The sequence below is a fragment of the Negativibacillus massiliensis genome (assembly GCF_900148495.1).
In the GTDB taxonomy this organism is placed as follows: Bacteria; Bacillota; Clostridia; order Oscillospirales; family Ruminococcaceae; genus Negativibacillus; species Negativibacillus massiliensis.
This window is the reverse complement of record NZ_FTRU01000008.1, coordinates 692060-1153432: the sequence shown is the minus strand read 5'-3', so window position 1 is coordinate 1153432 and position 461373 is coordinate 692060. Positions and strand designations below refer to the sequence as shown.

General features: G+C 46.1%; 403 protein-coding genes, 3 tRNA genes, 4 pseudogenes, 3 riboswitches and 1 other annotated feature (2 of these 414 only partly in view). Of the genes and pseudogenes, 182 read left to right on the top strand and 228 right to left on the bottom strand.

Translation table 11 applies throughout. From position 1 onward, the window contains the following. On the top strand, positions 1–410 hold the 3' portion of the coding sequence (locus BQ5375_RS11335) for a TIGR04086 family membrane protein (protein WP_022132875.1). Its footprint begins 40 nt before the window's first position; the window shows 410 of its 450 coding nt (coding positions 41–450); the start codon falls outside the window, past its left edge; the stop codon is at positions 408–410. A gap of 39 nt (positions 411–449) precedes the next feature. Here the strand turns inward: BQ5375_RS11335 and BQ5375_RS11330 are convergent, their stop codons facing one another. Next, entirely contained in the window at positions 450–1808 is a 1359-nt protein-coding gene (locus tag BQ5375_RS11330) for a S41 family peptidase (RefSeq protein ID WP_076917948.1), read from the bottom strand. 251 nt (positions 1809–2059) lie between these two features. Here BQ5375_RS11330 and BQ5375_RS11325 point away from each other — a divergent pair, with 251 nt between their 5' ends. The 13 genes from BQ5375_RS11325 to BQ5375_RS11265 all read left to right on the top strand — a co-directional run bounded on the left by BQ5375_RS11325 (position 2060) and on the right by BQ5375_RS11265 (position 18445). Beyond that, entirely contained in the window at positions 2060–2311 is a 252-nt protein-coding gene (locus BQ5375_RS11325) for a hypothetical protein (protein WP_022132872.1), read from the top strand. Between the two features lie 415 nt (positions 2312–2726). After that, complete coding sequence (gene pyrR, locus BQ5375_RS11320; RefSeq protein WP_076918162.1) at positions 2727–3266, top strand: bifunctional pyr operon transcriptional regulator/uracil phosphoribosyltransferase PyrR; 540 nt, start codon at positions 2727–2729, stop codon at positions 3264–3266. Between the two features lie 44 nt (positions 3267–3310). After that, a complete protein-coding gene (locus tag BQ5375_RS11315; RefSeq protein WP_076918161.1) occupies positions 3311–4591 on the top strand; it encodes a dihydroorotase in 1281 nt (426 codons plus the stop codon). A gap of 37 nt (positions 4592–4628) precedes the next feature. Further along, positions 4629–5552 carry an orotidine-5'-phosphate decarboxylase gene (gene pyrF, locus BQ5375_RS11310; RefSeq protein ID WP_022132869.1) on the top strand — a complete coding sequence of 308 codons (924 nt, stop codon included), beginning with the start codon at positions 4629–4631 and terminating at the stop codon, positions 5550–5552. Positions 5553–5595: 43 nt separating this feature from the next. Continuing rightward, positions 5596–6708, top strand: coding sequence for a carbamoyl phosphate synthase small subunit (locus tag BQ5375_RS11305; RefSeq protein WP_022132868.1), 1113 nt, complete (start codon positions 5596–5598; stop codon positions 6706–6708). Between the two features lie 52 nt (positions 6709–6760). Then, positions 6761–9955: a carbamoyl-phosphate synthase large subunit gene (carB, locus tag BQ5375_RS11300; RefSeq protein WP_022132867.1), complete on the top strand. Its 3195-nt coding sequence runs from the start codon at positions 6761–6763 to the stop codon at positions 9953–9955. A gap of 357 nt (positions 9956–10312) precedes the next feature. After that, on the top strand, positions 10313–12409 hold the full coding sequence (locus BQ5375_RS11295) for an HlyD family efflux transporter periplasmic adaptor subunit (protein WP_022132866.1): 2097 nt from the start codon (positions 10313–10315) through the stop codon (positions 12407–12409). After that, the gene (locus BQ5375_RS11290) at positions 12410–13177 is read left to right on the top strand and encodes an ABC transporter ATP-binding protein (RefSeq protein ID WP_022132865.1); all 768 of its coding nucleotides are present in this window, start codon (positions 12410–12412) and stop codon (positions 13175–13177) included. Then, positions 13174–14442, top strand: a complete 1269-nt coding sequence (locus tag BQ5375_RS11285; protein WP_022132864.1) for an ABC transporter permease — start codon at positions 13174–13176, stop codon at positions 14440–14442. Before BQ5375_RS11290 ends, BQ5375_RS11285 begins: the two co-directional genes overlap by 4 nt. A gap of 98 nt (positions 14443–14540) precedes the next feature. Continuing rightward, entirely contained in the window at positions 14541–15227 is a 687-nt protein-coding gene (locus tag BQ5375_RS11280; RefSeq protein WP_076917947.1) for a DUF2238 domain-containing protein, read from the top strand. Positions 15228–15351: 124 nt separating this feature from the next. After that, a tRNA-Ser gene (locus BQ5375_RS11275) sits at positions 15352–15443 on the top strand. A 327-nt stretch (positions 15444–15770) separates the two neighbouring features. Beyond that, positions 15771–17657 carry a serine hydrolase domain-containing protein gene (locus BQ5375_RS11270; protein WP_076917946.1) on the top strand — a complete coding sequence of 629 codons (1887 nt, stop codon included), beginning with the start codon at positions 15771–15773 and terminating at the stop codon, positions 17655–17657. 59 nt (positions 17658–17716) lie between these two features. Then, positions 17717–18445, top strand: a complete 729-nt coding sequence (locus BQ5375_RS11265) for a hypothetical protein (protein ID WP_143529478.1) — start codon at positions 17717–17719, stop codon at positions 18443–18445. On the opposite strand, the gene BQ5375_RS14150 is transcribed toward BQ5375_RS11265, so the two are convergent. The 5 genes from BQ5375_RS14150 to BQ5375_RS11235 form a co-directional block, all read right to left on the bottom strand. Next, positions 18442–19260, bottom strand: a complete 819-nt coding sequence (locus BQ5375_RS14150; RefSeq protein ID WP_083687611.1) for a GNAT family N-acetyltransferase — start codon at positions 19258–19260, stop codon at positions 18442–18444. The two genes, BQ5375_RS11265 and BQ5375_RS14150, sit on opposite strands and share 4 nt — an antisense overlap. Positions 19261–19336: 76 nt before the next feature. Continuing rightward, positions 19337–19588, bottom strand: a complete 252-nt coding sequence (gene rpsR / locus BQ5375_RS11250; RefSeq protein ID WP_022132474.1) for a 30S ribosomal protein S18 — start codon at positions 19586–19588, stop codon at positions 19337–19339. 53 nt (positions 19589–19641) lie between these two features. Continuing rightward, positions 19642–20151, bottom strand: a complete 510-nt coding sequence (locus BQ5375_RS11245; RefSeq protein WP_022132475.1) for a single-stranded DNA-binding protein — start codon at positions 20149–20151, stop codon at positions 19642–19644. Between the two features lie 11 nt (positions 20152–20162). Next, positions 20163–20459 (bottom strand): 30S ribosomal protein S6, encoded by a 297-nt coding sequence (rpsF, locus tag BQ5375_RS11240; RefSeq protein WP_022132476.1) that lies wholly within the window; start codon positions 20457–20459, stop codon positions 20163–20165. 260 nt (positions 20460–20719) lie between these two features. Then, complete coding sequence (locus BQ5375_RS11235; protein ID WP_159438038.1) at positions 20720–21700, bottom strand: RING finger protein; 981 nt, start codon at positions 21698–21700, stop codon at positions 20720–20722. Between the two features lie 217 nt (positions 21701–21917). On the opposite strand from BQ5375_RS11235, the gene prfB reads away from it, so the two are divergent. From prfB to BQ5375_RS11210, 5 genes are all read left to right on the top strand, one after another. Further along, positions 21918–23048 (top strand): peptide chain release factor 2, encoded by a 1131-nt coding sequence (gene prfB, locus BQ5375_RS11230; protein WP_022132478.1) that lies wholly within the window; start codon positions 21918–21920, stop codon positions 23046–23048. Positions 23049–23064: 16 nt separating this feature from the next. Continuing rightward, on the top strand, positions 23065–23637 hold the full coding sequence (locus BQ5375_RS11225) for a histidine phosphatase family protein (RefSeq protein WP_022132479.1): 573 nt from the start codon (positions 23065–23067) through the stop codon (positions 23635–23637). A gap of 294 nt (positions 23638–23931) precedes the next feature. Then, the gene (locus tag BQ5375_RS11220) at positions 23932–29271 is read left to right on the top strand and encodes a pilus assembly protein N-terminal domain-containing protein (RefSeq protein ID WP_022132480.1); all 5340 of its coding nucleotides are present in this window, start codon (positions 23932–23934) and stop codon (positions 29269–29271) included. A gap of 369 nt (positions 29272–29640) precedes the next feature. Next, a complete protein-coding gene (locus BQ5375_RS11215; protein WP_022132481.1) occupies positions 29641–30999 on the top strand; it encodes a glycoside hydrolase family 10-like protein in 1359 nt (452 codons plus the stop codon). 51 nt (positions 31000–31050) lie between these two features. Then, on the top strand, positions 31051–35301 hold the full coding sequence (locus tag BQ5375_RS11210; protein WP_076917944.1) for an N-acetylmuramoyl-L-alanine amidase: 4251 nt from the start codon (positions 31051–31053) through the stop codon (positions 35299–35301). Positions 35302–35339: 38 nt separating this feature from the next. Here the strand turns inward: BQ5375_RS11210 and BQ5375_RS11205 are convergent, their stop codons facing one another. Beyond that, complete coding sequence (locus BQ5375_RS11205; protein ID WP_022132485.1) at positions 35340–36398, bottom strand: hypothetical protein; 1059 nt, start codon at positions 36396–36398, stop codon at positions 35340–35342. A 338-nt stretch (positions 36399–36736) separates the two neighbouring features. Here BQ5375_RS11205 and BQ5375_RS11200 point away from each other — a divergent pair, with 338 nt between their 5' ends. The 6 genes from BQ5375_RS11200 (at position 36737) to BQ5375_RS11175 (ending at position 43323) form a co-directional block, all read left to right on the top strand. Continuing rightward, complete coding sequence (locus BQ5375_RS11200; protein ID WP_076917943.1) at positions 36737–37576, top strand: sulfide/dihydroorotate dehydrogenase-like FAD/NAD-binding protein; 840 nt, start codon at positions 36737–36739, stop codon at positions 37574–37576. After that, positions 37569–38960, top strand: coding sequence for an NADPH-dependent glutamate synthase (gltA, locus tag BQ5375_RS11195; RefSeq protein ID WP_076917942.1), 1392 nt, complete (start codon positions 37569–37571; stop codon positions 38958–38960). Before BQ5375_RS11200 ends, gltA begins: the two co-directional genes overlap by 8 nt. Before the next feature lie 436 nt (positions 38961–39396). Then, entirely contained in the window at positions 39397–40323 is a 927-nt protein-coding gene (locus BQ5375_RS11190) for a helix-turn-helix domain-containing protein (RefSeq protein ID WP_022131826.1), read from the top strand. 451 nt (positions 40324–40774) lie between these two features. Beyond that, complete coding sequence (locus BQ5375_RS11185; RefSeq protein ID WP_076917941.1) at positions 40775–42367, top strand: ABC transporter ATP-binding protein; 1593 nt, start codon at positions 40775–40777, stop codon at positions 42365–42367. Positions 42368–42521: 154 nt separating this feature from the next. Further along, entirely contained in the window at positions 42522–42776 is a 255-nt protein-coding gene (locus BQ5375_RS11180) for a hypothetical protein (protein ID WP_076917940.1), read from the top strand. Between the two features lie 31 nt (positions 42777–42807). Continuing rightward, positions 42808–43323: a GNAT family N-acetyltransferase gene (locus BQ5375_RS11175; protein WP_076917939.1), complete on the top strand. Its 516-nt coding sequence runs from the start codon at positions 42808–42810 to the stop codon at positions 43321–43323. Positions 43324–43368: 45 nt separating this feature from the next. Here the strand turns inward: BQ5375_RS11175 and BQ5375_RS11170 are convergent, their stop codons facing one another. Together BQ5375_RS11170 and BQ5375_RS11165 are read right to left on the bottom strand one after the other, a co-directional pair. Beyond that, positions 43369–43791 carry a YolD-like family protein gene (locus BQ5375_RS11170; protein ID WP_076917938.1) on the bottom strand — a complete coding sequence of 141 codons (423 nt, stop codon included), beginning with the start codon at positions 43789–43791 and terminating at the stop codon, positions 43369–43371. Beyond that, positions 43788–45296 (bottom strand): Y-family DNA polymerase, encoded by a 1509-nt coding sequence (locus BQ5375_RS11165; RefSeq protein WP_076917937.1) that lies wholly within the window; start codon positions 45294–45296, stop codon positions 43788–43790. Before BQ5375_RS11165 ends, BQ5375_RS11170 begins: the two co-directional genes overlap by 4 nt. A 268-nt stretch (positions 45297–45564) precedes the next feature. Here BQ5375_RS11165 and BQ5375_RS11160 point away from each other — a divergent pair, with 268 nt between their 5' ends. Next, positions 45565–46956, top strand: coding sequence for a hypothetical protein (locus BQ5375_RS11160; RefSeq protein ID WP_076917936.1), 1392 nt, complete (start codon positions 45565–45567; stop codon positions 46954–46956). 41 nt (positions 46957–46997) lie between these two features. On the opposite strand, the gene BQ5375_RS11155 is transcribed toward BQ5375_RS11160, so the two are convergent. Next, positions 46998–47762 (bottom strand): helix-turn-helix transcriptional regulator, encoded by a 765-nt coding sequence (locus BQ5375_RS11155; protein ID WP_268876807.1) that lies wholly within the window; start codon positions 47760–47762, stop codon positions 46998–47000. A gap of 200 nt (positions 47763–47962) precedes the next feature. Between BQ5375_RS11155 and BQ5375_RS11150 the strand changes: the two genes are divergently transcribed. From BQ5375_RS11150 to BQ5375_RS11140, 3 genes are read left to right on the top strand one after another with little or no spacing between them, the layout of a single operon-like run. Next, complete coding sequence (locus BQ5375_RS11150; protein WP_022131834.1) at positions 47963–48805, top strand: sugar phosphate isomerase/epimerase family protein; 843 nt, start codon at positions 47963–47965, stop codon at positions 48803–48805. A gap of 18 nt (positions 48806–48823) precedes the next feature. Continuing rightward, positions 48824–49891 carry a Gfo/Idh/MocA family protein gene (locus BQ5375_RS11145; protein ID WP_076917935.1) on the top strand — a complete coding sequence of 356 codons (1068 nt, stop codon included), beginning with the start codon at positions 48824–48826 and terminating at the stop codon, positions 49889–49891. Between the two features lie 44 nt (positions 49892–49935). Then, positions 49936–50799, top strand: a complete 864-nt coding sequence (locus tag BQ5375_RS11140) for a sugar phosphate isomerase/epimerase family protein (protein WP_022131836.1) — start codon at positions 49936–49938, stop codon at positions 50797–50799. A gap of 80 nt (positions 50800–50879) precedes the next feature. On the opposite strand, the gene BQ5375_RS11135 is transcribed toward BQ5375_RS11140, so the two are convergent. The 4 genes from BQ5375_RS11135 to BQ5375_RS11120 form a co-directional block, all read right to left on the bottom strand. After that, positions 50880–51593: an SDR family NAD(P)-dependent oxidoreductase gene (locus BQ5375_RS11135; protein WP_022131837.1), complete on the bottom strand. Its 714-nt coding sequence runs from the start codon at positions 51591–51593 to the stop codon at positions 50880–50882. 11 nt (positions 51594–51604) lie between these two features. Further along, positions 51605–51919 (bottom strand): TIGR04076 family protein, encoded by a 315-nt coding sequence (locus tag BQ5375_RS11130; protein ID WP_022131838.1) that lies wholly within the window; start codon positions 51917–51919, stop codon positions 51605–51607. After that, positions 51916–52326 carry a peptide deformylase gene (locus BQ5375_RS11125; protein WP_022131839.1) on the bottom strand — a complete coding sequence of 137 codons (411 nt, stop codon included), beginning with the start codon at positions 52324–52326 and terminating at the stop codon, positions 51916–51918. The genes BQ5375_RS11130 and BQ5375_RS11125 overlap by 4 nt, the downstream gene beginning before the upstream one ends. 127 nt (positions 52327–52453) lie before the next feature. Further along, the gene (locus BQ5375_RS11120; RefSeq protein WP_022131840.1) at positions 52454–52642 is read right to left on the bottom strand and encodes a hypothetical protein; all 189 of its coding nucleotides are present in this window, start codon (positions 52640–52642) and stop codon (positions 52454–52456) included. A gap of 210 nt (positions 52643–52852) precedes the next feature. Between BQ5375_RS11120 and BQ5375_RS11115 the strand changes: the two genes are divergently transcribed. The 4 genes from BQ5375_RS11115 (at position 52853) to BQ5375_RS14545 (ending at position 56018) form a co-directional block, all read left to right on the top strand. Then, on the top strand, positions 52853–53398 hold the full coding sequence (locus tag BQ5375_RS11115; protein ID WP_022131841.1) for an RNA polymerase sigma factor: 546 nt from the start codon (positions 52853–52855) through the stop codon (positions 53396–53398). Continuing rightward, a complete protein-coding gene (locus BQ5375_RS11110) occupies positions 53395–54111 on the top strand; it encodes a DUF4367 domain-containing protein (protein WP_076917934.1) in 717 nt (238 codons plus the stop codon). The genes BQ5375_RS11115 and BQ5375_RS11110 overlap by 4 nt, the downstream gene beginning before the upstream one ends. 23 nt (positions 54112–54134) lie before the next feature. Continuing rightward, positions 54135–55268, top strand: coding sequence for a hypothetical protein (locus tag BQ5375_RS11105; RefSeq protein ID WP_076917933.1), 1134 nt, complete (start codon positions 54135–54137; stop codon positions 55266–55268). 393 nt (positions 55269–55661) lie between these two features. After that, entirely contained in the window at positions 55662–56018 is a 357-nt protein-coding gene (locus BQ5375_RS14545) for a hypothetical protein (RefSeq protein WP_235849999.1), read from the top strand. 1557 nt (positions 56019–57575) lie between these two features. On the opposite strand, the gene BQ5375_RS11095 is transcribed toward BQ5375_RS14545, so the two are convergent. From BQ5375_RS11095 to BQ5375_RS11085, 3 genes are read right to left on the bottom strand one after another with little or no spacing between them, the layout of a single operon-like run. Continuing rightward, on the bottom strand, positions 57576–59942 hold the full coding sequence (locus BQ5375_RS11095) for a leucine-rich repeat protein (RefSeq protein ID WP_022132049.1): 2367 nt from the start codon (positions 59940–59942) through the stop codon (positions 57576–57578). 25 nt (positions 59943–59967) lie between these two features. Beyond that, complete coding sequence (locus tag BQ5375_RS11090; protein WP_022132048.1) at positions 59968–61485, bottom strand: ATP-binding protein; 1518 nt, start codon at positions 61483–61485, stop codon at positions 59968–59970. Positions 61486–61499: 14 nt separating this feature from the next. Continuing rightward, positions 61500–62993: a vWA domain-containing protein gene (locus BQ5375_RS11085; protein WP_076917932.1), complete on the bottom strand. Its 1494-nt coding sequence runs from the start codon at positions 62991–62993 to the stop codon at positions 61500–61502. 358 nt (positions 62994–63351) lie between these two features. Between BQ5375_RS11085 and BQ5375_RS11080 the strand changes: the two genes are divergently transcribed. The 12 genes and pseudogenes from BQ5375_RS11080 (at position 63352) to BQ5375_RS11020 (ending at position 76636) form a co-directional block, all read left to right on the top strand. Continuing rightward, a complete protein-coding gene (locus BQ5375_RS11080) occupies positions 63352–64494 on the top strand; it encodes a hypothetical protein (protein WP_022132046.1) in 1143 nt (380 codons plus the stop codon). Positions 64495–65618: 1124 nt separating this feature from the next. Then, positions 65619–65848 (top strand): annotated as a pseudogene (locus BQ5375_RS11070) (DUF6061 family protein). 159 nt (positions 65849–66007) lie between these two features. Continuing rightward, the gene (locus BQ5375_RS11065) at positions 66008–66592 is read left to right on the top strand and encodes a restriction endonuclease subunit S (RefSeq protein ID WP_022131648.1); all 585 of its coding nucleotides are present in this window, start codon (positions 66008–66010) and stop codon (positions 66590–66592) included. Then, a complete protein-coding gene (locus BQ5375_RS11060) occupies positions 66589–68124 on the top strand; it encodes a type I restriction-modification system subunit M (RefSeq protein WP_022131649.1) in 1536 nt (511 codons plus the stop codon). Before BQ5375_RS11065 ends, BQ5375_RS11060 begins: the two co-directional genes overlap by 4 nt. 343 nt (positions 68125–68467) lie before the next feature. Continuing rightward, positions 68468–68938 (top strand): hypothetical protein, encoded by a 471-nt coding sequence (locus BQ5375_RS11055; protein ID WP_022131650.1) that lies wholly within the window; start codon positions 68468–68470, stop codon positions 68936–68938. Further along, entirely contained in the window at positions 68935–70209 is a 1275-nt protein-coding gene (locus BQ5375_RS11050; RefSeq protein ID WP_022131651.1) for a restriction endonuclease subunit S, read from the top strand. Before BQ5375_RS11055 ends, BQ5375_RS11050 begins: the two co-directional genes overlap by 4 nt. Further along, the gene (locus tag BQ5375_RS11045) at positions 70206–70685 is read left to right on the top strand and encodes a hypothetical protein (RefSeq protein ID WP_022131652.1); all 480 of its coding nucleotides are present in this window, start codon (positions 70206–70208) and stop codon (positions 70683–70685) included. The genes BQ5375_RS11050 and BQ5375_RS11045 overlap by 4 nt, the downstream gene beginning before the upstream one ends. Before the next feature lie 22 nt (positions 70686–70707). Continuing rightward, positions 70708–73797, top strand: a complete 3090-nt coding sequence (locus BQ5375_RS11040; protein ID WP_076917929.1) for a type I restriction endonuclease subunit R — start codon at positions 70708–70710, stop codon at positions 73795–73797. A 5-nt stretch (positions 73798–73802) separates the two neighbouring features. Then, complete coding sequence (locus tag BQ5375_RS11035; protein WP_022132516.1) at positions 73803–74528, top strand: M48 family metallopeptidase; 726 nt, start codon at positions 73803–73805, stop codon at positions 74526–74528. A gap of 28 nt (positions 74529–74556) precedes the next feature. Next, the gene (locus tag BQ5375_RS11030; RefSeq protein WP_022132515.1) at positions 74557–75165 is read left to right on the top strand and encodes a hypothetical protein; all 609 of its coding nucleotides are present in this window, start codon (positions 74557–74559) and stop codon (positions 75163–75165) included. Between the two features lie 653 nt (positions 75166–75818). Then, a complete protein-coding gene (locus BQ5375_RS11025; RefSeq protein ID WP_022132514.1) occupies positions 75819–76427 on the top strand; it encodes a hypothetical protein in 609 nt (202 codons plus the stop codon). Between the two features lie 2 nt (positions 76428–76429). Then, positions 76430–76636 (top strand): hypothetical protein, encoded by a 207-nt coding sequence (locus BQ5375_RS11020; protein WP_022132513.1) that lies wholly within the window; start codon positions 76430–76432, stop codon positions 76634–76636. 374 nt (positions 76637–77010) lie between these two features. Here the strand turns inward: BQ5375_RS11020 and BQ5375_RS11015 are convergent. The 3 genes and pseudogenes from BQ5375_RS11015 to BQ5375_RS11005 all read right to left on the bottom strand — a co-directional run bounded on the left by BQ5375_RS11015 (position 77011) and on the right by BQ5375_RS11005 (position 77925). Then, positions 77011–77219, bottom strand: a pseudogene (locus BQ5375_RS11015) (DUF3791 domain-containing protein). Further along, positions 77216–77689 (bottom strand): annotated as a pseudogene (locus BQ5375_RS11010) (DUF3990 domain-containing protein). The pseudogenes BQ5375_RS11015 and BQ5375_RS11010 overlap by 4 nt, the downstream one beginning before the upstream one ends. After that, positions 77686–77925: a DUF3791 domain-containing protein gene (locus BQ5375_RS11005; protein ID WP_022132510.1), complete on the bottom strand. Its 240-nt coding sequence runs from the start codon at positions 77923–77925 to the stop codon at positions 77686–77688. The pseudogene BQ5375_RS11010 and the gene BQ5375_RS11005 overlap by 4 nt, the downstream one beginning before the upstream one ends. Before the next feature lie 540 nt (positions 77926–78465). Here BQ5375_RS11005 and BQ5375_RS11000 point away from each other — a divergent pair. The 32 genes from BQ5375_RS11000 (at position 78466) to BQ5375_RS10845 (ending at position 120283) form a co-directional block, all read left to right on the top strand. Then, complete coding sequence (locus tag BQ5375_RS11000) at positions 78466–80205, top strand: ABC transporter ATP-binding protein/permease (protein WP_022132509.1); 1740 nt, start codon at positions 78466–78468, stop codon at positions 80203–80205. Then, complete coding sequence (locus tag BQ5375_RS10995) at positions 80202–81842, top strand: amino acid ABC transporter ATP-binding/permease protein (RefSeq protein WP_022132508.1); 1641 nt, start codon at positions 80202–80204, stop codon at positions 81840–81842. The genes BQ5375_RS11000 and BQ5375_RS10995 overlap by 4 nt, the downstream gene beginning before the upstream one ends. Beyond that, positions 81842–82177, top strand: coding sequence for a nitrous oxide-stimulated promoter family protein (locus BQ5375_RS10990; RefSeq protein WP_022132507.1), 336 nt, complete (start codon positions 81842–81844; stop codon positions 82175–82177). The genes BQ5375_RS10995 and BQ5375_RS10990 overlap by 1 nt, the downstream gene beginning before the upstream one ends. Next, the gene (locus BQ5375_RS10985; protein ID WP_022132506.1) at positions 82174–82587 is read left to right on the top strand and encodes a YbaN family protein; all 414 of its coding nucleotides are present in this window, start codon (positions 82174–82176) and stop codon (positions 82585–82587) included. Before BQ5375_RS10990 ends, BQ5375_RS10985 begins: the two co-directional genes overlap by 4 nt. A 173-nt stretch (positions 82588–82760) precedes the next feature. Further along, positions 82761–82953: riboswitch (cobalamin riboswitch) on the top strand. Positions 82954–83125: 172 nt separating this feature from the next. Further along, positions 83126–84151: a FecCD family ABC transporter permease gene (locus BQ5375_RS10980; protein ID WP_022132505.1), complete on the top strand. Its 1026-nt coding sequence runs from the start codon at positions 83126–83128 to the stop codon at positions 84149–84151. After that, positions 84152–85351: an ABC transporter ATP-binding protein gene (locus BQ5375_RS10975; RefSeq protein ID WP_022132504.1), complete on the top strand. Its 1200-nt coding sequence runs from the start codon at positions 84152–84154 to the stop codon at positions 85349–85351. Positions 85352–85355: 4 nt separating this feature from the next. Then, positions 85356–87263 carry a VWA domain-containing protein gene (locus tag BQ5375_RS10970; protein WP_022132503.1) on the top strand — a complete coding sequence of 636 codons (1908 nt, stop codon included), beginning with the start codon at positions 85356–85358 and terminating at the stop codon, positions 87261–87263. Between the two features lie 47 nt (positions 87264–87310). Beyond that, entirely contained in the window at positions 87311–88342 is a 1032-nt protein-coding gene (locus tag BQ5375_RS10965; protein ID WP_022132502.1) for a magnesium chelatase ATPase subunit I, read from the top strand. After that, positions 88314–89345, top strand: coding sequence for a radical SAM/SPASM domain-containing protein (locus BQ5375_RS10960; protein ID WP_159438037.1), 1032 nt, complete (start codon positions 88314–88316; stop codon positions 89343–89345). Before BQ5375_RS10965 ends, BQ5375_RS10960 begins: the two co-directional genes overlap by 29 nt. Next, positions 89329–90312 carry a TIM barrel protein gene (locus BQ5375_RS10955; RefSeq protein ID WP_022132500.1) on the top strand — a complete coding sequence of 328 codons (984 nt, stop codon included), beginning with the start codon at positions 89329–89331 and terminating at the stop codon, positions 90310–90312. The genes BQ5375_RS10960 and BQ5375_RS10955 overlap by 17 nt, the downstream gene beginning before the upstream one ends. Further along, positions 90309–91394 carry an adenosylcobinamide amidohydrolase gene (locus BQ5375_RS10950; protein WP_076917927.1) on the top strand — a complete coding sequence of 362 codons (1086 nt, stop codon included), beginning with the start codon at positions 90309–90311 and terminating at the stop codon, positions 91392–91394. The genes BQ5375_RS10955 and BQ5375_RS10950 overlap by 4 nt, the downstream gene beginning before the upstream one ends. A gap of 44 nt (positions 91395–91438) precedes the next feature. Then, positions 91439–92623 carry an ABC transporter substrate-binding protein gene (locus tag BQ5375_RS10945; RefSeq protein ID WP_022132498.1) on the top strand — a complete coding sequence of 395 codons (1185 nt, stop codon included), beginning with the start codon at positions 91439–91441 and terminating at the stop codon, positions 92621–92623. Between the two features lie 67 nt (positions 92624–92690). Continuing rightward, on the top strand, positions 92691–96443 hold the full coding sequence (gene cobN / locus BQ5375_RS10940) for a cobaltochelatase subunit CobN (RefSeq protein WP_076917926.1): 3753 nt from the start codon (positions 92691–92693) through the stop codon (positions 96441–96443). 2 nt (positions 96444–96445) lie between these two features. Beyond that, positions 96446–100111 (top strand): cobaltochelatase subunit CobN, encoded by a 3666-nt coding sequence (locus BQ5375_RS10935; RefSeq protein WP_076917925.1) that lies wholly within the window; start codon positions 96446–96448, stop codon positions 100109–100111. Between the two features lie 25 nt (positions 100112–100136). Beyond that, positions 100137–100658, top strand: coding sequence for a cob(I)yrinic acid a,c-diamide adenosyltransferase (locus BQ5375_RS10930; RefSeq protein ID WP_022132495.1), 522 nt, complete (start codon positions 100137–100139; stop codon positions 100656–100658). A gap of 315 nt (positions 100659–100973) precedes the next feature. Beyond that, positions 100974–101513, top strand: a complete 540-nt coding sequence (locus BQ5375_RS10925) for a stage V sporulation T C-terminal domain-containing protein (RefSeq protein ID WP_022132494.1) — start codon at positions 100974–100976, stop codon at positions 101511–101513. Between the two features lie 179 nt (positions 101514–101692). Then, positions 101693–102049: a CoA-binding protein gene (locus BQ5375_RS10920; protein WP_022132493.1), complete on the top strand. Its 357-nt coding sequence runs from the start codon at positions 101693–101695 to the stop codon at positions 102047–102049. 174 nt (positions 102050–102223) lie between these two features. Further along, positions 102224–103054, top strand: a complete 831-nt coding sequence (locus BQ5375_RS10915; protein WP_076917924.1) for a GNAT family N-acetyltransferase — start codon at positions 102224–102226, stop codon at positions 103052–103054. A gap of 20 nt (positions 103055–103074) precedes the next feature. Continuing rightward, on the top strand, positions 103075–104337 hold the full coding sequence (locus tag BQ5375_RS10910; RefSeq protein WP_076917923.1) for a DUF4241 domain-containing protein: 1263 nt from the start codon (positions 103075–103077) through the stop codon (positions 104335–104337). Positions 104338–104356: 19 nt separating this feature from the next. Further along, on the top strand, positions 104357–105622 hold the full coding sequence (locus tag BQ5375_RS10905) for a chloride channel protein (RefSeq protein WP_076917922.1): 1266 nt from the start codon (positions 104357–104359) through the stop codon (positions 105620–105622). A 62-nt stretch (positions 105623–105684) separates the two neighbouring features. Further along, positions 105685–105957: a YlmC/YmxH family sporulation protein gene (locus BQ5375_RS10900; protein ID WP_076917921.1), complete on the top strand. Its 273-nt coding sequence runs from the start codon at positions 105685–105687 to the stop codon at positions 105955–105957. A 321-nt stretch (positions 105958–106278) separates the two neighbouring features. Next, a complete protein-coding gene (rpsB, locus tag BQ5375_RS10895) occupies positions 106279–107010 on the top strand; it encodes a 30S ribosomal protein S2 (protein WP_022131679.1) in 732 nt (243 codons plus the stop codon). 117 nt (positions 107011–107127) lie between these two features. Beyond that, entirely contained in the window at positions 107128–108036 is a 909-nt protein-coding gene (tsf, locus tag BQ5375_RS10890) for a translation elongation factor Ts (protein ID WP_022131678.1), read from the top strand. Between the two features lie 255 nt (positions 108037–108291). Then, a complete protein-coding gene (pyrH, locus tag BQ5375_RS10885) occupies positions 108292–108996 on the top strand; it encodes a UMP kinase (protein ID WP_076917920.1) in 705 nt (234 codons plus the stop codon). A 48-nt stretch (positions 108997–109044) separates the two neighbouring features. Next, the gene (gene frr, locus BQ5375_RS10880; RefSeq protein WP_022131676.1) at positions 109045–109599 is read left to right on the top strand and encodes a ribosome recycling factor; all 555 of its coding nucleotides are present in this window, start codon (positions 109045–109047) and stop codon (positions 109597–109599) included. 77 nt (positions 109600–109676) lie between these two features. Then, positions 109677–110402, top strand: coding sequence for an undecaprenyl pyrophosphate synthase (locus BQ5375_RS10875; RefSeq protein ID WP_076917919.1), 726 nt, complete (start codon positions 109677–109679; stop codon positions 110400–110402). 99 nt (positions 110403–110501) lie between these two features. Further along, complete coding sequence (locus BQ5375_RS10870; protein WP_022132269.1) at positions 110502–111344, top strand: phosphatidate cytidylyltransferase; 843 nt, start codon at positions 110502–110504, stop codon at positions 111342–111344. Positions 111345–111623: 279 nt separating this feature from the next. Further along, the gene (locus tag BQ5375_RS10865; protein WP_022132268.1) at positions 111624–112772 is read left to right on the top strand and encodes a 1-deoxy-D-xylulose-5-phosphate reductoisomerase; all 1149 of its coding nucleotides are present in this window, start codon (positions 111624–111626) and stop codon (positions 112770–112772) included. Between the two features lie 34 nt (positions 112773–112806). Further along, a complete protein-coding gene (rseP, locus tag BQ5375_RS10860) occupies positions 112807–113838 on the top strand; it encodes an RIP metalloprotease RseP (RefSeq protein WP_022132267.1) in 1032 nt (343 codons plus the stop codon). A gap of 20 nt (positions 113839–113858) precedes the next feature. Next, positions 113859–114932, top strand: a complete 1074-nt coding sequence (ispG, locus tag BQ5375_RS10855; RefSeq protein ID WP_022132266.1) for a flavodoxin-dependent (E)-4-hydroxy-3-methylbut-2-enyl-diphosphate synthase — start codon at positions 113859–113861, stop codon at positions 114930–114932. 5 nt (positions 114933–114937) lie between these two features. Further along, positions 114938–115834 carry a hypothetical protein gene (locus BQ5375_RS10850; RefSeq protein WP_022132265.1) on the top strand — a complete coding sequence of 299 codons (897 nt, stop codon included), beginning with the start codon at positions 114938–114940 and terminating at the stop codon, positions 115832–115834. A 117-nt stretch (positions 115835–115951) separates the two neighbouring features. Next, on the top strand, positions 115952–120283 hold the full coding sequence (locus BQ5375_RS10845) for a PolC-type DNA polymerase III (RefSeq protein ID WP_076917916.1): 4332 nt from the start codon (positions 115952–115954) through the stop codon (positions 120281–120283). Between the two features lie 406 nt (positions 120284–120689). Here the strand turns inward: BQ5375_RS10845 and BQ5375_RS10840 are convergent, their stop codons facing one another. The 5 genes from BQ5375_RS10840 to BQ5375_RS10820 all read right to left on the bottom strand — a co-directional run bounded on the left by BQ5375_RS10840 (position 120690) and on the right by BQ5375_RS10820 (position 124407). Further along, positions 120690–121538, bottom strand: a complete 849-nt coding sequence (locus tag BQ5375_RS10840; protein ID WP_022132045.1) for an undecaprenyl-diphosphate phosphatase — start codon at positions 121536–121538, stop codon at positions 120690–120692. A 135-nt stretch (positions 121539–121673) separates the two neighbouring features. Further along, positions 121674–122498, bottom strand: coding sequence for a DUF308 domain-containing protein (locus BQ5375_RS10835; RefSeq protein WP_022132044.1), 825 nt, complete (start codon positions 122496–122498; stop codon positions 121674–121676). A 101-nt stretch (positions 122499–122599) separates the two neighbouring features. Further along, a complete protein-coding gene (locus BQ5375_RS10830) occupies positions 122600–123163 on the bottom strand; it encodes a hypothetical protein (RefSeq protein ID WP_022132043.1) in 564 nt (187 codons plus the stop codon). Between the two features lie 157 nt (positions 123164–123320). After that, positions 123321–123884 (bottom strand): hypothetical protein, encoded by a 564-nt coding sequence (locus BQ5375_RS10825; protein WP_143529477.1) that lies wholly within the window; start codon positions 123882–123884, stop codon positions 123321–123323. After that, the gene (locus BQ5375_RS10820; RefSeq protein WP_022132041.1) at positions 123868–124407 is read right to left on the bottom strand and encodes an RNA polymerase sigma factor; all 540 of its coding nucleotides are present in this window, start codon (positions 124405–124407) and stop codon (positions 123868–123870) included. The genes BQ5375_RS10825 and BQ5375_RS10820 overlap by 17 nt, the downstream gene beginning before the upstream one ends. Before the next feature lie 418 nt (positions 124408–124825). Here BQ5375_RS10820 and BQ5375_RS10815 point away from each other — a divergent pair, with 418 nt between their 5' ends. Next, positions 124826–126190 (top strand): hypothetical protein, encoded by a 1365-nt coding sequence (locus BQ5375_RS10815; protein ID WP_076917914.1) that lies wholly within the window; start codon positions 124826–124828, stop codon positions 126188–126190. Positions 126191–126360: 170 nt separating this feature from the next. Next, positions 126361–128142 (top strand): hypothetical protein, encoded by a 1782-nt coding sequence (locus BQ5375_RS14145; RefSeq protein ID WP_083687606.1) that lies wholly within the window; start codon positions 126361–126363, stop codon positions 128140–128142. A 378-nt stretch (positions 128143–128520) separates the two neighbouring features. Here BQ5375_RS14145 and BQ5375_RS10805 read toward each other — a convergent pair whose 3' ends face one another. Then, positions 128521–129186: a cytidylate kinase-like family protein gene (locus tag BQ5375_RS10805; RefSeq protein WP_076917913.1), complete on the bottom strand. Its 666-nt coding sequence runs from the start codon at positions 129184–129186 to the stop codon at positions 128521–128523. A gap of 205 nt (positions 129187–129391) precedes the next feature. Between BQ5375_RS10805 and BQ5375_RS10800 the strand changes: the two genes are divergently transcribed. From BQ5375_RS10800 to BQ5375_RS10660, 29 genes and pseudogenes are all read left to right on the top strand, one after another. After that, entirely contained in the window at positions 129392–130702 is a 1311-nt protein-coding gene (locus BQ5375_RS10800; RefSeq protein ID WP_022131855.1) for an L-cysteine desulfidase family protein, read from the top strand. 90 nt (positions 130703–130792) lie between these two features. Further along, positions 130793–131323 (top strand): crossover junction endodeoxyribonuclease RuvC, encoded by a 531-nt coding sequence (ruvC, locus tag BQ5375_RS10795; RefSeq protein ID WP_022131856.1) that lies wholly within the window; start codon positions 130793–130795, stop codon positions 131321–131323. Beyond that, positions 131313–131924, top strand: coding sequence for a Holliday junction branch migration protein RuvA (gene ruvA / locus BQ5375_RS10790; protein WP_076917912.1), 612 nt, complete (start codon positions 131313–131315; stop codon positions 131922–131924). The genes ruvC and ruvA overlap by 11 nt, the downstream gene beginning before the upstream one ends. Positions 131925–131981: 57 nt before the next feature. After that, positions 131982–133061: a Holliday junction branch migration DNA helicase RuvB gene (ruvB, locus tag BQ5375_RS10785; RefSeq protein ID WP_022132649.1), complete on the top strand. Its 1080-nt coding sequence runs from the start codon at positions 131982–131984 to the stop codon at positions 133059–133061. 336 nt (positions 133062–133397) lie between these two features. Next, positions 133398–134783, top strand: coding sequence for a phosphoglucosamine mutase (gene glmM / locus BQ5375_RS10780; protein ID WP_022132648.1), 1386 nt, complete (start codon positions 133398–133400; stop codon positions 134781–134783). Further along, entirely contained in the window at positions 134752–135612 is an 861-nt protein-coding gene (locus BQ5375_RS10775) for a class I SAM-dependent methyltransferase (RefSeq protein ID WP_076917911.1), read from the top strand. Before glmM ends, BQ5375_RS10775 begins: the two co-directional genes overlap by 32 nt. Positions 135613–135872: 260 nt before the next feature. After that, a complete protein-coding gene (locus BQ5375_RS10770; protein ID WP_022132645.1) occupies positions 135873–136781 on the top strand; it encodes an energy-coupling factor transporter ATPase in 909 nt (302 codons plus the stop codon). Positions 136782–136854: 73 nt separating this feature from the next. After that, the gene (locus tag BQ5375_RS10765) at positions 136855–137736 is read left to right on the top strand and encodes an energy-coupling factor transporter ATPase (RefSeq protein ID WP_022132644.1); all 882 of its coding nucleotides are present in this window, start codon (positions 136855–136857) and stop codon (positions 137734–137736) included. 1 nt (position 137737) lies between these two features. Then, positions 137738–138556, top strand: a complete 819-nt coding sequence (locus tag BQ5375_RS10760) for an energy-coupling factor transporter transmembrane component T family protein (protein WP_022132643.1) — start codon at positions 137738–137740, stop codon at positions 138554–138556. A gap of 261 nt (positions 138557–138817) precedes the next feature. Beyond that, a complete protein-coding gene (locus BQ5375_RS10755; RefSeq protein WP_022132642.1) occupies positions 138818–140203 on the top strand; it encodes an MBOAT family O-acyltransferase in 1386 nt (461 codons plus the stop codon). A gap of 12 nt (positions 140204–140215) precedes the next feature. Continuing rightward, a complete protein-coding gene (locus BQ5375_RS10750) occupies positions 140216–141451 on the top strand; it encodes a DHHW family protein (protein ID WP_022132641.1) in 1236 nt (411 codons plus the stop codon). A gap of 101 nt (positions 141452–141552) precedes the next feature. Beyond that, entirely contained in the window at positions 141553–141999 is a 447-nt protein-coding gene (locus BQ5375_RS10745; protein ID WP_076917910.1) for an arsenate reductase ArsC, read from the top strand. 230 nt (positions 142000–142229) lie between these two features. Next, the gene (locus BQ5375_RS10740; protein ID WP_022132639.1) at positions 142230–143285 is read left to right on the top strand and encodes an NAD(P)-dependent alcohol dehydrogenase; all 1056 of its coding nucleotides are present in this window, start codon (positions 142230–142232) and stop codon (positions 143283–143285) included. A gap of 168 nt (positions 143286–143453) precedes the next feature. Next, positions 143454–144839 carry a S41 family peptidase gene (locus BQ5375_RS10735; protein WP_022132638.1) on the top strand — a complete coding sequence of 462 codons (1386 nt, stop codon included), beginning with the start codon at positions 143454–143456 and terminating at the stop codon, positions 144837–144839. 12 nt (positions 144840–144851) lie between these two features. Continuing rightward, positions 144852–146243: a S41 family peptidase gene (locus BQ5375_RS10730; protein WP_076917908.1), complete on the top strand. Its 1392-nt coding sequence runs from the start codon at positions 144852–144854 to the stop codon at positions 146241–146243. 10 nt (positions 146244–146253) lie between these two features. Next, positions 146254–147795 carry a S41 family peptidase gene (locus BQ5375_RS10725; protein WP_022132636.1) on the top strand — a complete coding sequence of 514 codons (1542 nt, stop codon included), beginning with the start codon at positions 146254–146256 and terminating at the stop codon, positions 147793–147795. Between the two features lie 105 nt (positions 147796–147900). Beyond that, complete coding sequence (locus BQ5375_RS10720) at positions 147901–148605, top strand: hypothetical protein (RefSeq protein ID WP_022132635.1); 705 nt, start codon at positions 147901–147903, stop codon at positions 148603–148605. Positions 148606–148619: 14 nt separating this feature from the next. Beyond that, the gene (locus BQ5375_RS10715; protein WP_076917907.1) at positions 148620–148895 is read left to right on the top strand and encodes a hypothetical protein; all 276 of its coding nucleotides are present in this window, start codon (positions 148620–148622) and stop codon (positions 148893–148895) included. Continuing rightward, the gene (locus BQ5375_RS10710; RefSeq protein WP_076917906.1) at positions 148879–149439 is read left to right on the top strand and encodes a fumarate hydratase C-terminal domain-containing protein; all 561 of its coding nucleotides are present in this window, start codon (positions 148879–148881) and stop codon (positions 149437–149439) included. Before BQ5375_RS10715 ends, BQ5375_RS10710 begins: the two co-directional genes overlap by 17 nt. A 227-nt stretch (positions 149440–149666) precedes the next feature. Beyond that, positions 149667–150443 (top strand): tRNA pseudouridine(38-40) synthase TruA, encoded by a 777-nt coding sequence (truA, locus tag BQ5375_RS10705; protein WP_076917905.1) that lies wholly within the window; start codon positions 149667–149669, stop codon positions 150441–150443. 7 nt (positions 150444–150450) lie between these two features. Beyond that, on the top strand, positions 150451–152157 hold the full coding sequence (locus BQ5375_RS10700) for a DUF5711 family protein (protein ID WP_076917904.1): 1707 nt from the start codon (positions 150451–150453) through the stop codon (positions 152155–152157). A gap of 31 nt (positions 152158–152188) precedes the next feature. Beyond that, positions 152189–152893, top strand: coding sequence for a CvpA family protein (locus BQ5375_RS10695; RefSeq protein WP_076917903.1), 705 nt, complete (start codon positions 152189–152191; stop codon positions 152891–152893). A 170-nt stretch (positions 152894–153063) separates the two neighbouring features. Next, on the top strand, positions 153064–155397 hold the full coding sequence (locus tag BQ5375_RS10690) for an ATP-dependent Clp protease ATP-binding subunit (RefSeq protein WP_076918154.1): 2334 nt from the start codon (positions 153064–153066) through the stop codon (positions 155395–155397). A gap of 160 nt (positions 155398–155557) precedes the next feature. Next, positions 155558–156277 (top strand): annotated as a pseudogene (locus BQ5375_RS10685) (ABC transporter ATP-binding protein); the annotation flags it as partial. 215 nt (positions 156278–156492) lie between these two features. Then, positions 156493–158289: a COG1361 family protein gene (locus BQ5375_RS10680; protein WP_022133224.1), complete on the top strand. Its 1797-nt coding sequence runs from the start codon at positions 156493–156495 to the stop codon at positions 158287–158289. Beyond that, the gene (locus BQ5375_RS10675; RefSeq protein ID WP_022133225.1) at positions 158276–159703 is read left to right on the top strand and encodes an ABC transporter permease; all 1428 of its coding nucleotides are present in this window, start codon (positions 158276–158278) and stop codon (positions 159701–159703) included. Before BQ5375_RS10680 ends, BQ5375_RS10675 begins: the two co-directional genes overlap by 14 nt. A 106-nt stretch (positions 159704–159809) precedes the next feature. Next, positions 159810–160175 carry a VOC family protein gene (locus BQ5375_RS10670; protein ID WP_022133226.1) on the top strand — a complete coding sequence of 122 codons (366 nt, stop codon included), beginning with the start codon at positions 159810–159812 and terminating at the stop codon, positions 160173–160175. Then, a complete protein-coding gene (locus BQ5375_RS10665; RefSeq protein ID WP_076917902.1) occupies positions 160165–161346 on the top strand; it encodes a CCA tRNA nucleotidyltransferase in 1182 nt (393 codons plus the stop codon). Before BQ5375_RS10670 ends, BQ5375_RS10665 begins: the two co-directional genes overlap by 11 nt. 15 nt (positions 161347–161361) lie before the next feature. Continuing rightward, on the top strand, positions 161362–162213 hold the full coding sequence (locus BQ5375_RS10660; RefSeq protein ID WP_076917901.1) for a MerR family transcriptional regulator: 852 nt from the start codon (positions 161362–161364) through the stop codon (positions 162211–162213). Here BQ5375_RS10660 and BQ5375_RS10655 read toward each other — a convergent pair. Continuing rightward, entirely contained in the window at positions 162152–162679 is a 528-nt protein-coding gene (locus tag BQ5375_RS10655) for a prolyl-tRNA synthetase associated domain-containing protein (protein WP_076917900.1), read from the bottom strand. The genes BQ5375_RS10660 and BQ5375_RS10655 overlap by 62 nt on opposite strands. 163 nt (positions 162680–162842) lie before the next feature. Here BQ5375_RS10655 and BQ5375_RS10650 point away from each other — a divergent pair, with 163 nt between their 5' ends. Continuing rightward, positions 162843–163859 (top strand): C45 family autoproteolytic acyltransferase/hydrolase, encoded by a 1017-nt coding sequence (locus BQ5375_RS10650; protein ID WP_022133228.1) that lies wholly within the window; start codon positions 162843–162845, stop codon positions 163857–163859. Positions 163860–163877: 18 nt separating this feature from the next. Next, positions 163878–164621, top strand: a complete 744-nt coding sequence (locus tag BQ5375_RS10645) for a heparan-alpha-glucosaminide N-acetyltransferase (protein WP_022133229.1) — start codon at positions 163878–163880, stop codon at positions 164619–164621. A 47-nt stretch (positions 164622–164668) separates the two neighbouring features. On the opposite strand, the gene BQ5375_RS10640 is transcribed toward BQ5375_RS10645, so the two are convergent. Then, the gene (locus BQ5375_RS10640; protein WP_076917899.1) at positions 164669–166039 is read right to left on the bottom strand and encodes an MATE family efflux transporter; all 1371 of its coding nucleotides are present in this window, start codon (positions 166037–166039) and stop codon (positions 164669–164671) included. 423 nt (positions 166040–166462) lie between these two features. On the opposite strand from BQ5375_RS10640, the gene BQ5375_RS10635 reads away from it, so the two are divergent. From BQ5375_RS10635 to BQ5375_RS10595, 9 genes are all read left to right on the top strand, one after another. Continuing rightward, the gene (locus tag BQ5375_RS10635) at positions 166463–167719 is read left to right on the top strand and encodes a hemolysin family protein (RefSeq protein WP_235849998.1); all 1257 of its coding nucleotides are present in this window, start codon (positions 166463–166465) and stop codon (positions 167717–167719) included. Positions 167720–167736: 17 nt separating this feature from the next. Then, positions 167737–168873, top strand: coding sequence for a hypothetical protein (locus tag BQ5375_RS10630; protein WP_076917897.1), 1137 nt, complete (start codon positions 167737–167739; stop codon positions 168871–168873). 141 nt (positions 168874–169014) lie between these two features. Beyond that, on the top strand, positions 169015–169389 hold the full coding sequence (locus BQ5375_RS10625) for a CidA/LrgA family protein (RefSeq protein WP_235849997.1): 375 nt from the start codon (positions 169015–169017) through the stop codon (positions 169387–169389). Further along, positions 169390–170067 carry an LrgB family protein gene (locus tag BQ5375_RS10620; protein WP_022133234.1) on the top strand — a complete coding sequence of 226 codons (678 nt, stop codon included), beginning with the start codon at positions 169390–169392 and terminating at the stop codon, positions 170065–170067. Between the two features lie 117 nt (positions 170068–170184). Next, positions 170185–170523 carry a DUF3784 domain-containing protein gene (locus BQ5375_RS10615; RefSeq protein WP_076917895.1) on the top strand — a complete coding sequence of 113 codons (339 nt, stop codon included), beginning with the start codon at positions 170185–170187 and terminating at the stop codon, positions 170521–170523. A 12-nt stretch (positions 170524–170535) separates the two neighbouring features. Then, positions 170536–171534 carry a Gfo/Idh/MocA family protein gene (locus tag BQ5375_RS10610; RefSeq protein WP_022133236.1) on the top strand — a complete coding sequence of 333 codons (999 nt, stop codon included), beginning with the start codon at positions 170536–170538 and terminating at the stop codon, positions 171532–171534. Further along, complete coding sequence (locus BQ5375_RS10605; RefSeq protein ID WP_083687604.1) at positions 171515–172318, top strand: GNAT family N-acetyltransferase; 804 nt, start codon at positions 171515–171517, stop codon at positions 172316–172318. The genes BQ5375_RS10610 and BQ5375_RS10605 overlap by 20 nt, the downstream gene beginning before the upstream one ends. Positions 172319–172471: 153 nt before the next feature. Continuing rightward, positions 172472–173086, top strand: coding sequence for a GH25 family lysozyme (locus tag BQ5375_RS10600; RefSeq protein ID WP_022133238.1), 615 nt, complete (start codon positions 172472–172474; stop codon positions 173084–173086). A 37-nt stretch (positions 173087–173123) separates the two neighbouring features. Then, entirely contained in the window at positions 173124–173558 is a 435-nt protein-coding gene (locus BQ5375_RS10595) for a hypothetical protein (RefSeq protein ID WP_076917894.1), read from the top strand. A gap of 65 nt (positions 173559–173623) precedes the next feature. On the opposite strand, the gene BQ5375_RS10590 is transcribed toward BQ5375_RS10595, so the two are convergent. Then, positions 173624–175261: a Na/Pi cotransporter family protein gene (locus tag BQ5375_RS10590; protein ID WP_076917893.1), complete on the bottom strand. Its 1638-nt coding sequence runs from the start codon at positions 175259–175261 to the stop codon at positions 173624–173626. A 360-nt stretch (positions 175262–175621) separates the two neighbouring features. Here BQ5375_RS10590 and BQ5375_RS10585 point away from each other — a divergent pair, with 360 nt between their 5' ends. The 7 genes from BQ5375_RS10585 (at position 175622) to BQ5375_RS10555 (ending at position 183320) form a co-directional block, all read left to right on the top strand. After that, positions 175622–176137 carry a hypothetical protein gene (locus BQ5375_RS10585; protein WP_022132853.1) on the top strand — a complete coding sequence of 172 codons (516 nt, stop codon included), beginning with the start codon at positions 175622–175624 and terminating at the stop codon, positions 176135–176137. 358 nt (positions 176138–176495) lie between these two features. Next, a complete protein-coding gene (locus BQ5375_RS10580; RefSeq protein ID WP_076918152.1) occupies positions 176496–177902 on the top strand; it encodes an MATE family efflux transporter in 1407 nt (468 codons plus the stop codon). Then, positions 177899–178477 (top strand): cytidylate kinase-like family protein, encoded by a 579-nt coding sequence (locus BQ5375_RS10575; protein WP_022132855.1) that lies wholly within the window; start codon positions 177899–177901, stop codon positions 178475–178477. The genes BQ5375_RS10580 and BQ5375_RS10575 overlap by 4 nt, the downstream gene beginning before the upstream one ends. A gap of 130 nt (positions 178478–178607) precedes the next feature. After that, positions 178608–179057 (top strand): MarR family winged helix-turn-helix transcriptional regulator, encoded by a 450-nt coding sequence (locus tag BQ5375_RS10570; protein WP_022132856.1) that lies wholly within the window; start codon positions 178608–178610, stop codon positions 179055–179057. Continuing rightward, positions 179050–180417 (top strand): MATE family efflux transporter, encoded by a 1368-nt coding sequence (locus BQ5375_RS10565; RefSeq protein ID WP_022132857.1) that lies wholly within the window; start codon positions 179050–179052, stop codon positions 180415–180417. Before BQ5375_RS10570 ends, BQ5375_RS10565 begins: the two co-directional genes overlap by 8 nt. Before the next feature lie 165 nt (positions 180418–180582). Beyond that, positions 180583–181722 carry a helix-turn-helix domain-containing protein gene (locus BQ5375_RS10560; RefSeq protein WP_076917892.1) on the top strand — a complete coding sequence of 380 codons (1140 nt, stop codon included), beginning with the start codon at positions 180583–180585 and terminating at the stop codon, positions 181720–181722. Continuing rightward, on the top strand, positions 181719–183320 hold the full coding sequence (locus BQ5375_RS10555; protein ID WP_083687603.1) for an ABC transporter ATP-binding protein: 1602 nt from the start codon (positions 181719–181721) through the stop codon (positions 183318–183320). Before BQ5375_RS10560 ends, BQ5375_RS10555 begins: the two co-directional genes overlap by 4 nt. A 57-nt stretch (positions 183321–183377) precedes the next feature. Here the strand turns inward: BQ5375_RS10555 and BQ5375_RS10550 are convergent, their stop codons facing one another. Together BQ5375_RS10550 and BQ5375_RS10545 are read right to left on the bottom strand one after the other, a co-directional pair. Then, positions 183378–183956 (bottom strand): chromate transporter, encoded by a 579-nt coding sequence (locus BQ5375_RS10550; protein WP_076917890.1) that lies wholly within the window; start codon positions 183954–183956, stop codon positions 183378–183380. Between the two features lie 3 nt (positions 183957–183959). Next, entirely contained in the window at positions 183960–184607 is a 648-nt protein-coding gene (locus tag BQ5375_RS10545) for a chromate transporter (protein ID WP_076917889.1), read from the bottom strand. 111 nt (positions 184608–184718) lie between these two features. Here BQ5375_RS10545 and BQ5375_RS10540 point away from each other — a divergent pair, with 111 nt between their 5' ends. Together BQ5375_RS10540 and BQ5375_RS10535 are read left to right on the top strand one after the other, a co-directional pair. Beyond that, the gene (locus BQ5375_RS10540; protein WP_328587011.1) at positions 184719–185615 is read left to right on the top strand and encodes a LysR family transcriptional regulator; all 897 of its coding nucleotides are present in this window, start codon (positions 184719–184721) and stop codon (positions 185613–185615) included. Between the two features lie 47 nt (positions 185616–185662). Then, complete coding sequence (locus BQ5375_RS10535; RefSeq protein WP_022131761.1) at positions 185663–186502, top strand: acyltransferase domain-containing protein; 840 nt, start codon at positions 185663–185665, stop codon at positions 186500–186502. Positions 186503–186601: 99 nt separating this feature from the next. Here the strand turns inward: BQ5375_RS10535 and groL are convergent, their stop codons facing one another. Together groL and BQ5375_RS10525 are read right to left on the bottom strand one after the other, a co-directional pair. Beyond that, entirely contained in the window at positions 186602–188233 is a 1632-nt protein-coding gene (gene groL, locus BQ5375_RS10530; protein WP_022131760.1) for a chaperonin GroEL, read from the bottom strand. A 51-nt stretch (positions 188234–188284) separates the two neighbouring features. Further along, complete coding sequence (locus tag BQ5375_RS10525; RefSeq protein ID WP_022131759.1) at positions 188285–188569, bottom strand: co-chaperone GroES; 285 nt, start codon at positions 188567–188569, stop codon at positions 188285–188287. 434 nt (positions 188570–189003) lie between these two features. Here BQ5375_RS10525 and BQ5375_RS10520 point away from each other — a divergent pair, with 434 nt between their 5' ends. The 13 genes from BQ5375_RS10520 to msrA all read left to right on the top strand — a co-directional run bounded on the left by BQ5375_RS10520 (position 189004) and on the right by msrA (position 199485). After that, entirely contained in the window at positions 189004–189759 is a 756-nt protein-coding gene (locus BQ5375_RS10520) for a YdcF family protein (protein ID WP_022131758.1), read from the top strand. Between the two features lie 182 nt (positions 189760–189941). Further along, the gene (thyX, locus tag BQ5375_RS10515) at positions 189942–190718 is read left to right on the top strand and encodes an FAD-dependent thymidylate synthase (protein ID WP_022131757.1); all 777 of its coding nucleotides are present in this window, start codon (positions 189942–189944) and stop codon (positions 190716–190718) included. A 36-nt stretch (positions 190719–190754) separates the two neighbouring features. Next, positions 190755–191420, top strand: a complete 666-nt coding sequence (locus BQ5375_RS10510) for a dTMP kinase (protein ID WP_022131756.1) — start codon at positions 190755–190757, stop codon at positions 191418–191420. An 18-nt stretch (positions 191421–191438) separates the two neighbouring features. Continuing rightward, positions 191439–192851 carry a GNAT family N-acetyltransferase gene (locus BQ5375_RS10500; RefSeq protein ID WP_143529476.1) on the top strand — a complete coding sequence of 471 codons (1413 nt, stop codon included), beginning with the start codon at positions 191439–191441 and terminating at the stop codon, positions 192849–192851. An 18-nt stretch (positions 192852–192869) separates the two neighbouring features. Continuing rightward, complete coding sequence (locus BQ5375_RS10495; protein WP_076917886.1) at positions 192870–193772, top strand: GNAT family N-acetyltransferase; 903 nt, start codon at positions 192870–192872, stop codon at positions 193770–193772. A 32-nt stretch (positions 193773–193804) separates the two neighbouring features. Further along, on the top strand, positions 193805–194365 hold the full coding sequence (locus BQ5375_RS10490; RefSeq protein WP_076917885.1) for a DJ-1 family glyoxalase III: 561 nt from the start codon (positions 193805–193807) through the stop codon (positions 194363–194365). Continuing rightward, entirely contained in the window at positions 194353–195003 is a 651-nt protein-coding gene (locus BQ5375_RS10485; RefSeq protein WP_022132014.1) for a 5-formyltetrahydrofolate cyclo-ligase, read from the top strand. The genes BQ5375_RS10490 and BQ5375_RS10485 overlap by 13 nt, the downstream gene beginning before the upstream one ends. After that, complete coding sequence (mltG, locus tag BQ5375_RS10480) at positions 194984–196351, top strand: endolytic transglycosylase MltG (protein WP_076917884.1); 1368 nt, start codon at positions 194984–194986, stop codon at positions 196349–196351. Before BQ5375_RS10485 ends, mltG begins: the two co-directional genes overlap by 20 nt. 70 nt (positions 196352–196421) lie before the next feature. Then, a complete protein-coding gene (locus BQ5375_RS10475; RefSeq protein ID WP_022132016.1) occupies positions 196422–197681 on the top strand; it encodes a peptidase U32 family protein in 1260 nt (419 codons plus the stop codon). A gap of 16 nt (positions 197682–197697) precedes the next feature. Then, positions 197698–197949, top strand: coding sequence for a fatty acid kinase subunit FakA-related protein (locus BQ5375_RS10470; RefSeq protein ID WP_022132017.1), 252 nt, complete (start codon positions 197698–197700; stop codon positions 197947–197949). Positions 197950–198399: 450 nt separating this feature from the next. Beyond that, a complete protein-coding gene (locus BQ5375_RS14600) occupies positions 198400–198534 on the top strand; it encodes a hypothetical protein (RefSeq protein WP_268876797.1) in 135 nt (44 codons plus the stop codon). A gap of 79 nt (positions 198535–198613) precedes the next feature. Then, positions 198614–198979, top strand: a complete 366-nt coding sequence (locus BQ5375_RS10465; RefSeq protein WP_022132018.1) for a helix-turn-helix domain-containing protein — start codon at positions 198614–198616, stop codon at positions 198977–198979. Then, positions 198976–199485: a peptide-methionine (S)-S-oxide reductase MsrA gene (gene msrA, locus BQ5375_RS10460; protein WP_076917883.1), complete on the top strand. Its 510-nt coding sequence runs from the start codon at positions 198976–198978 to the stop codon at positions 199483–199485. Before BQ5375_RS10465 ends, msrA begins: the two co-directional genes overlap by 4 nt. A gap of 918 nt (positions 199486–200403) precedes the next feature. Here the strand turns inward: msrA and BQ5375_RS10450 are convergent. Next, positions 200404–201177, bottom strand: a complete 774-nt coding sequence (locus tag BQ5375_RS10450) for a GDSL-type esterase/lipase family protein (RefSeq protein ID WP_076917881.1) — start codon at positions 201175–201177, stop codon at positions 200404–200406. A gap of 175 nt (positions 201178–201352) precedes the next feature. Here BQ5375_RS10450 and BQ5375_RS10445 point away from each other — a divergent pair, with 175 nt between their 5' ends. From BQ5375_RS10445 to radA, 9 genes are all read left to right on the top strand, one after another. After that, complete coding sequence (locus BQ5375_RS10445) at positions 201353–202348, top strand: sigma-E processing peptidase SpoIIGA (RefSeq protein ID WP_076917880.1); 996 nt, start codon at positions 201353–201355, stop codon at positions 202346–202348. After that, positions 202345–203085, top strand: coding sequence for an RNA polymerase sporulation sigma factor SigE (gene sigE, locus BQ5375_RS10440; RefSeq protein WP_076917879.1), 741 nt, complete (start codon positions 202345–202347; stop codon positions 203083–203085). The genes BQ5375_RS10445 and sigE overlap by 4 nt, the downstream gene beginning before the upstream one ends. Positions 203086–203363: 278 nt before the next feature. Then, positions 203364–204122 (top strand): DeoR/GlpR family DNA-binding transcription regulator, encoded by a 759-nt coding sequence (locus tag BQ5375_RS10435; RefSeq protein WP_159438036.1) that lies wholly within the window; start codon positions 203364–203366, stop codon positions 204120–204122. A 9-nt stretch (positions 204123–204131) separates the two neighbouring features. Further along, positions 204132–204554 carry a DUF3788 domain-containing protein gene (locus BQ5375_RS10430; protein WP_076917877.1) on the top strand — a complete coding sequence of 141 codons (423 nt, stop codon included), beginning with the start codon at positions 204132–204134 and terminating at the stop codon, positions 204552–204554. A 47-nt stretch (positions 204555–204601) separates the two neighbouring features. Next, positions 204602–205828 (top strand): 6-phosphofructokinase, encoded by a 1227-nt coding sequence (locus BQ5375_RS10425; protein ID WP_076917876.1) that lies wholly within the window; start codon positions 204602–204604, stop codon positions 205826–205828. Between the two features lie 691 nt (positions 205829–206519). Continuing rightward, the gene (locus BQ5375_RS10415; protein ID WP_076917874.1) at positions 206520–207614 is read left to right on the top strand and encodes a permease; all 1095 of its coding nucleotides are present in this window, start codon (positions 206520–206522) and stop codon (positions 207612–207614) included. Between the two features lie 50 nt (positions 207615–207664). Beyond that, positions 207665–208156, top strand: coding sequence for a GNAT family N-acetyltransferase (locus tag BQ5375_RS10410; protein WP_076917873.1), 492 nt, complete (start codon positions 207665–207667; stop codon positions 208154–208156). A gap of 485 nt (positions 208157–208641) precedes the next feature. Next, on the top strand, positions 208642–209346 hold the full coding sequence (locus BQ5375_RS10405; RefSeq protein ID WP_076917872.1) for an N-acetylmuramoyl-L-alanine amidase: 705 nt from the start codon (positions 208642–208644) through the stop codon (positions 209344–209346). Between the two features lie 35 nt (positions 209347–209381). After that, complete coding sequence (gene radA, locus BQ5375_RS10400) at positions 209382–210746, top strand: DNA repair protein RadA (RefSeq protein WP_076917871.1); 1365 nt, start codon at positions 209382–209384, stop codon at positions 210744–210746. Positions 210747–210875: 129 nt separating this feature from the next. Here radA and nth read toward each other — a convergent pair whose 3' ends face one another. The 16 genes from nth to BQ5375_RS10320 form a co-directional block, all read right to left on the bottom strand. Further along, positions 210876–211607, bottom strand: a complete 732-nt coding sequence (nth, locus tag BQ5375_RS10395; protein ID WP_076917870.1) for an endonuclease III — start codon at positions 211605–211607, stop codon at positions 210876–210878. Positions 211608–211741: 134 nt separating this feature from the next. Next, the gene (locus tag BQ5375_RS10390) at positions 211742–212809 is read right to left on the bottom strand and encodes a tyrosine-type recombinase/integrase (RefSeq protein ID WP_076917869.1); all 1068 of its coding nucleotides are present in this window, start codon (positions 212807–212809) and stop codon (positions 211742–211744) included. A 256-nt stretch (positions 212810–213065) separates the two neighbouring features. Beyond that, positions 213066–213815 (bottom strand): DUF6873 family GME fold protein, encoded by a 750-nt coding sequence (locus tag BQ5375_RS10385; RefSeq protein ID WP_022132987.1) that lies wholly within the window; start codon positions 213813–213815, stop codon positions 213066–213068. Then, positions 213805–214848, bottom strand: coding sequence for an alcohol dehydrogenase (locus BQ5375_RS10380; protein ID WP_407937710.1), 1044 nt, complete (start codon positions 214846–214848; stop codon positions 213805–213807). The genes BQ5375_RS10385 and BQ5375_RS10380 overlap by 11 nt, the downstream gene beginning before the upstream one ends. Before the next feature lie 356 nt (positions 214849–215204). Continuing rightward, positions 215205–216053, bottom strand: coding sequence for a putative RNA methyltransferase (locus tag BQ5375_RS10375; protein WP_022132985.1), 849 nt, complete (start codon positions 216051–216053; stop codon positions 215205–215207). Positions 216054–216184: 131 nt separating this feature from the next. After that, a complete protein-coding gene (locus BQ5375_RS10370) occupies positions 216185–218296 on the bottom strand; it encodes an ATP-dependent helicase (RefSeq protein WP_076917866.1) in 2112 nt (703 codons plus the stop codon). Between the two features lie 805 nt (positions 218297–219101). Beyond that, a complete protein-coding gene (locus BQ5375_RS10365) occupies positions 219102–220448 on the bottom strand; it encodes an AI-2E family transporter (protein WP_159438035.1) in 1347 nt (448 codons plus the stop codon). 231 nt (positions 220449–220679) lie between these two features. Next, complete coding sequence (locus BQ5375_RS10360) at positions 220680–221105, bottom strand: hypothetical protein (RefSeq protein ID WP_076917864.1); 426 nt, start codon at positions 221103–221105, stop codon at positions 220680–220682. Then, a complete protein-coding gene (locus BQ5375_RS10355; RefSeq protein WP_022131905.1) occupies positions 221078–222988 on the bottom strand; it encodes an ABC-F family ATP-binding cassette domain-containing protein in 1911 nt (636 codons plus the stop codon). The genes BQ5375_RS10360 and BQ5375_RS10355 overlap by 28 nt, the downstream gene beginning before the upstream one ends. A gap of 1011 nt (positions 222989–223999) precedes the next feature. Then, a complete protein-coding gene (locus tag BQ5375_RS10350; RefSeq protein ID WP_076917863.1) occupies positions 224000–224842 on the bottom strand; it encodes a fumarate hydratase in 843 nt (280 codons plus the stop codon). A gap of 5 nt (positions 224843–224847) precedes the next feature. Continuing rightward, on the bottom strand, positions 224848–226050 hold the full coding sequence (locus BQ5375_RS10345) for an amidohydrolase (RefSeq protein ID WP_076917862.1): 1203 nt from the start codon (positions 226048–226050) through the stop codon (positions 224848–224850). Positions 226051–226699: 649 nt separating this feature from the next. Continuing rightward, a complete protein-coding gene (locus BQ5375_RS10340; RefSeq protein WP_076917861.1) occupies positions 226700–228055 on the bottom strand; it encodes an MATE family efflux transporter in 1356 nt (451 codons plus the stop codon). A gap of 896 nt (positions 228056–228951) precedes the next feature. Next, positions 228952–229926 carry a Lin1244/Lin1753 domain-containing protein gene (locus tag BQ5375_RS10335; protein WP_076917860.1) on the bottom strand — a complete coding sequence of 325 codons (975 nt, stop codon included), beginning with the start codon at positions 229924–229926 and terminating at the stop codon, positions 228952–228954. A gap of 175 nt (positions 229927–230101) precedes the next feature. Further along, positions 230102–230680: a cytidylate kinase-like family protein gene (locus tag BQ5375_RS10330; RefSeq protein WP_076917859.1), complete on the bottom strand. Its 579-nt coding sequence runs from the start codon at positions 230678–230680 to the stop codon at positions 230102–230104. A gap of 19 nt (positions 230681–230699) precedes the next feature. Beyond that, on the bottom strand, positions 230700–232085 hold the full coding sequence (locus BQ5375_RS10325) for an MATE family efflux transporter (RefSeq protein ID WP_076917858.1): 1386 nt from the start codon (positions 232083–232085) through the stop codon (positions 230700–230702). Between the two features lie 108 nt (positions 232086–232193). Next, positions 232194–232625, bottom strand: a complete 432-nt coding sequence (locus BQ5375_RS10320; RefSeq protein WP_076917857.1) for a MarR family winged helix-turn-helix transcriptional regulator — start codon at positions 232623–232625, stop codon at positions 232194–232196. Positions 232626–233028: 403 nt separating this feature from the next. On the opposite strand from BQ5375_RS10320, the gene BQ5375_RS10315 reads away from it, so the two are divergent. Next, positions 233029–233586 (top strand): hypothetical protein, encoded by a 558-nt coding sequence (locus BQ5375_RS10315; RefSeq protein WP_076917856.1) that lies wholly within the window; start codon positions 233029–233031, stop codon positions 233584–233586. Between the two features lie 59 nt (positions 233587–233645). On the opposite strand, the gene BQ5375_RS10310 is transcribed toward BQ5375_RS10315, so the two are convergent. From BQ5375_RS10310 to BQ5375_RS10290, 5 genes are all read right to left on the bottom strand, one after another. Next, entirely contained in the window at positions 233646–234083 is a 438-nt protein-coding gene (locus BQ5375_RS10310) for a hypothetical protein (RefSeq protein ID WP_022133122.1), read from the bottom strand. Positions 234084–234192: 109 nt separating this feature from the next. Further along, positions 234193–237564 carry a DEAD/DEAH box helicase family protein gene (locus BQ5375_RS10305; RefSeq protein ID WP_076917855.1) on the bottom strand — a complete coding sequence of 1124 codons (3372 nt, stop codon included), beginning with the start codon at positions 237562–237564 and terminating at the stop codon, positions 234193–234195. Next, entirely contained in the window at positions 237557–237934 is a 378-nt protein-coding gene (locus BQ5375_RS10300; RefSeq protein ID WP_076918149.1) for an endonuclease domain-containing protein, read from the bottom strand. Before BQ5375_RS10300 ends, BQ5375_RS10305 begins: the two co-directional genes overlap by 8 nt. A gap of 121 nt (positions 237935–238055) precedes the next feature. Beyond that, the gene (locus tag BQ5375_RS10295; protein ID WP_076917854.1) at positions 238056–239183 is read right to left on the bottom strand and encodes a restriction endonuclease subunit S; all 1128 of its coding nucleotides are present in this window, start codon (positions 239181–239183) and stop codon (positions 238056–238058) included. Next, positions 239183–240778 (bottom strand): class I SAM-dependent DNA methyltransferase, encoded by a 1596-nt coding sequence (locus BQ5375_RS10290; protein ID WP_076917853.1) that lies wholly within the window; start codon positions 240776–240778, stop codon positions 239183–239185. Before BQ5375_RS10290 ends, BQ5375_RS10295 begins: the two co-directional genes overlap by 1 nt. Positions 240779–241013: 235 nt before the next feature. Between BQ5375_RS10290 and BQ5375_RS10285 the strand changes: the two genes are divergently transcribed. Beyond that, a tRNA-Leu gene (locus BQ5375_RS10285) sits at positions 241014–241099 on the top strand. A 268-nt stretch (positions 241100–241367) separates the two neighbouring features. Here BQ5375_RS10285 and BQ5375_RS10280 read toward each other — a convergent pair. The 7 genes from BQ5375_RS10280 to BQ5375_RS10250 form a co-directional block, all read right to left on the bottom strand. Then, complete coding sequence (locus BQ5375_RS10280) at positions 241368–241568, bottom strand: hypothetical protein (protein WP_076917852.1); 201 nt, start codon at positions 241566–241568, stop codon at positions 241368–241370. A 193-nt stretch (positions 241569–241761) separates the two neighbouring features. After that, on the bottom strand, positions 241762–242091 hold the full coding sequence (locus tag BQ5375_RS10275; RefSeq protein WP_076917851.1) for a CGGC domain-containing protein: 330 nt from the start codon (positions 242089–242091) through the stop codon (positions 241762–241764). A 4-nt stretch (positions 242092–242095) separates the two neighbouring features. Beyond that, positions 242096–242872 (bottom strand): ABC transporter ATP-binding protein, encoded by a 777-nt coding sequence (locus BQ5375_RS10270; RefSeq protein WP_076917850.1) that lies wholly within the window; start codon positions 242870–242872, stop codon positions 242096–242098. Then, a complete protein-coding gene (locus BQ5375_RS10265) occupies positions 242869–243954 on the bottom strand; it encodes a FecCD family ABC transporter permease (RefSeq protein WP_083687599.1) in 1086 nt (361 codons plus the stop codon). Before BQ5375_RS10265 ends, BQ5375_RS10270 begins: the two co-directional genes overlap by 4 nt. 36 nt (positions 243955–243990) lie before the next feature. Beyond that, positions 243991–245097: an ABC transporter substrate-binding protein gene (locus BQ5375_RS10260; RefSeq protein ID WP_076917849.1), complete on the bottom strand. Its 1107-nt coding sequence runs from the start codon at positions 245095–245097 to the stop codon at positions 243991–243993. A gap of 143 nt (positions 245098–245240) precedes the next feature. Further along, a riboswitch (cobalamin riboswitch) is annotated at positions 245241–245466 on the bottom strand. Positions 245467–245589: 123 nt separating this feature from the next. Further along, the gene (locus tag BQ5375_RS10255; protein ID WP_076917848.1) at positions 245590–246213 is read right to left on the bottom strand and encodes a GH25 family lysozyme; all 624 of its coding nucleotides are present in this window, start codon (positions 246211–246213) and stop codon (positions 245590–245592) included. Between the two features lie 104 nt (positions 246214–246317). Continuing rightward, positions 246318–246662, bottom strand: coding sequence for a serine/threonine protein kinase (locus tag BQ5375_RS10250; protein ID WP_205409037.1), 345 nt, complete (start codon positions 246660–246662; stop codon positions 246318–246320). Positions 246663–246775: 113 nt separating this feature from the next. Between BQ5375_RS10250 and BQ5375_RS10245 the strand changes: the two genes are divergently transcribed. Both BQ5375_RS10245 and BQ5375_RS10240 read left to right on the top strand, forming a co-directional pair. Next, a complete protein-coding gene (locus BQ5375_RS10245) occupies positions 246776–247327 on the top strand; it encodes a hypothetical protein (RefSeq protein WP_076917847.1) in 552 nt (183 codons plus the stop codon). A 179-nt stretch (positions 247328–247506) separates the two neighbouring features. Beyond that, entirely contained in the window at positions 247507–248364 is an 858-nt protein-coding gene (locus tag BQ5375_RS10240; protein WP_076917846.1) for a DUF4438 domain-containing protein, read from the top strand. Positions 248365–248433: 69 nt separating this feature from the next. Here the strand turns inward: BQ5375_RS10240 and BQ5375_RS10235 are convergent, their stop codons facing one another. The 5 genes from BQ5375_RS10235 to BQ5375_RS10215 form a co-directional block, all read right to left on the bottom strand. Then, positions 248434–248988: a GNAT family N-acetyltransferase gene (locus BQ5375_RS10235; RefSeq protein ID WP_022132760.1), complete on the bottom strand. Its 555-nt coding sequence runs from the start codon at positions 248986–248988 to the stop codon at positions 248434–248436. A 35-nt stretch (positions 248989–249023) separates the two neighbouring features. Next, positions 249024–249905 carry an NAD(P)-dependent oxidoreductase gene (locus BQ5375_RS10230; RefSeq protein WP_076917845.1) on the bottom strand — a complete coding sequence of 294 codons (882 nt, stop codon included), beginning with the start codon at positions 249903–249905 and terminating at the stop codon, positions 249024–249026. Between the two features lie 38 nt (positions 249906–249943). After that, positions 249944–250813, bottom strand: a complete 870-nt coding sequence (locus BQ5375_RS10225) for a GNAT family N-acetyltransferase (protein ID WP_076917844.1) — start codon at positions 250811–250813, stop codon at positions 249944–249946. Further along, positions 250804–252819, bottom strand: a complete 2016-nt coding sequence (locus BQ5375_RS14425) for an alpha/beta hydrolase family protein (protein WP_022133661.1) — start codon at positions 252817–252819, stop codon at positions 250804–250806. The genes BQ5375_RS10225 and BQ5375_RS14425 overlap by 10 nt, the downstream gene beginning before the upstream one ends. Positions 252820–253104: 285 nt before the next feature. Beyond that, positions 253105–254862 (bottom strand): glycoside hydrolase family 35 protein, encoded by a 1758-nt coding sequence (locus BQ5375_RS10215; protein ID WP_076917843.1) that lies wholly within the window; start codon positions 254860–254862, stop codon positions 253105–253107. Positions 254863–255035: 173 nt separating this feature from the next. Between BQ5375_RS10215 and BQ5375_RS10210 the strand changes: the two genes are divergently transcribed. Further along, positions 255036–256364 (top strand): alpha-amylase family glycosyl hydrolase, encoded by a 1329-nt coding sequence (locus tag BQ5375_RS10210; protein ID WP_022132631.1) that lies wholly within the window; start codon positions 255036–255038, stop codon positions 256362–256364. A gap of 165 nt (positions 256365–256529) precedes the next feature. Here the strand turns inward: BQ5375_RS10210 and BQ5375_RS10205 are convergent, their stop codons facing one another. From BQ5375_RS10205 to aroF, 44 genes are all read right to left on the bottom strand, one after another. Beyond that, positions 256530–257171, bottom strand: a complete 642-nt coding sequence (locus BQ5375_RS10205; protein WP_076917842.1) for a precorrin-8X methylmutase — start codon at positions 257169–257171, stop codon at positions 256530–256532. A gap of 103 nt (positions 257172–257274) precedes the next feature. Next, on the bottom strand, positions 257275–257733 hold the full coding sequence (locus BQ5375_RS10200; RefSeq protein ID WP_076917841.1) for a GyrI-like domain-containing protein: 459 nt from the start codon (positions 257731–257733) through the stop codon (positions 257275–257277). Between the two features lie 566 nt (positions 257734–258299). Then, positions 258300–258824, bottom strand: a complete 525-nt coding sequence (locus BQ5375_RS10195) for a cob(I)yrinic acid a,c-diamide adenosyltransferase (RefSeq protein ID WP_076917840.1) — start codon at positions 258822–258824, stop codon at positions 258300–258302. Between the two features lies 1 nt (position 258825). Continuing rightward, complete coding sequence (locus tag BQ5375_RS10190) at positions 258826–260409, bottom strand: cobyric acid synthase (protein WP_076917839.1); 1584 nt, start codon at positions 260407–260409, stop codon at positions 258826–258828. 3 nt (positions 260410–260412) lie between these two features. Beyond that, positions 260413–261879 (bottom strand): threonine-phosphate decarboxylase CobD, encoded by a 1467-nt coding sequence (gene cobD, locus BQ5375_RS10185; protein ID WP_076917838.1) that lies wholly within the window; start codon positions 261877–261879, stop codon positions 260413–260415. A gap of 54 nt (positions 261880–261933) precedes the next feature. Next, positions 261934–262890, bottom strand: coding sequence for an adenosylcobinamide-phosphate synthase CbiB (gene cbiB, locus BQ5375_RS10180; RefSeq protein WP_022132578.1), 957 nt, complete (start codon positions 262888–262890; stop codon positions 261934–261936). Between the two features lie 46 nt (positions 262891–262936). Beyond that, positions 262937–263566: a histidine phosphatase family protein gene (locus BQ5375_RS10175; protein WP_022132577.1), complete on the bottom strand. Its 630-nt coding sequence runs from the start codon at positions 263564–263566 to the stop codon at positions 262937–262939. An 18-nt stretch (positions 263567–263584) separates the two neighbouring features. Further along, a complete protein-coding gene (locus BQ5375_RS10170) occupies positions 263585–263965 on the bottom strand; it encodes a bifunctional adenosylcobinamide kinase/adenosylcobinamide-phosphate guanylyltransferase (protein WP_022132576.1) in 381 nt (126 codons plus the stop codon). A 474-nt stretch (positions 263966–264439) separates the two neighbouring features. Then, positions 264440–265222: an adenosylcobinamide-GDP ribazoletransferase gene (locus BQ5375_RS10165; RefSeq protein WP_022132575.1), complete on the bottom strand. Its 783-nt coding sequence runs from the start codon at positions 265220–265222 to the stop codon at positions 264440–264442. Continuing rightward, positions 265219–265791 carry a bifunctional adenosylcobinamide kinase/adenosylcobinamide-phosphate guanylyltransferase gene (locus BQ5375_RS10160; RefSeq protein ID WP_022132574.1) on the bottom strand — a complete coding sequence of 191 codons (573 nt, stop codon included), beginning with the start codon at positions 265789–265791 and terminating at the stop codon, positions 265219–265221. Before BQ5375_RS10160 ends, BQ5375_RS10165 begins: the two co-directional genes overlap by 4 nt. 165 nt (positions 265792–265956) lie before the next feature. Beyond that, the gene (gene cobT, locus BQ5375_RS10155; RefSeq protein ID WP_022132573.1) at positions 265957–267030 is read right to left on the bottom strand and encodes a nicotinate-nucleotide--dimethylbenzimidazole phosphoribosyltransferase; all 1074 of its coding nucleotides are present in this window, start codon (positions 267028–267030) and stop codon (positions 265957–265959) included. After that, positions 267023–268423, bottom strand: a complete 1401-nt coding sequence (locus BQ5375_RS10150; RefSeq protein ID WP_076917837.1) for a cobyrinic acid a,c-diamide synthase CobB — start codon at positions 268421–268423, stop codon at positions 267023–267025. Before BQ5375_RS10150 ends, cobT begins: the two co-directional genes overlap by 8 nt. A 16-nt stretch (positions 268424–268439) precedes the next feature. Further along, positions 268440–269699, bottom strand: a complete 1260-nt coding sequence (locus BQ5375_RS10145; protein WP_076917836.1) for a bifunctional cobalt-precorrin-7 (C(5))-methyltransferase/cobalt-precorrin-6B (C(15))-methyltransferase — start codon at positions 269697–269699, stop codon at positions 268440–268442. 19 nt (positions 269700–269718) lie between these two features. Next, on the bottom strand, positions 269719–270705 hold the full coding sequence (gene hemB / locus BQ5375_RS10140; protein WP_076917835.1) for a porphobilinogen synthase: 987 nt from the start codon (positions 270703–270705) through the stop codon (positions 269719–269721). Between the two features lie 23 nt (positions 270706–270728). Next, positions 270729–272249: a uroporphyrinogen-III C-methyltransferase gene (gene cobA, locus BQ5375_RS10135; RefSeq protein WP_328587010.1), complete on the bottom strand. Its 1521-nt coding sequence runs from the start codon at positions 272247–272249 to the stop codon at positions 270729–270731. Position 272250: 1 nt separating this feature from the next. Then, the gene (gene hemC / locus BQ5375_RS10130; protein ID WP_022132517.1) at positions 272251–273168 is read right to left on the bottom strand and encodes a hydroxymethylbilane synthase; all 918 of its coding nucleotides are present in this window, start codon (positions 273166–273168) and stop codon (positions 272251–272253) included. Between the two features lie 22 nt (positions 273169–273190). Continuing rightward, positions 273191–274441, bottom strand: a complete 1251-nt coding sequence (gene cobK, locus BQ5375_RS10125; protein WP_076917833.1) for a precorrin-6A reductase — start codon at positions 274439–274441, stop codon at positions 273191–273193. Next, a complete protein-coding gene (cobJ, locus tag BQ5375_RS10120) occupies positions 274434–275162 on the bottom strand; it encodes a precorrin-3B C(17)-methyltransferase (RefSeq protein ID WP_076917832.1) in 729 nt (242 codons plus the stop codon). The genes cobK and cobJ overlap by 8 nt, the downstream gene beginning before the upstream one ends. Positions 275163–275190: 28 nt before the next feature. Further along, a complete protein-coding gene (locus BQ5375_RS10115) occupies positions 275191–276270 on the bottom strand; it encodes a cobalt-precorrin 5A hydrolase (RefSeq protein WP_076917831.1) in 1080 nt (359 codons plus the stop codon). Further along, entirely contained in the window at positions 276267–277061 is a 795-nt protein-coding gene (cobM, locus tag BQ5375_RS10110; protein WP_076917830.1) for a precorrin-4 C(11)-methyltransferase, read from the bottom strand. The genes BQ5375_RS10115 and cobM overlap by 4 nt, the downstream gene beginning before the upstream one ends. Positions 277062–277076: 15 nt before the next feature. Further along, positions 277077–277766: a precorrin-2 C(20)-methyltransferase gene (gene cobI / locus BQ5375_RS10105; RefSeq protein WP_022132373.1), complete on the bottom strand. Its 690-nt coding sequence runs from the start codon at positions 277764–277766 to the stop codon at positions 277077–277079. Positions 277767–277796: 30 nt separating this feature from the next. Next, positions 277797–278990, bottom strand: coding sequence for a cobalt-precorrin-5B (C(1))-methyltransferase CbiD (gene cbiD, locus BQ5375_RS10100; protein ID WP_235849996.1), 1194 nt, complete (start codon positions 278988–278990; stop codon positions 277797–277799). A 107-nt stretch (positions 278991–279097) separates the two neighbouring features. Further along, a complete protein-coding gene (locus BQ5375_RS10095) occupies positions 279098–279640 on the bottom strand; it encodes a YhfM domain-containing protein (protein WP_022131819.1) in 543 nt (180 codons plus the stop codon). 30 nt (positions 279641–279670) lie between these two features. After that, positions 279671–280297 (bottom strand): SGNH/GDSL hydrolase family protein, encoded by a 627-nt coding sequence (locus BQ5375_RS10090; RefSeq protein ID WP_022131820.1) that lies wholly within the window; start codon positions 280295–280297, stop codon positions 279671–279673. Next, entirely contained in the window at positions 280291–281517 is a 1227-nt protein-coding gene (locus tag BQ5375_RS10085) for an AfsR/SARP family transcriptional regulator (RefSeq protein ID WP_022131821.1), read from the bottom strand. The genes BQ5375_RS10090 and BQ5375_RS10085 overlap by 7 nt, the downstream gene beginning before the upstream one ends. 235 nt (positions 281518–281752) lie before the next feature. Next, entirely contained in the window at positions 281753–282352 is a 600-nt protein-coding gene (locus BQ5375_RS10080; RefSeq protein WP_076917829.1) for a SpoIIIAH-like family protein, read from the bottom strand. A gap of 34 nt (positions 282353–282386) precedes the next feature. Further along, a complete protein-coding gene (locus tag BQ5375_RS10075) occupies positions 282387–283022 on the bottom strand; it encodes a SpoIIIAG-related protein (protein ID WP_076917828.1) in 636 nt (211 codons plus the stop codon). Further along, a complete protein-coding gene (locus BQ5375_RS10070; RefSeq protein WP_076917827.1) occupies positions 283015–283506 on the bottom strand; it encodes a hypothetical protein in 492 nt (163 codons plus the stop codon). The genes BQ5375_RS10075 and BQ5375_RS10070 overlap by 8 nt, the downstream gene beginning before the upstream one ends. Before the next feature lie 16 nt (positions 283507–283522). Beyond that, complete coding sequence (locus tag BQ5375_RS10065) at positions 283523–284725, bottom strand: stage III sporulation protein AE (RefSeq protein ID WP_076917826.1); 1203 nt, start codon at positions 284723–284725, stop codon at positions 283523–283525. A gap of 21 nt (positions 284726–284746) precedes the next feature. After that, complete coding sequence (locus BQ5375_RS10060; protein WP_083687596.1) at positions 284747–285133, bottom strand: SpoIIIAC/SpoIIIAD family protein; 387 nt, start codon at positions 285131–285133, stop codon at positions 284747–284749. 12 nt (positions 285134–285145) lie between these two features. Next, positions 285146–285340, bottom strand: a complete 195-nt coding sequence (spoIIIAC, locus tag BQ5375_RS10055) for a stage III sporulation protein AC (RefSeq protein WP_076917824.1) — start codon at positions 285338–285340, stop codon at positions 285146–285148. Positions 285341–285357: 17 nt separating this feature from the next. Then, entirely contained in the window at positions 285358–285846 is a 489-nt protein-coding gene (locus tag BQ5375_RS10050) for a stage III sporulation protein AB (RefSeq protein WP_159438034.1), read from the bottom strand. Further along, a complete protein-coding gene (locus BQ5375_RS10045; protein ID WP_076917822.1) occupies positions 285846–286769 on the bottom strand; it encodes an AAA ATPase domain-containing protein in 924 nt (307 codons plus the stop codon). The genes BQ5375_RS10050 and BQ5375_RS10045 overlap by 1 nt, the downstream gene beginning before the upstream one ends. Before the next feature lie 171 nt (positions 286770–286940). Next, positions 286941–287396 (bottom strand): GNAT family N-acetyltransferase, encoded by a 456-nt coding sequence (locus BQ5375_RS10040; protein WP_083687660.1) that lies wholly within the window; start codon positions 287394–287396, stop codon positions 286941–286943. 136 nt (positions 287397–287532) lie between these two features. Next, positions 287533–288678 carry an N-acetylglucosamine-6-phosphate deacetylase gene (nagA, locus tag BQ5375_RS10035; RefSeq protein WP_076917821.1) on the bottom strand — a complete coding sequence of 382 codons (1146 nt, stop codon included), beginning with the start codon at positions 288676–288678 and terminating at the stop codon, positions 287533–287535. A 28-nt stretch (positions 288679–288706) separates the two neighbouring features. Continuing rightward, positions 288707–289429: a tRNA (guanosine(46)-N7)-methyltransferase TrmB gene (trmB, locus tag BQ5375_RS10030; protein ID WP_022132365.1), complete on the bottom strand. Its 723-nt coding sequence runs from the start codon at positions 289427–289429 to the stop codon at positions 288707–288709. Between the two features lie 135 nt (positions 289430–289564). Next, positions 289565–290863 carry an L-cysteine desulfidase family protein gene (locus tag BQ5375_RS10025; protein ID WP_076917820.1) on the bottom strand — a complete coding sequence of 433 codons (1299 nt, stop codon included), beginning with the start codon at positions 290861–290863 and terminating at the stop codon, positions 289565–289567. 184 nt (positions 290864–291047) lie between these two features. Next, complete coding sequence (locus BQ5375_RS10020) at positions 291048–291854, bottom strand: ABC transporter ATP-binding protein (protein WP_022132367.1); 807 nt, start codon at positions 291852–291854, stop codon at positions 291048–291050. Continuing rightward, positions 291848–292789: an ABC transporter permease gene (locus BQ5375_RS10015; protein WP_022132368.1), complete on the bottom strand. Its 942-nt coding sequence runs from the start codon at positions 292787–292789 to the stop codon at positions 291848–291850. Before BQ5375_RS10015 ends, BQ5375_RS10020 begins: the two co-directional genes overlap by 7 nt. Before the next feature lie 23 nt (positions 292790–292812). Then, positions 292813–293874: a tryptophan--tRNA ligase gene (trpS, locus tag BQ5375_RS10010; RefSeq protein ID WP_022132369.1), complete on the bottom strand. Its 1062-nt coding sequence runs from the start codon at positions 293872–293874 to the stop codon at positions 292813–292815. Positions 293875–293920: 46 nt separating this feature from the next. Then, positions 293921–294916, bottom strand: a complete 996-nt coding sequence (locus BQ5375_RS10005; RefSeq protein ID WP_022132370.1) for an ABC transporter substrate-binding protein — start codon at positions 294914–294916, stop codon at positions 293921–293923. A gap of 513 nt (positions 294917–295429) precedes the next feature. Continuing rightward, on the bottom strand, positions 295430–295702 hold the full coding sequence (locus tag BQ5375_RS10000; protein ID WP_022132371.1) for a chorismate mutase: 273 nt from the start codon (positions 295700–295702) through the stop codon (positions 295430–295432). Positions 295703–296158: 456 nt separating this feature from the next. Continuing rightward, on the bottom strand, positions 296159–296989 hold the full coding sequence (locus BQ5375_RS09995) for a prephenate dehydrogenase (RefSeq protein WP_022132656.1): 831 nt from the start codon (positions 296987–296989) through the stop codon (positions 296159–296161). 40 nt (positions 296990–297029) lie between these two features. Then, positions 297030–298037: a 3-deoxy-7-phosphoheptulonate synthase gene (gene aroF, locus BQ5375_RS09990; RefSeq protein WP_076917819.1), complete on the bottom strand. Its 1008-nt coding sequence runs from the start codon at positions 298035–298037 to the stop codon at positions 297030–297032. A 484-nt stretch (positions 298038–298521) separates the two neighbouring features. Here aroF and BQ5375_RS09985 point away from each other — a divergent pair, with 484 nt between their 5' ends. The 3 genes from BQ5375_RS09985 to BQ5375_RS09975 all read left to right on the top strand — a co-directional run bounded on the left by BQ5375_RS09985 (position 298522) and on the right by BQ5375_RS09975 (position 301022). Further along, on the top strand, positions 298522–298728 hold the full coding sequence (locus BQ5375_RS09985; protein ID WP_022132653.1) for a hypothetical protein: 207 nt from the start codon (positions 298522–298524) through the stop codon (positions 298726–298728). Between the two features lie 148 nt (positions 298729–298876). Next, positions 298877–300541: a hypothetical protein gene (locus BQ5375_RS09980; RefSeq protein WP_022132652.1), complete on the top strand. Its 1665-nt coding sequence runs from the start codon at positions 298877–298879 to the stop codon at positions 300539–300541. 13 nt (positions 300542–300554) lie between these two features. After that, positions 300555–301022 carry a hypothetical protein gene (locus BQ5375_RS09975; protein WP_022132651.1) on the top strand — a complete coding sequence of 156 codons (468 nt, stop codon included), beginning with the start codon at positions 300555–300557 and terminating at the stop codon, positions 301020–301022. A 54-nt stretch (positions 301023–301076) separates the two neighbouring features. On the opposite strand, the gene BQ5375_RS09970 is transcribed toward BQ5375_RS09975, so the two are convergent. After that, entirely contained in the window at positions 301077–302348 is a 1272-nt protein-coding gene (locus BQ5375_RS09970; protein WP_076917818.1) for an adenylosuccinate synthase, read from the bottom strand. A 315-nt stretch (positions 302349–302663) separates the two neighbouring features. Between BQ5375_RS09970 and BQ5375_RS09960 the strand changes: the two genes are divergently transcribed. Together BQ5375_RS09960 and BQ5375_RS09955 are read left to right on the top strand one after the other, a co-directional pair. After that, positions 302664–304250 carry a PucR family transcriptional regulator gene (locus BQ5375_RS09960; protein ID WP_022133400.1) on the top strand — a complete coding sequence of 529 codons (1587 nt, stop codon included), beginning with the start codon at positions 302664–302666 and terminating at the stop codon, positions 304248–304250. A gap of 717 nt (positions 304251–304967) precedes the next feature. Beyond that, positions 304968–305408 (top strand): cytidine deaminase, encoded by a 441-nt coding sequence (locus BQ5375_RS09955; protein WP_076917815.1) that lies wholly within the window; start codon positions 304968–304970, stop codon positions 305406–305408. A 96-nt stretch (positions 305409–305504) separates the two neighbouring features. Here the strand turns inward: BQ5375_RS09955 and BQ5375_RS09950 are convergent, their stop codons facing one another. The 11 genes from BQ5375_RS09950 to BQ5375_RS09905 all read right to left on the bottom strand — a co-directional run bounded on the left by BQ5375_RS09950 (position 305505) and on the right by BQ5375_RS09905 (position 316263). Beyond that, complete coding sequence (locus BQ5375_RS09950) at positions 305505–306557, bottom strand: M42 family metallopeptidase (protein WP_076917814.1); 1053 nt, start codon at positions 306555–306557, stop codon at positions 305505–305507. Positions 306558–306879: 322 nt separating this feature from the next. Continuing rightward, a complete protein-coding gene (locus BQ5375_RS09945) occupies positions 306880–308292 on the bottom strand; it encodes an MATE family efflux transporter (RefSeq protein WP_022133397.1) in 1413 nt (470 codons plus the stop codon). Between the two features lie 30 nt (positions 308293–308322). After that, positions 308323–310725, bottom strand: a complete 2403-nt coding sequence (locus BQ5375_RS09940; RefSeq protein ID WP_076917813.1) for an endonuclease MutS2 — start codon at positions 310723–310725, stop codon at positions 308323–308325. A 26-nt stretch (positions 310726–310751) separates the two neighbouring features. Beyond that, complete coding sequence (recO, locus tag BQ5375_RS09935; RefSeq protein ID WP_022133395.1) at positions 310752–311540, bottom strand: DNA repair protein RecO; 789 nt, start codon at positions 311538–311540, stop codon at positions 310752–310754. Continuing rightward, positions 311485–311667, bottom strand: a complete 183-nt coding sequence (locus tag BQ5375_RS14250; RefSeq protein ID WP_022133394.1) for a hypothetical protein — start codon at positions 311665–311667, stop codon at positions 311485–311487. Before BQ5375_RS14250 ends, recO begins: the two co-directional genes overlap by 56 nt. A 114-nt stretch (positions 311668–311781) precedes the next feature. Then, complete coding sequence (era, locus tag BQ5375_RS09930) at positions 311782–312669, bottom strand: GTPase Era (RefSeq protein ID WP_022133393.1); 888 nt, start codon at positions 312667–312669, stop codon at positions 311782–311784. A gap of 29 nt (positions 312670–312698) precedes the next feature. Then, complete coding sequence (locus BQ5375_RS09925) at positions 312699–313172, bottom strand: diacylglycerol kinase family protein (protein ID WP_083687594.1); 474 nt, start codon at positions 313170–313172, stop codon at positions 312699–312701. Continuing rightward, the gene (ybeY, locus tag BQ5375_RS09920; RefSeq protein WP_022133392.1) at positions 313159–313671 is read right to left on the bottom strand and encodes an rRNA maturation RNase YbeY; all 513 of its coding nucleotides are present in this window, start codon (positions 313669–313671) and stop codon (positions 313159–313161) included. The genes BQ5375_RS09925 and ybeY overlap by 14 nt, the downstream gene beginning before the upstream one ends. Before the next feature lie 2 nt (positions 313672–313673). Beyond that, entirely contained in the window at positions 313674–314624 is a 951-nt protein-coding gene (locus BQ5375_RS09915) for a PhoH family protein (RefSeq protein ID WP_022133391.1), read from the bottom strand. 139 nt (positions 314625–314763) lie between these two features. Further along, positions 314764–315966, bottom strand: coding sequence for a sporulation protein YqfD (locus tag BQ5375_RS09910; RefSeq protein ID WP_022133390.1), 1203 nt, complete (start codon positions 315964–315966; stop codon positions 314764–314766). A 12-nt stretch (positions 315967–315978) separates the two neighbouring features. Further along, complete coding sequence (locus BQ5375_RS09905; RefSeq protein ID WP_022133389.1) at positions 315979–316263, bottom strand: YabP/YqfC family sporulation protein; 285 nt, start codon at positions 316261–316263, stop codon at positions 315979–315981. 156 nt (positions 316264–316419) lie between these two features. Between BQ5375_RS09905 and BQ5375_RS09900 the strand changes: the two genes are divergently transcribed. Further along, the gene (locus BQ5375_RS09900) at positions 316420–317559 is read left to right on the top strand and encodes a sporulation integral membrane protein YlbJ (protein WP_022133388.1); all 1140 of its coding nucleotides are present in this window, start codon (positions 316420–316422) and stop codon (positions 317557–317559) included. Between the two features lie 128 nt (positions 317560–317687). Continuing rightward, on the top strand, positions 317688–320603 hold the full coding sequence (locus tag BQ5375_RS09895; RefSeq protein ID WP_022133387.1) for an N-acetylmuramoyl-L-alanine amidase: 2916 nt from the start codon (positions 317688–317690) through the stop codon (positions 320601–320603). 219 nt (positions 320604–320822) lie between these two features. Here BQ5375_RS09895 and dnaJ read toward each other — a convergent pair whose 3' ends face one another. The 4 genes from dnaJ to hrcA all read right to left on the bottom strand — a co-directional run bounded on the left by dnaJ (position 320823) and on the right by hrcA (position 325995). Continuing rightward, the gene (gene dnaJ, locus BQ5375_RS09890; RefSeq protein ID WP_076917803.1) at positions 320823–321983 is read right to left on the bottom strand and encodes a molecular chaperone DnaJ; all 1161 of its coding nucleotides are present in this window, start codon (positions 321981–321983) and stop codon (positions 320823–320825) included. Positions 321984–322473: 490 nt separating this feature from the next. Beyond that, a complete protein-coding gene (gene dnaK / locus BQ5375_RS09885) occupies positions 322474–324309 on the bottom strand; it encodes a molecular chaperone DnaK (protein WP_022132304.1) in 1836 nt (611 codons plus the stop codon). A gap of 51 nt (positions 324310–324360) precedes the next feature. Continuing rightward, complete coding sequence (grpE, locus tag BQ5375_RS09880; RefSeq protein WP_268876805.1) at positions 324361–324942, bottom strand: nucleotide exchange factor GrpE; 582 nt, start codon at positions 324940–324942, stop codon at positions 324361–324363. A gap of 15 nt (positions 324943–324957) precedes the next feature. Next, complete coding sequence (gene hrcA / locus BQ5375_RS09875; RefSeq protein WP_159438033.1) at positions 324958–325995, bottom strand: heat-inducible transcriptional repressor HrcA; 1038 nt, start codon at positions 325993–325995, stop codon at positions 324958–324960. A 279-nt stretch (positions 325996–326274) separates the two neighbouring features. Between hrcA and BQ5375_RS09870 the strand changes: the two genes are divergently transcribed. After that, a complete protein-coding gene (locus BQ5375_RS09870) occupies positions 326275–327555 on the top strand; it encodes a YibE/F family protein (RefSeq protein WP_159438032.1) in 1281 nt (426 codons plus the stop codon). A 56-nt stretch (positions 327556–327611) separates the two neighbouring features. On the opposite strand, the gene BQ5375_RS09865 is transcribed toward BQ5375_RS09870, so the two are convergent. The 3 genes from BQ5375_RS09865 to BQ5375_RS09855 form a co-directional block, all read right to left on the bottom strand. Next, positions 327612–328154, bottom strand: coding sequence for a 2'-5' RNA ligase family protein (locus BQ5375_RS09865; protein ID WP_022132300.1), 543 nt, complete (start codon positions 328152–328154; stop codon positions 327612–327614). Between the two features lie 112 nt (positions 328155–328266). Further along, entirely contained in the window at positions 328267–331089 is a 2823-nt protein-coding gene (locus BQ5375_RS09860) for an ATP-binding protein (protein ID WP_076917799.1), read from the bottom strand. Between the two features lies 1 nt (position 331090). Further along, on the bottom strand, positions 331091–332251 hold the full coding sequence (locus BQ5375_RS09855; protein ID WP_076917798.1) for a metallophosphoesterase family protein: 1161 nt from the start codon (positions 332249–332251) through the stop codon (positions 331091–331093). A 234-nt stretch (positions 332252–332485) separates the two neighbouring features. Here BQ5375_RS09855 and BQ5375_RS09850 point away from each other — a divergent pair, with 234 nt between their 5' ends. Next, on the top strand, positions 332486–332962 hold the full coding sequence (locus tag BQ5375_RS09850; RefSeq protein WP_083687590.1) for an AraC family transcriptional regulator: 477 nt from the start codon (positions 332486–332488) through the stop codon (positions 332960–332962). A gap of 49 nt (positions 332963–333011) precedes the next feature. Here the strand turns inward: BQ5375_RS09850 and BQ5375_RS09845 are convergent, their stop codons facing one another. Next, positions 333012–333905, bottom strand: coding sequence for a hypothetical protein (locus BQ5375_RS09845; RefSeq protein WP_022132295.1), 894 nt, complete (start codon positions 333903–333905; stop codon positions 333012–333014). Between the two features lie 194 nt (positions 333906–334099). Between BQ5375_RS09845 and BQ5375_RS09840 the strand changes: the two genes are divergently transcribed. Then, complete coding sequence (locus BQ5375_RS09840; protein WP_022132294.1) at positions 334100–334438, top strand: helix-turn-helix domain-containing protein; 339 nt, start codon at positions 334100–334102, stop codon at positions 334436–334438. A 62-nt stretch (positions 334439–334500) separates the two neighbouring features. Here the strand turns inward: BQ5375_RS09840 and tyrS are convergent, their stop codons facing one another. The 23 genes from tyrS to BQ5375_RS09720 all read right to left on the bottom strand — a co-directional run bounded on the left by tyrS (position 334501) and on the right by BQ5375_RS09720 (position 358819). Then, positions 334501–335727, bottom strand: a complete 1227-nt coding sequence (gene tyrS, locus BQ5375_RS09835; RefSeq protein ID WP_022132293.1) for a tyrosine--tRNA ligase — start codon at positions 335725–335727, stop codon at positions 334501–334503. Between the two features lie 110 nt (positions 335728–335837). Further along, positions 335838–336097: a binding site (T-box leader), on the bottom strand. A 244-nt stretch (positions 336098–336341) separates the two neighbouring features. Next, positions 336342–338687, bottom strand: a complete 2346-nt coding sequence (locus BQ5375_RS09825; RefSeq protein ID WP_076917796.1) for a putative Ig domain-containing protein — start codon at positions 338685–338687, stop codon at positions 336342–336344. A 258-nt stretch (positions 338688–338945) separates the two neighbouring features. After that, entirely contained in the window at positions 338946–339626 is a 681-nt protein-coding gene (tenA, locus tag BQ5375_RS09820; RefSeq protein ID WP_022132291.1) for a thiaminase II, read from the bottom strand. Continuing rightward, on the bottom strand, positions 339619–340419 hold the full coding sequence (thiD, locus tag BQ5375_RS09815) for a bifunctional hydroxymethylpyrimidine kinase/phosphomethylpyrimidine kinase (RefSeq protein ID WP_022132290.1): 801 nt from the start codon (positions 340417–340419) through the stop codon (positions 339619–339621). The genes tenA and thiD overlap by 8 nt, the downstream gene beginning before the upstream one ends. A 78-nt stretch (positions 340420–340497) precedes the next feature. After that, positions 340498–341160, bottom strand: a complete 663-nt coding sequence (locus tag BQ5375_RS09810; RefSeq protein WP_022132289.1) for an HAD family hydrolase — start codon at positions 341158–341160, stop codon at positions 340498–340500. Then, positions 341157–341798, bottom strand: a complete 642-nt coding sequence (gene thiE, locus BQ5375_RS09805; RefSeq protein WP_022132288.1) for a thiamine phosphate synthase — start codon at positions 341796–341798, stop codon at positions 341157–341159. Before thiE ends, BQ5375_RS09810 begins: the two co-directional genes overlap by 4 nt. Continuing rightward, positions 341785–342606: a hydroxyethylthiazole kinase gene (thiM, locus tag BQ5375_RS09800; RefSeq protein WP_022132287.1), complete on the bottom strand. Its 822-nt coding sequence runs from the start codon at positions 342604–342606 to the stop codon at positions 341785–341787. Before thiM ends, thiE begins: the two co-directional genes overlap by 14 nt. A gap of 74 nt (positions 342607–342680) precedes the next feature. Further along, positions 342681–342785, bottom strand: a riboswitch (TPP riboswitch). A 72-nt stretch (positions 342786–342857) separates the two neighbouring features. Further along, a complete protein-coding gene (gene recN / locus BQ5375_RS09795) occupies positions 342858–344546 on the bottom strand; it encodes a DNA repair protein RecN (RefSeq protein WP_076917794.1) in 1689 nt (562 codons plus the stop codon). Positions 344547–344560: 14 nt separating this feature from the next. Continuing rightward, a complete protein-coding gene (argR, locus tag BQ5375_RS09790) occupies positions 344561–345019 on the bottom strand; it encodes an arginine repressor (RefSeq protein ID WP_022132284.1) in 459 nt (152 codons plus the stop codon). 3 nt (positions 345020–345022) lie between these two features. Beyond that, positions 345023–345892 (bottom strand): NAD(+)/NADH kinase, encoded by an 870-nt coding sequence (locus BQ5375_RS09785; protein ID WP_022132283.1) that lies wholly within the window; start codon positions 345890–345892, stop codon positions 345023–345025. 22 nt (positions 345893–345914) lie between these two features. Then, complete coding sequence (locus tag BQ5375_RS09780) at positions 345915–346739, bottom strand: TlyA family RNA methyltransferase (protein ID WP_022132282.1); 825 nt, start codon at positions 346737–346739, stop codon at positions 345915–345917. A gap of 64 nt (positions 346740–346803) precedes the next feature. Further along, positions 346804–348669 (bottom strand): 1-deoxy-D-xylulose-5-phosphate synthase, encoded by a 1866-nt coding sequence (gene dxs / locus BQ5375_RS09775; protein WP_022132281.1) that lies wholly within the window; start codon positions 348667–348669, stop codon positions 346804–346806. Between the two features lie 22 nt (positions 348670–348691). Continuing rightward, the gene (locus BQ5375_RS09770; RefSeq protein WP_022132280.1) at positions 348692–349237 is read right to left on the bottom strand and encodes a divergent PAP2 family protein; all 546 of its coding nucleotides are present in this window, start codon (positions 349235–349237) and stop codon (positions 348692–348694) included. A gap of 24 nt (positions 349238–349261) precedes the next feature. Continuing rightward, positions 349262–350152, bottom strand: a complete 891-nt coding sequence (locus tag BQ5375_RS09765; RefSeq protein ID WP_022132279.1) for a polyprenyl synthetase family protein — start codon at positions 350150–350152, stop codon at positions 349262–349264. After that, positions 350133–350378 (bottom strand): exodeoxyribonuclease VII small subunit, encoded by a 246-nt coding sequence (gene xseB / locus BQ5375_RS09760; RefSeq protein ID WP_022132278.1) that lies wholly within the window; start codon positions 350376–350378, stop codon positions 350133–350135. Before xseB ends, BQ5375_RS09765 begins: the two co-directional genes overlap by 20 nt. A 5-nt stretch (positions 350379–350383) precedes the next feature. After that, positions 350384–351601 carry an exodeoxyribonuclease VII large subunit gene (xseA, locus tag BQ5375_RS09755; protein ID WP_205409036.1) on the bottom strand — a complete coding sequence of 406 codons (1218 nt, stop codon included), beginning with the start codon at positions 351599–351601 and terminating at the stop codon, positions 350384–350386. After that, positions 351585–352532 (bottom strand): Kae1-like domain-containing protein, encoded by a 948-nt coding sequence (locus BQ5375_RS09750; RefSeq protein WP_076917792.1) that lies wholly within the window; start codon positions 352530–352532, stop codon positions 351585–351587. The genes xseA and BQ5375_RS09750 overlap by 17 nt, the downstream gene beginning before the upstream one ends. A gap of 35 nt (positions 352533–352567) precedes the next feature. Beyond that, positions 352568–352975, bottom strand: coding sequence for a transcription antitermination factor NusB (gene nusB, locus BQ5375_RS09745; RefSeq protein ID WP_022132275.1), 408 nt, complete (start codon positions 352973–352975; stop codon positions 352568–352570). A gap of 83 nt (positions 352976–353058) precedes the next feature. Then, positions 353059–353430: an Asp23/Gls24 family envelope stress response protein gene (locus BQ5375_RS09740; RefSeq protein WP_022132274.1), complete on the bottom strand. Its 372-nt coding sequence runs from the start codon at positions 353428–353430 to the stop codon at positions 353059–353061. Between the two features lie 286 nt (positions 353431–353716). Continuing rightward, complete coding sequence (locus BQ5375_RS09735) at positions 353717–354499, bottom strand: alkaline phosphatase family protein (protein ID WP_022132273.1); 783 nt, start codon at positions 354497–354499, stop codon at positions 353717–353719. A 26-nt stretch (positions 354500–354525) separates the two neighbouring features. Continuing rightward, entirely contained in the window at positions 354526–355791 is a 1266-nt protein-coding gene (locus BQ5375_RS09730; protein WP_076917791.1) for a M56 family metallopeptidase, read from the bottom strand. Positions 355792–356000: 209 nt separating this feature from the next. Further along, positions 356001–357803, bottom strand: coding sequence for an N-acetylmuramoyl-L-alanine amidase family protein (locus BQ5375_RS09725; protein WP_076917790.1), 1803 nt, complete (start codon positions 357801–357803; stop codon positions 356001–356003). A 152-nt stretch (positions 357804–357955) separates the two neighbouring features. After that, complete coding sequence (locus BQ5375_RS09720; protein ID WP_076917789.1) at positions 357956–358819, bottom strand: YitT family protein; 864 nt, start codon at positions 358817–358819, stop codon at positions 357956–357958. A 401-nt stretch (positions 358820–359220) separates the two neighbouring features. Between BQ5375_RS09720 and BQ5375_RS09715 the strand changes: the two genes are divergently transcribed. Together BQ5375_RS09715 and BQ5375_RS09710 are read left to right on the top strand one after the other, a co-directional pair. After that, a complete protein-coding gene (locus tag BQ5375_RS09715; protein WP_022132213.1) occupies positions 359221–359613 on the top strand; it encodes a TFIIB-type zinc ribbon-containing protein in 393 nt (130 codons plus the stop codon). A gap of 228 nt (positions 359614–359841) precedes the next feature. Further along, a complete protein-coding gene (locus tag BQ5375_RS09710; protein ID WP_022132212.1) occupies positions 359842–360753 on the top strand; it encodes a YitT family protein in 912 nt (303 codons plus the stop codon). A 74-nt stretch (positions 360754–360827) separates the two neighbouring features. Here the strand turns inward: BQ5375_RS09710 and ligA are convergent, their stop codons facing one another. The 4 genes from ligA to BQ5375_RS09690 form a co-directional block, all read right to left on the bottom strand. Further along, the gene (gene ligA / locus BQ5375_RS09705) at positions 360828–362807 is read right to left on the bottom strand and encodes an NAD-dependent DNA ligase LigA (RefSeq protein WP_022132211.1); all 1980 of its coding nucleotides are present in this window, start codon (positions 362805–362807) and stop codon (positions 360828–360830) included. 99 nt (positions 362808–362906) lie between these two features. Beyond that, complete coding sequence (locus BQ5375_RS09700; protein WP_076917788.1) at positions 362907–364433, bottom strand: hypothetical protein; 1527 nt, start codon at positions 364431–364433, stop codon at positions 362907–362909. Positions 364434–364504: 71 nt separating this feature from the next. After that, the gene (locus BQ5375_RS09695) at positions 364505–366169 is read right to left on the bottom strand and encodes an ABC transporter ATP-binding protein (protein ID WP_076917787.1); all 1665 of its coding nucleotides are present in this window, start codon (positions 366167–366169) and stop codon (positions 364505–364507) included. A 120-nt stretch (positions 366170–366289) separates the two neighbouring features. Further along, positions 366290–366595 (bottom strand): DUF6506 family protein, encoded by a 306-nt coding sequence (locus BQ5375_RS09690; RefSeq protein ID WP_076917786.1) that lies wholly within the window; start codon positions 366593–366595, stop codon positions 366290–366292. A 139-nt stretch (positions 366596–366734) separates the two neighbouring features. On the opposite strand from BQ5375_RS09690, the gene BQ5375_RS09685 reads away from it, so the two are divergent. The 5 genes from BQ5375_RS09685 (at position 366735) to BQ5375_RS09665 (ending at position 375233) form a co-directional block, all read left to right on the top strand. Beyond that, a complete protein-coding gene (locus BQ5375_RS09685; protein ID WP_235849995.1) occupies positions 366735–367664 on the top strand; it encodes a sirohydrochlorin cobaltochelatase in 930 nt (309 codons plus the stop codon). A gap of 112 nt (positions 367665–367776) precedes the next feature. Beyond that, positions 367777–369222, top strand: coding sequence for a leucyl aminopeptidase family protein (locus BQ5375_RS09680; protein WP_159438030.1), 1446 nt, complete (start codon positions 367777–367779; stop codon positions 369220–369222). Positions 369223–369240: 18 nt separating this feature from the next. Further along, complete coding sequence (locus BQ5375_RS09675) at positions 369241–369993, top strand: copper homeostasis protein CutC (protein ID WP_022132755.1); 753 nt, start codon at positions 369241–369243, stop codon at positions 369991–369993. A gap of 44 nt (positions 369994–370037) precedes the next feature. Continuing rightward, complete coding sequence (locus BQ5375_RS09670; RefSeq protein ID WP_022132754.1) at positions 370038–372620, top strand: transglutaminase domain-containing protein; 2583 nt, start codon at positions 370038–370040, stop codon at positions 372618–372620. Between the two features lie 198 nt (positions 372621–372818). Next, positions 372819–375233: a hybrid sensor histidine kinase/response regulator gene (locus BQ5375_RS09665; protein WP_143529466.1), complete on the top strand. Its 2415-nt coding sequence runs from the start codon at positions 372819–372821 to the stop codon at positions 375231–375233. A 71-nt stretch (positions 375234–375304) separates the two neighbouring features. On the opposite strand, the gene BQ5375_RS09660 is transcribed toward BQ5375_RS09665, so the two are convergent. From BQ5375_RS09660 to BQ5375_RS09455, 44 genes are all read right to left on the bottom strand, one after another. Further along, on the bottom strand, positions 375305–377092 hold the full coding sequence (locus tag BQ5375_RS09660) for an aminopeptidase P family N-terminal domain-containing protein (protein ID WP_076917784.1): 1788 nt from the start codon (positions 377090–377092) through the stop codon (positions 375305–375307). 282 nt (positions 377093–377374) lie between these two features. Next, entirely contained in the window at positions 377375–377707 is a 333-nt protein-coding gene (locus tag BQ5375_RS14540) for a TlpA family protein disulfide reductase (RefSeq protein WP_268876804.1), read from the bottom strand. Positions 377708–377716: 9 nt separating this feature from the next. After that, a complete protein-coding gene (locus BQ5375_RS14535; RefSeq protein ID WP_022132750.1) occupies positions 377717–377914 on the bottom strand; it encodes an antioxidant AhpC/TSA family in 198 nt (65 codons plus the stop codon). Next, on the bottom strand, positions 377902–378780 hold the full coding sequence (locus BQ5375_RS09650; RefSeq protein ID WP_022132749.1) for a 4Fe-4S binding protein: 879 nt from the start codon (positions 378778–378780) through the stop codon (positions 377902–377904). Before BQ5375_RS09650 ends, BQ5375_RS14535 begins: the two co-directional genes overlap by 13 nt. Then, positions 378773–378904 carry a CD1871A family CXXC motif-containing protein gene (locus BQ5375_RS14595; RefSeq protein WP_022132748.1) on the bottom strand — a complete coding sequence of 44 codons (132 nt, stop codon included), beginning with the start codon at positions 378902–378904 and terminating at the stop codon, positions 378773–378775. The genes BQ5375_RS09650 and BQ5375_RS14595 overlap by 8 nt, the downstream gene beginning before the upstream one ends. Beyond that, the gene (locus tag BQ5375_RS09645; protein WP_076917783.1) at positions 378901–379596 is read right to left on the bottom strand and encodes a hypothetical protein; all 696 of its coding nucleotides are present in this window, start codon (positions 379594–379596) and stop codon (positions 378901–378903) included. Before BQ5375_RS09645 ends, BQ5375_RS14595 begins: the two co-directional genes overlap by 4 nt. Before the next feature lie 71 nt (positions 379597–379667). Beyond that, positions 379668–380783, bottom strand: a complete 1116-nt coding sequence (locus BQ5375_RS09640; protein WP_076917782.1) for a sensor histidine kinase — start codon at positions 380781–380783, stop codon at positions 379668–379670. After that, positions 380780–381445 carry a response regulator transcription factor gene (locus BQ5375_RS09635; RefSeq protein WP_076917781.1) on the bottom strand — a complete coding sequence of 222 codons (666 nt, stop codon included), beginning with the start codon at positions 381443–381445 and terminating at the stop codon, positions 380780–380782. Before BQ5375_RS09635 ends, BQ5375_RS09640 begins: the two co-directional genes overlap by 4 nt. A 78-nt stretch (positions 381446–381523) precedes the next feature. Continuing rightward, positions 381524–382324 (bottom strand): RnfABCDGE type electron transport complex subunit B, encoded by an 801-nt coding sequence (locus BQ5375_RS09630; protein ID WP_022132742.1) that lies wholly within the window; start codon positions 382322–382324, stop codon positions 381524–381526. A gap of 21 nt (positions 382325–382345) precedes the next feature. Continuing rightward, the gene (locus tag BQ5375_RS09625; protein ID WP_076917780.1) at positions 382346–382945 is read right to left on the bottom strand and encodes an electron transport complex protein RnfA; all 600 of its coding nucleotides are present in this window, start codon (positions 382943–382945) and stop codon (positions 382346–382348) included. Beyond that, on the bottom strand, positions 382945–383622 hold the full coding sequence (gene rsxE / locus BQ5375_RS09620) for an electron transport complex subunit RsxE (protein WP_022132740.1): 678 nt from the start codon (positions 383620–383622) through the stop codon (positions 382945–382947). The genes BQ5375_RS09625 and rsxE overlap by 1 nt, the downstream gene beginning before the upstream one ends. A gap of 5 nt (positions 383623–383627) precedes the next feature. Beyond that, positions 383628–384152 carry an RnfABCDGE type electron transport complex subunit G gene (locus tag BQ5375_RS09615; protein WP_022132739.1) on the bottom strand — a complete coding sequence of 175 codons (525 nt, stop codon included), beginning with the start codon at positions 384150–384152 and terminating at the stop codon, positions 383628–383630. After that, entirely contained in the window at positions 384152–385090 is a 939-nt protein-coding gene (locus BQ5375_RS09610) for an RnfABCDGE type electron transport complex subunit D (RefSeq protein ID WP_022132738.1), read from the bottom strand. The genes BQ5375_RS09615 and BQ5375_RS09610 overlap by 1 nt, the downstream gene beginning before the upstream one ends. Before the next feature lie 16 nt (positions 385091–385106). Next, positions 385107–386414 (bottom strand): electron transport complex subunit RsxC, encoded by a 1308-nt coding sequence (gene rsxC / locus BQ5375_RS09605; RefSeq protein WP_022132737.1) that lies wholly within the window; start codon positions 386412–386414, stop codon positions 385107–385109. A gap of 100 nt (positions 386415–386514) precedes the next feature. After that, the gene (locus tag BQ5375_RS09600; RefSeq protein WP_022132736.1) at positions 386515–387042 is read right to left on the bottom strand and encodes a Gx transporter family protein; all 528 of its coding nucleotides are present in this window, start codon (positions 387040–387042) and stop codon (positions 386515–386517) included. A 21-nt stretch (positions 387043–387063) separates the two neighbouring features. Next, on the bottom strand, positions 387064–388116 hold the full coding sequence (locus BQ5375_RS09595; RefSeq protein WP_076917778.1) for an FAD:protein FMN transferase: 1053 nt from the start codon (positions 388114–388116) through the stop codon (positions 387064–387066). Between the two features lie 302 nt (positions 388117–388418). Continuing rightward, the gene (locus BQ5375_RS09590; RefSeq protein WP_022132735.1) at positions 388419–388877 is read right to left on the bottom strand and encodes a CD1247 N-terminal domain-containing protein; all 459 of its coding nucleotides are present in this window, start codon (positions 388875–388877) and stop codon (positions 388419–388421) included. Positions 388878–388941: 64 nt separating this feature from the next. Beyond that, positions 388942–389499, bottom strand: a complete 558-nt coding sequence (gene efp, locus BQ5375_RS09585; protein WP_022132734.1) for an elongation factor P — start codon at positions 389497–389499, stop codon at positions 388942–388944. 270 nt (positions 389500–389769) lie between these two features. Then, positions 389770–390204 carry a type II 3-dehydroquinate dehydratase gene (gene aroQ / locus BQ5375_RS09580; RefSeq protein ID WP_022132733.1) on the bottom strand — a complete coding sequence of 145 codons (435 nt, stop codon included), beginning with the start codon at positions 390202–390204 and terminating at the stop codon, positions 389770–389772. Positions 390205–390217: 13 nt separating this feature from the next. After that, positions 390218–391081 (bottom strand): TIM barrel protein, encoded by an 864-nt coding sequence (locus tag BQ5375_RS09575; RefSeq protein WP_022132732.1) that lies wholly within the window; start codon positions 391079–391081, stop codon positions 390218–390220. 12 nt (positions 391082–391093) lie between these two features. Next, positions 391094–391618 (bottom strand): YqeG family HAD IIIA-type phosphatase, encoded by a 525-nt coding sequence (locus BQ5375_RS09570; RefSeq protein ID WP_022132731.1) that lies wholly within the window; start codon positions 391616–391618, stop codon positions 391094–391096. A 227-nt stretch (positions 391619–391845) separates the two neighbouring features. Then, a complete protein-coding gene (gene rpsU / locus BQ5375_RS09565; protein ID WP_022132730.1) occupies positions 391846–392022 on the bottom strand; it encodes a 30S ribosomal protein S21 in 177 nt (58 codons plus the stop codon). A gap of 210 nt (positions 392023–392232) precedes the next feature. Next, positions 392233–394638 (bottom strand): leucine--tRNA ligase, encoded by a 2406-nt coding sequence (gene leuS / locus BQ5375_RS09560; protein ID WP_076917776.1) that lies wholly within the window; start codon positions 394636–394638, stop codon positions 392233–392235. A gap of 127 nt (positions 394639–394765) precedes the next feature. After that, the gene (gene rsfS, locus BQ5375_RS09555) at positions 394766–395125 is read right to left on the bottom strand and encodes a ribosome silencing factor (RefSeq protein WP_076917775.1); all 360 of its coding nucleotides are present in this window, start codon (positions 395123–395125) and stop codon (positions 394766–394768) included. Between the two features lie 54 nt (positions 395126–395179). Beyond that, positions 395180–396679: an LCP family protein gene (locus BQ5375_RS09550; RefSeq protein ID WP_076917774.1), complete on the bottom strand. Its 1500-nt coding sequence runs from the start codon at positions 396677–396679 to the stop codon at positions 395180–395182. A gap of 67 nt (positions 396680–396746) precedes the next feature. Beyond that, a complete protein-coding gene (gene nadD, locus BQ5375_RS09545; protein WP_076917773.1) occupies positions 396747–397937 on the bottom strand; it encodes a nicotinate (nicotinamide) nucleotide adenylyltransferase in 1191 nt (396 codons plus the stop codon). A 41-nt stretch (positions 397938–397978) separates the two neighbouring features. Further along, the gene (gene yhbY / locus BQ5375_RS09540; RefSeq protein ID WP_076917772.1) at positions 397979–398266 is read right to left on the bottom strand and encodes a ribosome assembly RNA-binding protein YhbY; all 288 of its coding nucleotides are present in this window, start codon (positions 398264–398266) and stop codon (positions 397979–397981) included. Positions 398267–398303: 37 nt separating this feature from the next. Beyond that, a complete protein-coding gene (rdgB, locus tag BQ5375_RS09535) occupies positions 398304–398900 on the bottom strand; it encodes an RdgB/HAM1 family non-canonical purine NTP pyrophosphatase (RefSeq protein ID WP_022132725.1) in 597 nt (198 codons plus the stop codon). Further along, positions 398901–399839 carry a signal recognition particle-docking protein FtsY gene (gene ftsY, locus BQ5375_RS09530; protein WP_076917771.1) on the bottom strand — a complete coding sequence of 313 codons (939 nt, stop codon included), beginning with the start codon at positions 399837–399839 and terminating at the stop codon, positions 398901–398903. 19 nt (positions 399840–399858) lie between these two features. Beyond that, positions 399859–403434: a chromosome segregation protein SMC gene (gene smc, locus BQ5375_RS09525; protein ID WP_076917770.1), complete on the bottom strand. Its 3576-nt coding sequence runs from the start codon at positions 403432–403434 to the stop codon at positions 399859–399861. A gap of 49 nt (positions 403435–403483) precedes the next feature. Beyond that, positions 403484–403867, bottom strand: coding sequence for a nuclear transport factor 2 family protein (locus BQ5375_RS09520; protein WP_022132252.1), 384 nt, complete (start codon positions 403865–403867; stop codon positions 403484–403486). 23 nt (positions 403868–403890) lie between these two features. Continuing rightward, positions 403891–404931: an elongator complex protein 3 gene (locus BQ5375_RS09515; protein ID WP_235849993.1), complete on the bottom strand. Its 1041-nt coding sequence runs from the start codon at positions 404929–404931 to the stop codon at positions 403891–403893. 8 nt (positions 404932–404939) lie between these two features. Further along, positions 404940–405623, bottom strand: coding sequence for a ribonuclease III (gene rnc, locus BQ5375_RS09510; RefSeq protein ID WP_143529464.1), 684 nt, complete (start codon positions 405621–405623; stop codon positions 404940–404942). Positions 405624–405778: 155 nt separating this feature from the next. Next, entirely contained in the window at positions 405779–406804 is a 1026-nt protein-coding gene (gene plsX, locus BQ5375_RS09505) for a phosphate acyltransferase PlsX (protein WP_022132255.1), read from the bottom strand. A 47-nt stretch (positions 406805–406851) separates the two neighbouring features. Then, positions 406852–408183 carry a methylenetetrahydrofolate--tRNA-(uracil(54)-C(5))-methyltransferase (FADH(2)-oxidizing) TrmFO gene (gene trmFO, locus BQ5375_RS09500; RefSeq protein ID WP_022132256.1) on the bottom strand — a complete coding sequence of 444 codons (1332 nt, stop codon included), beginning with the start codon at positions 408181–408183 and terminating at the stop codon, positions 406852–406854. A 9-nt stretch (positions 408184–408192) separates the two neighbouring features. Next, complete coding sequence (topA, locus tag BQ5375_RS09495) at positions 408193–410433, bottom strand: type I DNA topoisomerase (protein ID WP_083687582.1); 2241 nt, start codon at positions 410431–410433, stop codon at positions 408193–408195. A 65-nt stretch (positions 410434–410498) separates the two neighbouring features. Next, positions 410499–411959: a DNA-processing protein DprA gene (gene dprA / locus BQ5375_RS09490; RefSeq protein WP_076917769.1), complete on the bottom strand. Its 1461-nt coding sequence runs from the start codon at positions 411957–411959 to the stop codon at positions 410499–410501. 31 nt (positions 411960–411990) lie between these two features. Next, entirely contained in the window at positions 411991–412785 is a 795-nt protein-coding gene (locus tag BQ5375_RS09485; protein WP_022132259.1) for a TrmH family RNA methyltransferase, read from the bottom strand. A gap of 81 nt (positions 412786–412866) precedes the next feature. Next, on the bottom strand, positions 412867–413220 hold the full coding sequence (gene rplT / locus BQ5375_RS09480) for a 50S ribosomal protein L20 (protein ID WP_022132260.1): 354 nt from the start codon (positions 413218–413220) through the stop codon (positions 412867–412869). A 34-nt stretch (positions 413221–413254) separates the two neighbouring features. Continuing rightward, positions 413255–413458 carry a 50S ribosomal protein L35 gene (gene rpmI / locus BQ5375_RS09475; protein WP_022132261.1) on the bottom strand — a complete coding sequence of 68 codons (204 nt, stop codon included), beginning with the start codon at positions 413456–413458 and terminating at the stop codon, positions 413255–413257. A 39-nt stretch (positions 413459–413497) separates the two neighbouring features. Then, complete coding sequence (infC, locus tag BQ5375_RS09470) at positions 413498–414088, bottom strand: translation initiation factor IF-3 (protein ID WP_076917768.1); 591 nt, start codon at positions 414086–414088, stop codon at positions 413498–413500. Between the two features lie 313 nt (positions 414089–414401). Beyond that, positions 414402–417974, bottom strand: coding sequence for a helicase-exonuclease AddAB subunit AddA (gene addA / locus BQ5375_RS09465; protein ID WP_076917767.1), 3573 nt, complete (start codon positions 417972–417974; stop codon positions 414402–414404). Then, positions 417964–421428: a PD-(D/E)XK nuclease family protein gene (locus tag BQ5375_RS09460; protein WP_076917766.1), complete on the bottom strand. Its 3465-nt coding sequence runs from the start codon at positions 421426–421428 to the stop codon at positions 417964–417966. The genes addA and BQ5375_RS09460 overlap by 11 nt, the downstream gene beginning before the upstream one ends. Before the next feature lie 69 nt (positions 421429–421497). Then, the gene (locus BQ5375_RS09455; RefSeq protein WP_022131567.1) at positions 421498–422862 is read right to left on the bottom strand and encodes an O-antigen ligase family protein; all 1365 of its coding nucleotides are present in this window, start codon (positions 422860–422862) and stop codon (positions 421498–421500) included. 159 nt (positions 422863–423021) lie between these two features. Here BQ5375_RS09455 and BQ5375_RS09450 point away from each other — a divergent pair, with 159 nt between their 5' ends. Next, the gene (locus BQ5375_RS09450) at positions 423022–424194 is read left to right on the top strand and encodes an exonuclease SbcCD subunit D (protein ID WP_076917765.1); all 1173 of its coding nucleotides are present in this window, start codon (positions 423022–423024) and stop codon (positions 424192–424194) included. Next, positions 424191–427118 carry an AAA family ATPase gene (locus BQ5375_RS09445; protein ID WP_022132190.1) on the top strand — a complete coding sequence of 976 codons (2928 nt, stop codon included), beginning with the start codon at positions 424191–424193 and terminating at the stop codon, positions 427116–427118. The genes BQ5375_RS09450 and BQ5375_RS09445 overlap by 4 nt, the downstream gene beginning before the upstream one ends. A gap of 48 nt (positions 427119–427166) precedes the next feature. On the opposite strand, the gene hcp is transcribed toward BQ5375_RS09445, so the two are convergent. The 15 genes from hcp to BQ5375_RS09370 all read right to left on the bottom strand — a co-directional run bounded on the left by hcp (position 427167) and on the right by BQ5375_RS09370 (position 444321). After that, positions 427167–428810: a hydroxylamine reductase gene (gene hcp / locus BQ5375_RS09440; RefSeq protein ID WP_076917764.1), complete on the bottom strand. Its 1644-nt coding sequence runs from the start codon at positions 428808–428810 to the stop codon at positions 427167–427169. A gap of 11 nt (positions 428811–428821) precedes the next feature. Next, on the bottom strand, positions 428822–429184 hold the full coding sequence (locus tag BQ5375_RS09435; RefSeq protein WP_022132193.1) for a cupin domain-containing protein: 363 nt from the start codon (positions 429182–429184) through the stop codon (positions 428822–428824). Positions 429185–429339: 155 nt separating this feature from the next. Beyond that, complete coding sequence (locus BQ5375_RS09430) at positions 429340–430032, bottom strand: SGNH/GDSL hydrolase family protein (protein ID WP_022132194.1); 693 nt, start codon at positions 430030–430032, stop codon at positions 429340–429342. A gap of 210 nt (positions 430033–430242) precedes the next feature. After that, positions 430243–432360, bottom strand: coding sequence for a polyribonucleotide nucleotidyltransferase (locus tag BQ5375_RS09425; protein WP_076917763.1), 2118 nt, complete (start codon positions 432358–432360; stop codon positions 430243–430245). 201 nt (positions 432361–432561) lie between these two features. Then, positions 432562–432828, bottom strand: a complete 267-nt coding sequence (gene rpsO / locus BQ5375_RS09420; protein ID WP_022116398.1) for a 30S ribosomal protein S15 — start codon at positions 432826–432828, stop codon at positions 432562–432564. An 820-nt stretch (positions 432829–433648) separates the two neighbouring features. Continuing rightward, positions 433649–434608, bottom strand: coding sequence for a bifunctional riboflavin kinase/FAD synthetase (locus BQ5375_RS09415; RefSeq protein ID WP_076917762.1), 960 nt, complete (start codon positions 434606–434608; stop codon positions 433649–433651). Positions 434609–434849: 241 nt separating this feature from the next. Further along, complete coding sequence (gene truB / locus BQ5375_RS09410; RefSeq protein ID WP_022131442.1) at positions 434850–435764, bottom strand: tRNA pseudouridine(55) synthase TruB; 915 nt, start codon at positions 435762–435764, stop codon at positions 434850–434852. A 14-nt stretch (positions 435765–435778) separates the two neighbouring features. Further along, positions 435779–436756, bottom strand: a complete 978-nt coding sequence (locus BQ5375_RS09405) for a DHH family phosphoesterase (RefSeq protein WP_076918136.1) — start codon at positions 436754–436756, stop codon at positions 435779–435781. Positions 436757–436787: 31 nt separating this feature from the next. Then, positions 436788–437153: a 30S ribosome-binding factor RbfA gene (rbfA, locus tag BQ5375_RS09400; protein WP_022132562.1), complete on the bottom strand. Its 366-nt coding sequence runs from the start codon at positions 437151–437153 to the stop codon at positions 436788–436790. 789 nt (positions 437154–437942) lie between these two features. Then, positions 437943–440840: a translation initiation factor IF-2 gene (gene infB, locus BQ5375_RS09395; RefSeq protein WP_076917760.1), complete on the bottom strand. Its 2898-nt coding sequence runs from the start codon at positions 440838–440840 to the stop codon at positions 437943–437945. A gap of 68 nt (positions 440841–440908) precedes the next feature. Further along, a complete protein-coding gene (locus BQ5375_RS09390) occupies positions 440909–441217 on the bottom strand; it encodes a L7Ae/L30e/S12e/Gadd45 family ribosomal protein (RefSeq protein WP_022132037.1) in 309 nt (102 codons plus the stop codon). Between the two features lie 27 nt (positions 441218–441244). Further along, positions 441245–441529 carry an RNase P modulator RnpM gene (rnpM, locus tag BQ5375_RS09385; RefSeq protein ID WP_022132036.1) on the bottom strand — a complete coding sequence of 95 codons (285 nt, stop codon included), beginning with the start codon at positions 441527–441529 and terminating at the stop codon, positions 441245–441247. A 42-nt stretch (positions 441530–441571) separates the two neighbouring features. After that, entirely contained in the window at positions 441572–442714 is a 1143-nt protein-coding gene (nusA, locus tag BQ5375_RS09380; RefSeq protein ID WP_076918135.1) for a transcription termination factor NusA, read from the bottom strand. A 56-nt stretch (positions 442715–442770) separates the two neighbouring features. Beyond that, positions 442771–443277, bottom strand: coding sequence for a ribosome maturation factor RimP (locus tag BQ5375_RS09375; RefSeq protein WP_022132034.1), 507 nt, complete (start codon positions 443275–443277; stop codon positions 442771–442773). Positions 443278–443613: 336 nt separating this feature from the next. Continuing rightward, a complete protein-coding gene (locus BQ5375_RS09370; protein ID WP_083687577.1) occupies positions 443614–444321 on the bottom strand; it encodes an MgtC/SapB family protein in 708 nt (235 codons plus the stop codon). Positions 444322–444548: 227 nt separating this feature from the next. Here BQ5375_RS09370 and BQ5375_RS09365 point away from each other — a divergent pair. Both BQ5375_RS09365 and BQ5375_RS09360 read left to right on the top strand, forming a co-directional pair. Then, positions 444549–444624 (top strand) — tRNA-Thr (locus tag BQ5375_RS09365). Positions 444625–444698: 74 nt separating this feature from the next. Beyond that, the gene (locus tag BQ5375_RS09360; RefSeq protein WP_022132032.1) at positions 444699–445328 is read left to right on the top strand and encodes a sugar O-acetyltransferase; all 630 of its coding nucleotides are present in this window, start codon (positions 444699–444701) and stop codon (positions 445326–445328) included. A gap of 81 nt (positions 445329–445409) precedes the next feature. Here BQ5375_RS09360 and BQ5375_RS09355 read toward each other — a convergent pair whose 3' ends face one another. From BQ5375_RS09355 to BQ5375_RS09340, 4 genes are all read right to left on the bottom strand, one after another. Then, positions 445410–447005 (bottom strand): ABC-F family ATP-binding cassette domain-containing protein, encoded by a 1596-nt coding sequence (locus BQ5375_RS09355; protein WP_076917759.1) that lies wholly within the window; start codon positions 447003–447005, stop codon positions 445410–445412. 123 nt (positions 447006–447128) lie between these two features. Next, positions 447129–448718, bottom strand: coding sequence for a potassium/proton antiporter (locus tag BQ5375_RS09350; protein WP_076917758.1), 1590 nt, complete (start codon positions 448716–448718; stop codon positions 447129–447131). Positions 448719–448825: 107 nt separating this feature from the next. Beyond that, on the bottom strand, positions 448826–449476 hold the full coding sequence (locus BQ5375_RS09345) for a DUF4358 domain-containing protein (protein ID WP_022132029.1): 651 nt from the start codon (positions 449474–449476) through the stop codon (positions 448826–448828). 152 nt (positions 449477–449628) lie between these two features. Then, entirely contained in the window at positions 449629–450267 is a 639-nt protein-coding gene (locus BQ5375_RS09340; RefSeq protein ID WP_159438029.1) for a sporulation protein YunB, read from the bottom strand. 282 nt (positions 450268–450549) lie between these two features. Here BQ5375_RS09340 and BQ5375_RS09335 point away from each other — a divergent pair, with 282 nt between their 5' ends. The 5 genes from BQ5375_RS09335 (at position 450550) to BQ5375_RS09315 (ending at position 454784) form a co-directional block, all read left to right on the top strand. Next, positions 450550–451773 carry a DUF1576 domain-containing protein gene (locus BQ5375_RS09335; RefSeq protein ID WP_022132027.1) on the top strand — a complete coding sequence of 408 codons (1224 nt, stop codon included), beginning with the start codon at positions 450550–450552 and terminating at the stop codon, positions 451771–451773. Positions 451774–451792: 19 nt separating this feature from the next. After that, positions 451793–452140 carry a hypothetical protein gene (locus BQ5375_RS09330; protein ID WP_022132026.1) on the top strand — a complete coding sequence of 116 codons (348 nt, stop codon included), beginning with the start codon at positions 451793–451795 and terminating at the stop codon, positions 452138–452140. Positions 452141–452474: 334 nt separating this feature from the next. Further along, positions 452475–453263: a class I SAM-dependent methyltransferase gene (locus BQ5375_RS09325; protein ID WP_022132024.1), complete on the top strand. Its 789-nt coding sequence runs from the start codon at positions 452475–452477 to the stop codon at positions 453261–453263. Positions 453264–454005: 742 nt separating this feature from the next. Then, positions 454006–454284, top strand: coding sequence for a DUF6809 family protein (locus BQ5375_RS09320; RefSeq protein ID WP_022132622.1), 279 nt, complete (start codon positions 454006–454008; stop codon positions 454282–454284). A gap of 2 nt (positions 454285–454286) precedes the next feature. Then, positions 454287–454784, top strand: coding sequence for a GNAT family N-acetyltransferase (locus BQ5375_RS09315; protein ID WP_022132621.1), 498 nt, complete (start codon positions 454287–454289; stop codon positions 454782–454784). Positions 454785–454832: 48 nt separating this feature from the next. On the opposite strand, the gene BQ5375_RS09310 is transcribed toward BQ5375_RS09315, so the two are convergent. Then, the gene (locus tag BQ5375_RS09310) at positions 454833–455402 is read right to left on the bottom strand and encodes a DUF4358 domain-containing protein (RefSeq protein ID WP_022132620.1); all 570 of its coding nucleotides are present in this window, start codon (positions 455400–455402) and stop codon (positions 454833–454835) included. A 272-nt stretch (positions 455403–455674) separates the two neighbouring features. On the opposite strand from BQ5375_RS09310, the gene yedF reads away from it, so the two are divergent. Continuing rightward, entirely contained in the window at positions 455675–456259 is a 585-nt protein-coding gene (gene yedF, locus BQ5375_RS09305; protein ID WP_022132619.1) for a sulfurtransferase-like selenium metabolism protein YedF, read from the top strand. A 67-nt stretch (positions 456260–456326) separates the two neighbouring features. On the opposite strand, the gene BQ5375_RS09300 is transcribed toward yedF, so the two are convergent. The 6 genes from BQ5375_RS09300 to BQ5375_RS09275 form a co-directional block, all read right to left on the bottom strand. Further along, a complete protein-coding gene (locus BQ5375_RS09300; RefSeq protein ID WP_022132618.1) occupies positions 456327–456998 on the bottom strand; it encodes a stage II sporulation protein M in 672 nt (223 codons plus the stop codon). Positions 456999–457073: 75 nt separating this feature from the next. After that, positions 457074–458261, bottom strand: a complete 1188-nt coding sequence (locus BQ5375_RS09295; RefSeq protein WP_022132617.1) for a CD0519/CD1768 family membrane protein — start codon at positions 458259–458261, stop codon at positions 457074–457076. A 219-nt stretch (positions 458262–458480) separates the two neighbouring features. Continuing rightward, the gene (locus BQ5375_RS09290) at positions 458481–459107 is read right to left on the bottom strand and encodes a formate/nitrite transporter family protein (protein ID WP_022132616.1); all 627 of its coding nucleotides are present in this window, start codon (positions 459105–459107) and stop codon (positions 458481–458483) included. 197 nt (positions 459108–459304) lie between these two features. Then, entirely contained in the window at positions 459305–459793 is a 489-nt protein-coding gene (locus BQ5375_RS09285; protein WP_022132615.1) for a CYTH domain-containing protein, read from the bottom strand. A 24-nt stretch (positions 459794–459817) separates the two neighbouring features. Beyond that, positions 459818–460795: a 6-phosphofructokinase gene (gene pfkA / locus BQ5375_RS09280; protein ID WP_022132614.1), complete on the bottom strand. Its 978-nt coding sequence runs from the start codon at positions 460793–460795 to the stop codon at positions 459818–459820. A gap of 265 nt (positions 460796–461060) precedes the next feature. Next, on the bottom strand, positions 461061–461373 hold the final stretch of the coding sequence (locus BQ5375_RS09275) for a DNA polymerase III subunit alpha (RefSeq protein ID WP_076917757.1). Its footprint extends 3281 nt past the window's final position; 313 of the gene's 3594 nt are visible here — the last part of the coding sequence; its start codon lies beyond the right edge, outside the window — the gene reads right to left on this strand; it ends in the stop codon at positions 461061–461063.

Here is a 461373-nt window from a genome sequence, read left to right as displayed (position 1 = left end):
AAGGAAATAAAAATACAGGTCGAAAATCAGAGGATAGCCGTCAGAAAAAAGCAGTGATTGTGGGGTGTGCAGCAGCGATTGCAGCAGGAATGGTGTTGCTGACAATTCTTTCTGTTGCAATGTCCGCAGGAAAGGTGCCGATTTGGGCAGTCAAGGGGATTGGACTTATTTTAGGATGCCTGCTTGCCTGCATTGGAGCATTCTTTTGTGCAAGACACGCAAAGCAAAATGGTTTCTTCCTTGGAATGCTGTGCGCAGGAATCTTGTTTGCAGCAGGGATGTTGGGCTCTCTTGCAATTGGTGAAACTCCGGGGTTCTGGGCATTGGTAAAACTGTTTTCGATGCTGCTGTGCGGATGTCTGTGCGGCAGTATTGGGGTAAACTTAAAGCAAAGGAAAAAAGGGTTTTAAAAAAGAGGAACGGAAAAATCCGTTCCTCTTTTTGACTTTTTATTCAGCAGCAGGTTCTGTTTCAGTTGTTTCTGTTTGGGTTTCTGCTCCTTCTTGAGTTTCTGTTTCTGCAGGAGCTTCCTCGGAGGTTGTGGTTTCTCCGTTTGCTTCTTCAGGAGCAGCAGATTCCTCTGTTGTGGTGGTTTCTGTGTTCTGTGTCAGCAGGGTAGAGGAGTTGGTGATTTCCAGTGCTTTTTTCAGCTGAGGATCGGTGGTTTCATCCAGAGTATCAAAAGCTTTTACCTGATCTTCGGTCAGAGTAACTTCGTAATCTGGTTTGATACCAACGCCATCATAGTTTGCACTCTTTGGTGGATTGTACTGAGCAACGGTAATGCGGATTGCAGAACCATCTTTCAGAGAATGGGTTACCTGCATAACGCCTTTGCCGTAGGTAGTGGTACCGACCGATTTTGCAACACCGTAATCGCGCAGTGCCTGTGTGAACAGCTCTGCTGCACTGGCAGTATTTTCATTGGTCAGAACAACCATAGGCTTATCGATGCAGTTTGCATCCGATGTACCGAGAACTTCAGTGGAACCATCACGATAAGTTGCGGTTGCAATGGTACCTTCCGGCAGCAGCATATCCAACATCTTGATGGCTGGATCAACCAGACCGCCGGTATTGTTTCTCAGGTCAAAGATCAGGGACTGTGCTCCCTGGTTGCCGATCAGATCTTCTACCGCTTTTTTAAACTGGTCATAGGTGTTTTCATTAAAGTCGACAATTTTGATGTAGCCGGCAGTGCCGATCATTTTTGGATATACAGTAGGGGTTACAACAACACGGCGGGTAATCTCGGAGATTTCACGATCCTTGTTGTCGCTGCGGACGGTCAAGCTGAGTTTGGTGCCAGCTTTGCCGCCAATCTCACTGATTGCGTCATTATAGGTGTCTGCGGTGACGTCGATGTCGTTTACCTTAACGATCAGGTCACCAGCTTTGATGTTTGCCTCAGCAGCAGGAGAATCTGGATAAACTTCTGTTACCTGAATAAATCCGCTTTCGCTGCGGGTTGCACGAATACCGATACCAACCAGCTTGCCTGCGTTTTCCTGCTGAAGTTCCGCATACTGGGAAGCAGAATAATAGGTAGCATACTGATCGGAGAGTCCGGCGATATATCCCATCGAAATATAGTCATTTAAAGTTGTTTCATCGATGGTACCGTAATAGTTCTTTCGTACATAGCTGTCAATCTCGGAAAGCTTGTCATACATCGCTTCTCTTTGGGAAACGTTGGTGACGGTAGTGGAGAACATCTGCCTGGAAAAAATCATGGTAATGGAAAATGTTACCGCGGTGATGACGAACATAAGGGCGAGGGCCAGCCCCAGGGAAATTTTCTTGTTCATAATATAGCTCCTAATTCTTAAAATCGATATAATCATAAACAATGCAATGATAACTCAATTATTTTACCATAAAATTTTTAAATTTAAAACAGTTTATGAAAGATTTTCCGAAAAAGGCGAACAGGATTTTCAAAAAAACAGGAGAATTCAAGTGAATTTTCACAATTTTTTTCAAAAAAATAAATCTGGATTGATTAATAGGAACAGAAATGATATAATTCTTAAAAAAGAAGACAAAGGAGGATCTGTTTATGCCTTGTTTTGAAAAGATAAAAAATGATGGAATGAAAGGAAAGGAAGCTTCTATCCTTGCGCTGATGGTGGTTGTGGCAAGTATGGTTGCCATGATTGCGGTGATCTGCGTAAAATCGGTTTCGGTGCTGTTTAAACTCAACAAAGCACTGGACCTTTACATTAAGGAACAGAAATATCGCCACGAAAAAGAAATGATGATGGACCACCTCTATCATGATTATGACGATGAGGAAGATATGTCCCTCTAGCGATTTGTTAAAAAAGGAAACAAAATAACCTTTTCTTTATGCTTCGAGGAACTTTTGCAGCAGAATGACCAAAAAAAAGTCAATATTTATGCGAAGTTTGACGTGTCAGCACTAGACATTTTGCAGAGAATTGGATATACTTATCCTTAAAGAAAAACAAGACATATTGAACTTGCAAATGAAGCAATCTGTCTTGTCATTATTATCCTGAAAGCGAATCCTTTAAGACGGTCCTGTGAGGCTGGCAAGGTGGTTTGATGGGGTAACCATATCCAAAAGGGAATCTTTTGGAAAAAGTCCGGAAAAGCTGGGCTTTTAATGTGATGGAAAAACCTGCTGTCTGCTGCCGAAAGGTCGCAGGCAGCTTTTTTTATGCGCTGGCTTAAATTTAACCAATGGGGAGGATTTTGATATGCTGGTCGAGAAAACCCAGATCATGGATCAAAAAGCCATGCTGAGGGCAATCACAAGAATTTCGTTTGAAATTATCGAGCACAACAAAGGTGCGTCAAACCTGTATATCATCGGTATCATGACCAGAGGAGCGGAGCTGGCACAGCGGGTAGCAAAAAAAATCTCCGAGCTGGAAGGTACCACGGTGGAGGTTGGATATCTGGATGTTACCGCTTACCGCGATGACAAACGCAGCGGTGAAAGACGCCAGGATCGAACCGATCTTCCGTTTTCCATTGAAGGAAAACAGATTATCCTTGTGGATGATGTAATCTATACCGGCCGTACCGTCCGGGCAGCGATGGACGCTATCCTGCAGCGCGGCAGAGCAAAAAGTATCCAGCTTGCAGCGTTGATCGACCGCGGACATCGGGAACTTCCGATTCGCGCAGACTATGTCGGAAAAAATCTGCCGACATCCCGTGACGAGTTTGTCAAGGTTTCGGTCGAGGAGCGGGACGGAGAAGATCAGGTAACAATCTGTATTGAAACGGATGAATAATATAAAATAAAAGCAGAGGAAAGGAAGGGACTTTTGTGGAAAAAATGCTCATTGCAAATGCCAGGATTTTAGACCCGTCCTGTGAACCACCGGTTGACTTTATCGGTGATATTCTGATTGAAGGAGATCGAATCATCAAGGTCGGTTCCAATCTGGCACAGACCAAGATCGCACAGGGTGCACAGCATATTGATGCCTCGGGACTTTGTGCAGCACCGGGATTTCTGGACATCCACGTTCACCTGCGTGATCCTGGATTTACTCACAAGGAAGATATCATTACAGGCTGTAAGGCAGCTGCTGCCGGAGGAGTAACTGGTGTTTGTTGTATGCCAAATACCAAACCGGTTACTGACAGCGAAGAAGTTCTTTCCTATATCTTGGACAAGGCAAAGGATGCGGACGCGAGAGTTTATCCGATTGCATCCATTACAAAAGGAATGCTCGGTCAGGAGCTAAATGACATCGCAGCGCTGCATGCCTGCGGAGCGGTAGCGGTCAGCGATGACGGCAGACCGGTTGAAAACGGCGGTATGATGTTAAAAGCCCTGAAAGAAGCTTATAAAGCGGGTGTTCCAGTTATCAGCCACTGTGAAGATCTGACCATCATCGATGGCGGCATCATCAACGAAGGACGCATCTCCAAAGAGTTGGGCGTTAAAGGCATGGATCGCGCAAGCGAAGACAGTATCACCGCAAGAGAGATCGTACTTGCAGAGAGTTCTGATACTGCAATCCACATTGCACATGTCAGCACAAAAGGCTCGGTTCAGCTGATCCGGGAAGCAAAAGCAAGAGGGGTCAAGGTTACCTGCGAAACAGCACCGCATTATATGATGATGACCGACGAATTGCTGCTTTCTTACAATGCAAACTTCCGCATGAATCCACCACTCAGAGAGCAGGAAGACTGCGAAGCGATTGTGGAAGGTGTTCTGGATGGAACCATCGATGCAATTGTGACCGACCATGCACCACATGCAGCAGAGGAAAAAGCAAACTTCCTCAAGGCACCAAATGGCATCGTTGGACTGGAAACCAGCTTTGCAGCAGCCTGCACCGTACTGGTTCATCAGTGCGGCATGAGTCTGCTTGACCTGGTGAAACTCATGAGCACCAATCCTGCAAATCTGCTTCGCCTGCCGGGTGGAACCCTGCGGGAAGGAAGCCTTGCAGATATCGTTCTGTTTGATCCGGACAGAAGCTGGACAGTCGATGCAGAAAAACTGCACAGCAAGAGCAAAAACACTCCATTTGACGGTCTGGAACTGACCGGACGGGTGGTACGAACAATCCTTGGCGGAAAAACAGTATTTGAACTTTAAAAGATAGATACAGAACAAAGGACGGAGGAACCAAAGGATGAAAAGACTGATTGAAAAGATCGCACAGATGCAAAACCCAAGTGTAGTAGGACTGGACTCCCTGCTTGACTACATCCCACAGCATATCAAAGATGAGAAGTTTGCGACATACGGCGATACCTTTGATGCAGCAGCACAGTCAATCCTCGAATACAACAAGGCTATCATCGACCAGATCTGCGACATCGTTCCGGCAGTAAAACCACAGGCAGCTTACTACGAAATGTACAGCTGGCAGGGAATGTGGGCACTGTGCGAAACTGTAAAATATGCGCAGGAAAAAGGCATGATCGTTATTATGGACGGTAAAAGAAACGATATCGGTTCTACCATGCAGGCTTATGCAAAAGCTCATCTTGGCACAAGCACTGTAAATGGCAAGGAACTTTCCGCATTTGGCTCGGACATGCTGACCGTTAACGGTTATCTTGGCTCGGATGGTGTAAATCCTCTGCTGCCAATCTGTGACGAGCAGGATAAGGGCATCTTTGTTCTGGTAAAAACATCCAACCCATCTTCTGGAGAACTTCAGGATCAGAAGATTGGCGACAAGAGCATCTATGAAACCATGGGTGCAATGTGCGAACAGTGGGGCAGCCAGACAGAAAACAACTACGGCTATTCCCGCGTTGGTGCAGTAGTAGGCGCAACCTATCCGGAGCAGCTTGCTGAGATGCGTCAGAAGATGCCACACACCTTCTTCCTGGTTCCAGGTTATGGAGCACAGGGCGGCGGTGCAAACGACGTTGCTGGTGCATTTGATAAAAATGGCTTAGGCGCAATCGTAAACTCTTCCCGTGCAATTCTGACTGCATGGAAGAAAGCTGGCACAGACGGCAAAGACTTTGCAGAGCAGGCAAGAAAAGCTGCCCTTGCAATGAAAGAAGACATCATGGGTGTTGTAGGTAAAATTACACTGTAAGTTTTAGGATAGAAACCAATAGAAGGAACATGGAGGTAAGCATATGGATATTTTTAACAATGCGCAACAGGCATGGCTTGTGCTGGAGGACGGTACGGTTTATGAAGGTTACGGTCTGGGCAGCAGTGAGGATGCAATCGGTGAATTGGTGTTCAACACCAGCGTAGTAGGATTTCAGGAGATCCTGACCGACCCTGCAAATGCCAACAACATTATTGTTGAAACATTCCCGCTGACAGGAAACTACGGCGTCAACCACGAGAATGATCTGCACGAAAGCATCACAGCAAGAGGCTGGGTCATCCGTGAGTGGTGTGCACAGCCATCCAATTTCCGCATGGAAGGCAGAATTGACGAATATCTGGAAAAGAAAAACATCAGCGCTATTTTTGATCTGGATACCCGCGCAATCACCAGAAAAATCCGTGACGGCGGCGTACAGAATGCTCTGATCACCCGCACCAATCCAGAAGGCTGCAAGGATGAACTGGTTGCAAAGATCAAGGCATGGAAAAAACCAATGCCTGCATGGGTAAACTACAATGAAAAAGTTTCCTTTGAAAAACTTGACAGCAAATACAGCATCACGATGGTAAACTACGGTATCCGTAAAGATGTCATCAATGCTCTGATGGCAAGAGGATGCAGAGTAACCGTTGTTCCAGCTTCCTACACCGAAAAGGAAATCATGGAGACAAAACCGGATGCAGTTGTTCTTTGCGGCGGAGCAGGTCTGGAAGCACTGCGTACTGACTATGCTCAGAAGGAAAACGCAATTGATGCAGCACAGGAAACTGTTGCAGCACTGATGAAATCGGGTGTTCCAGTACTGGGTATCGATTTTGGTCACCAGATCATGGCACTTGCAATGGACGGCTCGGTTGAAAAGATGCATTGCGGTCACCGCGGCGCAAACTGCCCTGTAACCGAGATTGCAAGCGGTAGAACATTTATTACCTCCCAGAACCATGGTTATATCGTAAAAGATATTCCTGCAAGCGCAGTCGTTAGCCATGTAAACTCCAATGATAAAACCTGTGAAGGTCTGGAATATCCACAGATGAAAGCAATGTCTGTACAGTTTATTCCAGAATCCGAAATCGGACAGAAAAACTTCGACGGAATCTATGAAAGATTCCTTGGAATGGTAAAATAAGCATCTTGGAACAATAATAAGAGGACTATAAACGGAAGAAAGGTTGATCGATATGCCGTTAAGACAGGATATTAAAAAGGTACTGGTAATCGGTTCTGGCCCGATTATCATCGGACAGGCAGCTGAGTTTGACTATGCAGGCACACAGGCTTGCCGTGCACTGAAAGAAGAAGGTCTGGAAGTTGTTCTGGTAAACTCCAACCCAGCAACCATCATGACCGATAAGGCAATGGCAGACCATGTTTACATCGAGCCACTGAACATCGATGTTGTAAAGAGAATTATTGAGATTGAAAAACCAGACAGCGTTCTTTCCACTCTGGGTGGTCAGACTGGTCTGACCTTCTCGATGCAGCTTGCAAAAGAAGGCTTCCTGGATTCCCACAATGTAAAACTTCTGGGTGCAAACCCTCTGACCATCGATAAGGCAGAGGACCGTCAGATGTTTAAGGATACCATGGAAAAGATCGGCGAGCCATGCATCCCTTCCAAGGTAGTAAATACCGTTGAAGATGGTCTTGCATTCATCGACCAGATCAAATATCCAGTTATCATCCGTCCAGCATTCACCATGGGTGGTACCGGTGGTGGTATCGCTTACAATGAAGAAGAATTCAGAGAGATCGCAGGAAACGGTCTGCGTCTGTCCCCAATCACCCAGATCCTGGTAGAGAAATGTATCTCCGGCTGGAAGGAAATCGAGTTTGAGGTTATCCGTGACTCCAAGGGCAACATCATCACCGTTTGCTCAATGGAAAACGTTGACCCAGTTGGTGTACACACCGGTGACTCCATCGTAGTTGCTCCAGCAGTTACCCTTTCTCCAGCAGAATTCTCCATGCTCAGAAAAGCTGCTCTCAACATCGTAGAAGAGCTGGGCGTAGAAGGCGGATGTAACTGTCAGTTCGCTCTGCATCCAACTTCCATGGATTACGCAGTAATCGAGGTTAACCCACGTGTATCCCGTTCTTCCGCACTGGCTTCCAAAGCAACTGGTTACCCGATTGCAAAAGTAGCAACCAAGATCGCAATCGGCTACACTCTGGACGAAATCATCAACGCTGTAACCGGCAATACCTACGCTTGCTTCGAGCCATCGGTTGACTACCTCGTAGTAAAATTCCCGAAATGGCCATTTGATAAATTCGTTTACGCAAAACGTACCCTTGGTACCCAGATGATGGCTACCGGTGAGGTTATGTCCATCGGTACTTCCTTCGAAAGTGCAATGATGAAAGCAGTTCGTTCCGTTGAACTGGGCTTAGACAGCTTCAACCTGCCAAAATTTGCTGACAAGACCAAAGAAGAGCTGCTTGAGCTGCTGCACAACTGCGATGATGAGCGTATCTTCTGTGTATATGAAGCACTGAAGAAAGGCATCCCAGCAGAAAAGATCCATGAAATCACCATGATCGACTGCTGGTTCATCAACAAGCTGGACAACCTCAGAAAGACTGAAGAAATGCTTGCTAACTGCGAGGAACTCAGCGAGGATTTGTACCTGCGTGCTAAGAAATATGGTTATCTGGACAGCACAATTGAACGTTTCTCCGGTAAGAAAGTAGAACACCACAGAAAAGGTGTTTACAAGATGGTAGATACCTGTGCAGCTGAATACAAGGCACAGACTCCATACTTCTACTCCACCTACGATGAAGAAAACGAAGCAGAAGAATTCATCGAAGAGCGCAAATCTGACAAGAAGAAGATCCTGGTATTCGGTTCCGGTCCAATCCGTATCGGTCAGGGTATCGAGTTCGACTACTGCTCAGTTCACTGCGTATGGGCACTGAAGAAACTCGGCTTTGAAGCTGCTATTGCAAACAACAACCCAGAAACTGTATCCACCGACTTCGATACCGCTGACAGACTGTACTTCGACCCACTGACTCCAGAAGATGTTGACAACGTTCTGGAAAGCGAAAAACCATGGGGCGTAGTAGTACAGTTCGGTGGACAGACTGCAATCAAACTGACCAAATACCTCTCCAAGAAAGGTGTTCGCATCCTCGGTACCTCCGCTGATTCCATCGATGAGGCAGAAGACCGTGAACGTTTTGATGAGCTGCTTGGCAGACTGGGCATTCCTCGTCCAAAGGGTGAAACAGTCCTGACCAAAGAAGAAGCAGTTGCTGCTGCAAACAGACTGGGCTTCCCAGTTCTGCTGCGTCCTTCCTATGTACTGGGTGGTCAGAACATGATCATTGCTCACACCACCGCTGAAGTAGAAGAGTACATGGACATCATCACCAGCCACATGAAAGACAACCTCGTCCTGATCGATAAATACATGATGGGTAAAGAGGTTGAGGTTGACGCAATCTGCGACGGTGAGGATTACCTCATCCCAGGTATCATGGAGCATATCGAAAGAGCTGGTATCCATTCCGGTGACTCCATCTCGGTATATCCTGCACAGACCCTGTCCCAGAAACTCAAACGTACCATCATCGACTACACTGGCAAGCTTGCAAGAGAGCTGAAGGTTGTTGGTCTGGTTAACATTCAGTACGTTATCTACAACGATGAAGTTTATGTTATCGAGGTTAACCCACGTTCTTCCCGTACCATCCCTTACATCAGCAAGGTTACCGGCGTACCAATGGTTGAGATTGCTACCCGCATGATGTTCGGCGAAAAACTGCGTGACCAGGGTTACGGCATCGGTTTGTACCCAGAAGCTGAGTATGTAGCAGTTAAAGTTCCAGTATTCAGCTTTGAAAAGCTGCACGATGTTGATACTCTGCTTGGCCCAGAAATGAAATCCACCGGTGAGGTTCTGGGTATTGCTAAGACATTTGATGAAGCGCTCTTCAAAGGTCTGGTAGCAGCTGGTTACAAGATGAAACATGAAGGCGGCGTTCTGGTAACTGTTCGTGATACCGATAAACAGGAAGTTGTTCCGATCGTTGAGAAGTTTGAGAAACTCGGCTTCAACATCTATGCAACTGCAGGTACTGCTCTGACTCTGAACCAGAACATGATCGCTGCAAACACCGTTCGTAAGATCGAAGAAGATGAACCAAACATCATGACCCTCTTTGATCAGAACAAGATCGACTATATCATCACCACTTCCAAGAAGGGAAGAAAACCACAGCGTCATTCGGTACAGATGCGCCGTCGTGCAGTAGAACGTTCTATCGTTACTATGACAGCACTGGATACTGCAAACGCTCTGGCAAATTCTCTGATGAGCAATCGTACAGTAAACGATGTAGAACTGGTCGACATCACAAAGATCTAAGGAAAGCTTTTAGAGCACACCGTTTCAAACGGTGTGCTCTTTTTTTCTTATGAAATTTATTTTAAAAATTGAAGGGAAGCGGATATTTTATTCCGTTTTATAATAGAAATAACAGAGAAAACCATCATTTTTTTCAGGAATTATGGATGCGTTATGTACAAAGTATGAATGAATGCAAACTAGCACAATTTGACGAAAACAGGTAGGTGAAAAATCGTTTTTTCTGAGGATTGTAACAAAATGTGAAGTGTGATATAGTTAGTAAAAGCTGGAGAAAGCGCTTGACTTTTTCAAACAAAATTGATATTATTGTATTAATCCAATAATACAATTAGGAATCCAAAAGGAGACTTGTGTATGTCAAAGAAAAAAATTATCGGAGGCGTATGTGCAGCACTTGCTGTTGTAGTTGTGGGAGGATATGTGATCACCAGTCAAAAAGGTGCAGCACAGATGATTGTATCGACCGAAACTTTGCAGCAGATGGATCTGAAAAATACCGTTAGCCTGACCGGAACGGTGGAAACTCAGACAGGAAGAAAGGTCTACTCTACATTGACCTATCCGGTGGAATCGGTTAACGTAGAGGTCGGTGATGTTGTTCAGGAAGGGGACGTGCTTGCAAAACTCAAGACAGATGATCTGGAGCTTGATATTGCACAGCAGCAGGCAGCAGTAACAGCAAGCAACAATCAGGCTGCACATCAGATTGAAGTCAGCCGCAAAGCGTATGAAAACGCAAAAGAAAACTATGAAAATGGTCTGGATTCCAGCGCCATTTCGGCAGAACAGAGCGTAACACAGGCTGAAAACAATGTGACCCAGTCTGAATACAGCGTAGAAAGTGCAAAACTGCAGGTGGAATCGGCAGAAGCTGCGGTTCGGGACGCAAGAGAAAATTATCGTCTGACCCGCGACCAGCTGGAAGGTAATGTAACCGATGCCGAAAAAGCACTGGATAAAGCGGAAGAGGCTCTGTCCGATGCAAAAGCAGCCTATAATGATGCTGTAGCACAAGCGCAAGGTCAAAAGAACAGTGCACAGCAAGCTTTAACAGCGGCAGAAGCTGCTTATAAACAAGCGGAAACAGAGTGGAATAATTTCCAAAATGAACATAGACAAGACTATGAAACTGCACAAACAAAATTATCGGGAGAAAAGGAGAAAGTAGAACAAGCAGAAATTAATTATAACAAAGCAGTTGCTGGGAGCGCTGGACAAGATGAATTAACCCGTTTGGAAGAAGAATTAAAAAGAGCACAAGCCTCTTATAATGTTGCAGAAATCGAATTTAATCAAGTAAAAGCAGAATGGGATCCAGCAAAAGAAGCATATACTTCGGCACAGGAAAACTATGCTGCTGCTCAGGAAGCTTATGCAACAGCATCTTCTGCTGTTGATTCTGTGTCTAACAGCGCATACAGTGGAGTTGCTTCCGCTGAGAGTGGAGTTGCTTCCGCAGAAGCTCAGCTGGATGCAGCAAAAGACGCACGCAACGGCACAACACTGGCACAGGTAGAGCAGGGTATCGGCTCAGCAAATCGTGGTGTGGATAGTGCAGAGGTCCAGGAAGATGTCGCAAAAGCGCAGCTGGATGCAGCAAAACAGTCTGCAGAGTCGGCAAAACAGCAGCAGGAAGCAACCAAGAATGCAATTGAGCAGCAGATTGACAGCTTGCAGGACAGTCTGGTTGGAAGCCAGCTGGCAGCAGAAAGCAACCGTGCTCAGGAAATTGCAATCCAGAAAATGCAGAATACTCTGGAAGATGCCAGCATTACTGCTCCGGTTTCCGGTGTTGTTACCGCAGTTTATGCAAAGGTGGGAGAGACAGGAAATGGCCTGCTCTTTGTAGTAGAAGATACCGAGTCTTTGAAAATCACAACCCGCATCAAAGAATATGATATTGCAAATGTTCAAGTAGGTATGCCGGTTACCATCAAGTCGGATGCAACCGGAGACAAAGAAATTTCCGGTACTATTACATATATCGCACCAGCAGCTGTTAAGAGCGACACTGGTTCCACTCAGACTTCCAGCAACAACTCGAACGTTGAATTTGAAGCAGAGGTTCAGGTTAATGATAAAGACAGCGGACTGCGCATTGGTATGAATACCAGACTGACAGTCTTGCTGGAAGAAAAGCAGGATGTTTTTGGTGTTGCCTATGATTCTGTTGTAAAGAAACAGGATGGAACCGATGTTCTTTATGCAGTCGAGCCAAAATCTACCGAAGGTAAAGATGCTTCCACTTATATTGTAACAGAGGTTCCGGTAACTACCGGTCTGGAAACTGATTTCTATATTGAGGTGTCCGGTTCCAATATCCAGAATGGTATGTCCATTGTCAGCGACCCACAGAGTGTAACGCCGGGAATGGAGGTTACGCCAGATTTTGCGGTAGCAGGACAGACAGCTCCGGTCATCGGACTTTCTTCGGAGAGCGAGGCTCAATAAATGGCAAAAACAATTATTGATATGAAGGGAATTGTCAAGAAGTTTTACATTGGACAGCCCAATGAATTGACCATTCTCAAGGGAATTGACCTAAATGTGGAAGAAGGGGAGTTCGTTTCAATCGTTGGTCAGTCTGGTTCCGGTAAATCAACATTGATGAATATTATCGGAGCCCTTGATCGTCCAACGGAAGGAGAATATACGCTGGATGGCGTTGCAATCAATCAGGCAGGAGATGCACAGCTTTCTGGAATCCGCAATTCCAAAATCGGATTTGTTTTTCAGACATTTAATTTGATTCCAAGAACTTCAGCACTGAAAAATGTGGAACTGCCGATGCTGTACGCAAGTGTTCCAAGAGGACAGCGAACCGCAAGAGCAAAGGAACTTCTGGAAATGGTTGATATGGGAGAACGTATGGGACATATGCCGAATGAGCTTTCTGGCGGACAGAAACAGCGTGTTGCCATCGCACGTGCTATGGCAAATGATCCGGCAATTATTCTGGCGGATGAACCGACCGGTGCGTTGGATTCCTCGACAGGACGTCTGGTAATGGATTTGTTTCATCGTCTGCATCGGGAACAGGGCAAGACTATCGTATTGATCACGCATAACCAGGAACTTGCGGAAGAAACCCAGAGAGTTATTACCATCCGAGATGGACAGGTTGTGGACGAGCGCCGGATCAATCACGAAGTTTTGCCGCCTGACAGCTTTTTCAAAGGGCAGCAGGATGAAGCTAGGCAGGAGGAACAGAGTCTATGACACAACTTTTAGAGAATATCTCGTTGGCCATTTCCGGACTTCGTGCAAACAAAATGCGTGCACTGCTGACCATGCTGGGCATCATCATCGGTATTGGTTCAGTAATCGGTATTGTCATGGTCGGCGACTCGATGACCAACATGATGACCTCCTCTCTGCAGGAAGTGGGCGCTAATAATATTCAAATCAGTATCCAGCAGAAAGCGTCCGAGACAGGTATGAGCTACTCAGTACAGATTGATGAAGAAGACTTGATCAGCAACGATATGATTGATCAGTTTATGACGGCATATGGCGATGTGGTGGATGCAGTCAGTGCTTCTGAGACAATGGGAAGCGGACGGGCAGAGGATGGACGAAAGTACGCCAATGTCAGCATCAGCGGCGTCAACAACGGTTACCAGGCCGCAAATCATCTTACCATGCTGGAAGGCAGATTCATTGATGAGCGTGATACGAAAGGAATCAAAAACGTAGCAGTTGTATCAGATAAGCTGGTAAACAATATGTTTGCGCCTGGTGAAAGTCCTTTGGGACAGGAAGTGAAGGTTTATCTGGGCAAGGATATCTATACCTTTACAATTATCGGTGTCTATGAATATAAACAGGATGCTCTTACTTCCATGATGGGAGCGATGGCTTCGGATCAGGATCTTTCTACAGCTTTATACATTCCGATTACTACACAGTGGAAATTGACCAATGCGACAGAAGGATTTTCCTATATTACCATTTTGACCAAGCAGGGAACAGATTCCAGAGCACTGGCAAACCAGTTTGAGGATTATTTTAATCGCTTTTATCAGCGCAATACTGATTTTGGTGTAATGGCGATCAGCTTGGATTCCATTATCGATCAGTACACTTCCATGATGGGAACCATTCAGGTTGCGATTGCGGTTATAGCAGCTATTTCTTTGCTGGTAGGCGGTATTGGTGTTATGAACATCATGCTGGTATCGGTAACCGAGCGAACCCGTGAAATTGGAACCAGAAAGGCTCTGGGCGCAAAAAATAGTGCGATCCGGATGCAGTTTATCGTAGAGTCGGTTATTATCTGTCTGATTGGCGGTCTGATCGGAATTGTGGTCGGTATGTCTTTGGGATATGCGGGAGCAGCGTTGCTGAAATTCCCGGCACGTCCATCTTTGCAGGCAATTTTGATTGCAGTTGGTTTCTCCATGGCAATCGGTGTCTTTTTCGGATATTATCCGGCAAACAAGGCAGCGAAACTTGACCCAATTGAAGCATTACGTTATGAATAATCAAAAAGCCGCGGAAAAATTTTTCCGCGGCTTTTGTAAAACAAGACAAAGTGTGTTATATTAAAAGTATCCTGTGATAATGAAAATGGAGGAAAAGTATGAGTTCTGTTTCAATGCTCTATCAACGCCAAAGTCGAGTTTTGGAATTTGGTTTTGCTGTGTTTTGTGTGCTGATGGCGGGGTATAACCTATTTTTTTCGACACCTTATTATGTGTTTCTATCTTTGTTAGGATTGCTTTTGGTTTTTGTTCCTCGAATTGCAGAAAAGGTGTTAAGTTTAAAAGAGGACTATCTGCTGCGTTTGACCACCCATCTGTATATTTTATTTACTTATGGGATCGGAATGATCTTTAACGGATATGACAGGATTCCTTTATACGATAAGCTGATGCACACCGTAACAGGGGTTATTTTTGGACTTTGTGGTTTGGTCGTTTACTATCTGCTCAAACCTCGGGAAGAGAAGATGAGGGTAAAGAGAGCAGAGTTTTGGCAGGCAGCAGTTTTTTCGGCAGGTTTTGCTTCCCTGATCGCGGTTGGATGGGAGATCGTAGAATTTGTAATTAATCTTGTTTTGCACAACGATCCGCAGCATGTACTTGATACAGGTGTAACGGATACCATGATGGATATGATTGTTTGTCTGATTGGTTCTCTGGTATTCTGGTACCCAATGCACCGCTATTATAAGCAGGGCAAAACAGGACTGCTTATGGGAGTGTTCGACAGCTTCTATCGGACAAACTTTCATGTGGAAACAGTGCTGGAGGAGAAGGGAAAATAAGGTTTGGTGTGAAGGATTTTCCTTCACACCAAATTTTTTTAGAAAAAGGTATTGACTTTTTTCTGAGATGTGCTATAATAATAAAGCACTTGCGAGTTGAGTGTACGCAGCGAATAACATCTATGGAAAGATGGCTGAGCTGGTCTAAGGCGCACGACTGGAAATCGTGTGTGCCCTATAAAGGCACCGAGGGTTCGAATCCCTCTCTTTCCGCCAAAAAAGAGTCTCCACTTTTGTGGAGACTCTTTTTTATGTGAAACGGAAAGGGATTCGATTGAGCCGACCCTGCCATAGGGGAAAAACAGTCCACTGGACTGTTTTTAGGAGAGGGGTAATGGAGTGAACCCCTCTTTTTCTGTATATAAAAAGTTCTGTTTATAAAAGAATTAATTTAGACGTAACAGAAGGAGTTCCTTTAGAAAAAAGTTGTCTTGTTGCGCACAGTGTCCATCATAGGGGAATTGACAAGGCTGGATAGTTGTGGTAATCTACAAAAAGGAAGAGGGAATCCCTCAGTTTTTGTAAGAAAAGGAGAGAAATGATATGAATATTCAGCAAAAGCTTTCTGATATTTTGAAATTAAATCTTCCAAGAAAATGGACTTCTGTTTCCTATGCAATTATGGTGGACGGTAAACTTGTTGCGGCAGATGCACTGGGACAGGATGGAACCAAAGACAAGAATCCTGTAACCTTAAATCATACCTACAATGTTTGTTCTATTTCCAAGATTTTTTGTACAGTTGCTGTCATGAAGCTGGTGGAACAGGGAAAAGTCGATCTGGATCGCCCAATCTGTGAATATCTGCCTAAATTCACCATGCTTGACCCACGTTACCGCCAGATCACAGTGCGTCACTGCTTAAATCATGCCAGTGGTCTGCCAGGAACTCAGTGGAAACATTTTTCAGCAACTCATGTTGGAAAAGCAGACAATGAAGAGTACTATAACGAAGTTTATGATTATCTTGCAAAATGCTATCTGAAAGCTGATCCAGGAAAATATTCCGTTTATTGCAACGATGGTTTCACTCTGGCTGAAATGCTGGTTACCAAAGTATCCGGCATGAACTTTGGTGATTTCTGCAAGCAGTACATCACGGAACCGATTGGTGCTCATTCTACACGAGTTTCTACTACGGTTAATCCGGAATATCCTCTGGTTCGGGAAAGCGGCAAACCGGCAGAATACTTCTATCTGCAGGGATGCGGTGGTTTTACAACAACCATGACCGACCTGTGTAAGTTCGGTAACTTGTTCCTGACAGAGAATGATGTAATCAGTGAGCAGAGCAAAGAAGAAATGAGAAAGATGCAGGGTACCACCTTCCTGCAGGAGGATACAGCAAGCGTTCGTTATGGCTTAGGTTGGGACAATGTTTGTGTGGAAGATCCGGAATTTGATCTGGGTGAACATGTCCAGATGAAGGGCGGAAACAGCTTCCAGTTTACCAGCAAGTTGTATGTCATTCCAAAATATAATGCAGTTCTCACAATCAGCGAAACACATGACTGCAAGCTGGATGTAGGGCTGGAAATTCTGCGTTTATTTGCAGTTTATATGCAGGAAGAAAAGGGAATCAATCTCTACAAAAAATATCAGCCGGTGCCAAAGGAACTGGTGGAAGAATTTGATGGAACCTACCTGGTACCGAGTGCAATCTATCACACCCATTTCTTCGGTACAGATCTGACTATTACAAATGATGATACTGCTGATGGACATGCAGCAGCTTATAAAAATCTGAAATTTGATGGAAAGGACTTTGTAGCTGAAAATGGGGAACATTTCTTCTTCCGCAATACTTTGGATGGAAAATATCTGTTTAGCACCAATAGAGGCAGAGTGATCCCAACAGCAATGAAGGTAGAAGATCAGGCTCCGCTTTCTGAAAAATGGACTGCCCGCATTGGAAAGAGATACCTTGCAGTTAACTTTACCGAGCAGGATTTGGTGTGCGGTGAGATGATGAATGGCTTTACTCTCCGCAAGCTTGCCGGTGTAGAAGGTGTGCTGGTTGCTTCTTTCAGCTCCATTCCAGAGGGCGAAATTTACGGAAACTTTGAAGGAGCATTTATTCCGGATGGAGAATTTAATGCCAATGGATTTTTACAGACTCCTTCCAATGGAAGCCGTGATCTGCTCTGTCCGGACTTTTTCGAAAAAGATGGCGTGGAATATTGCTATATTGCTTCCTATCTGTACCAGGAAGAGAGCAGCCTCAAAGACTATCAGGGAGAAAAATTTGAGGATCTTCCATCCGGTGAACAGAATCATGTTTATCGTATTCATGAAAAACTGGAAACTCTGCCGGAAGTTTTGCCGGGCAGAAGACTGATGGTTTTGAACGATAAAATGGAAGTGGTATACGACAGCCAGAATCCGAAGGATTATAAAGCAATTGAAGCAGGATATATTTCCTTTATCTAAATGTAAAAAAGACCGTGAGGTGTTTCACTTCACGGTCTGATCTTTCTTAGGAAAGGAAAATGAGTATGGATTATTTCTTTGAGGGTTTGGAGCACAGCAGCGCGTTTGGATTTTTGTTCGACGAACAGGGGAAATTTGTTCCAGTGAAGGAGACCTGCTACCAACTATATGAAAGTGATTATTATCCTTTTGCAGAATTTGCGGATGAACTGCGCGCATTAAATGACTATTGCTTTTTGATTGCACAGGCGGTCAATCAGGAAAAGGAACGGGCAAATCAGGAACTCATCCAGACTAGAGCAAAGCCAGAGACGGAATTTCCCTGGCTTGCTCCCTTTACCAAAACCGAGCTGTTGATTGGGCTGGAAGGGGAAAGCGATCAGTGGGAGTGGGCTGCAAGCATCAGCCGCGCACATCTGGTGATTCTGCTCTATTCTTTCTTGGAAAAGACATTAAAATATCTTTCAGAATGGTTTCAGGAAGAATCAATCCTGACACAGAGAAAGTCCAGAGGAGAACCAAAGTTATACTCCTATCTCTATGCGATTCTTGGAATAGATAAGCCGAAGTTTTATGAGCAGTATAGGGAAATTGCAGAGATACTGGATGCTAGCCGAAAGATTAGGAATCAATTTGCCCACGAAAATCTGGAAGGTGATTTGCCCGCTTTACCAGAAGAGTTGTCAGCAGAGAAGGCTTCCCACAAACTAAAACTGGTAGAATTAATCGATGTTGCGGGAAAGGTACTGAAGCTGACGGAAGAAGTATATGAAAAAGAAAAGAGTTAGCGGAGTTTTTTGTATTCTTCCGCGTAATTTCTTCCCATATTGCGCTCATGCTTTTCCTGGTAAGCTTTGGAGATTTCTTCCGGGGTGATCTGATAACGAAGCAGAGTGTCCATGTAATACATGAGGATATCGCTCAATTCCTCCACAAAATGGCTGTGGATGGCAGGATCGTCCATGATATCATGGATGCTCTTCTTTTTGATAATGGAGATTACTTCGCCGATCTCCTCTATCATCCACAGGATAAAGTCTTTTCCATGTTCAGGCTGCATGGGTGGCCATTTGTCCTTATGCTTTTCCCAAAGTTCTGTCTGCATCTTCATCATATCTTGGAAATCCAGAACAGATTTTCTTTCTTTTTCAAAGATAAAGGAAGTGGCATCGGGATATTGTTTTTCGCATACAAAGTGAAAGCCGCATTTTTTGGTGTAGAAATGATGATTTCGGGTAGAATAGCTCGGTGTTTCCAAAACCCAACGGGAACAGTTGGAGAAATGTTCTTCGATATGATTCCAGATTTGTGTGCCAAGTCCCTGGTTTCCACAATCGGGGTCAAGAAAGAGAAGTTCCAGAATGTTTTGCTCTGGCTTATGCGAGATGGTGTAAGCACCGATGATTTTGTCATCTAGCAATACTTTTTCTGAGATAAAATCAGGATTTTCATTTAACTTTCGAATCAGAGTTCCGTCATTGTATCCGGCAGGACCGTCATGCAGGAGGGAAGTATGCAGGCATGTGTCCTCATCAAAGGCAGCTGTCATGATTTGGGTCAGAACAGGATAATCCTGGGGGAGTATTGGAGCGTAGTGTAACATAAAGACCTTCCTTTCGGAAAACAGGATAAAAGAAAACACCTGCAAACATTTAAGCTTGCAGGTGTTTGTTTGTTGATTAGTCTCCTACGTATGGCAGGAAAGCAACGTGACGAGCACGTTTAACAGCTACAGTCAGCTGTCTCTGATGACGAGCGCAAGTACCGGTTACACGGCGTGGAATGATCTTAGCTCTGTCAGACAGATATCTTTTCAGTCTTGGAACATCTTTGTAGTCGATGTTTTCGATTTTATCCATGCAGAACGCACAAACTTTTTTTCTGCTTTTTCTGTTGCGTCTGTCGTTTCTTTCAGTTCTTTCTTTTTCCATGGAACTTAACCTCCTTAAAATTTAAAGTTTGTAATTACAAAGACCGTATCGGTTTAGAATGGAAGATCTTCTTCATCTTCACTGACTTCTTCAAAATCCTCTGCACTACCGCTGGAATATCCAAAGCTTGCTGCAGGAGCATTTTGCTGGAAAGAAGTTGCCGCCGGAGCAGCTGACGACCCATAGGAGCGGGAAGGCGGTGGTGGCGGACCAAAATCGTCCACAGCGGAAGAGGAAGGAGCGGAGTTTTTGCTGTCAGCAAAGAATGCCTGGTCAACCAAAACTTCTACTGCCTGTCGTTTGTTCTCATTCTTGTCCACATAATTGCGAACCTGCAGAGAACCTTCCACAGCCATCAATCTGCCTTTGGAAAAATATCTGCTGATAAATTCCGCAGTCTGACGCCATGCAACACAGTTGATGAAGTCTGTCTGACGGTCCGCGCCCTTGCCGTAGTTTCTGTCTACTGCAAGCGTGAAGGAAGTTACCGAAAGGTCTGATGCTGTTTTTCTCAGTTCAGGGTCTGCAGTAAGTCTTCCCATAAGGATTACACGGTTCAGCATAATAAATCCTCCTAGTTGTCTTTCTTAACAATCAGGGAGCGAAGAACGCCGTCGGTAATTTTGTAGTTACGGTCAAGTTCTGCTGGGAACTCAGGAGCGCAGTTGAAGGTAGCGAATACGTAGTAACCTTCTACTTCGTCTTCGATTGGGTATGCCAGTCTGCGTTTACCCCATTCTTCTACTGTTTCCAGTGTGCCGTGTTTTTCAATCAGAGCTGTGAATTTTTCAACCAGAGCTTTGACTGCATCATCACCGTTTTTGGTGTTGAAGATCATGATTGTCTCATAATTTTCGTTAAGCTTTGCCATTGTAAAAGCACCTCCTTTTGGACTTAAGGCCCTGCCGGTTATGCAGGGCAAGGTTTGCCGCAGTTTCGCGACAACAAAATTATTATATCAGAAAAAAGCAGTTTGTCAAGGAAATATGCGCCATTTTTCCTTCTTTGGAGGAATGGACAAAGAGGCAGTGCGTTTTATCCGATAAATTTAGAGTAATTGTAGGATAAAGAGAAAAACACCCGATGCTCAGCAGAATTTTTCTGATAAGCAAGGGGTGTTTTTGGTAGATCTTATAAGGTTAAAACGATAATAATGCTGGAAATCAACATCAGTGCAATGACACATGCCACAATCAAAATTGCACTGACAGGGCTTGCACCGCCAATGGAGGAGAGTGTCTGGTAATAAACGTTGTCGCTAGAATTACCGGAAGCAGAATGCAGATCCTGAATCTTTTTGCGACAGTGTTTATAGTAATGACGGTTTGCGGTAAAGCCGCAGTAAATTGCAACGCCGAATCGAACGTACATCAAAATCTGGGAGAGGATGACCAGCCATTCCAGACCGGTAAGGTCAAACTGGAAGGAGGACATCAGCATCGGGTCAGCCAGTGTCTGTTTTACCATGTGGTAAGAAAGAATTACCGATGGGATATTGGAAAGGATATAGAAACCGAACAAGATTGCGCCGATCTTATACATTTTGCGGTAGAAGAAATAGGCGAAATTAAAGATGAATGCTGCCCAGTTAAAGACTTTGGCTTTAGCACGCTGAGAAAAAATCTTAAAGACGCGCAGGAAATAAGCGTAGTTTTGATGGACCAGAAAAACAAAGTCTTTAGCAGGAATGCCCTCGATCTGGTCGTCTTCGTAAATGGCTTCAAACATGCTGTTTAGTCCCATGGAGTTTTGCGGCTGTCCTTCAAAAGGATTTTCCACAACAGGACGACCATGATGCTGCGGCTGTTCCTTTAGCGGGAAGCGGCAGTTTGGGCAGAAAACATCTTCTTCCTTGCAGAACAGTCCGCAGTTTGGACAGATGATGTTGCCGTTTTCGTCAGGCTGGATACCGGCATTGGAAGGGGCTTTTTTTTCATTGGGATTTTTCCATTCCATTCCCTTTTCGTGAAGCTCCTGCTGCAAAGCGCAATGACCAAGCTGTTTATAACAGGAACGATGATGCGGAGCACCACACTCCGGACAAACAACGATGTCATCGCCCTCTTTGAATTCCTGACCGCAGACAGGACAGGAAACACCTTTATAGTTCATTCTCATATCAACCTTTCTGAATTATGCGATATCATAATGATACTATATAACGCGAAAAAAATCCATAACCTGAAGGCAAGATTTACCCTTTATTTAAAGATAGGGAACAACTGGGTGCAGTCTTTACATTTTTTATCAATTCCACTATAATGAAAAGAAAGAGATCATCTGGTTTTCTATGAGAGCTTTTATAAATTTTGTAACAGGAGGAAGCATGATGCTTCAAATCGAAGATTTAAAACAGGAATTGCAGGCACAGCAGCCAAAGATTGAGTACCTGAAAGAAGCTTTGGGATACGAAAATTTGCTGAAAGAAAAGAGAGAATTGGACGAACAAGCTGCAAAACCTGATTTTTGGAATGATGTTGAAAATACAAAACAGGTATTAAAGCAACAGAAGCTGGTAAATGAAAAGATTGGCTCCTATGATGAGTTGGTTACAATGTATGAGGATGCTCAGACCATGCTGGAGCTTGCAGAAGAAGAGGAATTTGCAAACGAAGAGGAACAGGAAGCTTTTTTGCAGGATATCAAGAAGAATATCCGGGATATCGTGGATAAGATTGAGGAAGAAAAGTTGTCTGCGCTGCTTTCCGGCGAATTTGATGCAAATAATGCAATTCTGACCTTCCATGCAGGAGCTGGCGGCACTGAGGCACAGGACTGGGTTCAGATGCTTTACCGCATGTATGCCCGTTGGAGTGAGCGCCATCACTTTAAGGTAAAGGTGCTGGACTATCTGGCAGGAGAAGAAGCAGGTATCAAGAGTGCATCCATCCTGATTACCGGAACCAATGCCTATGGCTTTTTGAAATCGGAGCACGGTGTTCATCGACTGGTTCGAATCTCCCCGTTTGATGCTTCCGGACGCAGACAGACTTCTTTTGCATCTTTGGAGGTTATGCCGGAGATCGATGATGATTACGATATCGAGATCAATCCTGCAGATTTGAAGGTGGATACCTATCGTTCGGGTGGTGCAGGTGGTCAGCATGTCAATAAGACGGAGTCCGCAATTCGTATCACCCATATTCCAACCGGCGTCGTAGTTGCTTGTCAGAATGAGCGAAGCCAGCATCAAAACCGAGAGGTTGCAATGAAGATGCTCAAGGCAAAGCTTGCACAGATTAAAGAAAAGGAACATCTGAAAAAGATTGAGGATATTAAGGGAGAACAGCAGCAGATCGGCTGGGGTTCCCAGATTCGTTCTTACGTCTTTATGCCGTATACGTTGGTCAAGGATCACCGCACTAACTGTGAAAGCGGCAATATCGGAGCAGTGATGGATGGCGATATCGACCAGTTTATCAATGCTTATCTAAAGGCAGCTTCCTTAGGAGAACTGTAATTAGGGAGGGGACAGGATGACTACCATTTATCTGGTTCGGCACGCACAACCCGATTACAGCGATGTTCATGCAGACCCGGAAAATGCGCTGCTGACAAAGCAGGGCAGGGAAGACAGCAAAAAGATGGCTTCCTTTTTGCACCATGAGCCGATTGATATGATTGTATCCAGTCCCTATCCAAGAGCAAAGGAAACGATCCGACCGCTTGCAGAATTGCTAAATCTGCCGATTCTTTTAGAAGAAGATTTCAGAGAACGCAAGATCGGGTGTTGGGTGGAGGATTTTAACGGATACTGCAAACGGCAGTGGGAGGATTTTTCTTACGCCTTGCCCGAAGGTGAGAGTTTGCAGCAGGTACAGCAAAGGGTGGTTCAGGCCCTTGAGGTACTGCTGAAAAAATATGAAGGAAAGACGATAGCAGTTGCAGGGCATGGAACCGCAATCAGCCTTCTTCTTAACTATTTTGATCCTTCCTTTGGAATGGACGATTTTATGAGAATTAAAAGCTGGATGCCGTGGGTGGTGCAGCTTACCTTTGATAAAACAGAATATCTTGGTAAAAAGGAAGTTTTCTGGATCGAGAGATAAACAGGAAACCCCCTGTAAAAGAAAAAAGCTCTCTGTCCCAAAAAAGTCAGAGGGCTTTTTGTGTAAATTTTTGTTTTTGAATGCAATAATTTTTCGATTGTAGGACACCTATATGACAGAAGGACCAAAAGATGGCAAAAAGGTCGGAATTTTAAAACAAAACTGTGAATGAATGGTAAAGCTTTGTAAAAGGATGTAACAAAACAGGCCTTTGAAACGTCTTATTGGTAAAGGAGAAATTACTTTAGGCAAAGAGGAGAAGCTCTGATATTTTAGAAAGGAAGGAGCGTTTTTATGGGACCGAAAAAGTATGATAAAGCATTTTCAAAAACAATTGCATTGGCGTTGGCTCTTCTGCTTGCGTCAAGCACTTTGACTGGATGTGATCTGTTTCGTCCAAGACAGGAGGAAGCTTCTAATCAGGAAATTGAACTGGAAGCACCAGAACCGGATGAAGACAATCTGGGCGCAGACCTGATGGACGATTCCGAAGTGGAAGCGGATGTTGATCCGGATATTGAGGACACCGAACAGACAGAAGAAGTGGTGGAAGAACCGGAAACAACAGACTCTTCTGCAACAACAGAAAATAAAGATACCGCAAGTGCAAGCACCTCTCAGAAAGATCAGTTTGTAGACAGCTCAAATGTATTTCAGAATCAGGGCAGTTCTGCGCAGAGCACTGTTACCACATCGGTGCTGACTCCGGAGAGCGTTGTCCAGCCTGAAAAGGTGAGCAACGTGGTATATGAACCGGTTGGCGAACAGCCAGTAGCAAAAGAAGAAGCAAATCTGATTGCACAGCCAACTTCTACAACACCGACCCCAACTCCAGTGGCGAACAAATCGTACAGCAGCGCAAGATTCAGTAAAAAAGGCACTTACAGCGAATCGAAAATTTACAAGAACGGTTATATTGATGTTGGTGATGTAACCATCAGCAACAAGACCTTTACCGGTGACCTTTATATCAAAGTCCCTTCCGATACTGTTACTTTGAAGAACGTTGATGTACAGGGAACCATCTATGTAAACAGCGGTTCGGATTGGGTAAAACTGTATGATGTTCATGCAGGAGCTTTGACAGTAGAAAATAAAAAAGGAACCTCCCGCGTATTTGCATCCCGCGATACCTCCCTGGACAATGTAAACATCAAAACCGATACTGTTCTGGAAGAGGGCGGATTGTACTCTCAAAGCAAGGGCTTTGTCAATGTGACAGTGAACGGTTCAAAAGGAACGACACTGACCATAAAAAACCTGAAGCTCAACAAGCTCAAAACTGTTACAGATTGTGACGTTGTCTATGACAGTGATACAATCATAAACTATGCTTACACTTATGCGCCGACCGAACTGTATGGTTATGGACAGATCAATCGTCTGTATTGTTACAGTGACGGCGTTTATTACGATGCAAAACCATTGTATATTGAAACTGGCAGAGGTTATGCAACCCCTTCCAAGCGCACTTCCTCGGGCGGTTCGGATTCCGGCTCGAGCAGCGAGGATAAGAAGGTAACACTGTATGACATCAACGACCAGTATCTGGATATCGGTGACACCAAGGTCGTAGGTATCGACCACAACGGCAGCTCGCTGAAGGTAACAACCAGCAACTCGAGTGTTGCAAAGGTTACCTACAGTACCTCCAAGAGCCATATCACCATGACAGGACTCAAACCGGGCAAAGCAACGATTAAGGTTACCTCTTCCCGTTCCGGTTACGCAAGCAGCACGATCTCCTTTAACATTATTGTAAAGGATAACGGTTCTTCCAGCATCCATCTGTCGGGCATTTCCAATCAGTATATGGATGAAGGCACAACACGTTATGTCAGCGTCAATACCGATGCCAGCAGAATCAGTGTATCCAATTCCAATACCAGTGTAGCGGATGTCACTGCAGATGGCTTCCAGCTGAAAATCCGTGCAAAAAAACCAGGAACCACAACCGTTAAGGTAACAGCTTCCCGTTCTGGACGTACCTCCAAGAGCACAACTTTTAAGGTTACAGTACGGGATACTTCCAGTGACGATGATTATGTAACCATCAATCGCATTGATAACCAGATCATGAGCAATGGTCGAGAACGCATTATCAATGTTAATACAAACGGTACCTCGATCAAAGCTTCCAGCAGCAATACTAACGTTGCAAAAGTAAGCACTCGCAGCGATGATACCCTGATTGTGGAAGCGGTAAATCCAGGAAGTGCATATATTACCGTTACTTCCTCCCGCAGAGGATATAAAGATTCCAAGACAACCTTCCGCGTGGATGTTTACGGTGACAGCATTTCGGCACCGACGGTCTATATGAATTACCAGTACGGCGGCAGCTATCCAAACAGCAGCTGGACCAATCAGAACGTTGTATTTACCCTGACCGGTTACAGTACAAACCGCACCGCATATTCCTATGAACGTCCGGCAGGCGGAACCTCTTCTCAGTGGACCAATCGCAGAGAGCTGCGCAACGGAACACTGACTGTCAGCGAAGAGGGTCAGAAGGATTACTACTTCTTCACCCGTGGAAGCGGCGGAGACAGCAGTGCAACCAGCATCTATACCGTACGTATTGACAAGACTCTCCCGATTATTTCCGAGGTCAACAATACTAACGGTACCCTCACTTTCAAGGTATCGGATAATCTGTCCGGCATTGCTTCGGTACAGGTGAAAAACAGCAGCAATATCTACTATACACCGGGTTACAGCAATGGCACCTATACCTTTAATGCTCCGGCAAATGGCAGATATACTATCGTTGTTACCGATAAAGCAGGCAACCGTGCAGAATCCTCGTTTGATATGACCACACCATCTCAGCCGGATACTACCGCACCAGTTATTGAGATTCTGACAACTTCGATAAAACAGGATAGCTGGCAGAAGGAACCGACAGAGGTACTCTTTAAGGCAACAGACAATGTCACAGTCCAGTCTGTCACAGTAACACCAAGTGTTCCACTGACTCAGAATGCAGATGGTACCTACAGCTTCAAGACCAGTGTGGAAGGCAAAAATACCTATACCATTACAGCAAAAGATGCAGCAGGTAAGGAGTCTACCAAACAGATCACCTATTATCTGGATACCATCGCTCCAGTACTGAGTGATATCACCACACAGGATACCACCGTTACTATCAAGGCTTCGGATGAATCTTCCGGTGTAACAGTAACAGCAGTTCCAGAAAATGACCAGACCAAACAGATGGTTGTAAGCGATCAGAAAAATGGAACCTTTACCTTTACCGCAGAACAAGATGTAAATTATAAGATCACTGCAATGGATGGTGCAGGAAATCTCAGCCAGACCGAAAACGTGATGATCAAGTCTCAGACCACTTCTCCGGCAGAGCAGACGGTTACCATTTCGGAACCAACGGTATCGAATCAGAATACTTTGACAACCAGCAAGGTCATCAGCTTTAATGTAGATGCAAACCTGATAACAGGTCAGTCCTTGAGAGTCAGTGTTCAGAGCCCGACAAACAAAGAGTTAAGCCCGGCAAATACAGTACAGGGAATAAGCAACAGTTATTCCGTTTCTGTTAACGAAAACGGCACCTATACCGTAACAGCATCCATCATGAACGGTAATAGCGTTGTAAAGACAGTAAATAGAACGGTTAAGGTTGAAAACATTGACAGTACCAAACCGACAATCGCAGTAACGAAGAACGATAACGGCAATTTGGAATTTAATGTAACAGACGAAACCCTGAATGCTGTTTATGTGGATAGCGAGCAGGTATACCGCACTTCCAACAATGGCAACACCTATCTGTATCAGAAGAGCGGTTTAACCGCAGGCGAGCATACCATCAGGGCAGTGGACAAAGTGGGCAACGAGTTGACACAGAAAGTCAATGTCGTTCTCAAACAGCAGCCAACCATTTCAGCAGACGCAACAAATCTGGTCAGCAGCAATCACACCAATGCAACCACAACTATTTCGGTTGATACTCATGGAGCAGAGATTGCATCCGCACAGGTAAATAAGAGCGGTGCATCTATCCAGCCGGCCGGCGCAGGTAAATACACCTTCACCGCAACAGAAAATGGTGTTTACACTGTTATTGTTGCAACAAAGGACGGCATGGGTGTCAGCGTGGATCTGACTGTCAGCGGCATCGCAGAAAAAACGACTCCTCCAACCGTTCAGGTAGGGGAACACAAAGCAAACGATACTGCAACTCAGGTCAGTGTACCGATCGTCGTTTCTGATTCGGATAATGCAGCTTCTGAAGTGACTCTGACCTCCGATAAGGGAACAATCAGCGGCAGCGGCAACAATTACACCCTGACTGCTACAGAAAATGGAACTTATACCCTGACAGCAAAAGATAAACAGGGAAATCAGGCGACTGCAACTGTCTATGTGGATGAGGTTAAAGGAAATATCCAGCCTTCCATCTCTGCCGGTACAGTTTCCGCAGCAAATGGCAGTGCATCTGTCAAACTGACTGTCAGTGATAATGGCGGTACCCCAATTGTTTCGGTTACCGATCAAAACGGCACTGCAGCAGTTCTGCAGGCAGATGGCAGCTATCTGTTTACAGCAAGTGAAAACGGAAGCTATGTCATTACGGTAAAGAATCAGGCAGGAAAGACAGCTTCTGTAACAGTGAATGTAACAGAACTGGATAAGACCGCTCCGGTTATTGCTCAGCCAAACATCACTTACAGCGCAGACCTCAAGACCGCAACTATTACCTGGACTGTAACCGATGCAGCGGATGGAAACAAAGATGCATCCAGCGGTATAGCAGGCGTTACTTTTGCAGGTGCTCCGGCTCAGACACAGGGAAGCGCATATCAGGCAACTGTCAGTGAAAACGGCAATTATGTTATCGGTGCATCTGATAACGCAGGAAACGCTTCCACAGTAACAGCAAGTGTTACCGGCATCGATAAGACAGCTCCATCTATTCAGGTTACCAGCAAAAACGACAGCTGGCAGCAAAAACAGGTTGTTACCTTCTCGGTAACCGATGAAAACAGCAGTGTGGCTTCGGTACAGGTAATCCATAACGGTAAACAGGTTTCATTGACTGAAGGAAACGGATACAGCTTTACCGCAACAGAAAATGGAACCTACACCATTATGGCAAGCGATACTGCAGGAAATGCTATCTCCAAAGATGTTGCAATCAATCGTATCGATGTGACCAAACCAGCAGCTCCATCCTTAAAAAATGGTGACAAAGCAGTTTCTGTTTATAACGCACAGACACAAAAAGGAGAATATCAGGCAAAACCAAATACAACCTTTACTGTAGGTTATACAAAGGCAGCAGCTGGAGAAAGTCCGGTCAGTGTACAGGTAAAGATCGACAAAGAACAAACCTTTAAGACTTTATCCGGCGATACCCCAAAACTGACCTTGGCAGAAGGTACACATACTGTGGTTCTGAAAACAGTGGATGCAGCAGGAAATGAAAGTGCACCAGTTACCTACAAAATTACGGTAAAAGCACAGTCTGCAGCAACAACCACACCAAAAGATCCTGAAGAAAAGCCAGCAGAGGAAAAGGAAGAAACAGAATCCGGTAATGAAACAGAGGCTTTGCCTCAGCCGGGTGATGGAAAACAGGAATCTTCCGATCCGCAGCCAACCGAATAATTTTAAGGCATTCTGCATAAAAAGAGAGGGCAAACGCCCTCTCTTTTTTTCTGCCCGCAAAAGAAAAAAGATGCATGATTTTTTCAATCAAACGACACTATATCAAATAGTAATATTTTTTTGTATAAAATGTTACGGCCTTCTTTTTTGTACGACAAGTTACGGAAAATGAAAACATTTTGGAAATTGTTTTGAAACAATTTGTCATTTTTTAAAAATTGTGATATCATAAATCATGAATAGTTTTGATTATTTTTATGACATTTTTAGGAATGACACTCGATTGGCGAATGGAAAATCTTGCAGACGGCATATACTGCTTGTAAGGAAAACCATGTCGATGAAAATATGGTTAGGAGAGATGAATACATGGTACATTATGGAAAAACTTTAGCGCTGGCAATGGCGCTGGTGCTGGCTTTTTCGGCTGTTGGATGCACCACACAGAAGGATGAGACCTCGGCAGAGGCTCAGCCACAGCTTTGGGTCGTGGACAATGCAAAGGACCCCCAGGAAGGTTATGTGATGGAAAACCCATCTGCATCGGGTGATCTGTTAACACCAGTTACTGTAAAAAATCTTGGAAACAGCCGTACTTCCTCTGAAGTGAAAAAGGAAGATCCGGAAGAAGTAAAGGCAATCTGGCTTTCTTATCTTGATTTAAAACCAATGCTGCTGACCACCGGCGATAAGAGCGTGGGAGAAGAGCAGTTTACCAAAAATATCAGTGAAGCTTTTGATAACATCAAGGCTTTGGGCTTAAATACTGTAATTGCGCAGGTAAGACCGTTTGGGGATGCATTGTACGAATCGGATATTTTCCCATGGTCCTATCTTGCAGCAGGAACAGAGGGAAAAGATCCAGGCTTTGATCCACTGGAAATCATGGTGGAACAGGCTCATAAGAAGGGCTTGAGACTGGAAGCTTGGGTAAATCCTTACAGAGTGCGCAACAGTGCGACCAATCAGGAACTGAGCGCAGAAAACCCGGTCCATGCAATGCTCAAAACAGGGGATGCGATCAAATATAACGGAGCAACCTCCTATAATCCTGCAAGTGAAGAAGCGCAGAAACTGATTGCAGACGGCGTACAGGAAATCGTAGAGAACTATGATGTGGACGGAATCCATTTTGATGATTATTTCTATCCAACCACCGATACTGCATTCGATGCAAAAGACTATCAGGCTTATCAGAAAAATGGCGGAAAACTCAGCCTGGCACAGTGGAGAAGAGAAAACGTCAACAGTCTGATTCGCAAGGTATACTCTGTGATTAAGGCAGAAGACGAGGACATCGTATTTGGAATCAGCCCACAGGGAAATATGGACAACAACTATAACAACCAGTTCATCGATGTAAAAGAGTGGCTGACTGAGGACGGATACATCGATTATATTTGTCCACAGATTTATTTTGGATTCCAGAACAGCGCATGTCCTTATGAAGAAACGGTAGAAGCATGGAATGATCTGATTCAGAATGATGTCAAACTCTATGTTGGTCTGGCTCCGTATAAAATCGGACTGGAAGACACCTTTGCAGGAAACGGCAAATGGGAGTGGGCAAACAACGATGACCTTCTGGCACGCATGGTTGAAACAGCAAGGGAAGAGGAGCATTACCAGGGATTCTCGCTGTTCCGTTATGACTCGGTATTTAAACCGCAGTCGGATGTAAAATCGGACGTAAAGCAGGAGCTTGAAAACCTTAAAGATGTTTTGTAACGGCCGAAAGGACGAAAAACAACCAAGGACGTAGACAGGAGGCCGGAAACTGTGACAAGAAACAGTAAAGAAAAATCAATCATCGGACCTTTAGCAGGTGTGATGGCAGTAATCACGATTATCGCGATCTTTGCAGTTGTTATCTTCAGACAAACAGTGGCACAGCAGCAAAAAGAGCAGAAAGTCGCACAGGCGATGACCGAAATCAAACAGGAGCAGGAAGAAGAACAGCAGGCGCAGGTAGCAGAAGCAAAACTGATGACTGCGGATGCTGCGGCATCCAGCTTTTCTCTTCCACAGGATATGAAGGGTGCACAGATTGAGCCGGGAAGAGAGTTTTTGACCGAGCTTTCCGGAGCAATTGAAGCCGCAGAACAGCGTTTGTCTGGAGAAGCACAGAACGCGCAGACACAAACTGTTACTGTGGAAGTCAATGAGGAACAGGCAGTCCAGGAAATTGAGGATATGGTACAGTCCGCTTCCGAGATGGGGTTGGACACCTTGTTTGTCAATCTGGAAAATGCGTACGGTACTCTCTGGAATTCTTCCTGCCCAATGGTTTCCTTTGATGTGTTGGGAAGTCTTTCCGATGCTGTTCATGAAGCAGGTATGCAGCTTTATGGCATATATGACCTTTCTTTTGTTGCAGGGGATGGCAGCATGCAGTATATGCGTTCTGTCAATGCAGAAACTCTCGATCAGAGTGCAAAGCAGATCGCAGAGCTTGCATCCGAAACAAAGCTGGATGGTATTCTGTTAGAAGGATATCTTAATCCGGAAACAGAAAACAGCTACGATGAATTTACCCGTTCAGGAGAGAATGTCAGCCTGGATACTTATATGACCCAGAATACTCAGATTCTGGTTGAAAATGCGGTAGAGACCATTCGCCAAACAAATGCTTCTCTTCCAGTAGGTCTGGCAGTTAATCCGGTTTGGGCAACAACACAGGAACGGGAGGACGGTATCTCCTTAAACTATACCCAGACTTCTCTGGGAGCACATCACGCAGATACCAAAGCGATGATTGAAGAGGGAATCTGTGATTTTGTTGTAGTTAAAAATTATGGAGCGATCTCCAGTGATTCTGTTCCATTCCAGACAGTGGCTGACTGGTGGAACGATCTGTTTACCCAGTGTGGCATGACCGCTTATATGGGTCATGCATCCTCCAAAGCAGGTGTCTGGGAAAATGGTTGGGGTGCAAACGATGAACTTGCCAATCAGTGGAAGATTGCATCAGAGGAATCGGCTTTTTCCGGCAGTGTATTTAATTCGCTGGAAACCTTGCTCAGAGATCCAAACTACACTACCTATTATCTGAAAGAAGCATGGGCAGAATCTGGCAATACCTCTGAGTCAGAACAGACAGAGCAACAGGAGCTTCAGACAGCGCAGGTACAAAAAGAAGCAGACGCTGCAGAACAGACCCAAAGCAGTGATACAGAAGAAACCCAGGATGTTTTGACTGCGCAAGCAAATGCTGATGCAGAAACAGAGAATAATGTTCAGTCTGGTACATACAGTGAGCGTGCTGACCAGTATGCGAGCGGAAATGTCCTGATCGATATGGACCCAGTGGGAACCAGAAGCGTAGCGGATGGAGATACCATTGAGATTGTCGCAATTGCGGTACCGGGTGCAGATGTTACTGCAACGGTCAACGGACAGATGATCGCATTGGAAGAAACAAGCCAGAATTCCGGTGTATACGGATGCAGTAAGTATGTAGGCGAATATCGTGTATCCAATCTTACTGCTTCCTCCAATATGGGAAATATTACCGTAACTGCATCCAAGAATGGAGAGACCAATTCTCTGACCGGTGCAAAAATCCTGTATCAGGGAGGAAGTTCCTCGAGCAGTTCTTCCAGCAATTCCTCGAGTTCTTCCAGTAGCTCCTCCAATAATGGTTCTTACGGAAGCAGTGATGCTACAGTCCTGAACTACCAGAAACCACAGCTTTCTACCTCCAGTACCAAAAAGATCAGTGACGGAACCTTGGTTCAGGTGGTTTCGGAACAGGCACTGACCTTCCCGGTAAATAAAAATACCATCTATCCGGATACAAAATGTTATCCAATGCCTTATGGAACAATGGATTATGTGGTCGGTGACAAGGTAAGCATCAAGGATGGAAGCACCTATCGTTACTATTATAAGCTTGCATCCGGCAGACGTGTTTACTGCGATGATGTGGAAGCTGTTACCAGTGGAGTTTCGATCAAGAATAATAAAATTACTGATATGACCGTAAAGGCAAACAGTGAGTTTACCTATGTGATCCTCAAATCGGACTATCCGGTTTCCTATCTGCCGGATTATTCGACCGGTAAGATCAAGTTTGAGTTCCAGAACACCACCAGCACACCGGGAGATTTGCAGCTGAGTAAAAACCCGCTGTTCTCCAGCGCAACCTGGAATGATTCCACCTTGGAACTGGAACTGTTGGATGACAACGGTTTCCTCGGTTATAAGGGTTACCATGAAAATGGAAATATCGTTCTGCGCTTTAACAATCCAACCGGCATCAAGGGTGCCCGCATCACGGTTGACCCGGGACACGGCGGTTCCGACCCTGGTGTAGCGGACGATATCGATCCAAACTGGCCAGAGAAAAAGATTAACTGGGAACTTTCCAAAGAGATTGCTTCTGCATTGGAAGCAAAGGGTGCAGAGGTAAATCTGCTGCAAACTTACGAGACAACAACCTCTCTGGACAGCCGTCTAGCACAGGCAAAGAACTTTGATTCTTCTTTGTATCTGTGTATCCACACCAACTCTTCAGAAACCAATAAGAGCGCTTACGGTTCGGAATGCTATTATTTCTATCCGTTCTCTAAGACACTTGCGGCAAAGATGTCCAGTGCAACATCCAAGGGACTTTCGACCAACGACCGCGGCGCAAAATATGACGTTTTCTATGTAAACCGCGATCCGCAGTTTGTCAGCATCCTCAGCGAGGTTGGCTTCCTGACAAACAGCAGTGATTACGACAAGATGAAACAAGATTCCTATCAGGAAAAAGTAGGACAGGCAGTTGCTGACGCAGTAGAAAGCTATCTGGAAAGTGCTGGCGCTGAGTATGCAGGAAGAACCGGCACTCAGAGCACAGGAAGCACTTTGAATGCGTCGAACGGTCCATCTTGCGCAGTAGAAGGCGGAACTTCGGGAAGCTCTTCTTCCAGCTCCAGCAGTACAGAAAGTTTTTCCAGCAGTTCCAGCACGTCCAGTAGTTCTTCTTCCAGCTCTTCGGAAAGCAAACCATCCACTCCGGTCAGCGAGACTGTTGTTGTGGAAGGAAATACCACCGGAACAGTAAAATATATTATTTTCACTGATCCAGAAAACAAGAAGCTCAACATGAAAGCCGGAGATGAGAAGAAACTGGGAATCAAGATCAGTGGAGACAGCTCGGTACAGAGAAAGTATACCACCAGCGATAAAAATGTTGCGACCATCGATAAAGATGGTGTTGTAACTGCCGTTGGAGCAGGAACCTGCCGAATTACCGTAGTAGCGGGAGATCAGGGCGGAAGCATCGATGTAACCGTTACAGGAAGCAGCAAGAATACTTCCACAAGTTCGTCCAGCAGTTCTTCTTCGAGCAGCAGTTCCAGCAGTTCCTCCAGCAACACTTCTTCCAGACCATCCGGTCCGGTCAGTGAAACAGTCGTTTCGGATGGAAACAAAACCGGAACGGTAAAATATATTACCTTTACCGATCCGGAAGACAAGAAGCTCGACATGAAGGTTGGAGACGAAAAGGAACTGGGAATCCGAATTACTGGTGATACCTCGGTGCAGAAGAAATACACCACCAGCGATAAATATGTTGCAACCATCGATAAGAACGGTGTTGTAACTGCAGTTGGAGCAGGAACCTGCCGAATCACTGTGGTAGCAGGAGATCAGGGCGGAAGCATTGAGGTAAATGTTACCGGCGGAAGCAGCAGATCTGTGTCCAGTTCAACTTCTACTTCCAATACAAGCACGAATGAAAACATCTACCAAGAGAACAGCGGACTGGAGTCCAGCTCGGGATTTGTTCCGACTACTTCCATTAAAATCCGTTCCAGCCGCAACTATGTGGATGCCGGCAAGAGCATTCAGCTGGAGGTTGTGTTCTCTCCGTCCAATGCAACAGGACAGGATGTTACCTGGAGTGTAACCCGCGGAAGCCTGTATGGTTCGGTTGACAATCGGGGAGTCTTTACTGGAATTGAGTCGGGATTCTCTACTGTAAAAGCAACAACCGAAGACGGTATGTACAGCGCAACCTATCGAATTGAAATTATGTAACAAAAAAGGTCCGGAAATTTTCCGGACCTTTTTTCATATCATTGTCTCTGAAAATAACCTTTAATTTGATGGTTGCAACTATCTGAAACCAAAAGTGCAACGGGACCTTTTAAAAACTTTTCTGTCCCGGAATCACACTCGAGAAGGACGAAATGAGAGCAGAAAAGATAGTCATCCAGTTTCCACATATTCATGGGATCATAGCCGCAGATGGATGTCTGCATAGAGGTATAGTTGGGATTGGTATGTAAAAAAGAAGAAAGGATTTCCTCCTTTTGACGATGACTTTCTTCCAGCATTCTGATCAAGATAGGGGAGGGCTGAATAGAAGTGTATTTGGGAGGGACTTCCTTCGAAATCAGTTCAAAAAGAGAAAGGCTTTGCTTCCCAATTTCGTGGTAGAAGGAAGTGTCTGTCTCCGAAAGGGCAAGGCAGAGCATAGAACCGGTATAGTAACTCATTTTTCGAATATCAAAGAAGAAAGGGGCAGGTTCTGCCAAGATGTTGATGTTGTTTTGAATGACCTGGCGATAATGGTCAGGGGAGAGCTGTTTTAAAGCCATACAGCCGGCATATTCTGCCATTCCTTCAATTGTTTCTGACAAAAACTCTTGCTTGATGATATTGGTCTCTTTCTCTGCCCGATATTTTCGCAACTGGATAAAGCTTTGGAGAATCGCTTCCTTTTTGCTGGTATCGCTTTCGAGAAATATCGAGGCAAGCAGTTTATTTTCCTCTTGCCGTATCGTATGAATAACGGCATCGTCTGGATAAGAAAGCATCATAAGATCATCTGGAAATCTTTCTTCGTGCTGTTCCTTCTGGAAAGAATGAAACATCTCATGCACAATTTTTGCCGTTAACAGGATGGGGTCCTGAAGCATTGGATTTGTTACCTTCCAGATTGCAAGCGGCTTTCCATCATAGAAAATAGAAGTATTGCCAAGAAAGCGGTTATCAACTGGCTGAGTTCGATCGAAAAAATAAACCTTGTGCTCATCATACAAAGCAAACTCGCAGGGAGAAAAACCGTGCCAGATTGATTCAAAATCAATTTTTTGAAGATTATGGTATATTTTAGAATAAAGTTCTTTCATGATAAATAAGTCCCTTTCCGGAAAGAATAGATAAGGATATTATAACATATAACATAAAAAGTCAGGAAAGAGTTTTTGCAGAAAACAAAATGAAAATGTGGGTAGACAACTTATGAAAAAAGAATTTGTGTAATTTTTAACGTTTTGTATAATATTATCGTTGACAAATTAACGAGATAACGGTAAACTATTCAGTGGGGACAAAGCAGTTTGATTGAAAAAGAATGCTTTGGAATGCACGATCAATGAACAGAACAGGGACTGTCCGAAGTTTGGGAAGAAGGACGGACAGCATCTGTTTGGCATAGGTCTAAATTTTTCGAGAGGTGAGATTGCAAGTGTATAAAATCGTAAACAAAAAGCTGTTAAACGAAGCAGTTGTTCTCGTAGAAGTAGAAGCTCCGTTTATTGCTAAAAAAGTTCTCCCAGGTCAGTTTATTATCTTCCGCATCGACGAACAGGGCGAGCGCGTTCCTCTGACCGTTGCAGATTATGACAGAGAAAAAGGTACCATCACTCTGATTGTTCAGATGGTTGGTCGTTCTACCAAAATGCTTGGCGCTATGGAAGCAGGCGAATACCTGCAGGACGTTGTTGGTCCTCTGGGAATCCCAACCCATCTGGAAGGACTCAAAAATGTCTGCGTAATCGGCGGTGGTGTAGGTTGTGCAATCGCATACCCACAGGCAAAAGCACTGCATGCTATGGGCGCTCATGTTGATATGATCGCTGGTTTCCGTTCCAAAGATATCGTTATCATTGAGGACGAAATGCGCGCAGTTGCAGACAACCTCTACGTTATGACCGATGACGGCACATACGGAGAAAAAGGTTTTGTAACCGTTAAACTTCAGCAGCTGATCGATGAAGGCAGAGAGTACGATGCAGTTATCGCAATCGGTCCAGTTCCAATGATGAAGTTTGTTTCTGAAGTAACCAGACCAAAAGCAATCAAGACCATCGTATCCCTCAACCCAATCATGATCGATGGTACTGGCATGTGCGGCGGCTGCCGTGTTAACGTTGGCGGCGAAATCAAATTTGCATGTGTTGATGGCCCAGACTTTGATGGTCACCTGGTTAACTTTGATGAGCTGATGAAACGTAACAGCACAAACAAAGCACAGGAACAACATGACAGCGAACATTGCAGACTGAGAGGTGCTCACAATGCCTAATATGTGTATGACAAAACTCCCTATGCCGGAGCAGGACCCAAAAGTAAGAGCTAGAAACTTTGAAGAAGTTTCTTACGGATATACCGAAGAAATGGCAATCGAGGAAGCACAGCGCTGCCTCAACTGCAAACACATGCCATGTGTAAGCGGCTGCCCAGTAAACGTACAGATTCCAAAATTCATCAGCCTGATTGCTCAGGGCAAATTTGCTGATGCTTGCTCTGCAATCAAAGAAACAAGCGCTCTGCCAGCAGTTTGCGGACGTGTTTGCCCACAGGAAACACAGTGTGAAGCAAAATGTGTACGCGGCATCAAAGGTGAGCCAGTTGCAATCGGCCGTCTGGAAAGATTTGCTGCTGATTGGGATATGAAGAATGGCAAACATGAGATCGAAAAACCAGTTTCCAACGGTCACAAAGTTGCTGTTATCGGTGCAGGCCCTGCAGGTCTGACCTGTGCTGGCGACCTTGCTAAGAAAGGCTACGATGTAACCATCTTCGAAGCTTTCCACAAAGCAGGCGGCGTTCTGGTTTATGGTATTCCTGAATTCAGACTTCCAAAAGCAATTGTACAGAAGGAAGTTGAAGGCCTGGAAAAAATGGGCGTAAAAGTTATGACCAACATGGTTATCGGTAAAGTTCTCTCTATCGATGAGCTGGTAAACGATATGGGCTTTGAAGCTGTATTCGTAGGTTCCGGTGCTGGTCTGCCAATGTTCATGGGTATCGAAGGCGAAGACCTCGTTGGCGTTTCTTCCGCAAACGAATTCCTCACCAGAATCAACCTCATGAAAGCATATCTGGATGAATACGACACCCCAATCCGCAAAGGCAAATCCGTAGCAGTTGTTGGCGGCGGTAACGTTGCAATGGACGCTGCAAGAAGCGCTATGAGACTGGGTGCTGAGCACGTATACATCATCTACAGACGTTCTGAAGCTGAGCTGCCAGCTCGTAAAGAAGAAGTTCATCATGCAAAAGAAGAAGGCATCGAGTTCGTTCTTCAGACCAACCCAGTTAAGATCCTCGGCGACGAAAACGGCAACGTTAGAGCAATCGAGTGCATCAAGATGGAACTGGGCGAGCCAGACGCTTCCGGTCGTCGTCGTCCAATCCCAGTTGAAGGTTCCAACTACGAGATCCCAGTTGATACTGTTATCATGTCTCTGGGTACTTCTCCAAACCCACTGATCAGAACCACAACCAAAGGTCTGGAAGCAAACAAACATGGTTGTCTGATCGCTGATGAGAACATGGCTACCACCCGTGAAGGCGTTTACGCTGGCGGTGACGCTGTAACAGGCGCTGCTACCGTAATTCTCGCTATGGGTGCAGGTAAAACAGCTGCTGCTTCCATCGATGAATACATTCAGAACAAGAAATAAAATTTAATAAATCACATAGTTATCAGTAAAATTTTACTATGGGATATGTTGGTATACCACGAGTACATAACAATAAATCATGTTAGAACCGGGATATCATAACATAAAAAAGAGCGGCTATTATAGCCGCTCTTTTTTTATCTACTAACTTCTTTATCTCTGCTAGTTTATATTTTATAATGATAAATTCTAAGGGTTGTGTTATAATAACGATATAAATTTTCAGCTAAAAATAAATGTACAGCGTAAACGAGGTCTATTCATGATAATACCCGCCTTAAATTTATATAGAAAAATAAAGGGGTATAATGTGTGACAAGCAGATATGAGCACATTATAAATCTTTCATATCCAACATCAATAAAAATATAGAAGTATAAACTTAGGATAATATTCGACGAGAAAAAGACATTATGTAGCAGAGAGGTAGATAAGGTTGAAGGAGCTATTTATAGGAGAGGTTATCAAAAGAAAAAGAAAAGAATTAGGACTGACACAGGAAGAATTGTGTGAAGGCATTTGTGAACCATCTACAATTTCCAGAATTGAAAGTGGTAAACAGGTACCAGCTAAAAATAAATTAGATGCTTTGTTACAGCGATTGGATTTACCAGGAGATCGTTACTATGCTTTGCTTAGTAGAAACGAACTGGAAATTTCAAATTTGCAATCCCAGGTTATTTCCAGTAATGTTTCTAATAATAACAGAGATGGACTGCAATATTTAGAAAAATTAGAAGAAATCGTTTCAGAGGATGATCACCTGATCAGGCAATTTATTTTAAGATCAAAAGTCGCTTTGGGTTATCTGGATGGAGAAGATATTCGACCATATACGTTTGACGAAAAAGAAAAAATGTTGTTTGAAGCTCTTTATTTAACCGTTCCAAAGTTTGATATAGAAGAAATTGACAAAAATTATTATACAGTAGAAGAAATAAAAATCATAAATCAAATTGCATTAAATTATTCAGATGCGGGAGAAAATAAAAAAGCAATTGATGTTTATAATCAATTGCTAAAATACATAGAAAAACATTTGATGAATTTAAAAGAAGCAAATGGGCTGGTCATTTTAATTTCATATAATTGCTCACGCAGTTTGTATTTAGAAAAAAGGTATAAAGAATCGATAGCTGCTGCTAATCTAGGGTTAGAAGTATCTATAGAAGAAAGATGCACTTCTTGTTTAGGTGGTTTATTGTCGGTGTTAGGACACGCTTTTCATGCTGAAGGAAGATTGGAAGAAAGCAAAAAATACTTTTATCAATCATTTTATATCTATAGTGTTTTACATGATGATATAAATATAGAATTAGGCAAGAAAAATTTAAAAGAGTTTTTTAATATTGACATTCTATAATAAACATCGCTGTCTCCATCGTGAAGAGAAATTTTCAACTGAAATGATTTCTATGCTGATTGAATTTGCAGACAAAGGCGTAATAATATAGAGGGTAATAGGAATTGGATTTTTTATAAGGACATAGTATTTTACACACAAAAAATTGCGTAGAATGCTATGTCCTTTTTAATTGGACTAGAATATACTAGAAACAACAAAAACAATTCAGTAAAAGAGATATAACAATGAAGCTGCATACACCATTTTAAAAGGAAGAACATGAGGCTGTCTGAGAAGATTGTACAGCGAAACAAGAAGGTTTATATGGAAAACTTTCATAATATGATATTTCTTTTTTATTAGAATGTGGTATAATAAAAAAGAATGTATAATTCTTAAGATATATTAAATTATTTTAATTTAATATATCTTAAAGAGAAAATATTAACTACGGGAAGGAAGTTTACAGATGAAAACATTGTCTCAAAAAGGGAAAATATTGATGGTTCTAACCTGTATCCTTTACGCATTGGAGTCGGTAATCATAGCGGTAATGGTCTATACAAATGGTAAGATCATTGAGTTTGCCACAAACGGCGATCTGCGCAAAATGGGTTGGGCAGTGGCTGCGGCTTTCGGATTGGCATTGCTGTCTTATCTGGAAGTTGCTACTGCCACCTACACAAGATTTGCCTATCTCTCTAATGGTGAAATGACCATGAAAAGCGAGATCATAAAAAATATCCTGAAACGTCCCTTGCAAAGCTTTCGTGGTGAGAATGATGCATTTTATTTAAACCTCATGTCGACAGATATGACAATGTATAAAAACGATTATCTGGGAGTATTCCCCTATTTGTTTTCATCCGTTTTTGCGATTATTTCCTCAGCTTACGTGTTGTGGACATTACATATTTGGCTGTTGGTGGCAGCTCTTGCAATGGCTATCATTCCAATGGTAGCGATCAAACCTTTTGCAACCATAGAGAAAAAGCTGAGAGGGGAGTATTCCGCTGCTACGGAACAATACACCAATGTTTTAAAGGAAACAATCGAGGGTTATGAGGTGATTCGTACAGGAAACGGTGCGGATGACTTTCAAGCCAGACATGATCATGCCAGCGAAAATCGTCAGAAATATTTCCGTAAGTTTGGTTTTGTAAGTACGATGAGCTTCCAGACCCTTATGTCCGTAGCCGGACTTTCCAATATCGTATGCCTGGGTGTTGGCGGCTATTTGGCAGTACATGGACTTGTTGCAGCCGGTATGCTGTTTTCAGCCTCCAACTACTTTACAAGCCTTTCGAATGCCTTTACCAATATCACGGATTATGTTATTACCATTCGTTCCAGCAAAGATGTCGTTGAGAAACTGCAAAAACAAAGAAATCTGCCGATCCCGGATGATAGCGGTATTCCATTAGCTGCACCGACGGATATTTCCTATGAAGATGTATCCTTTTCCTTTGGCGAAAAGAAACTTTACGATAGATTCAGCCATACATTTCGTCAAGGCGGATGTTATGCCGTGGTCGGTGAAAGCGGAAGCGGCAAGTCCACCATGTTTAAGCTGCTGCTAAGATATTTCGACAACTATGAGGGCGATATTTTATTGGGTGGTCAAAATATCAAAAAGCTTTCCGAAAATGAGATCTATTCAAAGATTGGAATTATCACACAAACGCCATACCTGTTCAATGCCACCTTCTATGACAATATCACCATGTTCAGCGGTAATCCAAAGGAAGATTCCGACGAGTACAAAAACTTGCTGAGTGATCTAAACTTAACAGCCTTGGCTAAACAAGTTGGGGATGTTCCTCTTGGGGATTTTGGCGATAATATTTCCGGTGGTGAACGCCAGCGTATCAACATTGCCCGCACCATGCTTAGAAAACCTGAGATTTTGATTTTCGACGAGCCTACCACAGGTCTTGACCCTGAGAATGCAGCTTTGATCGACAACTTTATCTTTAACCACAAGGGAATCACCCGCATTGTGATATCCCATAACTGGGCAGAGGATTACCTTAACCGTTTTGATGAAATTATAAAACTGTAAATAAAAGAGATATAAAAAAGTCCTGCTGGCTAATTGGTCGGCAGGACTTTTTTATTGACAGAAGAAGATTCTTTTGGAATTTGTCGTTTTAAAAAGAAAGATTTCATGATATAATAAAACCAAAACAATTTTCATTTTTGCGAGGGAAAAAAAGATGATTAAATTTACCTTTAAACAACAGATTATCACGACAGCAATTGTTCTGCTCGGCACCTTTCTGCTTTCAATCCTGTTAAAGCAGGGAATTTTCTTTAACTTAGGATGGATTGTGTCCGGACTTATGTTTGTGCTCAATCCGGTTTATCCAGATCTTTCGGTAAATGCAAATCTGGATAATATCGAAAAGAGCATTCGTGTTGTCGGTATTGTTCTTGTTGCAATTGGTCTGAGTGGATTTTTCGGTGCATAAAACGGCATCAGTTAAAGGATGGAGGGAAATTATGCTGGAATCAAAACGCCTTATTTTTCGAAAAGTAGAAGATGATGATTTTGATGTCATTGCGAAGATGATGCGGGATGAAGGAGTTCGCAGAATCTGGGGACATTATTTTTCGGATGATGATGTCCGGGCATGGATTGAGAGACGAAAAAAAGGGTACCAGGATCACGGTATCGATTATCTTCTGGCAATCCAGAAGGAGACCGGTGCAGTGGTCGGACAGATTGGCATTTTAAGAGAAAACATAGAAGGAAAGGACGTTTGGGGAATCGGTTATATCTTAAACGGTGATGCGCGCGGATGTGGATATGCAACCGAAGGAGCAAAAGCAATGGCAGAGTATGCGTTTGAGACAATGGGGGTAGAGAAACTGATCTGCGACATTCGCCCAATGAACACAGAATCCATTGCAGTTGCAAAACGAATTGGGATGAAGGAAACGGGATCTTTTATCAAGATCTATCATGGAGAGGAAATGCCGCATCTGGTTTTTGAACTTGACAGAGAAGATCGATAACAAATATCACCCATTGAAAAAGCCGGCAGACGCCGGCTTTTTTCGTTACAGGATAGATTTAAAAATTTCGCCATCAATTGCAAGAATATCATCCAGAGGAATCACAGTGTGATCAGTAAGAACCAATTCCTGCTTATACTCATCCACTCTTTTAAAATTACCCTGTACCGTAAGATAACATCCGCTTTGATTGGAAGGCCCCTGCTGAAAATAGGTTACTTCGATCAGGGGATGCTGTTCCTGCTGTTCTATCAGAATAAATTGTTTCTGCTGAAGCCTCATCAGGGAATCTTCATCCAGTTCCGGTTTTTGAATCACCTGTTTTCCGGCATTTTGGATGGCAGTGTCGTATCCTCTTAGTGCAGCAAAGGGAGCAAACTGTGCTGCGCGGTCATGAATAGACATCCTGGGATGTTTTTTTGAGGTTGGATGCGGAAGATGGATAATATCTTCGTATGGATGCTTCATGCCCGGTGTCCTCCAATCTTCTGATTTCGGTCTTTGGCTGTTGCGCCATCCTTGAGATTAGTCCCCTTGAGGATGGCATTTTTTCCAAATTTTTTCTGGATAGACAGCATGGTTTTCTGAATCTTCTTTTCCTGTTCTAGCTGTTCTTTTTCCTCTTGCTGCTGCTTTTCGATAGCAGCGTAGTCGGTAAAGAGATCAAGCTGCTCACAGATCTGTTTGGAAGGAATAGCGGTTTCACTGATTACATGATTGGCGGTGAGACTCAGACGACGAACGGTTAGCTCTGAATCCATAATGCGGTCGTACAGAGTCAACGCAGCGTCTACAATTTTTCTGGCAGAAGAAGAGAAGGCATCAAGATTGATGGTGCCGTGTGCATGTTTGGGGATTGGACGACCATATCGATCAATCGTAATATCACCGCGATACCCTTTTTTGAGATTTTCCGAATCATAGCCGATGGTAAGGACAAGCTGATTGGTAACACAGGCCTTGTCCACCAGTCCCAGTGCCATGGAATCTGCCATTTCTCGAACGACCAGCCTGGTTTTTTCATAGTCATAAGGACATGGCAAAACCTGTCCGGAGCAGATGCTGTTATTCTCCGGACGATATGCCTTGATGTCTGCAATGGTACACGGCTCCCATCCCCAGGCGTGGTCAATGAGCAGCTCGGCATTGATGCCAAAGAGCTTATATAGCAGCTCTTCGTTTCGGTAGTCAGTGTCCTTTCCGATGGAGCAGCGGGCAACATCTCCCATAGTGTACATTCCATATTCGGCAAGACGTTTGGCATACCCGCGTCCGACCCGCCAGAAGTCGGTGATAGGCTGATGGGTCCACAGAGATTGGCGGTAGCTCATCTCGTCAAGTTCTGCAATTCGGACCCCATTTTTGTCCGGCTTGATGTGCTTTGCTCCGATATCCAGCGCGACCTTGCACAGATAAAGATTTGGTCCAATACCGGCGGTGGCAGTGATACCAGTGGTTTCCAGCACATCCAGAATGATTTTCATGGCAAGTTCCCGGGCAGAAAGCTGATACATCGCAAGATAATTGGTGACATCCATAAACACCTCATCGATGGAGTAAACATGGATATCCTCCGCAGCGATATATTTGAGATAAATCTTGTAGATTTGTGCGCTGATTTTGATATAATGCGCCATCTGCGGTGGGGCGATGTGGTAGTCAATCGCCAGTTCCGGATGAGATTTCAGTTCTTTGTCGTCGCAGGAAGAACCGGTAAACTGTTGGTGCGGAGCTTTTGCTTTTCGTTTTTCATTTGCTTCCTGAACCTTCTGAATTACCTCAAACAAGCGGGCACGTCCCGGAATCCCATAAGCTTTCAGGGAAGGAGAGACAGCAAGGCAGATGGTTTTTTCAGTACGGCTGGCGTCTGCAACCACAAGATTGGTGGTCATCGGGTCAAAATTTCGTTCTCTGCACTCCACTGATGCATAGAACGATTTTAAATCAATTGCAATGTAGATTTTTTTGCCCAATTGTTTCTCCTCCTTTCTTTTCTTATTGTAACATTTATTGTTTGCTCAGACAAGAAAAAGAATACACAGCAAAATACCGGAAAGCATCATGCAAGATATTGATATTCCCAAGTAATACAAACAGCAGATATTTCTTCCAAAATTATCTTACAGGAAAAATAACTGTATTTTTGACAAAACTTATTGACTTTTTAAAGTGAACGTGCTGAAATAATAAAAAGAGATATTTGTAAGAAATTTGATTTGCGACGGAAAGGAGGGTGACAGGATGAAAAACACCATCAGGAAAATGGCCATTTTGACTTTAGCAGCCACCATTTTTTTGTCAGCCTGCCACAGACAAGGGATCGACTCTGAAAATGAAGTGATAAACGAAGATACCATGATCGCGGAAAGCGACCAGGAAACGGAAAATAATGTAGAAACTCAGCAGGAAATTCATCCATTGGATGTTGGTGTGCTGGGACACACCGAGGGAAATGGGGCACTGACAGCAAAAGCTCTGGAAGAAGATTATGATACTCAAAATGAATCTTTTTTTCCGGCAGGAAATGTCCCAAACGAATGGAAAGTTTGTGTCTACGATACTCAAAGGCAGGGGTATACGGTTCATTATTATGAGGTAAGCCCACAGGATACCTTGGGACAGCTCATACGAACTGCAATCGGTTATTTGTATCAAGCGGAAGATGGACTTGATCTTGCTGATGTAAAAATAGAAAAAGGTTTTGCCATTATAAATTTAAGTCTGACACCTGATAGTAGTGCAGAATCTTCTTTAACCGATCAAGAATCGGTAGAGGCATTGCTTAACAGCATTACGGCGACAGTTTGTAATAATGGACTTTATGAGGCTGGCTTTTTGCTGAATGGCGGGCAGTTTTCTCTGGGAGGAGTAACGCTGGAAGAGGATGGATATGGCCATTATGAAGCACCTGAGCTTTATAACCAGCCGATTACGGAAGAAGAATTTACAGCACTGCGCAGTCTGATGACCTATCCGGGAGAAAAGCAGGTTGACACCGTGTTGGAATCAAACCAAAGCGTGATAGAAGAATATCCCGAACTTTATTCCCTGATTGCTTTTGCCGGAGATACCGGAGAATATACATCGCCGCAGAAACTGGATAATCAGGTAAAGCTTGATGCAGGATTTCACATGGTACCAGATACTTATACCTGTAATTCTCAGCCGGAATTGTATCCGGATTATCCAGAGAATGATGAGTTTCTTGCTCCACTGATTTTCAGCGTTATGGACGATTCCTTTACGCCGAAGGAATGGATTGAAACAGCAATCCAGAAAATCTGGGGAGAAGGGGTTTCTTGTACCCATGAAAATACGACAATTTATACCTACCATGAGGAGCAGGGAGTTTATACGCCGCCGCATCGTGGTGGAGCGATTGTGACAGAACCATATTTTCATCAGATCGAACAGACCGAGGATGGTTATACTGCACAGGTAAGCTATGTAAAATTGGGCGCAGGCGGTGTACTGGACGAAAAGGATGAATGGATTCCAGTATATGAAAATTATGAGCAGGATGCAGCAGTGCAGGAATTAATCGAACAAAAACTTCCCCGTTATCAGATAAAGGCAGAGTATGATGAAGCAGGAAATCTGCACTTAATTTTCTCTCAATTGAGTACGGAATAAGAAAAAGCCACTGGGAATACCAGTGGCTTTTTGCTGTCGGACTATTTAAGAATGCTGGAAAGCTGATTGGATGGACTGTGTCCCATATATCTCCGGTATGTTTTGGAGAAGTAGGAAAGATTTTGGAAGCCGCACTGTTCTGCACATTCGCTGACGTTGCAGCTGCCGGATAAAAGAAGACTTTGGGCGTGGCTGCATCGAGTCAGATTCAGATAATCAATCACCGTTCTTCCGGTGATCTCTTTAAAGGAGCGGCAGAAGTAATATTTGCTGAATCCTGCCTCGGTACTGATAGAATCGATGGTCAGTGGCTTGTCGTAATGTTTTTGAATATAGGATATGGCAGATTTTACCATGGCAAGGCGGCGATCCTGAGAAAAAGGTTCGGTTGTCGGGCAGGAATAATTTCGACTTAATCTGGCAGCGATAGAAAGTACAGCCGATTTTACTTCGGATTTATAAAAGGGAAGCTTTTGAGACATTTCGGTACAGATAGTTTGGAATTTTTCCCGAAGCACAGGATCATCAATCTGAAAGGAGAATGCCAGCTCACTGATGGGGATGCCCTGCTGTTCCAGATAGTTTTGCCCTACAATCAGACAGTAATAGGAACAGGATTGGTTGATAGCCTTGACTGAATGGAGACAGGTGCAGTTGATAACAGCAATCTGTCCCGGAGAAAAAGTACAACGCTGATGGTCGGAGGTGATTTCTGCGTCTCCATCCACCAGGTAAAGAAGTTCCAGGTCATTCTGCCAATGAATCATGAAGTCCTCGTCATGCTTTAGATGGTCAAAATGAAAGATGACAGGAAAGCTGCTATCAGTAAACTGGATATTTTCATAGGAGGTCTGTCGTTTCGTAAAAAAACCTTCTTTCCTGAAAAAAGCAAGATTGTGTTAATTTATGGCAGATTATTTTCTTTACTTGTAATTTGTGCCCATTATATAATAAAGATATAAATTTTGTCAATCCAGTGATCAAAAAGCTGAAAGGAGCATTTGTCATGTACGATTTTTCCATTGGTGTGCTGCTGGAATCCTTCCGAAGTGATATCCCTACCGCATTAAAGAAGGCATCTTCCCTTGGTGTGCAGGGAATTCAGGTATATGCCACAAAAGGAGAACTTTCTCCGGAAAAGATGAGCCATGCAAAACGGCGGGAATTTTTGCAGATGGTCAAGGATCATGGTCTGGTGATTTCGGCTTTGTGCGGCGATCTGGGTCATGGCTTTGGTGATAAAGAAAAAAATCCGGAGCTTATCGAAAGATCTAAACGAATTCTGGAGCTTGCAAAAGACCTGGAAACCAATATTGTAACAACACACATTGGGGTTGTACCGGCAGATCCCAGTCATCCACGTTATGGAGTGATGCAGCAGGCATGTTTTGAACTGGCACAGTATGCGGATTCTCTGGACGCACATTTTGCCATTGAAACCGGTCCGGAAACAGCAGCTACCTTAAAACATTTCCTGGATGAACTTCATTCCACCGGTGTAGCGGTCAATCTGGACCCGGCAAACCTTGTTATGGTGACAGGTGATGATCCGGTTCAGGCGGTCTATACCCTGAAAGATTATATTGTACATACACACGCAAAGGACGGACGCCGAAATTTCTATCGTGATCCGGAAATTATCTACGGATTGCTTGAAGCGGAGATGCTGGAAAGTGAGTCGTTCACAGAACTACCTTTGGGAGAAGGAAAGGTACCATTCCCAGAATATTTAAAAGCATTGGATGAAATCGGTTATCATGGATTTTTGACCATTGAGAGGGAAGTGGGAGAAGATCCACAGGCAGACATCCGGAAAGCAGCAGATTATCTGAAAAATCTGATTCGATAAGCAAAAGGGGGAAAAGTCATGGAGAAAAAACTGAAGATTGGCATTATTGGAACGGGAAGTATTTCAGAAAGTCATATCCATGCCTATCGAAAAAATCCAAATGTGGAGGTTTATGCGTTTTGTGATATCCGGGAAGATCGCCTGAAAGAGATGGGTGAAAAGTACGGTATTACCCGACTTTATACCGATAAAGATGTCATGCTTCGCGAACTGCCTGAGCTGGATGCAGTCAGCATCTGTACCTGGAACAGCCAGCATGCGCCCTGCACAATCGCAGCACTGCAAGCAGGAAAACATGTTCTCTGCGAAAAACCGATGGCAACCTCCGCCACAGAAGCAGAGGAGATGAAAAAAGCTGCCGAAGAAAGCGGAAAACTTTTAATGGTGGGTTTTGTTCGACGTTTTGGAAATGACTGCGCAATCGTCAAAGATTTTATTGACCACGATTATTTTGGTGATCTGTATTATGCGAAAGCAACCTATCTGCGCCGAAATGGAAGTCCAGGCGGATGGTTTGGTGACAAAAAAATGTCGGCAGGAGGACCACTGATCGATTTGGGCGTCCATGTTATTGACCTCACCCGTTATTTGCTGGGTAATCCAAAACCGACTTCAGTCTATGGCGCAGTATTCCATAAACTGGGGGATCGACGTGAGCTGAAGGATAAGAAAGGCTATACAGCATCTTCCGCTACCGGAAAGGAAGAGTTTAACGTAGAAGATCTTGCAACAGCTATGATCCGTTACGATAATGGTGCAGTGGTTTCGGTTGAGGCTTCCTTCTCGTTGAATATCAAGCAGGATGAAGGCAAGATTGAATTGTTTGGAACCAAAGCAGGAGCTAAACTGGACCCGGAACTGGAATTATACAGTCAGCAAAACGGTTATATGAACAATGTACAGCTCTGTATGCCGACAGCACTGAGCTTTGATGGGCTGTTTGAACAGGAGATTAATCATTATATTGACTGCCTGGTACATGGTACCCCATGTAAAGCACCTGCAGAGGACGGTATTACCTTGATGAAGATTCTGGATGCAATTTATGAGTCTGCAAGCACAGGTCATGAGGTCGTTATTGCTTAAAATTGACAGTTTGACCGCAGAGCTTGGAAGGGAGAAAGAAAACAGTGAAATTTGCCGTAAGTTCTTACAGCTTTCAGCAGTATCTTCGTGATGGAAGAATGACACAGCTGGATTGCGTTTTAAAAGCAAAAGAAATGGGATTTGATGCAATCGAATTTACTGATTTGCGGCCGCCAGAAGGAGTAAGTGAAGAGGAGTATGCACAGCAGATTGCGCAGGAGTGCAAAAAGGTTGGCCTGACAGTATCCAATTATACTGTTTTTGCAGATTTCCTTGCAAACGATCCGAAAACAGAAGCACAGCGCCTGATGAAAAAGGTGGATGTTGCACAGATACTTGGAAGCAAAAGCATGCGCCATGATGCCGCATGGGGCTTTGGTCCAGATAGAGCAAACAGAGGTTTGCAAAATGTGGTGGAGCGTCTGGCAGATGGATGTCGGATGGTTACGGAATATGCAGCACAGAAAGGTATTCGTACCATGGTAGAGAACCACGGATTCTTTTTACAGGATGCGGATCGGGTGGAAAAGCTGATCAACACAGTCAATCATCCAAATTTCGGATGGCTTTGTGATATGGGAAACTTCCTTTGTGCAGATGAGGACCCAGCCAAATCCTGTGGAAAAGCAGCACCTTACGTGTTCTATGTTCATGCAAAGGATTTTATTGTCAAAGGCGGTAATGAGCCAAATCCGGGAGAGGGATTCTTTTCTTCCCGTGCCGGAAACTATCTGAGAGGTACTATCATCGGTCATGGAATGGTGCCGGTAAAACAGTGTCTGCGTGTGCTGAAACGGGAAGGCTATGACGGCTATCTGGGATTGGAATTTGAAGGAATCGAAGACAGCCTGCTCGGTATCCGAATCGGTTTAGACAACCTCAAGCGTTTTCTGGAAGAATTACAGTAAAACGGCTTTTTCCTTACATCAAAAACACCCCGCCTGCTCTCAAACTTATGAGAACAGGCGGGGTGTTTTGTCAATTCATATTATTTGTCTGGGTTTTCCAGTGTCCAGCCACAATCGTTGTGGTAGATCATTTGATGGGTCATGCCGCCATCAATGCAGATATTTTCACCGGTGATAAATCCTGCCTTGTCCGAGCAGAGATAGAGCACCATATTGGCAATGTCCAAAGGGTTGCCAACTCGGCCGGATGGATGCTGAATAGCATCCGGACCGTCATAGACGGTATAATTAGTGTCAATCCAGCCGGGAGAAATGGAGTTGACTCTCACTCTGCCAGCCAGACTTACTGCCAAAGCATGGGTCAGGGCAGAAATGCCGCCTTTGGCTGCGGTATAGCTTTCAGTCTGGGGCTGGCTCATCCGATCGCGGGAAGAGGAGATATTCACTATGGCCGCACCGGGAGCAAAGTGAGGTGCAAACAGCTTGGTGAGGTAAAAAGGAGCGGTGACGCCGACCCGGAGGGCATAGTTAAATTCTTCATAACTGCACTGGTCGATACCTTTCATAAGCGGCAGGGCATTGTTGATCAGATAATCTACATGACCAAAGTCAGCAATTACTTTTTGGGCAAAATCTTCCAGTACCTGCTGATCAGCCAAATCACCGATATAATAGTCGTTTTCCAAAAGGTCGATGACACATACCTGTGCACCTGCCTTACGAAATTCTTCTGTGATGGCTTTGCCGATTCCTCTGGCTCCACCCGTAACGACAACAACCTTATCTTTAAACATAGCAATACTCCTTAGTCAGCATCTTCATCTATTGTTTCTACCAGAAAGCTTACCGGACGGAATCCATCATTGCAGGAAAGCATAGCAGAACGGGGATTTTTCATCCAGCCGTCATAAAAATTCTCTGCACCATGGCTTAAAGCAAGGATGAAAGGGGAGAGGGTGTCCCATGCACTCTGGCAAAAACCATCTGGCTTTTCCCAGCCGTTGGCAATGAAAATCTGTCCCACTTTCATATCGCAGGCATGTTCAATTGGATTTTCATATTGTACTATCAAATCTTCGTAGCGGGTAATGCGCATAACGGTAATTTTACATTTTTTCATATGATGATTCCCTCACAGTGATCAATTTCATGTTGGATAATCTGTGCAGTCCAGCCGGTGAAGGTTTTCAGGCGCTGCTGAAACTTTTCGTTCTGCCAGGAAACCTTAATAGATTTCCAGCGCTTGGTTGGCCGAACTCCACTGAGAGAAAGACAACCTTCCTCAGTATCGTAAGGTTCCGCTTTTTTGATGATCTGAGGATTGAACATGACCATATAGCTTCCATCATTATCAAAGACAATGATGCGCTTGTTCACACCGATCATGTTGGCAGCAAGTCCAACACAGCCTTCCTTGTGGTGTATCAGGGTATCAAGCAGATCTGCGGCAACTTGCAGATCTTCCGGTGTGGCCAGTTCTGCTTTTTGAGCCAGAAAAGCCTCGTCTTTGCAAATTTCACGAATCATAATGGGTTCTCCTTGTGCTGTCAAATAATCGCTGCAATAGAAAATATCATGAGCAATCAGTTGGTTAGTCTAGAGATATTTTCCTATTTACCTGAATTATACATGCTGTGAGAAAGAGGGTCAAGCCCTATGTTTTGCTAACCATTTTTAGCGTTTTAGCAGAGGTTTCAGGATTTTTGCAGGCTTGAAGGATATCCTCTTCAGAGGTTTGCTTTGCTGTGGATGTATTCTGTTCAGAAGTTTTAGCCGTACAGGCGTTTAAGGAAATAAGCATAGAAAGTGTTAGGAAGACAGCAATGCTTTTTGTCAGTTTCATAAAAATCCCCCTCTAAATAAAAATTAAAGTGTAGTAAATCGGCGAGAATCGCAGTTATTCTTACTATAATAGTAACTGACTGAAACATAAAATACTACGTCTTTTTACATCATTTTAAGCTTGTCAATTTTATCATTGACAGGTTTCGGAATTTGCGGTAGAGTGTATATAAGAAGATATTAGTCTAAAAAGAAAGCGGGGGAGAGCAGAGTGCTGCTTTTCATGACATACAGTGAGGAGGAACAGGAAAAATTCACATCGATTTTTCGTCAGCACTATCGGGTGTTGATTGGAAAAGCGTATGATATCCTGCATTCCCATCATCTGGCAGAAGATGCGGTAGAAGAAGCGTTTATTCGTGCACTCAAACATTTGGATAGATTGTCGGAGACAGACAGCATGCGGACAAGACGTTTTTTGCTGGTAACAGTAGAGAGAATCGCCATTACGATGTATCACAAAAATCAAAAGATTGTACCAATCGATTTTGAGGGTCAGGATGAGGAGAGTATAGAAATTGACCCCACTTGGGAGAGGTTTTCCAGTGAAGAAACGGTGCAGGAAATCAAAAATATTTTGTATGGGCTGAAACCAGAAGACAGGGAGGTGTTGATCTACAAAGTTGTCTATCAATGGAGCTATGAAGAAATTGCAGATGTGATGGGAATTTCGACCAAAAATGTTTCGGTGCGTTTGAGCCGAATCCGCCGCAGAATCATGAAGGAATATGTCAGAAGAAGGGATGGGGTCAGATGAGCAGGGAAAAGCTGAATGAGGAACTGTTTGACGTATTTCTTGCAGAAGCACTGCGGCAGGTTGAGGAGGAAGAATTGCAAAAATCAGAACAATTCTTTGAAGAGCACAAGATGGAAGATTACATTCCGTCCAAGCGCTTTGTCAGAAGGATTAAACGGGCTTATAGGATGCATTGTATCCGGCACGCTTGGAACAGCAAAGGACTGCGGCGGGCAGCGAGTGTTTTGCTGACTGCGGGAATTGTATCCGGAAGTTTGATTTTTTTAGCAGATGCAAATGGTTTTTCTCTTTATGAAACGGTCTTTTTAAGAAAAGAACGTTACACATCCATCGAAACATATAAACAGATTGTATCGGAAGATTATGAGGATTCATTGGAGTATTTTTACTTTCCTAAATACATTCCAGTTGATTTTGAAATTGTAGATGAAAGAGAAGTAGAACATTATTCTTATATCAGGTTTAAAAAGGATGCTCATTATTTTTTTATTTGTCAGTGGGATAATTCAGAAAAGAGAACGACACTAATTGATACAGAATCTTCTGTATTAACAGAAGTGGAGATTGATGGGCATAAGGGGTTTTATTCAGAAAAAGAAGGGAGACAATCCATCTATTTAAATATGGGAGGTATCTCAGTTAACATTTATGGTAATATTGGAAAGAAAGAAATATTCAAACTGGCAGAAAATCTGGAGCTTCTAGCAAGATAAAATGGAAAGGTGGGGAGAATATAATGAAAAAGACAAATGTTCTCTGTATAATAATCGTTACTGTAATGCTGATGGACCTTTTTTCGGGATGCGCACAAAAGAAAACAGAGATTTCAACAGAATTTGCAGATCAAACCTATCTGCAGCCGTTGATTCCAACCGGGCGTCTGTTTCGTTACAACTGGGATTCCCCATCAGAAATAAAACCGGATGATCTGGTAAACTTTGCAGCTTACAATAATCTGTTGGAGCTTCCGACTGAACCAGCAGGGCAGAAAATCTGTGACGGAGCATCCTATATAGATAGTATGGCGCCGGCAGAGCAGCTGGAAGAGGCAGTTTTGCAGTATTTTTCAGTGGATGCACAGCAGCTGCATCAGTCCTCCTTTTATGATGCAGGGGCAGAATGTTATACCCTTTTTTCCGGCTGGGGAGGAGAATACGGAGCTTCAGTCACTGATGTATCACGGGAAGGTGATATCCTTACCTTGAAAATTGAGGAAGGAAATTTTGACCAGCCGCAAAAGGAACCACTGGGAGAACTGAAGGTGCGGATGATTTCGGAGGAAAAGTGGGAGTATCTTAGCTATCGCTTTGAAAAGGAAATAAAAATGGGAAACTTAAACGAGCAGGAGCGTTTGGAATGGCAACAGAAATATCTGTTTCCACTGATCCCGACTGGTCACATGTATACATACGGCTGGGACTCGGTACAGAAAATCCTGCCGGATGATTTGGTCAACTTTTGTGCGTACAATAATCTTCTGAATTTACCGGTCACGCCGGAGGACCTGACGATTGTAGGCGGGGCAGAGTATGTCCAGAAGGAAGCTCAGGCAGAAGCAGTGGAGGAGGCTATCAGGCAGTACTTTGATGTCGATACAAAACAGCTGCGCCAGTCCCAGTTTTATCACCCGGAAAGAAACACCTATACTATGTTGTGTGGATTTGGCGGCGGTTATGGGATGCAGCTGATGGGAGGATATACCGAAGGGGATATGATGTATCTTCAGGTTGGCGAAGGTGGAGTGGACGAACAACCAGTCTATACTGGAACATTGAAGATTAAACAAATCGATGAAAGTAACTGGAAATATGTAAGCTATCAAAAGGAAAACTGGAGTTATATAGGAGAGACGTTATCAATGAGAGAATAAAGATATTGGGATGAAGAAAGTATAAACAAGTTATAAACTATAAGATGTTGAGTATCTAAATAAATCCTGTCAGCAAATGAGAGAATTTATTTTTTATCAAAGCAGAAAGTGTATAAAAATTTAGAGCTTAGGAAAGTTGTTTTTCAGAAAAAGAGAGTTTTTGTGAACTAGGAGAATTAAAATAACATGAAAACGGACAGCAAGGAGAGTAGGCTTGCTGTCCGTTTATTTGCCATAGGTAGCTGATCTGGAAAGTCTAATTGATCAATATTCAGGTAAAAATGGCCGAAGGTAAATCAGCAGGCTATGAGCGATGGGCAAAGAAATATAATAGAAAGGAAGCTGCACGGACCGTTTACCTATTGAGAGAGAGGAATAGATAACTATGAGGAATTGAAAGCACTGACAGAGAAACTTTCCGGTCGCTTCAATGAGTTGTCTGACGAGATGCGGAAATCAGAAAAACGAATGGTTGAGATTGGAGCATTGCTAACACATATCAACAATTATTCCAGAACAAAAAAGGTTTATGAGGCATATCGAAAATCCGGATACAGCAGAAAATTCTTTGAAGAACATCGAGAAGAGATTCAGATTCATAAAGCTGCAAAGCAGGCGTTTGAACAGTTGCCGGAAAGCAAAGTCCCAAGCAGGAGGTCATTGAATGAAGAATTCCATAGATGCTTATCAGAAAAGAAAAAAGCCTATACAGAGTACCGTCAGGTTAAAAAAAGATGCAGGAATACCTGACGGCAAAGCAGACAGTAGAAAAGATTTTGGGTGTTGATCGAAAAGTGAATGGGAAACAGAGAAAATCTAACTCCATAGAGAAATGAGCTGGTTTTAGTGTAGTATTGCTTGTTTTCTTAAGAATCAACCAATATATCGATAGTTTCTTCTGTTCTGGTTCCTTGTTCTCAATACATTTATCAAAGGGAGTTTTTTTCTAATCGGATTCTGATTTGTAAATCAAATATTGTTTCTGTGCAATTTGCTTTTGAGGCTGTTCGGATAGTCCTTTTTCATCTATAATATGTTCTTCTAATTTGCATTTGTAACTACTCTTAACATAGCACAAAGTTTCCTTCGAAAATGTTTTTGAAATTTTCTTAAATTTTCTCTGAAAATAGTTCCTCTGATCGAACGATTGTAGCGAGAAAATGAATAAGCACAGTTTTAGAGGTGCTACAGGAAGCAGAAACAGAAAGCGGAACATAAAAAACTATTAGTCGAATAGAGATCTTAATGTAGGCTCATTCATACTCTACTTTAAAGTTCAGAACCACAATCTCAACAGAGATATCATCAGTTATATTCTTACTTTATGAATTGGGTTAAGTCAATGAAGGTAAAAATGAATCGATTTTTAATTGTATAAATGTTTCAATATTTCGTATCACGGACAGACAATAAATCAATATTAACGATATTGTGTTTTTCAAGATTGATAAAGTCACTTGAACAAATAAAATCGTTGTCTACAATCCCATTAAGAGATATATCATAAATTGTGATTTGTGTCGTTTAGCATAATTTTGAAAATATAATTTCAAAGTTTTTGTCGCTGGTTGTCATTGATTCAAGAATATGATTGTCAATAGCCTCCAGCATGATTTTTGCCTTTTCGTTTAGACGATTATAGACTTCTTTATCCAAAGACCAAGAACCGTTTTGTGTTTGATAGGACAACTGATGGTAGAAATACTGTGTGTATTGATCGTAAAGTAAGTATATTCAAATATCAATTATCTGCTTCTTATCATTGTATGCCTATATATTGTGGATAGTATTTTTAATATTACTACAGCTTTTTAGGAAGATTATGATTTTTGGCAGTTTACAGATGATGGCAATTTACTAAGTAATGGAATATAGACATATACTCTGTTTATCATAATAGTTGATGTGAATGTTTGGAGTATTCTCTCTTAGCGCCAATAATATCTAAAGTGACCTCGAGAAGTTAGACAATAATTTTAAAAGAATATGGTTCAAGGGACTGAAAGGGTTTGTCATCTACATATTGTAGATGGCAAGCCCTTCAGTTTTGTCTTGATTTTGCGAATGCTGTAGTAATCCAGAGGATAGAAGAGATAAAGTAGAGTCTTGCCCTGAATTTGGAGTGCCTGTTTTTTGCAATGACGTTGCCTTCCTCTCGATATAAAAAAGAGCCCCATTTGTTATAGCATACTGTCTAACAAATGGGGTTCCATTCAAAAAATGTAAAGATTTTTTATTAGAGAATCATTAAAAATAAGTATCTGGTATCGAATGTATCTACGATAAACAAGAAAAGAACAAGGAGAGTTAATCTAAAGTAAACTCATCAATTGGATTAAAATCAGAGAAATGTTTATTCTTGTATTCCAATAAAACAGCGGTACAATTAGAGGAGTTATGTTCAATAGAAAGAGAGAGGAGTTCTGTAATCTGAGCCAGCGTAAAAATATCCAAACAACGAACAATACTACTATCGTCCTTTAATATCCTATCTGCAACGGTCCACTTATCTAAGAGACCTAAAATATGATTCGCCCAACGTGTAGGCCGCTTTACTTCCAGTCTGCCAAATTCTACACGAGCATCCTGACTGAGCGTATGATGTACATATTCAGTGAGGTGATATTCCAGAGAAACGTCTTTGAAATCAAGATCCAATTCACTGGAAGTATAGTTGTATGAAAAATAGATACCATGTTTGTCTTGACTACGAAGTAGATTTGCTAAAATAGTGCAGTTCTGATAGCGGTCTTGTCGAATACTATCAAAAGGAATGACAGGTTCCCAAATCTGAAGGAATGGCTGTTTGGAATTATGGGAAGCAAAGTATTTTTGCCAATTTTTCACATCTTGTGAATTCATCTCCATCGGGTGTGCCAGAAAAATGGGGTCATTACCTAAAGAATAGGATATTTGATCAGAGGTGATTACGTCATTGTTTGTAATGGTAAATGTATGAGGTCCTTGTTTCCAAACCAGCAAAGATGCGACTTGATGCAGAATAGGATTGGAAAGATAAGAATACTTCCAGTTGTCAGCTGTCCAGCTTTTATTGTCCAGAAAGTTTGTGAAAAGGGTATGCAACCGTATCTTTACAGACTTTTTTAAATTCTTCTTCAAATTCTCGAAATCATTTTTTGCCAATTCATACAGTTCTGGATCAGAACCTTTTTGAGGAACAGACTTGAGTTCTTTTCCTTTTTCCTCATCATAAAGAATCAAGGTAAGATCAGAAGTTACAGCTGCTTTCAAACTTTTGCTGCCGAGATTATATGTTTTTTGTCCCTGAGTATCCAGACCGAAATCCATCACTATGGTATCTCTCAGAGTGTCTTCATCAATACCACGAATATCAGCAGTAAAATACAGATAATCATTTTTCTCGGCCCATATCAAAGCTTCTCGATGTCTGCTCAAGCAAAGACAAAATCCGGCAAGGAGTGCAGTATCCCGTCCAGCTCGACCGTAATCTCCCCATTTGTTCCATGCATTGAGATTAATAATGATTTTTTTAATCTGAGCTACGGAACCGTAAAGGCAATAAGGAATCAGGAAATAACGAATTGGGAATTTTGTAATTCCTTTTTTCTCATCAATCAGAGTGTATAGATTTTCCAGCATCTGCTGGAAATCGGAAGGATTCATGGTGTTTATGATTTGCTCGGAATCCTTAGATAAGTATTCTTCTGGCAGTTCTATTTCAATGTCATCTTTGTCCAGATAGTTTGATAAAACGCATCCGATAGTAAAAGGGGAAGCTGCCCCATTACAATCCCGATAACGAACAAGCGGAATATCGCAGAGGTCAATCCCATATCTTTTCAAAATTCGTTTTATACTGGACTCATTGTAATGTTTTTTGCAAAATTGCTCGGAAGGGTGATCGGTTGCTATAAGCAGGGACTGATTTTCCAGAGAATTACAGACTGGTACTGTAGATGGATTATTTTTTTCTAATTTATTTGCAGTGTTTTCCTGTTGTGAGTATTCTGCGAGTAATTGCGCCGCGCTGGATTTGGCTTGGAGTAAGACTTTATATAAGGAGTCTAAGGTTTCTTGTGTCAATTTATCTTTATGTTTCAGAGCAAATTCCGCAGCTTTTTTGTATGGTGTGGGCTTTCTCTTGGCTTTTGCAAGTAATTTTGTCATAGCAGCCACAGTTTTATTGAGATCGGCATAAAGTTTTGACTGGAATTGAAATAAAATCTTTTTGCTGCTTTGTGTCAAATAAATAGCGGCACAGTGCTCTAAATTGTTGCTCGATAAAGCAAGTTGAGGAAAGACATGGATAATCTTGCGGCCTTCCATTAAGCAATCTACGAGATTGGGAATTCTTTTAATACCAGAGAAAGCAAAAGCGGATAAATCAATCGTTTTCATCTGCTGAGGAATGGTGACCGTAGTCAGATTGTTACAATCATAGAAAGCCTCTTCACCAATAGAAGTTACAGTGTCAGGAATAGTGATAGTAGTCAGATTACTACATCCATAAAAGGCGGAATTGCCAATAGAAGTTACCGTGTTAGGGATGGCAATGACAATCAACGCAGTGCAGTTTTTAAAAGCGCCTGCACCAATAGATGTTACACCATCAGGGATGATTACATTTCTATCTGAGCCTTGATATTTTTTCAGTACGTCGTTTTCAATAACAAAATCCTTTGAGTTGCTCATATTTTCCCTCCTGAAATTTAGTTTTTTAATCGTTTAAATCCAATGCTTCCAATTCTGTAATAATTTCTTTTTGACGTTCATAAAACAGCAGTTCCTTATTGTGCTCAAAATATTCTTTACATCCATATCGGCTGATAAAGTGTGCACTGTAATAGTTGGCAGTTAGTTCTGTGACTAAAATCAGAATTTCCTGGCCATTGCCAAATACCGCTTCGCAGAAGCTAAATAGATTGGAAAGGTGTTTTTTGACCGTACAGGAAGAAGTTTGAAGTTTCTGAACCTGCATATCAAATTCATTTTTATATAGGGTATAGACCTCGCAATTATTATGTAAAGATCTTTTTTTCTGAAGATCCAGCATTTGTTCCAAAATAGCGATGACGTTGTGGTAAATATACTTGGTGTCAGAAGACAAAGAGGAGGCCTGTTTTCCAATTTGTATTTTCTTTTGGAAGATGGTTGCCTGTTTTTGTATTGGTGCTGTGAGATTTGTTTTGATATGCTCTAATTCTGTGCGGACGATTTTCAGACAGTTCATTAGTTCTGTTAAGGTTTGTTCTGTCAGGAAAATCATTTTCATTTCTTCGGTGACAACATTTAAAAGTAATCCCAACAGCATTAGACGCTCATCAAATTTGGCATGTTTAGCGCGTTCTCTGATCGTTTCAGATCCCTTTTCATCAAGAATTTGATCGATTTGATAATCGGATTTATATTTATTGAAAAGGTCATAGTAAATTGCAAATTCTTTGGCAATTTTTTTATCCTGAAGATACTGCCCAATTAGATTCTGGTCAATGTTAATGCCCTGTTGTTCACACAGTTTCATCATATCAGACAGGTCAGACCATCCGCGTGCTGTGACAAAACACTTTCCATCAACAGTAGTTTCTATCTTATAAAAATCTGATTTTTTTATATCCAAATATGTTGTAACAGCAGGATGAATTCCTCGTTGAAAAGCATACTCTTTCCAAACTGGGTAGTCCGGTTCAACATCAATTCGTTTAAGACGATCCCAGGTAACAATATCGAATTCCCGAACAGAATGGTTATACTCCGGAGGGTTTCCGGCAGTCACAACAATCCACCCATCTGGCACACGATGATTTCCAAAAATCTTATATTGCAGGAATTGAAGCATGGCAGGGGCCAATGTTTCAGAAACACAGTTAATTTCATCAAGGAACAAAATACCTTCTTTGATATCCGTCTTCTCCATCATATCATAAACAGAAGCTATAATTTCTGACATAGTGTACTCAGATACAGCGTATTCCTGACCATTATAAACCCTCTTTTCAATGAAGGGTAACCCCAAAGCACTCTGACGGGTGTGATGTGTCATGGAATAACTTACAAGCCCGACACCCAGTTCCTGTGCAATCTGTTCCATAATGGCAGTTTTTCCGATACCAGGAGGCCCCAGAAGAAAAACAGGACGCTGACGCTCAACGGGGATGATGTAATTCCCAAACGGATCTTTCGTAAAATATGCTTTTACAGCATTTTGTATTTGTTCTTTTGCCTGTTTGATATTCATGTTATTTTTCCTTTTTAAATTTCATCTTTCTGTAATACCAACTTGATAGCCCATGAAGGAACTTTTAAGTTATTATCATTTTCAGCGATAAAAATAAATGCAGCTTGGTAGTCCGGCTTTTTTGCGGGGAAGGTGCCAAATCCATCTGTTAAGTAGATGAGTCCTTTCAGGTTGATCAATTCTTTCTTCTGGCGAAGCTGTTCTACATAATTGAATACCGGACGGAAATCAGTACCACCTTGTCCTTTGATTGACATGGTTTGCAGGTATTCATCAAAGTCTTTCTGACAGGATATTTTGACATCTTCCTGAATTTTTGCATCACATTGGATAATATGCAGATTGATTTTTGAAAAAAAACTTTCGGTAGACTTGAGAATATTGTAAGTTTTCTGTACGAAATTCTGAACGATTTCACCGGAAGTAGAGCCAGAAGTATCAATCGCAATTATGAATTCTTTGATAGCTTTCGTTTCCTTATATTCCAGAGGTTCAATCAAAGGTATATTTTGGTATAGTTGTAATCCGTACGTATAGAAAATGTAGTCAAATTCGTCTTCATTCGTTTTCATGACCTCACCCAATACAGAGAATTTTTTTAAAAAGGATGTATAGTCATACTTTTCTCGATTTACAGCCCGAAGATTTTGAATCAGATCACCGGCAGATTTTCCCTGATTTATAGAAAATGTTTCCAAGTCGATTTGTATTTTCTGAGAAATTTCTTTCCAGACTTTAGTTAATTCTGATCTGGTACTTTTTGAAAAAGAGGGTAAGCGGTTTAAGGAAGGTTTCAATACTGGCTGAGTCTGAATATTTGATTCTGTATCCGACTGCTTAGGTGAAGTGGCTGGTGATATCTGTGGATGATTATATGAATCATTCGAGTGTTTATTTGAACAGTGAGATACTCTGAGATGATTTTCTGAAGGGTTAGATTGAGAATGTGTGGCTGAAGTGTCCGCTTCTGGTTCTGATGAAGAGTACCAGATATCATGGCTATCAACGTAGAAAAGAGATTGTAACTGGAAAAATTTAGCAGAAGGGGGGCGATGCTCCAAATAGTAGCGGTATATTTTTTCAGCTGTCAAATACTTGATTTTATTTCTCAGATAGGCCAATACCTTAGATTGTGCTTCCTGATTTGCAGTTAGTGTAGCCTGAATCTGTAATTGACTGATGGTAGCTTCGACCGCAATATCACATGCTAAATTCCAACAATCATGATCAATCAAATTATCTACGAAACTGTGCTGAAACACACAATGCAGTACCATGTGCAGATAGTTTCGTACGGGACGTTCTTTTTCCATTAGATAGGATTGCAGAAGCTGTCGAGGATCATAGTAAATGAAGGAACCATCAGTAGCCAGATAACCAGATACAGGAACCCATGAAAACTGAGAAAGAGCAATATCTAAAAATCTCAAGTGAACCAAGAGAGTGTTTCGAGAAAGTAATAGTAATTTTTTTGCCAGTTGATCAATTTGTTGTTCGTTTCCGCTCATAATACAATACCTCTTTTGATGGGGAGCGTTTATATTGGTTTCTATAGGTCAACAAAATTTAATGATAATCTGGAAGATTATTCTAATAAATTGTATCATTTTTTTAAAAAGGATTCAATACTGGCTGTTTATTGTGAGGTTTAAAACTGTAGAGGTACAATACATGATGACTAATATAAGAGGTAAGACTTGATTATCTAGCTAGAAAGTAGTATAATTTACTGAATTTAAGTACAGCTTGAGTGTGGTTGATGATCATATTATGATTTTTAACGAAGCATTGTAACGAAGCATTGTAAGGTAAAAATGACAAACAACAATAATGTTATTATAGTATAGTAAAAGTCGAGGGATTATTGTGAGTAGAAGTATGCGTAGAAGTCGAAAAATAAGAAAGCAATCAGATGATGGATGCCTTCTTGCATTCTTTCCAATCATTATAGTGTTGGGAGTGATAGTTGGTGTAGCTCAATTTGTTGCAGAAAATATTGGAGTAATATTTATTGTTTTGCTTGTAGTTGGCGCTATAGTAGGTCTAATTGTTGCAATAAATAACTTCTTCCAAAAAAGGCAAGAAGCAGATGCAGAACGTCAACGTAATATTGAAATTGCAAATTTATTGGAAATGGAACCTTCTTTGATCACAATACCCACCACAACAGATTTTTCGAACAGGGAGGAGGAATGGGTTAACCAAAATTTTAGAAATTATTTGAAATATCAAAATGATGTTATACTAGCAACGTCACACTTAGAGTATCTTGAAAACAAGGCTAGAGCATTGCGCTTCTTGGAACGAAATGAGGATGCATCTCAGATAGATGCATCAATATCACAAGTGCGTTCCAAAATGTTAAAAATTCAAAGTGACGAATCTGTAGTATTTGAATCTAAATATGTATATGCATTTTATCGTTCCACAGAAATAAAAAATGCATATACAGAATTCTCAACTAAACTACCAAACGAAAGGGTTGATTGGCTTGAGAATTTTTTTCGAAATTCGCATGTGAAGATAGTTAAGATCGATTCTTCGACTGCCCTGGTCTTTTGTCCAGAATATGTGATTCGATATACAGGAGTCTTACAAAAATTAGAGATCTTTACATATGCAGATATGACAGTGAGTTCGAGAATTACGACAGAATTACTTGATGCTCCTATAGAGGCAACGGATGAAATTGAACATATAGGGTATCGCTACGAAACAAAAGATGGTCGCAGGGATATGCGATATAGTTATGAAAACAATCCATCCTTTACCTATGTATATCGTGGAAAGGTAACACTTAAAGTTGCTGACACGATATATGAACAAAAATTTCCAAATAAATCACAAACAGAAGTGTTTGAACAAAACATCAAAGATTATGTTATGTTGATGAGTGGAAAATACAAAACTGCGGTAAATCAAGCACTTACACATAATGAAGAGATAATTTCATTGGGAAATATTGATATGTTTATTGCACAGCAAGATACAACAGATAAACTTAAGTAAGATAGAAACAAAACGAGCAAAACGTAAGACTGACCTTACAGTATAATTACAATAAAGCGGAAAAGCTCCCGTAGAATTAAGGTTTGATACTATTTAGCTTTGTAAAGGACAGAAAACGGTGTGACCGTAAAGGTTATGCCGTTTTTCTGCGTCCAGAGATATATTTTGCAATAACAGACTCAAAAATCGGTGGATGGGATCTATCTGCATCGCAACTAGGGTAGTATCAATATTTTTTGGGGCTTTGTAGATTTGTTAAACATATTGGACAGTGGACTCTAAAAGAGAAAGCCAATTTAGAGGTCTCATAGGAAAGTTGTTTAAGCAACGATTGTAAACAGTAAGCTGCTTTGTAAAGTTATGGATAGGGTAAAAATGATGACAGGAATAAAAACCCTTCTGATTCTCCCGGTGGCTGTGTTCCACTTTTCAGTTGTGTCGAAGTGTATAAGGGCGGATGAGCTTGTGGCTAATTACGAGTTTAGCGACAGTGGATTCAAACAGAGTAAGCAGATTTTTCTTACTATTGGAAAAACGGTTGGTGAATTCAAAGCCATTGTCGGTCTGGATACATTCGACTCGGATGTCTCGGCGGGCATACCATTTGACCAATTTGTTTAGAAAATCGGCAGAAGAATAGGTGAATTATTTAGGATAGGCAGTCAGAAAGCAAAGGCGGGTAAACTTACGATGGCTGTGTACTGGAACAAACGGAGTACAAGTTGTTTATTGTGAGGGTTTAAAACAAGTCTTTATATAGGTAGAGCAATAAAACAGATTGGTGTTAAAAAGGATACAGTATATTTTAAACTAAACAGAAAGACAATTGGAGTATATTCAAGTAAGAGGTAAATTTAAATTAGAAAGTCTTTTGGAAAAAGATATTAAACCTCTTTCTATAAAGAAATTTTCTTCGTAGCATAGCCATCATCAATAGATGATGTTCTGGGGATTGGGGAGATAGCCTCAACAAGCAATTTTTGAAAATGGAGCCAGAGGCGAAATTGAGAAAATGAGCAAACAGGGCCCTGTTTACACTGCTTGCCACAGTTGTGATTAAGAGAAACAGCCCTTGTGCCGCTGCGGAAAATCAAGCGAAATTTAAGCATTAGGAGGTAACGACTATGAGAAAGATTGTGTTCTGTGAATTTAACATGGGCATCACCTGTGTGGAGCTACGCATGGAAGGTGGAATCCTGCGCTCAATCGACTGCATTGCCGTAGAAAATGAGGTGGCGAACAGTTATACCAGTGGTCGGAACTTGACTGACTGATTTACGATGATCTGCTATCCTATGCAGAACTAATCTTAAACGGTGATATCGCCAACTATTTAAAAATGTCAGTTGTATGAATTATAGAAGTTAAGCTATTAAAAAAATGTTATTTTTGAAACATGACGTTTTTATTATTGACAAATTCGACTGGCTAACATATAATGAGAGTAGCTTAGAAGAGTAATTTTTTTAGAAAACATCTGTTATTTGTGACACATGACAAATGAGGTGAAAGGATGAAATTGCAGGAGCTTGCGAGTGTTCGCAGTGGATTGGTTTTGGCAAGGAAGCAATCCAGGGAACCTACAGATTATCGCTATCCTTTAATCAATTTGCGTTGTATCCAGCCGGAGGGTATTATTAACCTAAATGAGTCAGATATCTATGAGGCCAAAGAGCCGTTGAAGGAAGAGTATCTTTCCCGACGTGGAGATATTGTTGTTCGCCTTACAGCGCCATATACCGCAGTTTTGATTGATGACCTTACATCGGGAATGGTGATATCCTCAAACTTTGTGGTGATTCGAATAAACGACAAGCAGTTAATGCCGGAGTATCTTTTCTGGCTGCTGAATACCACAAAAGTGAAACGGAAAATTTACGAGAATACGACTAGCAATATGCTTGGTGCAGTAAAAGCAAAGTTTCTCATAGACTTTGAGCTTACGCTTCTTTCTGCTGAGAGCCAGAAAAAAATCGCACAGTTAAATTTACTGGCAAGGAAGGAGAGCCAACTGCTTAAAGAGTTGGCGGAAGAAAAAGAGAAATTATATTCTTGCCTTCTGGATCAAGCGTACAAAAGGGCAAAGAAAGGGAAATGAAAATGACAACCAGAAAAGATATTGAGCAAGTCCTGTGGAATGCCTGTGATAGTTTCCGCGGCAAAATCGACAGTTCCCGATATAAGGATTATATTCTCTCTATGCTGTTTGTGAAGTACCTCAGCGATGTTTCCAAAGAGAAGCGTGAGGAGTATGTTAAGCAGTATGATGACGATATGCGCCGGGTAGAGCGTGCCATGAGTCGTGAGCGTTTTGCGATGGACGAGCAGTCTACCTTTGATTATCTTTATGCCAATAGGAATGATGCGGAAATCGGCCAGAAGATTAATGTAGCGTTGAACCATATCGAGGAACACAACAGCGGAAAGTTGCGCAACGTATTCCGGGCTATCGATTTCAACTCTCAGGTTGATTTTGGTGAGCCCAAAGAAAAAAATGCCACACTCCGGAATTTGCTGGAGGATTTCAACTGTCTGGATCTTCGTCCTAGTCAACTGGGCTCCGCCGATATTATCGGAGATGCTTACGAGTACATGATCGCCATGTTCGCCTCTGATGCTGGAAAGAAGGGTGGGGAGTTTTTTACCCCTAGCCAGGTCTCTGAGCTAGTAGCCTCTCTAGTTCAGCCTAAAGAGAACGACCGAATCTACGACCCCACCTGCGGCAGCGGTGGTTTACTGCTGAAAGCCTATAAGAAGGTGCCCAGTGGAAAGGTGGCCATTTATGGACAGGAACTCAACGCACAAACATGGGCTCTCTGTACCATGAATATGTTCCTGCACGGTGTGGATGACGCTCGAATCTGGCAGGGTGATACTCTCTCCAATCCTCAGAATGTTGAGGATGATAATTTGATGAAGTTCCAGGTTGTGGTGGCAAATCCGCCGTTCAGTCTGGACAAGTGGGACAGCGGGTTTCTCTCGGAAGCTGAAGCAGACAGCAAGGGAAAGAAAAAAATGTCTGCTGAACTGGATCAATACCACCGTTTTGATTGGGGTGTGCCTCCCGCTTCCAAAGGCGACTATGCCTTTGTACTGCACATGCTCTCCAGTTTGGATGCCGAGAATGGCCGCATGGCGGTGGTACTTCCCCATGGTGTCCTGTTCCGTGGGGCCAGCGAGGGGAAAATCCGCCGTCAGCTGGTGGAGATGAACTTGCTGGATGCAGTCATTGGATTACCCGCTAATCTGTTCTACGGCACTGGTATCCCTGCCTGTATCCTGGTATTCAAAAAGAACCGCACCTGCCGGGATGTTCTGTTTATCGACGCTTCTGGTGACGGGAACTTTGAGAAGGGCAAAAACCAAAATATCCTGCGGGGCAGCGACATTCAACGTATTGTCAACGCCTATCAAGCGCGGCATAACGAGGATAAATACAGTTATGTGGCCTCCTTCGATGAGGTCAAGGAGAACGACTTCAACCTGAATATTCCTCGGTATGTGGATACCTTCGAGGAAGAAGAACTGGTAGATATCGACGAGGTGCAGCGAAACATTGCTGATATCGAGGCAGAACTGGCCCAAGTGCAGGTACAGATGAAGAAGTATTTAGAGGAACTTGGGCTTTGAACAGGGCGCTTAAATAAACGAAACTTATCATGTTTACTTATGAGGTCAAATGAAATCTATACTGCGCCCACCGCCGGGCGCTGGAAACGGCGGATGATATGGACTAGTTGACCGCAGATGTGAAGCAGCTGAAACTTTGATACATGTGATATAATGAAGGAGGAATATACATGCAGGAAAATACAGAAACACCTTCTGTTAAGCGCAGTTTTTCTGAAAGACATCCAACATTAAATTTTTTTTAGGCCTTATCCTTCTTTTAATTCTTCTGGCGACAGCAGTATGGATACTCCAGTATATAGGAAATCAAGTCAAAGATTTTCTGAATTGGTTGCTGACAACTGTGAGTAAGTTGGATGCGGTGGTAATAGTTGCGCTTATTACTGGCATGGTGTCGATTGTTGGTGTTGTGATCAGTTCCATAGTGGCAAAGTTTATTGAGTATAGAAAGAACCGCCAAAATTATCTTGCTCAAAAACGTGAGATCCCTTATGGAGAATTTGTTGATATGATCTATAAGGTACAAGGGACTATTAAAAATAAAAAAAGCTACACACAAGAAGAAATGATTGCAGATATTTCTAAATTTTCAAAACAGCTCACATTGTGGGGTTCACATCGGGTTGTAAACAAATGGGTAAAGTTTCGAGAAAATGGAACTGATCCAGAATCAGCTAAAAAGAACCTACTTTTAATGGAAGACATCATGAACGAAATGCGTCATGATTTGGGGCTCAGAAGAGTGAAACAAGGAAAACTGCTGGCATTCTTTATAAATGATATGAAGAAAACTATGAAAGAGATGAAGAAATGAGGCAAGATATAAAAGAGAGAGTTGAGCAAATCCGCCAGGGCAAGGTGCCGGAGGGGTATAAAAAAGAAAAGCTGGGAATTGTACCTGAAGAATGGAATGAGACCTCATTTTCCACTCTTTTTACCAGTACCAGTGATTATACAGACGATTTAGATAAGTATCCTTTGTACAGTCTTACAATAGAAGATGGGATTACCCCGAAAACAGAACGATATGAAAGAAGCCATCTTGTCAAAAAAGAGGACTCGTATAAGATTGTACGGCCGAACGATTATGCTTACAACCCGATGAACCTTCGTTTTGGTGCGGTTGCCAGGCATAAGGGGAATATGCCGGTTGCCGTTTCGGGGTACTACGATATTTTTACAACGGTACATGAAAGTGACTTGCCGTTTATGGATAGCTTTCTAACCTGTGGCCCTATGATCACTTACTACAATAGGGTCTCCACGGGATCATTGGTTGAGAAGCAGCGTGTCCATTTCTCTCAATTTTTAGAGTTTGTGTTGCCGTTGCCATCTATAAATGAGCGTGCCAAGATTGCCGCCATCCTCACTACCCAGAACAAAATAATTGAACTGAAAGAAAAGCGTCTTGCCCAGAAGCAGCGACAGAAAAAGTATCTCATGCAGCAGCTTTTAACCGGTAAAAAGCGCCTTCTAGAATTTAGTGAAGAATGGAAGATAAAACCATTAAAAAAGTTAACAGAGAAACAAAAAAAGAAAAACGATGGTTTTCAATATCGTCTCGTTCTATCTAACAGCGCTCAACATGGAATTGTATCTCAAGATCAAGAATTTGATAAAGAAATAGCTAATGAGGAACGAATTGATGGGTACTATATTGTTATTCCAGGTGCATTTGTTTACAATCCTCGAATTTCAGTCACCGCACCATGTGGCCCAATTAATGTGAATGAAACTGGTGAGACGGGCATTATGTCTCCACTCTACACAGTGTTCACTATTTCCTCGCCACAGATTAGTCAGGATTTTCTGAAATATTACTTTCAATCATCTTGCTGGTACAAATATGTGAAGGGAGTTGCGAATTACGGAGCACGGCATGATAGAATAAGTATTTCAGATGGCGATTTCTTTGATATGCCTATCCCACTGCCGACAAAAGAGGAGCAAAATTATATTGCCAAAGTGCTTTCTGCCGCTGATCGTGAAATCGAGCTACTCCAGCAGGACATCGAACAGGAAAAGCAAAAGAAAAAAGCCCTGATGCAGCTGTTGCTGACGGGTATTGTGAGGGTGAACGTATGAATATTAATATGACAATGACATTGGCAGATATTATTTCAAGTGTGCTTTCTTTAGGTGCTTTAATTGCAGCACTTTATATTGGTATTATTCAAAATAGGATTAATAAAAGGATGCTTTCAATTCAAGATGGCGTTGATGTTTTTCTCCGCGTAGAGTATATAGTAGATAAAGATGTTTCTTCAAAAATAATTGCATCACGGATACAAGTACGAAATATTAGTGCCATGCCTTTATCTCTTGAAAGATACGTGTTTAATGGTGTAGAGCGGGTTATTTCACCTTATCGCCTGCCGCCTGCAGCACAATTCCCTGATGCATATTACTATATCAACCTACCATCAATTAATCAAATGGATTATGCGTCATTTACATTATATTTTGAAGATGCAACTCAGCGCAAATGGAAAGTTTCTGGACGAGCAGAATTAAAAAATGGGAATTGGGAACTTTCATCTGAAAAGCCACAGAAGATATAAGTTGTATGAAAGGATGTAAACCATGGACAAATTTCTGTACTTAGAAAAGAATATTAGCCAGCAGCCGGCCATTGATCTGCTGCGATCCATGGGTTATACCTATATTTCCCCAGAGGACTGCGAGGCGCAGCGGGGCAGCCGGTACCATGTGCTGCTGAAAGACATTCTTCGAGGCCAGTTGCGGCGGCTTAACCGCTATACCTTCGCCGGTGCGGAAAACGAGTTTTCCTCTGCCAACATCGAGCGAGCTATGGAGGAACTGGATGAGCCCCTCACCGACGGCTTGGTGCGCACCAGTGAAAAAATCTATGATGCCCTGCTGCTGGGCAAAAGCTATCCAGAGATTGTAGGAGAGGGTAAAACTCTCAGTTTCAACCTGAAATACATTGACTGGGAGCATCCAGAGAATAACCTGTTTCATGTCACCGAAGAATTTGCGGTAGACAGCCGGGACAAGCTTCACAATGCCCGGCCGGATATCGTGCTGTTTATCAACGGTATTCCCTTCGCCGTCATTGAGTGTAAAACGCCTCAGATCAGCGTAGAACAGGGCGTGGAGCAGAACATCCGCAACCAACAAAAGGAGTACATTCCGCAGCTCTACAAGTTTGCCCAGATTGTGATGGCGACCAATAAAAACGCCGTGAAGTATGCCACCACCGGTACGCCTAAAAAATTCTGGAATGTGTGGAAGGAACAGGACACCGCTTTTCTGGAAGCTGCACTGGCTCAATATGTGACTGACCGCACCCCCACTGAGCAGGATCAGAATTTGATTTCTCTGTTCAGCAAAGAACGGGTCATCGAGCTGATCCGATACTTTGTGCTCTTTGATGCCAATGTAAAGAAGATTTGCCGGTATCAGCAGTATTTTGCCATCAAAGAGATTATCAAGACCATCCAACAGCAGGATGAAAAGGGCAACCGTCAAAGCGGTGTCATTTGGCACACCCAGGGCAGCGGCAAGAGCCTGACCATGGTTATGCTGGCAAAGTATATTTTAATGGAACTGTCCGACTGTAACCCGAAAGTAGTCGTTGTCACGGACCGCAAGGAACTGGATCGCCAGATTGCTGCCACCTTTGCTCATACCCGTCTCAATCCGGCCAGAGCCACCAGTGGCCGGAATCTGGTGGAACTGCTGAATAGCGGCAAGGCGGATGTGGTCACGACCATCATCAATAAGTTCAACACCGCTGAAAAAATGGAGCACAAGAATTTTTCACGGGATGTGTTTCTGCTGGTGGATGAAAGCCACCGCTCCAACTATAGCCTGTTGGCCACTAAAATGAGGGCGGTGTTCCCCAATGCTTGCTACATCGGCTTTACCGGAACACCTTTGATGAAAAAAGAGAAGAACACCATGGCAAAGTTCGGAAAACTGATCCATAAATATACTATAAAGGATGGCGTGGAGGATGGAGCCATTGTGCCGCTCATTTATGAAGGCCGTTTTGTGGAACAGAATGTGGACGAGGCAAATATTGACCTCTGGTTCAAACAGACTACCAAACGACTCACGGAAGCTCAGCGGAATGACCTTTCACGGAAGTGGAGCAGCATTCGCCGCCTGACATCCACCGATGCCCGTATCAAGCGGATCGCTCTGGACATCAATGAGCACTTCAGTGAAGGGTACAAAGATACCGGATTTAAGGCTATGCTGGCCACCAACTATAAGCGGGATGCGATTCGTTATCTGGAGTGTTTTGAGCAGTTTGGGGATTTGAACTGTGTCGTGGTGATCTCACCGCCTGATCTCCGGGAAAGCGTAGACGATGTAGATGAAGGTACTGACGATAAGGTCATTGCCTACTGGAATAAAATGATGGATCGCTACGGTAACGCAGATGCCTATGAAGAGGCAATGAAGAATCAGTTCTGCGCAGGGGACATTGATATTCTTATCGTGTGCAGTAAGCTGCTTACCGGTTTTGATGCCCCCATCTGCCAGGTGCTCTACATAGACAAAGAGTTGAAAGAACACGCTTTGCTTCAAGCTATTGCTCGTACCAACCGTTTGTATGAGGGCAAGGATTACGGCCTGATTGTGGACTATCGTGGACTGATTGAAAAGCTGGATACAGCTATGGATTTGTACAGCGGCGCCGGGCTGGAGAACTTTGACAGCGGAGATCTGAAAGGTGTTGTGGTGGATGTTATGTTGTCTGTGGCTAGCCTGCGGGAAGTATATACCCGGTTGACGGAACTGTTTGCAGATTTGAAAAATCCACGCGATACTGAAGAAGTTGAAGTGTTTCTTGCTGACGATAAGAAGCGGGAAAACTTTTATAATTTCCTCTGTGCTTTTGGTAAAGCGTTGAATATGGTACTGAATGCGGAACAGGCGTATACAGTTGTTCCGAAAGATGAACTGAAGCAGTATCAAAACACTTTTATCTTTTTCTCCAAGGTACGCCGCAGCGTGAAAATTCGTTACTGCGATGCCATTGATAATCGGGAATATGAGCCGCTGATGCAAAATCTTCTGGATACACACCTCTCGGTAGCTGGTCTGAAACAGATCACCAGCCCCATAGACATTCTGAATAAAGACGACTTTGAACGAGAATTGGAGGAGCTGGGTTCGCTCCGTGCAAAGGCGGACGCTATTACCAGCAAGTTGACCCGCAGCATCAGCGAAAAGTATCAGGAGAATCCCGCCTATTACGACAGTTTCTCCAAGCGGATCAAGGACGCATTGGAGCAGTACAAGGAAAAGGTGATCTCTGAGGCTGAATATCTGGCAAAGATGCGTACCATAATGGAAGACTATCACGCCGGGAAAAGCACCGTGACCTATCCAGAATGCATTAAGAATAATGTCCATGCCCAAGCATTTTACGGTGTTCTGTCAGCAGTATTCGACGAAGCAAAAGAAGCGGAAGTTTCTCCTGATTTTGCTGCAAAGATTGCGGAAGAGATTACCAAAATTGTGGCCAACCACAGTCAAGTGGATTGGACCAACAACAAAACAATCCACGACCGAATCTCGCAGGATATTGATGACCTTTTTTATGACTACGAGAAAGAACAAGGATTAAAACTGTCTTTTGACACCATTGATAAGATCATCGAAAATGTCAAAACAGTAGCACTTCGGAGGTTTTGACAGCAATGGCGCAGGAAAGAACTGTCTTATATGAAAACAACGAGATCCACTATTTTCTGGAGCAGAAGCAGGTAAAAAATCTCAATCTGCGGATTCATAAGGATTGTATGGTTTATGTTTCAGCTAATCCAGATGTTCCGGTTGAAAAAGTTGACGATTTTGTAGTGAGCAAAGGAGCCTATATCCGCTCAGTACAAAGAAAGTTCTGGGAGATGGCACAGTATGCACCGCAACCCAAGCAATATGTTAGTGGAGAAACTTTCTATCTGCTGGGCAGAGGAGTTAGGCTGAAGGTGGAGAAAAATGTGCGAGACACAATTTTCTCTGATGGGATATATTTGTACCTTTGCGTGAAAGACACTGAAGACTTTGCGAAAAAGCAAAGGATGGTGACCCGTTACCTGGATGAGCAGTGTCGAACTGTTTTTGGAGAAATCATTTCAGAAATCTACCCGATATTTCAAAAATATGGAGTGCCTATTCCGATATTGCGGATTCGGGATATGGAGACACAGTGGGGCTCTTGCTTGGCAAAAAAGGGGGTTATTACATTGAACAAGCGTTTATTGGAAGCACCCCGAAACTGTATCGAATATGTCATAATGCATGAGTTCTGTCATTTTATCCATCCAAATCATTCAAAGCGTTTTTATGGTTTCTTGGCCATGATGATGCCTGATTGGAAAGAACGCAAGACTATTTTAGACCGTAGCGCAATGTTTTGGCTATGAACAATTTAACTGAAAGGGAAATACCTCTATGGATGATTCGCAAGAGAAAATATATAGGTGTAAACTATGTGACTCTTTATTCAAAGATAGTGATATGAGCGAAGAGCATTATCCAGCTCGGAGTACCGGTAACGAGGATATTGTTGCGCTTGATATTATCAAAATGTTCGAAACGATGCAATCGGAAAAAGTATATTCCGAAATCGAAAAAAGGTTAAATGCTGGTGAAAAGTCTGAAGATATTGCTGGGAATATATCGGATTCACAGTTAACAACATCATTATATCCGAAAGGAAGAACAGCTAGGACTCTATGTCGAAAATGCAATACCTTTTTGGGAAAATATGATAAGGCATATTTACGCTTTTTTGATTTGGATGGGAATCCAAAGGCTATAAAGGGCTTTCAAAGACAAACAAAATATCAGGTTATTAAAGCTATTTACGCTAAGTTTCTATCACTTCCGGAAACACAAAATGAAAAGTTTGACTTTGTAGATTTTATTAGAGATGAAAACGAAACCAGCTACAATGGAAAATGGAAACTTTATTTTGTAAAACGAGATAAGAGATCAGATCTTATGGGAATACAGACATCACACCTGAAGCAAATGAGTCAAAGAAAAAGCAGTATCTAGAAAATGTACCGCTTATTTACTATAATACTTCTAAATCACCCAACCATCTGTCTCAAGCAAAACCCTTGATAGAATAGTCCGATAAATTTTTGACAGCAAAAGCCCGCATAGACCTTAGGATAAGGATAATCTGTATCAAATAGAATCACGTTGAACCAGATCTGCTATAAAAAGCTTAGAAACTGATTTGATTCGATGAGTTGGGAGTAAGAGAGTTTCTTGATAACTATATAGATATTGTTTATCAAGATGGAGTCACTCCTCATTCGACTTTCAAAGAGAAGCGCAGTTTTATGGAAACCGAATTTACAAAGTAGAATAATGGTGAGTACGGATACAACAGGTTTGAATATTTATATCTTAGAAGACGGTATGTCAGAAAATGATAGAATCAAGCTGACACATGAGAAAATATACGAATTTTTGGAGAAAGGATAAATAAAATTGAATTGGACTGAGTACAACAGTAAATTAGGAATTTTATTCAATGATGAACAGAAACTTGAACTGTTAAAAAATAAAATACGTAATATGTTATATTACCTAGGAACTCAATTGACTCCTATAGATTACAGAAACAGTTCGTTTATTGATTATTTTGTGATGATAGGTTACAGAGAAAGTCACTAGATATTTGCGATGTAATTGAGAGTATGGACTCTGTTGATTCCATAAATGAATTAATAAGTAGATATACAGCTTTTGGGCTTACGTCTGAAAAACATTTTGCAAATAAAACAGTGATTTCAATAATAAAAGATTTTCTGCCAAAAGAACTAAAAAATTTACATATTCAATATGAAATACTTGATGATCCACAAGGTTGCTTTATTATCCCAAAAGGTGCGAAGGAACTGGATGAAGCACTTGTATCTCAATCGCTTGAATGGTTAAAAGGATATCCCCAAGCTCATAAGACTTTCTGTATTGCATTGAAGCAGTACGCCGATGGTGAATACATAAGAGACACTGCTGATAATTTGAGAAAGGCATTGGAAGAATTTTTGCAGGAATTTCTTGGAAATGAAAAGAATCTAGAGACCAATAAAAACGAGATTTGTAAATATTGGGGTAAAGAAAATGTAGATGCAGGTGTCTGTGGACTGTTTCAGCCACTAATCAACGCATATAAAAATATCAATGACAGAGTGGCGAAACACAATGATAAAGTCGATGAAAAATTACTGGAATTTTTATTATATCAGACCGGTGTTTTGATTAGAATGGTGCTCTCTGTAAAAGAAAATGAAGAGGACAAATAAAAATGAATGGATTTAAACCTACTATAGGTATTGAGTTTGATGATAAATATATTGATGCAAAAAACAAATTGCTTGAATTTATTAAAGCATTGGATAAATTAACTCCAGTGCAAAAAGAACATTTAGCAAGAGAATTTATAGCATCTATGAGTATGGCTGTTTCGTTTGAACAATTTATGAATTATATGAATAACGGAGGTCAACGATAATGCCGACGATAAATTCTCTATGGAAAAATACACGGTGAAAAGAAGCCTCTGCGTTTGAAAATCCACAACATTTGCGGCGATGAAATGATTTGGAAGGTGTAATGAAATTGTTCCAAATGTAAGATGGCATAATTTTTTTGCTCAGGTGATATGAAAAGAAGATAAGTCCGGGGAGATCAGCTTCTTTTCAATCGTTTTGCCCGGAATCTCTCCATGGTTTGTTAAATTTATTTACTATAAAGTTTGAACAAAATCAATTAGAGAAAATTGTTGATACTGCAAATCACTGGCTATGAGTTATGAAGTTGATTGCTAAAAGTAATAAAAGCAGACCAGGACTTGACACTGGTCTGCTTTTGGAGTTAGAAATCATCTTAATTTTCTTTATATTCAGAAATTAGTTCTTCTGTCAGGTACTCGTCGCTCATACAATGTAAATCAGATACACCTTCACTGATTAAGCGGTAAATTTCTGAATGGTAGAAGAAATTCAATGCATCATCTAAAGACAGATTTTCTTTTTTTGAAAATTGCTCGATAATTCGGGCATATTTTTTTGCAGTAAAATAGGATTGGCGGTCAAATCTGTTCGCTCCCTTCATAGTGAAGATATTCATCAAGAGCTTTTTGTGTTCGGAAACATATCTGTAAATTGGGTTTTTCATAACAAAGGCGGCGGATCGCTTCTTTTTTGTCAATCAAATTGTCAAAGTAAAGCTCAACGGTATTAAATACCTTGTCATTTGCGACACCGCCAATTACAATATCATAATCTGTTATATCATTTCCGGTTCTGCATTTCAAAATGAAATCGAGCCATTCTTCGGAATAGCTGTCAAATTTCAAGACTTTAAGTTCCTGGTAAGACGTTTCGTCAAAGTTGTAGCGGGAAACAATTCCACTTTTGCTACGACGCTTGAATTTTTCGCACCATTTTACTGCCTGCTCGTAAAGAGGAGTAGTGTAAAAGCCGCGTCCAAAATCAACATTATCTCTGGAATGTACTAAATCCGGAGTTTAAATCTCCAGATAAGAGCCATGATATAAAATCATAACAGGGCACCCCTTTCTTCCATCAAGCTGATGATATCATCTACAATATAGTCCTTGCTCTGGGTATGCAGGATCTCATATTCAGGGATAATATAGCTGTTTAAGATATCACTTTTCTCGGTCAACGCCTGGTATATTTCTTCAGCATTTTTTCCGAGTTTGATCGCAATATTTTCTATACAGAAAACAGCAAATTCCAGTTCATCTGTAGTTTTTATTTTTACATGATTTAACATGGCTAGAGAACCTCCTGTCAATGATATTCAAAATGACTTGTATCATCATAAGCATAAAAGTTTTTTAAAAAAGAGAGTCTTTCGAATTGTTCGTAGGTATAAAGGGAACACCCAGAGATATCGGTCAGTTGGGCAAATTTAGCCTGGGAAAGGATGCATCGCTAAACGAACTTCTTTAGTTTTTCACTAAAAATCCTTTTTGCTCTTTTCTATAAAAATATTCTTATGATTTTCGGTTAATAAATGACAAATTTCTGAAAATAGACATAATAGGGATTGAATGCACAAGTTTAACCTTTATTTAATTATGTATTGGAAGCTACTATAAGTCAATAAGTTCCTAATGTAACTTATAAAATTTGATTTTATAATAATAGAATCAGGGGAGAATATATAGAAAAACAAAGGTTGACTTTTTCGATGTAACCTGATATAATCCTTACAGTTAGCTGAGTCTAATCTTGGCAAGAGGTTGCTCAGCTTCTTTTCAAAGAAATAGTTAGCTATGGCTAACAATGAAATGGATAGGTGGTCAGGAATATGATGATAAATAGGCGCTTGATTGATGCTGTTGGAGAGAGCAGAAAATATATTGCCGGAAATGTTGTAGCGCAGTGGATCTCACTAGCTGCCAATATTATTATGATGGGGACGATGGCGCATTTTCTTCAATGTTTGTATGAAAATACTTTGAGAAAACAGGACGTTTTGTTTCATATTTTTCTGATTATTTTATCCTTGGCAGTACGTTTTGTGTGTACTCTTTTTTCCAGCAGGATGGGATACCTAAGTGCTAAATCTGTGAAACGGACATTGCGAGAAAAGATTTATCGGAAACTTCTACGCCTAGGCAATTCTTATCGGGAGCAGGTGCAGACCAGCGAGGTTGTACAGATTGCAGTAGAGGGAGTGGATCAGCTAGAGACCTATTTCGGAGCATATCTGCCACAGCTCTTCTATGCAATGGTAGCTCCGCTGACACTGTTTGTTGTTATGAGTACCATTAGTATGCCGGCGGCAATCATTCTTCTTGTCTGTGTTCCCCTGATTCCGGTTACAATCATAGCAGTACAGCGTTGGGCTAAAAAACTGCTTGCAAAATACTGGGGAGAGTATACTGCTTTAGGCGATACATTTCTGGAAAATTTGCAGGGACTGACCACAACGAAGATTTATCAGTCTGATGAATTTAAACATCAGGAAATGAATGAACAATCAGAGCATTTTCGTAAAATAACGATGAAAGTTCTTTCTATGCAGCTAAACTCCATCACGGTGATGGATCTGATCGCCTATGGGGGAGCAGCATTGGGTGTTATTCTTGCAGTCAACCAATTTTGTTCTGGAGCCATTGAACTTGCAGGATGTCTGATGATTATTTTGCTGGCGGCGGACTTCTTTCTCCCTATGCGAATGTTGGGAAGCTTTTTTCATATTGCGATGAATGGTATGGCAGCATCGGATAAGATATTCCGGTTATTGGATCTTCCCGAAGTTACCCAAAAGGCAAGTCTTGTTCCGACAGACTCTTCTATCAAAATGTCTGATCTGGGTTTTTCCTACGAAGCAGATCGGGAAATTCTACAAGATATTACGATGGATTTTCCACAGGGAAGTTTTACTGCTATTGTAGGGGAAAGTGGCAGCGGAAAATCGACAGTAGCCTCTATCTTAATGGGACGGAACAAGGGATATAGAGGAACACTGACAGTTGGAGGAATACCACTGAGCGAGATTTCGGAACAAAGTCTGCTGAAGCACTTTACTTATATTAGTCACCAGAGTTATTTGTTTAAAGGTACTGTACGGGATAATCTGTTGATGGCAAAACCAGATGCTGATGATGGACAACTGTGGAAAGTACTTGAGCAGGTTAGGTTGGCGGATTTCCTTAGGCAGGAAAATGGTCTGGATACTGAATTGAAGGAAACAGCGTCCAATTTTTCCGGAGGTCAGTGTCAGCGACTGGCACTTGCACGAGCTTTACTGCATGACAGTTCGGTTTATATTTTCGATGAGGCAACCTCCAACATAGACGTGGAGAGTGAAAACGATATAATGGAGCAAATTTATCAACTGTCAAAGAACAAAACAGTGATTTTGATTTCTCATAGGTTGGCTAATGTCGTGAAAGCGGATAAAATCTATGTGTTGAGAAATGGTTATTTGGAGGAAAGTGGAACCCATAAAACACTGCTTATGCAGGAGGGATATTATTCCAGACTGTGGAATGCTCAGCAGGAATTGGAAAATTATACTAGGGGAGGATGCAACAGATGAAACGAAATGGATTTCAGGTGATGTCTCGTCTGATTGGTTTGGTGAAACCCTTGACCGGATATATGTTTCTGGCAATCAGTATGGGATTAATGGGACATCTGGCTGCAAGTTGGATCACTGTACTGGGAGGGTTTGCAGTACTGGAAGTTCTGTATCCCCAAATCCCTTCGGGATTAGGTGTGATTTTTGTGGCAGTACTTGTTTTAGCGTTTGTACGAGGTTTCCTGCGCTATGCAGAACAGGCGTGCAATCACTTTATTGCTTTTAAGTTGCTGGCTCTGATTCGGGATAAGGTGTTTTTGTCCCTGCGCCGTCTTTGTCCGGCAAAACTGGAGGGAAAAGATAAGGGGGATTTAATCAGTCTCATCACTTCTGATATTGAACTTCTGGAGGTCTTCTATGCCCATACGGTTTCTCCTATCTGTATCGCTATCTTGTTTTCTGGTATGATGACAACGTTTATCGGAAGCTACAATATCATGCTGGGTATGTGGGCAGCAGCGGCATATTTTGTGGTGGGAGTTGTAATTCCAATGATAACATCACGGCTTTCCGGAGATGATGGGATAAACTTTCGCTCCAGATCGGGAAAACTGTCCGGTTTTGTACTGGATTCTCTGCGTGGACTTTCTGAAATATTACAGTATGGACAGGGAGAGCAGCGTATGGCGCAAATGAATGCGATGACAGATGCGCTTTCCAAAGATGATGAGAGAATGAAACGTAGAGCAGGGAAAAATACTGCTGTTACAAATTTAGTTATCCTGTTGTTTGACTTTGGAATGTTGTTTTTATCTGCTGTTTTGTGTGATTTTCCAGAAACACTGATCTGTACACTGGCTTTGATGAGTTCCTTTGGACCCTGTGTTGCACTGGCAGCACTTGGCTCCACACTGCAAAACACCTTTGCAGCAGGAAACAGAGTGTTGGATCTTCTGGAAGAAAGTCCGGTAGTTGAGGAAGTGAGCGGTAAAACAGAGGTGGAATTTCATGGTGCAATGGCAGATAAGCTCACCTTTTCCTATCAGCAGGAAACAGTTTTGAAAGATGTATCCATAGTGATTCCTGAGAATAAAATCATTGGTATCACGGGACGCAGTGGCTCTGGAAAATCCACCCTGTTAAAACTGTTTATGAGATTCTGGCAGGTACAGCAGGGAACAGTCAGCATTTCGGGAAAGAAGATAGATGAAATCAACACGACAAATCTGCGGAATATGGAGAGTTTTGTAACGCAGGAAACATACCTGTTTCATGACAGCATCCGAAATAATCTTCGGATCGCAAAACTGGATGCAAGTGAAGATGAGATTATTGCAGCTTGTAAAAAGGCTTCTATCCATGACTTTATTATGAGTCTTCCGCAGGGATACGAGACCAATATTGGGGAACTGGGTGACACACTTTCAGGAGGTGAGCGCCAAAGATTGGGGCTTGCAAGAGCCTTTCTTCACAATGCACCATTCTTGCTGTTGGATGAACCAACCTCTAATCTGGATAGTCTCAACGAAGCAGTAATTCTCCAATCTCTTCATCGGGAACGAAAAGGAAAAACGGTTATGCTGGTCTCCCATCGTAGTTCTACTATGGGCATTGTAGATGAATTTTACTCGGTTGAGCATGGGAGGATGAGCTGATGAATATAACAGACAAACGTAATAGAGAAAAGGAACTGGTTTCTTTTATGATTGCGCTGTACTGTCGAAAAAAACATGGCGGGAAGTCTCTGTGCCTGGATTGTGCAAAGCTGAACGAGTATGCAGAACAACGGGTTGATCATTGCCCATTTATGGAAGAAAAAACCTTTTGCTCCAACTGCAAGGTACACTGTTATAAACCGCAAATGAGGGAAAAAATACGGGAAGTGATGCGCTTTTCCGGTCCTCGGATGTTATTTTATCATCCAACTGTTGCTATTCGCCATATTATTGAATCTGTAAAAGAAAAGAAACGAATGGAGAAAACATTATGAAAATAAAAAAGGCATTGTATGTTGTTTTAGGGTGTATCGGTGTTGTTTTGGGGGCGGTAGGAGCGGTTATGCCGATATTGCCGGCGTTTCCATTTTTGATGCTTGCGGCTTTCTGTTTTGCCAGAAGCTCCGATCGATTGGACCAATGGTTCAAAGGAACCAGACTGTATAAGAACAATCTGGAGGACTACATTGCCGGCAGAGGAATGACATGGAGAACAAAAATCCGTATTATGCTGATGGTAACATTCTTGATGAGCATTGGATTTTTTATGATGGGAAGAAAAGGCATTTTTATCGGATGTGTTGTGCTGGGATGTGTTTGGGTATTTCATATTTTGTATTTCTGCTTCGGTGTTAGAACAATCCCTACTGTAAAACAAGAAAGTTGTTCCTCAAGTAGAGGATAACATTTACTTTAACCTGTTTTTGAGGCTAAAGAAAAACTTAAAGTGGGTTTTTATATATGCGCTTTTATAATTTTGCTTTCTATGAGAGAAGAAATCAAAAATAAAACGATAGAAAAATCAAATATCAGGTATGGACATTTTTAATATGGAGTGATATACTGAAAAAAATAAATATCGTAAACAGGACTATAGGTGTGCATAGCACATAAAAGGAATCAGGTGTAAATCCTGAACAAGGCCGTTGCCGTGTTTAGCTAAACTATACGCAAGATAGAAATATCAGCCACTGGATTATCTGGGAAGGCGCGTATATGCTGGTATTCAGCAGCTATCAGTCGGAATACTTGCCTAGGGTTCACTCGTTACCAACGAGTATTGCTTAGAATCTACGGAATTCTGGAAACTAAGTGACAGTGTAGAAATGTGAAAAGGAAGAAATTTTTTATCCTTGGAACACAATATAAAAACACCGTTTGGTAACACCAAACGGTGTTTTTTTTACTACTATATGGTAGAAAAAGGGAGAAGAGGTATTAATATGAGAGAAAAAAATATTTCTAGATGGGCTATACTTTTTTTGGTTGGATTAATATCGCTTGTGATTGTATTTTTCTTAAATATTATGCTTGGATCTGTTGAAATTACACTTTCGGAAATAGTTAGATGTGTTGTTGATCCTGCTTCTGTAGAACGTTCGCATTATTCTATTATTGCAAATATACGTTTACCAAGGACATTGGCAGCATTAGCGGGAGGTGCTTGTCTGGCAACATCGGGAATCCTTCTTCAAGTGTTTTTTAGCAATCCTATTGTAGAACCGTATATTCTGGGAATTTCTTCTGGATCCACTCTTTTTCTCGGTATTGTTATTTTGGGCGGATATACTTTTGGTATGGGAACAATGAGCTCGCTTGGATTGTTTACTGGTGCATTTATTGGGGCCATGTTAGTAATGATAGTAGTTATTTTTGCTTCTCAGAAAGTTAAAAGTATTACGACACTTCTGATTATTGGAATGATGATGGGGTATGTGTGTAGTGCAGCTACCAGTGTATTGACTGTGTTGGCAGACCATGAAAAAATAGCAGCTTTTTCTATTTGGACAATGGGAAGTTTTTCAGGATTTACATGGGATCATGTTAAAATTCTGTATATAATTTCAACTCCTTTTCTTTTTTTGGCTTTTTTAATGAGCAAACCGCTCAATGCAATGTTATTAGGAGAAAAATATGCACAATCTATGGGAATTTCAATTCGCCCATTTCGCTTTTTAATGGTATTGGTCTCTAGCGTTCTGACGGCTGTAGTTACTGCTTTTGCTGGTTCTATCTCATTTGTGGGACTTGCTGTTCCTCATATTACACGAAGTTTATTCAAAACTTCGGATAATCGAATTATTATTCCGGCGTCATGTATTTTGGGTGCTGTAATGGCTGGAGTATGTGATATGGGGGCAAGATTGGTGTTATCCCCAACGGAACTTCCTCTGGGAGCAATGACGTCTATTATTGGTGCACCAATCGTGGTCTATCTGTTAGTACATAACAGAAAGGGGAATGTATAAATGGAGTGTATTATTCAAGCCCAAAATCTAGATGTAGGGTATGGTAAAAATGCGGTTATTTCAGATGTCAATATAGATGCAATGAAAGGGCAAGTTATTTGTCTTTTAGGGCCAAATGGCGCAGGAAAATCTACAATTTTGAGAACTCTTTCTGGATTACTTGCTCCAGTAAAAGGTGCAGTACGGGTAGAGGGAATTGAGATTAAAAAAATGAAAACAAAAGAGATTGCTCAAAAAATTTCTTTGGTTTTAACTGATTCTGTTGCTCCATCTCTTACGACAGTTTATGAGTTAATTTCTATGGGTCGGACGCCATATACAAACTTTTTAGGTCGCCTTTCTGATGAGGATAAAAAGATTATAGATGAGTCATTGGAAATAGTTGGGGCTTCTTTTTTAAAAGAACGCTTTTATGAGCAATTAAGTGACGGGGAAAAACAAAAAGTAATGATTGCTAGAGCATTAGTACAGGAGCCAGAATTGATTATTTTGGATGAACCAACCAGTCATCTTGATATTAAACATAAGGTTGAGGTAATCAAAGTATTACAGAAACTGTCCAATGAACGCGGAATTACTTGCATACTTTCTTTACATGATATTGATTTAGCATTAAAAGGATGTCAAATCGTTTGTTTGGTAAATAATGGTAGAGTACTAGCACAAGGTATTCCAGAAGACATAATTTATGATGGTGTTATTAAGGAACTTTATGAGATTAAAGGAGCAGAGTATAACGAATTGTATGGTTCAGTTGAACTAAAAGGGTTATCCAGTAACGATGTTTTTGTAACAGGGGGAGGAGCCACTGGAACAAATCTTTATAGAGCTTTATCCAGGAAAGGTTTTGGTATAACATCTGGTGTTATTCATCAAAATGATGCGGATTATCCTATAGCAAAAAGTATTTGCTCCCAAATCATTTCAGAAAAACCATTTGAGGTAATCAGTGAAGAATCTATTTTTCAGGCAAAACAACTGATGATGGCATCATCGTATGTAGTAGACAGTGCATTTCCTGTTGGACTGGGAAACCAAAAAAATATTGATCTCATAAAAGAAGCTGTTCATATTGGGAAAAAGGTCTTTTCTATGAGGAGTATTCAAGAATGTGAAAGATATTATGGGGAAGTTGCAGGTCAGATTCACTCGATTTCCTGTATAACAGAATTGTTTGATTTGTTGATGGAGATGAAATAAAAGAATGAAGAGAAAAGTCTTCCCTTTTACTGCGGTACTGGGACAAGAACGAATAAAAAATGCGTTGATATGGAACTTTATAAATCCCCGTATTGGAGGAGTATTAGTTAGTGGTGAAAAAGGAACCGCCAAATCCACATTGATTCGGGGAGCAGAGCATATAAGTGGAAAAAAAGTGATTGAGTTACCACTAAATATCACAGAAGACCGGTTGATAGGAGCTATTGATTTTGAAAATGCAGTCAAAAATGGAACAAAACAATTAGATAGAGGAATTCTATATTATGCCAATAAAAATATTTTATATGTTGATGAAATTAACTTACTAAGTGACAACATAACAAAAGCATTATTAGAAGCATCCAGTGAAAAAAGCTGTTGTGTGGAAAGGGAAGGAATATCAGACAGATATCCTTGTGAGTTTATTTTAATAGGTAGCATGAATCCGGAAGAAAGTGGTTTACGTCCGCAATTACTGGATCGTTTTGGTTTATTTGTGGAAGCAAAAGGAGAAGAGAGTGCACTTATTCGTTGTGAAATTATACGTCGACGCATTGCTTTTGAGAAAAATGTTACCGAATTTATAGACGAGTATGAACAGGAAGAAATGAAATTAGCATCTCTCATCAAAAAAGCACAAGAAAGGCTTCCTTTGATTGAAGTTTCCGATTATGCATTGTCTCTTGCTGCACAATTAGCACAGAATGCGAATTGTCAAGGCAATCGTGGAGAAATTGCTATTATTGAAACAGCAAAAGCAATTTGTGCAATGAACGGATCTTCTGCAGTGAATAAAGAATCAATTACTGAAGCTGCAAAATACGCATTACCGCATCGAATGAGAGATTGTTCTGTTCAGCAGGAAGTAGAGAAACCTCAGACTGAACCCGAAAAGCAATCGACTCCTTCTAACGAAAATAATTCAGCAAATAATTTAGAAAAAACTTTTTCATCTCAGGGAGATTCTGATTTTTCTGAAACATTGAATGACTCTAAAACAGATGTTCCAGAAAATCCAAAGAGTTCAGAAGATTTTTCGTCTGCCAACAATAATCTCGATAGTTCAGAAAAGATAGAAGCAATAGGTGAGCAGTTTGATGTCGGTCGATGGCTGGATGATAAACGAAAAATTTTGGTTCGAAAAGGCAGCGGCAGACGTAGTCTGGTAAAAACAGACTCTTTGCAAGGACGATACGTAAAAAGTGCTGTCAGCAACATAAAAAATTCGGATATTGCATTTGATGCAACATTAAGAGCAGCAGCACCATACCAGAAGAATCGAAATAAAAATGGGTTGGCTTTTTCCATTAACGCCAGTGATATTCGAATTAAGGTTCGGGAAAAGCGTACAGGTAATTTTATTGTTTTTGTAGTAGATGCTTCTGGTTCTATGGGAGTTGGCAAACGTATGTCTGCTGTGAAGGGTGCAATTTTATCTTTACTGAGTGATGCCTATCAAAAAAGAGACAAAGTAGCTTTGATTACATTTCGGAAGAATAAAGCCGATTTGGTTTTGGGTATGACAAGAAGTGTTGATTTGGCTGCAAAAAAATTAGAAACTTTATCAACAGGAGGAAAAACTCCCCTTTATGCAGGAATAGAATCTGCACGTTATTTAATAAAAGCGGCTATGAAAAAAGAAAAGGATCTACTTCCTGTGGTGGTGCTAGTGTCAGATGGTCGTGCAACATATGGTCGAAGTTCAGATCCATTTGGAGATGCTGTGGAAGAAGGACGCGCTTTGGCAGCAGATCATATTAAAACAATTATTATTGATGTGGAACAAGATTTTATTAAGCTTCGATTAGCTGAAAAGCTTGCAAAAGAAATAAATGCAGAAGTGTATAAGATTTCAGATTTGCATGCAGGCACAATAATATCAGCGGTTCATACAGCTACAAAGGCTATGTAGTATTTATTGCAAATAGAAATCGATCATTAAAAAGGAGTATTACCATCATGATAAAAGACAGAATAACATATCCATTTACTGCTATAGTTGGTCAGGAACAAATGAAGACAGCATTAATATTAAATGTTATTAATCCCTTGTTGGGCGGGGTATTGATTCGAGGAGAAAAAGGAACAGCGAAATCTACAGCTGTTCGTGCGTTAGCAGATTTAATGCCCACTATACAAAAAGTAAAAGGATGTAAATTTGGATGCAATCCCTATGGGTCAGAATTTTGTCCAGACTGTGAGGCTAAGATCGCCAATGGACAACCTTTTGAAATTTATGAAAGTAAAATGAAAGTTACAGATTTACCTGTAAGTGCAACAGAGGATAGAGTTGTAGGTACCTTGGATATCGAATATGCCATTAAGCATGGTGAGAAAAAATTTGAATGTGGTATTCTGGCTCAAGCAAATAGAAATATTTTATATGTAGATGAAGTAAATCTGTTGGATGATCATGTAGTGGATGTCCTTTTGGATTCTGCAGCAATGGGAGTTAATACTATTGAAAGAGAAGGAATTTCATATAGCCATCCTGCACGATTTACTCTTGTTGGCACGATGAATCCAGAAGAGGGGGATTTACGTCCACAGTTGCTGGATAGATTTGGCTTGGTTGTAGATGTGGCAGGAGAAAACAATCGGGAACAACGGGCAGAAGTTGTACGACGGAGATTAGAATTTGAAGAAAATCCAGAAGAATTTGCACAAAAATATGAGAAAAAGCAAAAAGAACTTTCCGATAAAATCGTGGAAGCACAAAATATATTAAAATCTGTAACCTACGATAACAAAATTCTGATGATGGCGGCAACTTTGTCTATTGCTTTGGATGTGGATGGCCATCGTGCAGATATTACCATGATTAAAACCGCCATGACGATTGCCGCTTTTCATGGAAGAACGCAGGTAAGTGAAGAAGACCTGAAGCAGGCCGCTGTATTGGTTTTACCACATAGAATGCGAAAAAATCCGTTTGATAACGGTGTTTTGGATGCAGGCACTATTGACAAAATATTATCGGACAATGAATAATAGATATCTTTTAGTTTTATGGCTGACGGGTAAATGCAACCTTCAATGCAAATATTGTTATGCAAGTGAAAATGAAGCTGTTTGTGACATGACATTTGATACTGCTAAAAGAATAATAGATTGTTTTTGTGATGTTCCAATAAAGATTCAATTTGCTGGAGGAGAGCCACTGCTAAACTTTTCTTTGATAGAACAAATATGCCAGTATGTGAAAATCAAGAATATAGACGCCGTTTTCCAGTTACAGACAAATGGTACATTATTAGATGAAACTATTATCAGCAAACTAAAAAAATATTCTGTTGCTACAGGAATAAGTTTGGATGGAACTCCGGAAATCAATAATTTGTTGAGAGGCAAAACAACACAGGTAGTAAATGGAATCCGAATGATGGGTATGCAAGGGATAACAGTAGGAGTAAATACTGTTGTTACAAATCTCAATGTGGAGGCACTGCCAAAACTTGTAGATTTTGTATTCTATCTGGGTAACGTTGGAGGAATTGGTTTAGATCTTCTCCGTTATGCAGGACGCGGTAAGAATAGCAAAGAAATATTATCTCCTCGCCCAGATCAGCTGAAAAATGGACTCATTAAAATGCACGAGAGAAGCTTAGAGCTTGATCGCCTCTTTGGACGTAAAATTCAAATCAGAGAAGTGGAAACAGCTAAAAGGAGATTACGTGAACATTTTAACAACAAGTCTTACTGTTATGCTTCCTGTGGACGTTCCGCTGTCGTTTTACCAGATGGTAAATTATATCCTTGTGGTTCATTACTTAAAGATGAGTTTTATATGGGCAATGTGAATGGTTTTAGAAGAGATAGTTTTATTTCTCTTGATACTGTACCATATAATGAATGCTTTACCTGCAGATTTGAAACTTACTGTCCCAAAGGATGTCCTTCCAGAAAAATCCGAAATAATAATAGCTTAGACTGTATGCTATTGAAAACATCCTTTGAACTGGCAGAAAGGGAAATAAATGCTAACAACAATTAATATAACAAATACTTTTATGGACATGAATCGATTTAATGATCGAAATGCATTAAAGCATTTTTATGCTGATAAAGGAATTGATGGAATAGAGCTGATGCTATGTGGTAATCAGAGTATTTCGGAAAAAATCACATGTTCTGATATAATTGGGATTCATTTGAGTTTTTTCCCAAGTTGGCTGGATTTTTGGATAGGAAATAGAAAAGCACTCAATAGAGAATATGGGGAAGAAAAAATTTGGAGAGAATACTATGGAGGGTATGAACAAACAGATCTACTGAAAAGATGGGAACAAGAACTGGAAATAGCACATCGCCTGAACGTTAAATATGTAGTGTTTCACGTTTCAGAGTCCACTTTAGAAGAATGTGTAACATATCGCTTTCGTTATACAGATGAGCAAGTATGTTTTGCAGCAGCAGAAATCATCAATTGTTTGCTAAAAGATAAGCCATATCAATTTTATTTTTTAGCAGAAAATTTGTGGTGGAGTGGATTAACTCTGACAAATCCAGAAGTCACACAGTCCTTTTTGGATAGGATTCATTACGAGAGAAAAGGGATTATGCTGGATACGGGTCACTTGATTCACACAAACAATGATATAGATACACAAGAGGAAGCTCTTCAATACATACGTACAGTGTTGCAAAGAAACGGAGAGTTATGCAGATATATAAAAGGTGTACATTTAAATCAAAGTATATCCGGAAAATATGTAAAAGATATTATTGCTCATCCTCCGCAATTAGCTTTGAATTATAAAGATCGTTTAATGCAAATATATCCTCATATTTTTAAAATTGACTATCATAAACCTTTTACTGCAGACGGGGTTTCGGATCTCATTCAAGAAATATCACCTCAATTTTTAACATTTGAATTAATTACAAACGATAATCAAGAGCATGAAGATGCATTGAAACAGCAACTAAATGCTTTGAAAAGAAACGGAGGATTTAAATGATGAAAATTTACACTTTACCAACAGGAGATCCAGTTCACAGATACAGTAAGTGCATTGTAGTGCCTTTTACCGGAAAAAGACGTGTTTTAAGCACATGCCCTCTAAATGGCGGTTATCAAGAGAATTTGACAGCAGTATTTAATAATGATGGAAATCCTGGTGCAGGTATGGCATGTAAGCTCAAGGCACCTACTTATGAAGAACATATGGCTTTAATTGCAGAGGAAATTGGCCTTGATAAAACTTCTGTAGCGGGTATGTCTACTGCTGCCAGTATGGAAAACGTCTCAATTAAAACAGAACAGTTTGGAGATTTAATTGTAACAGCTGTTGTAACTGGAGGTATAGAAGTAAATGGAGGACGTGTTGGAGATCCGGCAAGCTGGTATGAGGTAAATGGACAGGCAAAAGAAATAAAATTGGGTACGATTAATATTATGCTGTTTATTAATACTGATATGAGCAAGGGCGGATTAACCCGAACTGTAGTCACCTGTACAGAAGCAAAGACAGCAGCGATTCAAGAACTTATGGCTCCCAGCCGATATTCTATGGGACTGGCCACCGGTTCTGGAACGGATAGTACTATTGTAGTCTGTAATGCGGAATCAGATATCTGTTTAACCAATGCAGGAAAACACAGTAAATTGGGGGAACTTATTGGTAAGTCTGTAAAGAGTGCTGTGAAAGAAGCACTGAAGCTGCAGACGGGTCTTTCTCCTCAACAACAACACAATATATTAAAGCGTGTTGATCGTTTTGGAATTACAGAAGAGTCTTTGTGGCAAGAATTTCGTAAAAATTCGGATGTTTTGAGCAGAGCAGATTTTTCTGATAGATTGTTCCATATATCTGGAGACAGCAATTTGGTGGTAAGTGTCTCGCTTTATGTTCATTTGCTTGATCAATTGATGTGGGATCTAATTACACCTCAAGAAGCAGCAGATATGGGTAACAAAATTTTGGGAATTATGAAACGGAAGCATTGTACCGAGACACAAGAATATTCAGATAAAGACACTACTGTTATAGAAATGATTGAGAAGCTGAAAAGAACAATCAATGAATTTATTATTGTCTGAACGCCGAAAGGCATAGAAAATAAAAATAAAAGGAGAAAATGAAAATGAAAAGAAAATTACTGGCTTTGCTGATGTCCTGTGTATTGGCTGCAACTGCTTTTTCTGGTTGTACTCAAAATACACAGAACCAATCCAACTCTGACACTCCAATTGAAACAGAAACAACCACTTCGGAAGAATCAAAATCAAATGAATCTTCCGCAGCATTTGTAGAGAATTTGTATGATCCGAATTTTTCGATTGAGCTTTTGGAAGACGGAATTAAAAAAGTGATTGATGGAGAGGGAAGAGAATTAATTCTTGTTCCAAAAGAAATGGAAGAAGTTCCAGCGGAATATACGGATAGTATTGTAATCCGTACGCCAGTAGAAAATGCGGTATTTCTTTCTTCTACACAAGTTTGTACATTTCGTGCTGTAGATGATAGTGCCATTATCGAAGCAATTGCTGGTGTTTCCGGTGGTGTTGATGAATGGGCAGGTATTCCTGCGATAAAAGAAGGTCTGGAAAATGGAAGTATTGTTGATATTGGTGGAGCTTCCATGGGAGAACCTGATTATGAATTGATTCAGTCTTTGAATCCAGATATTGTCTTTTTGTATACAGGTTCAAATCCACAAACCAATCAAATTGCAAAATTTGAAGAGTTGGGGATCAATTATGCTGTAGATAATGAATACATGGAGAGCAACTATTTAGCTCGAATGGAGTGGATGAGATTTATTCTTACTTTCTTTAATGCAGATGAACAGGTAAATGAAGTGATGAATAATGCTCAAAAAGTTGTTGATGAAGTAAAATCTAAAATTGAAGGACTGGAAAAACCAAAAGTAGCTGTGTTTAGCGTCTATGATGGTGCTGTATACGGAACTTCCGATAATAGCTGGGTTGGTACAATGTTATCTGATATGGGTGGTATCAACGCCTTTAGTGGAATGCCAGAAGGTACTTTGACAATGGAAGCAGCTTTTGAGTGTATTCAGGATGCAGATGTTATTATCTATACCTCAACACCAGCTTATTGTAATGGAATGGAAGGTGTAATGGAAGCATTTCCACAGTTAAGTGAGTGCAAAGCATACGAGAATGACAGAGTATATCAGTATGGGGAGAGTTTTTGGATTGGAATTGACCAATCAGAAATTATGGCAGCAGATTTAGCAGCAGCAATTTACCCTGATACGTTTGCAGACAGAACACTCACTTACTATGTAAAATTAGAAAAATAGGTGTACAAAAAACAGGGCGGGAGCTTGGGAAAGCCCGCTCTGTTTTTTAATAATAAGGAGAAGAATTATGTTTCGAATTGTGGCACTTGTTGAGGGAAAACAACCGATTTGTGATTTCAGACAAGCTTTTGAGATAGTGCAAAAAGAGATCAAAGATGTTGTATTGGATATTTATAATACGATAGATGTTGACCAAGATGACGATATATTTGAGGAGTGCATGGAACAGACCGTAAAAGCTGATTTTTTGGTCTTTAATTTTCACGGGAGTATGGCATACTTTAGAAAATATCTTAAATTTCAAGAGTATTTTCAAGGTAAAAAACCATATCTTTTTTATTCTTCTATAGAGTCCGAAATGGAAGAAATGACTTGCAGATGTATGTTACCTCAAACAACCGTTATAAAATTGCTTAGTTATTTGGAAGCCGGAGGAGAGAAAAACAGGGAGAACTTTTGGCGTTGCCTGTTAAATAAAGTAGCAGGTATAGATTGTTCTTATGGAGAGGTTTGTATACCTGTTCGGGATGGCTATTATCGTAAACCCGAAAAAATGTCCGATGAGGAATATTTGAATCAAATTTCCTTGAGCCAACAGCCCATCGTGGGAGTGTTGACTCATTTTCAGACAATTCAATCAGGAAATACAGAGCATCTGGATCAACTATATGATTTGATACAAAAAAACGGATGTACACCTGTTATTATGTATTCCAGTATTATGCCTTCATCTGATGGAAAATATGGTGGATTAAGAGAAGCTTTGAAAAAATATATGATGTTGCATAATTGTTCTGTACCTCAAAGCATGATTATTACCACTGGACATTCATTAAGTGTTTTATCTTCTCCTGGCTGCGGAGAAAAAACAGTAGAAGACAGTATTTTTGAGATTTTAGGTGTTCCAGCAATTCATGCCTTGCATACAAACTATTCTTATCAGCAGTGGGTAGAATCTACTCGAGGTATGGATCCAATGTATTTAGGAAATGTGTACACAGCGGAGTTTGACGGGCAAATTATGTCTGTCCCCATGACATGTACGGAGCAGGTACAGACTCCTTTTGGTATCAAGGATAAGCCTATACTTATTCCGGAACGAGCAGAAAAAATTATTAAACTGGCAAAAAATTGGGCGAAACTTTCTAAAATTCCTTCCAAGGACAAAAAAGTTGCAATTATTCTTCATAATATGCCACCAAGGGCAGACATGATTGGTTGTGCATATGGATTAGATACCCCAGAGTCAATTTATGAAATATTCTGTGCACTGAAAAAACAGGGATATACTACTTCCTATGATTTTTCCAGTGGAAAAGAAATTATCGAAAAAATCACATCGGGTCTTACGAATGATGGAAGGTTTTTATCTTCTCAAGAACTTCTAGATCGAGCAGAAGCCACTATAGATCCTGAACAATGGAAACTATGGTTTGCTGATTTCCCAGAAAAAGTATGTCAAGAGCTCAAACGTGACTGGGGGGAAGCACCGGGAGAGTTTATGGCCGTTGGTGAAAAAATTCTGGTTCCATGTATTATTAACGGCAATATATTGATTGGCTTACAGCCACCACGTGCTTACGAAGAAAAAGCAGAAGAGTGTTATCATTCTACTGATCTTGTTTGCCCTTACCAGTATATAGCTTTTTATCGTTACTTGGAGTACATATTTGGTGCAAACGCAGTGATTCACGTTGGGACACATGGCACGATCGAATGGTTGCCAGGAAAAGAGATTGGACTTTCTAATACATGTTATCCAGATATTGCTATTGGAACTCTTCCTCATTTGTATCCTTATATTATTGATGTTCCAGGGGAAGGAGCGCAGGCGAAAAGGCGTACAGCTGCATGTATCATTGATCATCTTATTCCTTCTATGTCAGAAGGAGGAGTTTATGGAGACATTGCGGTTATTGATGAATTATTAGCGAAATATTATCATGCAAAACAAAATGGAAATACAAAAACCTGTGCAATTTCTAAACAAATACAAGAACTTGCTTGCAAACTTCATTTGGATTGTGACTTACATCTGTCACAAGAAGATTTCGAAAAAAATTTTGAAGAAATCGCAGAGAAGCTTCATCTTTGGGTGAGTGAAATCAAGTCTTCAGAAATCAAAGATGGACTGCATATTTTTGGGATAGCTCCAAAAGAGGAACGGCTGCGTAATATGCTGCGGCTTTTGGTTCGTGTGAAAAACGGACATGTTCCTTCTCTTCGACATGGGATATGCAAGATGATGGGATGGAATTTGGATAATCTTCTGGATTTTCCTCAAATTTGTGATGGAACCGGTGTGACTAATGCAATGAAATTGGAACGGGTAGATGAAATTGGCAGAAAAATTTTCCTGTTGTGGCAGACACAAACATATGCTGTAGAGAAAATACGAGAGGTACTTCAGCAAGTTGCAGAGGAAGAAGCCATGGATTTGTCCCAAAACGATGAATTAAATCGATGCATGACTTTTGTAAAACAAGAAATTTATCCGCGTTTGGAAAATACTGTGGATGAAATCCATTCTCTTATGGATGGACTAAACGGAAAGTTTGTCAAAAAAGGACCTTCCGGAGCTCCCAGCCGTGGAAACGCACATATACTTCCGACCGGAAGAAATTTTTATACCACAGATCCTACTGAAATTCCAACTCGCTCCTCTTGGGAAACAGGAAAGAAACTGGCCAATCAGTTATTAGAAACGCATAAGGCAGAAATAGGGGAAATTCCCGAAAACATTGCTATTGTTGTATATTCGGGTGAAACGATCAAAACCAATGGAGATGATATTGCAGAAATTTTGTATTTATATGGAATACGTCCGGTATGGTTAGGGGAAACGGATAAAGTAATTGGATTGGAAGTAATTCCGTTAGAAGAATTAGGCCGTCCTAGAATCGATGTTACGTTGCGAATTAGTGGATTATTCCGTGATACTTTCCCTAATTTAATTGAGTTAGTAGATGAAGCTGTGAATATGGTCGCAAGTTTGGAGGAGGAGCATGAGTATAACTTTATTAAAAAACATATTGAGAATGATGTGATGCAGTTTGTGAAAGCAGGCATGAATTACGAACAAGCTTATGATCAGGCATCTTTGCGTATTTTTGGTTGTCCTCCCGGTACTTATGGTGCAGGTGTTGATATTCTAATCAATAGCAAGAAGTGGGAAACCAGTGATGATTTAGGTAAGGCTTATATTACTTGGAGTGGTCATGGCTATTCAAGAAAAATGCATGGGGATAAGGTACAAGATCTGTTTGCACACAGATTATCTACATGTGATGTAACAGTGAAAAACATATCTTCCTGTGAGGCAGATATGCTGGACAGTGATGATTTTTACAATTATCACGGAGGACTTATTAGTGCTGTAAAATCTCAAAAAGGCATCGCACCTTCTTCTTATTCTACCAATGCTGCAGATGTAGGACATGTTGTCACCAAAAATATTCAGAAAGAAACTGCAAGAATTATGAGGGCAAGAATTAACAATCCTAAATGGATTGAAGGTCTGAAACAACATGGTTTTAAGGGAGCACAGGAATTTTCCGCTATGGTGGATATTATCTTTGGATGGGATGCAACAAGTAATATAATAGAAAATTATATGTATGATTCTGTTTATGAAACGTATCTCAACAATCGAGAACTAAGAGAATGGATCAAGCAGGAAAATCCATGGGCTCTTCATGCAATGAGTGAACGTATGCTTGAAGCTGCACAGCGAGAAATGTGGGATGCAAGTGAAGATAAAATTGAAATGTTGCAAAAAATTTATTTGGAAATGGAAGGAAGTTTAGAAGGAGACGAGTAAATATGATACTTTATGATTTGTGTTGTAGCTTTGGCTCGGAAATATGGAAACAAGCTGCTCATAAGCAGAAAATTGAATTACGTACCTATACTTCTGCTATGATGGATACTCCACAAAAAAAACAGGAAATACTGAAGGATATTCAAATGGCTTCTCAGAATAGTAAAGTGGTATTATTATTATTCAGTAGCCATGGAATGGATAAAGAATTGGAAGATTTTTTTAAAATACTTCCCACAAATATTTGTGCCTTACCAATAGGAGCTGATGCAATACTGTTAAATCGTGGAAGTGTAGATTCAAAACATGTTACAAGGATTAACGAATATCAGTCTTATAGCGGGGAAGAAAATGTATTCAGAATGATGGCATATATTCGAAAATATCTTTTTGAAGATCCCACTGCGCCCATCCCTCTGGAACCTATAAAAATGCCATTTGATGGAATTTATTCTCTTGTTAATAATCAGGTATATTATGATATTTCTTCATTTTTGGAAGCTCAGGATAAAAAGTTTGATATTTATGTAGGAATGCTGAGTCATCGGAGCTCATGGCTGAATCAAAATTTACAAGTAGAGACTTCTCTAATAGAGGCCCTGAATCAAATAAATATCGGAGTCATTCCCGTTTTTTCTTCTGGAGAAAAAAGTGAAATTGTTCAGAGCTACGATTTTGAAGAGATTGTCGAGCATTATTTTTCCATAAACGGACAACTGTTTATCCAAGGTCTCATTAATTTTCAAATGCATCTGATTAAAGCACAAAATGGTTTAAGTATAGCAGAAAATTCTGTGCGCCTTTTTCAAAAAATTGATATTCCGGTGTTTCATCCTATTTCCAGCTATTTTACGGATCTGGCAAAATGGAAAGAAAATGTCAACCCTTTAGCAATGGAACTGCAATCTGCCTATCTTAATCCAGAAATGGCAGGAATGATTGAACCGGTTTTAGTGGGAGGTAGAGATCAAAAAACACAAGAAATGATTGCACAAAAGGAGAATATAGCATTTTTTGCGCGTCGGGTAAAAAAATGGGCAGCCTTGCGAACAAAATCTAATCATGAAAAGAAACTTGCTCTTGTATTGCACAATTCTGTGTGTTCCGGGGTGGAAGCTACAGTTGGAAAAGCCTTTGGATTGGATGCATTTGAAAGTGCTGTTTCCCTAATGCATCGTTTAAATCAGGAAGGCTATCAAATAGAAAACATTCCAGAAAGCGGTGAAGCCCTGAAAAATATTATTTTACAGAAAAAAGCGTTTTCTGATTTTCGATGGACAAGTGTAGAAGATATATTGGAAAGCGGCGGTTGTCTTTATAAAATGCCGGTTCATAATGAATATCTGAGTTATTTCCACCAACTAACTCCTGAAATGCAGAAACAAATGTTAGATTCATGGGGTACACCTCCTGGAGAAGGTATGGTAAAGGGTGATGACTTAATTATTACAGGAGTACAATTTGGTAATCTTACTATTATGGTTCAGCCAAAACGGGGATGCTATGGCGCAAAATGTACAGGGGAAGTTTGTCGGATTCTGCACGATCCACATTGTCCGCCTACACATCAGTATCTTGCGACATATAGATATATCGAAGATGTTCTGAAGGCAGACGCAATAATACATCTGGGAACAGAAGGTAGCTTGGAATATTTGCCTGGAAAAGGAAATGGTTTAGGTCAAGAATGTTGGCCTTATGCTGTAGTAGGATCTCTTCCCAATCTATATCCGTATCATGCAGGTGTGTTGTCAGAAGGAACTATTGCTAAGCGCCGGTCAAACGCAGTTTTATTAAGTTATTATCCTGCTAGCAGCAGTGGGTTTGATGAAAAAAGTCTCCGCTTAATGGACAAATTAAACGAGTATTGCGAATCCTATCAACTCCAAAATGCGCAGGAGGAAACTTTGCGGGAACAAATTATACATCATTTATCTACCAGTCCGTCTCTTCAAAAACTTGTAGATTCCGCGGATAGTTTTTATGATGGTGTTCAACTTGTGAGATCATCTTTATTGAGTTGTGCAGAAGGTAGAAAGATAACAAAGTTACACACTTTTGGAAAAAATCCTGAAGATGAAGAGGCAGTAAACTATTTATGTGAATTATTATATGGGGATGGAATTTTTCAACAGAGTGAAGAAGAGAGTGAATATGAATATCAGCGCCGAATCCATGATTTTATAGAAAATATACTACAAGATGAAGAGAAAAATGATCCCGTAAGTTTAGATATTAGAGAAACTTATTATAAACTACAATGTGTATGCAAGGAAGAAGATTCAATGATTGCAGCACTAAATGGAAAATTTATCCCTTCCTCAGAAGGTGGCATGCCGGATGAAAATGGAAGAAAAATTTTACCTACGGGTCGGAATTTCTTCATGATGAATATGGACAAAATCCCCAGCCCAGCTGCATATGAAAGAGGAGTCATATTAGCAAATCAGCTGATTGAGTCTTATCAAACAGATGAGGGAAAATATCCTAAAAAAATTGCTATGAATATGATTTCTCTGGATATTGCAAGAACACACGGAGAACAGCTTTCTCAGTTTCTATATCTTTTAGGGGTTCGTCCAATTTGGGATCAAAAAGGCCGTGTTCTCCGTTTAGAAGCAATCTCAATCGAGGAGCTGGGACGTCCTAGAATTGATGTTACACTTCGAATTTCAGGTGTAATGCGTGACACATGGCCAGATGCTGTTACTTTAATGGATGAAGCTGTGTTGTTGGTATCCTCCTTAAATGAAACAGAGGAAGAAAACTTCATTCTTGCCAATATTCATAAAATGGAGTTAGAATGTGGAGAATTAGGAGAACGTGCACGCACGATTCGTATATTTGGCGATCCTCCTGGAGCGTTTGGTGCAGGAATAGATCTTGCTTTAAAAGCTAGTGCTTGGGAGAATGAAAAGGATTTGGCAAGATATTTTATCCAGTCTTCAGCTTTTGCATATGGAAAAGAATTAGATGGAAGAAAAAGTATTAAAGAATTTGTGCAGAATACAAAAAATATTGATTTGAGCTGCGATGTTTCTTCTTCCCGTAGAATGGATACATTAGCTTGTGGTTTTGGATTACAAGTTCATGGTGCTTTTAAGATAGTAGCGGAAACAATTGGTGGGAAAAAAATTCGGCAATACCAAAGCATGAGTGAACGTAATACTGTAATTACCACCAGCACACTCGAAAAGCAAATAGAGAAAGATATTCAGCAAACCTTATTAAATGCTTCGTGGCAGGATAGTACAATGGAGGATTTGTACACAGGTACTTCTGAAATGATGCATCGAATTCAAAATGTATTTGACGTAAAATGCACTAGTGGCTGTGTGCAGGATCAAATATTAGATCAGTTGGTCGAAACGTATATAAATGATGAAAAGATGCGGAAATGGCTTCTAGAGAATAATTCGTATGCAGCAGAAGAAATAGCACGGAGATTTCTTGAACTAGAGGCTAGAGGAAAATGGAGACCAGATAATGAATTGCTGAAAAAATTACAGGATAATTATTTGGCTATTGAGGGATGTATGGAAGGAGTAAGTGGCGGAAATGGAGAGATTCAGGGAGGAAGTGTTGAAATAATAAGAGATGATCAGGTAGAAATTTGGAAAAAGAACTTGGAAGAAATCGATAATTACTTGGAGAATTATGAAAAGTAATATGACCGATAATAGGGAGGTAACTATGGGATTAATTCATATTTACTGTGGAAATGGAAAAGGAAAAACTACCGCAGCCCTTGGACTTGCATTACGTGCTGCTGGAAGCGGTATGAAAGTACACTTTGTTCAATTATTAAAAGGGGGAAAAACCTCTGAATTAGAATCTTTATCACTTATTCCCAATATATCTGTGGATAGAAGTAATAAAAATTATGGTTTTACTTTTAAAATGTCCGATGATACAAAAACACAATTAATTCAATGCCATAATGTACTTCTAAAAAGAGCATACGAATTAATGAATAGTGGGACAATCGATATGTTGATTATTGATGAATTTAATGCGGCATATGAATACAATCTGCTAGATCGAAACCTGGCAGATCAGATTATTACAATGAAACCTCAAAAAATAGAGCTTGTCCTAACTGGTAGAAACCCACAGCCCAAATTCATAGATGTTGCAGATTATGTCAGTGAAATTAATCCAATTAAACATCCATATTCCTGTGGACAGAAAGCAAGAAAAGGAATTGAATTTTAAAATAAAATGTTGCACTATTCGATGTATATAGAGCAGGAAAGCTTTGTGTTTTAAAATCCTGTCAAGTATTATCTGAATCGATTTCAGTACCGAGAGATAGGGATAATGGGGTGTGTGAGAAGAAAATTCTGGAATTTTCTAAAAATAATGTTTGCTTTTTTTGTGCATGGGAATATATAAAAAAGACGACAAGTTTTAAGAGAGCAAGTAGAGATCAAAGAGAATTGATAGAAAAATAAATTATGCATATTTTCCCGTATCCTGCAAACAATAACAGTGCAGCAAAATCATAGAAACGGATAAGGAGATTTTGATATGAAAGCAACTGGTATTGTAAGAAGGATTGACGATCTGGGACGTGTGGTTATTCCAAAGGAAATCCGCCGTACACTGCGCATTCGGGAAGGTGATCCTCTGGAAATTTTTACAAGCAACGATGGAGAAGTTATCTTTAAAAAGTATTCCCCAATTGGAGAACTTTCTTCCTTTGCGGGACAGTATGCCGAAATCCTCCATAAAACAACGGCAAAGCCGGTTCTTGTCTGCGACCGCGACCATGTGGTTTCGGTTTCCGGTGTGCCGAAAAAGGAATTGTTGGAGAGAAGGATTTCCCCGGCTCTGGAAGAAATGATTGAGCAGAGAAAGAGCTTTGTTCTGGGCAATGATGGCAATAAGCTGTTTCCGGTGGAAGGCGTGGAAAAAACAGCTCTGGTTGCATACCCGATCATCTCAGCAGGAGATGTCTGCGGTGCAATCCTTTTCTTAAACGATGGGGAACAGGATGTTCCGAGCGAAGCAGAAGAAAAACTGCTTCAGGCAGCAGCCGGATTTCTGGGAAAGCAGATGGAAGAATAAAGTATTTTGTTGTTTGGAAAAGTTTTCCCGCACAAATGATTTTTCTAAAAACAGCGACCTTGTGTGTGGCCGCTGTTTTGTTTTTTGTAAAATAAAATCCAGACAATTGACGAAAAGAGATATTTTGTTATAATAAAATCAGAAAAACACATCCCCTGACTAACGAAAGGAGAAAGAGAATGGATTTACAGGAAATCATGCAGCAGCATACCTTTGCTGTTTTGGGCGACACCTTAAATGAAGAAAAATATGCCTATAAAATTAAACATGCTCTGTTGGAAAAAGGATACACCGTTTATGCAGTAGGAAAAGAACTTGCCTCCATTAACGATATTCCAGATGATATTGATATTATTGACCTTTGTATCCATCCAGTGAAGGGACTTAAACTTTTACAGGAATGCAAAAAGAATTTTAAATGCATTGTCATCCAACCAGGTGCTTCCGATGAGGCGCTTCTTTCCTATTTAAATGAAAACAACATGCCGTACATTGATGGTTGTCTTTTGGTCGGTTTAAAACTGTATACAGAATAAAGAAAAAGGACGGCGGAAGGCTGTCCTTTTTTTGGGTGGAGAGGAAAAGAACTGAAAAAGCTGTCTTGACAGGGAAAAGCAGCTTTTATATACTTGATTTGTGCCTGTAAAAATATAACAGAACTTACAGGAAAAGGCGTTTTGCTTGTCTTTGCAGATGGGAGAATAGACAATATGTATACATATCAATCACTGGAACATGTTTCTGATCAGATTATCACGGAATGTTTTAATCTGGCATTTTCTGATTATGAGTTGCCGATGCATCTGACGGAGGAGATACTCCGCTTAATTTTTACCAAGAGCTGTGTGGACAAAAAATATTCTTTCGGAGCTTTTTGTCAGGATGAGCTTGTCGGCTTTATCTTTAACTCATGCAGTGTACAGAGTGGAGAAAAGGTTGTCTTTGATGCGGGAACAGGAGTGGTACCAGCCCACAGAGGAAAGCGGGTTTTCAGCGACCTCTTTGAGTATGCATGGAAGGAACTGAAAAAATCAGGATATCAAAGGTATTATCTGGAAGTCTTACAGGAAAATACAAAGGCAATTTCGGCGTATCAAAAGAAGGGGTTTCAGGAAACAAGGGAATTTTCCGTTTTGCGCTCGCCGACTGATCTTTTGAATTTGTCTTCTGAAAAGGTTGAGAGAGTGAGCTTTAGTGACTTTGTAAAACTGGATATCACAAAGTGCTACTGCCCGAAACCTTGCTATGAGCACAGTATGGAAATTTTAACTGCAAATCCGCAATTATATCAGGCAATGTATCTTGAGCAAGATGACAAGGTGTCAGCTTTTTGCGTGTTCACGCCAAATAACGGCAATCTTGTTTATGTTGGTTACCGTGGTAAAGAAGACTTAAAAACAGTGCTGGAACACCTGATGTCAAACTTTGCAGGCTTTACGGTAAAAAATATTGATCGGAAAGAAACAGAACTTTTGTCTTTGCTGGCTGATCTTGGATTTGAAGAGCTGACAAGGCAGTTTGAGATGGAAAAGGAATTTTAGAATAAAACGGAGGAATGTTCATGATTCCGAACAGGGAATGGATTCGGCAATGGGTGGAAAAAAGGCCGGGATTAAGCAGTCAGGTAGATTTGGAACGATATTTTACACAACTTCGAATCGCAGGAAATTCCATTGAGGTGGCGCGGATTGGAATGTGTTCTGTTCCAAGCGGAGAACTGCTGGTTCGTGACCCAATCCGTTATTTATCCAATCGGGAGGAACTTCCCTATTTTGTGACGTCACCGGTGGGAATCTATCCGCTGGAAGTCGCTTTTACCCGTACAGAGGATGGGGATATTCTTTATCTTGCGGTGCGGCTTCGGTTTAACTATCGTCCGGCAGTGCATTTTGAGCAGGCACTGACCGGTGAAGAGGAGATTGAAAGCTTTGACGGCGGCTTTTATGGCTTTTTCAGTGAAAGCGGTCTGGGATGTATCTGCGATGAACTAAGTCATCAGGCATTCTGTGCTTTTGTAGAAAAGTGGCGGCAAGAACATCCAGATGGAAGACTGTACAGTGACTATTTTGGACCTTTATTTGAACAGAGCAGAATCTCTTCTCCGGAAATCCAGAACGAGGGTGGCAGCTTTTTAAACTGGACCGTTCCGGGAACGTCATACCGCATCCCAATGTTCCAGACCGGATGGGGAGAAGGACAGTATCCGGTATACTGGGGACAGGATGAAGAGGGCAGAGTCTGTCAGCTGGTAGTCTGGTTTGTAGATCTGGAAGAAGGAGAAAATCCAGAGGAAGCATTTGATATCCGCACAAATCTGTCTGTACTGGAACCAGTGCAGGAAGGATGGAAAGGAAGAGTTCGTCTGCGGGACTGGGAAGGATTCTTCGAAGCAGAAGACAGCTACCCGCTTTTGGTATGCTCTGATGTGAAGAGTGAAGAAGAAGCGGAGATTGCCTGCGAAAAACTGCTGACCCAGCAGTATGCAGCTTTGGATGTCATGATGACAGCACTGCTTGACCGTTACCCGATCATGCAGCTGGAGTATGGACACACCATGGCAGATAACGCTCCAGAGATGCCAAACGTTCTGGATAAAAACGATTTTTCAGCACTGCTGTATCCAAAAAGGATTGTATTTAACCCAAATCAAAATACCATTGCGGCGGCATTTTCCTGCACCTGGGATACAGAAAATGGTTTTGCGGCGATTGTGCGGGGAGAAACCTTGGTGGAAATGGGAAATGAAACATTAGTTCCAGAATGGCAAACAGAGCAGAAATCAGAACCCGATCAGGAACAAGAGGAATCAGAGTTGACGGAATAGAGAATAAGAGGTGCTGAGTATGACAGAAGGGAAAGAGCTTCGTACAGTAGCAAAGATATTTTATCAATCATCAGTCTTTTTTGTGCGATGGCTGATGCTTGCGGCAGTGGTGGGCAGCATCGTCGGTGTGATGGGTGTTTTGTTTCACTTTTCGGTAGAGAAGGCGACAGAACTTCGGACAGAGTTTCCGTGGCTTTTATATCTGCTTCCGTTGGGTGGTGTGCTGATTGCTTTGCTGTATCAAAAAAGCGGTATGGCAAAGGACATGGGTACAAACACCATCATTGAGGCGGTTCGTGGGGAGCATCCGCTGCGGATGCGTACAGCACCGCTGATCTTTATCAGCACTGTTATCACCCACCTGCTGGGCGGTTCTTCAGGCAGAGAAGGCGCAGCATTGCAGATTGGCGGCAGTATGGGAGCCAGACTTGCTGACTGGATGGACCTTGACCAGAAGGAACACCAGATGATGATTATGTGCGGGATGAGTACCTGTTTTGCAGCCTTGTTTGGAACACCGCTGACTGCGACCATCTTTGCAATTGAGGTAGTCAGTGTCGGCGTTATGCACTATGCTGCACTGGTTCCATGTGTGCTGGGTGCGTTGATCGGTTATGGAATCGCACAGATTTTTGAAGTGGCTCCGACTGCATTTGTGATTCAGAACGTACCGCAGCTGGGACTTGCTTCTACGGTACAGGTCATTGTTTTGTCCATCCTGTGTGCAGTGCTCAGCGCAATTTTCTGCATCAGCATGCATGCAGCAGGAAAGCTTTATAAAAAATATATCAGCAATGCAGCTCTTCGGGCAGCTGTCGGTGGTGTACTGGTAATTCTTCTGACCTTACTGGTCGGAAACAGAGATTATAACGGTGCCGGAATGGATGTTATTACCCGCGCCATGGCTGGGGAAGCGGACTGGTGTGCTTTTTTGCTGAAAATCCTCTTTACAGCAGTGACGCTGGGAGCAGGATTTAAGGGCGGCGAGATTGTTCCGACCTTCTTTATTGGAGCGACCTTTGGCTGCGTGGTTGGCCCGTTGCTCGGACTCGACCCATCTTTTGCGGCAGCAGTGGGATTGATCGCACTGTTCTGCGGTGTCATCAACTGTCCGGTTGCTTCCTTTACTCTGGCGGTTGAACTGTTTGGCGGGGACGGCGTAATCTTCTTTGGAATTGCCAGCGCAATCGGCTATATGTTCTCGGGCTATTACGGACTATACAGCGGACAGAAGATCGTTTACTCCAAGCTCGAGACCAAGTTTATTGACGTACACACAAAATAGTGCGTTCTATCTAACTGCTATCCTGCATAAAGTGTATCAGAGAAAAAGGCAGGTGAACGGGTATGATATGCCGCATCAACGATTTTAAATATAAGGATGTTATCAGCTCCAGCGATGGGGTCAGACTTGGCTTTGTCGGGGATGTGGAGCTGGATACCCAAAATGCCGTGCTGACTGCCATTGTCATCCGCGGCAGATATCGTCTGTTCGGACTGCTTGGCAGGGAAGAGGATACGGTCATTCCATGGGAGGATATCGAGGTGATTGGGGAAGATACCATTCTGGTCACCTGCCGACCTTCCCATACAAGGAAAACAAGGCGTCTGCGAGGCTAGTTTTTGTTTAGCTCAGACAAAAAGAAGGCAAAATGAAAACAGGATAGGTGCACAACGGCAAAAGCGTAAAAAACCTTTTAAAAAAGCCGAAAAATCCCTTGCAATTTTAAAAATCCTCTGGTATAATGTTCGGGAACGGCAAAAAAGAGCAGGAAAGCTCTGCCGTATCTTAATAACACACGTTTCGAATTGACCGGATGGTGCCGACAGGCAAACCTGTGTTTTACACGGGCAGGATGTTCACCGGCCCATTGGTGAATATTCTTCGGAATTCCGGTAAAGCGTTCGAGACGGAGGTTTAACCTTAAGGAGGACTTTAACATGGGCGTAGTATCTATGAAACAGCTGCTCGAAGCAGGCGTACACTTTGGTCACCAGACCCGCAGATGGAATCCTAAGATGGCAAGATACATCTTCACAGAAAGAAACGGTATCTACATCATCGATCTGCAGAAAACCGTTAAAAAACTCGAAGAAGCTTACATGTTCGTTCGCGATGTAGCTGCTAACGGCGACAACGTACTGTTCGTTGGTACCAAAAAACAGGCTGGCGAATCCATCAAAGAAGAAGCAGAGCGTGCAGGTGCACACTATGTTAACGCTAGATGGCTGGGCGGTATGATGACAAACTTCAAGACCATCCGTCGCAGAATCCAGAGACTGGAACAGCTCCGCAAAATGCAGGAAGATGGTACTTTCGATCGCCTGCCAAAGAAAGAAGTAGGTAAACTCGAGCTCGAAATCGAAAAACTCGAAAAATACCTCGGCGGTATCAAAACTATGGACAAGCTGCCAGGCGCACTGTTCATCGTTGACCCAAGAAAAGAAAGAATCGCAGTTGCTGAAGCTAAGAAACTGGGCATTCCGCTGGTTGCTATCGTTGACACAAACTGTGATCCAGACGAAATCGACTATGTAATTCCAGGTAACGACGATGCTATCCGTGCAGTAAAACTGATTGCTGGCACAATGGCAGACGCTATCATCGAAGGCAGACAGGGCGCTCAGAACGCTGAAGAAGCTGCTGACGAAGAAGAAAAAGACGCTGAATAATTAACGTCGGATAAAGAAAAATACCTCCCGACAGATCCCTCTGCCGGGAGTTTTTCCGAAAGGGATGTCCTGTCGGGACTTTTTTTCGGACTCAATTTTAATTTGGAGGAATTTGACATGGCATTTACAGCTCAGGACGTAAAAACACTGCGTGAAATTACTGGCTGCGGCATGATGGAGTGCAAAAAAGCACTGACAGAGGCTGACGGCGATCAGGACAAAGCAATCGAACTGCTCCGCGAAAGAGGTCTGGCTGCTGCTGCTAAAAAAGCAAGCCGTATCGCTGCTGAGGGCGTTGTTAAAGCATATGTTGATGAAGCTAAGAAAGTTGGCGTTGTAATCGAAGTTAACGCTGAAACAGACTTCGTTGCAAAGAACGCTGAGTTCCAGGCATTTGTTGACACCTGCGCTAAAACTGTTGTTGAAGCAAATCCTGCTGACGTTGATGCACTCAACGCATGCAAAGCAGTTGGCAGCGAGATGACTATCTCTGAACTGACAACTGAAAAAATCCAGACCATCGGCGAAAACATCAAGATCAGACGTTTCGCTCGTTACGAAGGTGCAGTTGCTACCTACATCCATGCAGGCGGCAGCATCGGCGTTATGGTTAAATTCGATACTGATGTAGCTGACAAAGAAGGCTTTGCAGAATACGGCAAAGACGTTGCAATGCAGGTTGCTGCTGCAAACCCAAGCTACCTCACCGAAGCAGAAGTTCCTGCTGAAGTTCTCGAAAAAGAAAAAGAAATCCTCAAAGTTCAGGCTATCAACGAAGGCAAACCAGAAGCTATCGCTGAAAAAATGGTTCAGGGTAGAATCAAGAAATTCTACAAAGAAAATTGCCTGATCGATCAGGAATTCATCAAAGACGGCGACCAGACCATCAAATCTTACACCGATGCAAAAGCAAAAGAACTCGGCGGCAAGATCGAAATCGTTTCCTTCGTACGTTTCGAAAAAGGCGAAGGTATCGAAAAGAGAGCTGACGACTTCGCAAGCGAAGTTGCAAGCATGATGAAATAAGAACAGTTGATAAAACTGTTTTAAGATAGGGTACAAGTTTTTTCAGGGCTTGTACCCTGTTTTTCTGTGCAGGAATTTTATACGGAATTTTTCTGTATAAAAGAGCTGTTTTTAGACATTATTTCTGTAATAAGGGATAAAGGGTCTTTACATCGGGAAAAAGTTACGGTAAAATAGGAGATATAGTAAGATTCTGAACGAAACTGTCCGACAGGACGGTCAAACAGGGCAGAGACCCGGGAAAATATATTGGGAGTGAAAAATATGTATAAGCGCGTGCTTATCAAACTCAGCGGTGAAGCTCTTGCAGGAGACAAAAAAACAGGACTGGATAACGAAACTGTCCACAAAATCTGCTCCAGCATCAAGAAAATCTATGATCTTGGAACAGAGATCGCGATCGTTGTCGGCGGCGGCAACTTCTGGAGAGGCCGCAGCAGCGGAGACATGGACCGCACCAGAGCAGACCACATCGGAATGCTTGCAACCGTTATGAACTCGCTGGCTCTGGCGGATGCACTGGAACAGGCTGGCTGTGATGTTCGTGTACAGACAGCAATCGCAATGCAGCAGGTTGCAGAACCTTATATCCGCAACCGTGCAGTTCGTCACCTGCAGAAAAACAGGGTTGTAATTTTTGGATGCGGAACCGGTAACCCGTTCTTCTCCACCGATACTGCAGCAGCTCTGCGTGCAGCAGAAATCGATGCGCAGATCATCCTGAAAGCAACCATGGTTGATGGCGTTTATGACAGCGACCCACACAAGAATCCGAACGCAGTTCGCTACCAGACCATCTCTTTTGACGAGGTTTTGGCAAAACAGCTTGCCGTTATGGATATGACTGCATTTTCCATGTGCCGTGACAACAAGATTCCAGTTTTGGTGTTCAGCCTGGAAGATCCGGACAATATTCTGCGCGCAGTAAAACAGGAAAACATCGGCACGCTTGTAAAATAACGAATCTGATAAATTTTTTTGCCGTTTTCGGCAGAATGGAGGCAATTTATGAAAGCACAGTATAAAGAGATCGAAGAAAAAATGAATAAAACCCTCGATTCCCTGTACAGAGAATTTGGCACTATCCGTGCTGGCAAAGCCTCTCCATCTGTACTGGATCGTGTAACCGTTGATTACTATGGTGCAGCTACTCCAATCCAGCAGCTTGCTACTATTTCTACCTCTGATGCAAGAACTCTGGTTATTCAGCCATGGGATAAATCCACACTGAAACTGATCAACAAAGCAATCCAGGCTTCTGATATCGGTATCAACCCAACTGATGATGGTTCCGTAATTCGTCTGGTATTCCCAGCTCCAACTGAAGAACGCCGTAAAGAGCTGTGCAAACAGGTTTCCAAAGATGGCGAAAGTGCAAAGGTTGCAATCCGCAATATCCGTCGTGAAGCAGTAGATAAACTGAAAGCTCAGAAGAAAGCAAACGAAATCTCTGAGGACGATCTGAAAGATGCTGAAAAGGATGTTCAGGATCTGACCGATAAATACGTAAAACAGATCGAAAAAGCAGTAAAAGAAAAAGAACAGGAAGTTATGTCCCTGTAAGACGGCACCGCAGACAGTGCAGCGCCAGGCATCGCTTTGCGGTGCCTGGCTTTTTAAAAAGATAGGAGAAAACAAGGATGGCAAACAATCAGCCTTGCAGAGAGGATCTTCCTGAACATATTGGCATTATTATGGACGGCAACGGTCGATGGGCAAAAAAAAGAGCGCTGCCGCGCAAATATGGTCATCGGGAAGGAGCAAAGGCGTTTCGTAAGATTGTGGAATACTGTGATAAGATCGGTCTTCATTATCTGACCGTTTACGCATTTTCTACCGAAAACTGGAAACGTCCAAAAGATGAGGTGGATTCGATCATGCAGCTGCTGGAGCAGTATATTGATGAAGCCTTCGATCATAAAAATGAAAGTGATGGCGTTCGCACCAAGTTTATTGGGGATATGAGCGCTTTGAGTCCTGTTCTTCAGGAAAAAATAAAGAGAATTGAAGCTTTGGGAGAGGGAAAGAGTGGACTTCTTGTCAATGTTGCCCTTAATTATGGCGGCAGACATGAGTTGGTCCATTCCATGCGTGCTCTGGCAGAAATGGTGCGCGAGCAAAAGATTGCTCCGGAGGAAATTGATGAAGCGATGGTGAGCGATCATCTTTATACTGCGGGGCAGCCGGATCCGGATCTGATTATCCGTCCAAGTGGAGAAGAAAGATTATCAAACTTTCTGATCTGGCAGGCGGCTTACTCGGAATTTGTGTTTATGGATGTGCTTTGGCCTGATTTTAAACCGGAGCATTTGGAGGAAGCAATTCGGATTTTTAATCAAAGACACAGACGCTTTGGCGGTATATAACTGTGGATTGTGTATGGATGAAAAGAATATCTTTGCGGTAGACAACATATTCTGAAATTATCCAGTCATAAAATCAGGAAGATGAATGGAGAGGTTTTCGTGAAAACACGAGTGATTTCTGCTGTTGTTGGAATCATACTGCTGATTATTGTGCTCAATTTTTTCCAGACTCCCGTGCTGAATCTGGCAATCATGGTGATTGCCCTGATTGCGATGCATGAATTTTTAACGGCAACCAAAATCAACCATAACAAGCTTCTGTCAGCAGTAACATATTTGGTAGCTGCCGCATTTCCTTTTGTTCCGATGCAGAGGGAAATGAACCTGCTGCCGGTGTTTCTGCTGCCATACATTGCGCTGCTGTTTTTAATTTTGCTTCGCACTCACCAGGATACCCGGGTGGAAGATATTGCGCTTATTTTCATGATGAGCATTGGAATCCCGCTGTCTCTTTCGGCGGCAATTTATTTAAGGGATAATAACGGGCAGGCGTTGGGAATGTTCTACCTGCTGCTTGCTCTGTTCTGTGCATGGTTCAGTGATACCGGTGCATACTTTACAGGAAAAGCCTTTGGCAAGCACAAGCTTTGTCCTCTGGTCAGCCCGCACAAGACGGTGGAAGGGCTGATTGGTGGCCTTATAACCTGTATTGTATTAAATCTTCTGGCAGCGTTCTGTTATGAAAAAGTTTGTGCCGCGATGGGAGTTATCATTGATGTAAATTTCCTGCGCTTAATTCTGATTTCTCCTTTTGCTTCGCTGATCAGCGTGCTGGGAGATCTGAGCTTTTCAATGATTAAGCGCCAGTTCCAAATCAAGGATTTTGGAAAAATTATGCCGGGACATGGCGGTGTGCTGGATCGCTTTGACAGCGTTCTGTTTACATTGCCGTTTATCTATGCGACCACACTGTGTTTTCCAGTGTGTCAAATTGTTGCGTAGGGCAGCAACTGCATCGTGCAGCAAATGCATTATGTAGCATAAGGAATTGTCAAGGTGCTTTTTTAGAGAATTTTTCTCATAGAAAAGCACCTTTCTGTGTAAAGGGCAATTTCTACATGATATCAAACGTTCCCACACAGTTTTTTCCTTCAGAAAAAGAGATTTTTTATCGGAAAAAGCTGGAATAGGGATATTTTTTTCTGGATTTTAACAAAACGGCAAAAAATATATGTTATACTAACACAAGTATATTGACCTGCCGGATAAAAGAGGGATGAAATGGAAAAGATAATTTCGATTCTGGGTTCGACCGGTTCCATTGGAACACAGAGCCTGACCGTCTGCAAAAAGATGGGTTATCGTGTCAAAGCAATCACAGCGCACAGCAACTGGAAGCTGATGGAGGAGCAGATCCGGCAGTTTAATCCGGAGAAAGCTGTGCTGACAGATATGGAAGCCGCACAAAAGCTCAAAGAGGCTGTTTCTGACACTGCAACAACCGTTCTTTCGGGAATGGATGGTGTGCTGGAAGTAGCGTCCGACCCGCAGCAGGATACCGTTATCAATGCACTGATGGGAGTTGCAGGATTAAAGCCTACCGTCTGCGCAATTGAGGCAGGCAACAATGTTGCACTGGCAAACAAGGAAACACTGGTTGCGGGCGGAAAACTGGTCACCGAACTGGTGAAGAAAAAAGGTGTGCTGCTTACCCCAATTGACAGCGAACATTCCGCAATCTTTCAGTGCCTTCAGGGCAATGAAAGCAAAAGTGTAAAACGCTTGATTATCACCGCTTCGGGAGGTCCGTTCTACGGAAAGACCCGCAGTGAACTTGCAGGGATCAAAAAGGAGCAGGCACTCAAGCATCCAAACTGGAGCATGGGAGCAAAGATCACCATTGATTCCTCCACTTTGATGAACAAAGGTCTGGAGTTTATCGAAGCAATGTGGCTGTTTTCCATGCCGCCGGAAAAGATTGATGTTGTGGTTCATCCGCAGAGCATCATTCATTCGATGGTGGAGTATGTTGATGGCTCGGTGATGGCACAGATGGGTGCACCGGATATGATGATTCCAATTCAGTATGCGCTGACTTGGCCGCACCGCTATGAATCTCCGGCAAAACATCTGGATCTGCTTTCCTGCGGAGACCTCACCTTTAAAAAGCCGGATACTGAGACCTTTACCTGTCTTGCTGACTGCATCGAGGCAGCAAAGCGCGGAGGACTGTATCCTTGTGTATTAAACGGTGCAAACGAAGAAGCAGTATCCCTTTTCCTGCAGGATAAAATTGGTTATCTTGATTTGTTTGACGCAGTCAGACAGGCGCTTGATCACTTCGATCTTGGGGATTACAACAGTGTCGAAGAGGTGCTGGAAGCTGACCGGAAGGCAAGAGAATTTGTAAGGGAAACATTCACCAGATAATCTGGAAATAAAAATAGAGGATCGGAGGGATTTGATGAACCTGATTGTAACGATTCTGTTGGCAATTTTAATTTTTGGCGTCATTATTATGATCCACGAGCTGGGCCATTTTCTGACGGCAAAGGCAGTTGGCATCCGCGTGCCGGAATTCTCCATCGGTATGGGGCCACAGCTGTGCCACTTTACAAAAGGGGAGACCAAGTATACGCTGAGACTGTTTCCAATCGGGGGATATGTTGCGATGGAAGGCGAAGACGAGGAAAGCTCGGATGATCGGGCATTCTGCAACAAAAAGCCATGGCAGAAAATCCTGGTAATCGCAGCCGGAGCAACCATGAACCTGATTCTGGGATTTTTGATTATGCTGGGAATTGTGTGCTCCAGACCGGTTGTCAGCAGCACACAGATCAGCTACTTTGACCCGTCCGCAGTCAGCAGCGAACAGCTGCAGCTGGGAGATGAAATCCTCAAGATCAACGATTATAAAGTTCATACAGCAAACGACCTCATCTATGCTTTTTTGGACGTTGGAACCGATCCGGTACAGATTACCGTTCGCCGGGACGGAGAGGTCATCACACTGGAAGATGTTCCGTTTGCCTACGAAGAGGTAGAAGGCCAGACCATTGTGCAGCTGGATTTTAAGGTTGCAGGCAAAGAAAAGACACCGCTTCTGGTGCTCAAGGAATCCTGGTATATGACTACCGGTGTTGTGAAGGAAGTATGGGTATCCTTTGGAAAGCTCATTACCGGACAGTTCCAGATGAACCAGCTCGCTGGACCGGTTGGTGTAACCCAGATGATCGGCGAAGTTGCTTCTACTAGGGATTACTCCAGCATCTTTTTGATGACAGCATTCATTACCATCAACATTGGTGTATTTAACCTGCTGCCGCTGCCGGCACTGGATGGAGGCAGACTGATGTTTTTGCTGCTGGAGCTTCTGAGAGGAAAACCGGTTCAGGCAAAATATGAGGGATATGTTCATGCAGCAGGTTTGTTCCTGCTGATGGGTCTGATGTTGTTTGTTACCTTTAACGACATTATCCGTCTGATCAAAGGATAAAAGGATAAGGAGAAACAAAGATGAACGAAAACCGAAGAAAATCAAAACAGATTTCGGTAGGGAAATTAAAAATGGGCGGAGACGCACCAATCAGTATTCAGTCGATGCTCAACACACCGGCAGAAGATTTTGAAAAGAGTGTGGAACAGGCAAAACGTCTGGAAGCTGCTGGTTGTGAGATTATCCGTGCCGCAATTCCCAACATGGAATCGGTCAAACTGATTGAGCACTTAAAGAACGCTGTTTCAGTTCCGATTGTAGCAGATATCCATTTTGACTACCGTCTGGCTCTGGAAGCAGTTGCAGCGGGTGTTGATAAGGTGCGCATCAATCCGGGCAATATCGGAGATGAGGACCGTGTCCGTCAGGTGGTGCAAACCTGCAAACAGCACAATGTGCCGATTCGTGTCGGGGTCAACTCCGGCAGTCTGGAAAAGCACATCCTGGCAAAATACGGTCACCCAACCGCACAGGCCATGGTGGACAGCGCTCTGTACCATACTTCTCTGATTGAAAAATTCGATTATGATCAGATTGCGATTTCCATCAAGTCTTCCAATGTACAGACCATGATCGAAGCGTACCGTCTGGCAGCACAGCAGTGTGATTATCCGCTTCATCTGGGTGTGACCGAAGCAGGAACTGCACGGATGGGATTGATTAAATCGGCAGTCGGCATCGGTTCTCTGCTGTGTGACGGTATTGGGGACACCATCCGTGTTTCACTGACCGATGATCCGGTCAATGAAGTTTATGCGGCAAGGGATATCCTCAAATCCATCGGTCTGCGCAAGGAGGGAATCACCTTTGTTTCCTGTCCAACCTGCGGAAGAACCAAGATCGATCTGATTGGTCTGGCACAGCAGGTAGAGGAACGGCTCAAGGACTGCAAGGCAAACCTTACTGTAGCGGTAATGGGATGTGCGGTCAATGGTCCGGGGGAAGCAAGGGAAGCCGATATCGGCATTGCCGGCGGAGACGGATGTGCGATCCTTTTCCAGAAGGGTGAGATCATCCGAAAAATTCCGGAGGATCAGGTCGTGGAAGAACTGGTTCAGGAAGTAGAAAAATTAGCATTACATAAGGAAGGTTAGAACAAATGGCTCAGAAAAAGAACGATATGAAAAAACCGCTTATTATCCTGGCAGTTGTGCTGGTTGCAGCGCTGCTTGCATTTTTGATCTATGATGAAGTAAAAACAGGCGGCTATGTAAAGGAACTCAATCAGGCAATCAACAATACTTATGACCTCCAGGCAGGAAGTGCTGTTGGCCACACCTATAACTACGCGCAGGATGATGCGGAAAACTCCAGCGAAGTAGTTCGTAAGGCAGATTTTGTCCGCAGCGACGATGGAATTACCTTCCATGAACAGACCGGCAACGAAGATGGCACTGCACTGGTTTCGGACGTTTTCCTGAGACCGGGAGAATATTACTATCTGGGCGAGGATGCAAAATGGGTCCGCAACGAGATCGAGGAAGGACTGGATACCCGTCCATACAGCATGTCCGGTATTTCCAGAGAGGTTTCTTCGTCCCAGTATAAACGAGTAAAAGAGGTTCCAATTCCAGAAGGCTTTGAAGGCGATAAAGCTTATCAGGTTGTTCTGACCCGTCAGTGGATCATTTCCAATTATCAGGGTGATGGCGGCGAACCGCTGGATGGCAGCATTGTTTATGTCATCGAGTATGACGGTGAAACCCCTTATGTAACACAGGTAGACCAGCTTCTGAACATCCGTGTTACCGATGAAGAAGGCAACAAATCGGTTCAGGTAGTAGAAGAAGTAAGCCAGTTTACCAGAGGAACTACCGCAGATGGCGGCGATGTACAGAGTGCACTGGATACCTTCTATAAAGAAAACATCGAAGGCAACTATGTAGAAGCAGCAGACCTGGAAGCAGAATCTACCGATTCGGACGCTCAGACAGAAGATGATCTGACCGTAGGCTCTTCCGGTGAAGAAATGACTGTTGGTTCTTCCGAAGAATAAGAAAAAACAAGAGCTGATCCGTGCTTTGGGCGCGGGTCAGCTTCTGCCTGTTTTTGGAAAGTAATTTTCCAATGGATTGTGGGAGAACGATTTTGAGAGCAAAGAGGAGGAAAAAGCGTGAACCGTTTTGCAGATGTTTTTCGTCCATTTTTGGAAGGAAATGTCGCGCGGGAACTGTTGGAGGCACCGATCCATCATATTGATGCCAAGCGGGAAAAACGGCAGATTACAGTTGAGCTTCATCCGGAAAAAAGAATCCCGCCAAAAGAGATTTTGAAGGTGGAGCAGCAGATCAAAAAGGTGGCAGATCTTGCACTGTTTGAGATTATGACCCGTTATCGACCGGAGCTGTTCTGCTGTGAATCGATGGAAGATATCCTGCATGAGTTAAGAAAAAGAGGATATCCGGCAAACGGAATCTTTGAGGGAAGCGACCCGAAAATCGAGCAGGATTGTTTGACCATCCACCTTCGCCATGGAGGCTATAACCTAATTCAGGAAAGTGGCTGTGATCAGGCAATCAAGAGGGTAATTTCTGAAAAATACGGGCTTTCGCTGGATGTAAAATTCGATGGTGTCCTTTCGCTGGACGAAAACCAGCCGGAATATCAGGAAATTATCGGAAAGCCAAGCATGACTCCGGAGCAGAAGAAGGCGTTTGATCGACCCAAGGATGCACCGAAACCATCGAAATCAAAACAGGAAAGTGTTTCCAAAGAACCGGGAAAGGTTCAGTTTGACTGTACAGACCTTCCATTTGTGGAGGACAGTGCCATCATCATTTTGGGAAAACCAATCAAGGAACGCCCAATTCCACTGAACGAAGTGACAGGAGAAACCGGACTAACCACAGTATGGGGAGATATTGTCCGCAAAGAATCGGTCACTTCCAAGGACGGAAAGTGGGAGATTTATTCCATCGATATTACCGATTATACCAGCTCCAACACGCTAAAACTGATTCAGTCAAGCGATAAAAAGGAAGCAATCGAGGAATTAAAAGAGGGCAATACCCTGATTGTCCGCGGAGATGCTGCATTTGACAAGTATGAGCATGACGTTACCATCCGACCAAATGCCATTACCATGGTCAAGAAGAAGAAAAAGACAGATGACGCGCCAGTTAAACGTGTCGAGCTGCACCTGCACTCCAATATGTCTACCATGGATGGAATGAATGGCTCGGCAGACCTTGCAAAGATGGCTCATGACTGGGGACACCGCGCTATGGCAATCACCGATCACGGCGTTGTGCAGGGATTCCCGGATGCCATGTATGCTTCGGAGGGCTGGAAGGATTTCCGCATGATCTATGGTGTCGAAGCTTACTTTGTCAACGATATGGTATCGGCGGTCAAGGGAAACAGAAAGCAGAATTTTGATGGAGAGTTCATCGTTTTCGACCTGGAAACGACCGGACTTTCGGCAAATCAGGAGCGCATCACCGAAATCGGTGCGGTGAAGGTCAAAAATGGCGAGATCATCGATGTTTTCAATACCTTCGTAAATCCGGAGCGCCATATCCCGGAAAAGATCACTTCGCTCACCGGAATTACCGATGCGATGGTCAAGGATGCACCGCTGGAAGCAGAAGCTTTGCAGATGTGGGAAGCCTTCTGTCCAAAGGATGCGGTTTTGGTCGCACACAATGCAGACTTTGACTGTTCCTTTATGAGTGCAGCCTATGCACGCCAGAAAAAGAACTTTAAGCATACCTACATCGATACGGTGACCATTTCCCGTTCGCTCTATCCATCCTTAAAGAATCACAAATTGGATACCGTTGCAGAACACCTGAAGGTTGGGGACTTTAATCACCACCGTGCTTGCGATGATGCGGATATTCTAGCAAAAATCTTTATCCGAATGATGGAGGATATGCGCCGCGACAGCAAGATCGACTGCATCGAAAAGATCAATACCGCTTTGGTTGGAGCAGACCCAAGACAGCTCAAATACTATCATCAGATTCTGCTGGTCAAAAACCAGATGGGGCTAAAAAATCTGTATCAGCTGGTTTCGATGTCTCATTTAAACTATTTTAAAAAGCGTCCGCTTATCCCGAAAAGCGAACTGATCAAACACAGAGAAGGACTGCTTGTCGGAAGCGCGTGCGAGGCTGGCGAGCTGTTCCGCGCAATTGTAGCGGGAAAAAGCTGGAATGAGCTGTGCCGGATCGCAAGTTTTTATGATTATCTGGAAGTTCAGCCAATCGGCAACAACGAGTTCATGATGCATAACGGAACTGTTAAGAGCATCCGCGAACTGCAGGAGTTTAACAAGACCGTCATCAAGCTGGGCGATAAACTGGGAATCCCGGTTGTTGCAACTGGAGACGTTCATTTTATGCGCAAGGAGGATGCAATTTTCCGCACCATTCTGATGGCAGGTCAGGGATTTAAGGATGCCGACAATCAGCCGCCGCTTTACTTACATACCACCCAGGAAATGCTGGATGAATTTTCCTATCTGCCGCCGGAAAAGGCGTATGAGATCGTTGTTACCAACACCAACATGATTGCGGATATGATTGAGGAAGTTCGTCCATTCCCGAACGGAACCTACACCCCAACCATCGATGGGGCAGAGGAGGATCTTCGAAACCGTACCTGGAAACGAGCTAAGGACTGGTACGAGTTTGAAGGCAAAATTCCGGATGTTGTATCAAACCGTCTGACCAAAGAGCTGGAATCCATTATTTCCAACGGATTCGCGGTATTGTACGTTATCGCACAGAAACTGGTTTCCAAGTCGGAGTCAGACGGCTATCTGGTCGGTTCCCGAGGTTCGGTAGGTTCGTCGTTTGTTGCAATCATGGCGGGAATTTCGGAGGTAAATCCGCTGCCGCCGCATTACCGCTGTCCAAAATGTAATCACAGCATCTTCTTCACGGATGGTTCGGTTGGTTCCGGTTTTGACCTTCCTCCAAAGAATTGTGAGCACTGCGGTACACCATACCTTCGTGACGGACATGATATTCCGTTTGAAACCTTCCTTGGTTTCCACGGCGACAAATCTCCGGATATCGACTTAAACTTCTCGGGAGAGTACCAGTCCAAGGCGCACAAATATACTGAGGAATTGTTTGGTACCGGTCATGTATTTAAAGCGGGAACAACCGGTGCTCTGGCGGATAAGACCGCCTACGGCTATGTCAAAAACTATCTTTCCGAGCGTGGAAAGACCCTGCATAAAGCGGAGGAAAACCGCCTTTCCAAAGGCTGTACCGGAGTAAAACGTTCTACCGGACAGCATCCGGGTGGCATGGTTGTTGTGCCGAATGATTATGAGGTGTTTGATTTTACACCGATTCAGCATCCGGCAGACGATGTCAATTCTGATATCATCACGACCCACTTCGACTTTAACTCGCTGCATGACACTATTCTCAAGCTCGACATTCTTGGACACGATGTGCCGACCCTGTACAAGTACATGGAGGACTTGACAGGGACCAAGGTTGGCGACGCGGATACCTCGGATGAGCTGATCTATAAGTTGTTCACTTCACCGGAGGTTCTGGGTGTTACTGCGGAAGAAATTGAGTGTGAAACCGGAACGCTTGCAATTCCGGAGATGGGAACCTCTTTTGTTCGCCAGATGCTGCTTGACTGTAAGCCGAAAAACTTTTCGGATTTGTTGCAGATTTCCGGTCTGTCTCACGGAACCGATGTATGGCTTGGCAACGCGCAGGACCTGATTAAGAGCGGAACCTGCACCATCAGTGAGGTTATCGGTACCCGAGACAGTATCATGCTCTATCTGATTTATCATGGTTTGGACCCGTCCATGTCCTTTAAAATCATGGAAATCGTGCGAAAGGGTAAGGCGCATAAGCTGTTGACCGAAGAACATGTCAAGGCGATGAAGGAACACGATGTGCCGCAGTGGTACATTGATTCCTGCTTTAAAATCAAGTACATGTTCCCGAAAGCGCACGCAGCAGCCTACGTTATCGCGGCAATTCGCTTGTGCTGGTACAAAGTACATTATCCGCTGGCATTTTATGCAGCGCACTTTACTGTCCGCGGAGAGGATTTTGACGCAGCAACGGTAATTCAGGGCAAGGATATGGTAAAACTGCGCATGAAGGAGCTGCGCTCAAAAGGAATGGAAGCGACTGATAAAGAGAAGAAAACTGCGGAGTGTCTGCACATTGCGTTGGAAGCGTTGTGCCGCGGAATCGAGTTTTTGCCGATCGATCTGTACCGTTCCCACGCGACCCGATATCAGATTGAGAACGGAAAGATTCGTCTGCCGTTCTGCTCGCTCAAGGGTGTTGGTGATGCTGCGGCAAACAGCCTGTATGAAGCAGCACAGCAGGGAGAGTTTATCTCGATGGATGAGATTGTTTCCCGTTCGGGTGTTTCCAAGACCGTCATTGAAACCCTCAAGGAATGCGGTGCTTTGGGCGATCTGCCGGAATCCAGCCAGATGACTTTGTTTTAGTCTACCTTTTCTTTACTAAAAGAGAAAGGTCAGACGCACATTCTGCGAATGTGATCTACCAAAAGAAAAGTGTTCGCTTACGGCACTAAGACGGATAGTTTGCTCAAAAGAGCAAGTGTGATAACACGAGCGAGCACCGTGTGCTGAAACCCAAATTTCGCATCAAACCAAAGCGCGATACAGCGTCCAGTTTCAAACTGGTGCCGTAGGCAAACTGGGTCCAGGCTCAGCCTAGTGAAGGATTTCACTCGTTACGACAAGAGTCCAGAGTTTTCACTCAGGACTTGCCAACCTTTGAAAAGTTGACAAAACCTTTGTTTGCCTTCGCCGTATAACCCATCACAAAATAAAATTTAGGCAACAAAAAATCCGCCGGTTTTCCGGCGGATTTTTGTTTTAGTTTTATTTATGCAAAGATTGCCTTAGCGCCAAAGAAGAGAATTACGATGATACCAAGCACAATGCGGTACCAGCCGAAGGCGGTAAAGTCATGCTTGCGGATAAAGTTCATCAGGAACTTGATGGCAAATAGAGAAACTACAAAAGCAACCAGCGAACCAATCAGAAGCAGTCCCCACTGGAATCCGGTGATGGAAGCAAGACCGGTTTTCAGGATGAATTTCAAAATCTTGTAGCCGCTTGCACCGAACATGACCGGAATTGCCATAAAAAAGGAAAATTCGGTCGCAACAAAACGGGAACAGGAGAGCAGCATTGCACCTAAAATAGTGGAACCGGAACGGGAGGTTCCCGGGATGATTGCCAGAAGCTGGAGAATACCAATGCAGACAGCGGTACGATAGCTTAACTGTTCGAAGTTACGGATACGCGGTTTCACACGATGATTGCGTTTTTCCAGCAAGATGAAGAGTACGCCATAAAAAATCAGAGCAATCGCGATTACGGTTGGGGTGTAAAAGTGCTCGGTAACCCAGTCGTCGACCAGCAAACCGATAACACCAATCGGCAGAATCGCAACGATAACCTTAAACCAGAGCTGGAAGGTGGAAAGGCGTTCTGCTCGAGATTTTGCCCGAGAGAATGGGTTTAACTTGTTGAAGTAGAGGACAACAACTGCGAGAATCGAACCAAGCTGAATGACGACATAGAACATATCCATAAAGTCTTTTGGTTGTTGCAGCTGCAAAAATGTGTCGGCGAGGATCATGTGTCCGGTGCTGCTGATTGGCAGCCATTCGGTAATGCCCTGGATAATACCAAGAATTACCACTTTCAGAATTTCAATCAGTTCCATAAAGTATCAGTCTCCTATTATTTTGTGTCCATTGGTCGTAGTTTCCATTATAGCATATCTGTCGGAAAAATAGAAGTAAAATATGAAAAAAACAAAAAAATGACCGGTGTTTTAAGCCGGCCATTTTTGATTTTGTTATACATTTTCAGTGGAGCTGCCGAGTGTAAGTGCTTCCTCACTTTCAAGTTCTTCACTGTAATAGCGGTCTATCTCAGTGGCTTGCTGAATTTCCTGGACGGAATAGCGCATGGCAAAGTGGTCATACAGCCAGATGGAGTAATCTCCCTCTGGACAAAGGGCCTCTACATAAACAGAAAGGTTTGGATATGACACGGTGGACAGATTGTCGAGCAGGGTGCGGACATTCTGCGAAAAGCTGCTGAGATTTTCTTGCTGCTTAAGGGTAAAATACAGTGTAACACTGTCACCGGAGGTAAGCTCATTGATCGAAATGCTTTGTGTGGAAGGGGAGACACTGGAGATATCACACTCTACGTTGAGCGATGCAACAGGAATATTTTCCGGAAGCTGCTGATAGATTTCATTTTCAATCTCGCCGCAAACCTGTTCTTCCACCTTCCAGTTTGCAGGTCCATAGGTCATATATAAAGGATAAAACACAGAAAAGCATCCTGCAATCAAAATGACAGTCAGACTGAAAAAGGTCCCCATAAAATCGTAGCGGAGATTTTCTCCTTTATGGCGAAAATACTGCCATAGAGTTTCTATCCCCAGTAAGATCAGCAAAATAGGGGAGAACTTCATCAGGGAAAACAGATCAAATGGTTTAAAGAAAAAACAAATCAAAAGAACACCACAAACAACCAAAGTGACTCCCATCGTCGCAGTGCCGATTCGCCGTGTCGGTTCAGTGCAGTTGGAGGGATGGTGAGAGTGTGGAACCTGATATGCTTGTTCCTTGTTTTGAGAATAATCAGAATTTTCGTTCTGGTTTAACATGACAAACACCTACTTTTTCAATTCAAAAGATGAATCCATCTGTATACCAGGTCATCAGGAGGGGACTACAGCGATGCCTGATGACCTGGTAAAAAGGAGAACTAGCTTTCGGATGGATGGGTGGAATCTTCGTCGTGATATTCCTGGTATTCCTGATAATCGTCTTCGATTGCTTTGTGAGGAATGCTTTCGCGAATCAGGCGAAGTCCCAAAAGAATGATGACAACAGCAAGGATCAGGGCTGGGAGATCACTGAAAAATGGATAGAGGTTGATGCTAAAATATGCAGCCAGATAAGGGAGAACGATGTTGTAAAGCAGGATGTAAACACCCAGTGCAATCAGCAGGATACCTCCAAGCAGATGTCTGCGCTGGAAAAACTCTGTAACTTTCCGAACATTCAGGGAGTCCAGATGGAACAGAAAATCGTCGTGAGGAAGAAATTCATAGCTCATCGAGCGAAGGTTGAGTGTGTCAAAGAATGCGTAAAACCAGATGACCGGAAGGATAAAAGCAAAGATACCAAGTCCCAGAACACCGGAAACAGCGAAAACAAAACAGAATGCCAGCATAAGGGAGATGCCCCGCTTCATGTAACCGAGATACATCTGTCCGGCTCCCGGCCACAGGCCAAATAAAAAGGTAAGAATTCTACTTTTTCTCATATCAAAAACTCCTTTTGGCAGATAAGCTGCCCCAAAAACTTTTTGGGAATGATAACATGGTAATTACAACCATGTTATCATTCTGATTGTACATTCATCCATAAAGAAACTCTTTTCGTTTAATTGTTCATCCATAAAGAAACTTTTTCAGCATATACTATTTGGAAGGTGGTGTATGTCTTGGCTGATGAAAGCTGTTTTGTATCGAATGGAAAAAGTCATTAATACTGTCCGAGATTTCGCTGGTTTGCTCCAGGATACTCTGGGAAGAAGTATACAGCCCATCCAGCAGATTGTTCACCCTCTTTGAGAAATTTTTGTCCGACAAAATGCCGCCGCTCCAGAAAACAAAGGTAAGGGAGGCTGCAACAGCCACAGAAGCCGCTTTTTTAAAGTAGAAGACCCTTGTTTTGTTCTGAATTGTTTGCATGACCGAGTCGTGCAGGGAAGCGGGTGGTTCCATCAGATGCACCACTTCTGGCAGCTCTTGGCCGGTATCCAAATCGACTGGAGCATCGGAACAAAGAATCTCTGTATAGCGTTCCAGGCATCGGTCACAGAAAGAAAGATGCTCGGAAACTTCCAGACTTTGCAGGGAATCCAGTTGCTCGTCTATCAAAAGTTTGAATGCCAGATCGGTCAGGTGACCGTCAGCAGTGAAGAGTTCCGGTTGGGATGAGCCGGCTCTGATGTCCGATGATGTGCTATTTTGTTTCATCATGATATACCTCCTTTATCTGTTTTTGCAGGATCGATCTTGCCCGATAAAGCTGGGTTTCTACCGTCTTTTTGGGGCGGCCGAGGAGATCGGCAATTTCCTGTGTGTCTTTTTCCTCGATAAATTTTAAGATACAAACTTCACGATAAGGTTCCTTGAGGGAACGGATCATCTGTTCGATGGTTCCGGAACCTTCCTTTGAAATGTACATCTCGTCAGGCTGCTGAGAGGAGTCAATCTGCTTGACCGAAGCCAGTGTTTCCACCGAATCTTCCTCACTGCTTGCCAGCATTACCCGTCGGGAATAGGCGCTGTTTAGATAATCCTTTGCCTTGTTGGTAGCAATCCTTGCAATCCAAGGCTTGTAGTTATCCCCCTGATAGGTATCGATGTGACGATAGGCGGAAAGGAATGTTTCCTGTGACAGGTTTTGCGCCTCGTGATAATCTTTCACAAACTGGTAACAGATGGTGAATACCAGCTTCTCATATTTCGTCACAAACTGACTGAATTCCCGTTGTGTCATGCAAAGTATTCACCCACTTTCTGATCCAAAATGAAAGAACAAACCTTTTTGAAAAGAAAACAACGCGGAAATATTCACAGTAAAATGACATTGGAAATAAGCCTGTTTTACCGTTTTTCGTATCATATTTGTGAAACCACTGATAGGGGATGCGCTACTTTTCAGAAAAGTTTGTCTGTAAGTTTCCTTACACTGATAAAACGATGAGGAGAAAGAAGATACTTCAAAAAAATTTATTTTTTTTGAAAATTTGATTTCATCGCATAATTATCACAATTATGATACACTTCTTAAAAGAGAAAGGCAAGAAAAGTTGTATTACTTGATTGACACTTGACTGATTTTGTAGTACCCTTTAAGAAAAATACTATAACGCTTCAAAGGAATCAAAACTTTTGTCATACAAGGAGGAATCCAAATGAATTCAAAAAAGATTCTCTTGCTGACGACGTTGATTGCATCTTTGGTGCTGATTGCTTTTGTTGCATTTTTTTCCCGTTTTATTCTGAACATTGATTTTGGTTCGGCTGTTGGGCAGACCAGCGCGTCTGTAACAGAGGAAGAGGAAAAACAGGAAGAAGCAAACGAACAGCAGCCTGAAGAAGAAACGTCAGGAGAACAGACGTCTAAAGAAGAGAGCGACAACAAAGAGGAGAAAGAGGACGAAGACAAGAAGGAAGAGGATAAGGACGAAAAAGATAAAGAAGAAGCTTTCGAAACCTCTTCTACCATCAAGACTGCATCCATTACAGTGGAAGCAAAGGAAAATAGCGGCAAACTGACGGTGGATGATGCCGAAAAGCTTACCGAACTTTTAAAAGAGATCAATGCGCTCAAGCTGATGAGCGTTGCACAGTCGGTTGGCATGCAGGACGCATCCTGGAACGCATCCCTTAACTTAAGTATGGCGGATGAAACCGCGATCAGCTGCAACCTTTATGAGTCTACTTTGTCCGGAAGCAAGACAACCCTTTCCACCGGTCCCAAGACATATGAATCGACAGAATCGGTCAGCAACATCAAAAAGCTGCTGGAAAGCTGGATGGAGGAAGAGCAGAAAGCAAACGGCCTTAATCTTGCAGCAGATCAGTTTGAACAGGCAACCCGCGTGCTGACTGCAAATCCATTTACTCTGGAAGTACAGGATATTGCATCCAGCAAATCTGCTTTGCAGCAGGCAATGAGCAAACTGAAAGTAACCGAAACCTATACTGACAATGTTCATCCGGGTGTAGAATACAGCGGTACCAACCTGCTGAATCTTGCGGATGATACCAACACACTGTTTACCTTTGAGTTTTATGAAACCGGTATTCTGGCATACCGCTCCGAAAACAGCAAGGAATTTTATGCTTGTGAAGAACAGAGCCTGAAAACTTTCTATCAGACGGTTGAGCAGATCTGTTCCCAGTATGCGGCTACACCGGCACATCTTGCTATGATGGACTACGGTGCATTGTCCGGTATGCAGGCTTCCAGCACAACCGGAACATCCCGCAAGGAAGTTGGACTTATCCGCGAACATGCACAGAATCTGTTCTATTTCCTGCAGCAGGTTCATGTCAGCAAGGGCAGCATGAAAGAGGAAAGTGCAATGTTCAGCCGTCCGGAATATCATGTAGACATCGAGTTTAATAATGGCACTGTTTACGGAGTTGATATTAACAAAGGCAGTCTGCTGGTTCAGGTAGGGGATGGCTCAATTTACCACTATACGCTGGTTGGAGACAACAATCTGGAACTGCTCCGTGCAGAGCTGGAACGTGTAACCACCGATGATTAAATGATTTAGTAAAAAGAGACGAAAAGAATTTCCTTTTCGTCTCTTTTTTTCTGTCTATATTATCAGAGAAAAGATGCGCTTAAATTAAGAGGAGAAACTTGAAGAAATATTACACTCGTGATAGAATAAAATCAGGAATCAATTCCAATTCAAGGTTCGGAGGTGTTTTTATGAAGAAGTTGATTCGAAGAATGCTAGCATCGGTTCTGACAGTGTGTATGCTGCTGGGAATGATGCCAGCTTTGGCAGCAGAGACGCCGGACCCGTTTGCACTCAAAGGGGTGGAGAGTGTCACCTACACATCTGGTTCACACTCATTGATTGTGACAGACAATGCAACGGTCAAGAAGGTTGTAGCGGCACTTGTTAATTCCGGTGCACAGAAAGCAAACATTAATCCGAATACGCCCACCGGTATGTCATTGCTGATCAAAGGGGAAGAATGGTCATATCATTATTGGACACCAGCAAGTCCGGATTCTGACCAGAAGATCACCGAACTTTGGGTAGACGGCGAAGGGTATCGCACCAAGAGCGATCTGCGACCGGTATTTACGATGCTGGAAAATCAGAGAAAGCAGCTTGATCCATACGGCTATTTTACTTGGGATCAGGACCAAACCTGTATTGGACTACTGGACAACGCTGCGCGCAAGGCGACCTTTGTTGAGGTTTATGAAAGACGGACTGAAATTTTACAGCTGCTGCAGAGTATTGCCCCAAGTAAAATTACAGCAGCCAATCAATCAGCACTTGGCAAGCAGCGCACCGGTGTATCGGAAATGCGAATCCAGATCGACAGCAACAGCTATTCCTATCAGCTTTATGAAAAGGGACTGTCCGTCACCAAATACACGCTGGACGGCGCGAATGCAACAGAATATTTTGTTTGTGATGCTTCTGCTATTCAGAAGCTGGCAGACCAGATGAGTAAAACCTACAACGAGGACAGCTACAAGACCTCGACTTGGCTTGCAATCATCAATCCTGCCCGCGTAAAGAGCCTCAATGTAAAATTCAAGGAAGAAAAATATCAGGACAACATCCTGAGTGAACTGTATGCCCAGCAGATGTTGGATTATCTGCGGGAGATTGCGGTTGAAGAATTTTTGGGTACAACGACCTCTGTTTGGAAGAGTCCGGATGCAGAGTTCCAGCTTGGATTTACAAGCGGTGTCAGCTACCGTATCCAGCTGCTGAGTGGTAAAATGAGAATCTATGCCTCGGACATGAAGCAGGTGCTGGAATACACCACAAGGGAAGTATCGGTTGATCGACTGATAGACTATGCAAAACAGCTGATTCAAAATCAGAAAGACGGAGAATATAAACCAAATCCTTCTACGGCAAAACCGGTAATTTACCTTTACCCAGAGAAAGAAACCGAGGTTTCGGTGCAGCTGGACTTTAACGGAACGCTCACCTCGGTTTATCCGGAAAATCCACAGAACACAACTTCCTCCTGTGCATGGAAGGTAACTGCTGCTCCAGATGGAACGCTCACCGATGCGCAGGGCAGAAACTATCGCTATCTGTTCTGGGAAGGGGTAGCGGATGTTGACTGGAAACAGGAGAGTGGATTCTTTGTCAAAGCTGAGGATGCGCGGGAATTCTTGGAAGAAAAACTCACGATCTTAGGTTTAAATGATATTGAGCAGAACGATTTTATCACCTATTGGCTGCCAGTATTGCAGGAAAACGGCGAGAGCTTTGTTACCTTTACGGGCAAGCAGTATACCGATGCCGCTAAGCTGACCGTCACACCGAAACCGGACAGTGTTCTTCGTGTGCAGATGCTGATTTCTAAGGTGGATGACACAAATCGTGCCGAATTTGAAAAGCTGCCGGAGCAGAAATTAACAAGCTTTGAGCGGAAAGGTTTTGTCCTTGTTGAATGGGGCGGCACCAGCGGGTTGAACCCGCAAACTGTTTCGCGCTTTGGTAAATCTTAAAATTCAGGTTTCAGCACGCGGCGGCGGGTTGAGCCCGCGAACAGTTCGCCTACGGTGCAAAGACGCCAGCTTGAAGCTGGACACTGTTCGGCTCCGCCGCAAAGACAGGATAGCTGAAAAAAAATAAAGTTTTTTGTCAAACTTTTGTACACAAAAGTTTGTGGGGGTACGGGGGCAACGCCCCTGTGACACTCAACAGAATAAATAAATAGAATAGGGGCAGTGACCAAAATCAGTGCTGTGGTACGAGAGTACCCCAGCGTAAGCTGGCTGTATGCTTTATTTAAGAGTAGGATATAAATTCCCTGTCATACATGAGAATAGAAGAGAAAACTGAAAAGAGCCTGTCATTTGACAGGCTCTTTTATCATCGAAAACTTATTTTACAGTTGCATCTTTGTTTGCATCAGGATCGATACCGCGTTCTTTTAAGAAGATGCGAACAGCTTCTTCAATCAGGTCGCAGCTCTTCTGGATGCCGAGCAGCGAGGTATTCAGACACAGGTCATAGGTTCTGGAGTCGCCCCAGTCCATACCGGTTACGCTGCGATAATATTTTTCACGGTCCTTATCCATCTTCTTAATTTTCTTGCGGGCTTCTTCCTTGCTGACACCATAGATATCCGCAATATGGTCGATGCGGTCTTCCATATCCGAATAGAGGAAAATGCGAATGCAGTTTGGATTGTCCCTGAGCAGATAGTCAGCACAACGGCCGACAATTACACAGCTGCGGGTACTTGCAAACTCACAGATCAAACGGCTCTGTACACCGATCAGTTCCGCTTCGGTGGTGACATAGTTAAATGCAAGGCTGTTGCCGCCATAAGCGACAGGGAAAACGTTCTGCATAAAGTTCATCGAGCGTTCATCAATGCTGGAAAGATATGCCTCGTCCACATCCAGCTCTTTGGAAGCGCAGGCAAGAATTTCCCGGTCATAGTAATGGATGTTAAAGCGTCTGGCAAGCTCTTTGCCGACCATTCTGCCGCCGCTGCCGCGCTCTCTTCCGATTGTGATTACAAATTTCTGGTTTTTACTCATAAGGACACCCCCTTCTATAATTCCATTATAGCACAAAACAACAAAAAGAAAAGCTGAAAATAAAAATTTTAATACAAATCTATCAAAGTGCAATATTAAACTTTACGATGTAAAGGAATCATCTACTTTTCATTTACTTTGCTGCCTGATATGATATAATAGAGAAATATTGGAAAAAGGGAACAAGGGAAAGGAAGATGACAGGATGGAAAAACAGGAGATCCTCACGAAACTTCTGAAAGATGACCTAAAGCCTGCGTTAGGAGTAACCGAACCGGGAGCAATTGCCTATGCGGTCAGTCTGGCTGTGCAGCAGCTTGCAAAGCAAAGTCCAGACAGCATACCGGAACGGGTGAAGGTTGTTCTTAACAGCGGAATTTACAAAAACGCCTTTACCTGTGCCATTCCAAACAGCGAGCATCTGGGAAATGAATATGCCGCAGCACTTGGACTTTTGGGAGCAGATCCAAGTCGTTTGCTGGAATGCCTGTCCACCGTTCATCAGATGGATAGAGAAGCGGAAAAGCTGATTTCTCAGGGAAAGGTTACGGTGGAGCTGGGAGAGATTTCGGCGGACATCTCGATTGATGCACTGGTTACCGGAAAGGATGGAAAAAACGTTCGGGTCATCATCACCGGTTCGCACACCCATGTCAGCAGAATTTTGTACTGCGAAAAAACGATCTGGGAAGACAAAAAAGAAGAAAATCACGGAGAAGAAAAACAGGCAGCGATTCATCGTTATACCGTTCGGGAGCTGCTTGACTATGTGCAGACAGTTCCAGCAGAAGAAATTGACTTTTTGATGCAGGCGCATGAGATGAATCATCAGCTGTTTTTATCCGCGCTTGATTCACCAAAGCCGACCTGTACTCCTTGCCTTCTTGCAGAAAATGGGGGCAAGATCATTTCGCAAGACGAGCAGAAAACGGCGGCACTTCTTTGTGGCGGTGCAATTGAAGCAAGAGTTTTAGGGCTGGAGCATCCGGCTATGAGTGTGACCGGTTCGGGTGCGCACGGAATCATTGCGACCTTGCCGCTGTATGCAGTGTATCAGGTAAGACACTGCAGCAGAGAAGAGCTGCTGCGGGCAACGGCGCTCAGCTTCCTGATCTGCATGTACATCAAGGAATATTCCGGTAAGCTGTCGGCATTTTGCGGATGTGCCATTGCCGCGGGAACTGGTGCGGCGTGCGGGCTTGCATTTTTAGATGGTGCAGAAAAGCGGGAAGAACGCATCCATGCGGTCATCAACAACATGGCAAGCTCGATTACCGGAATGATCTGTGACGGGGGAAACCACGGCTGTGTGATGAAAGGACTGGCTGCGGTGGATGCTATGTGGCGCGCAAACAATCTGGCAAGGTGCTTTGTTATGATCGAAAGCATCCATGGAATCAATGGGTCGACCCCGGAAGAAACCATGAAAAACATGGGGCGCATTGCTTCTCCCGGTATGGAAAAGACCGAGGAGGAAATTGTGCGCATTATGCTGCAAAAGCAGAAAATACAGTAACAGCAAAAATACCGGGATACCACTTATTGTGAAACCAAAAGAAATATGATATAATAACTAAGTATGTAAAGAAAAAGGAGGAGGAAGTGCGTGGTTATACTGGGTATTGACCCTGGCTATGCCATTGTAGGCTGGGGTGTTTTGGAATATCAGGGAAACCGCTTTACCATCCGCGGATATGGTGCGATCACCACTCCGGCGGGAATGGATTTTCCTCGCAGACTCCAGATGATTTATGAGGATATGAACACCGTTTTGCAGAAATATCGTCCGGATGTTCTGTCCATCGAAAAGTTATATTTCACCAACAACAAGACCACCGGTATTGATGTGGCACAGGCAAGAGGGGTCATCCTGCTTGCAGCTACCATGCATGGACTCAAGGTGCATGAGTATACCCCGATGCAGGTTAAGCAGTCGGTGGTCGGCTACGGCAAGGCGGAAAAACGGCAGGTGATGGAGATGACCAAAACATTGCTGCGTCTGCCTTGCGTGCCAAAACCGGACGATACCGCGGATGCACTGGCACTGGCAATCTGCCATGCTCATTGTGCAGGAAGTAATTTTTCTTACAGCCAGCGATATGAACAGGAACTGAGGAGGGCAGTCCATGATTTATAGTTTAAGAGGAAAGCTGATTCATGTGGGGGAAAATACCGCTGTCATCGAGTGCGGCGGAGTGGGCTATCTTTGCAGCACCACCCGAACCACCCTCAATGCGCTGCCTGCTCAGGGGTCGGAGGTAATGCTCTATACCTACATGAATGTGAGGGAAGGGGCAATCGACCTCTTTGGTTTTGCCACCATTGCAGAGCAGAACTGTTTTCGCCGTCTGACCTCCGTTTCTGGTGTAGGTCCAAAGGTCGCACTGGGAATTTTGTCCGAACTAAAACCGGATCAGCTGATGCTGAGTCTGGTTTCGCAGGATGTCAAAAGCCTGACCCGCGCGCCGGGTGTCGGCAAGAAGCTGGCAGAACGAATTTTGCTGGAACTGCGGGATAAGGTTAAAAATGAGGAACTGAGCCAGCAGCTTCAGCAGGTAAGCCAGGTGAGCGATCAGCTGGCGTCTGGCAGCGGAAATATCGCCGAGGCAGTGTCGGCTCTGGTCGTTCTGGGATACAGCCAGAGCGAGGCTGCCCGCGCAATTGCGGGCCAGCCTGCAGAGACCAGCGTTCAGGACCTGATCAAGACAGGACTGAAAAAACTTGCCGGTTCAAGATAAACCGAAGGGGATTTTGTGTTTTGATTCTTCGGATAAAAATGGGAAGGAGAAACGGATATGCTGGAAAATGAGATGGACTTTGAAAACCGGATTATCGCTCCGGAATATACCTCAATGGAAGATTCCGATGTCGAGACCTCCCTTAGACCAAAGACCCTTTCGGAATATATTGGCCAGGAAAAAGCAAAGGAAAATCTGTCGATCTTTATGCAGTCGGCAAAGATGCGCGGGGAAGCGCTCGACCACGTACTGCTTTATGGCCCTCCGGGTTTGGGTAAGACGACTCTTGCCGGTATCGTGGCAAACGAGATGGGGGTCAATCTGCGGGTAACTTCCGGTCCAGCTATTGAAAAGCCGGGAGATCTGGCGGCGCTGCTTACCAATTTAAGTGAAGGGGATATCCTGTTTATCGACGAGATCCACCGCCTTTCCCGTTCGGTTGAGGAGATCTTGTATCCGGCGATGGAGGACTATGCACTGGACATCATCATTGGAAAAGGTCCATCGGCACGCTCCATCCGCATCGACCTGCCAAAGTTTACCCTGATTGGTGCAACGACCCGCGCCGGTCAGATGACCTCTCCGCTGCGTGACCGATTTGGTATGCTGCTTCGTTTGGAGCTTTATAAGCCAGAGGAGCTTTGCCAGATTATCACCCGAAGTGCGAAAATTCTGGAAGTGGAATGTGAAGAAGAAGGAGCGCTCGAGCTTGCAAGACGAAGCCGCGGCACACCTCGAATCGCAAACCGCCTGCTGAAGAGGGTTCGTGACTATGCGCTGGTGCTGGGTGATGGAAAGATCAGCCGGGAGATCGCTGACGTGTCACTGGACAAGATGGAAATTGATAAACTGGGGCTTGACTCTAACGATATCCGTATTCTCAAGACGATCATCCGAAATTATGGCGGCGGTCCGGTTGGTGTAGAAACACTGGCTGCTGCGGTCGGGGAGGAGACGGTCACTATCGAGGATGTCTGCGAACCATATCTGATGCAGATTGGTTTTTTGGTACGCACTCCTCGCGGAAGATGCGTTACACCGCTTGCGTATGACCATCTTGGACTTGCTCGTCCGATGGGAGACGAGATGCAGCTCCGTTTTGACCAAATTGAATTTGGACACGATTCGCGCAGTTAGCAGAAAGTAAATAAGAAAGTTTTGTGCCCGCGTAGTACGGGTTCTGTTAATCAGCAGCTGCTATTTGACAAAAACAGAAGTTTTTTGTCAAACTTTTGTACACAAAAGTTTGCGAGGGCTTGGGGGCAGCGCCCCTGTGAAACTTCATAATCAAATATAAAATCGTTCGGGACTGGATGCCGTTTCGATGCTGTGGTACGTGAGTACCCCAGCGTAAGCTGGCTACACCGTTTGTCAGAATACTCATTCGTTTGAAGAAAAATAAGGAAAGTGCGTCAAAAAACGTACATATACTGAAAATACGAATCGAATATAAAACAAAAGGAGTGAAACCCTATGGGAAGAATTTTTGGAACCGATGGTGCGCGCGGCGTTGCAAACACCGAAATCAGCTGTACTTTGGCAATGGATATCGGACGTGCGGCAGCGATGGTGGTTGCAAGGGATCATAAGAAAAAACGCCCGCTGTTTCTGGTAGGACATGATACCAGAATTTCTCACGATATGCTGGAAAGTGCAATTTCGGCAGGACTTTGCTCGGTGGGAGCAGATGTTGTCACACTGGGCACCGTACCAACTCCAGCAGTTGCATATCTGGTAAAAAACAGCGATGCAGATGCTGCTATCATGCTCTCGGCATCGCACAATCCGTATGAGTTTAACGGAATCAAGATCTTCGGTTCGGAAGGCTTTAAGCTGACCGACGATGAGGAATATGAGATTGAGGGAATTGTCCTCGACCATGTTCTGCCATACGATTTAAAATGGAATGATGAACTTGGTACCATCCGCAGCGGTGAAAATATGGTGGAAGACTACATTGACCATATCGTTTCCACCGTTTCATGTGACCTGTCCGGACTTCGTGTAGCAGCAGACTGTGCAAACGGAAGCGCTTCGGCAACCGCTGCAAAAATTTTCCAGAAGCTGGGTGCAGATGTCACCATCTTAAACGACAAGCCAAATGGTATCAATATTAACGATAACTGTGGTTCGACCCACATTGAAGCGCTGGGAAAATATGTAAAGGAAAACGGATATGATCTGGGTGTTGCTTTTGACGGCGATGCTGACCGCTGCCTTGCAGTGGATGAAAACGGTGAGCTTGTTGACGGTGACCGCCTGATTGCAATTTTTGCTTCCCAGATGAAACAGGAAGGACATCTTGCAAACAATACCGCTGTTGTTACCATCATGAGCAACATGGGATTCTTCAAATTTGCAGAAGAAGCAGGAATCCATGTTGAGAAGACAACAGTCGGTGACCGTTATGTGCTTCAGAATATGCTGGAACACGGTCATTGCATCGGCGGTGAGCAGTCCGGACACATCATCTTCCGCGAATATATGACAACCGGAGATGGTCAGCTGACTGCAGTACAGCTTTTGTCCGCGCTGAAGAAGAGCGGTAAGAAACTTTCGGAACTTGCTTCTCTGATGAAGGTTTATCCGCAGGTAATGAGAAATCTGCGTGCAGACAAAGAAATGAAAAAGATGGTTAAAATCGATGCAGGTGTGCTCAGACGTCAGGAAGAGCTGGAAAAACAGATGAACGGCAACGGCCGTATCCTGGTTCGTCCATCGGGCACCGAACCGGTTATCCGTGTCATGGTAGAGGGACCGGAGATCGAGCTGATCGAACGCATCGCAGAGGATATGGAACAGACAATCGTAGAAAGGTTAGGCTATAATGAGGACTGCAAAGGATTGGAAACAATTTGAGGTAATTGATACTTCCGGCGGTGAAAAGCTGGAGCGTTGGGGCGACGTCATCCTGACCCGTCCGGACCCGCAGGTTATCTGGAACACTCCAAAAGGGGATGTGTGGAGAAAGACCAATGCCCGTTATCTTCGTTCCTCCAGCGGCGGCGGAAAATGGGAAATCAAAAATATGCCCCGCGACCACTGGACCATCGAATATAAACAGCTTCGCTTTAAAATCAGCCCGACCGGATTTAAGCATACCGGACTGTTTCCGGAGCAGGCAGTCAACTGGGACTTCATGGCGGATAAAATCAAAAATGCCGGCAGAGAAGTAAGTGTCCTGAACCTTTTTGCCTATACCGGCGGTGCTACCCTTGCCTGTGCTGCGGCAGGAGCGAAGGTCTGCCACGTTGATGCTTCCAAAGGAATGGTTGCATGGGCAAGAGAAAACGCACAGCTTTCCAATTTGCAGGATAAGCCGATTCGCTGGATTGTGGACGATTGCAAAAAGTTTGTTGAACGCGAGATCCGCCGCGGCAATCGTTATGACGGAATCGTCATGGATCCGCCTTCCTACGGCAGAGGCCCGGGCGGAGAGGTATGGAAGCTGGAAGACTCGATCTATGATCTGGTCGAGCTTTGTGCACAGGTTTTGTCGGATGATCCGCTGTTTTTCCTGTTAAACTCCTATACAACCGGACTTTCTCCGTCCGTTATGGAGTATATCCTTGGTGTGACAGTCGGCAAGCAGCATAAGGGAAAGGTATCCTCGTCCGAGATCGGACTTCCGGTCAGCCAGAGCGGCTATGTGCTTCCATGCGGCAGCACCGCAATCTGGGAAAAATAAAAACAGAAAAACACCGTATTTCTTGCAGGAGGTACGGTGTTTTTTGTGATATTTTTAAAAAAATTGTAAACAGGAATAAATTTTTCTCAACCCCCTTTTCTTTCCGGGTAAAATTGATTATACTAATGGAAGATTTGAACAAATTTGGCAGAGTGAAATCCAGCTTTTGAACAAAGGACAAGCTGGAATGGGTGGAGAGCAAAACCTTTTTGAGAAAGGATTGCATCTTCAAATTCAAAAAAAGGTGGTAAAAAACACGAATGAATGATTTTATCAAAGCACAGGGGATCAGCTTCAGCTACCATGTGGAAGAAGGACAGCAGCCGGTCAGCGTGTTTGAAGATCTGGATGTGACCATTCATGAGGGCGAACTGACCGCGGTACTGGGACATAACGGCTCGGGAAAGAGCACCTTCGCAAAGCATCTCAACGCGATTCTGCTTCCATCCGGCGGCAAGGTTTATATTGATGGGATGGATACCGCAGATGAGGAAAAGCTGTATGATATCCGTCAGAAAGTCGGCATGGTATTCCAAAACCCGGACAACCAGATCGTTGCCACCGTGGTGGAGGAAGATGTCGCATTTGGTCTGGAGAATATTGGGGTTCCACCAAAGGAAATGCGGGAACGTGTCGATCGCGCACTGATGGATGTCGGCATCTACGAATACAAAAAACATGCGCCGCACAGACTTTCGGGCGGACAGAAGCAGCGAGTTGCGATTGCTGGTATCATTGCGATGCGTCCAAAATGCATCGTACTGGACGAGCCGACCGCAATGCTCGACCCAAGAGGACGCCGCGAAGTTATGGAGACCATCCAGAAACTAAATCGGGAATATGGAATCACCATTGTGCTGATTACCCATTATATGGATGAGGCGGCACTGTGTGACCGTATCATCGTGATGGATTCGGGCAAGATCATTCTGGACGATACCCCGAAGAAGGTATTTTCCAATGTTCGGGAGCTGAAAACAGTAGGTCTGGATGTTCCGCAGACTTCCGAGCTGATCTATGAGTTTTTGAAGGAAGGATATAATCTGCCAAAAGACGTATTGACCGAGGATGAATGCATCAAGGCGATTACCACCCTGTTCCGCCGCAAGGGAATCAAGCCTGCAAAGCCGGAACAGCAAACTGAGGATTGTTCGCAGGAGATCGTGTAACCAGAATAAGACAGTATTCCAGAAATGGAAACGGTACTTGATAAAACACGCAGAGTAAGGAGAATGTAACAAGATGGCAGTCATTCGGACAGAACATTTGAGCCATGTCTATTCGGAAGGCACTCCGTTTGTCAAGATGGCAATTCAGGACGTCAACCTTTCGATCGAAGAAGGGGAGATGGTCGGTGTAATCGGACACACCGGTTCGGGAAAATCTACCCTGATTCAGCATTTAAACGGATTATTAAAGCCAACCTCCGGAAAAATTTATATCGATGGGGAAGATATGTGGGCGGACAAGGCAAAGCTGCGCGAAATCCGCTTTAAGGTTGGGTTGGTGTTCCAGTATCCGGAATATCAGCTGTTTGAGGAAACAGTTTACCGGGATATTGCATTTGGTCCAAAGAATATGGGACTGAGTGAGGAAGAGGTGGACAAGCGGGTTCGTCAGGCGGCAGCATTTGTTAATGTCACCGAAGAGATGATGAACAAATCGCCGTTTGAGCTTTCGGGCGGTCAGAAACGCCGCGTTGCGATTGCAGGCGTGTTGGCAATGAATCCAAAGGTGCTGATTTTGGATGAGCCAACTGCGGGATTGGACCCAAAAGGTCGTGACCGCATTTTAGGACAGATTCAGGAGTATCAGCAGGATCAGAAAAATACCGTTCTGATTGTCTCCCACAGCATGGAGGACGTAGCCAAATTTGCAAAAAAGGTTCTGGTTATGAATCAGTCCAAAGTGTTTATGTATGATGACACCGAAAAGGTGTTTGAGCATGCTTCCGAGATCGAGCAGATGGGTCTGGCAGTTCCGCAGGTAACCAAAATCTTTATGCGCCTGGCAGATATGGGCTATCCGGTCGATCCACACACCTATACCATCCAGGCGGCAAAACAGCAGGTACTTCGCCTGTTTGAAGAGCAGGAAGCAAAACAGAAGAAGGGAGGAATGTAAGATGCTGAGAGATATTACCATTGGACAGTATTTCCCGGGACATTCCTTCATTCACAAGATGGACCCGCGCATGAAGATCATTGCGTCGGTGCTGTACATCGTGATTCTGTTTGTGGCATCCCGCCCGCTCGGACTGCTGCTTGGTATTTTGATGGTGGTCATGATGTACATGATCTCCAAAATTTCGGCAAAAATGGTGGCTAAAAGCTTAAAACCGGTGGTGCCGATTATCATTTTTACCGCAGTCTTAAACCTGTTTTTTATGACAGGACCAAGTGAACCGTTGGTATCCTTTGGATTTATCCATATTTATCCGGAAGGCGTTGCCATGGCAGTTATGATGGCAGTGCGCATCATGTGTTTGATTGCAGGAACCTCATTGCTGACCTATACCACCTCTCCGATTGAACTGACCGATGCCATCGAGGTGCTGATGGGCCCACTTAAAAAGGTGAAGGTTCCGGTTCATGAGATTGCTATGATGATGACCATTGCCCTGCGCTTTATCCCGACTTTGATTGAAGAAACCGATAAGATCATGAATGCGCAGAAGGCAAGAGGTGCTGACATGGAAACCGGCAGCCTGACTCAGAGAGCAAAAGCGTTGATCCCGATTCTGATTCCGCTGTTTGTATCGGCATTTCGCCGTGCAGATGAACTTGCACTGGCTATGGAGTGCCGCTGCTACCGAGGCAGCGTGGGACGTACCCGCATGAAGCAGCTGGAATATGCAAAAAGAGACTTTGTGGCACTTGCAGTAATGCTTTTGTGCCTGGCGCTGGTCATTGTCATCAATATCTATTTTCCAAAGATGATCTGATCACAATATCTTTTCTTCCCTGAAGTTACTGCTTCAGGGATTTTTTTCCAGAAATCCCAAATCTTTTGTTTTTTCATGGAATAAATTACAAAAAAGCAGCCACTTTATGAAGGGAAGGTTGTCACGTAAGCATTTCTTAAAAACTGTCTTGCTATTTTGCGTAAAATCTGATACCCTTTATAGGTAACCTTTTCCGACAAGATACTTAATTTTTGTATCTTGGGAAAGGGGAAACAAAATCTTATCAGGGAGGTAGAGAACTTGGTTTTCAGCAGCCTGCTGTTTTTATTTCGTTTTCTTCCAATTGTTTTTTTGATTTATTATCTGGTACCGTTTAAACTGAAAAATACGGTTTTGTTTTTATCAAGCCTGTTTTTCTATACCTGGGGAGAACCAAAGTTTTTCCCGATTATGCTTATTTCCATCGGTGTGAACTATGTCGCCGGTCTTTTGATGGAAAAATATGATGAGAAACCCAAAGTCCGAAAAATTTGTTTTTGGGTTGCCTTTGTCGTAACCTTAGGATTTTTGCTTTTCTTTAAGTATACAAACTTTTTCCTTTCCAATATCAATGCTTTGTTTGGCATTGGGCTGCCGCTTTTGGATTCTTCGGAATTCCATCTGCCGCTGGGAATCAGCTTCTATACCTTCCAGATTCTGGCGTACACCATCGATGTTTACAAGCGCAAAATCAAGGTGGAGCACAACCTGATCGACTTTGGCGCCTTTGTTGTACTGTTCCCACAGCTGATTGCAGGTCCTATCGTTCTGTATTCGGACATCAACAAGGAGTTAAAGAACCGCAAAATTACCCTTGCACAGATTGAGGAGGGTGTGGGACTGTTCATCATGGGACTTGCAAGCAAGATTCTGCTTGCAGATACCATCGGCTCTTTGTGGACCGAGGTGCAGACTCTGGGATTTTCCAATGTATCCACTCCGCTTGTGTGGCTGGGCGTACTGGCATATAGCTTCCAGATCTATTTCGATTTCAGCGGCTATTCGCTGATGGCAATCGGTCTGGGAAGAATGCTGGGCTTTTACTTCCCGAAAAACTTTAACTACCCATATATTTCCAAAAGTATCACCGAGTTCTGGCGCCGCTGGCACATTACCCTCAGCTCGTGGTTTCGGGAATATGTCTATATCCCGCTGGGCGGCAATCGTGTCAAACGCTCCCGTCATTTCTTCAACATCTTTGTAGTGTGGTTTTTGACCGGATTCTGGCACGGTGCAAACTGGAACTTCATCTTCTGGGGACTGTATTTCTTTGTTCTTCTGATGATCGAAAAGACCTTCCTGTTAAAGCATCTGGAAAAGAGCAGAATTTTGTCGCACATCTATGTGATTTTCCTGGTAATGATCAGCTGGGCAATTTTTGCTCTGTCGGACATGTCTCTGTTGGGAGAGCTGTTTGTAAGAATGTTCTCGTTAAACGGCGGCATCGACTGGATCTACTATCTGCGTGACTATGCGGTTGTTTTTGTTTTGTGTGTGCTGGCATCCACTCCGGTGTTCAAAATCGCAGCGGATACCATCGGCAAAAACCGCATTATCCGCACCGTGTTCCTGTCGGCGGTACTGCTTGTTTCGGTTGCCTTCATGGTCGATTCGACCTACAGCCCATTTTTGTACTTTAACTTCTAAGGAGGACGGAAGATGAAAACAATCTTAAAATATCCAATGGCAATTTTGTTTTTTGCTTTTGTCCTGGGGATGTTTTTTGTCGATACCTTTAATGCGGACCGATACTATTCCGAGTTTGAAAATACGGTTCTCCAACAAAAACCAACTTTCAGCTGGCAGAGCTTTTCGGACGGAACCTTCGGCAATCAATATGTAAAATACATCAATGATCAGTTTGTCAAGCGCGATGACTGGATCACAATGAAGGCAACCGCTGATATGGCACTGGGAAGAACCGAAAGTCATGGTGTTGTTTATGGAAAAGACGGCTACCTGATGGAAAAGCTCCAGATTGTAGAAGAAAAACCAAGCACCGCCGGAACCAATGTTGTGGCAGAACGCACCTTTGACCGAAGTGTGGCTAACGTTCGAGCTTTTCTGGAGATGTATGACAAGGATGTGACTTTGTCCATCGTACCAAACTCCTATCCTGTTTTGGAGGATAAGGTTCCATACGCTCTGCCGATTGCAGATCAGGAAAAGTATACACAGCAGATCTACGATACCCTGTCTCAGGCGGATAATAGCCTTGAAGTGATCGATTTTACAGAGACACTCAAAGAGCACAGTGATGAGTATATCTACTATCACACCGACCATCATTGGACCACGCTGGGTGCTTATTATGCCTATGTGGAATATTGTCAGGAAAAAGGACTGACGCCGGTTTCTCTTTCTGATTTGGAAGAGAATAAGGTGGAGGATTTTTACGGAACCTTCTATTCCAAGGCAAAACGCCCAGGACAGGATTCGGATACCATCACCTGGTATGATGTACCGGTGGATGAGTTTGCCTTTGTCGCAAACACCAAGGAAGATCCGCAGCTGCTTGAGCTGGGAGAGATGGTAGAAGAAGATGGTCTCCAGCTGCTTTCGGTGGACAGCATGATGGACGAGCGTAAATTCCAGACACGCGATAAATATGCAGCATTTATGTGGGGCAACAGCGGATATGTGAAGATCAAGAGCTCCCATAATCTCGACCATCAGGACGGTAAGACCAGCCGTCTGCTGCTCTTTAAGGATTCCTATGCAAACAGCATGATTCCATACCTGACCTATAACTATGATGAGATTATCGTGGTGGACCTGCGGTATATGGCAAAGAATGTCAGCGAGCTGATGAAGGAAGATTTCGACGACATCTTTGTGATGTATAACTTCTCTACCTTTATTTCCGATATCTCTCTGGCAAACTTGAAATATTAAAATGAAAAGATGTGTCCTGATTCGGGCACATCTTTTTACAGCAACAGATTGACAAACTTCAATCTGTTGCTTATAATACCTCTGTCAGAATGATTGTGTCGATGAAGGGTGTCGGATTTTTTTGCAAAACAGGAGGAAGAAAGGTGAAACCAAAAGTAGCTTTTGTTTGTGTACATAATTCCTGCCGCAGTCAGATTGCGGAAGCTTTGGGGAAAGAGCTTGCTTCAGACGTTTTTGAGAGCTGTTCTGCGGGAACCGAAACAAAGCCGCAGATCAATCAGGATGCTGTGCGGATGATGAAAAAAATCTGGAATATTGATATGGAAGCTTCTCAATATTCCAAACTGATTTCGGAAATTCAGCCGGTTGATATCGTGATAACGATGGGGTGCAATGTGAATTGTCCGTATCTTCCGTGTCGATATCGGGAGGATTGGGGACTGGAAGACCCAAGTGGGAAAGAGGATTCTGCGTTTGAAGAAACAATTGAGCAGATTCATCACAAAATTTTAGATCTTAAACAACGTATCCAAAATGGAATCTGCTAAAAAAGAGTGTCGCCTTTGTGCGGCACTTTTTTTGTTGTGACGGAAATAATTCATCTAATGGGTATGATAGAGAGAATATGTCAGAATCATGAATTTTTTAAGTCTTTGTCATAAATTTGACAAGATTCTGCTTGACGCTCCCAAGAGGAAATGTTATGATTGCAGCACAGAAATAATCCGGAATTTGGATTAAATCTAGGAATTTCTTATAATAAAGGAGGATTTTTATCATGAAAGGTTTTGCAATGCTGGGAATCGGCAGAGTAGGATGGATTGAAAAGGAGAAACCTGTTTGCGGTCCACTGGATGCTCTGGTAGAGCCAATCGCAGTTTCTCCCTGTACATCGGACATCCACACTGTCTGGGAAGGTGCTATTGGTGACCGCCACGACATGATTCTCGGCCATGAAGCAGTTGGACGAGTTGTGGAAGTTGGTTCTCTGGTAAAAGACTTTAAGCCAGGTGACCGCGTTATTGTTCCGGCAATTACTCCGGACTGGGCTTCTTTGCAGGCGCAGGGCGGCTATTCGATGCATTCAGGCGGAATGCTGGCAGGATGGAAATTCTCTAACTTTAAAGATGGTGTGTTTGGTGAGCTGTTCCATGTGAACGAAGCGGATGGCAACCTCGCACTGCTCCCAGACAGCCTTGACCCGGCAGCAGCAGTTATGCTCAGCGATATGGTGCCGACCGGTCTGCATGGTGTTGAGCTTGCAGATGTTCAGTTTGGTGATACCGTCTGTGTTATCGGTATCGGCCCTGTTGGTCTGATGTCAGTTGCCGGTGCGGCAATCCGCGGCGCATCCAGATTGTTTGCAGTTGGTTCCCGTCCAAACTGTGTGGAACTTGCAAAAGAATATGGTGCCACCGACATCATCAACTATCGCGACGGCGATATCGTAAAACAGGTAATGGAACTGACAAAAGGTCAGGGTGTTGACCGCGTGGTTATCGCAGGCGGCGACAATGATACCTTTGCACAGGCAATCGATATGCTCAAACCAGGCGGCAGAATCGGCAACGTAAACTATCTTGGCTCCGGTGACTTTGTGAAAATCCCAAGGGTAGAATGGGGCTGCGGTATGGGTCATAAGACCATTGCAGGCGGTCTGATGCCGGGTGGACGTTTGAGAATGGAAAAACTGGCTTCTCTGATGGAAACAGGTAGACTTGATCCAGGTAAGATGCTGACCCATCGTTTCGAAGGCTTTGAAAATATGGAAAAAGCACTGATGCTGATGAAGGATAAACCAAAGGATCTGATCAAACCGGTCGTTATTATCTAAAAGACATAGAAAAATCCCTCTCCGAAAATCGGAGAGGGATTTTTTGTGCTGCACAGAAAATGATAAATTAAATAAATTGCATGGAATGATATTTTGTTTTTATAGGTAATGTGCTAGAATTGGTGAAAATAAAATTTCTGTATGGAGTAGATTGAAAGAAGGAACAATGTGTTGAAGAAAATTTTTGTATGTATTTTGGCAGCAATGTTGGCTCTTTCCAATGTGGGTTGTACATCGGTTCCCCAGCCAACGATGGAGGAACTGATGATGGAGGTAAACGCTGAGCATCAGGAAGTAGAAAAGGGTACAATTAATGCTTCACAATATGTGGGTGATCTGGTTGACCAGGATTTGAGATGGTCATATTATCCAAAAGAAGATCCAGCAGAGTATGATCCTGAGAAAATCTTGACGCAACAGCAGGCGATAGAGGATGTGACGTACCTCTTCAATGCATTTCACGATTGTTATGGCCCGTATGAATATTTTGGCGGTGCAGAAGTGTTTGATAAGGCAGAGGAAGCAATCAAGGCGGAACTGCAAACAAAAGAAACACTGACCGCTGCTGATCTGGAACAGATTTTATTGGAAAATTTGGCATTTATCAAAGATGGACACTTCAGTATCAATATGAAAAGAGCAAACCCGACAAAGATTCCATTTTTCTTCTGCGAGGTTGCCTTTGTTAAAACAGAAGAAGGTTATCAGACTACTGGGGGGAAAAGGGTAGAGTCAGTAGAAGGGTACAATAATCTGGATGAGCTGATGAAGCGCTCCATTTCGCCGGAGGGCAAATTGGTTTATTATCCAGTTTTATTAAAAGACTGTGATTTTTGGGAAGCTTTGAAATCGCCGCAAACCTGTGATGAGACGTTGACAATTCATTATAGTAATGGAGATACACAAGAATTAACGGCAGAGCCATATCAGATTTATACAGAAATGGATTTGCAAAACCCAGAAAATAATCAGATTAGCAAATTTTATGAAGACGAAAATATTCCGGTATTCCAGTTTAATCAGTTTGCTGAAAAACATATTGAAGAAATTTTAGACGGTGCTACAAAGCTAAAAGATGCACCAATTGCCGTTTTAGATTTACGTTCAAACAGTGGTGGTGATGGGGAAATACCATCGCAATGGCTAAACCAATATACTGGGAAAATAGTTCCAACCAATCGGTATAATATCGATACGAAATCAGGTAGGAAATTTAACGATCGCAGGGATAATTGGATTGAGAATGACAATCTCCTAATTATTCTTACAGGAAAATATTCTGCATCGGCTTCAGAGTTGTTTTTAGATTATTCCTACAATTTAGAGAATACGTTGATTATAGGAGAAAACAGTAACGGTTCTTTAGTTGGAACGTCTGGAAAAATCTCTTTGCCAAATAGTAGTTGTCAAGTTGATATTGGCGGAGGCACAATTTGCGTATTAGCAGAAGAAAACGACTGCTTCGAGGAACTACGGGGATTCTATCCCGATATCTGGGTTCCGGCAGGGGAAGCGGAAGAACTGGCAGTGAAGCTGATTGAGAATTTGAAATAGGAAGTGGAGAGAATGAAGCATAAGATAAAAATTTTAGTGGTTGCGCTGATGTGTATGCTGACTTCTGGCTGCTCAACAGTTCCCCAGCCAACGATGGAGGAAGTGCTGGCGGAGGTAAACGCAGAGCATGCGGCAATCCAAAAGGCAGATGTGAGTACCGAACAGTACTCACAGTATGTTTCATTTAGAAGTTCAATGAACCAAGATTTAAAGCCAGCTAAATCAGAAGGAAATAGCGAACTTTCATTAGAACAGGCGGAATTTGATATCAATCTCCTGTTTGACGGTTTGCATAAAACCTATGGGTTGTATGACCTTTATGGCGGAGACAAGGTCTTTGAAGCAGCGCGTCAGCAGGCACTTACAGATTGTAAAAATGCTGGCAAAATGAATGCGGATGTACTTCGGCAGATTATACAGAATAATCTCTCTTTTATTCATGATATGCATTTTACGATTGATGGAGAAAATATTTCAGAAGGACTTTATCCATGTTTTTTCACAGAGATTTCCTTCCAAAAGATATCAGACGGATACAGTACAATAGATGGTAAAGTAGTCGAGTCGGTCGATGGAGCGGATAATTTGGATTCTCTTTTTAAACGATCTTTGACAAGAAAAGGAGAGATTGTTTATTGGCCCGTTACGTTTGCAAAAGAAGAGGAAGCAACAAAAAATCCACCATCTTTAACAATTCATTATAGCGATGGCAGTTCACAAACAATAACAGCACAACCCTATGAAGGAATAAAGGAAAATCCAGAATTAAGGGATGTGGATTTGTACGAGAAAAAGGGAATTCCAATTCAGTATTCAAGATGGGTTTTCTCGAAGGATTTTTCAGAGTTTGCAAAGGAATTGGGAAAAGAAAAGGTAAGTGTTATGAATTTGTCCCTTAATGGAGGTGGACAGGCAAATTTAGCATCTGAATGGTGGCAAAACTATTTAGGAAAGGTTGTTCCAACCAATTTCTTTTCTGTTTATACCCAACCTTATATGGGTACAGCAGGATTTCAGGGCATAGGGGATCTAATTGGAGTAGAAGTGGTAGATCCTTGGACTTTGATTTATACTCAATCAGATGACTTTGTAGATAATGAAAATTTGTTGATAATCCTGACAGGAAAGATGACAGCTTCATCAGCAGAAATATTTGTTGATATGGCACGTAATGTTGAGAATACATTGATTATAGGAGAAAATACAGGTGGCTTCTTAACAAACAATATGTCCGGAAGCACAAAATTAACCTACAGCAGAATTGAAGTTGGTTATGGAAACATGGTTACAATCTTTCCTGAGAACGATTTTGAGGAAGGCTATGGCTTTGAACCCGACCTGTGGTGTCCGGCAGTCTACGCTGAGGAAGCAGCGGTCAATTTAGTTCACAGAATGATGAAATAGGAGAATTTTTATGAAACACATGGTAAAAGTTTTAGTAGCCGCGATATTGTGTGCTTTTATGGTGGGTTGTGCACAGGCAGAACAACCGGTGCAGCAGGATACCCAGACAGCACAAACTCAACAGTCAGATGTAAAAGAGGATACTCAAACAGCAGAACAGACTCGAAAGGAAACTCCTGAGGAAGTGCTTCAACGGTGCACATTAAAAGGGGAGTGGTCGCCGGAGCTGACAGAGCTGATGGAGACAATCAATGCTGAACATCAGGCAATCCAAAAGCCGGTTTTCAGCGAGGAAAAATACGCAAAATATTTAAAAAAAAGGGAAAACAACACGATAAGCGAGAAAGCAGAGCCGAATTTGGACGGAAGCCTCTCTCTGGCACAGATAGAAAGTGATGTCAATTTCTTGTTCGATTCTCTGCGGCAAAATTATGGCTTGTACGAATATTTTGGCGGAGAAGAGGTGTTCGAACCGGCGCGGAGCAGAGTGCTGGAACAGTGCAGGGAAAACAAACAGATGGATGCTTCCAAGCTGGAAACTTTGCTGGTACAGGAGCTATCCTTTATTGAGGACAACCACTTCATATTAGGAAGCGATAATATGGTAACATTAGTGACGTTACATCCTTCCTACTTCTACATAGAAGAGGAGTATCACATGGAGGATAGTCAGTATAAAACCAGTGATGGAAAAACAATCGAGTCGGTAGAAGGATATAAAAATCTGGACGAACTGATGAAACGTTCGCTCAACCGTCAGGGTGAGATTGTTTACTATCCGGTGGTAAGAAGTACATGTCCATATCCGTTTTCCTATCTGACTTGTAATATAGATAAAACTCCAAATAATCTGGTTGTACACTATACAGACGGAACAATACAGGAACTGAAAGCAGAACCTTATCAAAAGGCTTCAAATGAAAGAGAATCACGAGTAGAATTATATGAAAACCGTCAAATTCCGATTGTTTATTCAGACGATATGTTCGATTCCCGTATTATAGGGATGGGATCAAAGCTACGTGGACAATCAGTTTCTATTATGGATTTGATGACAAATGATGGAGGAAAACCGGGTTTTGTAGACAAATGGTTTGAAAACTATACCAAACAAAAGGTAACTCCGAATCAATTCTCGATCTATAGCTGTGCATATCAGGAGAAGGATTTAAACCCGGAAGATATACAGCAAATCAATGGACATACAGTCTATCAGGCAGGAGAGGATATGTTTGTGGAAAATGAAGATCTTTTGATCCTTCTGACATCCTTCAATACCATGTCAGCTGCCGAATACTTCACCGATATGGCTCATAACGTGGAAAATACTCTGATTATTGGAGAAAGCACTTTTGGAGCATTACGGGGAGATATTTGGAACACGATGACAACATTGCCATATAGCAAAATAAAGCTAAATTTCGGTCAGCGTGTATTCGAATATCCCGAGGGTTACTTTGAGGAAGGTTACGGCTTTGAACCAGACCTGTGGTGCCCGACAGTCTACGCCGAGGAAGCAGCGGTCAATTTTGTTCACAGAATGATGAAATAGTTGATTTCCTGTCATATCACGGTAGAAAAGCCCTTCCATTTTTTCAGATAAGATGGTATAATAAATGGGAATTATCATTGATTCAACAGATGGGGAGTGAGCAGGATGGAAAAACAGCCGGAGTTTAAGAAAAATCTCTGGGGTTATGACAAGGAAGCGGTGCTGAAATATATAGATGAGATGAGCCGTACTGCGGCACAGTCGGAGGCAGCGCTTCAGGAAAAGGTCAGCCAGATTGCCCATTCCAGAGAAGAACTGGAAGGTCAGATCGCGGAATTTGAGCAGAAGCTTCAGCATATTTCGGGTGTACTGGATACCGAAAAAGGAAAAAACAAAAGCTTAAGCGAAATGATCGGTCTGCTTCAGGAGGAAATCGACCGCCAGCGCAGATATTCTCAGGCGCGTGATCGGGATTTTCAGGCAATGCAGGAAAAAAATCGCGAGCTTGCCGGACAGATGAAGATCGCCGCTGACAAGAGCAAAAAATACGATGAGGCAGCAGCCTCCATCGGTTCTGCAATCCTGGAAGCACAGCAGACGGCAAGATCGATCATCGATACAGCAAACGGGCGGGCACAGGAAATTTCCAAGGACACCGACCAGTTTATCTCTGCAATCCTGGAAAAAATGGACAGCATGCAGCAGGAATTTGCTTTTCTGCGCGGCAAAATGAACGAGTCGATTAATATGCTCAACAGTCGCTTTGACCAGATTGAAAGCGACCTTTCCCATGCAAGGGAAGCGGTTTATCAAAAATCGGTTCAGTTGCAGCAGCGGGCAGAGAAATATGATTCCCCACTGGGAAAATAGCAGGTTCAGCCGCTGTGTCGGATGACAATATTGTGTTTGAAAACAGCGCAAAGGCAGAGAAGGCAGAAAAAGCGGAGAAGGTAAAGCCTGAAGTATCCGGACAACAGTCGGGGGTCGGGCGGACTGAACCTTACATACAGACACCCAGGCTTACAAGGCAAACAGAAAGACCTGTGCTTTCCCGTTTGAAAACGCAGGTTAAAGATAAAAATTTTTGGGTGCGTACAGCAAGAGATTTTGTTGCGCGCGCAAAGAAAGGTGGTGCCCCATTTGATGGAAGAAATTCGTAGAATGGACACAGAAGAGTTAGTAGAAAATGCAAAGAATCTGGAAGTGGAGGATCATCTGCTGCTTTCCGGCTGGGTATATGGTTTTACCGATCAGGCACACAGAAAGATTCATGATCTGTTGGAAGAGGAAAAGATGCTGCCGGTTGATTTTTCCCGTTCCATCATCTTTTATACCAATCCTTCCCCAGCTCCAAAAGGCGGCACTGCAATTGGAGCAGCAGGACCGGCAACCGCTCAGAACATGGATGTTTATTTAAACGAAATGATGGAGCTGGGTGTTGTTGCAACCATTGGAAAGGGAGAACGCTCCAAAGATGCTTATGAAGCAATCAACAAACACGGAGGCGTTTACCTGACAGCAGTTGGCGGAACCGGCGCACTGCTTTCCCAGTGTGTGGAAGAATGGGAAACCGTTGCATTGGAAGAGCTGGGAGATCAGGCAATCCGCCGCTACAAGCTCAAGGATTTTCCGGTAACAGTTGCTGCTGACAGCACCGGTCGAAATCTGTTCGATATTGGAAAATTCAAATATCGTCGTTTCTAATCAAAATAAAACGCCCTCGGAGCCGCAATGGCTTCGGGGGATTTTTGTGTTTTACGGCGAAAAAGAGGAGGATTTGAAGAAAGCTTCCGGTAAATTTACGTTTTATTATAAAGGGCAATAATGACAGAATCAAAAAAATCTGGTATAATTAATAGATATGTGGAAGATATTTTTTAGAAAAAACCGTCACAACAAGCAGCGGCGGATCAAATAAAGAAGGAGAATCTATGCCGGAACAGAGAAATCTTCTCCTGACGATACGGTATCAGGGGACAAACTATCATGGATTTCAGGTACAGAAAAACGCAGTCACAGTGGCGCAGGTATTGCAGGATGCGCTGGAAAGTGTGCTGGGTGCAAGAGAGGACATCAAGGGCTGCTCCCGTACAGACAGCGGAGTCCATGCCAATATGTTTTGTGTCAGTGTAAAGACAAACAGCAAAATTCCCTGTCAAAGTCTGATACGTGCACTCAATGTAAAGCTGCCTTACGATATTGCAGTCACCGATTGCAGGGAGGTGCCGCTTGATTTTCATGCGCGGTATGACTGCAAGGGAAAAAGGTATCTCTATCAGATCAACAACAGCGAGATCAAAAACCCGTTTGCCTACCGTTTACAGTACGATTATCGCTATCCGATCGATGTGGAAAAATGTAATCGGGAATGCAAATATTTTATTGGTACTCACGACTTTTCCTCTTTCTGTGCAGCAAACAGCTCGGTGGAAGATCATGTGCGGACCATCACAAACTGCGGCATGACCCGAAACGGGGATTTGGTGACCTTCTTTGTGGAAGGCGACGGCTTTTTATATAATATGGTTCGCATCATGGTAGGAACCATTTTGGAAATTGCCGCCGGAACAAAGCCGGAAGGCTGCATTCCGCAGATTCTGGAGCAGAAGGACCGGTCGGTGGCGGGAGCAACCGCTCCGGCATGGGGATTATATCTGGATCAGGTTTTCTATGACTGGCACAAGCCGGAGAATGAGTCGGAAGGATGAAAACACGATGGCAAAGATAACAGATTTTAGAGAGCTCAAGCGCAGACAAGCCCGAAAAAGGGGCATGAAGCTGCTTGCATTGATTGCTCTGGTGCTGGTCGGCACCTATCTGCTGTCCAGTATTGTCAATACACCAAACTTTGCGGGGCTTTCTTCGGTAGTGGATATGATCAAGGGCGGTCCTGGATATCCAATTGATGCTCCCGGCGGAAAAGCAAAGGGAATGTATCAGAACGAAAGCAGCCTTGTTATGCTCAACGAAACAACCATCTATTTTTATAACACCAGCGGAAGCGAGGTTTATAGCGCACAGCACCGTATGGGAAATCCACAGGTGGAAACCAGCGGAACCATGCTGTTAAACTATGACCGCGGGTCCAAAACCTATGCAGCATACAGCCGAAACAACCTGTTTTACAGCGGAACGACCGACAGTGCAATTCGCTGCGGCGATATTTCGGAAAATGGCTGCATCGCGATTGCGACCCAGACCGAAAACGCACAGACACAGGTTCTGGTTATGGATACCAAACAACGCGAACTGTACACCTGGAAAACGGACAATGCCGTAACAGCGCTGGCAATCTCGGACAACGGTTCCTCTGTGGCGATCGCTTCGTCCTATGTAGAACAGGGAGAGCTGAAAAACGCACTGACCATCATCAAGAACGGCGAGCAGAAATGCCGATATGAAATCGCAAATCAGCTGATTCTGGATCTGGAGTTTGATGGAAACGATGTGCGCTGTATTACCGACCGAAGCGCATTTATCCTCTCACAGGAAGGACGGATGACCGGCCAGTTTGATTACAAAGGACAGTCGCTGGCTGCATTTTCCATGTATGACAACGGTGTGATCCTGGTGTTCGGCGATTATGAGCAGGATCGAAAATATACCATGGCTTCAGTGGCATCCGACTTCTTTACCCTCAACGGCACAGCCACCTTGACCGACAGCCTGCAAAAGGTGAAGGCTTATGGCAACACCATTCTGGTGCTGGGAGCTTCCTCCTTCCAGCAGTACAGTACATACGATTGCACCTTGCTGAAAGAAGAGAGCAACGAGGCATATTACGACATCCAGCCGATGGGCAACTCGATCTATGCGATGACCACCACCCAGATTGTACGCCTGCCGCTGGAAGAACCTTCCAAGTTCTCCTTGTTTGGAAGCCATTCTCCGCAGCAGCTTCCGGATGCAGAGGAACAACAGCAGAGTCAGGAAGAACTGGATCTGCTGCAGAGTATCCTCAACGGTATGCAGAATGCAGCGGAGGAACCGGAAGGAAATGAGGTAACAGTCGGTGAATCCGAGCCTGAGACCGTCTATGAGGAAGGATTTATTGAAACAGAGCCGACAGAGCAGGAGAATGAAACAACTCAGTCGACAGAACAAGACCAGACAGAAGAAAATCAGGAGGATCAAACAACCAGTCCGGTCGAGCAGGACGATTCGTTTGATCCGGATAATCCAGACGGAATGGTAAACCAGGGACCGGAACAGGTTCCAATTCAAAACGGGGATATCCAACCGGAATTTACGCAGGAAGAAAGTGATAAAGAGCAGCAGGATTCTTCCCGCCGTCCGGCACAGGATACACCATCCTCGGATGAGACACAGACGACAAACGATGAGGATAAGAAGGAAGATACCGAGAAGCAGGAAGAACAGACAGAAGAATCCTTCTTCTCTTCCCGTCGTCCGGCGTCGTAGCAGAATGTGAAAATAAAAAGGAGGACAAGGAATGGATAAATTGGTAGTCCTTGCCTATGATCTGGCAGCGGTGCTGATCATTCTAATGACAATCGCGTACAGCACCCAGCGTGGATTTGCCACCGGAGTTGTCCGTCTGATCGGTCAGCTGGCAGCCTTTTTTGGCGCGGCATACCTGTCCAGATGGGGCTCGGAAATCATTTATAATCAGTTTTTTAAGACGGAGGTTACAGCATTTTTAAATCGCAACCTCCAAGGAGGACAGCTTTCGGACATTGTGGCGCAGCTTCAGGCTGGTGTGGAGCAGCTACCGAGGATATCCGCTAACATCTTGGGGATGGCGGTGGATACCGATGCAATTTCTCAGGCACTTTCAGGCGGTGTGTCCGAAGTGACCGCCGCACTGGAACAGATGGTGATTGGTCCGGCAGTGCGGGGATTCCTTTCGGTTGCACTGTTTACCATCATCTTTGCAGCATTGGGAATCTTTGTGCGCCTGTTAACTTCGGCGGTTCATTTTGTGTTCCGTTCGCCGATTTTGTCCCCGATCGACCGCTTTTTGGGCGGTGTGATGGGATTCTTGCAGGCATCGCTTAACCTGTACCTGATCTGTATTGTGCTCAAGCTGGTGTTTTATTTTATCGGAAGCATGAAGTACTGCAATCAGGGAATTATCATGGACACGCTGATTTTGAGCAAATTCTATGCGTTTGACCCACTGACCTTATTTGCTTAACCAATCGTTGTACTACAAAGCATTTGTGTTACAAATAGACAGAACTTTTTCATGACTTGTTCATAAAATAAGATTATAATGAATAGAAAGCTTGGAGAAGCTTCTGTTAGAATTATAAATGTTGGTTTCCTGAAAAAGAAAGGATGTTATATAGATCGATGAATGAAAATATGTTGTGTTCCAGATGTAAAAAAAGGATGGCAGTTGTGTTCATCACCCGTATGGAGGGGGACAAGTCCATCAATGAAGGACTGTGTATCAAATGCGCCAAAGAGATGAACATTAAGCCGGTGACCGATCTGCTGGACAAGATGGGAATTACCGATGAACAGCTGGATGCCATGGATGACCAGATGGCAGGTCTGATGGACACCTTTGGGGACAGCTTTGATATGGGCGGCGCTCAGTCGATGCCATTCATGCAGATGTTCAACATGCCGCAGATGGGAATGGACGGCGAAGATGAGGATGCTGCTCTGGATTTCTACAATCAGGATGAAATGAGCGACGAAGAAGATTCCCAGTCCTCCCAGACAGAGAAAAAAATGTCTTCCCGCGAGAAAAAAGAGCGGGATCGTGAAAAGAAAAAATATAAATTCCTCTCTGCTCATTGCGAGAACCTGACCCAGAAGGCAAAGGACGGAAAGATTGACCGCATTGTAGGACGTGATCAGGAAATCGAGCGCGTTATCCAGATCTTAAACCGCCGCACCAAAAATAACCCTTGTCTGATTGGTGAACCGGGTGTCGGCAAGACTGCAATCGCAGAAGGAATTGCGCAGAAGCTTGCAGACGGTACCGTTCCGGCAATGCTGCAGGGAAAAGAGCTGTACCTGCTGGATATGACCTCTCTGGTAGCGGGAACCCAGTTCCGCGGCCAGTTTGAAAGTCGTGTCAAAGGACTTCTGGATGATGTGCGCAAGATCGGCAATGCAATCCTCTTTATCGATGAGGTGCATAGTCTGGTCGGTGCAGGTGATTCGGAAGGCTCGATGAATGCTGCCAATATTTTAAAACCAGCACTTTCCCGCGGTGAAATTCAGGTCATCGGTGCAACCACCTTTGATGAATACCGCAAGCATATCGAAAAAGACGCAGCGCTGGAACGCCGCTTCCAGCCGGTTAAGGTAGATCAGCCGACTATTGAACAGACCGTTGATGTGCTCAAAGGAATCAAGAAATACTACGAGCAGTTCCATCGTGTCACCGTTACCGATGAGATTGCCCGCCGCGCCGTACTTTATTCGGAACGTTATATCAACGACCGTTTCCTGCCGGACAAGGCAATCGACCTTTTGGATGAAGCTTGCTCCTGTGCAAACCTGCGCAACAAAACGCTGGCACAGTACGATGAGTATAACCGCCAGATCAAGGTATATCAGCATGTAATCGAGAGTGAAGAGCAGAAGGATAAGGATGTTGACTATGAGAAGCTGGCAGAAAACAAGGCAAAGGTTCTCCAGCTGCAAAGTCAGGCAAAAGAACTGGAAAGCGAAGCTCTGGGTCAGAAGGTAACCGATGAAGACCTTGCAAAGGTAATCGAGCTTTGGACCGGAATTCCGGCAAGCAAGATTCAGGAATCGGAGATGCAGCGTGTATCCTCTCTGGAAGAATCGCTGAAAAAACGCATCATCGGACAGGATGAAGCGGTCAAGCTGGTCAGTGCAGCAGTCCGCCGTTCCAGAGTGCAGATCAGCAAAAAACGCCGTCCAGCTTCCTTTATCTTTGTCGGTCCTACCGGTGTAGGTAAAACCGAGCTGGTCAAGGTGCTGTCCGAGGAACTGTTCGACAAGCAGAATCCGCTCATTCGTCTGGATATGTCCGAGTTTATGGAGAAACACAGCGTGGCACGCATCATCGGTGCGCCTCCAGGATATGTTGGCTACGATGAAGCAGGTCAGCTCACCGAAAAGGTAAGAAGAAGACCATACTCGGTTGTTCTGTTTGATGAGATCGAAAAAGCACATCCGGATGTCATGAACATTCTGCTTCAGATTCTGGATGAAGGAAAGATCACCGATGCTCAGGGAAGAATCGTTTCCTTTGAGAGCACCGTTATCGTGATGACCTCCAACTGTGGAACCGAACAGCGTGCTTCCTCACTTGGATTTAACAAGACCCCATCCGATATTGTCCGTGACCGTGTAATGCAGTCGCTCTCTGAGTTTTTGCGTCCGGAATTCTTGGGTAGAGTGGATGAGGTGGTTATCTTTAACCAGCTTACCGAGGAAGACTTTGTAAAGATTGCAGAATTGATGCTGGGTGAGCTCAAAGAACCTCTGGCAGAAAAAGGAATCACCTGCCTGTGGGATGAGGCAGCACTCAAGCTCATCGCCCACAAAGCACATGGCAAACAGGGCGGTGCGAGAGATCTTCGCCGCCTGATCCGCAAAGAGGTGGAAGACAAGATCTGCTCGCTGCTGGTGGAACGCTATGCAAATCAGCCGGCAGGAATCCAGATCAGCGCAGAGGATGACAACATCGTGCTGCATGTTCTTGACTAAAGGTAAAATCGGTACAGATACGTTCTGTACCGATTTTTTTGTGAATGTTATACAGAAAGTGCAAAGATAACTTGACAAGTGTAGACTGTTATGCTATCCTGTTTCTGTACTGAGAAAAAGGGAAATATTTCCCGTAGGTTATCTGGAAAGGAATGACAGAATGGCAGCGATCATCAAGATTGAAAATCTGTATAAGATTTACCCGGTGGGAAAAGAAAAGGTTGTTGCCTTGGGAGGAATCAATCTGGAAATCCCAAAGGGGCAGATCTGCTGTATTCTGGGAACTTCCGGTTCCGGAAAATCGACCCTGCTAAACCAGCTGGCAGGTCTGGAAAAGCCGACCAAAGGAAGAGTGCTGATTGGCGGAGTGAATGTTTCGGCCTTGTCTGAGGGACAGCTTGCGAAATTCAGGCAGAAAAATGTCGGATTCATTTTTCAGTCTTATAACCTCCTGCAATCGTACAGTGCGCTGGAAAACGTGGCGATGCCGCTGATGTTTCGCGGAATCGGAAAAGGTCTGCGAAACCGTCGAGCCAAGGTGATTTTAAAACAGGTTGGACTGGGCAAGCGAATGCACCACAAACCGGCACAGATGTCCGGTGGTCAGCAGCAGCGTGTCGGCATTGCCCGCGCATTTGTGGCAAAGCCAAAGATCGTTTTTGCCGATGAGCCGACCGGAAACCTGGATACCAAGACCACCAAAGAGGTCATGGAGCTGATGGTGCGGCTTTGCCGGAAAAACAATCAGACGCTGGTTCTGGTAACGCATGACCGGGAGCTTGCACTGTATGCCGATCGCATCATCACGCTGATTGACGGCAAGGTGGTAGATGACAGAGAAAACCGGTCGATTGCAGAGATTTCGGAGGAACCGTCGGCATCGTCAGAAACAGCAGCACTGCCGGAAAATACATCGGCATCAAAAGCGCTGCAAAGCTCTCAGGACGATGAGATGGCACAGGTGGTAAACGCATTGCTGCCGGATGACCTGCAGGAACAGCCCAAACAGCCGGGCAAAGTGGTGGATGAGAAACCGGAGGAAATGGAAGAAAAGCAAGAGATAACCGATCAAGAAAGGGAAGATGAGGAGAAACAATGAAGCATAAAAAATTTGTCCGTTTTGTTTGCCTGATGATGGCAGTACTGATGGTTCTTGGTGTAATGGGCGGCGTTTTGTCTACGATGGCAAGCGCCGCTGTTGTTAAAAAGAAAACTTCTGTACATACCGATAAACAGCCTGATCTGACCTTTTACGATATTGATGGAAACCTGATTGGAACTTTTTCCCATGCAGCAGGTTCCGACCTGATTGGTTTTAACGCAACCCGCGTGATCTATCAGGATGAGAAAGGGCAGGAAGTGGAGACCAACTATGGTCGGGTGGACGTTACCCTGCATCTGTGCGATGGAACAGGAAAATACTCCAAGATGACATCGACCAGAGAAAGTTCCTACTATTTAAAATATAATCTGGGTTCAGCAGCAGGCGAAGCATTTTCCAACCGTATTACCTGCTCGGAAGGTGACAACGATACCATCGATCTGGACATCGAGCTGCCGAATGTGGTTTTCCGCGATTCCAATGAGATGAAGATGAACCTGACCTACCAGTATCCTTATGTCAGCAAGACAACGACCCGCGGGGATGTTACCTATATCAAGAACCAGACAGCAACCTTGAGCTTTGTCTTTACCAAGGCAAAGGTGGATCTGACCGTAACAAAACCAAAGGACAAAACTACCATTACCGATAAAGATACTGGTTCCGCTCCGGATTCCGGTTATGGCGACAAAGATCAGCTTGACAAAAATAAAAATCAGAGCATCTCGACCATCTATTCTCCGGATGGAACAACCGTAACCAGCAAGCCGGTAGACGACACGACCAATAATAATGGAAACAATTCCGGCACCAACAACGGCACCACTGTGGGTGAAAGCGGCAATTCCAACGGAGAAGGCGGAGATGCTTCTACCAGTGCAGTGTTTGAAACACCATATCTGCTTTTACAGGAATTTTCTACTGGTGGACAGGATCAGATTGCAGCAGGAAGTGAATTTTCTCTGGATTTCACCTGTGTCAATACCAGCCAGCAGGTGGACCTGGAAAACATCATCGTGAAGATCGCTCCAAGCGAGGGCTTGCAGGTAGTCGATTCGACCAATGTTTTCTATCTGCCAATCATCAATAAGAGCAGCAGCTTTGATAAGAGCATCAACGTTTCGGTGCTGCCAAATGCAGAGGCAAAATCTCATCCAATCGATATTACCTTTACCTATGAATATGTACTGAACGGGGTAAGACAAAAAGGTGAGATGACCCAGCAGGTATCGGTGCAGACCATGCAGCCAGACCGATTCACAGTTGACCCGATTGCGGACCTTCTGGAAAGCAGCGTCGGGGAAGAAATCTATATCACCGGAAAATATGTCAACAAGAGCCGCGGCGATATTTACAATCTGTCCGCGACATTGGTGGGCGATTTTAACGGAGCTGGCAAGGTAGAGCATGTCGGCAACGTTGCAGCAGGTGTGTCGGGAGAGGTTGAGTTCTCCTTCACTCCGGATACAGCCGGACCGCTTCAGGGCGAGATTGCTTATACTTATGAGGATACTGCCGGAAATGTCCGCTCGCTCAGCGTACCATTCTCCACCACCATTCTGGAAGCACCGGCTGACGATATGATGACCGGCAGCATGGATGTGGATATGGGAATGGAAGAACCGCAGCTGCCGGAAGAAAGTTTCTGGGACAAAGTGAAGGACCCGAACAGCTGGCAGATGTGGGCAGTGGTCGGCGGTGTCTGTGTAGTGGCAGTCCTGATTGCGGTTCGTGTGGTCAAGAAGAGAAAGGCTGCGGCAGAATTCGAGGACGACGATGAGAATATTTGATCTGATTTCGATGACCATGAGAAACCTTCTGCGGCGCAAGGCAAGGACACTTTTGACCATGACCGGCGTTGTAGTGGGTACCTGTGCGATTGTAGTAATGATTTCACTGGGACTGGCGATGACCAAGGCGATGGAGGAATCGTTGGCACAGATGGGCGACCTGACCCAGATCACCATTCAGAATTACGGCTCTTCCAAAGATAAACCAAAGCTCAATGACGATGCCCTCAAGCAGATTCAGCAGATTGAAAATGTGGTGGCAGTCACTCCGTTTGCCAATGTTCCCAATATGAACATGAGCATTGTTTCCGGAAGAAACGACCGATACAAGATGCAACTTTATAATGTAATGGGAGTCTATCCGGAAGCGCTTTCCTATTTTGGATACAAGACCAGAGAAGGTGAGCTGCTGACAGCCAGCGCTACTCCCAAAAAGACAGCGAACATCATGTTCGGAAGTGAATCCGTTTATGAGTTTGAGGATACCAAGCGCAGCTGGAGAAACAACCGCATCAGCGCAGTTCCAGATGAAAAAGGAAACCTGCCGGACCCGTTTGTCAATCCGATGAAGGACAAGATTGTCATGAAGCTGGAATCGCAGGAGCAGGATGACAAAGGAGATCCAAAATATCCGACCATCACCAGAGATGTCCATGTGACCGGTGTGCTGGAGTCCAATCCAAGCCTCGGTTGGGAAACAAGCTACTACTGCTTTATGGATATCCGGGAATTGCAGCAATTATACAAGGAATACAAGCGGGTCAACAAGATCAAAACAGACCCGAACAACAGTTACAGCGGAAACGATGGACTGGAAAATTACACCCAAGTTAAGGTAAAGGTCTCGGATATCGATGCGGTGTCCTCTGTTGACGAAGCGATCAAGGCAATGGGGTTTGAAACCTATTCGCTGGAATCAGTTCGTGAACCGATGCAGAAACAGATGCAGCAGCAACAGCTGTTTTTGGGAAGCCTTGCTGCAATCTCCCTGTTGGTAGCGGCAATCGGTATCACCAACACCATGATTATGTCCATCTATGAACGCACACGAGAAATCGGTGTTATGAAGGTTCTTGGATGTAAGGTTGCGAATATCCGCGAGGTGTTTTTGATGGAAGCAGGGTTGATCGGATTCTGCGGCGGTCTTGCCGGAGTTGGGGTAAGCCTTGCAATTTCGAAGCTGCTCAATTACCTTGCCACGAACGGAAGCTTAAACGGAGAAAACGGAAACTTTCTTTCCGGCCTGATGGGCGGCATCGGTTCCATGGCAATGGGCTCCGAGCTTTCCATCATTCCAGGATGGCTGATGATTTCGGCGATTGTTTTTGCGACTATCATCGGTCTGGTTTCGGGATTTTATCCGGCAAACCGGGCGGTCAAAATTTCCGCGCTGGAAGCAATCAAACACGAGTAACTTTAAAAACTCTCCTCAGCAGCTGAGGGGAGTTTTTTTATAAATTCGGGTGAAACTGCTAGGATAACATGGTATAATAAAAATAAAATGCGAGGAGGAACAAAAAATGATCGAATCGAGCATTACCTTTTTACCAGTCAGCAATTTAAAGGAGACCGTCCGCTTTTATACTGAGGTGGTAGGGCTGACAGTCTGGAAAGAGATGGGCAGCTGTATTATTTTAAGCTGCAACAAAGGATACTGGGGATTTTGCCAGTATGATGACGGCAGACCACTGGCAAGCGGTGTCTGCATGTCGTTAAACTGTGAGAATACACAGCAGGTGGATCAGGAATACCAGCGTCTGCAATCGTTGGGAATCAAAACACAAGGTGCGCCTGCCCGCCATCCAAAGTTCCCGGTTTACTCCTTCTTCTTTGCAGATCCGGACGGATACCTGCTGGAGTTCCAGAAAATTGTCGATGAAGAATAAGCAGATCCTGCTTCCACCGCAGGTGCTGCACCTGATAGAGCAATTGGAAGCGGCAGGGGAAGAGGCATGGATTGTTGGAGGATGTGTCCGTGACAGTTTGATGGGTAAGATACCGCACGACTGGGATATGACCACTTCGGCAAGTACCGGACGAATGAAGGAGATCTTTTCGGACAAACGCCTGCTGTTAAATGGCGAGCAGCATGGAACGGTTGGTGTCATCGAGGATGGAGCGGTGTATGAAATTACCACCTACCGCATCGAGAGCGGATGCAGCGACCACCGCCACCCGGACGCTATCCGTTTTACCAGAGAAATCCGCGAGGATCTTTCCCGGCGTGACTTTACCATCAACGCCATGGCGTACCATCCGGAGAAAGGATTGCTCGACTGCTTTGGCGGGGAAGAGGATATCAAAAACAAAACAATCCGCTGCGTGGGAGACCCCAAGCTTCGCTTTGAGGAGGACGCGCTGCGTATCTTGCGTGCGGTCCGTTTTTCTGCGGTGCTAGGATTTTCTATTCAGCAGGAAAGCAGCCAAGCTGCCTGCGACAAAGCAAAATTGCTCTGCGAAATCTCTGCCGAGCGAATCTGCGAGGAGCTTTGCAAAGCACTGTGTGGAAGGTGGGTGTCGCAGACCTTTGCGTTAAAAGAAGTGTGGGGGCAGATTTTTCCGGAGCTCGATGTTTTGGGCGATGAGATTCGAAGACTGCCCGAGGACGCTTTTCTGCGGCTGATCTGGCTTTATCACAGTCAGGGAAAGCGGGCAAAGGATGTACTTCTGCGCCTGAAAGCGCCAAAAACAGAGAGCAAAAGGGAAGAAGCTCTCTGGGAAATTCTGCAAAATACGCCGGAAACTGTAGTGGATTTTCGAAGATGTTTAAATGCCTTTGGAGAAAAGACAACAGAGGATTTTCTAAGCCTTCTTTTTGTTTCCAATCATCTTGATGAAAAGGCCAGACAGCAGCAGCTTGATACATTTGCCAGAGCAAAGGAGGGCTGCTGTTCTCTTTCTGACTTGCAGGTCGATGGCAGACAGCTTTTGGAAGCGGGATGTCCAAAAGGGAAAAAGGTCGGCGAAATATTAAATCAGCTTTTGGAAGAATGTATGCAGGAAGTTTTGCAAAATCACACTGAAAAACTAATTGAGAGAGCAAAACAGCTGTTTTAATGCGAGGAGGTTTTTATGGATCGAATGTTTTCTATTTCGCAGGTCGCACAGATGCTGGGACTTGGCATTGATGCGGTGCGTTTTTATGAGAAAAAAGGCTTAGTTCACCCTCAGGTCAATCCTAAAAATCGCTACCGCATGTACTCGGTTTATCAGATTATGGAGCTGTTGGATGTCGGATATTATCGGGGGCTGGGCATGAGCATCGAGCAGATTCGGAGCATCTATGACCAGTGCGATGAGGAACAGCTGATGCACCTGCTGCATCAAAAACGGCTGGAAACAGAAAAAAAGATCCGCTACGAGCAGCAGCTGCTCAAGCGGATCGAACATGTGGAATCGATTGCGGCAAAGATTCAGGAGATGGGGGAGAGTATCGATATTCAGACCTTTCCCCAGAGCGATATTCTGTTTGAACAGCGGGAAGACAGCCTGAACCGTTATCTGGAGGAAGTCCTTGGCATGGACCATGACCGGTATATTTTCTGCCAACTAGCGCGTGAGTTCCCGCTTTGGGACACCCCGCTTGGTAAAAAGTTAAACCCTCAGTCGGTCCGCACCATGCTGCTGTTAAACAGGGAGACTGCAAAACAGCTGGGCCAACAGCAGGCACAGAACACCATCCCGCAGATGACGGCACTACACAGCATCGTAAGGCTTAAAAACGCGGATTTTCGGGAGGAAAATGTCGCTCCTATGCTTCGGTTTGCCCAGAAGGAAGGAATCCGTCTGCAAAATAAACTGTTGATGACCGAGATTCCCATGATTTCCTATACCAATCTCGATCATTATTATGCAGAGCTGTTTATTCCGCTTGAGGAGGAAGATCAGCCGGCGATGACCAGTCCATCGGCAGCCAGAAAATAGGATTTCCATGCGCCTTGATTAGTTCAAACAGGTCATCGGCGTTTAGGTAAACCGTTGCGGTGTTTTCGTTTGGATGGACCGCAATCAGCTGATGCTGATAGCTCTGGTCAAAGAATACTGTTACCTTTTTCTCGCTGTCGTTGAGGATGCCGAGCGGTGTGACCGAGCCTCTGGTCAGTGACAGGATGGAAAAAAGGTCTTTTTCAGAAGCAAATCCCAGGCGGCGGGTGTTGGCAGTTTTGGCAAACTGTTTTAGATCCACCCGCTTTTCGCCGCGGATTACAATTAGATAATAGTGACGTTTGTTGTCATCCCGCACAAAGAGGTTTTTTGCAATCGCTTCGCTGTGCGGGATGTTCTGTGCCATCATTTCCTCAATGGTATAAACTGCTGGATGAGAGCAGGTTTGGTAGGAAATATTGTTTTGCTGCAAAAAGGTATAGACAGCTTCCTTTGGATCGTTCATGAATGGGCCTCCCATAACAAGGTTATCTCCATGATAGCACAGAGGAAGAGAAAAGTAAAATGAGAAAATATTGTCATGATGTTCTCTTGACATAAATTTTTTAATCCGTTATCCTTTGCCTGTAAGCCAGGCGCCGGCTGAAAAACCAAAAAGGAGAATGGATATGTATTTTTTGGATTTGGGCCTTACTCCCTTTGAAGCTGGCAAACAGGTTGGAAGCAGTGATCTGGTAAAGAAAAACAGGCTCTTTTTTTCTGCTGAAGATTCACAGCAAATCCCGCAGGAAATTCTCGAAGAAAAGCAGGCGTTTGCAGCAAAATGTGAGAAAATCTGCCGAACGGTTTATCCTTCGATTCTGGAAGAGATGGAAGGCTTTTGTTCATCATCCGGTATCGCGATAGAGGAATGGAGCACAAGGTTTTTTACCATCTATGCCTTTCCGCCATTTCAGGGCTGTACCTGCCTTGCAGTCGGTGGGGAAAACGGATACCTTGCAAGAAACAGCGATTTTTTGCCGCAGGCAGCTTCTTTATGCAGCAGTTATGTTTTTCATTTTCCAGAGACAAAATCTTTTTTTGCAAACAGTACAACACCAACGCAGATGGAAGATGGAGTCAATGAGGATGGACTGGCAGTGGGGCTTACCTTTTTGTATCCGACTGTCAGAAAACCCGGACTTCATGCGGGATTGCTGGTACGATATCTGCTGGAACACTGTCAGGATGTGCCGGAGGCAATCAAGGCACTTAAACATCTTCCGATCTCTTCGATGCAGACTTTGACCCTTGCGGACAAAAGCGGAAGAATTGCGGTGGTGGAATGTAACTGTGAAGAAATAGAGGTTCTATCTCCGAACAAAGAAAATTTTCTGGCGGCAACCAATCATCTGCAAAGCAACAAGATGTGTCGCCATCAGACTCGGATGCCGGATCTGATTCACTCGCAGGAAAGACTGCAAACGGTGCAGAATGCCTGCCTTAATAAAAAGGAAGAGATAGACACCAAGTGGCTGAAAAAACTCTTTTCCGGGCAGATGGGTTTTCTTTGTCAATACCAGCCTGAGGAAGGGATGGATACGCTTTGGTCGGTAATTTACGACCTAAAGCGGGGAGAAATTCATTTGTGCCCACAAAATCCATGGCACGGGGAATATCAAAAGGAAACGCGCTTTTCCTTTTAAATAACAGGAGGAAACACGATGGAAACGGTGACAAAAAAAGGCAGGGTCCTTTTATACGATGAGCTGCGCGGTATTATGATTATCAGCATGCTGGTTTACCACATCTGCTACGATCTGGCGGCGGTAGTAGGTCTGCCGGGAATGGGATGGTTTTACTCTCCGGCAGCAGATTTCTGGCAGCTTTCGATCTGCGGTGTCTTTATCTTCATCGCCGGAGCGTGCTGCCGCTATTCCAAAAGCAATCTGAAACGGGGACTTCGTCTGTTTTTGCTGGGCATGCTGTTTACGGTAGTGACGGCATTGTTTGTCCCGAATTTGCTGATCGTGTTTGGTCTGCTTCATTTTTTGGGGGTTGCGGTGCTGCTTGCAAATCCTGTAAGAGGATTGCTCGAAAAAATTCCGGCTTCGATTGGACTTGTGGGTTGTCTTATCTTATTCTGGCTTACCTATCATGTTCAGTCGGGCTGGATTGGCTTTTCACCGGAGCTTTCTATTACACTTCCGCGTGCATTGTATCAGACAAACCTTTTTTGTTTCCTCGGATTTTATAACAGCAGCTTTCAGTCTTCTGACTATTTTCCGCTGCTGCCATATCTGTTTTTGTTCTGGGCAGGAAGCTTCTTTTCCCGGTTTTCGCTTCCTCAATGGGCTTATCCTTCCCGATGCAAATGGCTTGCCTTTCTTGGCAGAAACAGTCTGTGGATCTACCTGTTCCATCAGCCGGTGGTTTATGGGGTGTTGTGGCTGATCTTTCGCTTTTAATTTAATAAGAAAAGGCTCTCTATGTTAGAGAGCCTTTTTTCTATCCATTATTCTTTGACAGCATCATTGCGGAGATTAATCTCGAAACTTCCTACTGCGGCACTTTCCGAACGGTTTGCCCGATGCTCTACGCGAATATAAAGAGCGATGCACAAAGCAGCGAGGGCAAGCTGGGCTGCCGGATAGGCAAGCCATACACCGTTGAGCTCAAAGAAGAGCGGCAGAGTGTACAGTGCAATCGGGAAAAACAGGCAAGGTTCGATATACACCAGCAGGGAAGAAACGTTGGTCTTTTCCACCGCATAAAAATAAGCACTGATGCAGCGGGTGATGCCCACCATCAAAAAGGCGCAGGCTGTGATAACCAGAGCAGGCTGTGCCTGGGATGCAACGTGACCTTCCAGACCAAACAACATGACGACCTCAGCGCGGAATACCGAAACGCAGACTGCGGTAATCAGCGAAATCAGAATAGAACTGATGATTCCTTTTTTGAAAAGATAATGGATTTCGTGACGTTTGCCTGCACCATAGTAGAAGCTGAGCAGCGGCTGGATTCCGTCGCCGACACCCTGAAGTAGCAGCTGAACCGAAGCAAGCACGTAGGAAAGCAGAGAGAATACCGCCAGAGCATCATCGCCGCCATAGCGGATACACTGCCAGTTAGTGAAGACGATGATGACCGATGGAATCAAGGTCTGTCCGAATGGGGAAATGCCGATGCGGACCATCGCTTTCAAACGGGAGAAGGAAATCTTTAATCCATCCCATGTAAAGACATTGCGGTAATTGCGGAATAAATAGGAAAGGTTAAAGGCTGCGACAACGCCCTGTGCGATGACAGTGGCAAGAGCTGCACCAGTCAGACCCAGATTCATGCGGAATACAAACACATAGTCGAGAATGATGTTGGTGATCAGACCGGAGCTCATGAACATGGTAGCTTCAATCGTTTTGCCCTGATTACGGATAAGTGGGGTGATGCCGTTGCCCAGCACAGGGAGGAATCCGCACAGAATGATAATGGAGATGTAGTCATGCGCATAGTCGGCAATTGCGCCGGTGGCACCAAGAGCCTGAATACACAGATCTTTGGTCAGCCAGAAAATCCCCATCAAAGCAGCGGCTGCAATCAAAAGGACGGAGATGGTGCTGCCCATCGCGCGGTCTGCTTCCTCGTAGTTTTCCTGTCCTAAGTTTTTGCTCATCAGTACCGCTCCGCCGACACCCAAACCAAAGGCGGTGGCATTCATGCAGGCCTGAACCGGATAAACCAGGTTGATTGCGGCAAGCGCCTGGCTGCCGACTGCGTTTCCGACAAAGACGCCATCCACCATCGAGTAGAATCCGCTGAGCAACATGGAGACCATGGAAGGCAGAACATAACGATAAAAATCTCTGTTTAATTTGTTTTTCATAGCCAATGTCCTTTCTTGCAGATATGATAAAGAAATCGTTCTGAAATCTATTCTTGACGTAAAGAGATTATAAACTATGGTCTTACACCATAGTCAAGAGCTTTTTTGGAAGTTTTTTTAAAAAGCGGGATAAATTTAAGCAGAATTGACAACCCGTGCTTTTTGGTGGGATGATAAGCGGGGAGAATCGATGATTTTGGCTAAAAAACGGCAAAAACGGGAGAAAAACAGGTCTGCTGCAAGGATGAAAGCCAGCAGGCTATGAAATCACTGTAAACAAATCACAAAAAAACTTGTGAAACCAGAAAAATTCTGATAAAATAAAATACAGACTGAAAAGGAAAACCCATCCATTTCAGAAAATTTATTCAAAGAAAGTAGAGCTGATGAATTTTGGACAGTAGTAGCGGGTTATCTTATTTATTGGTAGTAATTTGTGTAGCGCTTTCGGCGTTTTTCTCCGGGTCAGAGACGGCGTTGACCAGTGTCAACAAGATCCGCCTGAAAAACATGGCAGAAAACGGAGACCAGAGAGCCGCAAAAACATTGCGTATCGCAGAAAACTATGAAAGCATGATTTCTACGGTACTGATCGGAAACAACATCGTAAACATCGCTTCCGCTTCGCTTGCAACAGTAATTTTTACTGTCTTTCTGGGTGCAGAAAAGGGTGCAGCGGCATCGACAGTTGTTATGACCATTGTTGTTTTGATCTGTGGTGAGGTTCTTCCGAAAAACTACGCAAAAAGCCATGCGGATTCTCTTGCGATGACGGTTTCCGGTCCTATCAGCATTCTGATGGTGATTTTTAAGCCACTTGCAGCGATCCTCAACGCATTATCCCGCTTAATGGCAAAATTTACCGGAAGCGAAGATGGTGAAAAGCCATCCGTTACCGAAGAAGAACTGAAGTACATTGTCGAGTCGATTGAAGAAGAGGGCGTTTTGGAAGAAAAAGAAAGCGACCTGGTACAGTCGGCTTTGGAACTGGATGAAATTGAGGTACAGGAAATTGTAACTCCACGTGTTGATATGATTACTCTGGATGTGGAGGACAGCTGGGAAGATATTCTGGCACTTGCAAAGGACAGTAAGGTTTCCCGTATTCCGGTTTATGAAGGTTCTATTGACAACATTATCGGTCTGGTTCATGTCCGTGATATTCTGGAAGACGAAATCAACAGTCAGGACCATGATATTCGCAATCTGCTCACACAGTGCCTGTTTGTACATAAGACCATGAATCTTTCCAGACTGCTGGAAAAACTGCGCAAGGAAAAAATGCCGCTTGCCATTGTTACCGATGATTACGGCGGCACAATGGGTCTTGTTACCATCGAGGACATCGTGGAAGAACTGGTTGGCGAAATCTGGGATGAATACGATGACTTTGAAGAAGAACTGGTCAAGAAGAGTGACACTGTTTATGAAGTCAGCGGAGACTATAATGTATACGACCTGATGGAGGAGCTTGATCCGGAAAACCGTTCCTTTGACACCGATTACAATACTGTAAGCGGATGGACTCTGGAACAGCTGGAACATATCCCACAGGTAGGAGAACAGTTTGTTTACAACGGTTATATCCGTGTAACAGTCGAAGAGATGGATGAACAGCGCATCACGAAATTAAAGGTTGAACTTTTACCGAAGGAATCACAGCCGGAGGAAGAAAAATAACGAAATGGGGTTGAGTGATGTCAAAAAGAAAACCCAATACAAATAAAGGGCAGGGCTGGCAGAAAGTAGAGCTGTCTTCTAAACCCGCTGCAGAAGAAACCTCTTCCAAAATAGAGGAAGCTTCCAAGGAGGCACCAGAAGCAGAGTCTGCACCAAAGGCGGAGGAAACTGCACCGGATGCTGCATCGGAAGCTGTGTCTGAACCAGCAGCAGAAGCTTTGCCGGAACAAAAAGAGAACCAGACAGAAAAGGAACAGCCTTCTGCTCAAAAAGAAACAAAGAACAAACAGCCTTCTGCACCGCAGACAGACAGCGCAAAGAAGGCAGCAGCTAAAAAACGCCGCCGAAAATATTCGGCAGCAGTCCCGCTGGGAGGATTCTTTATCCTGATGGCGCTGATTGGCGTCATTACCGTTGCAGTATTTGGGGTGCGTGCAACCGAAAGCCTGATCGACAACTCTAAACAGAAAGAGGAGTTTGCCGACATCATCCTTCCGGTTCTGATGTTTGACCCGGTACCGTTTGAGGACCCGAACGAGATGGGCGAGCTGGCATTGCTCCGTTCCTCTATCTGGTCGGCAGTTATCAGCAACAATGACAAATACAGTATCGGTGATGGAAACATGGTTTCGGTTCCAAAGAGTGACGTTGACGTTGCGTGTGCGTCGCTGTTTGGCTCCAGTGTTACACTGAACCATCAGTCTTTTGAAGATTACCTGTCGCTGTATTCCTTTGATGAGGAAACTCAGACCTACTATGTACCGGTCGATGCAAATATCCTTTATACCCCACAGGTAGAGGAAATTTCCAGAAATGGAGACATCTTTGAACTGACAGTAGGCTACTTGGCTCCAGATAACCAGTGGATGCAGAGCATCAAAGGGGAAAAGTCTGACCCGACACCAAGCAAATACATGATCTATGAACTGAAAAAGGTAGAGGATCATTATCAGCTGGTAGCGATCAAAGACCCACCGGAAGGTGCTGTACCGGGTATTCCTCAGATCGAGGAGACAACAACACCTCAGACTACAACCACAACAGAGCCGCAGACCATCGAGCCTGCTCAGACTCCAACCGAGGAAACAGAACAGACTGAGGAAACCGCTCCAACCGAGCAGCAGACCGAAGAATCGGAAAGCGCTCAGCTTTAATAACGCACAAAAAGTGAAGGGAATTTTCCCTTCACTTTTTTTATAAAAAAAACAAAGAAAATCTTGAGCATCTTCACCAATGGTGCTATAATAGGTAACCGTGGGAATTTTCCCAGGATAATAAAAAAGAGGATGATCGGTGTGAAGGTAAAATTATTGGTTCAAATTGGCATTGTGTTTGGCATCTGCCTGTTGGGGGAACTGATTGCAAAGCTGCTCCCGTTTGTTTTTCCGTCCAGCGTAATCAGCATGATTCTGCTGTTTTTGCTGCTGCTGAGCGGTTTGCTCAAGGTGGAGCACATCCGGGAAAAGGGAGACTTTCTGCTTAAAAACATGGCATTTTTCTTTATCCCTTCCGGTGTTGCACTGATTGAACAGATGGATGTTCTGAAAGGGAAGATCCTGCCGCTGCTGGCAATCTGTCTGATTACTACCATTCTGACCTTTATGGTTTCGGCTTTTACCATCCGTCTGGTTACTGCATGGCAAAAGCGTCTTAGTAAGGAGGAAAAGTAGATGAGCGAGATTTATGCTTCTCCGTTATTTGGAATTGTACTGTGTATTTTTTCCTTTGAGATCGGTCTGTGGATCAACCGCAAGACCCGTTCTCCGCTTGCAAATCCGCTTTTGATTGCCATTGCAATCTGTATTGCGGTACTTCAGGGATTTGCAATCCCGTTGGAAAGCTTTCAGCAGGGCGGACAGATCATCTCGATGTTTTTGGCTCCGGCAACTGCGGCACTTGCCCTTTCGATTTACAGTCAGTGGGAAGTGCTCAAAAAGAATTTTCTGCCGATTCTGGCAGGAACACTGACCGGTTCCCTGACCTCGATTGTCAGCGTACTGGTTTTGTGCAAATTATTTGGTTTGAGCGATGAGCTGACGGCATCCATGATTCCAAAAAGTGTTACCACCCCGATTGCAATGGAGATTTCCAAGCAGCAGGGCGGCATCGTTTCCATCACGGTTGCAGCCGTTATCGTGACCGGCATTATCGGTGCAGTGATTGCTCCGGCGCTGATCAAACTGTTCCGCGTGAAGAATCCGGTAGAAGCGGGCATCGCAATCGGAACCTGCAGCCATGCGCTGGGAACCACCAAGGCGTTGGAGCTGGGAGAGGTTCAGGGCGCGATGAGCGGAATCGCAATCGGTGTTGCAGGAATGATCACCGTTCTGCTCACAATGTTTTTATAAAAGCAATATGGATAGAAAAAGCCCTTTTGGAAGAGGAAAAGCGTATCCTCTTGAGCCAAAAGGGCTTTTGTGTTATGATAAAAGAGAAGGATTATCTGCTGAAAAGGAGGGGTCCATATGGTAGAAAGCATTGCACGATTGGCGATAGCAGCAGTGGTATGCTTCCCCATGCTGATAATCGGAATCTTGCTGTATGGTGGGAAGGCGGGTTTTCTGCTCGCAGGTTACAACACCATGAGTCGAGAGGAAAAGGCAAAGTGGGACGAAAAAAGGCTGCTTCGTTTCAGCGGGAAATGTATCATCGTGCTGAGTATCCTGCCAATCGGGATGGAGCTGTTGATTCTGGCAGGACTGCCATTTGGATCGGTGTATGGAATAGGATGGACTGCATATGTCCTGCTGATTGTATGGATGATTGTTTACATGAACACAAAGAAACGCTTTCGGAAAAAATAATGGAGGAACAGTATGTCAATTCGTTTTGCATCAATTGGTACCGGATGGATTGCCGGTGAGTTTTTAAAGGGAGCCCGCGAGGTAGAAGGTTTAGAGTATACTGCATGCTATTCCCGCAGTCAGGAAAAAGGGGAAGAGTTTGCAAAACAGTGGGGTGCACAGAAGGTCTACACCGATCTGGAAGCAATGGCTGAGGATAAGGAGATCGACGCGGTTTATATTGCAAGCCCCAATGCTCTGCATTACAGCCAGAGCAAGCTGTTTTTGCAGCATGGAAAGCACGTTATCTGCGAAAAGCCGATCACTGTGGAGCCGGAACAGCTCATGGAGCTCCAGCAGCTGGCAGAACAAAAAGGCCTTGTCTACATGGAGGCGCTGATTGGAGTTTATCTGCCGGAGATGCGGATACTGCAGGGCGCAGTGGAACGTCTGGGCGGTGTTCATTTGGCAAGACTGGATTTTTCGCAGTATTCTTCCAAGTATCCGGCATATCTTGCAGGTGAAGTGCCAAACATCTTTAATCCGAATATGGCAACCGGCGGACTGATGGATCTTGGAATCTATTGTGTTTATCCGGCAGTCATGCTGTTTGGCATGCCGGACAAAGTGTCGGCGCATGCACGGTTTTTGTCTACCGGAGCGGATGGAAGCGGCTGTGTGACCCTGCATTATGCAGACAAAACGGTTGTACTGACCTATTCCAAAACCGCACAGGGAGAAATCGGTTCGGAAATTCAGGGAGAACACGGCGTCATCCGCATCCCACGCATCTCCAAACTGACCGATATGACCTTTACTCCGGTAGGAGGACAGCCGCAGCCGCTGAGCACCTATACCGACAAATATCTGCAGATGTCCTATGAGGCAAAGCGCTTTTATGAATTTATCACACAGCCAGAGCAGAACCGGGCACAGTACCGCTATGTCAGCTCGATTGCGTATACGGTCAGCCGTGTGATGAAGATGGCACGCGAGGAGGCAGGAATCCATTTTGAACTGTCTGAGCAATGATTTTAACTGGGAAATGATACGCCGGGCAGCAATGGAGCAGTCAGCCAAAGACTGCGGATGCTCACCTGAAGATTTTGAAAAGCAGGAAAATACCGTTCTGCTTTCCAAACCGCTTTGCGGCGCAAAAAAATATTATACGCAGCCGCACTTCTGCCAGTTTGTTTCCTATGGAAATGGAGTTGTGGCGGTGGCGGATGAGAAGGTATATGACTTTGTCTGTCAGTACCTGCAAAGCTGCCGCTATCCATTCTATGCGTTTGATACCCCGCATCTCAATCAGATTTCCAAAGAGATGCAGAAGTATCAAAAAGCTGTTTGCTTTTTGGCAGAATATTTTTTGCCTGACCCTAAAAGTGAGGTTATCACCCTGCCTGGGCTTACGATAGAATGGCTGTACGATCAGCAGATTGAAAAGCTCTATTCGGATCGCCGGTTTTCCATGGCATTGTCCTACACCACAGAAGGGGAGAAGAAGGACCGCATCGCGGCGGTCGGCTTTGTGGAGGATGGAGAGCTTGCAGGAGTTGCCGGCGTCAGCGATGACTGCGATCAGCTGTGGCAGATCGGGATTGATGTCCTGCCGCAGTTTCGGGGACGCGGTATTGCGAAAGCGCTGACCTCTGCATTGACCCGAGAGGTGTTTGCAAAGGGAAAAATCCCGTTTTATTGTACCGCGTGGTCCAATCTTATCTCCAAACGAAACGCAATTGCCTGCGGATATCGGAGTGCATGGGTTGAATTATCTGTAAAGGATATAAGCTTTACAGAACAAATGTTGCATTAATTTTGATATAATGCCAGGAAACAAGAAATTTATTACAGATTAAAAGGAAGGATAGAGAGAGGTCGAAAATCCGTTCTTCTGCATAGAATGAAACGGAGAGCATTTGGCTAAAACTGAAAAGCCAACGCAATCCAGTAAAGGAGGCAGGAACAGATGAATTTTCGTGTACTGGATCTATCCGCCCATCAGGGCGATATTGATTTTTCCCGCGTAAAAAAAGACGGGATTTGGGGCGTTATGCTCAAAGCAACCGAAGGACAGAGCTATCTCAGCCCCGCATTTGATAAAAACTATGAGCAGGCGACCAAGGCCGGTCTGCATGTGGGTGCATACCATTATCTGCGTGCAGCAAATGCGCTGGATTCTCTAAAGGAAGCACAGTTTTTCCTCCAGTCGGTGAAGGGAAAACAGCTGACTCTGCCACTGGCAGTGGATATCGAAGCGCCGGAGCAAAAACCGATCCGCGACCTTGCACCCATTGCAAAGACCTTTTGCCAGGAGCTGGAACGACAGAAATATTATGCGGTACTTTACAGCATGGTTTCCTGGTTTCGAACCAAACTTTCCAGCAAGGAGCTGAATGCCTACGACCGATGGATTGCTCATGTGGGAGTGTCCGCACCCAAATTCGATAAGCCATATGGTATGTGGCAGTTTACCTGGGAGGCAAAGGTGGACGGCATCCTGGGCAATGTGGACGAAAATGTCTGCTATAAGGATTACCCGCAGATTTTAAAGAAAGCGGGACTCAATCACCTGAACGGATAAGTACAAAACAGCAATCAAAATAAAGGAGGAAGAAACGATGAGCGTTCATATCAATCATACCGTTTCGCCAACAATCACAGAAGAAGAAAAAGAAGTATTGCAGCAGATCCATGCAGCGGTCCGCTATCCTGTCTGCCGCTTTGAACTGCGAAGCAGCAGGGAAGAGGAGCTGCGCAGTACAGCACTGGATGCAGTTCATCTGACAGACGAAAAGGAAGGCATGGAATCGGTAAAACACCGCGCAGAGCTGTTAAAGAGCCTGGAGGAAAAAGGTCTGATCGTTTTGTTCTATCATTTGAAGACCTTTGTTAAGGGCGATTATCAGCTTTATCATCACAGTGATATTTTCTGTCAGTTACAGCAGCTGGCAGAAGAAGGTTCCAAGCGGGAAGGTTACCTGTTCGACTATGCTTTTGTCAAAAAAGGCGTTGCAGTATTGACCATCAAAGGAAAATATGCGCTCAGAGGATAATCTGATATAAAAGAAAAAGGACACCGAATTTCGGTGTCCTTTTTTTGTTCTTTTGTGTGATACGATTATTCGTTTACTGCACCAGCCATTTCCTGACCTACGTTTAAGATATGGTCGCCGATACGTTCAAAGTCGGTGAGCATCTCGGAGTAGAGGACACAGCCTTCGTCGGAACATTTGCCGACCTGCATGCGGTCGATCTGGTTTTTACGGAACTGTTCGGTCATTTCGTCGATCTTTTCCTCAATGCTTGCAATCTCTGCAACATTGATGCCGTTGTCGATCGATTCAACCTTGGAAAGTGCTTTGACACAGATTTCGCGCATCTGTGCGATTTCACCGATTACCTCCTTGGAGAAGGTGATGTTCTTTTCTTCGATCATCTTGGTGTATTCGCAGATGTTGACAGCATGGTCACCGATACGCTCCAAGTTGCCGCATACTTTGAACAGTGCGCTCATGTACTGGGAGTCTTTCGGGTTTCTTTCTTTTACCATGATCTTGGAGATATATTTGGAGATCTCCTTGTTGAGGTAGTCGATATATTCCTCGCGGTCACGAACCTCTTCCAGAAGGGTGGTTTTTCCGTCTTTTACAGCTTCGAAGCTGGCATCAACGTTTTCTTTTGCCATTTTAACCATACGAAGCAGCTCGTTTTTGATCGCGTTTACTGCGATTGCAGAAAGACCGATCTTGGTTTCGCCTCGGTTTTCAATTGGAATAGGACGGATGTATTCCAGATGCATAACGTCGCTTTTTTCTTCCGGCAGGTCCGGCAGAATCTTGGTTGCAATCTTTGCAAGATAGGTGCCGAAAGGAAGAAGAAGAATGGTAGTTGTAATATTAAAGATGGTGTGCATGTTTGCAATCTGGGCTGCAACGTTGTCCGGAGTCAGACTCTCTACAAAGGCAGCAAATGGGGTCAGGATGCAAACGATGGTGAAGATGGTGGTACCGATGATGTTGAAGAGAAGATGGATGATAGTGGTTCTCTTCGCATTGCGTGCAGTACCAATCGAAGCCAGAACTGCTGTGATACAGGTACCGATGTTCTGACCAAACAGAACATATACTGCCTGAGAAAGTCCGATTACACCGCTTCCTGCAAGTGCCTGAAGGATACCAACAGAAGCAGAAGAGGACTGGATGACAGCGGTAAACAGTGCACCAGCAAGGATACCCAGTACAGGATTGGAGAACTTGGTCATCAGGTTGATGAAGGTCTGGGAATCACGCAGCGGCATCATCGCGGAGCTCATCATATCCATACCGATAAACAGAATACCCAAACCGGCAATGATTTTACCGTAGTGATGAACCTTTTCCTTCTTGATAAAGACGATGAGCGCAACACCGATAAAGGCGAACAGAGGGGCAAGAGCACCGATGTCCAGAGCGATCAGCTGGCCGGTGATGGTGGTACCGATGTTAGCACCCATGATAATCCAGACAGCCTGGCCCAATGTCATCATACCGGAGTTTACAAAGCCGACAACCATGACGGTTGTTGCAGAAGAGGACTGGATGGCAGCGGTGATGCCGGCGCCGACCAGAACACCAAGAAAACGATTTGCAGTCAGTTTTTCCAGGATTTTTTTCATGCGGTTTCCGGCTGCAGCCTCGAGACCGTTACTCATCATCTGCATGCCATAAAGGAACAAACCAAGACCACCAAGCAGGCTAATTAGATCTGTTATCTTCACAATACTTCCTCCATGATTTTACAAAAATTTATTTTACTATTAATTTTATACACAAAATTTGAAATAAAAGCAAGATGCAACGCGCAAATTTAACACGATTTTACATGGATTTAACATTGACATTTTATTAAGACAAATGCAGTATTTGAGAGAAACAAAGGCTTTTGTTAAACTCTTTTAAAATAAGTTGTGATTGAAAAGAGCTTTTGTGTATCTTTTCTAAAGTGTGTTAAAACAATAACATTTAAAAATCTATGAGTGTAAAAGTAAATTTCTGTAAAAGACAATAGAATTGCTCCGATTGTTGTGGTAAAATGAAAGAAAAGGATGAATCATGCTAAGGCACGGGGAGGAAGTTTTATGATGCGATATCAAAAAATAATTGCTGTGCTGATGACATTTCTTGTCCTGCTGAATGTTTCTGCCTGTGCACGAAGCATACAGGATGATTTGCAAAGTTCTTCGGAAGAAGCGCATGAGGAACAAAGCGAAGTTAAAGAAGCAGAATCTGTTTTGCCAAATTCCTGGAAGGTGGAGCAGTTTGTGATTGCGGGATTTGACAAAGATGGCCCGGATGATTTTGGAAGACAGGTTTCTTTATCTGGCGAAGAGCAGACAGAACTTTTACAATTACTTGATATCGAAAGCTGGGAAGCGTGTGAGGGGATAGAGCATGGGCTTTCTGTCTGTCTGACCGTTGCGGACAAAGAGCTGCAACACTTTCTTTCGGTGCAGGATGCGGGAGAAGAGGGAAGTGTCATCCTGCTGCTAGACCAGACCAGCAGCGAAAGGTGGCTGTATCGGGCATCTGAACAGACAGCAAAACAGGCAGAGCAATTGGCGGCTAGGCTCAAAGACAAAAAAGGGAAGAAATAACAATATCTTTCTATTTTTAGAAGGTTATCCAACAATCATATTGACGGAAAATAACGCGCTCTTTTTTGCTATTTTTTGTTTAAAACTGCCTTTGAAAATCAAATAAAATTCAGGTATAATGAAAATACAACGTGTAGCATACATGCGTAATTCCGGTTGCGTGTATGCTGCACGTTTTTTTGTTTTCCGGAAAATTAAACTGAATGGAGGATTTAAATTAAGCAAAACAATCGGATAATTTTATTCCGCTAAGGGCGATACAACAGCAATCCTAAAAAGAAATACGGTTTAAAGAGTATCTGTGGTATCATCCGGAGAGGAAGAAAGATACATTTTGGACGAAAGAGAAGGTGAAAAAATGGAACATTCCAATCAATATCTGGGCACAGAACCGATTGGGAAACTGATGCAGCAATATGCGCTGCCCTGTGTGATCTCCCTTTTGGTTGGGGCACTTTATAATATTGTGGATCAGATCTTTATTGCAAATGCCAGTTATCTTGGTTCTTATGGCAATGCGGCCAATACGGTTGTATTTCCACTCACGGTGGTTGCTTTGGCAATCGCGGTCATGATTGGTGATGGCCGCTGTGCATTTGTGAGCATCAGTCTGGGAAAAGGAAACAAACAACAGGCCAAAAACAGCGTCGGCAATGCGGTCATAATGAGCGTGGTGAGCAGTCTTGTGCTGGCTGCTGTTTATCTGGCATTTCAAACACAGATTATCTCGATGTTTGGCGGTACGGTTAATGAGGAAACTTTTTCCCATTCAAAAGAGTATTTCTTTTATATCAGTTTAGGAATCCCGTTTTACATGTTTGGACAGTCGATGAATCCGATTATCCGTGCAGACGGAAATCCAAAGTTTGCGATGGCATCCACTCTGGCCGGTGCACTGATCAATATTATTTTGGATCCGGTATTTATCTTCTTGTTCCGATGGGGCATGATGGGGGCAGCGGTAGCCACTGTAATTGGTCAGGTTGTTACAGCCATTTTGGCGGTGTGGTATTTGTTTCACATGAGGATTATCAGACCGGAAAAGCAGGATTTCAAGATAAACCGGACAGTCAGCACAAAAACGCTGATTTTGGGTATCACCAGCTTTTTGTCCCAGATTTCTTTGGTTGCTGCGATGGCTGCAATCAATAATATGCTTAGAAAATATGGCGCAGCAGATGAGATTTTTGGTCAGCCACAGTATGCACAGATCCCGATGGCAGTAGTTGGTATCGTGATGAAGTTCTTCCAGATCGTCATTTCCATTGTGGTTGGAATTGCTGCCGGATGTATCCCGATCGTTGGGTTTAATATGGGAGCGGAAAAAAAGGACCGAGTCAGACAGCTTTTTTCAATATTGCTTGGAATGGAAGCCGCAGTGGGCGCGATCGCTTTTATTCTGGCAGAGTTTTTCCCTCGTCAGCTGATCTTGATTTTTGGTGCAGCGAATGAAAGCACTTACTACACAGAGTTTGCAGTCAGGGCATTTCGCATTTATCTGTGCATGGTTGTCCTTGCCTGTATCAATAAAGCTTGTTTTATTTTTTTGCAGGCTTTGGGAAAAGCAGCGGCATCCACAGCTCTTTCCATGGTTCGTGAGGTTGTTTTCGGCGTAGGGTTTGCGCTGATTTTGCCTATCTTCTTTGGACTGGACGGGGTGCTGTACTCCATGCCGGTATCGGACATCTTAACCTTTGTTGCTGCGCTTTTTCTGATCCTGCGCACCTACCGGGAATTGAACACAAGAGGAGTTGAGAAAGTATGAAAAACCGAATCATCACAATCAGCCGTGAGTTTGGAAGCGGCGGACGCACTATCGGGAAAAAGGTAGCGGAAAATCTGGGGATTCCCTGTTATGATCGGGAACTGATCCATAAGATTGCACAGGAAAGCGGATTTGCAGAGGAGTATATCCAGGATGCGGGGGAATATTCTCCAGGAGGATTTTTGGCTTCAGCGCTTTCCAACCGTTCCTTTGGTCCGACCAATGAGGACTATCTTTGGGAAATTCAGTGGAAGATCATCACCGAGCTTGCCGAAAAAGAATCCTGTGTCATTGTAGGTAGGTGTGCTGATTATATTCTGCGGGATAAAGCCGATTGTCTAACCGCTTTTATCCATGCCAGTATGGACTATCGTGCAGATCGTATTGTGCGGGTATATGGGGAGAGGGAAGTCTCACCACAGGAACGTCTGCGCGACAAGGACAAACGGCGTGCCGCATATCACCGGTTTTATACCGATATGAAATGGGGCGACGCCAAAAATTATCAGATTACACTGGACAGCGGAAAACTTGGGATTGAGCAGTGTGTGAAAATATTGCAGATGCTCTATTAAGGTATCCTCTTGAAAGAAAAAGCGGCAGACTATTTTGTTCTGCTGCTTTTTCTTTCAAGATATTATTGCGTGCGCACGCATTTTGTGATATAGTAATTTCTTGAAGAGAAGAAAAGGGGGAAACACGAAAATGAAACTGTTAAAATGGATTTCAGTCGCTGACCGTTTTACCAAAGTATATCTGGATAATCAGTTTGCTCCGCTGGGAATCAACAGCAGCCAGCATATGTACCTATTAAAGATCTGCGAGAATCCCGGAATTTTACAGGATTCCTTGCTGGAAAGCTTTTATGTTCATCCAAGCAACGTTGTCCGAACAGTGTTGGCACTGGAAAAGAAGGGCTTTTTGACCAGAACATTGTATGAAAAAGACAAACGAACCTGTCGTCTTTATCCGACCGAGAAAGCTTTGGCGATTGCCGGACAGGTTCAGGAAATCTGCGACCGGACAGAATCAATGCTGATGGAAGAAATCGGCGAGGAAGAACAGAAAATTTTTGCGGATGTATTGATTCGAGCAGGCAAACAAATTGCCGGAAAACTGGATGTAGAGCGTAAGGGAGACGAGTTTGATGAATGAAAATCCTTTGGGTTATGAAAAGATATCCAAATTGTTGCGGAGCTTTGCAGTTCCAAGCATTACAGCAACGCTGGTAAGTTCCTTATACAATATCGTCGATCAGGTATTTATCGGGCAGGGTGTCGGTTATCTGGGTAATGCAGCGACCAACGTGTCCTACCCGTTGTCCACCATCTGTCTTGCCATCTCATTGCTGATTGGAATTGGAAGCGCTTCACGTTTTTCCATCTGTCTTGGCAGGGGAGACACCGATCAGGCGGCAAAGATCGCGGGAAATGGTGTAACGCTGATGGTTCTGGCAGGAATTTTGTATCTGGTGTTGGGAGAAGTACTGCTGACACCGATGCTGCGCATCTTTGGTGCGACCACAGAGGTTATGCCGTATGCACAGAGTTATGCGAGCATTATTTTAATTGGTATGCCGTTTTTGATTTTGACAAACGGTATCAGCAATCTGATTCGTGCGGATGGCAGCCCGAAATACTCCATGATCTGTATGGTGGCAGGCGCAGTGGTCAACACCATTCTGGACCCTATCTTTATCTTTGTTTTTCAGTGGGGAATGTTTGGCGCCGCGCTTGCGACCATTCTGGGACAAATTCTGTCCTTCCTGCTGGCAATACGTTACCTGTGGGCATTCCGAACCATCACGTTGGAAAAGGAATGTTTCCGTCCTGACTGGAGGGATGGTCTGCACACCCTTTCCATGGGTATCAGCAGCAGTGTCAACCAGATTGCTATTACGATTGTTCAGGTTGTATTGAACAACTCGCTGACCTACTACGGAGCAATGTCTGTTTATGGGGAGGATATCCCGCTGGCTGCCTGCGGAATTGTGATGAAAACAAACGCAATCCTGCTTTCCATCATTGTAGGAATCTCGCAGGGGGTTCAGCCGATTATCGGATTTAACTACGGTGCACGCAAGTATGATCGGGTAAAGCAGGCATATCTGCTGGCAATACGCTGGAATTTTGTTATTTCTGCAGTTGGATTCTTGTTGTTCCAGTTGTTCCCGCGCCCCATCATCTCTATCTTTGGAAGTGGGGAGGAACTTTACTTTGATTTTGCGGTTTTGTTCATGAGGACATTTTTGTTCATGGTGATCGTTAACGGGGTACAGGTGCTTTCTTCCAGCTTTTTCACCGCGATTGGAAAGGCACTCAAAGGATTGCTGCTGTCTTTGACCAGACAGGTATTTTTCCTGATTCCGCTGATCCTGATTCTGCCGCTGTGGCTGGGGATCTTTGGTGTATTGCTTGCAGGACCAATTGCAGATTTTATCGCATTTGTCGTATCGGTTTTGCTGGTCAAAAAGGAGTTTTCGATTTTAAAAGAACAGGCAGATGTTGTTTCTTAAGCAAACAGGGCGAAAGTATATGAGAGCTTTCGCCCTGTTCTTTTTGCATGGACTTTCCTGATAGGAAAATAAAAACTTTCCAAATTGTATAGCTGTTCCCTTCTAAAAAAGAAAGTCGGATGGTATGATAAGTCCAGAAGGAAAAAGCGAAAGGAGAAACGGAAAATGGAAGGAAAACTTGCCGAAAATATCCGTGCTTTGCGGAAGGAAAAAAGGATGACCCAGGAACAGCTTGCCGAATGTCTGGATGTGACGGTCGGAGCGGTTTCCAAGTGGGAGAGCGGCGCGACCACGCCGGATCTATCGATGATTATGGAGCTGGCGCATTTTTTTGCGGTATCGGTGGATGCCTTGCTGGGATATCAGTGGCAGAACAGCTCGCTTGAACAAACGCTGGAGAGATTAAAGAAGCTGCGGCAGCAGCGCGACTATGAACAGGCAATCAGGCTGGGAGAAAAGGAGCTTAGGCGCTATCCAAACCATTTTCAGCTGGTCTATCAGCTGGCAATGATTCATCTGGATGTGGGGGCGGAGAATGATAAAAGTCATGTTTACCGGGGACAGGAGCTGCTTTGTCATGCGATTGAGCTGTTTAGTCAGAACACCGATCCGGAGCTGAGCTTATGGACGCTTAAAAACAAGCTGGGGGACTCCTATCTATACAGCAGGCAGCCGGAGCAGGCGGTAAAAATTTACCGGGAAAACAATGTAAACGGTGTCAATAACGCCCGCATTGCACAAGCACTGAGCGACATTATGAAGCGGCACGAGGAAGCAATGCCGTATGCGCAGAAAGCTTTCCGCCAGCTGACTGAGGAGCTTTCGGAAACAATGGTTGCTCTGGCGAGCATCTATTACGGAAAAATGCAGTTGGAAAAAGCAGGGGAATGTATGCGATGGATGATCAATACACTGGAAACGGTGCGTCCGGATAAGGGTTTTTGTGAAACAGATATGGCGGTTATTACCATCCTTTCCTCATTGGGAGAATTTTTTCTGGATGCCGGAGACAGGGAACGGGCAAAGGAATATCTGCTCAAAGCTCATCGTCTGGCAAGGGCGTATGACATGACACCGATAGAACAAGTGGTGACCTGCCGGTTTTTTGAGGGTCGGCTGGAAGGACGGCACCTACTGGATTACGGCGCAGGCGGTACAGAGTATCTCAAGACCAGACTGCATCGGGACACAAGGGAGGAACAGCCGGAGCTTTATGCGATGTTTGAAGAGGTCTCCCGTCAGGTGGACGAGGAAGTAAAGGCGGGAGCACTGGGAGAATATACCCTTGGAAGGAGTGGGGAATGATGAAAGGATATCGGGATATCTTACGGAAGAACAGAAACATGCTCACCGGAATCGGATTTGTGATGGTGATTTCAGCGATTTTTGCAGTTGCTGCGGGGTACTCGCTCAGCTGGATTCTCAATGCCTATGAAGCGCAGGGTGACCGCGTGCGTCAGCTGATTTTGGCATCACTTGGCTCCGTAGGAATGTTTGGACTGTGTATCCTTACCGAATACCTGGGGGATTTATCCCTTGCATGGATGCAGCGCAGAATCAAAAATGATCTGCGCAAAATGGCTTCCCAAAAGCTTGCGTCCCTTTCCTATGAGGAGTTTTATCAGAAGGATTCCGGCGCCTATGTTTCCTGGTTGGGAAACGATGTCGATCAGCTGTACACAAACGCCTTTGAACAGCTGTTTCAGGGAATCCGCAGAGGTTTTTCTGCTCTTTTTGCCTTTGTGGTGATGAGTATGAGCAGCTGGTATCTGGGTGTAGCGGCGCTGATTTTGTTTGTGATTCAGTTTACCGTCCCACAGCTGATGAACAAAGCAATGGAGCGGGCGACCCAGCGGCGCTCTCAGGCGATGGAGCAGAGCGTGGAAGCTTACAAGGATACCATCATGGGAACAGGAATCTTTTATCTGAGCAATCTGCGGCAGAAAGTTGTGGAGCGCATCGCCGTTTCTTCCGACAAAGCAGAACAGCAGATCTTTTTGAGCAACCGAACCGTCTGTACGGTGCAGAATTTGCTGTCACTTGTAAGCTGCAATAACCAGATCGTGCTGACGCTGGTTGCCACCTTTGCGGCAATCACTGGAGCCGCGCCCATCGGCATTATCTTTGCAGTGGGAAACCTCTGCGGACAGTTCTTTAACGGAATTGGTGACGCGGTCAAAGCGGTGGTTTCCATTCGCTCGACAAAGCCCCTCTGGGAAAAGTTTGAGCTGTCTGTCGTAAAAAACGAGGGAGCGGAAATCAACAAGCCGATCGATGAAATTACCATGCAGAATCTTTCCTTTGCCTATGGAGAAAAGCAGATTTTAACCGAGCGGGATTTTTCCTTTGTATCGGGTGGAAAATATGCCGTCTGCGGCGAGAGCGGCAGCGGAAAAACCACTGTGATGAAGCTTTTGCTGGGGCTGCTTCCCCGATATGAAGGGCGCATCTGCTATGATGGCATCGAGCAGCGGCAGGCAGATGTCAGCAGCCTTTATGAGCAAATCGGCTACGTCGACCAACAGGTCTATCTGTTTCAGGACAGTCTGCGGTTTAACATCACGCTGGGACAACATTACTCCGAGCAGGAAATTTGGTCGGTCATCAAGGCGTGCAGGCTGCAGGAGCTTGTAAACTCGTTGCCAAACGGATTGGACAGCATCATTTTGGAAAACGGCAAGAACCTTTCGGGCGGACAGCGGCAGAGAATCGCATTAGCAAGAGGACTGATCCGCAAGGTGTGCTATATGGTGCTCGATGAGGGAACCTCAGCACTTGACGAAGAAAATGCGCTGGACATCGAGCAGAACCTGATGAACCGAAAGGAGCTGTGTGTCATCGTCATCACCCATAACCTGCGCGACAGCATCCGAAAACAGCTGACCCGGGTTTATGAAATTTAAGTTAAGTAAAATAAAAAAGCTCTCCTAAAAGAGGAGAGCTTTTTTGATAAAGGGTTTTTAAGCGACCATACCGAGCAGGGAATAAGCAAGGGTGCCCACCACACCGGTACCAAAGATGATGGCGATAGCGTTGACGCGGTATTTTCGCAGAAGGAAGAATCCGCCGATAAACAGGCAGGTCTCGATTGGACGGAAGTTTGCAAGGGTAATGCCGGACAGGTCGGACATGAAAAGTCCCAGCAGCAGGATGGAAAGTCCGGCGGAGGCAATCAGTGCGACAACTGCAGGGCGCAGAGCGGAAAGAACGGTCTGCACGCCGCTGAAGTTGCGGTACTTATAGTAAAAATGAGCCAGTGTCAGACAGATGATAAAGGATGGGATGATACATCCGAGGGTACAGAGCACTGCACCTGGAATACCTGCCAGACGGGTGCCGACAAAGGTTGCAGAGTTAATGGAGATCGGTCCCGGGGTCATCTCCGCGATGGTGATGAGGTCGGTAAATTCTCCGAGGGTCATCAGCTTGTGGATGTCGACAATCTGGTTCTGAATCAGCGGAATTGCTGCATATCCGCCGCCTACACTGAACAGACCAACCTGAATGAATGCAAAAAATAACTGAAATAATACGCTCATCTCTTATGCCTCCTTGACAGTATCGCTTGTAACGGCTGCAGCTTCATGATCTTTGCTGCAGGATGCGGAATGTCCTGTGCTGCGTTCAGCTTTGAGCTGGAATACGAGGTCGAGAATTCCAACAGCAAGACAGCCCAGAATGATGATCATAGCCTCGACACCGAAGAAGACCTTTGCAACAAAACAGCCGACCATCAGAAGAATGTAAAGTGCGCGGCGGGTGTGGATTACATTTCTGGCGAGGTTCCATACCACGTCAAAGATGACTGCCGCAACGCCAGCGCGCATAACCTGCAGCGCAGTCGCGATGATCTGGTTGCTGCGGAATTGTACATAAAAATAGGAGATGACCGAAATGATAATCATTGGAGGAAGGGCGGTGCCCAGAATCGCAATCAGAGAACCCGGGATGCCGCACATCCGGTAGCCGAGAATGACCGAAGCGTTAATCGGAATCGGACCGGGGGAGGACTGTGCGATTGCGGTGATGTCCAGCATCTCCGATTCGTCCAGCCACTTTAATTCTTCTACAAATTTTTTCTTCATCAGCGACACGATGACAAAACCGCCGCCGAAGGTGAAGGCGCTGAGCAGGAAGGTTGCTTTAAAAAGCTGCCAAAGGGTCTGTGCGGATCTCTTGTTTTCTTTCATGAGGATTCTCTCCTTTGCATTTTTGTAATCTGTTCTAAATCCTCATCTAGAATATCATAAAAAATCAATAATGAAAAATGATTTATTATTATGTTATAATAAATATATCTTATGAATTGGGGTGAGAGGATGCTGGATTTTCGTATCGATACCTTTTTGGAGGTTTGCCGCTTTATGAACTACACCAGAGCGGCACAGGAGTTAAACCTCACACAGCCGGCAGTTTCGCAGCACATTCGCTGGCTGGAGGAGCAATATCAGGCAAAGCTGTTCTGTTATGAGAACAAACAGCTTTCGCTGACAAAGTCCGGTGAGCTGCTGCGCAGTGCAGCAATTACCATGAAGCAGGACGAGACCTATCTGCGCAGGAAGATACGGCAGATCCGCCAAACCGAAAACGATCTTTCCTTCGGAGTGACGCCAACGGTAGGAATGTACCTGATTCCAGGGCCGCTGGCAGAATATCAGAAAAAATATCCCGATGCGCAGATCTCGATGCAGGTGGAAAACAGCCAGCAGCTGTGCGAGCGTCTGGATGCAGGGGAGATTGACTTTGCAATTTTGGAAGGATACTTCCGAAAGACTGATTATGACTCGCTGCTGTACAAGACCGAGCGCTATGTTGGGGTATGCGCGCCGGACTATCCGTTTGTAAAGAAGCCCCGGCAGATTTCCGATCTGCTGGGAGAAACGCTGATTGTGCGGGAATCCGGCTCTGGTAACCGGGAGATCATCACGCGCAGCTTAAGCCGGCAGAATCTGGATTTGTCGGATTTTCATTCGGTATTTGAGGTCGGCGACATGAACGTCTGCAAGCAGATGCTGATTAAGGGATGCGGCATCGGATTTTTGTACGAGGCAGCGGTCGAGGACGACATCAAAAGCGGAAAGCTGCGGGAGATGGAGCTGTGCGATTTTCAGGAGAGCCACGATATCACTATGATCTGGCGCAAGGGAAGCATCTTTTCCGACCGCTACCGCAGCTTGTATGAGCAGCTGAAAGGATAATCTAACTGGCTTTACAAAGGTGGAGAGAGATTTGGGGAGGACAAAAGATGGATTATCATGAGATGCTATCCCACTTACAGTACGAAGATGTGATTGAACAAGCACTCCAGAGAAAAAGAAAGAAGGACTATCCTGTTATCAAAAGAATCGCAGGGAAAGCATATTGGGGAGCAGACTTTCATTTTCCATTATGTAATCACCAGCCTTTAACAAGGCTGACTGTACTAACCCATCTTCTCAGTCAAAAGTATACAGAATATAAACGGCTGGGAATTTCTGATGATATTATTTTTGAAACGTTTCGAGATGTTTCATTAAGGGCAGCTTTCTTTTATAGAAAAAACGGAAAAGTTGGCTTATCAAAAGATGATGTTATCTGGTTTCGGCATATAATGAATGTTAATCTATTTAAGATTGGTGTTTTGCAGTTTCAGCCATTTCAGATGATATATCTGGATAAAGAAACAATTGGAGAAGACTATATGCAGTTCCCCAAAACCGTAAAAGAAGAGCTGCCAAGCGGTGTTCGTGTGATAAATTGTCATATTCAGCGAAATTCGGATATTTGTCCTGATTTGGTGGAAGAAGCATTTGAGAAGGCAAAGCAGTTTTTTGCAGAACATTTTCCAACGGTGAACTATCAGGCGTTTCTCTGTTACAGCTGGCTGTTGTATCCTCCTATGATAGAGAAGCTTCCAGAGTATTCGAAGATCAGGAAGTTTGCAGAACGGTTTGAGATTATTGGCCAATGCAGTGATTCAGAACAGGCGATGGAAAATCTGTTTGAAGATAGAAAAACAAAGATTTCTAAATCTACATTTCTACAAAGGATAGCATTAGAAGACAAAGAAAATTTAGGATTTGGGTGTGGTATTATCCGAATTTAAATTAGAAAACAGGGTAGCACTGTTGAAAGCAAAACAAAAACGCATCCGTATGCTGATAACATACGGATGCGTTTTTTATAGAGCTAATATGATTTTTAATTACATCATGCCGCCCATGCCAGCGCCTGGAGCACCTGCCATTGGGTCTTTTTCCTCTTTTTCGTCAGCAACCAGGGATTCTGTGGTCAGAACCATGGAAGCTACGGAAGCTGCGTTCTGCAGTGCGGAACGGGTAACCTTAGTTGGGTCAACGATACCAGCAGGGATCATGTCAACATAGGTTTCGTTGTAAGCATCGTAGCCGTAGCCAACTTTGCCGGAGGTCAGCAGTGTATTAACGATAACGGAGCCGTCAACGCCAGCGTTGATTGCGATCTGACGAACTGGTTCTTCCAGAGCTTTCAGAACGATCTTAGCACCGGTTCTTTCGTCGCCGTCGCAGGAGTCAACCAGAGCCTGAACTGCTGGGATTGCGTTGATCAGAGCAGTACCGCCGCCTGCAACGATGCCTTCTTCAACTGCAGCTTTGGTAGCGGACAGAGCGTCCTCGATGCGCAGTTTCTTTTCTTTCATTTCGATTTCGGTAGCAGCACCAACTTTGATTACTGCAACGCCGCCAGCCAGTTTAGCCAGTCTTTCCTGCAGTTTTTCGGTATCAAATTCGGATGTGCTGTTTGCAAGCTGTGCACGAATCTGGGATACACGCTCTGCGATTGCTTCTTTGGAGCCGCCGCCGCCAACGATGATGGTAGTCTCTTTCTGAACTTTAACCTGAGAAGCGTGACCGAGCTGATCGATAGTAGCATCTTTCAGTTCCAGACCCAGTTCGGAGGAGATAACTTCTGCACCGGTCAGGGTTGCGATATCACGCAGCATTTCTTTTCTTCTGTCGCCAAAGCCAGGAGCTTTTACTGCAACGCAGGTGAAGGTACCACGCAGTTTGTTCAGCAGCAGGGTGGTGAGAGCTTCGCCTTCGATGTCCTCAGCGATGATGAGCAGTTTCTTGCCGGACTGAACGATCTGTTCGAGCAGAGGCAGGATTTCCTGAATGTTGGAGATCTTCTTGTCGGTGATGAGCAGCAGAGCATCATCCAGAACAGCTTCCATCTTGTCAGTATCGGTTACCATGTATGGGGAGATGTAGCCGCGGTCAAACTGCATACCTTCTACTACTTCGGTATAGGTTTCAGCGGTCTTGGATTCTTCCAGAGTGATAACGCCGTCAGCGGAAACTTTTTCCATAGCTTCTGCGATCAGGTTGCCGATTACTTCATCGCCGCAGGAAACGGTAGCAACTCTTGCGATATCAGCAGAGCCGTTTACCTTCTGGGAGTTTGCAACAACAGCTTTTACAGCGGTGTCAACTGCTTTCTGGATACCTTTTTTGAGTACCATTGGGTTAGCACCAGCAGTAACGTTCTTCATACCTTCGCGAACCAGAGCCTGAGCAAGCAGGGTAGCGGTGGTGGTACCGTCACCAGCAGCATCGTTTGTCTTGGTTGCAACTTCTTTTACCAGCTGTGCGCCCATGTTTTCAAATGGGTCAGACAGTTCGATTTCTTTTGCAATGGTAACACCGTCGTTTGTGATCAGTGGTGCACCGAATTTTTTGTCAAGAACAACATTGCGTCCTTTTGGACCAAGGGTGATTTTAACGGTATCAGCCAGCTGGTCAATACCTCTCTGTAAAGATTTTCTTGCTTCTTCGCCGTATGCGATTACTTTGGACATGATACATAACCTCCAATTTTAGTCAAACAATCTGTCAAAGATCGAAAAATACTATTCAACAATTGCAAGGATATCGGACTGACGCAGGATGGTGTATTCTTCGCCGTCAACCTTTACCTGTGTGCCGGCATATTTGCTCAGGAGAACTTTCTGACCAACGGTAACAACCATCTTTTCGTCGTGGCCGTCAACAAATCCGCCAGGACCAACTGCAATAATCTCTGCGATCTGTGGTTTTTCCTGGGCAGCAGCAGCGAGAATGATGCCGCTCTTGGTGGTTTCTTCAGCCTCTACCATTTTTACTACAACTCTGTCAAGTAATGGTTTGATATTCATGACTGCATTCCTCCATATAATTTAAAGTTTAAAATGTAACAAAAGGATGTTCCGGTTTTACCAACCAGAAGGATTTACGTTTTTAGCACTCGTTATCTTTAAGTGCTAACTGTATTTTACCTCATTTCCAGAAAAAATCAAGGGCTTGTGGGATAAATTCATAAACAAATCCAATATTTAACATTTTGTTCAAAAACAAGGGCGGTTTGGCAGGAGTTTTTTATGGTGATTTCCTTTTTCTGGCAAGTTTACAAAAAATTATAAGACTATCGTAGGAAAGTGGGATGAAATTTCCATTCATTTATGGTAGGATACACACAGAGGTTTTATGAAAATCGGGGAAGAATGAATAAAGAATAGATCGTTTTATAATAGAAGGATTTTTACTTTTGATGCGATCAAGATGCATCAGACATGCAGGAAAGGCGTGACGGATGAGTAAGATGAAATATAACAGAATGCGCTTTGGACAGAAATTTTTTATGATCTGCGGCGCCGTTTTATTCCTGATGGGAATGGCGGCAGTTCCAATCGGGGTGTTCAACATCGGTTCGGTGCTGCTGTGTCTGCTGGGGGGATTTCTCTGGCTGACGGTGCTGCTGGAACGAAAGACAGGGAGGAAACAAAGAATGTTGACAACACTGGGTGTCATCGCACTGACTGGGTTGTTTGCCCATGCGGTGATCTGGAACTATTTTGCTTGGTGCCGTCCGCCGCAGCAGACCGGTGAGGCGACCGTGGTGGTGCTGGGATGCAAGGTAAACGGCGAGGAACCGTCGCTGATGCTCCGCCGTCGGTTGGAGTGTGCGATGGAATATCTTGCTGAAAATCCGCAGGCGGATTGTGTGGTATCCGGCGGAATGGGCGACAACGAAAGCTATACCGAGGCACATGTGATGAAAAAGTTTCTGGTAGAGCATGGAATCGATGCAGAGCGGGTCTATGAGGAAGACCGTTCGACCAGTACAGAGACAAACCTGCTGTATTCGCTTGCGCTTGTCAAAGAAGAAGATCTGAGTCAAAATATTATCCTGTGTACCGATGGCTTTCATCAGCTTCGTGCCTGGATGTATGGAATGCGAAATGGTGTGGATGCAAGGGCAATTTCGGGCAGGACACCGGTTCTGACCATCCCATCCTACGCAGTTCGGGAGCTGGGCGGAATCCTGAAAATGCTGATCCTTGGATAAAATGCACATCTTTCACCGGCACAAACTGGGCGAATTTGGTGAGAAACTGTGAGGGAAACCCTTGTCTCCTATCCCACCAATCTGGTATAATAAAAATATGTATGACCTGATGATGAGAAGGATGCTGATCCTGATATATGTTCATCCTTCAGGAGATTATACGCAGAGAGGAGAACCAGATTATGGCAAAAGTTACCCTGATCGCCCACACTCCGGACCCGGAAAAGCTGGTTGCCGCTTCGGCAAAGCTGTGTTACAGCCCAGCAACTATTTCGGATCTGATGGATGGGCTGGATGAGGAAAAGACCACCAGCTTTTTGAATATGCTGACCGATTTTGGCCATCAGAGCCCGATCGAGCACATCAGCTTTACCTTTGGAATCGAAGAAGTTTCCCGCACCCTGCTCGCGCAGATCACCCGTCACCGCATTGCATCCTTTTCGGTGCAGAGCCAGCGTTATGTAAAAGAAAAACAGTTTTCTTTCGTGACACCGCCTCAGATTGCGGAAAATGAGCAGGCAGCAGAGCTTTACCAGAAGGCGATGCAGTCGGCACACGAAACTTATATGCAGCTTGCAGACATTCTCCAGAAGAAAAACTATCAGGAGATGATCGCGCAGGGAATGGATGAGAAAAAGGCAAAAAGTGCATCCGAGAAAAAAGCAATTGAAGATGCTCGCTTTGTACTTCCAAATGCCTGCGACACCAAGATGATTTTGACCATGAACGCCCGCAGCCTGCTTAACTTTTTCCATCTGCGCTGCTGCAACCGCGCTCAGTGGGAGATTCGTGACGTTGCAACCCAGATGTTAAAGCTGGTAAAACCGATTGCACCGACCATCTTTGCAAAGGCTGGTCCGGGATGTCTGTCCGGTCCTTGTCCGGAAGGCAAGATGACCTGCGGCAAAATGCAGGAGGTTCGAGCTTCCTTTTTAAGCGGGAAAGCTCTGGAAGAATAATTTTCCACCAAAAAACATGAGAGGAATGACCCTGTGATGAAGGGCAAACTGATTATTATAGAAGGCTTGGACGGAAGCGGAAAAAGCACCCAGATCGAGATTTTGCGCCAAAAGGCGCAGCAGGCAGGAAAACAGGTCCGACAGGTCAAGTTCCCAAACTATGCGGAGGATTCTTCCGCACTGGTAAGGGCATATCTTGCCGGAGAACTTGGCAGCCTGCATGAGATCAACGCCTATGCGGCATCGGTTCTGTACAGCGTGGATCGCTATGCCACCTTCCGCCGCCACATGAAAGAGGACTACGACAACGGCTGCATCTTTTTGCTGGACCGTTATACCACTGCAAACATGTACCATCAGACCACCAAACTCCCGAAGGAGGAATGGGACAGCTTTCTTGACTGGCTGGAAGATCTGGAATACGGCAAGATGGGTCTGCCAAAGCCGGACCTTGTGCTGTATCTGGACATGAAGCCGCAGACCGCCAAAAAGCTGATGGAAAACCGCTACCACGGCGATGAAAGCAAAAAAGATCTGCACGAGGCAGATTTTTCCTACCTGCTTTCCTGCCGGGATGCAGCACTGTATGCAGCACAGCGCTGCGGATGGGAAGTGCTTTCCTGCTGTGACGGGGAGTCTCCGCTTCCGATCGACACCATCTCACAGATGATCTGGCAGAAGGTGGAACCTCTGCTGGGATAACAGAATCGGGGGATTTTTTTGCAGCAGACAAAATATCAAATTCTGCCCATGACAGAAGAATACGCAAAGCAGATTTCCCACTGGACCTATGAAGGAGAATACTCCATTTACAGCTTCCAGCCGGATGAGGAAACTCTGGCGGAACCACTAGACGGCAGCTATTTTGCCTGCACATTGGGGCAGGAGCTGGTTGGATATTTCTGCTTTGGTGCTTCGGCGACCATCCCGACTGTTCCGGGAAGTGTTTCCCTGCCACAGGGAGATTTTCTCGATTTTGGATTGGGGATGCGTCCTGACCTTTGCGGACAGGGCAGAGGGAAAGAGTTTATGCAGGCAGGGCTTTTGTTTGGAAAGCAGAAATTTCATGCCGCGTCTTACCGGCTTGCGGTGGCGGCTTGGAACAAACGGGCACAGCATCTTTATCAGAAGATGGGCTTTGTGACTGCCTGTGAAGTGACACACCGCTTTTCCAAACAGCCATTTTATATCATGATACAAACAGTAACAGACGCAGAAGAAAGGAGCGTTTGCTTGGATTTTCACAGAATTACCTTACAGGACAAGGAATGGATGGAAGAACTGTTAGGATATTCCAATTATAACAGTTGTGAGTACAGCTTTACCGACCTGTTTAACTGGGGATTTGTTCACCAGACCGAGGTGGCACGGATGGGTGACTTTGGCGTCATCCGCAGCGGATTTAAAGAATTTTCCTATCTTTATCCGTTTGGCAGAGGAGATGTAAAGCCGGTCATCGAAGCGATGATGCAGGATGCAAAGGAACACAACGTTTATTTTACCATCTCGCTGCTGCTGGACCCGATGAAGGCGGAGCTGGAAACACTGTTCCCGGGACAGTTTGAGTTTACCGAAGAGCGTGCCTATTTTGACTATATCTACCTGAGAGAATCGTTAGTTGAGCTCAAAGGCAAAAAGCTGCACGGCAAGAAAAACCATCTCAATGCATTCAAGAACACCTATCCTGACTGGAAATTCGAGCACATCACCAGCGAAAACATCGATGAATGCTGGCAGATGAACGAGGAGTGGAGCCGCCAGAACGAGATGTCGTTGGGCAGCGGACTGCTCAAGGAAAAAACCGCGCTGAGAACAGCGTTTGATAACTTCTTTGAAGAAGGTCTGGTAGGCGGACTGATTCGAGTAGACGGCAAGGTCATTGCCTATTCGATGGGACACAAGCTCAACAGCGATACCTTTGTGGTTCATTTTGAAAAGGCGTTTGCCGACATCCGCGGCGCATATCAGATCATCAATCAGCAGTTTGCACAGCACTGCTGTGAGGGATACACCTATATCAACCGTGAGGACGACACCGGTCTGGAAGGACTGCGCAAAGCAAAACTTTCCTATCTTCCACAGATCCTGCTGACCAAGTATGATGCAAAACTGGTGTCGGAACAGCAGTTTTAACCAAAGGGAGGGGACAGGATGGAAACGATCGGACTGATGAGTGAACAGCCGATGTGTCAAAATCCGCTGGCATTACAGCAGCTCAAGCGCATCTGGCGGGAGTGCTTTGAAGCGGATGACGGCTATCTGGACGCCTATTTCTCGATCGGCTACCGTCCGGAACAGACACTGGTCTTTCAGGATGACGACACTATCCTGGGAATGCTCACCCTTCTGCCTTGCCAGTACCGCGGCATCCATCAGGGAAAGGTTCGACTGTACAAGGCAGCCTATCTGTTTGCGGTGGGAACCCTGCCGCAGGCACAGGGCAGACAGATCGCAAGTAAATTGCTCGGTGCAGCGGACGACGTCCTGAAAAAGCAGGGCGTGGAGCTGGCACTTCTTGCTCCGGCCGAGCCGAGCCTGTATCACTTTTATCAAAAGCGCGGCTATGAGAGCTTTTTTACCAGAAGAGAGCTTTTCTTTGAGCCAAAAGGCAGGGCAGAACAGCTAGATACAAGGACGCTGTCATTAAAACCGGTGAGCTTATCCGAGTATTATCCAAAGCACATAAACTTGATCCCGCAGGAGAGTATCCTCTGGGACGAGCAGACACTTTGCTTTGCCGAGCGGGAAAGCATTTTGTACGGCGGCGGGCTGTATGTGCTGATGGAGGGACAAAACGAGCTTTGCATCTGCAACATCTACCGCTACAAAGAGGAAGAAGTGATCGTGAAGGAGCTTCTTTTGCAGCAGGGCGTTTCACAGCAGCAGGCGATAGAAGCGCTGCGCGATCTGTTTTTGCAATGCAGGGTGACGATTCGTCTGACCGGAACAGACAAAGAAAATCGTGTTCCTTCCGGAATGATCCGTTTTTACGGTTCGAAGGAGGACATGCCGGAAAATACACAGATGGCATATCTGCCATTTTTACTGGATTAGTTTGACTTACACAGGAGGGGGCTTAAACATTTATGGTAACCGTATTTCTTGCAAATGGATTTGAAGAGATGGAAGCACTGGCTCCGATCGATCTGCTTCGTCGGGCAGGAGTAAAGGTTCAGACCGCAGCAGTCGGAACCAATCCTGCTATGCACGGGGGCAAGGTTGTCACCGGTTCCCACGGGGTTTCGGTGCTGTGCGACATTGCTGCAGAAGAAGTTTGTGAAGAGGAAATGGAAATGCTGGTTCTGCCGGGCGGCGGACTGGGAACAAAAAACTTGAACGAGTCCCCGGTTGTGGACCGCTGGCTGCATTATGCCGCGGAAAAGGGCATCTGGATTGCGGCAATCTGTGCAGCTCCATCGGTGCTGGGAAACAAGGGACTGCTCGATCAAAAGCGCGCAGTGGCTTATCCGGGATTTGAGCCAAAGGGTTCTATCCATGCAGAGGGTGAGTTTGTTGTGCGCGACGGCAATTATATCACAGCAAAGGGAGCAGGGGTCTGCCTGGAATTTGCGCTGGAGCTTGTCTCCTGCTTAAAAGGAAAGGCGGCGGCAGAGAAAGTAAAGGATGAAATTCAATGTCGAAAATAGACCTTCGCATTTATAAAAAGGAGATTCGGGCACAGATGCGCCGCATCCGACGGGAAATGCCGCCGGAGATTGTGCAGAAAAAGGATCAGGCAATCTATGAAAGACTGATTTCGATGGAGCAGTACCGACGCGCAAAAACGATTGTGGTCTATGTGTCCAAGGAGCTGGAGGTAGATACCCGCCGGCTGATGGAAAAAGCGTGGGAGGACGGCAAAAAGGTGGCGGCTCCCCGCTGTGTAGAAAACACCCGCCTGATGAACATGCACCTGATCACTTCGATGGACGACCTGCAGGAAGGTGCCTATGGGATTTTGGAACCAAAGGAATCTTTGCCGATTCTGGAGGATACCAAAAATGCAGTCTGCATCGTGCCGGCGTTCTGCAATGACTATCGGGGCTACCGGGTAGGATATGGCGGCGGATATTACGACCGCTATCTGTCCGGCTTTCAGGGAGTGAAGATCGGCGTCAATTACAGCGACTGTGTACGCCCAAGGCTGATCGGCGGAAGATATGATGTGCCGATCGATGTGTTGGTAACCGATCGCTATATCCGCAGATGCTGCATGCAGAAATGTACGGCAGCAAAGCGCCGCCGCAAAGGAAAGGAGACATCAGATGAAAAACGAAAGGGATAAAGAGGAGCTCAGCCGCTATTTTGGCCATCATCAGCCCTCCCAGAAAACACCGCGCACTTCGCGTTCCCAGCAGCAGTGGTTTGATGACGGGATGGATGATGACGACGAAGATATGAAGGTCGCTCCCGATTCTTTCAGTAAAAGCAATTTTAACAGGAACAGTTCTGGAAAGAACAGCTTTAACCAGGACAGCCAGTTTGGTGATTTTGAGGAACCGCCGAAAAAACGTAAAAGAGCATCCAAGCTCAGCCGTTTTGCCGAGAGCTTTGTGCTGATCTGTGTTTTTGTCGGCATCGCAATCTTCCTTGCCTATTTTGCACTGGTGAGCGCAAGCGACCTGCTGGGCTTGGGTCAGGCAGACCGTCAGATCGAGGTCACCCTGACCGAAGAGGAAGCGGCATCTGTGAGCAAAACCGCAAAGGTTCTGGAAGAAAACGGCATTATCTCCCAGCGTTTTGTGTTTGAGATGTACGCAAAACTCAAAGGCAAGGACGGAACCTTCTTGGCAAAGACCTTTGTTCTCAACAACAAATGGGGATATGACCAGATCATGTCCCATCTGTCCGACGACAGCGAGGAATCGGATATTGTCAGCATCACCTTCCGTGAAGGTATGACCCAGAGACAGATCGGCGAACTGCTGGAAGAAAACAAGGTCTGCACCGCTGACGAATTCTATACCGCACTGGAAGAGGAAGATTTTGACAGCTACAACTTTGCTGGTCTGGTTCCGGATGACGAACTGCGCTTCCGCAAGTATGAAGGCTATCTCTTCCCAGATACCTACGAGTTCTATACCAACATGAATCCAAAAGAAGTGGTCAAGAAGTTCTTTGACAACTTTGACCGCAAGGTGGACACCGAAGTGATGCAGGAAATCCGCAACCTGTCCAATGGTCTGGGTGAGCTGGACAACCTGATTACCTTGGCTTCCATCATTCAGAAGGAAGCGACCGACCTGGAAAACATGAAGATGGTTTCGTCGGTATTCCACAACCGTCTCAACAACAGCTCGACCTATCCTTACCTGCAGTCGGATGCGACTACCAACTATATCCGCGACGATATCCGCTCCTTTATGACGCAGGATAATCAGGAAATGTACGATGCTTACGACACCACAAAGGTTGTCGGTCTGCCGGTCGGCCCAATCTGCAACCCTGGTATGGATGCGATCGAAGCGGCAATCCATCCGGCAGATACCAACTACTACTACTTTGTATCGGATGATGCGGGAACCTACTACTTTGCAGCGACCCTCGAAGAACATGAGGCAAACATCCGCAAGGCAAATCAGGTGAACGAACAGCTGAAATCCGAAGCAGCAGTGGAAGAAACCGGAGAATAAAAAGATGCTGACCCGCTTTGTGAAAAAAGGCGGGTCAGTTTTCCCTGAGACATGATACAGGAGGAGAAGAATGGAAAACGGCAACAAATTATTACAGCCGCATTATCCGGAGGTTCTGGCTCCGGTAGGCGACTATGAGCGCTTGACCTATGCGGTAAACTACGGCGCAGATGCAGTGTATCTGGGCGGAACCGCTTTTGGTATGCGTGCAGCATCGGCAAAATTTGATTTTGATACCATGAAAAAAGCGGTGGAATATGCACATGCAAGGGATGTCAAAGTTTATCTGACCTGCAACACCCTGCCGCTCAACAGTGAAGTGGATCAGCTTGCAGATTATCTGAGAAATGCGCAGACTGCCGGTGTCGATGCGGTCATCGTAGCGGACATCGGTGTGCTGATGGAAGCAAAGCGCGTGATTCCGGATATGGATATCCATATTTCCACCCAGACCGGTATCGTCAACTATCTGACCGCAAACGAGCTTTATAAGCTGGGGGCAAAACGTGTGGTTCTGGCAAGGGAATTGCCGCTGGAGGAGATCAAGCGCATTCGTGACAAGACTCCGCCGGAATTGGAGATCGAAACCTTCGTTCATGGTGCAATGTGCATGTCCTTCTCGGGAAGATGCCTGCTCTCCAACTACATGGTCGGCAGAGACGCAAATCGCGGCGAATGTGCACAGCCTTGCCGTTGGGGTTACTACCTGATGGAAGAAAAACGTCCGGGTCAGTACTTCCCGATTTTTGAGGATGAGAAGGGAAGCTATATCCTCAATGCAAAGGATATGTGTATGATCGAATATATCGACAAGGTGATCGATGCAGGCGTCACTTCCTTAAAGATTGAAGGAAGAGCAAAATCCTTTTACTATGTAGCGGTAGTCACTAACGCTTATCGTCAGGCGGTGGATCTGTACAAGAAGGACCCACAAAACTTTAAGCTTCCTTCCTGGATTGAAGAGGAGACCCGCAAGGTAAGCCATCGTCAGTACTCCACCGGTTTCTATTTCGGACGTCCGGAAGAGGGACAGTACTACGAAAACGGCGGCTATGTCCGCCAGTGGGATGTTGTCGCAGTTGTAGACAAGACTGAAGGGGATATTCTGTACTGCACCCAGAGAAACAAATTCTCGGTTGGGGAAGAAGTGGAGATCATCCGTCCGTTTGCGACACTGGAAGATCGTCCAGTCACCTATCAGGTTACCGAAATCACCGACGAGCTGGGCAACAAACGCGAGTCGGCAAACAACGCGATGATGAAATTCACCATGCCTGCAAAGGGACTGAATCTGCCGCAGGGTTCCATTATCCGCAGAGCAGCGGAATAACCGCAGGAGGAAATCTATGCTGGAATTTAAATTTGACACCCAGCTTCTGATTGAAGGATGCCAGATGGATGAGGATGCACTCAACGATTACATCGCAGAGCATTTTGAAGGGGACTGCCTGATCGTGGTCGGCGATGAAGAGGTCATGAAGCTGCATTTTCACACCAACACTCCGTGGAAGGTGCTGGAATACTGCGCTTCTCTTGGAGAGATCTACGACATCGTGGTCGAGAACATGCAGCGTCAATCCGAAGATCTGCACGGATAAGTTACAGATTAAAAAGCTCCGTATCAAGCGATGCGGAGCTTTTTTGCTGCTCAGATTTAAAAAAGCAGAAAAGAAAAATTGCACACAGGGAGCAATTTTGTTCTGATTTTTTGTATTAGCAGGAAAAAGAAAAGCTCGTTCTGCACAAAAAGTTACCGGATTTTTGAGGGTTTTTTTAAGAAAATAAAAATTAAAATCAGAAAGGATGTTCCTTTTTGATTTTTGTGATATAATGAGAATATGGAGAAAGATGAGAGTTTTAATCGGAAAAGATTTTCCTGAATTTCGCACCAGGTTTCACTTTTTCCATCAGTATGTTTTAAAATCTGCTGTAAATATGGTGCTGGATGCAAAAAACAAAACCAGGAGGAATTTATGGCCTGAGGAGTCAGCTGGATTACGCTGCCGTCGGCAGTATATTATGGACTGATGGTGCTGGGAATCGGGATGATGTTTGTTTCCATCCTCTTTTTGATGATTGGGCTCAAACGCTCCAACCGTTCCTTCACCATCTGGATGAGTGTGTTTTTGGGTGGATTTTTAATCGTGCTTTTGATGATGCGAGGAAAAATTTCCACCTGTTAGAATAATCTGTCTGGAAGATTGTCCGGGAGCTTAAAAGGAACAACGACAGGATTGGTTCCAGGCAAAAGGAGGAAGAGCCGTGTCTTTTGGCGAGAACTTGAAAAAAGCAAGAAAAGATGCCGAAATGACCCAGAGCGAACTTGCCCAGCGGGTTGGCATCACCGAACGTTCGGTATACAACTATGAAAAGAACAGCCGTGCGCCCAAGGTCGATATTGTCGAAAAATTTGCGCAGGCGCTGGGCGTGCCGTCCGAGATCCTGATGCGGGGGCTTGCCGGAGAAAGCACGTCCGGACAATGGAACGAAAAAGAGCTGGAAAAGCTTCTGTTACAGATTCAGTTAATGTTTGACAGCGGACTGGATGAGCGCAGAAAAGAGCGCTTTTTCCAGGAGGTTGCAATGGCATACTTTGATTTTAAGAATAAAGGAGCGAACGAAGAATGAAAAAGACGATCTTTTTAGCAGGCGGATGTTTTTGGGGAACACAGAAATATATGGATCAGATCAAAGGTGTGTGCGAGACAGAAGTCGGTTTTGCAAACGGCAACACAGTCAATCCTTCCTATGAGGAAGTTTGTCACAACAACACCGGACATGCCGAAACAGTCCGCGTGATCTATGATGATGCGGTTTTATCGCTGCCGCAGCTTCTGCGCTTCTATTTCCGTTCGATCAATCCGACCAGCCTCAACCGTCAGGGAGAGGACAAGGGCAGCCAGTACCGCACTGGTATCTATTATACCGATCCGCAGGAGGAAGCGGTTATTCGCGAAGAGCTAACAGAGCTTGCAAAGAATTATGACAAGCCGATCATGGTAGAATGTCTGCCGCTGAAAAATTACTATCCGGCAGAGGAATATCACCAGAAATATCTGGAGAAGAATCCAAATGGTTACTGCCATTTAAGCGAGCATCTGTTTGAGGAAGTATTTGAAAAGTCCCGCGGATAAAAACAGCATAACAAGACAAAAAGGGGATACCGGAATGTTCCGGTATCCCCTTTTTCATTGATTTTTATTTTCTTTTTTAAGTTTGAGACAGACCCCTCCCGCAGTTCGCTCACACGCCCCCCATCTATCACAAAACTACCGTAGTATCACTGGGGAAGTTGGAAAGGGGCAGGGCAATGTTTTAGTTTTACTGAAAGACAAACTTTGCAGTCATTGCCCATGAGAATCTCGACAAGCTCGATTCTCCGCCGGGAAAGTTGGAAGGGGGCAGGGACCTCTCTCTGCTGGAGGTCAAGGAACCAGAAGGTTCCTTGTGTATCTTTGCCTACTTTCTTTACACAAGAAAGTAGGCGCGGGAGTGGGGTGCGTAACCCCACAACGCAGAAAGTTTGATGTAACTTTGTTGTGAGGAAGAAGCGAGAAATTTGACACTTTACTTCGAACCAAAATTTCAGCAAATCTCCCTTTCGTGGAGCTGCGCGCTCCACACCGCGGTATCTTTCCTTTCACGAGGAAAGATACGAAAGGCGTGTCTAAGGGGCTTCCCCTTAGATATCCCCTCGACAAAATGGAACATCGCGACATTCTCAGGGGCAACGACGAGAAATTTTGACTTAGCAGAGACTGTAACGTTATCCAATTCCACAAAACTTTCGGAGAATGGAGCAACGCGACATTCTCAAGGGCAATGTGTAGGAACTTTATATATAGAAAAGCTGAAACATTGCCCAGTTTCCAGTAAACCTTCGGAGAATGGAGCAACGCGACATTCTCAAGGGCAACGGCACAAAAACTTTGTTTTAGCAGAAACTATAACGTTACTCAAATTCCACAAAACTTTCGGAGAATGGAGCATCGCGACATTCTCAGGGGCAATGCGTAGAAACTTTATTTATAGTCAAACTGAAACATTGCCCATTATGGCTGCTCGGTCATAAGCAACTCGATGTATTCGTGATAGAAGCTCTGGTTAAAGTGAAGTCCATCGCCTGCATCAAATTCAGCAGAAAGGCTGCCGTCTTCGCCTTTAAAGTGGTCAGAGATATCAAAGAAGGTATAGCCGTTTTCTTCGGCATAATCCTTGAGCAGACCATTAAAGTGGTCGATGTTTTCGTTGGTCAGATAAGGCATCGACTCATGTTTCCACCAGGCTACCGGCAGGATGCACTGAATGACGATTTTGCTGTCCGGGGAAGCTTCGGTGAGCTCATCCACCAGAATATCGTATTCATCCATAAATTCTTCTTCGCTCATCAGCGGGATGGCATTGACGCCAAAAGCAATCAGGATACGGTGCGGCTGGCGTTCTTCCACTGCTTCTTTGACGGTGAGATATTTGCCGTTTGGTTCTAACTGGATAAACTCCTGATCGCGAATACTTTTTTGGGTACTGCCGTCAATGGCAAAGACCTGTTCCGGTGGAAGCAGCTGATAGGTGAGCAGTCCGTTGGTGCGGCTGTCACCGACAAATACCGTTTCACCAAGGTAATATTCCGCGTCGACCTCGTTGGGATCGGAAGAACTTGCCTCTTCAGTCTCTTCTTCCGCCAGCTTGACCGATGAAGATTGAGAGGACTGGGTGCAGCCGGAAAGTGTTCCGGTCAAACAGAGTGTACAAATGGTGAGCAGGACGAGCAGAGATGTTTTGAGAGAGCGTCGTCCTTTGGTTGGGGAGGAAAGTTTATGATACAAACAAAACCCTTCTTCTTTGTTAGATTTCTTGTTTTCAAAACACTTTTCCTATTATATCACGAAAAAGCGGGTGGGTAAACGGATAATTTATAAATTTTTCCATCCTGTCTGCTTTGACAATTCTTGCACAGAGAAAAAAGTATAATCAGAACAAAACAAAAAGCGGGTGACAAAAATGGTACAGGGTGTCTATGTGGATATTTTGCTGGTGACGAATTTTTTTGTCAACATCCTGCTGCTTTCGCTGGTGGAAGCGGTATGTGGCAGAACAAAGCAGCGGTGGCGCAAGGTGGCTTCGGCGTTTGCTGCCTCCCTTTTTTCGCTGAGCATCTTTTTTCCGACGCCAGCCTTGGGGATTGGGGCGGAAGTTACAGAACTTTTGTTCAAGGTGCTGTGCTCGCTTGTCATGGTGGCAATTGCGTTTTCCTGGTGCAGCCTGGCGGAGTTTATCAAGGAATGGCTGGTGCTGCTCACCGTCACGATGCTGTTTTATGCACTCATGGGGGCAATGCAGGGATTGTTTGCCGGAGCGGGACTGTTTGTGTTTGACCACGCGATTTATTTTCATCTGCGCACACCGGTATTCATACTTTGTCTTGCCGGCGCATATACTTTGGTATGGAGCTTAAACCGGGTGCTGCGCTCGGTCTGCCGAACAGACGAGCTGTATCGGGTGACGCTCGAGGTTGACATGCCTGTGTGTCGGGAATGGATCGGTTTTGTGGACAGCGGAAACTCTCTGTCCGAACCGTTCAGCGGCAGTCCGGTCGTGGTCTGTTCGTTGGATGTGGCGGCAAAGATTCTTTCGCCCAAACTGCTGCTTGCCGTGCTGGGGGAAGAAAACGAGGAAAGCTGCCATGTGCGGCAGATTCCGTTCTCGACCGTATCGGGCAGCGGGATGATGCCGGCAGTGCGGGGCAAACGGATGATCCTGCGCCCGATGCAGAACGAAAATCCGGATGAAAAGCCGTCAGAAACAGAAGACGTTCTGAAAGAAGAACTTCTGGTCGAGGATTTTTTCCTTGCGATAAACTGTAACAGCGCAGAAGTCAAAAGCAAAGCGTCAATGGGAACATCGCAGTGGCAGATTCTGCTTTCAGGAAAGCTGCTGGACAGGGCGATTCCTTTATCAAAAACATCAGTCACCGGAAAGGACGGGATATTAAGATGAGTGTCGGGATAAAAGAAAAAAGTATTTCAAAACAGGTAAGAAGTTTCCTTGAAAAAATGTTCTGTACCCTGTTCGGGGGGAGGGGTGTCCACTACATCAACGGGCCGGAGACCCTGCCGCCGCCGCTGAGCAGAAAGGAAGAGGAGATGATCTTTCTGCGCCTTTCCGAGCATGACGAGGAGGCAAAGCAGCAGCTGATTGTACATAACCTGCGGCTAGTGGTGTATATCGCCAAAAAGTTTGAATCGACCGGAATCAATGTGGAGGATCTGATCTCGATTGGAACCATCGGACTGATCAAGGCGGTCAACACCTTTTCACCGGAGAAGAACATCAAGCTGGCGACCTATGCTTCCCGCTGCATCGAAAACGAAATTTTAATGTATCTGCGCAAAAACCAAAACCGCCGCAAGGAGATCTCGATCGACGAGCCGCTCAATATCGACTGGGACGGAAACGAGCTTTTGTTGTCGGACATCTTGGGCACCGATGCCGATACAGTCAGCACCGACATCGAAAAGGATGCAGAACGCTCGATGCTCTATCAGGCGATTGGGTCACTGGAAAGCAGGGAGCGCTCTATCATGGAGCTGCGCTTTGGACTCAGAAAGGGAGGGAAGGAGCACACCCAAAAGGAGGTGGCGGACCTAATCGGGATTTCGCAGTCATATATTTCCCGACTGGAAAAGCGGATTATCCGCCGTCTGCACAATGACTTGAAGAAGATGAACGAGTAAACTGTATATTATGATAGATTGTGATAGATTTGTTAAAAAATGAGGGAGCGCCCCAAACGGGACTGCTTCCTTTTTTTGTGCAAATTTAGGGAAAAAGCTTCAAAAAATAAACTGAATTGATAAAGATATAACGATGTTGCTGTGGTGATGTTATAGATGGTGTTTTAAGGAAAATGAAAAATATAACATTTAATAACAAAAAACTATTGCCTTTTTGCTGTTTCTCTTATATAATAAAATATGTAAAATCCATATGCCTAAAGTTACGATGGGGGATTATGAAATTGAATACGTTGAGAAGAGAAAAGATCAAGGAGTTTATCAAGCACAAGCAGATCGTCAGCCTCAAGGAGCTTTCCGGGGAATTTTCCGACGTCAGTGTGATGACTCTGCACAGGGATTTGGATTTTCTGGCTAAAGAAGGAGTTATTCTCCGCATTCGCGGCGGAGCGAAGTATCTGGAACCAATGGATCGGGTGCAGAATGAAGAGTCTGCTGATGTCTGCAACAAGTCACAGAAGGATATCGTGGCGCAGAAAGCGGTCGGATTCATTCGGGAAGGCAGTTCCATCTTCCTGGATGGGGGAACGACCATGATGGAGCTTGCCAAGATCATTCCGGACATGTATCTGAACGTAGTGACCAATGGTCCGGACATTGCGCTTGCCATCGCCGAGAAGATGCGTCCGGCAATCACGCTGTGCGGCGGGGTGCTCAACCGGAAAAATCTGGCAGTGTTTGGCTATTCCGCGCTGGAGATGCTGTCCAAGATCAACATTGATGTGGCGTTTATCTCGGCTTCCGGTTATTCGGAAGAATGCGGATTTACCTGCGGCTTTGAGGAACAGGTCAAGCTGCGCCGTCTGCTGATTGAAAAGGCGCGCTCGGTCATCATCCTGATGGACTCCACCAAATTTGGCAGGATGCTTCCTTACACCTTTGCGAAGATGGAGGATGTCAATTTCCTTGTGACCGACCAGACTCCGTCCCAGGAAATGCTGGAACTTGCCCAGAAAAACAATGTAACGATTTTATAGAGGGATTGTATGAACGGCAAAACAAAGGACAGTTTCCCGCAGACGGCACCGGACATCAGCCAGCTTGGCAGCAAAATCAACTCTCCTTTGTTTGACCAGCTGCGAACTGTGCTGGAAGAAGGATACCGGGTTTCTCCGCGCATCGAATACAGTCGATGCAGCATGGAGCCGGGATGGAACATCAAATATAAAAAGAGCGGACGTGCTTTATGCACCATCTATCCAAGAGCCGGATTTTTTACCTGTATGATCTCGATTGGTAAACGGGAAGAGGCTGCATGCCAGCTTTTACTGCCAACCCTGACACCATCTGTCCAGCAGCTGTATCAAGCATCAGCTCCGATGAAAATGGGGCGGTGGCTGATGATTGATGTGACAGATGAGCAGATTTTGGAAGATGTAAAAAAACTGCTTGAGCTGCGAACCAACTGATTTGGGAAAGAAACAATCAAAATAAAAAGGAAATGAGGAATTACAACATGAAACACATGCTGATTGCACAGTCGGGCGGACCTTCGGCAGCGATCAATGCGACCGTAGCGGGTGTTGTGGAACGCTGCATGACCAGCAGCAAGGTTGACCGCATCTATGGAGCTGTCAACGGAATCAAGGGCGTCATCAGCGGACATTATGTCGATCTGACCGATGTTCTGGCATCTCCGGAACAGCTGGATCTGCTCTGCCACACACCATCGGCAGCACTGGGCTCCTGCCGTCTCAAGCTCAACAACGCAGATGAATCTCAGCTGAAAGAAATCGTCGATGCGCTGATCGAGCGTGAGATCGGATACTTTGTTTACATCGGCGGAAACGACTCGATGGACACAGTGGACAAGCTGTCGGCTTACATCAAAAAGCATGATATCCGCGACCTGTATGTTATGGGCGCACCAAAGACCATCGACAACGACCTGCCAGAGACCGACCACTGTCCAGGATTTGGCTCGGCTGCAAAATATATCGCAGCAACCTTCACGGAGATCGTTCGCGACTGCGAGGTATACGATATTCCGGCAGTTACCATCGTCGAAATCATGGGCAGAAATGCCGGCTGGCTGACAGCAGCGGCAGCTCTTTCCAGAGAGAATGGCGGAAGCGGTCCACAGCTGATCTACCTGTGCGAACGTGCATTCGACACCGAAAAATTCATTGAGGATGTAAAGGGATGCCTTGCAAAGAAAAACGCTGTTCTTGTAGCGGTCAGTGAAGGTGTCAAGAATCCGGATGGCTCTTATCTCAGCGAGAGCAAGGGCAGAGGTGTGGACGTATTTGGACACGCTGCACTTTCCGGCACCGCAAAGGTACTGGAAGGACTGGTAAAAGAAAAGATCGGCTGCAAGGTACGTTCGATTGAATTAAACCTCATGCAGCGCTGTGCAGCACATCTGGCATCTGCAAACGACTTGAGCGAATCGAAGATGCTGGGCATGACTGCGGCTGACCGCGCTCTGGAAGGAGTAAGCGGACAGATGGCAACCATCCTGCGCGTTCAGGACGAGCCTTACCGTGTAAAATACAGCACCGCAGATATTTCGAAGGTTGCAAACTATGAAAAGAAGGTTCCGGACGAGTGGATCAACGCAGAGGGCAACGATGTTACCGAAGAGATGTTAAATTATCTGCGTCCACTGGTACGCGGTGATGTCAGCTTTGCAACACAAAACGGTGTTCCAGTTCATTTGAGCCTTTATTCTGAAGGTAAATAATCTGATATCAGAATAACGGTCTGGAGTTTATAACCCCAGACCGTTATTTTTTTGCGAAGATCAAAAAATGCTGTAAAGAAGATATTTTTCCTTTTTAATCTTTTTTATCACGAAACTATCTTAGCATCACAGGGGAAGTCGAGAGGGGGCAACGCCCTCTTTCTGCCGGAGGTCAAGGAACCAGAAGGTTCCTTGTGTATCTTTGACTACTTTCTTTACACAAGAAAGTAGGTGCGGGTGTGGGGTGCATAACCCCACATCAGCAAAGTATTTAGTTTGATGAAACTCTCGTTAGAGGAAGAAGACGAAAAATTTTACACTCTACTTCGAACCAATGTTTCAGCAAATCTATTTGCTTTGCAGGGTGGCTCCCCGCCCCTGCACCCCGGGGATACTTTCTTATGAAAAGAAAGTATCCAAAGATTCACCAAAAACCTCCTGGTTTTTGGATTTCCAGCAGAAGGGGGAGATCCCCCTTCGATTCCCCCAGTGGAGAATCGAGCTTGTCGAGATTCTCAGGGGCAATAACACACAAGCTGATATATGAAAGTTTGCTCATGTGAGTCTTTATGCAAATTGCCTAGATGAAGCAAAAAATATTTGACAAAATTGATAAAATCGTTTATGATATTTTCTGTACGAAAGATTTATTGAATCTAAAAAGAGGATTTTATCAAAAGGGAGTGTAATTTTGACACAGGCAATGTATCTTCACGCGGCGCATGACCATTCCTTCTGGGAAGAATTGCTGGAGCGTTTTGCCGATCATCTTCCCGGTGGGGAAGCAACCGTAGAATTTTTAAGCCACATGATTGCAGATACCACCCAGATCTATCTGATTCTGGCAATCATCATGTTCTTTGTCTTTTTGGCGCAGAGCTATGTCCGCACCGACCGGATGCAGAAAAAGCTGACCGAGCTCAAAAGCGTTTGGGGCTATCTGCTGGCAATCGCTTTGGGTATGATTTCGCCGTTTTGTTCCTGCACCATCATTCCGGTGCTGATGGGACTGGTCGCAGTGGGCGTTCCGGTTTCGGTCTGCCTGTGTATGTTGACCTCGGCATCGCTGCTTAACATCACTGCGCTCACCGCGCTGTATACTATGACTGGCACCGGCTTTGCAACAACCTATCTGGTCTGCTCGCTGCTGATTGTGCTGGTAAGCTCGGTCATTCTGTCCAGAATCTCTTTCCAGAACAGCATGCAGGATTATCACCTTGCCAAGTGCAGCTGCGATGCCCATGAGCATCATCACGAGCATACTCATGAACATACACACGAGCACCACCACGAACATGACCACCATCATGAACATGGGGAGGACTGCTGCTGCCATCATCCGGTACATCCTTCTTCCATGAAGGAGAGAGTAAGGCTTGCACTTTACAGCACATGGAGTGTTTTCCGCAGTGCATGGCTGTGGATTCTTCTGGGTGTTGCACTGGCTGCTGCACTGGAAGCATACTTCCCGCTGGAATCGATCACCGGCATGATTTCCGGCAATGTCACCCTGTCCACCCTGATTGCGGCAATCGTTGGTTTTCCGCTTCATTCGGATATTTTCAGCATTTTCCCAATCCTGTATCTGCTGCGGGACATCTATCCGCCGGTTGCGCTGACCTTCACGCTGGCAGCGATGGTCACTTCGGTTCCCGGTGTGATTCTGCTGTGCCGCGCACTCAAACCAAAGGCGGTCGGAACCTATGTTGGGGTGCTGGTCGTTTTGACATTGATCGTTTCGTTTTTGCTGCTTCCGGTGAGCGTTCTGCTGCAATTACCGCTTTAAATTGCAAAAGTATTGTGGTATAATAGAGCTATTCCAAACAAAGGAGGCGCATTGCCACGATCAAATTCCAGCAGGTTACAGACAAGGAGCAGATTTGTCAGGTGGCACAGCTCGCAGACGAAATCTGGCACGAACATTATCAAAACATTCTTTCTCCGGAACAGATTGACTATATGGTGGAGCGCTACCAGAGTGTGCAGGCCATCACCGAACAGCTTGAGCAGGGATATCATTATCTGCTGGCGCTGGAGGATGGACAGTCCTGCGGATTCTGCGGTTATCACCGCGAAACAGACAGAATGTTCCTGAGCAAAATTTATATCCGGAAGGATTTTCGCCGCCGCGGCATTGCTTCGGCATTCCTAAAGCAGGTGACTGAGGAGTCGCAGGGACTTGCGGCGATCTATCTGACAGTCAACAAGCACAACGCCGGCTCGATTGCGGCTTATCAACATTTTGGATTTGAAACCATCGACTCGGTGGTGACCGACATCGGTCACGGTTATGTGATGGATGACTTTATCATGCAGAAAAGTTTATAACGATAAAGCCCGTTTTCCCCAAAAGGGAGGACGGGCTTTTTTTACGGGATATTTTGCAGGGTGGGTGCATAGATTAGAGCAAAGGCAATGTTTTAGGTCTATCTCGAAACTTCCGGAAGTGAAGGGGAGGTTTGCTGAAACTTGAGTTTAGGCAGTGTGTAAAGTGTTTTCGTTTCTTTCCTACCTCTTTGTGGGGTTACGCACCCCACTCCCGCGCCTACTTTATTTACACAAGAAAGTAGGCAAAGATACACAAGGAACCTTCTGGTTCCTTGACCTCCGGCAGAGAGAGGGCGTTGCCCCCTCTCGACTTCCCCAGCGGAGAATCGAGCTTGTCGAGATTCTTAGGGGCAATGAGACAAAACTTTGAAGTAGAGTGTAAAATTTTTCGGCTTCTTCCTCTAACGAGAGTTTCATCAATTTTTGATTCTTGCGCAGCTGATTTGTAAATTTGGCTTGCTTTATCAAATAAAGGAGGATTCTATATGAAAAAATGGTGGATTGTTTTGGGGACCTGCCTTGTCCTGGGGCTGTCTGTCCTTGGCATGCGGCAGGTACAGCAGGTGCAGATTGTCTCAGCACAGACACTGCATCAGCATCCGGTCATCATCATCGACCCGGGACATGGCGGGATGGACGGCGGCGCGCAGGCAAACGGCGTGACCGAAAAGGACGTAAACCTTGCCGTGTCGCTTACTTTGCGGGATTTGTTGTCGCAGCAGGGATTTCATGTTATAATGACCAGAGAGGACGACCGCTCTATCCATGAGGAAGGGCTGACCCAGATCAGCCGCCAGAAACGTTCGGATATGTACCAGCGGCTCAAAATCATCGAGGACCATCCGGAAGCAATCTTCATCAGCGTCCATCAGAACAAATTTGAGCAGAGTTCCTCCCGTGGAGCACAGATCTTTTATAGCCAAAACGACCCTCAGTCCAAAGTCCTCGCACAAAAATTGCAGGATTCCTTCCAGCAGAATTTGCAGCCGGACAATACCCGCCAGATCAAACCCGCGGAAAACAACCTCTTTTTGCTGTATGAAGCACAGATTCCGGCTGTAATGGCGGAGTGCGGATTCCTTTCCAATCCGGAGGAAGCGCACAATCTCTCGACAGAACAATATCAGCAGCAGACCGCCTTTACCATTTACTGCGGACTGATGGACTATCTGCAGGATGAATCCAAATAAGACAGACTCTTTCAAACGAAAAGGTGAAAATCAAGATGGCAAAAACAAAAATTAACTATGTCTGCACCCAGTGCGGCGCCATCCAGCCAAAATGGATGGGAAAATGTCCGGACTGCGGCAGCTGGAATACCTTGGTGGAAAATGTGGAAGCTCCGATTTCCCGCTTTGCTTCTTCGGCAGTGCCGCAGACAGCCAAATCCACCGTACAAAAACTCGAACAGATCGACTCGAGCGAGGAACAGCGCTATCTGACCCAGATGGAGGAGCTCAACCGCGTGCTGGGCGGCGGAATCGTTCCCGGTTCGGTGGTGCTGCTCAGCGGTGACCCGGGTATCGGTAAATCGACCCTGCTTTTGCAGATTTGTCAGACCATCTCGTCCGATGCACAGATTCTATATATATCCGGTGAGGAAAGCCTGCGGCAGATTAAATTACGTGCAGCAAGGTTGGGCGTTACCACCCCGAATTTAAGCCTCAGCTCGACCACCAACATTGAAGCGGTCATCGAGAGTATCCAGAGCTTAAAACCAGACATCGTGATGGTCGATTCGATTCAGACCATGAATCTTTCCGCGCTCAATTCCTCCTCGGGCAGTGTTACCCAGGTGCGCGAATGTACCCAGCTGCTCATCAACATTGCAAAGACGATGGAGATTCCTGTTTTTATCGTCGGTCACGTCAACAAGGACGGAGCGATTGCCGGTCCAAAGGTAATGGAACACATGGTGGATGCGGTGCTCTATTTTGAAGGGGAGCGCAATCTGTCCTACCGAATTCTGCGCGCCATCAAGAACCGTTATGGTTCTACTAACGAGATCGGCGTGTTCGAGATGGGGGAGAACGGACTGGATGAGGTGACCTATCCGTCCAAAGCGATGCTGGAGGGAAGACCGGAAAATGTATCAGGCACCTGTGTTGCCTGTGTGATCGAAGGTTCCCGTCCGATTCTGGCGGAGGTTCAGGCATTGGTTTCCAAAAGCGGATATGCTGTGCCAAAGAGGATGGCGACCGGATTTGACTACAACCGTCTGTCGCTGATTCTGGCGGTACTGGAAAAACGGTGCGGTTACTTCTTTGGAACGCTGGATGCTTATATCAACGTAGTCGGCGGCATGAAGCTGGACGAGCCTGCGGCAGACCTGCCGATTGCCTTATCGCTGGTATCCAACCTCACCGATAAGGTGATTCCGGATGATCTGGTCGCTTTTGGGGAGATCGGACTTGCCGGCGAGATGCGCGCGGTCAACCGCGTGCTGGTGCGGGTAAAGGAAGCACAGCGGCTGGGCTTTAAGCGCTGCATCCTGCCAAAACAGTGCATTGCGGCGATCAGTGCGGAGGTGGACATCCAGTTGATCGGGGTCAGCACCTTATCCCAGGCATTGTCAGCAGCAATGGCATAAAGATTGTCCATTGTAAAAGAAGGGAACAGAAGGGCAGGGAAGGGAAGAAATCCCTGATTATCCTTGCAAAACAGAAAAAAGACCGGATGCAATCAAAACATCCGGCCTTTTCTTTTTGATTTGTTCAGGTTATTTTGCTTTGGATTTGCTGGATTTTGCAGCAGATTTTTTGCTTGCAGGTTTGCTTGCAGGATTGCTTTCGGTTGCTGCTTTATCGGAAGGAGCATCTCCCTGGAAGAAGGAACAGAAATCCTTCATGCAGCAGCGGTCGCACTTTGGACGATTGGCAACACAGACATCGCGGCCATGCAGCACCAGACGATGGCAGAAATCGTTAGCGCGGTCCATCGGCAGCACCGCACGAAGCTGTTTTTCCACCTGGAGGGGATTTTTGCCCTGACTTAATCCCAGCAGATTGGTGATGCGGATACAGTGGGTATCACAGACAACCGCCGGTTTGTGGTAGATATCGCCGACAATCAGATTGGCGGTTTTTCTGCCGATGCCGGGCAGTTTGGTCAGTTCTTCCACCGTATCCGGCAGTATGCCGCCGTAATCTTTAATCAGCATCTGGGACATTGCGATGATATCGCGGGCTTTGGTCTTAAAGAGTCCGCAGGTCTTGATCATTTCTTCCATTTCTTCTATCGGTGCATTTGCAAAGTCCTGAAGGGAAGTATATTTTTGGAAGAGATCTTTGGTGACGATATTGACTCTGGCATCGGTACACTGAGCCGACAGGCGGGTGGAAATCAGCAGTTCATACGCCTTTTCGGGGTCATAGACCAGCGAGCACTGGGCATCGGGATATTCTTTTTCCAGAGCGTCCACAGCAAGGACGGCTTTTTCCTTTAAATCCATTCTGATTTTCCTTTCTGGTTGGTATTATTATGTAAGAAATTTAATCTTTGATACGCTTTTGCTGATTTATTGACGAAAGTTTCGTGACAGACGAGGGGAGTATCTGGATATCTTTCGTTTAAATTTTCAAAAACTTATTTTTCTGCTTCGTCTTCTTGTTCCTCTTGATTCTGTTTTTCGACTTCCTGCATCAGCAACTCTTTTTCCGAAAGCTTTCGTTTTACCGAGGAGAGTGGGGAAGCGTTCGCGGCTTCCTCGATCATACGGTCGGAAATGTGGGTGTAGATCTCGGTCGTACCGATGTTTGCGTGTCCCAGAATCTCCTTGAGAGCGCGAATGTCCACGCCGCCATGCTGATACATCAAAGTCGCCGCCGTATGCCGCAGTTTGTGCGGGGAATAGCCGCGGCCGTCCAGCCCGCAGGCTTTCAGATATTTGGCTACAATCTGTTCGACCCGTCGGGTGGTCATCCGGCGGTGCTGAGAGGAAAGGAACAGTGCGTTTTTATCCGGTCCGCCTTCGGGCTGTTTTCTGAATTTCAGGTAATTTTCGATTGCGGAAAGGCAGGCATCGTTTAAATAAACCATCCGTTCCTTATTACCTTTGCCCAGCAGGCGCAGAGTGTTGTCCCGAATGTCTTCCAGATTGATTCCAACCAATTCAGATACACGCATGCCACAGTTGAGCATCAGGGTAATCATGCAGTAATCGCGCGCAGTGACTGCCGGCGATTCATCCTGAATACTGGCAAGCAGTTCGATGGATTCGCCCAGTGTCAGGTATTTCGGCACCGATTTGCGCATCGAAGGCGTGTCCAGATTTTTGGCGGGATTTTCTTCCAGATAGTTGGTTTTGGTGGTCAGGTATTTGTACAGCGCGCGGATGCTGGAAATCTTGCGCGAACGGCTGGAAGCGTTGTTGCCCAGCACATTCATCGAAAAGTGCAGAAAATCATAGATGTCGCTTAAGGTCACGCCGCAGATTAATTCTTTGGAAATATCATCGATTTTGATTTCGGCGAGCTGTTCAGCGTTTTCCGGAACATTTTTTAATACCTTGACCGATTTGATATATCGAAAAAATGTCCGGAGCTCGATATAATATCCGCTGACCGTTTTTGGCGAGCGGCCCTGGATGGTTTCCAGGTAAAACAGGAATTCGCGCAAAAGATCCGGACATTCCTGCAAAATGTTTTTGTCCATAATTGTTTACCTCAAAATATGTTGATCGGATTGGAATTTGCCGCGGGAAGGACTTTGAAAAGAAGAGGCCTTTTTGGTACATTGCCAATTTCGCTAAATGAAAATTTAGCGAAATTCAGGGCAAGGATTTTGCGAAAAGAACCTTTGTACAGACCGTTTATCTAAATTCATATATGAAATCCGTACATCATGGATTTGATGATTACTGTTTTCCATTTCTGATTTGCTTCTATATTACTTCTATATTAAATTTAGATTACGAACATAAACTGTTTTTCGTTTTAAGCTGTAACAATCCGCCAATATCAAACAATGGTTCATCGGTTAGCTCAATGATCTGAATGCCGCGTTCCTTGATAAACGCCCGAATCTTCATGCCGTCCGGATGACTGTCAAGCCTTCCGGTAAAAGCAAGCTGATCGGCACCGAGCTTTCCGCAGCATCCGCCGATAAATCCAGTATCATAGACCGGAATCCGGATAAAGCCCGGACAAATTTGCAGCACATCCAGTCCGGCAGCCCGACAGGCTCTGGCAATCCCGCAATCAGCGGTGATGATCGAATGTTCATCCACAACCGCCACCGAACAGTTGGCATAACCCTGTGCCACAAAGATAGGATGATAACCGCGGGCGTCCAAAAGCTGTTGTGCCTGTCTGGAAATTGTTTTATAGTTACAAATGTAGTGATTTCCGACCAGACAGACATTGTACAAAACATCCTTTGGATATTTCTTTTCCAGTTCTTCGCCCACGATTACCCGCAGATTCATCTGTTCCAGCTGGGTTTTCAGCCTGATTTGATACGGCGAAATCAGCACGCAGTCATCCAGCGGCAAAACCTGCATGTCTGCATGGGAGCGCACCGGAACATCCAGCTGTTCGCAGATGTCCACCGTCAGGATGCGCACTCCCCTTTTTTCCAGCGCCTGAATCACGCCAGGAGCCTCGCAGGAAACGAGGACGGTCATTTTATCATCTTCCGACAGATGAAAATTATCGTTCATATGGTGTGACCACCCATTTGATGCAGCCATCCAGCTTGTTCTCGAAGATTCGATAACCTTCAAGGATATCGTTGAGCGGTGCGCGGTGGGAAATCAGGAAGTCTGTCGGGAAACGTCCTGCCTCGATCAGCTTCATCAGGCGCTGACAGTGGACAGCATCCACTCCGCCGGTCTTGAAGATGAGATTTTTGCCGTACATCTGGTGCAGCGGCAAGGATTGTGCCTCCTCATACATGGCAACGATGGCGACTACTGCATTCGGACGGGCAATCTGCCATGCGGTCTGGAAGCTTTCGCTGCTTCCGGCGCACTCGATGACAGCGTCCGCGCCGTTGTGGTCGGTGATCTTTCGGATTTCCTCCTGCAAATCTCTGCCGTCACAGTGGATGGTGACATCGCAGAGATTCTTTTCTTTGGCATAATCAAGGCGTTTTTGGTCGATATCCAGCGCGATGATCTTTCCTGCGCCGAAGATTTTTGCCGACTGCATCGCGCACATACCTACCGGACCTGCACCGATAACCGCAACGGTATCACCGGGGGTGATTTCGGCAAGCTCCGCACCAAAATATCCGCTGGAAACGATGTCGCCCAAAAACAGGGCATCTTCATCCGAAACGCTGTCGGGGATTTTGCAAAGTCCCATATCCGCAAACGGAACGCGGACAAATTCTGCCTGACAGCCATCGATGCGGCAGCCAAGTTCCCATCCGCCCTGTTCGCAGTTATTGATATAGCCCTGACGGCAGAACCAGCAATCGCCGCAGAAGGTGATGCAGTTTGCTGCGACGCGGTCGCCGACTGCAAGATGGTGGACATCCGAGCCGATTTCGGTGACGACCCCGACAAACTCATGGCCGAGGATAACTCCTTCTTTTGCGCGGGGAACGGCTCCATTTTTGATATGCAGGTCACTGGTGCAGATGGCGGAACGGGTGACCCGAAGGACAGCATCCTTTGGAGAGAGGATGGTCGGAACAGGGCGTTCCTGCAGGGAAAGTGTTCCATTTCCCTGATAGACCAGTCCCATCATGGTTTGTTGTGCGGACATAGGAATACCTCCTTTAAGAGTTTGGTGGTTTTATAAATAATGGAAGGTTTTATCAAATTTTCGCTTTCTTCCTCAACTGAGGCTTTCATCAAACTAAATACTTTGCTGATGTGGGGTTATGCACCCCACACCTGCACATCCTTTCTTTTTACGAAGAAAGGATGCAAAGACGTATCCAAGAGGAGGTATCCTCTTGGATATCTCCTCAGGGGGAAGTATCCCCCACAGTCACTTCGTGACGTTCCCCCTCTGATACACCAAACTTTCCTGATATCACTGGTTTTTGGATTTCCGGAAATTCCTCCAGCGGAGAGATGTTTTTCATTTAAAACATTGCCCTAAAGCGCTTGATAGGTAATGATATCCACATCGATCTGGGTGGTCAGGCTGCCCAGATGGTGCAGACGTTCGGTGCTTTCCACCGAGGATTTGTAGTAGTACGGCGTCATGGTGAACAGATTGTCGATGTCCTGCTGGTTTGGCAGCGTGATGGTGGTATGTACCTTCTCCTTGCCGACCATCTTAAAGCCCTCATACTCATGATCGACCTTTTCGTTCTCGTACGGCTCGTCGTAGATTGCCTGCTTTAACTCCCACAAGTGCATGGTCGAGGTGACCGCAAACACCAAAATGCCGCCCCGTTTGAGTACCCGTCGGTATTCTTCCATGCAGACCGGCGCAAAAAGATTGGTTACCACATGGCAGGAATGATCCTTTACCGGAAGGTCGAAGATGCTTGCAACTCCATACTGAACGTGTCCTGCAATATCATGGTCAGACTTTGCAGCTTTAGCAGCGGCATCCACCGCAAATTTGGAAATATCCAGTCCGGTGACCGCAAATTCTGCACCAGAACGGGAAAATTCTGCTGTCAGGCGGTTGGTGTAGTATCCTTCGCCGCAGCCGGCATCCAGAATCTGAAGGGCAGTTCCCTTCTTGCAGTGCTCCAGCACCTGGTGATTGAGCAGATCGCTGACCGGCTGATAGTAGCCTTTGGAGAGAAATTCCTTTCTTGCGCGAACCATCTGTTTATTATCGCCCGGAATTTTCGAGCGCATCTGATTTGCCGGCAGCAGGTGCAGATAGCCGGACGCGGAAAGGTCAAAGCTATGCCCATGTTTACAGCAAAAACTCTGTCCGTTTGGCTCCAGTCTGCTCTTACAGATGGGACAGATCAAAATTCCCATGATGTCTCCTCCTCTTTTCCCTTTTGCTGTTTGATCCTTTTATATTGTTATTGTACCACATTGTTTACGACAAGTGGGATACTAAATTTTTTGCTCTTTCTGTTTTTATTATATCGCAGAATGAAAAATAACTATGGCATCGCCTTTTTGATGGTGTCCGACTTTAAGATCGCCATGGTGAGCGTGCGGGTGCCGTTTTTGCCAAAAAAGACGGTGAATACCCCCTTCTTGCGGTCAACGCCGACCACCTGTCCCCGACCAAAATTCTTGTGCTCGATCATCAGCCCCGGATAAAGCCGGATATTGCCGACATCTGCTTCCCCGGAAGAATCCTTCTGAGGGTCTTCCAGCAGACGGGAGAAAAAGCGGGACGGCAGCGCCGGATTGTTGCCCGAATAGTTTGCATACGGCAAAACCAGCACCTTTTTGGCACGGGTGCAGGCAACATAGAAAAGCCGCGCTTCCTCCTCCATCTCCTCCTCCTGACCGGTCTTGTACTTTTCGATCGCACTGTGACAGGGAAAAACGTCATCGATGCAGTCGAGCAGGATGACCGTATCAAATTCCAGCCCCTTCGCCGAGTGAACGGTGGTCAGGGTCAGTCTGGAATCGGTGCGCTGGGTGTGCTGGGCAATCACCTCGTCCAGCTCGTCGATGCGGTCCAGAAACTGCTCGACGGTGCTGACCCGCGAGGCAAGGCTTGTCAGGATGCCAAGTTTCTGTGCCTGCATCGAATAGGCGTTGCCGCTTGAAAATTCCAGATAGTCCAGATATCCCAGCTGGTGCAGGATGGTGTCCATCGCCTTTGCCGGATGCATCTGACGAAGGCGCGCAATCATGGCGCTGACATAGCGGATGCGTCCGGTGTTCTGATTTTCCTCGCACAGGTCGATGACGCGGTCAAAGTAGGTTTCCCCATTAAGCAGCGGTGCCCGGGAAATCTGCTCGAGCATCGAGCGGCGAATGCGTCCGGAAGTCTTATAGCAGATGCGGGAAAACGCCTCGAAATCGCTTGGGTCAAAGCTCAGCGCAAAAAAGGCGATGACATCCAGCACGACATAGTTCTGTTTAAATCGCGCCTTGTGTTCCCGAATATAAAAATCGACGTCGTTTCGCTCCAGAATATCCACCATCGGGATGGCGGACAGGTTGTTGCGGTATAGGATGGCGGTGGTGCCAGGCTCTTTGAGGTAGGCATCGATTGCCGCATGATACTGGTCGGAAAAGTCGTGCAAGACTTTTAGCTCAATCGGACTTCCCTGCTCGTTTTTGGTAAACATCTGCTTTTCAAAGCGCTGTTTGTTCAGAGCAATAAAGCGGTTTGCGTGGGAGACGATCTCCTTTGTGCTGCGGAAGTTTTCTTCCATTTTAAGTACCGTCGCATTGGGAAAGCGTTTTGGAAACTCCAACAGATTTTCCGGACACGCGCCGCGGAAGCGATAGATGCTCTGATCCTCATCCCCCACCAGAAAAAGGTTCTGGGTCTGGCGGGTCAACAGATAAAGAATGGCGTACTGTAATTTGGAGGTGTCCTGCGCTTCATCCACGCACAGATAGCGGAAGGTCTGCTGGTAATGGCTTAGGATTTCGGGATATTTGCGGAAGATGGTGAGGGTGTAGCTGAGCATATCGTCAAAATCCATCCAGCCGTTCTGGCGTTTGATCTGACTGTACTGGCGGTAGATCTCCCAGAGGTGTTTGATCTGGGTCTCGATGCACTTTCCTTCCTTCACATCCTCCTCCCGCAGCATGGCATTTTTGATAAAGCTTAAGTTGGACAGCAGTTCCTCTTCCAGATCCTCGGTCAAAAACTCACCGGCAATCTGCCCATAAAGCTCGCGCAGGATGAGGGTGCGGTCGCGGGATTCGATAAGGCTTGGAGCGGTGCCGCCGGTAAGCCTGCAGTAGGAACCCAGCACCCGATAGCAGAACGCATGGATGGTGCTGAAAGACGGAATCTCCCGATGATATTTTTCGGAAAGCGAAGAAAAGAGCGCCTCATATCTGCGGCGCATATCCACAGCGCCCGCCTTGGAAAAGGTGATGGTCAGAATCGCGCCCGGGTCGATCTGATGATGGAAGATCATATTGGCGATGCGCGCGACCATAACGGTGGTTTTTCCGGCGCCGGGAACCGCCAACAGAAGAACAGGCCCCTCAATGGTTTGAGCGGCCTGCAACTGCTGCGGGGTCAATGAGACGTTCGCAGTCTCTTTAAGGTAATCGAAGATATTGATATTCATTGGTTTCATCTTACTTTACAGATTGGTGGTTTTCTAAAAAGGGATAGAGAAAATACGGCTTTCTTGTGCTTATAACAAAGTTTCTTCAAGCTTTTGGTTTTGTGGGCTCGTGCCGCCCACACTGGCACATCCTTTTTTTACGAAGAAAGGATACAAAGTCTCCTCGTCTATTACGAAGCCTCCAGTGATAAAAAGGGGGCGCGTGACCGCACTGCGGTTACTGCGGGGGCATAGCCCCCAGGGATATCTAAGGGGTGTCCCCTTAGACACGCCTTTCGTATCTTTCCTCGTGAAAGGAAAGATACCGCGGTGTGGAGCGCGCAGCTCCACGAAGAGGAGATTTGCTGAAACTTAAGTTTAGGGTAGTGTGTCAGACATTCTGTTTTTTCCCTCAACGAAAAGGTTTCCTAAAGCTTTTCGTTTTGTGGGCTCGTGCCGCCCACACTGGCACTGACTTTTCTTTTACGAGAAAAGTCAGCAAAAGCGTATCCAAGAGGAGGTGTCCTCTTGGATATCTCCTCAGGGACAATTAAATTTGCAAAAATCTTTCGAAGAATGGAACGTTAGTTCCATTCTTGGGGGCAATGACACAAAACTTGGTTTTCACAGAATCTAAAACATTGCCCTTCCCCCACAGTCACTTCGTGACGTTCCCCCTCCGTTTATCACGAAAGTTTGGTGCATCACTGGGGGAATCGAGGGGTGCAGGGGCGGGAAGCTACCCTGCAAAAAGAATAAGTTTGCTGAAACTTAAGTTAAGGGTAGTTTGTAAGGTGTTTTAGCTTTTCCCTTCCGGTAAAAACACCTATTCCTCTTCCCTGCTCTTTTGGAGCTTGTAGGCGTTGCGCTGCTCTTCGGTTTCCGGCTGCTGACCGTCCAGATCGCAGACCTCCACTACCGAGTGCGGCGCTTTGGAGCTTTCGTGATACTTCACCTTCTGGAAAATTGGATTTTCCTGAGAAGCAAAGTCCGGTGTCTGGGTCACCATTCCCTTTTTGCCCAGCAGGTATTCGGCGATGTTGCGGATGAGCGCATAGATCACCGCAAAGGTCGGTACACCGATGAGCATGCCGACAAAGCCAAACATTCCGCCAAAGAAGGTAACTGCAAAGATAACCCAGAATGCGGAAAGACCGGTGGAATCACCCAGAATCTTTGGACCGATGATGTTGCCGTCCAGCTGCTGGAGAATCAGTACAAAGACCGCAAAGATCAAAGATTTGATCGGATCGGCGATCATGATGATGAAGATGCTTGGGATAGCACCGATAAATGGACCGAAGTACGGGATAACGTTGGTAACACCAACAATGAAGCTGACCAGCACCGCATACGGCATGCTCAGTGCGCTGCATCCGATAAAGCACAGCACACCGATGATGGCGGAGTCCAGAATCTTACCGGAGATAAATCCGCAGAAGATAGCGTTGCTGTCGTGGGTCAGGTTTAACACACCCTGGGTAAATCTTCTTGGGAAAAAGGCAAACATCAGCTTTTTAACCTGCGCATAGAATACCTCTTTGGAAAGCAGCAGGTAGATGGCGATGATGATGCCGACGATGACATTGATCAATCCGCTGGTGAACTTCATCACGCCGCCGAACAGGTTTGGCAGCACCTGGGTCAGGAAGGTATAGCTTCTGGCAGCCAGCTTCTGCAGCGCCAGTGCCGGGTCGGTGGTGTCGATGCCGAAGATGGAGATGATGGTCGCGAACACATCGTTAGAGCCATACTCCTCAATAAAGTCGATGAGCATCTGCTGTGCCTGCGGCAGGAAGGCATAAATCGAACGGGCAAGGCTGTCCACGCTTTCGATCAGCTGCGGGATAAGGATGGCGAGAAAAACTGCGACCACTGCTGCTGCAAACAAAAACGAAACCAGGACACCCAGTCGGCGTTGTCCGCGCCGGGAAAGCTTATCCCGGAAAATCTTAGGGAACACCTTACGTTCCAGCCAGTTCAGAATCGGGTTGAGAATATAAGCCAGCGCCGCGCCGTAGATAAACGGCATCATCAGGTTAAACACCATACCCAGCACGCGGCTGACGGTGGTATGTTCATTGATCAGATAAAAAAAGGTGATGGATGCGGCGATTACCAAAAACGCATAGACAGCGATGGTCGTATATTTCTTATTGAAATCAAGTTTCACGCGGACATTCTCCTTTTCTTCTTTGGGCAAGATGACCCAAACTTCTCTTTTTTTCTTTCTTTTTAAGGGTGATGCTGGGGTATCTCTTTCTTTTTTTATGGAAAAAGTTAGTGCGATGTGGGATGCAACATTTCGCGGGGAATTTACGAAAACGAAAGTTTTAGCGGTATAACAGGGAGTTTTGGTTTCTTCCTCGAAACAAAGCTGCATCAAGATTTTCGTTTTGTGGGCTCATGCCGCCCACACTGGCACATCCTTTCTTTTTACGAAGAAAGGATGCAAAGACGTATCCAAGAGGAAGTGTCCTCTTGGATATCTCCTCGGGGGGAAGTATCCCCCGCAGTAACCGCAAGCGGTCACGCTCCCCCTCTGTTTATTAGGAAGGTTTGCTGAATCTTCAGTTCGAAGTAAAATGTCAAATCTCTCGCTTCTTCCTCGAAACAAAGCTGCATCAAACTTTTGGTTTTGTGGGCTCATGCCGCCCACACTGGCACTGACTTTTCTTTTACGAGAAAAGTCAGCAAAAGCGTATCCAAGAGGAAGTGTCCTCTTGGATATCTCCTCAGGGACAATCAAATTTGCAAAAATCTTTCGCTTTTCCTCAAATTGGGTTCTGACCCCGTTTAAGATTATTCGTCCTCCGAGAGCAGCAGCCACTCTTCCCCGAACTCCTCGTTCTGGTTTTTCAGCTCCTCGATCTTCTGGCAAATCTCCTCCACCTGCTGATAGTCCGCCGCAATCGCCGGGTCGGACATCTTCGCGGTCAGCTCTTCGATGGTCGCTTCGTTTTCCTCGATGGTCTTTTCCAAGAAGGCAATGCGTTTTCGCTGCGCTGCCTGTTTTGCGCGGTCAGCCTTGGTCTTGTAGAACTTCTGCGAAGCCTGTTTTTTCTCCTCGCTCACTTCCACCTTCTTGACCTGCGGCTCGATCTTGTGCTCCAGATAATAGTCATATCTGCCGTTGTAGGTCTCGTAGCCGTCTGCACTCATCTCGATGATCTTAGTCGGGATGCGGTTGAGCAGGTAACGGTCGTGCGATACCATGATGATGGTTCCGTCAAAGCGTTCCAGCGCGTCCTCGAGCATCTCCTTGCTGCCGATGTCCAGATGGTTGGTCGGCTCGTCGAGGATGAGCACATTGCCGCGCTCGAGCATCATTACCGCAAAGGCAACCTTGGCGCGCTCGCCGCCCGACAGACTGCCGACCAGCTTGTACACGTCATCGCCGGAAAGCAGCACCCTGCCCAAAATGTTTCGCACTTCCACCTCGTACATATTTGGGAAGCGGTCCCAGATCTCGTTGATGGCGGTCTTTTCCGGGTGGAGCTGGCGGTTTTCCTGCTCGTAGTAGGTGGTCTTGACCTTCTGTCCCCATTCAAAGCTGCCTTCCTCCAGCGGAATCAGCTCCTGAATTGCCTTGAGCAGAGAGGATTTTCCCACACCGTTCGGGCCGATGATGGCGATTTTCTCTCCGCGCATCATGTCCAGACGCATATTGCGGCAGAGAACTTTGCGGTTCTCCCCTTCCCCGACCGCGATGCTCATGTTTTCGCCGTGGAATACATCCTTGACCGGCGGTTCGTCATACTCAAACGAGAACGCAGCCTTCTTCTCCCAGATGACCGGCTTTTCGATGCGGTCCATCCGTTCGAGGGCGGCAAGGCGGGATTTCGCACTTTTGGAGGTGGAGGCGCGGGCAATGTTCTTTGCTACAAATTCCTCCATCGACTTGATCTGTTCCTGCTGCTGTTCGTACTCCTTGAGCTGGCGTTCAACGCGCTCCTTCTTCTGTACGACGTAGGAAGAATAGTTTCCGCGGTAGGTTGTGAGCACGGTACGCTCCAGCTCCCAGATGTGGTCGACCAGACGGTTTAAGAAATAACGGTCATGCGATACAACAAGCAATGCGCCCTTGTAGGAAGAAAGGTAATCTTCCAACCAGCCTAAGGTCTTAAAGTCCAGATGGTTGGTCGGCTCGTCGAGGATGAGCAGATCCGGTTCCATCAGCAGAAGGCGCGCAGTTGCAAGGCGGGTCTTTTCGCCGCCGGAGAGGTTGTCGGTGATGATGTTGCGGTCATAGTTGCCAAAACCCATACCGCCCAAGATGGTGTTGATCTTGACCTCTATCTGATAGCCGTCGCGCGCTTCAAAGCGGGCAAGCTTTTTCTGGTATTCTGTCGACACCGCTTCATAGGCAGCCGGGTCATCGTGCACCTGCGCCATCTTTTTTTGCAGGGCGTCGATCTCATCTCGAAGTGCCAGCAGGTCGGCAAACACCGCCTCCATCTCCTGCTGGATGGTTTTTCCGTTTGCAAGACCGCTGTTCTGCTTAAGGTAGCCGATAACCTTGCCGTTTGTGCGGCCGATCGTGCCTTCCTCATAGTCGAGTGCGCCAGTCAGCACATTCAGGAGGGTTGTTTTTCCCTCACCGTTTGCGCCGACCAGACCGATGCGGTCCTTTTCATTGATTGCGGCGCAGACATCCCGCAGGATACAGTCGGCGCCGTAATATTTAAATACATGATCCAGTGATACAATCATAGCAGTCTCCGTGAAAAGTAAAGTTTACATGTAGAAAGTGGTTTTACACAGCAAAGCTTTGATATTTTCTGCTGGCTTTGATCTGCTGCCGCAAGGTTTTGATGGGAAGGCGGCAAAATCACTTTCCTATATATATTAACACATCTGTGAAACTCTCTCAATATCTAATTTCACAAGAAAAGAAAAAAGAGAGTGTTATCCACTCTCTTTTAAAATCTGATTCTGTTTTGGTGCAGTAAAAATGTTTTGTGTTTTGCCTCAAAACAAAGTTTCAGCAAATCTCCCTTTCGTGGAGCTGCGCGCTCCACACCGCGGTATCTTTCCTTTCACGAGGAAAGATACGAAAGGCGTGTCTAAGGGGCTTCCCCTTAGATATCCCCTGGGGGCTATGCCCCCGCAGTAACCGCAAGCGGTCACGCTCCCCCCCTTTTTTATCGCTCAAAGTTTCGTGACAAACGAGGAGATATCCAAGAGGACACCTCCTCTTGGATACGCTTTTGCTGACTTTTCTCGTAAAAGAAAAGTCAGTGCCAGTGTGGGCGGCACGAGCCCACGAAACCAAAAGTTTGATGAATCTTACTATTACAAGGAAGTAAAACACTTATATACTCTACCCTAAACTCAAGTTTCAGCAAACTTGTTCATTTTGCAGGGTGGCTCCCCGCCCCCTGCACCCCGGGGATACTTTCTGTAAAAGAAAAAGTTAAACTTCGTTTAACTACCAAAGACACACCAAAAACTTTCTGGTTTTTGGATTTCCCGTAATCCCATCATCGGAGAATCGAGCTTGTCGAGATTCTCAGGGGCAATGACTGCAAAGTTTGTTTTCCAGTAAAACTAAAACATTGCCCTGCCCCCTCTCGACTTCCCCAGTGATACCACGGTAGTTTTGTGATAGATGAGGGACTTCGTAACCCCACAGATAGAAACTGCACACTGACAGGACTTTATCCGTACTGTCTCCTTCTCAGAGGGGGATGTCACCAAAGGTGACAGGGGGAGTAAATCTTTTTAGATTACCTCTGTTGCGTGACGGGTTACATGACAACCCAGATTTACTGCAACCGGTAAGGTGGAAACGTGGGTCGGATAGGAAATGATGTTAACTGCCAGCGCAGTAACGGTACCACCCATGTTCTCCGGACCGATGCCCAGACGGTTTACACGGTTTAAGATCTCGCTTTCCATGTCGGTGTAGTAAAGCTTCTTGTTGTAGGTGAACAGGTCGCGGCATAATGCCTTCTTTGCAAGCAGGGTGCACATCTCGGTGTTGCCGCCGATGCCGACACCGATAATCAGCGGTGTGCAGGATTTGCCCTTGTTCTCCTGAACGCAGTTTACAACGTAGGAAATGATCTCCTCGCGGGTTGCACTTGGACGGAACATCTTCAGAGAGCTTGCGTTCTCGCTGCCTGCACCCTGTGGGATAACAGTCAGAGTGATGCTGTTGCCCGGTACCAGTCTGGTGTGAATGATAGCAGGGGTGTTGTCCTCGGAATTCTGGCGGTTGAGCGGATCATTAACCACCGATTTGCGCAGGTTTCCGTCACGGTATGCCTGACGAACACCTTCATTTACGGCATCCTCAAACAGCTCGCCTACAATGTGGACATCCTGACCGATCTCAGCAAATACAACTACCATGCCGGTGTCCTGACAGATCGGAAGGCTTGTGTGCTGGGACATCTTGTAGTTTTCGATGATAGAATGGATCGCGCGCTTTCCGTTTGGCGAGATCTCATAATCTAAAGCGGTGTCCAAAGTCAGTTTAATGTCCGAAGGCAGAAATTTGTTTGCACGAAGGCAGAGATTTTTCACCGTACGGGTGATGGTTTCGCTGGTAACAGTTCTCATAGAGTTTACCTCCTTACTATTTTGCCGTTTACCACAACAAGTTCCGGCTTGGCTGCGATGGTTAATGGGTCACAGTCTGGGGCAAAGACAGCAAAGTCAGCGTCCTTGCCGGTTTTGAGCGAGCCGACGCGGTCCGAGATGCCGACGATCTCGGCAGGATAGATGGTGATGGCAGCCAGTGCCTGTATCGGGTCCATTCCCTCGCGCACCGCCATTCCCGCACAGATTGGCAAGAGCCCGATCGGCATAACGTTGTAGTCGGTGCAGATGGCGGTCTTGACCCCGTGCTGATTTAAGATGCCAGGGTTTTTGTCGGTCGCGTTTCTCAGCTCCGGTTTGGAGCGGGTGGTCATCAGCGGCCCTGTGATGACCTGTGCTTTTTCTTCTGCGAGGTCCTCTGCAATCAGGTGTCCCTCGGTGCAGTGAACCAGAACATAGTCAAGAGAAAATTCCTTTGCGATGCGGATGGCGGTGAAGATGTCGTCGGCGCGGTGGCAGTGAAAATGCGCCTTGAGCTCACCGGTGAGCACCGGAACAAGTGCATCACATTTTGCATCAAAATCCGGCGGATCGGTGTCCTCATCCTCCTGTGCCTTGCAGCAGTCATCGTAGTAGCGCTGTGTTTTCTGGAGCTGCTCGCGGATGAGTGCGGCGGTCGCCATACGGGTCATCGGGGTTTCGGATTTATCGTTATAGCAGTTTTTCGGATTCTCGCCCAGTGCAAACTTCATGGCAACCGGCTGTTTTAAAATCATGCGGTCGACATTTCTGCCGCTTGTTTTGATGGCAGCAAACTGTCCGCCGATTGCGTTGGCGCTTCCCGGACCGGTGACCACGGTGGTAACAGCGGCATCGAGCGCCTCATCGAAGCTCTGATTCAGAGGGTTGATCGCGTCGATTCCGCGCAGGTGCGGGGTGACAGGATCGGTGATCTCATTGAGGTCGTCCCCTTCAAAGTTCAGTCCTTCCTCGGCAAGTCCCATATGGCAGTGGGCATCGATAAAGCCCGGATACACTTTTTTGCCGGCAAGGTCGATGACCTCCTCGTTGTCCGGGTTCGGACACTGGGACATCGGACCCATGGCAGAGATTTTCTGTCCCGAAACCTGCAAAAAGCCATCAGGAATGCAGACAAATTCCCCTGCGGGAGCAGTCTGATCCGGCTGCACAGGCTCCATGGTGACCAGATGAGCATGAATAAAGAGCATGATAACCTCCAAGACGAATAAAATTTATCCCTATTATACAACAAAATTAGACTTTTGCAAAGAGCAGCGCAATGCACAGAGGCTTGTTTTTTATCAAAATAAAACTTTTCTTAGGTTTTGCTGACTTTCCCAATGATATCACGGCAGTTTCGTGATAGATGAGGGGGAGCGTCACGAAGTGACTGTGGGGGATACTTCCCCCTGAGGAGATATCCAAGAGGACACCTCCTCTTGGATACGCTTTTGCTGACTTTTCTCGTAAAAGAAAAGTCAGTGCCAGTGTGGGCGGCATGAGCCCACAAAACCGAAAGTTCGATGAGTCTTACTGTTATGCAAGCAAATAAAGTACTTGTACACACTGTCCCAAACTTAAGTTTCAGCAAACCTTCCCTTCGTGGAGCTCCGCGCTCCACACCGCGGTATCTTTCCTTTCACGAGGAAAGATACGAAAGGCGTGTCTAAGGGGCTTCCCCTTAGATATCCCCTGGGGGCTATGCCCCCGCAGTAACCGCAAGCGGTCACGCTCCCCCCTTTTCGCTGAAAGTTTCTGCACAAATGCGCAGGAGTGGGCGGCACAAGCCCACATCAGCAAAGTATCAGGTTTGATGAGACTTCCGTTCGAGGAAGAGAATATGATAAATTCTCCCCCCTACTTTTTGTGGTGCAGCGCCGGCTGCTGCCACTTTCCGTAACGGTACATCAGGAAGGCAAAAACGCAGATCAAAAAGTTGCTGGAGGTCATCGAGATCCATACTCCTAAGCTGCCAATGTCGGTGAAGGTCTTGAATAATAAGATCATCGGCAGACGCATGCCCCACAAACGGCCGACCTCCATCGCCATCGAGTATTTGGTGTGTCCGCTTCCCTGAAATAATCCCTGAAAAGTGAAGAACATTCCCATCAATGGAGCTGACCACGCCATGATCTGCAAAAATTCCAGCGCCTGACGGATGGTCTCCGGTTCGTCCTTGGTCGGCAGGAAAAAGTCGATCAGCGGATAACGGAAGAAGAACAGGAACAGTGCAACAAAGCTTCCGCCGATCAGCACGATGCGCGATACTTTGAAAAAGGCCTCCTTGGCACGCTGAAGGTTGTTCGCACCGATATTCTGTCCCACAATGGCGGTCAGCGAACCCGCAACGCTGCTGAACGGCTGGTTTACCAGATCAAAGATCTTGTTTACCATACCAAATGCAGCCATGGTCGCAGTGCCGTAGGAAACGATGAAGGAGTTTAATACGATGAATCCAAACGAGGAACCGGACTGTCCGATGATGGATGGGAGCGCAACCTTCATGCAGCGGGAGATGCGCTCCTTGTCAAAGCGGAAATGATGGAAGTCCAGCGAGATGACGCCGTGATTTCTCCACAGAACATAGGCTCCGGCAAGCGCCATCGTCACCTTGGAAAGAACGGTCGCCAGTGCGGCACCCTCCACATCCATGTGGAAGACAAAGATGAACAGCGGGTCGAGCACCATGTTCATCAGCGCACTGACACCGGAGATGAGCGTCGGGGTCAGGGTGTTGCCCTGCGCGTTCATGATCGCATTAAAAATGTAGTAGAAGAACATGAACGGGGTGTCCAGAAACTGGATATGCAGATAGGCGGCGCTGTATTCCATCATATCTCCCTGCGCGCCCATCAGGCGGACAAAGGGTTCGCTCAGTGCCGAGCCGATCAGTCCAAACACGATACCGCTGAGCACCGCAACGGCAGTCAGCTGGGTGGCATAACGGTTGGCCTCTTCCCTTTCGTCCGCGCCCAGATGCTGGGACATCAGCGAGATGCCCGCGATGGAAAGCCCCATTCCCACCGCGATGAACAGTGAGTTGATCGGCCAGACGAAGGATACCGCAGCCAGCTCATCCGAGCCCACCCTGCCCAGCCAGAGGCTGTCCACCAGGTTATACAGCGTCTGGATAAAGTTGTTGACCATAATTGGGAGGGAAAGCCGCAGAATGGTGCGGTACAGATTTCCCTCCAGAAGATTTCCTCTTGCCATAAAATTTCCTCCCCAAAATCTTACTCACAGTAAGATTAAATCTGGAAATTCATTATAGCATACTTTAGCGCAAAAAACTATCACCAGACGAAAAGATATCAGGGCAATGTTTTAGTTTTTCTGGAAAACAAACTTTGCTGTCATTGCCCTAAAGATTTTGTAATGCTATTTATCCTCTTGTTTATCACAACGTTACCGGTAAAAAAGAGGGGGAACGTCACGAAGTGACTGTGGGGGATACTTCCCCCTGAGGAGATATCCAAGAGGACACCTCCTCTTGGATACGCTTTTGCTGACTTTTCTCGTAAAAGAAAAGTCAGTGCCAGTGTGGGCGGCATGAGCCCACAAAACGAAAAGGTTGACGAATTCTTTTTGTTGAGGAAAAAAACAAAACGTCTGACATACTACCTAAACTTAAGTTTCAGCAAACCTCTCATTTGTGGAGCTCCGCGCTCCACACCGCGGTATCTTTCCTTTCACGAGGAAAGATACGAAAGGCGTGTCTAAGGGGACACCCCTTAGATATCCCTGGGGGCTGTGCCCCCGCAGTAACCGCAAGCGGTCACGCTCCCCCCCTATGTCTATCACGAAAGTTTGGTGCATCACTGGGGGAATCGAAGGGGGACCTCCCCCTTCTGCTGGAAATCCAAAAACCAGGAGGTTTTTGGTGAATCTTTGACTACTTTCTTTTCACAAGAAAGTAGTCCCGGGGTGCAGGGGCGGGGAGCCACCCTGCAAAACGAACAAGTTTGCAGAAACTTGAGTTTGGGACAGCCCACAAAACATTGCCCTTCCCCTTCTCAGCTTTCCCAGCGGAGAATCGAGCTTGTCGAGATTCTCAGGGGCAATGACACAAAACTCTGTTTTCGTAGAATCTGTAACATTGCCCTTCCCCCTCACATCACCCCGCGCCCCGAACTGATGTACTCCTGAATCGCCGCAAAGTCAAGGCTCGACTCGCTGCCAAAGCTCCCCTCACCGCTGCTAAACCTCTGTGCCGATGCCGCAAAATCCCCCGAAACCTTCCCCTGCTCCCTGCGGCACTGGCAGTCCTCTTCAAACTGTTCGGGCGTGGTGATGCCCTTAGCAAGGCAGTGATCCAGCACCGTTTGCAGATACCGCCAGCTCTTTGCACCATATAGGGCGGAATATTCAATCACCGCGTGCATCAGCTTGGAAGAAATCCCCCTGTTTTGCAGATAATCGCTCAACTGACTTATTACAGCAACCGAAATACTTCCGATATTCTGCTCATAACAGGATAAAATTTCTTCGCGCTCGTCCACGACCACAACATCACCGTCATCCGGTTTTCTTTGTTGTTGTTTGCTTTTATTTTCTTTTGTTTTATTTTCTTTCCTTTTCTTTGTGTCATTTTTTAAAAAGTTATCCCCGTTTCCTTCACAGAAACCCTCGTTTTGCGGTGGGATATCGCCGCTACTACTGCCGCATTGGATAAAAGACAAGGTCTGTTCCGGCGGAAGAATCCAGTATCGTTTGTGCACACCGACCTCCCGCTGGCTGCCGCGGCTCTTGACCGCAAGCTGATACCGGCTCTGGATCGAGGCGGAGGTCAGCACCTTTTCCGACTCGAACAGCTCCCGGTCAAACAGCGAGCGCTCGAGCAAAAACTGTAGGATCATCCCCGCCTTTTCCGGGTCGATGCCAAGCTCGGCAGAGATAATGTAGTCAAAATCATCGTCGGTTTGCAGATAGTAGCCGTGCTCGCGGTAAATCTCGCACAGCAGATAAAGATAATAGGTCACGCCCTGTGCGCCGAATCTGCCCATCAGCGCCTTGATCTTGCGGTTGGAAAAGAAATCCACGTCCAGTGGGAAATAGTCCAGTCCTTCTTTTTGCGGTCTTGCCATGTTGCATCCTCCTTTTCTGGGGTCAAGATGACCTTTCACCCATACCCGCAGACGGGGGCTTTGTTGCGCACAAAGATGCAACTTTTGCTCTGTTTTTTAAAATTTTCTAGAAAAAACGGCAGAAGATGATTCTCCTGCCGTTTTGTGATAGAGCCTTTTGTGGAAGGGATGTTTTTTAGTACAGGCTCTTGATGATTTCTACGCATTTGTCGATTCCCAGTGTGCCGCTGTTGAGTGTCAGGTCGTAGTTTTGCGCGTGACCCCACTTCATGTCGGTGTAAAAGCGGTGATAGGCGGCGCGGCGTTTGTCCTTGTCCTTCAGACGCTGTTCGGGGGATTTTTCCCGCTCGCCGTATACCTCCACGATTCGCTTTGCCCGATAGGACAGATCTGCGTGGATGAACACCCGCAGACAGTCTGCCTTGTCCCGCAGGATGTAGTCGGCGCACCGTCCGACAATCACGCAGGGACCTTTTTCTGCCAGCTGACCGATCAGCTTGTACTGCATCTCCCAGAGATAGTCGGCGTTGCTGGGACCGGAAGCCGGGTGAGAAAATGCCGCTGCCAGAAATCCGCCCGGCGCATATTCTCCGGTCTCCTGAATGTAGCTCTGCTCAAATCCGCTCTCTTTGGCGATCTCCTGCAGGATTTCGTTGTCGTAGCACGGGATGCCCAGCTGTTCGGCAACCGCTTTGCCGATGGTTCGTCCGCCGCTTCCAAACTCACGGCTGATGGTGATGACTCTGTTTTTCATGTTGTTTCCCTCCTTCGGGTTATCTGGTTTCAAGGTGTCCGCGTTTCAGATGGTTTCGTTCATACAGCAAAAAGGCAAGCGAAAGCAAAAATGCCAGACCGTCCGCAACCGGTCCTGTCCACAGAACCCCTTCTACGCCCAGGAAGATTGGAAGAATCAGCGCTGTGGGCACAAAAAAGATGATCTGACGCGCAAGGGACAAGATGGCAGATTTGACCGGTTTGCCCACCGCCTGCAGATAGACCGCCGCGATGGTCTGGAATCCGGTCAGCGGACAAAGCATCAAAAAGATGCGAAATGCCTTGACGGCAAACTCGTTGTATAGACCCTCTTCGGAGCCAAACAGCGACACCACGCTCATCGGGGCAAACTGGAAGATCAAAAAGGCTGCCACCGATACGATCTCCGAGGCGATCAGCGAGATCTCCAGCGCCTTTTTCACGCGGTGATAGCTCTTTGCGCCGTAGTTGTATCCGATAATCGGCTGGGTGCCGGTTGCGATGCCCAGCAGAATGGCGATCATGATTTGGTTTACCTTCATGACGATGCCGGTCGCGGTCAGCGGGATTTCTGCACCGTAAACCGACTGCGCGCCGTATTTTGCCAGCAGGTTGTTGGTCAGCGCCATGACGATGGTGATGGCAAACTGGGTGATAAAGCTGCTCAGTCCGAAGATCACGATGTTCACGCTCACCTTTGCGCAGGGAGCAAAGCTCGATTTGTTCAGCTGCACGCTCTTAAAATGCGGCATATAGAGCACCGATACCACAAAGGACGCTACCTGACCGATGATGGTTGCAATCGCTGCCCCCTTGACCCCCATCTGAAAGACAAAGATGAAAACCGGGTCGAGGATTACGTTGATGATGGCGCCAATGACCATCGAAAGCATGGCATATTTTGGACTTCCGTCGGCGCGGATCATCGAGTTGATGGCTGCCGAAATCATCATGAACGGCAGTCCGGTACCGATGATAAAGCCGTATTCCAGCGCAAAAGGACGCAGAACATCGGTCGCACCGAACAGCGTCAGGATGGGGTCGATCCAAACAAGAAAGACCACAGCCAGCAGAATGCTGACGATGGTTACCAGGGTAACAGCGTTGCCTACCCCCTTTTTAGCGATTTCCACCTCTCCCTCGCCCATCTTCAGGCTCAGATAGGCAGCTCCGCCGTTGCCGATCATCATGGACAGCGCCAGCGCGATGATGGTGATGGGGAAAACGATGTTGGTGGCGCCGTTTCCAAGGTATCCCACTCCCCAGCCGATAAAGATCTGGTCAACGATGTTGTACAGGGAATTGACCAGCAAAGCGATCACGCTGGGGACGGCAAATTTTACGATCAGCCGCCCGATCGGCTCTGTGGCAAACGGACTTTGTGTTTGTGGTACTGCATGTTCCATGGGTAAAATCTCCTCCTGTAAAATAAGTAATTAGTTACCTATTAGGATAAAAAAGCAGGCAGCGCAGCCAAAGGGATATTTTGCGCGCTGCCGGTTGCAGAAAACGCCCTATTCCTCGTCGATGTTTTTCAGGATCATGTCGGCAAGAACCAGCAACTGCTGCTGCTGTTCCTTGGTCAGTGTCCTGCACAGCTCGGAAAAGACCTCCTGATCCTGCGTGAGGATCATCTTGTAAATTTCGGCGGACTGCTCGGTGCAGGTGATTTTTTTATACCGCCGGTCCCTTTCGCTGGGGACGCACCGAATCAGCTGTTTGCTTTCCAGCCGCTGCAAAAGCTTGGTCATCGCCGGATGGGTCACATGTTCGATGCGCTCCAGATCGTTCTGGTGGATTTCCGTTTCCCCGGCAGCCTCCAGACGGCTGATGGAACCCAGCACCCTCAGCTGCACCGCTGTCAGACCCAGCGCGGCAGCCTTTTCATCCAGCTTTTTCCGAAAAGCACGATTGATGATCGCGATTTTTAAACCAAAAGGCATCATAAAAACATCACCTGACCTTATATAAGTAACTTGTTACTTATTATATCCTTACATACTGCTTTTGTCAAGGATTTGCACAGAAAACCTATATCCAAACAGCAAAAAACGCGGTATAATAAAGAAAAAGGATAAAGATAAAGTCTGTTAGAAATAACAAAGGACTTACCTGAAATCCTCGTTTTAATCCTCACAGCCCGGCAGCTCAAATGAAAAAGAAACAAAGAAAAAAGTAAGTCCTCTTAGGAAAATGATACCACATCTGCAAAGAAAATGAAAGTGAAAATTCGTATTTTGCTTGTTGCTGTGGTCCGATGATCCAAAAAGCCCCTGCTATTTTTCTGCGGATGAGTCCCTGACTGCTCCCGATGTACCTTGGGGAAATCCTCAAAAAGGAGGTTATCCTGTGAAACCTGCAAAAAAACGCACCCGGATTCTTTTTCTTTGTATATTGTTTTGTTTTGTGTTATACCAGATTCTCTTCCCTGTTCGGACCTTGAAAGAGGTTTTGGAAGCAAGGGAGATTTACAACTTAAGCGATTCATACGAACGAAAGGAGTATGAAGATACCTACGTTCTGCCGGAAGCTTTGCCCGGGTTACAGCAGGACGTTCTCGGCGTACGGGGAACACTCCCATCATTTTATGATTTTGAGTTACTCTCTTCTCAGGACACAGATCAAATCTGCAAACTTCTTTCCTCCTTAAAGGTTCGCAAAAAGCTTGGAAAGTACCACGAATTTTCCACCCAACACCGCTTAGAAAACGGGTACGAATATCGGATTCGGTTTTCCTGGGTCAGCAACCTCACAATTACACTATGTCAGAAGGAGCTTTGCTTTGAAACAAGTCCCGCCTTCCGCTACGGGTCCGAAAAATTCAATGTATACTATCTGATAAACTGCCCGGAAAATCGGGAGGTACTGGAAGAGCTCGAAAACTTTTTGCTGCAAACCTTCTCGTGACAAAAGGCCTGGGATATAAAAAGGAGCATCACCTTAGGATTAGGGTGATGCTCTTAGTTTTAATGAAAAGGTGATTTTAAAAATTCCCTTATAAACTCTCCACCGTAGGAAATATATATCGTACAGATTTCAATATTCTTTTCTCTACAAACACCCAAAATTTGCTTTATAATGTCAGCATTTGGACCATTACCCCGCTCAGCTTTTTTAAAACCAAGCTGGGTAGGAGACAAAACAAACAACTGCTTGTCCTGAAGTTTAATTTGCTGACAGGCATCTAATATAGCCTCAAGCATAACTCGGTTGGAACTTTTTATACTCTCAAAATCTTTTTGCCGCAGTTTTGTTATTCGGTTTTCATAAATTGTTCGGTATAGATACGAACCTGTATGATTTTCTGGATACCAACTACCAGTAACAACTGTAATAAGATCTTTTTTATGCTCCTGTAGAAATTCATAAATATTGAAATCTTTGAGTTCTACTTTTGTATACATATCCAGCCTCCCTTTTACTTTCAGTAACTATGGTTGGTGTAAAGTAATTGAAAATTCTGAATGTAATTAAAGGTCAGTACAGCTGTCAAACCTACCTTTTCTCTGCACTTTATGCAATTACGTTTTCCGCGTTACCCTTCACTGAATGAATTACCTGCAGAAGCTGTTCTCGCTGCGTATTGTTAAATAGCTTCAGGAAGGAAACCGGCTTGTCAAATGGTGGCTTTTGCAGTGCTGTCACACTTTCCATGTAGCCGTTCTGTTCGACATAGTGAATCACCTTGTGAACAAATGCAATCTGCGACTGGGTCAGTGATTGGTCGTTGATAAACTGGGAAAAAGCCTGCATCGCCGCTTCATGATCGAGCTTTGCAATCTTTCGAATCAGCAGACCAAACGGCGTATCTCCAAATTCCCGCCGGTAATCCTCACGGCTTCCCAGTTCTACCGTCAGGATATGTTCCAGCTCTCGGTAATCGATCTCGGTTAACGGCAGATTGTGCTTAAGCTTATGAATCGCAAGCTGATTGCCATGCTCTTCCACATAACGGTTGACCTTCTGGCGGTAATCCTCAAAATCATACGCCTGGTCGAGCAGTACACCTTCCTGCTGTTCCATCACCGGATCACTGAGACTGGTGGTGATCATTTTTCTGCTTTCCCCTTCCACCAGAATGGAGATAATGCCCCGCAGCTCCCGACGCACCTGTTCAAACAGCAAAATATCGTTTGCTTCCCAGAAGGTTTCACTGCCAATCTCCCGAATGAGTGTGATCTTCTCTTTTACCTTTGGGACATTTGCCTTTTTCTCAAGCAGAACAGCCATGTTTTGCAGCTGCTTTTTCGCTGAGCGAAAAGAGGGCATCTGCTCCATGTGGGAAAGAATCAAGCCATACATAAAGTTGTCAAATCGCTTTGCGTATTCATCCGGGTCCTGTGAGCGAACAATCGGAGCAATCTTTCCGATCAACTCTCCCTTGTCCCCTTCCCCGATGCATTCGAGCGCATCCGGCTTTTGGAATTTTTCGACAAACTGGCGCTGCAAGCGCACCTCAATCAGTTCCGGATTGAGCGTGCAGATCTGTTTGCGGCAGGTGTCCACCAAGGTTTCCCGCCATTCCTGATATTGCGCATCGCTGTATGCAGCTTCCTGCAGATTCATCGCAATGCGGATGCGCTTGCTGAAAATGTTCTCGGTCAGACTCTTGGTTTCCTTTGCTTCGTAACCATTCTGTTTTTGACGGAAGTACTCAAAATTTCCGCAGTAGTCAAAAATCAGAAAGCGCCGTTTGTCAGTGTACTCCCCGTCGATCTGGTCGATGCAGCTCAATCCCTTGCACAGACGGGTGCCCCTGCCGATCATCTGCCAGAATTTTGCTTTGGAGCGCACCTTTTTAAAGAACACCAGATTGACACATTCCGGAGCATCAATGCCGGTGTCCATCATATCGACCGAGACAGCAATATGCGGTTCCTTTTCCGCCACTTTAAAATCATCAATCACTCGCTGCGCATAGGAGTCCTCGCAGATAACCCGCTGCGCAAAGCTGCTGTACTGGGGATAGAGCTTGTAAAAACGCTCCAGGATAAACTGTGCATGACGCTTGTTCTGTGCAAAGATGATGGTTTTACCCAAACGGTCACCGCCTGCCACCTTGATGCCGCGCTCCATCAGATCCTGAAGGACGGTATCCACCGTTGCCTCATTAAACACAAACTGATTGAGCTGTGCCGATGGGATAAAATCAGGAAGGCTGCCGTCGTCTTCAATAAAGTCATCCTCGTAACGCTCCTTGTCGGCGTCGGACAGATCTTCGTATGTAATACCTTCCTCCAAAAACTTGGTTTTGACCTCGTAGTTGTAGTAAGGTACCAGCACATGATCCTGATAAACCGCGGTTTCGTAGTCGTAGGCATAGGTCGGGATATTATGTGGCATCTCAAAAAAGTCGTAGGTATTGCGGTCAACATCTGTCTTTGGGGTCGCTGTCAGTCCAACCAGTACCGCGTCAAAGTATTCAAAGATGGCGCGGTACTTCTTAAAGATGCTGCGATGGCTCTCGTCAATGATAATCAGGTCAAAATGCGTGGGCGTGAACAGTCGCTGTCCCTCAAGGGTCTTGGTGTCGTCGATGGCATTGAGGATGGTCGGATAGGTCGAAAAGACGATGCGGGCATTTCGATCGTCCTTGTTGGTGCAAAGGTTGCACAGCGACATTTCTGGAAGATAGTCCTTGAAGCCATCCTTCGCCTGCTTGACCAGTGCGGTGCGGTCGGCAAGGAAAAGGATGTTGGTCACCCACTTGCCGCGGCTGAGTACATCGACTAAGCTGGCTGCGGTGCGGGTCTTGCCGGTGCCGGTTGCCATGACCAGCAGATGCTTGCGGAAACCCTGCTGTGTCTTTTCGCAGACAGCACGAATGGCTTCCTTCTGATAATAGCGGTCGGTGATGCGGTCATCGACCGGAATATTCATCAAATCGAGCTTTTCGGTGCGGCGGTTCATCAGTTTCTGCAGGTCGTCCTTGCTGAAGATGGCACTGACTTTGCGCTGTGCTCCGGACAGCTCGTCCTGAAAATAGGTTTCAAAGCCGTTGGTGGTGAAGATCATCGGCCGGCGGCCAAACTTGTATTCCAGACAGTCGGCATAGAGGGATGCCTGCTTGTAGCCGGTGTTGGGGTCTCGGCTGGTGCGCTTTGCCTCCACGACGGCAAGCGGCAGCCCGTCCCTGCCAAACAGGACATAGTCGCAGTAACCCATCTGTCCGGGGATTCCCGCCATGCCCTCGACCGGGTACTCCTCGAACACGTCAGCGTCGGCACCGTCAAACTTCCAACCCATCTGCTTCATGTCCACATCAATATAGATCTTTCTGGTCTTATATTCCGAGAGTTCCTCCGGCTCAAAGGTGCGTTTTTGTTTGTGCTCTTCCTTCTTTGCCGTATACTGTGCCGACATCTGCTCAATCTGTCTGCGCAGTGCTTCGATCTCAGCGTCCTTTTTGTTCAGCAGGCTCTCCTGTTCCTTAATCTTTTTGGTGTCGACTACCACCTTTTCGGTGGGGATCAGCGCTTCATCAAAAGTGCGTTCAACATAATCTTCCCCATAGCAATAGTCAATCCACTGGACAAATTCGAACAGGCTGCGCAGCGATACCAGTGCATCACACTTCTGCACGCTGCGTTCGGTATGTACTGCAAGGTTTCCAAGTTTGATGATAAACGGGATTTTTCCCCAGGTGTTGTAGTCCACCGCAAAGCGGAAAGAAGGTTCGTGAATCAGCGATTGCAGGTTGTCCTTATAGGGCATCTGCATGGTGTTATCTGCCGAGTAGACCCACTTCACCGCCAGTTCCAGCGCCTTGCGGCAGCCCACCGCACACATGGCCGGAGCAGAAGCGTAGATTGTCTCGGCTTCGATGCAGGCAGAGGCAAAGAGGGCATATTCGGGTTTGGATTGGAGGAAAGAGAAGTTAGTCATAGGAGGTCACCTCACTTAATCTCTGTTGTACTTCCTGATGAATCAATTGGCAAATATCGGGAAAATGCCTATCAATATCGTAATTTGTAAAACGAAGGATTTTTAAATCACAGCCTTGCAGATAGGAACTTCTTTGTTTGTCATATTCTATCGCCTCTTTTGTAAAATGCTGCGAACCATCCAGCTCGATTACCAGTTTTGCTGCGTGGCAATAGAAGTCTGTAATATAACAGCCGATTGTTTTTTGACGCTGGAATCGAACAGGATAGCTTCTCAAAAAATCATACCAAAGATGGTTTTCCAGCCTCGTCGCATTTTTGCGCAGTTCTCTTGCGCGTGGAATCAATTTATGCTGGTATGGCAACGACATTTGGCTTTTCCCATCCTTTCCATTGTTGACTCCCTCCATCGGCTTTCGCTGACACCTCCCTCACTAAGGGAGGCATGGTCCCCCTCAAAGAGGGGGATGTCACCCTTGGTGACAGGGGGAGTTACCCAAAATATTCCTGCATCAGCGCCTTTTTCAGCGTTTCCAGCTTTTCAAGGCTGCGGCTAATGGTGGTTTTTGTTTTTTCTGTTTGCTCGACAAAGGCGGCAAATTGGTTTTGTAAATCTAGTGGCGGGACGGGTATTGTCAACTGTTCTAACAATCGCACACGAATTCCAGCTACAGTGCTTCCAGAGGATTTTTCTGCAATTTTTTTCTTAAATTCTTCTGTATCTAAAGCATATTCTAGATATGCTGGATGAAGTGCAGTAGTTTGTAATGTGACAATTCTCTGACCCACGTAAAACTCTGTGTCAAAATGAGGAATACGACATACATTACCTAAAGGCGCTTCTGTTGTAAAAACCACATCTCCTTCTTTAGGAAAACCTCTGACCATTACTTTATCATATGTTTCTTTTGAGATATATTCTTTTGGTTCAAGTACCATACGATGCATCCTAATATTTTTGGCTGTTATAAAAGGAAGTCCAAAATCAACCTTTTGAGGTGTTTTACCACGGTAATCAATAATGTTACATAAGCTCAACAATGTACATTCAGGAAACCTCTTCCCAAACATCTCAACAAACCTTGCCTTGATAAGCTCATCCAGCTTGTCAAGCTGCTGACGGCGTTTGGCAATCAGGTCGCTTACCTTGTCCAGCACCGCCGCAATTTTGCGCTGTTCGTCAATAAGGGGGACAGGTACAGATATTTCAGAAAGCATCGCTTTATTTAACGTTGCTCCCATCACTGCTCGATTAGTTTCTTTAGACCAATCTTTCCCTGTAAAAAGATGATAGAAATAGTCTGGTAAAACATCATACTTTCCAGTTGGAATAAACGCCATTATTGCTTCATTAGTGTATACTTCTTCCTTCGTGATAGCCGTTTTTCCTAACGACAGTTTAAAACTCATAATGACAGTATTGGCTGGGACACTTTTTATTCCGCTTTCTCGAACAGCTACCTCGGAAATCTCTTCTTTTGTAGCTCCTACATATTTTTGATAAGTACCTAAATCAGCAATCGACACCCAACTATATTGACCATCTGTCCAGTAATTGGACTTATTACGAGAGGGCGTTTTTCCCATCTGTAAATCAAATATTTCCCCTAACTTCGCCATCACAGCATCTCCTCCAGTTCCGCAAGTCCTGCTGTAATCTCCATTTCCAGCTCGTGCAGGTCTGCCATGATTTCGGTGGTGGAAGGGTACTCCACCGGCACATACTCCACCTTCTTGTACTTGTTGATCGACAGGTCATAGCCGTTGTCCGCAATCTCCTGCTTCGGCACAAAAAAGCTCTGCTCGGTGCGCGCTCTTTTTTCCTCATTTAAAATATCATCGGCATTGTCCCCTTCTTTGAGGGGGATGTCACCCTTGGTGACAGGGGGAGTCTGTCCGATAGACCGAAATCTCCGAATAATGTCAGGGATGTCGTTCTGCTCAACCGGCGAGCGCTTGTCATCCAGCGAGAAACCGTCGGCTTTCATATCATAGAACCAAACCTTGTCGGTGCCGCCCATGCCGGTTTTGGTGAACACCAGCACTGCGGTGGATACTCCCGCATAGGGCTTGAAGACACCGGACGGCATCGAAATCACCGCGCGCAGGTGGTGGTTCTCTACCAGCTCTTTGCGGATGGACTGATGCGCCTTGGAAGAACCAAACAGCACACCATCCGGCACGATGCAGGCACACTGGCCGCCCTTTTTGAGGATGCGCAGAAACAGCGCCAAAAACAAAAGCTCTGTCTTTTTGGTGTTGGTGACTGCCTTGAGGTCATCGTTGATGCTTTCGGCATCGACAGTGCCCTTAAACGGCGGATTTGCCAGGCAGATGGTGTATTTCTCCTGAATTTGATTCTGCTTGGACACACTGTCCATATAGCGCACATCAGGGTTGGTGATCGAGTGCAGCATCAGGTTCATCGCCGAGATGCGCAGCATGGTGCGGTCCATATCAAAGCCGCTGAAAGCATCGGTGGAAAAGTGCTCCCACTGCTCCGCGGTCATGGTATCTTCGTAATGTTTGCGGATATACTCCGACGCAGACACCAAAAATCCCGCTGTACCACAGGACGGGTCACAGATCACATCGTCCGGTGTCGGTGCAATCAACTCCACCATCATTTCGCGGATCTGCTTCGGGGTGCGGAACTGTCCGTTTTGACCCGCCGTGGCGAGCTTACCTAGCATATACTCGTACAGATCACCCTGCACATCCAAGCCGGTGAGATCGTGCTCATACAGATCGTCCAGGCCGGTGATAATCTTCTGCAGCACCTGCGGCGTCGGGATCAGGAACATCGCGTCGCTCATATAGCGCGCAAAGGCAGTGCTTTCCTGCTGCTCGCTGGACTCCTCCTGCACTTCGATCATCTCGCCCTTTTCGTCAAAGTCAGGCAGGTGGCCATTTTTCATGTTTTTGATGGCAGGGAACACCCGCTGGGAGATGACTTCATAGATTTCCCTTGCATCGTTATTTTTAAAGCGGCTCCACCGCATCGCCTGACCTGCCGGCGACTGCGGGAAGATCTTGCTGAGCTTTTCGCCGCTCATGTTTTCCAGCTCTTCGGTTTCCAGTTCCTTTTCGTCGAGCGACCGAATAAACATCAGATAGGTCAGCTGTTCGATGACCGTCAAGGGGTTGGTGATGCCACCCGCCCAAAGATCGGTCCAAATCTTATCTACTTTATTTTTCACTGCGCCTGTAATCACTTGTTTTCCTCCAGACTGATTATCGTCCCGTTTTTACATTTTCCAAAAAATGACATTTTATATATTATAGCACAACTTCCCACAAAGGAAAAGAAGCCCCACGAAAATGTTCTCTTTTCTTATGTAGTCTGTAACTGTTCAGATTATATGAAGAAAAAATTCTTGTTTTTGGAAAAAACTTTCAAAAAAGGGCTTGATTTTTTGCCTTTCGTAGAGTATAATAATCAAGTAATTTGCCGGTGTGGTGGAATGGCAGACGCGACGGACTCAAAATCCGTTGGTAGCGATACCGTGTGGGTTCAAGTCCCACCACCGGCACCATTTGTTCCAGAATCACTTTTTGTGATTCTGGACATTTTTTTGCCATAAAATAGTATAATATATACAAAGGCCTCTTTTCTTTCATCTGTAAAATAGAAAATCAGAGCAAAAAAATAAGAGCATCACCCTCAAAATTGCGGTGATGCTCCTTTTTTTATGCCCAAAATACCTTCCTTTCGATGCATATTGGCACGGTGAATCGTGTCCCTTCCCCATTCTTGGAAACCTCTTTTTTACCTACTCACCATGTTTTCGGTCCTTTCTACCCCTATTCTTCAATATTTCTTTCCTCCATGCAGCTTTCGTTTATGCTGCCATAGGTGTAACCGTTGTCATTGCTCAGATAAACCGGTGTATCTTCGTCAAACTGTTCCAGAAATTCGATCAGCTCCCCTACTGTAAAGGTTCTGCCGCACTGTTTTGTGGTGTATCCGGTTCTGTTGCTTTCAATCATTACTGCGTTGTACATGTTACTTGCTCCTTTTCTGTATTTATTCTAACCTTGTATCCATATTATACAGGGAGCTGCTGAGGAAAACCACCGTGAGAAGGTACAAGAATCCCCACCTTTTGCGGTACAGAATAGACCTTGTGTTTAGTGGGTGATGAAAGTAAAAAGCAGGAATGACTCGAAAAGTCATCCCTGCTTCATTTTTTCTTCTTTAGTGAGTTCCATCTACAGGTACTGCACCGATTTCAGAAAGAGCATCTACTATTCGCTTTATGGTCGGGCATCGAGTACCATCCTTGTATTTGGTACAGATACCCATATGCACTGCATCCGGCTGAAGAGAAATCAATCGCTCCAGCTTTTCCTGCATCCCATCGTCCCAGACGTCACAGCCATTGCAGCGAAAAAATGCTTCCAGCTCGATTTCCTCGTTCTGATACCGGGCAAAACTTTTGGTTTTCTGATTGAACGCTTTCAGACAGCCCGCTCCTGTGCAGACGGTATTTGCCTTCTGACAGGCAAGAATCACGATTTTTTTCATAGAGCTATGCCTCCTTTCGAGAATATGGACAGTAAAAGATACGCAGCTGCCCTTTGCCGTCAATGCTAACCTCTGCATCCACTTCGTATAGTTCCCGAATCAGATCCGGGGTCAAAAGTTCATGCGGCGTTCCCTGTGCAATAACCTTTCCCTGCTTCATGGCATACAGACGATCACAGTACATCGCAGCGATATTGAGATCGTGCACTGCGGAAATCACAGTACAATCCAGATTTTTGACAATATCCATCAGCCACAGCTGATACTTGATATCCAGATGATTGGTCGGCTCATCCAAAATCAGGCAGGGGGTCTGCTGTGCCAGAGCTCTTGCCAGAATGATACGCTGCTGTTCCCCGCCGGAAAGGGTGGAGAAAGAGCGTTCTTCGAACTCCTGCATTCCGACTGCTTTCAATGATTGCCGCATAATTTGATAATCTTCGGCAGTATCACGATCCAAGGCACGTTTGTGCGGAGCACGACCCATCATGACCACATCCCGGACACTGAATTCAAAGTTGTAATAGTTGTGCTGGGCGACTACTGCCAACTTTTGTGCGGATTCTTTGACCCGGTAGGAAGAAAGTTCCTTACCATCCAGAAAAACAGCTCCCTCTGAAGGTGTCAGCACTCGATAAAGACAGCGCAGCAATGTGCTTTTTCCGCTGCCATTGGGTCCGATGATACCGACAAATTCCCCTTTGTTTGCCTCAAAGTCAATTCCCCGAAGGATTTCAGTATTTCCCAGTACCGCATGCAGCTGCTGTGTCGTGATTTTCATGACTCTTTCCCTCCGAACCCGTATTTTTTTCGCACCATCAGCCAGATAAAGACCGGGGCACCGATTATTGAGGTCAAAATACCGATTGGAAGTTCTGTTCGTTCCAGCAAGGTTCGGCACAGAACATCTGCCCACAGCAGAAACAACGCCCCCAGTAAAGTGCACAGAGGCACAAGCTTTTTGTGATCGGTGCCAAACAGGATTCGAACAATGTGCGGAATCACAAGTCCTACAAAGCCGATAACACCGGCAGCATAAACGGCAAATCCCACCATGAAAGAAGCAACTACCAGATATAAAACTCGCCAGTGGTGAAGATCGGTTCCCAGCGTGATAGCAGATTCATCCCCCAACAGCATCAGGTTGAGCGTACGGTACTGAGTTAGGAAAAACAGGACACCTACAGCAGTTGTAATACACAGCAGCGTGTTCGTTTCCCAGTTTGCTGAAGCAAGACTGCCCATTGTCCAGCGCATCACGGCTTCCATCGCACCGGAGCTGTTGTTTTTGACATAAAGCAGAAAATTGGATGCTGCGCCGCAGACGGAAGAAAGAGCTGTTCCAGCAAGGATCAGCTTAACTGAAGTGGCTTTTCCACCCATATTCGCCAGCACAATCACTCCAATGGAAACCAGAAAAGCCCCTATAAACGCCATAATTCCGACATATCCGCTGCCGAACGCAGTCCCTATTCCCAAAATGATAGCGATGGTTGCTCCCAGTGAGGCTCCGGACGATATGCCCAGCACATAAGGATCTGCCAGCGGATTTTTTACAATAGCCTGCATCACCACACCTGCAATCGAAAGCGAAGCCCCAATCGCGATTGCAAGTATCAACCGCGGTAAACGAACATACCACACAATATCACTCATACTGCCCGAACCGTAAAGCTGTGCATCACCGATCCCAAATAGTTTAAATAAGATTACCCGGTAAACATCCCCCATCGCAAGATCCACTGAGCCGATCGTTACCGCCCACAGTAATGACAAAACAAGAGCCGCCGCCAACAGGATAACCGCCGTCCAGCAGACCGGTTTGCCATGGAAAATACCATTTTTTATCGTATGTTTTTTCATTTTTCTTCTCTTTTATATTCCAGCCTATCCCTGTTTTTAATCCTGATAAAGTTCAGGATACAGGTTTTTGGAAACATCAAGAATACCGTCGAGTGTTCTCATACCGCTGCAATAGATACCCGAAAGATTGATTGGGTAAACCCGTCCATTTTTGACCGCATCCAGCGAAGCAAATTTCGGATCTTCTGTAATCAGTTTCACAACATGTTCTCCGGCATAGTCCACATCTCCCACGCTGTAACCGTCATACCATACCATGAAGATAGCGTCCGGATTGACTGCAATCAAATCCTCAGCACTGATATTGCCGTTTTCGCCATGTTTACCCACAGCGAGCTCAGCACCACCATTAACGGCAACATTGCCACCCAGAGTATCTTCTCCATAAACACGATAACTTCCGCCTTCATCTTCTAGAACTGCCGCAGTCAATCTTGGCTGAGATTCTAGATGCTTGTTGATTTTTTCTACTTCACTCTGAATTTCATCTACAATTTCTTTTGCCCGGTCTTCCACATCGAAGATTTTACCAAGAGTCAAAATGTCTTCGCACTCTTCGTTGATGGTCTGTGGATTTTCTGCAGCAGGTCCACGGCAGGCACTGTTGAGCGACATATAAGTGCCTACTTTACGTTCATGCCAGAAATTGACATCTCCAAGTCGCTTATCGGAAAAGGTACTATACCATCCAGTAATAAAATCCGGTTCCAGAGCCAAAATTTCTTCCTTGCTCGGCATGCTTTCATAGTAATTGATCTTTGCAAATTCCTCTTTCAGGTCTTCTCTGATCTCACCATCCAAACCACATGCACCAACAATTTTATCGGCAAGACCCAGCGCCAGCATGGTTTCGATATTGTTCTGATTTTGTGCCCAAACCCGTTCCGGTGCTTTTTCAAACGTATATTCTACTGGTTCTTTTGCGTAGTTGTAGGTGCTGATGGTCAGCGGATACTGCGTACTGGTTTCTGAAGATGAGCTTTCTTCTGCCTGTTCTGTAGCTTCTGGTGCCTCCTGTGCTTCCTCTTTCTGCTCTACCTTAGCTGTTTCTTCCTGTGCAGGAGTTTCGCTGTTGCTCTGGCAGGCAGCCATGCTCAAGCAAAGCGCCGCACACAACAGGCAGGTCAAAATTTTTTTCATCATAATGGACTTCCTCCTTAAAATAAATAAAAGCCACAGGACTCAAGTGTCCTGTGGCTTTTTAACAACACAAAGATTCCCTCTCATTGCCAATTCTTCTGGCACTAGAGAAGGATTTAACAACATCCCCTGAGTCCGAACAGATGTTGCTTTTCTTATTGCAGACGTATTCTGACTTCGACCTCATCATGTCATCTTCAGCCTTCCCAAATCAAAAGATTCAGTGACCGATCTTTCCTTTTAATGAAAAATCTAAAGAAGAGGACACTCCATCGTTACAGCAGCGTTCCTGTGTGGGACTCGCACCCAACTTCCTGTGTAACATTCCTTTATAAAAGGTATATTACACAAATCTGCAAAAGAACATATTCTTTTGCTCTTATTATATCTCCAAAAATTCATTTGTCAACTAAATGTTTACAAAATAATACAAGTTTATGTAAAAAGAACGCCCTCCCCGGATATTTTCTCCGAGGAGGGCGTTCTTATGTCAGACTATTTTCTGAAATAATCCTTGATGCTTTCGACTACAGCTTTTGCAACGGTAGGCTGGTTTGGTGCGTTCAGATGCAGGATTGGGGTCTTGTTGTGGTCATCATAGAACCATTCCTCTTTCTTAGCATGCTCCCAGTTGAGCTGTCTGGAGCTGTTGGTCTGGATGTCATAGCCGGCAGCTTCAAAGTGATCAAGGTAGGTGTCCAGAAAATCTTTGGAACAGTAGAGCATTGCATAGTAGCCTGCCGCCTCGATTTCATCCAGAAAAGCCTTGCAGATATCGGTGTTAACCTGCTTGCTGCCTCCAGTGTAGATGCTCTCGTACTCGATATCAAAGGCAATCGGGTAGCTGAGCTTGTACGGTTTGACCGCCTCGATGACCTCTTTGGCTGCCCGTCTGGCTGCCTCTGCTGTGGTGGCGTAGCTGTACAGGTACACTCCCACATCCAAACCCGCTGCCAACGCACCGCTGATATGTTTCTTAAAATGAACATCCTCTTTGAGTGCGCCATTGTTGTAGCACCAGCCGACACGTACAATTGCAAAATCAACGCCAGATGCCTTGACTTTTTGCCAATCCACATTGTTTTGTGCATAAGAAACATCAATTCCGTTTTTTGTCAAAATTCCACATCCTTTTCTTTATCAATTTTGGGAGCTTGAAGCGCTTCAAGCTCGGGGTGATGGGACACTTTGCCCATGTTTCGCACAGGCTAAAACCATCCCCACTAGTCCAACAGAGCGTCGATTCCCTGTTTTGTCAGGAACTCCTTCTGTTTGTGTTTGATGTTAGTCGCATATTCGAGCGCTGCGTGCATATCACCGTTACAATGTGCATCCGGAATACGCTGCACCGCTTTTGCAGTTGCTTCCCCAAGTGCAATCGATGCGCTGGTGCTCTGGACCAACAAAACAATCAGATCTTTCTGTGACTTATCCTGCTCCTCGTGGTCACGCTCCCTCTTGGAAATCCTCCCTTCCAAACGCCAGACGATCAGTCCCATGATTGCGCTTGGAATCCCCATTGCGGCCACAAATCCCGCCAGCAGCTGCCAGATGTTTCCTTCCATCATTGGTTTCACCTCCTCCTCTGCTTTAAATTTCTAATTTTTATCCATATTTTCCTGAAATCCCCCATACTCCCTTCTTCTCAAATGTGCTATACTGGAAAAAAGGGGGTTAGACAATGAACTACATAAAAAACGTACTAAAGCGTATTTCTATTCTTCTGCTGGTTGCCTCAATTCTCTTGACCATTTATCTTATTATCTGCCCTGTCCGCACACTAGGCGAGGTATTGGAAAAGAAAGAAATTGATATTTTTACCGATTCTTATGAGAGGAAAGATTATGAAACAATCTGTATTTTCCCAATCTCCTGGTCAGGATTGAAAAACGACGTTCTTGGTATCAAAGAGAAATCCCCGTCGGAAAATAATTTCTATTTCTCATCCCCTGATGATAAAGATGAACTTTGTAAACTGCTGTCTTCCTTAAAAGTTCGCAAAAAACTGGGCGGATATCAAAGCCATCCCGACGAGGACAGCTATGAATACTGGATTCACTTTTTCTGGAATCAAAACCTCGACATTATGTTATGTCAGAAAGAACTCTGTTTTGAAACAAGTCCCGCTATTCGATACGGCTCATCAAAATTTAACGCCTATTATATCGTCAACTGCCCTGAAAATGAGGAAATTCTTAAGAAGATTTTGGAGCTTCTTTTCAATAAAAAATGAAATTATAAAAGCTCTCCCTGCCATTACTACAAACAGTGAGAGCTTTTTTCTTTGGGTTTGCGATAACATCTTTTTCTCCTGACAAAATTTTTTCTACCACCTCTTTGCAAAACATGCTATAATAAGACCAGACAGAACCCTATTTTACTGTTAATCTGATACAAAAAGGAGAGATTACAATGCTTCGAACCAACTTCAATGACCTTCCAATCCTGCTGGTGCAGGGACAGGTGCGCCACTCCAGGGGCAGTCAGGCTTACCGCCATACCATCGACGGTGAACCGATGACCCTGCCGGCAACCGGCGGCATCACCTACAATGCCCAGATCGGCGACCGCTGTGTGGGATGGGCGGCTGACCATCTGGAACCAGGTGTCACCATGCGCAATGAAAACGAGGACTATAACGCTGCGGTACAGGGATTGTCCTGCATCGGAAACGTTGCTATCGTCCGCAGCGGCGATGCCAAAGGCGCTCGCGGATTTGTTACGGGAAAACATGGCGGCTGTGAGCACCTCCTGTGCTATTTTGATCCTGAAACACTGGAAAAGATGTCCATCGGCGACACCATCGATGTCCGCACACAGGGTCAGGGAATGAAGCTGCTGGATTATCCTGAAATTCTGCTGCGCAACATGAGCCCTGCGCTGCTGGAAAAGATGAACATCACCGAAAAGGATGGCAAACTCACCGTCGGCGTCGCAAAGATCGTTCCGGGCTGCATCATGGGTTCCGGACTGGGCGCTTCCACCTCCTATTACGGTGACTACGACATCACCCTGCATGACAAACAGATCTGCCAGCAGTATGGACTGGATCAGCTGCGTTTTGGCGATATCGTTGCAATTCAGGACGCAGATACCCGTTATGGACGTAACTTCATCACCGGTGCCATCACCATCGGCGTTGTAGTACACAGCGACTGCATCCTTTCGGGACATGGTCCGGGCGTCACCACTTTGATGACCTGCAAGACTCCGCTCATCGAACCGGTGATCGACCAGAGCGCAAACCTTGCTGATTTCTTCCTCAAATAGAAAGATACAAAACAAAAAGGCCGGCTTTCTGCCGACCTTTTTTGCTGCAATTTTTCATGATAAAACAGCTTAATCAAGTGGATTTGATCCGTTCCACTCTTTTTTTAAGATTGCATACTGCATGGTGTTTTCATAAACAGGTGTTCCATCTGGTTGCGTGACAAACGAAATGTACTCCTTGAAAACACCCTCCCGACGCATCCCCAGTTTTTCGCAAAGGTGCTGTGAGCTGAGGTTATAATCCTCCACATAAGCATAGATTCTTCTGGCATTCATCTGTCCAAACAGAAAGTTCAGATATGCTTTTGCAGCTTCATATGCATAGCCTTTTCCCTGATAGTCCGAAAGAAAATTCCAGCACACACTAAATGTGTCCCCTTCCCAGAGACCAAACAGTGTACCGATAAATTCACCGGTTTCCTTTAAACATACCGCAAGCTCCGAACCGTCCTGTATTTTCGATATTTCCTGAATCTTATCCCTTGCCTGCTCAATACTTTCCAGCTTTTCGCTGACAAAGCAGTGTACCTGCGGATTGTTCAGAAGGCGAAAATAGCCTTGAGCATCTTGTTGCGAAAACTGTCTGATCGTCAGTCTTTGTGTATCCAATCGAATGTTCTGCATCTGTCTTTTCTCCTAAAAAAGCTGTCAATCCGTACTTATTTTTCCTCTTCCCGGTAGTAGCGGATGAGTGCCTGGGTGCCCTCGTTTTCCATACCATGTTCTGCCATCTTTTCGTAAAGGGAAAGCACGGTATTGAGCATCTCAAGTTCGACGCCCGCTTTCTGGCTTTCCTCTTTGACGATCTTCATATCCTTGATGAAGTGTTTAACAAAGAATCCTGGAGCAAAATCCCCTGCCAGAGCACGCGGTGCCATGTTTGTAAGCTGCCAGCTTCCGGCTGCGCCTGCACCGATGGCGGCAAGCATCTTCTGTGGGTCAAGTCCAGTCTTTTCCGCATAGATAAGTGCTTCGGTATATGCTGCAGTTGCACCTGCCACTGCAATCTGGTTGGCTGCCTTGGTGTGCTGTCCGCTTCCGGCAGGTCCCATCAAGATGATGTTTTTGCCCATGCAGGAAAACAGCGGCATTGCATCCTCAAAATCCTTCTGGTCGCCGCCGACCATGATCGACAGCGTTGCATTGCGTGCTCCGCTGTCACCGCCGGATACCGGTGCGTCCATGACACGGATACCGCGCTCTTTGCCCATTTCGTACAGTTTCTGGGCAAGGCTTGGCGAAGAGGTGGTCATATCAATGGCAAGCGCGCCCTTCTTTGCGCTGTCAAAGATGCCGCCCTCACTGCAAAAGACCTCTTCTACATCAGAAGGATAGCCGACCATAACAAAGATGGCATCTGCATCCTCAACCGCTTGCGCAATCGTCTTGCAGGGATGGATGCCGAACTCTTTCTCAAGCTCCAGAAGCTTTTCATATTTGTGGGTATAAGCGCTGACCGAATAACCGTTCTTTGCAAGGTGTCCTGCCTGCTGGCTGCCCATAACACCGGTTCCGATCCAGGCAATCTTGTGAAATTCCATAAAGCGTTCCCCTTTCCTGTCAAAACAAAATCATCTTTTTATCTGTTTGTATGAGCAGATTCCTCTGCCCACTCCATCACTATATCATCCACCGGGTCATCGACAAAGCCATTTTCCAGACAAAAGTCATGGATTTCTCTATTATCGGGGTCAGAGTGGATGACCAGCTGCTCCGCTCCACTGAGTGCAGCCAGCGCCGCGGCATGATGAAGGGCGCGGGACAGCTTTTCCTTCTGATTCTCCCCGGAGGCTGCTATGGTAAGATACAGGGCTTTCTGCGGCTGAAAGCGAGCTCCCACAATCAGCAAAGTGTCCTCATCTCCCCAGAGCCATCCCATCGCGGCAAATCCCCGCAGGGTCGTTTCGCTTAAATGATAAAAGGTGTGGTTGATGCACAAAAAGCCGCCGGTCTGTTTGTTTAGCTGCGGCAGAAAAGCAAGTGCCTGCTCTGCCCCTATCCTTGGAAGCGGCTTTGTGTCTGTATAGCAGCTTAAATTTTCTGTCGGAATGCGCATCGAGTGAAACTGTGCCCGACGCTTTAGCCCAAACTGCTCGGCAAGTCCTGCACTTGCCTTGTTGGATACTCCGGTATACATCCGCGCCGCCGGACAGCCCAACGCCCTTATCTGTTCAAAATAGCGCTGATAGATGGCGCGCCCCACCCCTTTGCGCTGAAAATCGGGATGGACCCGCAACAGTTCCAGCCACGCCGAACCGTCAAACAGTACAGTCAGTTTTCCCATCCCGACCGGCACACCATCGACGCAGGCAACGGTCAGTTCCCCTGCGGTGGTGCGGTAATAGTCGACGACATCCGCAAAGTAATGGTTTGCCCGCACCGCGCCCGCTTCAATTCGGGCACAGGCGGCAAAATCCTCAGGCTGATATGCGCGTGTTGTTATCTGCACGATGGTTCCCCTTTCAGATAATGGTCGAACCAGGATGTGATCTCGCGCAGGCGGCGGATGCGGTGTTTTGGCTTGCCGCTGCGGCTGAGCTCATGGTTTTCTCCATGGAACAGGCACATTCTGGTTGGAACACCGTGCATCCGCAGAGCGGTGAACATCTGGATAGCATCGGTCATCCAGCAGCGGTAGTCCTCATCCGACTGGATAAAGAGGGTCGGTATCTTGCAGCGGTCTGCATATTTGAGCGGAGAGCGCTCCCACATCTCCGGCTGGCTGGTCCATGGGTCGGACTGTACTGCCGAAAGATTGTGGTAATATCCAATATCGGTGGTCAGACACTTGCTGATAAAGTTGGAGATCGAGCGCTGGGAAGCCACTGCGGCAAATCGGTCGGTGTGTCCCACAATCCAGTTTGCCATAAAGCCGCCGTAGCTGCCGCCGGTCATGCCCACCCGTTTTTTGTCGATCTGCGGGTATTTTTCCAGCACAAGGTCGGTAAATTCCATCAGGTCGTTGTAATCCAGCACGCCGTAACGCTTGCCGCGGATGTCGGCAAACTCGTTGCCCTTGCCGTCACCGCCGCGCGGATTGCAGAAAAAGACAAAGTAACCTTCGTTTGCCCAGAGCTGCATCTCATGGAAGAACGGGGTTCCGTAAACGGTCTTTGGTCCGCCATGGACATCCAGAATTGCTGGATAGCTCTGATTCGGGTCATATCCAACCGGTTCGATTACCCAGCCATCGATCTCCACCCCGTCGCTGTCGGTAAAGCACAGCTCTTTGAGCGGCGATACACTGTGGCTGGCAAGATATTCGTCGTTAAAGTGGGTGAGTTTCTGTTCTTCCCCATTTTCCTTGCAGCAGTAAATTTCCTGCAAACCGTTATCGCGCATCGCAACATAATAGAAGGTTCCGTTTGCATAGTCAAAGCAGTCGATGCTGCCGTGAAGCTGCGGGGAAACAACCGTTTCGGTCTTGTCAAAGGAAAAGCGCACGATAAAGGAGTCGTAGCCGCGGGTACTGGTGTAATACCAGCTGTCCCCGATTGCCTTTCTGCCCTTTCCGCCGCCATAACGGCAGTCCGAACCGACGGTCGAGCGAAGGCTTGGGTCAAGGTCACAAAGTTCCGAAACTGCGCCGGTATCCGGGTCAGCAAGGTAAAAGGCTGGATTTTCGTTTGTTCCGTAGCGTTTTCCTTCGCTCATTGCTAGCAGGATCTTTCCGCCGACAAACTGTGCAGCATCCACCCCGTAGCGGTGCTGCAGATCCACCTGAACCTGTTTCTCTCCATGCAGCAAACGGACATAAAGGTCATCCTTCTGCTCATCCATCCACTGATAGTCATGACCGTAGTAAAGTACGCGGTCGGTCTGCTCATCATAATCAAAGGAGCTTACATTCATATATTCCGGGCTTAACAGATGAAGCTTATCCTCTTGGCTGTCATAATGATAAAGGCGGGTGCGCAGCTTGTTGACAACACCTTTTCCGTTTGCCCAGAATGGCAGCTCGTCAAAAACTTCGTAGTCCTTTTCCTCTTCTATCTCTTCGATTGCTGCTTCCCGTTCCTTTCCTTCCAAGCCGGAAAGATCGACAGCATTGAGGTCATCGGTCGCAGTCAGCAAAAATTCGTGGTCGTTTACACGATAAAGACCTTTTGCCTTTTTGGGCAGGACAAAAAACTCCTCTGCTTCTCCGCCGTGGATGTTGATGCAGTTATAGACGGTCACATTCTGTCCCGGCTGTGGTTTGTGCTGTTGTTTGCGGTCACCGGAGAAAAGCAAACGTTCGTTATCCAGCCACAGAAAATCGGATTCCTTGTCACCGCCGGTCAGCTTGCGGCAGCTTCCGCTTTCGGTCTCCAGAACCCAGATGTTTGAGCAGTAGCAGTTCTTCTCGATGCTCGGCTTGGTTACCACAAAGGCAACGTGCTTTGCATCCGGCGAGCAGGCTACCTGCGACAGGCAATGAATTTCGGCAAGGTCCTGCATGGTAATTTTTTGCATGATTATTCCTCCCAACACATTATTTTTGTTCTTATTATATAGTTTTTTGAAAACAAATACAAGATGTATTGGATGAATTTTCAAATGCCAGCGCACTGACATGCGGCAAAAATAAAACAGTGCGGGACAGCTTGTCACTCTGGCTCCGCACTGTTTTTGATTTTATTATTTGTATTGTTGGGGTGTTTCGCTCGTTGCGACGAGCGCCCAAAGACACTGTCTTTGGAATCTGTCACCTTTTGTAAAAGGTGAACGAAAACTTTTGCTTTTTCTGAAAGCTGCCTCTTAACCTAAATCGGCACAATCGGTCAGCAGAACCTTCGGCTGCTGGTAACCTTCCAGCTCCAGTACAACCAGTTCGTTCTCTCCGTCTTTGAGCAGAGGTGCCGGCAGATAGAGGGTCTTCTGTGGACCAGCAATGTTCCAGTAGCGTCCCAGATGGAAGCCGTTGATGTAAACACATCCCTTGGTAAAGCCGTCCAGCCGCACAAAGGTGTCTGCCTTCTCAGAAACCTCAAAATGTCCCTTTAAGAAGACCGGACTATTTAATCTTTCGCTGTCAGCGCTTTCAATCGGCGCAAAGGAGAGCTTGTCCGCGTTGTCGCATGGCAGAGAGTACATCTTCCAGCCAAACTGATACTGATGATTGAGTTTGACCCCGCGCAGGATTCCCTTTTCGTCCCGAAGCTTCGGTCCGTAGTTGACACGACCCAGATTCTCGACCAGAATCGAAAGGGTCGCTTCTTCCCCTTCTTTCAGGCAGACCGAAACAATATCGTTTCTCTTTCCGGTTCGTTCCTGAATTCCCTGCAATACACCGTCCAAATAGATGTGAGCGCGGTCGTGCAGGCCATCGATCTTGATTTCCGACTCTGCAAATGGTCCGTGCAGGGTGGTCTCGTACAGCACAAAACCAAAATCCTGACCCAGCTCTTCCATCGTCATGGTGTGGCTGCAAACGGTCGGCTCTGGAAGCTGATCAAACATCACCGCCTGTTCCTTGAGTTCAATTGTACCGTATGCTTTTTTCGGATTGTTCTGCACCGCAAGTTCCGGTGCTTTGCCAAAGTGCTTTTCGATGACCTCCTTGACTGCCTGATATTTCGGGGTCAAGTCACCGCACTCACTGACCGGACAGTCGTAGTCATAGCTGGTTACGGTCGGCTGATAAACGCCGTCGTGGTTTGCGCCGTTGGTAAATCCAAAGTTTGTGCCGCCATGGAACATATAGAGGTTGACCGAGCCGCCATCCGAGAGCATCTCGTCCAATGTTGCCGCGGTGTCATCGCTTTCGCGGACATGGTGCTGCTCGTACCAGTGGTCGAACCATCCGTTCCAGAATTCAGTGCACATCACCGGACGGTCGGGATGAAGCTGACGCAGCTTATCAAAGTGCTGTTTTCCATTGGAGCCAAAGTTTGCAGTTGCCAGATATTCCGGAAGACTGCCGCCGCCGAGCATCAGATCGTTTGGACCATCCGAGGTAAAGAACAGCTCGTGCACGCCGTTTTCCTCATAGATTTTTGCCACCGCGCGCAGATAATCCTTGTCGTTGCCGTAGCTGCCATATTCATTTTCCACCTGTACCGCAATGATGTTTCCACCGTTTTCGGCAAGGTATGGACGGACTTCCTCAAACAATCTGCGGTAGTAGTTGGATACCTTTTGCAGAAAGCGCGGGTCATTGCAGCGCAGATGCATCTTCGGGTCGGTCAGCAGCCAGGATGGCAGACCGCCAAAATCAAACTCGGCGCAGATGTACGGACCCGGGCGAAGGATCACATACAGCCCCAGTTCCTGCGCGGTGCGGATAAACTTTGCAAGATCCAGCATCCCGCTAAAATCAAATTCCCCTTCTTTTCGCTCGTGCAGGTTCCAGCAGGTATAGGTCTCCACCGTATTAAATCCGCAGGCACGCAGCTTTTTAAGCCGATCCTCCCAGTATCCGGGAACCACGCGAAAGTAATGGATGGTACCGGACACGATAGTGAACGGTTTTTTGTCAAGATAAAATCCTTTTGCGTCAAACTCAAGTCTGCTCATCTCAAAAGCCTCCTTATTGATTGCTTCTTTGAGTATAGCGGGAAAGGGAATGTTTGTCAAAGGTTTGTCAAAAATAAACTTGTTTTGAAACCAGATTGAACCTGAATACTTGGTTTTTTAGGAAGTTTATAGTATAATATAAACAAAGCAGCAAGTTTTAAGGAGGCTTTTTTATGTGGCTTGATGAAAGCGTGTTCTATCAGATCTACCCTATCGGATTCTGCGGTGCTCCCCGCACCGCTCTGGAAGAAGGACAGCCGTCCTGCAACCGTATCGGAAAAGTTATCGACTGGATCGACCATATCAAACGTCTTGGCTGCAATGCCGTCTATTTTTCCCCGCTGTTTGAATCGGACAGCCACGGCTATGATACCCGCGATTTTCGCCTGATCGACCGCAGGCTCGGCAGCAATCAGGATTTTGCTCAAGTTTGCCAAAAGCTGCATGAAGCAGGAATCCGGGTGGTACTGGACGGCGTGTTCAACCATGTTGGACGCGGATTCTGGGCATTTCGCGATGTGCAGCAAAAGCGTTGGGATTCTCCGTACAAGGATTGGTTCCGCATCTCCTTTGACGGAAATTCCCCCTACAACGACGGATTCTGGTATGAGGGCTGGGAAGGACATTATGAACTGGTCAAATTAAATCTCCAAAACCCGCAAGTAGTCGATTATCTGCTTGACTGCATCCGCTTCTGGGTGGAGGAATTTTCAATCGATGGACTGCGTCTGGATGTCGCATACAGCCTGGATCGCGAATTTATGAAACGCCTGCGCCAGTTCACCCAGCAGTTGAAACCGGACTTTGCGCTGATCGGTGAAGTTCTGCATGGCGACTACAACCAGATCGTCAACGACCAGATGCTGCACTCCTGCACAAACTACGAGTGTTACAAAGGCTTATATTCCTCCTGCAACACCATGAACCTGTTCGAAATCACCCACTCCCTGCTTCGCCAGTTCGGACCGGAGCAGTGGACCTTATATAAAGGAAAACATCTGCTCAGTTTTGTGGATAACCACGATGTCACCCGCGCTGCATCCATCTTAAACAACAAAAAACACCTGATTCCGCTGTATGGAATGCTGTTTGGCATGCCGGGCGTTCCGTGCATCTATTATGGAAGCGAATGGGGTTGCGAGGCCACCAAGACACCCGGAAATGACGATTCGCTGCGTCCATGCTTTGATCAGCCACAGTGGAATGAGCTTTGTGACGTTATTTCCAGGATGGCAAAGGCACGCCGCGAAAACAAAGCGCTGCACAGCGGCGACTTTAAGCAGCTGCTGCTCACCAACAAGCAGGCAATCTGGGAGCGGTGCTGTGACGGACAGCGGGTACTGATCGCCATCAACATCGAGGATCAGGAATATGTGGCACACTTTAACGCCAATGCCGGCAGAGCGCTCGACCTCATCAGTGGTCAAATGCATGATTTCGGCGGCGGCTCTCACCTTCCACCTTACTCGGTAGCGTTCTGGGACACCAGCGTAAACGGATAAACTAAAACCTTGATAAAAACTATCATAGAAAAAGAAAAACGATCGGAGCAAGGAAGTTTCCTTCTTCGATCGTTTTCTTCTATGTGTGATGTTTTAAAGAATTGCCATCACAAAATTTTCTATTCTGAGTATCGAGGGTTGAATCTAGACCACAGCGCGAACCGCTTAGATTTGATACAGCATCGCGTTACAGATTGCTGCGGCAACGTTGCTTCCGCCTTTTCTTCCGCGCGCCACAATGTATGGAATTCCTGCTTTCATAATCAGCTCTTTTGCTTCCACCACATTGACAAAACCAACCGGCACACCGATAATCAGCTCCGGATGGATTTTACCCTGTTCGATCATCTCGTACAGCTTAACTAATGCAGTCGGCGCATTGCCGATAGCAAAAATCAGCGGACGCTGAATGGTCGCAGCCTTCTCCATGCTGGCAGTTGCGCGGGTCGTTCCTTCTTCCTTCGCTTTTTTTGCGACGTCCTCGTCGGACATGAAGCAGAACACCTCACCGCCAAACTGAGCAAGCTTTGTTTTGTTGATGCCCGAACGCGCCATCTGGGTATCGGTCACGATGCAAGCACCGTTTTTGAGCGCTTCGATTCCCTTCTGGACTGCGTGTTCCGAGATGCACAGATTGTCTACATATTCAAAATCGGCGGTTGTATGGATAACCCTTTTGACCACCAGTTTGTTCTCCGGCAGGATTTTGTCCAGTTCTCCTCTTTCCATCAGCTCCTGCTCGATGATTTCAAAGCTGCGCTTTTCGATTTCATGCGGCAGCACCTGCTGAAGGTGAATTGTCTCCATGCAAAACACTTCCTTCCTATTTATATACTCTATTTTATTGCTTGTAGATATTTTATCATCACACCTGCCCAAGGATATCCTAAGCCCTGATACAAGCTAAACTTTATTTTACTTTTCTGATTGGAAAATAAAGATAGCCCGTTCCTGTTGCTGGGTCGGTATAATCATGAACTGCTCCAACCAGAGCAATTCCTTCCTCATTCATTTGTCTAATGGTATCTCCAAACGCTCCGTCATGGTTTTCCACAACGAGATACTCATAGCCTGGTATCATCCATTTTGTCCATCCATCAGGTGCTTCTGCGCTGTCAACACACTCCACTCCTGCGAGGTACAAGCCTTTACTAAAGCCATCTTCCCAAGGCTGAAACGAGTGAGAAAGGTCAGACATCGCGCCCCATATTCCCACAAGATTGCCGTTTTCGTCTCTTTTTGCCAGATGGGCTACTTGGGCAAAGTGACCGTTTGCATCATCCCACAATTTCTGAATAAAACCTTCGCCATCCAGCGTGGAGCCCTCTTTCCCGATCACAACAAATGCTTTTTTTATGATTTTGTCCATTGTTCGATTCCTCCCATCAATCCAAAACAAAGTGTGTTAACTTAAGCGTTCGCGTGCGGAAACTTCCATTTCTCACCGAGCCAAAGTATAAAACAGTCGATAGGTTCAAGCTGGTACCGTCAAAACAAGATTGAAGCAAAACGTATTATTTTGCTCAACAGCACAGACAGCAGAAAAATCTCCCACTGGGAGGTTTTTCTGGTAAGTGTATATCGTTTGTTCCTCAAGGGGGCTTTTCTCTTACAAAATCCCCCTCTTTTTCAATCCAAAATTTGGATTGAAAAATTCACCCGCAAAGGCGCCTGACGATAAGCCTTTCGCTCGTTGCGGTGAGCGCCAAAGGCTCTGCCTTTGGAATCCGCGAGCTTTTTGTAAAAAGCTCGACCAAAAACTTCTGTTTTTATCAAACGACACGTCTTTGCGCCGAAGGCGAACAGGGTGCAGGCTCAGCCTACCGAGCAAGTGTGTTAACTTAAGCGTTGCCGCGTACGGAATCCAAAGCTCACACTAGACCAAAGCGCGAAACAGCTTTGGTACTTTCTCAGAAAGTACCAGGCTCAACCCGCCTAGCGTTCGATGCCGTCGCGAGCAGCAATTCCTCTGTCAAATGGATGTTTAACCTTCTGGATTTGCGAAACATAATCCGCAAGCTCGATCAGTTCCTCTGGTGGATTTCTGCCGGTCAATACCACTTCCAGCTCCTCGGGCTTGCCGCAAAGCAGCTGTTTTACCTGCTCTGCCTCCACCATGCCGCTGTTGATCGCCGCCATAATCTCGTCCAGAACCAGCAGATCACAGCTTCCGCTAAGCGCTGTTGCCGATGCCTTGGCAAACAGCTCCTGCTGCACCATTGCTGCATGGCGCTTCTGTTCTTCGTTCATCCGGAAGGTAAAACCCAGCTGCTCCTGACTGCGGATAACCTGAACGTTTGGGATCTGCCGCAAGATGTTCAGCTCTCCGGTCTCGGTGCTCTTAAGAAACTGCACGATGCACACCTGCATCCCGCGGCCGGCTGCCCGAAGCGAAAGTCCCAGCGCCGCAGTGGTTTTTCCCTTGCCGTCCCCGCAGTAAATGTGAATCAGTCCCGACATGTTAAATTCCCTCGTTTAAAATCTGATAGATTCGTTCCATATCAAGGGCTTCCCGCACGCCCTTTGCCAGCAGATCGTACTGTGTTTCCTTGTAGCTTGCAAAGTCAACCGCCGAAATCTGCTCTGCCGAAATGCCCTTTCTTTCACACAGTGCTTCAATGATGCCCTGTGCCATCTGCGGGTGGTCGAAGACACCGTGCAGATAGGTTCCAAATACATTTCCCATGCAGCAGCCCTGTGATTCCTCACAGTCAGCACCATTTCTCTTTAAGATGGAACCAAAACAAACCGCATCGTGTGAAATGGATGGATTGTTTGAATTGTTTGACCCACACGCGCCGTTTGATTCACACATTTCATCCTTCGGACAGATCACCGTCTGACCCATGTGGATCTCGTATCCTTCATAAGGAAGTCCGCTCAGGTTCGGGAAAATGGTATGGGACAGGTCGCCCGCAACACCCGAAACCTGAGTACGGGTCTTTTGGGCACTGAAGGTTGTGACAGTTGGAAGCAGTCCCAGACCTTTTAAGCTGCCGCCATGCTCGACCGACATCGGGTCGTGCAGTTCTTTGCCCAGCATCTGATAACCGCCGCAGATACCAAACACCGGTGTTCCCTGCGCTGCCAGCTTGAGGATTGCTGCTTCCAGTCCGCTTTGCCGCAGCCACAGCAGATCCTCCATAGTGTTTTTGGTGCCCGGCAGGATGAGCAGATCAGGACTGCGCAGTTCCTGCGCCGATTTTACATAGCGCACCGAAACCCCGTCGATACATTCCAGACTGTTAAAATCGGTAAAGTTGGAGATGCGCGGCAGACGGATGACTGCAATGTCAATCAGTGCTGCCTTGTCCTCATGGGAGAAGCGTTCGGACAGACTGTCCTCATCCTCCAAATCCAGATTCATGTAAGGAACCACGCCGACAACCTCTTTGCCGGTGATCTGCTCGATTTGACGAAGTCCTGGTTCCAGGATGGAAACATCTCCGCGGAACTTGTTAATCACAAGCCCTTTAACCATCTCACGTTCCTCTTCTTCCAGCAGCATCAAGGTTCCTGCCAGCGAAGCGAATACACCGCCGCGGTCGATATCCCCGACCAGCAGCACCGGCGCATGAGCAAGCTTTGCCATCCCCATGTTGACGATATCGTCCTGTTTGAGGTTGATTTCGGCAGGGCTTCCTGCGCCTTCCAGCACAATGATGTCGTACTGTTGATCCAGCTGGTTGTACGCCTCCATGATTTTTGGAACCAGCGAAAGTTTGTTTTTATAATAATCCCGTGCAGACATATTTCCCAGTACCTCGCCGTTGACGATGACCTGAGAACCAGTGTCGTTGGTCGGTTTTAACAGGATGGGGTTCATCAGCACCGAAGGTTTGATGCCGGCAGCTTCTGCCTGCATTACCTGAGCGCGTCCCATTTCCAGCCCTTCCTCGGTGATGAAGGAATTGAGCGCCATATTCTGGGACTTAAACGGGGCAACCCGATATCCGTCCTGTTTGAAGATGCGGCACAGTGCCGCTGCAAGATAGCTTTTTCCGGCATTGGACATGGTGCCCTGAACCATAATTGCTTTTGCCATCGCTTACTTGTCCTCCCCTTCCCAATCATACTTTCTTTTGCTCTTGCGCAAAAAGCGGTACTGTTTTTTCTGCTCTGCGCTGGGTGGTGCTGCATTTGAAATTTTCGGCACAGGTGCCTCTTCCTCCTGTGCATTTGTCGGCTCTGTTTCGCAAACATCCGGTTCTGGAGTCTCTGCCTGCTGAGGTTCCTCCAATGCTTTTTCAGAAACTTCCGCAGAAATTTCTTCGAAAGTTTTAGCTTCCGGCTCATGATTTTCCTTAAGATGATCGTTTCTATCTTCCTCTGTCTGAGTCGGATTTTGTTCTGGATTTTGCTCACAGGATTTTGTCTCAGGTTGTTTTTCACCAGAGGATTCGTCATCCACCCGCACCGTCACCGTTTCGGCAGCCAGTGGCTCGATGACCGGAGATTTCAGATAGCGTTCGAGCGCTTCGATCAATTTCTGATTGTGTTCATGCTTCTTGACCGCGATTCGATAATAATCCTCATTTAATCCCGGGTAGTTTGCGCAGGAACGAATCAGGATGCCATCCTGTTCCAGCACATCCTTCAGGTCTTTGGAGTCAGGCAGGCGGAAGAACAGATAGTTTGCGTGTGAACCGATCACCCGAATGTCCAGCTTTTGCAGCTCTTCCTTGAGATAGGTTCGCTCCTCCCGGATGAGGGCAAGGCTTTTTTGCAGATATTCGGTGTCCTTGAGCGCTGCAACACCGGCAACCTGTGCCGGAACCGATACGCTCCACGGCTGACCGCACTGGTTCATCCTCTCCAGAAGCGGCGGATTTGCACACAGGCAATAACCCAGCCGCAGCCCTGCCATCGCATAGTGCTTGGTGAAGGCGCGCAGAATCATCAGGTTCGGGAAGGAATCCACCCACAGCTTCATGCTGTTTTCTTCCGGATTGTCCAGAAAATCGCGGAAGCATTCGTCCACTACCAGCATGGTACCGCAGGCAGCACAGCGGACAAGGATGCGCTCCAGCAGCTTGCGGTCGATCAGCTGTCCGGTCGGATTGTTCGGGTTGCACAAAAAGACCAGATCGGTCTCCGGACGGATACAGGACAAGAACTCCTCGGTGAGTACAAAGTCCTGTTCCTCCTTCATCATAAACTGTTCCACATGGCAGCCGCAGGCATTCAGCGCCAGCTGATATTCTGCAAAGGTCGGGACTGCCACCAGCGCATTTTTGGGGCGAATTGCCCACACGACCCGAAAGATCAGGTCGGCAGCACCATTGCCGCACAGGATATTTTTCTTATCCACCTGCTCATTTTTTGCAATTTCCTCTACCAGTTCCCTGCAAAGAGGGTCCGGATAACAGCAGAAGGTATCCATCGCGTCACACAGCGCGCTCCTGACCGAGTCAGGCAGACCAAGCGGATTGAGGTTTGCCGAAAAATCGATGATTTCCCCTTCAATTCGCTCTCTTGCGGAGTAAATATCCCCGCCATGAACCAATTTTACCATGTGAAGGCACTCCCCTTTACAGCTAAAATTTGGCTTTATTAAGCCGTTTTATTTTTATATAATCAAAAGAAGAAAGCCACGTACCATAACGCCCAGCATCAGGCACAGCAGGTCACAGCACAGCATCAGGCGGTTTGCCCGGGAAATGTCCTGCACCTCAACCGGTCTGATCGGGTCTCCGATGGTCGGTTTTTCATATAATTTTCCAAAGTAATATGCATTTCCGGCAAGCTGAACCTGCAAAGCACCGGCACAGGCAGCTTCGGTTTGAGCGCTGTTTGGGCTTGCATGATTGCGTCCATCCCTGCGAAAAATCTTCCACGCGTTCTTTCCATCCATGCCGGTAAGGTAGGCAGAAATGACCATCAGCACTCCGGCGATTCTGGCAGGGATAAAGTTTGCTGCATCGTCAAGTTTTGCCGAAGCGCGACCAAAATCGATATATTTTTCATTCTTATATCCTACCATCGAGTCGAGGGTATTGATCGCCTTGTAGCACATTGCCAGCGGAGTACCGCCGATTGCCAGATAGAACATCGGCGCGATGATTCCATCGCTGGTATTTTCAGCAACCGTTTCTACCGCCGCTTTGGTAACGCCAGTCTCGTCCAAATTCTGGGTATCTCTGCCCACGATCATCGAAACCGCATATCTTGCCTTGGGCAGATCACCTTTTTCCAGCTGCTCGTACACCTTCATGCTCTCTTTTTTAAGCGATTTTGCCGCCAGAGTCAGGCTTCCCAAGAAGATTTCGACCGCCAGTCCAAACAGCGGATGAATTTGGTAGCAGACCCATAATAATAGGAAGGTAACTGCCAAAGTAAACAGCGGGATGGTCACTGCCAGGATTTTTCCGGCAAGACGCAGCTTTTGCGGAAAAGCTTTTCGCAAAAGCGTTTCTGCTTTGGAGATGAGCTTTCCAATCAGCACCACCGGATGCGGAATCCAGGACGGGTCGCCGATCAAAAGATCCAACACCACTGCCCCAAACAAAAGAATCAGGATATTCATACTGAGGGTTCCCCCTTATTTTGTGATTTTGTCCAGCTGGATTGTATCAACCGATTTTGCCGTCCAGACGATAGATCGGATAGTGGGCATCGGGATTCCATCCATCTTCCGGGAGCATGAGGCGAAATCCCTCTCCATTTGCCACATGGAAATCATAAAAAGAGCGTCCCTCGCTGTCAAACTGGGACAAAATCGCCATCATGGTTCCCCCGTGGATGACAAACATCGGGGCAGTTTTATGCTCTGCAATCGCCTTTTCGACACAGCGGCAGAATGCCGGAACCGAACGCGTACGCATCTGATCCTTCGATTCCCCATTTGGAATCATCCCTTCTCCTTCGGTGGCCAACCACTGAAGATAGTCAGGTGAACACAGCAGTTCCTCATGCGTTTTGCCCTCAAAGTCGCCAAAATCGGTTTCCCGAAGGTCATCTTCAATCAGGACACAGCCGGACTGCGCCAACTGCTCATACTGCTCGCAGACAATCTCCGCAGTCTGGATACAGCGCTTTTTGGGGCTGCACACCACAAAATCCGCCGCCGGATAAAGTCCATTCTGCTTTTTCTGCATTAATTCTTCGATTCCCTGAGGACAAAGAGGGTCATCCAGCCGACCCTGATACCGATGTGCAAAGTTGCTTTGTGTTTTTCCGTGCCGAATCAGTGTGATCTGCATGCACAGCGCTCCTTTCTATTATTTCAGACGCATATTCAATCCGCAGAAGATGCGGTCGACCCGCTCGGCTTTTTCTGCCAGTTTGCAGCAGATGCGTCCGGTGACCTCACGCCATTCCCGCTCTGTCGGGTCAAGCGGAACCACGCCGCAGCCGATTTCATCGCAGAGAATCACTGCGTCAGGATATTTCTGAAGGTATTGTTCCAAAAGAGGAACAGGGTCCAGGTTGTTCTGAATCATGCGGAAAATCCAGCGATGCAGATGGTTAATGACTGCCTGTTCGGGCAGGACATCCAGCGCCATCGTTTCGCCATCCGCCACATCCTCTATTGTAGCATGATTTCGTGTGAGATACCAGTTTAATTTTCCCTGATTCTTCCCACCAAGAATGAAATGCATGATTTTATCCTCCTTCCCCCAGCTTGAAGCTGGACCCTGTTCGCGTTGTCGGTTCAGCATAAATCTGAAAGCCTCGTTCTCGCGCAGGTCGCTTGTCTTCGACTTCGCTCGTTCGAGTAAGTTTTGACAAATCCCTAACCCCAGCTTGAAGCTGGACACTGCTCGCGTTGTCGGTTCAGCACAAATCTGAAAGTTTCGTTCTCGCGCAGGTCGCTTGTCTCCGACTTCGCTCGTTTAAGTAAGTTTTGACAAATCTCTACCCCCAGCTTAAAGCTGAACTCTGTTCGCGTCGCCGGTTCAGCATAAATCTGAAAGCCTCGTTCTCGCGCCCGGCTTGAAGCTGGACACTGTTCGCGTTGCCGGTTCAGCACAAATCTGAAAGCCCCGTTCTCGTGCCCAGCTTGAAGCTGGACACTGTTCGCGTAAGCAAAATAAAAGGCTTTTATTTCGTAGCGACCCTCTTAGTTTAAAACCTTAAGCAATCAGCGAATAAACTACCGATACAATCAAAATGACGATCTCATTTACCTGCAAAAACCATCCGGCGAGGTCACCGGTGACGCCGCCGAACTGCTTCATTGCCATATGATGATAGTACCAGAACACCATCAAACAGCCTGCCAGAATCGCCGCACCCAGCACCGGATGAATCAGCACAAAGCAGACTGCACACACAAGTGCAAAGAGAATGGAAATGATCCGCACACGATCCTTTTGCGCAGCACTGGAAAAGCTGTGTGCCAGACCACTATTTTTTGCACACGGAAAAGTGACAACAGCTGCCGCACTCATCGCACGGGAAAAGACATAGCCCACCGCCATCTCCTTTGCCGCAAGCAGGCAAAATTCTCCCTGCGGCTGGGTCCAGAGTGCAAAGGTCAAGAGCAGATAAGCCATACATCCCATGACAGCAAATGCTCCGGTATGTGGGTCCTTTAAAATCTCCAGCTTTTTTTCCCGGGTCTGATGGGAAGCCAGCGCATCCACTGTATCACAAAATCCGTCCAGATGGATTCCGCCGGTGACAAAAAGCGGAATCAGCGCAGCTACCGCCGCAAACAGCACCGTTCCCACCGAAAGCGCCTGAGCCAGATAGACCCAGCCAATCAGGAGTGCCGCCTGCACCAATCCAATCAACGGGAAAAATCCCAACATATATTTCATATTCTGTTCGTTCCACATAACCTGCGGCATCGGGATTGCCGAATACATCGAAAAGGCAACATCCAGCGATTCGAACATCGTTTTTATCTTCATGATTCCTGTGCTCCCTTCCAGACAACCGGAATTCCGGCAACCACCTCGATTACACGGTCGGCGCGCGCCGCAATTTCCTGATTGATTTTTCCCAGCGCACTTAAATATTCCCTTGTCCCCTCGTCATAGTCGATTCCGTCCGAGAAAAGCTCGTTCGTTACGATGATTACCTCTCCGCAGCTTTTAGACAGACGCTCAACGCCCCGCATGACCTGCCGGACAACGTTTTCCTTTCGCTCACAAACTGCGATTGATTGCAGCTTGTCAGAAAAAAACTCGTTTGCCACAAGGTTTGACATACATTCGAGCAGAGCACATCTATTTTGGAGAGAATCGACTCCATCTTCATGTGGAAAGACAATCGTTTCCAGTCCGGTGGGAATTTCGATGGTTTCAAAGTTTTTTTCAGCGCGCATACGGCGATGACGCGCAATCCGTCGGCGGCACTCCTCGTCAAACGCGATCATGGTCGCAAGATAAAACCGCTGTGTGCACGGGGACGAAACGACCAGCGATTCAGCAAATTCCGATTTCCCGCTGGCGCTTCCGCCGCTTACCAAAGTCAGCATCGGATCACTCCTTCTGTCTTTGTACGAAAACAAAAGTTTGTGGGGTTACTCATTGCAAGCACAGCACCCCAAAATATCAATAAAACAATAAGGCAGCAGAGTGACAGACTATCACTCTGCTGTTTCGGCAAAGTCAGCTTTAAACTACCGCCGAAAAACTCCTATTTATACCAGCGGCTGATAAGCTTCCATCTCAATATCCGAGAAGGTGCTCATTTCGCTGTAAACTGCGTTTGCAATGTCCAGAATCGGAAATGCAGCAACTGCACCCGTTCCTTCACCAAGGCACATATCGCAGGTGAGCATCGGTCGTTTTTCCAAAGCGTCCAGAACGATTTTTCCGGCATGTTCCTTGGAAACATGGGCTGCAATCCAGTAGTCCGCAGCGGACGGACAGAGTTTTTTCGCAGTCATAGCTGCCGCTGCCGAGATAACACCGTCAATTACAATCGGTATATTTTCTCTGGCACCGCCCAAAAAGACACCAACCAGTCCTGCAATATCCAGTCCACCCACTTTGTGCAAAACGTCAAGAGCATCCTGCGGGTCTGGTTGATTTATTTGAATTGCTGTTTCAATGGCGGAAACCTTGCGCTTTAATCCCTCGCTGGAAAGTCCTGCTCCCCTGCCGGTCATCTCGACTACCGGACGATCGAGCAGCACCGAAAGGATGGCGCTGCTGGTCGTGGTATTGCCGATTCCCATTTCACCGGTTGCGATCAGGCGATATCCTTCTTCTTTCAGGTCCTTCACCAGCTGCATGCCGTAAAGAATTGCGTCGGCAGCCTGTTCCCTTGTCATCGCCGGACCTTTTGTGATGTCCTGGGTTCCATAGGCAATTTTGTGGATGCGAAGTCCCTTTCCCGAGACATCCCTTGCCACACCGATATCGACCGGAATCACATCCGCGCCGGCAGCCCGCGCCATTGCACAGACACTGGTCTGACCGGAACAGAAATTTTCGGTGACGATCGCGGTCACTTCCTGTCCGCTCTGGGTCACGCCCTGTGCGACAACGCCGTTGTCTGCGCAGAAAGCAACGACGCATTTTTTGTTGAGCACCACCTGCGGTGTTTTCTGGATGCCTGAAATTGCAACGATGGCATCCTCCAAAAGACCCAGACTGTGCAGCGGATGGGCGATAGAATCCCATCTCTTTTTCGAAATCTCAATTGCCTTCTGGTCAACCGGTTTGATCTCCTTTATTTTTTCGGCAAGCTCCCGTTCCAGCTCATCCATTTTTTCTGCCTTCCTTCTGTTTTTGATATGTCAAGCATTTTTCCAAGAATCGTTTTGCCATTTCAGGCTGAGAATAAAAATACAGGTGCGGATAACCACCCACAAAGTGATCGTTTGCCACGATACATTCCCAGTTTGCCTTGCGCATCGGCTTTTGCGCGTGGAAGCTGCTTCCGGTATTTTCGCTGTCCCAGTAGTGGAACTCGTGCGCCGGAAAACCTTCTCCTTTTTTGCAGAGCAGGTTGTCCTCGTTTGCGGTGAGGTTCACATAGCCAAACCGCCTGAGACCTTCTGTCCGAAAGCTTTTTCCTTTCAGAAAACCGACCATCGGATAGGACGTACCGTCCTCCCCTTCCAGCTCCTCCTGAAGATACTGGAATCCGCCGCACTCAGCAATGCAGGGAAGTCCATTTTGCAGTGCAAGTTTGATCTGGTTCCTGATTTGCTGATTCTGGCTCAGCGTCTGCGCGTACACCTCCGGATATCCTCCGCCGATGAGCAGTCCATCCAGATCTTCCGGCAGGCTATCCTGCATCGGAGAAAAGAAGATAAGCTGTGCTCCAAGCTCTTTTAAAAGAGAGAGGTTGTCTTCATAGTAAAAATGAAATGCTTTATCCTTTGCTACTCCGATTTTGACCGGCTCACTAAGCGGCTGCGGGAGAGAAATCGGCTGTGCAGATGTCTCCTCTGAAAGTTCCGGCGCTGTATTTGCAATCGAAAGCAACGCGGAAAGGTCGATGCTCTCCTCTGCCTGTTTGCCAAGGCGGACAAGCTTCTCCTTCAAATTAGCCACCTCACCTGCGGTCACAAGCCCAAGATGTCTGCTTTCCAGCGAACAATCCGGCATCTTCGGCATATATCCGCAGACGGTGATGTTTGTAAAGCGGCTTTCGATCAGTTCCTTGATTTCGGGATACAATCCTTTGCTGATCCGGTTGAGGATAACGCCCCGAATCTGGCTTTGTTCCTCAAAACTCAGGTAGCCCAAAAGCTGTGCCGCAATCGAAGTGGACATACCGCGACAGTCCAGAATGAGGATGGTCGGAGTTTTGGTCGTTCTGGCAAGGCACCACGAGGAAGCGTACCCCTTGGTGGAGATCCCGTCATAGTAGCCCATCACCCCTTCGATCAGGGCAAAATCCTTTCCCTGACTGTTTTTTTGCAGCAGATAGCGCACCGTCTGTTCCTTTGCAAAAAACAAATCAAGGTTGCGGGAAGCAATCCCCAGCGCCTCCCGATGAAACATCGGGTCGATATAGTCCGGACCGCACTTAAAGGAGATGCAGTCAAGCCCTCTGTTTTTGAGTGCCTGCAAAACCGCACAGGTAACGGTCGTCTTTCCGCACCCGCTCGACGCTGCGGCAAACATCACTCTTGGTACATTCTGTGACATCGACAAAACGCCTCCTTTAATCTTCTGTCTGGGACTGCTTCTGGAACAGGCAGCCAATCCATACCGGATTCATCCCGTTCATCAGGTGATAATTTCCTGCCTGACGGCTACGCGCGCAGCTTACCTGGGTAACCTCAAAGCAAAGGTTTGGAAAGGTTTGTCCCAGTTCCTTTGCACAGCAAAGCATTTCTCCCACCGTCTCCAGTGTGACTGCCGTCACCACGACGCGAACCTTTGGATTTTTGGAAAAGCAAAGCTGCAAAATATCGCTTAAATTTCCCGAAGAACCGCCTACAAACACAAAGTCCGGTGCAGGCAGCGGCAAAAGCGCCTGCGGAGCACTTCCCGACACAATCTGCATGTTCTGTGCTCCAAACAGCTCCCTGTTTTTATGAAGTTGTTCTACTGCCTGCGGATTTTTTTCGATGGCATACACCCTGCCGCCGCGGGCAGTCAGTGCCGCCTCAATCGAAACCGAACCGGTTCCTGCCCCCACATCATAGACGCAGGCGTCCTCGGTGATCTGCAATCTCGACAGAGCCACCGCGCGGATTTCCTGCTTGGTCATCGGGACGGTCTTTCCTTCGGTGTTTCGCAAAAACATCTCGTCAGCAAGTCCGATGGCAGGGAAATCTGTCTGCGGCACCTTTTTGCCCTCAATCACCATAACGGCAAGCGAGGAAAAGGTTCGACCGGAAAGTTCTTCTGCTGTCCCGTGGGAAATCTTCTCCTGCGGATAGGAAAGCTCTTCTCCAACCCAGACCAAAGCGTCAGAAAGTCCGTAGCGGCACAGTGCCTTGCACACATCCCCCGCAGTCTGGTTGGAACCAGTCAGCACAAATACCTTGCCGAATTTCTGGACAGCAGCCGGAACGTTGTTTTCTCTTCCGTGGACACTGATTACCTTGAGGTCATCCCACGAGGTCTCAATCTTTGCGCAGAAATACTGCAGAGAGCTGATACCACAGATCAGTTCGAGCTTTGCCCCGGCAACCGATTGACGGATGCAGCCGCACAGCTTCTTTGCCGCACTGTAAAATCCAACATCGCCCGAAAGCAACACCGAAATAATGCTGTCCTGCGGCTGCTGTAAGATAGCCGAAACAATTTCCTCGTTCTTGATGGAAGATATGCGCACTGCCCTGTCATTTTCCACCGACTCCAGCATCCGCTTTGCGCCGATCAGACAGTCACTCTGTCCGATGATGCGCTGTGCCCTGACAGTGAGCGTGTCCGGATTTCCCATTCCGATTCCAATCAGATATATCTGCGGCATAGGTGTCCCTCCCAAAGATTTAGCCAATCTTTCCTTTTTCTATCAAATCTGCAATTTCCTTTGCATGATAGGTGATCAAAATATCCGCTCCGGCACGGAAGATGCTGACAGCGGTCTCCCCGATAATGCGCTCGCGGTCGATCAGTCCTGCCGAAGCAGCAGCTTCGATCATCGCATATTCCCCGCTGACACTGTAAGCGGCAAGCGGAAGATTGGTGCGCTGGGATGCCTGGAAGATAATATCCAGATAGGACAGTGCCGGTTTTACCATCACGATGTCTGCACCCTCTGCCATATCGCTGTCGATCTCCTTGAGTGCTTCCTTGCGGTTGTGAATGTCCATCTGATAGGAGCGGCGGTCACCAAAGGAAGGAGCAGAACCTGCCGCATCGCGGAACGGACCATAAAATGCCGAAGCATATTTTGCGGAATATGCCATGATCGGAATGTGGGTATATCCTTCTGCATCCAGTGCTCGGCGGATAGCAAGCACCCTGCCGTCCATCATGTCCGATGGAGCGACCATATCCGCTCCGGCACGAACGTGGGAAAGTGCTGTTTTGCACAGCAGTTCCACCGTTTTGTCGTTGTCAACGGTGGTGCATTCACACAGCACACCGCAATGACCATGGGAGGTATACTCACACATGCACACATCGGTGATGCAGTAAACCTGTGGGAAATTTTTCTTGATTTCGCCGATCGCTTTCTGAACCGCGCCGTCTTCCTGCCATGCCGATGAACCGATTTCATCCTTGTGTTCCGGAATGCCAAACAGCAAAATCTTGGTAACACCGGCATCCACCAGTTCTTTTACCCCTTCGCAGATGGTGTCAGGGCTGTAATGGTACTGATTTGCAAGGGACGGGATCTCTTCCTTGATGCCGCTTCCCTCTCTGACAAACATTGGGTAAACAAGCGAAGTTTTGGAGATTCGTGTTTCTCTTGCAAGTTCCCGGACTGCTTCACTGGTTCTTAAGCGTCTTGCTCTTGATAAAATTTCCACTGCAGGTTCTCTCCTTTTTGATATTATCTGTTTAAACGAAGTTCATCTGCGTGCTCAACAAGCATCTGTGTCACGCTGTCGATGGTCGCTTCTTTTGCGATCATCACCTTCATGTTATATTCTTTTGCAGCCTGTGCTGTCTTTTCGCCGATACATGCCGCGGTCAGCAAGCTCAGATCTTTCCCCTGCATGGTAGCAGCAAATCCGCGGACCGTGGAAGCGCTGGTAAATACAGCGCAGGAAACCTGACCATCGTCGATCAGCTTTTCCACAGCGTGGGTATTGTGGCTCTGATAAATAGTGTCGTACAAAGCAACATCGGTAAACTCAATGCCGTTTTGGGTGAGGATGTCGGTCAAATCCTTCGAGCCGATCCTTGCGCGCGGCAAAAGAACCCTCTGCCCTTTCTGCATGGTCTGACAGAGTGCTTGTGCCAGATCCTTTGCATAGTAGGAAGAAGGCATCAAATCTGCAAAAATGCCGTGTTTTGCAAGCTCATCGCGGGTGCCCTGTCCGATGACAGCAAAGCGCAGGTGAGAAAGTCTGCGGACATCGACACGGTTTTTCTGCAGGAAATCAAAGAAGAACCGAACCCCCATCGCACTGGTAAAGGCAACCCACTGATAGGACACGATATTCTCAAGTGCTGTCTGGAGCGGTTCGTTTTGCTCACATGGAACAAGGTCGATGGATGGCAGCTCGATCACTTCGGCGCCAAGCTCGGATAAAGATTTTGACATCCGGGAAATCAGTTCCTTTGGTCGGGTCAGAATAACGCGCACGCCGTCGAGCGCTCTTTTCTGAGTCCAGCCCAAATGATCTGCCAGCGCGCAGACCTTTCCGATTACCAGAACAGCCGGTGCCTGAATTTGTGCCTGCTGTGCCTTTTCCGGAAGATCCGAAATGGTAGCAACCACCTTTTTCTGCATAGCACTGGTTCCCTGCTGCAGGATAGCGGCAGGCATCTGCGGGTTCATTCCCGCATCCAGCAGACCTTTGCAGATCATTGGCATTGCGGTAACGCCCATCAAAAAGACCAGTGTTCCATTTAAGCGGCAAAGTGCCTCAAAGTCGATCTTCAGCTCGCCGCCTTTTTTGCTGTGTGCGGTGATGATATGTACCGAGGAGCAATAGTCGCGGTGGGTGACCGGAATACCGTTGTATGCCGGAACTGCGATTGCTGAGGTAACACCCGGAACCACCTCATAGTCGATTCCGTTCTCGATTAAGAGTTCCAGCTCCTCTCCGCCGCGTCCAAACAAAAATGGATCGCCGCCCTTTAAACGGACGACCCTTTTGCCCTGCATTGCCTGTTCGAGCAAAATCTGATTGATCTGTTCCTGTGGAACCGGATGGTTTCCGGCACGCTTTCCGACAAAGATCGCTTGCGCGGAGGATGGAATCATCGAAAGAATCGACGCCGAAACCAGCGCATCATAGACAACTACGTCCGCCTGTTCGATCAGGTTCTTTCCCTTGAGGGTCAACAGCCCCATGTCGGACGGTCCTGCTCCGACCAGCCAGACTTTTCCTTTCTTTTCCACCTTACAGCCCTCCATTCTCCACGCCGCATCCGCACAGAAAACGGCTTTTCAGTTCTTCTGCGAGGGTTTCGCCCAGCTTCTGGGCATTTTCAATCCGGTCGGTCTTGGTTCCGGTAACATAGATCCCTTCCGGATCGTGATAGTAAAGTCCGGTCAGCAGCACTTCCTGTCCCGATACCTGTGCATAGGCAGCAATTGGAGAGCTGCATCCGCCGTCAAGGGTGCGCACAAAGGCACGCTCTGCTGTTGCCTGGATGCGGGAAATCGGGTCATCGGTTTCCATCAGCCAGGAATAGTCTTCCCCTTTTCTGCCCTGTACTGCAAGGATGCCCTGACCTGCGGACGGGATCATCTCTTCCAGTGTGAAGACATGATGGATACGGGAAGAAAGCCCAACGCGGGCAAGTCCCGAGCAGGCAAGAACCAGCGCACCGTACTCACCGGAGTCCAGCTTGTTTAAACGGGTGTGGATGTTGCCGCGGATGCCCTTGATCGGAACATCCCCAAACAGCTTTTGAAGCTGTACTCTTCTGCGATGTCCGGAACATCCTGCCGGAGTGGTGTGATCCCAGCTGTCTACTCCCTCTGGCAGCACCAGGCAGTCAAATGGATTTCCTCGCTTGGAATAAGCCAGAATCGGCAGTTCATCCGGTGTTTCCATCGGCATATCTTTCAGGCTGTGGACCGAAATGTCGATCCTTCCTTCCATCAAAGCTTTGTCCAGCTCTTTTACAAACAATCCCTTGCCCCCGATTTTATCGAGGCTTTTGTCCAGGATTTTATCTCCCGTGGTTTTCATCGTCACCAGTTCCAGCTCAACCTCCGGATGATTTTTCCGGATGGTCTCCATCACAAGCTCGGTCTGCGCGACCGCAAGCACGCTTTCCCTGCTGCCGACCCGAATGATCTTGTTCGGCATTGTCTTTGTTACCCCTTTTTCTTTATTCCATTGCGGCATCGTCCCGAAAACTCTTTCGGAGCGCCGCCGCTGCATCTTTTACCTTCTTATGATCGGCTCCGCCCGAGCACAGACCAAACACCAGTCCGTCATGCTCGACCACCGCCGGAAAATAAAAATCGCAGTCCTGCTGTTTGTCGCAGCGGTTGACCGTGATCTTCTTCTGACGGCATTCCTGCACGATCTGTTCATTTACTTTCGGGGAATCGGTCGCTGCAAGCACAAGCTCCCCTGTGCAGTCGCCCTGCTGCCATGCCCGTTCTTCCCAGTCGATCATCCTGTTCTCCCAAAGCTTGCGGCAGTCTTCGCAAAGCTCTGGCGCAATTACCCGGATGCGGCATCCAAAACGCAGCAAAGTCTTAATTCGGCGTGTGGCAATCGTTCCGCCGCCGATGACCTGCACCGATTTTCCGTCCAGCGAGACAAACATCGGAAAATATCGTCTGTTTTTCTGCTTTTCTATCGGAGCAATTTTGTACTGCTGTTGAAACTTTTCCCGGATGCCCTGCACCGTATCGTGTTCCGACTGCTCTTTTGGTCTGCCGATCACTAGAGTTAGAATTCCCGCCTTTTTGGCTGCATTCAGTTTCTCGTCAAATCCGCCTGCCTTGCCCGACTCCTTGGTGACCAGACAGCGGATGTTCCACTGACGGATCATCGCAAGGTTTAACTCCTCGGAAAACGGTCCCTGCATCGCAATCAGGTGACCGGCGGGAATTCCCAGTGCAAGACAGCTTTCCACCACATTTGCAAGCGGCAGTACCCGCGGATAAAACCGCTCAGTAAATCCGCTTACCTTCTGATACTGGCAAAGTTCCTTGCTTCCGGTGGTCAGTAGGATGTTTCCTTCGATCTCTTCCAGCATCTGCGCTGCCTGACTGGTATCTTCTGCAAAGAAAACATTTGCATATCCTTCGGCGCTTTCCTCCTGACGCAGACAGCGAAAATAAGGTCTGCCGGTCTTTTCACATGCCGAGCGGATGTTTTCGGTCACGACCTGCGCATAAGGATGGGTGGCATCGACCACCAGGTCATATCCTTCCTCAATGATCTTTTCTTCCATCTCCTGCTGGGTCAGCCGTCCGGCACAGACCGAAAGGTTTTCCCGCTGCAAAATCAAAGTCTGTCCGTATTCAGTCGCCACACAGACAGTGACCTGCACATTGCAGGTGCTGAAATATTCAGCAAGCTCCCGCCCCTCGGTCGTACCGGCAAACAGGAGCAGTTTATACATTTTTATATCCTCTTGGTGTCACCAGTTTGCCGTTAATCAGCTTTGTCTGAGAATTTCCGACAAACACTGTGGTGAACATGTCAACCTGCGCATCCTGAAGCTCTGACAAGGTAAGAGTAACTGCCTCCTGACCTTCTCTGCCGATATTGCGCACATAACCGCATGGGGTGTCGTCGCTGCGGTGTTTTAAAATCAGCTGGCATGCCTGCTTGAGATAGTCCGCACGCTTTTTGCTTGCCGGGTTATAGAAGCACAGCACAAAATCAGCCTGTGCGGCAAGCTCAACACGGGTCATGATCTTATCAAGCGGTGTGAGCAGGTCGCTCAAGCTGATGACCGCAAAATCGTGGATGAGCGGAGCGCCCAGCACTGCGGCACCGCTCATTGCAGCGGTAATACCCGGGATGACACAAATCTCAATCGGTGGATACTGCTGTGCCAGCTCATAAATCAGTCCGGCCATACCGTATACACCGGCGTCCCCGCTGCATACCATCGAAACCGTCTTGCCCTCGACCACCTTTTCGATCGCCATGCGGCAGCGGTCTACCTCCTGCTTCATTGCGGTGGTCAAGAATTCCTTGCCGGCAAAACGCTCCCGCACCAGATCGACATAAACGGTGTATCCGGCGATGACATCACTTTCTTCCATCGCCGCCATAGCCGCCGGAGTGATCTGACTGAGCTCTCCGGGGCCAATGCCCACAACATACAGTTTCATAGCATTCTTTCCTTTCCCAAACGGTCATTTAAAAGTGACAGGTGGCTGTCTTCTGTGCAACAGCCAGCGTGACCGAACCGCCCTTTTGCTTGCGGACGATCAGACAGCTGTCATCCTCCTGTGCAAAGACAACGGCGCTGCGCTCACAGACGTTATCCACACCGGTAACTCCCTTGACAAAATCGGAAGGTACAAAGTTTCCCTTTGCCAAAAGCAGCTCTTCCTTTGAATAGGTCTCAAACGCAAGGTCATACTTTCTGCAGAAATCGATTAGTCCTTTTTCTTCCTTTTTTAAATCAATCGACGCCACAGCTCTCACCCGGCGAAAATCCAGATGGTATTCCTCCATCTTTTCTAGCACAAAACGCTCAATCTGCTCCATCGGTGTTCCTTTGCGGCACCCGATGCCAAGCACCAGATTTTTAGGGATAAGCCAAAGCTCCTTAGGATTTGGCTGCTTTTCCAAAGCACCGACATGGATGGAAATTCCGGTGGAAGGCCCGCTGGACACACCACAGGCTTCCTTAGTATCCTGATACCAGCAAAGCTCCGGCGGGATTTTTCCCTTTGGCATTTCGTGCGAATAAAAGTCTATCGTTTCTCCCCTTACCACCGCTGCAGAAACTTCCTTTGCAAGTGCGCGGTCGGTAATCAGGAGATTATTTTTCTTTGCAAACACATCCACCGCAAATTTATGATTTAAGTCGGTCGCAGTGGTGATGACCGGCTCGGCGCCCAAAACTTCGGCAAAGCGTGCAGTCCACTCGTTTGCACCGCCTATATGACCGGAAAGCAGCGAAATGCAGAATTTCCCCTGTTCATCGATCACGATGACCGCAGGGTCGGCAAACTTGTCCCTCACAAAAGGGGCGATTGCCCGCACTGCAATGCCGCATGCCCCAACAAAAACAAGGCACTGAACTTTGCTAAACCATTCCCCCGTCCAATCGGAAAGGCTTCCTTCCTTTTGAGGAAGGTTTGTGTCCAGTTTTGTTCGGGAGCTGACAAACCCGTACCAGTTAAACTCCTCATTCAGCTGACCGATCAGCTGTTCTGCGAGCTTTGCACCGTTTTGCGTAAAGCAGATAAGCGCAGCGGTCGGTTTCATCGGGTTTCTCCGCTTAAATCCGGCTTTTCGGATTCCGAAGTTTTTGCCTGACGAAATTCGGTGGTAAACGAAGGGTCATAGAGCTTGGAGCGCTCATATTCGTGACCCAAAAAGTTTCCAACTAAGATAAGGGCAGTCTTGGTGATGTTATTTTCCTTTGCAGTCTGTGCCAGGGTGGAAACAGTGCAGCGGAAGGTCTTTTCATCCGGCCAGCTTGCCTTATAGACGATTGCTGCCGGAGTATCCTTGTCATATCCGCCCGCCATCAAACGTTCCTGCAATCCTTCCAGCAGACCGGTGCTCAGGAAGATAACCATGGTTGCCTGATGAGAGGCAAGCTTTGCAATCTCTTCCTTTTCCGGAACCGGCGTTCTTCCTGCCATGCGGGTGATGATGACCGTCTGGGAAACATCCGGCAGGGTATACTCTGCATTGAGCGCAGCAGCTGCCGCACAGAAGGAGCTTACTCCCGGAACATACTCATAGGAAATATTCAGTTCGTCCAGCTGGTCCATCTGCTCGCGGATGGCACCGTACAGACATGGGTCGCCGGTGTGCAGGCGAACGATCTTTGCCTGCTCGCGCTCTGCTTCCTGAATTACATCCAACACCTCTTCCAGTGTCATTTTTGCACTGTTATAGATGCGGCAGTCCGGTTTTGTTTCTCCCAGCAGCTGCGGATTGACCAGAGATCCCGCATAGATCACCACGTCCGCCTCATTGAGCAGCCGCTGTCCCCGTACCGTGATCAGGTCGACCGCACCGGAACCTGCTCCTACAAAATATACCATCTTGTTCCCTCCTGCCTATTCCTTGACGACGATTACCGAAAAATAGCTGGAATTTTCATCGACATCGCGCATCGACTGATAGATTTCCTCGCCTTCCATGCCGCATTTCTGCACCATTTTTGCCTTGTCCATCAGTCCCTTTTCGTCGAGAAGTTCCTTTACCTTTTTCATCGAGCGGCCGGTCTTCATCAAAATCTTCGGTCCGCTCCATTCCAGTCCTTCCTCAACACCCTGATAGGATGCCGGGATGATGTGCAGCGGCTGGGCAGCTTCGGCAAGGCTTACATTCAGTTTTGCCGCAACCGCACAAAAAGACGGTACCCCCGGAACCATCTCCACAGGGAAACCGTTCTGCTGCACTTTTTTATGTACATAAATATAGGTAGAATAGATGGCAGGATCTCCCAGAGTCAGAAAAGCAACCGACTTTCCTTCCTTTAAATACCCTTCGATCTGCTCTGCTGCTACCTGATGGCTCTGTTCCAGAACCTGCGGGTCGCGGGTCATCGGCATCGAGACCTCGATCAGCTCCTTTTTGTCAAAATCGGGAACTGCTTTCTGTGCAATCTGCTTTGCAACACCTTCACCGTCTCCGGATTTTGGCACTGCCACCAGATCACACTGTTCTATCAGTCTCACCGCCTTGAGGGTCATCAGTTCCGGATCTCCCGGACCGACACCAATCCCATAGAGTGTTCCTGTCATCTTGTTCCATCCCTTTCTAATTTTTTCCGCTTATCTGCCGTATTCCTCCATCAGGCGCGGCAACACAGACTCACACCCTGCGGTCTGTCCCAGATAGCCGTACTGATTGGAAAACAAAATCACACCAGTCTGCATGGTCTCGCCTGCCCTCGCGCGGACATGCTCTTCTATCTTTGTAAGCATGCTGTCAAGGACAGCTTCTCGGATTCCCTCCCGATCCAAAAGCGCAATCGCTTCATCGGTGGTCACACTCTGCATCAGGGCAAACAACGTCTCCCTCGATGCGCCACACAAAGCGGCATGAGCAGTAAAAACCTCCAGCCTGCCGTCAGCATAGTGCGAGTGGGTGTTCATAATGCCCGCTGCAAGCTTTGAGAATTTTCCGATATGTCCGACCAACAGCGCCGTGTCAAAGCCCATCTGCACGCAGTAATCCAGCGTATCTCCCACAAAGTTGGAACACTTGACCGCATAGGGCGCAATCGGCGCAAGGGAAGAAAATTCTCCCTCGCTCAAAAAGGTCTTGCCGTAGTTTCCGGGGGTAATCAAAACGGTTTTGTGCCCCGCTTCCTTTAACATGCTCAGCTCCAGGCGGATTGAGTCGGTCAGCGCCTTTTCGCTCATCGGCTCCACAATGCCGCTGGTTCCCAGCACCGAGATGCCGCCCTCAATCCCAAGACGGGGATTGTAGGTCTTTTTGGCAATCTCCTCTCCTTTTGGGATGCTCACGGTGACCAGCAGTCCGACCCCTTCCCATTCCGGATGTTCCTGCTGCACAAGTTCGATCTGTTCGCGGATCATCCTGCGCGGAGTTTTGTTGATGGCAGCCTCACCCACAGGCATCTCCAGCCCGGGTTTGGTCACCCTTCCGACCCCTTGTCCACCCCGGATGGTGATTCCCGGAGTCGGATTTGGCTGGATGGAAACCACCACCTCAATGTGGTCGGTCACATCCGGGTCATCGCCGCTGTCCTTGCAGACACTTGCCTGAGCCTGTCCCTCATATTTCTGTACAGAATGTACTGGAATACAAAGGGTCAATCCCTTTGGCACAGTAAGCTCGACTGTTTTGGGTTCTTCTTCCCCAAACAACACTCTTGCCGCAGCCTGTGCCGCAGCCGCAGCACAACTTCCGGTGGTATAGCCGCGACGCAGCTTTTGCTGTCCGACATAAATATAGGCTTCTTCGGGAGAAATCCACTGATTTTCTTTCTGATTTTCCACAATGATTCCCTCCCAGTTTCATTTAGATCAATAAAAACACATAAATCATTTTACCCGATTGAACATAGGGTGTCAACAGGGTAATGTGACCGTCTGTTCAAAAGAAGTTAGCCTGAAATCAGGCTGGATGCCATCGAACGAACCTGATTGCTGTCCTCTACCGAGATGTTCCACTGTGTTCCGTTTTCGTCCTCAACAATGATCTCGTTTTCCCGCTGGAAATTAATCCAGAGATACAGCTTCTGTTCCTCTCCCTGTGAATTGGTGATGGTCGCAAGATAATCATATTCGCGTTCATCAAACTTTTCCGAAAAAGCTTCGTTCTGATGGTTAAGCAGGTCGTACAGCTTTTGAGAGAGCATCTCGTCCTGAGTTTCCCACCGAACCGATTCGTCTGTCCGGGAAACAATCGAGGCGCTCTGTGCTAAAAAGCTGTTCTCGTCCACATTTTCCTGCTCGATATCCTCCTCAGACTCCTCATTCGGAGCCTCGAAATCTTCCTCTTCTTCCACAGCATCTGCCGGCGCTGAGACCGGAACTTCCTTCGGGGCGTCTGGAGATGGCGTCCTTTTCCAGGATTCACAGCCGCAAAACAGCAGTGTGGACAAACATGCTGCACAAATGTAGCAAAATATCCTTTTTTCCTTCACAATCTCTTCCCTCCTTCTGCCCCAAAAACCTTACTGGTGACTTACCAGATAGTCATATACTGTATCCGCAATCAGCATGTTGCCAAGCTCCGAAAGATGAGAGCCGTCGGTAAACAGCATAATAGGATGCTGCGAGCTTCGGTTATACTCCATCACCGCAAGCATCGGGGTTTTAACATCGACATAATCCACCTGATACTCCTGACTCAAAGACAGAAGAATCTGGTCGGCACGCTCTAAGAAAACCATCTTGTGCTCGTCCCGATGCGCAGAGGTCGAAAGCAGCACCACGCGGATGTTGTCCTGCCGGCACCATTCCAGCAGGCAGGATACTCCCTTTTGGAACCGGCTGTCGTCAAAGTTTTTGGCATCATTTTGCCCAATCCACAAAAACATCAGGGTCGGCTTTAAGGGCAGGACATCCTTTTGATAGCGTTCCAGCAGATGCAAAACAGTGTCTCCGCCGACCCCACGATTATAAATGGTAAACTCCAGCTGTGGAAAATGAATCAGCAGCCGTTTGACTAAAAGATCGACATAGCTTTCCACATAGCTGACCGCGTACCGGTCAGCCGGGATTTCAGAATCCATACGACCGGTACGTTTGGTCAGGCTGTCCCCAAAAAAGACAATCCGCTCCTTTGGCCCAATCAGCATCCGCTACCTCCCAGGAGAATTCCCTCAGGAATCTTTTCTACCGAGTCAAGCGGCTCCAGCATAAAGTTTACCACAACTTTTGGTTCCTGATAAAGCTGTTCGTAGTTTTTGAGGATTCTTCCAACGACCATCTTGCCGTTTTCTTCGTTGATCGACTGGAGCATTACCACATACTGGGTTCCGCTGTACTGGGAATAAACATCCCCTTTTCGCAGAGACTTTCCGATTGCCAGCTGAAGCGAACGCATCGAAGCGTTGAGCCTTTTGATGGTCGGCAGTTCGCCTCTGGTATCCGAAACGGTAAACAGCAGCAGATAAACCGACTGACCGGTTCGGGAAACGCTTCTGGCAAGCAAACGGTACATATTTTTAAAGATATCGTACGGACAGTAGTAAGCGCCGTTTCCTGCATTTGCCTCGCGCAGGTCATTTTTGACCGTGCTGATATCGGCATGCATGTTGTTGAGCTCCTTGATGATCTCCCGATAGAGTGTCTGGAGCGATTCGGACGGCTTCTGTCCGGACTCTTTATAAAGCATAGTTTCATAAGAAGCATAGACTTCCAGCGCCTGCTTATGCTGATTCTGCTGCATCAGCACCTGAATGTACAGCTGATACAGTTCCTCACTCTGCGGCTGCATCTCGATGGAGCGGCGGCACAGCTGCTCCATAAAGCCCAGATCCTTTTTCTGGCTGAAGATGTTGTACGCTTCCTTCATGCAGTTAAAAAACAGCTTCTGATAGTGGGCAGAATATTCCCTTACCCATTCCTCGTCCTGAGATTTTGGCAGAAAAACGCCATGATACTGTTCCAAAGCTGCCATATAGTGCACAAGGCTGTTTTCCATATTTCCAGCAGCAGCCATGGCCTCCCGATATTCCTGTTCAAAAACCTCAATATCCAGTGTCACCGAAATTTCCGGATTCCACTGATATGCCCCACGGCGGCAGAGGATATAGTCTTCTTTCGGAAGATCGCTTTCTTCCAAAAGGCCTCTCAGTCGATAGATCAGATTTTTCAAAGAATTTTCCGGTTTTCCTTTTTTCCCATCCAGATGTGCGATGGAAAAAAGCTCTGCCTGAGGAACCGGACGGTTTCGATTGACCAAAAGATATTGCAGCAGGTTCCACAGCTTACGGGTGCGACCCTCATACTGGAAATTCTTTTCACCGTCCACATAGATGGTAAATTCCCCAAACATTTCAATATGCAGCTTCATAGCATACCTCCCAGCATCCTGTAAGGATTTTCTTCAACTTAAAATTTGCTTTTTCTATTTTATCATATTTTTGTCGCCGATAACATATCTTTTTTAAAATTATTCGCCAAAAAACGTAATTTTTTTATGTCGCTTTTTCTAATATTATACGAATCGATGCTCCAAAATGCAGACGAAAGCAAAAGAAAAAAGAGGCCATCCTGTTCAGATGACCTCCCATGACACACTGTCCATATCAGTTGACCGGGACAATGGAAATATTTTCTACCGGAACCTGTGTTTGTTCCAAGATAATGTCGCGGATCTGCACCACATCGTTTTCCTGAAGCTCGGGGGATTTGACTATAACATCCACCTTGTCACTGGAACAGTACACCATGCACTCCTCAAATCCTTTTGCCTTGATCAGGTTTTCGATCTTGCCTTCGGTCTCAATTGACTGTGCCAGAGCGTTTGCCTGTGCGGTCAGTTCGTCCTTCTGTTCCTGCGCAAGGTTTACATCGGACAACATAACCTGCAAGGTCTCGGCTGCCTCATCACGGGTCTTGGTTCGGGTCAGGCGTGCCTGTGAAAAATATTCCGAGTCGCCTACCTCTGCACTGGTGCTGACCGAATCCTCCCCGCTCTGCTCTTCCACATCCTTGCTGTCCACAAACTGTGCATCACCGTAGTTTTCCTGCTTTTCATCCTCCACCGAGATCTCCTCAGCCGTGGTGTTTGCGGTCACAAGGTCCAGATCCTCTCCTGCAAACTGATAATTGAGATAAACCGCCACGCCCAGCGCCACCACCAGTGACGCCAAAACGATCTGCTTTTTCCCTACGATCATGTTCATATTCGTTCCTCCTGTTCACATTGCATCTTTATTTTCAGCGATCCTTTGGCAGAACACAGACATCTGTGCTTCTCAGCCCCAGAACCGTTGTCACCGCTTCGGTCACCTGCTGGCAGACCTTTGAGCTTTTGCCGCCTTCGCAGACCACCACCACACCGTTAACCTGCGGCTGGATGGTCCTTTCGATTACCGGAAAACTTCCGCCGTCTTTGTCCTCCACCACAACCAGCGCTTCTTCGGTGGAATTTTGCTCCTGTGTCCGCACCTGATTATCCTGCAGCTGGTCCCTGCTCTGGTCCCGGACAATCTTCTGCTCACTTGCGTAGATGTTCTGGCTTCCCTGTTTGAGGGTAATCATCACGCTGCATTTTCCTGCCCCGTCGATCTGTTCGATCATCTCTTCCAGGCGCTGTTCGGTAGCCGCAAGATACTCCCTGTCTTCCTGACAAAGAGAAATCGTTTCTCCGCTGTCAGCGGTTATTTCCTTTTGCTCTGTGGGCTTTTCTCCAAGCTCTGAGCAGAAGATCATCCCGATTCCCACCGCTCCAATTACCAGCAAAAGCTGATACCGCTTTGGAGAATCCCAGATTTCCTTGAGCTTTTCCCAAAACTGTGTTAACATCTGTCCTGCTTTCTGCAAGAAAACAGCGTCCTCTCTTTTTTCATCCATCGTTCTTTTCCCCTTCCGTGTAGTGGATTGACACCTGCACCAAGTCGGAGCTCATTTGTTCTTCCACCCAAGCCTGCATCGGGCGGTCCTTTTCTTCCAGCAGCAGATCCAGCATCAGCATCACCGAATCTCCCTGCTGCAATATATCTATGTTGATTTGGACAGGGGTTATTCCTTTTTGGGATAAAAAGTTTTGGACTTCCCCCTCTATCTGCCCTTCCATCATCTGATAAACTTCTGTGTTCACCTCTTGTGTGATCTCTTCGGAAAGCTCATACGATTTTTCCTGCTGCGATGTTTGCAAAACATCCGAAAAGTCCAGTTCCAGTGCACCCAATGGCAGCAGGAGACTGCACAGAAAAAACACCGAAATACTCAGTTTGAGCACCCTTCCCAGTCCCGAATCGGGCGCCAGCATCTGGCACAACCCTCCGGCTGCTGCCGCAAAACAAAGGCTTGCCGCCCATTGCGAGATCGCTTCCATTTTGTCTCCTCCTTTGTTATCCCACCGTCATCATCAGCATCAATGTCGTGGATACCAGTACCATCAGCATAAAGCAGCCAATCATGGCAAGCAGGATGGAGAAGGTCTGCGCGATGCTGGAAAGCAGCGAGGAAATCTCCTTTGCATCCAGCATCAGCCCAACCCACGCCAGCACACGCACCGCAAGATACCACAAACACACCTCCAGCAGTGCAGGAAGGAAACTGAGTACCGCTACTAAGATTCCAAAGGAGCCGACCACACTTTTTAGTACCTGTACACATCCTTTTGCCGCTCCGACCGCATCCGAGATGGTGCCGCCAATCACCGGGATAAAGCTTCCCACCAAAAATTTTGATGTCTTGAGCATCAGCGAATCCCCGCCGCTGCCCACGATGGTCTGTATCGAAAGCATCCCCACAAAGATGGTGGTCAGAATCCCTAAGCCCCAGCAAACTACACTCTTGATGCCGCCGGTCACCTGTTCCAGATGCAAAAAGGGTGCAACCGGCACCATGATGCACAGCGCAAGATAGATGCACAACAGCGGAATCAATGTCCTCGATGCAAGCTCGGACAAAATCTGGGAGGCAAACAGCAAAATCATCTGGTAAGCGCCGCCTGATGCCGGATGCCCTCCCGCAATCACCAGCCCGCTCATCACCGGAGTAAAGGAAAGCAGAAAGAGTGAACTTTCCCGCAGGGCAACCACCGTCTGGCGAATACATCCCAGCACCGGCTCACTGAGGAAGGTAACCCCCCCTGCCGCTGCTGTGATGGTAAACACATTTTTAAGCTGTCCCGAAATGCCGCTGTGCTGCACCGCACCCAAAACTGAACACAAAATCATCACGCCGATGACCTTTCCGATTACCGAAATCGGCTCCCGGATCTGTTCCTTTGCCTTGTCGAGCAGCAGTTCAAACACCTGTTCCGGCGTCATCGAGAGGATGCCGGAAATTCCTTTTTTCTCCACCTTTTGCTCCTGCAAAATCTCCTGCGCGCTCTGCGGGATGCTGTCGGAAAGTTCCTCCTCCCAAAGGGTATCCAGCTTTTCCTCGATCAGCCTGTCAAGGTCGATGGATTCTCCTTCTACACTCTGGCTTGTCTGCACAGAGGATTCCGTCAAACCAGACTGCGCCGAGACCGGAAGGCAGAACACACTGACCCCCATCTGCAAAGCGGCAAACAATACCGCCATTTTTGTAATCCTGTTCATTCTGATTCCTCTCTTATCCGCTCATCCAATCAGATGAATCGCCTGCTGGAGCAGCTCGGTGAGCATCGGACCTGCCAGCAGAATCATCGCCGCCTTGCCTGCGGTCTCCAGTCGGGCTGCAATCGCATTTTCCCCGATATCCCGACAGATATCACAGGCTGCCTGTGTGACAAGGCAGATTCCCAGGGATTTTATCAAAATACTGCCCGCTCCCTGCTGCGTCCCGAAGGAAGCGAGGGAGCTAAACTGTTTTACCTGTTCGAGAATCGGCATCATGCTGTCCAGCAGCCACAGCAAAATTCCTATCCCGCACGCAATGGAAAGAAAGAGGGAGTATTCGGGGCGATACTGTTTTAACAGCAGACTCAGCGCCGCTGCACACAGGCAGATTCCAATGACCGCTTGCATCCAGATCCCCTCCTATAAGCCAAACACCGTCTTTACCGTATCAAACAGCAGGCTAATCTGTTCAATCATCATCATGAGCACCACAATCAACCCCGCCAGCGTGGTCATGGTCGCCTGCTCCTCCCTCCCCGAACGAATCAAAACCTGATTGAGCACCGAAACGATAATGCCGATCGCGGCAATTTTAAAGATCAAATCCACGTCCATCTTAACAATCCCGTCCTTTATATTAAAATGCAGACTGCCAGTCCCATCAAAGGCCCCAGCGCGGTGTACAACCTGCGCTCCCGGATATCTTCTTCCAAAAGTTCCTGCGCTTTGGCTGCCATCTTTTCCCGCAGCTGACAAAGCTCTTTGAGCTGTGTGTTCAGGTCGTATGCGCCTAAAACCTGTCCGACAAGCAAAAGCATTTCCCTGTCCTCACCACCCTGAACCGACTGTTCGACAGCCTGCTTCCACCGCTTAGGGAACGGGGCTTTTGGCAGGGAACAAAACTTTTTTAAATAACCAAGCGAGTCAAAAGGGCTTTTGGCAGCAAGTTCCAAAATCAGCGCATCCGCAGACTTTTGACAAAACGTAAGCTCTGCCGAGAGCGTGCCAAGCAGCTGGGAAGACAACAGCAGCAGTTCCCGCCGCTTATGTACCCTTGTCCCCATCGTGATGCCGATACTGCTTAGGCACAAAAACAAAAGTACCCTTCCCCAAAGTCCCATCAATCCTTCACCAGTCCTTTGTCTTGCTTGCAGCAGATCACCTTTTTTACCCTGCCCGGACAGCATGCACCGGACAAAAACACCACCTTATCAAAAGCAGCTGCCCTATATAAGTCCTGGTACTGCGGTTTTCGGCTCAGCTGTTCCTCGTCCTGTGCGTGGATGGAGGCCACAACACTGACACCGCAGTTGAGCGCCTGCAGCAGCTGTTCGACCTCCTGTCTGTCACCCAGCTCATCGCAGATAATCACCTGCGGGGAAAGGGTGCGCACCGCCTGCAAAATCCCGATATGTTTTGGAAATCCTGTCAGCACATCCAGACAGCCTTCCCGTTCTGCGGATGGATGGCCCATAATTTCGCCCCGCTCGTCCACCACCGTCACCCGATAATATTTTGCAAGCCACAGCGCCAGCGCACGCAGAAGGGTCGTTTTTCCGCTGGACGGCGCTCCTGCAATCAAAACCGAACACAGCCCGTCCCCAAAAACATCCTGTTTTAATATCTCGGGAAGCTTTGTTTCCTCCCTTGCCAGCCGGATATTTAACGAGGTGATCTTCTGAAAGCTGCTCACCTTTCCATCCTTGATGACAGCAGTTCCGCCAATCCCGACCCTGTGTCCTTCCGGTGTGGTGATAAATCCATTTTGAATTTGTGGCAGATAGGTATGGACCGAATATTCGCACAGTGCAGCAAAGGTTTCCTCCAGCTGCTGATGGTTTACCGGTGCTGCAGAGTTTCTTCCTGTCACCTTGCTGAGTAAAACGATGCGGTCAGGAAACACAAGAGAAATCTCCCTTCCTTCCTGAATCCTGATCTCCTGAATAGTTTCCATCATCTCCTGCGGGATTTGCTGCAACAGCTTTTCGGAAAGCACCGGTGACAGCATTTCGGCAAGGCTCTCTAATCTGGGATATGTTTTCATATTTGACCGTTCCTTTCTTTCCAAAGACGTCCTGTATCAAACCTTTGCTATTATGCTATGCAGGGCTGTCCCCAAAAAGAACCGAAAAAGCAAAAAAAGGCCGCCTGAACCTGCACCTCGATGCAAGCAGACGGTCTGTTTTATGTTATTTGGTTTTTAAATCACATGATGTTACAAAAACAATTCCATTTCATTTTCTTTATCGGTAAATCCTTTCTCCAAATACAAATGTCTAGCTTGTTCGCTACTATTAAGCCATAATCTGTTTATATTGTTTTTTTGACTAAATTCAATGATAGCATTCAAAATTTGATTTGCATAACCATTCTTTCTAGCTTCCGGAACAGTATATATGTTTAATATATAACCCTCTAATCCATTTAAATTTTCTTTATATGGAATACGTGTAAATAAGCACAGAGAGCCTATTGCAATAAGCCTATCTCCTTGAAAAATTCCCCAGCTAAATAAATCTTTATTTACATGAGATAAGTAATATTGATGCGTTTTCATTTTGAGTTCAGAAAGATCTGAATCTTTAGAAATTTCACCCAATTCCTCAAATAATTGTATTCTTAATCTGCAAAACTCATTTACCGCTTTTTCATCCAACTGTACAATTTTCATATTATAAAGGTCGCCTTTCATATTTTAATTTTCATTTGCTTTCTACCATTAATTTTACCACACTCCCAAAAGTAAATCTATCGAAGAGCACAAAAATGCCCGAGCATCTTCTGCCCGGGCATTTGATATCAAGATTTTATTTTTTGTAAACCACTCTGCCGTCAACAATGGTCATCTGGGTGTTAAAGTCATCGTCAAATACAGCAAAGTCTGCATTGCAGCCTGCTCTGAGAGAACCGATGCGGTCCTGCATTCCCATTGCTCTTGCCGGGTTGAGGCTGGCCGCGCTGACAATCTCCCACAATGGCTTGTTGGTGTTTTTGTGAACATTGTCGATTGCCTTGTTGAGGGTCAGGATGCTTCCTGCAAGGGTTCCGTCCATCAGACGCGCACTGGTTTCGTCAACTACAACCTTGAGTTCTCCCAGGGTATATTCTCCCTGCGGCATACCGCCTGCACGCATACAGTCAGTAATCAGGACAAATTTGTCTTTGCCCTTGCAGTCCATTACAAACTGGAACATTGCCGGATGAACGTGGATGGTGTCGCAGATCATCTCGGTGTAAACATTCGAACGCAATGCTGCGGTAACAACACCCGGTTTGCGGTGATGCATTGGGGTCATGGCATTGTACAGGTGGGTCACCTGAGTTGCACCATTTTCAATTGCTTCCATTGCCTGCTCATAGGTTGCAGCGGTGTGTCCGATCGAAACCTTGATTGGGGTCTCGGTGGTCACCTTGCGGATAAATTCCATGCCGCCTTCCTTGTCCGGAGCAACGGTTACAACACGAATGACATCGCTGTACTGCTTCATAAAGTCAAAGTCAAAATCAGCGATATAATTTTCTTCATGAGCACCTTTGTATGCTGGATGGATGAATGGGCCTTCCATGTTGATACCCTCGATGACAGCACCATCCCAGCCTTCTCCGCTCTTTCCGACTACGGTGCGCACCAGATCAAACACCTTTGCGGTGCGGTCCAGCGGCAGGGTAACCGAAGTTGCCAGAAAACGGGTAACACCGTTTTTCACTACGGTAGAAGCGATGGTGCGCAGTGCTTCCTCGCTTCCGTCCATGGTATCGCAGCCGCCGCTGCCGTGGATGTGTACATCAAACAGTCCCGGTGTTACCAGTGCACCGTTTACCTCGATGCGTTCAGCCTCTGCCGGTACTTCCGATTCCGGAACGATTCCGATAATTTTATCCTCAAACAGGATTGCTTTGCCCTCTTCGATGCGGTCGTGCATAACAAGTCTTCCGCCACAGATTGCTTTCATGTCGATCTTCCTTTCGTTTGAATCTCGTTTATGATTCCTGATTTTCTTCTGTTTCACTTTCTTTTGGAACGATTGGCGGCAGTGCGCTGACTCTGCCGTGGTTCTTTGCAATCAGGAACTTGATTTTGATTCCCTGTTCCATAAACATATTCTCGTGTTCGGTCACGATGTTTTCAGCAAAACCGCTTGCTGCCAGATCGTAGGTGATGTATTCCTGTGTAAAGCCGCACATGTTAAAATAGGTAAGCGACTCCTCAAACAGCTCATCATCGTCGGTCTTAAACCAGATTTCGCCGCCGTTTTTCAAAAATTCCTGATAGAAAAACAGCTGTCTTGGATAGGTCAGTCTCTTTTTCTTGTGTTTTTTCTTTGGCCATGGGTTGCAGAAATTGATATAGATGCGGTCCACCACATCGTTTGAGTCGAACACCTGCAAAATGCGCTCAATGTCATAAGCAAAGATGCGCACATTGTCCGGTTCCTTCTCTGCCTGCGCATATGCCTTTTCAATGTTGCGCTTGGTCAGTCCCAGAATATCGCTTTTGATGTCCACCGCGATAAAGTTGATGTCCGGATTGCTCACCGCTTTCTGTGCCATGAATCCGCCCTTGCCGCAGCCAAGCTCCAGATGCAGCGGCTGCTGTTTTGGAAAAAGTTCATGCCAGTGACCGATGTGATTTTCCGGATCGTCTATGCAAAATGGACACTCCGCAAGTTCTGGGCGCGCCCACGGTTTTCTTCTGATTCTCATATGATTCCTCCCATACTTTGTCTAGGATTTATCATAGCACAAAACCGGAATGCAGACAAGGCGTTTTCCCTGTCTTTTGCCATGGAAAAGAAAAAAAGAGGAAGGAGCATGCCTTCCTCTTTTTCCTAATACTTCCTATTTTGCAGCTTTTTCTTTTTTGAGCATCATTTCCAGCATCAGCTGATCCAGCTGTACCGAACCGCCGTTTCCAAGCTCTGCAAAGTTGGAAATGGTTTTTTCTACGTCGTCCTCAACGATACCGTCGGTGGACAGAACGCGGATACCTTTGAGTGCCATCAAAGCAGCCTGCATTGCAGCATTGGTGCAGGTTGCGATCTTCAGTGCACAGTCAGCTTTTGCACCGTCGCACAGCATACCGGTAACGTTGCCGATCATGTTGAATACTGCGTTCTCAATTTCCTTGAGTCCGCCGCCCAGCAGGTAAACGATACCACATGCAGAACCGGTTCCTGCAACGGTAGCACCGCAGAATCCGGACAGTCTGCCAAACTGAGATTTGATATAAATACCCATCAGGTGGCTGATGGTAGCGGCACGCAGCATCTGCTCTTCGGATGCACCACGTTTTTTCGCAACCGCTACAACCGGCATCGTGCAGGCAATACCCTGGTTGCCCGAACCGGAGTTGGAAACAACCGGAAGATCAGCGCCAGCCATACGGGCATCAGCGCCAGCGGAAGCAAGCTCCATTGCGTAGGTTACCAAAGAATCTGCACGGTAGCCTTTTTCGATATCTTCTCTAAAGCCTCTGCCGATGCACAGACCGTATGGATTTGCAAGACCTTCGTTGCTGATAGCGGTGTTGACATCAATGCTCAGTTTTACCTTGTCAAGCAAAGCCAGGTCAGCGGTGGTAGCATATTCATAAATTTTTGCAACCGACAGAATCTCTTTGATCTCGGTATCGGAATAGCCACCGGAAGCGCTCTGTTCTTCCTGACGTTTGTCCAGAACTACCTTGCCGTTTTCTTCAATATATACGACATTGGTATGTACGTTTGCGATGATTGCTTTTGCTGTTTTGGTCTCACCTTTTACCAGAACTTCGATGTACAGCTTCTCCGGAACTTTTGCAAGCTCTACTTTAACAGCTTTGTTTTTTACCATATCGCTTGCCTGCTGAATCTGTTCTGCAGAAAGGCCGTTGATTACCTGCAGCTGTTTTTCCGGTTTTGCTACGATTGCGCCGATAGCAACAGCATATTCGATGCCGACCAGATCGGTGCCCGGGATACCAGCGGAATAAGCATTTTTAATGATGTTTCCGCTTGCAAAGGTGTGGATGTATTTTACTTCTTCGCCCAGATGTGCAGCAGCAGTTGCAGCAGTCAGAGCCAGTGCGCCAGGCTCGGTGCATCCTGTTGCCAGTACCAGACCATCGTTCAAAATAGAAGTAATCGCTTCGTAGTTCATTTTGGATATCCCCTTCTTATGATCTTTACATGATTCGCTCATCTTCATCAGAGAGTTATTTATTTCTATCTTATTATAGCTTTTTTTGTCATAAATTTCAATCACGATAGCACGGCTTTTAAAATATTTCCGAAAACAAAGTCAAAATTCTGTATAAAACAGCAAAAAGCAGATAAGGTTTCCCTCATCTGCTCTGGTGTTCCAACAACATTCTGTCATTATCGATCTGTTTGCTGCACGCTTTTGAAAAGCGATCCATCAAGTCAGAAACGGTCATCTTTTCCCGCTCTGCCCCACAGAAATCCAGCAGGATTCTGCCATCGTCCATCATGATGGTACGATTCCCAAGCTCAAGTGCCGAACGGATATTGTGGGTGATCATCAAGGTGGTAATGTGGTTTTCCTCCACAATCCGCTTTGTGATGGAAAGCACCTTTTCAGCTGTAGCAGGGTCAAGTGCTGCAGTGTGCTCGTCAAGCAGCAGCAGTTTCGGTGTCACCATGGTACACATCAGCAGACTCACTGCCTGACGCTGTCCGCCCGAAAGCATCCCGATAGGTGTCTGCATTCGATCTTCCAGCCCCAGTTCCAGCTGGGCAAGCTGCTCTCTGAAAAACTCCCGCTCCTTTTTGGAGATTCCAAACCCAAAGCGGTGCTTTTTCCCGCGCAGGTAGGAAAGTGCCAGATTTTCCTCCACCGTCATGGAAGGAGCAGTTCCTCGCATCGGGTCCTGAAAGATCCTTCCGATCCTGCTTGCCCGTTTGTGTTCCGGCAAAAAGGTAATGTCCTCATTATCTAAGAGGATTCTTCCGCTGTCCGGCAGGATGCTTCCTGCAATCAGGTTAAACAGGGTGGATTTGCCCGCACCATTGGAACCGATCACCGTAACAAATTCTCCGGTATTGACCAGGAGATCAAGGTGATCCATCGCACGTTTTTCATTCCCTGTATTGGGATAAAAGGTTTTGCTCACCTGTTCAAGTTTCAGCATGACAAATTTCCTCCCATCTTTTCCTTGCCGGATTTTGCCTGTGATTTCTTCCGGAACAGTGCAATTGAGTCACAGATTGCCGGATAGGACATTGCAAGAGCAACAATGATAGCGGTAATGAGCTTTAAGCTGGAGGAAGAAAAGTTCAGTTCCAGCGCCTGTGCGATAATCAGGCGGTATAAAATCGAGCCGACTGCCGCCGCGACAACTCCGGAAAGAACTCCCTTGCGCTTTACAAAAATCCCCACCGCGATTTCTCCTATAATAAAGGAAGCAAGTCCGATTACCACCATGCCGATTCCCATTCTCACCTCAGCATAGCAGTTGTAGTGTGCGATCATCGCTCCCGAAAGAGCAACACAGGCGTTGGCTCCCATCAGTCCTGCTGTCTTGGTCAGGTCTGCATTGATGGAGGAGGAACGCACCATCGACTCATTGTCTCCGGTCGCCCGTACCGAAAGGCCAAATGGTGTCTTTAAAAACAAAACCATCGCTGCACCGGCTAAAATCAGTATCAGTAAGGAAAGAACCATTCCCTGTGCCTGCTTGCCGACCAACGAGCCAAATGCGGTATAAATGCTTTCCTGCTGGGTGATCGGGACATTTGCCTTATCGTCCATCACCATCAGGTTGATCGAATAAAGCGCTGTCATGGTAATGATGCCGGCAAGAATCGGCTGAATCTTCATCTTGGTCTGCAAAAATGCAGTGAGGAAGCCGGCAGCTGCGCCGGCAAGGATTGCGGCGAACAGTCCCAGAATTGGATGTCCCGAAAGGGTCATCACCACCGCGACTGCTGCCCCCAGTGTAAAGCTGCCATCTACCGTCAGGTCCGGGATGTTCAGCACCCGATAGGATAAGAACAAACCCAGCACCATCAGGGAGTAGATCAATCCCAGCTCAATGGCTGACAGAAAGGAATATAAACTCATCATCTCTCATCTTCTCCTATCTTTCTTTACTGGAGCAGACTGCTTTGCGTAAAATAATCAATCTTCATCGCGTGACGTACCGCTTCCAGGGTCTGCTCTGCCCGTTCCCTTGCCGCCATGCTGCCCTGATAGAGCATCTCATAAACTTCCGGCAGGCGCTGTTCCCACTCTTTGCGCCGCTGATAGATTGGCTGTAATCTCGACTGCAATACCTGACTGAGAAAACGCTTTACCTTGATGTCTCCCAGTCCTCCGCGCTGATAATGCTCCTTCAGTTCCTGCAAACTGCTGTACTCTGGCAGAAACTGTGAGAAATCTTCCGGTTCACAAAAGGCATCCAGATAGAGAAAAACCGGATTTCCTTCCACCCTTCCCGGGTCGCTGACCTTAATGTGATTAGGGTCGGTGAACATGGACATGACCTTTCGTTCAATCTCTTTTGGCTCATCCGAAAGGTAGATGCAGTTTCCAAGCGATTTGCTCATCTTTGCCTTGCCGTCGATACCGGGCAGACGGCAGCAGGACGCATTTTCCGGCAGGATGATCTGCGGCTCTGTCAAAGTCTCCCCATAAACTGCATTAAACTTGTGGACGATCTCCCTACACTGTTCGATCATCGGCATCTGGTCTTCTCCCGCTGGAACTGCGGTTGCTCCAAAAGCTGTGATGTCTGCCGCCTGGCTGATTGGGTAACAGAAAAATCCCACCGGAATGCTCGCCTCAAAGTTTCGCATCTGAATTTCCGATTTTACGGTCGGGTTTCTCTGCAGACGGGACACCGTGACCAGATTCATATAATAAAAACTTAGTTCAGTCAGCTGCGGAACCATCGACTGAATGAAGATGGTGGATTTTTCCGGGTCAATCCCACAGGAAAGATAATCCAGCGCCACTTGCATGATGTTCTGCCTTACCTTTTCCGGATGCTCAGCGTTGTCAGTCAGTGCCTGAGCATCTGCAATCATGATGTAGATTTCGTCAAAACTGCCGCTGTTTTGCAGCTTGACTCGCTCCCTTAATGAGCCTGCGTAATGTCCTACATGCAAGCGTCCTGTCGGACGATCCCCTGTCAAAATAACCTGTTTCATCGAAAATAGCGCTTCCTTTCATTCTCACTTTGTTCGTCTGGTTTTGTTAAGAAAGCATACTAGCCTGAGAAGCGATCTCTTCCGGAATTTCCACTCCGATTGCTTTTGCTGTTTCAGGATTGATAAAGGTTCCGAATTCTTCCATAGTGACCACTGGAAGTTCGCTGACGGGAGTTCCTTCCAGAACTTCTGCCGCTATCTTGGCGGTTTCTTTTCCCAGTCCGGTGTATTCGATTCCGACCGTTGCAAAACCGCCGTCCTGCACCATAGAATCTGCTCCGGTATAAATCGGGATCTGATTGTCGATGCCCACCTGTGCCAGAGTCTGCATTGCCTGTGCGATGGTGTTGTCGATTGGGACATAGATTGCATCAACATCTTCTGCAAGGGACTGTGCTGCCTGCTGCAATTCCGAAACCTCACTGATGGTCATAAGCTTGGTCTGGTAGCCCATCTGTTCTGCTTCTGCCATGGCTTTTTCGGCAGTTATCTGTGCGTTAATTTCCGAGGTGGTGTACAGAAAACCGATGGTCTTTACCTCCGGTGTCAGCTTCTGACAGAGCTTCATGACCTCATCGACCGGGATCGCATCGGAAGTACCGGTGATATTTCCTTCCGGCTGCTGTGGGTTCTGTATCAGTTTTGCCTCTACCGGATCGGTCACCGCAGAAAATACAATCGGGATGTCGGTGGTGGATGCCGCTGCGGTCTGGGCGGTCGGTGTTGCGATTGCGACGATCAGATCAACGTCATCGCCTACAAACTTTTTGCAGATGGTACTCAAATTGCTCTGTTCTCCCTGCGCGTTTTGAATATCGTATTCAACCTTGTCTTCGCCATATCCCAGCGCTTCCATCTCGTCCAGGAAGGACTCCCGGATGGTGTCAAGCGAGGTGTGCTCCATAATCTGCACAACTCCCACATGAACCTTGTCATCTCCCTGATGTGCGCTGGAACTGCCACCGCTATTGCTATTGCCGCTGCATCCACTCATAGATGCCATCATCATTGCTGCCAGTGCGATACTTATAAACTTTTTCATAACCACAACTCCTTAAAATCAGCGTTTGTTCGCCTTTTTTTGAGTTGGCTTTTGTTCGGTGAAGGAGCGATGCAATAAAAAAAGCACCTATCCTTGTAAAAAACAAGGACAGATGCTAAAAATCTGCGGTACCACCTTGATTGACGAAAAAACGTCCACCTCAAACAGAATGCCAACACATTCCTGACCAGATAACGCCGGTCACAGCGTCAGGGGATACTAAGAAAATTTTTACGGAAATCACTTTTCTTTTCGCCCTGCCCTCTGGGGTCCATTTGTCTGATTCGTTTCCTGCCGGAATCTCAGCTTGCTCCGGCTCTCTGTGAGGTCGTGGTCAGTTTTATCTCCCCATCAACGGTTTTGCTTTTGTTGTGCCTTATTAAACCACGTTTGTTTTGGTTTGTCAATCCCTTTTTTAAAATTTTTATTTTTTAATGCAATTTATTAACGCTTTATTGTGTAAAAGTAATAATATGCAGGACTCAAAATAAAATCCTGCATATTTTCAAAGAGTTACTTTTTGCTTGCGATATAGTGCTCCTGATTTTTCTTACTCTCATCCATGATGCACTGGTAGATTACCGCAAGGGCATCGCGGTATTCTTCCTTGGTGAGGGCAGAGACTTTTTCAATCACCTGTTTTTCACGTTCCGGATGATAAACTGGCAGATTATGTTCGATTTTGTAGGCAGCTACTTCGTTCGTAATTTCCATGCGCTCGGTCAGGAGGGCTGCAATCTGGCGATCGAGCTGGTCGATACGGTCGCGGATTTGTGTGAGGTCCATAGTAATTCTCCTTTTGATATAAAATGAAGTTTTCGTCCACCTTGCGCCGATTGAGAGAAAAATAAAAGTTTTACTCAATTTTTTTCAAAAAATTGTGGGTTTCCAAAGGGCAAAGCCCTTGGTCGCACTCCGCAGAGTGCGAAACTCTTTATCCGTGAAAGCGCATTTTTGAGAGCTCGAGAACTTTTTGCAAGTGAAAAAGTTCTCGAAAACCAATTGTTTGTACAGACTGACCTCAAAAATTATCCAGTGGATGATTTTTGACAGATGAACTGCATTCCGGTTTACATCTGCACCTCTTTGTGCAGATGCGCACTAACGTGCGACAGCCACAGAAATACTCCCTGCGTCTATCGATTTTGAATCGTATTGTTTTATTGTCACAGGGGCTTTGCCCCCGTACCCCCACAAACTTTTGTGTACAAAAGTTTGACAAAAAACTTCTGTTTTTGGCGTTTACTTATTCAATTCTTCCTTGATTCGGCTTCCATCTGCCAACAGCTGGGTCAGGCGCTGACTGTCATTTTCTGCAATTGCGTGACGATATTCCTGCAAACTGGAAATCAGAATGTCCAGATCATCCAGCAAATTCTGACGATTTAGTAAAAACAATTCACTCCACATTACCGGATTTAATTTTGCCACGCGGGTCAAATCCTGAAAGCTTCCGCCGGTATAACCTTTGTAATTCATGCACAGCGGATTCTTAATATAAGCACTCGAAAGAATATGCGCCAGCTGCGAAGTGTAGCCGATCATCTTGTCGTGGCTTTCCGGATCAGTAAAGACAATGCGTCCAAAACCGATTTCGTTGCAGAGCTGCTGAACCAGATCCAGTGCCCAGGAATCGGTGAAGATCGGGGTCAGGATCATGCTGGAACCAGAAAACAGATCTGCCGATGCGTTCTGATAGCCCCAGCGTTCTCTGCCTGCCATCGGATGACCGCCGATAAACTCCACATGATGACTCTTGCATACCTGCGCCACCTGAGAAACCACCGATTTTTTTACGCCACAGATATCCATGATGATGCTGCCCGGCTTCATCTGATCGATGTGCTCCAGAATAAACTCTACCGTAACCTTCGGGAACAGCGCTACGATCAGGAGATCCAGCTGTCCAAAATCGTTCAGTTCCCCATCGATGCTGTGATCCGCAAGGGCGGATTTCATGGTTTCTCCGTCGATGTCCAGTCCATAGACGGTACACTCGGTGTTTTGTTTAATCGCCTTTGCCAGTGATGCTCCAATCAGTCCCAAACCTACAATTCCGATTTTCTGATTCATTCTCTGTCCTTCTTCCCCAAAGGGAGGGATTTCCCTCCGCTTACAATGTTTTGAAAAATTCCTTCGTCTTGTTTACCTTCTTCATCAGTGCGTCAAACTGTTCTGGACGCAGAGACTGTGCACCGTCACACAGTGCCTTTTCCGGGTTATTGTGTACCTCAATCATTACGCCGTCTGCACCTGCAGCGATTGCAGCCAGGGTCAGTGGCTCTACCATCCACGGAATACCGGTTGCGTGGCTAGGGTCGATGATGACCGGCAGGTGGGTGAGCTTTTTGAGCAGTGGAACTGCTGCAAGGTCCAGTGTGTTGCGGGTTTTTGTCTCAAAGGTGCGGATACCTCGTTCGCAGAGGATAACGTTTTCGTTGCCTTCTGCCATGATGTACTCTGCACTCATCAAAAACTCCTCAATGGTGCTGGAAAGTCCGCGTTTGAGCAGGATTGGTTTGTTCAGACGGCCAACACGTTTCAGCAGCTCAAAGTTCTGCATATTTCTTGCACCGACCTGAATCACATCCACATTTTCGAACAGGTCGATATCCTCGTAGCTCATGATCTCGGTGACAATTGGCAATCCGGTTTCCTCTTTTGCCTTGAGCAGCAGCTGGATTCCTTCCCCTCTCAGTCCCTGGAAAGAGTATGGGGAGGTTCTTGGCTTGAATGCACCGCCGCGCAGAAGTCCTGCACCGGAAGCTTTCACATCCCTTGCAACCTCGCAGATCTGTTCCGGTGTCTCAACCGAGCATGGACCCGCGATTACCTGAAAATCTCCGCCGCCGATCTTTACTCCATGAACATCCACAACGGTATTTTCCGGATGGAACTTTCTGTTTGCCTTTTTGTATGGCTCCTGAATTCTCTTTACTTCTTCTACAATATCCAGCGACTCAATCTTACCGATATCAATTTTGGTGGTATCTCCGACCAGACCCATCAAAGTGGTGTTCACACCTTTGGAAAAGTGGATCTGAAGCCCTAAGCCTTCCAGCTCTTTTTTCAAATTCTCTACCTGCTGCGGACAAGCATTCTGTTTTACAATAACAATCATGGTTCATTCTCCTTATTCTGTTCATTACACAAAAAAACCGGTGCCTTCTGTTTCCAAAAGCACCGGCTCAATTTTACCTTCTTATGGCTGCATGGATGCAGTCACGCCAAAAAGATAAGAACGATTATCGGTCGAAAGGAAAACAGCACGAAAGACCAACGCCATAAAAATAGCCCTGGTAGGAATAATATCGTGTTGTCATCTGGATACCGACCATTTTTCTCGCTCCTTCTTTCTGATTTGCCCTTATCATATCCTATTCCGGCATGATTTGTCAATAGATTTTGCAAAAATATTTTATCGCTTTAAAGCAAATATGCAATTTATCAAAGAAATCATGCTCTGTTTTCTGGTTTGCGACAGGCTTTTCCACTTTTCCACATTTTTTGCATACCTGTTTCAACATTTTTTTCACATATTTTTTGCTATACTCTGATTGGAAAAGCCCCATATCCAAAATATTCGACCAAAGGAGGGATGATTCGTGGGGTACATTTCTGTTATTGCACAAAAAGGTTCGCAGATGCTGTTTTCGGTTCCGGAATATAATGTCTATTTTTCCATGCCTGTTTCCGAGCTTCCCAAAATATCTCCGCTTTCCTTCGAGTGGTTTGAGGAATATCTGCCAAACACCCCCTATGACCCGTATGAGATCCTTCTTTTATCCGACGGCAGTGTCCGCGACCGATAAAGATTTCATAAAAAGGGAGAAATCTATTTCCAATTGCTCCTATTTTGTGTTATACTGTTCTACAATATCCAGAACCGAAGACTCCCTTCGTGGTCTGGTATCCCGGAACCTTCCGGGACAAGTATAACAAAAAAGGGTGAGATCTCACATGAAGAAAACCAAAGCAAAATCGATCGTATTTCTGATCATCACGTTGCTTGTGGCGCTTTATATCTTTTTTGAAGCGCCGAACCTGAACCCTCTGTATCTGGACGGTGCCGTTTTCTGGGCGACTTTGATCACCATTTATGTCGGTGTCGGGGCGCTGATGAAAATCGGTGATTTTTCCTTTCATCCGGAGGATATTCAGCCGGGACGCGTTCCCTTTTCCTATTCGGCAAAAGCAAAATTCCCAAAGATTCCGGCAATCATCATTGCAGTTCCATGGGCTGTCATCGTTGTTGTCATGATTATCTCCTCGGTCTTTTTCCAGTGGAAAGCCTACCGCGACCAGCTGGGAGAACCGGAAGTCAAAAAGTTTGACAGCGAGGTTCAGGCAATCGATGTTTCCCAGATTCCAATTGTTGATGAGGAGCTTGCGCTCCAGCTGGCACAGAAAAAACTCGGCGAGCGTCCGGCACTCGGTTCACAGGTCGCACTGTACACCGCTACCATCCAGATGGTGGACGGTGAACTGGTCTGGGTCGTTCCGCTGTATCATTCCGGCTTCTTCAAATGGCTGACCAATATGGACGGTACACCGGGTTACATCGTGGTATCTGCAACCAACACCAACGACGTCCGCTATGTGGAGGGCTACAAGATCAAATACCATCCGGACAGCTACCTGCTGTTTGATGTTGCCAGAAAGGTTCGTTTTGGTCCGGGTCTGATGACCGGTATCACCGACTATTCCTTCGAGCTGGATGACGACGGCCAGCCATACTGGGCAGTTTCCACCTATCACTACACCCGCGGATTTGCCCTGCCGGAAGCAACCGGTATTGTCCTGCTCAATGCAACTACCGGCGAAATGCAGCGTTATTCCGTTGAGGATGCTCCAGAGTGGGTAGACCGCGTTCAGCCGGAAGACTTTATCATCCAGCAGATCACCAACCGCGGTGCCTATGTCCATGGTATCTTCAACTTTGCAAACAAGGACAAATATCGTCCAAGTGAAGGCCACAACATCGTTTACAACAACGGAGAATGCTATCTGTTCACCGGATTGACCAGTGTCGGTGCCGATGACAGCGCAATCGGCTTTATCATGGTGGACATGGTAACCAAGAAACCGATTATGTACGAGATGAGCGGTGCAACCGAGCAGGCTGCCCAGCATTCTGCAGAAGGACGGGTACAGGACCTTGGCTACCAGGCAACCTTCCCGATTATCTTAAACATCGACAATCAGCCAACCTACTTTATGACGCTCAAAGACCGCATTGGTCTGATTAAACAATACGCCTTTGTTTCGGTTACCAACTACTCTACCGTAGGAACCGGCGAATCAGTCAGTGCTGCACTTCGCGACTATGAAAGCAAATTGCGCACCGACGGCGTCGTCACCATTGGTGATCTTGGTGAAAGCAATGAAACTATGCAGGGAACCATTCTGAGAATTTCCGGAGAATACAGCGGTGGAAACAGCATCTATAAATTCATCCTCTCCGAAAATCAGGACATCCTCTTTATGGCAGAATCCAGCACCGGTCTGGAGCTTGCACTGACCCAGCCAGGAGATAAGGTTTCTGTCACCTACTCTCTCTCTTCGGATGGTGTTGCAAACGTATCCTCGTTTGATAACCTGAATTTCACACAGAAAGCAAGCTAAGGGGGCAGATTGTATGCGCTTTGTTCTTGCGTTGCTTTTGATTCTTGCCGGTGTGTTCCCGGTTTTGATCCGCAACAATTTTTCTCCTTCTCAGATGCAAACACCGGAATGGATTGCCGTCGCCGTCTTTCTGATCATCGCACTGCTGCTGATTGTAGTGCGCAGAAAAAAATCTGACACACAGCCGGAAGGAATCCACAGCATGAGCTTTTCGTTTGAAAAGCTCACCTCCTTCCTTCCAGACGGCTCCCCCGCTCTGAAACAGGGTCAGCAGCTTTTCCTCCGCCCTTACATGGGAGAAGATCAGGAGCAGATTGCTGTCACCAATGAAAAGGCAGAAGCTTTTGGCTTTGTTCCGGAAGAATACCGGGAATATGTCCTCTCCCGCATTGAGTCCCACAGCCTCATTCAGACGGTGGTGACCGAACAGACCGAGGAACCTTTCGGAGCCTATTCCGTTAAAATCCGCATCACTTGCTAACAAAAAAAGCACCTGTAAAAACAGGTGCTTTTTTCATGCATTTAATAGCTTGTCCTAGAATTCGATGTATTCTTCACGCTCTGCGCCAACCGAAACATATTTGATCTTGCAGCCAACTTCTTTTTCGATGTAGCGAACATAGTCCAGAGCTGCTTTTGGCAGATCTTCTGGTTTTCTGCATTTTGTGATGTCGCAGTTCCAGCCGTCAACATATTCTACAACTGGTTTTGCAGCATCCAGATCTGCGCCGAATGGGAAGTTTTTGGTGATGGTGCCGTTTACATCATAAGCAACACAAACCGGAATCTTTTCAAAACCGGACAGAACATCCATCTTGGTCAGAGCGATTTCGTCTGCACCCTGAACACGGACACCGTAGCGGGAAGCAGGAATATCAAATGGACCAACACGTCTTGGACGGCCGGTAGCTGCGCCGTATTCGCCGCCAGCTTCACGCAGGTCTTCTGCTTCTTTGCCGAACATTTCGCAGGTGAAAGGACCTTCGCCAACGCAGGTGGAATATGCTTTCATAACGCCAACAACGTTATGCAGTTTGTGGTTTGGAATACCGGAACCGATTGGAGCGTATGCTGCAATGGTGTTGGAGGAAGAAGTGTATGGGTAGATACCGAAATCAATGTCACGCAGAGCACCCAGCTGTGCCTCGAACATGATCTTCTTTCCTGCTTTTTCTGCTTCATCCAGATAGAGGCTGGTATCGCAGATAAATTCTTTAATTGGGTCACCGTAGGTTTTGAGCCACTCCCAGATTGCATCGAAGCTGACTGGCTGTGCACCGTAAACCTTTTCGATGGTGAGGTTCTTCCATTCGATTACGCCTTCCAGATGTTTTTTCAGTGCTTCTGGCTGGAGCAGGTCACCGATACGGATTGCTTTTTTCATGTATTTGTCGCCGTAAACCGGAGCGATACCGCGGCGGGTAGAACCATATTTTGCATCAGCAAGACGCTCTTCTTCCAGGCAGTCCTGCATAACATGATATGGCAGACAGATTACTGCGCGGTCAGAAATCTTCAGATTTTCTGGAGTGATCTTCACACCTGCGCTAATCAGCTTGCCCATCTCTTTGTGAAGGTGTTCCAGGTCGATAACCATACCATTGCCCATTACGTTAACAACTTCTGGGCGGAGAATGCCGGATGGCATCAGGTTCAGGATAAATTTGCCGAGGTGATTGATAACGGTGTGACCAGCGTTGTTTCCGCCCTGATAGCGAACAACAACATCATAGTTCTCGGAAAGAAGGTCAACCATTCTTCCCTTTCCCTCGTCTCCCCAGTTGATACCAACAATTGCACTTAACATCTGTAAAAGACCTCCTTCATTACACGTTCTGAATCTCAGAAGATGCTGAGCCTCAGAACAAATCGTATCAAAATCAATGCCTACAAAATTATTTCGATTGTTATTATACTTTTCCTATTTTTATCTGTCAATTGTTTTTGATAAAAAAATCGCAAAAAATGCAAGGGAATTCCTGTCCTTCACCGCTCACATTCCGCAGATTTTTGTAAAGCAGAACAGTTTTTTACTTTTAAACCTGTACTTTTCAAATAAAGTATTGTATAATAAGGGTGTAATTTTCTGGATATTCTCTTATTATGGCAAAGGAGTGTTTTTATGTCCTTAACTGTTGGCGACATTTTGAATATGGAAGAACTGCGGGACTACCGTATCCTGGGCGGAAAAAAGGGACTTGGGCGCGAAGTTTCCACCGTAACGGTAATTGATACTCCCGATCCGGAGCAATGGATTCGGGAAGGGGAACTTCTGGTCACCTCCGGTTATGTCATCAAGACCGGCATCACCGATCTTGCAGGACTGATTCGTAAGATGGACCGTACCGGCGCTTCTGCCCTCTTTGTAAAACTCGGTTCCTATCTGGATTCTCTGGATGATGAAACCATCCGCACTGCAAACGAAATCGGATTCCCAATCATCCACATGCCATCCAGCTGCACCATCTCTGAGATCATCAATCCGGTCTTTAAAAAGCTGATCGATGTACAGGCTTCCGCAATTCGCCTTTCCGAAAACATCAGCACCTCCTTCATCAACACGGTTATCAACGGGGGCAGCATCACCGATATCATCAACACCCTCTCTACCCTGCTCAACCAGAATATCGCGTTTTATGACGTTGCATTTAACAAAATCTATCTTTCCAAAAACGCTTCCCTCAAAGAGGATTTCAAGGACAGCTTCCAGCTTTCCTACCCACACATGGGTGTCACCTTTGATGATAAGGATTATGGATACATTGTTATCATTGACGAAGGCCGCCAGGAACTGAGCAGCTACGAAAGCATGATTTTAAACCATGCCTCCACCGCTTTAAAGCTGATTGCACAGAAATATATTTCCAACATGGAAATCGAGTCGCGCTATCGTGACGGTTTTGTTCAGGACATTGTCCTCAACAATATCAAGAGCTTCCAGGAGGTCATCAAGCGCGGCAAGATTTATGGCTGGGATTTGAGCGAAAAATTCTATACCACCATCATTGTCGATATCGATGACTTTAAGATTCAGTACCTCAACATCCGCAGCAAAAAGGACAGCGAAAACATCGAAAAGCACAATGATGAGATTTTCGATTACTCGCTCAAGTTCTTCCGCAAACATTTTAAGAGCGTTCTGTACACCAAGTTTACCGACAGCACCGCTTTCATCCTCAAACACGACAAGCCGGATGAGGAACTGTGCAAAAAGATTGCTGCCTGCTGCAATACACTGAAAAACGAGATCCTCTCGCTGTACAACTTCTCGGTTACCATCGGTATTTCCGAAGCCAAAGACAGCATTATGGAATGTCACACTGCTTATCAGGAATCCCAGAAGGCTGTTAAAATCAGCCGTCTGATTTACAAGCGAGACAACGTTATGCTCTACACCGAGCTTGGTATCTACAAATTCCTGGACGGTATCAAGGACAACAACAGTGTCAAGGAATTTTACAAAGAATACATCGACAAAATCTGCCGTCACGATGAGCTGCACAACACCGACTTTATGGAAACACTCATCAACATTGTTCAGAACGGCTGGAATTTGAAGATGGCATCCGACACAATGTACCTGCACTACAACACCATCAAGTATCGATACAAGAAGATTGAGGAAATCTCGGGACTTGACCTTGACCGCACCGAAGAAAAGCTGAGCATGGAGCTTGCCGTCAAGATCTACCTGATGAACCACATTTAGCAGGCTGACCAGCTTGAAGCTGGTCACTGTTCGCCTACGGCGCAAAGACGGGTAGTATGACATATATACAAAAGTTTTTGGTCGAGCTTTTTACAAAAAGCTCGTGGTGTCCAGAGGCAACGCCTTTGGGCACTCGTCGCAACGAGCGAAAAGCTTTTATCCGTTCAGGCGTATTTTCTGAAGTTTGAACCTCTTTTACAAGAGAAAAGAGGTTCAAGAGCCGATTGTTTGTAAGGAGCGAACTCAAAAATTATCCGGTGGATGATTTTTGACGGTACCCGCTTGAAGCTGCACGCGATTCGCGTTGTCGGTTTCGCGCAAATTTGAAAGTCCCGTTCTCGCGCAGGTCGCTTGCCTCCGGCTGCGCTCGGCAGCTTGAAGCTGCACGCAATTCGCGTTGTCGGTTTCGCGTGAACTTGGAAATCTCGCTCTTGCGCAGATCGCTTATCTTCCGGCTGCACTTGGCAGACTGAGCCGCACGCTGTTTCGTGCTTTGGTGTAGTGCGATGCGTCAGTTTCAGCACACGGCAACGCTTTCGTTAATACACTTGCTCATTCAAAGAAAACAAACGTTTTGTCGGGCATATCTTTTAGATTTGCTCTCCTTTTATCCAAAGATGGAGGTGTGCGTCAAAACATCATCAGGATTAAACATTTAAGGCAGAAGTAAAACCAACATTTTGTACGGTAGTACAGGAAAAAGTGAGGAAAGCTAAAATGAGAAATCCTGAAATTGAAAAGAAGATGTACGACTTAGCAATCGAGCTGATTGAACAAAGATATCCAACTGGCTGGGGCGGCGCTGCAGTCATCCACACTGACAAAGATCACTACTTTACCAGTGTTGCCATTGAAACAGCAAACGGTTCAGCTGGATTATGTATTGAGGTCGGCGCGATGTGTGAAGCGCACAAATACAATGAAAAGGTTACGCACTGCCTGTGTGTAACACGCGATGACGAAAAATCCCCTTATAAGATTTTATCTCCCTGCGGAATCTGTCAGGAAAGATTACACTATTGGGGACCTCAAGTTCAGGTTGGTGTTACCACAGAAAATGGAGAAATCCTGTTTGTAGAGTTAAAAGAGCTGCAGCCATATCACTGGAGCAAAGCTTACCCTGCAGAGGAATTGGACCATTACATTGAAAAAGCGTAACTCTCGGGAACTTCTCCTCTTCCCCATTTTCAGAAAACCATTTAAAACACTAAAAAAAGCTCATTCCCGATCGGGAATGAGCTTTTTTTGTATCACTTATTTCTTGCAGCCGAGGTACAGCAGAATCAGGTTGATGCTGTTTTCCAGTGCAGAGTAGTGGGTTCTTTCCATACCGTGGGAAGCATGAACACCAGGACCAATCAGACCGCCCTTGATGTTGTGGCCGCCGTGCAGAGCAGCGCCAACGTCAGAACTGTATCTTGGATAGATGTCAACTGCATATTTCAGACCATTTTCTTTTGCCAGCTCGATGAGTTTGCTGGTCATGTCGTAGTCGTAAGGACCACCGGAATCTTTTGCACAGATGGATACATCGTATTCTGTGCAGGTCAGATCCAGACCGATACAACCCATGTCAACAGCCAGAATTTCAGATACATCGGATGGAATGTAGGAAGCACCATGACCTACTTCTTCAAATACAGAGATAAAGAATTTGGTCTTGTACTGTGGTTTGAGTCCCTGCTCTTTCATGATCTTCAGAGCGGTCAGCAGGCAAGCAACACTGCCTTTATCGTCGATGAATCTGGATTTGAGGAAGCCGCTTTCTGTTACAACAGTCTTTGGATCGTAGCAGATATAGTCGCCTACCTGAATACCGAGGTTCAGAACGTCTTCTTTGTTGTGAACCTGCTCGTCGATGCGGACGATCATGTTGTCCTCATCTCTGGTTCTGGTGGAAGCATCCGGATGAACGTGAACAGCCGGGCTTTCGGAAATGATAGTACCGGTGTAAACACGACCATCTCTGGTGTGGATGCGGCAGTATTCACCGTCGAGAGTTGGCATGATTGGACCGCCAACCTTTGTGAATTTCAGATTACCATCGGAGGTGATGGAGCGAACCATCAGACCAAGAGTATCAACGTGAGCGGAAAGCATAACAGTTTTGCTGTTGTCTTCGCCGTCGATGGTGATGATACCGCAGCCTTTTTCGATCTGTTCGAATTTGTAACCCAGACCGGTTGCGATTTTCTCAACTTCCTTTACAACTGCATGGTAGTAACCGCTTGGGCTGTCAATACCAAAAATTGTTTTTGCTGTGTCAAAAAGATATTCCTTGTAATTTGCTACCTGAAAAACATCCATGACAAATACCTCCCAAAATATATATATATTACTTATCGGATTAACTCCGGTAAAGTCCTTTGTTTTTATCTTTCCTGTTTTCGTGTGTTTGTTGTACGAAATGTCCAGCTTCAAGCTGGTACCGTCAACAATCATCCGCCAGCTGCGCCATTCTCAAACGGGCGAGCGCCGTGTATTGAAACTACCATCAACGCGCAAATTGCATGCAGGCTCAGCCTGCCGAGCGCAGCCGGAGGCAAGCGACCTGCGCGAGAACGAGACTTTCAAGTTTGCACGAAACCGACAACGCGAACTTAGTCCAGCTTCAAGCTGGTCAGCCTGCCTATACTTCGATTTCTGCCCACTTTCCTTTGCGGAAACGGGTACCGTTGAGAATACATCTCATGCACTGGTCAATAAACAGTGAAATCCATGCACCAACCAGTCCCCAGCCAACCGGATAACAAAGTACCCATGCTGACAATGGACGGATAATCGCAATACTGATAAATGCTGTAATAGCTATGTATCGTGCATCACCGGCACCTCTCAAACATCCTGTATAGGAAAGTGCGGATGTCTGAATAACGGTAGTCGCTGCGATAATCAGCATCAAGGTTCCCGCTTCGGTAATAATTGCCGCTTCATCGGTAAACAGTCCGATAATCTGGTATCGGAACACAACAAAGATAACTGATAAGGTGCCGGAAATTGCATACAGCAATACCTTGTTCACCTTTACATACAGCTTTGCCATGTCCGGACGTTTTGCGCCCAGTGACTGTCCAACCAGCGAAGCAATCGCAATACTAAATCCATCTCCAAACGAGAAGGAAAGGTTGATCACGTTCATGCAGATCTGGTGGGTTGCAAATGCGATGGTACCCAGCCCTGCAACGATTCTGACGTAAGTAAAGAATCCGATTCGCATAAACAGCTGCTCGATCACTGCACTGTAGCTGATCTTCCAGATGCTGCCCAGTGTCTCTTTATCCAGCCTCCATTTATCCCTGAGTCTGATGTGCAGGTAAGTATCATGCGGCAGGATCGAACGAATCGACATCAGGCACGCAACGGTACTTCCCAAAATGGTTGCCAGTGCGGCACCCTTTACTTCCAGACGCGGAAATCCCAGATTCCCATGAATCAGCAGATAGTTAAAAATCAGGTTAATGCCGTTGGAGGTCAAATTGGTGGTCATCGCAATTCTTGTGTTGCCTACACCTCTTTGTGCTGCATTTACTGTAAGTCCTATACACATCGGCACAAAACCGATCATCAGGATTCTGAAATAATCAATCGAGTCCTGCATGGTATCCGCTGCAGCGCCGGAAATGCTCATAATCGGCTCTGCAAAGACAAATCCCAGAATCGCCAGAATCAGCGAAAGTGTGAAGGTGATCATTAAAGCGACACGCACACATTTCTGTGCGCCTTCTCTGTTTTCCTGTCCCCTTCTTCGTGCAACAACCGTGGTGACACCGACGTTTAACGAGTTAATCAGCGCAAGCAAAATAAACTTTGGCTGATTGGTCAGTCCCACCGCTGCAATTGCTGCCGGTCCCAGTCCGCCTACCATGATGGTATCGACCGAACCGACCAGGCTGACCAGTACCGTTTCGGCTGCGGAAGGCCACGCAATATTCAGTGCTCTGCGGTACACTTCCTTGGTCGATGGAACTGGTCCTTGAAAATCAATCTTCCTAGCGAGATGTTCGCTGGAAACATACTTTAATATGCCGCTTGTTCCACTCAAACTCCATCCACTCCTCACCGGACATTCCGGTTATTTTAATTCGGCAATCGTTACGCCATCTTCTCCCTCGCCATAAACACCGAGGCGGAAGGTGCGTACCATTTTGTGGTTTTTCAGGTGCTGCTGGATTGCGCTTCTCAGCGCACCGGTTCCCTTACCGTGAATGATGGTGATGGTTTTGATACCCATGAGTAAACAACTGTCAATATACTGATCGACCATCATGATTCCCTCTTCGATGGTCTGTCCGCGCAGGTCAATCTCGCTGCTTGCACTGCGCTGCGATTTATCTTTCAGTGTCTTGGTGACACCGCCATTATTCTTGCGTTCCATGCGGTCAATCTGTCTGCGGCGTTTTTTATCCACCAGTCTCAGATCACTGACCGGAACTTTGGTTTTCATGATGCCCGCCTGAACCTGTACATTTCCGGAGCTGTCAGGATCGGAAAGAAGTACGCCTTCCTCGTTAAGCTGCACAACCAGAACCAGGTCGCCCTTCTTGAACGGACGCGGCGGAATATATTCCTCCTTCATCCTTCCAATAACCGGATTTGCGATATCTTCCAGACGGTTGATGTTAGATTTGTAAACCGATTTTGCACCCTGCACCAGCTTGGAGAACTCCTCACTTTCCTTCTGCTTGCGCAGATCGTCGAGCTCTTCCAGCAGTTTCGCCGATTCGGCTTTTGCCGAAGATACGATTCGGTTTGCTTTTTCCTGCGCGTTCTGCAATTCGCGCTCCATCATCTTATAGGTCTTTTGCTTGTACTGTTCGAGGTTGCGTTTGGACTCGAGCTGTTCTGCCTTGAGTCTGTCAACTTCTTCCTTTTCCTTTTCCAATGCCTGGCGTGCTTCATCCAGCTGAGCCAGAACATCCTCAAAGCGGGTCTTTTCTGCTGAGATGTTCTGTTTTGCCGCTTCGATGATTTCCTCCGGCAGTCCCAAACGCTGGCTGATTGCAAAGGCGTTGGATTTTCCCGGAATACCAATCAGCAGACGGTAGGTCGGCTTTAAGGTTTCGACATCAAATTCGCAGCTTGCATTGCAGACATTTTCGGTCTGCAGCGCGTACTCCTTGATTTCTGCATAGTGGGTGGTTGCCGCAATCTTTGCACCGTACATAGCAAGGCGCTCCATAATGGAAATTGCAAGCGCTGCACCCTCAACAGGGTCGGTTCCCGCTCCCAGCTCATCAAGCAGCACCAAACTGTCTGAATCTGCCTCCTCGATAATCGACACAATGTTTGTCATGTGCGCCGAGAAGGTGGACAGGCTCTGTTCGATGCTCTGCTCGTCGCCGATGTCGACCAGCACTTTCTTATAAACCGAGATCGTGCTGTTTTCAGCAACCGGCAGCATCAGTCCGCACATTGCCATCAGGGTAAGCAGACCCAATGTCTTTAAGGTAACAGTCTTACCGCCGGTATTTGGACCGGTGATGACCAGCGTATTAAAATCCTTACCGAGATTTACGTCGGTCGGGACAACCTTTTCCGGATCAATCAACGGATGACGGGCACGTTTTAAATCGATCTCTCCGCTGTCCACAATATTTGGAACAGTTGCCTTCATTTTGTAAGCAAGCGAAGCCTTTGCAAAATAAAGGTCAATCTCCACCAAAGCACGGTAGCTTTGAATAATCGGTTCTGCAAAAGAGCCGACCATCACCGAAAGTTCGGCAATGATGCGCTCGATCTCGCGTTTTTCCTTTGCCTGAAGCACGCGGATCTCGTTGTTTGCTTCTACAACCGCCATTGGCTCGATAAAGATGGTCGCACCGCTGGCAGAGGTATCATGAACCAGACCTTTGATCTCAGAGCGGTGTTCACTCTTGACCGGAACAACAAAACGTCCGTCACGCATGGTGACCAGTGTTTCCTGAAGATATTTGCTCTGGGTCGGGGACTTGATGATTGCATCAAGCTTTTCTCTGACACGCAGTTTTGCCTGATTGATCTTGCGGCGCAGATCGCCAAGCTCTCGGCTGGCGCTGTCCGCAAGCTCTTCCTCAGAAAGAATTGCGTTGTCGATGGTGTTTTCCAGCTCGCGGTTTGGCATCAAAAGCTCAAACAATACATCCAGAGAGGTGCTCTCCCCTTCACAGCGTTTGCGCCAGTCCTTAACCGAGCGGATATTGTGCAGCACTGCAGAAACATCCAGCAGTTCCCGCAGTGAAAGGTTGGAACCTTTTTCTGCTTTCTTTAAAGCCGCTTCACAGTTTTTCAGTTTATGTAAAGCTGGCGAGGTGTATCTTGCGCTGAGCATATAGGCATCCGCTGTTTTCTGCATCAGAGCTTTCACCTGTGCATAGTCTTCCAGCGGTGTCAGAGAAAGTGCCATCTGCTTGCTGTCATCGCAGTTTGCCTGCTCCGAAAGCTTTTCCAGCACTTTATTCAATTCCAGTGCACGAAAATACCGTTGTGCCTGGTACATCTCTCTCACATCCTTTATTCACACACTTAAGGTTGTTGCTGCTGCGCTGTCTTCATGACCGAAAGGGTCATATCACGCAGACTGTGGTAAAAATCCAGAGAAGGAAAACTCTTTTCCAACTGCGCTTTGAGATAAATCTCGGTGATTTTCCCTAAGTTTTGCAGCCCTTCCCCAGACATCTTGAATCCAAAAATACGGCCAGACTCCGAGTAGATGATGTGCCGCATCGCTGCAAGCTGCGCTTTGGTCAGCAGAATACTGCCTTGCGGCGGCACCTTCTGGCAATCGGTGCACACAAGCGTTCCCGTTGCCGGAAAGAAATAAAAGCCTTCCGCTTCGTATTCTCCGCATTGCTGGCATCCGACCAGATCCGGCATATAGCCGGACATGGTCAGCATCCGAAGCTCAAACACAGGCTTGATAAAGTCGACCGTTCGTTTTTTCTGTTCCAACAGATGAAGGCAGTTTAAAAACAGTTTGAGGTATTCCTCTGCTTCTTCCCCTTCGGGAGCAAGCTCTTCTGCAAGCTGCCCCATATAGGAAGCAAGCGCCGTCATCTCCAAGTCATCCCTGAGATGATAGAAAATCCGGTTTGCTTCGGCACTGTTGATACTGTACTGATCTTTGTTGTGAAACAGCACAAAGGAAGAATAAGCAAACAGGTCGGTGGAGGCAGACATGGTACCCCCAAGCTTTTTTACCAGCTTGACAAACGCCCTGACAATGCCGTATTCCGCGGTCAGGATGGTAAGCAGACGATTATCGTTGCTCAGAACCCTTTCGTGGATCACCAGTCCGTTTGCTGTCACCTGCATACTCTTCTGTTCCTTCCTCTATGGTTTCATTCTGCTGTGCGCAGTAATTAAGATAGTCACTGATCTTTCCGGTCTGTTCAAACTGCTTCCACAAAAGCTGTGCTGACACTTGTTCTGATTTTTTCATCCCAATCCCTCCGAGCTTGTTTCGATTTCAAAATCCTGCAATCAGAATTTTGGTGCTTAAAAGGATTGTTCCCTAAAAATCTTCACTTATCAGCACTGCCAAATACTGCTATCGTTAATTAAATCCCAGATCGCGGATGGAAAACTCGCTGTTTCTCCAGTCTTCGCGGATCTTGACCCAGCACTGGAGATTGACTCTGGTTTCTAAAAAGCTTTCGATCTCCTGACGCGACTGGCTTGCGATCTTCTTAAGCATACTTCCCTGTTTTCCAATAATCATGCCTTTATGGCTTGATTTTTCACATAGGATAGTCGCGTCGATATCCATGATATCCTTGCCTGGACGTTCGCGCATCCGCTCGATTACAACGGCAGTTCCATGCGGAATCTCGTCACGCATGTTGCGCAGAACCTTTTCACGGATGATCTCTGCCACAATCACCTTTTCCGGCTGATCGGTCAGGGTATCATTCGGGAAGAAATGCGGTCCTTCCTGCGCCTGATCCTGAATGAGCTTGAGCAAAAGCTCAGTTCCATCCTTCTGATAAACGCTGATCGGAACGACCTCTTCGAAATCATACATTCCGGAAATGGTCACCATCTTTTTGACCATATCTTCCTTATTCTGCAAGGTATCGATTTTGTTGATGACCAGGATTGCCGGCAGATGGAGCTGACGGATGTTTTCAATCAGCTGCATTTCTGCTTCGGTCACCTCTCCCAGCGGATCGGTCACAAATACGGCACAGTCCACGTCACCAACCGAGTCGGTCACCTGTTTTACCATATAATCGCCCAGCTTATTTTTGGGCTTGTGCAGACCAGGCGTATCAATAAACACCAGCTGGGTCTCTCCTTCGGTCAAGACGCCGGTAATTCTGGTGCGGGTTGTCTGGGGCTTGTCCGAGATAATGGCAATCTTTTCCCCAACCAACAGGTTTAACAGGGAAGATTTTCCCACATTCGGTTTTCCTACGATGGCAACGAATGCCGATTTTGTCATGGAAATCCTGCCTTTCCTCTATCAAGTCGTTATGATTTTCCTGATTTAAAAATAAAAAACATGCTTAAAATCGCAGTGAAAAAAAGTGCGGCAAGCTTAAACGGGTGAGTAAGCAAATCTACCGCGACAAGCATCAGGGCTTCTGGCTGCCAAAACAGGCACACCCCAACACAAACTGCCGCCGCTGCACTCACCAGTACCGCTGCCGCCGCTGCATCTTTTGCTTTTCCTGCCAGTGGGTGAAGTTGCGGAGAACATAGATCGACTGCATTCTCTACTGCGGTGTTTAAAAGCTCCATGGCAAACACCGCCCCGATGGTCAGGAATAAAACAGCGTCCTCTGCGTGGGAAAAAGAAAAATATTCTCCATAAAATCCCCGCAGGCAAAAAACATAAAAGGCTGCCGTCAGATGAAAGCGAAAGTTCCTTTCTTCCCGAATGGTACATACAATGCCCTTTCCTGCCGCACCAAAGGAAGACAAAAATGATTTAAGCGTCGACATCTTCTTCCGGAACAAAGCTCATATCGCGCTGTAATCCAAGCTTGGTCAAAACCAGCTCTTCCTTTTCTCTCATACGCAGCGCTTCCAGATGGTCTCCCTCATGGTCGTATCCCAGCAGGTGCAGCATCGAGTGAACGGTCAAAAAACCGATCTCACGGCGCAGAGAATGTCCATACATCTGTGCCTGTTCGATTGCGCGCTCTACCGAAATTACAATGTCACCCAGCATGTACGCGCCGGTTTCATTATTGTAGTCATATACGCCATTTTCTCCCAATGGGAAGGAAAGAACATCGGTTGCGGTGTCCTTATCACGAAATTCATGGTTTAATTCTCGAATCTGCTCGTTATCTACAAAGCTGACGCTGACTTCCGCAGCTCCCTGAAACTCTTCCTGTGTCAGTACCGCACTGCAACAACGGCGAACCAGCAGTCTGATTCCTGTCGGAATTTTCACTGCCTTCTGTCTGTTTGAAATAGCAACTTTTACTCCGTCCATAGTTATCTGCGAGCCTCCTTGTTGTGATATCTCTCATATGCTGTAATGATGTCCTGAACCAGCTTGTGGCGCACAACATCCTTCTCGGTCAATTTCATGATGGCGATGTCATCAATATTTTTAAGCACCTTAACTGCTTCGATCAATCCCGAACGTCCCGCGTTTGGCAGGTCGATCTGGGTTACGTCACCGGTTACAATCGCTTTGGAGTTAAAGCCCAGACGGGTCAAAAACATCTTCATCTGTTCCGGTGTGGTGTTCTGCGCCTCATCCAGAATGATAAACGAATCATCCAAAGTACGTCCGCGCATGTAGGCAAGCGGTGCTACCTCGATGCAGCCCTTTTCCATGTTGCGCTGGAAGTTTTCCGGTCCCATCATATCAAACATCGCATCATACAGCGGACGAAGATACGGGTCAACCTTGTCCTGAAGATCGCCGGGCAGAAAGCCGAGCTTTTCGCCCGCTTCCACCGCTGGACGGGTCAGGATGATGCGGCTGACCTGCTCATCGCGGAACGCGCGAACCGCCATGGCAACAGCAAGATAGGTTTTGCCGGTACCTGCCGGACCGATGCCGAAGGTGATGGTGTTGTTCTCGATCGCATCAATATATTTTTTCTGTCCCAGAGTTTTTGGTTTGATCGGTTTTCCTTTAACGGTCACCGCGATGCAGCTGTTGTTCATCTGCACCATGCTCTGCTCGCTGCCCTGCTCCACCAGTGTCATGACATAGCGGATGTTCTGCTCCGACAGATTGCCGTCCTTCTGAATCATGGCAAGCAGAGTATCGATGGTTCTCTGTGCCTTGGAAACCGCCTCGCTCTCGCCGGTAATTTTAACCTCGGTTCCACGGCAGACAATGTTTACTCCAAAATGTTCTTCAATAATTTTGATGTTCTGATCTGCATTGCCAAACAGGACCAGAACATGTTCGATCTGTTCGATCTGCAATACCTGTTCGATGAATATTCCCTCCAGACCATTTGATAGCCAAAATTTCCTCTATTATTTTTATTCGCTCAATATTATACCACACTCAATCAAATTTTACAAATTTATTTTGATTTTTCTGCGCTTTTTATCGGTTTCTTTAAGGTTTGTCGTATGATTCTGTCCGAGAGTTCAGTAAAATTGGTTCTGTTTTTGCAATATCTTCACAAAACACATAGTCTGCGGTAAAGATGATGCTGTCTCCTTCTGCCTTTTCGCTGATTTTTCGGCTGATTACCTGACAGTCCCCTTTCTGGCGCTCATATTCTGAAAATTTCTGCTCGGCAAATTCTCTTGCCTTTTCCTTGCTGATAGTCACCATCTCTGTTTTTGCAGGAATCACCTGATGAACGGTCATCTCAAACGGAAGCATAATTCCAAACACTTTAATAGGGCGGGTGTAGACGCGTTCAAAACACTCATCCGGCTTTTTTCCTGCCAGAAAAAGCGGAAGGCGCAGTGAACCTATATTGAGATAGCGATAATTTTTTGCCCCGCCCGCAATCAGTTTTTGCTCTTCCGACAAAGCGATCGTCACCTGATACTGCTCGGGATATTCCGCCATGACCTTTGCGCTTGCATGCCGCAGGATGTTTTTTCCCTTGCTGCTGACAACCACTCCGCTCACAACCAGATCACCCTGCTTTACTGTATCCCCCTTGTTGACCGCCTTCTGCCCGTCATACACCTCCATCGAGACGATCTGTCCGCCGCGGGAAGCCACCACATTGCAGGGAGAGCTGTCCTCCACCACTTCATCTCCTTCGTCCCGTTCGCCAATTTCGATTTCCGCTACGCTTCCAATTAAGTTGACCGCCGCCCATCCGATCTCATGATACTCTCTTCGCAAAGACAATGCCAGCTTCTGTACATCCAGACTGTTTTTCCACACGCCCCGCTTTAGCCCCATCTCTTCCAGGGACTGCAAAATCTCCTGCTCACTGACAAGCTCGTTTCCATTTACCCGAATTTCCCATACAAATTCTCCGGACAGCAGCAGAACCAGTGCAAATACCAGAACACCGGTAAGCAGTCCGATTCGCTTGGAGTAGCGTTTCATCAAAAACGGCAGCCCCTGACGCTTGACAACATGCACCCGGACATGCGTCTTTCTGACAAAGGGGCGGATTTTAAAGTATTTTTTCACCGTAGTGGTCGCATAAAACCCATCTTTTGTCGGGGATACCGAAAAAACCGGAATCCCGTTGCGCCCCAGCAGATTAAAGAAGCGCTCCGCAAACTTTCCCTTTACCTCAAAGGTGACACTTCCCCTGATAAATCGTAAGCTCCGAACCAGCAGCAAAAAAATCCCTCCTTAATGACAAAATTCCAGCCCCATGATATATCCCCGGACAATCATGCTTTCCTCACTCATGCAGGCAATTTCCAGTCCCCGCCCGCGAAACTGGATCTGTCCTTCCGGAATATTCAGGCGAATGATATTTTCGTTATATTCTACAATTCCCTTACAGCCGTCAATCAGCGCTTCCTTGTTCGAGACCATCTCGATATGCAGCTCTTTATGAAACAAAGCGCCTGTCAGGGTAACGGCTTCCTTGATTTTCTGCGTTTGAGACTGTTCCTTCTTTCGTCGACTCATCAATGTTTCCTCCTGTTGTTTTATTGACAAGTATATGAAAAGAAAAATCATTTTAGCAGTCAATTTTTCTTTCTCCTGTGCATAAGGATAGGATGACCGCGCACCTCATTTCCAGAGCTGTGCGCATACTATCAACAAAACAAAGGATGATGATTTATGAAAGAAAGTAGCAAAAAGAAAACGACCCTTTTTCGCACCGACCCCGGCAGCTTTCTGGCAGCCGTTTTCTGTGTGTTCTGCGCCGTTTTCCTGATTGTGGACGGACAAACTGTTTCCAAGGGAGTGGTGTCGGGAATTGAATTATGTCTGAAAACCGTTATTCCATCACTGTTTTGTTTTATGGTACTGACCGGATTTTTGCTGCAGAGCGGACTGTACCGCCTGTTGTCTGTTCCTCTCTCCCCTATCACCAAACATCTGTTCTTTCTGCCGCCGGAACTGGGAAGTGTTGTCCTGCTCAGTCTGATTGGCGGCTATCCGATGGGGGCAAAATCCATCGCTGATCTTTTAAATCAGCACCGAATCGAGCCTGGCTGTGCCCAACGGATGCTTCTTTACTGCTGCTGTGCCGGACCTTCCTTTATCATCACTGCTGTGGGCTACGGCATGTTTGGAAGCTATCAGGCAGGATTTGTGCTTTATCTGGTTCAGCTTATCACCTCTCTGATTTTCGCTGTCGTCACCGGAGTCTTTGCCCGAAGAAAAAAACAAAAGCAGGTCCTTGCCTGCTTTGCTCCTGCAAACACGCCTAAGCCGTTTCTCCCTTTTGGTCAGGCATTTGTATCGGCGGTAAGCGGTGCTGTCTCCTCCTTAGCGCAGATGTGCGGATTTATCATTTTGTTTCGTGCCGTATCCGAAGCAGCAGCAAATCTCTTTCAAAATCGTTTTCTTTCCTGCATTTTGCTCGGCAGTCTGGAAGTGACCAATGGATGCCTGCTTTCCGGCATCCTTCCGCTGGGCATCTTGTTTGCGTCTTGCTTTCTTTCCTTTGGGGGATTTTCTGTTATCGCCCAGCTGGCGGGAATTTTAAAGGACACCACCTTATCCATGCGCCCCTTTTTGGCTGTAAGGGTACTGCACGCTGTCTGTTCGTCCTTTCTGGTCTTCTGTTACCTGAAACTCTTTCCACAAACAGCAGCGGTCTTTTCTTCTTCGTCCCAGCCGCTTCCCATCAGTAACGAAAACACCCCCCTCTTGACTGGCTGTCTGATTATGATGAGCATTCTATTTCTGTTCGAACTTTCACAAAACCGCTACAACACACCTTATCCCATGAAAAACACCAAAAGTTTTTAAATTTTTTGAAAAAACAGATCCTCACAATAGCTTTTTGAGTCAATTTTTGTTAGACTAAGATTATAAAAGAAATCGTCGTTCGATGAAAAGTCGAAATTCGATTTTCAGTCGAAATTGAGGTGAGGATTTTGAAGAAAAAAAGACTCCTTTCGATGATATTAGCTGTTGCCCTGCTTTTATCCGGAAGCATTTCAGGATTTGCAACCGATACAGATACCTTAACCGAACCCAATACCGTCCAGGACCGTCTGGAGCAGGAACGCTCCTATTTTTCCGGCGGACAAAGCTTAAATGGTGTTGTCATCGACAGCATCGGTACCTGCAGCTATCCCCAATCCAGTGAAACCGGTTACTGGCAGCTGCGTCCCGAGGCAGAAGAGATGGTAGCGTTAGCATCCAGTATCGGGATGGATACCATCTTTTATCCGGTCAATCCCCAAATGGGCTCGATGTACCATTCGTCCTATCTCAAACAAAATCCAGCTCTTTCCAAAGATGGTGGATTTTCTCTGAAAGACCCGCTCAAATCCCTGATTAAAGAGAGTGAAAGCAGCGGCCTTTCTCTTTGTGCTGTCATCTCTCCATTTGATCTGGGAAATGTTTCTTACAACGAAGAGTACAACACCCGCGCATCCGATTATCCCCAGCTAGTAAAACAGAATGGAAATTCCCTTTTCCTCGATCCTTCACAGGAAGAGGTCTGGAAGCTGATCGGAAATCTTTCTCTGGAGCTTGTTTCAAACTATAAAATCAACGGTGTCGTCATTGATTTCAATGACTGCTTTACCAAATATGGCGCATCTCTGCCCGCTTTAAAAAACATCATGCTCTCTGTTCGGGATAATGTCCGCCGCCGCTCTTCGGTGGTCAAAATTGGTGTGATCTTTCCAAAAGAGATGATGGAACTCTTCTCCCAGCAGGAAATCCTGAGCTTTTTAAAGGAACTGGCAGCCGAGGAATGTGTGGACTTTATCATGCCGCAGATTGTCGGCAGTGTCTCTGGAGAAAATGCGTATGAGCAGGAACTGCTTGTCTGGAAAAACATGCTGCAAACTCTGCCGCAGCTGGCTTTGTTCCCATATCAGGACGCCTCAATGGTTTTGGCACCCCGCACAGAACAGACCTTCTATTCTGACCCGCAGGAAACACTGTTCCGTCAGTTTTCCACTCAGACAAACTCGGTCTACGGCTGTGTGATCAACTCCATGCGGAATATTCTTCTGCTCCCTTCCCTTTATTCGGATATGAGCACTCCGCAAAACAGTTCCCTTTGGTATGAGGACAGCTTCCTGAAAAAAACTTCGGGGCTGACTGTCGGTTCCCCGGCTGATACCGTTACTACATCACAAAGTTCCTACCCGATCACCGGAAGCTGTGACCCAAACCAGCCACTTTACCTTAATGGGCAGGAATATCAGGGAGCTTATGGTGAAATCCTTCCTTCCGGATATTTCTCCTTCTCGGTTCCGCTTTCGGTCGGTATCAACAGCTTTTCCTTGGAACAGAACGGCAAAAAGCGCACCGTAACCATCACCCGAACCGATGATGCTTCGCAGGAGACAACCCCGATCAACTGCATTCAGCCTGAGTCGACCTACCCTGTAAACGATGAGATTGTCTCATCCACAACCCCTTCTTTCCTTTCCTGTGTTGCGCCTTCCGGAGCACAGGTCACTGCAAGAATCGGTACAGAAGTTTATCCGCTTACTCAGGTGAATCCTTCCATCCCGCAGGGAGAACCCGCCAAATACACTGCTCCTCTCTATCTGGAAGAAGATCATGAAGCAGAAGTCCGAATTTTAGGACAGGTTTCTTATTCCATGACCTATGGCGGAAAGATCAGCCAGCAGGTTTCTGATGGAAAACTGATTTTTCTTGGAAGCCAGCAGACTGCTGCTGTTCAGTTGACCGCTCCAGTTACCCCTGTGTTCAAAGACAGCTCCGAGAGTGAGATTTTGTATGTTCTTCCGGAAGGAACTAAGGACTCGATCGACCGCTACACGGAAGATCACTTCTATCTCAGCTCTGGTGGCTGTATTCAAAAAGACTCTGCCCGCATTTTGACCAGCACTGCTGACATCTACACCTTGTCCAAAAAGGTCAAAAATGTTGTCATTCAGACAACTAACCGTGGAGAATACATCACCTTTGTTGGTGCTTCTTCTGCTCCTTGCGCTGTAAGATATGATGCGGAAGAAAGGGTTGTCACCCTTACTCTGTCCCACATCACCCAGATGAATGACCGACTGAATTATCTAAACAGCGATTTATTTGAGGATATTCAGGTGGACAAGGACGAAGACCAGGTTCATGTCACCTTAAAGCTAAAAGAAAATATGCCGTTTTATGGATATCAGGTTTCTTTCCATGAAGGAAATATGATTGTCTACTTCCGTTCTCACCTTTCGGAAGATCCCCGCGGAAACACTCCTCCGCTTCAGGGAATGAACATCGTCATCGATGCCGGACACGGCGGAAAGGATTTAGGCGCAGACAGCCTGATGGGCATTCAGGGCGCTAACGAAGAAGCTTTGAACCTTGCCGTAGCCGAAGCACTTTATGACCGTCTGGACAATCTGGGAGCAAACGTCTTCCTGACCAGAAGCGACCACAGTGCCATGGCCGGACTTGACCGCGTTATGGTTGCTCAGTATCGGGAAGCTGACCTCTTCCTTTCCATCCATCATTGCGGAAATCAGAAAAGTGGCATTTCAATTTCCTGCAATCAATTTGGAGAAGAACTGGCACAGCAGCTTTCCGACCAACTGTCCAAACAGCTTCAATGTTCTGCACAGCCAGTAGTACAAACTTCCTCTTATCCAGGTGATGTTTCTCTTGCTCCATCCCTGAATATTGACCTTGGCAATTTGATGAACCCTTCGGACTATGCCCGCGCAAGCAGTTCTGTCAATATTTATCGGACTGCATATCAGCTTGCAGAAATCATTTTTGATTATGTCGATCAATCAAACGTTCAATACCAAGTTGCCTTGCGCACCCCTTCCCAAACAGCAGTACCTGATGATCAGATCGCTCAATCATAAAATGCTTTAACATTGGTATCAGAACGTCATGATCATTGATTGATCTCTTTGCTACTAGAAATCCCAACAACAAAACACCCCGTTTGCTAGACTATTCATCTAACAAACGGGGTTTTTTCATGGTGTCAAAATGGTGTCAATGTGGTGTCAAATAAAGCCTTCTTGATTGATATTTTATAAATTATTGGTTTAATTACGCCACTTTTAAAGCAACATAAATTAGTCCTTCATAAAGTCTTTAAGCTTATCGAAGAACCCTTTTCGTTTTCGGTAGTTCTTATCACCAGTCAGAGTATCAAATTCTTTGAGCGCATCCTTCTGCTTATTGGTCAGGTTGGTTGGAACTTCCAGGTTAACGCGGACGTACTGGTCGCCGCGGCCTCTGCCGTTTACATAAGGAATACCCTTATTTCTCAGGCGGAATACAGTTGCTGGCTGGGTTCCTTCCGGAATATTATATTTTACCTTACCATCGATGGTTGGTACAACGACCTCGTCGCCCAATACAGCCTGTGGGAAGGTGATTGGAATTTCGCACCATACATCAAAGCCATCACGCTCAAACAGTGGGTCAGGACGAACCGATACAGTAACATTGACGTCGCCTGCTGGACCGCCGTTAACGCCGTGGTCACCCTGTCCGCGCAGAACAAAGGTCTGACCATTATCGATACCAGCTGGAACATCCACTTCCAGTTTGACCGATTTTCTGACTCTGCCCATTCCCTTACATTTATCGCAAGGGGTCTTGATGATTTTACCGGTACCGGAACATTTCGAGCAGGCTTTTACGCTCTGGACTACGCCAAACGGAGTACGCTGCTGAACGCGGACCTGACCAGAACCATGACATTCCGGACAGGTTTCAGGAGAAGTACCCTTTGCCGCACCAGTACCAGAACACTCTTCACACTTTATCAAACGGCTGAAACTGATTTCTTTCTTGCAGCCTTTTGCAGCTTCCATAAAGGAAAGCGCAATATCAATGTTGATATTGTTTCCTCGGATTGGTGCGTTTGGATTTCTGGTACGACTGGAACCGCCGAATCCACCGAATCCGCCGCCGCCAAAAAAGCTGTCGAAGATATCACCGATATCTCCAAAGTCAAAGCCGCCTGCGCCAAATCCGCTGCCGCCGCCATAGCTCGGGTCAACACCAGCATGACCAAACTGGTCATAACGGGCACGTTTCTCCGAATCCGAAAGGACAGCGTAAGCTTCATTTACTTCTTTGAATTTTGCTTCTGCTTCTTTATCTCCAGGGTTCAAGTCTGGATGGTACTGCTTTGCCAGTTTACGGTATGCCTTTTTCAGCTCATCGTCTGTGCATCCCTTTTGTACCCCCAGCACCTCATAATAATCTCTTTTTTCCTCTGCCACTCTGTTCACCTACTTTTTCTTTGCTAAAAGAAAAAGTAGGCAAAAAGAAAAGTGTTTGTCTCTCAGGCCACTTTTCTGAATACTTCTGTCTGTTCTCCCCCATCAGAGTATTTTTACTCTTCTGAAAGAAAAGGCAGGCAAAAAGAAAAGTGTTTGTCTCTCAGGCCACTTTTCTGAATACTTCTGTCTGTTCTCCCCCATCAGAGTATTTTTACTCTTCTGAAAGAAAAGGCAGGCAAAAAGAAAAGTGTTTGTCTCCCAGGCCACTTTCCTGAATATTCCTGTCTAATCTCCTCCATCAGAGTATTTTTACTCTTTTGAAAGAAAAGCAGACCTAAAAGAAAAGTGTTTGTCTCCAAAGTCACTTTTCTGAAATATCCAACTGCGTACTTTCTCTTTTAGGTTTCGGTTTATCTTTCCGATCACTTATTCATGTACATGCCATGAGGATTGGAGTATTGCCCCAATCCTCATCAACACGATTTAGCGATTAAACTTCTTTGAAATCAGCATCTACAAAGCCGTCGTTGTTCTGGTTGCCGTTATTGTTGTTCTGAGCACCCATGTCAGGACCTGGCTGACCAGCCTGTGGATTTACATTCTGGTACAGTTTTGCAGATACATCATAGAATTTCTTCTGGAGATCTTCCTGTTTTGCTTTGATGTCGTCGATGTTGGAGCCTTTTACTGCTTCTTTCAGAGCGTTGAGTTTGGTTTCCAGTTCGCTCTTATCAGCAGCATCGATCTTGCCATCAAGTTCGTTCAGAGTTTTTTCTGTCTGGAAGATCATCTGATCTGCGCCGTTGCGGATATCAACTTCTTCACGCTGTTTCTTATCAGCTTCTGCATACTGCTCTGCTTCTTTTACAGCTTTATCGATGTCGTCTTTGGACATGGATGTGGAAGAAGTGATGGTGATGTGCTGTTCTTTACCAGTACCAAGGTCTTTTGCAGATACATGAACGATACCGTTTGCATCGATATCAAAGGTTACTTCGATTTGTGGAGTACCTCTCATTGCTGGAGCGATACCATCCAGACGGAACATACCCAGTGTCTTGTTGTCTTTTGCCATTTCACGTTCGCCCTGCAGAACATGGATATCAACGGATGTCTGGTTATCAGCAGCAGTTGTGAAGATCTGGGATTTCTTGGTTGGGATGGTGGTATTTCTCTCAATGATCTTGGTGGATACGCCGCCGAGGGTTTCCAGGCCAAGGGACAGTGGAGTAACGTCGAGCAGCAGCAGACCTTTTACTTCGCCAGCCAGAACGCCGCCCTGGATAGCAGCACCAACAGCAACACATTCATCTGGGTTGATACCTTTGAATGGATCTTTGCCGGTGATTCTCTTAACAGCTTCCTGTACAGCTGGGATACGGGTAGAACCGCCAACCAGCAGAACTTTGTTCAGGTCGGATGGGCTCAAACCTGCATCGGACAGAGCCTGATTTACTGGACCCATGGTTTTTTCAACGAGGTCTGCGGTCAGTTCATTGAATTTAGCACGGGTGATGTTCATGTCAAAATGTTTTGGACCGGTAGCATCAGCGGTAATGAATGGCAGGTTAACGTTAGCCTGGGTCATGCCGGACAGTTCGATTTTAGCTTTTTCAGCAGCCTCTTTCAGTCTCTGCATAGCCATCTTATCGCCGGAAAGGTCGATACCGTTTTCTTTCTTGAATTCTTCAACAAAGTAGTTGATCAGTCTCTGGTCGAAGTCGTCGCCGCCCAGTCTGTTGTTACCAGCAGTTGCCAGAACTTCCTGTACGCCGTCGCCCATTTCGATGATGGATACATCGAAAGTACCACCGCCAAGGTCGTATACCATGATCTTCTGATCAGTTTCTTTATCAACGCCGTAAGCCAGAGCAGCTGCGGTAGGCTCGTTGATGATACGTTTTACATCCAGGCCAGCGATCTTACCAGCATCTTTGGTTGCCTGACGCTGTGCGTCGGTGAAGTATGCAGGAACGGTGATAACAGCTTCTGTTACAGGCTCACCCAGATATGCTTCTGCGTCAGCTTTCAGTTTCTGCAGAATCATTGCAGAGATCTCTTGTGGTGTATAGGATTTGCCGTCGATGGTTACTTTGTAGTTAGTACCCATTTCACGTTTGATCGAGCTGATGGTTCTGTCAGCGTTTGTAACTGCCTGACGTTTTGCAACCTGACCGATCATTCTTTCGCCTGTTTTGGAGAAAGCAACAACGGATGGGGTTGTACGAGCACCTTCTGGATTAGCGATTACGACTGGTTCGCCGCCTTCCATAACGGCTACGCAGGAGTTTGTTGTACCTAAGTCAATACCAATAGTTTTTCCCATGATGAATTACCTCCATTTTTTCTATAAATCAAATGATATGTTTAACAAAATTTAGTTTGCAACTTTGACCATTGCATATCGAACAACGCGGTCACCGATTTTATAGCCTTTCTGCAAAACCTGTGCAACCACATTTTCGCCATAGTTTTCATCCTCCACATGCATCACTGCATTGTGAAGATCCGGATTAAAGGTTTCGCCTTCCTTACCGATTTCTTCTACCGAAAGATCAGTCATCGTTTTGATGAACGACTGGAAGATCATTTCGATTCCCTTCTTAAAAGCCTCATCCGAGCACTCGGTCTGCATTGCTCTTTCGAAGTTATCGATGATCGGTAAGAACTTTTCAACGGTGTCTGCCTTTGCCTGCGGATAGATCGCATCCTTTTCCTTGATGGAACGTTTGCGATAGTTATCATATTCTGCCAGGGTACGCAGCAGCTTGTCGTTTAATTCGTCAATCTGCTTTTGCAGCTTTTCCTCTGCGGTTGGCTCCTGTTCTTTCTGTTCTTTTTGAACTTCCTGTGTTTCCTGCACAACTTCCTGCTCAGATGCAGTTTCCGGTGTGTTCTCCGGAACATTGTCCTGTGCTTTCTTCTTCACATCCATTCTCCTTTTCGTGTTTTGTTTTATTTGATGTAGTATTAACTAATTCAGATGCTGTTCCTCCATCGTTTCGCTCAAGAGCTCGCCGAGCATCTTCGCAAAATATTCGATATGCGGAATCAGCTTCGGATATTCCATCCGCACCGGACCAATCAGCGCCAAAGTACCGCATCGGGAGGACCCGATATTGAACTTCGCAACCACCACAGTGGAGTTGGAAAGCTCCATGCTGCTGTTCTCTTTTCCGACCGAAACCTTGACTTCATAGTTGCCGTCCGGAATCAGGTCGATTGCTTTTTGCTTCTGTGAAAGCAGCAACACCAGATCCTTCGAGAAATCCTTCATCTCGTCGTAAGAGAGGAGGTTGGTTGTTCCCTTTGCACAAAACTGGCCATCATTGATCTCCTTGCACAAAGAATAGATGGCGGAAAGCAGGGTGGTGAACACCTCGGTGTAATCCCCAAAAGCAAAAGCCACCGAATTGATGTATGCATCGGAAATTTCCTTGAGACTTCTGCCTGCCAACCGGTCGTTTGCAAAACTGGTAAAGAATTCACAGATGTTCTGCGTTACCTGGAAATCAACCCTGCACACTCGGCTCTTGACCGAACCGTTCGAGGCAATCACCATGATGATGACCGTTCGTTCGGCTGCCGGAATCAGTTGAATTCGTTTGACGAATACCTCCGGCGGTGTGCTGGTCGAAGAGATAGTCGCGCAGTGGGTATAATCCGCAAGTGCCTGTGCTGCATCCGAAAGCAGTTTGTCAGGGTCCGGATCGCGGACATTGAACATTGCTTCAATCGACGCCATTTCCATCGGGGAGATCGGACTTGGCTGCATCAGATGATCGATGTAGTACCGATAACCCATATGGGATGGAACCCTTCCTGCCGAGGTGTGCGGCTGCTCGAGAAGTCCCATCTCAAACAGCGCTGCCATATCATTTCGGATGGTCGCAGGAGAAGCGGTGATATCCAAAAGAGCTGCGATTCTTTTGGAGCCGACCGGCTCGCCTGTTCGCGTGTATTCTTCAATGATAGCCTTGAGAATCTTTTGTTTTCTGTTATCCAGTTCCAAAGCCATCACCTCTTTTTCTTCTTTAGCACTCTTATCTCTCAAGTGCTAAACATAATTTAACACTATTTTTCCCATCTGTCAAGGGATTTTTCGTGCTTTCATAATTTTTTAACAACTCTTTTACCTCTTATCCGATATTTGACGTTTTTTCCTGTTTTTCAAAATCTTTTTGCCAAAATATTCCCCTTCTTCTTGCGGCATCCACCTTTTGTGTGGTAAACTTTTGATTGTATTATGATAAATGTCACACGAATATTTTCTCAGGAAAGGCTGAATATTATGAACCAAAATCAAATCAATCCCGAGAAGGAACCGCTCCTTTCCTCCTCCCCAAGCGATGACACTCCTGCTTCTCTGTACTGCAAGGAAAGGCCTCTGCCGGAAAGCAAAAGAAACATCTCCATAAAACACCTGCTGTTTTATCTTGCGGTAATTTTGTTATCCTGCATCTATCTGTTTGTGGGATACCATCTATCGGTGGACAAAGCAGGGCTTTTCCGCAATGAGATGCAGGTCACCTCTTCGGTTGCCAGAGTCACCGAGATTCTGCATGACCGAAACGATATGGGAGAAATCGGCGGACATGTTTATTATGAACACGTCATCACCTTCCAAGCAGACATTCTTTCCGGGGACGGAAAAGGACAAAGCGTGAAAGCTCTTCAAAAAATCGACAACCTGACTGGAAATGGAATGCGTCCTGTCAGTGTGGGAGACAAAATTTTTCTGTTCCAGACAAACCCTGAAGACAACATTGAATGGGAAGCTGGCGACTTCTATCGCTCCGACTCTATCCTGATTCTTGCTGCTGTCTTTTTGCTGGGTCTGTTGGTGTTCGGACGTTCCAAGGGACTTAAGACCATCCTTTCGCTGGTCTTTACCTGTCTTGCCATCTTTGTCGTATTTGTTCCTGCCATTCTTGCCGGATATAACGCCTACTTTGTTTCGATCATCACCTGCCTGTTCACCATCGCCATGACATTGGCACTGGTCAGCGGTCCAAGCCGAAAGAGCCTGTCCGCTGCACTGGGATGTGCCGGCGGTGTCATGGTTGCCGGAATCCTTTCCTTCTTTATGGATCATGTGATGAAGCTGACCGGATATCTCAACGACGAGACCATGTACGTTTCCCTGCTCAATGAATCTTCTCCGATCGATCTGCGTGCAATCATCTTTGCCGCCATCATCATCGGAGCAATGGGGGCAACTATGGACGTTGCGATGGACATCACTTCCTCCCTGTTCGAGATTCACCGCAAAATCCCTGATATTTCTTTCTGGCATCTGGTACAGTCCGGATTCAATATCGGCCGCGATATTATGGGCACTATGGCAAATACGTTGATTCTGGCTTACATCGGTTCTTCCCTTACCACCGTTTTGCTGTACGCGAGCTATCAGGCATCGCTTGAGCAGCTGTTAAACCGTGAGCTCATCATCGTCGAGCTGCTTCAGGCACTTTCGGGCAGTATCGGTATTTTGTGCACCATCCCAATTTCCGCATTCATTGCATCCGGTTTATGTTGTATGAAAAAAAGAGTAATAAAAAAAGAGGCTTAATGCCTCTTTTTTTATTACTAGGATAAAACAACCCCATATTATTTAAAGATTTATTCCTACTTTTTACATAATTTAACAGTATAAATTTCCTGCACCGGGAATGTTACTTTAACCAGACCTATCTCCACAAATTCTCCGCTCATTTTCCGAAACTCGTGTAAGATCAATTCACTTGCTTGAAAAAAAGCTTCCTCTTTGTCTTCTCTGGTCAGTGCAACTGTACAATGCGGCACCCATTGATCTGGGCAATAATACTCCCACCCTTGTGTATCAAAACCATTTAAACTGTTATGCAGTTCTCTTTGAAATTGATACATACCACTGGTCATCGTAGGAGAAAGAAAAATTGTTTTGCTGTCATTAAACATACCGACCGAATCAATGGATACCGGCAGTGTTTGATGGTTTTGTGCAAATGATTTCAATTTTTCGATACATAAATTTTCATCGACATCATGAAAACACGCCAAAGTAAGGTGTGGTCGTGTTTTCCACTCTAAAAATTTTGTACTGATTTTCTTTTGTGCAATCATTTCTGCTAATGCAGAAATCTTATTTTGTGTTTCTTCATCGTAATACAATTCAACTGCGTACTGCATACCAATCTCCTTTCAAAACATTTTAAGCTAGAAAAACAGCCAGAGGACATCCATTACACCTATCCTCTGGCTTGTTTTTTGATAAACTTATGGATTATAGCAAAAGATACCGTTATTGTTCGTTTAATGAAATTACATGGCATGGGATCTGTGCCAGACTCAGCATTTCCCGCTCTCTGCTATGACAGCTAAACAGAAGAATCTGCCGCTGTTTGTCCTCCAGCAGGTAGGAGAGCAGCCGCGCAGTGCGCTCATCATCCAGCTGGGTAAAGCTGTCGTCAAAGATGACCGGCACACGGTTTTCTCCACACAGAAGATCCAGCAGTTCCAGACGCATCACCAGATAGATCAGATCGGCACTTCCACTGCTGAGAGAAGAAACATCCACCAGTTTACCGCTCTTCTTGTCCTCCAGACGAACACCCAAAGTCTGGTCGATTACCGCTCTGCTGTAACGGGAATTGGTAATTCGCTCGATCGCTTTGGAAACTCTGGCGTTAAGCTGTGGAGCAAAATCCCGATGCAGCTGACCGCTGAGTGAGAGCAGTTTTTCCTTTGCAAGCGCGATTGCGTCCAGCTCCAACTGATACTTTTTGCATCGGCTGCGCACCTCATCCAATTCTGCCTGAACCTGTCCGGTCGGACGCTGGCTTTCTTCTCTTCCCCTGCGAACACCTTCCAGCTCTGCGGCCTGTTTGCCCAGTTCGGACAGCTTTTCATTGAGTGCTGCAAGCTTTTCTCTGGTTTCCCTGCGGTCGGGTGAGATATCCGATTCCCCTGCTTTCTGGGAACGAACATTCTGCTCAAGCTCCTCAAAGCTGTATCCACCCAGTGTTTCGGTCAAGAGTTCTTTCTGAAGCTTCAGCTCAACACTGACTTCATCCAAACGGCGTTTGCCCTGACGACACTTTTCCAAATCATCCGCAGACTGCGCTCCGGCTGCACGACAGGAATCCACTGCCTGTTGGATAGAGGTATTGATCTGCTCGATCTGATTTTTGCAGTTTTCTTCCTCCTGCATGATTTGCTGCTGCTGTAAATGCAGACGCTGTAAATCGGTGCGGATTCGTTTTGCCTGATTGACCGATTCCCGCAGCGATTTTAAGCGGACTTCGTCGGCAGACTGTACATTCTTTTCTGGCTGAGAATCCTCCGCCCAAACCATTTCCTGTTCTTCCGAAACGGTTTCTGTTTCAGAAGATTCCTGTACGTTATCTTCCTCATTAAGTGGAGCAGCTTTTGCAGTCAGGCGACCAAGGTAGGCGCTGATTTCTGCATCCAGCTGGTTCACACGCTGATTCTTGGAGAGGATTTCTTCCAACAGGAGATTCTCCTGTTCCTCAAACTGCTTGATTTTATAATTATTGATCTGTACCTTGCCAAGCATCTCTTCCAGACAGGCAAGCGGATCAACCTCATGGGAAAGCTGATAATCTTCCAATATATCCTGCTGCATCTGACAGATGCGCTCAAGACTCTCCCCTTTTCTTCCCTTACCGGAAGCTTTGCGCAAAGTCAACAGAAGAATAAGCCCTGTTGCACTGGCAACTATTCCAATCAGGATTGCACCGTATGCTGCCGCTGCCGGAACCATCTCGCCGCCAAATAGCGCCGCTGCCACCCCTGCCAACACAAATACCAGACCGAACACCAGCACGAAAATTCCGGCAGTATTGGATTTTTCCGGCTGTTTTTCCTGCTTCATCTGTTCCAGCCTGCGATATTCCTGCATATCCTCTTCCAGCTTCTGCCCGTCCATTTGGGAGAGCTTGCTGCGGTGGAATGCAACATTAGTCTTTTTGATCTGCAGCTGATACAGCTCATCCCGAAGCTGTTCGAGATTTTTGTGCCGTTCAAACATCAGGTCAAACTGTGAGAGAGTTTCTTCATCTGCTCCTGAAACTTCCAATGTCCGGTAGAGGTTGTTCAGTTCCTGAATCCGGTGGTTGAGCTCTTCCAAAGCTCGTCGATATTTTTCCAGTGTTCGGGTGATCTGTGCCTTTGCACCCAGACGTTTCTGCGCCTGATCGATTATCTCCGGATCAACATCCTGATAGATGCGATATTTTTCCTGTTCCTTCTCGATGCGCTCAATTCGCACCCGAAGATTCTGCGCTTTTAAATAGCGTCCGCCAAGTTCTTTGGCTGCGCTTTCCCGGATCTGTGCTTCCAGTAAGCTCTTTTCCTTTTCCAGTTGCTGGATTTCCCCGCTTAAGCTTTTGCCCTGCTCGCAGAGATTCTGATACTCGGCTTCATTTTTTTCCGCTTCTTCCAGCTCCTCTACAAGCTCCTTTTCCCGAAGACTTTCGATTCCATACGGGGTCTTGCTCTTTTTAGGGCTGCCGATCTGCTCTGCTTTGCTGTCCAGCTGGTGGATTACTGCACTTAATGACAGGCTGGAATCAGCTGTTTTCATCATGGACAGCAGCTTGTCGCTGACCTCCGCAGAAAATCCCGATTCCTGCGCCACACTTGCACAGGTCATCTGCGCGATGTTTGCGGTATTATTGAAAGCAGTTTTGCTCAAACCCAGCAGCTTTTCTCCCACCTGCACCTGACGGGTGACGGTATTGTAGGCAAAATCCAGTGTCAGGTCATCTCCGGTCAGATCATCGTAGACCTTGACCGATTCGCTGTCCTTATCAAAGGTGCGCTCGATGCGCCAGGTTCGTTCCTCGTTGCGGCAGACCAGCACGCCACGGTAGCTTCCACCATCCCACGGCTGGTATTTGTCCCGATGCGGCGTATAGCTGCGGCGTTTGGCTCCCGGCTGGAAAAAGCCGTAAAACATACCGGTCAAAAACGCCTGTATAGTGCTTTTTCCCGCCTCGTTTGGGCCTTCCAGCAGATTCAGTCCTGGCGAAAGCTCGATGGTTCGATCCCGAAACTTTCCGAAGCCGATCAGCTGCATCCGAATAATTTCCAGATTCTGCATTCTATCCCTCCTCCCGTTTTTGTTTGTTGTCCAAACCAGGATTCGATTGCGGTTCTCTCTGGCTTAACAGTGCTTCTAATCCATAATAGAGTGCTTTTTCTTCCAGTTCACGCTCTGCGTCGAGCTTTTCTCCATCCTCTGCGCCCGACTCCCTTCTCAAAAAGCTGCCGATGAAATCACCGATCAGGTTGCCCTGATTTTCCCGGTAGAGAGCATCTATATCGTACTGAGGGCGGGTCTTGTCCTCAATGCTGCAAAAATATTCCTTGTAGCGCAGATCATCCTCGATCTTTTCGATGTTCCAGCGCGCACCCAAAGGATAGTTTCCTTCCAGAGTCACCGTATAGATGTGGTGCGGGTCCTCGCGGATGATAGCGGAAGCAATGCGGTCGGAGATGCTCATTTCGGAGTCGTTTTCCCCAACCTGAACACTGAGCTGACGGTACTCCCGCTGAGAAAACGGTACAAACTGAACACGGCGGCGTTCTCCCTCTACATCAACCATCATAAATCCGTGCTCTCCGCTCTCTCCAAAATCCAGCGGCTCCGGCGAACCGGAATAGTAAACATTCGGCGCCACACACTGCATCTTGTGAATATGTCCCAGTGCCACATAGTCAAATCCTGCCTCCGAAAGCTTCTGGGCATCCAGTGGGAGATAACGGCTTTTTGTGAGTGCATCGGCATGCAGCATCAGGATCTGATACTGACCGGACTGGGTGGATGGTTTTGGAATCTCAATCGGCTCTGGCATTTCCTTCTGATCCCAGCTGTGATAAGTAATGATTGTGCGATAAGCGGAAAGTGCCACCCTGCCGCTTCCGGGAGCTGCGAGATAAAAGCGTTTGCTCCAATCAATCTTCTGATAGGCGCTGTTTTTCGTCTGCGGGTCATGATTACCCGAAATTGCCACAATGACTGCGTGCTCCAGCCGCTCGATCATTGCATTAATGTTGCGCAGTTCCTCCACGCGCAGTTCCTCGCTGTTAAGAAAGTCGCCGCAGCAGAGGATGAAGTCCACCTGATTCTGGTTGGCAAAGTCAATCAGGCGGGAAAATGTATCCAGTAATTCCTGTCTCCGGCGATGGGCAAACTGCTGCCCATAGCGGGAAACAGGAAAAGTTTTTCCCAAATGCAGGTCGCTGATATGCAGAAACCTCATGGTGCTCCTCCTTGCAAAATAGACAAATAAAAAGGTTTACTTATGACAAGTATACCATAAAATTCCTTTCTTTACAAGGAAGCTTCCATCGAATGACAGCGTTTTTTCCTTAAAACGAAATGGTTCTTGTATTGTGACTATAAAACGAACTTTTAAATGCTATCTTGAAAAACATTTTAATTGGGGTTATCTTGTTCCTGGCATCGATGTACAAAACTGAAAGGTACGATAAACATGATACTCCCCATTAAAACACACCTGGAAACGCTTCCTCCTATGGACGTTTTTTATCTGCGAAGAACCGGATGCTATGGAGAAGAAAACACTCTTTTGATGAAACGCTTTCAAAAGTGGATGAAAACCCATCATCTTTATTCGAGCGATGCTGTTATTCTTGCTCTTGCTTTGGACAACCCTGAAACCACACCGCCGGACTCCTGCCGCTACGATGTCTGTTCCCCGCTTTGTAGGGAATTTCTCTGCCTTGCGGATATCCCTTCTGACATGAAAACCCGACAGCTGGCTGGAGGAAGTTATCTTGTTTTTGAGCTGGAACATACTGCTGAGGCGATTCAAGAAGCTTGGGCCAAATTTCCGGAAGAATTAAATCGTCTTGGATATCAGTTAGACCCTTCCCGACCCATTATGGAGCGCTACTTTCGACAGATGGTGGAAAACCATTTGTGTCAGTTGTGTGTTCCGATTTTATAAAGATGCTATACAGAAAAAACAGGAACCGAAATCGGTTCCTGTTTTTGTTTTAAGCCTGATAAATTTTTTCGAGCGATTCAAATGTCCAGTAAACTTTCAGTTTTTGCTTTGGCATTGCTTTTCCGGCAGGAATTACAATCTTTTTACCATTGTGCGTGATAATCAGCGTGATTTTCTCGCGATACAGCGTTTCCATCATGCTTGCCGGCATATAAGTAATATCTTTTGGAACAAACAGACGCATTGTTTTTCCATCCGGCGTTGTGCGCACCTTTGCTTTTGCATCCTGCCAGAAATTATATGCTTCCACCGCTTTTTTATCTGCTGGGTTTGGTTTTTCGGATTCGTAGTTTACTGCGGAGGAAGAGGAACTGGAAGAATTGCTGGAGGTTCCTTTATCTGGATTGGATGGGGTTGGGTCGGGGGTTGGGGTTGGAATGTTGTCGTCGTTGATGACGGTAAAGGAAAGATTAAATGTCAGTTGTTCTATTTCTGTATTGTCTACAGGTTCTCCTATTGGTTCTTTATCATACAAAACGTAGTTACCTGCTTTATCTCCTAACTGAACAGATACTAATTCATATACTCCACTTGGTTCATATTCTGATACCTTCAAAGTCAAAACTGTTGGATTCCTATAATCCTCAGCCCATGCATCAAGCCGTTTCTTTGTTTTTGGGTTTACAAAGGTCGCATCACAATAATCAATACCTGATTCTTCCTCTGTTGCATCAATTGTTACGGTAAGGGTTTCTCCTGCCTTTACTGTATCACTATTCAGTGTAATACCTGTTAATATCGGTGCTGTTACATCTGCAATATACGGCTCAACCTCTGTTTGATTCTCTGTTTCTGTTACCGGTTGCGCTGCAAACACATTAATCGGCATGCTGATTGCCATGGATGCGACTAACAACAACGATAATATCTTTTTGTAGTCCATTCTTTTTTACCTCCTATATTTCACTTTCAACTATTATTATAGTATGTATCCTTTCCAAATGCAATACCTATACTATTATTTATAGTTATATTATCATTATAGTACACTTTTACTACTTATTCAAGTCCTTAAGGACTTGAAGTTTGTGTTCTGACTCGTCTTTTTTCGCTACTCTTTAAAGGGGTGGTTTTATTTTGAACATTGATTACCAAACATTAAGCAAGCGTATCTCCGACCTTCGACGAAAAAAAGGATTAACACAAGAGTCATTAGCAGAAAAAACAGAACTTTCAAGTAACTATATCTCTCATATCGAAAACTCCCGCTCCATCCCCAGTCTGGAAACCTTGATGAAACTTTGCAGCGCGCTGGATATCACACCGGATGAGGTCCTGCTTGGTACAAAACAGGATATGGAAAACTATCTGCAATCAGATATTCAGAAAAAGCTGATTCTTTGCACCCCAAAGGAGCGAAGAATGGTCAGCCGATTCATCGACCTGCTTCTGGAAGAGCGGGAAGAGAAAAACTAAAAATGATCTCTTACGCAAAAAAGAGGCACAGCCGTTTGGCTGTGCCTCTTCTCTATTTTTTCTTAAGCAATAGTTACCTTGTGGAATACCTTTTTGCCTTTTTTGAGGATGATGTGGCCCTCTGCAAAAGCATCCTTGGAAACAGCTGCGTCAAAAGCAGTTACCTTTTCATCATTTACCGAGATACCGCCCTGTTTGATTAATCTCTTTGCTTCTGCCTTGGATGGAGCAAGCTCGGTTTTAACCAGCAGGTCTGCAACCAAAATGCTGCCATCTGCAAAGTCTGCATCGGTGAGCTCGGTTGTTGGCATGTTTTCGGTGTTGCCGCCGGAAACAAACAGAGCCTTGGAAGCATCCAGTGCTTTCTGTGCTTCTTCTGTGCCGTGTACCATTTCGGTAAGTGCAAATGCCAGACGCTCTTTTGCAACGTTGAGCTGTGCGCCTTCCCAGCTTTCCATTGCCTCGATCTCTTCGATCGGGATAAAGGTCAGCATCTTCAGGCACTTGATAACGTCAGCATCATCCACATTTCTCCAGTACTGGAAGAAATCGTATGGGGAAGTTTTCTGTGCATCCAGCCATACTGCGTTGCCTGCGGTCTTGCCCATTTTCTTGCCCTGAGAGTCGGTCAGCAGGGTGATGGTCATTGCGTAAGCGTCTTTGCCCAGTTTGCGGCGGATCAGCTCGGTACCGCCCAGCATGTTGCTCCACTGGTCATCGCCGCCGAACTGCATGTTGCAGCCGTAGTGCTGGAACATGTGGTAGAAGTCGTAGCTCTGCATAATCATGTAGTTAAATTCCAGAAAGCTCAAACCTTTTTCCATACGCTGTTTGTAGCATTCTGCGGTGAGCATACGGTTTACCGAGAAGCATGCACCAACTTCGCGCAGCAGTTCGATGTAGTTGAGGTTCATCAGCCAGTCTGCGTTGTTGAGCATCAGTGCTTTGCCCTCACCGAATTCGATGAAGCGCTCCATCTGGCGTTTGAAGCATTCTGCGTTGTGAGCGATGTCCTCTTTGGTCAGCATCTTTCTCATGTCGGTACGGCCGGATGGGTCACCGATCATGGTGGTACCGCCGCCGATCAGTGCGATTGGACGGTTGCCAGCCATCTGCAGACGTTTCATCAGGGTCAGTGCCATAAAGTGACCAGCGGTCAGGCTGTCTGCGGTACAGTCAAAGCCGATGTAGAAGGTTGCTTTTCCGTTGTTGATCAGTTCCTTGATTTCTTCCTCGTCGGTCACCTGCGCGATCAGACCGCGGCGGACCAGTTCTTCGTAAGTTGTCATTGTTGTTTCCTCCTGTTTTTTCTAATTTGTTTTGGAAATTTTTCTACGGAGGACGTTTTTCCCGAAAATAAGAAAAGCCCTCCGCTTTGATACCGAACAAATCGGCAAAAGCAGAGGGCGAAAAAACGCGTTACCACCTCTATTTACTGTATCCTCACGGATACAGCCTCAGCAGGTACATCCTTGTTGGTCAAGTTATACCCTAATCCCGTAACGGAGATTAACCGACCGCGCCTACTGAAAGATAAAACTCTTTGTTTGGGCGGCAGCTCGGGGAGGTATTCATAAGTCATCGCCACGCTTCCTTGCACCAACCGGAAGCTCTCTGTGAGGCTTTGGAAATACTACTCTTTCCCGTCATCGCCATTGAAAAGGATTATAATACAAAATTTCATCCTTGTCAACCCCAGGCTGAGCCTGGACGCCGTTCGCGTTGTCGGTTTTATCAAAACCGCAAATTCCGTTCTCGCGCAGCTCGCTCATCCTCCGGATTCGCTCGTCTCAAATAAGCCCGGAGAATTACGGCTGAGCCTGGACGCCGTTCGCGTTGTCGGTTTCATCAAAACCGCAAATTCCGTTCTCGCGCAGGTCGCTCATCCTCCGGTTTATCGAAACTAGCGTTTGCGCAGTGTTGCTCCAAGTCCAGCCAGTGCCGCCGCTGCTGCAATCATGGCAATTACTGCGCCGCTGCCCTCGCCGGTGCTCGGGTTTGGCTTAGCCGTATCAACTGCTTCTGTCTCTGCTGGCTGGGTTGGGGTGGTCGGCTCGTCTGCAGGCTGCTGGGCTGCTGGGGATTCTTCCTGTGCCGCTGGCGTTTGCTGTTCGGTCAGAACATAGTTGCCCAGCTGTTTCAAGGTCCAAACAGCCTGATATTTTGTCGGTGCGGATTCTGCATATACCGTCACCTCGTCGCCGTCCTGATTGTAGAAGGTGACGTTTACACCGTTTTCGCGGATTGCCTGGATGACATCGCTCGGAATTTCCTTATGGATTCCAATATAGATGCGCAGCGAGTCGCCCTCATCTGCCTTTTTGATCTTGTTGATGGTTCTGTTCCAGAAATCGCGGGTCGCCTGCTCGTAGCTTGTCTGTGCATCTTCCACGTCAGGATAGGTGCTTTCGCCTGTGCTGCCCCCGCTGGTTGTGCCGGTGGATGGAACTTCCGGTTTTGTCGGCACGCTTGCTTTCTGTACGGTAAGGCTGGCAGAGATAGTCGCGGTTGCATTGTTGGATGCAGTAACATCGATGTTCTCACTGTATGTTCCCGCAGTCAGTCCAGCCTTTGGCTGTACGGTAAAGGTGGCAGTACCATTCGCCGGCAGGGTAAATGTGGAGAGATTGCTCACCTCAAAATGTTCCGTAGATACAGGTTCATTCAGGGTCAAAGGCTGATTGCCGTTATTGGTGATGGTCACCGTCTGGGAAGCCGGTGTGTAGCCCTCGGTGAGAGTGCCAAAATCTAATTTTAACGGGTCAGCAGTAATGCTGTAAACCGGTGCAACACCGATTGTCAGGGTAAATTCCTTGCTGTCGCTTCCTGCATTATTGGTCGCGGTCACGGTAAATTTGTAGGTACCCGCAGTGGTCGGGGTACCGGTAATTTTACCATCTTCGCTCAGCCTCAACTCCGTAGGCAGATTGCCGCTGGTGACACCCCATTTAATGTTGTTGCCTGTGGCTGTAAGGGCCTGATTGTATGCTGTGTCCACTGTGCCGTCTGACAGGCTATCTGTGGTAATCTTCGGAGTAACTGTACCGCTGCCGCCCACCTCACCGGTCAGCGTACCGTTGTTGATAATGGCGCCAGCATTATTCAGAGCGCTGGTGTTGTTCAGAGTACCGTTGTTGTTCAGGGTGCCGGTGTTGTTCAGGGTGCCATTGTTATTCAAAGTGCCATTGTTATTCAAAGTGCCATTGTTATTCAAAGTGCCATTGTTCGTTAAAGTTGCGTACTGAGGAATAGTTAAGGTCACTCCATTATCGAGCGTCAGGGTTTGACCTTCCCCCACAGTCACCCTAATATTACTAGCCGCAATGTTGAGGTCCTGTGTCAAAGTAAATGTATCTCCGTAGATTTTTCCCTCATTTTGTATTAAAAACAAGCCTTTGCAATTTTCTGCTATGTTGTTAATCTCACCAGTGGAAGAAATCACTGCATGACCGTCTGTGCCAGTGGAAAGAGTTCCAATAAAGTCCCCATGGAGATCCACAAATCCGCCGGAAATAGTAGTGGTCCTAACAGCAATACTATTACCATAATATCCGTTTCCCGAGGCACTTACATAACCATCCGTAATAGTAAGGGAATCGGCGGAGATTCCTGTGTTGCTGCCGATCGCTGTTATCTTGCCGCCGGCAATTGTCAAAGTCGGCGTCCCGTAGTTTGCTTCTTTGATACCAGCATCCGTGCCGTTGGCGGTCAGAGAGCCCATCGTTTCTTTCTCGGTGGACTGCGCATAGATGTACATATTACTGCCTTTTGTTAACAGAATACCTCCGTTCACGGTAAGGTTGCAGCCGTCCTCCAAAATCAGATACACATTGTCGCTGACCGTAACCGGCTGGTCGATGGTGATGTCGCCTTGTGCTACATACCAACCATTTGTCCACTGGGTATCACTATTTGTAACCTGTGTAGCACTGGCAGTGGTTTGTTGTGTTCCATTCTCGTCCAGATAGGTGATATTCTCCACCGTTGCCGCCAGCGGTGCGGCGCGCATCATCAAAGGCGCACCCTTGCAGGCGGTCAAATCCGCTCCCTCTGCCCCACAAACCGGACAGTCAGGGTTGATGTTACCCTCTGTACAGAGGGTAGTACAGGAGCACTGCTCCTGTGCGCTCATCCCGATGGTCATATCGCTGTTCTCCCCGCCGTCAGCCAGTGCGGTCAGACCTGTGGTCAAACCTGTGGTCAGAGCGATGCACACCGCGGTCAGCAGGGCAAAAAATCTTTTTTTCATCTTTTCCTCTCCTTTTCTTCTTATGTCGATTATACGCCTTTTTCTTTTTATTATATCACGCCAAAGTATCAATGACTATCCTTTTGATTATTCTTTTTTAAAAAAATTAAAAAAGTATTATTTCTCCTCATTTTTTCTATCCCTTTCAGGAGAGCGTCCATCCAGCAGTTAAAACGGACAACTTTCCTCACTGCACGAAAAAGAGGACTTCGATTTTCCCGAAGTCCTCTTTTTTCCATCATATTACCATCTTGTATGTTAGATATCATTTCTTGGGTGCTCGCTCATCTGCCAGAAGTGCAGCTCATGCATTGAGCAGGCAAAAAAGATTTCCTTGCAGCGAAGTCTCCGCTCCGGTGTCAGATTCTGACAAACCTTTTTGGTAAACTGAATCCATTCTTCGCACGCCTGTTCATATTCATCACTTGCGTAATCACGAACCAGCTGCCAATAGATGGTATCCTTTACCTGAGGATACTGCTTTAATAAGCGCTTGAAAATCCAGGAGTAGCTGAGCATACATGGCAGACATGCCATCATGCACTCTGCTTCGCCCTCACCCTCTTCTGCTGCGCGCAGCATGGTCTGGGTGTATTCGCGGTTTTCCCTTCTCTGTTCCAGCTTCTGCACCTGTGCATCGTCAAGGCCAAAATGCTGCAAGTAGCGCAGGCGGGTCGCGCCTTCTCCTTCATTGACAAAGGAGAGCAGCGAATAGTAATTGCGGATGGTCTCCATATCCTTTGCCTTGAGCATACCAAGCGCAAATACTTTGGCATATTCCCGCAGGTACAGGCTGTCATCCACCATATAACCTTTCAGGCAGTCCTCCGACAAAGTACCCTTTCCCATCTGCTGCAAAAAATCGCTGTCAAGACACTGCTGCCAAATCGGCAGATTTTCCTGCATCAGCTCTTCCCAAAAGAGTTCCACATCATTCATCGACAAACTCCCCTTTCAGTGCGTACAGATGGTTCATCGGGCCCTGACCTTTTCCAAGATCGAGCATTGCTGCAAGTGCTCCGGACAGATATTCCTTTGCCCGCTGCACCGAGCGTTCCAGCGTCATTCCTTTTGCAAGGTTCGAAGCAATCGCGCTGGAGAGGGTGCATCCGGTGCCGTGGGTGTTCGGATTGTTGATTCGTTTTCCATAAAACCACCGGCCGCCGCCGTTCTCCCAAAGAAGATCATCGGCATCGTTGATATTGTGTCCGCCCTTGCACAAAACCGCACAGCCATACTTTTCGCTGATCTGTTTTGCTGCTGCTTCCATATCCGCCGAACCGGAAATAGAAACTCCGGACAGGACCTCCGCCTCTGGAATATTCGGGGTCAGCACAGTGGCAATCGGAAGCAGGTTCTGTTTGAGCGCTTCCACCGCATCCTCAGCGATCAATCGAGACCCGCTGGTTGCAACCATGACCGGGTCCACCACGATATTTTTCGCGTGGTACTGCTTTAACTTCTGCGCAATCACCTCGATGAGCGCTGCAGAGGATACCATGCCGATCTTAACTGCATCCGGATAAATGTCTGTAAAGATGCAGTCAAGCTGGTTTGCCAAAAAATCCGGGTCAGACTCCAAAATTCCATAAACGCCGGTGGTGTTCTGAGCCGTCAAGGCTGTAATCGCGCTCATGGCATAGATTCCATGCGCGGACATGGTCTTGATATCGGCCTGAATTCCGGCGCCTCCGCTGGAATCGCTTCCAGCGATCGTCAATGCTGTTTTCATAAAAAAGACTCCTCTCAGTTTTGCATTGAAGTTTTATAGCGCGACAAAAGGTGGTGCCCCCAATCTGCCGCGTAGATTTTATATCATCTGTTCTAACTGGTTTAAAAACACTGGGTCATCCAGACTTGGAAGGTAGAAGTCGCACACTGCGCGCATCTTCTGCTCGTCCGCTGCCGAAGAAGGGTCAAATACTCCCACGACCACAAAGCCTGCCTTTTTTGCTGTCTGCGCCGCATGCAGCGCATCCTCAAACACAAGGGTCTGTTCCGGAGCAGTTCCCATTCTTTCTGCTGCCTGATAGTAGATTTGCGGACTGCTTTTGGAGCCGCACTGCATACAGCTGAGCACAAACTGGAAACATTCCCATTGACCCAGCCGCTTCATTGCCTGCTCTGCCTGAGAGACCTCGCTTGCTGTTGCAATCGAGCAGGGAATTTTGTTTGAATGCAAAAACTCAAGCAACACATCTGCCCCTTTTTTGAGCGGTACAACGCTGCTGTACTCCTCATCGACCAGCTCATTTACCCGGTTTAATACCTCTTCCCGGGTACAGGGAAGCAAAAAGGTTTTGATCATGTAGTCCGCAGCTTCCTGCTTGTCCATCGCTGCAAGCTGGTAAGCCAGATCATCTGTCGGCTCTGCTCCAAAGGAGCGAACCACCTTCCCCGGAAGCACGTCCCAGATCTTCATGGAATCGACAAGGGTTCCATCCAGGTCAAAGATTGCCCCTGTGATTTTCATCGTTCCACCATTTCCTTTGCCAGAGCATGCAGCGTACTTGCTGCATTTTGAATATCCGGCTGGGCATAAATAGCCGAAACCACTGCTATTCCGCAGATTCCACTGCCTGCAAGCTGCATGACGTTGTGCTGTCCGATTCCGCCGATTGCAACGACCGGAATGCTGACAGTGCGGCAGATTTCTCCCAGCGTCTGGATGCTGACGGCATCGGCATCATCCTTGGTTCCGGTCGGGAATACCGCACCTACTCCAAGATAATCTGCTCCTGCCTGCTGAGCAAGCAGTGCCTGTTCTACCGTCTGTGCCGAAACACCCAGAATGCGGTTTGGACCGATCTTTTTGCGGACCTCCCCTGCTTCCATATCGTGCTGTCCAACATGGACTCCATCTGCATCAACTTCGACAGCCAAGTCCACATCATCGTTAATCAAAAATGGAACCTGATATTTGCGGCACAGTTCCTTGATTTCTTTTGCTTCTTTGAGAAAATGCTCATGATCCAGATGTTTTTCCCGCAGCTGAATCATGGTTGCTCCGCCTTTGAGCGATTCCTCCACCTGCCAGCTCAGTGTTTTGTCCCCAAGCCATGCCCGGTCGGTCACCGCATACAGCAGCAGATCCTTTTTATCGCAGTTCATATTTTGCACCTCGGTTCAGGGTTTCTGCGTCCATCTGATAGATTGCATCAATGATGCGGTTGCGGTAGGTTGAGTTGCCATCAGTCGGTGCCATATTGCTCCAGCCGATCTCACCTGCAAGACCCATAGAAGAAACTGCAGCAGCGGCAGCTTCCAGCTCATTTCCCGGGTTTGCGGTCAGATATGCGGTGAGCAATCCGGAAAGCTGGCATCCGGTTCCGGTGATACGGCCCATTTCCGGACGGCCATTGCGGATGACATAGCAGTGGTTCTCATCTGCAACCAGGTCAATGGCTCCGGTGATAGCAACGATGGTATGATAACGGGCAGCGGCAGCTTTTGCAAAAGCAACTGCCTCGTTTAAATTTTCTTCGGTAACGGCGTCCGCTACGTCTGCATCCACACCTTTTGTCGAACCGCTTCCAGCTACCAGAGCTTTGATCTCTGAAATATTGCCGCGGATCACAGTAAAGTGGATCTGGTCTGCAAGGTCACGGGCAGTTTTGGTACGGAGGGTACTTGCTCCTGCGCCGACTGGGTCGAGCAGAATCGGATGATTTAAGCTTTCTGCCTTCTTTCCTGCTGCAAACATCGCAGGAATAGTGCGCTGGTTGAGGGTACCGATGTTGATATTCAGTCCGCCGCAGATAGAAGTGATTTCCTCCACTTCTTCGATATCATCCGACATAATCGGGCTTCCGCCGCAGGCAAGAAGGATATTTGCTACATCATTTACAGTAACATAATTTGTAATATTGTGAATCAGCGGTGTCCTTGTGCGGACATTTTCCAGACATTCTCCAAACATTTTGTTTTCCTCCAAACAAATAAAAAATCCACGGAACCTCTCCTTGCAGGGAAAGAAACATTCCGTGGAATTGTGAAAACCAATGCTAATCTCCCTACGTTGGCATTACCCAAATCAGGTCACAGGTCGAAGCGCACAGCTTCCTCTCAGCCCGTTTGCGAGCTCCCTTTTTTTATGCTGGATGATCCGTTTGACTTTATTATACGCTAAAATGAAAATTTTGCAAGATTTTTTTGCAGGATATTGGAAATTTAGTCAGCTTTCTTCTGTTCCTGCTCTTCCCCCGATGCTAATGCAAGCATCTCTTCGGCATTTTTGATTGCAGTATCAGTCAGGTTATCGCCGGAAATCATCCTTGCGATCTCCTTCACACGCTGGCCTTCGTCCAGAAAATCAATGTGGGTGTAGGTTCTTCCGTTCTGCTCCTGTTTGTGGATGAGCAGATGGTGGTCTGCAAACACCGCCACCTGTGCCAGATGGGTAACACAGATTACCTGTCGATTGCCGGACACTTCCTTGAGCTTGAGTCCGATCTTCTGTGCTGCCTTGCCGCTGACACCGGTATCGATCTCGTCAAAGATTGCTGTTCCAATCTGGTCTTTTTCGGCAAGTACATTCTTAATCGAGAGCATGACACGCGAGAGCTCACCGCCTGATGCAATCTTTGCAAGCGGTTTTGGTTCTTCGCCGACGTTTGAGCTGATCAAAAATTCCAGCTCATCCTGTCCGTCCGGCTTCCAGCCGCTCCTGCCCGCAGTGATGCTCAAGCGAACTGAGGGCATGTTGAGAAATTCCAGTTCTCGCTTTACCCGGGACAAAAATTCCTTCGCCGTGCGGTGGCGCTGTGCGGTGAGGTTGTCTGCCGCTTCCTGTACCAGCGGTTTTAAGCGCAGATATTCTGCCTGAAGCTGCTCTGCCTTTTCTTCCGAAAGGGTCAGCTGGTCAAGCTGTACTTTGATTTTCTCCAGATACTGCAAAATCTCTTCGATAGAGTTTCCGTATTTTCTCTTGAGCTTGTAGATCAGATCCAGACGTTCCTCGATCATGTCAAGTTCCTGCGGCTGATAATCCACCGAATCAAGATAGCTGCCCAGATCGCCGCTGCAATCGGAAATCTCGTAGCTGATTTCCTCCATCTTTAAGGCAAGGTCTTCCATCTGTGGAAGAAAATGGGAAAGCTTGCTTAAATTTCCGGTCAGCTCTTCAAACAGCTGCACAATGCCCGCTGTTTCTTCTTCCCCGTCCAAGAGTTGCTTGGAGCTGCTGAGCAGATGGATAATCTTCTCGGCGTTTGCAATCTGGTCCCGGCGTAAGGTCAGTTCCTCTTCTTCACCGGGCTTTAGCTGTGCCGACTCGATCTCCCGAATCTGATAGGTAAGCAGGTCGACCAGATGCTCCTTTTCGCGATCCTTGCGGTTAATCTGCTCCAAACGATGTTTGACATCCAAGATTTCTTCATAGAGGACACGATATTTTTGCAGATATCCCTGCAAAGAACCAAACTCGTCGATATAGCTGATGTGACTCTCCGGGTCAAGCAAGCGATGGTTGTCCTTCTGTCCATGAATATCGATCAGCAGAGAGGCAATCTCCCGCAAAATCTGCACCGTAGCAGGGCGACCATTTACCTTGCAGACATTTTTGGCTCCCAGCTCTCGGGAGATAAGCAGGGTGTCATCTTTGGACTCAAAGCCCATCTCCTCGATTTTTTCGCGGACCTGCTGCGGAAGTTTGGTAAACAGCGCAGAAAGATAGGCGCTGTCTTCGCCGCTGCGGATAATATCCTTGGTCAGACGTGCGCCTAATACGCCGTTGATTGCCGAAACCAGAATCGTTTTGCCCGCGCCCGTTTCACCGGTAAATACATTAAATCGCGGGCCAAAATCGATTACTGCCTCGGAGATCACAGCGATGTTTTTAATATATAACTGCGATAACATGGCAAAAACCCCTGTTATTTCGCTGCCAGTTTGTTGAGCTCATCAGTGATGCCCTGCGCAAAGGTTTCATCCTTCATTACAAGCAGGATGGTGTCATCACCAGCAATTGTTCCGACCAGACCTTTCCAGTGGATGGAGTCCAGCGCCGCACAGGCAGCATTTGCCATACCGGTATAACATTTTACCACAACCAGATTCTGCGCATAGTCTACGCTGTGAACTGCTTCAGAAAAAATAGCATGAAACTTAAACGAAAGGTCGTTTTTAGTGTTTTTATCTGCATGAGTGGTGTAATGGTAGGTTCCATCCGATGCAAGTGTTTTGATCAGGCGAAGTTCCTTGATATCGCGGGAAACGGTTGCCTGGGTAACACTGAATCCTTCCTGATTCAGTCGGTCCTGGAGTTCTTCCTGTGTATTGATATTCGATTCAGAAATCAGTTCCAGAATTTTTGCGTGACGTTTTAATTTCATCTGTTATCCTCTCCCTAAAATCTTCTTGTTTAATTTTTCATAATAGCTTTTTGAGCCAAAGCTGATAAATTTCACATACTGTTCGTCTTTGGAAACGATAATCGCATCTTCGGAATCGATGCGGATACGCTCTTCTCCATCCACCGACATGTACAAAATCTCGGAATTGTTGATATGTTTGCCTGTTACGGTAAACACCTCATCCGGTGCATACAGAATCGAACGAGAAAACAGTGAATGCGGACAGATCGGTGTGATGGAAATACTTTCGATGGAGGAATAAACGATCGGACCGCCGGCACTGAGTGCGTAAGCAGTGGAACCGGTTGGGGTAGAAAAAATCAGTCCATCTGCACGATAGGAATTGACAAAACCGTTTTTCATCTCGACGTTGATGTCGACCATACGGTCCTGCTCTCCGCGGGAAATCACGATATCGTTGAGAGCGGAAAATTCCTGAATTCCTTCCGGCTTTTTGACGATCGCATGCAGCATCATGCGGGGCTGGATGGTATATTCTCCAGATACGACCTCTTCCAGCTGGTCAAGCGAGGTATGCTCCATCTCGGTCAAAAATCCCAGTCTTCCGGCATTGATGCCGAGTACCGGACAATCCAGCTGTACAGCGCGTCTTGCACTGTGGATCAGGGTTCCGTCGCCGCCGACCGAAATCACCAGATCAATTTTGGGGTCTGCATTTCCTTTTTCCAGAGACTGAATGGAATAGCTTTCCACCGGCATCTGAGAAAACTGCTCTATTTTATCCTCAAACAAATAACATTTGCAGCCATAGCCGCTCAACCGCCCGATGACCTCACAGGTACATTCAAAGGCGTTTTTCTTGCCCAAATTGGGAATCAGCAGGATATTCATTGTTCTAACACCCTCCGCCTGCCTATAAACTCTGGTGCGCCTGCGCTACCACCTCAGAGATAATTTCCGGCAATTTCTCTTCTGCCAGATTTTCTTCCGATTCCTGAGTTTCATTCTCCGGTTTTTTCAGGAAAAGAAGATACTCGATATTACCTTCCGGACCCTTGATTGGAGAAAAATCCAAGCCCATCCGCAAAAATCCAAGTTCTTTTGCACATGCTGCGACCTTTTGGATAACCTCTTTGTGGATCTGCGGTTCGCGAACGACCCCTTTTTTGCCCACCTTATCCTTGCCTGCCTCAAACTGTGGTTTTACCAGACACACCATCTGTGCACCCGGACGAAGCAGCCGGTAAGCAACTGGAAGTACCAGTGTCAGCGAAATAAACGATACATCCACCGAGATAAAATCGATTGGATCAGGAATCTGTTCTTCGGTGACATAGCGGATGTTGGTGCGCTCCAGATTGACCACACGCTCATCGGTGCGCAAAGACCACGCCAGCTGGCCGTAACCTACATCCACCGAGTAGACCTTCTTGGCTCCGTTTTGCAGCATGCAGTCGGTAAATCCACCAGTCGATGCGCCGATATCAATGCAGATGCAGTCATTTAAGGCGATTGGGAACACCTGCATTGCCTTTTCCAGCTTCTTTCCGCCGCGGCTGACATAACGCAGTGTTTCACCGCGCACTTCAATTTTGTCGTCATCCTTGACCTGAGCACCCGCTTTATCCGATTTCTGTCCGTTTACATAAACAAGACCTTCCATAATGACAACTTTGGCCTTTTCGCGGCTTGCAATAAGTCCTCTTTCAACCAAAGCAACGTCTAACCGCTGTTTCACACTATTCCTCCCAAAATGTTCCGGCAAAATACCTTTGCCGGCATTTCCCTTTTTCTCTCTATATTTATTCTTTTATCTTCTGTTCATAAAACCGAACGATGCTTTTTGCATCCAGACCGCTCAATTCGATTGCTCTGGCAACTGTTGCCTGGCTGACAAAACAGTCATCGATTGCAAGCAGCTGGTATCTTCCCTGATATCCCTGCTCCAGCAGCTTTTCGCCCAAAATCTGGCCGATTCCGCCGTTCTTCATTCCCTCCTCAACAAAAAGGATCTGTTTTGCATCCTTTATCTGAGCAAGTACCTCTTCACAAAACGGAAGAATTCGGTTTATCTTTAAAACAGATACTTCTGTCCCATTCTCCGCAAGCATCTGTGCTGCTTTGCAAACCTCAGACGCAATGCGCCCATAGGTAACCAATACCGTTTCTTTTCCTGGATGGATCATCGACCAATCTTTGTTCGGATCAAATCCTTCCGGAAGCGATACCTCTCCACCGCGTGGATAACGCACACAGCAGACACCAGTATGTGCATACAGGCTCTGTTCCAGTGCCCAGCGCATCTCGGCATAGGTTGCCGGAGAATAAACGGTGATCTTCGGGATATTGGACAGCATTGCCACATCAAACAGTCCCTGATGTGTCTCACCATCATTTCCAACAATGCCTGCACGGTCAATTCCAATTACCACATGCTGTTCTTCAATCGAAAGGTCATGGATAATCTCGTCATAGCACCGCTGCAAAAAGGAAGAATAAACCGCAAACACCGGCAGCATTCCGTTTGCAGCCAGTCCACCTGCGAAAGTAACCGCATGCGGTTCCGCGATTCCAACATCGTAAAAGCGGCCTTCCTCCTTAAAAGCATGCGAAAAGTAATTGAGTCCGGTTCCATATTTCATTGCTGCCGTGATGGCACAGATTCTGCTGTCCTTCTTCGCAAGCTCGGTCAGATGCAGACCAAACTCGTTGGAGAAATTCGTTCCTCCCGACACAAAGGATTTACCGGTGTCGATATCAAATCCGGAAGTTCCGTGGTATTCTCCCGGATTTTCTTCCGCAAAGCTGTATCCCTTACCCTTCTGTGTTTCCACATGAAGAAAAACAGGACGATGCAATTCTTTTGCACGGGTCAGAACATCACACAGCGTTTCCAGATTGTGTCCGTCCACCGGGCCAAGATAATAAAACCCCATATCCTCAAACCAGTTGCTTCCATAGACAACCGTTTTGAGCATATTTTTGGTTTTCAGCATCATGCGGGCAATCGGTTTTCCCACCAACGGAACATGATTAAACACCGATTCCACCGTATCCTTGGTCTTAAAGTAGGCAGGACGGGAACGGATTTTAGAAAGATATTTGGAAAAAGAACCCACGTTTTTAGAAATGGACATCTTGTTGTCGTTGAGGATAACAATCAGATTGTCCCGAAAACGTGCTGCGTTGTTTGCTCCTTCAAAAGCAAGCCCGCTGGTAAACGCACCGTCCCCGATGACTGCAATCACATGGTGATTGTCGTGCTGCAAGCTTTTTGCGCGCGCAAGCCCCGATGCCACCGAGATGGATGTGCTGGAATGTCCTGCTACAAAAGCGTCATAGACACTTTCCTTGCGTTTTGGAAAACCGGAAAGTCCGCCTTCCTGCCGCAGGGTGGAAAACTGATCTTTTCTTCCGGTCAGCAATTTGTGCGTATAGCACTGATGCCCTACATCCCAGACAATCTGGTCCTGCGGGCAGTCAAAAACACGGTGAAGTGCAACCGTCAGTTCCACCGTTCCCAGATTCGACGCCAGATGTCCGCCACTTTTTGCTGTGGTCTGGATCAATGTCTGCCGAATTTCTGTACACAGTGGCCCCAGCTCCTCAAAGGAAAGATTTTTCAGATCTTCCGGTGAAGAGATACTATCAAGTATGCTCGACTTCATCTGTCAGATGCTCCTTGTCCTTTTAAAATACCGGCATCAGCATCGCAATCGCAACGCCTAAAACCGCTCCGGCCAACACCTCAGTCGGAGTATGTCCCAAAAGCTCCTTGAGCAGAGCTTTTCCTTCTTCCATTTTGCGAAGTTCTTCCGGATCGTGCTCCATATTTTTGCGGCGGATAAAAAGATTTTTGATATCCCTCTTTTTCTTTGGAGCAAACATTTCCTTAATGTTGTCCGATGTCATCTCGACGATTTTATTTAACACCTTTGCCTGCTCTCCGGCTGCCCTGCGCACACCCATCGCATCATACATAACGATGGCAGCAAAGGCAAGCGAAAGCGCAAATTCCGGTGAATAAAATCCCAGTTTTCTCTCCAATGCAACGGTCAGCGAACAAACCAGTGCTGAGTGCGCACTTGGCATTCCGCCGGCACCCACCATTCTTTCCCAGACGACCTCTTTGGTCAGTACAAAGGTCAACAGCGTCTTGAGAACCTGCGCTGTCAGCCAGGAAAGAAACGCAACATTAATGTAATAGTTGCTGAAAATGATTTTTATTGTTTCCATAAACCCACCTTTGTCTTTTGCGTCCTAGTTTTTTCTGCTCAGGATATAGTCTGCCATGTCATATAAAAACGGCGAGCGCTCCTGCATTCCCATCTGATTCAGGGCATCCTTTGCTTTTTGGATCTCCTCTGCCGCAATGGACATGGCTTTCTCAAGTCCATATACCGAAACATAGGTCGTTTTGTGGTTTTCTGCATCCGAACCGATCGGTTTTCCCAGAACTTCTGCGGAGCTGGTGCAATCTAAAATATCATCGGTAATCTGGAATGCAAGTCCGATCTGTTCTGCATATTTTTTTGCAAGTTCGGTCATCTTGTTGTCTGCTCCGGCTGCAATACATCCCAGCTGTGCCGCCGCAATGATGAGTGCACCGGTCTTTAATCGGTTGGTCTGTTCGATTACCTCGATGCCGACCTCTTTTCCTTCATTCTGAAGGTCCATTCTCTGACCGCCGATCATTCCGTGGTGACCGATAGCCTGTGCCAGAACACCGATTGCAAGTACGGTGCGTTCCGGCGGAATTTTGCTCTGCTGTACCATCACCTCAAAGGCTTTGGTAAGCAGCCCATCCCCTGCAAGCAGAGCATTTGCCTCACCAAATGCAATGTGGCAGGATGGTTTTCCCCGACGCATATCATCGTCATCCATACATGGGAGATCGTCATGAATCAAAGAATAAGCGTGCACCATTTCCAGCGCACAAGCAAAGGGAAGCACGTCCTCTTTGTTGCCGCCAAGCGCCAGACAAAATTCCAGTGCCAGTGCGCAGCGCAGGCGTTTGCCTCCTGCAAGCAGGCTGTACCGCATCGCTTCGGTCACGACATCCTCCGTCTCTTCCGGAAGATACTGCTGCAGTGTATTTTCTGTCAGAACAGCGTACTCAGACAGACGCTGTTTAAAGCTTTCCATCCCCATCTGCTTCTTCCTCCTTTTGTGGTGGGTTTTGCATTGGTGTTTGAAAATTGATCTTTTCTATCTTCAGCTGCGCCGCATCGATTTTTTTCTGGCATGCCGCCAGCAGTTTTGCTGCCTGAGAATACAGCTCAATCGACTCGTCCAGACCGACCTCTCCCTGTTCCAGGGTGCGGGCGATCTCTTCTAAGCGGCGCATGGATTGTTCAAAACTTAATTTTTCTGCCATAAATCTTATTCCTCTAGCAAAGAAACTTTTGTTACCTCAGATTCCAGCATACCATCTGCAAGGCGGATCTGCAAAATATCACCCTGCTGCACCGTTTTGACCGAGGAAAGAATCTCCCCGTCCTTCATGGTAACGCTGTATCCTCCTGCAAGCCGCGCCAATGGGTTCAGGGCATTTAAGCGTGCTGCCTGCATCTTCAAACGTTCCTGTCTTCCTATTATACCATTTTTCCATGCAATTTGAATAGAGTTTGCAAGATATTCCAAATTTTTTGTATACTTTTTAAGCTCACGTTCCGGCTGTCTAAAACACGGTCTGTCCTTTAACATTTCCAGCCGGTGGCTGCACTGCTGTACCCTGCCAAAAGCTGCCGCCGCGATTCGTCCTCTCAAAAGTTCCATGGTATTTTGCAGCTCCTGCTGATCCACGCTTGCAAGTTCTGCTGCTGCAGACGGAGTCGGCGCGCGCAGATCCGCCGCATAATCACACAAGGTAAAGTCCGTTTCATGTCCCACTGCCGAAATGACCGGCGTTTTGCACGCTGCCACCTGCATGACCAGACGTTCATCATTAAAGCACCACAGATCTTCCATCGAGCCACCGCCGCGGCCAATGATGATAACGTCACAGTTTCCCCATTCGTCCAGCGCTTTCAGCGAACGAATCAGCGAAAACGGTGCATCTTCTCCCTGCACCAGTGCGGGAGCAAGCACCAGCTGTGCCATCGGGCAGCGCCGGGAGAGGATATTGATGATATCCTGAAGGGCTGCTCCTGTTTCGGAGGTCACCACACCGATTCGCTGCGCAAAGGATGGAATCGGTTTTTTTCTTGCTTCATCAAATAATCCCTGCATGTTCAGCTTCCGATAAAGCTGCTCAAACGCAACCTGCAAAGCCCCCTTGCCGTCCGGCTGCATGTCATAAACATAGATCTGATAGGTGCCGTCCCGCTCATACAGCGAAACCGAACAGCGCACAATGACTGCCATGCCGTTTTCCGGCTCGAACAGAAGGTCATTTGCATAGTTTGCAAACATTACCGCCTTAACTGCACAGTTTCCCTCCTTGAGGGTAAAATAAAAATGTCCGCTGCGGTAATGATTGGTAAAGTTGGAGATCTCGCCGCGCAGATACAGGTCGCGCAGACGAAAATCCCCATCCAGAATACTTTTTACATAACGATTTAGCTGCGAGACGGTCAACAAACTATCCAACTTTAACACCGTCCCTCACTGCTGCCAGAATCGAAGTGCCAGCGGCATTATCCGCCGAAAACTGTGGTTCTGCAAAAAAACCGCCGAAATCTTCGCTGATCTTCTGGTTGATGAGGGTATTGGACATCACTCCACCCGAAAAGATCAGCGGCAGTCCCGGATACTGTGTTCTTGCGTTGTCCGCCATCTGCCAGACAATTTTGCACACTGAATCAATGCAGAAACGTGCAATATTCTCCTTGCTTTCTCCTTGTTTGAGGAGCTTTTCACATTGATTCTGCAAGCCGGAAACGCAGCAGTTTCCATCTTTAAAGGTAGTTTTGACCGGGAAACGCTTATCTGCATTTAAGGAAAGGGCATCCAACTCTTTTCCTGCCGGAAAAGACAGTCCCAGCATTCCGCCGACGCGATCGATTGCCTGTCCGCACTTTAAGTCCAGCGAATGATAGATGATCTCGGTATCAAACACGGTTTCGTTTCCCGGGCGCACATGAACACACTCGGTCGTTCCTCCCGAAAAATGGAATGCGATGAACTCCTTTCCCACCAAGTCCAGCCGTCCTGCTGAATACAATGCCGCTGCAATGTGTCCGCACTGATGGGAAAATTCATACATTGGTATGCGGTTGACTGAACAGATTGCACTGGCTGCAAGCTTTCCGGTCAAAAAGCACGGCATATAGGAATCCTCCTGATTGCGCGGACGTGCCGATACCCCCACCGCTGCCAGCGAAACAGGGGGTAAATCAAAAAACAGCTCCTCGAGAATCTGCGGGAGCTGTTTTACATGAGCAAACACGGCATCACTTTGCTTAAGTCCCAGGGAGCCTTTCGCAACCGGCAGCAATTTTTTTCGGTGAATCACCTGACCCGTCTGGCTGTCAAAAACCGCCGCAGAGGTTGTGTAATTGCTGGTATCGATTCCCAGATAATATGGCATCTTTTTCACCCTGTCTTTATGTTTTACTCTTTTGTTTATTTCTTGTTAAGGTTCAGTTCTTTTGCAATCGCGCCCAGCACACCGTTGATGAAGGAATAATCATCCTCGTTTGCGTACTGTTTTGCAAGCTCGACTGCTTCGTTGATGGAGACGTTGGTCGGAACATCGTCCATATATTTCAGCTCATATACGGCAACACGCAAAATCGACAGCGAAACTTTGGAAATTCTGGAAAGCTTCCAGTTTTTCAGCTTGGATTCGATCAGCTGGTCGATCTCATCGAGATGCTCAATGGTTCCTTTTGCCAGCTTGAGCGTAAAGTCGTTGACCTGAAGGTCTCTTGTTTCGGTTGCGCCCTGGATAATTTCGTCAAGATCCATATCAGTGAATGTTTTTTCAAACAGCAGGCAGAAAGCCTCCTGACGGGATTCGTGTCTTGTCATAAAAATTCGTCCTTTCCGGCTTCATGCCGGCGGCACAAAACCTACTGTGTTTTTTTGTCAAACAACGATTATAACGTGCTGTATTACTGCTGTACTGGTGCAGTTTCCGGGAATACAATTCCTGCAACATGAACATTTACCTTGGAAACGGTGATTCCAGTCATGTTCTGAACGGCATCCTTGACAGCTTTCTGCAGAGTTTCTGCTACTGCTGGGATATTTGCACCATATTTAAGGTTTACGCTGATATCGATGACTGCAACATCATCGTTTAAGCTAATCTGAATCGGTTTTCCGATGCTTCCCTTTTTCAGGAAATTTTTAATTGGCGCATAGGTATCTGCCAGAGAAACCACACCGTCAATTTCTTCTGCCGCAAAGTTGGAGATGGTTGCCAGAACATCCTGGGAAATTTTCAGGCTGCCGCTTGGCTGTTTATTATTCTCAACGTTCATGTAATATTCCTCCTGTCATAAAATGGAAGCGGGAAAAAACCATTATTCTGGCTTTTCCAGAGCAACCAGAATTGCTTGATGGGAAAAACTACACTTCCCGCATATCTATTCACGAAACATTATATCACATTCTTACCGCTTTTCCAATAGGTTTCATAATATTTAAAATTTTGTTTTCTTTTATCCTGATTGGGACTGTTTTTCCCTGAAAACAAGCCGTATGCTTTTCCGCACAATTTCACCATGCAAAAACACAGGAGCAGCCTTCTGCCGCTCCTGCCAGTCATTACATCACTGTTTTGAGTGCTCTTCCTTCCCATTCCTTTTCCGGTGAAACTCCCATCAGGGAAGCCACCGTCGGCGCAATGTCCAGAAGGCTGATATTATCCATCTGCGCCCCTTGGGCAAAACCATCTCCCCAGAAAAACATCGGAATGGTCATATCCTCAGCACAATCGGTTCCATGGGTCCGGTCGTGACCTCCATGATCGGCTGTGACGATAATGTTATAATGTTCGGACGCTATCTGAAAAACCTTCTTCACACAATCGATAGCATTTGCTGTCTGTGCCAGATATTCCTTGCTCATCCAACCATGGTCATGGCCGCCTTTGTCATCTGTCTCCACCATGTAGAGATACAGAAAATCAGGTTCTTTCCTTTTGAGCAATTCTAGCATCTGCATGGTAAGAACAGCATCTGTGTTTTCTTCCGAATAGGCATCCAGATAAAAGGTATATTTCATGGTTTCGGAACTCCACACATGCCGCATTGTTTCCCAGTTATAAAAGGCCGCATTCACCTTTCCCGCATTGGCTAAAACCTCCGCGATTCCTTTAACCGGTCTGACCGGCGGAACATAGGTGTTGGTCAAAATACCGTGTCTCATCGGCGGGACTCCATAAAAGATGGAGGTATGACACGGGAGCGTCACCGATGGCATCACAGAACTTCCTGTCAAAGTATAGCTGAATTTCTGCATCATCTGCTCCACAAACGGATGACCGCACTGCAAAAATCCGTCCGGACGCATCCCATCAATGGAAATCAAAATCACCTTGTTTTTCACAACACTTCCCCCTTCAAAAGTCTCGCCTATTTCAGCAGATTGCCGTAAGCGCGATATTCTTTTCCGTCCACCTGAACCGTTCCATCAGAAAACAAAGATACCGTCTTGTTGCTTCCGTCCTTTTTGGTGATACGGAAGCGCTCTTCCTCTACACGATTGCGGTCACGATACAAAGCCGGCTTAAAGTTTACGCTGGAAAACCAGTCTACAACATCCTTTTTGGCATAATTGGACATCTCCTGCGGAAGCTGTTTTCCCGATACCTCTACCGAAGAAATATCCCCTTCTCTGAGATTTTCTGCCCAATCCAGGTTCTGGTCATTTCCCTGTACAAACACAAATCGGCTGCCTAACACTACCATCAGGAACACTACCGACAGCAGGGTCAGTCCTCTTTTCTGGATTGGTGCAAACAGATCCATAAAACGCTTTTTCAGACGCTGAGCGCTGGAAGAAAAATAGGACACCAAAACGGTCTGACGAACCTTTTTGCGCTGAAGCAGACATTTTGCCGTATTCAGCAATGCCTGTGCATACTCTCCAACAAAATCTGCTGTTTTTCCCGCAACAACGCTCTGATCGCAGGCACTTTCCAGATCTTCGGTCGCGCGGCGGGTCATCAGATGAACCACCGGATTAAACCAATGTACCGAAGCAGTAGCGAGCATCAGCATGCGGTACCACGCATCGTGGCGTCGATGGTGCATCAGTTCATGGCGGAAGACCATCGAAAGCATCTGCTCTTCCATCATGCAATCCGGTACCACTACCTTTGGATGGAAAAAACCAATCAGCATCGGTCCGGATGCCTCGGAGGAAATCCACAGGCGAATCGGATCATAGATTCCCAACTGATATTTTACCTCATAAAACTGATTGCGGATCACTCTCTCCTCTTCCTGACTTAAAGAAGAGGTTTTGGTTCCACGCAGCAGCTTGCGTTCAAACAGACTATAGGCAATCAGGTGGATTGCAAAAAACAAAATCACTCCTACAAGCCATACTATCGCCATCATCTGAATCAGCGAAATCAGCTGACCCGGTTCTGCACTCTCCAGAATCGGGCGCGGGTCACTTTTTAATCGATACGGTGTAATCAGTCGAAATGCTGTCAGCCGAAATCCCATCTGAAATGGGAACAACAGCCGCAGCGCAAAGATCATCCACAAAAAGGTACGGCACCTAGGCGCATATTTTCCCAATCGCTTTGGCATGAACATCAAAAAGAAAAACAGGAAAAATGAAACTGCCATCGACACTTCTAAAACAGAAGTAAAAATATATTCAAACATCGGATCCCTCCTTAGTCAGCTTCCCGGTCAAAGATTTCTCTTTATATTAGTGACGAGATAGCAGCCTGTTTGTTACCAGCTTTTTTAGGATTTTTCTGTTTTTCTTCATTCTTGACAAGTTTTTTGCATTTTATTCTCTTCTTTTTATATAAAAAAGAAGAGAATCAGAAATTCTGATTCTCTCTTTTCTTTCGTTCTATGATATTTTTCTATCCTACATAATCGATCAGTGCATCGGCAATTGCATTTGCTGTTTGATACATCGAATCCGGCGAACACAGCTCATCATATTCAACCGGATTGCTGATGAATCCCATCTCTACCAGCATGGATGGACACAACGGGTTTCGTGTTACATAGAAATTTCCATAGATAACGCTGCGGGCATCGCGGTCATTATATTCTGTGATCTTTTCCAGCATGTCATCCGCAAGCAGTTTGGAGTTGTTTTCATAGTAATAAATTTCCGTTCCGGAAGGTTTGAGACCGTTTGCGCTTGCATCAATACTGTTGCAGTGCAGGGAGATGTAGAAGTCCGCCTCGTTTTCTCTTGCCATCTCCACGCGGTCGGTCATTTCCACCTTCTGGGAATTGTCCTGATCAGGCTGTACTGCCAAAATCACTTCTGCACCCAGACTTTCCAGTCTGTTTTTCAATACCAGTGCATGCGCCATGTTGATGTCCTTTTCAACCGGACCATTGCCATACAGAACACCCTGTGCGCCGCCATCCAAACCACCGTGACCTGGGTCAACCACAATGGTCATATCGCTTAACGGTTTTGCAGAAGAGCCTTCCTCCGCTTTTGGATTAAAGAATATTGTTGTTTTTCCTTTGCCGTCAAAGCTGATATCATAGCCAACGGTGTCTGCACCATCTTTTTTATTGAGTTCTATTGTGGTGTCTCCGCTTGAGGTAGTAACCTTCATCGAGGAGAACAGCTCGCTGTCCAACTTCTGTGCCTTCACTCCGCTGGTGTTATAGAACTTGATGGTAATTTTTTCGCTTGTATTGTACGCTTTAAAAACAGGAGATGCGGTTCCTTCCAGAATCAAATATTCCCCGTTATCTCCTGATTGATAGGAGGTCTGGGAAACCTTGTTTTTCCATTCGGCGTCCCCTTTGAGGATATCTACATAGGACTTGTTGATCCAACTGCCCATGCTCAGTTTAAAGTAGTCACCCTCTGCATCGACGATGCTGTCCACTGCGCCGCGGCTGACCAGAGAAACATGGTTTGCACCGCTGGAGGCTTCCTCATACAGTACTGCTGCATTTTGGTTTACCTTTGCAAGCAGGTGCGCGCCTTTTCCCAGTACATACAGGCTGCCGTCCGAGGTTGCAGAAGTAGTTTTTCCTTCAAAGGTCAGTTTAAATTTGATCTGACCTAAGTTTTCCACCTCTCCGTCTTCTACCTCCGGCAATGTGATAGTCTTGGAATAATATGCTTCCACACCGGTGGTTGCAATCGCTTCCTGTTCCAGCGTATAGGTCTTGCCGCCCAGTGTTGCTGTAACCTTTCCATTTGCCGGAGCAGTGCAACGGATGCGGTATTCCTCACCAGAATTTGCAACATCGTCCGAAGATGGATTGAGGCGCTTGAGATCTGTAATGGTGGAAATTCCGCCCGATGTTGCAGCCTTGGTGCGGGTGATAGTCACCGTCTGGGTATCATCTCCATTTTGGAAAGTAAAGGTATTATCTCCCATCTCCAGCGGAGCATAGATTCCAAAAGAACCATAAATACCGCGATCCTCCACCTCTTCCCCATTACAGGTCAGCGGATAATCCGGGTCTGAGGAACCGGTGATATAATAGTTCTCCGCCGTTGTGGAAGTATCCTTGGAAGGGTTTGCCAGTTTTAATGTATAATCTGTATCCAGCGTAAAGCCGGTATCGAGCACCGCGCTTTTATCCTGATAATCCTGAGCAGAAACGGTCAGGGACGGGGTCATGGTCAGCATGCTCACTGCCATGGTGATTGAAATTGCACTTAACAGTTTGTTTTTCATCAAAAATCACATCCTTCTTGATTTCATATTTGTCGTAATTGTATTTATTGTAGCACAAACAACCGATAGAATAAAGTGTCTTTTTGTTATTTTTTGTAGAAAAAACTGGAAAAGCGGACAGGAAAAATCCTGTCCGCTTTTTAAAAGTCCTGTTATTTTACGTCCTTGATTGCCTGTTTGCTCAGGGTAAAGCCGCGTCCTTTTACTTCGTTGATTTCGCTTGCAACTACAAAAGCCTGTGGATCAATCTGAAGAATCAGATCATTGAGCACAGAAAGCTGGCGGTTGGAAATAACCGTCATAACAACCGGCTGTTCGGTCTTTTTCAAGCCGGTCATTGCATGGATGAGGGTGGAACCGCGGTCGATCTTCTGATGGATCATCTGGTTGATCTCCTCATATTTCGGGCTGACAACCATAACCTGAGTCTGTTTCTGGCCCATAATCAGAATCTTATCCATAACAATGCTGGTCAGTAGTACGACCAAGATACCATAGAGCACCTGCTCAGTGGAGGAATACAGCGCCTGAATCAGCAGCAATGCAGTATCACCAACATAAATCATAACCGGAATCGAGAGTCCAAACAGTTTATTCAGAATGATTGGCGGAATATCCATACCGCCTGTGGAGCCGCCCACCTTGATTACCAGACCGATACCGGCGCCCATCAAAAGTCCCGCATAAATGGCTGCCATCAGTTTATCATCGGTCAGATTCATCAAAAACGGAATTTTTCCAAACAGAGCAAAAAAGGTCGGATAAACCACGGTGCTGAAAATAATGGTTGCTGCAAAGGCTTTTCCCATAACCAAAGCGCCCAGAATAAACAAAACTACATCGGCAACATAGACGCCAATATCAACCGAGATACCGAAAAAGTGCTGCAAAATCAGCGCAACACCGGTAACGCCGCCAGAAATTAACCCGTTTGGCACAACAAAAATAGCAGTACCCAGCGCCAGAATTGCATTTCCCAAAAGCATGAACAAAATCATTTTGACCTTTTTTTCCATAAAATAATGCCTTCCCTTCCAAAAATCTATGTATGATCGAGAACACCTCTGCTGCTGCAAGACAAAATCCATTTTCGCAATACACGGAAAAAGGCTTATCCTGCAATGACATATTGCTCAAAAAACCATTTGATAGTATAGCATTCTGAACAGTTCAGAGCAAGCCAGTCTGATAAAGTGCAAAAACAAAACAGCTGCTTTTGAGTAAAATCCACAAAATTCACAAAATCTTACAAGAAAGTGCAAATTTCTTATTCTGATTCCTTTTTTATCCTTTGTTAGGGGGCCACTTTTTGAAAAAAGGATTTTCCAAACTATATAATAAAAGTACACAATTCATTCATCATTTTCTGATAATATTTTTCTAACAAATATTATGCTTCGAGGAAGGGGTCTCTCTTATGCAATGGCTTACAAAACTAATGTACGGGCGCTATGGTACAGATGCGCTCGGCTTTTTTATGTTGATTCTTGTTCTGATTCTGGATGTTATCTTTACCTTTACCGGTTGGGATATCCTGTATCTCTTTTCCTTCCTGCTTGCTGTATGGTGTATCTGGCGTATCTTTTCCAGAAACATCAGCCGCCGGTACGCAGAAAACCAAAAATTTATGCAGGTATTTTCTCCGGTGCAGAACATGATTGTTTCCAAAATCTCCGGGGCAAGAGACCTGAAAACACATCGGCATTTTCGCTGTCCATCCTGCAAACAGAAAATTCGTGTTCCACGCGGAAGAGGAAAAATCCAGATTACCTGTCCAAAATGCGGACAGGAGTTTATCAAAAAATCTTAAGAGCAGATTATCTTTTTCTCCGATATTTTGGTAAAATGAAATTTCTGTCGTTATCCATTCTTTTTTAACTTAAAAAGATCTCCTTAACTTCGCCTATCGAAACTTTCCATATTATCTTAAACAAAAAGTTCAGGACATATCCTGAACTTTTTGTTTATTTGTGTTTGAAAAATCCTTCACTTTGCGGTATACTGATATTATTAAGAATTTTTTAAGGAGGTTTGTCCCATGCTCACCCGCAAAAAAGTCAAGGATCTTTTGCTCGACGGCGTCTTTTTCCTGTTTGGAAGTTTTTTGTTCGCCATTTCCATCGACACCTTCACCGCACCGAACCAGATCGCTGCCGGTGGTTTGACCGGTGTCGCCACCATGTTTAATCATCTGTTTGGCGTCCCCATCGGTACTGCCAACCTGTTGATGAACGTTCCTTTGCTGATCTGGGCTTATGTTGAAATGGGTTACCAAATCATCATCAAAACGGTGATTGCGACCCTGATTTCCTCGGCAATGATCGATGTCATGGTTCCCTATCTTCCACAGTATCAGGGTGACCCGCTGATTACCATTGTATTTGGCGGATGCCTTGCCGGATTGGGATTAGCGCTCATTTTGATGCGCGGCGGAACAACCGGCGGTACAGAACTTGCAGCAAACCTCCTCGCCCTGCACATTCGCGGGCTCTCTTTAGGCAAGTTTATCATGATCATCGACCTTGTTATCGTTGTTTCTTCTGCTGTTGTTTATCAGGACTACGAAAGCCCATTATATGCAATTCTGGTTATCTATATTACTTCCAAGGTAATCGATACTGTTTTATATGGTACGGACAGTGGAACGGGCAAGATGATGTTTATTATCTCACCGAAAAATAACGAGATTGCCCAGCGTATCATGGATGATCTGGAACGCGGCGTTACCGAATTAAAATCCCGCGGTGCATACAGTGGACGGGAAGGCACTGTACTGATGTGTGCTGTCGGCCGTCAGGAAGTCCACAAGACCTATGATATCATCCATGAACTCGACCCGGACGCTTTTATCGTTGTGGATGATGTCGGCGAAATCACCGGACTTGGTTTCCGTGATTTTCACCAGTACCGCCAAAAAGGCAAAAAGGATAAAAACAAAGATAAAAAGTAAATTACAGACAAAAAGGAGCGTGCATTCTACACGCTCCTTTTTTAATCTATTTTGAGAAAAATCGACATATTATGCTATTTCTGGCACATCTGCAGCAGCTGTTCTTCGGTCAGGATGGTAATTCCAAGCTCGTCTGCTTTGGTAAGCTTGGAGCCTGCCTCCTCACCCGCTACTACATAATCAGTCTTTTTGGAAACCGAAGAGGATACCTTTCCGCCCAGCGATTCGATCAGTTCCTTTGCCTCATTGCGCTTTAAGGTAGGCAAAGTTCCTGTCAGAACAAAGGTTTTCCCTTCGAAGGTATCGCCTGTTTTTACCTTTGTGCTTTCCATGTTGACGCCGGCTTTTGCAAGGCGTTCAATCTGCACCCGGTTTCTTTCTTCCAAAAAGAAGCTGACAATGTTCTGTGCGACCACTTCTCCGAATCCATCCAGTGCAGTGAGCTGCTCCAAAGTTGCCCAGGATAGTTTTTCCATACTGCCAAACGCCGATGCAAGCTCGGCTGCGGTCTTTTCACCGACTTCCGGAATACCCAGTGCGAAAATCACCTTGGAAAGGTCATTCTGTTTGGATTTTTCCAGTGCGTTCATCAGATTGGATGCACTCTTTTTGCCCATACGCTCCAAGGATGCAATCTGTTCTTCGGTAAGGTCGTACAGGTCTGCTGGAGAATGAACCCAGCCGGCATTGACCAGTCCTTCCAGAACCGCAGGCCCCATTCCGTCGATATCCATCGCATTTCGAGAAGCAAAGTGAATCAGGTTTCTCATCAGCTGTGCCGGACACTCGATGTTCGGACAGTAGATTGCAGCTTCACCTTCTTCCCTTACTACTTTTGTATGGCAAGATGGGCAGTACTCTGGCAGCTGGTAGGTCGGATTGCCGCAGTGTTCTGCAACAGCAACCACTTCCGGAATGATGTCCCCTGCTTTGCGGACGATGATTTTGTCGCCGACTGCGATCTGTTTTTCATCGATAAAGTCCTGATTGTGCAGCACTGCACGGCTGACAGTCGTTCCCGCCAGCTGAATCGGTTCAAAGACAGCAGTTGGGGTCAGTGCTCCGGTTCTTCCGACCTTAACTTCAACATCCAAGAGTGTCGTGATCTTTTCTTCCGGCGGATATTTAAATGCCACTGCCCACTTCGGGAATTTTGCAGTAGCTCCCAGCATTTCCCTCTGCGCCAGGCTGTCAACCTTTACTACTGCTCCGTCGATATCAAAGCTGTACTCTCCGCGGCGCTGACCGATGGCACGAATCTCCTCGATTGCTTTTTCAATGGTGTCCACTGCAAGGTAGGATGGGGAAACTTGGAATCCCAGTTCCTTTAACAGATCCAGCGATTCCTTGTGACCGCTTACCTGCACACCTTCGATCTGCTGAAGGTTAAAGACAAAGATATCAAGTCCTCTTTGTGCAGTGATTTTGGGATTTTTCTGGCGAAGCGAGCCCGCTGCCGCATTTCTTGGATTTTTAAACGGTTTTTCTTCCTTTAATTCCTGCTGTGCGACCACCTTTTCAAAGCTTGCTACCGGCATATATACCTCACCACGCACCTCGACAAACGGGATATCGCGCTTGAGTCTGAGCGGCACCGAGCGGATGGTGCGGATATTTTCGGTAACATCTTCGCCGACAAAACCGTCACCGCGGGTGGAACCACGAACCAGCACACCGTCCCGATATTCCAGCGACACCGAAAGTCCATCAATCTTTGGCTCAACCACATAAATCGGGTCAGAAACAACCTCCCGGACGCGGCGGTCAAAATCCACGACCTCCTCATCAGAAAAGACGTCCTGCAAAGAGCCCATCTGAACAACATGCTCCACCTGCTCAAAGCTGTTGGACGCTCTGCCGCCAACACGGTGAGTCGGAGAATCCGGAGTCAGCAGTTCCGGATATTCTTCCTCAATATCAATCAGCTGATGCATCAGCTTGTCAAACTCATAGTCACTGATTGCCGGATCATCTTTTTCATAGTAAAGTTCACTGTAATAGTTGATCTGTTCCCTCAGCTTTTGTGCAAGCTCTCTGGCAGTTATCAAATCCATTTTCTGTTCACGTCCTTATTTCAAACTTTTTGATCATCCGTTTCTTTTTATTATAACAATTCCCCACCGGCTTTACAAGAAACCGGCGGGGAAAAACTTTTAGCTGATTGGGTAGGTCAGGGTCTTGGGTTCCGTTCGCATTGAATCCACCTCAAAGACAGCTTCTCCCATTTGATTGGTGGTAATTTCAACCTGTTCCATAGTAAATTTACCATATGCAAAGGCGGAAAATCCTGCTTCCTGATTCAGCAATACCTTACCCGAAAAATCCATAACCAGAATATATACAGGTGTGCTTTCTGAAGAGAGTGTTCCATCTTCCTCTATGATTTCACGTCCCCAGTTGTTCCTGCGGTATGCTGCAACCAGTCTTTGGTTTTTCTCGTCTATATCCAATCCAACAATCCGATATTCCGGTATTGTTTCTCCTTCAAACTCGATGGTTCCATAGTCAAACTGCGGCTGCTGTTCACATTTCTCTCCGGTGGCAATTTCGTAGAAGGTAATCGTACCCATCCGTTCCATACCGTACCGTTCATTGTCCAGAAAAAACAGATGGTCTGTCTTTTCTCCCGAATAAAGATACTGAATTTCTCCATCCGGATGCACCAGAAGAAAATCGCAGGCCTGCGGTCCTTCAAACATCTGATATTCGTTTGCTGTATATACCGCAATTGTTCCATCCGGACTTTCGGCTATTTTTGTCTGAAGCATCTCAGCAGTATAGTGGTATTCGGTTTCTTGCTTGTCCTCATACGGAAAATAGTGCACCGCCATACAGTCAATCGAAAAATCAAGACTTTTGTTTTCAGCATTCCAGGAAACGCTTGCCGGTGCAATATCCAAATCTGGATTGCTGATATCCGGTTCATCTGGATGAAGCAGTTCATAAAGTCCTCTTTCCAATGCAGGATTTTCGCTTGTCAGGGTAAATTCTTTTGTGATGTCGGGAAGGGTCAGGCAAAAATCTTCCAGTCCCAGCTGGTATTCCAGTAAAAATTCCTCATTCTGGGATAACACATACCAGTCATCGACAAGATACCGGTCATCATTCCATACATTCTCCTGCTGTTTTGCTGTTTGATAGACCTGCTCATCAACCAGAACCGTCACTTCTTCGCGGTGAGCCTCTTGATATTTCGATTTTGGCATCTGTACAGTAAATTTTACTGTACCATCCTCCGACCGCAGGTTTTCGATTGACAAATCATACAGTGGGATTGAATTTTTCCTGTTTGCATCTCCCTGTCCGATCTTCTTCCCTGCCTGATCAAACTGCTGCCACTCAAGCGTGTAAATATACTCCCCAGCATAAAAATGCTTTTTACACTGGTACAGGATGATATAGCCATCTTCATACGCACACTCACCCAAAATCCAGTGGGAAAGCTCCGGCTCTTCAAAGGCAAGTTTGGGTTTCTCCTCCGAAATCAGATGAGGTTCTCCGGTCTGATCCTCCGATTCTGCCACTTTTTCCGAAGCAGAAGTGATTTCCTGTTTTTCGAGCTGTTCCTGCTGCATCAGCGGCTGGCCACTCTCTCCCGGAATTGGGGTATTTGGCGGCACCTGACTGCACCCTGACAACAGCAGACTCAGTATACAGACAACGAACATTCTGCGTTTCATAAGCGTCCCCCTCCCCTCTTATTATTACCAGTGTAGCACTGTTTCAGAGATTTGTAAACGCTTTCCCTACGTTATTTTTGCGCAGGTGAAGTTGTCTGATACAGCTCATAAAACGCTTTTCTTTGTTCCATCAGTTGTTCAAAGGTTCCGCACTCCTGAAGGCTTCCATCCTGCATGAGCAAAATTTCATCATACTGCTGCATGATCTTTTCATTGAGTTTATGGGTCACCATTACAATCATCATGTTCTGCTGTGACAACAGATTTTGTTCCACCTGTACTGCTGTTTTGTTATCCAGTGCGGAGGTGATCTCGTCCAAAATCAGCATCTTTGGATGTCTGAGGAGTGCTCTTACCAGTCCAATACGCTGCGCTTCCCCTCCGGAGCAGGAATATTTTTCTCCCAGCACTTCGTCAAGTCCATTTGGCAATGACTGCACCCAGTCCACAAGACAGCACTGTTTTAAAACTTCAGTCAGCTCCTGCTCAGAAAAATCCTCTCCCAGCGTAATATTTTCCCGCACACTGGTCTGGAAAACATGGATATCCTGTGGAACATAGACGATGTCCTGTTCTGGGGTAAAGCTGCAAGGATAATAAATTTCCCCGTCATCTTTGTGATAACAACCCGCAAGCAGTTTTGCCAGGGTGGATTTTCCGCTTCCGGATTCCCCGACAAGCGCATATTTTTTCTTCGGGAAAAAGCTCTTTGTAACATGCTGCAGCCCCTTATCCCGTCCTGGATAGGAAAAGCTAAGCTCCTGACACTGTAAACTGTCCTGCTCCCCTTTTACCATTGACTCATCTGGGCGGTAACAAAGGATTGCCTGACATTTTTCCGCAATCGGCTTTACCGACTTAATCTGGGATAACAGTGCCGGAACCTGTTCCAATGGTGCAACCACACCGCCGGACAACTGGGTGATTGAGAGTATCAATCCGGCACTCATCTTTCCGGCAATGACCAGAAATCCTCCGGTAACCAGCGTCAGAATATTCATCGCATAGCTGCACAGAATGGAGATCCAGGTTGCAAAATACATCTTGCTGCTGTTCTTTCTGCCACTTTCCTCGGTCTGTACATTGATTTTCTGATGCTGCTTTTCAAAGTAATCAAAGCGATGACAATTCTTGATGGTCAAAAATCCATCCAGAATATCCTTCACCCGGGCGATATATTGTCCGCGATAAACGGAATATTCCTCTTGCTGTCTGCTCAGACCCTTACCCAAAATCTGCGGAATCAAAAGGGAAATCAGGCCGATCACAATCAAAATCACAGTAATGATCGGACTTAGTGCAGACACTGCCAAAAAAGAAACAACAAAGCTCCACACCACACGGTACACCATCAGTTTTGCTTCAAAGTAGTCCTGTGCCAGCACACCGACGTCGTTATTGAGTATCGACAGATAGCTGCCTTCATTTTCTTTGCAAAAATGCTGATAGTCAAACGAAAGAATGGAACGGTACAAATCTTCTTTTAAGTTGATTTTTACCGATGCTAGTATCCTAAATTTTGTCTGGTTGACTGCTGCTAATCCCAGTGCATCCAAAACGCCCCACAAAATACAGCCCAGAGATGCCCGGACAAAAGCAGGAAGATCCCCGCTCAGTGCGGTATCAATCACCGGCTGAAAGGAGAGCGCAAACAGAATGGATGCCATGCAGGAAAGCGGTACAAAAACAAGGTACAGCCCATAGGTCCACTTTTTCTTTCTGAAATAATGATTCATTTTTTCTCTTCTCTCTCTTTGGATTTCCACATCGCAAGCGCTATTATACCACACCAAAAGAAAAAACGCACCCGGTTGGATGCGTTTTTTATCTTTGGATCATAATACCTTATCAGGTCATTATGCCTGCCAGAAACGATCGGACAGTTCTTTTTGATCCGGCGGACATACAATATAACCTACACTGACTTTGTTTCCCGTTGCTTCGTACATTTTCCGGGCCAGCTCCTCACCAAATGCCCCGCACACTTCAATTGCGCCAAAGCCCTGCTCTGCAAGTTCTTTTGCCATCTGGACTGCCTGCTCCGGGGAATTTACAGTGATCATGTGGGTCTCGACCTCCTCGGTCTCAAACACAGCATAGTCTCGCTTGGTATCGTACTGTGCATCCATCATCATCATTGCAAATTTCTTCTTGGACTTCATCAAAATCACCTTTCTGTTTGTGTCTTTTTTTCATTATATCATATAAAGTCATTTCCTTCCACAAAAAACTTGTGGAAATTTATAATTCATGGTATAGTCATTAGGAAATGAACTCCCAAAGAAATGGAGGAAGATTATCTTGAAGAAATTATTTGGACTTGCTCTTGCTTCTGCAGTTGCCGGACTGTGTGTGGCTGCCGTAAAAAAAGACAAAACAAAACAACAGGCTCCTGCACTGGAACTGCCGATTGTTCCTTCCAAACCGGACCACAGCAAAAAAGCCATTTTGGTTGTGAGCTTTGGTACAAGCTATGAGGAAACCCGAGAAAAAACAATCGGTGCCATTGAAGAAGATTTTCGCCGCGCGTTTCCTGACTTTGAAGTGCGCCGTGCCTTCACCAGCGGTATGATCATCCGCAAATTAAAAGAGCGCGACGGCATCGAAATCGATTCGGTCAAACAGGCACTGCAAAAACTGTTTGACGAAGGATTTGGCACCGTTATCTGTCAGCCGACCCATGTGATGAACGGATTTGAGTTTGACGATGTCCGCAAAGAGGTAGACTCCTGGAAAGGACGTTTTGCAAATATTGTCTGCGGCTGGCCGCTGCTCACCTCATTTGAGGATTATCCAAAGGTTACCCGTGCACTGCGGGAAGAATTTTCCGATATTCAGCCGGATACTGCTCTGGTCCTGATGGGTCACGGCACCGAACATCCTGCAAATGCAACCTACCCAGCTTTGGACTACCGCCTGAAAGCAGAAGGCTGCAAGAACTTCTTTATCGGTACTGTGGAAGGCTATCCGGATCTGGAAACTGTCAAGAAGGAAGTAGAAGCCATCCATGCCAAAAAGGTGGTTCTGGCTCCGCTGATGGTGGTTGCCGGTGACCACGCTATCAATGATATGAGCGGCGACGATGATTCCTGGCAGCAGGTATTTGAAGCTGCCGGATATGAAACTCAGGTTGTATTAAAGGGTCTGGGAGAATATCCATCCATCCGCAAAATTTATCTGGAACACTGTGTGGACTGCATGCAGAAACTGTCCGGTGAGATCTCTCTGTAAAGAAAAGAGGAAATATTTTTGCAGGAATAATTCCTTTTTGTGCAAAAATATGCTATCCTTAAGGTAAGGTAGTTGTTTTCCTGACAGTTTATTGGAAATGGAGGAATCAGCCATGATTTTAGTAGACAATCATAAAAAATGTTCGGCTGTTGTACATTTTGCATTTCAGGATTCCCTTGCAGAAAGCGGTCTGTCCAAACAGATTTTATCCATCTTTGACGCTTCCCGCTTTTCGGAATTTCATACCTTCCTCAAATCCACCCTCCACGTCTGGATTGGTCTGGGCGAGGAAAAGGATCTGACACTCACCCATGTAAAATCCGCTGCAGCGCTCGCTTCCAAAACGATGCGCAAATTAAAGCAGAAAGAATATCTGGTGGACGCTTCCCCGATCGTTTCCCTTTATGGCATCGACAGCGTCTACGACCTCACCACCGGTTTAATGCTGGGATTGTACCACTATGAAGGTCATTACAGCAAGGTACAGCCAAAGTATGATTTTAAGGCATACCTGCAGGGCTTTGAGGACGAACATCAGGCAGAGATTCAGGAAATTGTCAACAAGTCGGCAAATATCGCTGATGGTGTCATGATGGCAAGAGATTGGGTCAACATGCCTGGAAACCTATTAAATCCGGTTACCTTAGCAGAAAAGATTGCTGCAGAAGGCAAAGCTTCCGGCTGTGAAGTCAAGGTGGTTGACATTGAAGAAGCCAAAAAGCTCAATATGAATCTTTTCTTGAGCATCGGACTGAGCAGTGATTATCCATGCAGCGTTGTTGTTCTGCGCTATATGGGCAATCCGGATGACAAGGAAGTCACCGCACTGGTCGGCAAAGGTGTTACCCTTGATACCGGCGGCTATTCCTTAAAGACCAGAGAAGGCTTAATCAATACCAAAGGCGACATGGGCGGAGCTGCTGCTGTCACTGCGGCAGTCTGTGCACTGGCTAAAAACAAAGCAAAAACCAATGTTCTTGCCGTTGTTCCAATTGTAGAAAACCGCCTATCCAATTCCTCCACCATCCCTGGCGATGTTGTGACCGCTATGAACGGCAAAACTGTTGAGATCCTCAGCACCGACGCAGAGGGCCGTATGATTCTGGCTGATGCGATTACCTATGCAATCCGCGTAGAAAAAGCAGACCGTATCGTTGACGTTGCTACCCTCACTGGTGCCATTGCTGCTGCATACGGCAAGGTACGTGCAGGACTGATGACCAATGATGACTGCTTTGAAGACGAGCTTCTGCGTGCCGGCGCAAGAGCAAGCGAAAAATACGTCGATCTTCCAACCGATGAAGAATACCGCGAAATGGTAAATGGCCGCGTTGCCGATCTTGCAAATTCCACCCGTTCCGGCTGCGGCAGTATCGTTGCCGGACTGTTCCTGCGCGAGTTTGCCGAAGATCATCCATGGATTCATCTGGATATCGCTGGTGTTGCCCGTGTGGACAAACCGCTGTACGAGTTCCAGTCCGAGGGCGCAACCGGTGCTTCTGCCGCTACTATGTATTTTCTGATGGACCGTCACTTTACTGCGGCGGACCGATTCTAATAAAGGAGGGGTTTCCCCATGAAAAAACCATTGCTGGAGTGTTGTGTTGACACCGTTGAATCTGCTGTTGCTGCAAAGGAAGGCGGCGCAGACCGTTTGGAACTGTGTGCAAACCTGATTATCGGCGGCACAACTCCTGACATCAATCTTTATCATCGCATCCGTGAAAAATGCGACATCCTCATCAATCCAATTATCCGTCCAAGATTCGGCGACTTCTGCTACTCCGACGAGGAATTCGAGATCATCCGCCGCGATGTCAAGATGTTCCGTGAAGCAGGCGCTGATGGCGTTGTAATCGGTATCCTCAAACCAGACGGAACTCTCAATCTGGAGCAAATGGCAATCCTGATGGAAGAAGCAGGCGACATGAAGGTCACCATGCATCGTGCATTCGATGTCTGCGTCGATCCAATGGCAGCTCTCCAGCAGGCAAAGGATCTGCACATCAGCACCATCCTCACCTCCGGACAGAAAAACACCGCTATGGAAGGAAAAGACCTTCTGTGCACCTTAGTAAAGGAAGCTGGCAATGATATCGATATCATGATTGGCAGCGGCGTCAAAGCAAGTGTCATCGAAGAACTGGCTCCTCTGACCGGCGCAACCACCTTCCACATGTCCGGCAAGATCACTCTGGACAGCCCAATGATCTACCGCAAGGATGATGTCAGCATGGGTCTTCCACTGGTCAGCGAATACACTCTCTGGCAGACAAGTGCGGAAGAGATCAGAAAAGCAAGAGAAGTTCTTGACCGCGTTTGCAAATAAATCTTAATACATGAAAATCACCTCAGGAACAGGAGATGCTCATTATGTCCAATGTATCGTTTTCTTCCCTGCTCTGCGAAAAAGCAGAACAGTATTTTCAGGCTGCCCGTCCTTACTTCGGCGGCCGTGAACAGGAAATTCTGGAAAATCTCAATCAGTGCAATGACAATCAGAAGGTTTGCATGAAATATCTGTATGGCACTATGCCAATCAGCGATATCGCAAACTATGATTTTTCCCTTTTCTTAAAATATGTTGATCATGCACTCTTTCTGCGTGAAAACACACCATGGTGCAAAGATATTCCAGAGGATATCTTCTTAAACCATGTTCTCTACTACCGCATCAACAACGAAGATATCGTGGACTGCCGCCGCGACTTCTATAATCTGTGCTGGCCGCGACTGGTGAATGCCGGCAAAACCTCCAGCATGAAGGAAGCTGCTCTGGAACTCAACTACTGGTGCTTTGAAAATGCTACCTACCGTCTGACCGACGAGCGTACTGCAAACCCACTGACCGTTCTGCGCTGTGCTTATGGCCGCTGCGGTGAAGAATCCACCTTTGCTACCACTGTATTCCGCAGTGTTGGTATCCCAACCCGTCAGATCTACACCCCAAGATGGCCTCATTGTGATGACAACCATGCATGGATCGAAGTATGGTGCGATGGTGACTGGCATTACCTCGGCGCATGCGAACCGGAAGAAGTTCTGGACAAAGGCTGGTTCACCGCTGCTGCTTCTCGTGCAATGATCATCCACAGCCGTATGTTCTCCGACTATGTAGAAAACGAAGAGATCGTTACCCACGAAGGTCTGACCACCATCTGTAACGAACTCAAACGCTATGCTGACACTCAGACCTTCTCGGTTAAAGTTGTAGATAACGGCAAACCGGTAGAAGGTGTTGCAGTCCGCATTGAACTGCTCAACTACTCCGAATTCTTCCCGATTTCCACTCTCATCTCCGATGCTAACGGTGAGGCTTCAATCACTCTGGGTCTGGGCGATTTACATATCCATGCTGTCAAAGACGGCAAATTTGTTACCCGTCTTGTAGATTCCAGAAAAGAGCCATCGGTTGTAATCGACTTCTCCAAGGCATCCGACAGCCAGACCGAGGAATTGAACGGCGAAGAATATGATGTTGTTCCACCAAAGGACAATATGAAGTTTGCTGTTCGCCTGACCGATGAGCAGAAAGCAACCCAGCAGAGAAAATTTGACGCTGCTGCTGATCTGCTGCACAAAAAAGAAGGTAACTACCATACCGAAGATTCCGCTGCAAAAGCTGCAGCTGCTCTTTCCTTAAACGGTGTCTGCGCTGAATACGCTGCAAAAGCACTGTTTGACGCAAAAGGCAACGCTTCCGAGGTAGAAAAATTCCTCAAGGCTGCTTCTGATGATGCAAACCGTGAACTCAGAGCAAAACTGCTGAATGTCCTGACTGTAAAGGATAAGACCGACCTGTGCGCTGATGTACTGGAAAGCCACCTGGCAGAAGCTTGCCCACAGGGTGATCTGCCAGAAGACATCTATGTTCCATACGTCCTCTCCCCTCGTGTTTCCAACGAAAAACTGACTGCATGGAGAGCAGCTCTGTCCGCTTCCTTTGATGAAGCACAGAAGAAAGCATTCATTGCAGATCCGGAAGCTCTGTGGAACTGGATTCTGGAACACGTATCTTCCAATGATAGCCGCGAATACAGCACTCTGATTGCTGCTCCGGACAAGATCATGAAGGTTGGCTACGGTTCCTATCTGTCCAAGAAGGTTCTGTTTGTTGCTGTCTGCCGTACTCTGGGTGTTCCTGCAAGACTGAATCCAGAAACCAAAGCAATTCAGTTCTACCGTGATGGTGCATTCCACAACGTAGAAAAAGCAAACAAGGCAAAAACTCTCCCATTCACTGTTGTTTCCGGCGATGATACCAAGTGGGTATATTTCCAGAACTGGAGCCTCGGCATCCTGCACGACGGCATCTACAATACTCTGGACCTGAGCGAAAGAGAATGGGCTGACGGCAAGGTTCTGCTGGATCTGGCTCCGGGTGCTTACCGCCTGATCACTGCAAAGAGAATGCCAAATGGAAGCTTGTTCACCAAGGAATATCGCTTTACTGTCGGCGAAGGTCATGCAAACAACCTGACTATCCGTCTGCGCGACACCAAGATCTCTGATATGCTCGAGAATATGGACATCCTGCCATTCTCCCTGAAGGACAAAGATGGCGGCAAGATCGAAGCAGAAAAACTGACTGCTGGCAAAGCAAACATCCTGTTCTGGCTGGAAGAGGGCAAGGAACCAACTGAGCACATTCTCAACGAGCTGATCGAACATCATGTCCGCTACAATGCTTTGGATGCACAGCTTGTCTTTATCATCCGCAGCGATGAAGCAAAGAAAAATCACACCTTGGCAAAAGCGCTTGAACTGCTGCCAAACGTTACCATCTGCTACGATGACTTCCGTGAAAACGTTTCTTCCATTGCAAGAAGAATGTATGTTGATCCGGATAAACTCCCACTTATCGTTGTCACCAAACCAGGCCTCAACGGTATCTTTGCAACCAGCGGTTATAACGTTGGTATGGGCGACCTGCTCATCAAGATTCTTTCTGAATAATTCCTATTTTTCAGGCGGTACTGCTTATACAGTACCGCCTGTTATTTTGTGCTTGTTTGATATGATAGAATATGTTATAATCATTTTGTGAAACTTTTATGTTTGAGGGTGATTAAATTGACCAAAAAGCGACAAAATAATATAGGAGTATTCCTGTTACTTTTCTTTCTTGTTCTTTTTTCTGGATTCAGTTTACATATGATGCGCACCTCTCTTCTGGATAACGCACAAATTTTAGGTTCAGAAATTGCAGCAGGTTACTCGATGCAGGAAGACGTTTATCTGAATGAATACGCTACTATTTTAACCAATGCTGCAACAGCCGTCCATATACGATTAGAGCAGCAGGATGATATTTCGGTCATCAGACAATGGCTGTCCGATTATCAGGATTACATTGAGGAAACCACTGAAATCAAAGGAATTGAAATATATGCCGCAGTATACGGAAAAATAGCCGGTGCAACCTATTGGGAAGGAGATGAAGTGATCGACCCAACTCAAACAAATTGGTACCAGATGGCAATAGAAGCAAACCGTAAAATCATCTATACCCCCACCTATATCGACCAGCGTTTGAACACCCCCACCTTTACTATGGCAATGCGCGTTGGAAGTACGGATGCTGTTGTCGCAGTGGATATCTACCCGGAACAGTTTAGCGGATGGTCAAGTATGGATTCCCTTCCAGAAGGCAGTCGATACTTCCTGTTTGATTCTCAGGGATTTCTCCTGCATTACAATGGATTTGATAAATCTGAAATTTCCGATTTTGACTCTTATACCGAAGAGTTATTTTCAGAAATAAAAAAGGGACTTCACGATGTTTCCTCTTCTTACGTTACTGATCCAGATGGTGAAAAGCGTGGCGTATACTACAGTGTGACTCCAAATGGATGGTACTCTGTCATCACTATCCCTTACGATTACCTGTTGAGAGGTACTGAAAAAATCTCTATTTTCTACCTTTCTTCTATTGCATTTATTTCGATTCTATCCGTTCTATTTCTTGTTCGGGATTGGCATTTAAACCAAAAAGTAAAATTGACCAACGATGTTGTCCGTGTATTGGGCAATTCTTATTATGCACTGTATTTAGTCAATGTAGAACAGGGCACTTATACCATCATCAAAGCATCTGATTATGTCCGCCAGAACCTCCCTGAAAAAGGAACATATATGGACTTTCTGCACACACTCAAGGATATTACTCAAGCAGATGTCTACCATGATATTGAGCAAACTTTTTCTTTGCAAAATATTCGTGAGCTAGTCAAAAAGCGTGTCAAGAACTTTGGCGGTGACTTCCAGCGTTTGTTTAACGACCAGTATCGCTGGGTTAATATTCGAATGCTATTTGATGAATCACTTCGACCAAACGAGGTTATCCTCTGTTTCCGCGACATTGAAGAAGAAAAACAGGCACAGCTCAATTACAACAAACTGTTGCAGGATTCTTTGAAAACCAGCCAGGAAATTGCTAAAACAAAGAATATGTTCTTCTCCAATATGTCGCATGACATGCGTACCCCGCTGAATGCGATTATCGGTCTTTCCGAACTTGCTTCCAACCATCTGTCCTCTCCGGATAAGATCAAGGAATATCTGCAGAAAATCAATCTCTCCAGCAAACATCTGTTGGGACTGATCAATGACATCCTTGAAATTTCTCGTTTGGAACAGGGTAAACTGGAACTGAACAAAGCTTCTTTCCCAATCCAGCAGGATATGCAGGAACTGTTCTCCATCTTTGAGATTCAAGCGCAAAAAAATGAAAAGCATTTTTCCAGCAAATTTGAGATTCAAAACAAAGTTGTCATTGGTGACTGGTTCCGCATCCAGCAGATTTTGAACAACCTTTTGTCCAATGCAATTAAGTATACCCTCCCCGGTGACCACATCGATGTCACTGTCCGCGAAATTCCACACGAAGGAAGCGGATACTCCGATTTCCAAATTATTGTCAGTGATACCGGTGTTGGTATGGACAAAGATTTTTTGGAAAAACTGTTTATTCCGTTTGAACGCGATGTCCGCTTTGGTGCAAAAAATGTTTCCGGTACCGGACTTGGCATGCCGATTATTCAAAATCTGATCATGCAGATGGATGGCGAAATCAATGTTGAGAGTGAACTTGGAAAAGGTTCTGTCTTTACAGTAACACTTCCTCTTTATCTGGAACAAAACCAGAATCACGATACTGAAAAAGCAAAATCATCCGAACAGTATCAGTTGGAAGGAAAACACGTTCTTTTGGTGGAGGATAACGAAATCAATATGGAAATTGCCACCGAGATCCTTACCATCAAAAACATTCATGTTACTCAAGCATGGAACGGAAAAGAAGCCGTTGACCTCTTCTCCTCTTCCGAACAGGGTACTTTTGACTTTATCCTGATGGATATGCAGATGCCGGTCATGGGCGGATGCGAAGCAACCAAACAGATTCGTTCCCTGCCGCGTGAAGATGCAAAATCCATTCCGATTATTGCGGTAACCGCCAATGCTTTCTCGGAAGATATTGCTGAAACGATGGCTGCCGGTATGAATGCCCACATCTCCAAGCCGATCGATCTGAATATTCTTTATTCCACACTCGAATCTCTTTCTTAAATTGAGAAAGAAGACAAAATAAAAGCTGTGCAGGAAATTCCTGCACAGCTTTTTTCGTTGTGATCTTTGTATTATTTGCTGATCGGAGCAGTTGCTTTCTTCATCCATTTTTCTGCTCTTTCGCTCAGGTATGGAGAAACTGTCTCGTAAGCATGACGGTTAAAGTCATTGAGCCAATCGATTTCTTCCTGAGTCATCATTTCAACTTTCAAAGGTGTGGTGTCAATTGGAACAACGGTAAAGGTATCAAAATGATAGAACTGACCGTATTCTGTCTTTTCTCCTTTGACAACAACTGCTGTATTTTCGGTACGGATACCGTGGCTGCCTTCAGTATAGATACCTGGCTCGATGGTCAGAACCATACCTTCCTGCAGCTTGATGTCTTTGTTGCCCAGGCTCTGTGGACCTTCATGAACGCCCAGCATATAGCCGACACCATGACCGGTACCACAGCGGTAATCCAGACCATATTTCCACAGAACACCACGGCAGAGAATGTCCAAACCGTAGCCGGTCATACCTTCTTTAAATACTGCGGTGCTCATTGCGATAACGCTCTTGAGAACCAGAGTATAGTCGCGGCGCTCCTCATCGGTCAGCTCACCCATTGCAAAGGTACGGGTGGTATCGGTTGTACCGGTCAGATACTGACCGCCGCTGTCGTTGAGCAGGAAGTGACTTCTTTCGATAACAGCAGAACCCTCTGTCTTTGGTGCATAGTGCATCATTGCTGCATTGTCGCGGTAAGCAATGATAGCGGTGAAGCTGTCACCTTTAAAGTGATTGCGCTGTTCACGGAAGGAATGAAGTTTTTCGGATGCCTGGTATTCGCTGATGGTTTCGCCATTTTCCAGTGCCTCAAACAGCCATGCATAGAATTCTGCTTCTACAATACCATCCTGCAGGTATGCTTCATATGTATTCTTAGTTTCTACCTCGTTTTTGAGGGCTTTCATCAGTTTAATCGGGTTATCTGCCGAAACAACACTCAGGTGTTCGTTGTTCTGTACAATGTGATAGAGGCTGTAATTGAGCTCTTTCTGATCACACAGAACGCGCAGATCCTTCTTCATATTTTCCAGATATCCAAAGATATCTTCGTATGGACGCATGGTAATGCCGTTTTCGGACAGAACACGCAGAACGCTGTCATTTACTCTTGCTGTGTTGGTAAACAGAATTGCGTCTTCCTGAGAAACATAAGCATAAGCAATTGCAACTGGTGTGCATGCAACGTCATTAGCACGGATGTTGTACAGCCATGCAATACCATCCAAGGTATTTACTACAATTGCATCTGCTTCTTTTTCACGCAGTTTTTCTCTTAATTCAGAGATTTTTTCTGCTGCGGACTTGCCGGCATATTCTACCCCAAGGTTATAGATTTCGGTTGCACTTTCTTCCGGACGACCTTCCCAGATTTCGTTTGCATAGTCGATCTGGTTGTTGATCTGGATATTTTTCTTTGCAAATGCATCCTTCATGATCTGTACATAGGAAGCGGAGAACAGTTTACCGTTAATTCCTACAACAGCATTTTCTGGAAGCTCTTTTGCCAGATATTCATAAACTTTTGGTGTTTCAGGCTCATTCATCTTAAACAGAACGCCTTCGCTTCCTGCAAGCTGTTTTTCTGCCTGAACATAATAACGACCATCAGTCCACAGACCTGCGATACTCTTTGTGATAACAAAGGTACCTGCCGAACCGGTAAAGCCGGACAGCCAAGCTCTTGTTTTCCAATGGTCGGAAAAATATTCACTCATATGTGGATCTGCACTTGGAACGATGACAGCATCAATTCCATTTGCCTGCATCATTTCTCTGATTTTTGCAATTTTTTCGTTTACAGTCATCTTTCTTCTTCCTCCGGTTTCTGATAAGAGTTGCTTGAATTTTTCATCTTTCACTCTGATTTTTCAAACCATATTTAGTATAGCACATTTCTTTTGACTTACAAGACTTTTTTTAGAATTTTTTACCATATTTTTGATTTTTTCATTTTAAAACATAATTTCTTCTGTTTTTTAGTTGAATATGCTGTTTTATTGTATAAAATCTCACAGTGAAATATTTTCCGTAAGAGAACAAAGACACCGATACCTCAGAAAAGGTTACCGATGTCTTTGTTGTGCAGCTTATTTCTCGGACAGAATGGTATCAATTCTCTTTTGTAAAACATCCATCTGATTTTCCAGATTGCCAATGATAGGTGCTCCGATGATGTTTCCTTCCTTATCCACAACATAAGTGGTAGGATATCCCAGGATTTCTGAGATAAAATCCTGATAAAATGCTTTCTCCGGGTCGGGAGAAATATTCTGGAAGGTTACTCCTTTTTCTGTCAGGATTTTGCGGGAGGTCTCCAGATTCTCTTCACTCTCTCCGGAATCTGTTCCCACCCCAATCAAATTGATATTTTCTGCTTTCAAATTTTGGTACATTTCCTCCAACTGAGGCATTTCTTCGATACAGGTTCCTCAGCCGTTGTTCCAGAAGTTGACAATGGTCACATCATAGTCAGAAAAAACTTCTTCAGTGATCTGATTTCCCTCCATGTCCACTTCTGAAAAGCTTGGGAAAGGCTCCTTAGAAACTAACTGATCTTTGGAAGAACATCCTGCCAGCATTGTCAGGAACAATGCGCAGGAGATAAAAGCACAGGCTATTTTTCGCATCCTGCTTTCTCCTTTCTTTCTGATGCTTTCATACAAAATGTCCGACAGATTGCGTGATGTGGGCATGCCCTCACACAGTCTCCACATCGGATACATTCTGGATGATTTGGTGTTTTATAAACTTCTACATCCATTTTACATACATGACTGCATGCCTTGCAGGAAGTACATTTTTGCTGATCTACCTCCAAACGGTAAACGGAAATTCGGTTAAACAAGGAATAAAAAGCCCCTAGCGGACAAATCCATTTACAGAAGGGACGGTAAAAAAATACTGACAACAAAATCACTGCTAGCAAGATACAGCTTTTCCAGCTGAACAACCATCCCAAGCTTGCCCGAATTCCAGAATCTGCAATTGCAAGCGGAATACCACCTTCCAAAATTCCTGCAGGACAGATATATTTACAGAAAAATGGATCACCCATACCAATTTCATTCACAACTGTGATTGGCAGGATAAGAACAAACAGCAACAAAATAATATACTTAACTTTTGTGAGAATCCTAAACGGTTTTGTGCTGAATTTTTTACTTGGAATTTTGTGCAGAAGTTCCTGAAACCATCCGAACGGACAGAGAAAACCACAGACTAACCGTCCCAACAAGACACCAACAAAAATCAAGAATCCAACAACATAATAAGAAAACTGATATTTGGAAGATCCGATTACTGCCTGAAGTGAACCGATCGGACAGGAACCTGCTGCACCAGGACAGGAATAACAATTAAGCCCTGGAACGCACAAAGATTTTAAATTGCCTTTATAAATCTTTCCTCCCAGAAAATTCCCCAGAAATGGATTGGTCGCCAAAGTAGCTGCAAGCTGTATTTTCCATCGGTTTTGCTTTTTCTTTTTATCCAATGCCAACACACTCCAGACAGATATTAATTCCCTTGCTCAAAACCACCGCAGCTTCATTTCTCCAGACTCCTATACCCATTAACAGGATTGCCGCAGCAAAAATCGATATCGTGATTTTCCTCATTGGCTGACTCCCACGGTCATTGCTACCATTCCGCCATCCTGTGATGCTGCATCCTGTTGTTTGCTCTGTTCTACAAAACTAGCTGCGGAATCTTTTAAGTCCTCAGCTTCTACCTTTCCATACCATGCAGACAGGAAAGAACCGTTTACATACCAAGAAGCAGTGTTTTCCATTTCTTCTACCATTCCAACATTATTTCCCATCGCCTCTTTTAGCGAATCGTTATAAAGAATGACCGGGAATGGCGCTTCGGCAAACATTTCTGCATCTTTCTCCCCTTTGTTACAGACCACAACCTCTGCTCCTGCCTTCTGGATTTCCGGATAAGCATTTACAATTTCCTGATAATAATTCACTGCTTCTGAGCTGGCAGGATCAATAAAGGCAAAAAAGGTTACATCTGCAACATCATCCCGGGTAAACTCCTCACCCGACATTGTATGAGTTGTAAATTCTCCAATTGCATGATAGGCTACTTTATCAATGGCTGGTACAGATAAAGATTCCTGATACTCTTCTGCCCATTCCTGTGTCACCCATCCTTTTTCTACGGCATCCTCTACGGTAATACTGCCATCGGCAATTGCCTGCTCTACCTCTTCCTGTGTTGGTTTATTTGTACACGCTGTAAGTGTCGCTGCAAGCGATGCCGCACACAGCAAAGCAACCAAAATTGCTGTAAACTTTTTCATAAAAAATACTCCTTTCTGTCGCTTTCGCGTTTTCCAGAAAGGAGTATAGCATATCGGATATAAAGTGGATGTTAAGATGGAAAAATAACTCTGAAAATACTGCCGCCGCCCTGATGTTCCAAAACGCAGATGCTCGCACCATGCCGTTCCAGAATCTTTTTGCAAACTGCAAGCCCAAGCCCGCTTCCGCCGACCAGCCGACTTCTGGATTTATCGATGCGAAAGAAAGGTTCAAATACCAGTTCTCGATATTCCGGCGGTATCCCTTCCCCTTCGTCGATAACATCGACCAAAATGTGGTTCTCCTGATGTTTTGTTCTAATAGAAACATGGCTTGACGGTGCACTATATTTAATGGCATTCTCGATCAAATTATAAAAAACACGCTCGAGAAGATTATCCTGCCCCTGTACAACACAATTTTCTCCATCCAGTGTCAGGGAAATCTGTTTTTCTTCCGCGACGCAGGACAGTTCTTCCGCTACATCCGAAATCAGCAGATCCAGTGGTACATCCCGACGTTCTTCCAAAGGAAGGTCTCTGCTAAACCAAAGAAGCTCTTCAATCAGTGCATTCAATCTATCCAGCTGTTGATTTATCGAAGTTACCAGCGAATCCACATCGTCCAAACGCTGCTCTGACATCGAAAAGACATCCAACTTTGCCTGCATCACCGCCAGTGGAGTTCGCAGTTCATGCGCTGCATCTGCGGAAAACTGCTTTTGCAGCTCAAAAGCATGCTGAAGCTGCTTTAACATATGATTAAAGGAGACCGTCAATTGCTGAATTTCATCCGCACTTTGTGGGATAGGAATTTGTTTTTCCAGATTGGTTGCGTTGCGTTTTTCCACTTCCTGCGAAAGGGTACGAATTGGTTTGAGCACGTATCCTGATGCAAAATAGGTTGCCAGACTTCCCACTGTCACAATACAGATCGTTGCAACAATGCTTTCGGTACGAAATACATGATAAGACTTCTGTGCTTCCGACGTAATGGCCGGCTGAATTTCTTCCAATGGAAAAAACAGAACATCGCCTTCTTGCACTGCCACACTGGGCTGCAGCTCAATGGCTTCGACCATCTTATTGGCAGAAAAGTTGGACAAAAAAGCAAGCACCGTACAGGAAACAAACAGGAAGACACTCGCCGTCAGAGTAAACCGAAGTCTCAGCGAAATTTTTTTCATGGCAGCAGGTAACCCTCCCCAATTTTTGTCTGAATCGGGTCTTTTCCCAGTGCTGCTTTCAGCTTTTTGCGCATTGCCGAAAGATGAACCCGAATCGAATTGCTCATCGGATCAGCATCCCCATTCCAAACATGGTCAATCAGTTCCTGCTGGGTGATCAACTTTCCCGGATGCATCATAAAATATTCCAGTATCGCCAATTCTTTTGCTGTAAAGTTGATTTTTTCTTTTCCGACGCTCGCAGTTCGGTTGAGTGTGTCCAGCGCTAAATCACCTAAACGAAGAACATTGCTTTGCTGAATAAACTGACGATTCAGCAATACCCTGATCCTTGCCTCCAGTTCCGCGAAATGAAATGGTTTGGTCAGATAATCGCTTGCTCCCAGTGTAAAGCCGGAAAGCTTTGTCTCCAAATGATGGTTTGCTGACAGAATCAGCACCTTGCTTTCCGGTTTTTCCTGTTTTAGTTGTTTGAGAAGGCTCAATCCATCCATACCAGGAAGATTCAGATCCAAAACGATCAGGTCATACTGCTCATCCATCGCCTTTTGATATCCTTGTGCGCCATCCAGTGCGCTGTCCACAGCATATCCCTTGAGTGAAAGTCCTTTCAGCAGGGCATCGGCAAGTTCCTGTTCATCTTCAATCACCAAAATGCGCATACTTTCCTCCTTGCACAGACAGAAAATGGACAGCCGAGATTCCAGCTGTCCATTTTGATTTTGTAACAGAAATTGTTCTTACTGCAGATTTTCCAGATGAATACATTTTACCGGACAACCCTCTGCGCACTTGCCGCAGTTGGTACATTTTTCCGGATCAATGTGTGCGCAGTTGTTGTCTACGGTGATTGCGCCGAATTCACAAACTTTTTCGCACTTCTTACATCCGATACAGCCATTGGTGCAGACCTTACGGGTATCTGCGCCTTTGTCGTGGCTCATGCAGGTAACATATGTGGTCTGGCTTCTTGGAAGAATTTCCAGAATACCGTTTGGACAAGCCTTTGCACAAGCACCGCATCCGATACACAGATCTTCCTTTACCTTTGCAATATGATCGACAATCTGGATTGCATCATATTCACAGGCATTGACACAGTCGCCATAACCCAGGCAGGCAAAGTTACAGCTTGTTCTTCCGTTATAGAAGAGTTTTGCAGCCTGACAGGTTTTTGGACCATCATAATCCATGATGTATTCGGAAGTCTGAAGATGACCGCGGCATCTTACTACTGCACGTTTTGGCTCGATGGAACCAACCGATACGCCGAGGATCTCGCCAAGTTTTGCAGCAACAGCTGCACCACCGACTGGACAGAGGTTTGGCTCTGCTTCGCCAGCTGCCATTTTTGCGGCATACTCGTCACAACCTGCACATCCGCAGGCACCACAGTTTGCACCCGGCAGAACTTCTCTTAATTTTGTAACACGCTCATCCACTTCTACTGCAAAGAATTTGGATGCAACAGAAAGCAGAAGGCCTGCAATCAGACCTGCTCCGGTAACGATGGAGACAGGTACTAAAATGGTTTGTAACATAATTGCTTCGTCTCCTTTTCGTTATCTGAAGATACCGTCAGCAACGCTTGCAAATCCCATAAAGGACATGGAAACGATGGACGCTGCAACCAGAGTGATCGGAATACCCTGGAAGCTCTTTGGAAATTCTACGCTTTCCATCTTGCTTCTAACACCTGCAAAGAGAACCATTGCCAGCATAAAGCCAAGACCGCTTCCCAGTGCATTGACCAGAGACTCCAGGAAATTGTAGTGATTTTCAAGGTTGAGCAGAGTACATCCCAGTACTGCACAGTTTGTGGTGATCAAAGGCAGATAAACACCCAGTGCTTTATACAGCGATTTCATGTACTTTTTGAGGATAAACTCTACCATCTGTACCAGAGCTGCGATAACCAGAATGAATACGATGGTCTGGAGGTACTCCAGTCCGTTTGGTGCGAGCAGATAAGTATAAATTGGCCAGGTAACAGCGGTTGCCATCAGCATAACGAAGATAACCGCAGAACTCATACCTACTGCAGAGTCGAGCTTTTTGGATACGCCAAGGAACGGACAGCATCCAAGGAATTTTGCCAGTACCACGTTCTCAACCAGAACCGAGGTGACCAGAATGTACATCAAGTTTCTAAACAATTCCATTATTCACAGCCTCCCTTTCCGGCATTTGCGCAGCCAGCCGCATTTGGACAGGACTCACAGCCAAAGCTCTTTCTCTTAACAGCCTTGCCGTTGGAGAGCTTGTTGAGCAGAGCGATAACGCAGCCAAATACCAAAAATCCGCCAGGAGCCAGAACAAAGATGGAAATTGGCGAGAAGAGGTTTACGGTAATTGGCAGACCAAACCAGGTTCCGGAACCGAGGATCTCACGGATGGAGCCGATGATCAGCAGAGCGAAGGTAAAACCAATACCCATACCGATACCGTCCAGAGCAGATTTGAACACGCTGTTTTTGCTTGCAAACATCTCAGCACGGCCAAGAATGATACAGTTTACAACGATCAGCGGCAGGAAGATACCCAGTGCGCTGTAAACATCCGGCACATACGCCTGAAGCAGAGCGCTCAGCAGGGTTACAAAGCCTGCGATTACAACAATGTAGCAAGGGATACGGACTTTGTCCGGAATTACTTTCTTTAACAGGGAAATTACAATGTTTGAGCCAAGCAGTACGAAGGTTGCTGCCAGACCCATACCGATTGCATTCTTTGCCATGGTGGTAACAGCCAGGGTCGGACAGGTTCCCAGAACCAGAACCAGAACCGGGTTTTCCTTGATGATACCATTTGTCAGGATTTGCAGATTCGATTTTTCCATCTTCCCTACTCTCCTTTCACTGTTTCATAAACCTGGAATGCACTCTCGATTGCTCTCTTCATTGCATTGGAGGAGATGGTTGCTCCACCGATTGCCTCAAAGTTTTCCATCGAGCTGTCCATTCCTTCAAACTGGTTTACAAAGTCATCATTGGATACTTTGGAACCCAAGCCTGGGGTTTCGTTGTTTGCCAGCACCTTGATTCTTTCGATGGTGCCATCTTCTTTCAGACCAACCATTACTTTCAGCGGATCGCTGGAGTAACCTTTGGAGGTGATGGTTACAGTATAGCCAGCGCCATTTGCAGCCTTATATACTTCCTGTACACCTTCTGGGAATTCCCCTTCGATCTGTTCGAAGGAATCTGCTTCGGTCAAAACTTCTGCACGAGCAATCTCAGCTGTTTTGCGCTCATTTTCGTCAATGATTGGCTGAGTGATCTCGTGGCTTACAGACAACAGCGCGGTGATTACCAGACAGATGATGGCAAGCACCAGCGTTGGTTTTACAAATTCATTCATTGCGTTCATTACTGCTGCACACCTCCAAACGCCTTATTGCGAACCATGCGGTTGATGTGTGGGGTAACGATATTCATCAGAAGGATGGAATAGGATACACCTTCTGGATAGGAACCAAATACACGGATAACCATGGTGATCAGCGCACAGCCCAGACCAAAGATGATTTTGCCTTTTTCGGTGATTGGAGAGGTGGTGTAATCGGTTGCCATGAAGAATGCACCGATCATCAAACCGCCGCCCAGTACCTGATACATCGGGTCAACACCGAACAGCAGGGACAGAACGAACACACCGCCGATAAAGGAAAGTGGAATGGTGATGGTGATTACTTTACGCCAGATCAGATAGATGCCGCCGATAATCAGTGCAAGCGCACAGGTTTCACCCATACATCCGCCGCGGGTTCCAAGGAACATTTCCATCAGGGATGGGAGGTTTGCGGTTTCACCAGCTGCGATCTGAGCAAGTGGTGTTGCACCAAAAACGCCTTCTACTGCTTTGCCGTTTTCCACTGCAAGCCAGCTGGTCATTGGCTGAGAGAAAGAAAGCAGCAGGAAGATACGAGCTGCGATAGCAGGGTTTGCAAAGTTATTGCCGATGCCGCCAAACAGCTGTTTTACGATAACGATTGCAAAGAAGCAGCCAACAACTGCCATCCAGATTGGCAGCTGTACCGGCAGGTTGAAGGAAAGGATCACACCGGTGACTGCTGCACTCAGGTCAGAAATGGTGTTTTCTCTGCCCAGAACACGCTCGGTCGCATATTCAAACACGATGCAGGCCAGTACACACACTGCTGTCATCAAAATTGCACGAAAACCAAAGATCAGGGTGGCAGCGATCATTGCCGGAGCCAGTGCAATCAGCACATCCCTCATAATCGTGCTGGTCGTCGCACAGTCACGGATATGCGGCGAAGCGGATACGATCAATTTATTACTCAAAGCAACTCACCTCAAACTATTTTTTCGGAGCGATTAAACGCTTGGACAGTTTATTGACGACTACCAGCTGACGTTTTGCCGGACAAGCATAAGCGCAGCATCCGCACTCGATGCAAAGGTTTACCTTGAGCGCTTTGAGCTCATTGATGTCTTTCATCTTGAATGCGGTTTCGATCAGCGATGGCATCAATCTCATCGGGCAGGCACGAACACAGCGTCCGCAGCGGATACATGCAGTTTCCTCATAATGCGGAACATCTGCTTTTGCAAAAGCAAGCAGCGCGTTGTTGTTCTTTACCAGCGGGTAGTTTACGTCGTACAGCGGAGTACCCATCATTGGACCGCCCATCAGAAGTTTTGCAGGCTCTTCTTTGAAGCCGCCGCAGAACTCGACAATGTCCTTGAAGGTCGCACCGATTGGAGCTACCACGTTTTTCGGCTCTTTGATTGCCGAACCGTCAACGGTCAGTGTCTTGGTAATCAGCGGCATACCAGTGGTCAGGTATTCGCCGATGAATGCCATGGAAGTAACGTTGGAGATGATAACACCTGCCTGGAATGGCAGCTGACCTTCCTTGATTACCTTGCCGCAGGTCTCGTATGCAATGACTTTCTCAGCACCTTTTGGATACATTGCTTTGAGCGGAACTACCTCGATGGTTGGATCGTTTGCAGATTCCTGTCTGAGTTTCTCGATTGCCTGCGGCTTGTTGTCCTCAATGCCGATGTAGACCTTGTTGATCTCCATGTACTTCTGGACTGCCTTGATGCCCTTAAAGAGCATATCCGATTTGTCCAGCATGGTGCGCAAGTCGGTAGTGATGTAAGGCTCACATTCTGCCGCGTTGATTACCAGGGTATCAACTGCGTTGAGGTCCTTGAGGTTAAACTTAACATGAGCCGGGAAGCCCGCACCGCCAAGACCAACCAGGCCGGAACATTTGAGTGCTTCCAGGAAATCCTGGTAGTTGTTCACAACCGGTGGCTGCACCTCTTCGGAAATCTCCTGTTTGCCGTCCGTTGCAATTACGACTACCTGATCGACTGCACCGATGCTGGTTGTCATCGAAGTAATCGCTTCAACGGTACCGGACACGCTGGAATGAGTTCTTGCGCTCATGAACGCCTGCGAAGAACCAATGAGCTGTCCGACCTTTACGGTATCCCCCTTTTTTACCAGCGGATCGCAAGGCGCACCCATATGCATGTGCAAGGAGATATACACCTTGTCCGGAACCGGCATGACCTGTGGAACACAGTCATTTGTGTTCTTATGGTGTGGAACATGCACGCCCGGCAATGTCTTCTTACCATTGTTAGACACGATTTTAGCCCCCATTTCTATAATTTGCCTGTCATCCTTCCGAAAACAGGCGATATCAGTACCGCCCCATAAGCGATACTGTGTATCTTTATAATAATCCCTACTTCCTATGCTCGCGCAGCTGTGTGCGGTAACGCTTAGGAATATAGGGTATTATCCATACAAACAGCTTTCCTGTGATGATGCCCACCACAAGTCCGGTCACCAGCAGAACCGGAATATAATAATACAAAAATACACTGGTCAGATATCTTGCCAGAATCAACTGGCCAATATTATGAAAGATCGCTCCGATCACGCTGAGCGTGATGTAATGAAGCGAGTGTTTGCTCAAAAAATCCACAAGCACAATCGCTGTCACGGAAAAGATGCCGCCACTTAAACTGAGCATTCCTGCAACAAATCCGCGTGTCAGCACCACAAACACCGCCTTCATGACTGCCATGGTGTATCCTGCACGCTTGCCAAGGAAAAACAGACAATACATCGTCACCAGATTGGACAATCCAAGCCGCATTCCCGGCAGAAGTCCCGGAATGACCAGCATACTTTCCAGATAGGAAAAAGCCATCGCCAGTGCAAACAGCAGACCCATCAGGCTGACTTTTGACGCTTTCTGATCGATCATAACAGCCGACCGCCCTTTCCTTTAGCTTGCATATTGATAGGTGTACGAATGTTTGTTTTCGGTGTTTGGTTCAAAATTTCCTTTCAGTGAGGGAGAGCAATAAACCGTTCCTTCCTGGTCCACAATCACCAGCTGGTACTCTTCTTCCTGCATCTTTGCAAGAGCGGCTTCTTTTCCTTCGATAAACAACGCTGTGGACATACAGTCCGCAAGCAAACCATCTTCCGAAATGACCGATACCGACAACAGATCACTGTCAGCCGGATAACCGGTCCGTGGATCAATCACGTGATGATACCGTACGCCGTCCTGTTCAAACCATCGCTCATAGGTTCCGGTGGTAGCCATGGTCTTTCCTTCCAGCGAAATCGTTCCAAGATATTCCGATTCTTCCCCCTGCGGGTCGCGGATACCAAAACGATATGCGCTTCCATCCGGCTTTTCTCCCAGCACAATCAGGTTGCCTCCAATGGAAACATAGCCGCTGGTAATCTCATACTGCTGTGCGACTTCCCGTACAATCTCGCAGGCAGCACCCTTTGCAACCGCCCCCAAGTCAATCGCTTGACCTTCCCGACGGAGCATGACCTTGTTGCCGTCGATGAGGATATCCTGATAGTTTACCAACGCTTTCGCTTTGTCGATCTCCTGCTGAGAAGGAACCTTTGGATGATCGGAAGTAATCCCCCACAAAGTAGTCAGCGGCGCGATAGTGATGTCGAAAAGTCCATTCGACTGTTCCGCATATTGTTTGGAGCGCTCGATCAGCTCCAGACACTGGTCTGAAACCTCTATGTATTCTTTCCCTGCATTTTGGTTAATCTGGCTTACCTGGCTTTCCTCCAGATACATCGAACACATCTGCTCATATTCCCGAAGTCTGCGGCTGATTTCGTCCACAGCCTGCTGACCGTTTTTTCCATAAAGCTTTTGTTCAATCACGGTATCCATGATAAAATCCATCGAAACCGCCAGTTTCCGTTTTTGAGCCTGTGTATTTGCCACAATGATTACCGCACACAATACAGCAACCGATGCCAGAAGTAACAGGATCTTTTTTGCTTTCTGCCCCACACTGTACCTCCTAACAATATCTAACATATAGTTTACCTTAGTTCCCTAAATTTTTCAACCGGATTTATGCTCTTTTTCACAAAAAAACTGAATTTTTTTGCTTCAAACTTTGGCAATTCTTTAACATTGTAGTTCTGAAGTACAACTTTCATTGTCCATTGGGACAAAGTTGTCTGACTAATAACGATCTCTTCTCCCCTATCAACAAAAAAATTTCACCGTCATGTTTGTTTTTTGGATAAAAAAAGAGTATCTGAACAATTTGTTCAGATACTCTTTGTCTCTTACGATAAAATTTGCGATTAGTCTTCGCAATGGCAGCCACAATCGCCGCAGCCACAGTCGCAATCGTCTTCATCGTCAAACTCAAAAGTCAGAGTTTCGCCGCAGTTTGGACATTCGATTTCGCCTTTGTCCAGAACACTGCTGTCGATGCAGATTTCTTCATCGCAGTTTGGGCATTTTACTTCATAGATATCTTCGTCGCAGCAGCAGTCGCAGTCATCGTCGTCGCAGCAGCAATCGTCATCATCTTCGTCATCGCCATAGAACTCATCTTCAAGGGAGCTGAGATCCTCATCAATAGCCTCGACTTCTTCATAGAGTTCCGAGGTGCTGTCTTCCAGGTCGGATACTGTGAATGCCATGTCATCGAGAACATCGAGAACTGCCTTCATGATCTTACCCTGATTTGTTGTTTCATCAACGCCGATTCCTTCAACAAGACCTTTGAGGTATGCTACTTTTTCTGTTAAAGTCATTTTAAAATCCCCCTTAGAGTTTTTTATTGATAAGCAAACTTTTGTTGGTCGCTTATTTTAAAAATTATGCACGTTCCATGTACTCGCCGGTACGGGTATCAACGCGGATCATTTCGCCTTCATTGATGAAGATCGGAACGCGGATTTCTGCGCCGGTTTCCAGAACAGCTGGTTTGGTTACGTTGGTAGCTGTATCGCCTCTTACACCTGGCTCGGTCTGGGTTACCAGCAGCTCAACAAAGTTTGGAGCTTCGGAACCGAAAATGGAACCTTTGTAAGAAAGGATTTTAACTACCATGTTTTCTTTTACGAATTTGAATGCTTCACCGAGTTTGCTTCTGTCGATCGGAACTGTCTCGTAGGATTCCTGATCCATGAAGTAGTACAGATCACCATCGTTGTAGAGGTATTCCATATCTTTTCTTTCGATGAATGCGGTTGGGAACTTATCGGTTGGGTTGAAAGTTTTTTCAACAACAGCGCCGGAGATTACGTTTCTGATCTTGGTTCTTACAAACGCAGCACCTTTACCTGGTTTTACGTGCTGGAACTCGATGATCTGGAAAACGTTACCGTCCATATCAAATGTTACGCCATTTCTGAAATCGCCTGCTGTAATCATAAAGATCCTCCATTTTGATGCATTTTTGCACCATCCGCCCAGATGCAACTTATTTTTTGTCCCGTAATCAATAACCAGCGGATCGGGACAGAATCGTCCAGACTCTGTTTTAAAAATCACTTCCGGACTTGAAGGCCTGACCAGATCGGACACGACCTTTGTATTAGAAGTCCGTCAGAAAACCCCTGTCAAACTTCGATACTATAATTTTACCGTACTATTGTACTTTTTTCAAGTCTTTTCTCCTACTGTCACAAACTTTTATTGTTTTTATGATAAAAGTTCATACATTGCCCGTACGCCCAGCAGATAGCTGTTCTTGCCGAATCCGCAGATCTGTCCGACACATACCGGTGCGATCACCGATTCGTGGCGGAATGGCTCTCTCGCGTGGATGTTGGACATGTGTACCTCTACACAAGGCTTTTTGACCGAGGAAATCGCATCGCGGAGCGCGTAGCTGTAATGGGTATAGGCACCAGCATTGATTACGATGCCATCATAGCCTTCCAGCGCTTCGTGAATTTTATCGATCAGAGCACCTTCGTGGTTGCTCTGGAAAATGTCACACTCCATCCCAAGGCTGTGCACACAGTCCCGGATCTCTTCGTTGATGGTTTCCAGCGTATCCTTACCGTAAGTTCCCGGTTCACGGATTCCGGTCAGGTTAATATTTGGTCCATGCAGTACCAGTATCTTCTTCATAACGCATTTCCCCCTAATCCTGTTCTTTCTGCCTGCAATATATCTGCTTCATGGTCAGGGCATCCTCTGCCTGTGTTCCTGCCGACTCACAGATGATGGTCGGACTTGCATTTTTGCGGACAATCATTTCCGCCACCGGTTCAAACTGTGGACCGTAAACGGTATCAGCAAAGGTCAGGTGACACTTTTCTCCACCCTTGAGCGTGTACTCAATCTTAGAAAAATGGGAATGGAACTGACTCATTCTGGAAGTACCCAGCTTGTCCTCCATCTTGTCGAACACTTCTTTGACCGCCTCAAAGCTGTTAAGTTTCCCGAAGGTTCGGGCGTTGAGATGCCCAAAATCGATGCAGGGAATAAGTCTTTCATCAATAAGACACAGCTCCAGCACCTCTTCCAGCGTTCCCAGCTGATTTACCTTGCCCATTGTTTCCGGGCACAGATGAATATGTCCAAGATTCTGCTCATCCATTGCCTGATAAGCTCTTTTCAAGGTATCCTTTGCCAGTTCCAGCGCTTCTTCCCTGCTGATCTTGGAACAGGAACCCGAGTGAACTACCACGCGCTGCGCTCCCATTGCATCGGCTGCTCTGGCGCTTTGCAGAATGTATTCTATGCTGCCGTCCCGCTTTTCCTTCTCAATGCTGGAAAGGGAGATATAGTACGGGGAGTGCAGGGAAAGCGCTACCGAGTATTCTCTGGCCTTTTGACCAAATTCCCGGGCAGCTTCTTCGCTGATTCTTACCCCGCGGCCACACTGATATTCATAGGCATCCAGTCCCATCCTGACAATATATTCCGGCACCTGAATGGTCTTTTTATAGCCCATTGCCGCAAAGCTTTCCGAATTTCCGGCAGGTCCAAATTTTGCTCCCATCAGCTTTCTCCCCTATTCCTTGTCCAGATGAATGATGCTGTCTGCTGTTTTTTTCGGGCAGATATAAAACAGGAATCGCTCCAATGCACGCTTGATGCGGAAAAAGAACATTTTCTCCTTTTGGATTGGGCTGACCAGAACTGTTTTGCATCCAGCGCAGTTTCCGCCCAGAATATCGGTAAACAGCTGGTCACCGACCATGCAAAGCTGCTCACACGGGATATTAAGTGCCTGTGCACAGCGCTGATATCCCTTTTTAAGGGGTTTTGCCCCGTTGGAGATATAGTCAAGCCCCAAAATTTTTGCAAAAGGCTCCACACGCTCCGGCTTGTTGTTGGAAAGCACAATCATTGCGATCCCTTCCCTGCGGTTTTGTTCCAGCCACGCGCTCACTCCCGCATCGGGGATTGGATTGTCGTGGGTGGTCAGCGTATTATCGATATCCAGAATCAGTCCTTTGACTCCCCAGCTTTTGAGCAGCTGCGGTGTGATCTGATAGACACGCTGTGCCATCGCGTACGGATAGAAGTAGTTCATCATCCAAGCTCCTTTTTGTGAGATAGCAACAATCCCTATAAGACTATCTTTAACAAGACTATCTTTATAAGATAAGAAAAAGCGAGCCAATCGGCTCGCTTTTATTCTCATCAACAGGTCTTACATTTTTGTAAAACTGTCCTTGCCCGAAATGGTCACATTCGGGAATGTGCATTCGCAGCCTGAAAACGACTTGCCGAATGGGTTACTCTAAACAAAATCAGAGATTATCTGAATTTGCGTTTACGAGCAGCTTCGGATTTCTTTTTGCGTTTAACAGACGGCTTTTCATAATGCTCTCTTTTACGAACTTCGTTGAGAACGCCAGCGCGTGCGCACTGTCTCTTAAATCTTCTCAGAGCACTATCCAAAGACTCGTTATCTTTAACACGAATTTCTGCCATTTCTTATCCCTCCTTACGCCATTGGGCAGGAGTATTCAAGTCTCTTCTACCATCTCAGCGTACTATGTGTTTTTCCACATCCACACGATAAGGCACTGTTTTGCATTGCCCCTGGATAGGAGAAACTTGTAACAACAAAGATTATACTATATTCTGGGAGTGAATGTCAAGTCTTTTTTTACACTCCCGCAGTCAATCTTTTATTTTTGCTTACTTTGCTACGATATTGACCAGTTTTCCTGGAACGACGATCTCTTTTACGATAGTCTTTCCTTCCAGAATTGCTGCGATAGTCGCATCTACTTTTGCAATTTCCAAGAGCTGTTCCTTGGAAGCATCCGCAGGAACGTCCATTCTTGCTTTGATCTTGCCGCAGATCTGAACTGCAATCTCAACAGTAGCGTCAACACATTTTGCTTCATCGTATGCAGGCCAGCTCTGCTGATTGAGCATGCCGCCGAAGTTCTGTGCTTCCCAGATTTCCTCTGTGATGTGAGGAGCAAATGGGTTGAGCAGGATCAGGAAGGTTTTGAGCTCTTTGCGGCTGATGGTCTTGTGGTCAGAAATGTCGTTAATCAGTGCCATCAGGGTTGCGATAGCAGTATTAAACTTCATTTCTTCGATATCTTCGCCAACCTTCTTGATTGCTTTATGGAATGCGCTTTCCAGCTTGTCGGAATATTCTTCGCTGTCGTTGAGGATATCCTGCAGTGCCCATACACGATCAAGGAAACGTTTACATCCCTTGATGGAAGAGGTGGACCATGGAGCGCTCTTTTCAAAGTCGCCGATAAACATCTCGTACAGACGCATGGTATCTGCGCCGTATTCTTTTACGATATCGTCTGGGTTTACAACGTTGCCGCGGGATTTACTCATCTTCTCGCCGTTTTCACCCAGAATCATGCCATGGCTGGTACGTTTTGCGTATGGTTCCGGATTGCTGACTACGCCCAGATCATACAGGAACTTATGCCAGAAACGGGAGTAGAGCAGATGCAGGGTGGTGTGTTCCATACCGCCGTTATACCAGTCAACCGGGCACCAGTAATCCAGTGCTTCTTTGGATGCCAAGCACTCATCGTTGTGCGGATCGCAGTAACGCAGGAAGTACCAGGAGGAACCTGCCCACTGTGGCATAGTATCGGTTTCACGGGTTGCTGGGCCGCCGCAGTGCGGACAGGTGGTATTAACCCAATCAGTCATCTTGGACAGTGGGGACTGACCATCATCGGTCTGCTCAAAGGATTCACATTCTGGCAGTTTGAGCGGCAGTTCGCTCTCTGGCAGCGGAACCCATCCACATTTTTCACAGTAAACCATTGGGATTGGTTCTCCCCAGTAACGCTGACGGGAGAATACCCAGTCACGCAGTTTGTAGTTTACCTTTGGATGACCTTTTCCGGTTTCTTCCAAGTATGCAGTGATCTTCTTCTTTGCTTCCTCAACAGACAGTCCATCCAGAATACCGGAGTTAACCATAATACCGGTTGCACAGTCAGTGAATGCTTCTTCCTCTACATTGCCGCCTTTAACAACCTCAATGATTGGAAGGTTAAATTTCTTTGCAAATTCCCAGTCACGGGTATCGTGAGCTGGTACAGCCATGATAGCACCAGTTCCGTAAGACATCAGGACATAGTCAGAAACAAAGATCGGGATATTTTTGCCGTTAACCGGGTTAATACCCTCAACGCCCTGAATGCGGACACCGGTTTTTTCTTTTACCATTTCGGTACGCTCAAAGTCGGACTTCTTTGCAGACTCCTCTTTGTAAGCGTTGATTTCGTCCATGTTGGAGATGCGCTCTGCCCATTTATCCAGATATGGATGCTCTGGGGAGATAACCATGTAAGTAGCACCGTACAGCGTGTCTGGACGGGTAGTATAGATCATCAGTTTGTCGCCGGCTGTGGTATCAAATTCAACCTCAACACCGGTGGAACGACCGATCCAGTTTCTCTGAGAAGTCTTAACACGTTCAATGTAGTCTACTTTATCCAGATCATCCAGCAGTCTCTGTGCGTATTCGGTGATCTTGAGCATCCACTGGCTCTTTACTTTGTGAACAACTTCGCCGCCGCAGCGTTCGCACACACCGTTTACAACTTCTTCGTTTGCCAGAACAACCTTACAGGAAGTACACCAGTTAACCGACATTTCCTTTTTGTAAGCAAGGCCTTTTTTGTAAAGCTGGAGGAAAATCCACTGGGTCCATTTGTAATAGCTTGGATCGGTGGTGTTGATCTCGCGATCCCAGTCAAAGGAAAGTCCCAGAGATTTGAGCTGCTGCTTAAATCTTGCTACGTTGTTTTTGGTAACAATTTCCGGATGGATGTGGTTTTTGATCGCAAAGTTTTCGGTTGGCAGACCAAAAGCATCCCAGCCCATCGGATACAGAACATTGTAGCCCTGCATACGGCGTTTTCTTGCAATGATATCCAGTGCGGTGTAGGAACGCGGATGACCTACATGCAGACCCTGTCCGGATGGATAAGGGAACTCAACCAATGCATAATATTTTGGTTTGGTATAGTCGTTGGTTGCAGCAAAGGTATGGTTTTCGTCCCATTTTTGCTGCCATTTTGCCTCAATTTGGCTAAAATCGTACTTCAAGGCTCATTCCTCCATTATTTTCGATCTTGCAAAAAGATCTGTCACAGGAAATTTCTGCAAAGATTTCCCAAATATAATACTACACCGCAAAGCGCTGTATGATACAGCGCTTTGCGGGAATACGGCATTAGTCCTTTGTCAGGATGTCGCTGATATCCACCTGTGGTGCATCACACCACAGACGTTCCAGATTATAAAAGTTTCTGGATTCTTCCAGGAAAACATGAACCATTACATCATAGTAGTCCATCAGAATCCACTGTGCGCTCTGGCGGCCTTCCACACGGTTCGGTTCAAAGCCCAGTTTGGTCATCTCTTCTTCGACTTCATCAGCCAGAGATTTTACCTGTGTGGTGCTGGTCGCGGACGCAATTACAAAGTAATCTCCCAGGCTGGACAGATTTTTGATCTCGACAAGCTTGATATCCTTGCCTTTTTTCTTGTCCAGTACCTTGACGATTGTCTTTGCCTGTTCTAAGGATGTCATTCTCTTCTCTCCTTTATTATAAAAGCTGTGTTGTTCTGTTTTAGTATCTCTTCTTTATCCCCTGTTAGAGAAGGAGAAGCCACTGTCCGAAGAGCTGGAAGAGGAACTGCTTGTTTTGGAACTGGAAGAAGAACTGCTGGTCTTGGAGCTTGATGAAGACTTCTCTTCTTTATCCGAAGACTCATTCTGAGACTCTTCTTCTGCTTCCTGCTGTGCCTTTTCCTGGTTGGACTTGGAAAGAATTACTGTCTGGCCATTTTCGTTGGTGGTTACATTACCGGATGGTTTGGAGGATTCTTCCTCTTTTTTCTCCTCTTCCTGTACCTGCTGATAGATGTAAACTACGTTTCCATCCTCGTCATAGTCGTAGATTGGATCGCCGTTTTCATCCAGACGGTAAAGTGGGTTTCCATTTTTATCATACTGATACTGTGGAGTAAAGTCTTCTTCACTCGACTGGGTCTGCTGGTCATTTTGAGACTGGCTGCCCTGCTGGGTGCTGTCCTGAGTCCACTGTGACTGGCTGCCCTGAGTATTGCTGTTCCAGTTGCCCGAACTGCTGGAACTGGAAGAGCTGGACGAACCACCGTAGATATTTGGAATATTCAGATCCTCTGCGGTAACACTGTTGCCCTGTGTCATGAAATGTTCATTCATAACGTCCACAAGAGCCTGCTCGTCCACTGCATAAACGGAATAGGAATAATACATGGTTCCGTTGCCCGGTACAACATGCATTTCGATATCATCGGTATCCACTTCGAACAGAGCGCTTGCTACTGAAATCATCTTGTTCAGCGGCATATCGGTATCGATATCATCGTAATGTCCCATCAGAATCGGCAGGCTCTTCATTCTGCCCAGTTCATGTACACGATCGATGCAGGCAAAGATAAACTGTGTCTGTGCATCAATTCTTCCAAGGTCTCCGTTTGCATAACCGGCACGATAACGGATAATCCATTCTGCCTGTTCACCGTTTAAGGTCTGTTCGCCCGGATAAAGAACTTTTCCTGGCAGGTAGTTAATCTGCTCCTCGATATTCATGGTAACGCCGCCCATATCATCCACGATATCGCGGACACTTGCAAGGTCGATGGTCGCATAATAATCGATATTCAGTTTCCAGTTTTCTTCCAGATAGCTCTTGAGCGTTTCGATTCCGCTCATACCCTCGTATGGATGTCCATAAATTGCATTGACCTTACCGGTCGGGAATTCAGAACCGACAAAGGTATCTCGTGGAATACGCAGAATATCCACTTCACCGGTTTTGGTGTTAAACAGTGCATACATGATAACGTCGGTCAACTTCTGGGTATTATCGACACCGCAGCACAAAACCGAAATGGTGTCTTCCTCCAGCGGCTTGATGTCATCTTCGGACAGATCTTCCGGATCAATGGTTTCTTCCGAAGTGTCGTCCCCTGCCTTCAGGGTTGTCTTGTGGCTGTTAAAACCTCTCGAATAGCCCGCTGCATAGGATACGGCAATGCATGCAATCAAACAGACGGCAGCCAAAACCGCAGCAGCAATTTTCTTTTTTACACTCAAAACTTTTGCCCCCAAACAATGCTAGCAATCTTGTGACTGGAATTTTCCTGTGCAAAATCCAATCATCTTAAGCTCTCCGGTCCGTTTCTTCCCGAAGATACTCGTTGTATGCCTGGCAGGTATCGATGCACAACGGCAATCGTTTTTCTGCCTGGTTTCTTACCGCAAAGATCAGTGCCTCACGCATTCCTTCGTGCAAAGAGTGCAGTACCACCTGACGCATCCGCTCTGCGTCCGGATAATCTCTCTCCTTACTTGTCAGGTCTGCAAGATAGACAATCTGTTCCAGTTTGCTCATCCCTGCGCGGCCGATAGTATGATAGCGCACCGCGTTGATGATCTCCTCGTCCTCGATCTCCAAAACCTGCTGGATATATTCCGCACCGGCAAATCCATGCCAGACTGGCGGCTGTGTGAGCAGGTTATCGTCCAAAATTATAGCAGACTTTTCCATCCATTGCAACTGTTCATTCTGCGGCATATTTTTGCAGATATCGTGAAGGATTGCCGCAACATAGGCTTTGTGCTCATCCTCCCCATACCGTTTTGCCAAAAACACTGCCTGTTCGGCCACATTCAGCGAGTGTTCAAAGCGTTTTGGCTTTAAAAGCGGGCGGATGATCTCTACATAGTCTTTCTCGTTTTTTTCCATTTTATCCTGTCCTTTGTATAATCCGTGATGCAGGATATACTCCTCCACCTTCGGATCGATAAATCCCCGGCACGATTCTCCCTTTTTTACCTTCTCCCGAATCTGGGTGGAAGAAACACGGAATACCGGAAAATCAAATACCATCGTCTTTCCAAATTCGGACAGCTCCCTGCTGCAGGCATAAAGTGCCTGCAGCTCTCCGTCGGTGCGCGCCGCAGTACAAAGGATGGCATTTTTTAAAATTTCCTGCCAGTCCTTCCATTTTCGGAAGGTAAGAAACATGTCGCTTCCAACCAGAAGAAAAAGCTGTGCATCCAAAAATTCCTTTTTCAGTTCATGCACTGTATCCACCGTAAAACTTTTGCCTTCACGGCGAATTTCCATATCGCTGACTGTGACACCTTCCATTCCCTCAAAGGCAATGCGGCACATGGCAAGCCGATCGTCGGAATCTGCAAGATCAGGTGCTGCTTTGTGCGGCGGGGTCTTGGTGGGAATGACCAGCATTCTGGAAAGCCCCAGCTGCTCCATATAATGCTTTGCAAGGCGGACATGTCCGTTGTGTACCGGGTTAAAGGTTCCACCGAAAATTCCTATTTTTTCCATCGTTCCACCCTGTTCTCTTTCCTCCTGTAACAGGAATTGTGTTACAGAATGATTTTTGGGTCCTTTTTGTTCTTACGGTAAAGCACGAAGCGGGTACCGATTACCTGTACTACTTCCGAATCGGTCTGCTCTGCCAGCTGCTGTGCAATCTCTCTTGCAAAACCAGGAGCGGTCTCCAGAACGCGCATTTTAATCAGTTCTCTTGCGCGCAGAGCGTCGTCTACCTGTTTTACGAGCTGTTCGCCGATGCCGCCCTTTCCTACCTGAAGGATGGTCTCCAGCGGATTTGCCAGTGTTCTGAGTTTTGCTCTTTCCTTGCTTGTCAACATACTTTGTTTCCTTTCTTTTTAAACGGTGAAGTCTTTCTTATTTCTCCATCTCGTTTCTTTCTTTTAATTTCTGATACAATTTTTCCAGCGCTTTTCCGCGATGGCTTACCTTATCCTTTGCTTCCCCGTCAAGTTCAGCAAAGCTCTTATCCCCGACATAAAAGATCGGGTCATAACCAAATCCTCCGTCTCCTGCTGGTTTGTGTCCAATGGTTCCTTCGCACACGCCTTCACAGTCGAGGATCTCGTCTTTGGAAAGCACACAGGTAATGTGTGCCACAAAGCGTGCAGTTCGTTTTTCTTCTGCAACGCCATTTAAGCTTTCGATAATGCGGCGATTCTTTTCTTCATACGGAGTATCTTCTCCATAGTATCTTGCCGAGTAGACACCCGGCTCGCCGTTCATCGCATCGATGCACAATCCCGAGTCGTCCGCTACAGTTGGCAGTCCTGTCGCCTCATAGACTGCCATTGCTTTGATGCGGGCATTTTCTGCAAAGGTGGTTCCATTTTCTTCCGGAGAAACATGAACTCCCGCCTGTTTTTGGGTCATCACTTCGATGCCGAGCGGCTCCAGAATGCGGGCAAACTCCCGCACCTTTCCTTCGTTGTTGGTCGCAAGAACCAGTTTCATCTAGTCTTCCTCCCCGTTCTTCGGTTTATCGGTTCCTTCAAACAGAGCTTCGACAAACTCTCTGGAATCAAACGGCTTGAGGTCATCGATCTGCTCACCGACACCGATATATTTAATCGGGATATTGAGCTCTTCCTTAATGCCGATCACCACGCCGCCGCGTGCGGTTCCATCCAGTTTGGTCAGGATGATACCGGTAAGGCCTGCTGCTTCTTTAAAGAGTTTTGCCTGATTGAGTGCATTCTGACCTGTGGTCGCATCCAGCACCAACAGAACCTCTTTTGCACAGCCCGGCGCTTCCCTGTCGATAACACGGGAGATCTTTGCAAGTTCGTCCATCAGATTTTTCTTGTTGTGCAGTCTGCCTGCGGTATCACAGATAACAACATCACAGCCGCGTGCCTTGCCTGCATTGACTGCATCGAAAACAACTGCTGCCGGGTCAGAGCCTTCATCGTGTTTTACCAGTTCGACCTGTGCACGATCTGCCCAGATCTGAAGCTGATCAATCGCTGCCGCACGGAAGGTATCAGCTGCAGCAAGCAGCACCTTTTTGCCGTCCTGGCGCAGATTGTTTGCCAGCTTTCCGATGGTTGTGGTCTTGCCGACACCGTTTACACCGATAACCAGCAGAACGCTTGGTTTGGTGCTCAGATTGAGCGCTTCATCGCCGGAAAGCATCTCCGAGATGATCTCTTTAAGCGCTCCCTTTACCTCAGAAGCATCGGTCAGACCTTTTTCCTTTACCTTTTTGCGAAGGTTCTCACAGATATGGGAAGAAGTGACCGCACCCACATCCGCCATAATCAGGTTTTCTTCCAGTTCCTCAAAAAATTCTTCATCGATTTTGGTAAAGGAATTTAACAGGGCATCCACCTTTCCCATCATCGAATCTCTTGTCTTTTTTAACCCTTCGGCAATCTTGTTAAAAAATCCCATACTCCAGCCTCCTTAAACTTTATGATGATTTCATTCCCAATCGGCTTTCCACCTGGCTGATATCCAGCTCCAAAAGCTTGGATACCCCCTTCTCCTGCATGGTGACGCCGTACATGATGTCGGCTTCCTCCATGGTTCCTCTTCGGTGGGTGATTGCGATAAACTGTGTGTGGTCGGAAAGATTTTTTAAATAGCGCGCATATCGGCTGACATTGACCTCGTCCAGAGCCGCCTCAATCTCATCCAACATACAAAACGGCGATGGGCGCACCTTTAAAATCGCAAAATAAATGGCAATTGCCACAAACGCCTTTTCTCCGCCCGACAGAGAAGAAAGGTTTTTGATAATCTTGCCTGGCGGCTGAACATTGATGTCGATGCCCGATTCCAGAATGTTGTCCGGGTCAGTCAGGGTAAGACTTGCCTTGCCGCCCAAGAACAGCTCCTCAAATATCTTCTGGAAATTCTGATTAATCTTCTCAAAGCTTTCGGCAAACAGCTGCTTCATCTGAGAGGTCAACTCCCGAATCAGGCTCATCAGCTCGGTACGGGACTTTTCGACGTCGTCGCACTGCTTCTTCAAAAACTCATAGCGTTCGGATACTTCTTTGTATTCCTCAATCGCCGCTACATTAACAGAACCCAGTGCCCGAATCTTGTTTTTCAGCTCGGTCAGACGATTCTGGGCTGTGGTTTCATCCTCGATCTCCACTGCCTGTGCCAGTGCATCAGAACGGGTCATGTTGTATTCATCCCAGAGCTTTGCGATGATCTTGTCATATTCGTTCTGGAGCAGGATCTTGCGTTCCTCACAGCGTGACATCTGTGCCGCTGCCCGCTCACGCTTTGCAATGTGTTCTTTTTCCTCGTTGCGCAAAGTGGAAAGCTGCTGTTCAGCGGTATTGCGTTTTTCTATCGCCTGCTCAATCTTTTGGTTTTCCTGCTCAATGCTGTCGGAAAGCTCCTGCTTGCTCTGTTTGAGCTGCTCAATCTTTCTTTCAAGCAGTCTGCCGTTATTCTGCAAAGCATTTACCTTGTCGACAAGGATCTGAACATGGCTGTCTTGCTGGCGAACAATGCCTTCAAGCTGTTCTTTGGTACTGCAAAGCGACTCTACATCCTTTTGCAGTCCCAGAATCTCAAAACGCAGCGCATTATGCTGTTCATGCAGAATTTGCTTTGCATCGTTTAATCGGTCAAGCGATTCCTTTGTCTTGTCCAGCTTCTCTTTAAGAGCAGAAAGTTCCTCGCTCACCTGATCTATCAAGCTGTCCGCACTCTGGCTCATATTTTTCAGCTGTTCGAGCTTCTGTGTTACCTCACGGTATTCCTTCTGCATCTCATCGCGGTTGTGGATTGCTTCTTCCACGCTGAGGGAAAGTCGTTTTTCTTCCGCAGAGTAGGTAATGTGGTCCTGCTGGCAGGTGGTAAGTTCTGCCTGAGCTGCAGTCAGCTGTGCCTGAGTCTGGGAAAGTGCTTCCTGCGATTGCCGAAGCTTTGGCTCCAGTGCTGCAAGTTTTTCCCGCAGCTTTTCTGCCTGATTGTTTAAAGAATGGATCTCTTCTTTTCGAGAGAGCAATCCGGTATTTTTGGATGCCGAACCACCGGTCATCGAACCGCCGGCATTGACCAGCTGTCCGTCTAGTGTAACGACGCGAAATCGGTAGGAGTAACGCCGTGCGATCTGCACCGCAGCGTCAATATCCCTTGCCACCGCAATTCTACCCAGAAGATTCTGGGCAATATTCTGATAGCGGCGGTCAAATCCGACCAAGTCGACCGCTCTGGCAACAAAGCCGTCCATCTGTTCGATTCCATCAGCATTTAGTTCCTGTGGCTTGATGACATCCAGCGGCAGGAAGGTTGCTCTGCCCGCCTTGGTATATTTTAAGTGGTTGATTGCATTTTTCGCAGCATCTTCGTTTTCGGTGACGATGTTCTGCAGGCTGTTTCCCAGCACAGTTTCGATGGCAAGTGCATAATCGGCAGAAACCGAAAGCAGCTGCGATACCGTACCAATAATGCCCGAGAGCCGTCCCTGATGGCTCAGCTGAAGCACGCTCTTAACGCTGCTGTAATAGCCGTCCATGCTCTTTTCCATATCGGACAGGATGCCCGACCGGTGTTCGATCTCTCGGATCTGGTCCTGAAATGCACGACAGTTTTCCTCGATCTCCTGCTTTGCACTTTGCTGGCGGGTAAACTTCATTTTGTATCCGGCAATGGTGTTGTGAAGCGATTCTTCCCGCTCCTTGATGTCCGAAAGCAGCTCCTGACATTCCTTTAATTCCTGCTGCAAAGCAGTGATGCTATCATCCCGCTCGCTCTGTACACCCTGAAGCGATTCCTTTCTGCGGGTGGTCTCTTCAATCAATGCAGAGGAGGATACCCGGTTTAACTTCTGCTTAGTGATATCCTGCTCATAAGCGGTGCGCTGACCTTTGAGCCGCGCAAGCTCGGTGTTAAGCGAGGTGATTTCCTCATCAATCGAGACAATCTCCTGTTTTGCCTGCTCTTCTTCCTGCATCTTTTTCTGCAGAAGGAGCTGCTTTTCGTCTAATTCTTTCTGGTTATCCTTTAATCTGTTTTTGGTTTCATCCTTGTTTTCGGTGTAGGATAAAATCTCAGCGTGAGTTTCTTCAATTGATTTTTCGTTGTGAGAAAGGTCATTCTGTGCGACAGCGATCTGAGAATCGCAGGAGGACTGTTCCGATTTCATCTGTGAAATCATCCTCTGACTCTGCTCGATCTGAAGTACACAGCTTTGTACCTGTTCAAATCCCTGCTGAATTCGGTGCTGATATTCTTCCAGCACCGCCTGAATGTCAGCGCAGTTATTTTTTGCAATCAGGTATTCCTTCTCATGCTCTTCCAAGAGCGCACGGGATTTTTCCATGGTGTGCGCCCAGATAGAAACTTCCAGTGTCTTTTTCTCACCGGAAAGCGTCAGGAAGCGGTTTGCCTTTTCAGATTGTTCCCGCAAAGGCTCCACGCGGCTTTCCAGTTCCCCCATGATGTCCTTTAAGCGAAGAAGATTTTCATAAGCACTGTCGAGCTTTTTCTCTGCCTCTGCTTTGCGGTAACGGTATTTGCTGATTCCTGCCGCTTCCTCAAAGATTTCCCGGCGCTGATTGCTCTTTGCCGATACAATCTCCTCGATGCGTCCCTGTCCGATGATGGAGTAACCATCCCTGCCAAGTCCTGTATCCATCAGAAGCTCGGTGATATCCTTTAAACGCACCGCTGTCTTGTTGATGCGGTACTCACTTTCTCCCGAACGGTAAAGTTTGCGGGTGATCGTGACGTCATCTGCATCCACTGCAAGCTGTCGGTCTGTATTATCAATGGTCAGAGAAACACTGGCAAAACCGGTCGGTTTTCGGTTGTGTGTTCCCAAGAAGATTACATCTTCCATCTTCTCTCCGCGCAGGTTACGGGTGGACTGCTCGCCGAGCACCCAGCGCACTGCATCGGAAATATTACTTTTGCCGCTGCCGTTTGGACCGACAACAGCGGTCATCCCTCTTCCAAAAACAAGTTCTGTCTTGTCGGGGAAGGACTTAAATCCTTGAATCTGTAAGGATTTTAACTGCACCTGCTCACTTCTCCCCTCGTTGACTTTTCTGATTTATTTTTTAAACGTTCTATCGAATCGGTGTCCCAATCTTTTTATCTAATCTCCACTGCGGGGCCTTTCCGTCATCGCCCCAATATTCATCGATCCTGCTGATTTTCTCTCCCTGCATGTGCACAAAGGATACCACATGAAAGGACGCTTCCTTCCCGTTTTGGGCAAGGTCTTTTTCCCAGACACGCGCTGCCAGAATCCAGCCATCCTGCATTGGGGTTAAAATTTCAATCTCCCCGTCCCAGCTTCCGGGATACTCGCAGTTTGCACGGATAAATTCCTCTGCGGTAAAACATTCATTTGTGTTGTGCCACAGCACCTTTGCATCCTTAGCAAAATAATTTTTTAGTTTTTGCGCATCCTGTTTTACAACATCCCGAAAATAAGCGGTGATCTCCATTTGATTTTCCCCCTGTTATCTCATCATACCGACTCCACCCTCACGCAGAAAGCTTCGAGTGAATCATCGGGTTTTATCTTGATGGGGTTTCGCTGTTTGAGGTAATTTAGATTGCATCGGTTCTGCCCTGCCATCTTGGAAAGTTCCTTGGGATTTACATAGATGGTAAGCGGTGTTTTTTCCGGAAACTGATCGATCTGCAAAAGTGCTTTCTTTAAGTAAATCCTGCCCTCACACAGTTCCCGGAATGCCGGATGATACGGTCCTGCAAGGTATCCCTGCTCGAGCGACTCCTGTGCATGCAGTCCCAGACGGATAACCTGAATATCCTGTTCCTCAAAAAATTCGAGGAGGTCGCTGCACAGCTTTACACTGTCTTCCAGACTCATTGGCTGATAGAGCCCCTGCTGATAAAAGACAGCAAGGTCGGTCCCTTCCAGTGTGATGGTCGGATAGATGCGCACCGTTTTGGGATGCAGGGCGGCAATCGCTTTTGCGGTATCAACGTCGTCCTGCCATGTGCTTTGGTAAAGCCCTGTCATCATCTGCAAACCCAGTTCGATCTGAAAATCCCGAATCAACCCTGCGGCCCTCACCACATCCTGTGCGGTGTGACCTCGTTTGTTTGACAGAAGTACCCGGTCATTCATGCTCTGAACACCAAGTTCGATGGCGTTAACGTGATATTCCTTTAAGATAGTCAGAATCTCTTCGTTAATGGCATCCGGTCTGGTGGAAATGCGGATTCCTGCAAAGCCGTCTTCTCCAACAAAAGATTTTGCCGCTTCCAGCAGAGAAAGCATATATCCGCGCTCAATAGCGGTAAAGCTGCCGCCAAAAAAGGCAAGTTGGGTATCGTGAAGTTTTCCCTTCCGAAGCTCGGCAGCTTTTTGGCAAACTTCTTTTACCTGCTGCGGGGTCGGGGCCTGTTCTGCACCCGAAATCTTTCTCTGGTTGCAGAAGCTGCACTGATTAGGGCAGCCGACATGCGGCACAAAAATCGAAACGTTGGCATGTTTTATCCTGCCTTTTTTTTCAGCAGGAACTATCCTCGATTCTGCCATGGTTTTGCTTATCTTCCCATCAGTTCAAGGGCTTCTTTTGCAGCCATCTGTTCTGCATTTTTCTTGCTTCTGCCCTCTCCCTTGCCGATAACGTTGCTGTTGAGCATTACATCAACAACAAAGCGTTTGTCATGGTCAGGGCCCTTTTCCCCAACCAGTTTATATACCAGTTTTTCCTCCGGATTCTGCTGGATAATCTCCTGAAGGATGGTCTTGTAATCCTTAAAGGAAAGGCTGTCCTCGTGTTCGAGCATCTCGGTGACAAACGGTAGGACAAAAGCGCGTGCGCTTTCGATGCCGCTGTCTAAGTAAATTGCTGCGATCAGTGCTTCAAAAGCATCTGCAATGATGGATGGGCGGGTTCTTCCGCCGGTCATCTCCTCGCCGCGTCCTAGGCGCAGATATTCTCCCAGATGGATTTTGTTTGCCATTACATCAAGTGATTTTTCACAGACAATAGCTGCGCGCAGTTTGGTCAGTTCTCCTTCTGGAACGGTGTAGTTATTAAACAGATAGTCCGATACAATGATGGACAATACTGCATCACCCAAAAATTCCTGACGTTCGTTGTACTTTAACTGATGTTTCACCTCGTTTGCGTAGGAAGAGTGGGTCAGTGCGACTTCCAAAAAAACCGGATTGTGAAACTTGTAACCGATTGTATCCTGCAGCTGCTGGATGGATTTTGTCATTTCCTCAATTCCTCTCATTCTTTGTTTGATTCCTTAAAATTCCGGGCATATCTCAAAAATTACCGCAAACTATTTACAGTCATTTTTCAAAAACGCCCGCGCAATACTCCGGAAAAGGAGGACGTCCCCCTTTTCCGGAAATGCTCAGTAAATGATTATTCTTCGGATGCCGGAGCTTCCTTTGCCTGCTCCTTCATCTGGCTTAAATTATCAGCAATGGCATCGATAACACCGTTTTCGATACATTCCTTTGCCTGACGGATTGCATTTTTGATCGCTTTAGCGTCCGAGCTTCCATGTGCCTTGATAACAGTCTTGGAAATACCCAGAAGCGGTGCACCGCCGTACTCGCTGTAATCGAGCTTGGATTTAAACTCGCTGATTCCGTCCTTTAACATGAGCGCAGCGATTTTGGTTTTGGTCGAGCGCATCAGCATACCTTTGAGCTGGTGAGAGAAGAATTTTGCCATTCCCTCAATGAGCTTGAGCACCACATTTCCGGTAAAACCGTCGCATACTGCAACGTCACAATCTCCCATTGGCAGACCTCTTGCTTCCACGTTGCCGATAAAGTGAATCGGTGCGTGGGAAAGCTTCTGATATGCTTCGCGGTGAAGGTCAAGGCCTTTGCTCTCCTCGGTACCGATGTTGATTAAGCCGACTCTTGGAGAAGCCACGCCCATAATCTTATTCATGTACACGCTGCCCATCATACCAAACTGCAGCAGCATATCGCTGTTTACCTCGGCATTTGCGCCGGAGTCAATCAGCATAAAGCAGCCTGTTTCGTTTGGGATGACGGTCGGAATTGCGGTGCGGCGAACACCCTTGATTCGTTTGATAATCAGGGATGCACCCACTACCAGAGCACCTGTGCTGCCAGCTGAAAGGAATGCGTCTGCTTTTCCTTCCTTGAGTGCGCGCAGTCCTGCCGCCATCGAGCAGTTTTCATACTCTTTGAGCAGAGTGGTCGGGTCAGCTTCCACCGGAATCATTCCCTCAGCATCGATAATCTCGATGTCCGAGATATCCAGTCCGTTTTCCTTTGCGCACGCTGCAATGCTGTTCCGTTCTCCTGACAGCAGCACCTGCACACCATATTCCTGCTGCGCCATCTTGGCGCCCTTTATCATCTCAAGCGGTGCATTGTCGCCGCCAAAAGCATCCACGATAATTTTCATGGTCATAACCCCTCTCTGCTATTTTGATTTGCGCCTGTCCCAAAATCTTATTGGTCCAGCGCTTCCAGATATTCTTTCAGATGGGAAAGTCCTCTCTCTGCAATTTTTTCATATCGCAGGGTTTTGTCCTTCACACGTTCCGGCCATGGCGGCAAGATTCCCATGTTTGCACCCATTGGCTGGAAATCATGAAGCGATCCATCCGCAATATAACGGGAGAGAGCACCCAGCATGCAGTCCGCCGGCAGAAGCAGCGGTTCTTTTCCAAGAATTGCCCTTGCCATATTTTTTCCAGCAAGGATGCCGGATGCCGCCGATTCCACATATCCTTCCACGCCGGTCATCTGACCTGCAAAGTAGATATCCGGATGTTCTTTCATACAAAATGCCGATGTCAGAAGCTTCGGCGAATTTAAGAAGGTGTTGCGGTGCATGACACCATAGCGGACAAACTCTGCATGTTCCAGTCCCGGAATCAGGGAGAATACACGTTTCTGTTCTGGGAACTTGAGGTTTGTCTGGAAGCCAACCAGATTATAAAGGGTTCCTTCCCTGTTTTCTGCACGCAGCTGAACCACTGCCCATGGACGGCGTCCAGTATTCGGATCGGTCAGTCCCACCGGTTTAAGCGGCCCATAACGCAGGGTATCTGCTCCGCGCTTTGCCATTACCTCTACCGGCATGCAGCCTTCATATACCTTAAATTCCTGTTTCTCAAATTCGTGAAGATCTGCCGACTGGGCATTGATCAGTTCATTGTAAAACAGCTCATACTGTTCTTTGTCCATCGGGCAGTTGATATAGTCGTCTTCGCCCCTGCCATAGCGAGCAGCAAAGAATACTTTGTCCTGATCGAGCGACTCAAAGGTCACAATCGGTGCTGCCGCATCAAAGAAGGAAAGATATTCCTCACCGCATAATTTCGCGATGCTCTGCGCAAGGTGGGACTCGGTCAACGGTCCACTTGCGATAATCACCTTTCCCTGCGGAATCTCATCCACCCGTTCATGAATTACGGTGATGAGCGGATGGGCGTTGATTTTTTCGGTGATGTAATCGGAAAATTTTTCTCGGTCCACTGCCAAAGCCCCGCCAGCGGAAACATCGGTGTGTGCCGCTGCTTCCATCGTGATGGAGCCTAAAATACGCATCTCTTCCTTGAGCATTCCTGCCGCAGAACCGATGCGGGCAGCCTTGAGGGAGTTGGAGCAGATCAGCTCTGCAAATCCCTGATATTTATGTGCAGGGCTGTAGCAGTGCGGCTTCATCTCATAAAGCTTTACCGGGACACCGGCATTTGCCAGTGTCCAAGCCGCCTCACAGCCTGCCAGTCCGGCTCCGATAACCGAAACCGGTGTGTTGGTGTTCTGTTGTGTCATAAGGGGTCTTTACTCCTTTTCGTAGCCGCAGCCTTCCTTTAAGCAGTGCAGCTTTCCGCCTCTGCCGGCCTTCTGGAAGAGGGTCGAACCGCAGTTCGGGCATTTCTCCGCTACCGGTTTGTCCCAGGTCATGAACGGGCACTGTGGATTGTGTTCACATCCAAAATAGGTTTTACCCTTCTTGGACTTTTTCGCGTGAATCTTTCCGCCACATATCGGACAGCTTCCCGGTGTTTCCTGGACGATTTTTTTGGTGTTCTTACATTCCGGATATCCCGGGCAGGCAAGGAACTTTCCAAAGCGTCCCATCTTGATGACCATGTTTCTGCCGCAGTTTTCGCAGATGACATCGGTCACTTCGTCCGGAACTTCCAGCTTCATGCCTTCCATCTTCTTCTCTGCTTCGGTGAGGTTCTTTTCAAACTCGGTGTAGAAGGTGGAGAGGGTCTGTACCCAGTCTGCAGTTCCTTCCTCCACCTTATCCAGATTGGTCTCCATCTCTGCGGTAAAGTCCACGTTTACAATCGAGCTGAACTCTTCTTCCATCAGCTTGGTAGTCACCTCTCCTAACTGGGTCGGAACCAGGCTCTTGGATTCGCGCTCCACATAGCCGCGCTGAATAACCGTTGTGATGGTCGGTGCATAGGTACTTGGACGGCCGATACCGTTTTCTTCCAGTGCCTTGATAATCGAAGCCTCGGTATAGCGTGCCGGAGGCTGGGTGAAATGCTGATTTTTCTCCAGATCGTTGAGGTTTAAAGTTTCACCCTGCAAAAGTTCCGGCAGAGCTGGGCTTTTTTCTTCTGGAATATCTTTGGATTCTTCGTATAATACGGTAAATCCGTCAAAACGAACCGAATAGCCGGAGGATTTAAAGGAATAGTCGCCGCAGTCGATGGTTGCGGATACGGTATCCAGCAGAGCATCCGCCATCTGGCTTGCGGTAAAGCGTTCCCAAACCAGTTTGTACAGTTTATACTGATCCAGTGTCAGCGATTCCTTCACCTGCTCTGGTGTCATCGAAGGCATGGTTGGACGGATTGCTTCGTGCGCGTCCTGAGTATTTCCTTTTTTCTTATAAACACGAGGGCTCTCCGGCAGATATTCTGCACCGTATTTTCCGGTAATATATTCTCTTGCTCCCTGAACTGCTTCTTCCGAGATACGGAGCGAGTCGGTTCTCATGTAGGTAATCAAACCCACAGCACCCAGTTTTGGCAGATCGATACCTTCATACAGTTCCTGTGCTGCCTTCATGGTGCGTTTTGCCTGGAATCCCAAGCGGCGGGAAGCTTCCTGCTGCAAGGTAGATGTAATAAACGGCGGAGCAGGAACCTTTTTCTTCACGCCTTTTTTGATTTCGGAGATAACAAAGTCCTTGTTTTCCAGTTCAGAAAGGATCTGCTGTGCTTTTTCCTCGTTTGGAATTTCCACTTTTTCTCCCTGATAAGAGGTCAGTTTTGCAGGGAACTGCTTTTTGGAGCGGCTGGTGGAAAGTTTTGCGTCGATGGTCCAGTACTCTTCCTGCTTAAATGCCTGGATTTCCCGCTCACGGTCTACAATCAATTTTACGACAACCGACTGTACACGACCTGCGGAAAGTCCCGGTTTTACTGTTTTCCACAGGAAAGGACTGAGCTTATAGCCTACCAGACGGTCGAGCACACGGCGGGTCTGCTGCGCGTTAACTAAATTAACATCGATGTGGCGTGGTGCAGCCATTCCGTTTTTGACACCGCTTTTGGTGATCTCATTGAAGGTCACGCGGTTTTCCTGATTATTGTCCAGACCCAGCATGTTGGAAAGATGCCAGGAGATTGCTTCACCCTCGCGGTCAGGGTCAGTTGCGAGATAGACAAAACTTGATTTTTTCGCCTTTTTCTTGAGCTCATTTCTCAGCTCACCCTTGCCGCGGATATCAATGTATTCCGGCTTAAATCCGTTTTCGATGTCAACACCCAATCTGGATTTTGGCAGGTCACGGATGTGTCCCATCGATGCCATAACCTCATATCCCTTGCCCAGATATTTCTGGATGGTCTTTGCCTTGGCCGGGGACTCCACAATAACCAGTTTTGGTGCAGCAGCTTTCTTGGTTGTTGCTGCTTTCTTTTTGGTTGTTGTCTTTTTCGCTGCTGTTGTTGTTTTCTTTGCAGCAGTTTTCTTCGTTGTATCCTTTTTAGAGGAAGCTTTGACCGCTGTTGCTTTGGTCTTTTTTTCTGCGGTCTGCTCCACTTTTTCGTTTACCATTCAAACCTCCACTTCTTTCTCCTGCACTGGTTTTCCTCAGAAGAAAATTGGAATCTGTGTCTTGCTTACTTCAGGCTGAACATTCTTCCCGGATAGACCCTGATCGGATCGGGAACCCCGATCTCAAACAAAATCGATGTCAGTTCTCCCACGCTCATCTGACAGCGCTGTGCCAGCTCTTCAAGCGGCTGAGGCTGTTTTGTGAGCATTCCATACACCTTTTTTTGCTGTTCGGTCATGCTTTCGGTCAAGCTGTTCTCTTCCTGCTGTTCTGCCTGATCTATCGTCAAAGGCCTTGCATTTGCAGGCACTTGTGATGTCCTGTTTTGAATTGGAAGCGATTTTAAAATCTCTTCCGGTGCAATTTCTTCCTTATGCCGATTGGTTAAGGTTAAAAACTCTGTTAAAAGCTTTTCTTTTTCCCTCTTCCATTCTGCCGATTCAACATCCGGATTGATCTGTTTTTCATCAGATCCCCGGTAAATTCTCTCTGTTTTTGGCAGAGTATGCGCTGCGTGCTCATCCTCTCTTTGGAAAGGATGCACGTCATGCACTGTCTTTTCTTTTTCCTGTATTGTTTTTTCCTCTATTTTTTGTACTTTTGCTGTTTCCTTCTGGGCCTCCAGAGCAATCTGTCTGGAAAGGCGCTGTGCAAATGGGTATGCTACATCCTGTGCACTGATTGCCGGAATCGCTCCGTCCCGAATCAGTCCCAGTGTTCCCGCACCGTTTCGATCATAAATTCCAAACGGCACTGCAAACACATCCTTGCCCTGTTCCAGAGCACAGGAAGCTGTAATGAGTGCACCGCTTCTTGCCGGCGCTTCCACCACCAAAACTCCCTGAGACAATCCCGCGATGAGTCGATTGCGAACCGGAAAATATTTTCCGTTGACCGAAACTGCCGGCGCAAGCTCAGATAAAACGGTTCCGCCCTGACGCAAAATTTGTTCCCGCAGTCCTGCAGTCTGTGCAGGATAGGTGTAATCAAGCCCGCAGCCAAGTACCGCAACAGTCTTTCCGTGAACACTCAAAGTTGACTGGTGAGCACAGGCATCAATGCCCATGGCAAGACCACTGACAATCACCAACCCCATCTGGGCAAGTTTCCGTGACAGGTCTCCTGCTGCCCGAACACCATAATCACTTGGATTTCTGGTGCCAACCACCGCCAGAACCGGAAGGGTTTCCATCATTCCAAGCAGCCGGGTATCGCCCTGTACATAGAGCACAAGCGGCGGATCACACAGAGACAACAGTTGCCGGGGATAATCCTGATCCTCAATGCTGAGAACCGAATAGCCGCGTTCATTGCAGCGGTCCAGAATCTTCTGTGCGCTTTGCAGTGGAAAGGACTTGAGCTTTTTGCAAACTTCTGCCGAAAACAGCTCCATCTGAAGCAGTTCCTGCAAACTCATCGCGCATAACTTCTGTGGATCAAGCTGATGCTCGACTACTGCCTGCGCTGCCGGGCTTGCCGTTCCAAGACCCTGTGAGAGCCAGATCCAATAAAGTTCCCGCGTCATGCTGCCCTCTCCTTCCCGTCTGCTCTTCGATTTACTTTCTGCACATCTCCCAGATCGCTACTGTCGCTGCCACCGCTGCATTGAGCGATTCTGCCTTGCCCGCCATCGGAATAATCATCGGTGCTGTGCACGCTTCGATCATTTCATCGGTCAGGCCGTTGCCTTCATTTCCGATTACAACAGCACTCGGGGCATCAAAGCCAATCTGTGTAATTGGAACACTGTTTTGCTTGAGTGCTGCCGCATATACCGAAATACCTTCTTTTCTCATGGAAAAGATCTCATTTTTCAGGTCATCGGTCACCAGAATCGGCATGCGGAACACACCGCCCATGGTTGCGCGGAGCGTTTTGGGTGCATAAAGATCCGGACAGTCCGCACTCATCACAATCAGATCTACCCCAAACGCTTCTGCGGTTCGGATGATCGTTCCGATGTTGCCGGGGTCCTGTAAGGAAGAGAGCACCACAACCCGATTCCTCTTTATTGTAGCAAGCCTTTCCCGATTGTCAAGTATTTCAAATGTACAGAACAGTCCCTGCGGTGTCTGGGTATCTGAAAGTTTATCAGCAATTTCATCGGTAATCAGGTAAATTTCCTGACTTTGAGAAAGCAGCTCCCTGCCGTCTTCCCTTTGTTCAAGCTGGGAATATACCGCCTGTGTCAGGAAGGTCTGCAATGGTATTCTGCCGCTTTTTACCGCATCCATACAAAGACGCAGCCCTTCGGTCAAAAACAGACCTTTTTCCCGGCGTGCTTTTTTGGACTGTACCAGCTTTGCCGCTTCTTTAATTTTGGGGTTGTCCTTCGAAGTGATTGTCTGCATCCTGTCCATTCCTTTAAATCTTAAAATATCCAATTAACAAAATACGCCCGTTGTCATACGACCCGGGCGTTTTGTTCTAAATTAGAGAGCTGCTTTTGCTTTTTCAACAAGAGCGGTAAATGCTGCTGCATCATGAATAGCGATTTCGGACAGCATTTTTCTGTTCAGATCAATGCCGGCTTTCTTCAAACCATTGATGAATACAGAGTAAGAAACGTTGTTTGCACGGCAAGCTGCAGAGATTCTGGTGATCCAAAGTCTTCTGAAGTCACGTTTTTTCTGTTTACGGCCGATGTAAGCATAGTTACCGGATTTGTAAACAGCCTGTTTAGCCATCTTAAAATGTCTGGATTTGCTGCCAAAGTAGCCTTTAGCCAGTTTCAGAACTTTCTTTCTTCTTTTGCGAGTCATCATCGCGCCCTTAACTCGAGCCATGTCTATATCCCTCCGTGTAGGTTGTTTTGGTCAATTATGCGTATGGCAGCAGATGTTTGATAGCTGCTACGTTGGTCTTGTCAGCGTAAGTTGCTTTTCTCAGGCCTCTTTTACGTTTTGTTGTTTTGCGGCCGTTGTTGAGCAGGTGACGTTTGAACGCATGAGCGCGTTTTACTTTACCGTTTTTGGTCAATTTAAAACGTTTTTTTGCTCCAGTATGTGTTTTGAGCTTTGGCATTGTTGTTTCCTCCTTATTGTTGCTTTGCAGGTATCAGGATTATTCCTGATCTTCTGCCTTTGTTTCCTCCGCAGGCTTTTCTGCCGGTTTTTCAGAAACCGGTTTCTCGGTTTGCTTTGCAGTTGTTTTAGATGCCGGTTTTGCGGAGATGAACATAATCAGGCTGCGTCCTTCCATTTTTGGAAGTTTATCAATGACTCCAACATCCGCACAAGCATCTGCAAACCGTTTAATGGTAGCGTTGCCAAGTTCCGGATGAGCCATCTCACGTCCGCGGAAACGAATTGCAACTTTTACGCGGTCGCCGTGTTCCAAAAACTTCTTGGCCTGGTTGACCTTTGTTTCAAAGTCATGTGTATCGATCTTCAGAGAAAGTCTGATCTCTTTGATCTCTACGGTTTTCTGCTTTTTCTTTGCTTCTTTCTCGCGTTTTGCTTGTTCAAAGCGGTACTTGCCGTAATTCATGATCTTGCATACCGGCGGTACTGCTTTTGGAGAAATGTTGACTAAATCAAGATTTTCTCTCTGCGCAATCTGCAAAGCTTCTTTCGAGCTCATGATGCCCAGCGGATTGCCGTCCGGACCGATTACGCGGATTTCCTTTTCTCTGATTTCCTCATTGATAGGCATTTCCTTTTTGCTAATGGTAAAGCACCTCCAAAGCACCTCAAATAAATGAAAGCGCAGACGTATTCCGCCTGCGCTGATAAGGTCACATTGAATCTGCCCGAAGATCGAGCTGATAATCAAAGTATTGACCTGGCTGCACCCTTTGTGAGCCGGTGAGAACGGAATGTTGTTCTGCTTTGTTTTCGTAGAATACTTTACCACGTTTTGTCTGCTTTGTCAACAGTTTTTTTATCTGTTTTTGCATTTTGCCAAAAAGCACAACAAAGCGGCAAAGTTTTTCCTTTTTGTTTGTGGACCTTTTTCAAAAAAGGCTTTACAAAACGATCTCTCTGCCCTGATACAGCGAATAGATGATCTGTTCCTTGATTGGTTTTGGCGTAATTTTTCCAAGCATTTTTGCGTACAAACGCATCTGCTTTTCATAACGCTCTGCCAAAACAGCGGGATTTGCCACATGGTCTGTCTTAAAATCAACCAGTACAAATCCGTCCTCTTCCTCAAACAGAAGGTCAGCGATACCCTGTACCGTGACAAGGTGAGACCCGATGTTTGGAATCACGCTTTCCAGTTCCTCTTTTCCCAGCTGTCCCTGGAACGCAAACTCCCGGCGCACATGGGAAGAAAGACTGATCCTCTTAAAAAGTCCTGACTGATAATAACATAAAACTGCCTTTCGGTCAATGCTTTGTGCCTGATTCTGGGTCAGATAACCTTCCCGTACCAGACGCTCAAGCTCTCCTTCCAGATCATGTTCTGCTGCTTTGTGGTCAGCACAGCTCATAAAGGTATGCAGCGCTGTTCCTTTTTGGGCTGCTGAGAGCGCTCCTTCCTCCTTCTTTAGAAAGGAAGGCTCCCTGGAAAACGGAACATCCTGATGCTCGCCGTGTACAACCTGCGAAACCGAAAGTTTGGTGACAATCTCTCTTGCCTGTTTGTCCGGATAAGGATCGGTACAGCATTCCCGGATTTTCTCAATCAACCTCTGATCCGGTTTTTGCGTAAATAAAAGTTCTTCCCCTGTGTTCTGTTCCTCGGTCCCATTTACCTTTGCAACCACCGGAACAAAGCGGCACTCCGGATAAGTCACCACATCTTCGGGCATGCAGCCAAGTTCCATACACAGTTTGGTAAAGTTTGGATGGAACACAAGGCTCATCAAAATCCAGTCGGCATAGCTTGCAGCGCCTCGTGCAACGTATGGGGAAATCTTCTGTCGTTCGGTTAAAGCGCTGGTGTAGCTCGAAAGTTTTTTGTCCAGCTGATTCTGCACCGAGGTCACGATCAGTTTTTCCTTAGCACGGGTAAGCGCCACATACAAAATGCGCATCTCTTCCGAAAGCATCGAACGTTCCAGCTCCAGCCTCAGAGCCTCCATCGGAACGGTTGGATACTGCTTACGGGTGACAAAATCTCTGGCACAGCAGGCAAATCCCAGCTGGGAGTGTAAAAGCATATTGCTGCGCAGATCCTGCGTATTAAACTTCTTTGCCGTATCGCACAAAAATACCACCGGAAACTCCAGCCCTTTGGAATGGTGGATACTCATAATCCTTACCGCATTCGAACGATCGGTAACCGAGCTTGCACACGCCCAGTCTTCCCCGCGGCTCTGCATTTTATCCACAAAACGTAAAAATCCTGCAATTCCTTTTTGTCCACCCGCTTCATATTCCTGTGCATATTCGATCAGTAGCCTGAGATTTGCTTTTCGGGTTTGTCCATACTTCATGGCAAGCACCAGATCCCACAGTCCGGTTTTTTCAATCAGCTGCTGAATCAGGCGGTGTGCCGGACTTGCCGAAGCAATCAGCCGAAGCTCGGAAAAGGATTGCAGGAATTTTTGACAAAGTTCCTGACGCTGTGCTTCCTGTTCTGTCAGATCCTCGGGATTTGCCGCGGCGATCGCCTGACAGTTTTGATACAGGTGTGATGAACGGTCCTTCATCCGCACCACTGCCATATCATCTGCGGAAAATCCATAGACCGGTGACATCATCGCTGCAGTGAGGTGAATGTCGATCAGGGGATTATCTACCGCCCGCAGGATGGAAAGGGCGGTCGACACCTCCACTGTGTCCAAAAATCCCGCTTTCGAGTCGGTCCAAACCTCCACCCCGATGCGGGACAGTTCGTTTGCGTAGACCTCTGCCTTATTCTTCATCGAGCGCAGCAGGATGCAGATATCCTTTGGCTGTACTGGGCGCAGTTCTCCGCCCTCGCTGACGGTAAATCCTTCATCCAGCATGGATTTAATCTTCTTTGCCACATAGGAAGCCTCTGCCAGCTGGTCAGAAAATTCTTCACTTTCATTCTCGATCAGGTGAATTTCGGTCGCAGCATCCTCCTTTTGCGGGTAGGTTGCCGCCGCGGTCAGTGCTTCCTTATCATCGTAGTCGATTTCGCCCACTTCCCGACTCATCACCGACTGAAAGATAAAGTTGATGCAGTCGGTAACTTCGCTTCTAGAACGGAAGTTGTGAGAAAGAATGATTCTTGCCGGATAGTTTCTTTCATCATAATCGTGGAAGGTATTGCGCTTTTCAATGAAGATTTCCGGCATCGCCTGACGAAACCGATAGATACTCTGCTTAACATCTCCCACCATGAAGAGATTATCCTTTCGCGACACACTCTGAAAAATCATATCCTGCGTTGCGTTGGTGTCCTGATATTCATCAACCAGCACAAAGGCAAACTCCTGTGAAAGTTCTTGTGCAAGCGGTGTTTTTTTGCGCGTACCGTTTTCTTCTTTGACCAGTAGCTGCACTGCAAAATGTTCCAAATCCGAAAAGTCAAGCAGGCTTCTCACCTTCTTTGCCTGCATCAGCCTTCTGTCGTAATCGAGCACAAGCTCAAACAGCGTCTCGATTCTCGGACGAAGAAAACGAATATCCTCCGAAAAGCCTTCCTCATCCACACAGAACAGTTTCTCTGAAAGCTCCTTTAAGACTGCCTGCGCTGTTTTTCTCAGGCGCTGTACCAGTTCCTTTTTGCTGTCGTCCTCATAATTTCTCAGTGCTCCCAATCGCTCAAATTTTAATCCGGACAGCATATCACAGATATCGTCCCATTTTCCGTAGGAAAGTTCGCACAACAGACTCTCCACCTGCGACAGATCGCTCTCAAATGCGCTGATATAGGCCTTTTCCATGACAAGGTCGCCCTCCATCTCACAGATGGCGCGCTTAATCTGGCTCTGCGCATAGGCCGCCGCGTCCCTTGCGTAGGACAGGATGACCTTTCCCCACACAGTTTCTGCAACCGGGATAGTATCATCATACATCAGCAATTTTTCGTTTAACCAGTCCTGATAAAACGGATGGGAACGCACAAACGCATATAACCGCTTTAAGGTGTCCAGCAGCCCCTTGTCGTCCCGTCCGGAGGAAACCAGCTCCACCAGATCAGAAAAACGTCCGTCATTATCCTCATAGTTTTGTTCGATGGTTTCCTTTGCGATGTCCTCTTCCAAAAGCTTTATCTCGCTGTCGCTTCCCAGTCGAAAATCTGCCGGGATATCCAGCAGCTGAAAGTTTGCCCGCACTAAATCCAGACAGAAAGAGTGCACCGTACTGATATGTGCTGCCGAAAGTAATGTTCTCTGCCGCATCAGATAGCTGTCTGCGGGATTCTGGGCAATCAGTTCCGAAAGGCGGGAATGGATTCTCTGCCGCATCTCCTCTGCGGCTGCGTTGGAAAAGGTCACGACCAGTATCTTGTTTGCATCCACCGGATGCTCTCTGTCGGTGAGGATGTCGATTACCCTCTGTACCAGAACCGCTGTTTTTCCGCTTCCTGCTGCTGCCGAGACGAGCACGGTTCCTCCCCGGCAGGAAATTGCCTTTTGCTGGGCATCTGTCCATTTGGGCGCTGATTTATTCCCCATCCGTCCTCTCTCCTTTCTCTTCTTCTCTTAAGCAGGCAAAAAACTCCTCTTTTCCCAAAGCGGTCAGTTTTCTGCTCGCACCGTCCTGACCATGCTGGCAGATCGGCTTATAGTCACAGTACTGACAGGGCTCCATCCCAGAAGAGGATACCGGAAGAGCCTCAATCTTTCCATCCTGAAGATTTTTTGCCATTTCGGAAAGCACTAGCTCAATGTGGCGCTGAATCTGTCCCATCTGTTCTAAGGTTGCAAGGCTAGAGCGCGCGTCAAAGCTGCCATCGGCTTTTGTCTTGACCGGGATGAACACACCGGAAACCTTCTGCTCCATGCCAGCAACACAGGTTGGATCTTCCAGAACCAGACCGTTCATGCGGTAACGCTTGCGGTGCTCCTTCTCGATCTGTTCGTCACTGGTATCTCTGAAAGCTGTGATGATGTGATCCTTTGCCGGAAGGTAGAGTACCCCTGCCGGCAGACAGTTTGCCAGCTCCCCTGTTCCGTTTTTCCAGATGGAAAACAGGTAGATGAGCATCTGCAGATTAAGCCCGTAATAGACATCGTCCAACTGGAAATTCTTGCTGCCTGACTTATAATCGACTACCCGCACGTACTTCTTTCCGTCCTTTTCCATCAAATCCACGCGGTCCACAATTCCTTCCACGCTGACTCTGACACCGTTTTCCAGCATCAGCTCCAGCGGAGCAACCTCCCCGCCCTGACGGATTGGCAGCTCATAGCGGACCGGCTCAAACTCGCTTTGTGCAAATTCTGCCGCAAGCTGACGCAAAAGGCGGGTCAGTGTGATGCTCAAACGTTCAAACAGATAGTGAAAACGTTTACTCAAACTTTCACTGCGGCTGACGCGGTCTGCAAGAAACTGGTGCAGCAGCTGACGGACCTCCTGTTTGGTCTCATCCCAGGAAAGTTCTCCCAATCCCTTTCCTCCATGAGCTGACACCATTCGTTCCAGCACAAAATGGATGATGGTTCCCGACTGCATCGGGGAAATCTCCACCTTGCGGCGTGCCTGCAGATTAAGCCCGCCTGAACAGAAATAAGCAAACGGGCAGGTGAAGTACCGTTCGACCCTCGAAGGGGAAAGCCGCATCCGACTGCCAAACAGCATTCGGGAAATCTCCCTGTCCTGCATACGGAAGGCTCCTGCACGCAGCACCTTCATGACCTGTTCGATTTTCGGCGCATACTCTCCTTCCTTTAAATAGGCAAGCAATGAGGCGGTAAACGGGGAATCCTCATGGATATTGCGGCAGAGCGCCTCGAATGCGGTCTGTTCATTGACGATATAAAATTCCTCCGGCAAATCATGGGTAGATCGTTCACAGCCTGGGAACATTCTCAGCAGCGCTCCGATTGCCGGGGAATCCGGTGTTGGCTCTCCGGTGAGTTTTGCGGTGTGGCTGGTCACGACCAGATAATGGGATGGTGTACAGAGCGCAGAATACAGATAGTACTTTTCATAGGAATCAAGCTTGATGACCGAAGGGTTCAGCTGAATTCCGCTTTCCAGCAGACGGTCACGCTCCACCTCCGAAAACAGACCGTTTTCCGAAAGCTGAGGCGGAAATTCTCCCTGATTGACACCGATCACAATGGTGGCTTTCGGGCTGTTTGGACGCATACGGTCTGCACTTCCGATCGATACCTGATCCAGAGTGTTTGGAATTGAACCGATATCACTGCTGAGTGCTGCCATCAAAAACAGCTCTCGATGTTGCTCCAAAGAAAGCGGGATTTCCTGCAGCACATGGGCAAACACATCCAAAAGCTCCATCATAATATCCCATGCGCCGGCATTTAAACGTAAAGTCCGCTCCTCTTCCGCACTCTTTGCAATGTTCGAAACGGTCTGTTCGAGCCGCTCTTTTGCACCGCTGTCAGTCAGAAAATCGTACACTGCTTTTGCAAAACAAAGCCCATCTACCTTTGGAGCCTGTTCCTGACCGGAAAGACCGAGTGCATCCTGAAAATGTTTTAGCGGCGTCATGATTTCCTGCGCTGTCTGCCAGATTTCATCCAGCTCCATGCGGTCCTGTTCGGTAAAATCCTCTACCATGCCGCGCGGATTATTTTCAAAGTTTTCCTTTGAAAGCCACTGTCGGTGGTCGATTCCCCACAAGAAGCAGTAATTTTCCAGCTGGGAAGTCTTCACCGAATTCATTCCCATCAGCGGATTCTTTGCAAGGGAGAGCAGATACTGGGTATCAAAATTGCTCCGCAGCGCGTCCAGTGCAGAAAACACCAGCGAAAATACCGGGATGGACTGCACATCCTCCCGGAAATCAAAGAAGAACGGGATATTATATTTCGGGAAGATATCCTCGATTGCGGTCAGATAAGGGTCGATCTTTCTGGCAATGAGGGCAATCTGATTGTATGTAAGCCCCTGACTGCGCACCATGTTTACGATCTTCGCCGCAGCAAAGCGCACCTCTTCATACGGGTTTGGCGCATGCATCACCTCAACGTCCCCGTTCTCTCCTTCTCCCTGATATTCAGGCTGATGGATGCAGGGGAACCAGTGCTCCAGAAAAGAAAGTCGTTCTGAGGCAAAACGCCGTCCCTCTTTTAGGACAACTGGTGCCGCTACCGAAACACCTGCTTCCTTTGCACTGCGGATTAGCTTCATTGCGGTTTCCCTAGCAGTGTCAAAGGTCCCTTCCTCAAGATAAATTGCATCATCGTCCGAATCCGGTTCTTCTTTATCAGAATCATCCTGAGAAGTGCGGTTTGATAATCCATCAATTGGGAAAGTGATATACATGTTTTCGCACTCGGAAAGCATCCGCTGCATCAGGCGTTTTTCCCCTGCCATAAAAGTCATGAAGGAATCGATGAAGATGGTGTAGCCTCTAAAATATCCCTTGCCGGACATATTGTTTTCCAAAAGGTCACAGCAGGTGCGGATGCTGTCCTTTTCGTCCCGAAAACGGTTTGACAGAAGCGCCTGATAATATTCATAGATGGTGGACATCTCTTCGGTCTTCTTTGCCAGCTGGGGCAAGGCGGTCTGTTTGGAAAATTCTCGCAGCTTCTGCGGTGTCACGCCAGCATTTTTAAACTCATCCACCTGCCGGAGCATGGTAGAAACAAAGGCGGTATTGCGGGAAGGGCGAAGATAAAGATCCAGCTGATCCCTTGCCTGTCCCAGTGCCAGACTCATCAATATCTGGCGTGCAGGATCGGTGAGCACCTCTCCTGCCATCCCACCGCACTGCTGGAAAATATGGTGGCACAGGCGGGTGAAGCTATACACCTCCACCTGCATTGCAAGCTTTCCCTCACAGCGGGCATAGACTGCTTTTTCCATCTCGAAAGAAAACTGTTCCGGCACAATAAGCAGCACTCTGCCACCCTGTTTTGCCGTCTGTTCGACCTTGTCGAGAATCCATGTGGTTTTGCCGCTGCCGGCTCGTCCCAGAATCGGAATCAGCATATCGATCATCCTCCTTTTGCTGTTCTATTGTAACATATTCCGTCACTTTGGGCAAAACATAAATTTTCATCACAACATGCTAAGCAGCAGCCAGAAATATTTATCGTACAAAAAACCGTAGCGATTGGAAATCAGATTGTTTGCAAAGGTAATGCCCAGTGTGATGACAAAGAACATGGTTCCTTTTTCTCCTGCCAAAAGCATTTTTAATAGCCTTACTCCAATTGCAACCCAGACCAGAATCCCCAGCACAGCACCAATCAGCCCACTGTTTAACAGATCTGCCAGCACAAAACAGTGAGCAGACAAAAGGCTTCTGGATTCCGGTGCATAGGCTTCCAGCAGCTCTCTGTCGTCTGTCTTTTGATAAAGCAGGCGGTCATAACCAAACCCTTTTCCGGTTAGCTTTTCGGTCAAAGAAAAATCTGTATACTCCCGGATTGCCACCGACCAGATGATTTTTCGCTTGGACTCTCCGCCCCCCTGCGCAATCTGCTCATACCGTTCCAGAGCAGAACCATCCGAAATTCCGGTCACTTCCCTGTTTTCCAGTCTTGCCCTTTCTTCCATCCGCTCGTACTGCCAATCCAAATAAATCTGCATCAGTCCTGTCAGTACAATCACTCCCATCAGCACGGCTGCCCACTGCAAGACCGATTTCCAAGAAACGATTGCTTTCAAAGAATGTTTTCCTAAGCTATCTGTTTCCTCTTTCTTTATTTTTACCGCAGTATAAAGCATTGTCCAGACGAAAAAACACAACAAAAAAATGGTATTGCGCCTTGAGGAACTTAAAACTACCGCCGGCGCACAGACAAGCCACAAAAACAGCCGTTTTTTGCACAGAATATTTTCCTGTCGCGCTCCAATCAGAGTTTCTCCCGCAATCAATCCAAATAAAACAACCTGCGAAAACAGATTGTAGTCCAGTCTCAGCGACAGTCTTCTTCCATACAAAACCGGATACAACACCGGAAAAGAAATGTTGATAACCGAAAGTACTGCCGCTGTCATTGCAGATACGGCAAAAACAAACAACAGTGTTTTTCTTCTGTTATCCATTAAGAATTCCGAGCTTGTTCCTTTCTGCCGGTACCACAAAATCAGGATGGTAAAACAAACCATCAGAAAAACAACCTTGTACTTATCAAAAACTCCTTCCGGATAGATCGAATAGCCCAGGGTAACTATCTCCCATCCAAGATACAGCCCCAGAAAAATCCAAACCCAGCAAAGCCTTTTCAGCTCCTGTCCCAAAGTGCTTATCGTTTTTGGGAGCTGCATAAATAGTCTTCTTTCCTCAAACAAAAAAGAACCTGCCAGTAAAACAAGTGACAGCTCCATCAAATAAAAAGAAGACCCTGCTGCCAATTCATACAGCATTAGCCCCACACTGATTGGCAAAATCTTTTCCCAGACACACTTTGTCCGCACTGCTTTCCCTCCCAAACTGATGTTCGAAAAATTACCGTTCCTTTCTAGTTTTGCATGCGGTGAAACAATTTATTCTGTTTGTGGGATTCTTTGTGCTTATTCAGTTCCAAACAAATTTATGGTATAATGGGAACAAACTTCTGGAAAGGAGCCCCTTTCATGAAATTGCTGCACACTTCGGACTGGCATATCGGGCGCAGTCTTTTTGAATTTTCCCTGTTGGATGACCAGCGGGCATTTTTTGAGCAGCTTTGTCAAATCATTGAGGAACAAAAGATCGATGCTCTGCTTATCAGCGGTGACCTGTACGACCGCTCGATGCCCTCTGCGCAGGCGGTCAGCCTGCTGGATGAGATGTTCACCACCCTCATCCGCCGCTACCACCTTCCCATCCTTGCCATCAGCGGCAACCACGACTCCCCCCGTCGCGTCTCTTATGGAAGCTATCTGTTTGAGCAAAGCGGATTATACCTTGCCGGCCAGCTGAAACCGCAGCTGCAAAAGATCACTCTCTGTGATTCATTGGGCAAAATCAATTTTTTCCTGCTCCCTTACTTTGTTCCGGCACAGGTTCGTCTGATGTATGAGGACAGCTCCATCCACACCTCCACGCAGGCGCTGGAAGCCATCATCGAACATAACCGCGATATCATCTGCCCGGATGAGCGAAATGTCCTGCTTGCTCACGGATTTTTTATGCATCAGCACCATGAAAGTGAAGAAAATACCCCTATTCTGCCGCAGACCTGCGGATCAGAAACTTCGGTCGGTACCAGCGATCTGACCGATCTTTCCTGCTGCGAAGGGCTGTTTGACTATGTCGCTTTAGGACACCTGCATTCTGCGCAGCGCGCTGGAAGCAATACCATGCGTTACAGTGGTTCTCCGCTCAAATATTCAGTGGATGAGGCCAAAAACAGCAAATCGGTCACTGTTGTAGAAATCACCGAAAAAGGGAAAATCTCTTTTTCTCTTATCCCACTTATCCCCCGTCGGGATCTGCGGCTTATTTGCGGGACGATGGAGGAACTTTGTAAGCAGGAAAACAAGAGTGAAGACTACGTCTTTGCACAGATTATCTCGGATGGTCCTGTTTTAAACGCTATGAGCCGTCTGCGGGAAGTTTATCCGCACACACTGGGGCTTTCCTTCTGTCAAAGTGTCCAGCAAAATACACCGGAACTTTCTCTTGACCTTGCAGCCCTTGAACCGATGGAACTGTTTTCCCGTTTTTATCAGCATATCACCGGTCAGCAGCTGGATAAAGAGAAACAGGACATCGTTTCACAGGCACTGAAAAAGGCAGAAAAGGACAGGGAGGAAGAAGAATGAAACCAATCTTACTAAAATTTCATGCGTTTGGTCCCTATCCGGATACGGTGGAAATTGATTTCACCCAATTTGAAAGCGGAATTTTCCTGATTTCCGGACCAACAGGCGCCGGCAAAACCACTATCTTTGATGCCATCTGCTTTGCGCTCTATTCCCATGCAAGCGGCAATACCCGCACCACCGATTCCTTTAAAAGCCATCACGCGCAGCCGCAGGATCTCTGCTTTGTTGAATTTACCTTTTCTCTGGAAGGAAAAACCTATCACATCCGCCGCACTCCCAAACAGATGGTCTACTCCAAACGCAAAAAAGAGCTGATCGAATCAAGTGGAGAAGTTCTGTTTACCTTGCCAGATCAGCAGGTTTTGACCGGACGGGATGCCAATGCCCGCATTGAGGAACTTTTGGGCTTAAACTGTGAGCAGTTCCGCAAGATCGTCATGCTCGCGCAGGGAGAATTCCGGCGGTTTCTGGACGCTTCCAGCAAGGAAAAGCAGGATATCTTCCGCCAGATTTTTCAGACTGACCTCTATGAGCGATTTACCGCAGAGCTTTCCAAACGTGCTGACCAGCTCAAAAAAGAATCTGACACCGCGCGTCAGGCTGCTCTTTCGATGCTGTCACAGCTCGACTGTTCCGAAGATGAGGTTCTGCATAACCTCATCCATGCAGAATATCCGTCCCCTTCTGCCGTCTGCGAGCATTTAAATCAAACCCTCCTATCCCAAAAGGAGCAGATTACTGTTCTAAATCAGGAAGTGGAAAAAACAGAAGCTTCTCTTTCTGATGCTACCCTTTGTCTGCAAAAAGCGCAGGAACTCGAGCAGCTGTTTGGGCTTCGGGAAACGGTAGAAGCTGAGCTTCTGGATCTTCTTTCCCAAGACGAGGAGATTTCCCGCCAGAAAGAACAGCTCTCTCTTTTAGATACTGCCTCCCAGATGATGCCAGTTTACACCTTGCTTCGGGACTGTCGACGTCAGACTGCAGAAAAGTCAGATCAGCTTGCCAAGGCAAAACAGGAGCTTACTAACAAAAGTGCGGATTTTTTGCGCGCAGCAGAACAGTTTCAGCAGGTCGAAACACTTAACTTGCAGCGCGACCTCTGTTACCAAAAGATTCAAAAACTGGAGCAGGCCATCGAACAGCAAAAGCGTCAGGAGGAAACAGCTGCCCGCATCTCCCAGCTCAAAAAGGAACTTGCCAGTGCTAAACGAAGCGCTGCTTTAAGTCAGCTGCTGCTGGAGCGGGCAAAGTTTTCGCAGCAGGCTTCTCTCCTGCTTCGCGCTCAAACGCTCTGTCAGGAAATTACTTCCTCGCGACAGCAGTTTGAGCTTGCTTCTCAAAATTATCAGCAGGCACAGGATACCATGCACAAGATGCAGGCAGCACTTTTGGCTCAGGAACTATCGGAAGGTGTTCCCTGTCCGGTATGCGGTTCGGTTCATCATCCGTCCCCCGCCTTTGCATCGGGACAGGAGGTCGATGCAGATGAGCTTAACCTTCTTTCCACCAAAATGCAGCAGGCATTCGGAACCCTTTCTTCCAAACAGGCTTTACTGGAAGAACTGGTTTCCAAGCAGCCGCAGCTATTTGACCAAAATTTTCTCTCCCATCCTACACCGGAACAAAAAGTTCAGGAACTTCTCTTAAAAGTCCAATCGCAAATCCAACAGCTGGAAGCACTGATCGTTCAAAAGATACCGCTCGAAAAAGTTTCCCACAGCCGTTACTTTGACCCGGATTACCTTCAGGAACAGATCCTTCCAACACAGGAGAAGGTCAGCGCATTAAGCGCTTCCCTGCACACCCTGACCGAAGAATATCAAGCTCATTCTTCTCCGGATAGCGAACAAACCCTTTCTTCTTTGCTGGCAGAGCAGAAACAACTTTCCGAGCAGGAAGGGCAGCTAAAACAGCAGATTCAAAAGATCAACACCCGTTTTCAGCAGGAAAGCAGCCTGAAAAGCCAGCTGGAAGCTGCTGTTTCCCAGATTTCGGGAGATCTCTCTTCCCTTTTGGAACGTCGCCAGCAGCTTACCGAAGAATTTTTAGGACAGCTTTCCAAAAATCAGTTTACTGATGAGTCTGCCTTTCTCTCCCTTGCAGAACAGATGAGCCAGCGGGAAGTATTAAAGCAGAAAATTGACGGATATTCCCGCCAGCTGCTTGCTGCACAAAGCAGAAGAAATCAGCTGAACGAGCAGATCGGCAGCCGTCCTCGTCCTGACTTACAGGTTCTGACCGAGAAAAGAGAAATTCTGCTAGCCCAACAGCAGGAGAAAAAGCAGGAATTAAGCCAGATTCAGGAGCGTTATCATCTGAATTCCCGCTTACTTTCTAGCATCGAAAGCTATGTCAAAAAACTAAAGCAGCTACAGCAGGATTTCGAAACCATCGGCGGTCTTGCAGAGATTTCCAGCGGCAAAAATCCACAGCGACTTTCGTTTGAAAGTTTTGTGCTGTCCGGCTACTTTGAGCAGATCATCGCAGTGGCAAACCTGCATCTTAACCAGATGAGCATGGGCCGCTACCGCCTGCTGCGCAAGAAGGACCGTTCCCGCGGAAACACCTCTTCCGGACTCGATCTTGAAATCTTCGACAGCTACACCGGCATTCCGCGCCACGTTTCCACTCTCTCAGGCGGGGAAAGCTTTCAGGCTTCTCTGGCGCTCGCGTTGGGACTGGCGCAGGTTGTCCAGCACCATGCAGGCGGCATCCGCATCCAGACCATGTTTGTGGATGAGGGCTTTGGCAGCCTTGATCCACAGTCGCTGGATATGGCAATCCAGACCCTGATGAGCCTTCAGGATGATGGTCATCTGGTCGGTATCATCTCTCACGTATCACAGCTGTACGAGCGAATTCACGATAAGATCATTGTCACCCCATCCGCAAACGGTTCGTCCATTTCTTTATCAGATTAAAAGTAGCACAAGACCCTCCGTTTTTGAAACGGAGGGTCTTGCTATTTGTTAGTTTGATTTACCAAAAAAGATTTCTATATCCTGATCTACCGTTGTGATACCCGCAATTCCAAAATTATCCACCAGAACTTTTGCAACATTCGGGCTTAAAAATGCAGGCAGGGTTGGACCAAGATGAATGTTTTTCACACCAAGGTACAAGAGTGCCAGCAGTACAATTACCGCTTTCTGCTCATACCAGGCAATATTATAGATGATCGGCAGGTCATTGATGTCCTCAAGACCAAACACTTCTTTCAGTTTCATCGCAATCACTGCCAAAGAATAAGAATCGTTGCACTGACCAGCATCCAGTACACGCGGAATACCGCCGATCTCTCCCAGATTCAGTTTATTATACCTATATTTTGCACAACCAGCGGTCAGAATGACAGTATCTTTTGGAAGTGCTTTGGCAAAGTCAGTGTAATAGCTACGGCTGACAGCACGACCATCACAGCCTGCCATAACAACAAATTTCTTGATTGCACCTTCTTTTACCGCATCCACAATTTTGTCCGCCAGTTCTATCACCTGATTGTGTGCAAAACCGCCGACAATCTCACCTGTTTCGATTTCGGTTGGAGGAGGACATGTTTTTGCCTTTGCAATAATCTCAGAAAAGTCCTTCTTTTCCCCAATTTTTCCGGCAATATGGCGGCATCCCGGATAACCCGCTGCACCGGTTGTATACAAACGATCTTTATAGCTGTCCTTTGGCGGAACAATGCAGTTGGTAGTCATCAAAATCGGGCCACCAAACGATTCAAATTCTTCCTTCTGTCTCCACCATGCATTTCCGTAATTACCCACAAAATTCGGGTACTTTTTGAAAGCCGGATAATAATGGGCTGGCAGCATCTCCGAATGGGTGTATACATCCACACCGGTACCCTGGGTCTGCTCCAAGAGCATTTCAAGATCTCTCAGGTCATGACCCGAAACAAGAATACCCGGATTTTTGTTGACACCAAGTTTTACCTTGCTGATTCTTGGATTTCCGTAAGCCTGTGTATTTGCCTGGTCCAAAAGAGCCATACCTTCTACACCGTATTTTCCGGTTTCCATGGTCAGCGCAATCAGGTCATTGAGGGATAAACTGTCATCCAGTGTCGATGCCAGAGCACGCTGAATAAAGCTGTCGATCTCCTCATTATCCTTTAACAGAGCATTTGCATGCTTTGTATAGGCGGAAAGTCCCTTTAAACCATAGGTAATCAGTTCCCGCAGGCTGCGGATATTCTCGTTTTCGGTTGTAAGGACACCGACTTCCTTTGCCTTCTGTTCAAACTGGGAAACCGTTCCTTCCCAAAGAGCTGCTTTCGGCAGCCTTGTCTGATTGACAACCTGTTTCAGGAGTTCCTGCTTAACACGAAGTGTCTCTTCAATCGCCTTTGTAATCATCTCTTTATCAAAGTTTGCATTGGTAATGGTGATAAACAGATTGAGGGTCACACGATGATTGACCGAAGGCTCGATTGTCTTGCCTTCTCTGCGAAGCTGGGTCGTTACTGCGGACAAACCTTTTGTCACATAGACCAAAAGGTCCTGCATATTAGCAACATCTGCTGTCTTTCCGCATACACCGGCTCTGGTGCATCCGCTGCATCCTGCTGTTTCCTGACACTGATAACAAAACATCTGATAATCCATTTGTCTCCTCCTTATCCTCTTGCTTTTTCCAACTGTTTTTCTGATGGGAAAACGACAGTCAAAAGCATCTTAAATTCTTCCTGTCCAAATACGGCGTGTGGTTTTTTCGCCGGCATAATCAGTGTTTCCCCAGCGTGAACCAGATATTCCTGTCCGTCTACTGTAAATTTCCCGGTTCCTTCCAATACCAAAACCATTGCGTCGCCGTTGGATTCATGTGTGCTGATCTCTTCCCCTTTTGCAAATGCAAACAGCGTCAGGCTGACATGCCGATTCTGTGCCAGAGTTCTGCTGACAATCTCTCCCGGACGCACTGCAACCTGCTGTGCAAGATTTAGTACCTGCTCTGGTTCCATATTTTTAATCAGTCCCATTTTGTTTCCTCCATTTTTATTTGTATTTTGGTGTTTTGTATTTCTTTCTGATAAGTTGTATCATTTACTCGTTCAGTATACATTGTTCTTTTTAAAAAGTATGTTGGATTTCCAACAAAACAAAAACAGCGCTCCCAAAAAGGAACGCTGTTTTTTTATAAGAGTCGATCGATACAGGCTGCCAGTGTTTTTGCCATTCGCCGGCTAAAATGTACTCCATCCACCGTCAGCACAAGGTTTCGCTTACATGTAAACACTTCTTTTGCCTGCGGAATTACACCCATCAGGGCAGAGTCAGCAAAATGGGAAACGTTCTGCCCCTTCCAGGAATACACTGGCGGATTTGCCAGAATCATCCTGCCAAGGCAGTTGGTATCCAGAAAAGAAAATCCATACTCCTGCGCTAGTTTTTTAACCGCTTTGTTTCGTTTTTCTGCTTGTTGATTTGGAAAATTTTTTAACTGAATCAGTGGAATTCCAAGGATAATTCCTCGTTTTTTACTGTCGAAAATCATCTGCATGACCCTGCGATATGCCAAAATAAATGCGTCGTCTTCTGTAACACAGCGCATCTTTTTGCATCGATGGCTCATCTGTATCTTCCACAACGGTGAAATACCTGTCAGGTAGGGAAGCAGCAGGTCATTGGTTCCGATTCCGACAATGACAGTGTCAATGTCAATCGATTGTTTTCCCTCCAGAATCTCTTTCAGTCGATCGGTCATACAAAGAATCGTATCGCCATTTTTACCGGCATTTTTGTATTTTGCTTGCGTTTTCAAAAATGGCAGATAGGAATATCCTACCTGTCCGCGGGTCAAGCTGTCTCCAATACATAAAACCGACATTGCTTCCCTCCTTCTCTGTTTTTAAAAGTATACCATATTCGGATCATAAAATCCATGACAGAAAAATAAATCATCCGTTATCATTTTTTCAAAACTTTCCTTGTGTTTTATTTCTATTTTCCCCAATCATGCTATTTAAATATTGGAATTCCATTAAAAGCTAATAAAAAAACAGGCAGACACTTTGGTGTCTGCCTGTCCTAAAAACAATTACTGTTCTTTTTTCTGTTTATTTTCCATTGCGATCAGCGCATCTTTTCTGGAGAGGTTGATTCTGCCCTGGCTGTCGATATCGGTTACTTTAACCAGAATTTCATCGTCAACATTGACAACATCCTCTACCTTCTCAACACGTTTGGTGTCGAGCTTGGAGATGTGTACCAGACCTTCTTTACCTGGAGCGATCTCAACGAATGCACCGAAGTTCATCAGCTTGGTAACTCTGCCTTTATAGAATGCACCAACTTCTGGATCGCGAGCGATGGTTTCGATCATGCTTACTGCACGATTTACGTTTTCCTTCTTAATGCCGGAAACGAATACATCACCGTTTTCCTCGATGTCGATCTTAACGTCGCATTCTGCACAGATCTTCTGGATTACCTTACCGCCGGAACCGATAACCTCACGGATCTTGTCAACCGGAATCTGGAGGCTTACCATCTTCGGAGCGTATTCATTTACTTCCGGACGTGGACGGTCGATCTGTTTGAGCATGATTTCATCCAGAATGTAGATTCTTGCCTTGCGGGTCTTTTCAAATGCATCACGGATGATGTCCAGTGTCAGACCATCGATCTTGATATCCACCTGAATTGCGGTGATACCTTTGTGGGTACCGCCAACCTTAAAGTCCATATCGCCGAAGAAGTCTTCCAGACCCTGAATGTCAACCATGGTCATCCAGCGGTCACCTTCGGTGATCAGACCACAGGAGATACCTGCAACAGGAGCTTTGATCGGAACACCTGCATCCATCAGAGAAAGTGTGGAAGCACAGATGGAAGCCTGAGAGGTAGAACCGTTGGAGGAAAGAACTTCGGATACCAGACGGTATGCGTATGGGAACTCTTCTACTGGAGGAATTACTGGTTCCAGAGCTCTTTCTGCCAGCGCACCATGACCGATCTCGCGGCGGCCAGGACCTCTGGAAGGTTTGGTTTCGCCAACCGAGTAGGATGGGAAGTTGTACTGATGCATATAGCGTTTGGTATCTTCGTTGTCGATACCATCCAGAATCTGAGCATCCGAAACAGGACCGAGGGTTGTGATGGTCATAACCTGAGTCTGTCCACGGGTGAACAGTGCAGAACCATGTACACGAGGAATGAGCCCTACCTCACAAGCCAGAGGACGAATTTCATCGATGCCACGGCCGTCTACACGTTTGCCTTCATCCAGCAGCCATCTTCTTACAACAAATTTCTGGAGTTTATAGATGCATTCATCGATCTTTGCACCCTCTTCTGGGTACTGCTCATCGAATTTTGCATGGATTTCTTCGATTACTGGAGCCAGACGCTCTTCACGGATGTTCTTGTCGTCGGTATCCAGTGCATATTTTACTTTATCAATTGCGAAGTCCTTGATTGCCTCGAACATGTCGTGGTCAACTTCCTGAGATTCAAAGCTGAATTTTGGTTTGCCGATTTCAGCCTGTACGTCAGCGATGAACTGTGCAATCTTCTTGATTTCTTCGTGTGCTTTAGCAATTGCTTCCAGCATGGTGTCTTCTTTGACCTGATTTGCACCAGCTTCGATCATAACGATCTTTTCGCGGGTACCTGCAACGGTCAGCTGAAGGTCAGATTTCTTTCTCTGCTCTTCATTTGGGCAGATGATGATTTCATCATCAACCAGACCTACCTGAACACCGCCGATTGGACCATTCCATGGAATATCGGAAATGGACAGTGCAAAGGAAGTACCGAGCATACCAGCAACTTCTGGGGAGTAATCCTGATCAACCGAGAGAACGGTCATAACAACCGAAACGTCGTTTCTCATATCTTTTGGGAAGAGAGGACGGATTGGACGGTCTACCAGACGGGAAGTCAGGATTGCTTTCTGGGATGGACGGCTCTCACGTTTAATGAAGGAACCTGGGATTTTACCAACTGCGTACAGTTTTTCCTCAAAATCAACCGACAGAGGGAAGAAATCAACGCCCTCACGTGGTTTTGGTGCAGCAGTAACGTTTACCATAACGGTGGTATCGCCGTAGCGTACCAGAACGGAACCGTTTGCCAGACAAGCCATTTTGCCGGTTTCGAAGGAAATTTTCTTTCCGGCAAGCTCTGTTTCAAACACTCTGAAATTTTCAAACATAGTTGCAGCCTCCTTTGAAATTCTCGGGCGGCCGGGACATTACCCTTTTAGCAAAAAATCCAGCCTCAAACTGTTTTGCTGCTCGATTTGATGCTAAAAATAGGTTTTCTGCCCAACCGTCCCTTTTTGTTCATACATAAAAGGCAGAAGTACCGCGGATTGCTCCGGATACCTCCGCCCTTTTCAGACAATCTGAGGAAATTACTTTCTCAGACCCAGTTTCTCGATGATTGCACGGTAACGATTGATATCTTTTTTCTTCAGGTAGTTGAGCATGTTGCGGCGACGACCTACCATTTTCAGCAGACCACGTCTGGAGTGATGGTCGTTTTTGTTAGCTTTGAAATGCTCGGTCAGGTCGTTGATTCTCTTAGTGAGAATTGCGATCTGTACTTCAGCGGAACCTGTGTCGGTGTCGTGCAGTCTGTTCTGTTCGATTACCTGTGTTTTTTCTTCTTTTCTCATCATGGTTACATTCACCTCTTCATAATATTTCACCTGTGACTGGGTTTAGGGCTGGTGAAATGCCTGTTCGTCCTTTTGCGGAAACTACAAGGCGGTATCCCCAAACTGGGCCACGGCAATGTGTTTGAGCTTGCACAGCTCACCTAATTAGTATATCATACCCTTTTAGGTTTGTAAACAGGGTTTTTCCCAAAATACGAAAAGTTTTTCCCGTATTTTTTGTGATATAAAAAATAAATTAAAGTTTTCGTCCACCTTTTCCAAAGGGTGGTGGGTTTCCAAAGGGCAAAGCCCTTGGCGCACTCCGCAGAGTGTGAAACTCTTTATCCGTGAAAGCGCATTTTTGAGAGCTCGAGAACTTTTTGCAAGTGAAAAAGTTCTCGAAAGCCGATTGCAAGTACAAACTATACTCAAAAATTATCCAGTGGATGATTTTTGACGGCACCAGCTTGAAGCTGGACACAGTTTCGTGCTCTGGTTTGGTTGGAAATAATAATTTTAACACGCGGCAATCGCTTACATTACTAAATTCGCTTACAATTTATCAATTTTTTCAGGCAATAGCATAGACAGCAGAAAAACCTTCCAGTGGGAGGTTTTTCTAAAAAGTGCGTGTCGTTTGTTTCTCAAGGGGGCTTTTCTCTTACAAAAGCCCCCTCTTTTTTCAATCCAAGGTTTGGATTGAAAAATTCACCCGCAAAGGCGCCTGACGATAAGGTTTTCGCTCGTTGCGACGAGCGCCCAAAGGCTCTGCCTTTGGGAACCGCGAGCTTTTTGTAAAAAGCTAGACCAAAAACTTTTGTTTTCGTCCTCAGGCTACTTTTTATAATGCAATGTCTTCTGGATGGCCGTCACGGAAAACCATCTGCTCGATGTTGCTGGCAATATCTTTCATGACATTGTCTTTATCTGCAGCAATCTGTGCTTTCAGCTGATCGATGGACGAAAATTTCTGTTCCGGACGAACAAAGCGGAAGAAGTAAACCTCCACAATCTTTCCATACAGATCTCCAGAAAAGTCCATGATATAGGTCTCTGCAAGTGGACCGTCCGAACCAACCGTAGGCTTTACTCCAACATTGGTTACACCGCCGTACAGCTTGCCGTCAATGTTCACTACCGTAGAGTAAACACCATATTTTGGCACAATATGATAGCGAGGGAAAACCTGATTGATGGTCGGAAAATCCATCAGACGTCCAATCTGGTTGCCGTGCTCCACCTTCAGGCGGATACAGAAACGTCTTCCCAGCATACGGCTTGCCTGATCCATCTTTCCCTCCAGAATCGCCTGGCGAATACGGGTGGAGCTGACCGGTTCCCCATCCAGATTGATTGGGTCACAAACGTTCAGTTTTACTCCGTGTTTCTGGGCAATTTCACGAAGCTGCTGGGTCGTTCCTGCTCCTTTTTTTCCAAAAGTAAAGTCATAACCACAGCTCAATTCTTTTGCGCCCATCTTTTCAATCAACATCTTCTCAACAAACTCCTCCGGCTCCATGTCTTTGAATCGTTCAAAGTCCGGCATGACAACCAATTCAAAGCCCATCCGCTCCAGAATCGCACACTTCTGCTCATCTGGTGTCAGACTCATGTAATTTTTTTTGATTTGAGGAATTGAGTTAGAGATTGTATATGTAAATACACAGGGAGCAAGCTCACTATTTTCCAGCGCCTTGCCCAAAACTTCCCGATGACCAATGTGAATTCCGTCAAACAGTCCCAGAGCAACCGATGCCGGTTTTCCGGATTCCGGCCGCATAAAATCTTTTACAACTTTCAAGCTCTCTTTCCCCATTTCCTTCATCACACATTATAGACAGATTTTTGTCCATTTGCAAGGCAGTTTGTTTGATTATATTTTAACGAAGTGTCAAAACTGTACTATATCAACAATTCCATGACTATTTTTGTATTTATCGTACAATAATAATCAATTCTATTTGTTTCTTGATTTCGGAATCATTTTTTTGTGTTTTCAAATTTTGTTTTTCATTTATCCCTTAAAAACAAAATTGTTGTCACTAACCTTCCAGAATGGAAAACAGCTTCTTCATCTTGAGCTCTCCATTTTCCCAGTCAGCAACACTGATGCCCAAAAACACATCATCTTCTCCCATTACCCGAATATCACCGGTATATCCCTGCATGGTTTTCATTTCGTTAAGGCGGGCAAGATCCAGCTTGACACCATTCTGGAAAAGGGTCTGCTGACGGCCAGCCAGATGCAGCGCCGGCAAAGATTCGAAAACGGTACGGATTGGAAGCAGACGCTCGGTAAGTGTTCCCTCTTCCGAAAGTTTTTCCGCTTCTTCCAGCGTGATGCTGTCTGCAATGGAAAATCCAGCTGCTTCGGTTCGACGCAGTGCGGTCATGGTTGCTCCGCAGCCTAACGCTTCTCCAATATCAGCGCAAAGAGTGCGGATATAGGTTCCCTTCGAGCAGGCAACATCGATTTGATAGATATGCTGTGTATCATCTGCGCTCAGCAGATTCAATTCCGTGATGGTAACAGGACGCTTCTCCCGCTCAATCTCGATGCCTTGACGCGCCAGATCATACAGTCGTTTTCCGTTAATCTGAATTGCTGAGTACATTGGCGGCAGCTGCATGATCTCTCCGCGGAAAGATTCCAGTGCTTTCTCAACATCCTCTTTGGTTGCCGAAACTTCGGTACGGGTCAGCACCCTTCCAGTTGCATCCAGGGTATCGGTCGTATAACCCAACTGAAAGGTCGCAGTGTATCGTTTATTCTGATTTGGCAGGATATCGCAGCATTTGGTTGCACGTCCCACAAAAATCGGCAGTACACCGGTTGCCATTGGGTCAAGAGTTCCCGCATGGCCGACCTTTCTGGTACCCAGCAGGCGGCGCATCTTTGCCACCATATCAAAGGAGGTAAAATCCTCCGGTTTGTCCAGGATAATAATTCCGTCCAAAGTATTTCCTCCTTTTACTGACACAATTCCACACGAACCGATTCCAGAATTTTCTGGTATGCCTGTTCCAAGGTAACATCTTTTCCTTCTATCGTACATCCGGCAGCTCCGGCATGTCCTCCGCCACCCAGACGTTTACAGATTGCACAGGCATCGACTGTTGTATCGGTTCTGACCGAAATCTTATATCCTTGATAGCTTTTAAACTGACGAAGAGTCACTCCAACCTGCACGCCTTCGATAGATCTTGGGAGCGAAGAAAGTCCTTCCAGCTCATCATCCGTAACCTGAAGCTCATTAATTCGGTCCCGCATCAGGCTGATTACCGCACATTTTCCATCCAGCTCGTAACGAAGGCTGTGCAGTGCATCACAAATCAACTGCACCTTTCCCCGACTGGTGCTTTCCAGCATCAGTCGGTGGATCAGGCGCATCTGCGCTCCTGCAAGCAGAAGTTTCTGAGCGGCAATATGGGTCTGCACGGTGGTGGAAGGATAGCGAAAACATCCGGTATCGGTCACGATTCCAGTATACAGGCTGTCCACAATCTGCTGATCCAGCTTTACTCCCATTGCCTCAATCAAATCGAGCATCAGCTCACAGTTTGCGGCTGCATCTGAACGGAGCAGCAATTGTTTTGCATAGCCGGTATTGGAGGCGTGGTGATCCACACTCAGATCAATTCGATCTGCATATTGGGACAATTTCTCCCCCAAAAGCTTTTGATCAGCCACATCAACCGAAACCAGAGTCTTTGGCTCGAACGGCAGATTTTCCAGCGTTGTATCGTATTTTCCGTTTTCAAAAAGATAGGAATAGTATGGAGCAATCGGGTCCTGACATAGAACATCCGCGCGTTTTCCAAGTCTGTGCAGAGCATGCATCAGCGCAAAAGCGCTGCCGATGGTATCTCCATCGGGACTTTTATGGGTCAAAATTAAAATATCCTGCGCGTCAGACAAAAATTTGGCTGCCTGTTCCAAGCAAATCATTTGGGACACGATGTCTCTTCCTTTCTCACTTCTATTCTTCGACTTCTTCCTCGTCCTTTTTGATATCAAGGCTGTTGAGGATACGCGCAATATCTGCGCTGTATTCGGTAGAATCATCCGCAATAAAATGGAAATCTGGAATGCGGCGCATTTTGATGCGGGAATTTACCTCATGTTTGATAAAGCCGTTTGCATTGTTGAGTCCCTTAACTGCTTCCTTTGCTTTATCCATTCCTTCCAGCGAGCTGATATAAACCTTGCAATGAGAAAGATCGTTGGAAAGTTCTACCTTAATAATGGTGAGGATAGAGGAAACTCTTGGGTCCTTGACATGACGGATAATGTCGGTCAATTCCCTTTTCAAGTCCTCACTGGTTCTTCCTACACGAAAGCCCATGGAAATTCTCCTTTCTGTTTTAGTCGTATTGCAAATGAGGGCTGAAACATTTGTTCAGTCCTCATTATGATTTTGGGATATAAATTAACAAAAGTTTAGTTGAGCAAAAATAAAAGTTTTACTCAATTTTTTTCAAAAAATCGTCCAGTCCAGAGTGAAACTCTGGTCGCTCACCACAGTGAGCGACATTTTCTGGAGTTGGAAAGGAGCTTTGCTCGGTTGCCGCAGGCAATTTTGCCCAATCCTTTATGGGCAAAAAGAGCAAACTCCTGATTGAAAACTTGTTTTCAATCCCCTTTTCTGCAAGAGAAAAGGTTCTCGAAAGCCGATTGCAAGCAGAGAGCGACCTCAAAAATTATCCAGTGGATGATTTTCGACGGCACCAGCTTGAAGCTGGACACAATATCGCGTTTAGGTTTGGTGCGAAATTGTAGTTTCAGCACGCGGCAACGCTTAAGCTAACACATTCGCTCGTTAGAGCAAGAAGGCTTCGACAGAATAAAATAAAAGTTATTATTTTTCTGATCAACAGCACAGACAACAGAAAAATCTCCCACTGGGAAGTTTTTCTGGCAAGTGCGTGTCATTTGTCTGTCTAGGGGGCTTTTCTCTTGCAAAAGCCCCCTCTTTTTCAATCCCAATTTTGGATTGAAAAATTCACCCGCAAATGCGCTTTCACGGATAAGGAGTTTCGCTCGTTGCGACGAGCGCCCAGAGTCTCTGCCTCTGGACACCGCCACCTTTTGTAAAAGGTGGACGAAAACTTCAGTTTCGCTCCGTTTCAGCCTGCTAATCTCTATATTCTTCGATCATGTATGCTTCGAAGATGTCGCCAACCTTCAGGTCGCCGAACTTCTCGATACCCATACCACATTCGTAACCTCTTGCAACCTCTTTGACGTCATCTTTGAAACGTTTGAGGGAGGTCAGATGCTCGTCAGCGATAATAATACCGTCACGAACAATGCGGATCTCTGCGTTTCTGGTGATCTTACCTTCCAGAACATAACATCCTGCAACGGTGCCGACACCGGTGATCTTGAATACTTCACGAACCTCTGCACGGCCCAGCTCAACCTCACGGGTCTTAGGTGCCAGCATACCTTTCATAGCGGAAGAGATCTCTTCGATTGCGTCGTAGATGACACGATACATTCTCATGTCAACGCCTTCGCTCTCTGCCATATCTCTTGCGATTGGGTCTGGACGAACGTTGAATCCAACAATGATTGCGCCGCAAGCCTGTGCGAGCATAACGTCGGACTTGCTTACTGCACCTACTGCACCGTGAATTACTTTTACGCGAACCTCTGGGTTGCTCAGTTTTTCCAGAGACTGTTTTACTGCTTCTACAGAACCCTGTACGTCTGCTTTTACGATCAATGGCAGCTCTTTGGTCTCGCCAACTTCGATCTGTTCAAACAGATTATCCAGAGTAACTTTCTGGTAGGAGCTGAATTCTTTTTCTTTTGCTTCCTGACGGCGTTTTTCAACCAGTTCTCTTGCCAGTCTTTCGTCTTCAACTGCATTGAACTCGTCACCTGCTGCTGGAACTTCTGCAAGACCGGTAATCTCGACTGGTGTGGATGGACCTGCGGTATCGATACGCTCGCCCTTGGAGTTGGTCATAACACGGACACGACCAATTGCGGTTCCAGCGATTACGCTGTCGCCGGTTCTGAGGGTACCGTTCTGAACCAGAATGGTTGCAACAGGGCCACGGCCTTTGTCAAGTTTTGCCTCAATAACAGTACCTTTTGCCATACGGTCTGGGTTTGCTTTGAGTTCTTTTACTTCTGCTACCAGCTGGATGTTTTCCAGAAGGTCCTGAATACCCATCTTGGTCTTAGCAGAAACCGGAACGCAGATAACATCGCCGCCCCATTCTTCTGGAACCAGTTCGTATTCAGTCAGTTCCTGTTTTACTTTTTCCGGATCAGCAGTTGGTTTATCCATCTTGTTGATTGCAACGATAATGGAAACACCTGCTGCTTTTGCGTGGTTGATCGACTCAACAGTCTGTGGCATGATACCGTCGTCAGCCGCTACAACCAGAACTGCGATATCGGTGATATCTGCACCGCGGGCACGCATCGAGGTGAATGCCTCATGTCCAGGAGTATCCAGGAAGGTAATTGGCTTATCGTTTACCATAACCTGATATGCACCGATATGCTGGGTAATACCGCCAGCCTCAGTGGAGGTAACATCAGAATGACGGATTGCGTCCAGGATGGATGTTTTACCGTGGTCAACGTGACCCATAACAACAACAACCGGTGGGCGCTCTACTTTCTTATCATCATCGTCCTCGCTGTCATCAAACAGACGTTCTTCGATGGTAACAACAACCTCTTTTTCAACCTTTGCACCAATTTCCATTGCAACCAGTGCAGCAGTATCGTAGTCGATGACATCCGAAACAGATTTCATCTCGCCGAGCATCATCAGACGTTTGATGATTTCAGCAGACTGGATCTTCAGTTTCAGAGCCAGATCGCCAACGGTAATTTCATCCGGCAGGGTGATGTGCAGCTTCTGACGGCGCTCGCGCTCCATCTCCAGCTTGCGCATCTTTTCCATCTCTTTATCCTTTTTGGACATGAAGTTTTTCTTCTTGTTATTTCTGCCGCCGATCTTCTGTTTCTTTACGCCGTCATCGCGTTTTGCCAGATTTTCTGGTGCGATGTTTTCATAGCGTTCATTGTATTTGTCCAGATCAACGTTTGCAGCACGCATATCAACGTGACGGATCATCTTGCCGTTTACGTTTTCGTCCAGTTCTGGATTGATTGCGGATGCCTGACGAGGTGCTGGTGCTGGAGCCGGTTTTGCAGGTTTTGCCTGTTTTGGACGATCATTCTGCGGACGGTCTCCCTGTGGTTTGTCGCCAAATTTACGATCATTTGGACGATCACCATTTCTATCGTTGAAACGTGGTTTGTCGCCATATTTGCGATCACCCTGTGATCTATCACCCTGTGGACGGTCGCCGTTTCTGTCATTGAAACGTGGCTTGTCGCCGAATTTACCCTGTGGTCTGTCACCGTTTCTGTCATTGAAACGTGGTTTGTCGCCGAATTTACCCTGTGGTCTGTCGCCCTGTGGACGATCTCCCTGTGGGCGTTCCCGTTTTGGACGGTCGGTATTATTGCGAGGCGCCTGTCCTGCGCCCTGATTGTGCTTTGGTGTATCGTTCATATCCTGCTTCTCCCTCTCATTGTCTGCCTCAACCGGCGGTGTCTGCTCTTTGACCTCCGGCTGTTTTGGCTCTGCCAAAGGTTTTTCCTGTACAACTTTTGGCGGCTCCTGTACTGCCGCAGCTGGTTTTTCTTCTGGTTTTGGCTGTTCTGCCTTTGTTTCCTGCGGATTCTTTTCAGCAGTTTTTTCCTGCTTTGGCTGTTTTGGAGCCTTTGGTTCCTTCGGAGCTTTTGCAGCCTTGGTTTCTTTTGCTGCCTCAGCAGGTGCTGATCCTGATTGCTCCTTATAAAGATAATAGCTTTCCAGACTCTTCAGCTCTGTCTTTTGTGTATAGGTCTCAAAGATGAAGTTCAGTTCTTCACCGGTTAATGCGGTTGTGCGCTTTTTTTCACCGGAAAAGTTTTTTTCCAGAAGATCGATGATCTCTTTCTGGTCAACACCCAGGTCCTTTGCAACATCGCTGAGTTTATATTTATCATTTATCATGCAAACATCTGCCTCCTTTGCTGAGGGTTTCCTCTTATGAGAAATTTCTCATTCAAAAAATGCGGTTGTTAAATGCTTTTTTCTGCAAGGGCAACAAGCTTTTTTGCAAAGCCCTCATCGGAAAGGGCAATTACGCCGGAACGCTTTTTACAAAAATGGAACACCTCTTCCATCGTCACCCGAAGCTGATATGGCTGCATTCCATGCTGCTGCGCTACAAAGCAAAGTTCCTTGCGGCTTTTTTCCGAGAGATCCTCGGTGTAGAACACACCTTTTGCGTTTTTGTTTTTGATCTCCTCGACCACCTTGTCAAACCCCAGAATCAGTTTGCCTGCTCTGAGTGCCAGTGACAAAGTGGAAAGTTCCTGCTTCTGCATAAACTGTCTCCTTTCCTCTGGTTTTCCCTATACAGACTCGCTTCCCTGCGCAAGCTGGTGTTCCAGCTTTTCATAAACTTCGTCAGGGATTGCGGTTTCCAGTGCCCGTTCCAGCTGCTTTGTTTTACGCGCTTTTGCAAGGCACTGTTCGTTTGCGCACAGATAAGCGCCCCGTCCGGATTTTTTTCCGGTAAAGTCGATGCTGATTTCCCCTTCTGGAGAACGAACCACACGGATCAGCTCTTTTTTCGGCTTATGTTCACGGCATCCGGTGCACATGCGGACCGGAACTTTTTTTGCCGGTGTTGGCATTGTGTCTGCCTCCTTTATCGCTTATCAACTGCTGTATTTTCCTTAAAATTCCTCGTCTGCAAACAGATCTTCCACAGCTTTGTCAATCTGTTCCTGTGTTTCTCTGCGCAGGGTTTCCATCTCTTCGATGATCTGCTCTGCCTGGCTTTCTGGACCGATATCGATCTTCCAGCCGGTGAGTCTTGCTGCCAGACGAACGTTCTGACCCTTGTTTCCGATTGCAAGGGAGAGCTGGCTGTCTGGAACGATTGCTTTGCATGCTTTTGCTCCGGTTGGGTCAACCAGTACCTTGGAAACTTCTGCTGGAGAAAGTGCTGCTGCAATCAGTTCTTCTGGCTGTTCACTGTAACGGATAACGTCGATTTTCTCGCCGCCCAGTTCTTCTACGATAGCAGATACACGGCTTCCTTTTGGACCGATGCATGCGCCGACTGCATCAACGTTTTCATCCTTGCTCCATACTGCGATCTTGGTTCTGGAACCTGCCTCACGGGATACTGCTTTGATTTCAACAGTACCGTCCTTGATTTCCGGAGTGTGCATCTCAAACAGACGTTTGATCAGACCTGGATGGCTGCGGGAAATCATGAGTTTTGGATTTTTGCCGCCGGTGAGAACATCCACAACATAAACCATAACGCGCTGACCCTCGTGGAGTTCTTCGCCTGGAACCTGCTCGCTCTTTGGCAGGATTGCTTCGGTCTTGTCGATCTCAACGGTTGCATTGCCCTTAACCTCATCAATTTTGAGGATTGGAACCGAGATGATCTCATATTTCTTATCCATGTATTTCTGTGCAATCTGGCCTTTTTCTGCTTCGCTGATTGCCTGACGGATAACATGTTTTGCAGACTGTGCTGCAATGCGGCCAAACTGTTTGGTTTCCAGTGGAATCTCAACTACGCCACCGATGTGTGCCACTTTGCTGTATTTGGTTGCATCTGCAAGGGTGATCTCGGTTTCCGGATCTTCCACTTCTTCTACAACATTTTTGCGAACTGCTACATAAAAGCGGTTCTTTGCTGGGTCAATTTCAACAATGGTATTTTCGCTGCCGCCAAAATCACGTTTGATTGCAATTGCAATTGCGTTGCTGATCTTTTCAATCAGGTAGGACATTGGGATGCCCTTTTCTTTTTCCAGAGAAGCCAGAGCTTCAAAAACTTCATTATTGATTACGTTCATATTCGCTGCCACGTCTGCTGCCTCCTAAATCTTATCAAAAACCAATATATCCTGTCTTAAATCTTGGCATTTTTCCAGTCGATCTCTTCATACAACCGGATATATGCCGCATCTTTTTTTGCAAAAGAAAGTTCCTCGCCTTCCAGGGTAACCCATACGTTCTGTTCGTCACACTTTGTGAGAGTGCCGACAAACTCACGCACGGTTTTTCCCTGTGCTGTCTGCATCGGACGGATCATCTTTACTTCTACATCCTGCCCCAAATACCGCTCAAAATGCCATGGGCGCACCAGATCGCGTCCAATTCCCGGGGAGGATACCTCAAAATAGTAGGACTGGCTGATTGGATCAGCTTCGTCAAGAATCTTATCAAAAGTTCTGCTCAAATTTTCGCAGTCATCGATGGTGACTCCGCCTTCCTTATCAATGAACAGGCGCAGATACCAGGAAGCGCCCTCCTTTTCAAAGCGGACGTCCCAAAGCTGCAGTCCCATCTCTTCCACTACCGGCTGTGCCAGCTGGGTAACAATCTCCACGGTGTTTGGTTTTTTCGATGTAGCCAAAAACGATTCCCTTCCTTTCCTGATGTGTAGGTTTTATCTGTTGTGTTCTAAAAAATCTTTGTCCTAACAAAACAAAAGAGCGGGCAACCCCACTCTTTCCTTACGACAGTCTACTACTTGGCGCAAAGAGCTTTCCAATCAGAAAGTCCTCCCGCCTTTCCTCTTTAATTTACCATACTTTCGAAACTTTTGCAAGCCCCCCAAACCCTTTCTTGCCATAAAACTTTGCGAAAGATGACTTTTTCAGGGAAAATGTTCTGTCCTGCCGACGCCTTTTCCGTTTACCCAAAACAAAATAAGCAGACAGCTCATTTGAATGTCTTGAAAACTTATCAGCTACACCAGTTTGCTGATGGAAAAGCTCTGCACCTGACTGTCCTTTTTCAAAAGGTCACTGAGTGGACCAATCTGGTGCAATCCCCTGATCCGGACAACAAAGCGAACTTCCATTGCTTCTGTACCGGTGGATTTTACCTTAATATCCGACATTTCAAATTTGTTTTGGGAAAGCATTGTCTGGAAGCGCTCCAAAGCATCTTCTGCCGGAAGCAGTGTCACGGTAACGCGCTCACCAAAATATTCATTGGAAACGATAAACTTCTGATGAAGAAGGAACTGGGAAAATAAAATCACAAGTGTCGAGCTGATTCCTAAAAAGTACATTCCGGCTCCCAATGCCATTCCGACTCCGACCGTAGCCCAGATTCCGGCAGCTGTGGTCACACCCATAATCTCATGTTTGCCGGCAAGAATCAGTCCTGCTCCAAGGAAGCCGACTCCACTGGCAACGCTTGCGGCAACACGCGAAGCATCCACCGAAAGTCCCTGAGTAATGACATCAAAAAATCCGTATTTCGAAATTACGACCATCAATGCACTGGTCAGTGCAACCAGAAGGTGTGTTTTTAATCCGGCATTTTTCAGTCGATTTTTTCGCTCCAGACCGATGAACGCTCCACAGATACCCGCTACAATAATGCGGAATAAAAGCTCCATCTGAATAAACAGCTGAGACTGCATCAGTTCGATAATTTCCTTCATCATGTTCTCTCTCCTTTATTTCATAAATTTGTACAATAATATTTATGAAATCATACAACAAAATGTTAAAAATAACATCAAATTAAATATGCCCATTAATATAACATAATCCATAACGAATGTCAACTTTTTGCGAAGAAGAAAAAGCTCAGCAAAAAGAAATTTTTCCATTTCTCTTGACCTCATCTTTATTATGCGGTATAATAGTTTAGGATTTTTTTAAAATCTTTGCTAGAGTGGCTCAGTCGGTAGAGCAGCTGATTCGTAATCAGCAGGTCGTGGGTTCGATTCCCATCTCTAGCCCCAAAAGGCGCAGCTGAGACACAAACTCAGCTGCGTTTTTTTATTCAAAAATACGGGAATCATCGGGAGGCAAAACAATGAGCATGAAAGAACGGATGCACACCGGGGAGCTTTATCTTCCTGGAGATGAGGAGATTATGAAAGAACAGCTTGCGTGTCTAAATCTCTTGTATGATTTTAATATGACCAGACCAACCGAACTTGAAAAGCGGGAAAAGATGCTTCAAAAAATGTTTGCTGAAATCGGCGAAGGATGCTATATCGAACCGCCGCTACATACAAATTTCGGTGGTGCCCATGTCCATTTCGGGAAAAATGTCTATGCAAACTTCAATCTGACTTTGGTGGACGACACCCACATCTATGTTGGAGACAACACTATGTTTGGACCTGGAGTTATCGTCGCTACGGCAGGGCACCCCATCCTCCCTTCCCTGCGGGAAAAAGGCTATCAGTACAACATGCCGGTTTCCATCGGCAAAAATTGCTGGATTGGTGCCGGTGCAATCATCCTTCCTGGGGTACAGATTGGAGACAATGTGGTCATCGGCGCTGGCAGTGTTGTAACAAAGGATATTCCTTCCAATGTTGTTGCTGTGGGAAATCCATGTCGTGTGCTGCGCCCTGTTGGTGAGCGGGACAAGGAATTTTATTTTAAGCAAAGACGTATTGACTTTGCTCATCTGCAAAAAGATTTGGAAGAATAAAAAACACATAAGATAAACAAATCCCTCATGAGTTTGTAAGCTCATGAGGGATTTGTTGTTTTTAAATATTCTTTTTGAAAACTATTTGTTCGCAGCTTTCCATTCCAGATATTCGTCAAAGGTGCAGCGGCGGTCAATGATACCGTCTGGGGTGATTTCGATGATACGGTTTGCAACAGTCTGTACAAACTCGTGGTCATGAGAAGTAAAGAAAACGTTGGACTTAAAGTCCATCAGTCCATTGTTGACAGCGGTGATGGATTCGAGGTCAAGGTGGTTGGTCGGCTGGTCCAGAATCAGAACGTTGGAACCAAACAGCATCATTCTCGAAAGCATACAGCGAACCTTCTCACCACCGGAAAGAACCTGTACTGGCTTGTACACATCATCGCCAGAGAAGAGCATTCTTCCCAAGAATCCGCGCAGATAGGTTTCGGTGATATCCTTAGAATACTGGGACAGCCACTGAAGAATGTTGAGCTCACAGCCATTAAAGTATTCCGAGTTATCCTTCGGGAAGTAAGAACGGGAGGTGCTTACACCCCACTTGATCGAGCCTTCGTCCGGCTGGATCTCCTCTGCCAGAATCTGCATCATGGCAGTCTGTGCAATCTCGTTTTCTCCGATGAATGCGATCTTGTCGCCCTTTGCAACGGTGAAGGAGATGTCGTTGAGTACCTTTACACCGTCAATTGTCTTGCTGATGCGGTCTACGGTCAGAACGTCCTTACCGATTTCACGATCCATGGTAAAGCCGACATATGGATATTTTCTGGAAGAAGCAGGCAGTTCCTCAACGGTCAGCTTATCGATAAGCTTTCTTCTGGAGGTTGCCTGTTTGGATTTGGATTTGTTTGCAGCAAAGCGCGCGATAAAGTTCTGCAGTTCTTTGATCTTTTCGTCCGCCTTGCGTTTCTGGTCAGCAATCATGCGCTGCATCAGTCGGCTGGACTCATACCAGAAGTCATAGTTACCAACATACATCTTGATCTTGTTGTAGTCGATATCCACGATGTGGGTGCAGACATTATTGAGGAAGTGACGGTCATGGGATACGATGATAACGGTTCCCACATAATCCATCAAAAATTCTTCCAGCCAGTTGATGGAAGCAAGGTCCAGATGGTTGGTAGGCTCGTCGAGGAGAATGATTTCCGGCTGACCAAACAATGCCTGAGCCAGCAGGATTTTAACCTTTTCCTTGTCGCCAAGTGCGCTCATCTGTTCATACAGCAGGTTCTGGTCAAGGCCAAGACCTTTTAACAGCTTGCTGATCTCGGTTTCGATCTCCCAGCCGTTTAATTCTGCGAATTCTGCCTCGAGTGCTGCGGCAAGTTCGCCATCCTCTTCGGTGAATTCTTCCTTATTATATAAAGCATCCTTCTGCTGCATGATTTCATACAGGCGTGGATTGCCCTGGATAATGGTATCCAGTACCGAAAAGCTGTCATAAGCAAAGTGATCCTGTTTGAGCACCGACATGCGCTCTCCGTCCGGAATTTCCACAGAACCGGTAGTTGGTTCCAGCTCGCCGGAAAGGATCTTTAAAAAGGTGGATTTTCCAGCGCCGTTTGCGCCGATGACGCCGTAGCAGTTGCCGGCATTAAACAAAAGATTAACGTCGGAAAACAGCTTCTGACCGCTAAAATCCAGACTGACGTTGTTAACTGTAATCATACTGATTCTCCATTCCTAATTAGTCGCTATGAGTATAGCATAGCTGTCTTGTCCCGGTCAAGACAGGAAATGGATTTTTTAAACGGCTGTAGCATATCATACATATCCTGCCTGCAAAACCAGCTAAAACTTTGCCACTACCAATAAATCCCCCTCCTCGATACGGGTGTTTCCATTTGGAATAATCGTCTGCTTGCCGCGCTCAATCATAACAATCAGTCCTTTTTGTGTGAGGTTGATTTCTGAAAGGGTCCTGCCTTTGAGTCGGTCGTTATTTTCCACTGTAATCTCCCGCAGGGTCAGGTTTTCCCTGTCTTCAAATTCCCGCGCGGCAATCACAAGCAGATCTCCCGGAAGAATCTGGGTGTCCCCATTTGGCGTAATCTTTTCTTCTCCCCGCATAATCAAGACCACCAGCAGGTCGTTTGGCAGGGCAATCTCCCACAGCTTTTTTCTGCACCAGCGATGGCCTTCCTGCACCGAGATTTTTACAAAGCTCACATCGTTTACTTCCTTGTAGTCGGTAAAGGTTTTGAGTACGTCCGCTTTTTCGTCAATCATCCGCATCTTTTTGGACATCCATGGCAGAAGCGCTCCCTGAACAGACAGCGAAAACAGAACGATACAGAACACTAGATTAAACAGATTATACTGAGCAGATACCCCTTGCATGACCGCAAAGATAGCAAATACGATGGAAGCCACTCCTCTCAGCCCTGCCCAGGATACCAGACCGATCTGTCCCAATCTGGCTTTGAAGGGAAGCAAAATACCAAGCACCGATATTGGACGTGCAATCAGTGTCATGAACAGCATAATCAGCAAAGATGGCAGAATTACCTGCGGCAGCTTTGCCGGTGTAACCAGCAGACCAAGCAGAAAGAAAATCATCATCTGGCAGACACCGGTAACCACATCGAAAAAGTGTACCAGATCCCGTTTTCCCGGAAGATAGGAGTTTCCCATCAAAATACCGCACAGGTAAACGCTCAAATATCCATTTCCCCCGAGCAGTCCCGGCAGAGTGTAAGCAAGGGTTGCAACGGCAAACACCAGGATAGTTTCCCCCTGCTCCAGTTCGATGGAAAGGTTGTTTAACAGCCATACTGTCACCTTTCCCAAAACAAGCCCGCACAAAACACCAATCGCAATCTGTTTGAGCAGCAACATTCCAACAGATATTTCCTGACCGCTCAGCAGGCTGACCATCACTACCGTCAACATATAGGACATCGGGTCATTAGAACCGGATTCCAGCTCCAGCAATGATGCGGTATTATCTTTCAGATTCAGTTTTTTGGAACGCAGAATATTAAAAACCGACGCAGCATCGGTCGAAGATACCACCGAACCGATCAGCATACTTTCCAGCCAACCGGCTCCCAGTGCGATATGTACAAATACTCCTACCATTCCTGCGGTCAGCACCACTCCCAGTGTGGAAAGAAGAAATGATTGAACCGCTACCGGTTTTGCTTCCTTGATATTGGTGCCAAAGCCACCATAAAACATAACAAAAATCAAGCAGGCCGAACAGATCATCTCGGAAAGTGCATAATCATCAAACGAGATTCGAAAAATTCCATTTTCACCAAAACACATTCCCAAACCAATAAAAAACAAAAGGGACGGTACCTTTAGGTGGCTGGTAAATTTGTGCGTCAAAACGCAAATCACGATCACTGTTCCCATCAAAAAAAGCGCTGTGTTCAAATCAGTTCCTCCTTTTTCAGTTTAAAGCGTTTTATTTTAGTATAGCATATCCTCCTTTTGCCTGCAAACAACAAAGGTGTGAGAGCATCTCCCACACCTTTGTTATCTTATTTAAAGTATCCGTTGATGGTTTCCTCTGCACGGTTCATCTCACCGTCAAATCCATCCTTGGCATCTGCGTTTCCGCCAATAACCAGAAACAGGTAGTTACCCTTTTGAATGATGCGTCCTGCCTGTGCCTTCTCGTACTGATCTGGCAGATATTCCTCAAAGTTCTTAACGATCTCGTTCTTACGGTTTTCCAGTGCAGTGCGCACCTCATCGACCTTACCATCCTTTACCTTTAAGCCAATCAGATGGTCCGCAGAGGTATTCACTGCAGAATATTCACCATAATATTCCTCAATGTTTGCCGGATCAATGCCAAAGACATCCTTCAGGGCAGTTTCATCCAGTTTTTGCGGCATGGTAATGCCAAATGTTTCTCCCAGCTTCATCACAACATCCTGAATCCTTGTTCCGGCTGCCATGATCATGCCTTCCTCGTTCTGCATTGCTTCATCCACCGAGTTGATTCCATTTTCCGCGCTGTCTTTTGCTCGCTGCGCTTCTTTTGTCATATCATTCTTCATGTCGTTTGCGCCCTGTTCAATCATACCGGTAGTATTGTTCTGGTCTACTGTTCCGTTTTCACCACAGCCTGCCAGCATCGATACCATCAGCATTGCTGCAAGGGCAAGTCCGGTTATTCTTCTCATTATCATCATTCCTCGCTTTGTTTCGGTCAAAATTCCTGCGCCATTACCGCACAAGGAATGCGAAATAATGACGCAATATTATTGTATGTGAAAAAAACGCATTTCATCAAAAACAAAGTCTGGAAGAAAAGTTAAAAATTTTCATTTTTTATTTAGGTCGCTTTTGTGTTCTGTACACCCCATGGATAAACAGACGGTACCTCTCCAGCAATCATTCGTTCTTCCAGCAAAAAGGTTGTATCCACTTCCGGGACAATCTGATCATTTCCTGCATACAAAATCATCTGTGCCTGTACCCGAAGCTGCACCCGATAAACTGTCTGGTTAATCCCTGCCTGCGAAAACTCCTGCACAAAGTTTACCTGTGCTGCACCATACGGTTCCAGATGGAAGGAAAGTTCCGGACCTCTTCCGGTCAGAAAAACACCTCCCACCAAACTACCCACTGGAATGGAGAGTTCCTCCTGGGAAAGTTTTGCAAACTCTCGGGAAAGATTTTCCGAAAGCTGTGCCTTGAGCATATTGGCGCGAACAACATCCATTCCCACCGAAAACACCTGTCCGTCGCTTCCGCGCTCAACCTGCATAAATTCCCCTTCTGTTTCGCTCATCAGCTGCTGCACCTGTGTGCTGATCACCTGTTCCATTTTATTTTTACTTTGTGCCTGGGCTGCAGAAAGCAAGACCGGAGCAACACGAAGTTCCAGCGCATGCAGCAGCAAAAAGGCAATGGTAATCAACATTCCCCATGCAATCAACCGGTAATGCCGATCCCAAAAGCTTCGTCCCATCCTGCGCATCCACCATTCCCCCTTCCTGTTTTTCTGCTTTATTGTATGTTTCACAAAAGAAAATCTCCACAAAACAGCATGTCGCCAGAAAGTTTTCTCTGTTCTGTTCGGACACACCTCTTTCTCTTGACGGAAGACACCTGTTTATATTAGAATAAAAATTATAGTACATATCTTGCGCTATGTGGAAGACTGGGCGCAAAGTTATCGTCTTTATTTTCAGAAGGGGGAGTGGATGTCATAGACCCGAAACCTAACCAACAAAAAAGCAATACTGCCCAAATGATTGAACGAATTCTGTGGACGGTTGCAATTGCCACCATGTTGTTTTCCCTGTTGTTTGATACGCCTATCGGCATTGCGCAGGGAGTATGGAAAATCATCCTGCATCCGGACGGACTGATCACCGATTACAGCAAAGTTGGCGGATTTGGTGCGACCTTCTTTAACTCCGGTCTTATTATGTCAGCTTCCATTATCATTATTAAGAAAAGCCATGCAACTATCAGCGGTCCCACCATTGCCTGTGTCTTTTTGATGGCTGGTTTCTCGATGTTCGGCAAAAATATCGCCAACATCTGGCCGATCATTCTGGGTGTTTATCTGTTTTCCAGACACCAGAAAGAAAACTTCTCCAAATATGTTTACATAGCGCTTTACGGCACTGCGCTTTCTCCACTAATTACTGTTGTGGCGCTCGAGTCAGGCAATCTGGTACAAAAATTGCTGGCAGTCATTTTGTGCGGAACTTTGATTGGATTTCTCCTTCCCCCGCTTGCGACCTACTGTCTGAGGGTTCACCAAGGTTACAATCTGTACAACGTCGGTTTTGCTGCGGGTCTGGTTGGAACGCTGATTGTATCGGTTATGAAGTCGTTTGGCTACGAAACAACCTCCAGTTTAATCTGGACTTATGAAAATGATCCGCGTGTCATTGCATATATCTTCCTTCTTTCGGCAAGCTTAATGGCAGGAGGATGGTTTATGCTGGATGACAAAAAATCCATCCGCCGCATCTACCGCCATTCCGGTCGTCTAGTTGCGGACTTCATCATTCTGGACGGTCTGCCGATCACCCTGTTCAACATGGGCTCCTTGGGAATTTTTGCTTCGGCATACATCCTGATTACTGGCGGCACTATCAACGGTGCAACCATGGGCGGCATCCTCACCATCATCGGTTTTGGTGCATTCGGTAAACATCTTCGAAACGTTGTTCCTGTCATCGGCGGCGTATACTTAGGTTCGCTTGTCAAGGTATGGAACATTTACGACCCAAGCGTACAGCTTGCTGCACTGTTTGGCACAGCGCTTGCTCCAATCAGCGGTCAGTTTGGCTGGCAATACGGTGTTCTGGTCGGATTCTTACATTCTTCCATGGCCTTAAACACCGGCATTCTTCATGGTGGTCTCAACTTATACAACAACGGTTTTTCGGCAGGTATCCTTGCCCTGATCATTGTTCCTGTCATCGAGACATTCAAAAAACGAAAAGATCATTTTTAAATAGAAAGGAATTGAAGCTATGCTATTTACCAGAAAAAAAATCACCACTATTGTTGACGAGCTGACAACTTTTTTCTTCTCTGTCGGCTCCAACGACATGGTGGTTAAGATAAAGCAGAAACCAGACGGATTCCACATCTTTTTCGCGAGCAATTTTGACATAAAAATGCAGCGCACAGTAGAGCATCTGGAAGAAAATCTGACCCGCGGACGTGCTCCGGAGATTGAGGAAAGCTACTGGGGATTAAACGGCAGCGGTGATTTTCAGGACGAAAACGAACTGATTTTGATTGGTGCGATGATTGATTCCGCACAGGTGGAGATTTGCGAGGGCTATGCAACCCTCAACCTTTTTCGTGCCTTTTAATTAGTCAGCATAACAGGCGTGCAGAAAACGTTAATCTCACATAATGAGTAAATTCACAGAAATATCTTGACAGCCAAAAAATAAAGGAGTACAATCTCTTTAATTATTTAGGAGGTAAGGCAATGTTAAACCATATCGACCATTTTAATAATGTAGTCGTTATGCAGCCCGCAGTCCCTGCTTATGATTGGCAGAACAACGGGCTTACATTGCTGTACACTTTTTTAAGTAATTAGAGTATATATTTCTAATCTGATTCAGCTAAACGCAGTGCAAGCTATGAGTAACTCTTAGCCTGCACTGTTTTTTTATACTTTTTTTAGGAGGTTTTGATATGGAAACGAAAGACCGTTTAACAAATTATTATGAGGCATACGATGAAGAAGGACGTCTTATCTCAAAACATGGCATGGTGGAGTATATCACTACTATGAAATATATTGAAAAGTATCTCAAGCCAAATATGCGAGTCTTAGAGATTGGTGCAGGAACAGGTCGATATAGCCATGCTTTGGCACAAAAAGGCTATCGAGTGGACGCAGTCGAATTAGTTGAGCATAATATCGAAATCTTCAAGCAAAACACCATTGAAGGCGAACCTATAACAATCAAGCAAGGGAATGCTATTGATTTGCCTGATTTTGAGAGCGATACTTATGATATTACTCTGCTGCTCGGTCCAATGTATCATTTATTCACAAAAGAAGATCAGTTAAAAGCCTTATCAGAAGCGATCCGAGTCACAAAAAAAGGTGGTATCATTTTTGCCGCTTATTGTATGGGTGATGCAAGTATTTTGTCATACGGTTTTATCCGTGGCGAAATCTACAACATTATTGAAAAATGTAAGCTCAACACAGAAACATTTGATAGCTTCTCAAATCCGTGGGACATATTTGAGTTATACAGAAAGGAAGATATTGATAAGCTCCGTTCGGAGTTCAACGTTACTCAGCTTCACTTTATTGCTTCTGATGGCTACACAAATCACATGAGAGAAACCGTAGATCAAATGGATGACAGAATGTATGACTTATATCTAAAGTATCATCTTGCAACTTGTGAAAGACAAGATATGATTGGTTACTCTCATCACACACTTGATATATTCAGAAAAGAATAGAGAAAAGAAACACAAATATACGAACTGCTATCATAGATGATTGCGAGTGTATCCATTCGCTTTAAAAAGGAATCGCATGCTTACACCATAAAGGCAGCATTTTCCATCTTTTTAGTCGCATAGCGCAACAAGCAGGGAAACTGTCCATACAGTTTTCCTTTATAAGAAAAGGGTCCTGGTGTTGCCGAATTCTGCACTCTTTTGGGAGGATGTTTTGAGTTTTTATACTTTATACCCATATATAACACTGACAAAATCATTTTTCTTCTTAACTCATTCCGCGTGGTAAAGCAAAAACCTAACAGTATGCCAAGACGCGAAATCGGGTGCAGGCTCAGCCTGTGGGGTTACGCACCCCACACCCGCGGGTACTTTCTTGTGAAAAGAAAGTACCCAAAGATTCACCAAAAACCTGCTGGTTTTTGGATTTCCAGCGGAAAGGGGGCATTGCCCCCTCTCGACTCCCCCATGAACACCCTACATAAGAGGGGGAGCGTGACCGCTTGCGGTTACTGCGGGGGAAACTTCCCCCAGGGGATATGTAAGGGGAAGCCCCTTACACACGCTTTTGCTGACTTTTCTCGTGAAAGAAAAGTCAGTGCCAGTGTGGGCGGCATGAGCCCACAAAACTAAAACTTTACTTCACACCAAATTTAGATGTAAAACAATACCAAATACCGTCATCATCCTTGACGTCGTACGTCCGACTTGCTATAATAGAAAGAAAGAGGGTTTATGTCGTATGTCCGACATCCGAACTGTTATGGAAAACCGCCTGTATCAACTGCTCTCCTCTCCCCTGAAAGAGCATTACCATTGCCCTGAGGAGCAACAGCGTATCCATAGTAATCTGGGACTGCTTAAAGAGCACCTCTTCCCTCAGGAGAAAAAACTTCTCCTCCGAGTGGTCGATGATTATACCTTGACCATAGAAAAAATAAGCGAAGCTGCCTTTGAAGATGGCTTTCGCCTCGCTGCAAAAATTATGTTTGAATGTCTGTATCTGGAAGGGAGATTTTAATCATGCCTATTTCAGGAGTTGTTCAGCCGGATATCCTTGTTGTGGATGAGGAACTTCGCCTGCGTAAATTTGATGGAAATTATGACTTTGCTTTTGACTGGTATCAGGACCCTGAAACGGTAAAACTCGTCGATGGTGTCGACCAACCGTATGATCGAGAAAAATTGGATCGTATGTACCGCTACTTGAATGAACATGGTGAACTCTATTTCATCGAGATCAAAGATGGTGATACCTATCGCCCGATCGGAGATGTCACCTTCTGGCAAGAAGATATGCCTATCGTGGTCGGCGAAAAGAATCTTCGCGGCAAGAAAATCGGTCGCCGCGTCGTTGGTGCATTGATCAAACGCGCAAAGGAACTGCACTATCCGCAGATTTTTGTCGATGAAATCTATCATTATAATATCGGTTCTCAAAAATGCTTTGAAAGCGCAGGCTTTGTTGCTTATGAAACTACCGATAAAGGAAAACGTTACCGCAAAATATTGTCTGAGTAATAAAAAAAGGACGGCTTATCTGCCGTCCTTTTTCTATGTTCTTTGTGTTTATTTTTCGAAGAAGGATGCGATGGTGTCCAGACCCAGCTGAATCTGATCCTGCGCAAATTTTACATTTTCCTCTTCGGTAGCATCTGGATTCTCGTCGTTGTAGCCGCCCAGCATGACATAGAATACATAATCATCGTAGCGAACCACTTTTGCCGACTGTACCTTTGCAACGTTCATTGGATAGTTGATCGAGTTGTCTACTACATAATCCAGATAAGCCTGAAGTTCCTTCTCAACCTCTTCGCCTTTTCCCTCTTTTGCTTTCACTGCAATAAAGGTATCCACATGCGCGCTGATTGCCGGAGCTTCTGCAATAAACTCATCTACATTGTCCATGTTGACACCGTAGATGTCGCTCATCATGTCTTCGGTAATCTCCATGGATGGCAGGTAGTTTTCGCCGTAAGCATCCTTTACTGCCTGTACGATATCAGAAAGTTCTGGTTCCTGCATCTGTTCCTGTGAAGTAGAAGCTCCATCAGAATTGCCGATTGTCTGAGAACCACATGCTGCCAATGCAGTGACTGCAAGAGAAATTGCAAGGATAAGGGTCAAAACTTTTTTCATAAATTATTCCTCATTTCTTATTACATTACTTTTTTAACGGGATCATTTCCCTGACATAATAAAGGTGTAGCTGAAAGAGATATTTGTTGCATCCTTTTTTTAATTCATATTTTCGTAATAATTGTCATCGAAAAAATCAATGAACTTGTCCTTTCCTTATGAAAAAATCAATACCGTTGCAAATAGCCGTCAGGAATAGTATACTTAGAAAAGGAAATGTTTTCTGTTTACTCAGGAATCACATAGACCATAATCAGAAAGGAAAATGGAAAATGAATCAGTTTGTAGACGCTCTGGGTAAAGCTTGCCCAATGCCAGTTATCCTTGCAAAAAAAGAAATTGATGCAGGCAATACCTCTTTCGTTGTTGCTGTTGACAATGAGGTTGCAGTAGAAAATTTAAAACGTCTTGCTGAAAGTCAGAACTATCAGGCAAGTGTGGAGACAAAAGACGGCAACTTCCATGTTACCTTCGTTGGTGACGGTGCTGCTGCTCCTGTTTGTGAAGAATCCAATAAACCAAAGAACTGGGCACTCTTTGTTGGCAAAGACTTCATCGGTGACGGTTCGGAAGAACTGGGCAATTCTCTGATGACCATGTTCTTCTATACTCTTGCTGAATCCAACGATGCACCAAGATACATCCTCTTCATGAACAGCGGCGTAAAACTGCCGGTAGAAAACGATCAGGTTGTAGAACACCTGAAAACTCTTCAGGAAAAAGGCAGCGAAATTCTGGTTTGCGGAACCTGCCTGAAATTCTTTAATATTGCTGATAACCTCAAAATTGGTACTGTTTCCAATATGTACGATATCAGCGAACGTATGCACATGGCAGACAAGGTAATTACCCTGTAAGCTTAAGCAAATTAAGATAAAAAAAGAGAGAGCTTTTCGCTCTCTCTTTTTTGTTTTTGAAAATCCGTTACAACAAAGAAGAAAAAATCACACCCAAAAGACCAGAAAGCAGCGCGATGCTTCCCCCTAACAGATATAAAATTAAAAATCGCAGAAGATAACCACCAATATTTCCTGATGGTGCCGGAATATTTTCGGTTGTACCTTCCGGAAGAAGCTGCACAAAAAAGCGTACTGAAAACCGCAGTGCTTCTCCTGCTGCTGCAATCATCAAAATGCTTGTCAGGATTGCTTCCGGAAGTAAGACAGCCAGATACCACATTACCTGACCGGCGCTGTAAGCATAGACTCCCATAACGCCAAGTCCCAAACCACGCAGGAACAAAACCAATAGCACTACTGGTTGAAATACCGCACCCAACCCGCATAAAAACAGGAAAAACAAAATCAGAGTGGTCGCTCCAAACGAACTCAGCATTCTCGATAAAAACTCTCCGCTCTCCCCGTAGGTACCTGCTGAAGTCAAATATTGTCCCAGCGTGGTAATAACTGCATTTCCGGTAGCTTCTCCAGACTGCCCTGCTATGGAACAGCCTGTTACAATTCCCAGCAGAAATACAATTCCCAGCAAAAGCTGCAGACGGTTCTTTCTAAATTCGCTGCGCACATATCGTTTGGCATATCCTTTTTTACGGGGATAGCGCACGCCTTCCGGTAGGTTTCGCACTGCTCTAACCATGTTTTTCAGCTCCTTTGCCTGTCCTTTTTATTACATGGTTATGCGTGCACAGCTTTTATTATTCTTTTCTACTTTCTAAAATACCAAAACAACCAGCTTATACAGATAGTTTGCTGCAACGCCAGCAACAACACCACCCAAAAGCTGACAAGCAATTGCCTGTTTTACAAAATGTCCCTGTTTAAGAGTATCCAACATACCAACGTGGGTGCTCAAAAATCCACTCATGCAGATACCCATACCGGTAAAGGTCGCTACAGTATTTGCAGTGGCAATTCCCTGATCGATAAATCCCTGTGTCAGACCCATCGCCGAACCAACTGCGCCTAATGCGGTAAATGGATATGCGAGCAATTCCGGCACATCAAAACCCCACAGGAAATTTGCAATAGGGGTAAAATAAGAACCGATGGTTGGAAGCAGTTTGACACCTTCATAGGCTACGCCCAGATATTCCCCATTTTCACCAGCTGGGCCAAAGGTAAGCATCATCACCAGTGTACAGATCAAAACTGTTCCAGATGCACATGCCAAACCCAGCGAAACACCAGAGCGTGCGCCATCCATCATCGCAGACATAAAACGTTCAAATCGGCCACCGTTCCGAATCTTTCTGGTTTCCATGATATTTTTTCCACCAGTTTCGATATGGTAATGTTTGTCCTCATGATAATACTTTTTAGCAATACGCAGCATGACTCGAACAGATGCAATACCACCGATGATCGCTCCAATATTGCCAACCAGAACAGCGGTGAAATATTCCGAACCAAGGCTAAGCATATATGCTGTTACAATCAGGCCCATACCAAAAGTAGTACCAAGGTTTACATAGGTAGCTTTTTCTGCCTGTGTAAAGTATTTATCAAAACCTTCATCTTCAGCCAGAGACAAAATTGCAGGGTTATCCGAAATATAGGTTGTCACTGCACCCAAAGCTGCTGCACCCGGAAGCCCAAAAAGAGGACGCATAATAGGAGAAATAATGCGATTAATCAACGCAATAATACCAAATTCTGACATGAGTCCCGCGCAGGCACCGGCCAAAATTGCTACTGCCATGATGTAAAACGAGGTATTGATCAAAACATCAAAGCCCGTTTTCATTGCAATGCTGAATACTTTGTCAAATCCCATCACATAGCCCAGATAGCCAAACAGCAGAATAAAGGCTGCCAATACAACAAAAGTTTCTTTTGAAATTGCTTTTACTTCACGGTATTTTGGAGTTTCCTTTCCTGTCGTCTTAACTTCTGCACTCATTTTCATTCCTCCTAAATTCTTTTTTATTTAAATTGAGCAAATTTTCATTTTCAAATGTATGCTTCGCCCAATTTATTACATTGTGATTAAATTATTTATATAATATCATTAAAACTTAAAAATCACAATATTTTTTCACCATGCAAAACAGAGATTTTTAAGGATGAAATTTCAGCATTTTGGCATAAAAAAAGCACATCAAAAGATGCGCTTTTTTCTTTATTTCTGCCAGCATTTTTTAGCAAGTTCCGGCAGCACTCCTCCCACTAAATTTCCCAATGTCATAATCAGAAGATACAGACAGGTGTGAAGACTCCATGCATTTGCGACCGAGAAATAGAACATATTGGCTACGCAATGCTCAAATCCCGCTACAATAAACACAATCACACCCATCATAATTCCCATATACTTTCCCAGAGGATGCGGATTGTTCTTATAGTTTTCCACTGCAATATAAATCAGCAGATTGCAGAAAATCGCCAAAATAAAAATACTCCACACTGAATCATTCAGCTTGGTGTCACACAATGTCTGCGCTTTTTCTGCCAGAGCGGCTCCACTTCTGGTTAATCGCATTCCATAACCTGCAATCGCTGTTCCAATCAGATTGCCAACCCAGATCTGTATTAACCAAACAAGGTAGCTTCCTTTTTTGTCACTGTCCAGAATATAGCACAGCTTTCCTGTATAGAGGTTATATCCCAGCGTACAAATGGTAAACAGGCCTACTGCAAACAGCGCGGCACCTACCACCTTGTTCTCCACACTCAGATAGGCAATTCCTCCGATTCCGATAAACAGTCCTGCCAGGATGGACTTCAGCCATGATTCTTTTGTAATCATCACAATTCCTCTCTTTCGTCAAAATAAAATAAGTCCTGCGGTTTTTCAAATAATATTCGACCGCAATTGATAACTTTATCTTAACAAATTCCCGTTACTGATGCAACCATCTTGGCATAAATTCAGAAAACTGTCGCAAAAACAAATAAAAAAGAGGTATGATATTTTGCTCATACCTCTTTTTGCAGTTTATTTTATTACAGCTCAAAAGAAACCGTGATCTGTTTTCTCTTCCAATATCCCGACATGGAATAATATGGGTCCTCAGTCACATCTTTATGTAAAAACTGGGGCATCACAAAAGCTTTTGCTTCTTCGATGCTGTCAAATTCCACCTCAGCATAGGCAAATTTGCCGTCCACCAGGTTACATTCCAGTTGATGACCGTCTTCCAGTGCAAAAACACGGTAATCTTTGTGCAGCATTGGAATTGGAAGCAGAGACTCCAGCGCTTCAAATTCATCTTTGGTCAGTTCTTTTTCAATTTCCTGACGTGCAAGTTTGCCTTTGCCTTTGATGCACAGAATATAGTCGGTGTGTCCATCGGTGAAATCGCGTTTGCGGATTCGAACCACCGGAGTAGCAGCACTCAAATATCCCTGCCAGCTCTCTGCCTGTTTTACCAGGGGCAAATTCAGGTTATTGATCTCTTCCCAGTCGATTAAAAATTTGCGCTCAATCTCCATATTTTTGCTTCCTTCCTTTTTTGACTAGATATTGATGATCTGATTTACTTCCAGCAGTCCACGATCCAGTCCTTTTTTCATGGTCAGTGCTTCCAGAATATCGTAGTCGATAATCTTTGCGTTTTTCTGGATGACAACGCGGTTGCCGATACCCTGTTCCAGCAGGTCAACCGCATAGCAGCCCATCTGGCTAGCAATGATTCGGTCTCTTGCTGTTGGTGTTCCGCCGCGCTGAATGTGTCCCAGTACAGTTGCACGGGATTCTACGCCGGTTTTTTCTTCGATGTATCTAGCAAGGTGATGTACATCGGTAATTCCTTCCGATACAATTACGATAAAGTTATGTTTACCGGTACGGATGCTGGAATTGATTTTCTCAATAACATCGCGGTCTACATCAAAGCCAATCTCATTGACCCAGCATGCAGTACCACCACAAGCAACGCTTGCATACAAAGCAAGATGTCCTGCGCCGTGTCCCATAACTTCAACAACCGAGCAGCGGTCATGAGACTCAGAAGTATCGCGCAGACGGTCGATTGCCTCTACAGCGGTATTGAGTGCGGTATCAAAACCAATGGTATAATCGGTGCAGGCAATATCATTGTCGATGGTACCTGGGATACCGATACATGGAATACCCTTTAAGGAGAGGGCACGTGCACCCATGAAAGAGCCGTCACCGCCGATGATAACCATACCGTCAATACCCATCTGTTTGCAGACTTCAACTGCCTGATTCTGACCCTCTTCGGTTTTGAACTCATTGCAGCGTGCGGTCAGAAGCATGGTACCGCCGCGATGAAGTACATTAGATACCGAACGGATGTTCATTTCGGACATGTCGCCGTTGATCAGACCGTTGTATCCGCGACGTACACCCATAACCTGCATATTCTTTTTGATAGCAGATCTGACAACCGCTCTTACTGCTGCGTTCATTCCCGGTGCGTCACCGCCGCTGGTGAGTACACCAATTACCTTCTGGTTTTTCTCGTTCATAAAAATCCTCCATTCTCTCAAGGGTATTACACAGAAAGCCGTCAGGCATTTTTCCCGAATACTCCCTCTTCTGCACAAAAATCCTGCAGAATATGAATTCCATCCTTTTTTCGAAATTCATATTTCCCTATTGATTCCAACATTGTTAATTATAAAACATTTAGTCTTCACAAACAAGTCTTCCTCAAAGAAATCATGCATAAAAATATTACTTTTATCATGCAATTTCAAGATTCTTTGTACAATTCCCAGGATTTTGGCTTATTTACTGCTTTTCCGGGACAACAACCGCTACATTTTCCTCTCCCAGAATAACCCCCAGTTGGGCATACAGCGGACGATTAAAGCTGATCCACAATCTTTGCGGTGCACACACCAGCTTTTTGCTGTCCAGGAAAAAGAAATAAACCGGCGTTTCTCCTTCAAAAATTTCAAGATACTGCTGTGCCTTTACAAATTCACGACTTTCTTTGGATGGCACTCTCAGATACAATCCCGGACGTTTTCCGGTCTTCTTGCGAATTTGTGTTTTTCCATCCATACGCGGCTTTTTCGGAAGATTGTTTCCAATAAAACCT

Excerpts from the sequence above, each read along its gene's own strand:
- BQ5375_RS11330 (WP_076917948.1), bottom strand. The coding sequence starts at position 1,808 with ATGAACAAGAAAATTTCCCTGGGGCTGGCCCTCGCCCTTATGTTCGTC.
- BQ5375_RS11325 (WP_022132872.1), top strand. The coding sequence starts at position 2,060 with ATGCCTTGTTTTGAAAAGATAAAAAATGATGGAATGAAAGGAAAGGAA.
- BQ5375_RS11315 (WP_076918161.1), top strand. The coding sequence starts at position 3,311 with ATGCTCATTGCAAATGCCAGGATTTTAGACCCGTCCTGTGAACCACCG.
- pyrF (WP_022132869.1), top strand. The coding sequence starts at position 4,629 with ATGAAAAGACTGATTGAAAAGATCGCACAGATGCAAAACCCAAGTGTA.
- BQ5375_RS11305 (WP_022132868.1), top strand. The coding sequence starts at position 5,596 with ATGGATATTTTTAACAATGCGCAACAGGCATGGCTTGTGCTGGAGGAC.
- carB (WP_022132867.1), top strand. The coding sequence starts at position 6,761 with ATGCCGTTAAGACAGGATATTAAAAAGGTACTGGTAATCGGTTCTGGC.
- BQ5375_RS11295 (WP_022132866.1), top strand. The coding sequence starts at position 10,313 with ATGTCAAAGAAAAAAATTATCGGAGGCGTATGTGCAGCACTTGCTGTT.
- BQ5375_RS11290 (WP_022132865.1), top strand. The coding sequence starts at position 12,410 with ATGGCAAAAACAATTATTGATATGAAGGGAATTGTCAAGAAGTTTTAC.
- BQ5375_RS11285 (WP_022132864.1), top strand. The coding sequence starts at position 13,174 with ATGACACAACTTTTAGAGAATATCTCGTTGGCCATTTCCGGACTTCGT.
- BQ5375_RS11280 (WP_076917947.1), top strand. The coding sequence starts at position 14,541 with ATGAGTTCTGTTTCAATGCTCTATCAACGCCAAAGTCGAGTTTTGGAA.
- BQ5375_RS11270 (WP_076917946.1), top strand. The coding sequence starts at position 15,771 with ATGAATATTCAGCAAAAGCTTTCTGATATTTTGAAATTAAATCTTCCA.
- BQ5375_RS11265 (WP_143529478.1), top strand. The coding sequence starts at position 17,717 with ATGAGTATGGATTATTTCTTTGAGGGTTTGGAGCACAGCAGCGCGTTT.
- BQ5375_RS14150 (WP_083687611.1), bottom strand. The coding sequence starts at position 19,260 with ATGTTACACTACGCTCCAATACTCCCCCAGGATTATCCTGTTCTGACC.
- rpsR (WP_022132474.1), bottom strand. The coding sequence starts at position 19,588 with ATGGAAAAAGAAAGAACTGAAAGAAACGACAGACGCAACAGAAAAAGC.
- BQ5375_RS11245 (WP_022132475.1), bottom strand. The coding sequence starts at position 20,151 with ATGCTGAACCGTGTAATCCTTATGGGAAGACTTACTGCAGACCCTGAA.
- rpsF (WP_022132476.1), bottom strand. The coding sequence starts at position 20,459 with ATGGCAAAGCTTAACGAAAATTATGAGACAATCATGATCTTCAACACC.
- BQ5375_RS11235 (WP_159438038.1), bottom strand. The coding sequence starts at position 21,700 with ATGAACTATAAAGGTGTTTCCTGTCCTGTCTGCGGTCAGGAATTCAAA.
- prfB (WP_022132478.1), top strand. The coding sequence starts at position 21,918 with ATGCTTCAAATCGAAGATTTAAAACAGGAATTGCAGGCACAGCAGCCA.
- BQ5375_RS11225 (WP_022132479.1), top strand. The coding sequence starts at position 23,065 with ATGACTACCATTTATCTGGTTCGGCACGCACAACCCGATTACAGCGAT.
- BQ5375_RS11220 (WP_022132480.1), top strand. The coding sequence starts at position 23,932 with ATGGGACCGAAAAAGTATGATAAAGCATTTTCAAAAACAATTGCATTG.
- BQ5375_RS11215 (WP_022132481.1), top strand. The coding sequence starts at position 29,641 with ATGGTACATTATGGAAAAACTTTAGCGCTGGCAATGGCGCTGGTGCTG.
- BQ5375_RS11205 (WP_022132485.1), bottom strand. The coding sequence starts at position 36,398 with ATGAAAGAACTTTATTCTAAAATATACCATAATCTTCAAAAAATTGAT.
- gltA (WP_076917942.1), top strand. The coding sequence starts at position 37,569 with ATGCCTAATATGTGTATGACAAAACTCCCTATGCCGGAGCAGGACCCA.
- BQ5375_RS11185 (WP_076917941.1), top strand. The coding sequence starts at position 40,775 with ATGAAAACATTGTCTCAAAAAGGGAAAATATTGATGGTTCTAACCTGT.
- BQ5375_RS11180 (WP_076917940.1), top strand. The coding sequence starts at position 42,522 with ATGATTAAATTTACCTTTAAACAACAGATTATCACGACAGCAATTGTT.
- BQ5375_RS11175 (WP_076917939.1), top strand. The coding sequence starts at position 42,808 with ATGCTGGAATCAAAACGCCTTATTTTTCGAAAAGTAGAAGATGATGAT.
- BQ5375_RS11170 (WP_076917938.1), bottom strand. The coding sequence starts at position 43,791 with ATGAAGCATCCATACGAAGATATTATCCATCTTCCGCATCCAACCTCA.
- BQ5375_RS11160 (WP_076917936.1), top strand. The coding sequence starts at position 45,565 with ATGAAAAACACCATCAGGAAAATGGCCATTTTGACTTTAGCAGCCACC.
- BQ5375_RS11150 (WP_022131834.1), top strand. The coding sequence starts at position 47,963 with ATGTACGATTTTTCCATTGGTGTGCTGCTGGAATCCTTCCGAAGTGAT.
- BQ5375_RS11145 (WP_076917935.1), top strand. The coding sequence starts at position 48,824 with ATGGAGAAAAAACTGAAGATTGGCATTATTGGAACGGGAAGTATTTCA.
- BQ5375_RS11135 (WP_022131837.1), bottom strand. The coding sequence starts at position 51,593 with ATGTTTAAAGATAAGGTTGTTGTCGTTACGGGTGGAGCCAGAGGAATC.
- BQ5375_RS11130 (WP_022131838.1), bottom strand. The coding sequence starts at position 51,919 with ATGAAAAAATGTAAAATTACCGTTATGCGCATTACCCGCTACGAAGAT.
- BQ5375_RS11125 (WP_022131839.1), bottom strand. The coding sequence starts at position 52,326 with ATGATTCGTGAAATTTGCAAAGACGAGGCTTTTCTGGCTCAAAAAGCA.
- BQ5375_RS11120 (WP_022131840.1), bottom strand. The coding sequence starts at position 52,642 with ATGAAACTGACAAAAAGCATTGCTGTCTTCCTAACACTTTCTATGCTT.
- BQ5375_RS11110 (WP_076917934.1), top strand. The coding sequence starts at position 53,395 with ATGAGCAGGGAAAAGCTGAATGAGGAACTGTTTGACGTATTTCTTGCA.
- BQ5375_RS11105 (WP_076917933.1), top strand. The coding sequence starts at position 54,135 with ATGAAAAAGACAAATGTTCTCTGTATAATAATCGTTACTGTAATGCTG.
- BQ5375_RS11095 (WP_022132049.1), bottom strand. The coding sequence starts at position 59,942 with ATGAGCAACTCAAAGGATTTTGTTATTGAAAACGACGTACTGAAAAAA.
- BQ5375_RS11090 (WP_022132048.1), bottom strand. The coding sequence starts at position 61,485 with ATGAATATCAAACAGGCAAAAGAACAAATACAAAATGCTGTAAAAGCA.
- BQ5375_RS11085 (WP_076917932.1), bottom strand. The coding sequence starts at position 62,993 with ATGAGCGGAAACGAACAACAAATTGATCAACTGGCAAAAAAATTACTA.
- BQ5375_RS11065 (WP_022131648.1), top strand. The coding sequence starts at position 66,008 with ATGAAATTGCAGGAGCTTGCGAGTGTTCGCAGTGGATTGGTTTTGGCA.
- BQ5375_RS11060 (WP_022131649.1), top strand. The coding sequence starts at position 66,589 with ATGAAAATGACAACCAGAAAAGATATTGAGCAAGTCCTGTGGAATGCC.
- BQ5375_RS11050 (WP_022131651.1), top strand. The coding sequence starts at position 68,935 with ATGAGGCAAGATATAAAAGAGAGAGTTGAGCAAATCCGCCAGGGCAAG.
- BQ5375_RS11045 (WP_022131652.1), top strand. The coding sequence starts at position 70,206 with ATGAATATTAATATGACAATGACATTGGCAGATATTATTTCAAGTGTG.
- BQ5375_RS11040 (WP_076917929.1), top strand. The coding sequence starts at position 70,708 with ATGGACAAATTTCTGTACTTAGAAAAGAATATTAGCCAGCAGCCGGCC.
- BQ5375_RS11035 (WP_022132516.1), top strand. The coding sequence starts at position 73,803 with ATGGCGCAGGAAAGAACTGTCTTATATGAAAACAACGAGATCCACTAT.
- BQ5375_RS11030 (WP_022132515.1), top strand. The coding sequence starts at position 74,557 with ATGGATGATTCGCAAGAGAAAATATATAGGTGTAAACTATGTGACTCT.
- BQ5375_RS11025 (WP_022132514.1), top strand. The coding sequence starts at position 75,819 with ATGGACTCTGTTGATTCCATAAATGAATTAATAAGTAGATATACAGCT.
- BQ5375_RS11020 (WP_022132513.1), top strand. The coding sequence starts at position 76,430 with ATGAATGGATTTAAACCTACTATAGGTATTGAGTTTGATGATAAATAT.
- BQ5375_RS11005 (WP_022132510.1), bottom strand. The coding sequence starts at position 77,925 with ATGTTAAATCATGTAAAAATAAAAACTACAGATGAACTGGAATTTGCT.
- BQ5375_RS11000 (WP_022132509.1), top strand. The coding sequence starts at position 78,466 with ATGATGATAAATAGGCGCTTGATTGATGCTGTTGGAGAGAGCAGAAAA.
- BQ5375_RS10995 (WP_022132508.1), top strand. The coding sequence starts at position 80,202 with ATGAAACGAAATGGATTTCAGGTGATGTCTCGTCTGATTGGTTTGGTG.
- BQ5375_RS10990 (WP_022132507.1), top strand. The coding sequence starts at position 81,842 with ATGAATATAACAGACAAACGTAATAGAGAAAAGGAACTGGTTTCTTTT.
- BQ5375_RS10985 (WP_022132506.1), top strand. The coding sequence starts at position 82,174 with ATGAAAATAAAAAAGGCATTGTATGTTGTTTTAGGGTGTATCGGTGTT.
- BQ5375_RS10980 (WP_022132505.1), top strand. The coding sequence starts at position 83,126 with ATGAGAGAAAAAAATATTTCTAGATGGGCTATACTTTTTTTGGTTGGA.
- BQ5375_RS10975 (WP_022132504.1), top strand. The coding sequence starts at position 84,152 with ATGGAGTGTATTATTCAAGCCCAAAATCTAGATGTAGGGTATGGTAAA.
- BQ5375_RS10970 (WP_022132503.1), top strand. The coding sequence starts at position 85,356 with ATGAAGAGAAAAGTCTTCCCTTTTACTGCGGTACTGGGACAAGAACGA.
- BQ5375_RS10965 (WP_022132502.1), top strand. The coding sequence starts at position 87,311 with ATGATAAAAGACAGAATAACATATCCATTTACTGCTATAGTTGGTCAG.
- BQ5375_RS10955 (WP_022132500.1), top strand. The coding sequence starts at position 89,329 with ATGCTAACAACAATTAATATAACAAATACTTTTATGGACATGAATCGA.
- BQ5375_RS10950 (WP_076917927.1), top strand. The coding sequence starts at position 90,309 with ATGATGAAAATTTACACTTTACCAACAGGAGATCCAGTTCACAGATAC.
- BQ5375_RS10945 (WP_022132498.1), top strand. The coding sequence starts at position 91,439 with ATGAAAAGAAAATTACTGGCTTTGCTGATGTCCTGTGTATTGGCTGCA.
- cobN (WP_076917926.1), top strand. The coding sequence starts at position 92,691 with ATGTTTCGAATTGTGGCACTTGTTGAGGGAAAACAACCGATTTGTGAT.
- BQ5375_RS10935 (WP_076917925.1), top strand. The coding sequence starts at position 96,446 with ATGATACTTTATGATTTGTGTTGTAGCTTTGGCTCGGAAATATGGAAA.
- BQ5375_RS10930 (WP_022132495.1), top strand. The coding sequence starts at position 100,137 with ATGGGATTAATTCATATTTACTGTGGAAATGGAAAAGGAAAAACTACC.
- BQ5375_RS10925 (WP_022132494.1), top strand. The coding sequence starts at position 100,974 with ATGAAAGCAACTGGTATTGTAAGAAGGATTGACGATCTGGGACGTGTG.
- BQ5375_RS10920 (WP_022132493.1), top strand. The coding sequence starts at position 101,693 with ATGGATTTACAGGAAATCATGCAGCAGCATACCTTTGCTGTTTTGGGC.
- BQ5375_RS10915 (WP_076917924.1), top strand. The coding sequence starts at position 102,224 with ATGTATACATATCAATCACTGGAACATGTTTCTGATCAGATTATCACG.
- BQ5375_RS10910 (WP_076917923.1), top strand. The coding sequence starts at position 103,075 with ATGATTCCGAACAGGGAATGGATTCGGCAATGGGTGGAAAAAAGGCCG.
- BQ5375_RS10905 (WP_076917922.1), top strand. The coding sequence starts at position 104,357 with ATGACAGAAGGGAAAGAGCTTCGTACAGTAGCAAAGATATTTTATCAA.
- BQ5375_RS10900 (WP_076917921.1), top strand. The coding sequence starts at position 105,685 with ATGATATGCCGCATCAACGATTTTAAATATAAGGATGTTATCAGCTCC.
- rpsB (WP_022131679.1), top strand. The coding sequence starts at position 106,279 with ATGGGCGTAGTATCTATGAAACAGCTGCTCGAAGCAGGCGTACACTTT.
- tsf (WP_022131678.1), top strand. The coding sequence starts at position 107,128 with ATGGCATTTACAGCTCAGGACGTAAAAACACTGCGTGAAATTACTGGC.
- frr (WP_022131676.1), top strand. The coding sequence starts at position 109,045 with ATGAAAGCACAGTATAAAGAGATCGAAGAAAAAATGAATAAAACCCTC.
- BQ5375_RS10875 (WP_076917919.1), top strand. The coding sequence starts at position 109,677 with ATGGCAAACAATCAGCCTTGCAGAGAGGATCTTCCTGAACATATTGGC.
- BQ5375_RS10865 (WP_022132268.1), top strand. The coding sequence starts at position 111,624 with ATGGAAAAGATAATTTCGATTCTGGGTTCGACCGGTTCCATTGGAACA.
- rseP (WP_022132267.1), top strand. The coding sequence starts at position 112,807 with ATGAACCTGATTGTAACGATTCTGTTGGCAATTTTAATTTTTGGCGTC.
- ispG (WP_022132266.1), top strand. The coding sequence starts at position 113,859 with ATGAACGAAAACCGAAGAAAATCAAAACAGATTTCGGTAGGGAAATTA.
- BQ5375_RS10850 (WP_022132265.1), top strand. The coding sequence starts at position 114,938 with ATGGCTCAGAAAAAGAACGATATGAAAAAACCGCTTATTATCCTGGCA.
- BQ5375_RS10840 (WP_022132045.1), bottom strand. The coding sequence starts at position 121,538 with ATGGAACTGATTGAAATTCTGAAAGTGGTAATTCTTGGTATTATCCAG.
- BQ5375_RS10835 (WP_022132044.1), bottom strand. The coding sequence starts at position 122,498 with ATGTTAAACCAGAACGAAAATTCTGATTATTCTCAAAACAAGGAACAA.
- BQ5375_RS10830 (WP_022132043.1), bottom strand. The coding sequence starts at position 123,163 with ATGAGAAAAAGTAGAATTCTTACCTTTTTATTTGGCCTGTGGCCGGGA.
- BQ5375_RS10825 (WP_143529477.1), bottom strand. The coding sequence starts at position 123,884 with ATGATGAAACAAAATAGCACATCATCGGACATCAGAGCCGGCTCATCC.
- BQ5375_RS10820 (WP_022132041.1), bottom strand. The coding sequence starts at position 124,407 with ATGACACAACGGGAATTCAGTCAGTTTGTGACGAAATATGAGAAGCTG.
- BQ5375_RS10815 (WP_076917914.1), top strand. The coding sequence starts at position 124,826 with ATGAATTCAAAAAAGATTCTCTTGCTGACGACGTTGATTGCATCTTTG.
- BQ5375_RS14145 (WP_083687606.1), top strand. The coding sequence starts at position 126,361 with ATGAAGAAGTTGATTCGAAGAATGCTAGCATCGGTTCTGACAGTGTGT.
- BQ5375_RS10805 (WP_076917913.1), bottom strand. The coding sequence starts at position 129,186 with ATGAGTAAAAACCAGAAATTTGTAATCACAATCGGAAGAGAGCGCGGC.
- BQ5375_RS10800 (WP_022131855.1), top strand. The coding sequence starts at position 129,392 with ATGGAAAAACAGGAGATCCTCACGAAACTTCTGAAAGATGACCTAAAG.
- ruvA (WP_076917912.1), top strand. The coding sequence starts at position 131,313 with ATGATTTATAGTTTAAGAGGAAAGCTGATTCATGTGGGGGAAAATACC.
- ruvB (WP_022132649.1), top strand. The coding sequence starts at position 131,982 with ATGCTGGAAAATGAGATGGACTTTGAAAACCGGATTATCGCTCCGGAA.
- glmM (WP_022132648.1), top strand. The coding sequence starts at position 133,398 with ATGGGAAGAATTTTTGGAACCGATGGTGCGCGCGGCGTTGCAAACACC.
- BQ5375_RS10775 (WP_076917911.1), top strand. The coding sequence starts at position 134,752 with ATGAGGACTGCAAAGGATTGGAAACAATTTGAGGTAATTGATACTTCC.
- BQ5375_RS10770 (WP_022132645.1), top strand. The coding sequence starts at position 135,873 with ATGAATGATTTTATCAAAGCACAGGGGATCAGCTTCAGCTACCATGTG.
- BQ5375_RS10765 (WP_022132644.1), top strand. The coding sequence starts at position 136,855 with ATGGCAGTCATTCGGACAGAACATTTGAGCCATGTCTATTCGGAAGGC.
- BQ5375_RS10760 (WP_022132643.1), top strand. The coding sequence starts at position 137,738 with ATGCTGAGAGATATTACCATTGGACAGTATTTCCCGGGACATTCCTTC.
- BQ5375_RS10750 (WP_022132641.1), top strand. The coding sequence starts at position 140,216 with ATGAAAACAATCTTAAAATATCCAATGGCAATTTTGTTTTTTGCTTTT.
- BQ5375_RS10745 (WP_076917910.1), top strand. The coding sequence starts at position 141,553 with ATGAAGGGTGTCGGATTTTTTTGCAAAACAGGAGGAAGAAAGGTGAAA.
- BQ5375_RS10740 (WP_022132639.1), top strand. The coding sequence starts at position 142,230 with ATGAAAGGTTTTGCAATGCTGGGAATCGGCAGAGTAGGATGGATTGAA.
- BQ5375_RS10730 (WP_076917908.1), top strand. The coding sequence starts at position 144,852 with ATGAAGCATAAGATAAAAATTTTAGTGGTTGCGCTGATGTGTATGCTG.
- BQ5375_RS10725 (WP_022132636.1), top strand. The coding sequence starts at position 146,254 with ATGAAACACATGGTAAAAGTTTTAGTAGCCGCGATATTGTGTGCTTTT.
- BQ5375_RS10720 (WP_022132635.1), top strand. The coding sequence starts at position 147,901 with ATGGAAAAACAGCCGGAGTTTAAGAAAAATCTCTGGGGTTATGACAAG.
- BQ5375_RS10710 (WP_076917906.1), top strand. The coding sequence starts at position 148,879 with ATGGAAGAAATTCGTAGAATGGACACAGAAGAGTTAGTAGAAAATGCA.
- truA (WP_076917905.1), top strand. The coding sequence starts at position 149,667 with ATGCCGGAACAGAGAAATCTTCTCCTGACGATACGGTATCAGGGGACA.
- BQ5375_RS10700 (WP_076917904.1), top strand. The coding sequence starts at position 150,451 with ATGGCAAAGATAACAGATTTTAGAGAGCTCAAGCGCAGACAAGCCCGA.
- BQ5375_RS10695 (WP_076917903.1), top strand. The coding sequence starts at position 152,189 with ATGGATAAATTGGTAGTCCTTGCCTATGATCTGGCAGCGGTGCTGATC.
- BQ5375_RS10690 (WP_076918154.1), top strand. The coding sequence starts at position 153,064 with ATGTTGTGTTCCAGATGTAAAAAAAGGATGGCAGTTGTGTTCATCACC.
- BQ5375_RS10680 (WP_022133224.1), top strand. The coding sequence starts at position 156,493 with ATGAAGCATAAAAAATTTGTCCGTTTTGTTTGCCTGATGATGGCAGTA.
- BQ5375_RS10675 (WP_022133225.1), top strand. The coding sequence starts at position 158,276 with ATGAGAATATTTGATCTGATTTCGATGACCATGAGAAACCTTCTGCGG.
- BQ5375_RS10670 (WP_022133226.1), top strand. The coding sequence starts at position 159,810 with ATGATCGAATCGAGCATTACCTTTTTACCAGTCAGCAATTTAAAGGAG.
- BQ5375_RS10665 (WP_076917902.1), top strand. The coding sequence starts at position 160,165 with ATGAAGAATAAGCAGATCCTGCTTCCACCGCAGGTGCTGCACCTGATA.
- BQ5375_RS10660 (WP_076917901.1), top strand. The coding sequence starts at position 161,362 with ATGGATCGAATGTTTTCTATTTCGCAGGTCGCACAGATGCTGGGACTT.
- BQ5375_RS10655 (WP_076917900.1), bottom strand. The coding sequence starts at position 162,679 with ATGAACGATCCAAAGGAAGCTGTCTATACCTTTTTGCAGCAAAACAAT.
- BQ5375_RS10650 (WP_022133228.1), top strand. The coding sequence starts at position 162,843 with ATGTATTTTTTGGATTTGGGCCTTACTCCCTTTGAAGCTGGCAAACAG.
- BQ5375_RS10645 (WP_022133229.1), top strand. The coding sequence starts at position 163,878 with ATGGAAACGGTGACAAAAAAAGGCAGGGTCCTTTTATACGATGAGCTG.
- BQ5375_RS10640 (WP_076917899.1), bottom strand. The coding sequence starts at position 166,039 with ATGAAAAACAAATTAAACAGAGATTTTTATCGTTATGTTCTGCCTTCC.
- BQ5375_RS10630 (WP_076917897.1), top strand. The coding sequence starts at position 167,737 with ATGTCAAAAAGAAAACCCAATACAAATAAAGGGCAGGGCTGGCAGAAA.
- BQ5375_RS10620 (WP_022133234.1), top strand. The coding sequence starts at position 169,390 with ATGAGCGAGATTTATGCTTCTCCGTTATTTGGAATTGTACTGTGTATT.
- BQ5375_RS10615 (WP_076917895.1), top strand. The coding sequence starts at position 170,185 with ATGGTAGAAAGCATTGCACGATTGGCGATAGCAGCAGTGGTATGCTTC.
- BQ5375_RS10610 (WP_022133236.1), top strand. The coding sequence starts at position 170,536 with ATGTCAATTCGTTTTGCATCAATTGGTACCGGATGGATTGCCGGTGAG.
- BQ5375_RS10600 (WP_022133238.1), top strand. The coding sequence starts at position 172,472 with ATGAATTTTCGTGTACTGGATCTATCCGCCCATCAGGGCGATATTGAT.
- BQ5375_RS10595 (WP_076917894.1), top strand. The coding sequence starts at position 173,124 with ATGAGCGTTCATATCAATCATACCGTTTCGCCAACAATCACAGAAGAA.
- BQ5375_RS10585 (WP_022132853.1), top strand. The coding sequence starts at position 175,622 with ATGATGCGATATCAAAAAATAATTGCTGTGCTGATGACATTTCTTGTC.
- BQ5375_RS10580 (WP_076918152.1), top strand. The coding sequence starts at position 176,496 with ATGGAACATTCCAATCAATATCTGGGCACAGAACCGATTGGGAAACTG.
- BQ5375_RS10575 (WP_022132855.1), top strand. The coding sequence starts at position 177,899 with ATGAAAAACCGAATCATCACAATCAGCCGTGAGTTTGGAAGCGGCGGA.
- BQ5375_RS10570 (WP_022132856.1), top strand. The coding sequence starts at position 178,608 with ATGAAACTGTTAAAATGGATTTCAGTCGCTGACCGTTTTACCAAAGTA.
- BQ5375_RS10565 (WP_022132857.1), top strand. The coding sequence starts at position 179,050 with ATGAATGAAAATCCTTTGGGTTATGAAAAGATATCCAAATTGTTGCGG.
- BQ5375_RS10560 (WP_076917892.1), top strand. The coding sequence starts at position 180,583 with ATGGAAGGAAAACTTGCCGAAAATATCCGTGCTTTGCGGAAGGAAAAA.
- BQ5375_RS10555 (WP_083687603.1), top strand. The coding sequence starts at position 181,719 with ATGATGAAAGGATATCGGGATATCTTACGGAAGAACAGAAACATGCTC.
- BQ5375_RS10550 (WP_076917890.1), bottom strand. The coding sequence starts at position 183,956 with ATGAGCGTATTATTTCAGTTATTTTTTGCATTCATTCAGGTTGGTCTG.
- BQ5375_RS10545 (WP_076917889.1), bottom strand. The coding sequence starts at position 184,607 with ATGAAAGAAAACAAGAGATCCGCACAGACCCTTTGGCAGCTTTTTAAA.
- BQ5375_RS10540 (WP_328587011.1), top strand. The coding sequence starts at position 184,719 with ATGAATTGGGGTGAGAGGATGCTGGATTTTCGTATCGATACCTTTTTG.
- BQ5375_RS10535 (WP_022131761.1), top strand. The coding sequence starts at position 185,663 with ATGGATTATCATGAGATGCTATCCCACTTACAGTACGAAGATGTGATT.
- groL (WP_022131760.1), bottom strand. The coding sequence starts at position 188,233 with ATGTCCAAAGTAATCGCATACGGCGAAGAAGCAAGAAAATCTTTACAG.
- BQ5375_RS10525 (WP_022131759.1), bottom strand. The coding sequence starts at position 188,569 with ATGAATATCAAACCATTACTTGACAGAGTTGTAGTAAAAATGGTAGAG.
- BQ5375_RS10520 (WP_022131758.1), top strand. The coding sequence starts at position 189,004 with ATGAGTAAGATGAAATATAACAGAATGCGCTTTGGACAGAAATTTTTT.
- thyX (WP_022131757.1), top strand. The coding sequence starts at position 189,942 with ATGGCAAAAGTTACCCTGATCGCCCACACTCCGGACCCGGAAAAGCTG.
- BQ5375_RS10510 (WP_022131756.1), top strand. The coding sequence starts at position 190,755 with ATGAAGGGCAAACTGATTATTATAGAAGGCTTGGACGGAAGCGGAAAA.
- BQ5375_RS10495 (WP_076917886.1), top strand. The coding sequence starts at position 192,870 with ATGGAAACGATCGGACTGATGAGTGAACAGCCGATGTGTCAAAATCCG.
- BQ5375_RS10490 (WP_076917885.1), top strand. The coding sequence starts at position 193,805 with ATGGTAACCGTATTTCTTGCAAATGGATTTGAAGAGATGGAAGCACTG.
- BQ5375_RS10485 (WP_022132014.1), top strand. The coding sequence starts at position 194,353 with ATGTCGAAAATAGACCTTCGCATTTATAAAAAGGAGATTCGGGCACAG.
- mltG (WP_076917884.1), top strand. The coding sequence starts at position 194,984 with ATGAAAAACGAAAGGGATAAAGAGGAGCTCAGCCGCTATTTTGGCCAT.
- BQ5375_RS10475 (WP_022132016.1), top strand. The coding sequence starts at position 196,422 with ATGGAAAACGGCAACAAATTATTACAGCCGCATTATCCGGAGGTTCTG.
- BQ5375_RS10470 (WP_022132017.1), top strand. The coding sequence starts at position 197,698 with ATGCTGGAATTTAAATTTGACACCCAGCTTCTGATTGAAGGATGCCAG.
- BQ5375_RS14600 (WP_268876797.1), top strand. The coding sequence starts at position 198,400 with ATGTTTGTTTCCATCCTCTTTTTGATGATTGGGCTCAAACGCTCCAAC.
- msrA (WP_076917883.1), top strand. The coding sequence starts at position 198,976 with ATGAAAAAGACGATCTTTTTAGCAGGCGGATGTTTTTGGGGAACACAG.
- BQ5375_RS10445 (WP_076917880.1), top strand. The coding sequence starts at position 201,353 with ATGGTACAGGGTGTCTATGTGGATATTTTGCTGGTGACGAATTTTTTT.
- sigE (WP_076917879.1), top strand. The coding sequence starts at position 202,345 with ATGAGTGTCGGGATAAAAGAAAAAAGTATTTCAAAACAGGTAAGAAGT.
- BQ5375_RS10435 (WP_159438036.1), top strand. The coding sequence starts at position 203,364 with ATGAAATTGAATACGTTGAGAAGAGAAAAGATCAAGGAGTTTATCAAG.
- BQ5375_RS10430 (WP_076917877.1), top strand. The coding sequence starts at position 204,132 with ATGAACGGCAAAACAAAGGACAGTTTCCCGCAGACGGCACCGGACATC.
- BQ5375_RS10425 (WP_076917876.1), top strand. The coding sequence starts at position 204,602 with ATGAAACACATGCTGATTGCACAGTCGGGCGGACCTTCGGCAGCGATC.
- BQ5375_RS10405 (WP_076917872.1), top strand. The coding sequence starts at position 208,642 with ATGAAAAAATGGTGGATTGTTTTGGGGACCTGCCTTGTCCTGGGGCTG.
- radA (WP_076917871.1), top strand. The coding sequence starts at position 209,382 with ATGGCAAAAACAAAAATTAACTATGTCTGCACCCAGTGCGGCGCCATC.
- nth (WP_076917870.1), bottom strand. The coding sequence starts at position 211,607 with ATGGATTTAAAGGAAAAAGCCGTCCTTGCTGTGGACGCTCTGGAAAAA.
- BQ5375_RS10390 (WP_076917869.1), bottom strand. The coding sequence starts at position 212,809 with ATGGACAAAAACATTTTGCAGGAATGTCCGGATCTTTTGCGCGAATTC.
- BQ5375_RS10385 (WP_022132987.1), bottom strand. The coding sequence starts at position 213,815 with ATGAACGATAATTTTCATCTGTCGGAAGATGATAAAATGACCGTCCTC.
- BQ5375_RS10380 (WP_407937710.1), bottom strand. The coding sequence starts at position 214,848 with ATGATGGGACTGGTCTATCAGGGAAATGGAACACTTTCCCTGCAGGAA.
- BQ5375_RS10375 (WP_022132985.1), bottom strand. The coding sequence starts at position 216,053 with ATGGGAATTTTGATCTGTCCCATCTGTAAGAGCAGACTGGAGCCAAAC.
- BQ5375_RS10370 (WP_076917866.1), bottom strand. The coding sequence starts at position 218,296 with ATGAATATCAATATCTTCGATTACCTTAAAGAGACTGCGAACGTCTCA.
- BQ5375_RS10355 (WP_022131905.1), bottom strand. The coding sequence starts at position 222,988 with ATGATTGTATCACTGGATCATGTATTTAAATATTACGGCGCCGACTGT.
- BQ5375_RS10350 (WP_076917863.1), bottom strand. The coding sequence starts at position 224,842 with ATGAGAACTGTTACCAGCGAAACCATCACCCGTACGGTGAAAAATCTC.
- BQ5375_RS10345 (WP_076917862.1), bottom strand. The coding sequence starts at position 226,050 with ATGCTCTTTATTCATGCTCATCTGGTCACCATGGAGCCTGTGCAGCCG.
- BQ5375_RS10340 (WP_076917861.1), bottom strand. The coding sequence starts at position 228,055 with ATGGCAAGAGGAAATCTTCTGGAGGGAAATCTGTACCGCACCATTCTG.
- BQ5375_RS10335 (WP_076917860.1), bottom strand. The coding sequence starts at position 229,926 with ATGGCAAGACCGCAAAAAGAAGGACTGGACTATTTCCCACTGGACGTG.
- BQ5375_RS10330 (WP_076917859.1), bottom strand. The coding sequence starts at position 230,680 with ATGAAAAACAGAGTCATCACCATCAGCCGTGAGTTTGGAAGCGGCGGA.
- BQ5375_RS10325 (WP_076917858.1), bottom strand. The coding sequence starts at position 232,085 with ATGGAACATGCAGTACCACAAACACAAAGTCCGTTTGCCACAGAGCCG.
- BQ5375_RS10320 (WP_076917857.1), bottom strand. The coding sequence starts at position 232,625 with ATGATGCCTTTTGGTTTAAAAATCGCGATCATCAATCGTGCTTTTCGG.
- BQ5375_RS10310 (WP_022133122.1), bottom strand. The coding sequence starts at position 234,083 with ATGTATACAAAAGTAGAACTCAAAGATTTCAATATTTATGAATTTCTA.
- BQ5375_RS10305 (WP_076917855.1), bottom strand. The coding sequence starts at position 237,564 with ATGACTAACTTCTCTTTCCTCCAATCCAAACCCGAATATGCCCTCTTT.
- BQ5375_RS10300 (WP_076918149.1), bottom strand. The coding sequence starts at position 237,934 with ATGTCGTTGCCATACCAGCATAAATTGATTCCACGCGCAAGAGAACTG.
- BQ5375_RS10295 (WP_076917854.1), bottom strand. The coding sequence starts at position 239,183 with ATGGCGAAGTTAGGGGAAATATTTGATTTACAGATGGGAAAAACGCCC.
- BQ5375_RS10280 (WP_076917852.1), bottom strand. The coding sequence starts at position 241,568 with ATGTACAACGCAGTAATGATTGAAAGCAACAGAACCGGATACACCACA.
- BQ5375_RS10275 (WP_076917851.1), bottom strand. The coding sequence starts at position 242,091 with ATGAAAAAAATCGTGATTCTTGCCTGTCAGAAGGCAAATACCGTCTGC.
- BQ5375_RS10270 (WP_076917850.1), bottom strand. The coding sequence starts at position 242,872 with ATGAAAATCACGACACAGCAGCTGCATGCGGTACTGGGAAATACTGAA.
- BQ5375_RS10265 (WP_083687599.1), bottom strand. The coding sequence starts at position 243,954 with ATGAAAAAACATACGATAAAAAATGGTATTTTCCATGGCAAACCGGTC.
- BQ5375_RS10260 (WP_076917849.1), bottom strand. The coding sequence starts at position 245,097 with ATGATGAAAAAAATTTTGACCTGCCTGTTGTGTGCGGCGCTTTGCTTG.
- BQ5375_RS10250 (WP_205409037.1), bottom strand. The coding sequence starts at position 246,662 with ATGATGGAAGGAAACATCTGGCAGCTGCTGGCGGGATTTGTGGCCGCA.
- BQ5375_RS10245 (WP_076917847.1), top strand. The coding sequence starts at position 246,776 with ATGAACTACATAAAAAACGTACTAAAGCGTATTTCTATTCTTCTGCTG.
- BQ5375_RS10240 (WP_076917846.1), top strand. The coding sequence starts at position 247,507 with ATGCTTCGAACCAACTTCAATGACCTTCCAATCCTGCTGGTGCAGGGA.
- BQ5375_RS10235 (WP_022132760.1), bottom strand. The coding sequence starts at position 248,988 with ATGCAGAACATTCGATTGGATACACAAAGACTGACGATCAGACAGTTT.
- BQ5375_RS10230 (WP_076917845.1), bottom strand. The coding sequence starts at position 249,905 with ATGGAATTTCACAAGATTGCCTGGATCGGAACCGGTGTTATGGGCAGC.
- BQ5375_RS14425 (WP_022133661.1), bottom strand. The coding sequence starts at position 252,819 with ATGCAAAAAATTACCATGCAGGACCTTGCCGAAATTCATTGCCTGTCG.
- BQ5375_RS10215 (WP_076917843.1), bottom strand. The coding sequence starts at position 254,862 with ATGAGCAGACTTGAGTTTGACGCAAAAGGATTTTATCTTGACAAAAAA.
- BQ5375_RS10210 (WP_022132631.1), top strand. The coding sequence starts at position 255,036 with ATGTGGCTTGATGAAAGCGTGTTCTATCAGATCTACCCTATCGGATTC.
- BQ5375_RS10205 (WP_076917842.1), bottom strand. The coding sequence starts at position 257,171 with ATGGAGACAATTCACCTTCAGCAGGTGCTGCCGCATGAAATCGAAAAG.
- BQ5375_RS10200 (WP_076917841.1), bottom strand. The coding sequence starts at position 257,733 with ATGGACAAAATCATAAAAAAAGCATTTGTTGTGATCGGGAAAGAGGGC.
- BQ5375_RS10195 (WP_076917840.1), bottom strand. The coding sequence starts at position 258,824 with ATGTCGGGACTGATTCACATTTACTGCGGGGACGGCAAGGGAAAAACC.
- BQ5375_RS10190 (WP_076917839.1), bottom strand. The coding sequence starts at position 260,409 with ATGGCAAAAGCAATTATGGTTCAGGGCACCATGTCCAATGCCGGAAAA.
- cobD (WP_076917838.1), bottom strand. The coding sequence starts at position 261,879 with ATGGTAAAATTGGTTCATGGCGGGGATATTTACTCCGCAAGAGAGCGA.
- cbiB (WP_022132578.1), bottom strand. The coding sequence starts at position 262,890 with ATGAATATCCTGATTCTTTTGTTTGGGGCAGTGGTGTTGGATCTTTTG.
- BQ5375_RS10175 (WP_022132577.1), bottom strand. The coding sequence starts at position 263,566 with ATGCAGATCACACTGATTCGGCACGGAAAAACACAAAGCAACTTTGCA.
- BQ5375_RS10170 (WP_022132576.1), bottom strand. The coding sequence starts at position 263,965 with ATGCATTTCATTCTTGGTGGGAAGAATCAGGGAAAATTAAACTGGTAT.
- BQ5375_RS10165 (WP_022132575.1), bottom strand. The coding sequence starts at position 265,222 with ATGAAGATAAAAACGATGTTCGAATCGCTGGATGTTGCCTTTTCGATG.
- BQ5375_RS10160 (WP_022132574.1), bottom strand. The coding sequence starts at position 265,791 with ATGCTGACTTTGGTAAGCGGCGGAAGCGCCAGCGGGAAATCGGAATTT.
- cobT (WP_022132573.1), bottom strand. The coding sequence starts at position 267,030 with ATGGATGAGCTGGAACGGGAGCTTGCCGAAAAAATAAAGGAGATCAAA.
- BQ5375_RS10150 (WP_076917837.1), bottom strand. The coding sequence starts at position 268,423 with ATGTCACAGAATGTACCAAGAGTGATGTTTGCCGCAGCGTCGAGCGGG.
- BQ5375_RS10145 (WP_076917836.1), bottom strand. The coding sequence starts at position 269,699 with ATGCCGCAGATATATCTGATTGGAATCGGAATGGGAAATCCGGACACG.
- hemC (WP_022132517.1), bottom strand. The coding sequence starts at position 273,168 with ATGCCGAACAAGATCATTCGGGTCGGCAGCAGGGAAAGCGTGCTTGCG.
- cobK (WP_076917833.1), bottom strand. The coding sequence starts at position 274,441 with ATGTATAAACTGCTCCTGTTTGCCGGTACGACCGAGGGGCGGGAGCTT.
- cobJ (WP_076917832.1), bottom strand. The coding sequence starts at position 275,162 with ATGAAACTGTATGTTGTGGGCATTGGCCCCGGAGAGCTCAGTCAGATC.
- BQ5375_RS10115 (WP_076917831.1), bottom strand. The coding sequence starts at position 276,270 with ATGAAACCGACCGCTGCGCTTATCTGCTTTACGCAAAACGGTGCAAAG.
- cobM (WP_076917830.1), bottom strand. The coding sequence starts at position 277,061 with ATGGTATATTTTGTAGGAGCAGGTTCCGGTGCGGTCGACCTGATCACG.
- cobI (WP_022132373.1), bottom strand. The coding sequence starts at position 277,766 with ATGACAGGAACACTCTATGGGATTGGTGTCGGTCCGGGAGATCCGGAA.
- BQ5375_RS10090 (WP_022131820.1), bottom strand. The coding sequence starts at position 280,297 with ATGCTGATTGGGCCAAAGGAGCGGATTGTCTTTTTTGGGGACAGCCTG.
- BQ5375_RS10085 (WP_022131821.1), bottom strand. The coding sequence starts at position 281,517 with ATGAAGCTGCATATTGAAATGTTTGGGGAATTTACCATCTATGTGGAC.
- BQ5375_RS10080 (WP_076917829.1), bottom strand. The coding sequence starts at position 282,352 with ATGAACATGATCGTAGGGAAAAAGCAGATCGTTTTGGCGTCACTGGTG.
- BQ5375_RS10075 (WP_076917828.1), bottom strand. The coding sequence starts at position 283,022 with ATGGATGAAAAAAGAGAGGACGCTGTTTTCTTGCAGAAAGCAGGACAG.
- BQ5375_RS10070 (WP_076917827.1), bottom strand. The coding sequence starts at position 283,506 with ATGGAAGCGATCTCGCAATGGGCGGCAAGCCTTTGTTTTGCGGCAGCA.
- BQ5375_RS10065 (WP_076917826.1), bottom strand. The coding sequence starts at position 284,725 with ATGAACAGGATTACAAAAATGGCGGTATTGTTTGCCGCTTTGCAGATG.
- BQ5375_RS10060 (WP_083687596.1), bottom strand. The coding sequence starts at position 285,133 with ATGCAAGCGGTCATTGGAATCTGCCTGTGTGCAGCGGCGCTGAGTCTG.
- spoIIIAC (WP_076917824.1), bottom strand. The coding sequence starts at position 285,340 with ATGGACGTGGATTTGATCTTTAAAATTGCCGCGATCGGCATTATCGTT.
- BQ5375_RS10050 (WP_159438034.1), bottom strand. The coding sequence starts at position 285,846 with ATGGGACTTTGGGGAAGGGTACTTTTGTTTTTGTGCCTAAGCAGTATC.
- BQ5375_RS10045 (WP_076917822.1), bottom strand. The coding sequence starts at position 286,769 with ATGAAAACATATCCCAGATTAGAGAGCCTTGCCGAAATGCTGTCACCG.
- BQ5375_RS10040 (WP_083687660.1), bottom strand. The coding sequence starts at position 287,396 with ATGAAAATTGTACAGTTGGATGAAAAAGCGGTAAATGAGTTTTGCAGA.
- nagA (WP_076917821.1), bottom strand. The coding sequence starts at position 288,678 with ATGAAAGCAATCTGTGGCGGAAGACTTGTTATGCACGACCGCATCGAA.
- trmB (WP_022132365.1), bottom strand. The coding sequence starts at position 289,429 with ATGAGAATCAGAAGAAAACCGTGGGCGCGCCCAGAACTTGCGGAGTGT.
- BQ5375_RS10025 (WP_076917820.1), bottom strand. The coding sequence starts at position 290,863 with ATGAACTACGAAGCGATTACTTCTATTTTGAACGATGGTCTGGTACTG.
- BQ5375_RS10020 (WP_022132367.1), bottom strand. The coding sequence starts at position 291,854 with ATGCTGAAACTTGAACAGGTGAGCAAAACCTTTTATCCCAATACAGGG.
- BQ5375_RS10015 (WP_022132368.1), bottom strand. The coding sequence starts at position 292,789 with ATGATGAGTTTATATTCCTTTCTGTCAGCCATTGAGCTGGGATTGATC.
- trpS (WP_022132369.1), bottom strand. The coding sequence starts at position 293,874 with ATGAAACAGGTTATTTTGACAGGGGATCGTCCGACAGGACGCTTGCAT.
- BQ5375_RS10005 (WP_022132370.1), bottom strand. The coding sequence starts at position 294,916 with ATGAAAAAGTTTATAAGTATCGCACTGGCAGCAATGATGATGGCATCT.
- BQ5375_RS10000 (WP_022132371.1), bottom strand. The coding sequence starts at position 295,702 with ATGGACCTCACACAAATCCGCGACCGTATCGACCAGCTCGATCGCCAG.
- BQ5375_RS09995 (WP_022132656.1), bottom strand. The coding sequence starts at position 296,989 with ATGAATCAGAAAATCGGAATTGTAGGTTTGGGACTGATTGGAGCATCA.
- aroF (WP_076917819.1), bottom strand. The coding sequence starts at position 298,037 with ATGATTGTTATTGTAAAACAGAATGCTTGTCCGCAGCAGGTAGAGAAT.
- BQ5375_RS09980 (WP_022132652.1), top strand. The coding sequence starts at position 298,877 with ATGAAGAAAACCAAAGCAAAATCGATCGTATTTCTGATCATCACGTTG.
- BQ5375_RS09975 (WP_022132651.1), top strand. The coding sequence starts at position 300,555 with ATGCGCTTTGTTCTTGCGTTGCTTTTGATTCTTGCCGGTGTGTTCCCG.
- BQ5375_RS09970 (WP_076917818.1), bottom strand. The coding sequence starts at position 302,348 with ATGTTAAGTGCAATTGTTGGTATCAACTGGGGAGACGAGGGAAAGGGA.
- BQ5375_RS09960 (WP_022133400.1), top strand. The coding sequence starts at position 302,664 with ATGTCCTTAACTGTTGGCGACATTTTGAATATGGAAGAACTGCGGGAC.
- BQ5375_RS09955 (WP_076917815.1), top strand. The coding sequence starts at position 304,968 with ATGAGAAATCCTGAAATTGAAAAGAAGATGTACGACTTAGCAATCGAG.
- BQ5375_RS09950 (WP_076917814.1), bottom strand. The coding sequence starts at position 306,557 with ATGGATGTTTTTCAGGTAGCAAATTACAAGGAATATCTTTTTGACACA.
- BQ5375_RS09940 (WP_076917813.1), bottom strand. The coding sequence starts at position 310,725 with ATGTACCAGGCACAACGGTATTTTCGTGCACTGGAATTGAATAAAGTG.
- recO (WP_022133395.1), bottom strand. The coding sequence starts at position 311,540 with ATGCAGGTGACAGCAAACGGACTGGTGATCCACGAAAGGGTTCTGAGC.
- BQ5375_RS14250 (WP_022133394.1), bottom strand. The coding sequence starts at position 311,667 with ATGAAAAAATCAGAACAAGTGTCAGCACAGCTTTTGTGGAAGCAGTTT.
- era (WP_022133393.1), bottom strand. The coding sequence starts at position 312,669 with ATGACAAAATCGGCATTCGTTGCCATCGTAGGAAAACCGAATGTGGGA.
- BQ5375_RS09925 (WP_083687594.1), bottom strand. The coding sequence starts at position 313,172 with ATGTCGACGCTTAAATCATTTTTGTCTTCCTTTGGTGCGGCAGGAAAG.
- ybeY (WP_022133392.1), bottom strand. The coding sequence starts at position 313,671 with ATGGACGGAGTAAAAGTTGCTATTTCAAACAGACAGAAGGCAGTGAAA.
- BQ5375_RS09905 (WP_022133389.1), bottom strand. The coding sequence starts at position 316,263 with ATGAGTCGACGAAAGAAGGAACAGTCTCAAACGCAGAAAATCAAGGAA.
- BQ5375_RS09900 (WP_022133388.1), top strand. The coding sequence starts at position 316,420 with ATGAAAGAAAGTAGCAAAAAGAAAACGACCCTTTTTCGCACCGACCCC.
- dnaK (WP_022132304.1), bottom strand. The coding sequence starts at position 324,309 with ATGGGAAAAACTATTGGTATTGACTTAGGTACAACAAACTCCTGCGTA.
- BQ5375_RS09870 (WP_159438032.1), top strand. The coding sequence starts at position 326,275 with ATGAACCAAAATCAAATCAATCCCGAGAAGGAACCGCTCCTTTCCTCC.
- BQ5375_RS09865 (WP_022132300.1), bottom strand. The coding sequence starts at position 328,154 with ATGCAGTACGCAGTTGAATTGTATTACGATGAAGAAACACAAAATAAG.
- BQ5375_RS09860 (WP_076917799.1), bottom strand. The coding sequence starts at position 331,089 with ATGCAGAATCTGGAAATTATTCGGATGCAGCTGATCGGCTTCGGAAAG.
- BQ5375_RS09855 (WP_076917798.1), bottom strand. The coding sequence starts at position 332,251 with ATGAGGTTTCTGCATATCAGCGACCTGCATTTGGGAAAAACTTTTCCT.
- BQ5375_RS09850 (WP_083687590.1), top strand. The coding sequence starts at position 332,486 with ATGATACTCCCCATTAAAACACACCTGGAAACGCTTCCTCCTATGGAC.
- BQ5375_RS09845 (WP_022132295.1), bottom strand. The coding sequence starts at position 333,905 with ATGGACTACAAAAAGATATTATCGTTGTTGTTAGTCGCATCCATGGCA.
- tyrS (WP_022132293.1), bottom strand. The coding sequence starts at position 335,727 with ATGACAACTTACGAAGAACTGGTCCGCCGCGGTCTGATCGCGCAGGTG.
- BQ5375_RS09825 (WP_076917796.1), bottom strand. The coding sequence starts at position 338,687 with ATGAAAAAAAGATTTTTTGCCCTGCTGACCGCGGTGTGCATCGCTCTG.
- tenA (WP_022132291.1), bottom strand. The coding sequence starts at position 339,626 with ATGAATGATGTGGAACTCTTTTGGGAAGAGCTGATGCAGGAAAATCTG.
- thiD (WP_022132290.1), bottom strand. The coding sequence starts at position 340,419 with ATGAAAACAGCATTGACGATCGCTGGAAGCGATTCCAGCGGAGGCGCC.
- BQ5375_RS09810 (WP_022132289.1), bottom strand. The coding sequence starts at position 341,160 with ATGAAAATCACAGGGGCAATCTTTGACCTGGATGGAACCCTTGTCGAT.
- thiE (WP_022132288.1), bottom strand. The coding sequence starts at position 341,798 with ATGAACTGCGATAAAAAGGATCTGCTGCTGTATGCGGTGACCGACCGG.
- thiM (WP_022132287.1), bottom strand. The coding sequence starts at position 342,606 with ATGTTTGGAGAATGTCTGGAAAATGTCCGCACAAGGACACCGCTGATT.
- recN (WP_076917794.1), bottom strand. The coding sequence starts at position 344,546 with ATGTTATCGCAGTTATATATTAAAAACATCGCTGTGATCTCCGAGGCA.
- argR (WP_022132284.1), bottom strand. The coding sequence starts at position 345,019 with ATGAAATTAAAACGTCACGCAAAAATTCTGGAACTGATTTCTGAATCG.
- BQ5375_RS09785 (WP_022132283.1), bottom strand. The coding sequence starts at position 345,892 with ATGAATATCCTGCTGATTCCCAATTTGGGCAAGAAAAACGCCTTTGAA.
- dxs (WP_022132281.1), bottom strand. The coding sequence starts at position 348,669 with ATGAAGTCGAGCATACTTGATAGTATCTCTTCACCGGAAGATCTGAAA.
- BQ5375_RS09770 (WP_022132280.1), bottom strand. The coding sequence starts at position 349,237 with ATGGAAACAATAAAAATCATTTTCAGCAACTATTACATTAATGTTGCG.
- BQ5375_RS09765 (WP_022132279.1), bottom strand. The coding sequence starts at position 350,152 with ATGGGGATGGAAAGCTTTAAACAGCGTCTGTCTGAGTACGCTGTTCTG.
- xseB (WP_022132278.1), bottom strand. The coding sequence starts at position 350,378 with ATGGCAGAAAAATTAAGTTTTGAACAATCCATGCGCCGCTTAGAAGAG.
- BQ5375_RS09750 (WP_076917792.1), bottom strand. The coding sequence starts at position 352,532 with ATGCCATATTATCTGGGAATCGATACCAGCAATTACACAACCTCTGCG.
- nusB (WP_022132275.1), bottom strand. The coding sequence starts at position 352,975 with ATGACAAGACACGAATCCCGTCAGGAGGCTTTCTGCCTGCTGTTTGAA.
- BQ5375_RS09740 (WP_022132274.1), bottom strand. The coding sequence starts at position 353,430 with ATGAACGTTGAGAATAATAAACAGCCAAGCGGCAGCCTGAAAATTTCC.
- BQ5375_RS09730 (WP_076917791.1), bottom strand. The coding sequence starts at position 355,791 with ATGTTTGAATATATTTTTACTTCTGTTTTAGAAGTGTCGATGGCAGTT.
- BQ5375_RS09725 (WP_076917790.1), bottom strand. The coding sequence starts at position 357,803 with ATGAAAAACAAACTGTTAAGTGCAATTTCAATCACCATGGCAGTGAGC.
- BQ5375_RS09720 (WP_076917789.1), bottom strand. The coding sequence starts at position 358,819 with ATGGAAAAAAAGGTCAAAATGATTTTGTTCATGCTTTTGGGAAATGCA.
- BQ5375_RS09715 (WP_022132213.1), top strand. The coding sequence starts at position 359,221 with ATGCAATGGCTTACAAAACTAATGTACGGGCGCTATGGTACAGATGCG.
- BQ5375_RS09710 (WP_022132212.1), top strand. The coding sequence starts at position 359,842 with ATGCTCACCCGCAAAAAAGTCAAGGATCTTTTGCTCGACGGCGTCTTT.
- ligA (WP_022132211.1), bottom strand. The coding sequence starts at position 362,807 with ATGGATTTGATAACTGCCAGAGAGCTTGCACAAAAGCTGAGGGAACAG.
- BQ5375_RS09700 (WP_076917788.1), bottom strand. The coding sequence starts at position 364,433 with ATGAAACGCAGAATGTTCGTTGTCTGTATACTGAGTCTGCTGTTGTCA.
- BQ5375_RS09695 (WP_076917787.1), bottom strand. The coding sequence starts at position 366,169 with ATGAATCATTATTTCAGAAAGAAAAAGTGGACCTATGGGCTGTACCTT.
- BQ5375_RS09690 (WP_076917786.1), bottom strand. The coding sequence starts at position 366,595 with ATGAAGTCCAAGAAGAAATTTGCAATGATGATGATGGATGCACAGTAC.
- BQ5375_RS09680 (WP_159438030.1), top strand. The coding sequence starts at position 367,777 with ATGATTTTAGTAGACAATCATAAAAAATGTTCGGCTGTTGTACATTTT.
- BQ5375_RS09675 (WP_022132755.1), top strand. The coding sequence starts at position 369,241 with ATGAAAAAACCATTGCTGGAGTGTTGTGTTGACACCGTTGAATCTGCT.
- BQ5375_RS09670 (WP_022132754.1), top strand. The coding sequence starts at position 370,038 with ATGTCCAATGTATCGTTTTCTTCCCTGCTCTGCGAAAAAGCAGAACAG.
- BQ5375_RS09665 (WP_143529466.1), top strand. The coding sequence starts at position 372,819 with ATGATGCGCACCTCTCTTCTGGATAACGCACAAATTTTAGGTTCAGAA.
- BQ5375_RS09660 (WP_076917784.1), bottom strand. The coding sequence starts at position 377,092 with ATGACTGTAAACGAAAAAATTGCAAAAATCAGAGAAATGATGCAGGCA.
- BQ5375_RS14535 (WP_022132750.1), bottom strand. The coding sequence starts at position 377,914 with ATGCGAAAAATAGCCTGTGCTTTTATCTCCTGCGCATTGTTCCTGACA.
- BQ5375_RS14595 (WP_022132748.1), bottom strand. The coding sequence starts at position 378,904 with ATGAGGAAAATCACGATATCGATTTTTGCTGCGGCAATCCTGTTAATG.
- BQ5375_RS09645 (WP_076917783.1), bottom strand. The coding sequence starts at position 379,596 with ATGAAAAAGTTTACAGCAATTTTGGTTGCTTTGCTGTGTGCGGCATCG.
- BQ5375_RS09640 (WP_076917782.1), bottom strand. The coding sequence starts at position 380,783 with ATGAAAAAAATTTCGCTGAGACTTCGGTTTACTCTGACGGCGAGTGTC.
- BQ5375_RS09635 (WP_076917781.1), bottom strand. The coding sequence starts at position 381,445 with ATGCGCATTTTGGTGATTGAAGATGAACAGGAACTTGCCGATGCCCTG.
- BQ5375_RS09630 (WP_022132742.1), bottom strand. The coding sequence starts at position 382,324 with ATGTTACAAACCATTTTAGTACCTGTCTCCATCGTTACCGGAGCAGGT.
- BQ5375_RS09625 (WP_076917780.1), bottom strand. The coding sequence starts at position 382,945 with ATGGAATTGTTTAGAAACTTGATGTACATTCTGGTCACCTCGGTTCTG.
- rsxE (WP_022132740.1), bottom strand. The coding sequence starts at position 383,622 with ATGGAAAAATCGAATCTGCAAATCCTGACAAATGGTATCATCAAGGAA.
- BQ5375_RS09615 (WP_022132739.1), bottom strand. The coding sequence starts at position 384,152 with ATGAACGCAATGAATGAATTTGTAAAACCAACGCTGGTGCTTGCCATC.
- BQ5375_RS09600 (WP_022132736.1), bottom strand. The coding sequence starts at position 387,042 with ATGATCGATCAGAAAGCGTCAAAAGTCAGCCTGATGGGTCTGCTGTTT.
- BQ5375_RS09590 (WP_022132735.1), bottom strand. The coding sequence starts at position 388,877 with ATGACTTTAACAGAAAAAGTAGCATACCTCAAAGGTCTTGTTGAAGGA.
- efp (WP_022132734.1), bottom strand. The coding sequence starts at position 389,499 with ATGATTACAGCAGGCGATTTCAGAAATGGCGTAACATTTGATATGGAC.
- aroQ (WP_022132733.1), bottom strand. The coding sequence starts at position 390,204 with ATGAAGAAGATACTGGTACTGCATGGACCAAATATTAACCTGACCGGA.
- BQ5375_RS09575 (WP_022132732.1), bottom strand. The coding sequence starts at position 391,081 with ATGGGAGCAAAATTTGGACCTGCCGGAAATTCGGAAAGCTTTGCGGCA.
- BQ5375_RS09570 (WP_022132731.1), bottom strand. The coding sequence starts at position 391,618 with ATGAACTACTTCTATCCGTACGCGATGGCACAGCGTGTCTATCAGATC.
- rpsU (WP_022132730.1), bottom strand. The coding sequence starts at position 392,022 with ATGGCAGAAATTCGTGTTAAAGATAACGAGTCTTTGGATAGTGCTCTG.
- rsfS (WP_076917775.1), bottom strand. The coding sequence starts at position 395,125 with ATGACATCCTTAGAACAGGCAAAGACAATCGTCAAGGTACTGGACAAG.
- nadD (WP_076917773.1), bottom strand. The coding sequence starts at position 397,937 with ATGGAAAAAATAGGAATTTTCGGTGGAACCTTTAACCCGGTACACAAC.
- yhbY (WP_076917772.1), bottom strand. The coding sequence starts at position 398,266 with ATGTTGACAAGCAAGGAAAGAGCAAAACTCAGAACACTGGCAAATCCG.
- rdgB (WP_022132725.1), bottom strand. The coding sequence starts at position 398,900 with ATGAAACTGGTTCTTGCGACCAACAACGAAGGAAAGGTGCGGGAGTTT.
- ftsY (WP_076917771.1), bottom strand. The coding sequence starts at position 399,839 with ATGGGATTTTTTAACAAGATTGCCGAAGGGTTAAAAAAGACAAGAGAT.
- BQ5375_RS09520 (WP_022132252.1), bottom strand. The coding sequence starts at position 403,867 with ATGGAGATCACCGCTTATTTTCGGGATGTTGTAAAACAGGATGCGCAA.
- BQ5375_RS09515 (WP_235849993.1), bottom strand. The coding sequence starts at position 404,931 with ATGGCAGAATCGAGGATAGTTCCTGCTGAAAAAAAAGGCAGGATAAAA.
- rnc (WP_143529464.1), bottom strand. The coding sequence starts at position 405,623 with ATGACAAAATCCATCCAGCAGCTGCAGGATACAATCGGTTACAAGTTT.
- plsX (WP_022132255.1), bottom strand. The coding sequence starts at position 406,804 with ATGAAAATTATCGTGGATGCTTTTGGCGGCGACAATGCACCGCTTGAG.
- trmFO (WP_022132256.1), bottom strand. The coding sequence starts at position 408,183 with ATGACACAACAGAACACCAACACACCGGTTTCGGTTATCGGAGCCGGA.
- topA (WP_083687582.1), bottom strand. The coding sequence starts at position 410,433 with ATGGTAAACGAAAAAGTGGAGCAGACCGCAGAAAAAAAGACCAAAGCA.
- dprA (WP_076917769.1), bottom strand. The coding sequence starts at position 411,959 with ATGACGCGGGAACTTTATTGGATCTGGCTCTCACAGGGTCTTGGAACG.
- BQ5375_RS09485 (WP_022132259.1), bottom strand. The coding sequence starts at position 412,785 with ATGCAGACAATCACTTCGAAGGACAACCCCAAAATTAAAGAAGCGGCA.
- rplT (WP_022132260.1), bottom strand. The coding sequence starts at position 413,220 with ATGGCTCGAGTTAAGGGCGCGATGATGACTCGCAAAAGAAGAAAGAAA.
- rpmI (WP_022132261.1), bottom strand. The coding sequence starts at position 413,458 with ATGCCAAAGCTCAAAACACATACTGGAGCAAAAAAACGTTTTAAATTG.
- infC (WP_076917768.1), bottom strand. The coding sequence starts at position 414,088 with ATGCCTATCAATGAGGAAATCAGAGAAAAGGAAATCCGCGTAATCGGT.
- addA (WP_076917767.1), bottom strand. The coding sequence starts at position 417,974 with ATGGGGAATAAATCAGCGCCCAAATGGACAGATGCCCAGCAAAAGGCA.
- BQ5375_RS09460 (WP_076917766.1), bottom strand. The coding sequence starts at position 421,428 with ATGCTGATTCCGATTCTGGGACGAGCCGGCAGCGGCAAAACCACATGG.
- BQ5375_RS09450 (WP_076917765.1), top strand. The coding sequence starts at position 423,022 with ATGAAATTGCTGCACACTTCGGACTGGCATATCGGGCGCAGTCTTTTT.
- BQ5375_RS09445 (WP_022132190.1), top strand. The coding sequence starts at position 424,191 with ATGAAACCAATCTTACTAAAATTTCATGCGTTTGGTCCCTATCCGGAT.
- hcp (WP_076917764.1), bottom strand. The coding sequence starts at position 428,810 with ATGGATTATCAGATGTTTTGTTATCAGTGTCAGGAAACAGCAGGATGC.
- BQ5375_RS09435 (WP_022132193.1), bottom strand. The coding sequence starts at position 429,184 with ATGGGACTGATTAAAAATATGGAACCAGAGCAGGTACTAAATCTTGCA.
- BQ5375_RS09430 (WP_022132194.1), bottom strand. The coding sequence starts at position 430,032 with ATGTCGGTTTTATGTATTGGAGACAGCTTGACCCGCGGACAGGTAGGA.
- BQ5375_RS09425 (WP_076917763.1), bottom strand. The coding sequence starts at position 432,360 with ATGTTTGAAAATTTCAGAGTGTTTGAAACAGAGCTTGCCGGAAAGAAA.
- rpsO (WP_022116398.1), bottom strand. The coding sequence starts at position 432,828 with ATGATGAGAAAAGAAGAAAAAACACAGGTAATCGAACAGAACAGACTG.
- BQ5375_RS09405 (WP_076918136.1), bottom strand. The coding sequence starts at position 436,756 with ATGATTTGCTTGGAACAGGCAGCCAAATTTTTGTCTGACGCGCAGGAT.
- rbfA (WP_022132562.1), bottom strand. The coding sequence starts at position 437,153 with ATGGGCTTTCGTGTAGGAAGAACCAGTGAGGACTTGAAAAGGGAATTG.
- infB (WP_076917760.1), bottom strand. The coding sequence starts at position 440,840 with ATGATAAATGATAAATATAAACTCAGCGATGTTGCAAAGGACCTGGGT.
- BQ5375_RS09390 (WP_022132037.1), bottom strand. The coding sequence starts at position 441,217 with ATGCAGAAGCAGGAACTTTCCACTTTGTCACTGGCACTCAGAGCAGGC.
- rnpM (WP_022132036.1), bottom strand. The coding sequence starts at position 441,529 with ATGCCAACACCGGCAAAAAAAGTTCCGGTCCGCATGTGCACCGGATGC.
- nusA (WP_076918135.1), bottom strand. The coding sequence starts at position 442,714 with ATGAACGTAATCAATAATGAAGTTTTTGAAGCTCTGGCTTCTCTGGAA.
- BQ5375_RS09370 (WP_083687577.1), bottom strand. The coding sequence starts at position 444,321 with ATGATGAAGGAAATTATCGAACTGATGCAGTCTCAGCTGTTTATTCAG.
- BQ5375_RS09360 (WP_022132032.1), top strand. The coding sequence starts at position 444,699 with ATGAGCATGAAAGAACGGATGCACACCGGGGAGCTTTATCTTCCTGGA.
- BQ5375_RS09355 (WP_076917759.1), bottom strand. The coding sequence starts at position 447,005 with ATGATTACAGTTAACAACGTCAGTCTGGATTTTAGCGGTCAGAAGCTG.
- BQ5375_RS09345 (WP_022132029.1), bottom strand. The coding sequence starts at position 449,476 with ATGAGAAGAATAACCGGACTTGCCCTTGCAGCAATGCTGATGGTATCG.
- BQ5375_RS09340 (WP_159438029.1), bottom strand. The coding sequence starts at position 450,267 with ATGGGACGAAGCTTTTGGGATCGGCATTACCGGTTGATTGCATGGGGA.
- BQ5375_RS09335 (WP_022132027.1), top strand. The coding sequence starts at position 450,550 with ATGATTGAACGAATTCTGTGGACGGTTGCAATTGCCACCATGTTGTTT.
- BQ5375_RS09330 (WP_022132026.1), top strand. The coding sequence starts at position 451,793 with ATGCTATTTACCAGAAAAAAAATCACCACTATTGTTGACGAGCTGACA.
- BQ5375_RS09325 (WP_022132024.1), top strand. The coding sequence starts at position 452,475 with ATGGAAACGAAAGACCGTTTAACAAATTATTATGAGGCATACGATGAA.
- BQ5375_RS09320 (WP_022132622.1), top strand. The coding sequence starts at position 454,006 with ATGTCCGACATCCGAACTGTTATGGAAAACCGCCTGTATCAACTGCTC.
- BQ5375_RS09315 (WP_022132621.1), top strand. The coding sequence starts at position 454,287 with ATGCCTATTTCAGGAGTTGTTCAGCCGGATATCCTTGTTGTGGATGAG.
- BQ5375_RS09310 (WP_022132620.1), bottom strand. The coding sequence starts at position 455,402 with ATGAAAAAAGTTTTGACCCTTATCCTTGCAATTTCTCTTGCAGTCACT.
- yedF (WP_022132619.1), top strand. The coding sequence starts at position 455,675 with ATGAATCAGTTTGTAGACGCTCTGGGTAAAGCTTGCCCAATGCCAGTT.
- BQ5375_RS09300 (WP_022132618.1), bottom strand. The coding sequence starts at position 456,998 with ATGGTTAGAGCAGTGCGAAACCTACCGGAAGGCGTGCGCTATCCCCGT.
- BQ5375_RS09295 (WP_022132617.1), bottom strand. The coding sequence starts at position 458,261 with ATGAGTGCAGAAGTTAAGACGACAGGAAAGGAAACTCCAAAATACCGT.
- BQ5375_RS09290 (WP_022132616.1), bottom strand. The coding sequence starts at position 459,107 with ATGATTACAAAAGAATCATGGCTGAAGTCCATCCTGGCAGGACTGTTT.
- BQ5375_RS09285 (WP_022132615.1), bottom strand. The coding sequence starts at position 459,793 with ATGGAGATTGAGCGCAAATTTTTAATCGACTGGGAAGAGATCAATAAC.
- pfkA (WP_022132614.1), bottom strand. The coding sequence starts at position 460,795 with ATGAACGAGAAAAACCAGAAGGTAATTGGTGTACTCACCAGCGGCGGT.